Below are 461357 nucleotides of genomic sequence, written 5' to 3' on the forward strand. Positions count from 1 at the left end.
GTATGCACAAGCTGCAGGATGCCGGGCTGCAGGAGGCGGTGCTGGAAGCCGCGCGGAACAAGCCTTTGTTTGGTGTGTGTGTGGGCATGCAGATGCTGCTGGATGGCAGCGAAGAAGGGGGGTATACGCCTTCTCTGGGGTTGATTGCCGGCACTGTGAAAAGGTTTGAGCTGGACGGGCAGTTGCAGGAGGATGGCAGCCGCTACAAGGTACCGCAAATGGGCTGGAACCAGGTCAGGCAGACCTGTGCGCACCCTCTATGGCAGGCGGTACCGGATGATTCCTGGTTTTATTTTGTGCACAGCTACTATGCCCGGCCGCACGATGCCCGGCACAGCGCAGGCGAAACGGATTATGGACAGCCGTTCACTTCCGTGATTGCACAGGACAATATTTTTGCCACGCAGTTTCATCCGGAAAAAAGTGCCGGGATGGGGTTGCAGCTTTATCGTAACTTTTTACACTGGGCCCCCTGAGCGGGGGGTATTTTCTCACTTAACCAACTTCACTGATACCGAACCATCATGCTTCTGATTCCAGCTATCGACCTGAAAGACGGTCATTGTGTACGCTTGCAGCAGGGTGATATGAATGCCGCAACAACGTTTTCTGAAGAGCCGGCGGCCATGGCCGCACACTGGTTGAACCAAGGTGCCAGGCGTTTGCATCTGGTTGATCTCAACGGCGCTTTTGCCGGCAAACCGGTCAATGGCAAGGCGATCAAAGCCATTCTCAAAGAGGTGGGTGGAGAGATTCCGGTGCAGATCGGGGGCGGTATCCGCTCGCTGGACACGATTGAGTTTTATGTGGATGCCGGTATTTCCTATGTGATTATCGGTACGGCAGCCATTAAAAACCCGGGTTTTCTGCAGGACGCCTGCAGCGCTTTTGGCGGACATGTCATCGTCGGGCTGGATGCTCGCGAGGGTATGGTTGCAACCGATGGCTGGAGCAAGCTGACCAAGCACAGCGCCATTGATCTGGCGCGCCGGTTTGAGGATTATGGTGTGGAAAGCATCATATACACCGATATCGGGCGTGACGGCATGCTCACCGGCATCAATATTGACGCCACTGTGCAGTTGGCCCAGGCGGTTTCTATTCCGGTGATTGCTTCGGGCGGGCTGAGTTCCATGGCCGATATTGAAAAGCTGTGCGAAGTACAGGATGAAGGTATTGAAGGCGTTATCTGCGGGCGGGCGATTTATTCGGGCGATCTGGATTTTGCCGCGGCCCAGGATCTGGCCGATGAGTACGATGATGTGGATGAAGCAGATGATGCAGATGACGCGTAAAGTGGAGTTCCCGGCGTGCTGATGCGGGTGAGGCGGGTTTCTTATATACACTGGGGTTGCCATGCTGGCTAAACGCATTATTCCTTGTCTTGATGTGACCGGCGGGCGGGTGGTCAAGGGCATTAATTTTGTCGGACTGCAAGACGCAGGTGACCCGGTGGAAATTGCGGCCCGCTATAACGAACAGGGCGCCGACGAGCTGACTTTTCTGGATATTACGGCCACCAGCGATGACCGTGGCATGATTCTGGAGATGATTGAGGCGGTGGCCTCGCAGGTGTTTATTCCGCTGACAGTGGGCGGTGGCGTGCGAACCGTGGCTGATGTGCGCCGGCTGCTGAATTCGGGGGCCGATAAGGTCAGCTTTAATTCTGCCGCAATTGCCAACCCGGATGTGATCAAGGAAACCTCCGACAAATACGGTTCCCAGTGTATTGTCGTAGCCATAGACGCCAAGCGCCGGCAGGGGGAAGATCTGGCGGCCCGTGGCCCGGGCTGGGACATCTATACACATGGTGGGCGTAAAAATGCGCAGATTGATGCGCTGGAATGGGCGCGCCGGATGAATGCGTATGGTGCCGGAGAGATTTTGCTGACCAGCATGAACAAGGACGGCACCAAAAGCGGGTTTGACTTGGAGCTGACTGCGGCGGTCAGTGATGCTGTCAGCATTCCCGTCATTGCCTCTGGCGGCGTCGGAACGCTGGAGCACATGGCCGACGGCATTCAAAAAGGCAAGGCGGATGCCGTGCTGGCTGCCAGTATTTTCCACTATGGAGAATATACGGTGCGCCAGGCCAAGGAATATATGGCAGACCGGGGCATCCCGGTACGGCTTTAATACATCTCACAACACCATATAGAGTTGCCCATCATTTGTAAATAAGCCAGCGTGTATTGAAATACCAGGCTTATGGGGCAGGCCGTTTACAATAGTGCCATGGAAAAAACAGATCAGACATGGTTAGATGCAGTCAAATGGGATGAGCATGGACTTATCCCGGTGATTGCGCAGGAAGCTGGCAGCAATGACGTACTGATGTTCGCGTTCATGAACCGGGAGGCGTTGCAGCGTACAGTGATGCTGCGACAGGCTGTTTACTGGAGCCGCTCACGCAAAAAACTCTGGCACAAAGGTGAGGAGTCAGGCCATTTTCAGCAGGTGCATGAAATCCGGCTGGATTGTGATAATGATGTGATTTTGCTGAAAGTGACCCAGTTGGGGCACGAGCCCGGCATTGCCTGCCATACAGGGCGGCACAGTTGTTTTTTCAAAAAATTGGAAAACGGGCGCTGGGAAGAGGTCGATCCTGTGTTGCAGGACCCGGCTGCAATTTATCAGAACAAAAGGGGCTGAAATGAAACTGGCAGAAGCGCTGTTGTTACGCGCCGAGTATCAGCAGAAAATTGTGAATTTGCAGGGACGTCTGGCACAGAACCTCAAGGTACAGGAAGGTGAGCAGCCACATGAAGACCCTGAGCAACTGCTGCAGGAACTGCTTTCGTTGAATGATAAGCTGGTTGAGCTGATTAAAAAGGTCAATCTGGCCAATATGCAAACGCCATTTGACGAGCGCAGAACATTGGCAGATGCTTTGGTTGAGCGGGAAATTCTGGCTAAAAAGAGGCAGATATTGACAACTGCCGTTAGCAACGCCAATCAACGGGATTATCGGTTGACGCATGCCGAAGTGAAGCTGGTGGTGACGGTGGATATTGCCCGGTTGCAAAAGCAGATTGATCAGTTATCGAAAGAGTTCAGAGAGCTTGATACGGCGATTCAGGCAAGGAACTGGACAGTGGATCTTGAATAGCTTTGACGCAGAGTTAAAGCGTGTAGCCAGAAGAGTAAAAGCGGGTATATTCAACTTAGAGCTTTTTAAAGTTCAACAGTAGTCTTGGAAGCAGGCGTTTTGATAACATCTCAGGCCCAGTACAAGTCACAGTTGTACGATTAAAATTTGACACATTATGACCACATACCGGTTTATTCTGAAGGTGAGGGCTGGGTTTGGGGATTTTGAGTTCACTGTCATGAAATATTCATCTGGATATGCGATAAAGCATATGGATATCTTAAAAATACGGGAAATGGGTTATGTCTGGAAACGATATTCTTGAGCGTCTGGCGGCGGTGATTGAAACACGCAAGCCTGCACAGGGCGGAGACCCGGAAACCTCTTATGTGGCAAGGCTGTTTGCCAAAGGGGAAGATGCGATTTTGAAAAAAGTTGGCGAAGAGGCCACTGAAACCGTCATGGCAGGTAAGGACGGAGACCCTCAGAAGATTGTTTATGAAATGGCTGATTTGTGGTTTCACTGTCTGGTGGCATTGGCAAATTATGATTTATCGCCTGCCGATGTTTTGAATGAGATGGCACGGCGGGAAGGGATGTCCGGCTTGGAGGAATTTGCCATGCGCAAAGTGAAGCAGCGCGAGGCAGGGCAAATCTGAAACAGGGGTACTCGGGCACAGGTGGCGGTTTAACCTTTTGACGTCCGGCAAAGTTAAAATAGCATATAGTCGCTATGATGGAATTTCCTGACAGGAGAAATGTGCATGCAGCATGATCATGACCCGGACTGTATTTTTTGCAAAATTGTGGCTGGCGATATTCCCAGCAAAAAAGTGTATGAGGATGATGATCTGCTGGCTTTTCATGACATCAGCCCATGGGCACCGATCCATCTTTTGATTATTCCTAAAACCCATATCCCTTCGATGGCCCAGGTTCAGCCGGAGCATGCGCCGTTGCTGGGGCGGATGATGGTTTTGGCACCTCAACTGGCCAAAGAGCAGGGGTGTGAGCCTTTTCCAGAAGGCGGATTCAGGCTGGTGGTGAATACCGGGGATGAAAGCGGGCAGGAAGTGCATCACCTGCATTTGCATGTGGTGGGTGGGCCCCATCCATGGAAGCAGATTTTGTAAGAATATGGTCGTGACAGGGGCGCTGTACGGGCGTAACCCACACAGGGACGATACGTTGTATATTTATAGTGCTAGAGACAGAATTGCGGGAGTAGTATATGGGTTCATTTAGTATTTGGCATTGGCTGATTGTGCTGCTGATTGTGGTACTGGTTTTTGGTACCAAAAAAATCAAGAACATCGGCCAGGATTTGGGTAGTGCTGTTAAGGGTTTTAAAGACGGCATGAAGGATGGCACCACTGCTGAAGAGCAGGCTGCACAACAACAGCAACAGGTCACCGTGGATAAAGCGGCTTCGGCAGTTGACGCAGGCCAAACCATTGATGTGCAGGCCAAAGACAACCAGGACAACAAGGGCTGATGACAGCAGTCTGTGGCCGGGTGAGACGTTTTTTTGCCTCTAAGCTGCGGGCAGGGTTTGTGCTGATATGATAGATATTGGATTATCCAAGCTGATGATTATCGGTGTGGTGGCTCTGGTGGTCATTGGGCCGGAGAAGCTGCCGCGCGTGGCGCGTACGGCTGGGACATTGCTTGGGCGTGCTCAGCGCTATGTCAATGATGTCAAGGCAGAGGTCAGCCAGCAAATGGATATAGATGAGCTGAAGCGGGTCAAAACGCATATTGAAGATGCAGCCCGGAATGTGGAATCTACGGTATCCAAAAATCTGCACGAAACCAGTCAGGAGATTAATGCCACCTGGAAAGGCGATGATGCAACGGCTGATTCTGCTTTGTCTGCGGATGCTGCAGGTCTTCCCCCGGCAATCAGTGACAACGAAAAACTGCCTACAGTGGTACAAACACCTTCAGTGCTGCAATTGCACGCACAGGAGAAACTGCGTGAGCAGAATCGTCAGGCACAAAAGCAGAAAAAGGCTGACGAAGGATCGCTGCAGAAAAACTGGCGCGCACAACGTTATGCCATGCCCTTGTGGTACCGGCGGCGCACACGGATGCGGTGTTCGTTACGTTCCAGCGCGGCAAGGCATGCCAGACAGTCGCATTAGCGATGCGGAGTTGCTGGACGCGGGGCAAAGTCAAAGTGGCATTTGCATGATGAGGTCTCAAATCTGTTCGATAATGGTGCCGTAGCAGGCAATTGGCCGCTTTTGAAGAAATACATGAGTTCAACACCTTCTCCCAACAATCAGGATGACGAACTGGCTGGTACAGAACAGCCGTTTATGGAGCACCTGATTGAGCTGCGCACCCGGCTGATTCGTGCGGTATTGTCGATTGCCGTGGTGGCGATTGCATTGGCCATCTGGCCGGGAGCCAATCAACTGTTTGACTGGCTGGCTTGGCCACTGGTATCGCATTTGCCCAATGGCGAAAAGATGATTGCCATTGGCGTTATTTCCCCTTTCATGACGCCCCTTAAAGTTTTGTTGATGACTGCACTGGTGATTGCATTGCCTGTTGTGTTGTATCAGGTATGGGCTTTTGTTGCCCCAGGGTTATACCGCAGTGAAAAACGGCTGGTGCTGCCGTTGGTTATTTCCAGTACATTGCTGTTTTTCCTGGGCATGGCGTTTTGTTACTTTTTTGTTTTTGGCAAAGTGTTTACGTTTATTTTGCATTTTGCCCCGCAAAGTATTACTTATGCGCCGGATATCGACCAGTATTTGAGCTTTGCATTGACGCTGTTTTTGGCCTTTGGCATTGCGTTTGAGGTGCCTATTGTGGTCGTGGTGCTGGTGAGTCTGGGCGTGGTTTCGGTGGAAAAGCTCAAGGAAGTACGTGGTTACGTGATTGTGTCTTCTTTTATCGTTGCCGCGATTGTGACGCCGCCGGACGTTATCTCGCAATTGTTACTGGCAATTCCGATGTGTTTGCTGTATGAGATCGGAATATGGGTGTCCAAGCTGGCCCGCACCAAATCTGTTGATGGGCAAGGTGCTCCAGAGCGTTCAGAAAAAGAGTCTGCATGAGCGTATAAGCATGGCGTAAGCGCTCTGCCACGCTTTTCAGCGTGGGATGAACAATAGAGCGCTTAGCGGTTGGATGGGGCCGCAGTGGGGCGGGTGCCAGGTACAACGGTAAGAAATACTTCCTGATCGCCACGTTGTACGGTGATGGGGGTTTTTTCTCCGGGGGTTAAGGAGGCTACCGCATTAAGCAGCTGGGGCGTGTTGCTGATTTGCCGCGTACCCAGGCGGCGCACAATGTCTCCCGGGCGTATGCCGGCGATTGAAGCCGGGCTGCCATCCAGCACGCCGGTTACCAGCACACCAGAATCGACTGGAGAGCGCATGACATGCAGCAACTCCGGGGTCAGGTCGCGTGGTTCAATGCCGATCCAGCCGCGTACCACTTTGCCATGTTCCAGCAGGCTTTCCATGACCAGTTTGGCGGTAGAGGAGGGAATGGCAAAACCTATGCCTTGAGAGCCGCCGGTGCGGGAATAAATGGCTGTGTTGATGCCGATCAGTTCGCCGCTGGTATTGATGAGCGCTCCGCCGGAATTGCCGGGGTTGATGGCGGCATCGGTTTGAATGAAGTTTTCAAATGTATTCAGCCCAATGCGGTTGCGCCCGACAGCGCTGATAATGCCGGAGGTCACGGTCTGGCCGACGCCAAAGGGGTTACCGATGGCCAGTACCACATCGCCAACATGGGTCTGGTCAGAGTCGCCAAGGATGATCACCGGAAGGTTGTCCAGATCAATTTTCAGCAAAGCCAGGTCGGTTTCCGGATCGGTTCCGATGACTGTTGCGGTAGCCTGCCTGCCATCGGTGAGTGCAACCCGGATTTCATCGGCCGAAGCGACCACATGGTTGTTGGTCAGGATATAGCCATCGGCACTGACGACCACTCCTGATCCGAGTCCTTCCTGTGAAGGGCGGGTATCCGGATTGCCGAAATAATAGCGGTACCACATGTCTTCCCGGCTGCCAAAGCGGTTCAGCGTTTTGCTGGTGCTGATGCTGACAACCGCAGGTACGGCGCGGCTGGCTGCAATGGCGTAACTGTCTGGTGCGGCAGGGGCGGTGTTAGATGTGTCTTCTGCTGCATCTGTAGAGGGGGCAACAAACGAAATCGGTGTAATCAGCCGGGGATTATTGGCAGCGTTGACTGAAGAGCGTGACATCCATTCCGGTTTCAGCGTGGCGACAACAAAAAATATAGCCACTAAAATGGTGACAGACTGAGCGAAAATGAGCCAGGTTTTATGCATAAGGGACAGTACGATGGTACATCGCAATGAGCTGACAGCTTATATGGATACATTGCTTGAAATTGAGCGATTTAAGGATTATGGCCCCAATGGGCTGCAGGTTGAAGGCCGGGCGCAGATAAACAGAGTTGTCTGCGGTGTTACTGCATCGCTGGCGCTGATTGAACAGGCAATTGCAGCGCAGGCAGATGCTGTCATTGTGCATCACGGGTTGTTCTGGCGCGGGCAGGATGGCCGTGTTGTTGGCTGGATGAAGCAGCGGTTACAACGCCTTCTGGTGAACGACGTGAACCTGTACGCCTACCATTTGCCTTTGGATGCAGCACCGGTACTGGGAAATAATGCGGTACTGGGGCAACGCCTGGGATTGAAGGTCAATGAGTACATTGGTGATCAGGGGCTGATTGCACTGGGTGAGCCTGACGGGGGCGTGGCCTGGACACTGGAAGAGATACAGCAAAAAGTTGCGCAGACATTGCAGCGTGACCCTTTGGTGATTGCAGGGGATGGCAGACCGCTGAAACGCATTGCATGGTGTTCAGGTGGCGCGCAAGGTTATTTTGAAACCGCGATTGCAGCAGGTGCTGATGTGTATCTGACCGGAGAAATTTCTGAGCCGCAAATGCATTATGCGCGTGAAACCGGGGTCGCGTTTCTGGCCTGTGGGCACCATGCAACCGAGCGCTATGGCATACAGGCGCTGGCACAGAATGTATCCGACCATTTCGGTATTGAGTGCCAGTATATTGAGGTGGATAATCCGGCCTGAGCCCATGTGCTGGAGCGCCATGTATGGCAGTTTGATCAAACGAAAAATGCAGGGGCAGAAATAAAAAAGCCATATCCCCGAAAGGATATGGCTATCAGAATAACCCCCACTTAAGGAGTTGTATGGAATCTCAAATAGGTTTCACCTCCGGTATAGATACCTGCAATTCAGTGCCCATTTTCTGAAGCGCCTGCCAGGAGGCGTCATCTAGCATGATAGTTTGCGAGTTTTTGGCTTTGTTGGCCGCCTCATATTCACCCGGATACTGTACACCGCTTGAGCCGGGCTGCGGCGGGCAACTCTTCAGATACTCGACGAAAGTTTCCGCTTCGCTTGCCGCCCATGCCTTTGTGGCAAACCGGTCAATGTTGACGATCAGAGCAAATATGTTGTTGACAGCCATGCCTTTGGTGCCATGGTTCGCTTTATGAATCGTGCCACCACCTGAAAGAATGCCGGCGAACAATTCAACCGCTACCCCAAGCCCATAGCCTTTATGCGCACCGAAGGTGAGCAATGCACCCGGCGGGTCTTGCAACATGACATTGGGGTCTGTGGTTGGATTGCCTTGCGCATCAATCAAGGCATCAGGCGGAGCCTGTTTGCCCTGGGCAGCCAGTACCCGCGCTTTATTGAGCGCAATGGCACTGGTCGCCAGATCCAGCAGGAAGGGTGGTCTACCGTTGGGCATCGGCCAGGCAAAGCACACCGGGTTGGTTGTCAACCGGGCTTTTGCTCCGCCAAAAGGTGCCACAGTAGGTTTGCGTTTCACAATATTGGTAAAAGCCAATAAAGCCATGCCTGCCTTGGTGACCATTTCACCATAAAAGCCGGTGCGGCCAATATGGTGCGCATAGCGCAGCGTCAGTGCACAGATACTGAATTCGTGTGCCTGTGCAATGGCGTTTTGAAATGCCACTTTGGCGGCATGCTGACCAAACCCCAGGTGTGCGTCATACCCCAGTGAAGCGGTACGGTCACGTATGCATTCCAGAGGGGCATCTGCTTTGAGCGTGCCCATCTTCAATGCATTCTGATAGCTTGGCAGGATGGAAATACCATGGCTAGCATAACCTACTCTATCCGATTCAACCAGATGTTCTGCCACATCATATGCGACATTTTCTGGTACGCCCTGCGCCATCAGCAGGCTTTTGGCCATGCTGAGCGCAGCGCCGATATCCAACTGAATACTCATTTTCTTAAATCCATCCTAAAAGCGGCCAGTAGGTGAGCGCCAGGATCATCATGAGCACGTAACCGATGATGGTCAATGGAATACCGACTTTGGCGAACTCTCGTGCATTAAATGTTTCCGTACCTAATGCCACCATGTTCTGCGGCGCGTTAATTGGCAGGATAAAGCCGTAGCTCACAACGAAGCCAAGTAGCATACTCATACCTAACACGTTGAGGTTTCCGCCCGTATAGCCCCCAGCCTGAATGTTATGCAACATGTTGATCATGATGGGCATAAAGAGAGAGCACAATGCCGTTGCACTGGCAAACCCGAGGTGGATGATAATCAAGAATGCGGAAAGAATGGCAAAGATCATGAAGGGACCCATGGCATCCAAGCCGGTGCTGGTGACAACCCAGTCGCCCAGGAATTTACCTGCACCCGTGCGCAGCAGTGCCGTCCCTAAGCTGATACCGATACCAAACACCAGAATTGTGCCCCAGGGCGCTCTGGATTGAACATCTTTCCAATTCATGACCCCGATTCCGGGCGTCATCAAAAGGAACAGACCAACAGATGTAGAAGTCGTTGTATCAATCGGGTGGACAATCTTTTCTGTAGCCCATGTGAGCAGCAGTAAGCAGGTAATAACCAGCAAACGCAGCTGAGGTCCGGTTATCGGGCCTAAAGCCTGCAGTTCTTTGGCAACGGCTTCTTTTCCGCCTGGAATATTGTCTGCTTCAGGGGGCATCAGTTTTAAGATGACAAAGAACAGCACAAAAGACATCAGAATTGACCACGGGCCGCCAGCGATCAACCAGTCAAACCAGGTAACCCGGTCTCCAAGAATGCTGTTCATGAAGCCGACAGTCAGAAGGTTTTGTGCCGCAGCAGTCTGAATACCAACGTTCCATACGCTGGTAGCCTGCGCAACCATGATCATGATACCGACAGCAATGCGGGAGCGTTTCTCAACACCGTATGCCGCAATAATACCCGTCATGATGGGAACCACACATGCAACACGCGCAGTGGCACTGGGAACAAACAGGCTGAGCACGATGGTCACAACGATCACGCCAACCAGAATGCGCTTGGTGCTGGTGCCAATGACATTCAAAATAATGAGAGCAATACGCCGATCCAAGCCGGTAAAGGTCATGGCTGCGGCCAGGAAGGTGGCACCTGCAACCAACGCCCACGCGGAATTGGAGAAGCCGGACAGAGCGATCGCCAAGGCGCCGCCTGTTCCATACAGCTTATCATTATTAATGATTTGTCCTGCATCTCCTACCGAGAAGGTTGGCGCAAAACCAACCAACAAGGCAACGAGTGAAAGAATCATTAACGAACTGACTTCATATGACACGGTTTCTGTAATCCAGACGATCACAGCAAATGTCAAAATAGCCAGCATTCGATGCCCTGCTATCGAAAGCCCCTCGGGGGTGGGTAGTAGCATCACTATAATTAAAGCAATAGCGCCAACAATCAATCCAATGGGAATCGGGAATTTGGATTGAGTGCTGGGTGCAGCATTAGTTGCTCCCATAACAAACTCCTATAAAAATAATATGCGGTTTAAATATAAGGGTAAACACCTACGCAGTTATTGATGGATCGCAAGGTATTTCCCAATCGTGTTCGCATGATGAGCACGAAATCGCATGTCTAGTATCCTGCGAATGCCACGAAAAGCATACATCCGGGGTGTTTGTCCCCTATTAGACCAAGGGCTTGATCAATGGTGTTATAAAGACAGGGTGCAAGCTGGGTTGAGAACGGCATAAAAAAGTGTGTGCACTGCATAAACCGTGTTCCAATGCGGGTTTCCCCATGAAGGCGGGGGCTTTCACAATCAAAAAATTTTGCATTGCGGCAAGTCGTTTGAGAGGAAAAATTTTTGCCCTGGCGCGGTTGATTTCAGCAGATACACGACTAAAATAGACAGTGGATAAAAATCTCCAGAGATGAGGCTGTTGCATATATCAAACAAAAAGACAGTTCTGAAGACAGCATTTTCTCTGCCCAAAAATGAAGCAGGGGCTTGAAATTGGGTGCCACAAAATAGTAAGGTAGAGGCCTTGTGCAAAAATCCGGTGGATTTTGCGCTGTTTTTATATCTTTAACGCTTAATTTGGAGCCCCCACTATGATGGTGCTTTATTCAGGGACGACCTGTCCTTATTCACATCGTTGCCGTTTTGTTTTATTTGAAAAAGGCATGGATTTTGAAATACGCGATGTGGATCTGTTCAACAAGCCTGAAGACATCGCATTGATGAATCCCTATGGGCAGGTGCCGATTCTGGTCGAGCGGGATCTGATCTTGTACGAATCCAACATCATCAACGAGTATATTGATGAGCGCTTTCCCCATCCGCAGCTGATGCCGGGCGATCCGGTTGCCAGAGCTCGGGTACGTTTGTTTTTGCTGAACTTTGAAAAAGAGCTGTTTACCCATGTCAGCTTGATTGAAGGGTGTGACGGATCCAAGTCGGGCGAAAAAACACTGGAATCATCGCGCACGCAGATTCGTGACAGGCTGACGCAACTGGCGCCGATATTTGTGAAAAACAAATACATGCTGGGCGAAGAGTTCTCCATGCTGGATGTTTCCATTGCACCACTGCTGTGGCGTCTGGACTATTACGGCATTGACCTGTCGAGAAATGCTGCCCCGCTGCTGAAATATGCGGAGCGTATTTTCTCCCGTCCGGCATTCATTGAAGCACTGACGCCTTCTGAAAAAGTCATGCGCAAATAAGCAAGGGACACTATGTACTTGGATAATACCGATACAGCATCGCGGAGCAGCGGGGTATGAGCCAGTTGGAATCGAGTTCTACACGCCCTTATCTGATTCGTGCCATATATGAATGGTGCACCGATAACGGATACACGCCTCACCTTGCGGTGGTGGTGGACCAGACCGTGCAGGTACCGCTCGAATATGTGAACAATGGCGAAATTGTCCTCAATGTCGGGTTTGATGCCACGTCCGGTCTGGACATGGGTAATGACTACATTCGCTTTCAGGCCAGGTTTGCCGGGGTGGTGCGCGAAATCATCGTACCGGTAGACCATGTGATCGCTATCTATGCACGGGAAAACGGGCAGGGCATGGCATTTCCGCCGCCTGTTATAGCCGGGGAGCCGTTATCGGATATGGTGGACGGCAGCGTGCTGCTTTCAGAGCGTGACATGCAGGGCAGCATTGCCGGGCGCGACAGCGCCCCGGCGCTGCATCTGATAGAGGACGAAGCCAGCACGGATGACGAGCCACCAGAGCCGCCTTCCACAACGCCCGAGGGCGGGGGCAAATCGAAAAAACCTGCACTGCGGATAGTGAAATAGGCTATAATCACCTTTTTTAAAAATCCAGTGCCGGTTTAGCTCAGTTGGTAGAGCACCCGCCTTGTAAGCGGAAGGTCGTCAGTTCAAGTCCGACAACCGGCACCAGATAACCAATTATTAAGCAGCCTTGAAGGCTGCTTTTTTATTGGCCTGCTGTCAAAGGGCTAATCCAGTTGCTATGGTTTTGTCTACGGGTATCAGCAGCCGTATGCGCTGTAGCAGCCGGCATGTTTGAACATGTGGCCGGGTGGCGGGTTGTCAGATAAGAAAAGGCACAGATAGGTTTCGTTATAGCTGTCAAACTTCACAATCAGGTCAGGACGACCATCGCGGTTAAGGTCTGCGATCCAAAGCGCTGCGATGCTGCGCGTGGTGTCGTCTTCAGGGGATGTGTTGAGCGGCGGTGATGTCTGGCCGGTGCTCAGGTTGGTGATGGTGAGGGTGTCGCTGGGATAAACGTTGTTGCTGCTGTCATAACGCTCCAGTTGCAGGCGGTACGTGGTGCCGGCCATTTCAATGTCGTATTCAAATACGGCGTGAAAGTTGTTCGGGGGTGGGTCGCTGCGCGGAGGCGTCCAGCTCGCGACTTCAGGTGCCTCAATCGGGCCGGCGATGAGGCTGTGGTCGCGCAGCAGCACCAGGGCATCAGGCACGGTCGGGCTTGAGATGAGGTGGCCGACGGTGGCACCGTTGACGTCTTCGCCTTCCAGAGGCGCCTCTTTGATCTGGATGGCTGTTTCGTGCAGTTCCCATACGTCATTGCGATAGGTCAGCGCCATCCAGCCGGGGCCTGCATGGGTTGGAATATCTGATGTGCTGGAATAGGGCGCGTATCTGTCGTTTTCTGGATAGGTGTATTGTTGTAAAGCGGGGAAAGACTGGCCGTTAGGAACCACGATGACATACTGGCCGTATGCGTCAGGGGAGTTTTGTGTTTCTATTTCGTTTGTTTGTGCATGAGCGCACAGCATTGTGCCTGCTGCAGCCAAAGTCCAGATGCATTTGCCGATAGTGTGTGTTGTCATGTGCATAGTGTATAAAAAATAGTCTTGTCGTGTTTTTAAGTTGCCGGGGTCTTTATGGGGGGGTAGGCAAACGGGATGTGCGGCTGTGTGTTGCGGATCTGTTTTACAGATGTGCTGAGAAGTAGGTGCCAATGGCTTGTGTAAAAGCCTGCATGTGGCCAGGGAAGCGTCCGTTTGTAAAACCCAGGTGTCCACCGTTTTGGGGAAACCAGCAGGTCAGGTATTTATTGTGCAGGGCTTGTGGCAGGCAGTCTTGCGGAATGAACGGGTCGTTACGGGTGTTCAGAATGAGCGCAGGGATGCAGATTTCATCGAGTCTGGATTTGACCGAGCTGCGGGTCCAGTAATCGAGGTTGCTTTTGAAACCGTGTACCGGTGCAGTAAATGCGGCATCAAATTCAGCAAAGGATCTTGCCTGCAACGTGGCTTGCATATCGAACAGGCCGGGGTATTGCCTGTGTTTGATGATCACTTTTTTCTTCATGCTGCGCAAAAACATGCCGGTGTAAGCCCACCTGCAAAACCCACGATCCATGTTCACCGCATTGGCTACCAGGTCCAGCGGCGTGCAAACACTGGCAATGGCGTTAACGGTTTGCTGTGCCTGCGTTTGAGCCTCCTGTGCCCAGCGCACCAGGGCATTTCCTCCCAGCGAAGAACCCATGGCAAATACAGGGCCAGGATGGCGCTTTCGCATACGTTGCAAAATCCAGTCAATTTCGCTGTAGTCTCCCATGTGGTAAAAACGCGGGGCGCGGTTGATTTCGCCGGAGCAGCTTCTGAAATGCGGCACGGCATAGGCCCAGTGGTTTTGTGCACACCAGTCTGCCATGGCGAGCGCATAGTGGCTTTGAGAGGAGCCTTCCAGGCCATGAAAGGCGACCAGTAATGGCCTGTGGCTATTTGTGGTATTGACGACGTTGGCAGTATTAGGGTTGTCTGTGCCTGTATCCAGCCAGTCAATGTCAATGAAGTCCTGATCCGGGGTGAGCCAGCGTTCGCGCCGATAAGTTGGATGGGTACCTGAGTAGGGTTTGGCGTACAGGGCGGTCCAGATGGTCTGTGCGTGGCCGGCCCATGAGCCTGAACCGCGCAGCCACCAGGGCGGCACAGGTAACGGCAGTGTGCTTGAACTTGAAGGCAAGGTATGGTGCCTTGGGTCAGCGGGTGGAAGAGGAATGGGTGGCATCGCCTTGCTGTAGAATTTCTGTCTGGTAAAGGGTTATTTTATGGTCCAGATTATCCATATGAGCCTGCCATGAAAGAAGCGTCTGCTGAATGTGAGCGCGGTGCTCTTGCAGCATTTGCATTCTTTGTTTGAGGGTCGATGCTCCCTGTGCGCGCAACTGCGCATACCGCTGTATGCTTTTGATCGGCATGCCTGTATCTTTCAGGCGTTTGATGAATTCAACCCAGGCAACATCCTGCTGGGTATAGGCTCGTCTGCCATTGTGCTGGCGTACAGGGCGCAGCAATTGTTCTTTTTCGTAGTAACGCAGCGTATAAGCGCTGATGCCGGTTTTGCTGGAAAAGGCGCCAATAGAGTAAGTCATTTTGGTGATGAAGCCATAAAAAGTGCTTGACTTAGAGTTCACTCTACATTTTACAGTTTGTCCATTCTTCGTACAAATGGGAGTTTTGAAATGGATAACAAGCGCTATCAAAATGGTCTGGCCAGATTGGCTGAGGTGGATGGTCAGGCCGGGGAACATGTCATTCAATCATTGCAGCATGTTGCGCCGGATCTGGGGCGTTACATCATTGAATTTGCATTTGGTGATATTTATAGGCGCCCTCTGTTGACGCTGGAAGAACGGGAAGTCATCACCTTGAGCAGCCTGCTGACCGCCGGAGGGTGTGAAGCTCAGTTGGATGTACATATTCAGGCGGCACTGAATGTGGGTATCAGCCGGGAGAAGGTGATTGAAGTATTCATGCAGTGCATTCCTTATACCGGGTTTCCCAGAGTTCTGAATGCGGTTCATGTGGCTAAGCAGGTATTTGCCCGGCAGGCAGCAGAAGCATAGCCAGTGAGGGACTGTGCCTGTGCCGGCGTGAGTGATTGGCAAAACAAGCTGGAAGATCCACCTTCATGCTGCACTTCATGCTCATGCGTTGCAGAGAGGGAGATGGATGTGTGGCAGAGGTTGCTGGCGCAAAAATAAACGCCTGTAATCAAGGTTGTCAGGCAACGCTTGGTTTCAGGCGGGTATCAGCGGTCAGCGGGCAGTTGAACTGATCAGGAGAAGATTTTCCCGATGAGTTCCTGTATTTTGTCCTGGTCAATATGGGTAACCTGCTCCGGGGTCTGGCCTTCCGGCGTCAGGGCATTCACCAGCTTGGGCAGGCCTTTGGCCAGCAGGGTGTCAAACAATTCAGCGTCAACACCAGATTTTTCTGCCAGGTTTTTAATCAGGTCGGTTCCAATAACCTGATGCAACTGGTCTTCGGTAATCGGCAGGTTATCTTCTTGTCCGACCCAGGATGCAATCAGTTTGCTTAAGCCGTTTGCCTGAAATTTCTGCACCAGACCGGGCAAGCCGCCAACCTGGTCAAAGAACTGGCTGATCATGCCTGAGAGTTTGTTTTGCAAGTCGGAGTTGTCTTTCAGTAAAGTGCTGGCAGCGGCACTGATGACAGAATCAAGTAAGCCCATTTGGTACTCTCCAATGCGGGTAGGGAATGAAATTTTAGCTAAGTTTACCGCAAACGGTCTCCTTTATTCATGCGTGCCGGCTTTTTCTCTGACAGGTGCACGGTTGATAACATGCTGCGACAATAGGACACCATGGAAAAACAGAATTCAGCCTTCCCGTCTGGTTACGATGATACTTTTTTGCGTGCATTGCGCCGTGAAGTTACTGACTACACGCCTGTATGGCTGATGCGACAGGCCGGGCGTTATCTGCCGGAGTATCTGGCCACGCGCCAGAAAGCCGGGAGTTTCATGGGGCTGGCAACCAATCCGGACCTGGCAACCGAAGTGACGCTGCAGCCGTTGGAGCGTTTCGGGCTGGATGCGGCTATTTTGTTTTCGGATATTCTGACGGTGCCTGACGCAATGGGACTGGGGTTGAGTTTTGCCCCGGGAGAAGGGCCGCGTTTTGCCCACCCGGTTCAAAGTGAAAAAGAGGTGGCTGCACTGCAGGTGCCTGATATGGCCAAACTGGACTATGTTTTTGCTGCGGTGAGGCAGATCCGTACCGCGCTGGCGTCAATGAGCCGGCCGGTGCCTCTGATTGGTTTTTCCGGCAGTCCCTGGACGCTGGCCTGCTATATGGTGGAAGGAGGCAGCTCCTCTGATTACCACCGCGTTAAGAATATGCTGTACTCCCGTCCTGACCTGTTGCAGCGGATTCTGGATATCAATGCCCAGGCCGTGGCGGCCTATCTCAACGCGCAGATTGAGGCCGGTGCCCAGGCGGTGATGATTTTTGACAGTTGGGGGGGCGTGCTGGCCGATGGCGCTTACCAACAGTTCAGTTTGGCGTCTGTGCGGCAGGTGGTTGCCTCTTTGCATCGTGAATATGAAAAACAGTCTGTTCCCGTGATTGTGTTTACCAAGGGCGGGGGGCTGTGGCTGGAAGATATTGCAGCCTGTGGCGCCGATGCCGTCGGGGTGGATTGGACAGTGAATCTGCAACAGGCCCGGCAGCGTGTAGGAGGGCGGGTTGCCCTGCAGGGCAATTTGGACCCTGCGGTATTGTTTGCATCTGAAAAAGCGGTTCGAGCAGAGGCCAGACGGGTTCTGGATTCCTTTGGGCATTTGCATGGTGCCGGGGCCGGCCATGTGTTCAATCTGGGGCATGGAATCAACCAGCATACCCCCCCCGAATCGGTGGCTGCGCTGGTGGATGAGGTCCATAATTATTCGCGCCAGTTCCACCATGTGGATTAACCCACTCGGGCATCTCTGAATTATGAGAATTGCTTGACTTGTACACAGATTCACGCATGGGGGGTGTATATGAAGATACAAGTCATTTATATGACAATGCATCTGAATTAGCTTGTAACTCATTGAAAATAAACGTGTAATATATTTGTCATCATAATGAAGGTCATGCTGCTCAAATTGTCGTTTAGAAATGACTTTTTTGTCTTGTGTTTCTCCACAAAGTTATCCACAGCCTGATAAGCTATTGAAAACAGACATGATTTAGATAGAAGTGTCAGGTGAAAATACCCGGGAACGAATAGAAAGATATGGCAGCCTTCATCGTAGATGTCATTGTTGATTTGCCTGCCCACAGCGCTGTTGAAGGAGCGCTCAGTTATGCCTGTGATGTGGCCCTTGCCCCTGGGGGGCTGGTTCGTGTACCTTTGGGTAAAAAAGAAGTATTGGGCATTGTCTGGAATGTGCGTGATTCCGTTGCCGCTTCGACCATAAATACGCCATCACAATCGATAGAACTGAAGCCGATAATTCAGTATCTGGATGAGATACCGCCCTTGTCTGGTGCATGGAGAGACTTGACCGCTTTTAGCGCACAGTATTATCAGCGTTCTTTAGGAGAGGTTGCGCTGCAGGCATTACCGCCGGAGCTGCGGAAACTGGATGCCGTTCAACTGCAGCGCAGGCTGAAGCGTCTACAGGGTAAACAGGAGGGCGAAGTTAACGAGGCGCCTCCTGCACTGCCTGAACTCACATACGAGCAGCAAAATGCGGTGCAGCAGATTACACCGGCCTTATATGCAGCAGAGCCACTTGCCCAGCAAGGGAAAAGCGAAGCCGCATCTGCAAAAGCGGCGGTGTTTTTGCTGGAGGGGGTTACCGGCAGCGGCAAGACAGAAGTGTATATGCGTGTGGTGCAGGCGGCGTTGGCTAAGAACCCACAGGCACAGGTGCTGATTCTGGTGCCTGAAATTAACCTGACGCCACAACTGGAAGCACGCTTTGCCCAGCGGTTCCCCGAGGAACAGATGGTGTCCATGCACAGCGGTCTGACCGCGGCGCAGCGTCTGCGCTCCTGGTTGCTGGCGCATACGGGGCGTGCACGAATTGTGCTGGGAACCCGTATGGCGATTTTTGCGTCTATCCCGCAGCTCAGTCTGATTGTGGTGGACGAGGAGCATGATCCTTCCTATAAGCAATATGAAGGGGCACGCTGGTCTGCGCGTGACCTGGCTGTCTGGCGTGGCTGGCACGAAAAAGTCCCGGTCATTCTGGGCTCGGCGACACCTTCATTGGAAAGCTGGCGCCATGCTCAGCAGGGACAGTACCAGTTGCTGGAGATGCCGCTGCGCATTGGCCAGGGGGGAATGCCCAAAGTCCGCATGGTGGATATGCGGCAGATGCCACGCCAGACGGTTCTGGCCCCGGCACTGCTGCAAGCTATGCAGCAGAGAATTGCACGCGGTGAACAAAGCCTGGTGTTGCTCAACAGGCGTGGTTATGCGCCTGTGCTGCACTGTGTGTCCTGCGGCTGGCAAAGCCAATGTCCTTATTGCACAGCATGGCGGGTTTATCATCGGATCGACCGGACGCTGCGCTGTCATCATTGCGGTTTTACCGAACCGGTTCCGAAAGCCTGTCCGCAGTGTGGAGACCCTGATTTGCAGCCGATTGGCCGGGGAACCGAGCGACTGGAAGAGCAGTTAAAAGCATTGCTGCAGCGGCCTGATGGCTCTGCCGCCCGGGTTTTGCGTATTGATGCGGACAGCACCCGCCATGCAGGATCGCTGGTGGCGCATTTGAAGCAGGTACATGACGGCGATGTTGACGTACTGCTGGGCACGCAGATGATTGCCAAGGGACATGATTTCCGCTTTGTGACACTGGTTGCAGCAGTCAATCCGGATACCGCTTTGTTCTCCAATGACTTCCGTGCCGGAGAGCGCCTGTTTTCGCTGCTGTTGCAGGCTGCGGGCCGGGCCGGTCGCGATGCACGGTTGTCAGAGCAAAGTGAACTGTGGATACAGACCATGCAGCCGGAGCATCCCTTGTTCAAAGCGCTGAAAACATATGATTTTTCTGCGTTTGCGCGGGCAATGCTCGAGGAGCGCGAAATGGCGGCCATGCCGCCTTTCATGCACCAGGCTTTGGTACGAGCCCAGGCACGTACGCAGGAAGCAGCGCAGGAGTTTTTAAACCAGATACATCAGCAAGGACAGGAGATCATTCAGTCAATGCAACTGGCTGACTACCTGACCTTGTATCCGCCGATTCCGGCGGCAATGCAGCGGGTTGCCGGCATTGAGCATGCGCAGATGCTGCTGGAGTCGCGCTCCAGACAGGTGTTGCAGCAGTTTCTGAACGCCTGGCGCGGTGTGTTGCATCAGGTGCGTGTGCGGGGCATGGTGCGCTGGGCGATTGATGTGGATCCGCAGGTCATTTAGGGCGTGTTAACGCTCCCTCGTTTTCAGCTTATCCGGCAGCAGGTGCATGCCTAAGGCCGGGTCACATGGCGTCAGGGATCGGCTTAAGTATCGGACGGGTTAAAAGTTGCGTAAAAGGCGTGCAAAACAACCATTCAAGCATGCGTTAGCTGGGGGCAGTGTCTGCGCTGAATATGCTTAACTGCTCATCCTTAATGGTAAACAGCAATGGCGACAGGCTGTAGGCAACGGTGGGAAATATATCCTGAACAAATTTGCGCAGATCATGAATCTGCTTTGCATTATCACTGTCGGCAATGATCAGTGTGCCGCGCGCGACAATGGCAATCACCGGGTCGCCCCTTAAGGCAATGCGCTCTTTCCATTGGTCGTACAGCAAAATCATGCTGGCATCATAGTTGGAGTCCACATGTACGGTATAGCCCAGTGGGGAGGCTTTGATTTTCATACCCGGGATATGCGTTTTGAGGTTTTCCAGTGCCTGTTGATAAACTTCCTGGATATCGTCAGCCGCAGAAAAGTCATGCAGTTGTTCGTTAAAAACATAACTCATATGGTGCGGGGTATCCAGCGCAAAAACAATGGACAGGTCCGCAACCAGTGGAATGTGTGCCAACTGTCGGCCATATTGCTGGCTGGTGGTGTGGAAAAAGGAGGAGTCTTTTTCCTGCTGGGGCGTGTGCTGAACGCGTTCAATCCAGCTCTGGTTTTTGATGGCAGGCAACAGCAGGGGGCGTACCTCATCGGTATTTAAAAGCAGGCTGTCTACAGTGGTGAGCATGTTCTCACAGAACTCTCCCAGCCGGCTGGGGTCTCCCAGATAGGTCGAATACAGGCTGTCAACGTAGCAGGAGAATGTATGCCCGTCAGTACCGGTAATGTCAATGCGGACTTCATCCGGTTGGTGGGGGTTGATAACGGTGAACCGGTTTTTTTTATATCTTTCACGCATTTTCTCGCATAGCTTTTGTGCCACTTCACATTTGCTCAGAGTCAAATTGCTGTTGCGGGAAAAAATCTGCGAGAAAATTTTCATGACGGGACATCCAGGGCAAATGAAAAGGTCAGCGGGTAAGCATTGCTGCCTTTACTGTTGTCATGCTGTTTTCATCACAACATATGGCGAGAGTTTATCATTTTGCCGTGCAGTTGTTAGGGGCAGGGGAAGAAGCGGCAGGCGTAACATAGGGATTACAGAACCTGTCTGGGCACTGTTGGTGTTAGTATGCCTATAGCGTACTGCATGTGCTGTCTGGCCTGGCTGCGGCTGCAAAGGGTTCATTTGTTGAAAGACGTCTGAAAATGTGGCGGACAAAGGAGATGTTTCATGAGATATGCCTATTTCCCCCGGACCGGAGCGGCTGAAAGCCTGACGTTTGCCCAGGCAGATATCCCACGCCCGCAGCGTGGCCAGGTTTTGGTCAAAATGCATGCGGCTTCGTTGAACTACCGTGATTTGATTGTTGCCAAAGGCGGATTGCCTGCGGGCAAGCAGGATAATCTAATCCCACTTTCAGATGGTGCCGGGGAGGTTGTTGATGTCGGGGATGATGTCAGCCGTGTCAAGGTTGGGGAGCGGGTAGCCGGATTGTTTTTTCAAAAATGGCAGGCGGGGGCCATGACTGCCAGAGATGCACGTTATGCATTGGGTGGAACGATAGACGGTGTTTTAGCGCAATACCGCCTGTTTGATGAAGATGGTGTTGTGGCCATTCCCGATTATTTAAGTTACGAGCAGGCAGCGACCCTGCCTTGTGCGGCATTAACCGCCTGGCATGCTTTATTTGGCGGTGTGCAAACATTGCGCCCAGGGCAGGCGGTGCTGTTATTGGGCACGGGCGGGGTTTCGATGTTTGCGCTGCAATTTGCAAAACTTGCGGGGGCACGTGTCATTCTCATTTCTTCCAGCGATGAAAAGCTGGATTCAGCGCATCAGCTTGGGACAGATGTATGCATTAACTATCGGCAGTTGCATGACTGGCATCTGGAGGTGCTGAAGCATTGTCATGCCGGTGTGGATCATGTGGTGGAAGTCGGGGGTGCTGGCACCCTGGCGCGCTCTGTGCGTGCAACCCGGCCGGGGGGCGCAATTCATTTGATTGGTGTGCTGACACAGGGGGAAGTGAATCCGGCAGCCATTATGCAGCGGGGGCTGACGCTTGAAGGCATTCATGTCGGCTCACGTGCCATGTTTGAAGCCATGAACCAGGCACTGTGTTTACATCAATTGCAGCCGGTGATTAGCCAGATGTACCGTTTTGACGAAGCCGTGCAGGCGTATGAAGATCTGGCGCAGGCCAGGCATCTGGGCAAACTGGTGATCAGTCTGGCAGATGCATAGATGCGTAGATTCATACATGCATAAAGGTATCAATGGGCACGCCTGATAAAGGCGCTGCTTAAAAACCGACGGCCTGTCCGTCGCGCCGGCTGTCACTGGCAGCGACATAACCGAGGCCGGCATCTGAGCCGGATAGCTTCCAGATAAACTGACCGGCGCCAAAGTCCATGTAGGAATCTTCAAAAGACAGCATGCGGTGCCCGAGCCGCTTGAGCCCTTCAATGGTGTTTGGTGGTACGCCCTGTTCAATATCCAGTGAGTAATCCCGGTTGACTTTCCAGCGTGGTGCACAACAGGCGGTCTGGGGCTGCTGGTCGTAATCAATCATGCGCACGAGGGTTTGTACATGCCCCTGGGGCTGCATGTCGCCGCCCATCACCCCGAAACTCATGACCGGTTGCCCGTTCTGGGTCAGAAACCCCGGAATAATGGTGTGGAAAGGGCGCTTGCCGCCCATGACCGCATTGGCTGATTTCGGGTCCATGGAAAATCCCACGCCGCGGTTTTGCAAACTGATACCGGTACCTGGCACCACCACGCCAGAGCCAAAGCCCATATAGTTGGACTGGATGAAGGACACCATCATGCCGCTGTCATCCGCGGTGGCAAGGTAAATGGTGCCGCCGGCATAAGGGCGCCCGGCCTGAAACTGGGTTGCCCGGTGCGGTGCAATCTGGCTTGCACGCTCGGCCAGATAAGCTTCGCTGAGCATTTGCTCGGGCGTTACTTCCATGCGGGCGGGGTCAGCGACATATTGATAAACATCGGTAAAAGCCAGTTTCATGGCTTCAATTTGCAGGTGCTGTGATTCAGGAGAATCTACCGGCAGGTTGCGCAGGTCGAAGTGGTTCAGAATGCCCAGCGCAATCAATGCGGCAATGCCTTGCCCGTTGGGCGGGATTTCATACAGTTCATAATCACGAAAGCGTTGTTTGATCGGGGTGACCCATTGCGGGCGGTAGTCTCCCAGGTCATACAGGTTCAGCGCGGCATTTTCTGCACGGCTGAAAGCCACAATTTTTTCTGCAATGTCTTCTTCGTAAAATGCCCGGCCTCTGGTCTGGGCAATCCGGCGCAAAGTCTGTGCCGCAGCAGGAAGCCGGAACAGTTCTCCAATTTTGGGTGCACGGCCATCAGGCAGAAATGCCTGTGCAAATCCGGGTTGTCCATGCAATTCCCTGGCGGCAGCGGCCCACTTGTGCGCAACCATGGGCGGGACGATATAACCTTTTTCGGCCATGTCGATGGCCGGTATCAATAACTGTTCAAACGGCAGGCGGCCAAACTTTTCATGCAAAGCCACCCAGCCTGCTACTGCGCCGGGCACGGTGACGGTGTCCCAGCCGCGTAATGGGCGTTGCGCAAATCCGCGCTCATCCGTACCGTAGCGGCGTGCAAAATAATCAGGGTTCCATGCGGCTGGTGCCGGGCCGGATGCATTAAGGCCGTGCAGTTGCTGACCATCCCATATGATGGCAAAACAGTCACTTCCCAAACCATTGGAGACAGGCTCCACAATGGTCATGCAGGCCGCCGTGGCAATGGCGGCATCCACCGCATTGCCACCCTGTCTGATCATATGCAGTCCGGCCTGGGCCGCCAGTGGATGTGAGGTGGAGACAATGTTGCGGGCAAAGATAGGGGTGCGGGCGGAAAGGTAAGGGTTGTGCCAGTTAAAAGACTTCATAAATGGAGTATAGGCAGAAAATAAAGTCTTTATAACTGCTTAATCAGACGGGGCGTTGTCGGTATGGTTATGGGATTTGGCCGCGGGGTCTTCTTTTGACGGTTTGGGAGTACGGGCAGAGCCGGCAACAATGTCAAACCGCATCAGGCGGCATTCAATCGGGCCGTTCCACATGGGAATGCGGCGGCTGGCTTTTAGCCGCATCAGTTGCGGCAGCTTCATGTCCGGGGTCAATACCCAGGCAGTCCAGCCATCAAAGGCGCGTTTCCAGTGGCTGGCAAGTAACGGGAAAAAGTCATCGTCAGCGGCAGTTTGTGAGGTGGGTAGCGAAGAAGGCCTTCTTTCTGTCCCTGATGCTCTGGCATGGATGCTTCCGCGTGGGCTGATACGTTCTCCATACGGCGGGTTGATCAGCATCATGCCCTTGGCGACCGGGGCAGGCCGCTGCAATGCGTCACCGCCATGGAAGTCAATTGCATGTGTGACCCCGGCGCGTTCTGCATTGCGCCGCGCAAAGTCAACCATGCGGAAAGAAACATCGCTGGCAAAAATAGCGGCAGTAGGGGGGTGAACTTGCTGCTGGGCCTGCTGTTTGATCTGGGCCCATGCCGCAGGTTTATGCGGTTTTAGATTTTCAAAAGAAAAGCGGCGCTGCAAACCGGGTGCAATGCCACAGGCAATTTGTGCAGCCTCAATGGCAATGGTGCCCGAGCCGCAGCATGGGTCCAGCAGTGCTTCACCCTGCTGATAGGCCCAGTCACTGGCGACCAGCATGGCGGCTGCCAGCGTTTCCTTGAGCGGGGCATCGCCCTGGTTCTGGCGCCAGCCGCGTTTAAACAGCGGTTCACCGGAGGTGTCCATATACAGCGTGATGGTCTGCTCATCAAAGTGTGTCAGAATCTGTACATCGGGCTGGCGGGTATCGACATTGGGGCGTTCACCGCTCATGTCACGGAAACGGTCGGCAATGCCGTCTTTCACGCGCAGCAATGCAAAGTTCAGGCTGTGCAGGGGGCTTTTGCGTGAGGTGGCGTCAATGCGGAATGTGGAGGTGGTGTTGAACCATTTTTCCCAGGGCGTTTCACGTGAGATTTTGTATACATCGTGCTCACTTTGGTAGCGTGCGTGGGCAACCTGCAGCAATACCCGCTGTGCCAGGCGGCTGTGCAGGTTCAACTGCATGCACAGATCCCAGGGGCCGCGTACCGCCACACCACCATGGCGCACGGTGCATAATGCAGCAGAAGCCAATTTAGCGACCTCTTGCTCCAGATAAGGTTCAACACCTGCGGCACAGGGCAAAAAATAGTGGTAATTGGTATGCATTGAGGTCACAATAGAAAGCTGACAAGAATAATGGCCTTGTTGGAAAACCAGGCCGGTTTGGATACGACCATTTTATATGAGGATGGCCGTGTTGGCGGCGAAAACAAGGCAAGCGGTATGTCTAAAGGTATTTTTTTCTCGATTCTGGCCTCTGCACTGTTTGGCGGGCTCTATTACTATGCCTCTTTGCTGCAGCCGCTGAGCGGGCAGGAAGTGATGGGGTGGAGAATATTGTTCACGCTGCCCATGGTGACGTTATTTGCGGTTGCCGGTAAAGAGTGGACTCTGGTGAAGCAGGTGTGGCAGCGGGTGAAAAAAACGCCGGCTTTTGCCGGGGTGCTGGTTCTGAATTCGTTTTTACTGGGCATTCAATTTTGGCTGTTCATGTGGGCGCCGATGAATGATCGGGCCTTGCAGGTCTCGTTAGGTTATTTTCTGATGCCTCTGGTGATGGTACTGGTGGGCTACTTTGTTTATGGCGAGCCGCTTTCCTGGCTGAAGAAGCTGGCAACTTTGCTGGCAGCCGTTGGGGTGGCCAACGAGTTTTTTTATGTTGGCGGCATGGCCTGGGAAACGCTGGTGGTTGCACTGGGTTTTCCTTTGTATTTTTATATGCGGCGCCGTTTCGATGTGAACCACATGGGCGGGTTGTGGTATGAGATTGCATTGATGCTGCCCTTATCTGTCTGGTTTGTCATGCATGGCGCTCTGTCATGGGAGGTGCTGGCGCAAAAGCCTGCGCTGTATATTTTGATTCCGTTTCTGGGGGTGTTAAGCACAACGGCATGGGCTTTTTATGTGGTAGCCAATAAATTGCTGCCATTCAGTCTGTTTGGCTTGCTGGGCTATCTGGAACCGATATTGCTGGTGGCGGTTTCGTTGTTGCTGGGGGAATCAATTCACTTGCGTGAATGGCCCACTTATATTCTGATATGGGCCGCAATTGTGGTGCTGGTGTTGGAAGGGGGCAAGCATATGGTGATGCAAAAACATACCCGCGCGGCCCGCTGATGTTGCCAGGCGGACTGACAACAAGATGTGTATGGGGCAAATGGTGGAAAACTATTTTCTGTTAAAACAGATGAAAGAGCGCCATTTACACGGCTTTGCGCAGATTGGCGGGGGCAATTTTCAGCCCTTCGCGGTATTTGGCGACAGTGCGTCGTGCAACCTGTATGCCCTGCTCAGCGAGCATTTTTGAAATATCGTTGTCAGACAGCGGCTTTTGCGAGTCTTCCTCGGTGACCAGCTGTTTGATCAGCGCACGTACAGCGGTACTTGATGCGTTGCCGCCGGTCTCGGTGGACAGGGATGAGCCAAAGAAAAACTTGAGTTCAAAGATGCCAAATGGCGTCAGCATGTATTTGGCGGTTGTGACACGTGAGATGGTCGATTCGTGCAGCCCCAGTTCGTCGGCAATTTCGCGTAACACCAGCGGACGCATGGCAATTTCGCCATGGGTGAAGAAGTTTCTTTGCCGGTTTACTACTGCCTGAGAAACACGCAGAATGGTTTCAAAACGCTGTTGAATGTTTTTGATGAACCAGCGGGCTTCCTGAAGGCGCTGATTCAGGGCCTGGGCGCCATCGTTGCCTTTATGTCCACGCAACGCCTGGGCATAGATATCATTGACACGAATTTTGGGCATGATGTCAGGATTGAGCGTGGCCTTCCATTGGTTGCCTGATTTTTTGATAATCACATCCGGAATGAGCACAGTTCCTGGCGAGCTGGCAAACTGGCGTCCGGGCTTGGGGTCCAGCGTTAAGATGAGCTGATAAGCACTGCGTATGGTTTCTTCATCAAACCCGGTGATGGCCGCCAGCTTGCGGTGGTCTCGTTTGGCAAGCAGATCCAGATGTTGCGTGCAAATGGTCAGCGCCAGGTCTTTTTGAAATGAGTCTGGCAGTTGTTTAAGCTGCAGGCACAGGCACTCGGACAGGTTGCGTGCACCGACACCTGCCGGGTGCATGGTTTGCAGCAAGTTCAGCGCGCATGTGAGGCGCTCCAGCATATCCTCATGTTCAAGCTCGTAGTCAATGTTGCTTTGGCGTGAAGAAAGTAACTGGTCTGTGATATCGGTCAGATCGTCGGCCAGATAGCCGTTTTCATCCAGGGATTCGATCAGAATGTACAACGCGGCTTTGTCTTCGTCACTGTTATGCAGTGTGCGGGCCTGCTGCATGAGGTGTTCTGTCAGCGATACATTTTGTGAGGCCCATTCCAAAGCGTTGGCGGTTTCTTCATCATCTGGTTGTGCGTTGCTGTTGGAAACGCTGTCGCCCCAGTCCCGGCTGTCTGACCAGTCCCATTCATCGTCGCCGTTGGAGCGGTTGTCGAGTTCCTGGGGCTGTGACCAATCCATTTCCGAAAGCTCATTGCTGCTGGAAGCGCTGTCAGAGGAATCACCGGCGCTTGCCATGTTATCTGCCGATGATGATGCCAGCGGCAATTCATTGCCGGATTCCGGGCCGTCCTCTTCTAAAAAAGGATTGCTCTCCAACATGCTTTCAACCTCCTGCTGCAATTCCAGCGTGGAGAGTTGCAACAGCCGGATCGACTGCTGCAATTGCGGTGTGAGCGCAAGGTGCTGTGAAATGCGTAGCTGAAGGCCCGGTTTCATCATGGTGCTTAACGACCTTGCTACATGCGGAAGTTTTCGCCCAGGTATACCCGGCGCACGTCAGGGTTGGCGACGATTTCGTCAGATGTACCCTGGGTCAGGACTTTGCCTTCACTGATGATGTAAGCGTGATCGCAGATGTTCAATGTTTCCCTTACGTTATGATCGGTAATCAGCACGCCGATGCCGCGTGCTTTTAAAAAACCAATGATGCGCTGGATTTCAATGACGGCAATCGGATCAATCCCCGCAAAGGGTTCATCCAGCAAAATGAAATGGGGGTAGGTGGCGAGTGCCCGTGCAATTTCCACGCGTCGCCGTTCACCACCGGACAGCGCCAGGGCGGGGGAGTCACGCAGCCGGTCAACGTGGAGGTCCTGCATCAGACGGTCCAGTTCTTCATCAATGCGCTTGCGTGAAAGGCTTTGCCCGTCGGCATCCAGTTGCAGTTCGAGCACCGCGCGGATATTTTCCGAGACACTGAGTTTGCGGAAAATAGACGCTTCCTGCGGCAGGTAGGATAACCCCATGCGGGAGCGCTCATGGATCGGCATGCGGGTGATGTCCCGGTCATTGATCATGATTTTTCCGGCATCTGCACGTACCAGACCGACGATCATGTAAAACGAGGTGGTCTTGCCTGCGCCATTGGGGCCTAGCAGGCCCACAACCTCGCCTGATTCCACAGCGATTGAAACGTCTTGCACCACGGTGCGGGCACCGTAGGTTTTTTTCAGCCCTGTCGCGTCGAGTTTTGCCTTTGCCACTTGGGAAGCGGTGTCTGGGGTTGATGTGGAAGATGTGGTTTCGGTTGCAACCAAACTCATGTCCAATCCTTCGGGCGGGTTAATCGTTTGGCTCAGGGGTTAAGACCATGGTCATGCGGCCACTGGCAGAGCTGCTGTTGGGACCGCTTTCCACGGTGAAAAAGCTGGTGGTGTCGTTATAGGTAATGACTCCGCCGGAAGACTGGTCCCAGAGCTCGGTACCCCGGTAACGCCGAATGGTCGCATCGCCAACGAGCTTCAATGTGGTGGTACGGCTGTCATATTCCAAGCGGATGGCTTCGCCTTCGATATATTCATTGGTGTTGTCACGGTTTTGCCTGAAATAGGCTCTGTGCTGGGCCGAGCCAATGGCAACGCCAAGCTGGTGCCCTGAAGCCACCTGGCGGACATCCATTTGTGCGGCGCGTATCGTCAATGACCCCTGCGAAGCAACCACATTACCGAAAAAGCGGCTGACTTTATTGGCATTGTCGTATTGCATGCGGTCCGCCTCAATGTGGATGGGTTGCTTGGCATCATCATTGGCGGCCCAGGAGGAGAAGGACATCAGGCATAACAGCGTGATAACAGGTATCTGCTTGGCTGCATATATGAAAAACCGTGAGAAAACAGTCTGCATAATTATGTCCGGCATGAAAATTGCATTAAACAGCCCCTATCTTACTTGATTCTACAGGGGAGCGGTAATCATCCAGCAGAGAGCAGGAGGTTTTCTATCAGCTTGGATGAAATAGTCAAAAACAGTGTAAAGAAAGAGAATATGAAAGCCTGCAAAGGCGGGGCCAATAAAAAAGCCGCCAAAGCGTATCGCGTTGAGCGGCATTTTCTATGGTAAAACCAGGAAAAGTATTAGCTGCCCATAGAGGCTTTAACACGGGCGATCAATGTTTCAGCGACACGCAGTGCTTCCTGAGAGGCGCCAATGGTCCAATACTGTCCTCCAACGCCGATAGCCGGTGTTCCTTCGATGCCGTAGGCTTCCACCAGTTGATTGGCGCGCTGAACCTTGGATTGCACACCAAAAGATTCATAGACTTTCATGGCTTCGTCGGCATTGATGCCATGAGCCGCAAAAAACGCGCGGATCGGTTTGGGTTCAATCAGATAATTTTTCTTTACCTGAACCTCTTCAAACACGGTGTCGTGCAGATCCAGCCGGTCGAGCGCTTCCAGCGTGTAATAAATACGGGCATGGGGTTCCACGATGGAGCGGAACGATACGGGAACACGCTGAATGTAGGCATCTGCCGGTGCTTTGGCAGCCCAGGCGTTGAAGATGGATTCAAAAGCAAAACAGTGGTTGCAGCTGTAGGCGAAAAATTCAATGACCTGTACTTTGCCAGCCGGTGCATCGTTGGGCAAAGTGGGCTTAACCAGCCAGAAATTCTTATTCTCCTGCAGAGCGACTTCGCTTGCTTGAGCCAGTGGATTCATCAGCCCGGCTGTTATTACTGAAACTCCGGCGACTAGCCCTTTTGAAAAATGTCTGCGTTGCATGATCGTTGTTTTCCTATCTCTTATCTGCGAATGACCTTTGGAGTATAGGCAGTTCACATTAGTTCATATGGTGGCAGTGATTTGTTACTGCTGTACCAGCACGATGGCGGCATCAATGTTGTTGCTGGCCAGATTACGCTGTGCAATGCTGGCGGCTTCCCGGGTGGAGTAAGGGCCAAGTCGTACACGGTGAATCGTTCTGCCTGCTGCGGTTACCTGGCTGATAACAGCCTGGTTGCCCAGCAAAGCCAGCCGGGCACGTTGTTGTTCGGCTTCGGTTGGGGAGGCAAAAGCGCCTGCCTGCACATAAAACTGCATGTTGGCTTCGGGTGGCGGGGTATTCGGCCTGCCTTCTGGCGCTACGGTTGTTGATGGCGCGACGCGTTCGTTGCCTGAAGGCATGGCGCCACCCAGCGCAGCGATGGCAACCGGGTCATCTGTGGTGGCAGGGGCCGGTATCACGCTGTCTGTTGGCGTTGTTGCTGTCTCAGGCAGTGGCGGGGGTGTCTGCTGCTCGGGCGCGGCAGGCCCGCCTTGGGGCTGCAAAGAACGGTTCGGATTCCAGTCACTCGGTACCTGGAGCGGCTCCTGCTGAGAATAGCGGTCGGCAAAGGGGACCGGCGTTTTGGTGATGTAAAACGCCACACCTGCCGCAATAATCAGGCCCAGTACAAGCCCGAGAATAAAGCCGATCAGTGAAAGTCCGCGCTGTTGAATCATGATAGAAGTTGATTGCATAGTAAAGATTGCCCTTATGATACTACATCGTTGCGACTCATTGATTCTGGCGCACCAACGCCCAGCAAGGCCAGGCCATTTGCCAGTACCTGGCGTGTGGCGCTCAATAATGCCAGACGGGCCAAAACCAGACTGGCGTCCTGGACCAGTACGCGTTCGGCATCATAATAACTGTGGAAGGCACTGGAAAGATCGCGTAAATAAAATGCAACATCGTGCGGTGCCAGCGTGTGCGCGGCTTCGGCGATCATATCCGGATATTGGGCCAGCCTGGTCATCAGTGTCAGCTCCGTGGGGGCTGTGAGTCTGCTGAGGTCTGCACCAGTCAAAGCAGAAGTGTCATGCCCTTGTTTCTGTGCTTCACGCACAATGGAGCAGATGCGTGCATGTGCATACTGTACATAAAATACCGGGTTTTCATCGTTCTGCTTTAATGCCAGGTCAATGTCAAAAACAAACTCGGTGTCTGCTTTGCGGCTGATCAGGAAAAAACGCACGGCATCCTTGCTGGTCCATTCGATCAGGTCGCGTAAGGTCACGTAACTGCCTGCGCGTTTGGAGATTTTAACCTCCTGCCCGTCACGCATCACGGTAACCATCTTGTGCAGAATATAGTCAGGGTAGTCCTTGGGAATATGCATGCCGACAGCTTGCAAGCCAGCACGTACACGGGCAATGGTCCCGTGGTGGTCAGAGCCCTGGATATTGATGGCTTTGGTAAAGCCGCGCTCCCACTTGGCAATGTGATAAGCCACATCGGGCAGAAAGTAGGTATAGCTGCCGTCCTGCTTGCGCATGACACGGTCTTTGTCATCGCCAAAGTCGGTGGTTTGCAGCCACATGGCACCGTCTTTTTCATAAGTGTGGCCGGATGCCACCAGTTTTTTGACGGTATCGTCAACACGGCCACTGCTGTAAAGACTGGACTCCAGGTAATAATTGTCAAACCGGACCTGGAATGCTGTTAAATCCTGGTCCTGTTCGTGGCGCAGATAAGCAACGGCAAACTGGCGGATAGACTCCAGATCATTGACATTGCCGCTGGCCGTAAAGTGACGGTCATCTGCTGTAACGGTTTCTTGTGCCAGAAAGTCTTTGGCAATGTCGGCAATGTATTCACCGTTATAGGCGTTTTCCGGCCAGCCTGCGCCTCCTGGCACCAGGCCCTGTGCGCGGGCCTGCACGGAAATGGTCAGGTTGTGGATCTGTACGCCGGCATCGTTATAGTAAAACTCGCGTGTAACCTGCCAGCCCTGTGTTGCCAGCAGGTTGCATAAAGCATCCCCCAAAGCGGCCTGGCGGCCGTGTCCCACATGCAGAGGGCCGGTCGGGTTGGCTGAAACGAATTCAACAATCACCCGGTTGCCGTGCGCGCTGTCGTTATGGCCAAATTGTTCTTTGGTGTTCAAAATGTCTGAAACGATTTGCTGTTTGGCCTGAGGTTTGAGTTTGATATTGATAAAGCCGGGGCCTGCAATGTCAATGCTCTCCACCCATTGATGGACAACAGCCGAAGCGTTCAGTGCATCAACCAGTTGCTGTGCAATTTCACGCGGATTTTTTCGCAGCGGCTTGGACAACTGCATTGCAATCGTGCAGGCCAGGTCCCCCATTTGTGCCTGTTTGGGTGTTTCAAATGTCAGGCTATGGGATGATTCTGGTGCTAGAGCAGCGACTTGTTCTTGAAGAAGGAGCAAAAGTTCCTGTTTGGCTTGCAACATATTGAGGTATTAACATTAAAAACACAACGTACTTGGCGCTGTGTGAAAAGAATAATCATCTGGCACATCTGCGGATATACCCGGAAAGGATCTATTGTGCCTAATTTCGGGCGGCACAGCCAGTGCATGACGACTGTGTGCTATCGGTATTGCTGCACGAATCACATTTTACATGCCTTGGTATAGGTTAAGGGATATGTGCATGAATGATTCAAATGCCTGGAATCCAGGCCATAAACTCACAGCAGTTTCAAATTGGTTTAAGTGGAGTTTGAGGGAAATTTAATTAAATAAATGACAATAACGGCGAATTTATAGCCGTTATGCATTATTTAAAATGAAAATAAAAGGATCATTTAAGATCCTTTTATTTGGGGAAAGCCAGATTAACGAATTAAAAACTGATCACGATTCTTGCCGGCAATCCAGGTTGGAGGTTTACCTCGGCCTGTCCAGGTGGCTCCGGTAGCCGGGTTGCGGTATTTGGGAGCAACAGTCATGCCTTTTTTAGGGCCGGCTTTGCGTTTACCTAATGCAGTCATGACTTCATCTGGGCTGAACTGATACTGTTCGACCAGTGCCACAATTTGTGCAAGTCCTTCTTTTTTTTGCTGATGACGTACGGCGTCAATTTTGGCAGATAGTTCTTTTTGTTTTTGTAGCAGGTTTTCGAGGGACTCCATAATATAAAACTCCTATGGTTAATTGCAAACTGGATTCTATTATAGATTAATTCAGAATATAAAGAAAACAGATTCAATTCAACTTTGAATTAAATAAAATGACTGTCATGCTGATTGGTTTTAATTTTGCAGTTTGGCACCTGTGCATGTTATTGGCGTATGGATGATGGGAGAAACGGCAGCGTATTTCTGAGCTTCTTTGTAAAGATAGAAAAATTAAAGCGTATTGAGGCAGGGTGCAGCGAAAACATGCTGGCACGGTAAATGATTTAAGTGATTTGTATGATGTTGTGGATAACTTCCCAATTGGTGCTTAAAATTTAAGCAGGCAGCGAGAGAGTTCCCGACGTTGTACCGGGGAATCGCACAAGTTGAGTTAATACATTCATTTTTCAATACAATATCTACCTTTATAGGAGTGCAATACTGTGTTTATTACGGATGCTTATGCGCAAGCTGCTGAAGGTGCTGCTCAAGGGGCTTCTCCCCTGATGTCCATGCTGCCTTTGATCCTCATGTTTGTGGTGCTGTATTTTTTACTGATGCGCCCGCAAATGAAACGCCAGAAAGAACATCGGCAGATGGTCGAAGCTCTGGGCAAAGGGGACGAAGTGATTGCAGCAGGTGGAATCTATGGCCGGGTGACCAAGCTGTCTGATTCAATCATCACCATTGAAATTGCTGATGGCGTCGAAATCCAGGTTCAGCGTGGTGCCGTTGCACAGGTGTTGCCCAAAGGCACTATCAAGTAAACAGTGCTTGCTGTTCAAAAAAGGTGTTTTCCTTTTGAAGCGGATAAGTTCAAGCCTGCTCGATGGGCAAGGTGGAAGGCACAGTGTTCGTAATTAATTTTCAGTTTATCCATCGGTTGCTGGTGGCTAAAATTGGTTTATCACTGTTGCTGCTGACCGGCATTTTCAATGCTGCTGCGCAAGCTTTGCCCGAAGGGTTAGAGCGTTGGCGCGGCAGTGTCTATTACGTACTCCAGTCAGAGTCCCGTTTATGTCAAGAGGCGGATGCACGTGAAGCGTGCGATGCCTTTTCGCAAAAACAGGCGGAGCTGTTATGCCAGATGCTGGGCTGCTCACAACATGCCTGGCGCTTGATCGTGCAGGGGCATCCTGGTCAGATCATTGCAGCGCTGCCAGATGTGGCCGCGGGTCAAAAACTGGAATTGTTACTGAGCGAACAGGTTCTGCTTCAGATCAGGTCTGTCAGCGACATGGATGCCTATCAGGTTGTATGTGGGGGGACTGCATTGCCTGATGGTCAGGAGCTTGTTGGTGTGGATGGCAGTGAATTGCCATTGGTACTGGATACCCGCGTGTTGCTGTCGCAAGAGCACCTGCAGCAGGTTGATTTTGAATACAGCACATATAGTGACCTGCCCGCAGTCATGATAGAGTTCACGCCAGAGGGCGCGCAGCGGTTCGGCCGGGTAACGCAAGATCATGTGGGTCGACAGCTGGCAATGGTGCTGGTGACGCCAGATACGCAAAAAGTTATTTCTGCACCGTGGGTGAGTGGGGTTATCCGTGAGGGAAAGCTCCAGATTAGCGGCGTATCGGTGTCAGAGGCAAAAAATATGGTGCGGGATTTGCGGCAAAGCATGCTTGTTCCCATGAAAATTGAACAAATATGTACAGTAACGCGCAAAGCCAATTCGTTGGCAGTCGAGCAGGAAGTCTGCGTGCCAGTGAAAAATAATGAGCTAACAAGTATGGAAGTGAAATAATAATGCTATTTGTGCGTGGTCAAGAGATGAAAAATTCAGCGGCACAGTTATTGAAAGGTTTGTCATGAACCGTTATGCCTTATGGAAATACGTGATCATCGTTGTAGCGGTGGTTTGCGGGGTGTTGTATGCGTCTCCTACCCTTCTTCGGGGGGGGTTTGGTGAGGCGCCTGTGGTTCAGGTCTCGGCGATCAAGACTGAAGAAGTCAACGCTGAAGCCGTGCAGCGGATTCAAAATTTTCTGCGACAAGCCGGTATTGAGCCAACCAACAGTGATGTATTGGCCGAGCAGGCCGGCCAACCCAGAATCAATATCCGTTTCAGCAGCAAAGAAGATCAGGCCCGTGCGCGCGATGTGTTAATCCGCGGGCTGAATCCTGATGCGACAAACCGTGTTTTTGCCGTAGCAATCAATACCGAATCATTGACGCCCGCGTGGCTAAAGGCCATTGGCGCCAAGCCGGTGAATCTCGGGCTGGATTTGCGGGGCGGCGTGCACTTTCTGTTGCAGGTGGATATGGAAACGGCTCTGGCCAATCGCCTGGAATCGCTGGCTAACAATATCCGTACAGATTTGCGTAATAAAAGCGTGCCTTATGAATCGGTTACCCGTAATGGGCTGGTGATTGATATCGTCTTCGCAAACGAACAGACACTGGCTGCAGCAGAGAAGGAAATCCGATCTGAAGATGCGCAGGTAACAGACAACAGCTCCAACGGCGCTTACCAGTTGCAGGTGACTTTATTGCCACAGGCTGTTCAGCGAATTGAAGCGCTGGCTCTGCAACAAAATATCAATACACTGCATAACCGGATCAATGCACTGGGGGTTGCCGAGCCTTTGATTCAGCAACAGGGGGCAGACCGTATTGTGGTGCAATTGCCCGGTGTGGAGGATACGACCGAAGCCAAAGAAATTTTGGGCCGTACCGCGACATTGCAGATTCGCATGGTGGATGAAAGTCCGCAGGCGATGGCGGCTTTGAACGGGCAGGGGCCCGTGCCTTTAGGCTCCGAGCGGTTTACTGATAGAGACGGGCGGCCGCTCATTTTACGTCGTGAGGTTTTGCTGACAGGGGAAAACCTCAACGATGCGCAGCCTGGCAGAACCCAGGATACCCAGATCCCTGCGGTTTTCCTGAACCTTGACACTCAGGGGTCACGTATTTTTTATGACCTGACGCGTGAGAATCGTGGCAAACGCATGGCGATTGTGCTGTTTGAGCAAGGTCGTGGCGAAGTTGTTACAGCGCCATCGATCAATGAGCCGATTCCCGGTGGGCGCGTGCAGATTTCAGGCTCCATGACGATCAAAGAAGCGCAAAGTATTGCGCTGCTGCTGCGCTCGGGGTCATTGGCGGCCCCGATGGAGATCATTGAAGAGCGCACCATTGGACCCAGCCTGGGTGAAGAGAATATCGCCCGAGGTGTGAACAGCGTTATTTACGGGTTTGCCATTGTGGCGGTTTTCATGTGCCTTTATTACATGCTGTTTGGCGTGTTTTCGACCATTTCCATGGCAATCAATTTGCTGTTGCTGGTGTCTGTCATGTCGTTGTTGCAGGCTACGCTGACATTGCCTGGTATCGCGGCAATGGCACTGGCACTGGGCATGGCCATTGACGCCAATGTGCTGATTAATGAGCGTATACGAGAGGAACTGCGGGCAGGGGCGACACCGCAAATGGCGATCAATGCGGGGTATGAGCATGCCTGGGGAACCATTCTGGACTCCAACATCACATCACTGATTGCAGGTCTGGCGTTGCTGACGTGTGATGCGGGCCCGATTCGTGGTTTTGCCGTGGTGCATTGTCTGGGGATTCTGACCTCGCTGTTTACCTCGGTTTTTGTTTCACGTGGCCTGGTGAATTTGTGGTACGGACAGCGTCGCAAGCTGAAGTCCCTGGCGATTGGCCAGATCTGGAAACCTCAGCAGGATTGAGTGGGAGTAAATTATGGAATTCTTTCGAATTAAAAAAGACATCCCATTCATGAAATATGCGTTCATTTTGAACGTGATTTCTGTATTGGTGTTTGTTGCGGCGGTATTTTTTCTGGTGACCCGCGGGTTGCATTTATCGGTGGAGTTTACCGGCGGAACGGTGCTGGAAGTGCATTATAGCGAGCCGGCAGATATTGCGAGCGTTCGCCAGACTGTCAGCCGCTTGGGGTATGGCGATGATATTCTGATACAGACGTTTGGTTCTGCCAATGATGTGATGATTCGTCTGCCTTTGCGCCAAGGGGTTACTTCGCAGGAGCAAAGTGATTTAACCATCGAAGCGCTGCGACAGGTAACGCCTGATGTGATACTGAGAAAAGTGGAGTTTATCGGGCCTCAGGTCGGTAATGAGCTGGTACACAAGGGGCTGCTGGCGCTGGGGCTGGTGGTGGCCGGGGTGATCATTTATCTGGCATTCCGTTTTGAGTGGAAATTTGGTGTGGCAGGTATTCTCGCCAATTTGCACGACGTGGTGATCATTCTGGGGTTCTTTGCCTTTTTCCAGTGGGAGTTTTCACTTTCTGTATTGGCAGCGGTGCTGGCGGTGCTGGGGTATTCGGTAAACGAAACGGTGGTGATTTTTGACCGTGTGCGTGAAGCGTTCCGGCGTTACCGCAAGCTCAATACCGCAGAGGTGATCAACCATGCGATCACCAGTACCATGAGCCGTACCATCATTACCCACGGTTCTACCGAAGCGGTGGTGTTGTGCATGTTTTTCCTGGGTGGGCCAACGCTGCATTATTTTGCGCTGGCGCTGACGATCGGGATTTTGTTTGGTATCTATTCTTCTGTGTTTGTGGCTGCCGCACTGGTGATGTGGTTTGGCGTGAAGCGCGAGGACTTTATCAAAGATGGCAAAGGGAAACATGATCCACACGATCCGAACGCAGGTGCTGTGGTCTGATGTGTTGATGCTTTTATGAGGATTGTGGTTTGCTCTTTGGTGCTTGTTTGCCGTAAGAGCAGGCCATCTCAATGCAGCATGTGGTGTTGCAGCGGATGGATCAACTCATCCAGGATGAGTGCATCAGGCTCATAGCCGACAGTCCAGTAGACCATCAGAACGCAGATTTTGATCAGGTGTAACTCTACCGGCGCAAAGGGGATGGATTGCACACGGTCAATGACCAGTTCGCGCATATGCGGGGTTAATGCCTGCACGGATGAAAGAAAATTCAAAAAGGCAATACCCTCCGGTCCCAGATACGCTATTTCTGCTTCTGAGTAAATGCGTGTGCTGTCATGCCCGGCAACTTGCGGATTGCTGTGTGCTGCTGATTTGAGGCCGTTTAGCCAGTTTAAAGCAGCATGAATATCGTTGCGCTCAAAGCCTGCATCGCTGAGTTGTTGTGACAACTGCTCAGCACTGGGGCAGGTTTCAGGGCGCCAGTAAGTTTCGTATAAGTAAATCAGTACATCAAACATGCTACCCACTATAGCGGATTCGCAGTCAAAGCTGGAAGAAAAAAATGAAGACCCGCAGAGTTTCAGGCTAAATGCAGGCGCTGGAAAAAGCCGCCTGGTAAGCGCGCAATTTGCTGATTGAGTTCCAGCGTCAGAAGCTCTGCTTGCAAAGTCGCTGTATTCATGCCTGTGCGGGCAGCGATAGCGTCAAAACTGGTCGGGCCTTCGCCGATGGCGTGTAACACAACATTTTTGTTATCAGGTGTCATGGCTGCTTCAGATGTGCTGACGGGATCAGATGCCGGTTTTGTTATGGAGGGTAAGGCCGGAAAATGCAGTTCTTCAAGAATGTCCTGTGCCGTTTCAACCAGTTTGGCACCCTGTCTGATCAGCCAGTGACACCCTTTGGCCTGAGGGCTGTGGATGCTGCCCGGGATGGCAAAGACATCTTTGCCCATGTCTGCAGCCAGTTTGGCTGTGATCAGTGAGCCTGAACGCAAGGTAGCCTCTACAACCAGAACCCCGGCTGACAGCCCTGCAATGATGCGATTGCGCTTGGGAAAGTTGGCCGCTATTGGAGGGGTGCCTAAAGGATAATCGCTGAGCAGCAGTCCATGCTGTGCAATCTGGTGTGCCAGAGCATGGTGACTGGCCGGATAAACACGGTCAATACCAGTGCCCAGCACCGCAATGGTGCTGCCGGATGCTTCCAGTGCTGCTGCCTGGGATATGCCATCGATGCCTTGTGCCAAACCGGAGACAACCGTGATGCCATGCTGGCTGAAAGTGCGGGCAAAATCACGAGCTGTTTCTTCTCCCTGAGGGGTGGGGTTACGGCTGCCGACAATGGCCAGGGCTGGCTGGCACAGCAATTCAAGTTGCCCGCTGGCATACAGCATGAAAGGGGGATCAGGAATTTCAAGCAGTGCTTTAGGGTATTTGGGATGCTCTAATGTCAGCACATGGTGTGTTGCGCTGGCATTCAGCCAGGATGCCAGAGCTTGCGATGCCTGTTCAAAGCCTTCAGGCGCGTGAGCCAGGGCCTGAGACTGTCTGGCAGAGACGATCTGCCCTAAGGAAGAGATGCTTTGCTGAAAGATTGCTTGCGCGCTGCCAAATGCTGCAAGCAGCTTGCGGGCAGCCTGGGGACCAATGCCTGATGTAAGCAGCAGCCGTAACCACGGGATAAGATCATCATGCGCTGTCGTAGGCATTTTTTCTAAAATTAAGGGCGGGTAAGCCCGCCCTTAATTCAATGTGTTAAGGCGTTGTGAATTTGTCGCCTGGTTCAACACTGTCGGTGACCTGCATGATAATCGCGTAGGACAAATGGTCGTATGTTTTGAAAACCATAGCCAGACCATAGCGCTCGTCTGGAAGTGTCATCATGTTGCTTTGGCGCTGTGAAAGGCGGTCATTTTCAGACCAGGGAGTCACAAAACGCTGTTGCTCAGGCATGGTACGGTCACGCACTTCAACGCCGGTACGCCATAAGGCCACAACATTGCCGCGCTCCAGGCCATCCAGATGACCACGGCCCAACAGAACAATCTGATAAAGCGAGCCATGGCGGAACGCATTACCGCCATACAGGCTGACAACTCTGCCTTCCATGCCTGCCGGAGCCGCACTTGGTACATAGTCTGTCAGTAATTCCTGCTGGTTGCTGGCAGGGGTCAGGCGGTCTCCCACCCGGATTTCCTGCTTGGTTTCTGTAATGACGAATGTTGCAGGGACTTCTGTCGGATCATAAGAGCCGGCACGACCTTCAGAGCCTGCACGAACGTACTGCAGTTTCCCCAAATAGGTCGCCTGGAAGCCCAGAACATCCTTGGTTTCAGGGTCACGCACCGCTTCAGGGGTGGTGTAAGCCAGGTAAATTTTTTGTTCGGCAGGGTTGATGGTTCCACCACGGGTGTAGACTTTATCGCCTGCGGTCAGGATCAGGCGGCGTTCCTGCGTAGCGACAACCCGCGGTGAATTCTCAAACTCATCACGGGAAACAATGACACCATGCTCCAGGAATGGAATCACCGCTTCCGGCGGCAATACGGGCACGGCATTGTCATCTAACGCTTCAGAACGGACACCAGGAGACAGCCGCACCGTCGGGATGGCTCCACTGGCTGCGCTGTTGGCACGGGTATTACCGCTGCTGCCTACAGCCGTAGCGATTTGCAAGGTTGCTCTATCGCCCTGACGGTTCAGGTACAGCATTTGCCCCGGATAAATGCGGTTCGGATTGCGGATCTGGGACTGGTTCATGCCCCACAATGCAGGCCATTTCCAGGGATCTTTCAGGAAAAAGCCTGAAATACTCCACAGGGTATCGCCCTGTTTGATCTGGTAAGTGGCAGGAGCGTCTTCACGCAATTCTGATACGTGAACGCCGTTTTGTGCTGCCAACGTTGCTGCTGCGCTTTGTGATGCGGTAATATGCCACTGGTCGCCACCTGCAGCCGCTTGCCCGAAGGAGGCAACAGAGGTCGTCATAGCTGCTGCCAGCACCAGAAGACGCAGCTTTTTGCTTAATTGGTCTGATTTCATAAAATCGCTCTCTTCCTTTTACCATGACTGGAATATCAAAAGAAATATCCCAATCCTCCATCCCACAGGGAGTATTTTATAGTGTTTTCGCCTAGTTACAGATTCTGATTGTGCCTGTAAACCCTTGAAATCGCAATAAGGCATCGCCAATTATGACAAGTGATGTCAAAATGACAACAAAAATAGGTTTTTATGAAGCTAGAAATTCTTTGTTATCCTGATGCGCGTTTAAACAAAATCGCCCAACCTGTATTACAGGTGGATGAGCGTATTGCGCAACTGGCTGACGACATGTTAGAGACCATGTACGATGCCAATGGTGTTGGCCTGGCCGCTATACAGGTTAATGTCCAGGAGCGAGTCATTGTGGTTGATGTATCACAGACACGTGATGAACCGCTGGTGCTGATTAACCCGCAGATTGTTGAGCACAGTAACACATTGATTTTACATGAAGAAGGCTGTCTTTCTGTGCCAGACATCTACGACGACGTGGAACGCTGGGACTGGGTGGCCGTGGAAGCGCTGGATAAGCAGGGGAAATCTTTTCGCGTAGAGGCCGATGGCCTGCTGGCGGTATGCCTGCAGCACGAGATTGATCACCTGGATGGCCATGTTTTTGTGGAATACCTGTCCACACTCAAGCGCAACCGTATCCGCACCAAGTTGCTCAAGCGGGCACGGGAACAAGGTAAACAACGCTAGGGGGTCGTTTTCTCATTTCAGTGCAGGGCTGATGTAGCATCCTGATAATCATTAAAGCGATAACTTCTGAATTGGGAAGGAACGACCATGTTGCGAAAATCATACATATTCCGGCTAAGCTATTGGGTTTTCTCGCTGCTGGCAGCAGCTTTTTTGCTGGCAGGTTGCAATATGTGGGGCTCTCCTGAGAAATGGGTGGGGCAGTCAGAGCAGCAGGTGTTGTCCGGTTGGGGGCAGCCCACAGCGCGCGTGTTACTGCCGGAAGGTGGCGTTCGCCTGCAGTATTCCGGGCAGCCCTGGGGGCGTTATGCCTGGATGATTGATCTGGACCAGGCTGGTCAGGTCACGCAGGTTTACCAGGCGTTGCAAAATAAATACTTTATGCAGATTCCGGTTGATGGGAGTTGGGGGCGTGAAGATGTTTTACGTGAGTTCGGCCCACCGGCACTGGTCGACCATGTTGCCAGTTGGAAGGGCGACATCTGGAATTACCGCTGGTGGGATATCAAATACATGTTTTATTACATTTATTTTGATGAAAATGGCCGCGTGCGCCGGGCAGAGGCAGGGATTGATTTCAGCATGGACAGGGACACCTGGCGCCGCTGATTTTTATTGAATAAAAGGAAATGGATAATGGGCGCTGGCAGGCTGCGAATCGTTTATGCCGGAACACCGGAATTTGCCCGAGTTGGCTTGCAGGCGGTTGTGGATGCCGGGTATGACGTGCCGTTGGTATTGACCCAGCCGGATCGCCCGGCTGGTCGCGGCATGAAGCTGCAGCCTTCCGCGGTCAAACAGTATGCGCAAGCACATCAGATCCATGTACTGCAACCTGCTGGCCTGAAACTGGACGGGCGCTATGCCGAGCAGGCGCAGCAAACAAAAGCCGCTTTGGAGGCATTGCAGCCTGATGTCATGGTCGTCGCGGCTTATGGGCTGATTTTGCCGCAATGGGTGCTGGAGTTGCCGAAATTCGGCTGCCTGAATATCCATGCCTCATTATTGCCACGCTGGCGCGGTGCCGCACCGATTCACCGCGCCATTGAGGCCGGAGACGCGCAAACCGGTGTGACCATTATGCAGATGGATGCCGGGCTGGACACTGGCGCCATGCTGGTCTGCGGGGCTGTAGATATCAAGTCAACAGACACCACTGCCACGTTGCATGATGAACTGGCTGCGTTAGGCGGTCAACTGGTTGTGCAGGTGCTTGCGCAACTGCAGCAGGGAGCGTTGCAACCGCAGCCACAGCCGGAGCAAGGGGTGTGTTATGCCCACAAAATCGACAAGGCAGAAAGCCGTATTGACTGGAAGGAGCCGGCAGCGGTGATCGAGCGGCGTATCCGTGCGTTTGATCCTTTTCCCGGCGCTGCCGCACAGTGCGGTGAACACCTTATTAAGCTATGGCAGGCACAGGCTCTTTCCGCAAATAAAGCGGACAAGACTGGCCAGCCGGGCCAGGTGCTTAAAATAGATGAAAAAGGCATTCATATCCTGACCGGGGATGGCGTTCTGGTTGTGAGCATGTTGCAACGTCCAGGTGGAAAGCGGCAGCCTGCGCCTGCGTTTTTACAGTCGGTGCCAATGGTTGCTGGCGATCTATTGCTGTGATTGAAATAAATCATGCTGCCCATAGATAGGCCTTGTGGAACGAACTTGTAGAAAAAGTGTCATATAAACCATGTAAGCAGGAGCTTTCGCAAAGAGCTTGGAATCACTGAAAGGACCAAATTCACAGAATGGGAAATATTACAAAAACCGCAATTTTGATGGCTGCAATTACAGCCTTATTTGTCGGGCTGGGTAATTTGCTGGGAGGCCAGCAGGGCATGGTCATTGCGCTGCTGTTTGCCGTGGCAATGAATTTTTTCAGCTACTGGTTTTCGGACAAACTGGTACTGAAAATGTACAAAGCGCAACAGGTGGATGCGGCCAGCGCGCCACAGTTGTACCGCATTGTGCATGAGTTGACGCAGCGGGCCGGGTTGCCCATGCCCAAGGTGTATGTGATCAACGAAGACCAGCCCAATGCTTTTGCAACCGGGCGCAACCCACAGCATGCAGCCGTAGCTGCCACAACCGGCATCATGCGGGTGCTGACCGAGCGCGAGTTGCGCGGCGTAATGGCGCATGAGCTGGCACACGTGAGGCACCGGGATATTTTGATCTCCACCATCAGTGCTACCATGGCAGGCGCTATTTCAGCGCTGGCAAATTTTGCGCTGATTTTTGGCGGTGGCCGTGGCAGCAACGGCAATTCGGGTAACCCGATTGTGACGCTGGCGGTGGCTATTTTGGCACCGATGGCGGCAGGTTTGATTCAGATGACAATTTCACGCACACGCGAGTATGCAGCGGACAAAGGTGGGGCGGAGATTTCCGGCGACCCGCTGGCGCTGGCCTCGGCGCTGCAAAAAATTGACAGCTATGCACGCGGCATTCCGATGGAAGCTGCGGAGCTGAACCCGACCACCGGCCAGATGATGATCATCAATCCGCTGTCGTCCAGCAAGCGCGATAGCCTGTTTTCGACACACCCGAATACGGCCAATCGCATTGAGCGCTTGCAGCAAATGGCGCAGCAAGGCGTCGGGCAGCCCCCGGCATTCCGGTAAGTGCGGGCATACGTGAAACTGCCGGCCAAAAACGCTGCCATGCCAAATGGCAGCGTTTTTTTATGGGTGCGTGTTGCGTAAACCCCAATTTGATGATTGACGTTAACCCTAGTCATGCAAATGCATGCTGTTTTGGCGACAATCGTATCCATCATGGATGACACCCCACCGTTAACCGTTCCCGAAGAGCCCAAACGGGCTTTTTTTTCGCGCAATATGCTGTCGCATCCCGCTTTCATGCAGGGGATCCGGGACATGTTTTCGCTGGCACCAGGCTTTGGCGCCTGGGGGCTGGTAACAGGCATGGCCATGGTCAAAGCCGGTATGCCGGTTGATCTGGCCGTGTGGATGAGCGTGCTGGTGTATGCCGGCAGCGCTCAACTGGCAGCACTGCCTTTGATGATTACCGGCGCACCGATCTGGATTGTGCTGCTGGCCGGGTTTTGCGTGAATCTGCGTTTTGTCATTTTCAGCCTGCAATGGCGGCCTTATTTTGTGCGCTATGCCTGGTGGCAGCGCTGGCTGGCTGGGTACCTGTGTGGTGACTTGACGTATGTGCTGTTCATGCGGCGCTTTCCCAAAACGGACTGGCGCGAAGACCAGATGCCTTATTTCTGGGGGAATGTCGGGGTGAACTGGGCAATCTGGCAGGGCGCAGCTTTGGTGGGTATTGTGCTGGGTAACATGATTCCGGAGGGCTGGGGGATTCAGTTCGCAGCGGTGTTGGCGATTCTGGCCGTAACGTTCACCATGCTCAGCGGCTGGATTACGTGGTTCACCATGGTGGTGGCGGCACTGGTGGTGGTGTTTGCACGCGATGTGTTTCCGTTTGATCTTAACATTGTGGTGGCGATCATTACCGCAGTGGTGGCAGCACTGATTGCCGAAAAAGCGGATTATGTGCGGGGCGCACGTGAGCGGCTCCGCGTACGACAGGCTGCTGACGCAAAGCAAAAGAGCGAGGGCCGTGAACCATGATGAGTGAAACGCAGATTATCCTGGTGATTATCGGGCTGACCGTGGTCACCGTCGTGACCCGTTCGTTCTTTTTTATCAGCAGCCATCCGTGGCAGATGCCAGAATGGGTGACGCGCGGTTTGCGTTATGCACCGCTGGCGGCGCTGACGGCATCTATCGGACCGGCTATTTTGCTGTCCCCTGACGGGCACGGGTTGATCCATACGCTGCAGGATGCGCGGATTTATGCGGTGCTGGCGGCACTGGCCTGGTACTTGTGGCGACGGGGCATGCTGGGCACCATCATTGCAGGCATGGCGGTTTATCTGCCGCTGCATGTGGGGTTGGGGTGGTGAAGTAAGGCGGGTTGTTGCATTCGACAGCGTATGCGGGTGTATCTGTGTGTGCTTGTAACTCTTTTGAGTAATTTAACGGGGTATGAGCACTGCACACGCAGAAAGAACAGACCTGTCAATAAAATGCAGCGTATCTAAGGTACTCTGATATTTTCACCAATATCTGCGAGGTGAATCTGTCAAGGGTGCCATCTGCTTTATAACTTCACGATGAACTGACAGATATTTCCATCATGCAAATACTTCGTTTTTCCGACATTGTTGCGCAGGGTCAGGCCAAAGGCCGCCGTGTTTTTATTCGTGCCGATTTGAATGTGCCGCTGGATGAACAGCATCAGATTACCGAAGATACGCGCATACGCGCGTCGCTGCCGGCAATTCAGATGGCGCTGGATGCCGGTGCTGCGGTCATGGTGACGTCGCACCTGGGGCGCCCGACGCCGGGTGAGGTCGGGCCCAAAGATACACTGGCGCCTGTGGCCAAACGGATGAGCGAACTTTTGGGGCTGCCGGTACGCCTGGTGCAGAACTGGGTGGACGGTGTAGAAGTTGCTGCAGGGGAAGTGGTGCTGCTGGAAAACTGCCGTTGTAATGTGGGCGAGAAAAAGAATGACGAGGCGCTCTCCAGAAAAATAGCGGCGCTGGCAGATATCTATGTGAACGATGCATTCGGTACTGCGCATCGTGCGGAAGCCACAACGTATGGCATGGCGCAGTTTGCTCCTGTGGCCTGTGCCGGGCCGTTGCTGGCGGCTGAGGTAGACGCCATCAGCAAAGCAATCAGTAACCCGAAACGGCCACTGGTGGCCATTGTGGCTGGCTCCAAGGTTTCCACCAAACTCACAATTCTGGAAAGCCTGGCCGATAAGGTGGATGGTCTGATTGTGGGTGGCGGCATTGCCAACACATTCATGCTGGCTGCCGGGTTGCCCATCGGTCAGTCTCTGGCAGAGCCGGATCTGGTGAAAGAGGCACAGGCCGTGATGGATAAAATGGCGGCGCGTTCTGCCGAGGTGCCAATTCCTGTGGATGTGGTTACAGCCAAGTCGTTCAGCGCCGATGATCCGGGCGAGGTCAAGGCTGCTCAGGATGTGGCGGCTGACGACATGATTCTCGATATCGGCCCGAAAACGGCGCAGCATCTGGCAGATATCATTGCCAAAGCCGGAACCGTGGTCTGGAACGGCCCGGTCGGTGTTTTTGAATTTGAAGCATTCAGCCATGGCACACAAAAGCTGGCGCAGGCGATTGCACAAACGCCTGCTTTCACGATTGCCGGTGGCGGTGATACACTGGCGGCCATTGCCAAGTATGGCATTGAGAAAAAAGTGGGCTATATTTCGACCGGTGGCGGTGCATTTTTGGAAATGCTCGAAGGCAAGGTATTGCCTGCACTGGAAATATTACAAAAGCGGGCGCAAGGATAAGCCGGTTTCAGGGGTATGGATGTGAGTGAAGAAGAAGCTTCTGATTTTTTAAGCCGGTATGCTTTTTTGCATCATCTGCCCAGGGATGAGCAGGAAGCTGTATTCAAGCGTGCACAAAAATCCATTCCGGGTATTGCAATTCCGGTATGCGTACTTCTTTTGTTTGTACTGATTCTGTGGATTGGCGGTGGTGTGCTGACATTCATGGGCGGCCTTTTGGTTGTGTGGGTGTTGTTTTTATTTATGGCACTGATCACATTTTCACTGATGGTGAATTGGGTTTATCCGATGCTGATGAAAAAAGATTTAAAAAAACGGGACTTACTGCCCCTGCAATAAAATCGGCCTGTTTTTATTGCCAGCTTGGTACGTGTTTAAAAAATGGATCGGAAATATTTCTGATCCATTTTTTCATTGTATTGATTTATATTCAGGCTTTTATTTTTTGATGATAGCAATAAGCATCAGTTTAAATTGAGAACCATACTGTTCGAGAAAAATATTAGGTTGATTTTTATCAACTGATAATTTGGTTTTTCATTAACAATGAACCTTATCCGGAAAAAGAAAAACGGTTCATTCAGGAAAATAAATGAGGTGCAAGTGCAACTTGCAATTGATATTTAAAGTCTTGTATTTTCTTGTTTAAACCGCTGAATAACATCACGATGAGGTTTAAGCGTCATGAAGATTCAAGAACCAGCACCTGGTGAAGTTACCACCAGCGTAAATCAATGTTCTGCGACAAATGACCCGCAAGGTTTTGACCGAAGGCATTTTCTGCAACTGACCGGAGGCAGTCTGATTTCTGCCAGTGGCGGGTTGTTTGCGCCCTATGTTTGGGCAGCGCCGGAGTCTACTGCTGCAGGCTCAGCGGCAGAAAAAGTATTCTGGAGCGCCTGTACGGTGAACTGTGGCAGCCGCTGCGCATTGCGTATGCATGTTGTGGATGACAAGATCAAGTGGGTGGACACCGATAATACCGGCCAGGATGTTTATGGCGAGCATCAGGTGCGTGCCTGTTTGCGTGGTCGCTCAATGCGTCAGCGTGTATACAATCCGGATCGGCTGATGTACCCCATGAAACGGGTCGGCAAAAGAGGTGAAGGGAAGTTTCAGCGCATTACCTGGGATGAGGCTCTGGATGCGATTGCTTCCAACCTGAAGCGCATTGTTGAACAGTATGGCAATGAATCTGTCTACCTGCAGTACGCCACAGGTACGCTGGGAGGCACGCTGGCACGCTCGTGGCCGCAAAATGCTTCACTGGTGACCCGTTTGATGAACTGCTACGGTGGTTATTTGAACCACTATAACACCTACAGTACCGCGCAGATTACCACCGGGCTGAGCTTCACATATGGCAGCAGTGTGGGCAACAGCCCATCGGATATTGCCAATACCAAACTGCTGGTGATGTTTGGCAACAACCCAGCTGAAACCCGCATGAGCGGCGGCGGGGTGGTGTATTACCTGGCCGAGGCGCGGGCCCGTTCCAATGCCCGCATGATCATCATTGATCCGCGTTATACCGATACGGCCGGCGGACGTGAAGACGAGTGGATACCGATTCGCCCCGGGACGGATGCCGCCCTGGTCGCGGGGCTGGCTCACGTGCTGATCACTGAAAATATGGTCGATCAGGCGTTTCTGGATAAATACTGTATCGGGTACGATGAAAAAACCTTGCCGCCAGGCGAGCCAAGTAACGGGCATTACAAAGCCTACGTGCTGGGTGACGGGCCTGATGGCATTGCCAAAACGCCGCAATGGGCATCTGGTATCACGGGCATTCCGGTGGACCGGATCATCAAGCTGGCACGCGAAATCGGCATGGCAAAACCATGCTATATCGTGCAAGGGTGGGGGCCGCAGCGCCACGCCAACGGAGAGATGTCTGCACGTGCTGTTGCACTGCTGGCCAGCCTGACAGGCAATGTGGGTATCAGCGGCGGCAACTCCGGTGGCCGTGAGGGAACTTACTCATTGCCGTTTGTGCGTTTCCCGACGTTGACCAATCCGGTCAAGGATTCCATTTCATTTTTCCTGTGGACGGATGCGATTGTCCGCGGCCCGGAGATGACGGCAACCAAGGACGGCGTGCGTGGTACAGACCGGCTCAAAGCGCCGATCAAGTTCCTGTGGAATTACGCGGGCAACTCAACCTTGAACCAGCATTCGGACATCAACAAAACGTTGGAAATTCTTCAGGATGAAAGCAAATGTGAAATGATTGTCGTCATCGACAACCATATGACGTCCAGCGCCATGTGTGCAGATATTCTGTTGCCTGATACGGTAACGGCAGAACAGGCAGACTTCTGTCTGGCCGACTCTGCGGGGAATATGAGTTTTGCCATTTTTGCGCAACAGGCGGTCAAGCCCCCGATGGAGTGCAAAACGCTGTACCAGATGATGAGCGAATTGGCCGCCCGCCTGGGGATTGAGGACAAATTCACCGAAGGCCGCACCGAAGAAGAGTGGCTGCGGTATCTGTACGCACAGTCGCGTGAACAGGATCCGCAATTGCCGACCTATGAAGAGTTCCGTGAAATGGGTATTTACAAACGTAAAGATCCAAATGGACACTTCATTGCGCACAAAGCATTTCGCGATGATCCGCAGGCCAATCCACTGGGAACACCATCAGGCAAGATTGAACTGTATTCGCCGCGTCTGGCTGAAATGGCCAAAACATGGGAACTGCCTGAAGGGGATGTGATTCATCCGCTGCCTGTTTATGTGCCTACTTTTGAAGGCTGGGACAGCCCGTTGCGTGAAAAATATCCGCTGCAGTTGACCGGCTTTCACTTCAAGGCCAGAACACACTCAACCTATGGCAATGTGGAACTGCTGAAAGCGGCTGCACGGCAGGAGGTGTGGATGAATCCGATTGATGCGAAGCCGCGTGGTATTAAAAACGGCGATATGGTTCGCATTTTTAACGACCGGGGTGAAACACAGATCAATGTGAAAGTCACGCCGCGCATCATGCCCGGTGTGGTGGCATTGGGCGAAGGTGCCTGGTACGCGCCGGATGGCAGGAAGATTGACCGTGCAGGCAGTATCAATGTGCTGACAACGCATCGCCCATCGCCTTTGGCCAAGGGCAATCCGCAGCATACCAATCTGGTTGAAATCCGCAAGCTGGCTTGAGGAGGAAATAATGAGTACACAACAATATGGCTTCATGATTGATACAGCCCGCTGTACGGGCTGCAAGACATGCCAGCTTTCATGCAAAGACTATAAGGATTTGCCGGTGGATGTGAATTTCCGCCGGGTGTATGAATATGTCGGCGGAGAATGGTTGCCCGAAGGAGAAGGGAAAAACCAGGTCTGGCGGCAGGAGGTTTTTGCGTACTACACGTCAATTGCCTGTAACCACTGTGCCGACCCGGCCTGCGTGAAAGTATGCCCCAGCGGTGCTATGCACAAGCGTGAGGATAATGGCCTGGTGATTGTGAATGAAGATGTGTGCATTGGCTGCAAATCGTGTGCCATGGCCTGCCCTTACGGGGCACCGCAGTTTAATGCGAAAAAAGGCCACATGACCAAGTGTGACGGCTGTCATGAGCGTGTATCGCAAGGGTTAAAACCGGTGTGTGTCGCATCCTGTCCGCTCAGAGCGCTTGATTTTGGCCCGATAGAAGAATTGCGTGCCAAGTATGGCGAACTGGCAGCCATTGCACCGCTGCCTGCTGCAAACTATACAACCCCCAGTCTTGTTGTCCAGCCAAACGCAAAAGCGCGTCCTGCCGGCGACAACAGCGGCTTTCTGGGTAACCCGAGAGAGGTGTGATCATGGGATGGAATGAATGGCCTTTGATGATTTTTACCGTTCTGGCGCAGTGTGCCATTGGTGCATATTGGTTCTGTGCGGTTGCCGTGCTTGCCAACGCTGGCGGTGAACACGCCAGCCGCAGGCTGGAAAAAATGATGCTGCTGATCTGGGTGTTTGTGGGTATCGGGTTTCTCTGCTCGGCGTTCCACCTGGGGTCTCCGTTCAGGGCTGGCAATGCGCTGATCCGTGTCGGGCAGGCACCGTTGAGCAATGAGTCTTTGTTCGGCCCCCTGTTCATTGCCTGTGGCGGCTTGGCCTGGTTGCTGGCCGTGTGGAGCAAAGCGCCTGGTCTCAGGAAGCTGTTGCTTGCCGCCGGGTTGGTTGTGAGCGTTATTTTCCTGTGGGCCATGACCAGCTTTTACATGATGTCTACTGTGCCGACATGGGACAACTGGACAACGCCGTTTGCTTTTGTCACAACGGCATTGCTTGGCGGTGCGGCGTTGGCGAATGTGCTGTTTAAAATGGCCGGTGTCAGTGTCGCATCAGCGCGCGGCATCAATTTCCTGCTGGTAACAGTGGCCTGTATTGCCATTGTGCTGGCTGCGGTCATCACGATCAATGTGGCTGCCATGTTGCCGCATATCCATTCTTCTATTCAGGCGGCATCTGAACTGTCGCCGGATATGGCAATGCTGCAGACATGGCGCTTTATCCTGCTGGCGTTAGGCGTAGGCATTTTGGTCAGCCAGTTTGTGAAGAAGAATAACGCACCTGTTGTGGCCATTGTCGTGTTGTGCCTGATGGTTGTTGGCGAGGGCATTGGCCGGGGTGTGTTTTATGCGCTTTACATGACGGTCGGGCTGGTCTGAACCAAACGCTCTACAGCTACCCCTGTTAAGCGAGGTGGGCACATGCGCTGGCGCTGTGCCCTTTTCATTTTGATGTGAAAATCGGCGGTTTCATAACAATGCTTTCTACGACGGATCTTATGAATTCTGATATCTCTGCAACCGAGAGGCCTTATATCGTTGCCAGTCTGAAAATGCTGGGCACACTGTTGAGAACACAACCTTCCGACGATGCACTTGTTCCATTATTTTCAATGCTGAAAACACAGGGGCTGGCGGCAAACTGGCCGTTTGGTTCAGCGCAGCAGCTTGAGCACATCCAGTCCTGCCTGTTTGCTACCGAAGATCTGCATGAACTGGATGCGCATTGGCAACGGCTGTTTATCGGGCCGCATCACCTGTATGCACCGCCCTGGGGGTCTGTATATCTGGATAAAGAGAACGTTATTTTTGGTGAAAGTTCTATCTGGTTGGGCAGCTTTCTCAGAGAACACGGCATGTTTGTCGATACAGGCATGCATGAACCGGAAGATCATATCGGGCTGATGTTCTGGTATGCTGCCGGGTTTGTTGAAAAAGAAATGGACGAGGCTTTATGCACCTTGCTGGCTCAGCATATGCTGCCATGGAGTGCGCGTTACCTGGCATTGTTAAAAGAACATGCACAGGTACCTTTTTATGAAGGGCTGGCAGAACTCGCGCAACTGAGTCTGGATAGTTTGGCACAACGTATTCATGTGCAGGCTCAGGATCTGCCCCTGTTTTTCTGAATGCCTGGCCAGATTTGGAACTGACGGTATTTTGGTCGCCGATTGTATGATCAATGATGCATTTTCTTGACACTTTCTTTCGTTTAGGGATATATCTATTGCTTTTCGTTTCCAAATAGCGAAAATATATTCCATATTTCAAAGGAAGGTGTCATGTCTACTCAGCTACCAGCGAAACGTGGTAAAAAAACGGTGGCCTCTGCGGCCAATACCGGACAGGTGCAGTCTTTAACCCGTGGACTGAGGTTGCTGGAACTGATTGCCGAAGCGCATGGCAGCGTTGCATTGACAGATCTGGCCCAACAGGCGGGGTTGCCGAACTCTACAACACATCGCTTGCTGACCACCATGCAACAGCAGGGTTTTGTGCGACAGGTTGGTGATCTCGGTCTGTGGACTATCGGCTCACATGCTTTTGTGGTGGGCAGCAGCTTTCTGCAAAGCCGCAATCTGCTGGCCATTGTGCATCCGATGTTGCGCCGGCTGATGGAAGCATCCGGTGAGACGGTGAACCTTGCGGTGCTGGATAAATACGAAATGGAAGCCATCATCATTGACCAGGTGCAGTGCAATGCGCTGATGCGCATGTCTGCGCCGATCGGAGGCAAGCTGCCCATGCATGCATCCGGTGCCGGTAAAGCATTCCTCTCCACACTGAACGATAAAGAACTTTCGGCACTGTTTCATAAAAAAGGGTTGCATGCTTACACGCCGCATACGCTCTGCTCTCCAGTCCAGTTAAAAGAGGATCTGGGGCGGATCCGTGTCCGTGGTTTTTCGTATGATAATGAAGAGCACGCACTGGGGTTGCGCTGCATTGCAGCCAGTATTCTGGATGAGCATCAGGAGCCTTGTGCAGCCATTTCCATTTCGGGTCCGGTGTCACGTATTCCCGATGATAGGGTTACAGAACTGGGCGCCATGGTGATGCAGGCCACCAAGGAAATCACCCTGGCCTATGGCGGTTTGCATAAACCGTAATTTTCAGAAAATGCGGCGTCTGGTGCAAGCATGGACAGCCGGCACCTTGTGACGGCGTAGGACATTGAGGGCGTGTTAACACGCCCTTTCAGTCGGCTCGTACAGCAAAGCGTTTTTTCTTTCGGTACGCGTAAACGTCTTCAAATACACCATTGTGGATGCGTTGTTGCAATTGGCGCCAGTAATCGGCCTCGAACAAATCACCATGCATTTCTGAAAACATCTGGAATGTGTCGTTATCATGGCAGATGATGTGACGAAACTCTTCCGGGAAAACATCATTGGGAGCAATGGTGTACCACGGCTCTGCTGACAGCTCATCCTCCGGGTATCGGGGTGGCGGAATGTTGCGGAAGTTCACTTCGGTCATGTAGCAGATTTCATCGTAATCGTAAAAAACGACTCTGCCTTGCCGTGTGATGCCAAAGTTTTTAAACAGCATGTCGCCAGGAAAAATATTGGCGGCAGCCATCTGTTTGATGGCATTGCCATATTCTTCGAGTGCATCGCGCAACTGCGTTTTGTTGGCATTGTCCAGATAGATATTGAGCGGTGTGATGCGCCGTTCAATGTACAGGTGGCTGATAACGATTTTGTCGCCCAGGTCTTCCAGTTTGAGCGGTACTTCACGCTGCAGTTCTTCCAGCAGTTCATCGCTTAACCGGTGTTTGTCAATGACAAAGTTTTCATATTCCTGTGTATCTGCCATGCGGCCGACACGGTCATGCTCCTTGACCAGGCGGTAGCAGGCACGTACGTGTTCTGCCGTGACTTCTTTCTGGGGAGCAAAGCGGTCCTTGATCACTTTGAATACCCGGTTGAATGACGGTAGTGTGAACACCAGCATTACCATGCCTTTGATGCCGGGCGCAATGATGAACTGTTCGCTTGATTGTGCAACATGGTTCAGGTATTCGCGGTGGTATTCTGTTTTGCCGTGTTTCTGGCAACCAATCGCCATATACAGTTCAGCAGTGGTTTTGGTGGGTAGAATTTCCCTGAGCCATTCGACCAGTGCGGCAGGCAGCGGGGCATACACCATAAAGTAAGAATGCGCAAAGCTGAACACGGTACTGGCCTCAGAAAACTCGGTCAGGCAGGTGTCGATATAAAGTTCGTGGTTTTTATTCTGATGAATCGGCAGCAAGAAGGGATGAACCGTGCCGTCTGCCAGCCTGACTTTGCCGACCAGCCAGGCGGCTTTATTGCGGAAAAATAACTCTTTGAAAACCTGTAATACACCGGTTTTCAGTGCTTGCTCACCAAAGTGTTGCAGCAGGTGGTCGTGGATGTAACCAATGTCGCGTGCGAGATCTTCCCACGGCAGCCGCAGCGGCGTGTGGGAAAGGATCACCCGCAGCCTTTCGCGTACCCCGGCAGACAGGGGAAAATCCAGCGACAGGGGGCGGGGAATTTCGCGAAAACGTGTTTCCGGTTGTGAGCTGAAAATGAACAGCTTGTCGGGCGTGAGTTCCTGATGGTGGAACAAGCGGCAGTAAACCGAGTTGAAAAAACTCTCGGCAATTTCAAAGCGTGGGTACTCGGTAAGCAGCCTGGTGTATATTTCTTTGACGCGTCCCAGAAACTCGGCATCATGGCATTTGGAGCCGACAATCCAGTTCAACTGTTCCACCACCAGCCCGACGTGGTGGTCATACAGATGGATACGTTTTTTCATGGCGGCATGCACTGCTGGCCAGTCAGCCTGCTCAAAGCGGCTCTGGGCTCCTGATGTGACTTCCAGAAAACGGCCATATTGCGCGTCAAATCCCTGCAGAATTGTTTGTGCAACCAGCTGTTCCATTTTGAGTGCCAGGCTTTCTGTATGCATGATTTTGCCAGGAGTAGGCGGGGCATACATGCGGGTGTATGCCCCGGGGGTCAGAAAAGATGCAACACAGTTGCTGTTATACGAACTGGGCTTCTTCTGTGGAGCCAGTCAGCGCGGTGACAGAAGATGCACCACCCTGAATGACGTTGGTGACCTTGTCAAAGTAACCGGTTCCCACTTCCTGCTGGTGCGCGACAAAGGTGTAGCCTTTAGAGGCGGCCTCAAACTCAGGCTGCTGCACTTTTTCCACGTAGTGCTTCATGCCTTCGCCCTGCGCATAGGCGTGTGCCAGATCGAACATGTTGTACCACATGCTGTGGATGCCAGCCAGTGTGATGAACTGGTATTTGTAGCCCATGGCTGAAAGATCGGCCTGGAAGCTTGCAATGGTGGCATCGTCCAGGTTTTTCTTCCAGTTGAAAGAAGGCGAGCAGTTGTACGCCAGCAGTTTGCCGGGGAAACGTTCGTGTATGGCTTGGGCAAAGCGGCGAGCGGCATTCAGGTCAGGCGTGGAGGTTTCACACCAGACCAGGTCTGCATAAGGCGCATAGGCCAGGCCACGGCTGATGGCCTGCTCAACCCCGGCACGGGTGCGGAAGAAGCCTTCTGCAGTGCGCTCCCCGGTGATGAATGCTTCATCATAAGCGTCGCAGTCCGAGGTCAGCAGGTCGGCGGCGTCTGCATCGGTACGGGCCACGACCAGGGTAGGCACGCCCATCACATCTGCTGCCAGCCGTGCAGCCACCAGTTTCTGAATGGCTTCCTGCGTGGGCACCAGCACCTTGCCACCCATGTGACCGCATTTTTTCACAGAGGCCAACTGGTCTTCAAAGTGCACTGCGGCGGCACCTGCCTCGATCATGGCTTTCATCAGTTCAAATGCATTCAGCACACCGCCAAATCCGGCTTCGGCGTCAGCGACAATTGGCAGAAAGTAGTCAACAAATTTTGGATCACCTGGTTCGATACCATTGGCCCATTGAATCTGGTCGGCACGGCGGAAGGTGTTGTTGATGCGCTGAACAACGGCAGGCACTGAGTTGGCCGGATACAGCGACTGATCGGGGTACATAGTGGAAGCCAGGTTGGCATCTGCTGCAACCTGCCAGCCGGAAAGGTAAACAGCTTCTACGCCTGCTTTGGCCTGTTGCAGCGCCTGGCCGCCAGTCAATGCCCCCAGGCAGTTGATGTAGCCTTTTTTGGATTCGCCGTGCAGCAACTTCCACAATTTGGCGGCTCCATTCTGTGCCAGCGTGCATTCCGGGTTGACCGAGCCGCGCAGGCTGATCACTTCTTCAGCGCTGTAAGGGCGGTTAATTCCTTTCCAGCGGTCCTGCTTCCATGACTCCTGTAATTGCTGAATCTGTTGAGCGCGGGTTGCTTTCATGTTTGTCTCCTCTTATGTCATTTAAAAATAGGTTCAGTCCAGTAATTCGTAACCGGGCAAAGTCAGAAAATCTATCAGTTCATCCTGTGTGGTAATGCGTTGCATCAGCTTGGCGGCTTCGGCAAAGCGTCCGCTGTTAAAGCGTGCTTCGCCCAGCTCCTGCTTGACAACGTTGAACTCTTCTTCCAAAAGCCGGTTGAACAGCTCTTTGGTTACCTTTTGCCCGTCGCTGAGTGTTTTCTGGTGCCGTATCCACTGCCAGATGGAGGTGCGTGAAATTTCTGCCGTGGCAGCGTCTTCCATCAGACCATAAATAGGCACACAGCCGTTGCCGCAAATCCAGGCTTCAATGTATTGCAGCGCCACGCGGATATTGGCACGCATACCGTTTTCAGTGCGTTCGCCCGGGCAGGGTTCCAGCAATTCATTGGCCGTAATGGCGGCATCTTGTTCGCGCATCACATCCAGTTGGTTTTGCCTGCTGCCCAGGGCTTTGTCAAATACAGCCATGACAGTGTCTGCCAAGCCAGGATGCGCAACCCAGGTGCCGTCATGACCATTGCGGGCTTCCAGTTCTTTATCTGCTTGTACTTTCTGCAAAACAATTTCATTTTGCTGAGCGTCCTTGCTTGGTATAAACGCAGCCATGCCACCCATGGCAAATGCACCACGCCGGTGACAGGTTTTAATCAGCAGACGCGAGTAAGCATTGAGGAATGGCTTATCCATGGTGACAGACTGGCGATCAGGTAAAACGCGGTCAGCATGGTTTTTCAGCGTTTTGATGTAGCTGAAAATATAGTCCCAGCGGCCACAGTTCAAACCGACAATGTGATCGCGCATGTGGTAGAGGATTTCATCCATCTGAAATACCGCAGGCAGCGTTTCAATCAGCACGGTGGCTTTGATGGTGCCACGCGGCAGGTTAAAGCTGTCTTCCGTAAAGCTGAACACTTCGCTCCACCAGGCAGCTTCCTGATATGCCTGCAGTTTAGGCAAATAGAAATAAGGGCCGCTGCCGTTTTTCAGCAGTTGCTGATAGTTATGGTAAAAATACAGGGCAAAGTCAAACAGCGCACCAGGAATGGGCTTGCCTTCCCACAGTACGTGCTTTTCAGGCAGGTGCAGCCCGCGCACACGGCAGATCAATACAGCCGGGTCGGCTTTCAGTTGATACAGTTTGCCGTTCTCGTTGGTGTAGGAGATGGTTCTGTTGACCGCATCATGCAGGTTGATCTGGCCTTCAATCACTTTTTCCCATGACGGAGCCAGAGAGTCCTCAAAGTCGGCCATGAACACTTTGACATTGGCGTTGAGCGCGTTAATGACCATTTTGCGTTCGACCGGACCGGTGATTTCCACCCGGCGGTCCAGCAGATCAGCAGGAATCCCGCGAATCTTCCACTCCTGTTTCTTGATGGATTGTGTGTCTGCAAGAAAGTCAGGCAGTTTGCCATTGTCAATTTCTTTTTGGATGACTGTGCGCTGGGCTAACAGTGCATTGCGCTGCGATGTGAAACGGGTGACCAGTTCTGACAAAAAGTTTTGTGCTTCTACGGTCAGAATCTGTTTTTCCTGCGCGCCAAATTTCTGCGTAAACTCCAAACCGGTTTCCACGACTGCTTGCATACTCACTCTCCTCTTTGATATGGCATTGCGCTGAAGTTGTGCTTTACTTTGCTTCTCCTGAGTCTGAACGCATCAGATACTTTCGGGATACACAACGGAAAGCGACATTGATTTTAAATAAAAATAAAAACGGTTTCCAAAAATATGAAATTTCGGCAAAATATAGCACTTTTTTGCATTGCAATGCAAATCAATATAAAACAGTTGGGATTAGATGATGGTAGATTAAGGGTAGTTATAAAAATCAGTTTTCAAGTTGTTTTTTATTATTTATCTAATTGAATTTAAATGATTTTTATCTGTTTGAAGTTTGAGGCTACTGCATTGTGAGGGTGTTATTTTTTATGTTGCATAGCAAAAACATTAGGGTTTTCCTTAGAAAACGTTTTTTATTGTGCAATGAAAAATTTGAAATTTAATGTTAAAAATAATTTCCAAAAATATTTTGTAAAATGAAAAAAAGACAATAAAAGAAGCGATTTGGGCATGTGCTGCTGTTGCCATGCAAAATCAGAAACTTAAAATGCGGGTACAGGTAAGCGCTTATTTTGCAAAAGAAAGAGGCGATGCCGACAAATTTTTTCAGCAAAGGATATCTGATGGCAGCACGCATGCTTCGTCTATTTTGTGTTTTATGGCTTGTGGCGCCTGTTGCAGTTTATGCAGTGAGCTTTGACTGCAACAAGTTCAATACAGGGGTCTACCAAATCATATGTAGCTCTGGAAAATTGTCCCGCCTGGATGACCAGTTGTCTGCGCAATACCAGCGGATCAGGGTAAAGCACGGTAATCCTCCCGAACTAAAAGAGATGGTGCGTGTGGCTTTTATGTTTCGTGATACGTGTACAACAGAAGAGTGTCTAGTGACCTGGTATGAGGTTTATATTGAGCTTTATAACCAAATTGAGCAAGGTACCAGCATTAAAGCAGCCAGTCAGGTCATAGAAGATATGGTTTTGCGCTATGCACAGGAGAATACGGCATATCTTGAGCCGGTTGATGCGGATCGCAAGATTTCTCCCACACGTGAAAATATCAGCCATTATTGTGATATGACAGTCAAAGTCATGGTTGCGTCGGCGGCAGATGCTGCTTCTACAAACCGGCGGCGGATTCCGCTGATTTACGCTCCCGCGGTCGATATTGAACTGTATAAAAAAATACTTGATATAGACCGGGCGGCGTATCTGCGCATGCAACAAAACATGCCGTCCAGCATTGTCCAGGCTATGCAGGAAGACTGGAGAACAGCCCAATATGTATTGGAGAAGAGCCTTTTACAGGAGTGTCTGGCAAGTCCCCGAGACGTTATCTTTTTTTATGACAAGATTTTCAGGCATTGATACCGTCGCACATTTGCCCAGCGATATAGCAACCACCAGTCCATTGGAAAGGTGGTTTTTTTATTGAGCGATCACAGAGGTGGTGATTGATTCCATGATAGGAATGCAACGCACAACACTTCACACAAATTTCATTGTTTTTTCACACGGCTCCCCATAATACGAAGCATAGAGTAATGAAGTTGGCTGCTCTACCGAAAACTATTTTGAGTGCTTTATTTCATGACGTGTTTGAAGGGGCAAGGTATGAAGCTGGATCAAGAGTTACAGGACTACCTCGATAAAAATAATCTGACAGTTGATGTGATAGGTTTCAGGCCAGCAGTGTTTGACAGAGAGGGCAATGTCATCTGTATGGGGGGCACTGTGCATACAGCAGTCAGAAAGGCTATCTGGCTCAGCAGTATATGCCCTCACTATTATGCATGCGAGCGCAAAGGACCGGCCTCTGAATCCCGAAGCTGATGCATGCATTTGACTTTGTTTTGCTGCGAACGTAAGAGTTCAGACAATAAAGCGGAAATTGTGGCTTAGCAATTTTTTAATATACCGGTGAGCGTTGTTGCCATCGATGTCTTTAAAATGGACAGTGCCTGACGCAGGCCGCTGTGGTCGATTGGTCGCTGATGTATCTTGCAGGGGATGCTGGACAGGTCAGAGCAGATATGGTCTGAGTTATGATCTGTGTGTAAACGATCATCAGCACTTATCCCGAATACAAGAGGAAGCCAAAGGCAACAGGCACGACTTATTGGTAGACAAGAGTCCCGTTTCGTCGTGGGAATGGAGGAAAAATCAGTGAAAAAAATATTAACAATATTGTTTTGTGTTTTTGTGATAGCTGGATGCAGCAACGATCCATATAAGATCGATCCTGTAGCTACAGCAAATGCGCCATGGGAGAAAGGTGAGTTTATTGTCAATGGCTTTTGCTCACAGGCAGCCATTGGCTGGTGTGTCAGAGTATTTTTAGGTATAACGACTGACGGTAAAGTGCTGGTGCAGGATTTTTACACCAAAATAGCAGACCGAATGGAGCTTGGGAAGGTGTATGACCCACGCACGGAAGAAATAGAAGCTAAGTTCACAGATCCGTTTACGATGATGTCCATTGAAGATGCACAGATGAACCTTTTCTATGTAGATGATGGAAAAGATGGCGTGTATCGGTCTTATGATCGTGATGGTGAGGTTGATAAAGAGGGGGCTTTCCGAAACGGCATAAAGCATGGCCATTGGACCGAGTATCTGCCAAATGGTGAGATTTCAAGTGGCAACTATGTTCAAGGGAAGAGGCATGGAGTATGGGTTTGCAAAAGTGAGGATGGTTCGTGGTATGAAGAGACTTTTGAGCATGGAAAATTGATTAACTTTCAAGAGTTCAGTAAATAGCAAAGTTTTTAGCGATACACAAACCGCCTCTCGAGGCGGTTTTTTCGTTCACATAAACCACCGCTTGGCTGCGATCATAGAGCGTCATTTTTAACAGGAGAGAAATCTATGAGTAAGAAATTGATTGCCGCAGTAATAATTGGTATGGGATTTGCTTCTGTGTCGTTTGGGCAAATTCCTGGAGCAAGAGTGTCAGACATGTATACAGATACTGATTACTTTAATGTTGTCACGGCCCAAGGGGATAGCATTGATGATTTGTGCAAACTGCAGGTCGCATATAACCAGGCTACTTCAAATACTGGATGGAGTACATTGCCCCCATTTACCTATACAGGATACTACTGGAGAGTGCCTGGATTACAGAGTGGACAAAAAATGCTTGTTCAGTGCCAAATTGCGGAGACACAATACACACCTTCCATTACATTGCCGTTGAAGTGTTCCTCGGGATCGAAGATCTATCAATCACAACCTACTGGTTGCTATAAATAATGTAGCAACCTTTGTTCATCTAATAATTTGGTAGCCGCTTACGATCAAGTCGGTGGCTTTTTATGAAAAAAGAAAAGCACTGATCAGGAAATAAAAAACCTATTCAAGACAGTCCAGGGATGATGTGATTCAGATAATTGAAGTGCCAGCCACAGGCGTGGGAGGCTTTCTGATGATTTTCATTCAAGACGATGTGATTCGAGGGTTCGGAGCGTTGCATCAGGGAGTTAGGGCAACAGGTGGGAGAATAAAAAGAGCTCGCAGGAAGGGAACACCAGCGAGCCCAATATACGGTGATTAGTAGTTATAAATGCATGTTAAGTGGAAGGCAACTTAAACATGTATATAAATTGTATCTTAAAAGAGGGTTTTTGCAATAAACACCATTAAACCTCTTGGTCATACTGCTACTGCCGAAGAATGCAAGGCAGGGCATGAACAAGAATCATTGTCCTTCTGTCGTGTCTGACGGATGCACAGAGAAATACCCAGAAGTTGCAAGAACGGCTGAAGAAAGTAGAGCCAGAGAGTTAGCGTGCATGGGGGGCGGATGATGCACTCAGGAAGCAATCATATTCCCATGGTAGGAATATGAAACAAAAAAGGCTAGCTCTGGATAAAGCTAACCTATTGTTTTTATTGGTGGGTCGTGAGCGACTCGAACGCTCGACCGACGGATTAAGAGTCCGCTGCTCTACCAACTGAGCTAACGACCCACGGTGCGATTTCATCTTAAGCAGATAATTATAACGCATCGCTAAAAAAGCCCGCAAGCCTCTTTTTAAAGAAGCCATGCATATATAAGGGGGCGTATACGGACCAACACTCCGCAGGTATGGCGGAGAGTGTATTTTTGTATGCATCCTTCGTGCATTGAACCCGTAAAAGCAGTTGCAATATCTTTGATGCAGCCTCATGCCGGGCATAATGAAACACCTGCTGGCAAAAGTATTTTGCATATGACGCAACAGTATTGCCGGGAAAACCGGTATACAATACATGCATACGTCTTCAGGGCGGGGTGAAAATCCCCACCGGCGGTAGATGGTGTTATGCACCATAAGCCCGCGAGCGCTCAGTTGAGGGAATTCAGACATATTTTCTGCATTGCTTCGCTGGGGTCAAGCAGATCTGGTCAGATGCCAGAGCCGACGGTTATAGTCCGGATGAAAGAAGAAGAGTGGTGTCTGCATATATGCATGGCAGGCGGCTTTGACCGAGCTTGGCTTGTCATTGATGGTGCAGACTGCAGATGCGCTAATGGTTAGCGCGTTGTATATCTCGTTCGTCTGCCCGCCCCGAAGCGTTCATCGTCCATTGTTTTTACGAAGAGCGTTTCATGTCTACAGCTACTATTACTTCTACCTCAGCCAAAACTGTTCTGCCTACGTCTGATGACCAGGCGGTTATGCGGGTTGAAAAAGCGCTGCATGCTTTTCAGCAAGGTAAGCTGATCGTTGTGCAGGATGATGAAGACCGGGAGAACGAGGCGGATCTGATCGGATCGGCCGAAAAAATAAGCGTTACCAGCATGGCGACCATGATTCGTGATGGCAGCGGTATTGTGTGCCTGTGCCTGCCTGCGGCTGATGCAAAAATGCTGGGGCTACGCCAGATGGTGGAACATAATGAAAGCCGCAATGGCACGGCATTTACGGTCAGTATTGAAGCCCGAGACGGGGTCAGTACAGGCGTGAGTGCGGTGGATAGGGTCACCACTATCCGTGCGGCCTTGGCTTCTACCGCAGAAGACAACCGCATTGTCAGCCCCGGGCATGTATTTCCGCTGGCGGCGCGCGATGGTGGTGTGCTGGAGCGGCGCGGGCATACCGAGTCTGCGGTTGATCTGGCCCGCCTGGCAGGGTTGCGTCCGGCCGGGGTGTTGTGTGAACTGATGAACCCCGACGGCACAATGACCCGTGGCGCCCAGGTGGTGGAGTATGCCCGCAAGAATGATCTGGCGGTGATTACCGTGCAGGATCTGGTGACCTACCGGCAGCGTATGGGGTGCTGATTTTCGAGCGATGGCTACCATGGCAGATCGTCACTTTGAAGCTGCCGGCATACGGCCCATGGCGCTGGCCGATTATGATGCGGTGCTGCACCTCATGCAGCATACCCCGGGTGTGGTTGTCCGTGAGGCGGATTCGCGCGAAGGCATTACTTGCTACCTGCAGCGTAACCCTGGGTTGAGTTTTGTTGCTGTCGCTGCTAACCGGATTGTCGGCTGTGCCATGTGTGGGCATGACGGCCGGCGGGGCTATTTGCAGCATGTATTGGTGCTGCCTGATTACCGTCAGCAGGGCATTGCGCGCAAGCTGGTGCAACATTGTCTGGACGGGTTGACCCGGCAAGGCATTTATAAATGCCATCTGGATGTTTTGGCAGACAACCTGGCAGCCCAAGATTATTGGACCCATCTGGGGTGGAAAGCGCGCACAGATATCAGGCGCTATTCTTTCATTATGCAAGGTGGGGAAAACAGCTGACCTCACGCTGTGTTTTCCGGGTATTTTCTCAAAAACAGTACCGCTTGTATTGTCTGCTGATACAAGCGGTACTGTTATCTGCTACTTTGTGATTTTCGTATTTATTCCCCCAAGGCTTCAGTAGAATGTGCTCATGAAAAACCGTGCCTGTTGTATGCGCAGGCATTCAGAGGATAAAAAGACATGATCACCATTTACCAGTTAAAACCCCGTTTTCAGGCTTTATTGCGGCCATTGGCAACACGTCTGGCCGATAAAGGCGTCACGGCCAATGCTGTGACGCTGTGCGCCGCAGCAATTTCTGTTGCCCTGGGGCTGCTACTGTATTTTCTGCCGTATCGTTTTCTGTTTTTATTGCTGCCTTTGTGGATGTTTGTACGCATGGCGTTCAATGCCATTGACGGGATGCTGGCACGCGAGTTCGGGCAGAAGTCAGTGTTAGGGGCTTATCTGAACGAGCTGACCGATGTGGTTTCCGATGCTGCGCTGTATCTGCCGTTTGTCATGGTGGCACCGTTTGGCTGGGGCAGTGTCGGGCTGGTGATTTTTCTGAGTGTGGTGTCAGAGATGGCTGGAGCATTGGGGCCAATGGTGGGTGCGCCGCGTGCATATAACGGCCCCATGGGTAAAAGCGATAGGGCATTTGTATTTGGTGCGCTGGGGTTGTGGTTTGCTGTTGCAGGTTCTTTGCCTTCCTGGGCATTCTGGATCATGCCGCTGGTTGCATTGGCAATTGCCATCAATATCGTGAATCGCGTGCGCAGCGGTTTGGCTTGCGCCAAATAAGCAGCATGCATGACAACCAGAACAACACAGGAGAATATCATGAGCAGTTCAGCAGTTTCCTTGAATTCAGAAAATGTGCCTGCAGAGGCAGAAGATGCTTCACTGCAGTTGCAGCAGCGTCCTGTGCAGTGCGCACATTTTGCAACCCATGATGGCGTGGATCTGTTTTACCGCCACTGGCCAGCCACTGCACCACGGCGTGGTTGTGTGGTGATGTTTCACCGCGGGCATGAGCATTCGGGACGTATGGCGCATCTGGTGTCTGAGTTGAATATGCCCGACTTTGATTTTTTTGCCTGGGATGCACGTGGGCACGGCAATTCTCCCGGTGTGCGTGGCGACGCCCCGAGCTTTGGTGCTTCGGTACGCGATGTGCAGACGTTTATCGACCATATTCATCAGACGTATGGGATTGCCTGCCAGGATATGGTGGTACTGGCTCAAAGTGTCGGTGCCGTGTATGTGAGCACATGGGCGCACGATTATGCGCCAAAGATCCGCTGTCTGGTACTGGCTTCGCCAGCATTCAAGGTGAAGCTGTATGTGCCATTGGCCCGCCCGGCGATAAAGCTGTGGCATAAGGTCAAAGGCAACTTTTTTGTCAACAGCTATGTCAAGGCAAAATACCTGACGCATGATAAAGCGCGGCAGCAGTCTTATGACACGGACCCGCTCATTACCAGAGCCATTTCAGCCCGTATTCTGCTGGGGCTGTATGAGGCTGGTGAACGTGTGGTGCAGGATGCTAATGCCATTACAGTGCCGACACAGTTGCTGATTTCGGGCAATGACTGGGTGGTGCACCACAAACCGCAACACCAGTTTTTTGACCGGCTGGGCAGTTCCGTCAAAGAAAAGCATGTGCTGGATGGTTTTTTCCACGACACGCTGGGCGAAAAAAACCGGCACGTCGCAATAGATAAAGTGCGTACGTTTATTTTGCATCAGTTTGACAACCCGGCCGAAACAGTCAACCTGTTAAATGCACACCGGCAGGGCGCCACTTATGCAGAAGCCCAGGTGCTGGCGCGGCCGCTTTCGCTGCTCAGCCCCAAAGGGTTTTATTGGGCCGCTTACCGGGCCAACATGAAGCTGGGGCGTTTTCTTTCCAAAGGGGTTCGTATCGGGCATGAAACGGGTTTTGACTCGGGCAGCACACTGGATTATGTATACCAGAATCAGCCTACAGGCAGCGGCCCGCTGGGCCGGTTGATTGACCGTTATTACCTCAATGCCATTGGCTGGCGTGGTATCCGGCAGCGCAAGGTCCATATCGAGGAGCTGCTGCGCAAGGCATTGTCCATGTTGGCGGGTGACGGCAAGCCGTTGCGGGTGCTGGATATTGCAGCCGGCCATGGGCGCTATGTGCTGGAAGCATTGACACAATCGGCACAGCAGCCCGAATCAATTGTGCTGCGTGATTTCAGCGAGTTGAATGTGCAGCAGGGGCAGCAACTGATTCAAGACAAGGGGCTGACACATATAGCACGGTTTGAAAAAGGAGACGCTTTTGACCGCAGCAGCGTTGCTGCGGTAACACCGGCGCCTACGGTGGGAATTGTCTCTGGCCTTTACGAGCTGTTTGCCGACAATGATATGGTTAGCCGGTCTTTGGCAGGTATGGCGGATGCTATTGAACCGGGTGGCTATCTGATCTATACCGGGCAGCCCTGGCACCCGCAGTTGGAGATGATTGCGCGTGCATTAACCAGCCACCGTGATGGTGTGGCATGGGTCATGCGCCGCCGTGTTCAGGCCGAAATGGATCAACTGGTTGAAGCTGCAGGGTTTGAAAAAATTGAGCAGCGCATAGATGAGTGGGGCATTTTCACGGTGTCGCTGGCACGCAGACGGAAGTCTGTTTAAAGTGGCATGGAAAACATCAGAGTTTGACAGATGAAAAGAGCAACTTCTCCAGATCATGCGGCACGTTATGCCACTGATGCTCCTGCTGTGCATGCGGGGGCGCGATCTTCTGCCATTCAATGGCGGCGCAGTCTTGCATGGCTGCTGTTTCTGGGGCCTTTTTTCTTTTTGAGTTATGGCTTTGCCAATTATTGGGCTCAGCAGCATGAAGTCTCCCGGGTTATGGTATTTGCCTGGGAAGTGCATATTCCTTTTTGGGCGTGGAGCATCATTCCCTACTGGTCAATTGATCTGCTTTACGGCTTGTCTTTTCTGCTGTGCCGCAGCCCTAAAGCGGTGGACCGCCATGCATTGCGCTTGCTGAGCGTGCAGATCATTTCCGTAACCTGTTTTCTGTTGTTTCCATTGCGCTTCAGCTTTGAGCGGCCAGTGACAGATGGCGTATTTGGTGCGTTGTTTAATGTGCTGATGAGCTTTGACCGGCCTTATAACCAGGCGCCTTCGCTGCATATTGGTTTGCTGATGGTGATCTGGTACCAGTTTGCTTTGCATACACGCGGTATTTGGCGCTGGGTTGTGCACGCCTGGGCGCTGCTGATCGGTCTTTCTGTGCTGACCACTTACCAGCACCATTTCATTGATGTGCCAACCGGCGCACTGGTGGGGTTGTTGTGTATATGGCTGTGGCCGGAGCAGGGGCGCTCCCCTTTAAGCGGCTGGCGCTGGCAACGTACAGCCATGCACTGGCGGCTGGCATTGATTTATGCATTTAGCGGTCTGCTGGTTGCTGTTTTTGGGGTGCTGCTGGGTGGCGTGTGGCTGTGGGGCTTGTGGATTGCCGTTTCTTTATGGATGCTGGCACTGATTTATATCGGCCCGGGTGTACATGGTTTCCAGAAACGGCAGGGGGCTCACAGCATGGCATTGACCGTGCTGATGTGGCCGTGCCTGCTTGGGTTGTGGCTGAACTCACGCGGCTGGACGCGCCGCCATCCACAACCCGATCATATCAGCGGCCAGGTGTGGCTGGGGCGTATTCCTACGCGAAAAGACATACGCCGCTATGAGGTGAATGCATTGTACGACCTGACGGCAGAAATGCGGGCGCCACGCGGTGCCGGGCAGACATATGTGTACAAGGGGCAACCCTGCATGGATTTGATTGCGCCGCAACCTCATGAGCTGTTGCGCGCTGCGCAGGACATTGACCATCTGCATTCTCAGGGCTACCGGGTACTGGTCTGCTGTGCGCTGGGTTATTCCCGCAGTGCCAGTTGTGTGGCGGCCTGGCTGCTTTGGAGCGGGCAGGCGGCAGGTGTTGAAGAAGCATTGGCAAAAGTGCAACAGCACCGCGCACGTACAATGATCAGCCCAAGGCACTGGCAGGCGCTTGAAGCAAGCTGGCGCATGATGCAAAAAGAAACGGTTGCACCATGAACCATGAGCATTTGCCCGCATCGCAGGAACAGTTGCTGGCCCGGATGGTTGTGATCATCGGCACTTTACGTACCGAGGTCTTGCTGTGGGTGGTCAGTCTGGCTCTGGTACTGGCGGCGCTGGTGGTATTGATTGCTGGGCCGCAGGCATTTTCATGGCAGGGCTGGCTGGCGCTTTCCAGTCTGATTGCAGCGGCCATGCAGTTTTATTATGCGGCGAGGGTCCGTTTTGATGCGTATGTGTTCTCTCAGTGGCTGCATCAGTGGCAGATATCCGGCCAGGCCAACCCTGAGGCAACAATGGCGGCGTTTGACACGGCGGTCTGCCGGCAGTCATTACCGGTACGGGCATTACATGACCGGTGGCAGGGGGCATTGCGCCTTTTATATTGCCAAGGAATCTGCTTGGCTGTGCAAACAGCGCTGCTGATGTCATCTATACTAGCAGGTTACTTCATGTAGTTTTTAATTTATGGCTTTTGAACGACTGGTTGGTGCAACCATCTGTGGTTTTGTCAAACTGATAACCGGTGCGCGGGTAATCTGGCAGGACAACGCACCCGAAGAGCGACAGCGTATTTATTTTGCCAATCACCGCAGCCACGCTGATATCGTGTTGCTGTGGTCGGCATTGCCGCCGGCGATTCGTTACCGTTCCCGTCCGGTGGCGGGCGCAGACTACTGGCAAACCAACAAGTTCAAACAGTATCTGGCCGGGCAGGTTTTCCAGAGCGTGCTGATTGACCGTAACCGCTCGGAAACTTCGCCCAATCCGGTTGAGCAGATGGTTACCGCGCTCAGCGAAGGATCTTCCCTCATTATCTTTCCGGAAGGTACGCGCAACCTGGATGAAGGCGTTAAACCGTTTAAAAGCGGGATCTACCATCTGGCCAAAGCGCATCCGGAGGTTGAACTGGTTCCCGTATGGCTGGAAAACATGGGGCGTGTCATGCCCAAAGGTGAAATTGTGCCGGTGCCGTTGATTTGCACACTGATTTTTGGCCCGGCCATGCACTTGCAGCCGCAGGAAACCAAAGAGGAGTTCTTGGAACGTGCCAGAAATGCATTGCTGAATCTGCAGCCTTCCAAGGAGAAGGAGGAAGAATTATGAGCATGACGTCTGCAGAAGCGCTGCGCATTGTATTTGCCGGCCTGTTTGTGGCGCTGGTCTTTTTCAGTCTGGTGGGTCGGGTGCTCAAGTGGCATTTTGCCGCGCACAAGCCGCATACCGTGATTGATAATCTGAATACCCGCATTCAGGCCTGGTGGGCCATGATCATTTTCATCGGCATTGCCATTTGGGTTGGCAAGCTGGGCCTGCTGGTTTTATTCGGGTTTATATCGTTTCAGTGTCTGCGGGAGTATATTTCTGTCACCAAAACGCGCATTGCAGACCACCATGCACTGGTCTGGTGCTTTTATTTCTTCCTGCCGCTGCAATACATTCTCATTGGGCTTGACTGGTATGGGCTGTTCAGCATTCTGATTCCGGTGTATGCGTTTTTGCTGCTGCCCATCTCTGCGGCGCTGAAAGAAGATACCAAGCAGTTCTTGTCACGTGCAGCACAGGTGCAGTGGGGCCTGATGATCTGCGTGTACTGCCTGTCTTATGTACCGGCACTGATGTCGCTGCAAATTCCGGGGTATGAGGGTGCCAATGCGCTGCTGATTGTCTTTTTGATTCTGACGGTACAGTCCAGCGATGTATTTCAGTATATCTGGGGCAAACTGCTTGGGCGGCATAAACTCTCGCCGCAGATCTCGCCATCCAAAACCCTTGAAGGACTGATTGGCGGTGTGGCCAGTTCCACCCTGATGGGGGCGGCGATGTGGTGGATCACACCATTTTCAATGTGGCAGGCGGCGTTGATTGCGCTGGCCATTAACCTCATGGGATTTTTTGGCGGGTTTGTGCTGTCAGCCATCAAACGCGACCGCGGTGTGAAAGACTGGGGCAATATGATCGAAGGGCACGGCGGCATGTTGGACCGTGTGGATTCAATCAGTTTTTCGGCACCGATTTTCTTCCATCTGATCCGCTATTTCTGGGCTTAAATGTAATAAAACAGCTGTCTTTACTCAAGCAATTTCCCAAGGTAAATCTTTGCGACCATCTACGGCTTTGAGCTTGCCCTCTTTCCTGAGAGCCAAGGCGGCCCATCGGGTGTCATATTGCCATGTATATAAGATATCTCCAGAGTTCTGGAGTATGTGTTTTTTCTTTTCCCAGATGTATTTTGCGACATCTTTAGGATACCCTTTGCATCCAAGACTTTGGAGTGCTTCCAATATCCATGGCTTAAAGTCAGTACGGGTAATCATATTTTTATTCTTTTAAGTGTGAGCGCTTGAGAGTAACAAAGTAAGTGAAAGACACTCATAAAAAGTGTCTTTCATTTTGTTACGCATTAAAAAGCAGTGCGGCTTCTTTATAGTACGCAGCAGCTTTTTCTGTCTCGTTACTATCTTCTGCCATTTTTGCCAGTGCCAGTAAAGCGCGCTGGCGCAGTGCGGCCGACAGTTGTTCGTTTCGCACAATCTGGTCCAGCAGCATCTGTGCGCGCCCCAGAATCTGGTGCTGTTCGCAGACGCGGCCTGCCAGATAGGTCAGCATCGGGTCTTCCGGCGCCTGGTTGTGTGTTTGCTCAATGCGTTTGAGCCAGCTTTCATCGGCACCGGACATGGCCAGGTCCAGCGTTATCAGCAATGGGGTGCGGATATTTTCCGGCAGCGTATTGATGTCACTCCAGCATGTGGCAATCAGGCTGCATGCGGTTGCGGCATCATGGTACTGGGCATATTTCCATGCGGCATGTGCAATCACGGCGGGCAGCTTGCGTTCTTTGGCATCCAGTTTTTCCCACAGGTCTTTCAACTGCGGCAGATCTGTGGCGGAGTCCAGTACCTGGGATGCCAGGTCGCTGATGATCTGTTCGGCTTTCTGCGGCTCATAGGCTTTGTGCTTGATCAGCATTCTGGCCGTATGCAGCGCTGCCAAGGGAGCGCCTTCCATGCGGTCAATCTTGAGTTGCATTTGCAGTGTTGCAATGCGGCGCGCCACACCGGGGTCAAGCTTGCCGATGGCAGCACGGGCTGCCTGAGGCTCACGGTTTTCAATCAGCCATTGTGCCTGTTGCAGGCGGACACCATCGGGTGCATCGCTCAGCCTGGATTTTTCAGCCAGCTTTAAAGCCAGGTTCATTTGTTCGGTGTAGGTTTCTTTGTCTTTCAGTCGGTTGGCACCAGCAGCAGCCATCAGGTGGGCAACAACGCCGAATTCAACCGTGCCGTCAATTTTTTCACGGCGCGAGCGGTTTTTTTCATACGCCTTGATGGCCTTGTTGGCGCTTTTCACGGTGCGTGAATAGCGGCCGGCCAGATACTGCAAAATGGCTTCATTGAGCTCTGTGTTGCCATGGCGTTCGCGCCTGAGGTCGCGCCAGCGGCGTGTGGCGCTGGGCAGATTCAGCAGGTTGGCCAGCAGCCGGGCCAGGAGGTAGCCTGCTACCAGTATCAGAATTGCCGCAATGACAAAAAAATTAAAGCTGATCTGGTAGCTGTTTTCTTTCATGTAGAACACAACAGAGTACTGGTTTTCTACACCAAACAGGGCAGCCAGCGTTGCGGCTGCAAAAATCATTAAAAGCCAGATAACCCAACGCATGTTTTTTTACTCCTGTGCTTTTTAATGACGGGTATCAATGGTTGCCAATACGCCCAGAGTGGCTTCGGGCTGGGGCAGTGGCGCACTTTGCATCCCTGACTGCAGGGCTTTCAGACGGCCCAGAATATCCTGCACGGCTCTGGAGTTGGGGTTGTAATAGCGTGTGATGACATCCTGAAGGTCCTGCAGTTCACTTTGCGCCAACGCAAACTGGCGTTGCAGTACGGAAATACGCAGGTTCAGCAAACGCAGTTTGATGTTTTCACGCAGGATCGCGCCTTGCTCTGGTGACAAAAGGGCGGCATCGGGGTTGTTGATGGGCCTGACAACAACCAGGCCGCTCAGCTCGTCCCATACGGCAGAGCCCAGTTGTGCAGATTTGGCGGTGGTCCATTGCCATGATTTTTGCCAGAAGCTGGGCTCGGGTGCCGGGGCTGCTGGCGTTTCATTGGCAGCAGGAGCTTGCGGCGCAGGGGCTGTATCCGTATCCGTCTGTGCAACAGTGTCATCTGGTTGGGCCGACACGGCTTGTTGCTCAACGACTGGCGCTGATGCTGGCGGTGTATCCAGTGGCGGCGGATCAATCATCAGCGGCATTGTGTCGACTTTGCGTATCAGCTCGCTGATCTGTGTTGACAGCAAGACAGGGTCAGGCACCGGCGCATTGCGGATGGTTTCCATATCGCGTGCAATGGCCTGGCGCAGTGGGGACTGCACTGACTGGTTATCCTGCAGCAGCCGGTCATCGATGGCTTTCAGGGTAATCAGCAAAGGTTCAACGCTGCCGGTCAGTTGTGTTTGCAGTTGCGCTGACTGAACCGCTGTGCGCAGGTCTGCCGACAGCGTTTCGGTTTTGGCGTTGTTGATGTACTGAATCAACGAGTCAATGCGGTTGCTTTGCTCACTCAGGCTGTCCAGTTGCGCGCTGGCATGTGCCAGTTTGCCGCTGACAGAGTTTGACATGTCCAGCGACTGCTGCGCCAGCACTTTGGCTGCTTCTGCGGCGCTGCTGCTGCCTTGCTGGCTGAACTGGAGCTGTTGCTCCATTTGCCCCATGCGTTGCCACACCATCACGGCGCAGACCGATGCGCCAGCAGCCAGAATCAACGATGCAATGGCCAGCGCACCTGCCCATGAAAATGGGTGCTTGGGTGCTGATCCTGCATGCATTGCCGGAGCAGGTGGCGTTGCCGGGGGAATGCTGCCGTGCACGGGACGGCTTGCCTCGTGCTGTGGCGCAGCAGCAGGTTTGGGCGTTTCTTTCGCTGGTGTCTGGGGTGTTTGTTTAGCCGGTGCTGCATCGGCAGCAGACGGTGTTTGCGCTGGGGCCCCTGATGTTGGAGTGGCCTCAGTGCTTTTATCTGTTTTTTTGTTCTCTTGAACCGGTTTATGATCCGTAGATTCTTGAGACACTGGCTGATCAGAGGTATTGGGTGATGTTGGTTTCATACAACGGATTTTACTGAATCTACAAGAGAGAGAAGGTCTGGTCGGGTACAAACCACATGACCGAAACCGGCTTTATGCGCTGCCTGAGCAATGCGTTGATGTGTCACTATAGCAGTAGTTTGTGCCCAGTCATAGTCAGGAAGGTATTCTATGGCTTCTGAGCTGCTGAAAATCCAGCAGGAATTGCGCGCATCGTGGCTGCCCAGCCACAACAGGTCGTCAGCCGAAAATACAGGGGCGCAACGCTGGTATACCGCCAGGCATTGAACCTGGGCACCGGCATGTTGCAACTGATGCATCAGCCAGTTACGCTCCGGCCGGTTGCCTGCGCTGCGGCCCCGTACCAGCAACACCTGTGTACCACTCCAGTGGCGGTCAGCAATTTGCTGCCATAGATGTTCCGTATCTTCCGGCTGATTTTCTGCGGGCTGGTCAATCAAATGTGCTGCAACGCCAGATGCCGTCAGTGCTTTGGTGGTACCGTTACCGGTGGCACCGGCACGCAGGTGAGAGGGCCAATGGACATGCTGAGTGCCTTTAAAAAAGTAATGGACAGCATTGGCGCTGACAAACATAACCCATGTGTATTGGTCGATCTGAGCCCATGCATGATGCAATGGCTGGTTATCGGCAACAGCCTGGATAGACAGCAAGGGAATGTGTCTGACAGAGAAGCCGTGCTGCTGCAACCCTTCGATCCAGGGCTGGGCCTGGTGGAGCGGGCGGGTCACAATGACGGTTTTCATGGCGCGCTTTCCTCCAAAGCTTCAAAGGCAAACTTGCGCTCAGGCGCTGGTGGCCGGGGCAATCTGGGCGCCTTGTGCAACCAGATCGGAGGCGGCCTGTTGCCCTAAAGTTTCTGCCTGTTGCAGCACAATGGCCAGCGGGGTTTGGGGTGCCAGCTGGAGCAACTGGGTGCTGCGGATTAAAGGTATTTTGCCGTGAATGTCGCCCCAGGCAGCATCCAGGCGTATCTGGTCGGGCTGGTGCCATGTTGCATGTGCGGCCAGCGGCACGCTGCAATTGCCGCCCAGCGCGCGGGAGACGGCACGTTCTGCGGTGCAGGTTACCAACGCATGAGGGTCGTTGAGCTGCTCGATGACTTTGATCAGTTCCGGTTGAGACTGGTGCATTTCAATTCCCAATGCACCTTGCCCGGCGGAGGGAATCATCTGCTGCACATCAAAAACTGAGCGAATACGCTCTTCAAGCTGCAAGCGTTTTAAGCCGGCAACAGCCAGCACAATGGCATCGTATGCACCATCGTCAAGCTTGCGTAACCGGGTGTCCAGATTGCCGCGCAGCATAACGATCTGAAGATCGGGGCGCATGGCGTGCAGCAGAACCTGCCGGCGCAGGCTGGATGTACCGACTGTGGCACCTGCAGGCAACTCATCCAAACTGGCGTATTTGTGGGAAACGAATGCATCACGCGGGTCCTCCCGCCGGGGGATGGCGGCCAGCACAAAACCTTCAGGCAAAGCCATGGGCACATCCTTGAGCGAGTGCACCGCCAGATGGGCCTGGCCCTGCATCAGGGCGGCTTCCAGCTCTTTGACAAAAATGCCTTTGCCGCCAACCTGCGACAGCGCACGGTCAAGTACCCGGTCGCCCTGGGTTGTCATGCCGAGCAGCCCGACCTGGAAATGAAAGCGCTGGCGCAGCGTTTCGGCGATTTGTTCTGATTGCGCCAGTGCAAGCCGTGACTCACGTGTTGCAATGAGGAGTGAAGAGGGTGTTGCTGACGGTTCCATGGGCGGGCTGAACAGGTATAAAACAATAAGTTGAGGTGGGCAATACAAGGAGAAAAGTGCTTGCTGTGCGCACAGTTCTTTTGTTGCAGTGCCGCTGCTGCCATTATAAGCGGGCTCGCCGGAATTGCTGATGTGCAAGGGTATCCAAAACGCTTGGTGATGGTGCTGCGGGCCAGTAACGGCTGGGCCTGAAAAGATGCGTGTAAAACCGAATGCAACAGCTACGCATTAAGGGTGCTGTTTCATGAGAGACCATCGAGGTGTTGTAGAATGGTCCTTAGCCAGAACGTATGATGGGACCAGGAGTAATTCACACGATGAGCATGAATACAGCCAGCAGTCAATGTTTCCCGCATTTGTCTTTACCAGTGGATGTGCGGACAAAACGGTTAAGACGTCTTGCCTGGATTGTGTTGCTGATGCTGCTGGTTCTGTCCATGTCGGGCTGTTCCATTTTCAAAAGCTCGTCTTCAGGCGGCGGTTATTACCAGAATGATGGGCCAGGAGACCCTTCGCAACTGGACCCTGACAAGCTGCAGGATGCTGTTCCCCGTGTGGAGCCGCTGATGTCCGGGCCGAATAAGCCTTATACCGTTTTGGGCCAGCGATATGTGCCTGATACCCGCGAAATTCCGTTCACACAACGCGGCATGGCAAGCTGGTATGGCAAGCAGTTTCACGGGCGGCCCACTTCCAGCGGCGAAAAATACAACATGTATGAGATGACGGCCGCACACACCACTTTGCCGATACCTTGTTATGTACGGGTAACCAATGTGGCCAATGGCCGCTCTGTCATCGTGCGCGTGAATGACCGGGGGCCTTTTCATCAAAGCCGTATCATAGACCTGAGTTATGCGGCGGCCTATAAGCTTGGCTATGTGAACAAGGGCACGGCGGAGGTGATTGTCGAGCGCATCATGCCCGCAGACATTGCTGCCGGTCGGGTGTCGAGTTCAGGCGGCAGTGCATCAAGCGGTACAGTATCGTCAGGCGCTTCATCGGATATGCTGGCTGGCGGGTACTTTGTGCAAATTGGCGCATACGGTTCGCAGACCAGTGCGCAATCGCTGGTCAGCAGACTCGGGTCGCAGGACCGCAGCATCGGCAGCAATTTGCGTGTAACGCACGATGGGCGTTACTACCGGGTCTATGCGGGGCCTTACCGGACATCAACTGAAGCACAGGTGGCTGCCCGTGCGGTTGAAACACTGGTGGGTGTGCAGCCCCTGGTGCTGAACCGTCCTTGATGGCCTGAATATGCAATGCGGTTAGCTCTGGTGCAGCAGGGTTTTAACCTGAGACAACTGCCGCCGGGATACGGGGATGCACGCATTCAGCCCGCGCACTTTGATGCCCCAGCCTTCCGGGGAAGTGTCATCTGCCGCTAACCGTACCAGGCCTTCGATGGCATGTTTGGGAACCAGATAGGCGCGGTGCACACGAATCACCAGTTCTGCAAACTGTTCTTCCAGGGTCTGAAGAGAATTTTCAATCAGATAATTGTCGTTCTGGGTCACCACTTTGACGTATTTGCTGTCTGCCTGAAAATACAGCACAGAGCTTAAAGGAATGCGGGAAATGTGCTGATACCCGGCGATCACCAGAACCGGCTCCTCAACTGGAGGGGGCTCAGTCACAGCCTGTTGCAGCCGGACCCGCTCGTACACCCGTTGCAGGGCCTGTTCAAGGCGCTCTACAGAAACGGGTTTGGTCAGGTAGTCAAATGCGGCCAGATCAAAGGCCTGCAGCGCATGGCTGGAATCTGCCGTGACAAAGATAACCGCGGTTCCCGGGTGGAGCGACTGGCACTGTTTGGCAAATTCCAACCCGTTGGTGCCGGGCATATGAATGTCCAGCAAAATGACATGGCATTCATTTTGCTGCAACCACTGGGTGGCCAGTGCAGCGGAGGCAGCCTCTGCAATGGTTACCGGCAAATGGCATTTGCCCAGTTGCATACGCAGCCAGTGCCTGGCCAGCGGCTCGTCATCGACGATGAGAATGTTCAGTGCAGGAGAGATAGGTTGGGTATCGGTCATGATGTTGGAACTTCGACGCTGGTGATAAACCAATGCTTGCCAGAGGCGTCTGTCAGTGCTCTGGTTTTGAGAACGCCTTCAAAATCATGCATCAGCGATAAACGGGCACGCAAATTAGCCAGTGCCATACCGTGGCCGGCCGTCGGGTGGCGGGCCTGCTCTTCAGGGGAGGGTACCGTGTTGGCTACCCTCAGAGCAACTTTCCCCAGGCGGCGCCGGATTTTTACTTTGATGAAGCCGGTTGTATCGGCCGGCTCTATGCCGTGCCGTACGGCATTTTCTAAAATGGGCTGCAGGCTGAGCGCGGGGATCATGGCATCCAGTGTGGCATCGTCGACTTTCCATTGAACGTGCATCCGGTTGCCCAGGCGAACCGATTCAATCGAAAGGTAGCTTTTCGCCAGATCAATTTCCTGCTGTACGGTAGCGCTGCTGCTGTCCCCCGACTCGAGTGCGGCACGAAACAGGATAGACAGGTTTTGCAGCACGGCTTCTGCTGCATCAGGGTCCAGGCGCACCAGGGCCATGGCAGAGTTCAGGGTATTAAACAGAAAATGGGGGCGGATGCGTGCTTGCAGTTCCAGCAGTTTGGCTTCTGTGGCAGCGGGTTTCTGGCCTTTTTTATGCCAGTAAAACCATTCGGTGATGATTGCTGCCGTCAGGCCGCCCCACACGGCTGCAGGCCAGTGCCAGTAGGATATGCTGAAAAAGGCTGTCGTGTCTTTGGTATACAGGTTGGTAAACCCGGCGCAAACACCTGCACTGGCTGCCGCCAGAATAATGAGCCAAATGCGCCGTGCCTGCTCGGCTTTTTCGGAGACGATCCATGACCCGGCAACCCATGGTATCTGAAAAATACACACCATCATTAAAATCAGCAGCAGCCATATCAGAGCTGCCGGCGGAACCCACAGCATAAAGGGGAACATGCCGTTGATCCAGGACAGAAAGTCGTTCGCATGCCAGAAGCCCGCTACCATGATGAGCACAATCACAGTCAGCAGAACACGCAGAATGCCGGACGGCTTGATCAGTTGGGCATAAACGTCGTTATCGGACATGCAGGGTTTTCCTTGGGAACATGTTGACCATATTGTGCCAGTCTGGTCAGCAGTGTATCAATCATGAGACAATCATAGCCTACGTCAGGCAGCATGCATACAAATTGTCTACAGAAAGCAGCAGTTTGTGGCGTGCCCCAGCGGTTAACCCTATTTGACAGTTATCCATATCAGTACCATGTCTACCAACCAATTAGATCAAAAGTCCCAAGCCTGGTCAGCCCTGTTTTCAGAACCTGTGAGCGACCTGGTGAAACGCTATACCGCCAGTGTGTTTTTCGACAAACGCATGTGGCAGGCCGATATTGCCGGCTCGCTGGCGCATGCTGAAATGCTGGCAGCACAAAAAATCATCAGCCAGTCGGACTGGGACGATATCCGGCGCGGTATGACACAGATCCGGCAGGAAATTGAATCAGGCGCTTTTGAGTGGAAGCTGGAGCTGGAGGATGTGCACCTGAACATTGAGGCGCGGCTGACACATCTGGTCGGAGATGCCGGCAAGCGTTTACATACAGGGCGCAGCCGCAATGACCAGGTGGCTACCGATATCCGGTTGTGGTTGCGTGACGAGATTGACCTGGTTTACGGGCTGCTGCGTCAACTGCAACTGGCCCTGCTGGATATTGCAGCACGCCATGCGGATGTGATTCTGCCCGGCTTTACCCATTTGCAGGTGGCCCAGCCAGTGACGTTTGGCCACCATATGCTGGCGTATGTGGAAATGTTTTCACGCGATGCCGAGCGCATGCAGGAAGTGCGCCGCCGGGTCAACCGGTTGCCTCTGGGGTCTGCTGCGCTGGCCGGAACCAGTTACCCGCTGGACCGGGAGCGTGTGGCCCGTACGCTGGATATGGATGGCGTATGCAACAACAGCTTGGATGCCGTCAGTGACCGCGATTTCGCAATGGAATTTGCCGCCGCTGCTTCCATCCTGATGGTGCATGTGAGTCGTTTGTCTGAAGAACTCATTATCTGGATGAACCAGTCTTTTGGTTTTATCGATATTGCCGACCGTTTTTGCACCGGCTCCTCCATCATGCCGCAAAAGAAAAACCCCGATGTACCGGAACTGGCGCGCGGCAAAACCGGGCGTGTTGTGGGGCATCTGATGGGGTTGCTGACCTTGATGAAAGGACAGCCGCTGGCGTACAACCATGACAATCAGGAAGATAAAGAACCGCTGTTCGATACCGTTGATACGGTCAAGGATACCCTGCGTATTTTTGTTGATCTGGTGGGCGGCATCACGGTTAAGGCCGAGGCGATGGAAAAGGCCGCCTTGAAGGGCTATGCCACAGCTACCGATCTGGCTGACTATCTGGTGAAAAAAGGACTACCGTTCAGAGATGCACATGAAACAGTTGCCAAAGCGGTGCGCTATGCCATTGGTAAAGGGGTTGATCTGAGCGAACTGCCGCTGAATGTGCTGCAGGAGTTTCACCCGGATATTGCGCAGGACGTTTACAGTGTGCTGACATTACAGGGGTCGGTTGAGTCGCGTCAGACGCTTGGCGGAACGGCACCGGAACAGGTGCGTTACCAGATTGAGCGCCATCGCACACGTCTGGCCTGAACCTGTCAGGACGTATCTGGACGTCATGAATGCCGAGTGCCTGAACCATACACTTTGTCAGGCACGCCGGCATGTGGAATGTGCCTGGCAGGAGCCAGCACAGTGGACACGGCATTTGCAGGCAGCCCGCGATCTGTTGCAGTTGCTCACGGAAGAAACCGGCTCATTTAATACGGTATCCAATACCGTTGTGCTGACCTGTCTGGGGGCCGTGTACTGTGATATGGGAGAGTTTGAGGCGGCATATCAGTACCTGAGCCGTGCCATTGAAGCGGGTGCAACAGATCGGAATACTTACTTTAATCTGGCCGTGGCGTGCATTAATCAGGAGGCCAGACGCTCCCAGGCGCAGGCGTTGTTTGCGAAAGCCGGGCAATTATCACCTGACGCCCGAACCTGGGAAGCGTACTTCGACCCACATGCGCATTGAGCCTGAAGGCAGATATCCATTACGCCGTTCCGGGTAAGCGAATTCTTTTTGTACCGCAGCATTGTTTACAATGCCGGCTCAACAGAAAGAAAGGAAAAGAATGCAACGCGCCCCACGCACTTGGAAAGATACACCTACCCGTTTTGGTTTGATCAGTATGGGCCTGCACTGGCTGATGGCATTGCTGCTGATCTGGCAGTTTGGGTGTCTGCTGGTCAAAGTGTTGGGCGGGCCATTTTCATGGGGACTGCATAAAGAAGTCGGGCTGGTACTGATGGTGCTGATTCTGATCCGTGGTGTATGGGCTTTGATGAATCTGAAAAAGCGCCCCAGCTACGCCGGATTTACCCCGACTGTTCGTAAGCTGGCCATTGGCGGACACACGCTGATGTATCTGCTGATGGTGATCATTCCTGCCATTGCACTGTTGCGGCAGTTCGGTAGCGGCCGGGCCTTCAGTTTTTTCGGTATTCCCATTACCGAAAATACCGGCGTGCAGGTACAGTGGATGATAGCACCGGCCAGTGCGCTGCACAGTTGGCTGGGTTGGTTGCTGCTGCTGCTGGTTGTAGGGCATATCTCGATGGCCCTGATTCATCATTTTGTCTGGAAAGACGGCCTGATCAACAGAATGCGGTGATGCTTTTTGAAACGCATTACGAATGGCCGGCTTGATAGCCGGCCATTATTTTTATACATTCATCTTGGCGTATACAATCATCAGATATGGTTCATGGTAAAGCGCTGAATTGCTGTATGGCCGCTGGATGTGAAAACCGGCTGCGATACTTGATGACAATACAAAATGACAAAGATTGGCTATGGACCCAATCAGCATGCGTGAGCTAAAAATGCGTTGCAAGCATTGTGTTTTGGACATCTTAAAAGCATGCTGGTTGTTTTGCTGAACCGCTCGAAAAGTGACTCAAATAGGTGCCATGCTGTATGCAAATGGATATTGCGCAAGAGGTTAAAGAGAAGCTGGAGCTGTTGCAATACACTCCACAGTGGCTGATCTGGGGCTTTATGGATGCCTCATTGTTAGAGGCGCAATGGCAGGCATTTGAACAAGACGGGCGAAACAGCCCGGAACATTACCGCTACACGGCATTCCGACGCTGGCTTCAAAATAGGCAAACATATACCGATGCAGAAATAAAGCAGTTTCTTGAACTGGTCGAATCTGATCCTGACCAATTTATGGCTTTAGCCGCAGGCGTTGATCTACTCAGACAGCCGGGAATTCAAGCGCAGCAGTTCGACGCCATTGCATCATTTCTCGATCAACTGTCAGATGGTTCTTTAGCTCCCGCGATTCTGCGGGAACAGTATTTGCATGAACTGCGCCAGTTGGAAACCCTGTCTCTTGCAGAGTTTCAGCGTTATATGCATTCAGAGCATTCTGTTGTGCAGGAATATTTGCTTGAAAATTTTGCACAACAAAACGGAATGTTTTTAAAGATGCTTGAGCAGGACGGTAAAACCAAAGCCATCCGCAACCGGGCTAAACAGCTTGGGAAAAGACGCAGTGGAAAACGTGTTTGATACATTTATCTGTATCAGAAGGGGCTAACAGAACAGCAAAAAGTACACCAAGATAGGGGTGGTGTACTTTTTTGCTGTATGCATGAACAAACTACATCAAAACTTCATGCGAAAGCCAATCTCTCCATAAGCTTCATAACTGTCGCCGAAGTTTCTCAAGCTGGTACGCGCTCCCAGTTCACTGTAAAGCGAATACTGATCGTCATTCCAGTTATAAGAGCCGCCTAAAGACAGGCCACCCCACAGGCGATCATTCCGGCTCTCGAATTCCTCTCCTGAGATTTGAACCTTAGTGCCGTCAAGAAACTCGTAGTACAGATTGGCAATGCCGTAAAGTTTCAGACGATCAATTTTGCCGTTGGATGCAGTCCAGCTATCTTCGTGGTTGATGGCCAGCCCCAGGCGCCCCAGCAGACTGTCACTGTCTTTTCGTGAAACTTGGGTGCTGAATGGATCCGTAAAATTGTTGAAGCGGGTGGATGAGTAAACAAACTGTACCTGTGGAGTCAGTGACCATTGCGGGCTCAGCTCAAACAGTTTTCCAGTCTCAATACCGAGTGCATAGCCATAGGCATCGTTGCCTTTGATTTCGTCAGCATGCAGTGTATGTGAATGAATATCACTGTCAAACCAGCTTAACTGTGCCTGAGCATCGGCATAAAAACCGTTTTGATCGTACCAGGTCAGGGTACCGGCAATGCCATAGCCATCGGTACGAATGCTGCCATCAGAGGTTACGGCGCTGACATCGGCTTTGGCATAACCGTAATGCACATTGATGCCGCCAATCAGTACAGAGCCATCATCTGTTGTATGGAGTACGCCGTCTACGCCCATGCGCAGGCGCCAAGTATCAATATCATAATCTGTTTCGCTGGTGGAAAGCGAAGGCTTGTAAGTGGCGGTAGAGCCTTCCACGCGTACCCAGATGCCGGTTTTATCTGTGTAGCGCATGGTTTCTGGAGAAGATGTATCTGTTGATGATCCGCTGGGCCAGAACCGGTTGCCAACACGCTGTTGCAATGTGGGTAGGCGGTTCAGTGCAGCCAGTATTTGCGGATAAGCCTCATACAGTGCGACTCCTGGCTGATAGGTGCTGGGATGCCGCTTAGCCGGTAACCCCGGGATACTTGGAAAATCAATGATGCCCGGTGGTACATAATTCTTCAAATACCAGTTGCCATCTTGCGGGTTGGAGGTGCTGCCCTGGTGCAATGCATAAATCTGCGTGCCGCCAATGACGACCGGCACACCGGTGGGCATCACATAATCTCCGACTAAACGAAATGCACTGCTGGAAGAGTGTGCCGTATCCTGCACTTCAATAATGCGGATGCCTTCAGCAGTTCTCCCTCCCAGACCACCACGGTTAATCACTTTCACCCCATTGGGGGCTGTATAACCATCTGTACCGCCAGTAATGATCAGCCGACTGGTTGGAGAGTTGTCATTGCCCAGTGCGGTATTGATTTGAACAATGCCTCCAGGCTGTCCGGCATAATCTCCGCGGATTGTCAGAACACCTGAGGGCGTCGAGCCGACTCCGGGTGAAATAGTGCCTGCATTGTGGGTGGCATATGCTGTAGAACCAAGAGTCCCTAGGCCTTCCAGACGTGCATTTTGGAAGACAAACACCTGCCCGGTCATATTGGAGGCGCTGTTGTTATTAACTTGCAGGGTGCCACCATAAATGTAAGTGCCGCCACTGTAAGTATTGGCACCTGTTTCAGGTGCCAGTGTGAGTGTACCGGCTCCGGTTTTGGTGACTGAGCCGCTGCCCGTGATCTGGCCAATGTAGGTGCCATCATCCGGCTGGGTGAACAACACCTGTCCATTGTTTAACACGTTGTTGGCATTGTTACCTGTGGCTCTGGTTGGTAGGCTCTGTGCCCGAGCCTCCAGTGTGGCTCCGCTGTCTACCGTGACGGAGCCGGTAAAGCCGCTGTTGTTTCCGGTGAGCGCCAGAGTCCCCTGCTTGACCAGTACACTGTTAAAACCCTGCATGGGGCCGGTAATCGTCCAGACACCGTTGTCGATTTTGATGAGAGAAGAGAAATTTTTCAGCGCTCCAGGCAGATACCCTCCATTGGCAGGGTCAGGGCCGCTGCTGCCTGACAGCGTCAGGGTGTTAATGCCGCCCCCGCCATCAATGTTGCCGGTAATGACAGAGCCGGCATGCAGGTACAGATCGTCGTTGCCGTTGGAGAATACCAGGTTGCCCTCCACGACGCCACCAACCCAGTTGGTGAAAATAATGCCAGCGCCTGCAGAGGTGCCGATCACATTACCACCATTGGTCTGTCTGACCGTGCCGCGGTTAATTACTTGGTTTCTCTGCGAAGCATCGGGAGCAGAAGTCCAATCCTGAAACCAAATGGCTGCGCCTGCGCTGGACTGGACAAGCGCAAAACTCTGAATCGTAATCACGTTACCATAGCCATGCACATTGATGGCTTCTGCAATATTTTCGTTACCGGCAGATATGACCTGACCCCCAGCCTCAATGGTGATATTGGAATGACTGTTGACCTCTATGGTGTTGGCGCCTGTACCGTAATGTCCGGTATTGTTTGTAGCATGATTAATGATGGTTCCAATGATTGAAATGGTTGCATTGTCACCTAGGCTGATTGCATTGGCATTTTGTGTTTCAATTTTTCCACCTGAGTCAACAAAGACGTAACCATTGTTGTCATTACGTCCAGTGCCAACAGTGGATGTAACAGTCTGACCATAAGAGACCGAGGCATTGGTTTGAGCCAGGGCAGATAAAGGCAGGCATGCAACAAGAAGCAAGGCCAGCTTTTCATGGTAAAAGGTACATCAGTCTGCCTGGGTACCGTGGTTTTTGCATGTTTTTGTGAATAAGCGGAAATTTTTTGCCCGTTTTGTTTCATGGGGAATACCTTTTATTGTGAGAATATCAACAGCGTTTTTTGAAGATAAAAAATAATTTCTCAAAGAGAAATTGATCATTTAAGTTATAGAGTGTAGGCTTCTTACGCTGGTATTTAAGCGGTCATGGTATTTCAGTATGAAGACTTAAGACGAAATGTATATGTTTATTCTTAATAAATCTGGTTAGTCCATTTGCATGGTGGTATAACCTATGACGGTTATGACACTATGAGTGTCTGGAAGATGCAAGTTCACGACTGACGGCAAAATCGCCAGCTGCGGAAAAAAGATAGACGGCAAGGGCTCCTAAGACGAGCGCGGTATATTTTGTGCTGTTGAACTGGAACTGTTTTTTATGTATTTATACTAATTTTAGATGCATTGCTTCCGGCTATTTTCAATTGACGCATTCATTGCCAGCCTGGGTGGGAAGTGCTTTTTTTGAGCACTTTCCCATGGCGTGGCAAATAAAAACTACCACGAACCTGATGCGCCGCCACCACCGGAGCGGCCACCGCCAAAGCCACCTCTGCGCTTTCCGCTGAGCAAAAGCTTGATTAAAAAAAGCAGAATAATGAATGCAAAAGTAAAAAAGGCCCAGCCCCATCCTTTTTTGCCATTGCGCATGCAGGAAATGCCCGCGCCGATGCACATGATGATGAGTACGCCGGCCGCTAAATGCCATTTATAGAATTGAAACCAGCTTACCGGAACCGTAACAACAGCGATGGTTTGATTCACACCTTCATAAATACCACGGCTGTACTCACCCTGGCGGAAATAGGGCAGCATGGTGTCATCCACGATGCTTTGCAACTGGCTGTTGTACCGGTTTTGGTAACCGGCCCCCATAGAGATGGCAACTTTTCTATCCTCCTGGGAAAATAACAGGACAATACCGTCGTTGTCGTTTTTGTCGCCAACACCCCAGTCATCCATCAGCTTGTCGGCATAGTTTTTGATCGGCATGTTATCTGCGCCATAGTCTTTTAAAGCGTGTATGGTCACAACGGAAAACTGTATGCCGGTTTGTTTTTCCAGTTGACTGAGCGTTTGTCCAATCCGGTCTGCATCGGCAGCGGACAGAACGTTTGCAAAGTCGTTGATATACACACTTTCAGCAGATGGAAAGCGCAACTCAGCCCATGCATTTGTCAGCGGCAAGGTACATAAGGCCAATATCCATAAAATGTGTTTAATTGTTTTGTTCATGATGAATGCTTTGCGTCTACGTTGGGCTAACTGTGCTGAGGGGCACCTGTTTTTGTCATTGTCTTGATAAGCGGCATGGGTAAGACAATACCTCAATTGAACATTCTACGGTCAACAACTTTGTCATTGTCAAAAACAATTTCACTTCTTTTCTGGCCGTTTTCATTCCATGTTGTTACAAGACCATGCGATTTTCCGTCTTGGAAGTAACCCTCTGATTGCTTTTGACCATTTGGATGCCAGGTTGTCATAAGGCCGTTCAGGTCTCCATTTTGGAAAGAGGCATCCGTTTTTTGATACCCGTTTGCATACCATTCTTTCCAGGGGCCGTTTAATTCTCCATCATGGATGCTAAATTCATATTGTTTCTGACCATTTGAAAACCATACAGTTATTTGATTTTGTTGTCCAGGTTTGCCAACGAAATGTATTTCTGCATTTTTTTGCCCGTTTTCATACCATGTGGTGATAAGGCCGTTTTGTCCATTGGACTGAAAAGCCCACTCCGCCAATTTTGTGCCGTTGCTGGGATGCCAGAAAGTTGCAAAACTTGGCAATGCAGATCCTTGTTGATAATGGGCTTCCGATAGTTTTTGACCATTCTCACTCCAAATAACGTGTAGGCCATCAATTCCTGGTGATTTGCTGAACAGGTTGTCAATATTTGTTGGCTCATTGGACAAGGTATCAGCGTTTATCGTTGTACCAACAAACGGTAAGCCAGCATCTTGCGGGGTAAGAACCGTGTAAGGATCAGTTGCCTTTGGCCCTGATGCATAAAAATCCTGGATAAGCACCTTGCCCTGATCTGTGACGCCTAAAAATTTCCTGTAGCAATTAGATTGCTTAAAGCATGGTCCTGTGAGAATAGTTTCCCCGGTTTCCCATGGCACGGCTGCTGTGGCGCTTGGGTCAGCGGGTGAGACAGTCTTGTCGGTAGCAAAATTTTGTGTGTATACAAAATATGCTGCGAGCATTGCCAGCAAAAGAATTAAAAAGAGCAAAACCTTTTTCATTGAATTTTTCCTGTAACAATGACATGTATTTGACAGTAAAATTAATTATATACATTTTTATAAACCAGTTGCAATCTTTGGCAACTGGTTTTCTGTTGTTTTATTGGTGAGTTTTTTCTCCCTTGGCCTTGGGAGTGAAAACTGCTTTATCCAAACAATTCAAAACGGAAAGAAGAAAGCAGGTAGCTGAAAAATGTATGCTGAAGAATGTCTGAAATTTCTGATAAGGCAAGTGGTGAGGGAAGACGAGCCATAAAACCTGACAGCAGTAAGCAGTTTCTTTTTATTAAGGTGGTGCATCCAGGCCAAAGTATCTGTGGCAAGGCGTGCTTTTAGTTGCTCCACTGTTCCATCATGACAATATCAAATTCTAAATAAGAGGGTTCCCGGTCTTGTGTGTCGTAAAACATCGGGCAGAGCAATACCAGAAGCGCCAGAACGAAGATAAGTGTTTTTTTCATGCTTCTTCCCTTTTTGTTCTTAGGTCTGGAGGCAGTGTATTTTGTTGATGTGAAATTGATATGAATTTTCTATGAAGTGTGGCAAGAAAAGGTTTGCAGAATGGTCACATTCTGTAGCCTGTTGACGTGATTTGGGTGCAGGTTTGATGCCAAAGGACACAAACTTTAGCGAAAAAGAGGGTTAACCCAAAAATCTGCTGGTTTGTATTGTTTGGGAGATTGAAGATTCTGTGATGGTCGGGGTGAGAGGATTCGAACCTCCGGCCTCTACGTCCCGAACGTAGCGCTCTACCAGGCTAAGCTACACCCCGTAGCTGATACAGATACAAGCAGGTTGCCATGCTTGCATTTGTAAATTGACAATGTTTGATTATAGGGCAGCAGGTATTCTTATGCCCGACGGTCAACCGATTGAAGTGCAAATTCTATCAGGGCTTTCTTATATTGGCTAGCGGGAAGGATTTCCAGTGCATCGCAACCACGCCTGGCTTCTTTGATGGCAACCTCGCGGCTGAAGTCAATGCCACCGGTGGCGTGCACCGCTTGCACAATCTGGGGCAGATGCTCGGCGTCCCCGTGGATAATGGCGTTGCGCACCAGTTCGCGCTGTTCGTCTGTGCCGCGCTGCATGGCGATGATCAGGGGCAGGGTTGGTTTGCCTTCGCGTAAGTCATCGCCGACGTTTTTGCCCATTTCTTCTGCATTGCCTTCATAGTCAAGAATGTCGTCTATGATCTGGAACGCTGTGCCAACCGCCTGCCCGTAAATGCTGCAGGCCTCTTCTATTTCCGTTGAGGTATTGGCAATGACTGCCCCCAGGCGGGTACTGGCTTCAAACAGTTTGGCGGTTTTGTAGCGGATGACCTGCATGTAGCCTTCGATGTTCACATCGGGGTCATGTGCGTTCATCAACTGCATGACTTCGCCTTCGGCGATGACGTTGGTGGCATCGGCCAGTATTTCCTGTACGTGCATACTGCCTACAGATACCATCATCTGAAAAGAGCGGGAGTATAAAAAGTCTCCTACCAGTACACTGGCGGCATTGCCAAAAACGGCGTTGGCGGTATTTTTTCCGCGCCGCAGGGCGGATTCGTCCACCACATCGTCGTGCAGCAAGGTGGAGGTATGGATAAACTCAATGACCGCTGCCAGCAGGTGCCGGGTGCCGCTGTCGTGCCCGAGTGCACGCGCAATCAACATATGCATGACCGGGCGCAGGCGTTTGCCGCCCGATGAGATGATGTACTCAGCAATCTGACGTATCAGTACAACGTCAGAGTGCAAATGGTTGCGGATAACTTCATTCAGGGCCGCCAGTTCGGGCGTGGCCAGTTCCATGAACTGGTTGGAGGAGGGGGTTGTATTTGTAGTCAAGGCAATTCAACAGCGCAAGTTCAAATGATGTGGCAATTATAAGAAAGGGTGGCGGTTGTGTGTATTGGTTCGTAAGAGGTGGTGACAAATTCTGTAGAAAAGGCTATAATCTAACGCTCTGCTCATTTTGGGTAGGGGTTTTTATTGATTTCACATGGCGTATTTTGCTGCAACGTAGTCAAACCGGGTAACCAGTTTTGTATTATTTTGTTGTACAAAGTATTCTGATCTGAAAGGGTTCCTATGTACGCGGTCATAAAAACCGGCGGCAAACAATATAAGGTTGCTGTTGGCGAGAAGATTAAGCTAGAACAGATTGCTGCGGAAGTGGGCCAAGAGATTGTGTTTGACCAGGTGTTGGCTGTCGGCGAAGGCAGTGAACTCAAGGTAGGCACGCCTTTGGTCGCTGGCGCAACTGTAAAAGCTACAGTGTTGGCACATGGCAAGCACGACAAAGTCACCATTTTTAAAATGCGGCGTCGCAAGCATTATCAAAAGCACCAAGGGCATCGCCAACCATTCACTCAGGTGCAGATTGAGGCTGTCAGCGCGTAATGCGTTTGGGCAAAATCAGTTTTATTGTATAAAGCACAAGGAGTTATCAAATGGCACATAAAAAAGGTGGTGGTTCCACCAGTAACGGACGCGACTCACAGGCTAAACGCTTGGGAGTGAAGGCGTATGGCGGGCAGAGCATTCCTGCGGGTTCTATCATTGTGCGTCAGCGTGGCACCAAGTTCCATCCTGGCACCAATGTAGGCATTGGCAAAGACCATACTTTGTTTGCTCTGGTTGACGGGCAGGTGAAGTTTGAGATCGGTGGCGAGTTCAAGCGCCAGACGGTCAGTGTGGTGCCTACTGCACAGTCCTGATTGAACTGACACGTTGTCAGGTCAACAAGCCCGCATATAAGCGGGCTTTTGTTTTTTGAAGTCCTTATAATCCATGCATTAGCCTCAATGAATGCATTTCATGCGCTTATTTTATTGGGCATTCATTTTGGGGCTGTTTTACCCCAAAGCCGATTTTGACTGGTGTGCCATCGATTGTGTATTGCCTGATTGTGGTACAGAAATGAAGAACGTATTATGAAGTTTGTTGATGAAGCAACCATTGATGTGGCCTCGGGTAAAGGAGGCGATGGCAGCGCCAGCTTCCGGCGTGAGAAATTCATTCCCTATGGTGGCCCTGACGGCGGGGACGGTGGACGTGGGGGGCATATATTTGCTGAAGCCGACCGCAACCTCAATACGTTGATTGATTACCGTTATGCACGCCGCCATGAAGCCAGAAATGGTGAAAATGGCCGTGGCGCAGACCAGTATGGCAAAGCGGCTGAAGATGTGGTGTTGCGTATGCCGGTGGGCACCATCATTACCGACCTGGATAGCGGAGAGACGATTGCCGATTTGGCTGAGCACGGGCAGAGGGTGATGATTGCACAGGGCGGTGAAGGCGGCCTTGGCAACCTGCATTTCAAAAGCAGTACCAACCGGGCGCCGCGGCAAAAGACGCCAGGCAAGCCAGGTCAGCAGCGCAAATTGAAGCTCGAACTGAAAATTCTGGCCGATGTGGGTTTACTGGGTATGCCCAATGCGGGTAAGTCAACGCTGATTACAGCCGTTTCGAATGCACGTCCGAAAATTGCGGATTATCCGTTTACCACCTTGCACCCGAACCTGGGTGTGGTGCGTGTCGGGCCAGAACAAAGCCTGGTGATTGCCGATATTCCTGGGCTGATTGCAGGTGCCTCGGAAGGGGCCGGGCTGGGACATCAGTTTTTGCGCCATTTGCAGCGTACCCGTTTGCTGCTGCATGTGGTGGATATTGCACCCTTTGATGAAAGTATTGACCCAGTTGCGCAGGCACATGAAATTGTGGAAGAACTGCGCAAATACGATGAAACGCTGTATGAAAAGCCGCGCTGGCTGGTGCTCAACAAGCTGGACATGGTGCCCCAGCAAGAGCGCGCAGCACGGGTAAAAGCGTTTGTAAAGCGGCTGAAATACAAAGGGCCTGTGTTTGAAATATCAGCGCTGACGCATGAGGGCTGCATGCCGCTGATGCGCTCAGCTTATGAGTTTGTCGCTTCTTTCCATGAGGCCGAGCCGGATAAAGATCCACGTTTTGACACGATATCGGGTGACGATGATGACCAAGCATAGCAATTTGACAGATGCCACACAGGTGCTGATGCAGGCACGGCGTATTGTGGTCAAGGTGGGCTCCAGCCTGGTGACCAATGAGGGCCGGGGCTTGGATGAACAGGCCGTTGGCGAGTGGTGCCGACAGCTTGCTGCGCTCACCAAATCCGGCCGCGAGGTGATCATGGTTTCCAGCGGGGCTGTTGCTGAGGGGATGCGTCGCCTGGGATGGCCCAAACGGCCGAAAAAAATCGATGAACTACAGGCAGCAGCGGCAGTCGGGCAGATGGGTTTGGCGCAGATGTATGAAACGCAGTTGCGCAAATATGGTGTGCAAAGTGCGCAGGTGTTGTTAACGCACGCCGACCTGGCAGACCGCGAGCGTTATCTGAATGCGCGTGCCACGTTGCTGACCCTGTTGGACCTGGGCGCTGTATCGGTCATCAACGAAAACGATACGGTGGTGAACGAGGAAATCAAATTCGGTGACAACGATACGCTGGGTGCTCTGGTGGTGAACCTGATCGAGGCTGATCTGCTGGTGATTCTGACCGACCAGAAAGGGCTGTTTTCAGCCGACCCGCGTAAAGACCCGGCCGCGCAACTGATTCAGCAGGCACGGGCAGGCGATCCGGAACTGGAAAAAATGGCAGGAGACTCAGGTTCTTCAATTGGTAAAGGCGGTATGTTAACCAAAGTGCTGGCCGCTAAACGTGCTGCCGGGTCTGGTGCAAGTACCGTGATTGCCTGGGGCCGTGAAGACGATGTACTGCTGCGGCTGGTGGATGGGCACTACAGCGGCACACTGCTGGTGGCCGATACGCATAAAACGCTGGCACGTAAACAATGGATTTCCGATCACTTGCAGGTCAGCGGCTCTGTACAGGTGGATGCCGGTGCGGCAGACAAACTGCTTCATGCAGGCAAGAGCCTGCTGCCGGTTGGTGTGGTGAAAGTAGAAGGCGATTTTGTACGCGGTGAAGTGATTACGGTCATTGATCTGGAAGGACGGGAGATTGCCCGTGGGCTGGCCAACTATGCGGCGCCTGAAGCCCGCCTGATTGCTAAACACCCATCCACAGACATTGAGCATCTGCTGGGTTATGTGGCGGAACAAGAGCTGATTCACCGTGACAATATGGTGTTGTCATCCGTTTCTCAACGCTGATTGCCTGCTATAGCTGGTGCTGTGGTTGTTGTATCTGGAAAGCCCTGCGTGATGGCCTGCGGCTGGTTATCCCTGCATAAAAACATATCAAGCAGGTTGAGGAATCTATTCGCTGCAAGCGAAAAAACAGTACTCTTTTAATGCACCTGGAATTGTGCCAGAAAGCCTGTAAAAACAGGATACTGCCAGTAAGATCAATGAATACAAGCGGCTTATTTGCCATCAGAAATTCAATGGTCTGAAAAGGATGTCATATGAAATTGACGTATTTTGTGCATTCAACCACTGTTGACAATGAAGCCGGGCTGGCAACCGGATGGGTGGACTGTGAGCTTTCGGCAAAAGGACGCAAGCAGGCGCAGGAACTGGGTGAGCTGGTGACAGACGTATTTGATGTTATTTTTACATCAGATTTAAAACGTTCAATTGAAACAGTTGCCCTGGCGTTTGGAGCGAGGTTCCCAGTTAAAAATGATTGGCGGTTGCGAGAAATTAATTATGGTGACTTCAGTCAGCAGCCTTCTCACAAAGTAAAAAACAACCTTAACCAGTATATTCTGGAGTCGTTTCCTGGTGGAGAGTCTTACCAGGATGTGGAAAACCGGGTTGCCGGTTTTTTAAAGGATCTGAAACAAAACTATAAAGAAAAATCCGTTGCCATTGTTGCGCATCAGGCACCTCAACTGGCACTGGACGTTTTGTTACGTGGTAAAACCTGGCCGCAGGCTTTTCAGGACGATTGGCGCAATACACACGCATGGCAACCCGGCTGGATGTATGAGGTGCCAGTGTAAAAGGGTTTACTGATGGGACACTGGGGTCCTGTATCCGGCAAAAAATTGTTTTACAGTTAACAGGTGTTTGGGAGAAATAGATGTTTTGGTGTCAACGTGTTTTCTTGGGGATAGTTGCCACCTGGTTTTCTATTTGGAGCGGATTTGTACTGGCAGATACAGCAGCAACGAATGGTTTTGACCGGCAGACTGTCATGTCGCAGACGTTAACAAATAGCCCTGATTTCATTGTGACATGGCACTATTTTGAGACCCCGCTATGGGGTGGGTGCCAGGCTGCTGCGGAGGTATTGGCGATTCGTTGTGAAACGGAGCACGCTTCATCAGACTTGCAGCCGCAGTCACACTATTTTTTCGTCTTGAATGCTGAGCAGTTGGCCGCATTTTTAGATGCCATGTCTGCACGGGAACAGGCGGATGCACGTTATCATCTTTTTTCTCCATCCAGAATGTTATTGCCCGAAGGTGTGCCAGGGGGCATGGTTCTGGGCTCTGCACCTACACATGTGCCGGATGATGCGCGCCATTGGTTTACTGTGCCACAGTTATTCACACTCACGATCATGTCTCAACCTGATGAGCGTATGACATTAGGTTTGAAAACGACGGCAGATGCGAGAGTAGTGCAAGGCGTACTACACTTTGAAGAAGGGACGGGCGCTGCTGCAGAATTGGCGCTGCCTGTGATTCAACAAGGCGAAGCTATTTTGGTCGGCGGGTATGGTGTGCAGATTGACAGTCAGGGCAATCGCCGTTTCACCGATAGTGCTGCTGCCGATGCTGCCAGCCTTCCAGGTGGTCACCAGGCAGAGCGCTATGTTTTGCTGGTGCCTGTGCTTGCTGGGGATAGCCAGGATTCTTTGAAATAACGATTGACTCTGTAACTGAGCTGGAATTGATTTGCCGCGACAACGCGTGGTGGTGTCAGCGTAATGGCCGGAACAGTTGCATTTGCTGCAGCAAGGTATACAGGGTGGGCTGAAATGAGAATGCTTGCATCAGGTGCTCGGCCTCAGCCAGAAATTTTTGCCGCTGCGCCATGGGTGAGTTGCTACGTACGGCGCGGATCAGGATATTTTTTGGGGTGTGCTCAAGGTCGATAAATTCGAGCAACTGGGTTTTATAGCCACAGGCCTGCAACAGGTTGGCGCGTATGGCGTCAGTCATCAGTGCGGCAATGCGTTCCTGCACGATGCCGTAACGGGTGAGGATGGCCAGATCATCACTGTGCATCTGGGCATTGAGTTCATGCTGGCAACAGGGTACTGAAAAGATCATGCGTGCCCCCCATTTCACCGCATTGTGAAGTGCGTAATCGGTGGCGGTGTCGCACGCATGCAGGGTGATGACCATATCCACCGCTGTTTGTTGCTGGTAGCCATTGATATCGCCAACCTCAAAGGCCAGGTGCTGGTATCCATAGCGTTGTGCGGCAGCGTTGCATTTGGCAACGACGTCCGCTTTCAGGTCCAGCCCGGTCATGCGCACATCCAAACCCAGTACGGTGCTGAGGTAATGGTAAAGCACAAAAGTGAGGTAGGATTTGCCGCAGCCAAAGTCCAAAATATGCAGCGTGCCGCTATGCTCTTGCTGTAGTGCGTCTTTGACGATTTCAAGAAAACGGTTGATCTGCCGGTACTTGTGGTACATGGCTTTGATAATGCGGCCCTCGGGAGTGAATACACCCATGTCTACCAGCGGTGCAATGGCCTGGCCTTCGGGCAGAAGGTAGTGTTTTTGGCGGTTATGTGTAGAGGAGTGGGCAGATGCCGGTGTATTTGATTTTGCCGGGATAGAGGCTGCACTACTGGACGCGGAGGGTGTTTCTGCCTGGGCAGCTTGCCGGCCAAATTGAACCTTGCCTTTTTTGGTCAGGCGCAGCCGGTATTGTGTATCCGGCGTAAAGGCGTTGAGCTGGGTAAAGTCCTGCATCAGTTGGGAGAGTACAGTGCAGAGTTGCTCAGGCATGATGTTTTCATGGAAAACCTGAGCGCCAATGCGTTTACTGATCTGGTAGCCTGCTGTCGTAGCGGTGATATCCACCCGGGTGCAGGGTGCCGTTTTGGTTTGCGGGTTACTGACAATGATACGTGCAGGTGTGGCCTGGGCAATGGATTCCAGGCTTTCCAGCAGTGAGCGGGTATGGTCGTTCATGACATTTTTCAGAGGGTCTGTCGAAATTATAGCAAGCGGCAGAGGCATTGAGCTTGATGTGTATGCAGGCTAGCATACGACCAGCCAGCAGATGACTAAACATCTGCTGGCTGGTATGAGACCAATTGTTTATGCCAGTTGATTAAGGTTTTTGGCTTGCATACGGTGTACGCAGGCGTCTGATCACACTTTCCACACTGCGCGGACGTGATGCGTTTTCACACATATAGATCTGTGCGATCATTCTTTCATGGCTAAGCGCCGGAGCGTCCCTCAGGTTTTTCCACTCAGGGTTTTCAACGGCACGCCAGCCACCATCACCAACAGCTCGGGCATAAATTTTGTATGTGTTTTGTGCACACAGAATACCTTCATACATGGCGTTCTGTGCACCGGTATTGCTGGTGGCAATGACCACATACCGCACAACACTGTCTTTATCGATGGTGATGGTCTTAGGGTCAATGAACCAGTTCATCCGGCTGCCGGGCATGGCTTCGATATTGATGGCGCGGTTGAGGTCAAAATCAGGAAAAGAGGTGATTTCAGTTTCTTTCCAGTCCAGCCAGTAGTCATCGGCGTAAGTGGTATTCTGGGCGTAAATGCAGGTGGCCGCTGTTCCCAGCATCCATGCGATAAAAACGGTGCGAAGAGCGGATTTGAAATTTTTCATGTTGTCTGTCTACTTTGATTATTTATGGTGAATAATGACCAGGGGTGGCTGCGAGAGAGCGTCTTCAGCAGGGCTGCTGTCCTGCTGCGTTGTTAACGGGCCGGTATTGTCTTCCTCGGGTTGGCGGCTGGGTGGATAAAGTGAGCGCGAAAAGGAGCGGCCGGTACGGCGCTTGCCGCGCAGATAGCGGTTGCGGGAATCAATACGGGGCAGAAACTGAACCAGTTCATTGAGGGCATTTCTGTAAACACCGCGTTTGAATTCAATGACCACATCCAGCGGCACCCAGTAGTCGTGCCAGCGCCAGGCATCAAACTCGGGGTGTTCCGTGGAGCGTAAATCCATGTCAGAATCCTGACCCAGCAATTGAAGTAAAAACCAGATTTGTTTTTGTCCGCGATAATAACCTCTGGCCTCACGGCGGACATAGCGGTCTGGCACCTCATAGCGCAGCCAGTCACGTGTACGTGCGATCACGCGTACATGCTCTGGCAGCAAACCGATCTCCTCACGGAGTTCGCGCAGCATCGCTTGCTCGGGGGATTCTCCAGGGTCGATGCCTCCCTGAGGGAATTGCCAGGAATTGGAGCGAATTCTTTTGCCCCAAAAAACCTTGTTATAGCGGTTGAGCAAAATGATGCCGACATTAGGACGAAAACCGTCTCTGTCAAGCATAATCACACCTTGGAACTTTTAAACTGATTCCAATATAGCATGTGAAGCGAATTTTTTCTGTAACTGGATGGAAAATAGCAGTTGCTTCACTGTTTTTAGCGATTTTAATGGACACAATTTGATGAAAGCCTCGCAATTTTTAATTTCTACTCTCAAAGAAGCGCCTGCAGATGCTGAAATTGTCAGCCATCAACTGATGATGCGCGCCGGTATGATCAAGCGGCTGGGCGCTGGTATTTATGACTATATGCCGCTGGGGCTGCGTGTCATTCGCAAAATAGAAGCCATTGTCCGCGAAGAGATGAACCGCGCCGGTGCGATGGAGCTGTTGATGCCGGTGGTGCAGCCGGCCGAATTGTGGCAGGAGACCGGACGCTGGGAAAAAATGGGGCCGGAACTGCTGCGCCTGAAAGACCGGCATGAGCGGGACTTTGTCATTCAGCCCACTTCCGAAGAGGTGGTGACCGATATTGCCCGGCAGGAACTGCGCAGCTACAAACAGTTGCCAAAGAACCTGTACCAGATTCAGACCAAATTCCGTGATGAGCGGCGCCCCCGGTTTGGCATCATGCGCGGGCGTGAATTCATCATGAAAGACGCTTATTCCTTTGACCGGGACGAAGCCGCTGCCGGCGAAAGTTACAAAACAATGTACGCAGCTTACAGTCGCATATTCGACCGCTTCGGGCTGACCTACCGGGCCGTGGCGGCTGATTCTGGCGCTATTGGCGGCGACCGCTCTCATGAGTTCCAGGTGATTGCCGATACCGGTGAAGATGCCATTGTTTACAGCACCGGGTCCGACTATGCGGCCAATATTGAAAAAGCGGAAGCCGTCAGCCTGATCACGCAAAGAGGCGCGCCTGCTGAAAAAATGACAAAAGTCCCAACTCATGGGAAAAGTACCTGTGAGGCTGTCGCTGAATTGCTGAATCTGCCTTTGTCCCGCACGGTGAAATCACTGGTATTGGCAACTGACGAGCTGGACGAGCACGGGAATGTGAAAAAAGTCCAGGTCTGGTTGCTGCTGGTGCGCGGTGATCATGATATGAATGAAGTCAAGGTCAGCAAAGTTGCCGGGCTGGATCAGGGGTTCCGGTTTGCCAGCCTGAGTGAAATTGAAGCCGTGTTCGGTTGCAAGCCTGGCTACCTGGGGCCGGTCGGGCTGAAACAGCCGATCAAAATTGTGGCCGATCGTACTGTGGCGAACATGACCGACTTTATCTGTGGCGCCAATGAAGAGGGCTTTCACATTACCGGCATCAACTGGGGGCGGGATATTCCTGAGCCGGATGCTGTCGCCGATATCCGCAACGTGGTTGCCGGGGATCCTTCGCCAGACGGTGCAGGAGAGCTGGCCATTCAGCGGGGGATTGAGGTTGGGCACGTGTTTTACCTGGGGACCAAATATTCCAAGGCGATGAATGCCACGTATCTGGACGAGAACGGCAAGCCGCAGTTTTTTGAAATGGGGTGTTATGGCATTGGCATCACCCGCATCATGGGGGCGGCCATTGAGCAGAACCATGATGATAAAGGCATGATCTGGCCTGATACGCTGGCACCGTTTACGGTGGTGTTGTGCCCGATTGGTTACGACCGCAACGAATCTGTACGCCAGCAGGCCGATGCACTTTATAGTGCGCTGCAAAAGGAAGGTGTGGATGTTCTCTTGGATGACCGGGGCGAGCGGCCTGGTGCCATGTTTGCCGACTGGGAGCTGATTGGTGTGCCGCACCGGGTGGTTATTTCCGAGCGCGGCATTAAAGAAAACCAGTTGGAATACCAGGGCAGGCGTGACTTGGAAGCAACAAAAGTTGACCTGAATACCATTACAACCTTTCTCAAAGGGCGGTTAAGCGTGTAAGCTTAACTGCTATGGGCGAGGGAACTTTTAAAAACAGAAGGCAGTGGCTGGCTGCTGCCGCATCGGTACTGGCTTTTCCGGGTTTGGCATTATTGCCTGGGCGTTCTCAGGCATCCCAACTGGAAGAGCCTTTGACGCACTCTGTGCGCACGGCACTTTCAGCCGCTATCAATGAAGCACCGCCATTGCGGCAACAACAGTTTGCCGATATGTCAGAGCGGCTCGAATATCTGAACTGGCTGGGCTCGATGTCAGACCGGCTGGCAAGCCGCATTCCTAACTTTGACAATCGGATTGAGTTCCTGGAAACGGTCTGGTACGAGAGCAAGCGTGCCGGCTTGGAAACGGCGCTGGTTTTAGGGCTGATCCAGACTGAAAGCGCATTCAAGCAATATGCCGTGAGTGTGGCTGGTGCTTTGGGGTATATGCAGGTGATGCCGTTCTGGACCCGCCTGATCGGGGATGGTGATGTGAAAAAACTGTTCCATGCCCAGACCAATTTGCGTTATGGCTGTGTTATTTTGCGCCATTACATGGATATTGAGCGAGGCGATCTGTTTATGGCTCTGGGGCGTTATAACGGGTCACGCGGCCGGGACCATTACCCCAATACGGTGTTTAATTTCCGGCAGCGCTGGATTCATGAGCCTGCGCCTGTCATGGTGACCACAGCGGTGGCTGAAGAACAATAGCCGGTTTGATTTTGATTGAAACTGCACCCCCGGTATGTAAATACAGGGGGTGTTGTGTTTTATGCAGAGGGACAACTGGCTTTGATCAGGCTTTGTAATTCGCCGCTTTCATACATTTCCATCATGATATCGGAGCCGCCAATGAACTCGCCGTTGATATACAGTTGCGGAATGGTTGGCCAGTTGCTGTAAGTTTTAATGCCCTGGCGAATTTCTTCATCCTGTAAAACATCAACAGTCATAAAGTCGTCAAGGCCACAGTTTTTCAGAATCTGGACTGCGCGTCCTGAAAAACCACACATGGGGAATTTGGCACTGCCTTTCATGAAAAGCAATACGGGGTTGTTTTTAACCAGTTCTTCAATACGTTTTTGTGTATCGGACATCGCGGGCTCCTGAATTTATGCGATTTAAAATCAGCGTATAACTTACAGCACATTTAGCCTTTTGAGCTAGTTCGCTATTTGACCATGCTTTGCAATATATGGCAGGAGAGTCCGGAAATATTCAAAAGTTCATTATTTATTGTGAACGCGTGCATATGCTGTTGGCCAACGTTTCATTCACAGAGCCTGTTTGTGGTGTGAAAAACGGGCCGGGATTTCCCTGAGACGCCAATGCAAAAATGTCACCGCACGGTTTAACCCAACTTATTCGCATTGTATGTGCACCGCATACGTACTGCAGTTGATCGTGACCCGTGTGTGGTTGGGGATTGTGTTTGCCAAACGGGTGACGGTGTCTATGTCATACCAGTCGAGTTTAAGGCTTTGGCAATTGCCCCCCTGTGGCCCGGTTCTGTCCGGCCAGGTCTTTACGGGTTTCCACATTCTGGAAGCCAGCGCTTTCCAGCAGGGTTTGCACTTTTTCTGCCTGGTCGTAGCCATGTTCAAGCAGCAGCCATCCTTGCGGCAACAGATGGGTTGCCGCCTGCGCAATGATACGGCGGATGTCATCCAGACCATCATCGCCTGATACCAGTGCATGCTGGGGCTCATGAGACAGGGCTTGCAGGTGTACATCGCCTGCGGCAACATAAGGTGGGTTGCTGACAATCAGGTCGAATTTTTCATTGGCAACCGGGGCAAACCAGTCCCCCAGCAATAAGCGGATATGTGATTCTGGCGGCAGCAGTTCGTTGCTGTTGAGTGTGGCTACGGTAAACGCTTCCTGGCAGGCATCGACAGCAGTAACCTCCAGTTCAGGGCGTTCATGCTGCAATGTGACAGCCAGAATGCCGCTGCCAGTGCCCAGGTCAAGCACCCGGGCAGATAAGTTGGCCGGCAAAAGTTGCAGTGCCCAGTCAACCAGCAGTTCAGTTTCCGGCCGTGGTACGAGAACCCGGCGGTCAACTGAAAAATTTAAACCGTAAAATTCTTTTTCGCCTGTCAGGTATGCCAGCGGTACACCAATGGCACGGCGCTGGAGCAACGCCATGTACTGGTTCTGCTCGTCCTTGAGCATGGTATCTTCATCGTGCGCCAGCAGCCAGGCACGTTCACGCGAAGAACGCCCCAGGGCAAACAGCAACAGCAACTGGGCATCCAACTGGTCGATGCCCATGGCACGCGCAGCATCAAGTGCCTGGCGTACATTCATCACCTGCTCGGGCAGTGAAGTGGTTTGTGTATCGTTCATGTTTGTCATGCCTCCATGCGGGCTTCCATTTCGGCCAGCTGCTCAGCGCCGGCCGCGGTTTGTAGCGTTGTGATGATCTCGTCCAGATCGCCATCCATGATAAACGGCAGTTTGTACAAGGTCAGGTTGATGCGGTGGTCCGTCACACGGCCCTGCGGGTAGTTGTAGGTGCGGATCCGGTCTGAGCGGTCTCCTGTGCCAACCAGACTTTTGCGGGTGGCAGCCTCGTGTGCTGCACGTTCGCTGCGCTCTTTCTCCTGGAGGCGGGCCTGCAGTACCTGCATGGCTTTGGCTTTGTTGCGGTGCTGTGAGCGGTCATCCTGGCATTCCGCCACAATGCCGGTTGGGATGTGTGTGATGCGTACGGCTGAATCGGTCTTGTTGATGTGCTGGCCCCCGGCGCCTGATGCCCGGTAGGTGTCAATGCGCAGGTCTGCCGGATTGATCTCGATGGCAGTGGCCTCGTCAGGCTCAGGCAGCACGGCGACGGTACAGGCACTGGTGTGGATGCGGCCTTGTGTTTCGGTCACAGGAACGCGCTGCACGCGATGGCCGCCGGATTCAAATTTAAGCTTGCCGTAAATGCCCGGCTGTGAACCATGCCCGTTGATGTGAATGATAACTTCCTTGTAGCCACCCAGATCGGACTCATTGGCACCAATCACTTCCACGCGCCAGCCCTGGCGTTCGGCATAACGGGTGTACATGCGCAGCAGGTCACCGGCAAACAGTGCGGATTCGTCGCCGCCGGTGCCGGCACGGATTTCCAGGAACACCGGGCGGTCATCGTTGGGATCTTTGGGCAGCAGCAACGACTGAATTTCCTGTTCCAGACGTTCCAGATCGGCCTGAGCGCTTTGAATTTCTTCCGCAGCCAGCTCTGCCATTTCCGGATCGTTTTCCAGCTCGTGCGCATTGTTCAGGTCGCTTTCCCTTTGCTGGTACTGGCGATAGTTTTCAATCAGCGGGCTCAAGCCGGCATGCTCCTGTGACAGCGTGCGAAAGCGCTGGATGTCACTCATGACCTCAGGGCTGGACAGGAATGCTTCGAGTTCGCTGAATCGATAGGTACTGCGTTCAATTTGTTGCCGGATAAAGGGTTTCATGAATGTCGGATCAGATCAGTGGAAAAAGAAAAAGGGAAAAAGCAGCAAAAGCTGCCTGTTCATGTCAGCAAAAGAGAGGTGCTAGGAATGCCAGCTGGCCGGCATGGTCAGGCCAGGAGCGAATATGCAGGGCAGGGCCTGGACTGACCGGGTGGTCAGCCTGTGTGCCTGTAGCCAAAAAGATATGCGCATACGTGCCATGAACAGCAGTTCCGATGAAGTGGAAAAATAGGCGAGATACTCACCTGATCATTTCAACCCTTGAAAGCGTCCTATTATAGAATGCTTTTAACTTTTGATAAAAACGGACCATGTCATGAACGGGTTGGAACTGTTGACGCATATCGGCAATTTTTTGCTGCTGCCACTTTTCGTTGGCATGGCCGTTGGTTCAATGGCACGGCTGTTCTGGTTTCGGCAGCGTTCATGGATACGGCTGGCTGTTGCTGGTTTTATGGGGAGTTTAATCGGGCTGGTTGTCGGCTGGGTTGTCACCGAGCAGGATGGGCATATGCTGGGCTATGGGCTGCTGGTTTTACTGTGCAGCCTGTTTGTTTTTATGGCTGGAGGGAAAGTGGCCCGAAAAGCATCTTCTCCCGCCAAATGAGGCGGCATGACCAGGAAAACCGAAAAGCATCTTCTCCCGCCAAATGAGGCGGCATGACCAGGAAAAAAGGGTCGATCCCATGATGTCAAACCAGGCTGTTAACCAGATGATGGCGCAGGTTCGTGCGGCATTAAAGCAGAGCATAGAAGAAAAAACGCGGCAGAACAGCCAGCGCTTTTTTAAAGAGGAAATCCGGTTTTATGGTGTGCCGGTGCCTCAGGTAAACCGTATTGCCAAAAAGTATTTCGCTTTGATGCCGCAAGCCTCAAAAACCGATGTTTTTGCGTATTGTGAGGCGTTATGGCAGTCCGGCTATATTGAAGAATCATTCATTGCGTGCCAGTGGGCCTATGAAATGCGAGGGACGTATGAACTGGCCGATATGGATGTATTTGATGGTTGGTTGGATGCTTATGTGAATAACTGGGCATCATGCGATACGCTGTGCAATCATGCTGTAGGTGATTTGCTGATGATGTATCCGGCCTGTGTTGTCAGGCTGAAAGACTGGGCGATGTCTGCAAACCGCTGGAAGCGGCGTGCCGCCGCGGTTTCTCTGATCATTCCAGCCCGCAAGGGGCTGTTTTTGCCGGAGATTTTTGAGCTGGCCGATCTGCTGCTAAGCGATCAGGATGACCTGGTGCAAAAAGGCTATGGCTGGATGCTGAAAGCCGCCAGTGAAGCGCATCAGCAGGCCGTGTATGATTTTGTGGTGGCTCGAAAACAAACCATGCCGCGCACGGCATTTCGTTATGCGCTGGAGAAAATGCCTGCTGCGCTACGGGCGCAGGCGATGAAAAAAGCATGATGCCCTGATGGAGGCTGTTGACGGTCAGGTCTGTTTTTTTATAAAAGAGTCGCGAGCGCGCCATATCTGTGCCGGCCAGCAGGGGCATCTGAAGTTTCATGGCTTTTCATTCTGCTGGTATTTTGCAAAATACCCAGTGCAATGCAGCCGACTCAGATAATCGCTTGCGCGTATCATATGTGCCATGCATGACGAACAACTTTTACGCTATTCACGCCACATTCTGCTGGACGAAGTGGGGATTGAAGGGCAGGAAAAACTGCTGCAATCTCACGTGCTGGTGATTGGTGCCGGCGGGCTGGGTTCACCGGCGCTGATGTATCTGGCTGCGTCAGGTTGCGGGCAGATCACCGTGGCGGATGCTGACGCTGTGGACCTGACCAACCTGCAACGGCAGATTGTGCATACCACTGCACGTGTGGGGCAGCTGAAAGTGCACTCTGCCGCACAGGGAATGGCTGCGTTGAACCCGGATGTGCAGGTTCATGCCGTGCAGGTCAAAGCGCAAGGTGAGGTTTTAGAGCAGTTGGTTGATCAGGCGCATGTGGTGCTGGATTGCACGGATAACTTCCGTACCCGCCAGCAGATCAATGCGGCATGTGTGAAATACCGTAAACCGCTGGTCAGCGGAGCGGCTATCCGCTGGGATGCACAGGTCAGCGTTTTCGACCTGCGCGACGAGCTCTCGCCGTGTTATGCATGCCTGTATCCGCCAGAAGATGTGCCAAAGGAAGTTGCCTGTTCGACCATGGGCGTGTTTGCGCCGTTGACCGGGATGACCGGAACCATGCAGGCAGGCGAAGCGTTGAAGCTGCTGATGGGGATTGGCGAGCCTTTGGTCGGGCGTTTGCTGATGCTCAATGCGCTGCAGATGCAATGGACCACGCTGCGCATCAAGCGCCGGCCCCATTGCCCCGTTTGTGGTGCGGGTCATTAAAAAGGGCAGCCAACGGATTGCGGTCAGCTCAATTCAAATTCGCCAATCAGTGGCAAATGGTCTGACATGCGGGTCCAGATTTTGCCCTTGGGAACGTAGGCGCGCAAAGGCGTCAGGCCGCGGGCGTAAATGCGGTCCAGCCGCCAGACCGGCGCAACGGAAGGAAAGGTCGCTTCCGGCGGAATGGTGAAGGTGGTGAAACCGGCATGCAGCATCGGCAGCAGCAGTTTGTTGTTCCAGTCGTTAAAGTCGCCGGCAATCAGTACCGGTTCGCTTGACGGAATTTCTCTTTCTATCAGATCAATCAGGCGCTGAATCTGCCAGTTGCGGCCAACCTGACGCAGGCTGAGGTGTACCACAATGCAGTGCAGCAAGGTCCCGGCAACCTTGACTTTTACGTGCAGCAGGCCGCGCTGTTCAAACCGGTTGTCTGAGATATCTTCGCGTGCCATGCCCAGCACCGGCCAGCGGGACAGCAGTGCATTGCCGTGCTGCCCTTCTTTGGTGTAGGCGTTGGTCATGTAGCTGCTGATATAACCCTCGGGGGCCAAAAAATCAGCCTGGGGGCCCGGCATTTGCAGGCGCTGGGCAATATCGGCACGGCTATAAAGTTTTCTGACTTCTTGCAGAAATACCAGGTCAGCGTCAAATTCTTCAACCGCAAGGGCAAGGTTTTGATGTTCTGCCCGTTTGATCGGCCCCAACCCCCGCACGCCTTTGTGGATGTTGTAGGTGGCAACCCGCAAAATGCCGTCATCCAGTTGTGCCGGGGGGGTGGCCGGAAACACGTCGGACTGCAGCAGCATGGCTTGTGGCAGTATGGTCGAATACTGCACCACCTCCAGCTCAGCCGGCGTGGCCGGCTCATCTTGTGGAGGTGAGGGTGGTTGCTCAGTATCTGACGCTTGCTCCTTTGTCATTATCCAACTCTGTTTGTCACTATGACCTTCAGGTGGGGCATTAAAAGCAGTTTTCAACCTGCGTTTTAATGCGGCCTCATCATTTATCTGGCTATGTTATATCGGGTCCAGGCTGCCTTTCTCGCCGCGTTCATAAACCACGTTGGCACGTCCGACAATCAGCGGGTCAATGGCGCCAATGGCTTCCAGGTTTTTGTTGTCGTAAGGCAATTTAAGCAGCACATAACGCATGGCATTCAGACGCGCGCGTTTTTTACAGTCAGATTTCACAACGGTCCAGGGTGCATCGGCCGTGTCGGTATGGAAGAACATGTCTTCCTTGGCCTTGGTGTACTCATCCCATTTACCGAGCGATGCCTGATCAACAGGGGAGAGTTTCCACTGTTTGAGCGGGTGTGTTTTACGTTCTTTAAAGCGGCGAATCTGCTCTTCTTTGCTGACCGAGAACCAGAACTTGATCAGGTGAATGCCGCTGCGGGTCAGGTTGCGTTCCATTTCCGGAACTTCACGGATGAATTCCTTGTATTCCGTCGGGGTACAAAATCCCATCACACGCTCTACGCCGGCACGGTTATACCAGGAGCGGTCAAACATGACCATCTCGCCGCGGGTCGGTAACTGAATGATATAGCGTTGAAAATACCATTGCCCCAATTCGACCTCGGAAGGTTTTTCCAGCGCGATGACGCGGGCACCGCGGGGGTTCAAGTGCTCCATGAAACGTTTGATGGTGCCGCCTTTGCCGGCCGCATCACGTCCTTCAAACAAGATGACAATGCGCTGGCCTGTTTTCTTGACCCAGGCCTGCAATTTAAGCAACTCGACCTGTAGATGATACTTCTGCTCTTCATAGGTCTTGCGCTGCATCAGGTATTTGTAAGGGTAGCCACCGTGGCGCCAGTCCTCAGCCAATTCATGGTCGTAGTCAACTTTTGGGGCTTTGTTTTTTGCAATGGCTTTCAGCGTTTTATCCAGGAGTTTGACTTCATCCGGAGAAATGCGGGTCAGAATATGCTGCACCATGTCGCTGGAAGCCTGCGGATCATTGATGTCAACCTGGCGCAACTGGTCAATCACACCTTCTGCCTTGGCGGCCAGGGCTGACTGTGTGGAGTGATTGGCCTCTAGTTTGGCCAGCTTGCTGGGGGTGCGTTGTATGAATGAGGTGCCGACTTCGACATGCTGGGCGCTGCGGCGGCGGGGGCTCTTTTTAGCAGGGGTTGTTTTAGGCGCTTTTGTGATACGGGGAGATTTTTGTGTTGTAGTTGCCATGAGCGTTTTCCTTGATGAAATGTACGAGGAACATTCCGATTGTAAATGGCATCCGGGCTGATTCAGCCTGCAAATCAGATACAAAAGTGTTTTCTAACAAAGGTCATTTTAAAAGGATTAGCCACGTGTGTTGCAAGGTTTGTTGTATCAAACTGGTCAAATATGCCAAAAAGTAACGTAATGCAAAAAAACACGGATGCCTGCCCTATCCCACTAGTTAGTGCATTCACCTTGGGCAGTGCGGCATAGCAGGGCCCCGCTTTGTGTATTACAGTGCCAAAGCCAGTTTACGCAGGAATTGTTCACAGGCCTGCATTTGGCTGATTTCAATGAATTCATCCGGTTTGTGGGCCTGCTCAATACTGCCTGGCCCGCATACGACGGTTGGAATGCCTATGTGCTGGAAGTGCCCGGCCTCTGTGGCGAATGCGACTTTGCGCTGCTGCGTATCGCTGGTCAATGCGCGTACCAGTTGCGTTATTGCTGCCTGTTCATCGGCTTCCAGGGCCGGGGCCTGTGCCGTGCTGGTGATGTCTACCCGCGCTTGGGCATACTCGGTTTGCATACGTGGCAGCAGGTCTGAGCGAACGTAGTCTTCAATGTGGCTTTGGATGTTGGCAGGGCTCATTCCCGGCAGGTTGCGAAACTCATATACAAATTCACACTGCTCCGGCAAAATGTTGGAGGCGATACCGCCCTGGATCTGGTTGGTGGTCAGGGTGGTAAAGGGCACATCATACAGGTGGTCGTAAGGGCCCTGGGCTTTCATGCGGTCTGCCATGTCCCGAATGTGACAGATCAGGCGGGCGGCGTGTTCGATGGCGTTGCAGCCCTGTGGGGTTAAAGACGAGTGTGCCGCTTTTCCGTGCACACAACAACGGTACAGGTTGATGCCCTTGTGGGCAATGATTACCTGCATGCTGGTGGGTTCACCAACCACGCAGCCCTCAGGCTGTATGCCGCGTTTTTGCAGTTCGTCCAGCATGAACGATACCCCCACGCAACCGACTTCCTCGTCAAATGAGAAGGCCAGGTGTATGGGGCGCTTAGGCCGGTTTTGCAGCCACTCGGGGACCAGCGCCAGTGCCACGGCGATAAAGCCTTTCATATCGGCACTGCCTCTGCCATACAGTTTGCCATCACGTTCAGTGAGTTCAAAAGGCGGCGTGTGCCAGTTCTGCCCGTCAACCGGCACAACATCGGTATGGCCTGAGAGCACGACGCCACCCTGGGTGTTGCCATGCTGGTCGGCAATGGTGGCGAACAGATTGGCTTTGGTGTGCTCGGGGTTGTAGGCCAGCCAACTGGGAATGTTTTGCTGCGACAGCCAGTGCTGAATGAATTCAATCAGTTCCAGGTTGGAATTGCGGGTGGTGGTATCGAATGCAACCAGCTTTTCAAGCCATTGTCTTGGCGACATGAAGATCATCCTTCTCTTTCGGTGCAAAGAGATTCAAATAATACAAGAGATATGAATTAATGCAGATTCCGGTTACGCAACAGGGTCAGTTGCTGCATGACCATGTCCGTGTCATTAACGATCTGCAGCCGGGCATGTTGCAAGTAATGTTCCAGATCAATGGCGGCCTGTTGCGGCTGCCCTTGTTTAATCAGCGCAAAACCGCGTTCACGGTAGTTTTCAATATGCTCCGGATTCAGTGTAATCAGGCGGTCCAGCACCTGAATCAGGCGTGGCCAGTCTTCATGTTCCATATAGGTGGCGCGTAGGTGCGCCAGAATGCCGGCCACCATGTCTTTTTTCGGGGCGGATTCCAAAAAGAGGTCACTGGGAATATCAAACTCATCAACCAGACCATGCTGCTTTTTAAACGGCATCAGCAGTGCATGGATATCTTCCATGTTCAGTGAGCGGCCTGTCAGCGGGTCGATAATGACTTCCCCCGGCGCGCCGTTGGGGCGGTTAAGCCGGATTTTGACAAGGAAATGCTCTGGGAAAGCAACACCGCGCGCCTGCAAATGGAGCTGGCCGGCAATTTCAATGTAGATGGCTGCCAGTATGATTCCTGCCCCCTGGCGTGTTTTCAGCACCATGTTGATACAGGAAAGGTCTGGATCATCTGTTGTCTGTTTGGCACCTTTGAAGTGCATGTCTTTGTACAAAAACTGGTTGAAAAGCCATATTTTTTGCAGGACAGGTGTACTGACGGGGACTTTCCGCTGTGCCCGTTTTGCCAATTGATCCAGTTCATCGGCGATATCTGAAAGGCGCAGTTCCGGATACTCAATCTGGGCGATATTGGCCAGTGTTTCGGCCAAAGGCAGGCTCTCCTCTTCTGAAACCAGCAAGGCAAAGTATTCAAGAGAATTAACCGGTGCACGCAATGTATCGGACATATTTCTACCTTACCTCATTTTTGAAAATGAGTTCAACACTCGGGCTAAAAGGATGGGAGAAATAAGGGGGAAAAATGAAAAAACAGATAACATGATGATGCACAAGCCATATCGGTGCCAGTTTTGCCTAAAAAACAAGCAATCGGTGAGGGTGAGAGAAAAGGGGGGATAAAATCCGGTTTGAGCACCTTTTCGGGATAGAATGGACGGGAATTACCCTAAAGTGGGTGATACAGAGCAATCAGGGGCCGCTATCCGGGGATAGTGATCAGATGATTTGTCATAGAAATCTTATATGTAATGTAAACAGGAGCTTCATAAAATGATGGTACTGGCACGTAGATTGGGCGTTTTTTTCACAACGGTATTTACCGTCATGGTATTGAGCCTGGGGATGGCATCTGTTGCTTCGGCACAGTCTGCTGACCAGCTTTTGGCCAGCCCGAAAGTGGATGACATTTATGCAGCGCAGTTGGATGTGTTTTCCGAGTCTGATTTTGGTGACCCGGACCCGGACTGGGGCCTGATGCGCGTTATCCGTGTGACCTCTAAAGAAATCGTTGTTGTGACCGCTGATGTGGCCAGATACAAGGCCAGAGAAGCATTGAGCGACTTGAAGAATACCTCATATGTGCTGGATTTGGGATGGGATTTCGGTGAAAAAATTACCATCCAGCGCGCAGACCTGGCCGAGCATAAGGAGCAGGGCGATATCTTGGACGCACGTCGTTTGTCTGCAAGCGAGATCCGTCGTCTGCAGAATTAATTGTTACATCAGAATTTTGTTTAAGGTGAAGCCACAATGAAATCAAATTTGCGTGCATTTTTCACACTGTTCGTTTGTTTTTGCACCACATTCCTGTTTGCCGGCGCCGTTGCTGCCAAGCAGTTGACGGCGGCTGAAGCTACGGCGATGAGCCCTAAGGAGCGGACCATTGCACTGCTCCAGCAGCCTCAGGTTGACGATGTCTATGCTGCACGGCTGGATCATTTTGCCCAGGAAGACTGGGGTGACCCTGATCCGGACTGGGGCCAGTTGCGTGTGATTGAAGTAACCCCAACAACCATCGTGGTGGTTGCGGAGGAAACAGCATGGTACGAGGCGGAAGAAGCGGTTGATGCGCTCAGAGGGGACCTGTCTGACGTTGAGAACTGGGTTTATGATGAAGAAATCACCATCAAACGCTCGGAACTGGAATCTTTAAGACAACAGGGCCTGATTCTTGAAGCACGCAGGTTCACGCCTGCGGAAGTGCGGCGCTACCTGGACAAATGATTATTCTGCCGCGTTGAATGAGCGCGGTTTTCTGAGGTGCGGTTGTTATCAGAATGGGCTATTGAGATCAACCGCATTACTTGATATGATCAAGACCGTTTATTCGTTCTAACATGGCGTGGGAGTATTGGCTTTATGTTTCGTTTATGGACTGTGTTTTTCTCAATGCTGGTGGCGGCATTTTTTGCTGTCGGGTGTGCCCAGACGCAATTGACCCCGGAGTACCTGGCTTCGCTTTCATCGCAGGCGCGTACGGCAGCGCTGTTGCAGCAACCTGCGGTGGATGATATCTATGCAGCCAAATTGTCTCATTTTTCCCAATATAGCTTTGGTTCAGGAGGCGATGCCTATGGCCTTTTGCGGGTGATTGAAGTGACTTCAGATACAATTGTGGTCATTACCGAAGATGCCGCATGGCCTGAGCCACAAGGGGCGCATGACGACTTGAATGGTGATTTCTCTGATATTTCCTGGGATCCGGAAGAAGAGATTACCATTCAGCGTACAACGTTGGGGTCTTTGCAGAATGATCAGTTGATTCTGGAAGCACGACGTTTGAGTTCAGAGCAGATTCAGTCGTATCTGAACTGATGCCATTTTGTGCTGTGTTCACATCCATAAAGGGTTTTGATTCTATTGGGGTGAAGCTGGCGGTTGATAACGGATTTTTCTTTTATTATTTTGGAGTATTTCATGCGTAAATTTATTTCTCTGATGACAGCGATGCTGGCTTCTTTGGTATTTGGTATCGGTTTTATGTCAGCAGCACATGCACAGTCTGCCGATCAGATCCTGGCCAGCCCGAAAGTGGACGATATCTATGCTGCCCGTCTGGACCATTTCTCTGAATATTCATTCGGTGACGAAGGCGGTTCTGCCTATGGCTTGCTGCGTGTGATTCGTGTAACAGACGCAGAAGTTGTTGTGGTAACTGAAGATGCTGCCTGGCCCGAAAAGAAAGGTGCATTGGATGACCTGAAGGGTGACTTCTCCGATATCACCTGGGATTTTGACGAAGAAATCAGCATCAAACGCTCAGAACTGGCTTCTCTGAAACGCCAGGGCCTGATTTTGAATGCCCGTCGCCTGTCTCCTGCACAGATCAAAGAATATCTGAACTGATTCTTTTTCTGGATACAGACATGAACGGCTCCTTGCAGGAGCCGTTTTTGTTTCTGCTGCATAGTTCGTTATTTAGGGACGTTCATGCAGAAACCAGCGGTCCCAGCCAACCAATCCATGCGCGTAGTCGCGCAGCAGTATGCCGGGTAATGCCATAGTGCAGTCACTGGCCAGATCATGTTCGCAAGCCAACGGCCAGGCCTCTTCAAATGTCTGGGGTGGGCGGCTGACCTCACACTGCAACATGGTGCCGTAATGAGCAACCAGCTCGGCACCGAAGCGCTGCTGCCATGACCGTCCCAGTGCAATGTAATAGGCACTGCCAATATCAGAGGTGCCATACCAGTTCAGGTATGCCAGTGCGTCCCAGCCTTGCGTGGTGGGAAGAAAAAGTAAAGCGGTAAAGTTTTCAGGCGTAAAACATTCCGGACGGCTTTCTTCCAGATTAGTTTGGTAGCCGTGTGCAGTTTCCCACTGCGCTATCCAGTGTTCAAGTCCGTAGTAATGCTGGAATTTGCCAGAGGCTTTGGCAGCGGCAATTTCCTCTGGCTGTGGTGCGTGGCCCAGGCGGGACTGACACGATTCTATGGTGTATTCCAGGCGTTCTGATAGCAGATCATATTCAGCACGGGTGTGCAAAACCTGCTCGAATGCCTTGGCGTAATCTGCATGGTCTGCGCGGCGGCACAGCCCTTGCGGTGAGATATCGACAGGATCAGGCTCTTCTTCGTAATAAAAGCGTGAAAACAGGTCTCCATCAACAATGGCTTCACGCCAGGGAGGGGCGCCCCAACTGGCGCCAAACATGGTCGCCAGCGGCCAGCGCCCGGTCTTGGGCAGCAGGTTTTTTCCAATGCGCCACACCGCTTCAACTTCATGAGGCATGATTTGCACCGCCAGTGCGGTTTCTTGGATGTCCAGAATAGGCAGTGTGATGATCTCTCGTCCTGAAAGTGGCGTATCTGCCAGCAATGCCGCCAGTTCTTTTTCTTGGTTGATCATGGTTCCCCCTTGAAGCTTGTTTGGAAGTGAGTCATGTCAATTATCGCTAACAGCGATGATATTTTGATGACAATTCACGGGGGCGGTTATTGGCGCCGGTGAATGGCAGTAAGCGGTGTATATTTACACCGTGGTTGGCGGAGGGGATGAATGGCTTTGTCTGGGTTTGAGCAACGTTTTCAACTGGCAGCCTGATAACCTGAGTGTGCCAAAATAAAGGGCAATGGCTGTGCTGACCAGCAGCAGAATCAGGCCAATCCGTTTCCAGGGGGTAGCGTGCAATTGCTCCCACTGAAAATAATGGCTGCCAGCCAGCAGGAAGGCCGCTAACAGCATGCAACTGAAAATAACCTGAAATGTCAGACGAAGCCAGCCGGGGCAGGGGGTATAGCTGCCACGTTTTTTCAACCCACGCAGCAGCCAGAATGCATTGATCATGGCACCAAGCCCGATAGACAGGGCCAGCCCAGCGTGTCCGGCATTGCCAGCATAATTGAACAGCGGGACAAAAGCCAGGTTCATGATCTGGGTGAAAATCAGCACAACAATGGCAATGCGCACCGGTGTGCGAATATCCTGCTGTGCATAAAACCCGGGAGCCAGTACCTTGATGGCAACCAGCCCCAATAGGCCAATGCCATAACCCATGAGTGCCAGACGTGTCTGCTGCACATCACCATATGAAAACTGGCCATAATGGTAGAGCATGGCAACCAGTGGTTCAGAGAAGCACAAAAGCCCGACGGCGCAGGGCAGGCCCAGCACAAATACCAGCCGCAACCCCCAGTCCAGCAGGTTGCTGTACTGTTCTTTTTGCTGGCTGGCCAGGGATGCGGAAAGCTGCGGCAGCAGCACAACGCCCAGTGCCACGCCTAAAATGGCAGTGGGAAACTCCATCAGCCGGTCAGCGTAGGACAGCCAGCTCACGCTGCCTGCTTGCAGGTAGGATGCAATCTGGGTGTTGATCAGTAAAGAAAGTTGTGCGACAGATACGCCCAAAATGGCGGGTGCCATTTGTTTAAGAACGCGCTGTGTCCCGGGAAAAGCAAACGCCTCTTTAAGGGCTGACCAGGATAAACGGATGCGTGGTAGCATCTGAATGCGTTTTAAACCAATGGCAATGATGCCCAGTTGCAGTATGCCGCCCAGCAGAACACCAAAGGCCAGCATATAAACAGGCTCCCAGCCGTGAGCGCGCATCCAGTCTCCGGCGCCGAAATAGATCAGTGACGCAGCGGTAATCATGGAGATGTTGAGCATGATGGGCGCTGCTGCCGCAATGGCAAATTTACCCCAGGTATTGAGAATGCCGGCACCCAAGGCAACCAGTGACATAAAGCCGATGTAAGGAAACATCCAGCGTGTCATGACCACGGCGGCGTCAAACCCGGGGCCGTTCTTCAGGCCGCTGGCCAGCAGGTAGACAAATGCAGGTGCAGCAAGAATGCCAATGATGCAGGTGATCAGCAATATAAACGCCAGAACACTGCCCACAAAGTTAATCAACTGGCGGGTTTGCTCCGGTTGTTCCTGAGAGCGGCTGCCGGCCAGAATAGGAACAAACGCCTGCGAAAAAGCGCCTTCGGCAAACAGACGCCGCAACAGGTTGGGGATACGGAATGCAACATTGAAGGCGTCTGTCAGGGCGCTGGCACCAAAGCCCGCAGCAATCAGCAGTTCGCGTACCAATCCGGTCAGCCGGGAGGCCAGCGTAAGCAAAGAGACGGAAGATACTGCGCGCCATAAGTTCATGAAGTGGATTCTAGACGGGTTGCGCATCCGCGTGAATAAAATGGAAATGTACTCAGGCAAACCAGTGAGATTCAGAAAGGCAGCCTGGACTTTGACCTTGCCAGCCTATTGGCTGAGCAGAAAGAGGCATTAACTGATAAAGCTGTGGTTAAACTTTTCAGCAGGCAGGCACTCAAACCGCTAAAACATGACAATGCATATTCCTGTGATGGGTTTATGTTAAAAATAACTGATCGTACCTGATGAAAACGGATTTATTGATTGTAGGCGCTAGTTTCTCGGGGTTGGCGTGTGCGCGTCAGGCAGCTCTGGCAGGGCTGTCTGTGACTGTGCTAGAAAAAAAAGCGCAGGCGGGCGACAAGCTGCACACCACAGGGATTCTGGTGAAAGAGGTTGTGGACCAGGTGCGCTGGCTGCAGGAGGTGCCGCAGCATTTGATCAGACAGATTGAAGGCGTGCGACTGTATGCCCCGAATATGCGGATGCTTGATCTGCAGGCGCCCGGCTATTTTTTCTGGGCAACTGAAACGCCGGGCCTGCTCAACTGGATGACCCAGGAGGTTCGGTCTTTGGGTGTGCAGATTCTGACGTCGACACTGTTTGAAACGGCCCAGCGGACTGCCGAAGGCGGATGGCGGGTTCCGGTGCTGCAAAATGCAGGGGCCCAGACGGCACCGCATGCGGAAATCGAGGCGCGCTACCTGATTGGTGCCGATGGCCCGACATCGCGCGTGGCGCGCGCGCTGGGGCTATCTAAAAATACAGAGTTTCTGTTTGGCATGGAGCGTGAATACGCCATGGCAGAGCTTGACCCAGGTTTTTTGCATTGTTTTATTGACCACCAACTGGCGACCGGCTACATCGGCTGGGCGCTGGCTACACAAGGTTATTCCCAGATCGGGCTGGCAAAGCGTCTGCCATCGCAGCGGCACGGTATGCATAAGGCTGGTGCGCTGCATTTTGAGCAGTTTTTAGAAAAAATTTCTCCTGTGGTCAGGATTCAGTCTGAATTTATGGCGGTGCGTGCCGGAATGATTCCGTGTGGCGGTACGCTGCGCCATATCGGCTGCCCTGGTGCCATGCTGATAGGCGATGCGGCCGGAACGGTGTCTCCTGTTACGGCAGGCGGCATTCGCACGGCGCTGGTGTATGGCGAGAAAGCCGGTGTGGCTGTGGCTGATTATCTGCACGGCAAAGCGCAAGACCCGGCTGGCTGGCTGGTCAGGCAATACCCGGGCTATCGAAGCAAACGCTTTTTGCGCTGGGGTTATGACCGCTGGCAGTCTGACTGGCTGTTTAACCAGTTGTTGTCGACTCCTCTGTTCCGGCGTTTTGCAGAGCAGATTTATTTTCACCGCAAAGGGCAGGCTGCTGCGTCACGTTAAGGTAGGAACGGTCTGCCAAAAATCAACGGCTTTTTCCGGTTGCAAGTCAAAGGGCTGGAGTAATATACCTGTTTAGGGTATAATACGCGGTTCACCAGTAACATCCGCAAACTTTAATACACCAGGATTAAATACAATGGCAACAGTTAAAAAGAAAACCGTCCGTCTGGCATCTGGCCGTAAACGGGCACGTCAAAATACCAAACTCAATGCAGCCAACAGCGCATTGCGTTCCAAATACCGTACCGTGATTAAAAACGTTCGTAAAGCTGTGAGTGCAGGTGACAAAGAACGTGCCGCGGGCTTGTTCCAGCATGCACAAAGCGTTATCGACTCTGTGGCGGATAAGCGGGTATTTCACAAAAACAAAGCAGCACGCGATAAAAGCCGTCTGGCCGCAGCAATCAAGGCTCTGGCTTTGAAGGACGCTGCCTAAATATAAATATGGTTTGCAGCGGTGCGCTGCTGGTGAAGAGAAACCGCCTGTCTTCAGGCGGTTTTTTTATGCCTGTAGCCTGGCGTGATTTGTGCAGGCGTGTGAGACACTGGACGGTTCGGTTCGCCTGTCAATTGAATATGGCGAGCGTTAAAACGCGTTAAGGGGCCTGTTCGTCGTCTGGAACCAGGCAGGCTTCACTGACTTGCAAATCGTTATCGCTGGCAAAGCTCATGACAAATGCCCAGGCCTGTGGATTGGCTTTTTGCAGTTCGTGATTGACGGCAACGCATTTGATATCGCCGACCAGCGTAGGCACACACCAGGGAGAATAGGTCAGAAATGTGCTGCGCTGCATTTTGCATACGCCTGGGCGAAACTGGCTCATGACACCAGCGAGGCGCTCGGCCCAATCACTGGGCCTGAATTTGCGGCCTGAACTGGTAATACCCTGTATAAATGTGTGAGTAGATTTTGTTGTTGCCATAAAGTCGGTACATATGCTGCCTACCTGCTTGGTATCCTGTTGGCGCATTGCAGTTGCGGCATATGAAAATATGCGTATATGATAGCTATTCTGCACAGGAAAGGGCAGGGTCTTATATAAGACTCCATGGTTTGGTGGGCTTTTCCGGTTTGAGCCGAAATGAGAATGGTTTTTACCGGTGTTGTGCGGTTTCGAAGTTAATGCGGATTTTGTTGTCTGGTCGCGCTAAAATGAGTGTCTGAAACAAAAAACAAAACAGACGCTCCCCATATTTTTATTTTGTGAAAGGATCTGATTACCATGGCCTCAAATACAACCTCGCCATCATCCATGCCGCATGTGATGAATACCTATGGACGCCTGCCCATAGCGCTGGAGCGAGGTGAGGGGGTGCGCGTCTGGGACGTCCAGGGCAATGAATACCTGGATGCGCTGGCCGGTATTGCCGTGAGTACGCTGGGGCATGCGCACCCGCGGCTGGTGCGGGCCATCAGCGACCAGGCCGGCAAATTGATCCATTGCTGCAATTATTATGAAGTGCCGCTGCAGGAAGAGGTTGCCAAGCAACTGGTATGGCATTCAGGAATGACGGATGTGTTTTTCTGTAACTCCGGGCTGGAGGCCAATGAGGCGGCCATTAAGGTGGCACGCAAATTTGGCGTCAACAAGGGGATTGAAGCACCCGCCATCATTGTGTTTGACCATGCATTTCATGGCCGTTCAATGGCCACGATGACTGCAACGGCAAATGCCAAGGTTAGAGATGGGTTTGGGCCTTTGGTGCAGGGATTTATCCGCGCTCCGCTGAATGACCTGCAGGCGCTGGAAGCCATTATCAAAGAAAACCGCGATGTAGTCGCCATATTCCAGGAAGTGATTCAGGGCGAAGGTGGTGTTCACCCGTGTGACCCGGTCTTTTTGCAGGGTGTGCGTAAACTGTGCGACAAGTACAACCTGCTGATGATGGTGGATGAGATTCAGTGCGGGTTTGGCCGTACCGGCAAATGGTTTGCCTGGCAGTGGGCCGAAGGCGTGTACCCGGATGTGATGACGCTGGCAAAGGGGCTGGCGTCGGGCGTTCCGGTTGGCGCGATGATCTGCGGGCCGAAAGTGGCTGATATTTTCCAGCCCGGTAATCATGGCACGACGTTTGGCGGTAACCCGCTGGCAATGCGTGCGGCGCTGGAAACGATCAAAGTGATGGAAGAGTCCCGTCTGCTGGCTAATGCGCTGACGGTAGGGGCTTATCTGCAAAATGCGCTGAAGCAGGCTTTTGAAGGCGTGGCTGGTGTGGTTGAGGTGCGCGGTCAGGGGCTGATGATTGGCGTGGAACTGGAAAAGCCGTGTGGCGTTCTGCTCAAGCGCGCAGCGCTGGAGCAGCGTTTGCTGATCAGCGTGACGGCTGACCGGGTGATCCGTATTGTGCCAGCGTTGATTCTCACACAGCAGGATGCCGATGACATTGTGGCCCGTTTGGCGCCGCTGGTGAAGGAATTCCTGGCAGAGTGAAATGGCTGTAGCCGTTTACATCAGGGGCATTTGTTTGCCCCTTTTTCTTTCATGCTGTGTGAAAGTGCGGTGATGCTTTTTGTATGTGTCACATAAAATACAGGTGCGCAGATGGGGTAGCTGTATGTGATGAGCGTATGCAACTGTAGTGATAACCCGTCTGGCGACATTTGATAATGCAAGAGAGTGGAGCAACATGCCTATTTATCGACTTGGAGAAAAAGTACCTCAAATTGACGCGACGGCCTGGATTGCACCAGGCGTGCAGATCATCGGACAGGCACAGATCGATGCTTATGCCAGCATCTGGTTTGGTACGGTGATACGCGCGGACAATGATCTGGTGCATATCGGAGAGAACAGCAACATCCAGGATGGGTGTGTTGTACATAACGACAAGGGGACGCCGGTCATCATCGATGCCAATGTTACGGTAGGGCATCAGGTGATGCTGCACAGCTGTCAGGTCGGACAGGGTTCTTTGATCGGCATGCAATCGGTTCTGCTGAGCGGTGCCCGTATTGGCCGTGATTCATTGGTCGGCGCCGGTTCGCTGGTGACCGAGGGCAAAGTGTTTCCGGACGGTGTGCTGGTGATGGGGCGCCCGGCCAGGGTGGTTCGTGAGTTGACTGAGGCTGATCGGGCATTGATTCAAGAGAGCGTCAGAGGGTATAAGGAAAAGGCGCAGATGTATATGCGTGAACTGAAGGAATTCCATGTCTGAGTTGCAGAAGTTTTTGTTTGAAGGGCTGCCGGTGCGCGGGGCTGTTGTGCAATTGACCGATGCATGGCAGGAAATACTGGCACGGCATCAGCAAAGCCATGCGGGCCCGACCGTGCAAACGGCGCACGGTGGAACCACGGCTTTTTTGCCGGCAGTTTGTGAATTGGTGGGTGAGATGGCTGCTGCGGCTGCTTTGCTGCACAGCACCATCAAGTTCAATGGTGCGCTGGTTTTGCAGATCATGGGCGATGGGCCTTTAAAACTGGCGGTGGCAGAGGTGCAGTCTGATATGGGCTTGCGGGCAACTGCCAAAATTTCAGGTGATGTGCCGGTGCTGGGCGGGCTGGATGCCCTCAGCAACGTGGATGGGCAAGGGCGGTGCGCGATCACGCTGGATCCGCAGGACAAATTACCCGGGCAGCAACCGTATCAGGGCATTGTGCCGTTGGCAGACGCAAGCGGAAAACCTTTCATTCATCTCAGCCAGGTGATCGAAGCGTATATGCAGCAGTCAGAGCAGTTGCCCACACGCGTGATTCTGGCAGCCAATGAGCAGTGTGCGGCCGGTTTGCTGGTACAACGCCTGCCTGTTGAGGGTGAAAACAATTTGGGTGTGGCAGAACGCGAGGCCATGGATGAGCATTTCAACCGCATTGCAATGCTGGCAGCCAGCCTGAAACGTGAGGAGCTGCTGACGCTGGATGTGAATGAGGTGTTACACCGTTTATTCTGGCAGGAGGAGTTGCGGCTGTTTGATAAACAGCAGCCTTATTTTCACTGTACCTGCTCTTATGAACGGGTCGCGCAAATGTTGCGCGGGCTTGGGCGAGATGAGGTTGAAAGCATTCTGAGCGAACAGGGGCAGGTGGAAGTGGACTGTGACTTCTGTGGCGCCAGATACCAGTTTGACCCGATTGATGCGCAGCGTTTGCTGGCTTCAGATGACCCGCAGCCGCCTGCCAGCGAGCAGCTTCAATGAGCCGGACATGGCAACCAACATAGGGCTGACCCGCATATGAGAGATACCGCATCAATGAGTTGGACAGTTTCGGCCCTGGTGCGTGCGGTCAGCGATGCGCTTAAAGCGCGTTTTGCTGTTTTGAATGTCAAAGGGGAGATCTCCAGCTTTACACGTGCAGCCAGTGGCCATTGCTACTTTACACTCAAAGATGAAACCAGCCAGATTCGCTGTGCGATGTTTCAGCGTGCAGCCGGCATGCTTTCTTTTAACCCGGCCAACGGCGATGAGGTGGAGTTGCAAGGTCGTCTTGCGCTGTATGAACAACGTGGCGAGTTGCAACTGATCGTTGAGGTGATGCGCCCGGTCGGGCAAGGGCGCCTGCTGGAGCAGTTTCAGCAACTGAAAACCAAGCTGGGCAATGAGGGGCTTTTTGACACGGCGCGTAAACGTGCAGTACCGCGCTATCCGCAGGTGCTGGGAGTGGTCAGCTCTTTACAGGCGGCTGCATTGCATGACGTATTGATCGCCTTGCGCCGGCGTGCGCCTCATGTGCGCGTGGTGATTTATCCGGCATCTGTACAGGGAACGCAGGCAGCAGCAGAGCTGGTCAGTGCTATTCACAAAGCAAACCAGCGGCATGAGGCCGATACGTTACTGGTATGCCGGGGTGGCGGCTCTTTGGAGGATTTGTGGAGTTTTAATGAAGAGGCTGTGGTGCGTGCGGTGGCGGCCAGCAGCATTCCCGTTATTTCCGGTGTCGGGCATGAAACTGATTTTACATTGACTGATTTTGCGGCCGATTTGCGCGCGCCTACGCCCACCGCGGCAGCAGAGCTGGCAGCACCCATGCGGGCAGATTTGCTGAAAACGGTATTTCAGCATGCACAGGACATGCAGCGGCAAGTGCGTGTCTATCTGGACCAGCTTGGGCAGCGGATTGATCATGCTGCGCTGTCTTTGAAGCAGCCTGCCGTATTGTTGCATACACAGAAAAACCGCCTGGAACAGGCTGCATTGAGATGGCAGCAGGCGCTCAGGCAACAACTGACCAGCAGCAGCCAGCAGGTGCTGGAGCAGGAGCGCCTGTTGCCGCTGTATGCCAAACAGGTGCTGCAGCAAAACCAGTCACAGCTGGATCAATTGTCCATGCGCTGGCAGCAGCAGGAGCCTGTGCGCCTGATGCGTAATGCGCATCAACGCCTGGAGCAACTGGCGTGGCGTAACCGGGATGCTTTGCAGCAGCAGTTGCAGTCAAAACAGCATCAGATGCAGGCGCAGGCCAGCCGGCTCAGCGCTTCTGCCCTGCAAGGGCTGGACGCCAGACAGCAACGCTTGCAGCATTTGAGCGTGCGTTTAAATGCGATGAACCCGTCACAGGTGTTATCGCGTGGTTATGCCTGGATCAGCGACGCCAATGGCCGGGTCTATAACTCTGTTACGCAGTTACAGCCCGGGCAGCAAATACAGGCACAGTTTGCCGATGGCAGGGCCGCAGCAGAAGTCAAACAGGTCATGCCCGATCTGATTCAGCATGCAGACGATGACAGTACCGTTTGAGCCATGCGGTCAAAAAGCGGCAAGGCAGCCCAATGTGCATGTTAAACCTGCCTAAATAGAGTGGTTTCAGCATCATCGGGCTACACGCAGCAGGGTACAAGTTACAATCAAAGATTGAGTAAAAACAATGGTAAAACATTAGATTACCTGCCATAGTTAAGTTGGTTTCACGGGCAATGACGGTAAATGTGATGATGTTGAAGCAATCGAGTGACTGAGGCCATGGCTGTTCCTATCAGTGCCAATACACAATTTTTTTCCCTTGAAGGCCCTGCCGGTGTTCTGGAGGCTGCCTGCGACGAGCCGGCACCGGCAGAATGGCAAACGCCCCGCGGTGTGGCGGTGATCGGGCATCCGCATCCTTTGTATGGTGGCACCATGGATAACAAAGTGGTGCAAACGCTGGCGCGCGCATTTTTGCAACTGGGTTATGTGACCCTGCGGTTTAATTTTCGCGGCGTAGGCGCATCTGCCGGTGAATGGAATGACGGTGTGGGCGAAGTCGACGATATGCTGAAGGTGGTGGAATACGCACGCGCACTGCCACAGGTGCAGGACAAGCCGCTGATACTGGCCGGTTTTTCTTTTGGCAGCTATGTGGCTGCACGTGTTGCCGAAATGCAGGCGCAGGCTGGGCAGCCAGCCGAGCGGCTGGTGATGGTCGGGGTTGCCGCATCGCGGTTTCAGGTGGCCGATGTTCCGCCGGATACATTGGTGATTCATGGCGAGCAAGACGAGGTGGTGCCTTTGTCTGCTGTCATGGACTGGGCCAGGCCACAGCATATGCCGGTGGTTGTGGTGCCCGGTGTGGGGCATTATTTTCATGGCCAGCTTCCCTTGTTAAAAAATATTGTTTTGCGGAACTGGCAGGCCTGAATGCCGTCTAACAGAAGTTGCGCTGGACGCATCATGGCAAGACCACATATACGCAGCAATAGTGGATTCAATTTTTATTATTTAGGCAGATTGGAATGAAACGTTTGGGTTCTTGGGTTTTGGCCTGCACAATGGCGTGGGCGGGGTTTTCAGCAACAGCATGGGCGCAGCAGCCAGCGGCAGAGGCAACGGCAGCAGCAACAGCCTCTTCGACTGCACCGGTAAATCCGGCGCTGCCCCAGCCGCCAGCCATTGCTGCCAAATCTTATCTGCTGATGGATGTCAATTCGGGCCAGATTCTGGCTGAAAGCAATGCCGATATGCTGGTAGAGCCAGCCTCGCTGACCAAGCTGATGGCCGCCTATCTGGTATTTGATGCATTGCGCACCAACCGTTTGACGCTGGAGCAGACCCTGCCGGTTTCTGCCCGGGCGCGCAACATGGAAGGCTCGCGCATGTTTGTGGAGCAAAATGCCCAGGTCAAGGTGGAAGACCTGATCAAAGGCATGATTGTGCAGTCCGGTAATGATGCCACGGTTGTGCTGGCCGAAGGGGTTGGCGGTTCGGTTGAAAATTTTGTCAGCATGATGAACCAGCAGGCACACCTGCTGGGCATGCGGAATACCACGTTCAAAAATGTGGAAGGCCTGCCGGATCCGGGGCACATGACCACGGCGCGTGACCTGGCAATACTGGCAAGCCGGCTGATGACCGATTTTCCGAAAGAGTACCAGTATTATTCGATGAAAGAGTTCACTTACCCTCCTGAAGGAGAGAATGTGAAATCGATCACCCAGCCCAACCGCAACCGCTTGCTGTTTCTGGATCCGTCGGTGGATGGCCTGAAAACCGGGCATACCAGCTCAGCCGGATTCTGTCTGGTGGCCAGCGCCGCGCGGGACTTTCCCAACCTGAGCAGCAAGCGCCGCTTGCTGTCGATTGTGCTGGGAACAGACAGCGACAAGATCCGTACCGAAGAAAGCCAGAAACTGTTGAACTGGGGTTTTGCCGCCTGGGATGATGTGCAGGTGTATGCCGCCAATGCGGAAATTGTCAAACCGCGGGTCTGGAAAGGCAGCGTCAATGAAGTCAAACTGGGTAGCCTGCAGCCTATTGTGGTGACAGTGCCCCGGGGCATGGCAACCAGTCTGAAACCAACCGTAACGTATAACGATCCGCTGATGGCGCCGATTACCCGTGGGCAGGAGGCTGGTGAGCTGAAAATTGCGCTTGAAACGCCGACCGGCCCGATGCATATCAGCACCCATAAGCTGGTGGCATTGGAAAACGTGGGTGAAGCGGGCTTTTTTGGCCGCATGTGGGATGGTTTCCGCCTGTGGATCCGCTGATAGGATAGGCCGGAACCCCCTTGTTTTTGGAGCATTTGTCCGCATATAACTTCTTTGTAATGTAACGAAGGGGAATGGTATGAGACCGATCCGGATGGAACCGGGAGCCGAGTCGCTGATCACGTATCCGAGCGAGTTTCCCATCAAGGTGATGGGAGCCAATGTGCAGGACTTTGCCCAGACAATCGCTGAGCTTGTGCGCGAGCACGACCCGGCGTTTGATGCTCAGCGCATGGAGCATCGCCCCAGCAAAGCGGGTAATTATCTGGGCTTGACGGTGATTGTCAATGCCACCAGCCGGGAGCAGTTGGACCGCTTGTATCTGGCGCTGACATCGCACCCGATGGTCAAAGTTGTGCTGTAACGCAGCAGATAGCGCAGGCATCAGGGGAAATCATGGATTTTCGGGTGAAGACAATCCGTCCGGCTCCATATCAGGAGACTTATGATGCCATGCGCGAATTCACGGCAGCCAGAACGCTGGAAACACCAGACGAAATCTGGCTGTGCGAGCATTTTCCCGTTTACACCTTAGGCCTGGCAGGCAAGCCGGAGCATGTACTGGCCCCGCATGACATTCCCGTGGTGCACACCAACCGCGGCGGACAGGTGACTTACCATGGCCCGGGGCAGGTGGTGGCCTATGTGCTGCTGGATATGCGCCGGCGCGATTATTTCATCCGTGATTATGTGCGCCGCCTGGAGCAGGCCGTGATTGGTACACTGGCGGATTTTGGCGTGAACGGCTTCCTGGTGCCTGGTGCACCTGGTGTCTATGTACACACCCAGGCTGTTGCCGGGCAACCCGATACGCTGCCGTTACCCGCAGGCGACCCCAAAAATCCCGACTTTACCGGGCTGGCGAAAATTTCTGCGCTGGGGGTCAAACTCAGTAGTCATTGCACCTACCATGGAATTGCGCTTAATGTGAAAATGGACTTGCAGCCTTTTGAGTGGATCAATCCTTGCGGTTACGCAAACCTGAAAACCACCGATCTTTTTACAATGGGGGTACCCATTAACGAGCACAGCTGGGAACAGGTAGCCACCCGGTTATCTGAGCAACTGGCGTGTGCGCTTTAAGTATGACGACACCAGACAGAACCGTTCACCAGGCACAGGCGGCAGAAAACTACGATGCAACGGCCAAGCAAAAATCGCAGGCTAAAACGGCGCGTATTCCGATCAAGATTGTGCCGGCTGAGCAATTGCGCAAGCCCGAGTGGCTGCGTGTCAAGGCCGCATCGGCCTCATCTCATTTTTATGAGGTGAAAAAAATCCTGCGGGAAAACCAGCTTTTCACCGTGTGTGAAGAGGCTTCCTGCCCCAATATCGGCGAGTGCTTTGGCAAGGGCACGGCAACGTTCATGATCATGGGCGATAAGTGCACCCGCCGTTGCCCGTTTTGTGATGTCGGACACGGCCGGCCCGACCCGCTGGATGTGAACGAGCCCGAGCACCTGGCAAAAACGGTCGCGGCGATGAAGCTGCGTTATGTGGTGATTACCAGTGTGGACCGGGATGACTTGCGCGATGGCGGCAGCCAGCATTATGTGGACTGTATTACCAAAATTCGTGAATATTCACCCAGCACCCAGATTGAAATTCTGACGCCGGATTTCCGCGGTCGTCTGGATAAAGCATTGGATATCCTGAAATCGGCCCCACCGGATGTGATGAACCACAATCTGGAAACCGTGCCGCGCCTGTATAAGGAAGCACGTCCGGGGGCGGACTATCAGGTCAGCCTGGATCTGCTGAAAAAATTCAAGGACATGGTGCCCGATGTGCCGACCAAGAGCGGTTTGATGGTGGGCCTGGGTGAAACCGATGAAGAGATTCTGGACGTGATGCGTGACCTGCGTGCACACAACGTCGAGATGCTGACCATCGGGCAATATCTGGCACCTTCCAATTACCATATTCCGGTACGGCGCTATGTGCACCCGGACACCTTCAAGATGTTTGAAGCTAAAGCCAAGGAAATGGGGTTCAGTCATGCCGCAGTAGGGGCACTGGTGCGCTCAAGCTACCATGCTGACCAGCAAGCGCATGCAGCCGGGGTGTGATTGATGACGACCATGGGTACACCCTAACGCTCACGACTGTCTTTGTTTTTTGAATTTACAGCCAGGCAATTGATTTGCCTGGCTGTATTGTTATACGCATCAGATAAGGCGGCGTTTTTGACTGGTTGTTTGGTAAAAAGGTGTACAGGCCTGGTTGCCAGAGTAAAATGCAGCAGTCGGTTATTTTTCAAACGGGATGGGTTATAAATGAGATGCAAAATCTGTGGGAGTGCTGCAAAGAGCCAGATGCGTGTCGACCTCAGAAAAGCATGTAATGGCCTGATCGCAACAGACGTGGAAGACCGGCTGATTGATTATTACCGCTGCCCGAACTGCTCTTTTGTATTCACCCCGTATTTTGATCATTGGAGCGCAGCAGACTTCGGCGAGCGTATTTATAACGACAACTACATCAAGTACGACCCTGAGTATGAGGGGATACGTTCTGAGCGGGTAGCCAAGTCATTTGTCCAGTTTTTTGCAGATCACAAGCAGTTGTCCTTCCTTGATTACGGGGGCGGGCATGGTGCGTTGGCTGATATTTTGAAACAAAACGGATACGCCAGTGTCCAGTTTTTCGATCCTTACACCAGCAAGGGTTCTCTTTTTGAAAGCCACCAGGCATTTGACATTGTGTTGTGTGTGGAGGTGATGGAACATCTGAACAACCCGATGGCAACCATTTATGACATGGTGGCCAAGCTGGACAGGAATAAACCTGCGGCCATTTACTTTACAACGCATTTGCTGGACAAAAAAGAATTAAAAGGTGGTTGGGAAAACCACTGGTATATTGCACCGCGCAACGGGCACATTTCCATTTATGCGATCAAAACACTGCACCGGATTGCCGATATGCTAGGTGCCAAGCTGGTGAGCAATATGCATGGATTGCATGCGTTTTTGTTTGACGGGTTTGCAATGATTCAAAAAGAACGGCAAAAAGATCTGGCCAGCCTGAAATACCGGTTGAAATCCCATTTCTGGCGCTGGAATGTCTGACATGAAAAAAGCATGTGCTTTAGCAGGCAGGCTGTATAGATGATTGATTATTTCTACTCCGTTTTCTATAACATCCTGTACGCCCGTAAACTTAAAAAGTTTCAGCGGCAGATTGATGTGACATACCAGGCATTGGTGCAGCAATTGCATCGAAGCCGCCAGAGCAGCATTGACCTTTTAAAAGTTAAAAGCATCCTGGTTATTAAAAATGAAGCCATTGGCGATATGGTGCTGACAACGCCGCTGATACGGCATCTGGCACTGCATGGTTATCAGGTAGATGTACTGGCGACCGGGGGCAACCAGGCGATTGTGCGGCACAACCCGTATATTCGCCGGCTGCATGTGCAGCAGGTGAGAAATCAGGACATCAAGCCATTCATCCAGGAAACATTTCATGACCTGCACTACGACATGGTGCTGGATGTGCGCTACCCTTCATTCAATGAAAATATCGACTGGCTGATTTTCCCGCAGGATATACCCTGCAATTACCTGGTGAGCTGGAACCGCAGTCACCTGGGCTGCTATGACGTGTCATTGAATTTTTACGATGTACACGCGCACTTCATCCGGGTGATGGATTTGTTTCTGAGCTACCTGGGCATACCGAACGCAGACCTTTCCTGTGACCTGTTTGTGGATGAGGCAACCAACGAAAAAGGGCAGGCGTATGTTGAGAAGCTGCGTCAGAGCGGAGAGCCGGTCATTGTTTTTAACCCGTTTGCCAGCCACGAAACCCGTGACCTCAGCAGAGCGCAGATTCAGGATATTATCAAAGGGATTTTGCAGCGCTATCCGCAGGCACAAGTGGTATTGATTGGCTATGAAGACCGGCTGGCGCAGATAGAAGTGCCTGCAGCATATGCCGCGCAGGTCCACCGGTTTTCGTCCCCGAGCATCATGGATGTGGTGCCGTTGGTTCGCTGTGCTGACTTGGTGATCACACCGGATACGTCTATTGTGCACATTGCCGCGACTTTTGAAAAACCGACGGTCGGGTTATATATCCATGCATTACGCCCACCCCGCAATGGCAAGGAAAAAGCCAAACGGCACTATTATCAGCAGATGCAGTTGCTCAAGGATTATTTTTTTGATGCCCCTCATATCGATGCTGGGCAAAGGCCGCGGCAGATCCTGATCAATGACGATCTGATGTCACCGAATAATCCGCAGGCGGTACAACTTTTTTCTGCGACGGCCACACTGGCTGATCTGTCAGTTGTCCAAATTCTGAATACCGTGAATACGCTGATTCAGCAGCATGTGCAACAGACAGAAGTGAAGGGCCGTTGTTAGCCTGTACAGGCACAGGCAGGCGTTATTACTGATCGGGCACTTGCTGCGACGTATCAATGGAGGTGACAACCGACATGCCGGGCCTCAGGCGGTTATAGAGCTCCTGATCAGGATCGATGGCAATCCGGATCGGCAGACGCTGAACCACTTTGGTGAAGTTGCCAGTGGCGTTATCGGGGCGCAGAATGCTGAACTCTGAACCGGTTGCGGGTGCAATTTCTTCAATGTACCCGCTGAATTTCTGGTCATCCAATGCGTCTACTGTGAATGTGGCTCGCATGCCAATGTGCAGGTGGCTGGTCTGTGTTTCCTTGTAGTTGGCCACCACCCAGATTTTCTGCGAAATTAAAAACATAAGCTGCGAACCGGCTGAGACATACTGGCCCTGGCGCACGGTTGCCTCGCTGACCTGCCCGGATTGGGGGGCACGGATGGTGGTGTTATCCAGGTCGATATTGGCTTGCTGCAGTTGTGCCTGTGCAATCTCAAGCTGTGCTTGCAGGCTGTCACGGGAAATTTCTGTGGCTTTAATGGTTTCCTGCGCGGTTTGCACACCGGCCTGGCCCCGCAGGACATTGGCCTGTGCCAGCAGGTAGGTAGCATTCACTGTATCCTGTTCCCGGCGGGTCAGGGCGCCGCCGGTGGCCAACTGGTCTGTTCTTTCCTTATCAAGTGCAGCCCTTTTGTATTCGGCCTGGTAAGCGGCCAGTTGCGCCTGGCTGGATGACAGCGCGGCCTTGTTCTGTGCCAGCGTTTGTGCCAGATTATCCAGCGTGGCCTGTGCATTGGCTACCCGTGCCTGTGCCTCGGCAACACGGGCGCGGTAGGTGCGGTCGTCAATCTGTGCAAGAACGGCGCCCTGTTCCACATGCTCAAAATCTTTGACAGGAATATCAACCACATAGCCGTTCACCTGCGGTGCAATGACGACAATCTGGCCCCGGACATAACTGTTGTCGGTCACCATCACCGCGCTGCTGAATGGCCACAAATGCCAGGCGCTCAGAATCAGCAAAATACCAATCAGTGCCACGCCCGCCATCAAAATCACGGTAGAGCGTTTGGGCTTGATGATTTTCGGCGGTGTGTCGGCAGCAGCCGGAATACTTTTTTCAACAGCTTTGGAGGCAATCTCTTTAAGCGTGATTGGCGGTAGCTGTTGGTCTGTTTCTTCTTTGCCGGTTTCGTCTGTGGGAGGTGTTTCTTTTATATTGTTTGATGACATGAATAATCAGCTTCCTGCGTAAGCGAGCGATTTTGATGATTTGTTTAGCGTTTCTGAATGCCAGATAAAGATTGATCAGTGACCAGATCAAAAATATCACGGCAATTGAGCCGGCCAGTAGAAAAATATCATTGTAAGCGCGGATATTGGCTTCCTGTCTGGCGATCGTAGCCAGGCGGCTGGTGCTGTAAGCGTTGCGCAGCGCCGGGTCGGTGATGTAAGGCGCGTAGGCTGCGGCCTGAATCTGCAGGCGCTGTGCTACCTGCGGATCAGCCAGATTGGTGTGCGAGGTAATCAGCGCTGAATATTCGCGCTCGCGAATCTGCTGAATGGTGCCAAAGATAGCCTGCCCGCCAATGCCGCCAATATTTTGTGTGAGAGAAAACAGGATGGCAAAAGAAATGATGTAGTGTTTGCCTTTTGTATATACCTGCATAATGCCCAGCAGCATCATCGGGCCCAAAAACATGCCGCATGCCACTGCAATCAGGAACTGGCTGATGAACATGTCGTGCGGGCGGGTCAGGCTGGTGGAGCCTGTATCCATGAAACTGCCGGTAATAATGAAAACCAGCGCAATGCCGGTCTGTACAAAAATGGTTTTAGGACTGAATAGCATTGCTGAACTGATGATGCCGATCAGAACACCAAAAAACACAACCACGTAAAACAACTGCAACTGATCGGGCCCCATTCCCAGCATTTTGAGCATGTTCACGGCGCCGTAATTCTGCTCGGAAAGCAAAAAGCGCAGTGCCAATGCGCCCATTGCAAAATTCAGTGTCGATGGCTGAAATATCCAGTGCGTGTAAATTAACTGGTTGGTGCGGTGGTGTTCATAAAAAAGCGCTGAAAAAGTCAGCACAATGCTGGCACACCATGCGTAAGCAATCCATGGTGCATCGACCCACCATTGAATGACGCCTTGCGACAGCACGGCAAAGAACAGCGCCAACCCTGGAATGATCATCAGAATCGTTGGAATATCCTGCCATTCAAACGCTTTGATGTGAATGCTGGGCGGCAGTTTCAATATGACTACCGCAGCCAGCGAGCACAAGGCCAGGCCCGCTTCAAACCGGTACAGGACATGCCACTGCCCATAATTGGACAGCATCGGTGAAATAATGCCGGCAATGGGCAGTGCCAGTTGCGAAATACCCAGGCCAATGACCAGGGCCTTGCCACGATGCTTTTTGGGGAAGGCTTGTATCATGTAGAAAAAGCCCAGCACCGTCATGGCCGCACCGGCAAAACCGCTGGCACCTCTGACCAGCAGTGCCGTGTTGAAATCGTTGACCAGCAGATGCAGCAATGTCAGCGCAGCGTAAATGGACAGCGCGATTTCTGCGAATAACCGTACGCCAAACTGCTGGCGAAACTTAAAAATCAGCAAATTGGCACAGGCGTTGGCCGTAGAGTATGCCGCAATCGAATAAGCCCCCTGCGCGGGGGTCAGGCTCATGGTCCCCTGAATATTGGGCAGGTTGATGCTGAGCAGCGACATACCCAGCCCGCTGGTAATGCCAACCAATAACCCTACACAGCCATAGGCAATCCGGACCAGCAGCGGATGTGATGGGGTTGAAGGGGAGCCGGGGACAAATGGCTTTTCCTCTTCAGTCCAGTCTGGCAGGCGATTGAGCGGTTGATAAGGGAGCGTCATACTTCTGTAAAGGAATTTTCTGGGCACCAGACGGTAGGCATGCCGCGTCGAAAAAACAACGGCATGTGCTCGCTGGGATGCCTTATTTATGACAGAAACGTCAATGACAGGGAGACTATCATATACCTTTAGACCAGCTCTCTTGTGCCGTGCCCCAAAAACCCATTTTTTCATGCATATTGTTTTCCAAGGCGCTGGGCAGGGTGAATTGCCTCGGAAACTGTTAAAACACGCCCACATTGGGGCAAGCAAGAGCAACCCAGTCATCTTTGCGACCATGGATTTGCCTGTATGATGCGCATACTGGACAATCACTCTTTGATTGATCCCTGTTACTCCCATCATCATTTCAGAATAGCTGCACCATGCTAGACATTAATTTATTGAGAAAAGACCTGGATGCTGTTGTCACCCAGTTGCAAAAACGTAAAAACCCGCAGCCTTATCTGGATGTGGATAAATTCAAGGCACTGGAGGCGGAGCGTAAAACCCTGCAAACCCGTACCGAGGAATTGCAGGCCAAACGCAATACGCTTTCCAAACAGATTGGTGCGCTCAAATCCAAAGGGGAGAGTGCCGATGCCGTGATGGCAGAGGTAGCTGGTATTGGCGATGAACTGAAAACCGGTGCAGCACGGCTGGAAAACATTCAGGCGGAGCTACAGGATATTGTGCTGTCAGTCCCGAATCTGCCGCATGAGAGCGTTCCGGTTGGTAAAGACGAAAACGACAACCTTGAAATGCGCCGCTGGGGGACACCGCGTGAATTTGATTTTGAGATCAAAGACCATGTGGATGTCGGTGGGCCGCTGGGGTTGGATTTTGACCTGGGGGCCAGGTTGTCGGGGGCGCGCTTCACATTTTTGAGAGGGCAGGTGGCAAGCCTGCACCGGGCGCTGGCGCAGTTCATGCTTGATGTGCACACACGTGAGCACGGGTACACTGAATGTTACACGCCCTATATCGTTAATGCCGATGTACTGGTAGGTACCGGCCAGTTGCCCAAGTTCAAGGAGGATATGTTCTGGGTCAGCCGTGGTGGTACGGAAGACGAGCCGCAGGATGAGCAGTACCTGATTTCTACAGCAGAGATTCCACTGACCAATGCAGTACGCGAGCAGATCCTCAATGCAGATCAACTGCCGTTGCGGATGACCGCACATAGCCCGTGCTTTCGCTCTGAAGCAGGTTCTTACGGGCGCGATACACGGGGAATGATTCGCCAGCACCAGTTCGACAAAGTGGAAATGGTGCGTATTGAAAAACCGCAAGACTCCTGGGCTGCTCTGGAAGAAATGGTCTGGCATGCGGAAGATATTCTGCAGCGTTTGGAGTTGCCCTACCGGGTCATTACCCTGTGTACCGGCGATATGGGGTTTGGAGCCGCCAAAACGTATGACCTGGAGGTGTGGGTGCCAGCACAGAAAACCTACCGCGAGATTAGCTCGTGCTCCAATTGTGAAACTTTCCAGGCCCGTCGCATGCAGGCACGTTACCGCGATGAAAATGGCAAGCCACAGTATGTGCATACACTCAATGGTTCTGGTGTAGCGGTCGGGCGTGCGCTGGTTGCCGTGCTGGAAAATTACCAGAATGCCGATGGCAGCGTCAGCGTGCCTAAAGTATTGCAGCCCTATATGGGAGGTGTGCAGGTGCTTAAGCCCTGATCGACAGGGGCGTGTTAACACGCCCCAAATGTGCATGCTGCAAAATGTTTTGCAAGCATACGCGCAAAGTTTGCTAAAATGACCTCCTGTTTTATGCGGGGCCTGGTTGTTATACTGGTTCCCATGCGGTTAAACAGGAAAGAAATGCCTTGCGGAGAGATGGCAGAGCGGTTGAATGTACCTGACTCGAAATCAGGAGTGCGTGTAAGCGCACCGGGGGTTCGAATCCCCCTCTCTCCGCCAAAATAAAGCCCTAATCGATTGATTTGATTAGGGTTTTATTTTTTTATGATGCTTAAACCCATGTTTGTACCCATGATTGAGGTTTGGATTTAATAGGACATATTAAGAAGCCTTAGGGCTATATTTTTTGCTGAGTTTCACTTATGGCTCATTATCCTTAATGCACTGGAAACCGCCTATAACCGGACCAAGTTCATCAAAGAGCGAACAGAAATGATGCAGCAGTGGGCAGATTATCTTGGGACTCTCAACACTCTGGGCTAATGATGTTCTTTAACGGGTAAAATTTGGTTCTGTGACATCATTTTTTTGAGTTCTTTCATCTGATGTTTATTTTTTTTTAAATAATTCATATAGTTATATAATAAAAAAGATTTTGAATGAATCTAAAAATGATATTTATTTTATAAATAGCGCAGTGTGACATTGATTTATGAGTGGTGATATTGAAAAACTTTTAAGACAAAAGGGGCCTTGCCTAAGTTCGGAGCTTGGTTACGCGCTCGAGAAAAAATTGAATATATCTCCAACCGCAGCACGACAGCGTGTGTCTCGGGGTAGCAATATTTCAGGGGGCAATATTTTTCGCCTTACGGTGTTACCATTTCCTAAAAAGGCCTATTTTGTCTATTTGAAATCGCAATATGAAACAGATGAGTACTGGCAATGCTTGATTACAGCGCTTATTAAAAGTAAATCCGCTTATGGTTTGGCATTGATGGCGTTCAATGCCAGAGAAGGCACCATGCCAGAAGCGCATTTTACAATAGCATGTGGTGCCCCAATTCGGCAGAAAAAACATCTTTCATGTGACAGCGTAAAAGAGCGGCTGATCAAAGCTGGTGTTGTCAAGCGCGCGCGTGTTCCCGGTGTAGGAAAATGTCTTCATTTAAGAACTGTTGAATTAGATGAAATGAGCATGGCTAGGTTAAAAGCGCGTTTACTGACAGAGTCAATTTTACTGAATGCGATTTGTGACTGGTCTAAAAACATCGGGATGGTCAGCTATGACAAGGTCAAAATACGGGACGGTACAGATGATTTTCCTCAAGTCGGTACTTGTGCCTGGGATCTTAGTGCTCCGTCCTATCTAACTGCGTTGCGTCGATGGAAAGGCAAACAAGTGCAGCCAGGATTTGTTGCATGTGATGTTATTTCTACATATCCATTGACAGAAGACGGTATCAGTCCTTTTCTCAACAAGTGTCAGCTTCTATTAACCCAAAACTGTCTTCAGTTTATTGTTGCACCAGCGTTTACTCAAGGGGCATTTGGAGCAGCCAAAAAACTTGGGGTGATGCCTGCAACGATTGATAATCTGTTTGGCAAAGAAATTGCAGAGAGTTTAAAAGTTTTAACAGACATGCTTTGCAATACGGCTTTGCAGGTTGTTGACCCAGAAAAGTTCGATCAACTGTTTAATAATTTGGGAAGAATTGAAGGGGCAGCAGGAAATCTACGAGGTGCTTTGTTTGAGTTCATTGCTGCTGAATTGGCTAGAAGGATTCGCCTTGGCAGCGATATACGCCTGAACCAAATATTCAAGAAGAGTTTCAACTCTGAAGAAAAGGCAGAGGTAGATGTTTGCATTGTTAATTTAGGTCAAGAGGTTCACTTTATCGAATGTAAAGGATATACCCATAAGAACAAGATCTTATTGGCTGATGTTGAAAGATGGCAGCGAGAAAAAATTCCTATCATTTATGCCTCAGCAAGAGAGCACCCTGACATGAAAAATTTACGTTATAAATTTCATTATTGGGCGACTTGTGAATTTGAAGAGGATGCCGTAGCGTTTCTCGAAGAGAGAAAAGAGCTCATAAGTAGATATGATATTAATTACAAAGGTGCGGCTCAAATTGCAGCGCTAACAAGACAGACCAATGATCAGGCCTTAATTAAAGTAATGAACGAGCACTTTTTAAGGCATCCTTTATCACAATGACACATACACTATTTCTGGAGTGAGTGCTATAAAATCTGAAATCAGAGTTTATCTATAACAAAAAGAGGTTCAGGTTTATGAAAAAGATTTTTATTTGCCATGCAGGCCGTCATACTGTATCGGATTCTGAACGTGAGTGCGATATGGGTGTTATTGGCATGGCATATGTGTGGAATGGTGAGTGGATTCGCTCCCCAGAAGATGTTGAGCATACTGAGAGAGATCCTGTGATGATTCTTCATCCTATATTCAACCCCGAGATTCAGGTTTGGGGGGATGTGAGTTGTTTTACTTCAATAGAGCGACTTGAAGCTGAGCTTCTGGATGGATAACCACCTTCCTTTTAATCCCTGATCCATAAAAGGGAGGGGATCTTAAAACCTGCACCAGTACAAGTGTTGCAGCATATCGACACTGACATAAAAAAGCGACTGGTGCCTATACAGTGCCTGCCAGGCAGCACCTTTGTGCCTGGAATTCTTCTGTTTTACGCTGTTGCCAAATTACCAAATTAACCCTTCACAGCTTCCGGGGTTTGTACACCCTCGGCCGCAAAAAGACAGCATTGCACATCCCGTTTTTTCCAAAAGACATTTTGACAGCCGTTTTTACCCCCATTCTGGCTTCAAATATGTTGCCCAAATAATGGGCAACACAAGGATTAAAAGACCTTGGGCCGCTTGTCCAGGATTGTCCAGTTCCGTCTTATCATCTTGATTTCATGGATATTTTCCAATCGACACCCTGTATGAAGCTGTCTATACTGGGCGTACTGCAGCTTTTGACATTCAGGCACCCAACAGGCACCTGAGCTGCAAAACAAACAACAACACCAAAACAGCCAATCGGAATGCAGGGAACAGTCATGAGCTTACTCACAGACAAAAAAATCAAAAACCTCCAGCCCGGCCAATGGGCTACAGAAAGCAACACCCGTGGTGCCGGACAACTCCAGGCACGTGGCCTTCAAAATAAGCGGATTGCTTATTACTTTCGCTACACCGACTCCCGGCATCAACAGATTCGTATCCCCCTGGGCAGTGGACTGAGCCTGCTTGAAGCCAGGCGCCAGGCATCGATCCTGTCACGCCAGCTGCAGGAAAACTTTAAAACCCATCCACTGCCAGGTTCCAGGACAAGAACATCCAGACCCAGCACACAGCAACACACCACCTTTGGTGTGTTACTCCTCACCTATGTCAGCGACCTCCAGCGCCGCAAGTGCAGCAGCAGCCGTGAAGTCAAAAATACCCTTGAACGCCATATCCACCAGGCCTATCCCCAGTACTGGAACCTCCCGGCAATTGACATCACCACCGACCATATCCTTGAAATCATCCGGGCAGTCTCGGACCAGGGCAAACCCCGCGCAGCAGACAAACTGCGTTGCCACATCCGGGCTGCATACGCAGCAGCCATACAGGCCAGACAGCACATTGATGGGATGCCCGCATTCATTGAACTCAGCATCAGCACCAATCCTGCCCGGGATATTCCTCCCATACGCAACAGCAGCCAGACCAAAGACCGGGTACTGTCCATCACAGAACTCCAGGCCTACTGGCAGCATATCAAAAACCTCAACACCACCGCAGGTGCGCTTCTGCGCTTTCACCTGCTCACAGGAGGACAGAGAATCCAGCAACTGGCCAGGGCCACATACCATGACTACGATGCTGACAGCCAGACACTCACCCTCAAAGACCCCAAAGGCAGGCGGCACCAACCACGCCTGCATACCATCCCGATACTGCCGCAGGCCCATGAGGCCATGCAAGAGATGCTCCTGCCCAATAACCCAACGACAAACAGCCCGCATCACCCTATCCATGTCTGGACCATCACACAGGGACAGCATGGCGCTTGTTACTCTACAGCCAGCAAAGCGTTAAAGCAGGTCATTGCACAGATGAAGCGAAGAGGAGGCATGAACAACAAACACAATCACAGCGGGGGAGATCCATATTTAACAGACTTCACCCTGGGAGATATCAGAAGAACCATCGAAACCAGGCTGGCTGCAGCCGGGGTATCCCGTGAAACCCGGGCCCAGTTGCAGTCACACGGACTCTCCGGTGTACAGGTGCGCCATTATGACCGGCATGATTACCTGAACGAGAAAAGACAGGCTCTTGAAACCCTGTACCGGCTACTCACAGAACCACACAAAACCAGCGAATCATCAACAAACCCAATACCGGTTGAAGTGGAAACACAAACAGCGACAGCGGTATCCACACCAGGACAGGCAAAACAGCCTGCTACCAGGAAAAGCAACTATCGGTTCAAACCAACTGTCCTGGCTGCGTCACCACGGTTAACACTGCCATCGCAGCATTACAGCTTACCGCACCGGGCAGGACCTTAAGCCTCCCTGGGCTGGTAGTAGCAGCCCCTAAAACCTCAATGTAAACCACAAGCTTCTTTGCACTGGAAAGGCATTTCGCTTTGCCGGTGTGGGCGCAGCTTTGCCCAAAAACAATGAAACCGATTTCACATACATATAACAAAACTGAACCCTGCATGGCGCAGGAATCATTTAACCCATCATAAAAGGAACCACACAATGCCAGATCAAAAACCACTTGCACCATTGCAAACTACTGAGTTCCCAGAGGAAGCTACCTGGTATTATGCTGACGGACAACAGCGTTTAGGTCCTGTAAGTTCCCAGCAAATAATCAACTTTATCAAAGCCAAAAAACTGACTTATGGCAGTATGGTTTGGAACAGTACCCTTACAGAATGGATCGCGTTGGAGCATAGCGAATTCAAAAATCATCTCACAGCAGTTGCCCCACCTCCGCTGACAGGCAAACAAGTCAACAATACCTGGATCTGGATATTGGCATTTGCACCCTTGATCGGTTATACCCTGGAATGGTTTGTTGCAGGTGCTGTGGCAGGGTTTAAATACCAAGGCCAAAGCTATTTGGTGGAAGCCCATGCTGAACGAGCCATGCAGCAAAACAGCTACTGGTACATCACCATCATATTGAACCTGGCATTAAGCTTTTGGGATGAACGCAAGCTTAAACTTGCCGGAATTGATACCACGAGATTTAAAGGTTGGGTATGGCTGATCCCAGTATATATGTATCAAAGGGCTTATGCCTTGAAGCAAAACCTTGCGTATTTCATTGTCTGGCTTATTTGCTTTGTCATCATCTTGCTGGCATGAACCATACCGGTCTTCTCGTGGCTTGGCATTAGACAGGCCATGACTTCAGAAACTATAAAAAAGAGAACTCAGAATGAAAACATTTAAATTTCTACAAATAAGACTAATCGTGTTGCTGACGGTCATGGTGGCATTATCGTCATGCTCATCCAATACAGACAAACTTAAAACATATCTCCGATGTGGTATTGTTGCCAGCCAGCTTGAAAGAGGCGAAGCGTCCAGGCGGATAACTGAAAAGTTTGCTATTTTTGCCAGAGAAAACAACATCAATCCATCGGCACGCGACTTAGCATTTCTTAGTCAAGAAGTCAGGGATGAAATGGATATGTATAACAAAAGTATGGAGGGACAGCTTTATACACTTGTAAAGATATATAACTCTTCGGCTTGTATGGCGCTGCATGAACAAGAAAAAATATCACCTTTGCCTTTGCAATATTACCTTATATATTTCTTTTTATGAGAATGGGCTTTCGTTGGCAGGTAACGAAGAACAGTGGCATTAGATGGAGTGATCTGGTATCACAGAAGAAACGTTCCTGCGACAGATGCAAACAGCGACTAGACCTTGTACACAACGTTAAGCCCTCACTGATATATCCATCCATCGTTAACATAGATGCCCCATTTGCCTGGGGCATCTGTGCTCAGCCCTATTTTTGAAAGAACAAACAAATGAAACTATTAAATAACTTTTTAAACGGCTTCATCGCAATCACACTGGGCATATTACTCACTGGATGCGATAAGCCTGCTGATATGTCATCCTCTCAGCAGGCATCAGGTACAACTCAACCTGATAATAAAATCAGCCAGATATTTCAGCCGGGTATCATTGGTGCAGACTTGGCTTATCTGGAACAATTCACCGGAGTTGCCAGAAATACCGATACGCACTTCAACACTAAAACCTACCTTGTTGATGGATGCGAACTACAAGCCGGCTATGCCGATGCAAGCATTACGGCATTAACACTTACGCTTAGCCCTCAATGCGCATTTGATCTCGCACCTTTTGCTATCAGTCAGCAGGCTGAACCCATCCCTGCCCATACATTGACCTTTGGCACATTTAACAACCTATTTGGCGATAGCGTCACCTATTACGCGGACTGCCTGACCCATTGCGGCAATGCCTATGACCCAGCAACTTATGCTTTGCACGAAGGGCCCCGAGCAACAGGCTTTCTGGAAATCATGGTCAGCAGTACAGGTCCCTATGAAAGCGCACACCAGTGGGCGCAGGTGATGCTTGAACACGAAGGAGATGAATGGGTGGATGAAACACAATTCAACTGCAATCCGTATAAATACCGTGATGTGGCCAGAGAGCTTTACAAAGACCAGCCCATAGAAAAAATCACCATCGGCCATGAATTGTTGGATGCAACAGAGTGTAAATGAGGGATGGTTGGCAAGCGGCACAGTAGAGATCACGCATCTCGTATCAATTGATAGGGTTTACTGTGCCGGGTAAACCATAAACTTTATGAAATAAAAAATGGAAAAACAAAATGAAAACATTTAACCCCCTGCTTATGGTATTGATGGCATGCATACTTATGGGTTGCAAAGACAGCGCATCAGTACATGCCATAAACTATTCCCAGATACGCAACACTGATGGTTATGTGCAGGCTATCGGGGAAAACAAGCCCTTTACCGGGGTAGTTGCCAATATTCCTTACCATGAAATCGATCTGACACTGAAAATAGCGTATGCTTTAACTGTAACGAATAACATTGCAGGGTTTATTCCAGGCCAGGTACTTCCCACAAAAGGGTATTGTGCGGTAAGCTTTCATAACGGCAACGTTGAAGGTTCATTCTTCTGTGATGATACACCGGTCAATACCGATGAAAAAGTTCGTTTTGATCCCGATATGCACCGGGTCACAGGCACATTGTCTAATGATCAGCTCACAAATACCCTTTCTCTCAGAAACAAAGAGGGGGTTACCATCTACCAGGTACAACTGCTTGATGGCAAAAGGCATGGCCAATACATCCAAAAATATGATGATGGCACATTGAAAGCGGCCATCAGCTACTCAAATGGAAAGTTAAACGGCCCTTTTGAAGCTTATTATTCTAATGGACTCGCTCATCTCACTGCGCAATATATCCATGGTGTGCAGGAGGGCTGGTTACACCTGTATTTTGATAATGGCTTTAAAAATATATCAGAACGATATGAAAATGGCGCACTTGTAGAAAGGATCAATTATTACAAAGGGCGCGACCAAATCAGTGTCCATTACATTGCCCCCAAAGATGGTTCCAGCCGCGCGCAGTATGCGGTTTACTATGAAAACGGAGACGTCAAGGAGCAAGGGTGGGTGCTTTTGGGGCCTGTGTCTTCCTATCATTTTGAAGATGGGGTGGAGAAAATGGGGTTTCAACCCGGGATCTCAGAAATCAGCTATTTCGATGAGAATGGGATTAAAACACACACCATTACCAGAGGGGTGAGACCAGAAAGCCGTATTGAATATGCACCCAATGGCCAGAAATCAGCCTTTTATACTTTGTCTGGTGAAAAAGAACATGGTCCCTATGAGCTTTATTATCCGGATGGCCGTATTCGGGAAAAGGGGGAAATGTACTACGGAGACAAGGAAGAAGAACTACTTGAAATTTATGATGAAAATGGACAGCCTGGAGATACCCCCAGGCAAAGGCTTTTGCAAAGGATCTCTACAGGATCGGCTAATTTTGATGATCTCATTTGGAGCCGTGTTTCTGATGCATATATATTTCGTGACCGCATAAACGAGCAGACGTATACGGGCTCAATCCATTTAATGCCTCTCAGTATTTTTATTAATGCAGGCGGGAAGAATTTCAATGGATTTTTAAACTTGCTTGGACGGATTCCATTAGCACATGCTGAATATGAAATGCTATCTAACTTGAGTAGTATGGATGATTATGATGGAAGCTGTTCGGTCCATGCTGAAAACGGAGTACTTCAAGGGGAATTTACCTGTCTGATTGAGGGGCAATCTTATGTGATGAAAGGCTTCGTAGGAGGTGGGCGTTTAGTTGATCAGCTTGAAATTCTGGATACTGGTCATGAGAGAGCATCTGTGGTGGCGAGAGCCCGCTTTGGTTCAAATCAATACGATATTGCTGTTCAATATCTGGATCCAAACACGCAGGAAGTTCTGGGGGAGTCACAGTCCGGGTATAGGTCGCCGCCACCTAAGGAAGTCAGAAGAAGTGACATGGTGTTTGAAGGTGGGCAGTGGCTGGACAATGGCCAGCCTTTCACCGGGGTGGTGACAGAGATTCCTTATTCGGACATCATAGATTTTGACTTGGGCGAAAAGCTGGATGGTATATTGGAAAGTGATTTTGATATTCCCAAATATGAGTATCTGGGCTTTGCGCTCCTGCTGGAAAATGTCCAGAACGCTTCCTGCCAGATGGGTGTCAATAGAGGTGCAGCAGTTGGCTTCAGGTGCAAGGGGGGTAGCACATATGAGGTTTCAGGTGAAATAGAAAACGGCCAGCTTAACGGGGTCTTTAAAATCGAGCACACCATATTTGCAACGACAACGATTGAAGCAAATTATGTGGCAGGTGTGTTGGACGGGGAATTTAAATACACCCATCCGCGTACTGAAATCAAGCTGGCAACGGGCCAGTTCCACAATGGCAAACCGGTGGGACAGTTTATTGCTAACACGAGAAATGGCAGGGTATTTATGCGGGTGCAGTATAACGCTGAGGGGCAGCGCACCTGCACCAATGAGCAGTGTGATTAGCGCATAATTACCAGGAGAAATCCCGGTGATTATGTTGCTGCAGAAATTATTTACTCCAAGGTAAACACTCAGGAGAATAACTAATTATTTTTTTATTGATCTTGTGATAATTTTTTACATACGAGGATGGATCTTTATCTGGATCGTCACCGGTTAGTTTTTCAATCTCGCCTTGTATTTCTTCATGTGTTGTTTTAGTTTTTGGATACCACATATCCCAGTAAATCAGGCCTATTAGTGTGGTCGGGATATTTGTTGGACCTTTAAGAATTTTTTTGTCGTGATCCAGAGAGTAGTCAAGCTTATCCTTTAAAGGGTTAAATTCCAGCGTATCAAAAACACTATTGCCAGCCTTCTTTTTAGATAGGTTCTCTGGTGGTTTAACAGGATATGCTTTTAATAATTCGTAGGCATACTGTAAGGCGTGCTGCCGGAAAGAAAGTCCGGCGTTGAGATTGTATTGGGGAAGCTCCTTGTCCGAAGGCTTGTTCGCTTCTCCATAAATGATGTGATGTGCCCTTAGATGCTGCTTGTCTGTAGGCGCTTTATTAACATCATACTGAATATTTGTCATTTTGCTTGATTCGAGACTATCATTTTTTTCTTCAAACACCTTATATTGATAATGATCGTAATAATGAAAAGCCACTTTTGGAACACATAAGCCGTACTCTTCCAGATGTGACAAATGAATTCTTGTAGCTAATTGCTCGTCTTTACCGCATACACTTGTTTCGGTATTGATTCCGAAATTCCCTGTCAGGTTCTGTGATTTTCTATACCTGGGGCTAATCAATTTCATATAGCCGAGATAAATATCTGCAACGGGAGATTTTCTACAAAGATCAGATAGCAAAAAGTCATCATATAAAGCCAAACGCTCCCTTACGGCACTCAGCCTGGCATTAAAGTTTGCAGCTGTTTTCTGAATAATACCTTGAAGAACCTTATCTTCTGTGACTGCCGTGATATGGTCATACAGCTGCTGCTGATGTTTTGAAACTTTCTGATCTTGGTAGTCAAGAACCGTATTCACACAATCATCTAAAGTGGCAAGAATAATTTTTTTAAAAAACTCTTGAATGCCAAGGATACCCGTCAACAATAATTGTTTTTGTTTTTCAGGAGCCAGCCTATTCGCATTGGGGATACTTAACTCGGAGGCGACCAGGTCGTATGAAGCGAGAATTTTCTGAGCGTTTTTTTCAGAAGCAAGTGATTGTATGTCTATGGAGAGAATCTCAAAGAGTGTATTTTTATCACCTTGTTTTATAAAATTAAAAATCATATCTAATATTAACTTATATGATTTTAAGTCTCGTGCTTTATTAGGGCGTGTTATCCATTCATCATATTGTTTTTCATCAAAAACGATTTTTTCAATTGAAAATTTACTTTTACTTTGATGAATACGTTTCTTGAGGTCGACTTCAATGTCCTCATAAATTTGCTTTAATTCTTCCATGGCTGCTTTTTGGTTAAGCATTGCATGCCGTTTGGCTATTTCACACCAGCTGAATATCTCTAAATCATTCAAAAATCCCTTTTCTGTGATATCTAGGCTTGGCATTTTGCTGTTTCCTTTTTATTAATTTTTTGTCAAGGAAAGTCGAAAAATCTCAACCTTCCTTTCGGTTTTGTGTTGTCTTTGGTTAAATTGTTCCATACAAAGTGCAGAACCACTGAATAACAGTGTGCCTGATTTTAATTTTATCAAGAAAGGAATTTAATTATGTCGTGTCCAAAGAAGAAGACGGATGAAAGCAATAATCAGCTTCATGACCAACAGCCTCTACTCAGCGAGACTAGTATACCCAGTGGGTTGACCCAATACGAGGGAATGAGGATTCTTCGGATCAAGGAGGTTGGGAAACTCGTAGGCCTCTCGCGAAGCTCTATCTATACTCGCCTGGATCCAGAGAGTCGCGTATACGACAAAACGTTCCCGCAGCGGATCCAATTAGGGGGCGGCAGCATTGGTTTTCGCGCAGGAGAGGTCTACGAATGGATTGCTAGTCGGCCAACCAAAAAGAAGTAAACGCATTCTTTTTGAGTCCGCTTTAGTAGGCTGGCAAACCAGCCCATTCTTCGCGAAATCTCATTTTTTGTATTGCCAGCGGTATCGTGTAACGCCATACCGTAAGGGGTTGCTGCGCCTTGAAACGGCGTATCTCCCCTGAGGCAAGCAGAAAAGATGCCTTGCAGCGCGTGCACTCTGCTTTTCGTTAAATGGCCTATTTTATATCCGAAAGGAAAACTGTGAATATGCATACTACACCATACCATCCATACCCGGTTAACGTACTTCCCGAACCATTAAAGCAAATAGTTTTTGAGGTGCATAACCAAGTCCAGGCCCCTTTGCCGATGATTGCTACGTCAGTTCTGAGCAATATTTCTGTAGCTTCCCAGGGGCGCATTAACGTCAGCCTGCCTACAGGCAGCGTTGTACCGACCAGCCTTTTTTGTTTAACCATCGCGGATTCAGGCGAGCGCAAAAGCACGGTTGACCGGTTAATCAATAAACCTCTGCTCGATTTGCAGGCAGGGCAAGTGGCAGAAGCTAGGCTGTTACAAAATCAGCATGTTATCAAACATAAAATCTGGCAAAGGAAGTATAACGAGCTCATAAGCGAGATCGATCGGGCAATCAGTAAGGGTGAGCCTGAAAACGAGCTGCTTCAACAGTTACAGGACTTCAGTGAGCAGGAACCTCAGTTACCTCGCAGTTATAAAGGCATTTATGCTAACGCAACGATTGAAGCTTTGCTGCATGGCCTGCATGCACAATGGCCGGATGCTGCGCTGCTTTCCAGTGAGGCGTCCTATATATTGAACAGTCCGCTGACCCAGCAACTGGCTCATTTAAATGAACTTTGGGATGGTGACACTGTACATGTGGACCGTAAGACCCGCGATAGTTTTACCTTGCAGGATGCCCGGTTAGGCCTTTCACTGATGGTACAAAACGAGCCATTCCAACGTTTTTTAAAGAAGAATAATGGTTTTGCCCGTCAATCCGGATTTTTGGCCCGTATGCTGATCGCCCAACCGCCTTCAATGCAAGGCCTTCGCAATGCCTGTGAGGACATCCGTTCCCAGAAAACCCCATTTCTGGATACTTACCATGAACGCATACGGGAGCTATTGCAAATAGCTGTGGCTGAGCAGGGGCAGCCCAAGCAGGTGTTGGAGTTTTTGCCGGAAGCTACAAAAGTCTGGCGGGAGTTTGAGTCTTGGTGTGAACAAAGTATTGGCGTATCACAAATGGGTGAGTATGCCGATGTTAAAGATGCGATATCCAAACTGACCAACAACGTGGGCAGGGTTGCAGCTTTGATACACCATTTCAATGGAAAAGGCGGTGACATAGATCGAAAAGCTGTAGAAGCAGCAGTGCAGATCTGTGCTTGGCACGTAGGGGAATTCAAACGGATTTTAGGTGAAAAGTGTGTGGTTCAGGTCCAACTGGAAAACGCTGAATTACTTTATCAATGGTTATTGACGCAATATAAAAAGTCTAAAAATATTTCATACCGTAAAAAAGATATTTATCACTATGGTCCAGGCAGACTGAGAAGTCGGGAAATATTGGATATGGCCCTCGAACAGCTGCAACATAATGGTCAAATTCTCTACTATCCTAATAGTAAGCCAGCGTATGTCACATTGATTATTGACAATCAGTTCTTGCCGCCTATGCTGCCTGCATTTCCTATAGCCAGCAATAACTTCATATGATAGTGGCATAAGAGTGGCTAACACAAGTCATCGACAAATCGCGAACAGATGATGGCGGCGGCAAGTTTGAGCAGCGCGAAATGAATGTCGAGTCGCCGTTCGAAGCGAATGCGTAACTTGCCAAAACCTGCAAACCAGGCATGCGTACGCTCGACAACCCAGCGATGACGGCCCAGCCTCTCTTTGCTCTCAATCCCCTTGCGAGCGATGCGGGCGGCAATACCCCGGCCTCGCAACGCACTCCGGCATCGGCGGCTGTCGTATCCCTTATCAGCATGCAGCTTGTCCGGGCGTTTGCGCGGCCTGCCATCCAGACCCGGCACAGCAGGGATTGCATCCAATGTCTGCTCGAATGCCATCGAATCATGGCGATTGGCACCGGTCACCGTAAGTGTCAGAGGGATTCCTCTCCCATCTACGATGAGGTGGCGCTTGCTGCCAAGCTTGCCCTGGTCCGTCGGATTCGGGCCCGTTTCCTCACCCCCCGGGGGCTGGCGACACTGGCGCCATCAATGCTGGCACGGTCCCAATCTATCTGGTCATGCTCGCGCAAACGGCGCAGCATCGCCAGATGCAATTTCTCCCACACTCCTGCTGCCTGTCAGTCGCGTAACCTGCGCCAGCACGTCATACTGCTGCCAAACCCGAGTTGCTGTGGCAAATCCTCCCACGGGATGCCTGTATGGAGAACAAACATAATACCGTTCAATGCAGCACGGTCGCTCACCGCACGACGGCCACCTTTGGGGGATGGGGAAAACTCCGGAATCAGCGGCTCAAGGGCCGTCCACAACTCGTTACTGATTTTGCGTCTTGTCATAACGGCACAATACGATATTCATCAACCTATGTATAGGTTGTGTTAGCCACTCTAAATATGTGATAGGCTAGGCTGCTATGTACGCTAAAGTTGCTAATTTAGCAGTTTTAGCAGCTATGCAGGGCTTAAAAATTGAATATTCGGGTTATGCGCATGCAGGCACATTGTGACAACGGCATCACCATCCATGACAGGCCATCAATAATGGCCTGTTTTTACGTTTCTGTGCGTAAGCGCTTTGCCAATCATAATGGTACGCGCAGTTTTATAATTTCTGAATTTTTCTTTGCGCATGCATGGTCAATGTTATTTAGACTTGGGCCGATCTCAAGTCAATAAAGGGTATAAAAAATATGGAGGACGCTGCTAATTTTGCTAAATTAGCAGGATTTGCAAGGAACCCTTGATGAAATGCTTGAGGTGCCAGCGTATACCTCACCCCCTCGGCTCAGCAGCCATCACATCGGGATGCCGGTCATGTAAAACATCGCCTGCCAATATTTCGGTATAGCCCTGAACCAATCATTTATCTCACCACACTCCTGCCAAAAGCCCTTCGGTTTTGTGGCGTTTGTGGCTTTGCAATGCCATCTTTCTTGCACAGATAAGATAGGGCCTGTAATAGGTGATGCCTGGTGGTCATGTCCTGGCGCTGGATGAGGCCAATGCCAATGCGCTTGTAGGAGCTCTTCTTCTGGTTGCAGTTAAAGCCAAAGCCCCTGCCCTGGGTGACCTTTACCCACTGGTCAATCATCCGGTTGGCTAAAATCCAGTCCTTGTGATGCTCATGCCCATTAAAAAACCACACCGTATGGAAATGCCAGCTCGTCTGTTTCTCCAGCTTCCAGCAGTAACCCAGCAGGTGTTTAAAAAGATGGTTATGGCGCCTGCCGTTCAGTAACCGGTCCAGATCAGCCATCGCCCGTTCATAAGTGACATCTGCTTCAAAATCAAACGGAGTATCTGTACACTGCTGGTGGTAATACAGATCCACCCTGAGCACCAGCACCTTGCTGTGCTGTGCAAACACGCCGTCTACCAGTTGTGCAATTGATTGCTGCCGTTTATAAATGGTCTTGCGGGTACATTTGATCTGCTTTTGCACCCAGGGCTTTTTGACATCTTCGCGAAACGCCTCAATAAAGCTGTGGAGCTTGCTGATGGCCTGCTGTGCACAGCCATCCCGTAAATCCTGAATGCCATCCATCCAGTCTCCAATATGGTGCTTATCATAAACCCTGAACCAGCATTGCAGTAACGCATCGAGCTCATGGGCTGCATAATACGAGCGGATCAACTGGGATGAGCGGAATAGAAGCAACCAGTCGATTTTGATTGCACAGGTGATCTTTGCATGCAGCTGCTTATCCTTTGTGCATATCAGTTCCGTGGTAAATACAGGGCTGGTTGTAGCAGCTATACGCTTGACCCAGCGGTAAATATCAACCAGGGCGGTAGCGGCATCAAATGCCTTTGATTTACATAGCTGGATCTGGTCTGTCTTTTGATCCAGATGGCAGATGACCGTATCCTCAGCCAGCATCTGTGATACGGATTTCAAGTCATCGGTATTCATAACGAAACTCCTTCATGGACGTGATCAATGAAAGAGAAATGCCGTTGATAGAACAGGTTCAGATAATCAGAATCATCCAGTGACTGAAATACCTGTTTATTCAACCATCAGAAATGGTATTTACCATGATCTATGTTTTTCATTGTTTTGTTATGGGTATGTGTGAATACTATGAATTGAATAGGATATAAATTGAATATAAATCCTATTAATAACCCACTGGAACCCGTAAAAAACAACTGTTGTGCAATGGGGGCATTTCCCTCTATAGGGATAAAGTAGCAACGTAAAAAAATACCCCTAACTGCGTGTACGGGGTTAGCAAAATAGTCATGGGGCCAAAGGGTATGGAAACCAGGGAATAGGTATCACGTGGCAGGCTGGTGTGATGTGGTGACATGGCGGCTTTTTGCCAGGAGCAGGCAAGCAGCAGTTTGAGCCCCTGTTTTTACCGCCGCAATACGTCACATACGCTGCGGGGACTTAACTCCGGTTTCCCTCTGTACAGGCTATGTAAAATGGTGCTGGAAATGGTGACGGTTTACTTCACGCAGATTTGCGTTTCACCATATAGTTTTTGCCGGATTTCTTAAACTCAACCAGATCTACTGCCTTGAGCAGATCGCTCAGGCGGGCGTAGCCGTAGAGCTTTTGGCTGAAGCCTGCTTCCTTGAGCTGGGTGGCCACACGCGAGAGCAGAATATAGCCATCGGCATTTGCCTTGTCCTGCAGGGCACCAATGGCTTTTTGGATCTTGGCCACCAGCTTTTGATCATTTTGCAGTTCTTGCGGTGTATATCGTTTGGATACTGCTTTTTGATTTGATCTGGACGGTTGCTTTTGAGGGGCGGGTTGGTTATTCCCCGGTGAATCTGATTTTAAAGCGGCCTCTTTTTTATTTGAATCGGGTTTTACGTTAGTCACTTTTTCTTTTATGGATTTTTTAGCCGGATTTGATTTTGAGGGATTATTGGCAGAGGTATTCTGGGCCGTTTTTAGTATTGCAAATTGATGGCAGGCATTTTTAAATGCATCTGGGGTATTATCCTTGCCAAAGCCATAAACCAACTTTTGCGACTCACGTAAATGCAGCGCCAAAGGGGTAAAGTCACTGTCACTGGAGACAATACAAACCCCATTGATTTCAGGGAAGCGGTGCAGCAGATCCATCGCATCAATGACCAGCGCCATATCACTGGCGTTTTTGCCGGTTACATAGCCGGGCTGGTGAATGGGTTTGAGGGCGAACTTGTCCAAAATACCACTCCACTCCTGCAAATGCGGACTGGCCCAGTTGCCGTAAACGCGCCTGATGGAGGTTGCTGCCCCCAGTGAGCGAATGTTGTCAAACAGCTCTGTGGCAATGGAAGCACGCATATTCTCAGCGTCAATGAGGATGGCAAGATTCATATTTTTATCCATTGAAGTCCAGTTTACAGGAATACCGTGTTCATGGGAATCGCATGGATACGAACCGCTGCAAAAGATGGCAGGCAAAAAGACCGGGCATTCAATGCCCGATCCTTTTGCCTTGGCACCTCCTCATTTGACCTCACTGCAGCTACCTTGGGGCAGGCAGCCAGCAGTGAAGTCAATATATACAGCAACGGGAAGGATTCATGTCGCATGGGCGGTTCAAACACGGATCCCTTTGCCATAGCATAGGCCGGGGGCGTCAAATTTTACGCTCTTACAGCACGATATCAGTCGCATCATCTCAAAAAAACACAGACACATATCACTCCTTTGTACCGGAACACAGATGCTTGTCAAAAGCAGCCCTGTTCCGGTCTTGACCCATCAGGTGCACTTCAGCAGGCTGCATAGATGCAGCGTTGATGCAAGCGATGTTTACCAGTGAACTGATTGAAGAAAAAGGAGAATCGAATATGAATGAATACAACGTGACCTGTCCTTACTGCAGGTCCATGCACATCACCACCAAAAACATAGGCCGTAAACTCGGCACCACGGCAGGCGCCCTTGGCGGAGGTGCCCATGGCCTTTCCTCAGCGCTGGCTGGAGCCAGGGCAGGGTACCTGGTATTTCGGGTCATGGGGCCACCCGGCATAGCCCTGGGCACGGTTGCAGGAGCCGTGTTGGGGGCCATCATGGGAGCCACCAGCTTTGGCTTCATGGGCGCCAAGCTTGGGGAACTGGTAGACAACACCATCCTGGACAACTACCGCTGCCTGCATTGTGGGCGCTCATTCAATCCGGCACGGTTTATGGCAGAAATACCGTTGACCGAAACACCTGCCCCACCATATCCCCATACGCAAGTGGTGGATGAAGAGATGGATGGCTTTGCAGGTGATTGGGAACCGATACCCTCTGCCCGTGCAAGCCACCCAGGAAATGAAACCGGCCGCCATGACTGGCCCATTGTTCCCTATACCGGAACCGAAGGGCAGGACAGCACTGGCTGATCCCCACATCCTTGTGATCCTGTGCTGATCATGAATACCAATTCAACCCATCCCATCCCATCCTATCACCAGGGTACAACTATCCGCCTGGAAGTTTCCAGGTGGGTAGTTGTCTTTGGGATGGACCCTATTGCATATCCATGGAAAGAAACATACCATGACCCACTGTATTGAACAAATGGCCTATGTCAGGCGCAGCAAGCAAGACGAACCCTGGCATGGCCTGGGCAATGCCTTATCCCCCCAACAACCCATTTCTGTGTGGAAGCGTGAAGCCGGCATGGACTGGCACATCCGGCAAGCCCCGGTATGCTTCATGACCCATGATCATTTGATGGGCAAGAAGCAGGCTGCAGACCACCTGGGAATACTCAAAAGCTACCCAGACCAGAAAGTCCTCTACCGCTCAGACACCCAGGAACCCTTGTCTGTTGTCTCCAAACGCTACCAGGTCGTACAGCCCGGGGAAATCCTGGAATTTTACAAAGACCTCACCCAATATGCCGGATATGAGCTCGAAACAGCAGGCGTCTTGAAAGGTGGCCGCAAGTTCTGGGCCCTGGCCAGAACCGGACAAAGCATCTCGATCAAGGGCAAAGACAGCGTCAATGGCTACCTGCTGCTGGCCACATCGTGTGACGGTACCCTCTCCACGGTGGCCACACCCACTGCCGTACGGGTAGTGTGCAACAACACGTTGGCAATTGCCCTGCAGGAAACCCTCCAGGATGGCCAGAATGGTCTGAAGAGCACCGCCATCAGGGTACCCCACAATACCAGATTTGACGGGGAGCTGGTCAAGAAAAGACTGGGCATTGCCGTATCACACTGGGACGAGTTCATGTACGGCATGAGACAGCTTGCCGGCAGGAAAATCAAAGACACACAAGCCCAGGCCTACTTCAGGCAGGTCTTGTGTGACAACAACACTCCACAAAGCCATCCTGTATCCAATAAGGTCGGCAGGGCGTATGTCAATGAAGAACGCATGCTCGGTACCGTCAATGCCTTGTACCAGGGACATGGGCGGGGAGCAGAAATGACAGCAGCCCGGGGGACAGCCTGGGGACTGTTGTGTGCAGTGACCGAATACGTGGACCATGAGAGGAGGGCCAGGAACACGGACAACCGGCTGGATTCAGCGTGGTTCGGGCAGGGGGCCCTGATCAAGCAAAAGGCACTGGATCAGGCACTGCAGCTGGTGGCCTGATCCCCGTTTGACAGCATCAACAGCACCGGAGAGCTCCGGTGCTGTTTTTTTATGCCTGTTGAAACAAAGCATAGAAGTGCACCAACGCACACATTTCAATGAGCGAAACAAAAACCAGTACACAGACCAACGAAAGGAATACAGCCATGGGGCTCGATCTTTACCTTTATACCCAAAGCAAACCCGGTGCGCAGCTCGGGGAGCAGCTCCCCCGGGTTGAAGTCGCGTACTTCAGGAAATTCAATGCACTCATCAAGTGGGTGGATACGCATGTGCAGAAAGTCACCAACTGCGAAGACATCATGCTGGATCAAAACCATCTGCAAACACTCCTGCAAACCCTGGAGCAACTCACAGGGCAGAACTGCGAGCACCACTTCCCGACAACAGAAGGCTTCTTCTTTGGTTCAACCCAGTATGACGCCTGGTACTGGCAGGATGTGGGCCGGCTCAAAAAGGTACTGAAGAAACTGCTCAGGGAAACCGACTTTGGCAAAAGCGTCATTTACTTTTATGCATGGTGGTGAGGCATATTGAATCTAAACAAAGCAACCGGCTCCAGCACAAGTGTGTTGGAGGCCGGTTTTTTAATGCAGGGAGAAAATCTTGGGCTATACGCATTATTACCCGCACAAACGGGATGTGCCCCAAAAGCAATGGGACTTGCTGTGCAGTGAACTTCAAAAACTCTGGAAAGCGTTACCGACGATACCATCTCCAAATGGTGCAGACGATAATCGCCTTCTGGTGGTATGTGATGGACTGGGAGAGCATCCGGTCCTGACAGCAGGGGATCTGCTGGTTGGGATAGAGGGCAACCGGCAGGATGGCAAAAACAGCCAGGCGATCTGTTTTAATGGCGATGCAGCACAGGGGCTTGACCATGAAACATTCATGCTGCCGCAGCAAAAGGGGGAAGGGGAAGAATACCTGTTTTGCAAAACAGCGCATCAACCGTATGACAGTCTGGTCATTGCGGTACTTATCCTTGTACACAATCTGTGTCCGGGATGCTTTGACATCAGCTCGGATGGTGATGCCAGGCAATGGGCACCGGTTTGCCAGTGGGTCAATCAGGTGACTGCCCATGAATACCTGCTGCCCATGGGGGTGATCAGTGCGGTGTTTCGGCAGAGAAACCATAAAAATTTAAAAGCGGGGTAATGTATTCGTTAAATCATTTATTGGATCTTCTTTAATTTGAGCACCTGGTGGATCCAGCAATAATAATGAAATGGTCATGTCATAACGGTCTGAAACAATAAGCATTTCGCGAGTGGCTATATCTGGAAACCAAACTCCTTTGGAGTGATCAACGCCCTCGCGGTCTTCTTGGACTATGAAATTTGGATTTGAAGCTAAGGCTAAAGATGGAAGTTCCATTCCTTGTCTTAAAAATTCAAACCCATATTTTTTTGCACAATCACTGGCTTTCCACCAGTGCAACATTCCTTCTCGTCCCATAACAGCTATGGCGGCTTGATCAGTAAATTCCAGCCATTTTAGAATGGCTGCAGTCAAAGATACTCCATAACGCGAAGCACACACACTTAAGAGTTGGAGTGTAATGCGTTGCCCTTGTACTTGTTGCGAAAAATCATCAATTGGCATGAGCAAGTATGATGCAAAAATATCGGCCTCTTGCTCAATTTTTTTGTTTGTAAATCCTAGAGTTGAATTTTGAGAACAGCTAAATTCTTGCTGTAATCTGCGATGCAATACATAGTGACCAAATTCATGGGCAATAGTAAAATTAGAGCGGCCAGGGGTTCCTTGATGAGGGTTGTATATCAGAGCCCAAACTTTTCGTTCTTTGAGTAAAAAAAGTCCCCCCTCAAATCCATTAAGCTCTTTGGCATATAGCTCTTCTATCGGCGCTTCTGGTACGGTGTTACGCGACCATTCTTGGGCTAGGACTCCCGCATTAATTGGAAAAGTATTCCCCTGAGCAATTCGCCATAATCTGGCTAAATTAATTGCCTCCCGTTTTGGAGATAGGGGTAAAGCCACTGTCAATTAAAGCCCTTTTTATCAAGAACATTAAGGATATCTTGTAACTGTTGCTTAGTTGTACTGTCTAAAGATTGATATTTACGGAAAAATGCTTCATCGGCAACTGCAATAGAAGGGTCAGCTACATCATCGTTCATTAGAAATTCAGGCGTGACTCCCAGAACTTTAGCTACTTCATTTATCCGTTCGGCAGAAGGGCGAGCTTTTTCTTTATTTTCCAACTCCCATACTGAAGACTTGGATGCTCCAATTTTTTCAGCAAATTGCTCCAATGTGAAACCTGCTTTTTTCCGCAGCATGCGGATTTTTTCACCTAATGTTGGCATTGTTCGTATTTCCGATATAAAAAATACTTGACATTCGATAGTCTGATGTTCATAATATTAATTATCACACTTCCGAACTTTTTATGCAATTTGAATTTTGTCCATTTGTTCTTAATCTGAGGTGTGATTTACGGAAAATTGAAATATTGTAAGTATGTTACACAAAAGGGAAACAGTTATGGGAAAAACACTCAAACCAGGTACTCTTGCACCGAAGTCTGGTCAATATAAGAATTCTGGTACAGGTACTGAAGTCACTGGTGTAAAAGGAAAACCTTTGCCTCCTACACCTCGTCCAGGTCTACGCTACAAATTGGTTGATGTGACCAAACACAAAAGCGGTAACTGATTTTAGATAATTTTGAAAATATCTGAAACCATACTTATTGAATAAGGAGTTTTTGTGCATTACGAACCAATAGCTTCCTCACAAAGACCTAGTATCCCAATACACTCATCAGCACGTTTGTTCTACTTGATGGATGCTATTGCACAGGCACATGAGCCGACTATGAGCCAGTTGGCAGAACTGGAGCGCTCATACAACAGCACAGGTGAGTTTTTATCGACATGTCCAGAATTTAAAGATAATCTTATTCAGATTCACGCCCACGGATCCCGTCAATTGGGCACGATTATCAGACCCTGGGATGACACCCGCCAAGGTTTCGATATCGACTTGATTGCTCGGTTAAACGCCAATGCTCGGCTTAAATATAACGGTGAACAAGGTCCGGCAATATTACTGGAGCATTTATACAGAGCTCTATTTCAGTATGCACAGCGATGCCAGCTTCGCTTACTTCGTTGGGAGCGTTGTATGACATTAGAGTACGCTGGAGGGATGTGCGCAGATATAGCACCTGTGATTGACTCCCCCTTGTTAGCAGCGCCATATGGTGATACTCACGGATTGATTCCAGATCGTGCTCTTTTACGTTTTGTTTCAACCAATCCGCGAGGATATGCTCAATTCTTTGAAACAGCAGCACAAATCTCTCCTAATTTTACTGCTGGTGTGCAGTTTGCCGAAGCTATGGATTCAATGGCCAAGGCGGAAGTAGAACCCTTGCCAGATGCTGATGAGGTGCTGAGTCGAATACTTTGTCGTTTTGTCCAATTAATAAAACTGCATCGCAATATTGCTTTTGGTCCTGCTCAAAGAAAAGCTGATGCGGCACCCACTTCTGTCTTTCTCACAACGTTAGCTGCAATGGCTTACATACAGGAGGCACCACGACCACACGAAAGCCCCTTGGAACTTTTACTTGACATTGCACAACGTATGCCTGGATGCTTTGAGAGAACTCGTTTGCCGGATGGTTCAGAAGAGTGGAAATTACCTAATCCAGCTGCGCCACAGAGTAATTTGGCTGAAGGCATGAACTCACCAGTTCAACAACAGGCTTTTTGGCAATGGCATCATAAACTGATTAACGATCTGGATGCTATCCTTTCTGCAATTGAAAATCATAGCGGCATGGATGTTTTACTAAAGGCACTTGGTTCTGCTTTTGGTCCACGCAGCGTAAACGCTGTTCAACAGAGTTTAGTCGGTCAAAAACAGCTTATAAGAAATGCGGGGAAAACATCGTTTGTGCCATCCTTTGCAGCAATACCTGCGACTGTAGCCTCACGACCTCATACATTTTTTGGAGAGGGACATGGCATGTAGCTTTACCCGACCTCCACCAACATTAGCACAGCGGGCAGCAGAATTAAGGGCGTTACCTTTTGAAGGTGCACAATTAAAGTTTTTCTCCGGACGCTCCCTACATTATCGATTCCATATTGCGCCAAGTGAATTCGGGCGCTTATATGAATGTGAATTGCGGCTTACTCCAGATACTTATTCTCCTGAAATGTATGTGCTATCCCCAGACCTTAAAGTGTTAGCAGGTGATTCTCCTTTACCTCATGTCTATCCTAGTAAAAGAGCAGGAACAAGGCTTTGTTTGTGGTTGCCTAAAGAGCGCGAATGGCAATCGCAGATGAGTTTGACTGATACATATATCGCATGGACATCAGAATGGCTATGGTATTTTGAGAATTGGTTAGCAACAGGTATGTGGGAAGGTGGGGGGGAGCATCCACAAACACGCGAAAAACGTTGGGGCTCTAGAAAATAAGGACAAGGATGCTATGAACAATATTGCCATTAAACAAGTAGAAAAGCCCATGTTGGATTTGTTGCGTGCGCAGCGGCTAATTTATAGCCAAGCCAAAAAGATGCAAGCGATTTTCTTAGTGGTTGCATTTATTCTCCCCTTCATTAGCCTCATTAATAATTATTTGAACCTTGCTTTTGAAGCATGGGTTGCATTTATTGCACTTATCATTGCTTTTTTAGAGGCCTTGGTATTTGAACCCTGGTTTAAACAACAGCTTAAAACAGCAGCAAAATTAAAAGAAGATTTTGATTGTAATGTCCTTGAAATGGACTGGAATTCGTTCTTGGTTGGTAAGAAAGTTCAACCGGAGGAAATATTCCAGCATGCACGCAAGCAGTTTAGTGAAGAAGATGAAAAAGAACTACTAGGCTGGTATCCAGATATTGTTAGAAATTTACCATTACATCTAGCTAGATTGGTATGTCAGCGAACGAACCTTTGGTATGACGGGGAATTGCGTAAAGGCTATAGAGGACTTCTTTTGGGTGGAGTAATTTTAATTGTATTGGTTGTAATAACTATTTCTTTATGGATAAATTGTTCTATGGAGTCACTTGTGCTATCTGCAATGACTCCGCTAGCACCGATCGTGATCTGGACACTTAAGGAGTTCAATCGGCAAAAAGACAGTCTTGATTTATTGGTTCAGCTGGATAAAGAGGTAATATCTCTTTTCGAATGCTCACGTAAAAATGGTTCAGAAAAAAAGATTAGTACCTGGTCACGTGAGTTGCAAGATGCCATTTATAACCATCGTGTATCAAACCCTCTCATATTTGATTGGTTTTATAAGAGATGCCGTCCTGCAATGGAAGGGCAAATGAATGCGGGAGCTGAGCATTGGGTAAAAGAACTGGCAAAAAATAGTGATAAGTAAAAAACCAATGAAATATATTCTTCATTAGTTTTCGTTTACTGGAGCGGAAACAAGCAATATAGATAAGAGACATGAACTATGGCTAAAAAACACCCATCATCCATAAATCAGTTTTTATTGAATCAAAATTATGCAATCTTGGTAGATTTCAGAGCCCAAATGGCGACATGTCTTATAGCAACAACCCCTGAAAGGCTCAAGCGGCATGCCGATGATTATGGTTGGCACCTTTGTTCCCTTAAAGGTGCGAGGTCAACATCTGCTCTGGTTATTCAAAAAGAGGATTCCGATCCAGAATTGTGGGTCAGAGTTACATATAGATGTTACCGCAAGGCTTTCCGATTATTTTTCCATCAGTTTTTCGATATTGATGATATAGGTAATTTTGGTTGCTTTGAGGTAGATCATTTACATCCCCAATTCGGCTTTAATGAGCATACGTCACATTATTTCATACGTCTTGCTCTTGTTCAAAAAAGTATCAATGCTTCTTATGGAGCAGGGTTTGAACGTGTTTTATATAAACGAGAGCGTGAGAAGAGGTTAATTGGCGGTGTGCATATGGACTGGATGACATATTTGAAAGTTAGGGGTATCTGTGTACCCATGAAAAGCTTATCTGTTACTTACTGGAAAACCTGGGCCTGGCAATGCGCAAAAGAGCTAGAGACAGATGGTTTTGATACTGTTTTGACCTATGTAGGGTTGATAACCATGTTAAACGATGCATTTCAAAATAAATTTCAACCATTGCCATTAGATGAGTCTTTTGCAGATGAAATCCAAAGTTATCCATCCTTTCCTGTTGTTTCCCAACTTTCAATATCTCATTGAAAAATAAATAGCTTTTTAGCAAAATTAAACAGGGGCATATGTATGAACACAGAAATTATTTTTAAACTCATTACAGTTCTTCTTGGATCTTTTACATTGATGAAATTATTTATTGATGCATCAAGAGGCAGAAAAAGCCACATGCGTGAAGAATACAAATTTGCCAAAGAATTTCTTAACGATGTTAAAAATAACAAGGAGATGCATCCATTTGCAATCGAAAAAGGCTTTCAGGCAATCGCATGTGAGCAATGGATTGAAGCTAAAGAGGTTGACTTTGTCATTTCTCTTGAGGAACCTACACGTTCATTGAATGATTTTATTCAGGGAAATCGCTATATTGAATTGAAAGAAGACAAAAATGGTCAGCAAATTGTCTTTAAACAAAAATACCAAGCCATATGGCATCGCCGTTGGAGAAAACTTGTCGCGCTTCTCCTTTATTTCTGTTTTTGTCTTCTTGCATTATCGCCATGGCTATTGCTGCCTTATATAACAATGAATATTGGAACAGCTGTTATTTTGTTGCTCGTTACTATTCCTGTTTTTGGATCTTATGCATATATGTGTTTAAGCTGGGGAACAAGAGTTCTTGCTGCAGAACGGCTTGTGAAGCGTAAACCTGTGAGTAAGCAACAAATATTGCTTTGATAGAATCGTGAAATAAATCATGCTTTTGCCAAAAACACTTATCATGCCTTCTGCTTCCAATCACTAAAAATTACGGGCGTAAGCAATATTATTGAATATGCTTTTTGATCCAGTCACCCTTAAGTTGCCTATCCAGCATCATTTTGATCAGTTGTTGATTGGGAGTCAGGTGAATTTTCCTGACCACCTTGAGCAGCGCGGCATAAATAAAGCGGTTTCTGGCCTTGCCCTGCACAACCGACTTCACCAGCGTATAACTGCGCCTGGTCTTTTTGGCGATTGCAATAAAATCCACCCTATCGCCGCGAAACGCCTTGATCGTATTCCTGCTCTCGACGAGTTCGGGTGTGTCCTGGCGTTCGGTATAAGACATCCATATCCTTCCAATGAACGCCCTTTAAAACCGGTAGTTTGTCACATGCTCATGTCGGCAAACCACAACAGATAACATACCGCAATGATGGTAAAAATAACCTGTGATTACCATCAGACTTAAAATTTCGGGATTCCCCTTCATCAGGACGATCCGGCAGTCCGTCCGACTTTGACAAACATTTCAATATCCCGAAGTCTACAGACAAAAGACCTTGGGACAGTGTATTGCATAAAAACAAGATCACCATGAAACACCAGAACCCATACTGCCAACACCCGTCTGCTGTGTTGTCACGTCAGCTAACCTGCCTGGCGCTGTCAGTCGCTGTTGCTTTCACGCCTTTGAGTGCTGCTTTTGCCCAGGTGGTGCCTGACCCGAATGCCGGGCAGTACCGTCCTGGTCAGACCAGTGCAGGCAATGGTGTACCTGTTGTCAACATCACTGCGCCCAGCAGCTCGGGCGTGAGCCGCAACCAGTACCACCAGTTCAACGTCCAGCAACAGGGGCTGATCCTTAACAACAGTGTTATTAATACCCAAACCCAGTTAGGCGGCTGGATACAGGGAAATCCTAACCTGCCCTATGGTGCCGCCCGTGTCATATTGAACGAAGTCACCTCCGGCAACCCCTCGCTGCTGCGCGGCTACATCGAAGTCGGCGGCCAGCGGGCCGAAGTCATCATTGCCAACCCGGCCGGCATTTCAGTCGATGGTGCAGGCTTCATCAACGCCGCCGGCGTCACCCTCACCACCGGCACGCCCGTCTTTAACAACAGTGGTAACCTCGAATCCTACCGCGTTGGCGGTGGGCGAGTCAGTATTGGTGGGGCGGGACTGGACACCTCCACTGCCGACTACACCCGCATCATCGCCCGGGCCGTAGAAATCAATTCGGGACTCTGGGCCAATGACCTCAGCATCGCTGCGGGAACCGGCACCTTTGCACCGGACGGCACCCCCATCCAACTCACTGAACTCACTGTGGAAGACGCCAGTGGCAAACCCCTGTACGCCATTGACGTGGCCCAACTGGGTGGCATGTACGCCGGCAAAATCCGCCTCATCGGCACCGAAGCCGGTGTTGGAGTCCGCAATAGCGGACACATCGGGGCCAGCGCCGGGCAGGTCACTGTCACCGCAGACGGCATGCTTGTCAACAGCGGCACGATTAACAGCAGCCATTCGGTAGCCGGGAGCAGCGGCATCCAGGTCGCTGCGGCCAGTGGCATCAGCAACACCGGGAGCCTTTACACCCAGGGGCAACTGGTACTCAACAGCAACGGCCAGCTGGATAACCAGGGCACGCTGGCAGCGCTTGGCAACGTCAGCCTCAATGCGCAAAACATCCACAACACCGCAGACGGACTCATTGCCGCCGGCATGGCAACCGATGGCAGCTTCGACACCCAAGGCCAGCTCAATGCCACGGCACAACAGCTACTATCCAACCAGGGCCAGATACTCAGTGGTGCCAACACCACCCTGCAAGCCAATACCCTCACCAACACCAGTGCCACCATCCATGCCGGAAAAGACCTGAACATCACGGCAGACACCATCCACAACCAGCAGGCCGACCTGCTTGCATCGGGCAACCTGCACATCCAGGGCCTGAACCCGAACACCTCCGTCAACAGCCAACTCAACAACCAGAACGGCCTCATCTCTGCGGCTGGGCAGGCCCAAATCAGCACCGGCAGCATTGACAACAGCGCTGGCGTCATCATCAGCGGCGGCAACCTTGCCATCACTACCGGCGACCTCAACGGAGCCGGACAAATCCTCACCGAAGCCAATGCTGACATCACGGTACAAGGCGACTACACCGCTGAGGCCGGTAACCAGATCATCGCCGATGGCAACCTCCTGCTCAACGTGGACGGGACGCTTACCAATGCCGGAGACATACTCGCTGGTAACACCGCCAGCATCACTGCGCACAGCATCGACAACCTGTCCGGTGGCGAAATCAGCGCAGGCACCAATCAGATCACTGCCACCGGCACCAACGCAGGCACCTTCACCAACAGAGGACTCATCGACGGCATCCTCACCTATATTACTGCCGATGCGCTCACCAACCTGGGCAGCGGACGTATCTACGGCAACCACATCGGCATCCAGGCGGGAACGCTCACCAACCGCGACGAGAACAACCAGAGTGCAGTCATTGCCGCGCGTGAGCGCATGGATATTGGCGCTGCAACGCTAACCAATCTGAACAATGCTGTCATCTTCAGTGCCGGCGACATGTCTATCGGCGGTTCGCTTGATGAGAACCACATTGCGCAAGGCCGTGCAAATTTAGTTTATAACGACGGTGCTGTGATTGAGGCCCTGGACGACATGCAAATTGCTGCTGCCAGCATCGAGAACCGTAACACCGTCTTCCAGTCCGAGGAACGCGCGCAAAGCTCACAGGACAAATTCATCCACATCATCGGCCAATACCTGTTTGATAACGAAGATATTGTCTACTTCAGCGAAGGTGCCTATGGTGACTACAGCTTCCAGATTGTGGGCAAAGGCAGCGACATCCTCTCCACCATCGCGCTCATTGGTGAAAGCTCACACTACTTCCTCATGCTGCCATCAAGCAAATACCCGATGGCAGACTATCCCTACCTGTACCAGCGCGGCGGCCTGCCATTTGCCGCGCTCGATGACGACGGCAACCCTGCCAACTATGAACCCGAAACCACCCAGCTGTGGCAAACCTTCGGCATTCCCATACCCAGTGCCAAACCCGGGCAACCCGCCACCATTTGCAACGGCAGCACCACCTGCAACAACGCACAGCAACAAGCCTACGACCAGTACTTAAGCGACTATACCGCCTGGCAGGACAGCAACCGCTCCCTGTACCAGCAACTCAACGACAAAATCTTTGACTTCAACGCAGACTTCCTCACCCGCAAAATCAGCATGGAGAACCTGCGCGAATACACCGAAACCAGATACAGCACCGAAGTCACCGCCAGCAATCCCGGGCAAATCAGCGCTGCGGGCAGCATGCTGCTGGACGGCAACCTCGTCAACGACAAAAGCCGCATCACCGCAGGCAGCATCATTGCCACCACCGGCAACGTACAAACCATAGACGCCACCGGCGTCAACTACGTCGAGCGCATCGGCAGCGAAATCTCCACCATCCGCACCGCCAGCGGGCGCAGCTGGACACCGCCGGTCGCCGTCAACGAACGCGACGCCGCCAGTCAGTACAGCCTCATCGTCGCCACCCCACAGCCAAACACCACCGTACAAGGCAGCGGCACGCAGATCGGTAACACACCTGTGGTACAGCTTCCCAATGGCGACCTGATCCAGGCTGCAAGCCCCAACACCCGCATCCCCGCGAGCAGCCTGTACCAGATCAACCCCGGCAGCAGCAAAAACTACCTCATAGAAACCGACCCACGCTTTGCCAGCTACGGCACCTGGCTCACTTCTGACTACATGCTTGCCGCCCTCGGGCTCGATCCGGCGGCCACCCAAAAGCGCCTGGGCGACGGATTCTACGAACAACAACTGATCCGCGAGCAGATCGGCCAGCTCACCGGTTATCGTTACCTGGCAGGCTACCTCAGTGATGAAGCACAATACCAGGCGCTGATGAATGCAGGCGTTCAATTCGCTCAGGAATACAACCTCACCGTGGGTGTGACGCTCACCGCCGAACAAATGGCGCAACTCACCGGCGACATCGTGTGGCTCGTCAGCACTGAAGTCACCCTGCCCGACGGCAGCACAGAAACCGTGCTCGTACCCCAGCTCTACACCCGGGGCGGGACCAGTATGATCACCGCCGGCGGCTCGCTCATCAGCGCCAACAACGTCTACATCACCTCAGCAGAAGGCAACCCCATCACCTTGAACAACAACGCCACCATCGCCGGGCGTGAAGGCCTGTTTGTCGATGTCGCCTACCTGCAAAACCGCATCGGCCAGTTGCACGGCGGCGATGTTGTCTTAAGGTCAGCCACCGACATTGACAACATCGGCGGCACCATCTCAGGGGACAACAGCATCACCCTGGCTGCCGCCAGAGACATCAACATCGCCTCCACCGTTGTAGACGGCTACGACATCAACGGCCAGCGCAACGGCATCGGCAACATCGGCAGCGTCTACTTAAGCGGCAGGCAAGTGCTTGCTTCTGAGCAGCCGCCCGAACAACAGCCCGCTGCATATAGCGCCCAATCCCGCAGTGTCTCATCTGACACCACGACCGATACCACAACCAGTGAACCCTCCGGCAGCAACCAGGGTCAGATCCTGCTGAGCGCCGGGCGCGACATCAACCTGCGTGCGGGTTACATTGGTAATGACGCCACCGTTTCCACCACCACCGAAGACGGCAGCCAGACCACGGTTGGGGGCAGCACAAACTTGGTCGCCGGGCGCAACATCGACCTGTCCACCGTCACCACCGAGCACCAGCAAACCCTCAACTTTGACGCCCGCAACAGCCGCGCTCAAGCCAGCCGTGCTGAGGTCGGCAGCCAGATACAAGGCACGGGCGACATCAACCTCATCGCTGACGGCAACCTGCACCTGCGCGCCTCCGGCGTCCAAAGCGACAGTGGGACTATGAACGCTGCTGCCGACACCATTCATATTGAAGCCGGAGAAGCGCAGCAAAGCTGGGACGCCTCCTACTATGCCAAATTCAACGGCACCCTGGGTTCCAGCAGCTACGACAACCGCTACAACATCACCGAAGGCAACCTCATTGGCTCCACCCTGAGTGCCGAGCAAATCAACCTGCAAAGCCGGGGCGACACCACCATCCAGGCCTCCAGTGTCGTTGCCACGCATGACATCAACCTGTCTTCCGAGCAAGGCAACATCAACATCGTCTCGGGCACCAGCACCCGCCACACCGAAGCTGACGAAACCACAAAACGCAGCGGTATCTTCACCAGCGGCGCATCCCTGACCGTTGGCAACCAAAAAACCGCCACTACTGACACCGTCGACAACAGCTATGCGGTGGCCTCCACCGTCGGCAGCCTGCAAGGTGATGTCAACATCCTGGCCCAACAAGGCAGCTACAACCAGGTAGGCAGCGACCTCCTGGCGCTACAGGGCGACATCAACGTCGTCGCGCAAGACATCAACATCCTTGAAGCCCGCGAAACCAGCCAGCGCTACCAGACCTACGAATATCAACAAAGCGGCCTCACACTGGGTGTGAGCAGCCCTATCATCAGCGCCGGACAATACACCCAGCAAATGAGCGATGCGGCAGACCGCACCAGCGACTCACGCATGCAGGCACTGGCCGCCGGTGCTGCGGCCCTGAACATCGCCAACAACGCCAGCGACATCATGGACAACGCCCAGGGCATAGGCGATGCCCTCTCCAGCGGCGACATCGGCAGCGCCGGGCTGCAACTCTCCGTGAGCATCGGCAGCACCAAGGCACAAAGCCAGACCCTGCAACAAAGCGACAGCGCCAAAGGCTCCACCCTAAACGCCGGGGGCAACATCAATCTCATTGCCACAGGCAATCCAAATCCTTCCACAGGCAAACCAGACACCACGCAAGGCAGTGAAGAAAAACCCACCTACAGCGGCGGCAACATCCTGATCCAGGGAAGTGACATCACAGCCGGGCAAAACATTGTGCTCGCGGCCAACGACCAGATCAACATCCGTGCGGCTGCCAACACCGCCACAGAAAGCAGCAGCAACAAAAGCAACTCAGGCGCACTGGGTGTGACCATCGGCAGCAACATCGGGATCACCGCCAGCGCCAGCCAGGGTAGTGGCAACAGTCACACCGCAGACAACAGCTGGACCTACAGCCACGTCAGTGCCGACGACACCCTCACCCTCATCAGCGGGGGAGATACCAACATCATCGGCGCCCAGGTCGCCGGCAACACCGTGCGGGCCGACATCGGCGGCGACCTCAACATCCAAACCCTGCAAGACACCAGCCTGCACCACAGCCAGCAAAGCAGCGGCGGCGGCTCACTGACCATCGGCACCGGGCTCACTGGGATTGGCGGCACCGTCAGCAGCGGCAAAAGCCATGTCGACGGCAACTACGCCAGCGCACAGGAATACGCCGGCATCATGGCAGGCGACGGCGGCTTTGACATCACCGTCGCCGGCAACACCGACCTCAAAGGCGCCATCATTGCCAGCACGCAAGCAGCGGTAGACGACAACAAAAACCAGTTAACCACCGGCAGCCTCACCATCAGCCAGCTTGCCAACAACAGCAACTATGACGCCAAAGGCAGCTCGATTGGCATCGGCTACAACACCAGCAATGCAGACACCAATCTGGCAGACAAACCCGGCATGCAGTCAGCCGTTGGGGCTCTCTCGGGTAACTCGGTAGGATATGCCAGCGACAGCGGCAGCGACAGCAGCATCACCATCGCCGGCATCAGCACCGGCAGCATCACCATCACCAACGAAGAAGAACAGCAACGCAGAACCGGACAGACGGCAGAAGAAGCGATTGCCGCCATCAACGACAGTGTACGCACCGGGCAGAGTGTGAACGGCATAGACAAGAACTGGGACGCGCAGCAGCTGATGGATGACATGCAGGCCGGTGCGGAAATTACTGCGGCGTTTGGGCAGCAGGCTTCGCAAGGTGTAGGCAACTTCGCAACCGCCAAAGTACGACAAGCCCTGTCCATGATGGCCCAGGCCGATCTGCTGGAAGCCACCGATCCACAAGCCGCGACAGAATTACGTACCCAGGCGCAAGAAATGTACGGCAACTGGAAAGAAGGTGGCGCGTACCGGGTACTGGCGCATACCATTGTTGGGGGTCTCAGTGGCGACTGGAGCGGTGCCGCCGGTGCGGGCAGCAGCGCCCTCATTGCCGGACAACTCGACGACCTCACAGCTGACCTGCCCCCGGGTGTGAAAGAAGCCGTAGGCGCGGGCGTATCGGCAGGCCTGGGCTACCTCACGGGGGGAGAACAGGGCGCGACGACAGCGTTCAATACAGACGCCAACAACCGGCAGTTGCACGTAGACGAAATCGCCTGGATCAAACGCCACGCACAAGAGTTTGCCAACCAGCAAGGCATCAGTGAAGAAGAAGCCACCAGCATACTGGCACGGCAGGCGCTGATGCAGATCGACTGGGTATGGTACGAAAAATTCGGCGGCAAAGACGCCTACAACACACAAGCTGCGGCCTTCCTCTCAGGCGCAGGCACCTTGAGCGAAGGCGATGCCACCCAGCAGATGTTTACCGCCACAGGTGACCAGTATACCCGGCCCTACCTGTTTGCCGAAGATGTACACAATAGCGGCAACTTAAGCTTTTACGAACAGTATGTTATCCGTGACAGCGACAAATCCACCTCACAGGTCATGCTCGAAAACGAATGGCGGGGACTCACCGGGCTGCCACAGGGGCTGTGGGACAAATGGAGTGCCTATCAGGGAGAGCGTGAAGGCGTTGCGTGGCTGCTTTCCGGCCCGACCTTCCTGTTTGACACCCTGTACATGGACGCTATCGGCAAACCGTTTGCCAACGCTGTAGAAAACCCGCAAGTCATCGCTGAGAGAATACAGGCCGGTGCTGAAGGCGTCAAGGCTATCGGCGGCGAACTCACCCCAGGGCCATCACTGCTCAGCCAGATATATGGCGACAACACCGTTCTGCTGTCAGGCAACCTGGCGGTGGCAGATGCAGCACTGCCTGTTGCCGGTATTGTAGGCGTGGGCAAGGCAGGCCAGTTGGTAGGCAAGGAGTTGCTCAGCAATACGGGCAGCAAGACCGTCAGGCCGAGTGCTTCTTCGGAAAGTACGCCTTCTTCATCGAATGCGAATGCTAGCACAGCGACACCTTTATATCTGAGTAATTCGACTGCGCCAGAAGTGCAAGCTAGGTTGAATGGTTTGGCGGCTGAAGCACGGCAAGGGTTACCTCCGAACAAAGGAAATGTGGCTGTGGCAGAAATTAACATTCCAGAGTTGGCAGATCAGCCATTTATAACAAAAGCATTTAGTGGCTATCAAACCGATAAAGATGGATTTGTTGGAAAACCATCTGGTAATGTAGATACATGGGCGCTGCAACCACAAAAATCAAGTCCAGAGTTTATTGGCGGTCCGGGGGCGTATTTTAGAGATGTTGATACAGAATTTAAAATTTTAGAGAATTTAGCGCAAAAACTTGGGCCAAATACAAATGCAACTGGTACAGTTAATTTAATATCAGAAAAAGTCGTTTGTCCTAGCTGTACAACCGTCATTATGCAGTTCAGAGAACGTTATCCTAATATCCAACTGAATATATTTACTAGGGATTGATAAACTATGCCTCAGTTTACGAAAACAAGTCAATGGAAACGATTTGATAATTTTAAAAAAGGGTTGGAGTTTTCAAGAGAAATATATACAGAGGCTATTCAAGAATATGGACTTAATGAATATCAAGCGTTTTCGTTTTTATATGAGGAAATAGACTCTGAGCTATTTTCGTCGGATAAGATAGAAAGATTTAAAGCCTATACAGCCTTATTTTTTTGTGCTTATGAGCATAAAGTTGATTTTATTTTAGATGATCCTTTTACTGAAAATGTATTTGATAGATTAAAAAATCTCTATAAAGATTTTTATTCAAATAGTGAGAATTTAAAAAATATTCCAGACATGCAAGACGAGGAGTCGCAAAAAATTATTAGGATCGTAAAAGAAAACTACGTTAAAAATTAGTCATAATAATCTGGCATAAAAGTGGCGATTGGCCTACCCGACTGATACAAAACATCATGTCAATTTGTGTCCAGTTTCTGCTTTGCCTATATGCCTTACTGATCAGTTTTACATTAGCCTGTATAGTTGCTTTGGGCATTTGAAAAACTATTAAAACAGATAAGAGAGTTTATTGATTCTAAATTTTAATTTACAGGGAGACATATGCCGACTTCAGTACAAGAGTTAGTTAATGATACTATTCCAGAACAAACAGTGTTAATTTTTGGGGCAGGGGCATCAATTCCATCAGGTTCCCCATCCGTTGCTATGCTCATAGAAAAGATCAGCACAGAATTTGGTATTCCGCCTGATGGATTAACTTTGGCAGAAATATCTGGACTGGCTGAAAGAAAGCGAAATAGGAAAGAACTGATATCTCTCCTTAGAAAGGAGTTCAAAAATCTTCGCCCAAAGGGTTCAATCCTTAATTTGCCTCTTTACAATTGGAAAAGTATCTACTCAACAAATTACGATGAATTAGTTGAAGACTCTTACAAAAGAGTTGGTAAAAGTCTTATATCATTTTCATCTAATTTTGACTTTACAATTCATGACGACCCAAACGCAACAAAGCTTTTCAAAATTCATGGAACTATAGCTAAAGACATATCTGATGGGAATGCATCGCGAATAATTTTAACTGACATGGATTATGATCAAACACAGGACTATCGGGAAGCTCTTTATCTACGATTGGCGACAGACCTTACGTCAGGCCCGCAAGTTATTATAGTAGGGCAATCATTGGCTGATCCAGATCTTAAGGATATTGTCCAAAAAGCTATTGAGACTAATCAGAAGGCAATGGCTGGAGGAAGAATCAGTCTCCTTCTTCACACACAAGATCTGAATCGGGCATTATTATTTGAAGCTCGTGGTTTACGCATTGCTTTCGGTGGGTTAGATGAATTTTTCGCAGCGTTGTCCTCCAAAGCTCCAGACTATTTAACTGCTCATATTGATACTGGTGACATACTTGATTCATTTCCATCGTTGAGACCGGTTTCTTATGTTGTTGCAGACGAATTTGACGCATCTAAAGCAGATGTTAGTGCAATATTCAATGGGTGGCCAGCCAAGTTTGCAGAGCTTGCAGCTGGTTATACCTTTGATCGTACTATTGCTTCAGAGATTTTTGAATATCTGAAACAAGAAAACAAGGTTTGTGCGGTGCTATTAGGAGCGAGTGGCGTCGGGAAAACGACTGCTGCTCGCCAAGTTATAGTTAAACTAAAAGCAACCGGATTTTATACATGGGAACACAAAACTGATCATCCGCTCAATGTGAATGAGTGGCTAGGTGTTGCGCAACGTCTCTCTTCTTCCCAAAAGTCTGGTGTGCTATTAATTGATGACGCTCATTCTCATCTACACCAAGTAAACGACTTAATTGACAGGCTAGCGGCAAACAAACAGAATAGCTTAAAAATTATTTTAACTTCTACTCGCAACCATTGGGTCCCTCGTATAAAGTCTCCAAGTATCTATGCACTTGGCCAAGAATTTGGGTTATCCAAACTTACAAGTCAGGAAATCGATAGGCTTCTAACTTTAGTACAGTCGGCACCACTGCTTCGTAGTCTAGTTGAAGCTGGTTTTGGTGGTTTTTCTTTGCATGAACAAAGACGGCGACTAATTGATAGATGTGAAGCGGATATGTTTGTTTGCTTAAAAAACATTTTTGCATCAGAAAAGTTCGATGATATTATCCTCAGAGAATATGCAAGTTTGGACGAACGAGAACAGGAAGTGTATCGGTCAGTTGCTGCAATGGAATACGCTGGAATCAGAGTACATAGGCAACTTGTAATTCGTCTTTTAAGTATTCCTACAAACGAAATATCGCACCTTTTAGCGTGCCTAGACGAGATTATCAGCGAATATGAAGTTAACCGTGTCGAGGGCATTTATGGATGGAGGGTGCGGCACTATGTAATAGCAAGTATTATTGCAAAATATAAATTTTTTGAAACGGGAAAAATTATTGATCTTTTCAATAAAGTAATTGATCAAATATCTCCAACGTATGACATTGAGATTAGAACAATTCGAGAGTTGTGCAATATCGAATCTGGACTGTCTGTTATCCCTGATAAACAGATCCAAAATACGCTTCTTCGCAAAATGATGTCCATCGCTCCTGGAGAACGAGTCCCCCGTCACCGCCTAATCCGAAATCTAATCGAGCTTGGAGAGTTTGAAAAAGCCGAATCCGAAATTCGAATATTTGAGAAAGATTTTAAACGTGACGGTCCAGTCATTCGATATCGAATCCTTTTGTCAATTGCTCGTGCAACTCATACAGCTGATCTCCTTCAGGAAGATCGAGTTGCAATATTGGAGCAAGCAAGAGAGTTGGCTGCAACTGCTAGCGTTCAATTCGAAAATAACAAATCAGTGCTAGGAGCTTATTGCGAATTAGGTGTTGAGACATTTCGCCTTACCGGATCCCATATGGTTTATGATACTGCCTTAGATTTACTAAAGAAAGCAGAAGTACGTCTAGGGGATCCAGAGATTACCAAAATGATTATGCGCTATCAGCGACGAATTGCTGCGCATAATATTACAGATGAAGAGTCTTAGCGTTCAGTATTGACCTGCCTGAGAAATTCCGACTACTAGGAATCAGAGATTTTGGCCGTGGTTGCTAAATCATAGTTCAGTGTGCCAATGAATTGTCGTGGAGTAAGGTAATTCGGGCTTGAATGCGGTTTGACGAAAGGTATGACGGTAATCCCCCCGCAAAAGCGTAGGCGAATTCAACTGGTCAGTGCAACACCTGGAGAGTAGCAATATCTGGAGAGTAGCAATATCTGGAGGTGTATGATGGTAAGCATTTATGGAGCGATGACACATGAGCGCAAAACCAGAATATGGGAATTGTGGCGGAAGGGCATTCCCATGAGTTTGATTGCTTGCGATATAGCAAATCCACTTGATCTGGCTTTGGTCTTGTTGTTGTTTCTTCTGCATCGATACATTCCTCAGCTCGCCGCCGTGCTTGTGGCGACGACGAGATTCCAATGGTCTTTGAGGACGCCCACAAGGCGCTTCTGACGTTCGGCCAGAAGCGTGGGCGTCCACTCGTTCTCTGATCTGACTTCCTGCGTCAGCACGAAGGGCGACGCCTTGCCTTTGCCCTTGAAGTAGGCGTCCTTCTTCTTGGCAAAGTCGTAGTTGCTGGCAGACGAGTTCTTGTTCCTATCCAGCGGAACCAGATTGGCCAAACGGTGTGTCCAGCCATCGCGCTCGTCTTCATCCGGGAACCACTTGATCCAGTCCGAACCGTCGGGCGGGGTTTGCGGCAGAACGTGCTCCAGAGACACGGCATCTTGAAGCTGCACGCCGGGGGCGCGCACCAAGGATTCAAGGCGTAAGACCAGCACCATCCGTGCCTTGGGCAGATCGTCGTAAACGTCCCCATCGAGTGCCGCAACGAACTTGCCCTTTTGCGCGTCAGTCAGAACCAGCGTGGTGAGCGCAGCCAGATCCTCATTGAAGGTCTCCGGTTCGATTTCCTTGGTGAGCGCGGCGTAGGTTTCGATGCGCTCGTTGATGCCCACCTTGGTGACCAGCAGGAAATAGGTCAGGCGTTCCAGTGACTGGAAAAACTCTGCGAGCAATTTGGGCTGCTGCCGGAAGCGCTTGAAGTAAACCAGTGCCGGGGGCACCCAGTCCTTGAAGTCCACACGGTTGAGCCAAGACAGGTGCTCGTTGATCGTTTCGGCATGTTCGGTGGCCTCGAAGTCGGCATCGCGCACAAAGTCCCACACTTCAGCATAGGGTTTGATGACCTTGTCGACGAGGTCGATAGGGGTCTTGTACTCGGTGACGTGCTCCTGGAACTCCTTGACCAGGATGTACTTCTGCTTCTTCTTGGCGTAGATGCTGCGGATGTGGCCAAACAGGTCACCGAAGGCGTCGCGTCCCAGTGAGCTTTCGATCCGGCTCCACTCTTTTGCGTAGGCGCGGCTTTTGACGTCGCCTGCCGTGGTGCGGATCAGGCCCAGCACCTGCGCCTTGATGATGTCGATAGGCGCGAGGTCGAGTCCCCGGTTGTTGAGTACGGAGAAGATGCGGTAGGCGGCTTCAAGGTCGGGCGTGGAGATGACAACCAGCGAGCAGTCGTTGGCGAGGAACTGCCACAGCGCAATGAGGTCGGCAGGCGGAAGCGCCTTGGCCTTTTCGAGCAGCAGCGTGGCGTTTTCACGGTAACGCAGACGGCTGTCTTTCAGCTTGTCCGTACTGGCGACCAACTGTGCGATGCCACCCGGCTCTTGAATATTGGTGCGGAAGAAGTCGGCATCTTCCTCGCGGGCGGTCAGGCGGTACTCGTTTTTCTCGCCAAGACTGACCTTGCCCTTCTTGTAGAGGAAGTCTGTGATGTCGTCTGCAGCATCCGGCATCACGATGCGCAACACGGCGAACAGCATCGTGAGCGTAGACAGGCGTTGCTGGCCGTCGACCACCGATGACTTAGGGTCCCGGTCGTTCTTGATCAGAACAATGCTGCCGAGGAAATATTGGCTGCTGGCCCCCGAGACACGCGCGTCCTGCATCGCCGAGTACAGATCATCGAACAGCTCTGTGGCCTGTTCGGTTGTCCAAGCGTAGGGGCGCTGGTAGTCCGGAATCTCGAACTGGTAGCTGCCTTCGAAGATCTCCCGGATCAGTTTGTCGTGGGCTTCAAGTGTCTTGGCCATTGTGTTTTTCTTTCCCTTTTGCGTACGCCGGGTCCGCTCAACTCATCTTGGTTATTGTTTCGGGCTGAACTATTTCTATGACCTGGAACGTCTTGGATGTGCTTCCCGCAAGGTGAAGCACTACCTCGTCGCCTATGACAGCCCCGAGTATTGCCTGTGCCAGAGGGCGGCTTTCATTCACAATCCCGTTGGCAAAGTTATCTTTACCTCTGGTGATCTGGACAGTCATTACGTCGTTAGGACGAGCAAGATCGATGTATCGAACTACGTCACCTACCTCGATTTCGAGGTCATCTTCTGTGTCGATCAGTACAGAGCTAATCGCTTCTCGCTCCCTCTCAGCTTGAACAGCGTTCGCAACCGATTCAATTTGCTGAGTCACCCGGGCAGTGAGTTGTCCAGCACCTTGTCCTTCTTCGATCCAGGCGTCTCCTGATGTGTGCTCGGGCTTCCAGCTCTCGCGCAAATACTCAAGGAAGTTGATGAGCTTCTCGGTTTCTTGTCGTGGAGTGCAGAACCAGTCCGTTGACCAGATGCGCCAAATGCGACCACACCAGCCAAGAGCTTCAAGGATCTCTTGACGGATGCGGTCACGATCGGGAACTGACAAAGCAGAGTGGTAGGTTGCTCCGTCGCATTCGATTGCTGCCAGATACGATCCTGGCGCGTCTGGATGCTTGACGGCGATGTCAATGCGGTATCCCGCCACACCGAGCTGAGGGGTGACTTCATAGCCACGCATCTTGAGCATGTCCATGACGGAGATCTCGAAATCACTGTCTGGTTCGCGGTCTGTTTCCTCGATGGTCGGCAACGAGCCTGTGCGGGCGTACTCGAGGTAATTGCGCAGCGCCTTGGTGCCGTCCGGAGTAGTGCCATCCATCACGATGTCTTCGGGACGAAGAGATGTGTACAGGGCGATTGACTTCTTGGCGCGGGTGAACAGCACGTTCATTTACTTGCTCCTGCGTCGCATCACGGGCGAAATACAGCAGTATCGCATAATTTACGGATAAGTTCTTAGTATGGGTCACAAAAGTCAGCCCACTCCTGCATCAGTAATCTGCGTTTTTGCAGCATATCACCTCTTTGATAAGCCGCTTCAGCCTTATCTTTGAGTTTATGAGCCAAAGCATGCTCAATGACCTCTCTTGGATAGTGTGTTGTTTCCCCAGCCCAATCCCTGAAAGTTGACCTGAAGCCATGCATCGTAATACCCTGGTAATCCATTCGTTTAAGCACAGCAGTCAAAGACATATCCGATAAAGCCTTATTTGACCTTGGCGCAGGAAAAACAAAATCACATCCATCCAGTCGGGGGAGATGATTGAGAAGCCTCATTGCTTTGTCGCATAAAGGAATTCGGTGCTCTTTATCCATCTTCATACGCCTGGCAGGAATAATCCAAAGCTTTTCCTCAAAATCAATTTCACTCCATAATGCCCCACGGATTTCTCCAGAGCGCGCCACAGTCAAAATAGCAAATTCAACTGCACGGGCAGAAACACCTTCGCGTTGCTGCAAAAGCTTTATAAACTGTGGTATATCTCTATAATGTAATGCTTTGAAATGCTCAACCCGCTGAATTTTACTTCTGGCTGGCAACAGCTTATCCATGTGACCTTTCCAGCGCGCAGGGTTCTCGCCTGAGCGGTAATTGCGTGCTGCAGCCCAATCCAAAATTAATTCAATACGGTTTCTAACCCGGGTAGCCGTCTCCGTTTTCTCTTGCCAGATAGGCTCCAAAATCTTGAGCAATAAAGGCGTATCTACTAAGTCAACAGGCAATGTACCAATTACAGGGAAAGCATATGTACTTAACCAGTAATCACTATTGCAAAGCCAGCAAGATAAATGGCTGCTGTAACTATATGTGGGGCTTTACATCAATTTGAGTGGCCTAAAAAAACAAAAATGTATTTAAAAACAATAAAAGTCCAATAAAGAATCCATGTGGAACAGGCGATTGATGCGCTGATGATTAAGGTTGCTATAAGCTTAAAAAAACTTTCTTTCATAGTGGTTGTCCTTCAGTGAAAGTTATCCTAACGCTTTCAGAACCTGTAGCGACTGGTTATGTATAAAGTACCGTATAACAATGCCAAGGGTACAAAATAACAACTTGAAAGAACTCAGTAGGTAGTCAAAGTCAAAAGACTTTTTCAAGCAGATCAATGACTGGCCCACAATTCAGACTCTTCCAGTGATTTGTATTACGAATTTTTTTCGTGAGTAAATGAACTGCATTACGCATACGCAGCCAATCCAAAGAAGTATTGCATACCTGTTTTGTGCAGCACCTCAGGTTGTGCCTGATAATCGATTCGGCGGGGTATTGCGATATTGAAATAAATCAGTGCTTATGCCGGAAACGCTATACTTCGTTTCTTTCTGATGAGTTTTGCCAGAGTCTATGACCTTCTCTTTGACCTTTAGCCGTATAAAAAGCATTTTGAAAGTGCTGTGTCATGGGTTGGGCTGGTTGTTTTTGTTTGCTCTGCTGGTGGTGTCCATACATCTGAAAAGCCCTTATCTGTTTGCATACCGCTCGTATGAAACACCGTTTTTACTGCTCATTGCCTGCGTTCTGATTCCCTTCTGTTTTTTGAAATTCCGTCATATTCGACGTGTTATAAGTCTGACACTGCTGTTGGCTGTGGTGATGTTCACCCTTTGGGGGGAGGGTGCTTTTCAATATAGGCGCAATGCGGTGATGCGTGTTGATGCTGCTGTAGCAGACCGGTTAGGCCAGCACTTTATTGTGGGGTATGAGGATGTACATGAATTACAGCCGCTGGTCAGTAAAGGGCTGATTGGCGGGATATTTGTAACGCGTCGCAATACAGAGGGGAAAAGTTTTGAGGCATTGCAGCAGGAAATTGCAGCGCTGCAGCGTTTACGGGCTGATGCCGGATTGCGTCCCCTGATTGTGGCGACAGATCAGGAAGGTGGCATTGTTTCCCACTTGTCTCCCCCGCTGGAAAGAATGCCGCCATTGTCTTCAGTTATAGATAACAGTGATACGCAGGAAGCACTGCTTGCAAATGCGCAAGCGTATGGAGAGAGACAGGGGCGTTCTTTGGCTGCATTGGGGGTTTCGGTCAACTTCAGCCCCGTGGTTGATTTGAAGCTGGAACATACATCCAACTGGCTGGATTTTCACAGCATGATTTCCCAACGGGCTATTTCAGCTGATCCTGCCATGACAGCCGCTGTAGCCGGTGCTTATGTGAAAGGCCTGCAAAACCAGGGCGTGTTAGCCACACTCAAACATTTTCCTGGGCTGGGCAGGGTAACAAGTGATACGCACCATTTTTCTGCCAGCTTGAATGTGGCAGCAGATGAACTGCAGCACAATGACTGGGTGCCTTTCAGAGAAGTTGCTCGCCAGAATGATGTCCTGCTGATGGTGGGGCATGTGATATTGAGCCAGGTAGACCAGAAAAATCCGGCATCTTTCTCAAAAGGAGTGATTCAAGGCATTATCCGTAACGGCTGGCAGCATGATGGTGTTTTGATCACCGATGACCTGACCATGCGTGCTGCCTATAGCCATGGTTTTTGCCATGTGACGGTCAGCGCTTTGAACGCAGGCGTGGACCTGTTGCTGGTTTCATATGATTACGAGAAATATTATGAGATGATGTTCTGCGCTATTCAGGCCTACGAAAGCGGATCGCTTGACAAAGATATGCTCCAGCGCAGTGACGCGCGTTTGAGAAGACTGTGGCCGTGAGTTCTGCGAAATACATATCCTAGCTTATTACGTAGCGGTTTAGGTTTGTTGCGGGCATGGATGCGGCGCAGTGTATAAAATGCAGGCTGTTTGTATTGGCTCAGACGCGTTGCTGTTCCAGTCGGATACACTGTTGTAGCGAGGGTGTTTTTTTGACCGAAGATCAATATCAGCAGTTTTCCCCATTCCAGGAGGTTGCCAGACAGCTTATTCCCATTATTGAGGCTAAGCATGTGGATGGCGTGCATGGTATTTCTCATGTTCAAAGGGTGTGGAAAAACGCTAGCACGATCATGCGTACCGAGGGTGGCGATGCCGGCATTGTGCTGGCTGCGATCATTCTGCATGACTGTGTGGTCGTTGAAAAGAACTCACCTTTACGTAGCCAGGCATCAACGCTAGCTGCACAAGAAGCTACCCGCATACTGACCCGGTTGGACTGGGACCAGGAACAAATTGAAGATATTGCCCATGCGATTGAGGCGCACAGTTATTCCGCTAAGATCGTGCCGCGAACGCTGGAAGCGAAGATTTTGCAGGATGCTGACAGGCTGGATGCCATAGGCATGGTCGGCATTGCGCGCTGCTTTTATATTTCCGGGCGAATTGGCAGTGCCCTGTACGACCGGGAAGATCCCACCGCAATGTATCGGGGGCTGGATGACCGGCGTTTTGCCATTGATCATTTTTATGCCAAATTGTTGAAACTGTCCTCCGGCTTCCAGACGGAAACCGGGGTGCAGATGGCGCAATCCAGGCACGAGAAGATTCAATGGTTTTTGCAGGAGTTTCTGGCAGAAATATAGCCTGCATACTGTAAGTGTATGTCGTTGCGTAGCCAATGCGATTTGGCGTGAAAGACGCATTCAAGGGCTCGCTTTGATTTGCTGAAAAACAACCTTCTTTAATACTTCAACCGGAAGTTTGCCGGTGTATTCTGCTCAGGGCGTTTGGCCGCTTCATTGGCGTATTACCTTCCTCCTGGCACGTTTCAATCTTTTAGACGACAAGCACATCAGGCGGTTCTGCACTGTTTTTAGTTAAGCCACTTTCCCGGGAAATATCTGACTTTTTATATATATGTCCGAAAACAGCCAGAATTAAATGGAGGCGGTGCTATGATTGGTATCCAAGAGGAAAGAGAATAGCCATGCTGAAAAATGAAAAATCAATTTGGTATGCTGCTTTTAAAGCAAAAGATACGCGATTTGATGGCCGTTTTTTTGTAGGCGTTTCTTCAACAGGAATATATTGCCGACCTGTATGCCGCGCCAGATTGCCGAAAGCCGAGAACTGTACTTTTTACAGCACAGCAGCGGCGGCAGAGCAGGCAGGGTTTCGTCCATGTCTTTTATGCCGGCCGGAACTGGCTCCTGGCGTATCACGGATGGATGCGTCTACCTCGCTTGCCCATCGGGCAGCCAGGTTATTTGAAGAAAACTGCGGCAGTGAGCACAACATTGAAACATTTGCCAGCCGTCTTGGCTGTACAGATCGCCATTTACGCCGTGTATTTACAGCACAATACAATGTCACGCCCATACAGTATCTGCAAACATGCAGGCTGTTGCTTGCCAAAAATCTGCTCACCGACACGGACCTCTCCGTGCTTGATGTGGCAATGACGGCAGGCTTTGGCAGCTTGCGCCGCTTCAATGATCTTTTTCGAAAGCATTACCGGCTGGCACCAACGGCACTACGCCGGCAGGCTGGAGGCGTGGCGGGGCAAAGCAACAGCGTGACTTTAACGCTGGGGTACCGGCCCCCTTACCAGTGGCAGCAAATGATGGATTTTCTGGCCAAGCGAGCCGTACCTGGCGTAGAAACCGTCAGTAACGGGGCTTATCTGCGCACGGTACATTTAGTGTCCAAAGATCAGAAAAATGTGTATGGCTGGATACAGGTGGCGCATTGCCCGCAGAACAATGCCCTGGCAGTGACAATTGATTCAGCTTTGCTGCCGGTGCTGCTTCATGTTTTAGCACGGGTTCGGTGTTTGTTTGATGTGGCGTGCGATCCGGATGCGGTATACGAAACGCTTGACTCCATGAACAGCATTCGGCCGGGCCTTTGTGTGCGGGGCGTTCGTCTGCCTGGCAGTTTTGATGCATTTGAGATGTCTGTACGTGCTGTGTTGGGACAGCAGGTGACCGTGAAAGCGGCAACAACGCTGGCTGCAAGGCTGGCTGCAGCTTATGGCACACCTGTGGCAACAGGAGTGCAAGGGCTGACGCACACGTTTCCAACGCCTGATGGCATTCTTGCGTTAGGTGGGCGAATTGGCAATCATCTGGGGCCATTAGGTATCACCTCAAAACGTGCAAACGCTATCTTGGAGCTGGCCCGGGCGTTTGTTCACAAAGACATTGATTTCAATGTGTGTGCCCAGCCTGAAACAGTGGTTGAAAAACTGATGGATATTCCCGGCGTTGGCATGTGGACAGCGCAATACATTGTGATGAGAGCTGCCGGGTGGCCTGATGCATTCCCATACACAGACGATGGTGTGAAAAAAGCGCTTGCCCCTCGAACGCTCAAGGAAATACAAGCCTTGGCTGAAGTATGGCGGCCCTGGCGAAGTTATGCAACCGTTAATTTGTGGAATTCTTTATAAAACATTTCCTATATACGGAGGAAGACATGTTTTACTCAACTCATTATGTGTCGCCAATTGGTGTGATCATGTTAGCAAGCGATGGTGAACGGCTTGTCGGGTTATGGATGGAAGGTCAAAAGTATTTTGGCGGCACGGTGACAGAACCACTTACAGAAAAAACTGATCTGGCTATTTTTACTGCAGCCAGAAACTGGCTGGATAGGTATTTTGCGGGTAAAACGCCGGCCATCTCTGAGTTGCCTTTGGCCCCGATTGGAGGGGAATTTCGCAAGGCTGTATGGAATATCCTGTGTGAAATTCCGTATGGAAAATTAACCACCTATGGCGATATTGCTAAAAAGGTGGCCAAACGAATGGGGAAAGCGAGCATGTCCAGCCAGGCCGTTGGGGGCGCTGTGGGGCATAACCCCATTTCGATTATCATTCCCTGCCATCGTGTGATAGGGACAAATGGCAGTTTGACTGGGTACGCCGGCGGTATCAGTAAGAAAATAAAGCTGCTGGAGTTAGAAGGTGCTGATATATCCGGCCTGTTTATTCCCCGTCAGAGCACAGCCTTGTAGTTAAATGGATGAAACTAGGGGATGGAAGCGACGTTATTTTTTCAACGGATATGCAGGGCAGCAAGTCGCCAGGCGTGTTATTGATACTACTTTATCAATGACATCACATGAACCATTTGGTTGTTCATTTATGGCATAACATGCTTCCAGCTGATGTGTCATGCTGGCAATGCTGATGCTTATACAGCAGCAGGGCCGTATATCGGCGCATTCTGTATATAGGCGGCAAATGCAATACATGCGATGGAAATCATATATGTCGCTGTTAGCATGGCTACCCATGTTTTCCGATGGTGGCAGCGATACGCAGCCAAAGCCAGTAGCCAAAAAATGCACGGCAGCCACATGTCCAGCCATTTGAACCTGATGAGCATTGCTGTGAGTGTGGGTAACTCCGCCCCAAATGATTCAAAAAGCGCACCCAAATAGGCAAGAAGCGAATAGATAGATACCGCGCTGCTGATGGCCAACAACAGGCCTATGGCAAACCCGATTTTCTGATTTCTGGTCATCATGTTTTCAGTATAACAATTTAATGCCAGACTCTATTTTTCAACAGGTTATGAGTAGCAGTGCGTTTTTGCGTACAACCTGTTGGAGCGGGTGAAGGGAATCGAACCCTCGTCTAAAGCTTGGGAAGCTGCCGTTCTACCATTGAACTACACCCGCTTAAAGTGAGCGCACCGCAAGAGGATGCGAGTGCACATTATAAGGAAAGAATTCTTTTTTTGCATGTATATGAGTAGCATGTGGTGCCAAAGAGCCTGTTTTGTCTTGTTAGCACTTGGCTGATTCAGGCCAGGCGTTCCAAAATAGCATCTATTGCCACCTGCCGGTCCACAGTCCAGATGCCGTAACTCAATGGCAGCATTTCGAGGCCGGCACGGGCAAGTATCTGGTAGCGTTCTACGCCCAGGTAATCTTCTCCAGGGCCGGGGTAACCAATCAAGTCAATGGCCAGCATACGTTCGTCTTTCTGGCAAATCAGGTCAACGATCTGGCCTGCAATAAAAAAGTTTTTCCAGATGCAAATGCCATGAACCTCCAATGCATTGCAGACCTGCTGTTGGAATTCTGTATGTGGAGTGGCGTCAGGTTGCTGCAAAGCATAACCGGACTGAATGCTTTCCAGATACAGTCTCAACAGGTTATCTGGCGGCAGTGTATTTTCATCGCCACTGAAAAGAACGATCTGCTGCTCGCGTGCACGTGTTACGGTCACATTAAACACATCAGGCCGGTTGAGGTAGTAGCTGGCACGCCGGCTTTCATTGTCCAGCGTAAAGCTCAGAATCATCAGGTCGCGTTCTTCTCCCTGGAAGCCATAGGGGGTGCCGACCAGAATTTTAAAGGCCAGAATGTTGTCTGCACTGATTTCGCGCATGAGATGCTGGCGGATTGCATCTACCTGGGCGCGAAATGGCGACAGGATGCCGATGCTGGGTTTGGTATCGGCATTCTGATAAGTATGGATATGTGCCTGTATCAGTTCAAGAGTGCGCTCTACTTCTGCCTGATTGACATTGGTGGATGAGCGTGCGCCTTCTATACGTTCCAGAATCAACGCGGGCGGTTTTTCTGCCATGCTTTCAGGCGATACCGGCCTTTCTTTCATGACCTTAATGCGGTTATTGTAGAAATGCCGGTTGCTGAATGCAATGAGTTCAGGGCGGGAGCGAAAGTGCTCATCCAGAAACGTGATGGCGTTGCTGTCTTTGATTTGTGCGTTCACCAGGTCCAGCAGGCTGTTATCACGGTAGCTCCATTTTTCAAATGTATCTGCAGGCAGGCCGGTTTGTTGAAAAGTGTGTTGTTCCAGTTGACGAGACAAAAATGAAATGTGCCGCAGTTGCTGATAGTCGCCAGTGACTACAGCACGTTTGCAGCGGAAAAAAGCAGGCAGTGCCGTGGCAATATCGCACTGTGTGGCTTCATCGACGATCAGCAGATCAAACAAATTAGGATGCAAGGGGAGTACCCGATGCAGGTCGTTGAAAGTCATGATCCATACAGGCAGTGCTTTAAGCATCAGGTGCCACTCTACATGTCCAATTCTCCAGTTTTTGTAGTCTGTTTCATTGAGTGATTCATCGTATCTCAGAAATTCTTCTCTATGCTCGTTCAGCAGTTTTTGCAGGGTGTCGTGGCGTTTAATGTTCAGGTAGTTTCGGCTGAGTATTTCACGCTGTTTTTGGCATGCAATCAGTTGGTCCAAAATCTGCCAGTGCTTGGTGCTGCTGCTGATTTTGCGGCGGACAAATGACATTTGCAATGTCCTTTTCCACCATGGGAGTTTTTTCTGTTCATTGGCAACAATCAGCTGACTTGTATGCAAAGCCAGCGTTCCTTTTTCGGTAAAAGCTTTGCGCAGGTTCAGCTCTTTTTGGGCACATTTTTTTAATTCATTTTCCACGGATCGGGTGGATGGTGCGGCTGTATTCGGTTCGGGGGCAGACAAATCTATTCTGGTAAAGAAGTTCAGCTTGTCTTTCAGGGCTGGAACCAGCGTTTTGTTGTAGCCGAAGTTCATGACGCCTTCTGCCAGACCCATGTCAGTGCACAGTTTATCGGCAATTACGTTGGCAGCCTGTTCTGAGCCAGTCACAATCAGTACAGTTTCATCGTTGAGTATGCGATCCAGAGCCATGGCCGCAAGGGTATAGCTTTTGCCGGTTCCGGGTGGGCCGTTAATGATGCTTAAAGGGTATTGAATAGCGTTGTTTAAAGCATTGGCCTGTGCCTGGCTTAATAAAGCGGGTAAGGCATGAGGTCTGCTTTGTAGAATGGTGGGTGCAGGCGTTGGAAATAGCTGCTCGTTATGATGTTGAATGGAAAAAAGGAGATTCTCTCTATTCTGAACCTCACCCTTATTACTTGGTTTCTGATGTAGGCTCAGCAATGAGTTGATATATATTTGTTCAAGGAGATAGAGTCTTCTTGATAACAAGCGCCGGGCAATTTTTTGTGCAATCGGGAATAGTTCCGGTGCATTGGGGTGTTTTTCCTGACATGACACAAAGTATTCATAAAGCTGACGCAATGTGTAAGATGAATCATCAAAATAATAAGCAGGCATGCCCAGCAGGTTGTAGATTGCGTTGGAAAAACCCGCCTGTTTTGGCAGTTCATTGAGTTCATGCCGGATATTTTGGCTGATGCTTTTTTGTTTGACGTAGAACAACATGCCGCAGGAATATATTTTCAGATGGTTTTCCTGATCAGGGTTGTCTAAATGTCGTTGTTGGAGATTGGGCTCAAGAGCAGGGAAGCTGGCCGTGTGAATCACATACCTGATGGCAATGCCTGTTCTGATGGCAATGCCTGTTGCTTTGCGACGTAGGGCTTTTTTTTTGGACTTTCTGGAAATTTTGGGGGCTGGTTCAGGCGTGACGGAAGCTGTAACTGTGCCGCCTGAGGTCAGGCCAAACACATGGTCAACATGGTTGGAGGACGTAAAGTAACAATAAGTTTTAAGCCATTCAGACAATTTTTCCAAATAGCTTCGGGTAATGCCTTCTGCGGGCGTGAGCGTTGGTGCTGTGCTGAGAACAGATGCATCATACTGTTCACGCAATATTCTTTTTAAAAGGCCTTTGTTGAGCACAGGCATGTGTGCATCAATACTCAAGGTATAAATATCTGTAACGTTATTGTGACCAACAATTGCTTCATAATAAATCAAAGGGCCTGCAACCCAATAAGGTTCGATTTGATTGCGGTATTGGTTGTATAGCTGTGTCTTTTTCTTTTCGTCACCGTTGGCCTGTTGTATCCAGGCCGGTGCGACATATCTGCCTTCGGCGTCACGAAAGCCGTGGATTAAATGTAACAACTCGAGTACCCGCGCATGAGGCGGATAGCCGCAGATATAAAACAGGCCGTAGATTAGCTGAGTTTCATGGGCATATAAAGACATTTGGAGACAAAAAGATTTTCCTGTCTCCGTATCCAGCTCAACTGTGGGTGTAATGCACCTAGCTAATTGTTCTTGCCCTGAAAAAAAGTGAAATTCCTGAGGCTTGGTTTTATCCTGAAAATAGTTGTTCCCGGATTCATTGAGGACTTGGTCAAGCCTGAGTTCACGGTTTTCTATCTGATAACAGGTACGGTAAAACTGTGTAATGCGTTGGATAAATTCAGTGGGCATAGGTTCAGGTTTGACAAATGCAGAAGTTTTGGCAAAGCACTTCCGTTAGGCGCGTTTTTTTCGGTAAATCCAGGCTGTCAGTGTGCCACAGATTACTCCGGCCAGATGGTATTCGATGGATACGCCTTCTTTGGGAAGTAGCCCCAGCCATAGCCCGCCGTACAACAGCAATACGATCAGACCGATGACGATGTTGGCGATATTGCGTTGAAAAAAAGCGCGCGCAATCAACCATGCCCATAAACCAAACAGCCAGCCACTGGCGCCGGCATGGATGCTGTTGCGGCCAAATATCCAGACCAGCAGACCACTGCCCAGGATAATCCATACGCTGGCGTGTATAAAGCGTTTGGGTGAGTCCCACATGGCCAGCAGGCTGAAAAGCAGCAGGACCGGCAGGTTGGACCACAGATGCATCCAGCTGTTATGCAGCCAGGGCGAAAGGATAATACCGGGCAGGCCGCTGAGGTGCCTGGGCCAAAGGCCAAAATCACGTGCCAATATGCCGCCCATGGTGGCATTGATGGCTTGCAGCACAATCATCAGTGCCGCTATGGTGAAAAGTATCAGCAGCCGTTTTTCCCACTGGGCTTTACTTGCGGTCATAGTAATCGCTGGTGTCGCTGTCTTTCATGGTTTCGATCACCTGTGTGTGTCCCATGAGTGTTGCCAGTTTACGTAAACCATTGGTCAGGTTCACAATGTTTTTCTGTGAGCGCAGATCTACTTCCAGCTTTTTATCCATCAGCTTCATGACAGGAATAAAGCTCTTCTCCAGTGTGCTTGCCATACCTTGCAGAATTTCGGCCACGCCGGGCTGGGGCTGGGTCGAAAGGTTCACCGACACATTGGGCGGGGCAGGAGGCTGCTCGAGTTTTTCGAGCTGATCAAAAATCTGCTGCCATGGAATTTGCAGGGGCGGTGTATCCGGCTTGTTTTCAACAAACTGGGCAAAGCCCTGGAATTCATTGACTAGGTCATTCAACTGAGCCACAACCCGCATGCCGGTATCGGCATCGTCACCACCCATGGCCTTGATCCGCAGGAAGTCCTGCCTGATCTGCTCCCAGCGTTGCTGTTGTTCTTCGGTCATGCGACCGCGCAGTTCAGAGAGTTTCAGCAGGTTTTCTTCAGCGCCGGTGGTGAGCAACTGGGCTTCGCCCTGGTAGTGGTCGTTAATGACCTGGGCAATTTCGCCTTCGTTCATGATGGCAGAGATTTTTTCTGCCATTTTGTTCATGTTGCGGTAGCTGCCCTGCAGTCTGAATGGCGGCTCTGTGCGGTATTTATCGGCCTGTGCAGCGCTGGCAATGTATTGCTGGTTGACTTTGAGCACCACTTCGCGAATGGTGAACATGCGTTGCAGGGTGCCGACAATTTCATTGATTTCTGCTGCACTGTAGCTGTAGCTGAACTCGTTGTTGGAAATTTCTTTGCCATCGGCCTTGTCAACAAAGCGGTACACATCGGCCATGTCACGGGTTGCCAAAGGTGCCAGCACGGCATTGGATGTGAGCGAGTTTTCAATATAGCTCAGTGCAAATGCCTCTTGCATGCCGCCCAGTGTTTCACCCAGGTTATAAATATCGGCACGGTTGGCGAGCATGTCCGGTATTTTGAACACTTCGCCTGATTCTGTATAAGGGTTGCCGGCCATGACAACGCAGAACCGGCGCGCGCGCATGTCGTAGGTTTTGGTACGGCCTTTCCATACGCCTTCGATGCGGCGGGTGCCGTCACACAGTGAAATGAATTTTTGTAAAAACTCCGCATTGGTGTGCTGTATGTCATCGACATACAGCATGACGTTGTTGCCCATTTCAAGCGCCAGGTTGAGCTTTTCGAGCTCCTGGCGTGATGTGGCGTCAGGTGCCTGGGCCGGGTCCAGTGAGTGAACACGGTGGCCCAATGACGGGCCGTTGATTTTCATGAAAATCAGCCCCAGCCGGTGCGCCACGTATTCCATCAGCGTGGTTTTGCCATAGCCGGGCGGGGAGATTAGCATCAGCAGGCCCATCAGGTCAGAGCGTTTGCTCTCCCCGACCGTTCCCATCTGCTTGGCGAGGTTGTCGCCGATAACAGGCAGGTAGACGTCATTGATCAGGCGGTTGCGGACAAAAGATGTCAGTGGCCTGGGTTTAAACTCCTCCAGCCGCAATGATTCGCGTTCCTGGGCAATGATGTTTTGCCGCAGCAACTGATAGCGGTTCAGTGCCGGCAGGAATACTTCTGTGTGCTGGCGTACCCGTGCAAAAAAATCATCCACGGATAAATGCATCTGCTGGTTTTCAATGCGCGGGTGTGTACCCATCAGGTCTTTGACGGTAAAGCGCAGATCCGTTTCGGTAAAGCGCAGCGGGAAGTCTTCGGTCAGCAAAAATAAAACGATGGCTTCCGGAATGTAGCCGGCAATGGCATTCAGGTTTTGGCTTTCATCAGCCTGACATAAGCCTTGCAGCGCGTTTTCAACCTGCCCCCATTGGGCGTCAGGTCGTTCTCCCAGGCGTTGCAGTGCTTGGCGGAAGTCATCCCACATGCGCTCGCCCTGCAGGCGCAGTTGCAGGGCGTCCTGCAGTTGTTTGCCGTATTTGCTGAAGGTAAATTCCACACGGTCGGCTGCCAGAGCCTGCACCAGGTAATCAGCCGCTTCATGTGCGACGGACTGGTCGTAAGAAAGGCCGGTTTTGTCAAACCAGTCCTGTATGGACTGTGCAATTTCCTGCCGCAACGCAGTGATGCCCTGCGCACGGCCAAACAATAGTTGAATGGATTTGCTGGCGCGTGCGCGTTCTATCCACAAAGCGCTGGCTTCTTCATTGGCGCGGGTATATTGCCAGAACAGACCGGCCAATGCCCGTGGCAATGGCGAGTAGCGCAGCAACCCGGCACTTTCGGCCAAGGGTAGCAACTGCAAAAGGAGCAGGGTTGCGTCATGGTCGTGAATGCCTTTTTCGTAGCCTTCTTTGTAACGCGGCGTGGCAAAGTCGCGCACGGTTTTGCCCAGCACATCGGGTTGTGCCAGCTGGGTTTTGAGCAGGTTCAGTGACAAACCTTCCTGCTGCTGGCTGGCTGCTTTCAGAATTTGCGCCGCCAGATATTCACCGCGGTAAAGCTGCGGGGTTTCCGATTCGATCGATATTTGCCAGTAATCCCGCAGGTTTTCAAGCTCTGGATTGTTCAGCGGTTCAAAATAGTCGGTACCGGTCAGGTGGATGCATAAATGGTTGTCACGCGGCAGCAGGGTCAGGTCCAGCTCCTGCGTATTGACGCTGAAGCGGTGCCTGGGGCCCAGTTTAATGACATTGCCGCCATCTTCAAACAGTTCGGTTTTGTCGCGCAATGAGCGCAATGCCTGATCGCGTGCGCTTTTTAAGCGGGCTTCGACGTCATCGGCACGCACACTGTCATGCAGTTCACGCAGACGGGATACCAGTTCGCGCAGTTTTAAAATCAGAGGATCCGATGCAAAGAATGCATTCATTTCTTCCGGTTTGTTCAGGCGCGCGGTGCGGCGTGGCAATGTATCGAGAATACGGCGGGCGGCATCCTGCACGTTTTGTGCTTTACGCTGACGCTCGTCCAGCAGAGACTGTTTGTGAGACTCAAATGTCTCAAGCACTTCTTCGCGTTTGGCGAGAATGTCTCCCAGAAATTCTTCATGATCACCGAACTGGCCTTCCAGTTCTTCAAGCTGTACCAGCAGGCGCGATAACTGGTCATCGCATTTTTCAGGGTCTTGTGAGAGCGCCAGGGCGTTGACAATGCTCTGGCTGAAAAGGCTGAACTGGGCACCAAACTGCGCTACGGTTTCCGCCGAACCCAGGCCTTTACGGCGTTGTTCCGCGCGTGCTTTGCTTTGGTTGAGCTTGGCATATACCTCGGAGATGGCCTCGATGATGTGTGTGCGCTGCGTTGCATCTTCAATCTGGAGTGTGCCCATCAGGCTGGTGAGCATATCCAGGTCATTGGCCATGCTTTGCATGGCTGCCATCGGGATTGACAAGGCGTTGACGGTTTTAGCCTTCTGTGCCTGTGCGTCCAGTTCCTGCAACTGCGTGGTGAAAGGCAGCAGCGCCGTATCACTGGCTAAAAAGGTGGCGGTGGCTGCTGCCGTGCGCTCCTGTGCGGCCAGCAGATCGGTTTCCATCTGGTCGATGACAGCGGTATCTATATAGCGGTAGTCACGTATGGTCAGCAGCAGGCCACGCTGAGCGGTAATGTCGTTCAACGCACCCACATACTGCTGAACGTTGTCCCATCCTTCGGGCAGCAGCAGGTTCAGCAGGTTTTTCTGCTTAGCCTGCGCATCAGCCAGTGCCTGCGCTGACTGGCTGCGAATGCTTTCAACTTTTTCATATTCGTCCAGCACCATTTCAGCGGTGGCGGTGATTTCGCGCAACAGTGCTGGCAGTTGCTTAAGCTGCGCATCGCCCAGCCAGTGATAGGCGTCAAACAGGCGGCGTACATGCTGGCACAGCATGGAGTAACGTTGCACAGAGACGGAAGGGGAGGCAATTTCACGGCAGAGTTCGTAAAAGTCAGAAATACCACGAACCAGTTCTGCATTACCTACCCGGCCAAAGAAACCGTTACGGGCCGGCTGGCGTGCAGCGTACTCTTCAGAGTAAAACGGCGTTTGCCAGATTTGCATCGGGTGGATACGTGTCGGTTCATTGCCTTCAGAGTGGAAAATGACCATGCGGCCGTCTTCCAGCCTGGCATAACCGTGTCCCAGAACCGGCGGCTCCAGTTGGCGGCTGATGACGTCGTAGGTGAGCAGAACGGAATTGCCTACTTCCGGGTCGTAAAAAATGTACAGCACATCTTCGCCGTTGGGCGAGCGTACAGTGCGTTTGAAGCGCATGCCCAACATGGGGATGTCAAACGTTTTGAATTCGCCGTTTTGCAGATAGTACCCACCCGGAAAGATAATGCCATGGTCTTCCGGCAGTTGAATACACGCCAGCCCCAGCGCATCTACGCGTGCGATTTTCTGATTCAGCTTGTTGTAAATGTAATGGCGCCATTGCTGCTCACGGTAGGGCAGGATTTTAAGCAGCAGCAAAGAGCCCAGTTCGGCAAATTCAACCCGCAGGTCGCCAAGCGCCTGGTTTTCGTCTTCTACTTTTTCCGTGAAGATAATCTGCCCATCGGGGGTGTTGTTTTCAATTTTGAAGGTGAGTGTGCCGCGCCGTTGTTCAATGAACAGGGTGTTGGCAATGTTCATATACAGCCTTCGGGCTGTATCGATGATCATCTCGCGCGTGGTGTGAAGCCATTCAAAATCATAAGGGGCGGGCAGCGCAATATCGCGGTCGCCCCGGTTATCAATGTACTGAATTTGGCTGCTGTCGCCATTGGCAGGCAGTGCCCAGCGGAATACGCGGATATCGGTGTAGCGCTCGCCGATCTGGAAACTGGCCAGCAGCTTGTTGTCCCGTACCATCAACTGCAGCAGCTTGGTGTCTTTGTAATAAGTGTAAAGTTCGTTGAAGTCTGCAATGAAGCGTGGATGGGTCAGAAAGCTGCCTTCAGCCGGGCAGGCCTCTACATCGTAGCCTTCTTCTGTTTCTACCAGGCGATACAGGGAGAATACGTCGGAGATGGCGGTTTCTTTTTTCAGCCCGATAAATACGTTGTAACCAAACAGCAGAAAATCACCAACGCGGACAATGTCGCGTGCGATGCAGTTGTTTTCGGTGCGGATGCGTACCCGTCCGATGACTTCCATGTGGCTGTCGCCAAACTCTTTGAGGCGATGCTCATTGAGTTTTTGCGTGATGTCCTTGAGCCGCAGCCCCTGGTCCTGCAGGCGCCGGTTAAGTACTTCGTAAGCGCCGCCTTCGGCGACGGCTTTATCCACCATATCCTGAGCATCTGGAGTTTCAGCTGGCATGTCTGTCATGTCGATATTCCTGCAAGTGAGCTCTTCATACCGGTAGAACAAATGCCGCTTGACTGCAAGCGGCCTGATGAAAGGCAATGGCCTGTCATATCACTGTCCCGGCATTGGTCGTATCTATACGCTTTGCTGGCGCGGTGCAGCAGCAAAAGCGTTTGCTTTGTTTGCTGCACCGTGTGCACGGGAGATTACTGGTCTTTGGGTGACACAGGCAGATCGCCAATGACGCTGCCAGTGTTGCCACCTTTACCACTGAGCAGCCTGGTCAGCAGGTCCTGTACCAGCGGGCTCTTCCCAACCACGCCTTCAATGGATTTGCCAATGGAAAGAGACTTGGCAAACGCATTGAAATAGTCGCCACCGCCGCCCACCAGTTCAACCTTGGCCTTGGACAGCGCTGCGGCCAGCACTTCGGCCTGTTCTTTGGCGATTTCTTTGTTGGCAGCAATAGCGGCCATGGCTTCGTCAAAGTCTTTTTCAAGCTGCATGCGGAATTCTTCGTGCGCGCGGGTGTTGTCGGTAAGGGTGTCCATGGCATGGAATTTCTTGGCCAGACCTTCCGATTCGGAATTGAGGCGGTCCAGCAGTGCCTGTGCTTCTGCGGTGCCCAGTTCTTTCGTGGCTCTGGCTTTGGCAATACCCAGTTGTTCTTCGCCGCGTGCCTGTGCAAACAGTTTTTCTTCCAGCACTTTGGCTTCAGCCAGACCATCTTTTTCTTTGGCAGCGGCTTTGGCTTCTATGACACGGGCTTCTGCCATGCCTTTTTCCTGCTCGCCCTTGGCTTCGGCAATGATCAGTTCTGCCTGCACCTTGGCCGTTGCCAGGCCGTCTTTTTCTTTAGCTGCTGCGGTGACTTCCAGCACACGGGCATCGGCCAGGCCGGGGGCAGCACGTTCAGCTTCCACACCCTGTGCCATACGGATCTTGGCTTCGGCCTGCTTGGCGGCTGCTTCCAGTTCAGCCTGAGCCATGGTGTTGATTTCAACGGCTTTGTGTTTGGAACGTTCTTCATCAGCCTGCGCTTTTTTCACCTGCTGCACCAGTTCCTGTTCAGCAATGGCTTCTGCTTCCAGAATAGCGACCTGTTTGTTCCGGTCGGCCTCGGAGACAACACGTACTTCTTTGATGCGCTCTTCTTCCTGAGCTACGGTTTTATCCACAGCGACACGTTCACGAATGACGTTGGCAATGTTTTTGCGTTCTTCTTCAAGTGCCTTTTCTTTGTCAATGCGTTGCAGTTCCACATCGCGTTCGCGTGCAACAACTTCCAGATCACGGGCACGGGTGACTTTTTCAACTTCAATGACAACGGCACGCTGGCGGTTTTGTTCGGCAATTTCAACTTCGCGCTGCTGGTTTTGCAGGCGCACGTCAATCTGTTCCTGGGCGGCAATGCGGGCTTCTTCCGAACGCAGGCGCTGCTGTTCTTTGACCAACTGGGTTTCAGCTTCTTCACGCGCCTGGGTGCTTTCAATTTCACGCTTTTGCTGCGCTTCGGCAACGGCCTGTTGGCGGTCCAGCGCCAGTGATTTTTCTTTGGCCTCGACGTTTTCTTTCTGTTTGGTCAGCTCTTCATAGCGCTGAATGCGGTTGGTTTCAATGCTTTCTTTGGCTGTGCGGTCGGTAATTTTACGGATACCTTCGGAATCCATGATGTTGTTGGGATCCAGGAATTCAACTTTAGTTTGCTCCAGGTAGTCAATTGCAACATCTTCCAGCACATAGCCATTGAGGCCTTCGATGACGATTTTGATTTCGTCGCGGAATTGCAGCCGTTTTTCAAACAGTTCTTCCAGGTTGAATTTTTTCCCGGCGGTTTTTAATGCTTCGGAAAATTTGGCGTTGAAGAGCTGATCCAGCGCACGGTGGTCAGAGGCACGCTCCACACCAACCGACTGTGCAACCTGCAGCACATCCTCCGAGGTTTTGTTCACGCGCATATAAAATGAAACGCTGATGTCTGCACGCAGATTGTCTTTACAGATCAGCCCGTCTTTGCCCCGGCGTTCAATTTGCAGGGTGACCAGGGAGATTTTCATCAATTCCTTGATATGCAGCACAGGGAAGACGAACGACCCGGTAAAACTGACTTTAGGTTGTCTGTGCATCAGACCGTTTCTGATCAAAGCCGTGCCTTGCGGTACTTTGGTGTAAAAAGCTTTGAGTACTGCAAATATAACCAAAATGAAAACGACAAGAGAGACAAGTACCACCCCAATTGTCGTGATGAGCGTGCCAGTAACATTCATGCCTGATATCCCCTTAAAAGCAAATAAACCCAGAACAGTTTTTGTGATGAATTATTCAATAGCCTTTAAATTCATCTTCGCTGATGACCCGATAGGTTCTTGAATCTTCCAGATATTCGATTAAAACAACCCGATCACCGCGTTTGATCCCTTTTGATGCGTCGGCAACAATATCCAATATCATCCCAGCTTCACCATCATTTAACACCGCTTCTCCAAAACGCTCGTTCACGTAAGAACTGCGAACGGTGACGGTTTGACCAAGGAATGAGCGGTTGGACGGCGCATCCTGGTTTTTAAACACGATTCTGCGCAGCGGTTTGCATACCTGCGCAGTGAGCCAGACCGAGGCCGCAAATGCAGCAATGAAGACAACGATGCCGGCTGGATAGTAGATGATAGCGATATGAATATGACTCAGCAGCAAAGCCTGAGCGATGTAGGAGACCATCCATCCAAAAAGCGACAACAGGGAGACAACCAGCGTAATCGGAATACCATTAAGGCCAAAGCGCGACAGGAAGCCTACCGCCTCTCCGGTTGTGTGCATCCCATGGTCAAGGTGGCTACCGACATCTCCGGCGTCTATGTCCAAACCCCCGGCATCCCCTGCATCAACGTCAAACAAGCCAAAAATAGTCAGCAACCCGAGTATCAGTGACAAGCACAGGAAGAAAGTAAAGATGACCGTTGGAAACAACAGAAAATTTGCAAAAAATGCAGCCATTAACCTTTCTCCTTTGCTTTTATAGTATGCCCCAAAGGGGAGCTTGCTTCCTTGATGGCTGTATGCCAGGTGCGGCAGTAAGCGGCACCTGGCTCAATCGCAGTTTATGAATCGGCCTTTTCCTTCAAGCGGGCCAATACGTTGGCAGCGCTGTGTTCTTCAGGAATAATGCCCGCAGTGCGCAGCTTGTTTTCCAGCAGCGTGTCCTGATCTTCCTGGGCAGCCAGCTCGTTGCTTGCGTCGATTTTTGCTGCACGCTCAGCCTGTCTTTTCTTGATGCGCTCCAGCGATTCCAGTGCCGTGTGCATTTTGGCCTGCGAGCCGCCATAACGTTGAGAAACCGCCATCTGTGCTTTTTGTACGTTTTCGGTTGCCCGTACGGTATCAGCCTGCTGCTTCACACGTTTGATGTGCGTTTCTATTTGAGAGACAGCGCGGCGCAGTTGCTCAACGCTGCGGGCATAGCCGCCAGCCTGCGTCTGGGATTCTGAGAGTCCGATTTCCAGATTGGCGATTTTCCCAGCAACCTCTTTGGCCAGCTCTTCATTGTTGGCTTCCAGCGCTTTCAGGGCATACTGCTCGTATTCGGCGATTTTGTCCTCAATTTTTTTGACATCGGCATCGGCCAGCTTCTGCTTGGCCATGATTTCCGCCAGTGCTTCCTTGGAACGGCGCAGTTCCTCGTCTGCATCACGAATTTCCTGATCCAGGATGCGCAGTGCCTGGCTGTCAACGATGGATTCACCCATTTCGTGGGCTCCGCCGCGTAACGCCGTGATCATTTTGCTCCAGATACTCATTTCATTTCTCCTTGATAAGGCTCAGACGCTCTCTTTAAGATGGTCTTGGTAGGCTTCAGTGGCCTTGATGATATTGTCAGCCAGCACTTCAATTTCCAGCACCACGTTTTCCAGTTTGGAAGTCGCGCTCAAGGCGCCAAACATGGTGTAGTAACTGGGACCTTCTGGCGGTGTTTCCAATGCAATGCTCGACAGGGGAAACAGTTTGTGCGTGCGCAAAATGGCGTCGTTAAATTTAACAACGTCTTTGACATCGTCCGTAGACCACAGGGTGCCTTCAATGACAATCTGATCACCCGAGACCGCAACAAACAAGGGTAACTCGCCATAATCATGCATCTCAATGTGCAGACTCGAATCCGCTCCTTGCAGCAACTCTACGGCAGCACGCCCTTCTGCGAACAGGGGGGTGGTTGCCAAAGCCGCATATAGCGAATTTGCAGTCCAGACCTGAGGTGTTGTATTCATCCCATTCTCCTTTTCTGTGAGCACTGCCCCAGATTGAGGCAAGCGTAATTGACGCTCAATATGGCTCAGTGCCTTCGCATGCTCCGGCAATATCCATATCTCCTTTTTTACCAAACCTTGCTCACGCAGGCGTTGTCTGTAAAGGCGCTGGTAGTAGGCAGAAGATTTGCTTTTCATATGCGTATATTAACCTCATGTTAGTAACATGTCAATAAATGACATGTGTAATTCAGGTGTGTTTGTGGAAAAGATACAATAGAAGATACAACTTACATAGCAGACATATTAACTGAAAAATTCTTACATGTTTAAACATTAATGTAAGCCAATTTCACGATAGATGATAATTAATTGGGAAAAAGCCAAATAAGACACATTTTTTGATGGCATTTTGCCTGAATAAAGTATGCGTGATGGCACTGGCGTATGTATTCAAAATGAATTGGTCTTGTTTTTATCTGTGAAGATACTGAAATTTTGGAATTGACATGTTATTTGTCTGTGTGAGAACGGCAGGCCACAAAAAGCGGCTGGCACCTGAAAGGTGCAGCAAACGGTATGAATACTTCAACGGACTGCAAATCCAAGGCGTGGTATGGGTAAAAAAGAGTGAAAAAACAATGCTCCTATCAGGTGTATTTGCCTTTATTTTCTGCAACTGAAATAAAAATTATTTTTATCTGAAGTTGTTGATATTTGAGCAGTTTTTCGTAGCAACCGCTCCGCAGCGCTTGTCAAATAGGGTAAAACCCCTGCACGATGCAAATACCCTGGTGATACACTCGCTTTCGTGTCAGCATTTGCTGCTGTTTGTGTTTTTGAACAAACCAACTCAGGCATTGACACTAAAAGTATTAAAAATGAGATGGGTTGAGGCCAGACTCAATCTGACCCCCTAATAATTCAACTGAGGTATCAGATGAAGAAAACCAGGTTTTGTCGCTGGTTGTTGTTTCTGTGGGCGACGTTCGCGTTAACCGGATGCAGCAAATTGGTTCTGTTTGATTCAAAGGGCCCGGTGGGTATTGCAGAGCGTAACATCATCATCATGGCATTTGTCGCAATGCTGATTGTTGTGATTCCTGTCATCATCATGTCGGTATGGTTTGCCTACCATTACCGCGAGGGCAATGAAAAGGCCAAATATGACCCGGGCTTTACGCACTCGACCAAGATCGAGTTTTTTGTCTGGGGCATTCCCATTGTCATCATTATTTTTCTGGCTTATCTGGCGTATCGGGGGTCGCACGACCTGGACCCGTACAAGCCGCTGGCCTCAGAGGAAAAGCCGGTCACGATTCAGGCGGTGGCGCTGAATTGGAAGTGGCTGTTCATTTACCCTGAGCAGGGGATTGCCACGGTCAATGAAATTTATTTTCCCAAAGATGTGCCGGTGAATTTCCGCATCACTTCCGATGCGCCGATGAATTCGTTTTTCATTCCCCAACTGGGCGGGCAGATTTATGCCATGGCCGGCATGCAGACGCAGTTGCATCTGATGGCGCATGAGACGGGGACTTTCCGCGGCATGTCTTCCAACTACAGCGGGGCCGGTTTTGCCGGGATGCATTTCACAGCGGTAGCCACTGAAGACAGAAATGCGTTTGATGCCTGGGTCGAAAAAGTCCGCAGCGAAGGGCAGTCATTGGATGACATTCGCTACAGCCAGTTGGCACAGGACAGCAAGTTTGATCCGGTGGCGTATTTTTCGCAGGTGAAACCGGGGCTGTTCCAGCAGATCATGCATCAGTACAATTCCAAGCGCACCATGAACCATGCCGGACATGTGATGACATCTGGGGATGAGGCGCAGATGATGCACAACAACCATATGCAGCAATTTTAAAAACGGGGCATGGACATGTTTGGCAAATTAAGTTTAGAGGCAATTCCTCTGCATGAACCCATCATCATGGTGGTGATGGGGTTTGTGATTTTAGGCGGTATTGCTGTAATGGGGCTGATGACTTATTACGGCAAGTGGGGCTGGCTGTGGAAGAACTGGCTGACCACCACCGACCATAAAAAAATCGGTGTCATGTACTGTATTGTGGCGATTCTGATGCTGGTGCGGGGCTTTGCCGATGCCATCATGATGCGGGCCCAGCAGGCCATGGGGTATGCGGCAGCCAGTGCGCCCGATCCGGGTTATCTGCCGGCACACCATTACGACCAGATTTTTACCGCGCATGGCGTGATCATGATCTTTTTCATGGCAATGGCCTTGCTGACCGGGTTGATGAACCTGATTGTGCCGTTGCAGATCGGCGCGCGCGATGTGGCGTTCCCATTTCTGAATAACCTGAGCTTTTGGCTGCTTTGCTCGGGCGTGGTGTTGATCATGGTGTCGATGTTTATCGGTGAATATGCCAAAACCGGCTGGCTGGCGTATCCGCCGCAGTCGGGGCTGGAGTTCAGCCCGGATGTGGGGGTGGACTATTACATCTGGGGGCTGCAGTTATCGGGGCTGGGGTCGTTGCTGACCGGGGTGAACTTCCTGGTGACGATTTTCAAATGCCGCACCCCCGGCATGAAGCTGATGCAAATGCCGATCTTCACCTGGACGGTGCTGATTGCCTCGCTGATGATTGTGGCAACGTTCCCGATGCTGACGGTATCTTTACTGCTGCTGAGTCTGGACCGTTATCTGGACATGCACTTTTTCACCAATGCAGGTGGCGGCGACCCGATGCTGTATGTGAACATGATCTGGACCTGGGGCCACCCGGAAGTCTATATTTTGGTGCTACCGGCGTTTGGTATCTACTCGGAAGTGGTGGCCACGTTTGCCCGCAAAGCATTGTTTGGCTATAAGACCATGGTGTGGGCAACGGTGTCGATTGCGGTGCTGTCCACCGTGGTGTGGGTGCACCATTTCTTCACCATGGGCGCTGGGGCCAACGTCAATGCGTTCTTTGGCATCATGACGATGATCATTGCCGTGCCAACCGGTGTAAAGATGTTCAACTGGCTGTTCACCATGTATCGCGGACGTATCCGGTTTTCGGTACCGATGCTGTGGACCATTGGTTTTCTGGTGACATTTGCCATTGGCGGCATGACCGGCGTGCTGATGGCGGTGCCGCCGGCAGATTTCCTGGTGCACAACAGCCTGTTCCTGGTGGCGCACTTTCATAACACCATCATTGGCGGCGTTGTGTTTGGCTACCTGGCGGGTGTGGTGTACTGGTTCCCGAAAGCGTTTGGTTTCAAACTCAGTGAAAAATGGGGCAAGCGCGCATTCTGGTTCTGGCTGACAGGTTTTTATGTGGCCTTCATGCCGCTGTATGTGCTGGGCTTCATGGGCATGACGCGGCGTCTGTACCGCTACGATAACCCGGACTGGCAGTTGCCGCTGATCATTGCCTCCATTGGGGCCGTGCTGATTCTGCTGGGCATTGTGTGTACGGTGCTGTCTATTCTGGTGGGTATTTTGGAGCGCAAGAAAAATCTGGATCTCACGGGCGATCCTTGGGATGGGCGTACGTTGGAGTGGGCAACCTCTTCACCACCACCGGTGTATAACTTTGCCAAACTGCCCGAAGTGCACGGACTGGACCAGTTCTGGGAAGACAAACAAAAAGGCAAGGTGCACCAGTTCAGTGAGCATTATGAACCGATTCACATGCCGCGCAATACCGGCGTGGGCCTGATCATCGGGCTGGTGTTGGGTACGGCATTTGGTTTTGCGATGACCTGGCATATCTGGTGGCTGGCGATTGTGGGGCTGGCGGGCATGATCATTTCATATGTGGTGCATACGTTCAATACCGATACAGACTACTACATTCCCGCAGACGAAGTGGCCCGTACAGAGAAGGCATTCCAGGAAAAACTGGCGCAGGCCGAACAGCAGGGCATAAAGGTATAAGGTTATGACAACAACAACGATGACTTCACAAGAGGCTCATGCTGCCCATGCCGGGGCGCACGAGCATCACGATCAGAGTGATAAAACCGTTTTCGGGTTCTGGCTGTACCTGATGACTGACCTGATTTTGTTTGGCGGGCTTTTCATTGCCTATGTGGTGCTGCATGGCAATGTGGTCGATGGTCCCGGCACGCACGATATTTTTCAGCTTGGGTTTGTGCTGGTGGAAACCTTTTTGCTGCTGGTGAGTAGCTGCACATTTGGTTTTGCCATGCTGGCGCTCAGCCGCAAACAGATTGCCCAGGTCAAAATGTGGCTGCTGGTGACTTTTGCATTGGGCGCATGCTTTGTCGGGATGGAGGTGTATGAGTTTCATCACCTGGTGGCAGAAGGCTATGGCCCGAGCCGCAGCGCTTTTCTTTCGGCGTTCTTTACACTGGTGGGCACCCATGGTATTCACGTGACGGTGGGGCTGGTGTGGATACTGGTGATGCTGGTGCAGGTGAGCAAATGGGGCATCAACGCCAGAACCACGGTGCGGCTGACCTGCCTGAGCCTGTTCTGGCACTTTCTGGACATTGTCTGGATTTGCGTGTTCACTGTGGTGTACCTGATGGGCAAGCTGCCCGTTGCGTGATAGGAAAAAAAGATGAGTCATTCAACAATTGATCCCCATACCGGCGCCGGTCACGGCAGTGTCAAGTCATACGCCATCGGGCTGGTGATTTCGATTGCGCTGACCTTGCTGGCATTTGGTGCGCTGATGGCTGACGGCCATTTCGGCCTGGGCCGTACCGCATTGATGGTGCTGATTGCCGTGTGTGCAGTGGCGCAGATTCTGGTGCAGTTGATCTGCTTTATGCACATGGGGTCTTCCGACCAGTGGTGGAACCGTACCTCGTTTATCTTCACCATACTGACCATTGCCATTTTGCTGGGCGGTTCTTTATGGGTCATGCATCACCTGCATGCCAATATGCATCCGGATATAAATCATGTCATACAACAAAGCCACACTGTCCCTGCAGCGCCCAGCTCATATTAAGAGCTATCTGCAGATTACCAAGCCGGGCATCATTTTTGGTAACCTGGTTTCTGTCATGGGCGGCGCGCTGCTGGCAGCGCAAGGCCATGTACAACTGGGGGTATTGCTGGCAACCCTGTTGGGCGTGGCGTGTGTGATTGCCTGTGGCTGTGTGCTGAACAATTACATTGACCGCGATATTGACAGCCGTATGGAGCGTACGCGCAACCGTGCTTTGGTCAGAGGTGAAATTACCCCCCGGGCTGCGCTGGTGTATGCCAGTGTTTTAGGTGTGGTCGGGCTGGTGCTGCTTTATACCCAGACTACCCGGCTGGCGGCGGTGTGTGCTGTTTTAGGGCTGCTGATTTATGTCGGGGCTTACAGCCTGTACTTCAAGCGCCATTCGGTTCACGGTACGTTCATTGGCAGCTTTTCAGGTGCATTTCCGCCGGTGATTGGTTACTGTGCTGTATCGGGGCAGTTTGATCTGGCGGCGGTGATACTGTTTGTGATGTTCAGCCTGTGGCAGATGCCACACTCTTATGCCATTGCGATCTTCCGGCAGGGTGACTATGCGCGGGCACAACTGCCTGTGCTGCCGCTGGTGCGTGGCATTACCAATGCCAAGTGGCAGATTGCTATTTACATTGTGCTGTTTACCGTGGCTGCGGCCCTGCTTTCGCTGCTGGGGTATACCGGGTATGCGTATCTGGTATGCGTTTCTGTTGTGGGAGTCATCTGGTTTTATCTGGCACTCAAAGGGTTTGACGTGTCGGACCATAAGGCATGGGCGAAGAAAGTGTTTGCATTTTCAATCATGGTGGTGATTGTGCTGAGTACCGGCATGGCACTGGATTACCGTGCGCAAAATACAGTGCATGCTTCTGTGCCTTCCATTCAAGGGCTGGTTTTTTTACCGCAGCCTAAAGTCTAGTGCCTATTGGCAACGCGTTATTTAAAACCGCAGCGCAGTAAAAAAAGCAGGGTGTTTTAAACCCTGCTGTGAGATGCGGTGACACAACGTGATTCATCTTAGGTGGTGGTGCTCGGGCTCCAGAATGCCTGGTGTACGTAACTGGTACCGCCCATGCGCTGCATGATGTTGTCCAACCGCTCACCCTGAACAGACGTGGCGACCAATGTGGTTTTTATTTCCACCTCGCTGTCGCTGAATGCATTGACATGCCAGTCTTTCGCCGGAAAACTGTTGCGTTCCAGTTCTGCGTCCAGCATGGCCATAACGGGTTTCTGATGGGCTTTGTCACAGATGACGGAAATCATGTGCGTGACTTCAGCCGATTCGTTGTCCAATGGTTTTTCGTTGAGTGCATTGACAATCGGGCGCAGCAGTGTATTGGCTGCCAGCACAAACAGCGTTGCCATGATGGCTTCGGCAATTTTGCCGGCCCCTGCACAAGCGCCGATGGCTGCCGTTCCCCAAAGGGTTGCCGCGGTGTTGATGCCACGCACGCCGCTGCCCTCACGCATAATGACGCCAGCGCCCAAAAAACCAATGCCTGAAACCACATAGGCAATGACCCGGGTGGTTCCCTCATCGTTGCCGATACTGCCTGCCAGGCTGACAAAAATGGCAGACCCCAGCGCGACCAGCGCATTGGTGCGCAGGCCGGCTGTGCGTTGCCTGTACTGGCGTTCAAACCCGACAAGGCTCCCCAGGATAAAAGCGGCAGCCAGAGCCAAGAAGGATGATAGCAATGCGGCCGGGTTGAAGTTGTGAATGGTTTGCATGATGCGCTCCTTTTTTGCTACCAGCCATAGCGGCGAATGTAAATGCCTTTAAGCGCCTGGGTTAAAAGCATGTAACCCAGCAGGATCAGTGGCAGAAAAACGAAATACAGCGGCGGCAGTGCCTGCAGCTTGAGGTAGCTGGCCAGCGGCCCCATCGGCAGCCAGATGCCAACTGCCATGATGACAGCGGTCATGGTGAGCAGTGGCACAGCGGCACGGCTTTGGATAAAAGGTATTTTGGGTGTGCGGATCATGTGCACGATCAAAGTCTGTGTGAGCAGCCCGACGACAAACCAGCCTGACTGGAAAAGTGATTGGTTTTCCGGTGTATTGGCTGCAAAAACAAACCACATCATGGCAAAGGTCAGGATGTCGAAAATAGAGCTGATCGGCCCGAAAAAGATCATGAAACGCCCGATTTCTGCGGGCTTCCAGTGCTGCGGTTTTTTCAGCAGTTCTTCATCCACGTTGTCAAATGGAATAGCTGCCTGCGAGGTGTCGTACAGCAGGTTCTGAATGAGCAGGTGAATCGGCAGCATCGGCAGGAACGGAATAAAGGCGCTGGCAACCAGCACGGAAAATACATTGCCGAAATTGGAGCTGGCAGTCATCTTGATGTATTTGAGCAGGTTGGAGAATGTACGGCGGCCTTCGCGCACGCCTTCTTCCAGCACCATCAGGCTTTTTTCGAGCATGATGATGTCTGCCGCTTCTTTGGCAATGTCTACGCCGGTGTCTACCGAAATGCCAATGTCTGCCGTGCGCAGTGCGGCGGCATCGTTGATGCCGTCTCCCATAAAACCGACGACGTGTCCGTTTTCTTTCAGCAAACGGACAATGCGGGCTTTATGCGATGGTGTCAGGCGCGCAAATACAGTGGTTTTTTCGACCAGCCTGGACAGTTGTGCATCGTCAAGACGCTCAATGACGGAGCCGCACAGGATATCTTCAGCGTTAAACTGCAGGCCGACATCGTGACAGACTTTTTCAGCCACCAGTTCATTATCCCCGGTGAGTACCTTCACGGTAATGCCATGCTCGGTCAGTGCCCTGATGGCCTGGACCGCGCTGTCTTTGGGCGGATCGAGAAATGCCAGGTAACCTTCCAGCACCATGTCTTTCTCATCGATCCGGCTGTAGGTATCCTGCCATTCGCGGGTAGTTTTGGTGGCAACAGCAACCACGCGCATGCCTTCTTCATTCAGGTCTGCGCAGGTCTGCCTGATGTTCCAGAGTGTCTGCTCATCAAGTGCGGTGGTGACGCCATTGTGCCGAATGTTTGTGCAGACGGCCAGAATTTCTTCGACGGCCCCTTTGGTGATGAGCAGGTGGGCGTCATCCGGCGTCTGTACCACAACGGTCATACGGCGGCGCTCAAAGTCAAACGGGATTTCGTCAACTTTCTGGTATGCCATTCGGGTGTCTTCGGCTTGGACGGTTTGTCCGTGCTCAAGCACTGCCACATCCAGCAGGTTTTTCAGGCCACTTTGGTAATAGCTGTTCAGGTAGGCCAGTTGCAGCGTATATTCACAGGGGTTGCCATTGACATCCAGGTGCCGTTCAAGCACGATTTTGTCCTGGGTCAGTGTTCCGGTTTTATCGGTGCACAGCACATCCATTGCGCCGAAATTCTGAATGGCATCCAGCCGTTTGACAATGACTTTCTTGCGTGACATGGTGACCGCACCTTTGGCCAGTGTGGCGGTGGCAACCATCGGCAGCATTTCGGGCGTTAATCCTACCGCAACAGACAGGGCGAACAGCAGTGCCTCCACCCAGTCGCCTTTGGTAAAGCCGTTAATGAACAGCACCAGAGGAACCATGACCAGCATGAAGCGGATCAACAGCCAACTGACTTTGTTGACGCCGATCTGAAAAGATGTGGGAGCACGGTCGGTTGCCGTGACCCTTTGGGCAAGCTCGCCAAAATAGGTCCGGTCTCCGGTGGACAGAACAATGGCTCTGGCAGTCCCCGAGACTACGTTGGTACCCATGAATACAATGTTGCTCAGTTCCAGCGGGTTCAGGGTCAGGGCATTGGTCAGGTGATCATACTTTTCCACCGGCATGGATTCGCCTGTCATCGCGGCCTGGGCAACAAACAGATCTTTTGTGCTCAATAGCCGGCAATCTGCAGGGACCATGTCACCGGCAGAAAGGGCAATGATATCGCCGGGAACCAGCTCCCGTATTGGGACTTCCTGCTGCAAAGCCATGGATCCCAGGCTCAGGGGTGTTTGTGAAGAGGTGGTTTCTTCTTGCTGCTGTTGCTGGCGTATCACGGTCGCGGTATTGCTGACCATGGCTTTCAGCTTATCTGCAGCTTTGTTGGCGCGTGCCTCCTGCACAAAGCGCAGCCACGTTGAAAGTGCAACCATGGTGGCGATGATGACGGTTGCCGTCATGTCGTCCGTGAGAAACGAAATGATGGCCAGCAGCGTCAGCAGCAGATTAAAAGGGTTGCGATACGATAGCCACAGATGTGTCCACCAGGGCAATGGCTTGTCATGCTCGACTTCGTTCAGGCCAAACTGTTCCCTGAGTTGGGTTACCTGGGTTTGGGACAGTCCCTGCTGACCCGACCCGTATTGCTGCAACAGGCTATCTTTATTGCTGGCCGCGACGGATTGGAGTTTTTGGCTCAGACCGGCCGGGACCTCGCGGTTCAGCCCGGTTTTAGGCAATGTGTCCAGAATCAGCAGCCGGCGGAAGTGGCGCACAATGCGGCGCGGGAATACACTGAGGATAAATCTTTTCATTTTCATGGGTGTGCCCTCCTGTGTCCGATACAAGATCAGCAGGCCATGGCAGGGCCTGTCCGAAGTATTCAGACATTTCAGTGGTTATCAATTTGCGATGAGCGTGCAGATTGCAGCGGCGGTTTCACTGCATCAAACTGGATGCGGAATTGCCGGCCTGCACGAGACGATCTTCGGTAAGCTGGATAAAAAGCAGCAGTGCTTTTCTATCTGTGGCAACCGGTTCAGCAGGGGCACGAGGGTGGCTTGAGCGACAGGTCAAAGTCCAGCATGTGAGCCTGTGATGCGCTATGCTGCTGGCAAACGGCATAGAAACGGGTGCCCCATGAACGGATGTCATAGGATACAGAATCGGGTCTGTCTGTCCGGTACATGAGGCCTCCATTAAAAATGTATTCAGCCAGGTAACATTGAATATGCCGCAGAAGCGGCATCATCTGTACTGATGCGCAAAGCCGTGTCAGGCTCTGCGACAAATACAGTCTGATGCACAGGCATTTTCAGACCTGAACCGTTACCTGCCTTTTATAAAAAGCAGGTCAGTTGAAATAAAAACAGGTAGCGATCATGTACAATCGTATTGATACGCTGCTGTCCCGTTATCTACCAGATAACTGTGGCAGCAGGTTGAAATGCTGCGAATTATCTGGCCGATGCGATGCCGGCTTTATTTGCCGGACAACTACTGTCACTCGAACCATTGCCCATTGTCAGGGTCTCCGCTATTGAACTTGGCGTCATTCTATGACAAATTAAATATCAGGGAAAGCTTTGCGGGCGCATGACAGGGCCTGATGTGGCGTAAGTTACACGGTATGTATCATGATCACGGCAGTCAGAAGTGTCAGAGCCGCAATGTCCCTATGTTATATAAATGGAAGCAGTTGCCGCGCCAAGGGCGTAAGCGGATTCCTTTTACAATACAGTCATCATGGCCCATTCACTTTCTCTTGATATAACGCTCAATGCCGATCTGCATTGCCACTCAACCATTTCAGATGGAACGCTCACACCCGAAGAGCTGGCGCAGCGGGCCCAAGCCAATGGTGTGCAGTTATGGGCCTTGACCGATCATGACGAAGTCAGCGGCATCGAGCGTGCGGCGGTTGCTGCGCATGGCCTGGGATTGCCGTTTTTGGCTGGTGCAGAGCTCTCTGTATCTTTTGCCAAAGAAACCGTGCATATTGTCGGGATGGGGATGGACCCTTGTAACCAGACGCTGATCGACGGGTTGAAGAAAATCAGGTCAGGCCGTTTGCAGCGTGCGCAGGAAATGGGTGAAAGCCTGGCAAAGGCCGGAATTGAAGGGGCTTTTGAAGGCGCGCTTCAATATGTAGGCAACCGCGATTTGATTTCCCGTACGCATTTTGCGCGTTTTCTGGTTGAAAAAGGCGTGTGCAAAGACACCGGGGAAGTGTTCCGCAGGTATCTGACAGAGGGAAAGCCGGGCTATGTGGCGCACGAATGGGCTACGCTAGAGGAGGCAGTGGCGTGGATTCATGGTGCCGGTGGCATGGCGATCATTGCCCACCCGGGGCGTTATAAACGCTTGAGAGCCAGTGAGGAACATGCGTTGTTCACAGAGTTCTACGCGCTGGGCGGGCAGGGGGTTGAAGTTATCACAGGCAGCCATACGCCTGCAGATGCGCAAAAATATGCGCAGGTAGCCAAGGATTTTCATCTGCTGGCTTCCCGGGGGTCGGATTTTCATTCTCCGGAAGAAAGCCGCATCGATCTGGGGGCATTGCCCTTGCTGGGCGCAGCAGTGGAGCCTGTCTGGGCGCATCTGGCCGACCGTATCCTCTATTGAGGCTGTTGAATGTAACGCCACTGTTTTATGGCTGCGACAAAAGCCACAAACAGTACGCACATCTGATTTAATTTATAGCAGATTCCCTGATTTGAACAGAATCAGGCACAATAACCGGTTATGCATTGATTTGAGATTTGAGCAGGCACCTTCGGGCTGCGCAGAAGTATTGTTGACACACCATGGCTTTACATATTTATATTCACCCACAGGATCCGCAGCCCAGGCTGATTCGCCAGGCCGTGCAGATGCTGCGCGACGGTGATGTGCTGGCCATTCCGACCGATACCAGCTATGCGCTGGTATGCCAGTTGGATGACAAAAACGCAGTGGATCACATGCGCAAGATTCGCGGACTGGATGCCAAACAGCATCCGTTTTCGCTGCTGTGTGCCGATCTGTCGCAACTGGCGTCTTATGCCAAAGTGGATAACCGGCAGTATCGCCTGTTGAAATTGGGGACGCCGGGGCCATTTACCTTTATTCTGGAAGCAACCAAAGATGTGCCGCGCCGGGTCAGTCATCCGCAGCGGCGTACCATCGGTTTGCGTGTGCCGGGGATGCGCGTCACCCAGGCCCTGCTGGATGAAATGGGCGAACCCCTGCTGGCGACCACGATGATTCCCCCTGGTGAGACCGATGCCTTGAACGATGCGCAGGAGATTGCCGAGCAGTTTGCCCACCAGATTCAGGCGGTGCTGGATGCCGGTGCCTGCCCGAGTGAGCCCAGTACCGTGATTGATCTGAGTCAGGGTGATCCGGTACTGGTGCGCCGCGGGCTGGGCGATCCGGCGCAACTGGGTTTGCAGTTGGATGACTGATATACCTGCAAAAAAACGATGCAGGATGGTGGTATTTTTGAATTGATGAAAACGGGCGTTAAATGGACATTGACATAGCCAACCTGATCCGATCCATTGCGGTATATGCAATTCCGGTGTTGTTTGCCATCACGGTGCATGAGGCGGCACACGGTTATGTGGCACGCCGTTTTGGCGATATGACGGCAGCAGCGCAGGGGCGGCTGAGCCTGAATCCTTTCAGGCATATTGATCCGGTCGGGACTGTTTTGCTGCCCTTGTTTTTGCTGGTTGCAACCAAAGGACAGTTTGTTTTTGGCTATGCCAAGCCGGTGCCGGTGAACATGGCTTATCTGCGCAACCCCAAACGTGACATGATCTGGGTGGCGCTGGCTGGCCCGATGTCGAATTTTGTGCAGGCAATTATCTGGGCTTTCTTATATATTGCCCTTGATGCCATAAGTATTCATACTCCAGGTCTGGGCGCTGCGGGCAACTTTTTTGAGAGTATGGCATTTGCAGGGATAGCGGTGAATCTGGTGCTGTGTATGCTGAATCTGTTTCCGATTCCGCCGCTGGATGGCGGGCGCATTGTCACCGGGCTGCTGCCTTATAACCTTGCCCGCACTTTTGCACAGATAGAACCGTTCGGGTTCCTGATCGTGATTGCACTGCTGTTCACCGGTTTTATTTCCAATTACTGGATATGGCCGCTGTTCCAGTTCGGCATGAAAGTCGTGTGGTGGATTCATTCGCCGCTGATCTGGTTGCTTTCGTAATTTTGAATTTGTCTTAAGCGTTAAAGGTTGAATAAGAAGATGCATACACGGGTACTTACCGGTATTACGCCCAGCGGCACACCGCACTTGGGGAATTATCTGGGGGCGATTCGCCCAGCCATTCTGGCCAGCAGGCAAAAAGATGTCGACAGTTTTTATTTTCTGGCGGATTTGCATGCATTGATCAAATGCTGTGGCCAGCCCGATCGCATTCACCGCTCAACACTGGAAATTGCCGCAACCTGGCTGGCTGCGGGGCTGGACCCGGAACATGTGACTTTTTATCGCCAGTCTGATATTCCTGAAATCCCCCAACTGAACTGGGTGCTGACGTGTGTGACCAGCAAGGGGCTGCTGAACCGAGCACACGCCTACAAAGCGGCGGTGGATAAAAATAATGAATCCGGGGAAGACCCGGATGCCGGTGTGAGCGCTGGGCTGTACATGTACCCGGTGCTGATGGCGGCCGATATTCTGATGTTCAAAAGCAATTTTGTGCCGGTCGGGCGTGACCAGATTCAGCATGTGGAAATGGCGCGTGATATTGCCGAGCGTTTTAATTATTACTATGGTGCCGATCTGCTGGTGCTGCCTGAAGCCCAGATTGACGAACAGGTAGCGACTTTGCCAGGGTTGGATGGGCGCAAGATGAGCAAGAGCTATAACAATACCATTCCGCTGTTCTCTGCGTCTGATGAAATGCGCCGTTTGATCAACAGCATTGTGACCGATGCCAAAGCACCCGGAGAACCAAAAAGCACGGAAGGCTCGGCGCTGTTTGAGATTTACCAGGCGTTTGCCACTGAGGCCGAAACCCAGGCCATGCGGCAGGCCTATGCCGATGGCATTGCGTGGGGTGAAGCCAAACGTATATTGTTTGAACGTGTGGAGCAGGAAATCGGGCCAATGCGCGCCCGGTATGAGCAGTTGATGGCCAATCCGGCACAGATTGAAGATATTTTGATTGAAGGCAGCAAGCGTGCCCGCCAGATTGCCACGCCGCTGCTGGCGCAGTTGCGCGAGGCGGTGGGATTGCGGTCACTGCTCAAGCCGACAAAAACAGCCGCAGATGACGCGCAGGATGCATTGCCAACGGTGCAGGCAGTTGCGGTTTTTAAACAGTACCGCGAAAACGATGGCCTGTTTTACTTCAAACTGGTGGCCGATAACGGCAAAGGCCAGTTGCTGCTGCAAAGCAAGGGACTGCCTTCGGGGCGGGATGCCGGCCAGCGGGTGGCACTGTTCAAAAAAGATCCGCAGACAGCATTGGCACAGTTCAAGGCAGATTTCGAGTACCCCGAAGGGGTGACGCCAGAACAGGTGCTGGCAGCATTACAGCAGATGCAGGCAGCGCAGGACGCCTAGCGGCGTAAACGGTTTGCGGTTACGGCTGGCGTTGCTCGCCAGCGTCAGCAGGAGTTTTGGCATCTGCTGTTTCCGGTGCCGCTGAATTCTGCTGCGGTAATGCGGCAGCCAGCTTGTTTTTGGCCTTTTCCAGCCTGCGCATCTGAATGCTGGCGGCCAGTTCTGCACCATAGAGAAAAATGGATGCGGAAAAATAGACCCACAGCATCAGCAGCACCACGGAACTGGCGGCACCATAGACCGATGCGGCAACGGCGCGTGCCAGGTAAAAGCTCATCAGCGCTTTTCCGACATGAAACAGCACTGCCGCAACAAACGCCCCCGGCAATATGCAGCGCCGTGGTGGCCGGTGTGCCGGCAGCCACATCATCACAATATAGAAAAAGAATGTGGTGGTGGTGATGGTAAACAACGGATCCAAGAAACGAGATACCGGAAAGATACCGGGTGTATGGGCGACCAGCCAGGCGTTGGCGACAGAAAAATAGGTGGAAATAAAGAGCGAGGCCAGGATCAGGAAACCGATCAGCACCACCATCAGCAGTGTAAAGAGCCTGACCAGAATGATGCGCAGAATCTGGGTCCAGATGGTGGGCGGGTCTTCTTTTTCCTGCGCAAAGCCCCAGACGGTATTGAGCGCGTAACGCAGCTCCACCAGCACACCGGTGGCGCCAATCAAGAAAATGAATAAAGCAATGAATGAGGCAAAAATGCTCTGGAAAGGCCGCGATGCCGAAACGATGAGGCTGTTGACCACCTGGGCAATCTGCGGGCCCAGGATGCCCTGCACCTGCTCAACCAGCCGCAGGCGTGCATCGCCTTCATATACCAGGCCGACAACCGCTACAATAATGACCAGCAAAGGTGCCAGACTGAATACCGTGTAATAAGATAGCGAAGCGGCAAAACGCTGGCAATTGTCTTGCGACCATTTGTAACCAGCATTAAAAAACAGGGACCAGAGCGTCTGCAGCCATTTCATGAGCAAAATAACTTTTGTTCCATACAAGTGAGGATTGTAGTTGCGAAAGTGCGATTGTGATATGGAAAAGAGGATTATCCGCATGGATACTGGCACACCCTGGATTTTTTGCGCATGTATCGGATTTGTTGAGAAAGGATAGGCACAAGCATGGGTACTCCTGTGACGTGTATTGAGGATTTGCGCGTTTTGGCCCACAAACGGGTGCCACGTATGTTTTACGAGTATGTGGATACCGGTTCGTATACAGAAAGCACTTACCGTGCGAATGCAGAGGATTTTCAGCCGATCAAGTTCCGCCAGCGTGTCGCGGTGAATATGGCTGACCGCAGCCTGCGCACGCAGCTCATTGGCGAGGATGTTGCAATGCCGGTGGCGCTGGCGCCTACCGGGTTGGTGGGTATGCAGCATGCCGATGGTGAAATTCTGGTGGCTCGTGCGGCCGAGAAGTTTGGTGTGCCGTTTACGTTGTCAACGATGAGCATTTGCTCTATTGAAGACGTGGCCGAGCATACCAGCAGGCCGTTCTGGTTTCAGTTGTATATGATGAAAGACCGCGAATTCATGAAAAGCCTGATCCGGCGCGCCAGAGATGCAGGGTGCTCGGCGCTGGTGCTGACGCTGGACCTGCAATTGCATGGGCAGCGCCATAAGGATATTAAAAACGGCCTTTCTGCACCCCCCAAGCCGACGCTGCGCAACTGGATCAACCTGGCGACCAAGCCGCGCTGGTGCTGGAAGATGCTGGGCACCAAGCGCCGCTATATGGGCAATATTGTGGGGCATGTGCAGGGGGTGTCGGATATGACGTCGCTGTCCAGCTGGTCTGCCGAGCAGTTTGACCCGACGCTGACCTGGGACGATGTGGCCTGGGTGCGTGACCAGTGGGGTGGCAAGCTGATTCTTAAAGGCATTATGGATGCGGAAGATGCGCTTTTAGCAGCGCAAAGCGGGGCGCAGGCCATGGTGATCTCCAACCACGGTGGCCGCCAGTTGGATAGTGCGCCTTCTACCATCTCGGTACTGCCTGAAATTGTGCAGGCGGTTGGCGATAAAATAGATGTCTGGGTGGATGGCGGCATGACGACCGGACAGCAGGTGCTCAAGGCGTTGGCTTTGGGTGCCAAAGGCACCATGATCAGCCGGGCTTATGTATATGGCCTGGGGGCGATGGGTGAAGCCGGGGTGACCAGGGCACTGGAAATTATCGCGAAAGAGCTGGATGTGACGATGGCATTTTGCGGGCATACCGATATCAGAAAAGTCAACGCTGATATTCTGTGGAAACCTTCGTTGCGTGGTGGTTGATCCCTTATAGGTGTGTATCGGCGATAAAGTAAACTTCACTGAATATCAATGGATTAGGCAGGTTCTGTGGTGATGACTGTAATCTGGCGCAGGTGTATGCGCCTACTGATCTTAGGCGGGCTGTGGCTGGCACTGTATGCGGGTGCACAGGCTGCGCTGCCGTGGGATGCTGCGCCACGAAACCAGTCTGTTGTACAGACAGACCATGTGCGGGCCGAGTTGCTGGTGTATGCCCCGCAGGGGATAGAGCCGGGGGCTACCGTGTGGCTGGGGCTGAAAATGGCACACCAGCCGCAATGGCATACCTACTGGGATAATCCGGGCGATACGGGGCTGCCGACCAGCCTGACGTGGCAATTGCCAGCCGGCGTGACTGCTGGTGATGTGCAGTGGCCAGCGCCCAAGCAGCTTCCTATTCAAGAGGGGCTGGTGAACTATGGCTATGACGGTACGGTATTGCTGCCGGTACAACTGGCGATAGGGCCTGAATTTCAGGGTTCACAACTGGATATCAGCCTGCGCGCAGAGTGGCTGGCATGCCGTGTCGAGTGCATCCCGGAGAGCGGGGATTTTCGCCTGGCCGTTCCGGTGCAACAGTCCACCATCTCCGAGATTGGTATTTTCGAGTCGACCTGGGAAAACATCCCGCAAACGGATGATGCGGTTACCGCGCAGGCACACGTCAGCATGGAGCCCGGTGCAGGCACATTGCAATGGCGTATTCAGGGGCTGCCTGAATCCATGCAGAGGCGCGATCTGTTGCTGTTCCCGCAGCAAGGTGGGGTAATGGCCAATTCCGGCCCGCTCAGCAGCCATTGGGAAGGGGATGTGTGGACGGCTGTTTATCCCCTGCTTGAGCAAAGGCTGGAAAGCCCGGACAGCATGCGTGCGGTGCTGACAGTCGCAGTGGCTGATCAGGAAACGACCGTCTCGTCAAAGACACCTGCCCTGTGGATTGAAGCGCAGGTGCAAGGTCAGTGGCCGGCCGAATGGCAGCCCAGCGGTATTCCGCCTGCGTTGCAGGCCGGTATTGATGCAGACCGCGCGGCGGCTCAGGCACAGGCACCTGGCGCAGCCATGGGTACATCGTCATGGCTGGGCGCATTGCTGTTGGCGTTTGCCGGCGGGTTGTTGCTGAACCTGATGCCATGTGTGTTTCCGGTGCTCTCGATCAAAGCGCTGACGTTTGCCCAATCGGGCGGGCATACACGCGGCATGCACATTGCCACCGGGCTGGCTTATGGGCTGGGTGTTGTTATTACCATGTTAATTCTGGCTGGTGTCATGCTGGCATTGCGCGCAACGGGTTCGGGGCTGGGCTGGGGGTTTCAGTTGCAGTCGCCGGTGTTTGTGGCGCTGCTGGCGGTGCTGTTTACGCTGATCGGCCTGAACCTGCTGGGTGTTTTTCAGGTATTAACGGTATTGCCGGGCCGCATCAGCGACATCAGAGGCAAGACGCCTTCGGTGGATGCGTTTTTTTCCGGCATTGTGTCGGTGCTGATTGCCACCCCTTGTACCGCGCCATTCATGGGGGCGGCGCTGGGGGTTGCCCTGGTGCTGCCGGCATGGCAGGCGCTGAGCATTTTTCTGGCCTTGGGCATTGGTCTGGCTCTGCCGCTGATGCTGCTGGCCTGTATGCCTGCACTGGCACAGTGGCTGCCTAAACCAGGCGCGTGGATGGAAACCTTCCGCAGGTTCATGGCATTTCCGATGCTGGCCACAGTGCTGTGGCTGGTGTGGGTGATTGGCCTGCAAACCAGTGTGGACGGTGCTGTCGGGTTGCTGGCTATTTTGCTGGCACTGGCTTTGCTGATGTGGGTGTGGGGCTGGAGCCAGCAACACCGTGCACAAACGCAGGGCCGTAGCTGGCGCAGAATTGCGGTGGCATTGAGTGTATTGCTGTTGGCGGGGGTGACTTTCTGGGCAGCTCCCTCCTGGCGTGCGGTGTCTGTCGCTGCGCCAGCAGCAGTCAGTAGCGGTTGGCAGCCCTGGTCGGTTGAGCGGGTGCAGCAATTGCAGGCACAAGGCCAGCCGGTGTTCATTGACTTCACAGCAGCATGGTGCATGACCTGTCAGGTTAATAAGCGCACAACGTTAACCCAGCCCGATGTGTTGAAGGCGTTTGCCGATAAGGGTGTGGTTTTGTTGCAGGCGGACTGGACACGCCCCGATCCCGCCATTGCGGCCGAGTTGCAGCGCTTGGGGCGCAGCGGCCTGCCGGTTTATGTGCTGCTGGTGCCGGGACAGGCGCCGCAGTTGCTGCCGGAAGTGCTGACGCCCGGTATTGTTTACCAGGCGCTGGATACCATTTAATCAAAAAATTTTTTGCAGGAGAGCATCATGCCTGTGTGGTTGATCACAGCTTCCATGTTGGTGGTGTCTAATGTGTTCATGACGTTTGCCTGGTACGGGCATTTGAAGAACCTCAACAGCAAACCCTGGATTTATGCAGCGCTGATCAGCTGGATGATTGCATTAGGCGAGTACCTGATTCAGGTGCCGGCCAACCGCATTGGCTATACGGCGCTTTCGCTGGGGCAATTGAAGATCATGCAGGAGGTGATCACGCTGCTGGTGTTTGTGCCTTTCAGTGTGTATTTCATGAACCAGCCGTTAAAGCTCGATTATCTTTGGGCCGGGCTGTGCATGCTGGGTGCGGTGTATTTTATTTTCAGGAGCTGATCATAATAGAAAAGCCGCGTTTTGATTAACTCACCGCGGCTTTTTGAAAGGATGCTGGCTGGCGTTTACTGTTCTTCAACCTTACGCAACGCCGGGAACAGAATCACATCGCGAATGCTGGGTGAATCGGTCAGCAACATCATCAGGCGGTCAATGCCGATACCGCAGCCACTGGCGTAGGGCATGCCGTATTCCAGCGAGCGGATAAAGTCGGCATCGTAATACATGGCCTCGTCATCGCCGGAGTCTTTGGCGTCTACCTGGGCTTTAAAGCGGGCGGACTGATCTTCGGCATCGTTCAGCTCAGAGAAAGCATTGCCGAATTCACGCCCGGTCACATACAGCTCAAACCGTTCGGTGATCAGCGGGTTGCTGTCCGAGGCGCGTGCCAGTGGTGATATTTCTGTGGGGTGCTCCATGATGAACGTGGGGTTCCACAGCTTTTCTTCCACGGTTTCTTCAAAGTATTTCACCTGTAGCGATGCCAGGCTTTCGGTGGCCTTGGTTTCAATCTTGCGCCTGGCAAGCTGCTGTTGCAGCCATTCCACGCTGTCAACATTGTCCGGTGTAACGCCTTCGTTGTATTGCAGGATGGCATTGCGGATGGTCAGGCGTGCAAAAGGCTGGCTGAGGTCAACCGTTTTTCCCTGATAGGTCAGCACGGCAGAGCCTGTGGTTTCAATGGCGACATGGCGTATCAGCTCTTCGATGAAGTTCATCTGATCCTGGTAATTCCAGTACGCCGCGTAATACTCCATCATGGTGAATTCAGGGTTATGGCGTACGCTGATGCCTTCATTGCGGAAGTTGCGGTTGATCTCAAACACCCGCTCAAACCCGCCAACCAGCAAACGCTTGAGGTAGAGCTCCGGTGCAATGCGCAGGTACATGTCCTGATCGAGCGCATTGTGGTGTGTGACAAAAGGTTTGGCATTGGCACCACCGGGAATCGGGTGCAGCATGGGGGTTTCCACTTCCAGAAAGTCATGGTTCAGCATGAACTGGCGAATGCTGGCAATGGCTTTGGAGCGGAGCACAAACCGCTTGCGGGCCTGCTCGTCGGTAATCAGGTCGACATAGCGCTGGCGGTATTTGATCTCCTGGTCGGCAATGCCGTGAAACTTGTCCGGCAGCGGGCGCAGGCTTTTGGTGATCATGTGCAATTGGTTGACCTTGACCGACAGTTCGCCGGTTTTGGTTTTAAACACCACGCCTTCAGCGCCGATGATATCGCCCAGGTCCCACTGCTTGAATTCGGCATAAGCCTCTTCACCAATACCGTCGCGGGTGATGTAAAGCTGAATGCGCCCACCGGTCGGACCGAATGAACCATCCTGAATGGTGGCAAAGCTCGCTTTGCCCATAACGCGCTTGAGCATCATGCGGCCGGCCACCTTGCACGGGATAGCCTGTTCGTTCAGCGCATCGTGTTCAATATGGTCATAAGTTTCGTGCAACTGCGCGGCATGGTGAGTTGGTTTAAAATGATTCGGAAAAGCAGGGGCGCCGCCATCTGCCTGAATCTGGCGCAGACGTTTGAGTTTTTCACGCCGCTCTGCAATCAGTTGGTTTTCTTCTGGTGCAGCTACATCCGTAGCGGGAGACGCGGGTGTTTCGTTTGTCATGAAATGCCTTTGGTACAAAAAATCAAATACAAACTACTGATTTTACGGATTTCACCCGCTTCAGGTGCAAGTGGGTTTGAAATACAGGCAATACAGGTGCATTTGATCCTGCACATTTGTGGGCAGGGAAATGGCCGGATGCACAACAGATAGGCCAGATTTTGAGGGAAATACGTCTTATTTTGTCGAATTTGGCCACATTTGTGGAACATTTCACTGACAGCGGGACTCAAAACGCAGTACGATGAAAAGTTATTGAGCGAATTTTTAAAAGGATCACATTTGGAAACCTCTTTTTTCAGTCTGGCATTGGCAGACTCTTTGCAAAAAGCCATCAAGGAGATGGGCTATACCAGTATGACCCCGATCCAGGCCAAAGCCATACCGATGGTGCTGGACAATCATGATGTGATGGGGGCTGCACAGACCGGAACAGGAAAAACCGCCGCGTTTTCCCTGCCGCTGTTGCAAAAAATGCTCAAGCATGAGAACAGCAGCATGTCGCCTGCACGCCATCCGGTGCGGGCAGTGGTGTTGTTGCCAACACGTGAACTGGCTGATCAGGTAGCAGAATCGGTTCGCGCTTATGCCAAGCACACCAAGCTGAAAATCGCCTGTGTGTTTGGCGGTATGGATATGAAACCGCAGGCCGCGGAGCTCAAAGGCGGGGTGGAAGTGCTGATTGCCACCCCTGGGCGCCTGCTGGACCATATTGAAGCGCGCAACTGCGTGCTCAACCAGGTGGAATACGTGGTGCTGGATGAGGCCGACCGCATGCTGGACATCGGGTTTCTGCCGGATTTGCAGCGCATTTTGAGCTATCTGCCAAAACAGCGGCAGACATTGCTGTTTTCTGCCACGTTTTCTCCGGAAATCAAAAGGCTGGCGCAAAGCTACCTGCATGATCCGCAACTGGTGGAAGTGGCGCGTCCCAATGCAACGGCAACCAATATTGAGCAACGTGTGATCGAGGTGGCCGACAGCGATAAGCGACGGGCATTGGTCAAGCTGCTGCGTGATGAAAATATCACGCAGGCGATTGTTTTTAGCAACAGCAAAATCGGGACTTCGCGGCTGGCACGCGCTTTGGAGCGTGATGGATTTAAAACAGCCGCGCTGCATGGTGACAAGTCGCAGGATGAGCGCCTGAAAGCGCTGGAAGCTTTCAAGCAAGGAGAGGTAACACTGCTGGTAGCTACAGACGTGGCGGCGCGTGGGCTGGACGTGAGCGATTTGCCTGCCGTGTTCAATTATGATCTGCCGTTCCACGCAGAGGATTACGTGCACCGCATTGGCCGTACCGGCCGTGCCGGAGCCAAGGGGATGGCGGTATCTTTTGTAGAGCCCGGACAGCGTAAACTGCTGGCAGAAATTGAGCGTCTGGTGAAAAAAACGTTTACGCTGGAGCGCATTGAGCTGGCGGACGAACATGCCAGACCCCACCGTACGCGGGAACGGGCCTCTGATGAGGGTGAGCGCAGAAGCTCACAGCGCAATCGTGGCTACAAGGAACGGTTGGAGCGGGAGCCATCTGCCGATGCCAGTGAGGTGGGCTATGCCCTGCCACAAGGCAAACGCAGCAGTGACCCGCTGTTTGACCAACCGTACCAGGAACCCGAAAACACCACTGAGCAGGCGGCATGGGACGTGAGCCTGCCGGCACTGTCTTCGCAGAAAAACTTTTTATCAAGGTATATCAAGCCCAAACGCAAACAGGTTGCTGCGCTGTTGGGTGGTAACGAAAGCAATAAATAACGCTGCTTTGTTAAGACTAAAGCTGCCAGGTGCGTGCTTTGGCTGTTCAACTGCTGATTTCATTTCTTGACAACATGCCGCATTTTTATGCGGCATGTTTTTTATGTGCAATCAATGTGTTGCTTGGAAAAGGCGGCAAATGTTTTGCCCGGTGCATTAGTCTGTGCCGGATAAAGGATTGAAGCATAACTTTTCCCTGGGGGGTAATTACAAAACCAGTGTCTTTTCCTGGCAGATTGGCTGCCATAGGGAGTGTATGGCTATATACTGCATATGCGCGAACATGAACCATCAGGTAAAGGATGCACATGGGAGGTTTTTTTGATAACTTCATTGCAAATATGTATGGCCCCCACTTTTTGGTTTTTTATCTTTTCTGGATAATCGCCATTTCTGTGCTGACATGGTTTGCCGTCAAAAAACTTTCACAGGTTTACTTTCAACCGGTTTTGCTTTCAGGGAATGTCAACCCGTATGAAGTGGCGACCTTGCGGGGAATTGACAGCCTGTTAAGTGTGATTGTTTTCAGACTGCTGCATCTGGGTTTCCTGATGCCTGTATCAGATCAGCCGCAGGAGCTGGTTAAAAACTTCAATAAGAGTGAACAGCATAAACAGGCACTTTCGGAGTTGGAAAGAAAGTTGCTCAAACACTTTCGCACGCCTTCGGCGATGACCACTGCGCGCGAGCATGTACAGCCGGCGTTTTTTCATAATCTGCGGCTGCTACAAAATGACAGCCTGATGGTTTCTGCCGGCAATATGTACCTGATACGTTTTTTTGCCTGGTTTGGTTTTGCCGCTATTTTAGGCATAGGTTTTTACAAACTGGTTGCAGCGCTGACAACCGGGCATGACAACGTTATTTTTCTATGCATCATGATGTTGGTGAGCGGCATCATTTATTACAAAATGGTACTGAGCAGAAAAGGTGGCTTTCTGCACCAGCAGAGGGCGTTACTGACCAATAAAGGCATCAGCCTGATCAAACACCTGATGCGTACATTGGGGGTGCTCAGAAAAGATAAACAGGCACTTGAGAAGGTGGTGCAGCATAAGGATGAAAATACCCTGCTGCTGATGTTTGCGTTGTTTGGTCTTGCTGCCATAGATATTGCCCAGGTGCGTGAGTATTCACCATTGTTTCCTAAAGAGATGTTGTTTCCTTATGCGATAGGCACATTGTCTGCAGCGAATGCACGTGCAGTCTCAACCGGGGGGTGTGGCGGCGGGGTCGGATGCAGTGGCGGTGGGAGTGGATGCGGCAGCGGTTGCGGCGGTGGATGTGGTGGCTGTGGCTGATACGCATGCAAATGTTTCTGATGCGGGTATGAGGTATCGCCCTCAAAGGTTGACCGTGCAGTGGCACATCACGGACCGCTGCAATCTGCGTTGTCACCATTGCTATCAGGACAGTTATACGCATGCAGGGCAAGATCTAAAAACACTGCAAGCCATTGCAACACAGGTGTTTGCGTTGCATGAGGAATGGGAAGAAAGTGGAGCCAGAATTCCTCTGAGTTTTACCATTACAGGCGGTGAACCCTGTGTGCATCCTGCATTCAGAGAGTTGTTGTGCTTTTTGTCTGCTTACCCAAGCAAACCTGCATTGGGCATTTTAAGTAACGGCAGTCTGATTGATACCGGGCTGGCGCAGTTTTTTTCACGCCTTCCGGTGGCGTATGTCCAGCTCAGTGTGGATGGCAAGCCTGCCACGCATGATTTGATTCGCGGGCAGGGGCATTTTGAGCAAGTGATTCAAGCGACTCAGATTTTGCGTCAGGCTGATGTTCGTGTTGTCTGGTCTTTTACGGCGCATCAGGGTAATTTTCATGAGTTTGCCGAAGTGGTGCGCTTGGCCAGAAAGCACAAAGTCAGTCGTATCTGGTCGGACCGGATGATTCCTTCTGGTGGTGACAATGGGCTCAAGGCCTTGAATGCTAAGCAGACTTCGCAGTATCTGATGCATATGCGGCAGGCATGGGGTGAAGCGTCCAGGCCAAGACACAACGTGACAGAGGTTGCCTTACACCGTGCGCTGCAGTTTCAGGCGCAGGGAAATGGTCCTTACCACTGCAAGGCAGGCGAGGAACTGGTGACGATTATGCCCGATGGAACGTTGTATCCGTGCCGGCGGCTTCCGGTCAGCGTAGGCAATGTATTGCATACACCGCTGAAAACGCTTTATGACATGCCTTTGATGCAGGACCTGAGGGATTTTGAAGGGCCGCAGTCATGTAACCCCTGTGTCTATAAAAGCCTGTGTAAGGGAGGGCTCAGGTGCCTGGCCCATGCCGTCAATGGCGATATGTTCAGTGCCGATCCGGGTTGCCAGGCGCTGCAAAGGCTACTTCACTGAAAACGGGTCTACAGATTGCGAGCACATCACCTGAGAAATGGTGACCGGTGTGCGCGTGTCTGTGCCTGTTACTGCAGGGGCGGTACCAGCCGAGTCAATTCGGGCGGCGCTTAACTGACCCCCCCACAGGCAGCCGGTATCGAGTGCCAGCAGGTTGGGGCGGTTGATCAGCCCCAGTACAGACCAGTGTCCGAACGCGATGGGGGTGTTTTCGGTTTTTCTCCCCGGCACTTCAAACCAGGGCATCAGGTCGGGTTCGGGCGATGTGGCCTGGCCTTTGATGGTAAAGTTAAGTGTGCCATCGGCTTTGCAAAAGCGGATGCGGGTCAATGCATTGACAATAAAGCGCAGGCGGTCCATGCCGGTGAGTGTGTCTGACCAGCGCTCGGGCTCATTGCCGAACAACTCCTGCATAAACGCTTTGATATCTGAAGAGCGGAGAACAGCCTCCACTTCGTGTGCATAGGCAAGTGTTTGCGGCAGATCCCATTGGGGCACAACGCCGGCGTGTACCATCAGCCAGCCGTGCTGATACAAAGCCATGTGCTGATGGCGCAGCCAGTCGATGTAGTACCACAGATAAGGGGATTTCAGAAGAGGTGTCAATGTGTCATGACGCCTGACTTTGCGCACACCGTAGGCAACCCCCATCAGATGCGTATCGTGATTGCCGATCAGTGAGGTGACTGCATTGCCAAGCTGTACAACCGCCTCAAGCGTTTCGAGCGACTGCGGGCCACGGTTGACAATATCCCCCAGCAAAATCAGGTGATCGCGCGAGGGGCTGAAGTCGATCAGCTTTAAAAGCTGCTGGAAAGGCTGATAACATCCTTGCAGATCACCAATCAAATAAAGGGCCATGTTTGTGAGACGGAAAGTAAGGCAAAATGGGGTTCGAACGGTCCGCTTGCGCAGACGCCGAATGGTTGGAGTATAAGAGATGGGATGTTTTCATTTCAGATGTGCATGCTAAATTCATGTTTGGTGCATAGTTGTTCCATGCAGGTTTAGAAAATAAAGAAAAATGTGAGAGTTGCTGTAAAAAAGGTTGATTAACGCTATGACAATGGAGTTTTCTGCTTCACCTGCTCAGTCTGAAGAATTTGCGCAATGGTTATACGGCTTGCAGCGCAGTTGCCAGCAGCCGCCATTAAAGCCACGTATGCCGCTTTATATCGGGGGGGCGCACGTGGGCTCTGTGGAGGAAGGCGTTGCCCAGCGCTTGTTGCAGCAGCATTTTTTCCGGCAAGAGGCCGGGCAGCTTGTTTTGGCACCGGATTCAGCAACCATGGTTTTGCAGGATGTAGCATTGTGGCTGCGTGAAAACGGGCTGGCGGCCAAATGGCGTAACGAACAACTGGCCGTGCTGGATGGCAGTGGTCAAACCCATGCAACAGTTGAGCGTGCCGTGATCCGTACGCTGGGGATGACAAGCGTGGCAGTACATCTGTTTGGCTGGCTGGCGGATGGCCGCATCTGGCTGCAACGCCGGGCGCTGGATAAGGCGACCGACCCGGGCAAGCTGGATACGCTGGCCGGCGGGCTGGTTGCTGCGCATGAGCCTTTGGATGTGGCGCTGGAGCGCGAAACCTGGGAAGAGGCCGGGGTACGCTGGCCGCAGGTGAAGAATGTCCACAAAGGGGAAATGTTTGTGGTGCAGTGCCCGATTGATGAACGTATTGGCGGGTATATGATTGAACAATGCCATTGGTATACCGCGCAACTGGCTGATGATGTGTTGCCGGTGAACCAGGATGGCGAGGTGGCGGAATTTGCCTTGTTGTCACCAGAGGATATGGTGCAGGCCATGCTGGCAGGGGATTGTGCCGCAGAGGCGGCATTGATTTTTGCACGTGTGATGGGTATGGAAACAAACCGGAGCCATGGTAAAGGCTAAGCCTGCTTTTAAATTCTCTGGTAGCAAAAGCTAGGCGGCAGAGGGGTCGTTGTGTTCTGCTTGTGTTTTTGTATCGCTCTGGGTTTGTTCCGTTTGGGCAATCTGTCCGATATAGCGGGCAAAGTCGGGGTCTTCGCCTTCCAGAAGGCGTGGCAATGCAGCGCTGAAATCACTCCGACGGCACCACTGGCGGATAAAGTCTTCCCACGAGTACCAGAGCTGCCGGCGTCGTTGTGACATGCGTTTTCTGCACAGCAGCAGATAGGCCCGCTCAAAGATAGAGATCAGTATCTCAAACAGGGCATTGCGGCGCATGAGCTGCTCATCATTGAGTTCTGGATGAACCTTTTCAGACAGCAGGTAGAGATCCGAGTTGCCGATTACCTGTTTAAGAAAATCGGTATAGGCGTTGGAAAGCGTGTCGTGAATTTCGAATTCTTCGTTTTCCCTGGCGCGTATGAAGTTCCAGGCGAACACGCCTACAGCAAACAGCAGGCTGAGAACTTTGGCTGTTTCGCCAACAATGGTGATAAGGGCTGTTTCAGTCATAAAGGGCCGGTTGTGGCAAGATGTGCCTGTAGCGGGGCTTGTCCCCGCAACTGACCGTAGTATAGCGATTCCGAAAAGGAATGGTTCAGGTGTACGGTTCAATACGCTTTTTAGGATGTACCAACAAGAGGGTTTGTGGAAAACCAAGGTTTTACTGCGGAGACCGCCCGGGTTACTGCTAAAAGGAGCCGAGTTCATTAGAATATCCCCTGGTTCTGATGAGGATGGCATGTTTGCCGGTCTGTGCAGAACCGATGACCGGCGCAGAAACCTGGACCCAAGTAATGTGTCAGCCATGCGCTTTGATAAAGCGTACTGCATGCCGGTGTTTGGTATTTCTATAGAATAAATTTCATGTCCTCCATACCTGCTGAAGTCAAGCGTCGGCGTACGTTTGCCATTATTTCTCACCCCGATGCGGGGAAAACAACGCTCACAGAAAAGCTGCTGCTGTTTTCTGGCGCGATCCAGATTGCCGGTTCGGTCAAGGCGCGCAAGGCCAGCCGCCATGCCACTTCGGACTGGATGGAAATTGAAAAGCAGCGTGGTATTTCGGTGGCATCATCTGTGATGCAGATGGAGTACCGCGATTGCGTGATCAATCTGCTGGATACTCCGGGGCACCAGGACTTTTCCGAAGATACGTACCGTGTGCTGACGGCAGTGGACGCTGCGTTGATGGTGATTGACGCGGCCAATGGCGTTGAGCCACAAACCCGCCGCTTGCTGCAGGTATGCCGGGCACGTAACACGCCGATCCTGACGTTTGTGAACAAGATGGACCGTGAGGTGCAGGAGCCTTTGGATGTGCTTGATGAAATCGAGCGTGAGCTGGGCATGACGGTAACACCGTTCACATGGCCGGTGGGCATGGGCAAGCGTTTCCATGGCGTGATGGATTTACGCGAGCAGCAGATGCGTGTATTCACACCGGGTGAAGACCGGCATCATGATGACGACGAGATCATCAGCGGGCTGGATAATCCGGCGCTGGCACAGCGCTTTGGCGCGGAATATGAGCAGGCTGCGCAGGAAATTGAATTGTTGCAAGAGGCTGCTGTTCCGTTTGATGAAGCTGAATTTCTGGCGGGTAAACAGACGCCGATGTTTTTTGGCTCGGCCATCAATAATTTTGGTGTGCGTGAAGTGCTGGATGCACTGGTTGACCTGGCACCGCCGCCGGAGGCCAGGCCGGCCATTCAGCGTGTGGTGGATCCGCAGGAGAACAAGTTCACCGGGGTGGTGTTTAAAATCCAGGCAAACATGGACCCGGCGCATCGTGACCGGATTGCATTTGTGCGGGTGGCCTCAGGGCACTTTACCCGTGGCATGCGGTTAAAGGTGGTGCGCTCGGGCAAGGAGTTGCGTCCCAACACGGTGGTGTCTTTTCTGAGCCAGCGCCGAGAATTGCTGGATGAGGCGTATGCCGGCGATATCATTGGTATTCCCAACCATGGGGTGTTGCAATTGGGCGATACACTGACCGAAGGTGAGCAACTGCAATTTACCGGCCTGCCGTTTTTTGCGCCGGAAATGTTCCGTACCGTGGAGGTGGCCGACCCTCTCAAGACCAAGCAGTTGCGGGCCGGGCTGACCCAGCTAGGTGAAGAGGGTGCCATTCAGGTTTTCCGTCCGGTAGCCGGCAGTTTGCTGTTGTTAGGGGCAGTGGGCCAGTTGCAGTTTGAAGTGGTGGCACACCGGCTGGAGCATGAATACGGCGTCAAGGCGCGTATCATGCCATGCAAGTTTACGCTGGCGCGCTGGGTCACGTGTGACGACCCGAAAGAGTTGCAGCGCTTCATCGGTGCCAATGGGCACCGTGTGGCTTACGATGCGGTGGATGCGCCAACCCTGCTGGTGGAGTATTTTCCTGAGTTACGGGCCATTGAGGAAAACTGGCCGAAGATACAGTTTCATTCCATGCGTGAACATTCCGGACTGGTATTTCAAAATAAAGAAGGATAGACGCGGGTTTTCCTTTTTGATCATTTCATGGAACAGGAGACATTGGCGTGAATGTGCGTGCTTATATGAATTTGGTCCGTTGGGACCGTCCCGCGGGCTGGTTGCTGCTGTTGTGGCCGACATTATCGGCATTGTGGTTGGCGGCCGGCGGTTTTCCAGGCTGGCATTTGATTATTGTATTTACGCTGGGCACGATTCTGATGCGCTTTGCCGGCTGCTGTATCAATGATGTGGCAGACCGCAAGTTTGATCTCTATGTGAAGCGAACAATCCACCGGCCGGTTACCTCCGGAGAGCTCAGTGTGAAGCAGGCGCTGATGTGCGGGGCCATATTGGCGCTGCTGTCATTTGCCCTGGTACTGACGACCAATCTGGCAACCATTGTGGCCTCGCTTCTGGGGCTGTTTGTTACGCTGATTTATCCGTATACCAAACGTTTTTTCTCCATTCCACAGGCCGTGCTGGGGATTGCATTCAGCTTTGGCATACCGATGGCGTTTACTGCGGTGCTGGGCACCAACTGGACCTGGCATGGTGTGATCACAGGCACCCAGATGGGTTATGCCTGGCTGCTGCTGCTGGGCAATCTGTTCTGGGTGATTGCCTACGATACCGAATATGCCATGGTGGATCGCGATGACGATTTGAAGCTGGGCATGATCAAGACGTCGGCCATTACTTTCGGCAAATATGATACCTTCATCATCATGCTGTGTTATGTTGCGTTTCTGTTCATCTGGTCGCAGGTCGGATTCAGGCTGGGCGCACGCTGGCCTTACTGGCTGGGGCTGCTGGTGGCATTTGCGCAGGCGATCTGGCATTACACGCTGATTGAGAACCGTACCCGTGAGGGGTGTTTCAAAGCGTTTACGAAAAATCACTGGATTGGTTTTTCTATTTTTGCAGGTGTACTGGCGGGCAGTCTGCTTCCTTATTAAGTCAGTGGCTGGCGGAATCAGGCCGGCATTGTTTTAAGAGTCCGCACAGCGACAAATCTGATCATTTCTGTTTTGAATCTTTTGTTGAGCCCAGCACATCTGCAGATTGAATTACAGTTCATGTGTTGAATTGTGAGGGGAACAGTCAGTGAAGTGGCATGCTTATTTCAGATTGATGCGTTGGAACAGCCCGGCAACCGGGTTGCTGTTATGGCCAACGATGTCGGCATTATGGCTTGCTGCCCACGGCTTTCCTGGCTGGCACCTGGTGATTGTGTTTGCTTTGGGATCGGCTCTGATGCATTTTGCCGGTTGCTGTGTCAATGATACGGCCGACCGGGAGTTTGATCTGCATGTCAAAAGAACGCATGACCGGCCGGTGACGACCGGCGAGCTCACGCCCCGGCAAGCGCTGACATGTGGCGCGGTGCTGACGTTGATTGCATTTGCGCTGGTGCTCACAACCAATCTGGCGACCATTGCCGCTTCGGTGTTTGGTGCATTGATCACGCTGTTTTATCCTTTTGCCAAACGGTTCATTTCGGTTCCTCAGGCGGTGCTCGGGGTGGCTTTCAGCTTTGGTATTCCAATGGCGTTTACCGCGGTGTTAGGCGGGCCATGGCATGCGGTGGTGACCGGGCCGGGAATGGGCTATGCATGGCTGTTGTTGTTTGGTAATTTCTTTTGGGTGATTGCCTACGATACCGAATATGCCATGGTTGACCGTGATGATGATCTGAAGATCGGTATCAAAACCTCTGCCATCACATTCGGGCGCTGCGATGTTTTTATTGTCATGCTGTGTTATGGCCTGTTTTTGTCCATTTGGTCTTATGTGGGTATCCGTTTGCACGTGCACTGGTTCTATTGGCTTGGAATGGCTGCCGCCGGTGCGCAGGCGATCTGGTATTACACCCTGATCAAAGACCGGACCCGCGAGGGCTGCCTGAAAGCTTTTAACAACAATCAATGGCTCGGCTTTTCAATTTTTGCCGGCTTGCTGATTGGCGGCATCATTCCACCTGGCGTTTAACCGGGCGCATGGCTTTGCTGCGATGACCTGTCAGACAGGTGGATGTTGTGCTTCTGTTCGTGCAAAGTGCCGAAGGGTGTTTTGCACACAGCATGCCAGGCAGGTATATCGATATTGCAAAATAATCTATACCTGTGTCAAATCGTGTAACTGTATGATTCTATAGATATTTTTGTCATACATGAATTTCATTCATGCATTGGTGAAAATAAAGCGCTTTTTTGACAGGTTTTTTCTGTTCAAAATGCCTTATCATTTGAAGTTCCGCCACTGGCCAGGGGCTGTATATGCATCTGGCAATTGCTGGGCGAGTCGGGATAAAGCATTCCGGGTGTTGCATAGATGTCAGCGTTCGGGGTGAGCAGGTTTGAAAACGAAAGGTAAATAAATGGCAAAGACACATTCGCTAGGCTTTCCCCGTGTTGGTCGTATGCGCGAGCTGAAATTCGCGCTGGAAGATTACTGGGCAGGTAAGGCAGAACTGAAAACACTGGAAGACACCGCACAGAAAATCCGCCAGTACAACTGGGGCGTGCAAAAAGGGCTGGACTTTGTGCCCGCAGGTGAGTTCTGTTATTACGACCACATGCTGGACATGTCTACCCGTCTGGGTGTGATTCCTGAGCGTTATGTGGCTGATGAGTCGGCGGTTACCACCTATTTCCGCATGGCGCGTGGCCGTGCTCCGGGTGGTAAGGATGTGGCCGCACAGGAAATGACCAAATGGTTCAATACCAATTACCATTATCTGGTGCCCGAGCTGAAAAAGGATCAGAAGTTTACATTGAATATTGCAGACCAACTGGCACAGATTCGCGCTGCAAAAGCAGCCGGTGTGAATGTGAAGCCGGTGCTGGTCGGGCCGGTGACTTTCCTGGCATTGGCCAAGCAGCGCGATGCAGGCGAAAACAGCGAAGCACGCCTGGCACATCTGCCGGCACTGTTGCAGGCGTATGCACAATGGCTGAAGGCTTTGGCAGACGAAGGCATTGAATGGGTGCAGTTGGATGAGCCGATTCTGGTGACCGATTTGACGGCAGCATGGCAACAGGCTTTGCAGCAGGCTTATGCCGAGCTGAGCAAAGCACCGGTGAAAATTCTGCTGGCTACTTATTTTGGTACGCTGGGCAAAAACCTGGATACCGCTGTGAAACTGCCGATGGACGGGCTGCATATTGATGCAGTGGCCGGACGTGCCCAGCTTGATGATGTGCAGAAACTGTGGCCGCAGGACAAGGTGTTGTCAGTGGGCATTGTCAATGGCCGCAACATCTGGCGCACCAACCTGCGCCAGGCGGTGGAAACATTGCAGCCGATTGCCAAGGTACGTGGCGACAAACTGTGGGTGGCCCCCAGTTGCTCTTTGCTGCACAGCCCGGTGGATCTGACGTCGGAGGAAAGCCTGGATGGTGAAGTGAAATCCTGGCTGGCATTCGCAGTGCAGAAAGTGGGCGAAGTGGCCGTGATTGCCAAAGCGCTGAATCAGGGGGTGGATGCGGTCAAGGCTGAACTGGACGATTCCGATGCCGTAGTGAAATCCCGCCAGACTTCCAAGCGTATTCATCACGACGCCGTGGCCAAGCGCATAGCTGCAGTGACGGAAGCTGATTACAAACGCAAGAGCCCGTTCAGTGAACGCATTCAAAAGCAGCAGGCACAGTTGAAGCTGCCGATGTTTGCGACGACCACCATTGGTTCGTTCCCGCAGACGCCGGAAATCCGTGCTTTGCGTCGCGACTGGCGTGCCAGCAAGCTTTCTGATGCTGATTACACCAAAGCCATTCAGGCTGAAATCAAGCTGGTGGTGGACGAGCAGGAAGCTTTGGGGCTGGATGTGCTGGTGCATGGCGAGCCGGAGCGCAACGACATGGTGGAGTATTTCGGTGAGTTGCTGGAAGGTTTTGCATTTACCCGTTTTGGCTGGGTGCAAAGCTACGGTTCACGCTGCGTGAAGCCGCCGATCATTTTCGGTGACGTATACCGCCCCAAAGCTATGACCGTGGAATGGACCAGCTATGCACAGAGTCTGACGAAAAAACCGATGAAAGGCATGTTGACCGGCCCGATCACGATTCTGGGGTGGTCATTCCCGCGTGACGACCTGGCGCCAAGTCAGATCTGCCAGCAGATTGCACTGGCTCTGAGCGATGAAGTGCTGGATCTGGAAAAAGCCGGTATCAAGGTGATTCAGATTGATGAACCGGCTTTCCGTGAACTGCTGCCATTGAAGAAGGAAGATCAGCCTGCCTACCTGAAGTGGGCGGTGGAGTCGTTCCGTCTGTCCAACAGCGCGGTCGCCGATGAAACACAGATTCACACCCACATGTGCTATTCGGAATTCAATGAGATCATTGAACCGATTGCTGCGCTGGATGCCGATGTGATCACGATTGAAACATCACGCAGCGACAATGAACTGCTGGAGGTGTTCCGCAAGTTCAAGTATCCGAATGACATCGGCCCGGGTGTTTACGACATTCACAGCCCGCGCGTGCCTACGGTACAGGACATGGAGCAGTTGATTGAGCGCGCTGTCAACTATATTCCGGCCAAGCAGGTCTGGGTGAATCCTGACTGCGGGCTGAAGACCCGCCGCTGGGAAGAAGTACGCCCGGCGCTGAAGAATATGGTGGAAGCAGCGCATCACCTGCGCGCAAAATTCAAGGCCTGATTGCAGGAGTGCAGGACTTGAAATGCCAGCCTGTCGCTTTGACAGGCTGGCAGATGAATCTGATTCAAAATGATATAAAGAGAAAGAGCATTCGCATTGGCCTGCAGTTCGGGTTGTGAGTGCGGGCTTTTCACATAGCCGCTGAGGGGCGCATTATGGCTTTGTCACATGCACAGCAACTGGAGTTGCTTAACCAGAGCGTGAGCGAGTTGAAAAATGGTACGCAGGTATCGTTTGAGTTTTTCCCGCCAGCTACGGCTGAGGCGGAAGAAAACCTGTGGTCCACGATTACCAAGCTGGCTGCGTTAGGGCCGCGTTTCATGTCGGTGACGTACGGGCATAATGAGCAGTCACGTCAGCGCACGCACAATGTGATCAAACAGATCAAAGAGCGCACAGGCATTACCGCTGCGCCGCATCTGACGTGTATTGACGCTTCAGAAGAAGAGATTAAAAACATTGCCCGGGATTATTGGAACAGTGGTATCCGCCATATTGTGGCGTTGCGCGGAGATAAGCAGCCTGGGCGGCAATATACGAATTTTTACGCCAATGACCTGGTGCGCATGCTTAAAGAGGTGGCCGACTTTGAAGTCTCGGTGGCGGCTTATCCTGAAATGCATCCCGAAGCACGCAGCGCGCAGTCGGATCTGATTGCGCTCAAACGCAAGGTGGAGGCCGGCGCCAGCCGTGCGATTACACAGTTCTTTTTCGATGTTGAGAATTACCTGAGGTTCCGCGACCGTTGTGTCGGGGCCGGTATTGATGTTGAAATTGTGCCGGGGATTTTGCCGGTGACGAACCTGGAAACGCTCAAGCGTTTTGCGGGACTGACCAATGTAACGGTGCCTTCATGGCTGGCCCAGCGTTTTGAGGGGCTGGAAAATGACGCAATGACACGGCTGCTGATTGGCGCTTCGATTGCCATGGATCAGGTGCGTGTGTTAAGGCGCGAGGGCATCCGGGATTTCCACTTTTATACGCTGAACCGTGCCGAGCTGACGTATGCCATTTGCCATACGCTGGGGCGCAGGCCGGGCATGGCTGATTTGCCAGCCAAAGCCGAATCAGTATCCTGACCGGCCCGTTTGGCGAAGCGCGGCATTAGGCATTACTTTCCGAATTCGTCAGAGAGTTGCTGGCTGCGCTCGGCCGCTTTGTGCATGGCTTCAATCAGGTGCTGCTTGATGTGGTGCAGCTCCATATGCGAAAGCGCGGCATAAGTGGTACCGCCTTTGGACGTGACGCGCTCGCGTAAGGTGGATACCGGGTCTTCAGACTGTGCTGCCAGTGCTGCCGCGCCCGCGACGGTGGCAACTGCCAACTGGCGGCTTTGCTCAGCGCTCAAACCCAGATCCTGCCCGGCCTGTTGCATGGCTTCGATCAGGTAAAACGCATAAGCCGGGCCGCTGCCGGATACGGCAACCACGCCATCCAGTTGGCTTTCCTGTTCTACCCATACGGTTTGCCCCACACTCTGGAGCAGGGTATCCGCCGCCTGACGGTCAGCCTGTGGAACCGCATTCATGGCATACATGCCGGTAATACCTTGCCTGACCAGTGCCGGCGTATTGGGCATAACACGCACGATGCGTTCAGTTCCCAGCCAGGAAGCAATGCTTTGCGCTTTAATGCCGGCTGCAACACTGATATGCAAGGGAGATGAGGCAGGCAAAAAAGGCTTGATGGGCTGAACGGCCTCATGAAAAATCTGGGGTTTGATGGCCCAGACCAGGATTTTGGCCTGTGCCAGTATGTCGCTGGCCTGCTCTTGTGTCTGGATGCCGTATGCTTGTTTCAGGTGCTCGCGTTGCTGTGCATTGGGTTCAATGACACAAATGTCTTCCCGCGGGGTGCCTTGTTGAATCAAGCCGCCTAAGATGGCGGTAGCCATATTGCCGCCACCAATGAAAACAGTCAGTGTAGGGTCAGTACTCATAATGGATTGAATCAGGTTGATATATAAAAGAAGGGGCTAAATAGAAGAAATTATGTAAAGCAAAGGTGATGAAATAATTGTCCCGGTGAATTAAAAAGGAATTTTGCCAAAAATTATTTAAAAACGCTTTCACTGTGTATTAAAGCGGTAGTGGGAACAGCCTGTTTAATGTCATAATGAACCACCACGATTTGGATTACCATTGGCAACTCTCACGATGCGTACGTTTTTATTAAATTCAGACTCGTAAAATCATAATCAAGCAATGTTACATATTCAAAACCTGACTGTTAAATTTGAACAGAAAAAGATTCTGCGCTCTATCAACCTGGATATTCCCCAGCAAGGGGTGACCGCGATTTTAGGTCCATCAGGCACCGGAAAGTCGAGCTTGATGCGTACTTTGACCGAATGGAGCGATGCCGGCGGCAAGTTGCCAGCCTGGGTGGTTGAAGGTGCCATTGTGACAGAGCCCCAGAACCAGCCGGTCAAAATCGGCCTGGTCGGGCAGCGTCCCAAACTGGCGTTGGCATCGGTGCAGGAAAACCTGATGAGTGAATGGCCGTTGCGCGAACAGTTGACGTGGCAGGAGCAGCAAAGCCGGCTGGCAGCGTTTTTGCAGGATTATGGTCAGCAAGGCCTGCTGGAAAAGCTCAAGACAAACCTGTTTGATTTGCCGGCGGCCCAAAAGTCCATTGTGGCGATTTTGTCCAAAGTGCTGGCTGGCTACGATATGTTGCTGATTGACGAGCCTACCGCAGAAATGACGGAAGAGGAGGCGCGTCCGGTGCTGGATCTGGTCCGGCAGTTAGGGCAGAGAATGGCGGTTGTTTTGGTAACACATTCAATTGCCCAGGCCAAAGATGTGGCAGACCGGGTGGCGTTAATGGCCAGCGGGTGTGTGCAGGAGGCAGGGGATGCCAAAGCATTTTTTGCAGCCCCCTCAACAGAAGTCGGGGCCAGTTTTTTGCGTACCGGCTCGTGTCCTGAAATGGCATATGAAGAAAGTGAACACGATCATGACAGCGATGCAGCGCCGGAGCTCTTTACCTCCAATGTCTCGGCGTTACATCAGGCAGATCGTGGAGTCGCCCCTGATTTCAGCAGCGGGGCCATGACAGAAGCATTTGACCCTGTTGCATGGGCCAAGAGCGATGAGGCCAAGGCCAAGACGGAACAGGTGGGCCCGAAAGGGTTTAACTGGATGCTCAAGGACATGCTGGCCGGAACGCCGCTGCCGGGCCTGCTCAGAGATGTGAATGACGATTTGCAGGCATTGAAGGATGCCGGTATTACCTGGCTGATTTCTTTGACCGAAGTTCCTTTTGATGCCAAGCTGGCTGCGCCGTACGGAATTTCCTGCAGCGCGGTTTCCATGCCCGATATGGCTGCGCCAACGATCGAGCAGGCAGAAAAATTGTGTCGTTTTATTGAGAAAAAACTGACTGAAAATGAAAAAATAGCAGTGCACTGCAAGGGCGGGCAGGGCAGGACAGGAACGGTTTTGGGCTGTTATATGATATGGCAGGCACAAGGCATGCTGACCGGCAAAGATGCGCTGAAGGTGGTTCGCAGCGTGGATCGGGGCTGGGTTCAGTCAATTGAGCAGATTGAATTTTTAAACCAGTTTGCCGACTGGGTGGCTTCCCAGCCCGGGTTATCATTTACGGTGTCTGATAAAGTGGTTTTATAGAGATTAAAATTCCTGTCGAATATCTGAGTGATATTTGTTAAAATAACGCTATAAATAAGAAAGGAAGCCCCATGAGCTCATTGGATTTTGCCTTGCAAAAGGCTGTGACATCAATTCCTGACTGCGTTGCCGCAGGTTACGTTGACTTGGATTCAGGGATGTTGTTGGCAATTAAAACAGTGGATTCTCATCCACGGGAAGTGATTGAATTGTTGGCTGCTGCAACTTCTGATCTGTTTCAAGGACAGAATGTGCAGTTGATTGAGCAGATTTTCCGTAAAGCGCGTGGCGTCAGCGAAGACGGTCGCCATTATTTCCAGGAAATCATTGTAAACAGTGACAACCTGCTGCACGTATTCCTGCGGGGCAAAAAGCAGCACCAGGTGGGCTGTTTCGTTTGCCGTAAAGGGGCTAACTTGGGGATGGTGTTGACCAAGTCGCGGATGGCGATGCCTGAAGTTGAAGCTGCCTTATAAAAAAATGGGAAAAGCGCGTCTCCCATAAGGGGGATGCGTTTTTTTTTATCAAGTTGACACAGCAAAACAGTCGGAAATAATTGGGCTTGTTTTGTGTTGTGCAGGATCATGAGGTTATATGTCTGAGCCGTTGCGCTATCTGACTCCCACTGTATCAGGTATTTTAAAAGGATTGTCTGTTGAGGCTCCTGCGCACGAACGCAGTCTGATGGAGTTTCTGGTTGCTCAGACCAGTTCTTTTGTTTTTGATATTCAGAAACTGTCTTTGGCTACAGAAATGGCCGTGAAAGACATTGCCCCAAGCCTGATGAAAATGATCGACCTGGGCTACCTGAATGTTGATGTCGCCATGACCATTGAACAAGGCAGTGTAGCTGCCGGTCAGCAGGGCAGTGCCTGGGTGCGTTTATGCGCGGCGCTGGATCAACTGGTGTGCGAGCACAAGCCGGCCTGGATTGTGACATCTGATTTGTTATGCGTAGCGACCAGCAGCCAGTATACTGCTGCGCAGGCCGAAAATATGGCAATGGCCTGGTTTGGTCTTTCAGAATCAGCGGCGGCAGATAAGCCCGAAAGCGCTTATCTGCTTGAGTTTGTGAATACCCAGGTGCTGCTGCATTATCCGCGAGGCAACGCGTCTGTATCACCGACCGGTGTAGATGTGCCGGAGCTCAAGTCGGTCTGGACATTGGCCCAGGCGCTGCTTTGTTTGTGCGGATTTCGCCAGTTGACACGAATTAACCTGAGGAGATAAGTGTGTCGTCGAGTATTGAACAGTATCTGGATTCAGTGATTCAGGACGTTCCGAGCCTGCAACTGGCGGTTTTTGCCAGTGTTGATGGTCTGGTTTTGGCTCAGACATCCCGTTATGATGTGGATTCCAGCTTGGCGGCAGCCTGTGCAAGCGAACTGCTTAGACAAACGCAGTTACAGTTGTCTACTCTGGTTCCCGGTACCGAAGCTTCAGGAGTGCTGTTTTGGACTTCTTCTGGTGCATGGTACATTGAGCGGGTGGCTAAAGCGGGCGTATTGTTGCTTCAACTCTCAGATGTAGAGCATGTCGGGCTGGCACGCGTGGTAGCACGTAATCTGGCGGTTCAGTTGAATAAATTGCTTTAATTCGGCGTTATTTTCCGTTATCTTCTGATAACGTTACGAAACTACAGGCATGGCATTCTCTCACAGGGGCCATGCTTTTGTTTTGGGCGGTTCTCTGGGCGCAACTGCTGCGCAGCGGTGTTACTCTTAAGCCAGACATATGTTTCTTGTGCGGTATACAGCCAGAGCAGATGTGCGAGTCTTTAGCTCAGACATCACGCGCGAAGCGAGTGTGCTTGGTGGTATCCGGTATATTCAGACGATACTGGTAATTGAAGCATGTTGCAGGATGTGGATAAATCATGAAAGTTTGCATTTTTTTCCGTGGATATGTGGAAGTGGATGCCCCGCTTTGGGCACATGATTTACAAGAGGCATTGCCTGAGCACGAGGTGAAGGTCTGGCAGGAGGGTGATGCGCCTGCTGATTACGCCGTGACATGGCGGGCCACACAGGCGTTTATCGACCACCAGACCAGGTTACGTGCGTTGTTCAATGCCGGTGCCGGGGTGGATGCATTGTTGCAGTTGCAACTGCCGCAGACACTGCAGGTGGTACGCATAGAAGACAGTGGCATGGCGCAGCAGATGATTGAATATGTCAGTTATGCCTCGCTGCGTTTTTATCGCGAATTTGATTTTTACGCGCAGCAACAGGCGCATGATTTATGGGAGCCGCGGCAGGTCAGAGACAAACAGGCATTTCCGGTGGGCATATTGGGGCTGGGGGTGCTGGGGCGTCAGGTTGCCCAGGCGGTACAGCAGCTCGGTTTTCCTGTGGCTGGCTGGAGCCGCACCGCCAAACAAGGGTTACCGTTTGCGTGTCATGCGGGTGATGACGGATTGCATCACTTGCTGTCATCCAGTAGGATTTTAGTCTGCCTGCTGCCTTTGACCTCTGCGACGCAGGGCATTATCAATGCGCGAACGCTGGCTTTGCTCAAGCCTGATGGCTACCTGATCAATATTGCGCGTGGCGGGCATGTGGTTGAACCGGATTTGTTGGCCGCTCTTGACCAGGGGACACTTGCAGGGGCGATGCTTGACGTTTTTGCGCAAGAGCCGCTGCCGTTGGAGCATCCTTTTTGGAAACATCCTAAAGTGACCATAACACCGCATGTGGCCGCCGTTACGCCCAGAGCCAATACCATCAGGCAGATTGCAGAAAAAATCCGCCTGTTGGATCGTGGCGAAACAGTCTCAGGGGTGGTGGATAAACAATTGGGATACTGATAATACGAGGGTGTGCTGACACACCCCTTGATAAAAGGAGACATACGGATGAACAATGTGAAGGAGGCCGCTCATGTGAGCCGTCTGCCTCAGGGCATTCGCCGGGTCCATACATTTTTAGAGCAACGCGGACATAGCTACTTTCCTGTGCTGTTTGATGATGCAGCAAATACCGCACAACAGGCGGCAGATGCTTTGCATGTGCAGTTGGGGCAGATTGCCAAAAGTATTATTTTCCGGCGTAAAAAAGACGATGCTGCCGTACTGGTGATTGCCAGCGGAGACCACCGGGTAGATGAAAAAAAGGTGGCATGTCACCTGGGGCTCAGTGCTTCCGGCCTGGGCCGCGCTGATGCGGATTTTGTGCGGGAGAAAACAGGGTTCGCCATCGGAGGCGTAGCGCCAGTGGCGCATACCTGTGCGCCTGTTACTTTGCTGGATCGGGAATTGCTGCGGTTTGAGGTGATATGGGCTGCCGCAGGGCACCCCAAGGCAGTTTTTCAGCTTTCGCCGTCAGACCTGTCTCAGTTTACCCATGCGCACTGGTACGATGTTGCTCACAATGTGCCTTAAGGCTGTATAAATATACAGTTTATTTTATAATGTGGTACAAATGCTTAAAAAGCAAACATGTCATCAAGTGTGCAAACGTCTCATGGTATAAAGTAAAGACGGATGCCGTGGATGTAGAGGCCCAATAATCAGCAGAAACAGCATGTCTCTGATGGTATGTTGGAAGATAGGGGAGCGTTCGGATGCAATGCTCTTGAAAAGCTCGGATATTTGAGGATGTTATGAGCAAGATTCCCAATATGGCAGTGCATTATTTTATCAATCCTGCCTATGACAAAAGCCAGAAATATGGCGCCAAGCAGGCTCATGTGCTGGACGCAGATGCACTGAAGGCAGCTCGCGCAGAAATAGAGAGCTGGCCTGATTACCATGTCACTCCCATGCACTCGTTGCAGGCATTGGCAGATGCGTTGGGGGTGGCGCATATCAGTTATAAGGATGAAGGCTCACGCTTTGGGTTGGGCAGTTTCAAAGCGCTTGGCGGAGCCTATGCCGTGGGGCGCCTGTTGTGTCGCGAGGCCGGTAAACGCATGGGGCGTGATGTCACAATGAATGATCTGCGTGATGACCCGGATGTGCGGCAGGTCTGTGCGACGCTGACGGTGACGACGGCAACCGACGGTAACCACGGGCGCTCGGTGGCATGGGGCGCCAGCTTGTTTGGCTGCCAGTGTGTGATTTATATTCATGCCACGGTCAGTGAGGGGCGCCAGCAGGCAATTGAACAATACGGGGCCCGCGTTGTACGCACGCAAGGTAACTACGATCAGGCCGTGCACCAGGCAGATATGGATGCCAAGGAAAATGGCTGGTTTTTGATTTCTGATACGTCGTATCCCGGCTATACAGATGTGCCGCGCAATGTGATGCAGGGCTATCAGGTCATGGTGGCAGAAGCTGCTGAACAGCTGGAGAAGCCGCCAACGCATATTTTTGTGCAGGCCGGTGTTGGGGCTTTGGCTGCGGCAGTGTGCGGTTATTTCTGGGAGCATCAGGGTGAAGAGCGCCCGGTGTTTGTTGTGGTGGAGCCTGATAAGGCCGATTGTTTGTATCAGAGTGCCCAGGCCGGGGAAATCAAAGCGGTGGATGGTGCTTTGGATACTTTGATGGCGGGTCTGGCTTGTGGAGAAGTATCTGTGCTGGCCTGGGATATTTTGGCGCAGGGTACCAATGCGTTTTGCATGATTGATGACGCGGCGGCGGTGGCCACGATGAATGTGCTGGCGTATCCGCAGGGGGATGACCCGGCCATTGTCGCTGGCGAATCTGCTGTGGCAGGGCTGGCGGCTGCCATTGGTGCATTGCAGGATGCCAAGGCCCGAATGGATCTGGGGCTGGATTCGAAGAGCCGGCTGCTCTTTTTTGGCAGCGAGGGCGATACGGACCCGGTGCTTTACCAGAAACTGGTTGGCGCCAAGGCTGAACAGGTATTGGCTGGCATTAAATTAAACGAAGGTGGTTAAAAAAGAACTAAGGCAGGAAAGTCCAACCAGGTTGGACTTTCTTTTTTTGACAGGCGCAATGGATGCAAGGAAGTTATGCATACAAACACAAGCGCCTTTGATTTGAAGAACAGAGGAGATAGACAATGCGTTTGAAAGATAAAGTCGCTTTGATTACAGGTGCTGCTGCCGGAATTGGTAAGGCAACGGCATTGAAGTTTGCCAAAGAGGGCGCCGCGCTGGTGTTGACGGATGTGAATGAGAACGGCGTCAAACAACTGGCCAAAGAGATTGAGCAGGCGGGCGGCAAAGCGATTGGCATGGGGCATGATGTGACATCCGAACAGGCCTGGGTGGATGTGGTGCAGGCGGCGGTCAAGACCTACGGGACGCTGGATATATTGTTTAATAACGCAGGCATCTACGTGATTAAACCGCTGGTGGAGATCACTTTGGAAGAGTGGAACCGGTTGATGGCAATTAATGTCACGGGTGTTTTTCTCGGCATGAAGCACGCGATTCCCGTCATGGCCAAGCAGCATAAGGGTTCGGTGATCAATGCGTCTTCGATTGCGGGCCTGAAGGGCGCTGCCGGGCATGCATTGTATGGTGCCAGCAAGGGTGCGGTACGTATCATGACGAAAGATGTTGCCATGGAATATGCGGGTGACAATGTGCGGGTGAATTCTATTCATCCGGGCTATATTCAGACCGAGATGGTGGAATATGCCTCTAAAACGACAGGTAAAGCCGTTACAGAGCTGGCACAGGCTTATCCTCTGAAACAGATTGGCACGCCGGACGGTGTTGCAAGCCTGGTTTTGTTTTTGGCATCAGATGAATCCAGCTTCATTACAGGCGCTGAATATGTGATTGATGGCGGGGTGACTGCACAATAGTGTGGCTGGAACTCTCTGCCCAGTACGAAGGCGCCGTTCAGGGCGCCTTTTTTGCGATGCATTTAGCTGAGGGGGTGAAAAGAAGCCCTAGTTTTGAAGAAGAGTACGCGCATAAACAGGACTTAGACCTTAGAATTCAAAGTTTGGTGATTTTAAAGGCTCATGCATTTTTGCCGTGTCAGTTTAAGCGCTGGCCGGGCAAGTCTGGTTTTTATGCTTTTTCCTACCGTAGAGTTTGGCCTGTTTTTTCTGCTGGCACTGGGTATATCCTGGGGCCTGTATCGCCATTTGGTGTGGCAGAAAGCGTTTTTACTGCTGGCCAGCTACGTGTTTTACGGGTTTTGGAACTGGGCGTATGTGCCGTTGCTGTTCGGCATCTCGCTGTTTGCCGCCCTGATTGCGCAGCAGATTCAGCGCCACGAAGATAAAAAAGTCAGAAAACGCTGGCTGATTCTGGGCGTGGTCGGGTGTCTGGCCGTATTGGCGCATTACAAATACACAGTCTTTTTTCTGGAAACGCTGCTGGATGTCTGGAGCATATTCGGACCGCCGCCAACGCTGAATCTGGAAACCATAGAGCTGCCGCTGGGGGTATCGTTTTTTGTTTTTCATGCCATTTCGCTGCTGGGTGACGTTTACCGCAACAAGCTCAAACAGAAAGTGGAGATTGGCGATTCGCTGTTGTATGTGGCGTTCTTCCCGCAACTGATTGCCGGCCCGATTTTGCGCGCTTCTTATTTCATGCCGCAGTTGCGTGTACAGCGCGATCCGCAGCATATCCGCACTAACCGTGCGCTGATGCTGATCGTGATGGGGCTGTTTAAAAAGGTGGTCATAGCCAACACGCTGGCGACACGGGTGGTGGACCCGGTATTTGCCGCACCTGAACTCTATAGCGGCGCGGACATGCTGCTGGGTATTTATGCCTACGCGGTGCAGATCTACTGTGACTTTTCCGGGTATACCGATATTGCCATTGGCTGCGCGATGCTGATGGGTTTTAAATTTCCGAAAAACTTTGATTCACCTTACATGGCTGCCAGCCCGCAGGAGTTCTGGCGGCGCTGGCATATCTCTTTATCAACCTGGCTGCGTGATTATCTGTATATCCCATTAGGTGGCTCGCACAAAGGCCCGTGGCGTACCAACCTGAACCTGATGGTGACGATGTTGCTGGGAGGCCTGTGGCATGGCGCCAACTGGACATTTATGGTCTGGGGTGCCCTGCACGGGTTTTATCTGGTGGTGCATCGGTTATGGAGCCTGATTCCGTGGCCGGCTTTACAGCGCATGCGCAAGACAAAAACCTGGCGCTGGGTGGCGCGGTTGCTGTTGTTCCATGCGGTGTGCCTGGGCTGGGTGTTTTTCCGATCATCCAGTTTTGATCTGGCGTTTGATGTGCTGGGGCGGCTGTCGGACTGGGGTGCGTTTACACTGGCCAGTGCGCCGGTGCTGGTGATGCTGCTGATCGGCCTGGCCGGGCAATATACGCCGCGGCGCTGCCTGAACGGGCTGGAACTGCTGTTAGCCCGCTGGCCCGCTTTTACCAGAGGGCTTGCGTTGGCCGTAGCGGTTTTTGTGATTGATTTGTTAGGGCCCACCGGCATTGCCCCCTTTATTTATTTTCAGTTTTAGATAAGAGCATGAGTAAGCAGCGTCAACCTCTTTTGCGAAACAATTGCCGGCAACTGTTGTGGGTGGTGCTGGGCTTTGTGCTGTGCATCAGCCTGCTGGAGGCCAAGGGGCTGGTTGTGTGGGCACAGCGGCTGGAGGTTGGGCCGCTGCAGCAGGGGATTTTACGGCTGGTGGAAGCGGTTGACCGCAGTTGGAGTGCGGTGGCCGCACCCGTGACAGAATTTCGCCCGCAGGCGTTGGGTTTTCTGACCAAGCATGGCTGGTCGGATATGCCGGTGGATACGCAAGACAACGTCAGCTCGATAATCGGCGGAGCAACCAGACAGGATGGAGAGCCTTCTGTGGTGCCGGGAGGCTCGGATGGGGATGGTGGTGATACACCACCGTCGTCTGCCCAGCCTGAAGGCGGAGAGGCAACCGGACAGCCGGATGGAACAGGCATTTTGGTGCCACCTGGTTATGCCGGGGGGACGGCAGAGCAGATACAGCAGGGCTGGCTTCCTGCCATTCAGCCGGCAGGGGATATGAAATTGCCTCAACTGCCGCAGGCACAGACAGAGAAACCGCGCTATGTCGTTCTGGCCGGAGATTCGATGATGGCGGTAGGGCTGGGTGCACAGTTGCAGCGCGATCTGGCGGCATACCGCAACAGCGTGGTGACCGTGAAGGCGTTCCGCTCGGCAACCGGGTTGGCCCGGCCGGATGTATTTGACTGGCAGAAAGAATATCCGCTGATGGTGGGCAGCAATGTGAAGCCTGCGGTGGTGATTGTGGCCATTGGTGCCAACGATACGCAAAACCTGGAAGTGAATCGCAAAGTACTGACCTTGGGCAGCACCGAATGGCGTGACGTATATGCCAGCCGTCTGACGGATTACCTGAATATGCTGACCCGGGATGGTGCGGTGGTACTGTGGATCAAACTGCCACCGATGCGCCCGAATAAATACAACCAGAATATCAATGTGGTGAATGAAGTAGCCTACAGCGTGGTGTCACAGAACCCGCGCGCGATCTGGTGGGACGTGTCGGACCGCTTTACCGATGCCAATGGCAAGTTCCAGGAGTTTGCCACTGTGCAGGGTGCGCGCCGACCGATACGGATACGGCAGGCCGACGGGATTCACCTGTCAGATGAGGGTGCCAAACTGCTTACCGGAGATATTGTGACATGGTTGAATCCGGCCCCCTTGCAACCGCCCAAACCACCGGAGCTGCCACCTGAACCGCTGCCAGAACCAGCGCCTGAGCAGGACCTGCCCGCAGAACCTCTTTCTGGATCGGTGGAAGTACCTTCCGCTGGGGCACCGGTAGTTTCTGCAAATCCTGTAACTCCTGCAACGCCTGCACAAGAGCAGATTGCACAGCCGCAGTCTGAACCGGTGGAGATCATGCCTCCTGCACAACCGCCACAACCTGCTGGCGAATAATAGGGATAGCAGGAATAAAACGAATAGCAGGAGCATAAAAAAAGAAGCGCATGACATGCGCTTCTTTTTTAAGTATGGCCGGTGTGCGACCAGTTTAGCGGTTCTCAGTGAAACTGCGCAACCTATCTGAACGGCTGGGGTGTTTGAGCTTGCGTAAAGCTTTGGCTTCGATTTGGCGGATACGCTCACGTGTCACGTCAAACTGTTTGCCTACTTCTTCCAGCGTGTGGTCGGTGCTCATCTCAATACCGAAACGCATGCGCAGTACTTTGGCTTCGCGTGGGGTCAGTGAATCCAGCACATCCTTGACCACGTCGCGCAGACCGGCTTGCATGGCGGCTTCCACCGGTGCAGTGTTGCCGGTGTCTTCGATGAAATCGCCCAGGTGGGAATCATCATCGTCTCCAATCGGCGTTTCCATGGAGATAGGCTCCTTGGCAATCTTCATGATCTTGCGCACCTTGTCTTCCGGCATTTCCATCTGCTGTGCCAGCAGTGCCACATCAGGCTCAAAACCATGCTCTTGCAGATGCTGGCGATTGATGCGGTTCATCTTGTTGATGGTTTCAATCATGTGCACCGGGATACGGATGGTGCGGGCCTGGTCGGCAATGGAGCGGGTAATGGCCTGGCGAATCCACCAGGTGGCATATGTCGAGAATTTATAACCCCGGCGGTATTCAAATTTGTCTACCGCTTTCATCAGACCGACGTTGCCTTCCTGAATCAGATCCAGGAACTGCAGACCGCGGTTGGTGTATTTTTTGGCAATGGAAATGACCAAACGCAGGTTGGCTTCGATCATTTCTTTTTTGGCGTCGCGGCTCATTTTTTCGCCCAGAATCATGTCGCGGTTGATTTCTTTGAGCCGCTCCAGCGGTACCACCACGCTGATCTGAAGGTCGATGAGGCGCTGCTGTTTTTCCTGAATATCAGGAATATTGCGGCCGATGATTGCGCTCCAGGCCTTATTGGTGTTGGAATGGTCAACTGACCATTGCAGGTTCAATAGTTGGCTGGAGGCCGGTTTGCCGTGTTTGTCACGCCCGCTGAATTCGGCAATGAACTGCTCCATCGGGTAGCCACAGCGCTCAACAATGATTTTGCGCAGTTCACGCTCCTGCGTGCGCACATCGTCAACCTGCTGGCGCAGAATATCACACAGCCGTTCAATGGTGCGTGCGGTAAAGCGGATGGTCATCAGCTCTTCAGTCAACGCATGTTGTGCCTTGTGATAGGCTTCGGAGCCGTAGCCGTGTTTGGTGTACGCGTCGCGGATTTTATCGAACAGTTTGCTGATGCGGTCAAACCGGTCCAGCGCTTCGTTCTTCAGCTCTTCCAGTTTGGCGGTGAGGGCATTGCCTTCCTCATCGTCATCGTCGTCATCAAAAAAGTCCTGGTCTTCTTCGGCCACCCAGTCGTCGGCCTCATCCGGATTGACAAAACCGTCGACCACCTGTGAAATCTGAGTCGTTCCGTCTTTGATCTCCTGCGCCAGGCAGAGAATTTCTGCAATGGTGGTGGGAGATGCGGAGATGGCTTCCATCATCTGCTGCAGACCGCCTTCAATGCGTTTGGCGATTTCAATTTCGCCTTCGCGGGTCAACAGCTCTACAGAACCCATTTCACGCATGTACATGCGTACCGGGTCGGTGGTGCGGCCAAATTCAGAGTCGACGCTGGATAAAGCGGCTTCAGCTTCTTCCTCGGCTTCTTCTTCAGTGGCTGCCGAAGATGCATTCTGATTGAGCAGCAGGGTGTCGGCATCGGGTGTCTGTTCATACACAGAAACGCCAATGTCGTCGAGCATCGCAACCACAATGTCAAAGGTTTCGTTTTCGGCCAGTTTATCGGGCAGATGGTCATTGATTTCGCCATAAGTCAGATAACCACGGGTTTTGCCGAGTTTGATCAGGGCTTTGAGCTTGGAGCGGCGTGACGTGATTTCATCTTCAGACAAAACACCTTCATCCAGCCCGAATTCTTTCATCAGGGCGCGTTCTTTGGCGCGTGAAACTTTCATGCGCAAAGGTTTTACCCGCTCGGTAGAAGTGGTCTCCGTGGTATCTTCTTCAACTTCAGCTTCTTCTTCAATAACAACTTCGCTGTCATCATCAAAGTTGTCGTCATCAGCAATAAAGTCATCGTCTTCACTGAAGTTGGGGGCTTTGCTGGCAGCAGCTCCTTTGCCTTTGGCAGCGGTTTTTTTGCCGGCGGCAGGTTTGCGGCCGCGTTTGGCAGGAGCTTGCTCAACGAGCTCTTCGTCAAGCAATTCGGCTTCCTGCTTTTTGGCTTTGGCGCTGGTTTTGGCCTTGGCTGCCTTGGGTGCGGCGGCTTTTTCTGTTTTGGTTCGCGCTACAGCTGTTTTGGTTGCTTTGGTCGCGGCAACTTGTGCAGCCTGGCTACTTACCCGCGTTTTCTTTTTGACGGCGTCTTCTTTGGGTGGGGTTGCTTTTTTATTGCTTGAGGTGCGTGCGGTTTTCGTAGTTTTGGCTGTAGCCATGGTGATCCTTCGTCAATTTAAGCTTTAATGCATAGCCTGTGCAAAGATGTTTTTGTTGGAGTGCAAAAAGGCCCATGGCTCATATAGGGTCTCTCTGCGATAAAACAACACACACCAGTACAGCGGCTGTAACGCGATTAACTTAATGCAGCAGAAAACGGGGTTAACTCTGTAAGTATCAAGACCTTCTCAATGAGATATAGGTCCGAATGGCAAAACAACAAGGCTTTTGAGTTAAATGTGACGAAGGTGTTTACACGAGTTGTGACAGGATATGCCATTGGATATGCGACTGTCTGTAACTTTGGGAGACACCAAATGCCTGCTTGTTTGCCTGCTCATACGCGCCCCATGGGGCACAAAGCAACATTTTTAATTATAACGCTTCTGAGTTATGTGAATCAATGGACTGAAATTGTAAAAAAACAACACTGTTTGCAGCAATATGGCCGGGCCAATTTGGCCGATCAATCGGTGCTCCTTGCATAAAAATGGCCAGGAAGTTTGGCTTCCTGGCCACCAAATGAACGGTTACCAGTGTTTAAAGGTTAATTTCAGTGACTGGAATGCACGAGCAGAACAGGTTACGGTCACCATACACATTGTCAATTCGCCCAACCGGTGACCAGTATTTGCGCATGCGCAGGCTGTCCACCGGGTAGGCCGCAATGTGGCGTGGGTAAGGGTGCGACCAGTTTTCATCCGCGATCATTTGCGCGGTGTGTGGCGCGTTAACCAGCGGATTGTCATCCTGCGGCCAGACGCCATCAGCCACCTGCTGTATTTCTTTGTGAATGGTGATCATGGCTTCACAGAAACGCTCCAGTTCGATGAACGGTTCACTTTCTGTGGGTTCAACCATCAGCGTGCCCGGTACCGGAAAGCTCAATGTCGGGGCATGAAAGCCATAATCGATCAGCCGTTTGGCAATGTCTTCGGCACTGATGCCGGTTTTTTCTTTGAGGGGGCGAATGTCCACAATGCATTCATGGGCCACGCCACCGCCTTTGATGTCCTTGCCCCCTGTGTAAAGAATGGGGTAGTAACTGCTGAGCCGGGCGGCAATGTAGTTGGCATTCAGAATGGCGACTTCAGTGGCTGAGCGCAGGCCTTCAAACCCCATCATGCGGATATACATCCAGGTAATGGGCAGTACGCCGGCATTGCCAAGCGGTGCGCCCGATACGGCACCAGCCTTGCCTTGCCCGGGCAGGTAAGGGGCAAGGTCTTCGGCCACGCATACCGGCCCTACGCCTGGGCCGCCGCCGCCGTGGGGAATGCTGAATGTTTTGTGCAGGTTCAGGTGCGATACATCACCGCCAAACTGCCCGGGCGCAGCGATGCCGACCAGCGCATTCATGTTGGCGCCATCCACATAAACGCGTCCGCCATAAGCATGCACGATCTGGCATAAGGTGTCGATGCCGCTTTCGAACACACCGTGTGTGGACGGGTAGGTGACCATGATCACGGCCAGCTCATTGGCGTGTTGTTTGCACTTCACCTGCAGGTCATCCAGGTCGACATTGCCTTCTGCAGTGCATTTCACCGGAACGACTTTGAATCCGGCCAGGTGCGCGCTGGCCGGGTTGGTGCCGTGTGCGGATTCCGGAATCAGGCAGATATTGCGGTGGCTGTTGCCTTGTGCTTCAAACCAGCCGCGAATCGCCAGCAGGCCGGCATATTCGCCCTGTGCGCCTGAATTGGGCTGCAGGCTGATGGCTGCATAGCCGGTAATCTGGCACAGCCAGTCACGCAGCAGCTGATCAAGTTCGGTATAGCCCTGGCGTTGCTCCTGTGGGGCGAACGGGTGTATCTGGGCAAACTCCGGCCAGGTGATGGGAACCATTTCGCTGGTGGCGTTGAGTTTCATGGTGCAGCTTCCCAGCGGGATCATGCTGCGGTCCAGCGCCAGGTCTTTGTCGGCCAGATAGCGCATGTAACGCAGCATGGCGGTTTCGCTGTGAAAGCCCTGAAAAACCGGGTGTGTCAGGTAGTCGCTTGCACGTTGCAAGTCAGCCGGGATCAGCGGCGGCAGTCCCTGCGTATAGCTCTGAATGGTCGGGACTGCGGCGTTATCGCCTGCGAAAACCTGCCACAAGGCTTCAATGTCTTGCGGTGTGGTGGTTTCGTCCAGAGAGATTCCCAGCTCATTTTCGTTGACGTAACGCAGGTTCATTTGTGCCTGTATGGCGCGTTGTGCAATGACCTGGGTTGTTGCATCTGTGCGTACTGTCAGGGTATCAAATGCGCTGCTGTTGGTTACCGATAAACCCAACCGTTTCAGCCCGTCGGCCAGAATGGCCGTGTAATTGGCGACCCGCAATGCAATGCGTTGCAGCCCTTGCGGGCCGTGGTACACCGCGTACATGCTGGACATGATGGCGGGCAACGCCTGGGCCGTACAGATATTAGATGTGGCTTTTTCGCGCCGGATGTGCTGTTCGCGCGTTTGCAGTGCCAGCCGCAGGCCGGGGTTGCCCTGGGTATCCTGGCTGACGCCAACCAGTCTGCCGGGCATCGAGCGCTTGTAGGCATCTTTACAGGCCATGTAGCCGGCATGGGGGCCGCCGCAGGCCATGGGGGTGCCGAAACGCTGGGTGGTGCCAACAGCAATGTCTGCGCCAAGTTCTCTGGGAGAGGCCAGCAGTGTCAGTGCCAGAATGTCGGCGGCCACAATGGCAAGCGCATCTTTTTCGTGCAGTGATGCAATAACAGGGCGCAGGTCGTGAATGTCGCCACGCACCCCGGGGTATTGCAGCAGGGCGGCAAAGCAGCCGCTGCGTGCAGCCATGTCGAATGGGCCGACCTGAACGGTAATGCCCAGTGGTTTGGCGCGGGTCTGCACCACATCCAGTGTTTGCGGCAGCACGTCATCTGCCACAAAAAAGATGGTGGATTTGGACTTGCTGACACGCGCTGCGAGCGTCATGGCTTCTGCGGCAGCGGTGGCTTCATCCAGCAGGGATGCATTGGCAATGTCCAGTCCGGTCAGGTCGGTGACCATGGTCTGGAAGTTGACCAGTGCCTCCATGCGGCCCTGGCTGATTTCAGCCTGGTAAGGGGTGTAACCGGTGTACCAGCCGGGGTTTTCATAGATGTTGCGCAAAATGACATTGGGCACCAGCGTGTTGTAGTAACCCTGTCCGATAAAACTCTTGAAAACCTGGTTTTTGCTGGCGATGGTGCGCAACTCCTGCAGCGCCTGGTTTTCAGGCAGCGGTTCTGGCAGCGGCAGCGGTTTTTTTAGCCGGATGGCTTGTGGAACCAGTGTATCCATCAGCGCCTGGCGCGAAGCCGCGCCGATGGCATTGAGCATGATGGCTTCATCATCGGCAGATGGGCCGATGTGCCGGTGGACAAAAGCATCCTGAGGTGCCAGTTCACTCAAAGGGTGTGCAGAAATCGTCAGCATAAATTTCTTTCAGAAAATCCAGTCAAGAGCAGTTACAGCAATCGGCATGTCTTGCATGCACAAAAAGGTTCCATCAACCTTCTTTTTTCAGCAGTGCTTCATAAGCAGGCTCGTCCATCAGGGCGTCAAATTCAGCCATGTCGGTGATTAAAACCTTAAAAAACCAGCCGTTACCCATGGGGTCGCTGTTGGCGAGGGACGGGTCTGCACGCAGCGCTTCGTTGACTTCGACCACCCGACCTGCTACCGGCATGAAAATGTCAGAAGCCGCTTTGACCGACTCTACCGTGCCTGCAACTTCGCCTTTGGCGTAAACCTTTTCCAACTCGGGCAGGTCGACATATACAATGTCGCCCAGCGCGTCCTGCGCGTGCTGCGTGATGCCGATGGTTGCGGCCTCATCGGTTTCAAGTTGAATCCATTCGTGTTCTTCGGTGTATTTAACAGTCATGTGTGACTCCTGATCGTTTGAAAAATGAAAAAAATAATCAATGGGCGTGTCCGCTTTTGAGCCGGGAGCCGGTTCTGGCGCAAAATGACCAGAATGGGCAGAAAACAAAACGGCAATTCACAAAGCCTACCACAGCCATTTAAAAATCGGGTACTACCCCCGGAAGTACCGGGGCGGCATGAACGGCAGGGCGGCAACTTCCATCGGGATGTTTTTGCCTCTGACCAGCGCGGTCACCTTGGTGCCAACGCTGCTCATCTCGGGTGGCAGGTAGCCCATGGCAATCGGTTTATCCAGCGTGGGGGCCAGCAGCCCGCTGGTAACCTGTCCAATAGGCGTGCCGTGTTCGTTTTGCAGCACAACCCCTTCGCGCACCGGAACACGTTCCAGTGCGACCAGTCCGACCCGTTTGCGTGTCACCGGTTCGGTTTTATCAATCTGGGCCAGTACATGCTGCGCTCCCGGAAAGCCTGCGGCGCGTTCGCCGCCTGTGCGGCGCACTTTCTGAATAGACCACAACAAGGCGGCTTCAGCAGGCGTGGTGGTGCTGTCCATGTCGTTACCGTACAGGCACAGGCCGGCTTCGAGTCGCAGCGAGTTGCGCGCACCCAGGCCGGCGGGCATGACTTCTGGCTGCTTGAGCAGCGCCCGTGCCAGTTGTTCGGCTTGTGCTGCTGGCACCGAGATTTCAAAACCGTCTTCCCCGGTGTAGCCGCTGCGGGTGATATGGCAGCGAATGCCGTCCAGTTCATACCAGCCGCCTGTCATGAATACCAGTTCAATCGGGCGCGGGCTTAGGCGCTGTATGGCTGTAACAGCCTGGGGACCTTGCAGGGCCAGCAAAGCATGAGACTCCAGGTATTCGATCCGGCACCGCTTGCCAATGTGCTCCTGCATGTAGGCAATGTCGTTGACTTTGCAGGCACCGTTGACAATGACAAACAGGTCTTCTCCCCGGTTGAACATCATCAGGTCATCGATAATGCCGCCGGCACTGTTGAGCAGCAGGCCATAGCGCTGATGACCTGCTGGCAGGCCAATCACATCGGCGGGAATCAGGCTTTCCAGTGCCGGGGCGGCGTCTGCCCCCGTGATGCTGAGCTGCCCCATGTGCGAAACGTCAAACAGGGACGCTGCAGTGCGTGTGTGTTTGTGCTCGGCCATAAGCCCGGCAGGATATTGCACCGGCATATCGTAGCCTGCAAACGGCACCATACGGGCACCTAATTCCAGGTGCAGGGCATGCAGTGGTGTTTTCAGTAAGGCGGTTGTTGGCTGGGCAGTGGATGACATGACAGCAATTCCTGTTGTGGGCAATGTAAAAACAAACCAGCACGACACCCTGCAGGCGTGATGTCTGGTTTACTTGCCCTCGCTGTCCCGGGTACCTGAGAGATTCAAAAACACCTTGGCAGTCAACCGTGACGTGCCAAAATATCAATTTGCCCCTTCGGTGGGTGATGCTATTGCTGCGGGCCTGGTAATGAGGGCCAGTACAACCAATGCAACGACCTCTCTCCAGTGAGGTGTCGTCAGTCCTTTTGCCTGAGCGTTTGAGTCCCGGATTTATCGGTCCTGCGCCTTCGGCGGCAGCGCAAAAACAGGTTTTGCACTGCACTCTCCTGATTGTTTTGAAGTATATATGCTCTTTTTATTTATGGGTAGTTAAAAATAATTTGGCAACAGAGATTCAGGGTCTAAACAAAGGAGGCTGGTTTGGCATATGATTTTCAATATATAAATGTTAAAAATCAGTCAGTATCATATTGACCGTGCAAGGGGGTATATTGCCATGAACCAAGCAACACCAGCAGAAAAAAAACGTTCCCGTTGGTTACTGAAAACCGTACTGACCATCCTTGTCATCCTTGTGGTGCTGGTGGGCGGTTTATGGATCTGGAGCGGCAGCAATGGTTCTTTATCGCAGGGGTTGTCTTTGGCGCAGCGGTTTTTGGGGCCGGGGCGGACACTGACGGCTACCGATGTGCAGGGCTCATTGCGGCACGGCGGGCACATTGGCACATTGCATTGGCAGCAGGAAAATCTGGATGTACACCTGAGCGATGTGGATGCAGCCTGGCAACTGTCACTCCTGTTTGGCCGCCAAGTGACGATTGATCACCTTACCGTGGATAAAGTCCAGGTGATTCAAAAGCCTGCACCAGCCAAAGAAGGGACACCAGAACAGCCGCCGACATCGGAAACGAAAACAGCATCAGCCCCTCCGGACAATATCAGCCTGCCGCTGCAACTGGATTTGAAGCAACTGCAAATCAATACCGTAATCTGGGGTGAAAACAGCGAGAAGGTTGCTGCATCGCAGATTGCCGGAAGCTATCGGTTTGACGGCGATAACCACCAGATGAACTTAACCAGTCTGCATGTGGCAGATGGCGACTACCGGGCGCAGGCGACACTGAGGGCCCAGAATCCGCAACTGGATGCAACGCTCAATGGTATGCTGAGAACACAGGTGCCGGAAAGTACGCAGACGGTGGATATTGAGGCGCAGGCCAAAATCAACGGTTTGCTGACGCAACTGGATGTACAGGCCAATGCACAGACAAAAACCGGCACAGCGAATGGCCCGAAAGCGCAATTGCATGCGACGGTCATGCCATGGAGTGCGCTGATGGTTCCAAAAGCCAACCTGGATTTGCAGGCATTCAATGCCAATGCGTTCTGGGTACAGGCACCACAGACACTGCTTTCCGGTACGGTGGTGGTGACAACCTCGCAGCAAGGGGAAACGGGCGCACAGCAGGCGCAGTTGTCTGCCGATTTGAAAAACGGGGTAACGGGTACGCTGGACCGCTCACGCCTGCCGGTGTCTGCCTTGAAAGCCGATGTACTGCTGAATACCACGCAGGCGACCATACAGCGTTTAAATGCGGTGATCGGGCAGGGGCATGTGGATGTTCAGGGCGTCTATACGTTGCCGGCGGCCGGCAAGCCGGCTACCTGGCAGGCGACTGTGACACCCAGCAGCGTGGACCCACGCCTGTTGTACAGGCAGCTGGCCAGCGACAGAATCAGCGGTACCGTGAATGCAACACAAAAAACGGCGCAGACGATTGATTTTGACGTGAAGCTCACTGCGGCCAATGCCAACAATGTCAGTTTTTTCCGGGTCAAACAACTGACGACCCATGGCAGTTTTTCCGACAGCAATCTGGTGCGGCTTGCCGCCCTGGATGTACAGGCGACCAATGCCCGTATCCAGGGTAACAACGTATCGTATACGCTGAATTCCGGGGCTATATCGGGGCCGTTGACGCTGACGGCGCCAGGCTTGCAGGCCAGTGCCACAGCAAACAGTTTTGCTGCAACATCGGGGTCGGTGAAAGTCAGCCTGGATGTCAATGCCGCAGAGCCGGCGGCCAAATGGCTGGCGGGGCTGCCTGTGAACCTGGGTTCTTTGGTCACCTTTTTAGAGAAAGCCGCTACCTATACGCAAGAGGTTGCCAACTATACCCAGGATGTTCCGATTGTGGTGGAAAACGGCTGGAAAAATCCTCATGTCACGGTAGCGCTTGATATGCAGGCCATTACCCGCAAAATTCTGGAAGAAGAGGCGCGCAGAAGGCTGTTGAATGCGACGCAGTCGGGCCAGGGCAGCGCTGACAGCAAGCCGGAGCGGGAGATTTTGAACCGGCTGGGCGGTGATTTGCTGAACCGGATCGGCGGTGGCAAATAAAAACAATGGGCGAAGCTGCCAGCTTCGCCCGGTATCATTGGGCTGACCAATTGATGTTTATTTACATATCCACATAGTTGGGGCCACCACCGCCTTCCGGCGCAACCCAGACGATGTTTTGTGTCGGGTCTTTGATGTCGCAGGTTTTACAGTGCACACAGTTCTGTGCGTTAATCTGCAAGCGCGGTTCCTGCCCATCTTCTTCGATGAATTCGTAAACACCGGCCGGACAGTAACGGCTTTCCGGGCCGGCGTAAATTTTCAGGTTTACATTCACCGGCACATTAGCGTCTTTCAGTGTCAGATGCGGCGGCTGGTTTTCCTCATGATTGGCATTGCTCAAAAAGACCGAGGACAAACGGTCAAATGTCAGTTTGCCATCCGGCTTGGGATAGTCAATGCGGGTGGATTCTGCCGCAGGCCGCAGGCTCTGGTAGTCGGCCTTGCTGTGGTGAATTGTCCAGGGCGGGTTGTTGATGCGCAATACCGGTAGCACCAGGTTTTCAATCCCTGTCATGAACGAGCCGATGTATAGCCCCTTCTTGAACCACTGCTTGAAGTTTCTGGCCTGATTGAGCTCGGTATGCAGCCAACTGCGGCGGAACGCTTCGGGGTAGGCAATCAGTTCGTCGTGCTCGCGTCCTTGCGTCAGCGCCTCGCCAATAGCTTCCGCGGCCAGCATGCCGCTCTTAATCGCAGCGTGCGAACCCTTGATGCGGCTGGCGTTCAGGAAGCCGGCGTCACACCCGACCAGCGCACCACCCGGGAAAATGGTCTTGGGCAGGCTGAGCAGGCCGCCGGCCGTGATGGCGCGTGCGCCGTAGCCAATGCGTTTGCCGCCTTCCAGGTAAGAGCGCAGAACCGGATGGGTTTTCCAGCGCTGCATTTCTTCAAACGGGCTCAGCCAGGGGTTGCTGTAATCCAGCCCGGTAATCAGCCCCAGTGTGACCTTGTTGCCTTCCATGTGGTACATGAAACCACCACCATAGGTCTTGCTGTCCATCGGCCAGCCGGCAGTATGCAGTACCAGGCCCGGGCGGTGTTTGGCCGGGTCGATTTCCCACAGCTCTTTAACACCAATGCCATAGGACTGCGGGTCGGCTTCGGCATCCAGTTTGAATTTGTCGATCAACTGCCGGCCCAGTTGGCCGCGCGCGCCTTCCGAAAAAACCGTGTATTTGGCACGCAATTCCATGCCCAACTGGAAACTGTCTGTGGGCTGACCGTCTTTGCCGATGCCCATGTTGCCGGTGGCAACACCTGCCACAGCGCCTTTGTCGTCATACAGCACTTCCGTTGCAGCGAAACCGGGGAATATTTCGACCCCCAGCCCTTCGGCCTGTTCAGCCAGCCAGCGCACCAGGTTGCCTAGGCTGATGATGAAATTGCCGTCGTTGCGGAAGTTATAGGGCATGAAGATATGAGGAATGCCGATGGAACCCTTTTCGGTCAGAAACAGCATTTCATCTTCCAGCACCGGCTGATTCAGGGGGGCTCCTTTGGCTTTCCAGTCGGGGATCAGCTCGGTCAGTGAGTCTGGGTCAATGACTGTGCCTGCAAGAATGTGGGCGCCAGGCTCAGAACCTTTTTCTAATACACACACAGAAATTTCTTGACCCTTGGTTTGTGCCAGCTGTTTCAGCCGGATTGCCGTTGCCAGACCGCTGGGACCTGCCCCGACCACAACAACGTCATAATCCATGGATTCACGTGGGCCATACTGTTCTAAAATTTCCTGATTAGTCATGGGGTTGTCTCTGTATAAAAATAAATGAATCTAAGCCATTCCGACTTAACGCTCAGGGGTTCGTTATGCGAACCTATCCATACATGAATTGAGGGCTGTCGGTTTGACAGGCGAAACAACGGTCCATATATGGAGATTTTGTATAGGTTTATATTATGTTCTAAAAACGATCTTCTGCAAATGTGTTCAGGTAATACGCGAACGCCAGACAACATTTCGTTGCAGAGGGCGGTCAGCGCAGTTGAATATGCATGCTGATGTGCGGTGAGATATGGTTGACAACGGCCATGGTTGGCTATCAGGGGCAGGGGTTTTCAATCTTCATCGGGTTGAGCGCCATGCCGTCGCCCCAAAAGCCTAAAGACAACTGCTGATCGGTGCCATCGCCAAAAACGGTGGCTGCGAAAGAACCGCTCTTCAGGCCGTCCAGCAGACCGTCAGCGATCTTCCAGTAACCATAAAAATCCAGTTGGTTCAAAGAGGCGGATACCTCGTATTCAGGCAGGCCTTGCAGGGCGCGTGGGAAATCGTACCGTTGCAGGCTGAAGTTATAGCGGCTGTCAGGGGCTCCGGGAGAACCGTGCCCGGCCATGACTTTGCGGCCATTGTATGAGCTGGAAGGCACCACCAGCATGATGCGATGTTCGCGTGGAATATGGCATAAACGCGCGGCAAGTTTGCGCGCCGTCGGCAGGCCAATGTCGTCATCTTCTCCTGTGATGATGACAACAGGCAAGTCGGCCGGCAGCATTTCAACAGGGCCGTAAATGCTTTGTGTCCAGCGGCCATTGTCAGCGTGGTAGGCATCTCCGGGCGATACCAGCATCATGGCGTCAGCCGGCGGCAGGCCATAATGTTCGGCGTTTAATGCCAGGTTGATTGAAATGGCCGACCCTACAGAAAAACCGTAATAAAGAGTCTGGCCCGGACGCGGAATCAGGCCAAATTCCTGTGACAGCACATTGAGTGCTTGCCGGTTGGCGTATCCTGCATTGTCTGTTACCAGTGGCGGTGGCGTGTGTTCTGAATCCTGATAAACCGGGTAAATCACCGCATGCCCGCTGCGTACCAGGTGGTCGATCAGGGCACCGAAGTTCATCGGGTTCATGCCCTGCCAGCCGTGGTGGAATAAAACCACCGGAATGGCATCTTCCACACGCGGTTGCGCCGGTACAAACAGATAAGCGCGCTGTGCGCCATCGCCCACCACGCGCATCTCGACGGCGGCATGTACCTCGCGTGCCTTGTAGGCCTGCGGGGTGAACATGGATAGGTCCGGGCTGGGTTGTGCTTGAGCGGATAACGTCATAGCCAGCAGGAAAATTAAAACAAATGATGGCAAACTGAAAGTAAAACGCATGGAACAGAATTCAAAACAATGCAGCATCATAACAGGAGTGCTTGATGCATGGCATGAATGAATAGCGTGTAGGCTAAAGACGCTTTGTTTTGATGCTTTATACGGCCATTTCCCATTGCAGTCCATAGGGAAGGTCAGCCGGGCCCATCAGGAAGTGCAGCAGGCGTCGTTTGCTGTGGCCGCTGGCTTTGGAAGAGGCATGCAGTGTCATGGGCTTCATGGCGATAACGGTTCCGGTGGCCGCGGTAAGTGTGACCTCTTCCCGGTCTTGTGCGCTGTCAGGTGCATAGTCAATATGGTGATGGGTGCGCGGATAAACTTTCAACGGCCCGTCTGTTTCAGTGCAAGGCTCCAGATGCAGCCGCAATGCCAGCATCTGCCGCATAATCGATTCAGGCGGCTGCATAAAGACCTGTCCTTCTTTTTCAGACCATCCTTGCAGTTGGGGGTGGTCGACACGCTGTGCTACCGGCGCGCTGAGATCCTGGTGGATGGAAACCAGCCAGTTGCGATCGGCCGATTTTTCAAAATAAGTGCATTGAACCGCAACCGCATCGGGCACCAGCAGGGGTTTAATGGCGGGGTGTGTTTTCAACTGGCGTGCCAGTTCCTGACACCAGGGCAAAGAAAGCGCTGTACGTGAACTGCGTGAGCGGGTCTGAAACGGCGCTGTATGTTGCAGCAGTTGAGCGCATTGGGCTTCGGAAAGCACATTGGGGATAACCGCATAACCTTGCGTGTGCAGAAAATCGGGGGAGCTGGTGTGTTGTAATTCAGTGCTGAGCATGATGGATGTGGTTCTCCTTTTTAGCAGGGGAGGGGGGCGCAACGGATTTATCCGGGCAGATAAGGGCTGACTTTTATTTTGAGTAGCTGAACCAGGGCAGGTTCCATGTAATCGTAGTCGTCAGGAATGCCCAGACAGATGATGCGCTGGTTTTTGATATAAGGTCTGAATTTCTGTTGCAGTTTATTGCGGTGCTTTTTCTCCATGACAAAAATCGTATCGGCCCACTCGAGCAGGTCTGGCGTCAGCGGAGTTTCTGCATCGTGATTCAGTCCGGCTGAACTAACCTCAATATGAGGGTAACTGGCAAAAACCTGCTCAGCGGTTGGGCTGCGCAGGCGATTCTGGCTGCAAAGAAAAAGGATTTTTTTCATAAAAGTGTTGGACTTTAGCTTTGTCTATCTACCATATCATGAAATTATTTACGCAATGGCGTTAATCAAGCAAAGAATGTGGTGCCTGATCTGGCAAAGTAGCGGGCAAAAACCGAGCAGGCTGGTAAAAAATGCGGAGTTCATGGATAATAAGCGCTCGGTTTAAAATAAACCAAGAGCTTTAAGCGCGTATCCATCATACGGGTAGGTTGCACAAGCTTGTCCAGTCTGGCCCCGGTGATGAAATCGGTAGACATAGGGGACTTAAAATCCCCAGGCGAAAGCCGTGCGGGTTCAAGTCCCGCCTGGGGCACCATTTTCATTCTTATATGATCTTTCAAGCTCTCTAGCGTATTGAAAACAAAAGAGAAGAGCGAAGTTTAGATCTCATAAAGAACTACAAATCCCCGCTGATGCTCAGGCAACTCAGTACATGATTTATACAGCACTGAGTTCGAAGTAGTGCATAAAAGAGGAATCAAACAAATTCGGCTTTTTATTTATACTGGCTTTTCTGTTAATGTTCATACAAGTGAGCAAGCAGAACTTGTGAACGAGTCAGCGCTATTCTTCTGCTCTCAGAATCTCTATAACAGAGCCAGCGAACATAGTCCATACTGTGGGCTCGTGTGATTCTTAGGTGTATTAGACATGGTAGAGTGTAAGTTCAGTATGTTTAAAGTATATTAAATGCGTATAAGTCTTGGTATTGAGCTTTCATAACAGACTTCTATCTGAGATTAGAAATACGAAACTAAACGCTGTTACGGTGTTAGATAAATAATAATTCTCATTCAATTAATTTGAGTGTATTAATCACCAAATTTGTGAATTAGTTCCACATCTGCGTTTGTAATCCAGAACGGAATTACTATATAAATAAAATATAGTCTTCTTGACTTTCTAAACTTTCAAGGAGATTGTTTAGGTATGGTTTTAACAATGAATCCACACGATGCAGTATTCTCCGGTAAGACAGAGCAACCTGATGGAACAGTGGCGTACTCTGTGATGCCACCTGCTATTCCTACACAGGAAGGGGCTGAAGGCATACGCTATGACTTTAATGATGGTGCTCGTGTCTTGTTGCCAAAAGGGCAATGGCATGTAGAAATTATTGACGCAGAGTCGGGTAACATTCTTTTTGCCTGTGATTCTGATGAGGGCTGGGTGCAAAGCACCAAAAAGTATTATGTGCGTTTTATACTCCGAGTCTGGAGGCGCGGAGAAAAAACACCGTTACTGGATCACACGCTGGATCTGAAGAACAGGCCGGTTTTGATTTCTTTTCCTGTGGGAACAATCGGCGATATCATTGGCTGGTTTCCGCATGCAGAGCGCTTTTACCAGCAACATGGCTGCAGGCTTGAGTGCACGCTAGGTCAGGAATTAATTGATCTTTTTAAGGATCAATATCCTGATATGCGGCTTAATACACCTCAAATGGTCAGCACAGAGGCTCCTTACGCAACATATCGTATTGGTCTTTTTTTTGGTGGTGACGTTAATTCGCAGCCAATTGATTTTCGCATGGTTGGGCTTCATCGTACGGCAGGATACATCCTCGGAGTTGATCCTTCAGAAGAGCCTCCACGGCTTAAGTTGGATGCTCCACGTCGTATCAAAGAACCTTATGTATGTATCGCGGCACAGTCCAGTTGCCAAGCCAAATACTGGAATAATGGAATGGGTTGGCACCTAGTGGTTGAGCACCTTAAGAAGCTTGGCTACCGAGTTTTATGCATTGATAAACAGGCTGTATATGGGCAGGGTTATGTATGGAACCACATTCCCTATGGGGCGGAAGATTTTACGGGAGATATCTCTTTGCAGGAGCGGGTTGCATTGTTGCAGCACGCTGATTTTTTTGTGGGTTTGAGCAGTGGGCTTTCATGGCTGGCGTGGGCCTGTCATGTTCCTGTGGTCCTCATCAGTGGCTTTACTTTGCCAACCTGTGAGTTTAAAACCCCGTATCGAGTCTACAGCACACATGGTTGTATGGGATGCTGGGATGATATCAATCTTAATTTTGATCATAAAGATTTTTTTTGGTGTCCTCGCTTAAAGGGCACGGAACGTCAGTACGAATGCACGCGTTTAATTACCGGTCAGCAGGTTATCGGGCATATTGACCGGTTATATCAAACATTGCAACATTCTTCAACATAGGTATTGAAGTCGTCCTTCTGGATAAAAGGAGTATTAACGAAAGTGTGATGGAGCATCGATTCGAGGGTCAGGGACCATGCGACTTACATCATGCGGAAGTTTAAATTTTAGCGATAGCAGCCCCGAAAGGTAATAAAAATGGGACATAAAAATAATCTGAATCGCAGCTACCGAATTGTCTGGAGCGAAAGTCGGCAAACTTGGGTGGCTGCATCTGAACTAGCAAAAGGGCACAGCCGTGCTTCATGCACAAGCGTAAAACAGTTGGTGCTGGCAGTTGTTGCGGGAACCATTCTGGCAGGGCAATTAACGCAACCGGTTTTAGCGCAGTCTTTCACACCTGTAGTCAGTGGTACGGTCAGTGGAGAGACTATCACCAGTGGAACACAGAGCGTGATTTCCGGTGGTGTGGCTAATGGGGGTGCGATTAATATCGGTGGCGTTCAAAATGTTTCTAATGGGGGAAGCACAAACAATATCGCTGTCAACAGTGGTGGACGACAGAATGTTTATGCTGGAGGGGTGACTTCCAGCATAGCAGTCAATACCGGTGGGCAGCAACGAGTTTCCGGCGGGACTGCTGAGGGGACTACGCTTTCGGGTGTTTTCAATTCCAGCGATTCAGGGTTTCAATATGTTTATGCCGGAGGTGTTGCGAACAATACGATCATTAATAGTGGCGGAGATCAGCGCTTATATTCGGGTGCAACCGCTAATTCATCGGTTTTAAATAGCGGCGGAATACAGCGAGTTTCTTCAGGTGGAACAGCAGTCGGAACGGTGTTCAATGGCGGTGGGCAGTATGTTTACGATGGTGCGGTGGTCAGCGGTGCACACGTCGTGAGTGGTGGGCAGACGGTCAGTGCCGGGGGGGCAGCCGTAGGTACGATTTTAGAAACCAATGGGCGGCAGAATGTGTGGGCGGGAGGTATTGTCAGCGATACTGTCTTTAACGGTGGGTGGCAGTATCTTTATAACGGAGCTACGGTTAGTGGAGCTAATATTGTCAGTGGCGGACAAACCATCAACTCTGGGGGAACGGCGGTCAGTTCAATTCTCACGAGTGGGGCAATTCAATATATTTCAGCAGGCGGCAATGCGGTTGATACGGTATTCAGTGGTGGTCGGCAATACCTTTACGGTGCGGTAGTTAGCGGTGCACAGATTGATGATGGCACACAGATCGTCAGTGCTGGCGGTTCGGCAGTTGGCACAACATTAGGCAGCAGTGGCAGGCAGAATGTATTCGCTGGCGGCAGTGCAATTGGTACTGTTTTTGATGGAGGAGGGCAGTACATTTATGATGGCGCAGTGGTCAGTGGCGCGCAGATTGCTAATGGGGAGCAAAGAGTTAATTCTGGTGGCTCTGCAGCAGATACAAGGCTTAATGGTGGCACGCAGTACGTGTATGACGGAGGACTAGCAAGCAATGCAGTCATAGAAGACGGTGGGCGCCAGATTATTTCCAGTGGCGGACAGGCAACCTCGGCAATTGTGAATAACAATGGGCGGCAATACGTGTCCGCTGGAGCAGTAGCTACAGGCACGATTGTCAATAGTGGCGCCAGACAGGATATATACTCCACAGGGGTTGCACTGGATACAACTGTCAATGCGGGTGGTGTGCAGCGAGTATCTGCTGGTGGCAGTGCGGTTGATACAGTGATTGATGCCGGTGGGATACAAACAATTTCTTCAGGCGGTTTTGCAACAGATACTGATATTGCAGCAGGGGGGCTCCAGAATATATCTTCGGGAGGGAGTGCTGACAATACGATCATTCACAGTGCCGGTGTGCAACGAGTGTATTCCGGTGCTGTTGCCGTAGATACGACTATTGACAACAGCGGTGCGCAGTATGTGTATGGGGGAGGTGTCGCAGTCAATACAACGGTTAATACAGGAGGGATACTGAATATATCGGATGGGGGGATTTTAGAAGGATTTACTCTGGTAGTCGGGGATGCGCAACTGAATGCAAGTACCACTTTTGTCAACAATGGAGTGCTGACGTTAAACCAGACTGCAGACAATACATTGGCTGCAACAATCTCGGGAGCAGGCAGTCTTGTCAAAGATGGAAATAATACCCTGATACTTACAGGCGTTAACAGCTATACCGGGGGCACCACTGTGGTTGGTGGGAGCCTATATATAGGTGACATTGCCGGTAGTCCGGCACGGTTGGCGAGCGACGTCAATGTCCAAAACGGAGCCATCCTTGGTGGTCATGGGCAAATAGCGGGTCATGTTACTGTTGACAGTGGAGGCACTTTATCTCCCGGCACGGGTGCAGTTGGTACTCTTACAACAGGGCAAGTCACTCTCAAAGGCGGCTCCATCTTGGATGTAGACGCACACCCTGACCACAATGTCGGACGTGTCGTGGCTGACTCTGCTCTTGGAGGAGGCAACGGTACCGTTACCATCGAGCCCGGCGCAGCCTTACAAATTTGGGGTGGTGCGGGCACTTGGGCCGAAGAATTCAGCTATGTTATTGTCGACAGCGATCAGGGTGTCAGTGGGCAGTTCAGTACTGTGGACAGCAATCTGGCGTTTTTGACGTCGCTGGTAGACTACAGCAATCCTGACCAGGTACGACTCACACTGGTACGTAACAACACCAGCTTTCCTTCAGTCGGGGGTAGTGAGAATCAGCAAAATACAGGAGCTGGCATAGAAGGCCTGGGAGAGAACAACCCAATTTATGAGACAATCGTCAGCATGGATGCATGGCAGGCACGCAACGCCTTTGACAGTCTCAGCGGAGAGATTCATGCCAGTGTCAAAAGTGCCCTTCTTATCAACAGCCGCTATCCGAGGCTTGCTATTACGCAGCACCTTTCCGATGCTTCGGGCCTTTTAGCGCCGGAAACGGACATCAACAAAAACTTGTGGGTCAATGTCTGGGCGCATGATGGTCATGTCAAAGCAGATGGCAATGCTTCCAAACTTGATAATCGAGGGCTTGGTGTGCTGATTGGTTCAGATCTGTACACCAGTGCCGATGAAACTACTGTATTTGGTGTGGCTGCCGGCTATGAGCATACCAAACTCAGCACAGACCGTTTGCGTCATTCCGATGCAGACATTAATGCCATCCACCTGCTGGCTTACGGACGCACCAGTGTAGGTCTGATAGACCTCAAAGGTGGTATAGGCTATAGCTGGTTGGATATTGATACCGAGCGAAATATTGCTATTGGCAATCTGGCCTCCAAAAATCAAGGCAATTATAACGGTGGTCTGTTGCAGGCCTTTATTCAGGGCAGTCACACCTTTAACCTTACACCGAACCTTAACCTGACACCGTACATAAATGTGGCAGCACAGAGAATTACTACTGACAGCTTTACAGAAACAGGCGGCCTTACCATACTGCACAGTAGTCGGCACAGTGACAACTTATTGACCACCACGATAGGTGTGAAAAGCGAATGGCAGGTTGAGGACCGCATGAGCCTGTATGGTGACTTGGGCTGGCAATATAACGTTGGCAGTATAGCGCCCAAAGTCCATATGAATTTTGTGGGAGGCAAAGAGTACACTATACGAGGTGTGGAAATCAACCGCAATGCGGCGGTGGTCGGTGTAGGGGCAAACTTCCAGTTGCAGCCTAATATGACGCTGAGCATAGGATATGATGGAGAGTTTGGTCGACAGGTCAGAGATCATGCTGCTCGTATCATGTGGGAGTTCAAATTCTGAGTTGCTTAGTTATTTGATTTTTTTAACATCAATGCGACACAAACTTTTATTTTTGAGCGAGAAAGCAGTGACTATGAGACGTTTTTCTTGTTGTCACTGCTGTCAAAGAGGGACTTATATTTGTATTCCAATGTGCTAATTTGAGAAGTATTGCCCTAGATTGTGACAAGAAAATTTTTTAAAGCAAAGGGGGCTAATGTTGATTGCTATTTTGGCTTATTGGTCAACAATAGAGCCATCACATGATCGTGTTTTACGTGCTGATGTTGCACATATGCCCCGTGCTTATATTAATGGGGATAAAGTACTTATTACCAATTTTCGTAATTTTGAATATCGAAGCGTAGACGATTTTATTTCCCGTTATGAAGAGCGCGAAGTAGACCTTTCACATTTAGTCTCTGTTGATTTTTATGTTTCTTATTGGACGTCAGGACCTGTCGCGCATACTTGTGTGAATTTTAATTTTGATAACGCTCCTCCTGTAAGTGTTTCTATTGAAGCCAGATTTGAAGCGCATGAGCATTATGATCCAATTGCCTCACTTTTTAAGCGGTGTAAGTTAATTTATGTTGTTGGTGATGAGTTTGATATTGTTCGGGTTCGTACTAATTTTCGCAATGAAGAAGTTTATCGTTATCCTATTCATATCTCTTCAGAGGCAACACGCTTGCGAAGTACGGACCTAACACGCTGCCTCAAACCAAACAAAAGCCTACCTGGCTACGGGGCTATGTTTCCATGTGCTTTTTCGCCAAGATAGACATTGATGGCTGTGCCATCGCTTAATTGTCCCTGGCCTGAGCCATTTTCAAGATATTCCCCATAGCGGGAAACGCTGGCACTTCCTGAGCGGCCATCGGAGCATTGAAAGCGAACCTGTAGTCTTGGACTGACGTCCGTTGAGTCGTAAGCGCCGTTGCAGTACAGGCCTTTTGAGTCTTCAGCGTAAAAAGTGCCTGAAATCAGTGTGGCGGCAGCCATGCCCTTAAGCGGCTCAGGGCGGTTGTCGACATTGACATGGATGTCGGTGGAGATGCAGCCATGCAATAAAACAGATCCAATCAGAATGAAAAGAATACGCACAGGTGAATCCTTATAAAAGGGATGGATGTGTGGTGACCATAGCGTGTCACAGTGATGGATTGTATAGCGTATTTTTTTATGGGCATTTATGCTCAAGGCTCGTATGTGCCTGCGTATATTGCTGCGCGCAAAAAACAAATGGCACATCGGTTTGTTCAGGCTGGTTGCTGGTCTGTGCCGGGCATTTTGATCGCCATACGCAATGGCGCCGGCGGTGGCCTGGATACACCTTATGCCATTGCTGGGCACACTGTGTGCGGTGATGAGGCGATCCGGCTCACTGGCCGGAGCAGGTGCAGGAAACCATGCTTGCCAATACACCATCAGGCAGTTTATTGATGCAATGATCGAAAGCATATAATAAAAGCTTTGCCATCAGGAAAAGTTGAGTTTTCATGCATACGTTACAGCCATTCTCTAAAGGCCGGGTATTTCTCCTTGGCTTCATCATCATAGGGTTGCTGTCTTCTTATCCTTTGGCCTTGTATTTACCGGTTTGGTTCAGTTGGGAAAATGGGCCGATTGAAAATACGCAGGCAGGTATCCTACTTGCAGGGTTGGTGCTGGCGCTGTGCTTTGCCGTACGGGCAAAGAATAAAACTCAGCGTTGGTTCTGGATCATGGTGATGCCATTCTGGTTGATCATGTTTGCCCGCGAACTGGGATGGGGCGCTGTGTTTTTGCCGCCCCTGTATGTCGATCCGGTGTCTGGCCCGATTTATTCTTCCTCTCTTCAACTGGGTTACAAGCCTGTTGTTTACCCGGTTGCCGGAGTGCTGCTGCTGGTTTCTGCGGCTGTTTTTTTATTAACCAGGCAATATCAGAGCCTGGTGAAAATATGGCGTTGCGGCGTATTTCCGTGGCTTGAACTGTTGTTGGTTGTGGTGGGGGCCGTGCTGTCCACCATTGCTGAGGGGCATGGCGGCGTGGCATTGAATTTGGGCGATGGAATACTGCAACTGTTGGAGGAACTGTCAGAGCTGTGGGCGTATGCGGCCCTGTTTGCTGCACAGTTGCGGGTATCTCAGGGAAGCTGGCATGGCTAGTGCTGTTATGAGCTATGGCTATGGCACTGTGGCGGTTTCAATTGAAAAATGGGCAGGTGGCATCATCTTAGTTGCTGGACGTGTGAAGATTCAAGATCAGAAGGGCGGTCATGGCGGGTAAAGCGAAAACTTCAAAAAAACAGAACAATGATGTGGCTTCTGAAGCGGAGGTGAAGAACACAGTTGCCGACGTTGCTGAAGATGTACCGCAGGGCCGTTTCATCACCTATGAAGGCTCGCCTTTTGAGTTGTACCAGCCTTATCCGCCGGCTGGAGACCAGTTAACGGCGATTGGTGAGCTGGTGGAAGGTATCCGTGACGGGCTGAGTTTTCAGACGCTGCTGGGGGTGACCGGCTCTGGCAAGACATTCACAATGGCCAATGTGATTGCCCAGCTGGGACGGCCGGCCATTGTGTTTGCGCCCAACAAAACGCTGGCGGCGCAGTTGTATTCGGAGTTTCGCGAGTTTTTCCCGAAGAATGCGGTGGAATACTTTGTGAGCTATTACGATTATTACCAGCCCGAAGCCTATGTGCCGCAGCGCGACCTGTTCATTGAAAAAGACAGCGCGATCAATGACCATATTGAGCAGATGCGGCTTTCGGCTACCAAAAGCCTGTTTGAGCGGCGCGATGTGATTATTGTGGCGTCTGTTTCGGCCATTTACGGTATGGGCAGCCCGGAAGACTATACCGAGATGCGGCTGATCACCCGCGTGGGTGACCGGGTCAGTCAGCGTGATTTCATTGCACATCTGGTGCGCATGCAATACAACCGCAACGATATGGATTTTGCCCGCGGAACGTTCCGGGTGCGCGGTGATACGATTGATATCTTCCCGGCCGAGCATTCCGAGCTGGCGGTGCGCGTGACGCTGTTTGATGATGAGGTGGATGGCATCAGCCTGTTTGACCCGCTGACAGGCAAGGTCCAGCACAAGGTGCCGCGCTTTGCCATTTATCCGGCAGGGCATTATGTGATGGCGCGGCAAAGCGTGATCAATGCAATTGAAACCATCAAGGAAGAGCTGACGGAGCGGCTGAAATTCTTTTACGATGAGGGCAAGCTGGTGGAGGCCCAGCGGCTGGAGCAGCGCACCCGCTTTGACCTGGAGATGTTGCAAGAAGTTGGGCATTGCAAGGGCATTGAAAACTACTCCCGCCACCTCTCCGGTGCCAAGCCGGGAGAGCCGCCGCCCACACTGGTGGAGTATCTGCCCAAAGATGCGCTGATGTTTTTTGACGAGTCGCATGTGCTGATTGGGCAGTTTACCGGCATGTATAACGGCGACCGCGCGCGTAAGGCCACACTGGTGGAGTATGGATTCCGCTTGCCCAGCGCGCTGGACAACCGGCCGCTGAAGTTTCCTGAATTTGAGCAGCGTATGCGGCAGTCGGTGTTTGTGTCGGCGACTCCCGGTAATTATGAAATGGAGCACTCCGCAGGCTCGGTGGTGGAGCAGGTGGTGCGGCCGACCGGGCTGGTGGACCCGGAGGTTGAAGTCCGTCCGGCGACCACGCAGGTTGACGATGTGCTGCAGGAGATTCATGAGCGTGTGAAAGTGGGCGAGCGCGTGCTGATTACCACGCTGACCAAACGCATGGCCGAGCAGTTGACCGAATATCTGAGTGAGAACGGTGTCAAGGTGCGTTATCTGCATTCGGACATCGACACGGTAGAGCGGGTGGAGATCATCCGTGATCTGCGGCTGGGGCTGTTTGATGTGCTGGTGGGGATCAACCTGCTGCGTGAGGGGCTGGATATTCCGGAAGTGTCATTGATTGCGATTCTGGATGCGGACAAAGAGGGTTTCTTGCGTGCAGAACGCTCGCTGATTCAGACCATAGGCCGTGCGGCGCGCAATGTGCATGGCAAGGCCATTCTGTATGCAGACCGTATGACGGATTCCATGCGCAAGGCCATTGGAGAAACCGAACGGCGCCGCAACAAGCAATTGGCCTACAACGCCGAGCACGGCATTACGCCCAGGAGCATTAACAAGCAGATTAAAGACCTGATTGATGGTGTGTACCATGAGCAGGATGCCGGTCAGCCGCAGGAACAGCAGGAGCTTTTGCAGGCCCAGGTGCAGGACATGAGCGAAAAAGAGATTGCGCGCGAAATCAAGCGGCTGGAAAAGCAGATGCTCGATCATGCGAAAAATCTGGAGTTCGAGCAGGCCGCGCAGGTCAGAGACCGGCTGGCGCAGTTCAAAAATATGGCATTCGGCGCCAATGTGCATGATTTGATGAGCTGATTGTCATCAATTGCAAAATTATTTTTCCCCTTGATTTTGGCGCCGAAGCCGGCAATTAAATGGCGGAGGTGCCGTTTTTTTGACACGTGTTTTCGGGGGTGTTTTTGCGGCGCGACATCTAGGCAGTGTTATGAGTTGATGTCATTTCTAAGGGATGGGAATAAATTAAATTATTGCTTTGCACAATTTGATTTATATGAAACTTTTAGAGGATATAACACATCCTAAATTACAATTGGAGCGCCTTATATAAATACACATACGCTAAACGAGGGTTTGAGAGTTTGTGTTGAAATCCGGGTAAAGGCATTGAATGACTTAGGTCAAATATGAGTTTTCGTGCCGATGTTATAGTAGTAACCCTAAGAACAGGTGTTCTGTTAGTCCTTCTGGTTGCTTGCAGATTTTCGGGTTTGATCGATTACCTGAGTTGAGTGACAGAAGGTTTTTCAATACACAGTGATAACTTCGCACAACGGAGTGAAAGTGAGTAGTCATATGTCGCAACAGTACGCTGAGTACCTGGCGAATTCTTATCTTTATGGCAGCAATGCTCCTTATATCGAGGAGCTCTATGAGTCATATCAGAACGACCCTAATTCTGTTCCCACACGCTGGCGTGAATATTTTGAAGCCATGCAAAAGGCGCCTGCCAATGGTGCTGGCGCGTATGGCGTAGGAGCCGACCCGAAAGCGGCGGCAGTATCCAAGCTGATTGATGCATACCGTAATTTGGGTGTGCTCCGGGCAAATCTGGACCCGTTGAAGCTCAATATCCTGCGTCCGCAGGAATCTCCCGAGCTGGACCCACAGTATTATGGATTGACTGAGGCTGACATGAAGTCGACGGTGGATACCTCGTCGACCCATTTTGGTAAGAGCTCAATGACTTTGGGCGAACTGGTTGGCGCACTGCGTGCAACGTACTGCGGCACGCTGGCGGTTGAATTCATGTACATCCGCGATGTGAAAGTGCGCAACTGGTGGATTGAACGCCTGGAATCCAAACAGGGGCAGCCTAAATTTGATGCCGAGAAAAGAAAACGCCTGCTTGAGCGCGTGACTGCGGCTGAAGGCCTTGAAGGCTATCTGAATACCAAATATGTGGGCGTGAAGCGCTTCTCACTGGATGGCGGCGATGCATTCATCGTTGCCATGGACGAGTTGGTACGTTATTCAGCACAGAATGGCGTTGAAGACATTGTGATCGGTATGGCTCACCGTGGCCGCCTGAACGCACTGGTCAACACATTGGGTAAAGAACCCAAAGCGCTGTTTGCTGAGTTTGACCATACCGCGCCGGAAAATCTGCCTTCCGGTGACGTGAAATACCACAATGGTTTTTCCAACAACATCAAAACACCGTCAGGCACGGTGCACCTGAGCATGGCTTACAACCCGTCTCACTTGGAAGTGGTGAGCCCGGTGCAGTCCGGTTCTGTGCGTGCCCGTATGGATCGCCGCAATGACGGCGTTGGCAACCAGGTCATGTCAGTCACCGTTCACGGTGACGGTGCCGTGATTGGTCAGGGTGTTGTGCAGGAAACCCTGTCAATGGCGGGTGCCCGCGGTTATTACATCGGTGGCTCTATCCGCATCGTGATTAACAACCAGGTGCAGTTCACCACATCTGACCCGCGTGATACCCGTACCTCGCTGTACTGTACCGATGTGGCGCGCATGATTGACGCTCCGGTCCTGCACATCAACGGCGATGACATGGATGCCGTGGCATTCGCGATGCAACTGGCAGTGGATTTCCGCCAGCAGTTCCACCGCGATGTGATGATTGACCTGGTGTGCTACCGCAAACTGGGCCATAACGAGCAGGATACGCCTCAGATCACCCAGCCTTATATGTACAAGGCGGTGAAAGCGCACCCGGGCTCACGCCGTGTGTATGCGCAGCGTCTGATTGATGAAAACGTCATCGATGCCGCTTACGAAGAAAAACTGGTTAAAGAATATCGCAAGTCGATGGATGAAAATAAAGTCACCAGCGACCCGGTCGATAAGAAGTTCAAGAGCCCTTACACCTCCGACTGGAGCAAATACGTCGGAAAAGCCTGGTCTGAGCCTGTAGATACCAGTGTGTCGGAAAAAGAGCTGAAAAAACTGGCACAGGCCATTACCACGGTGCCTGACAGTATTGCTGTGCATCCCCTGGTGCAAAAGGTTCTTAAAGACCGCGCCGCCATGGGCAATGGTGAATTGCCGGTGGACTGGGGTATGGGTGAAAACATGGCCTATGCCACATTGCTGAGCGCCGGTATTCCTGTGCGCTTATCCGGTGAAGACGTTGGCCGCGGTACATTCAGCCATCGTCAAGCCATGGTGCACAACCAGAACCGGCCTGACTGGACGGAAGACCCCTATATTCCGCTGCAGCACCTCTCTGACAAACAGGGTAAATTCACCATCGTGAACTCTGTGCTGTCAGAAAACGGTGTTCTGGGCTTTGAATACGGGTATGCCACAGCGCGTCCTGACGGTCTGACCATTTGGGAAGCACAGTTTGGTGACTTTGCCAACGGTGGCCAGATCATGATTGACCAGTTCATTGCCTCCGGCGAAACCAAATGGGGTCGTTATGCAGGCCTGGTCATGCTGCTGCCGCACGGTTTTGAAGGCCAGGGGCCAGAGCACAGTTCAGCACGTATTGAACGTTACCTTGAATTGAGCGCTGAAGAAAACTGGGTGGTGGCCCAGCCAACCACAGCAGGGCAGATTTTCCACCTGCTGCGCTCTCAGGCACTGAGCAAATACCGCAAACCGCTGGTGGTGTTCTCACCGAAATCGCTGCTGCGTAACAAGAATGCCGCAGTGCCGCTGGAAACGCTGGCCAAGGGCAGCTTCCAGATGGTGATTCCGGAAGTGAACAGCAGCATCGATGCCAAGAAGGTTAAGCGTGTGATCCTGTGTTCCGGCAAGGTTTACTACGATCTGGCTGCTGCACGCGAAGAGAAGAAACTGACCGATGTGGCGATTATTCGTCTGGAACAGTTGTATCCCTTCCCGCAAAAAGCGCTGGCTGCCGAATTGAAGAAATATGCTGGTGCTACGGAAGTGGTCTGGTGTCAGGATGAGCCGGAAAACCAGGGGCCATGGAGTTATGTGCGTCCGCAGGTCCGTGACATGCTGACAGACAAGCAGAAACTGGGCTACTCGGGACGTGCTGCTTGCCCGGCTCCGGCGACAGGGTATACCCATAAGCATCAAGAACAGTTGAAAGAACTGGTTGCCGGTGCTTTTGGTAAACTCAAAAATACGGTAAAGTAATTATGTGATCCACCAGGTACGCCTCATTCGTGAGGCGTAATCCCATTCTTGAAAATTATAGGAAAATCAAATGGCAATTCTAGAAGTCAAGGTTCCTGAACTGTCCGAGTCAGTATCAGAAGCGTCGTTGATGCAGTGGAAAAAGAAGGTTGGTGAGGCCGTTGCAGCAGAAGAGATTCTGATTGAAATTGAAACCGATAAGATTATTCTGGAAGTTCCCGCACCAGGTGCAGGGGTACTTTCTGAGGTCGTTGTCAGTGACGGTGGCAGTGTTACCTCCGGGCAGGTGATCGCTAAGATCGATACCGAAGCCAAGGGTGCGGCGGCGGCTCCGGCCAAGCAAGAGGCTGCTCCGGCTCCTGCCCCAGCTCCGGCAGCGCCTGCGCCCGCACCAGCGGCTCCAGCTCCGGCTGCAGCAGCGCCGGCTCCGGCACCAGCCGCTTCTGCCAGCAAGGCCGGTGTGGCCATGCCGGCTGCGGCCAAGCTGTTGGCGGATAACAACCTGAGCGCATCTCAGGTTGGTGGTACTGGCAAAGATGGCCGTATTACCAAGGGTGACGTACTGTCTGCAGTGGCTGGCGGCGCTAAACCTGCTGCGGCACCGGCTGGTGGCCTGGTGCCTCCGCTGGATGATCGCACCGAAGTGCGTGAACCGATGAGCAAGCTGCGTGCGCGTGTGGCTGAACGCCTGATCGAATCACAGCAGACTACCGCCACATTGACCACGTTCAATGAAGTGAACATGGCACCGGTGATGGACCTGCGCAAGAAGTTCCAGGACCAGTTCACCAAGACTTATGGCATCAAACTGGGCTTTATGTCCTTCTTTGTCAAGGCTGCAGTCCATGCGCTGAAGAAATATCCGGCAGTCAATGGCAGCATTGACGGTGGCGATATTGTTTACCATAACTACTTTGACATTGGTATTGCGGTTTCTTCGCCACGTGGTCTGGTTGTGCCGATTCTGCGTAATGCAGACAAGCTCAGCTTTGCTGAGATCGAGCTCAAGATTGCCGAATTTGCAACCAAGGCCAAGGACGGTAAACTGTCGATTGCCGAGTTGTCTGGCGGTACATTCAGTATCACCAACGGTGGTACTTTCGGCTCGATGATGTCTACCCCCATTATCAACCCGCCACAGTCAGCCATTCTGGGTGTGCATGCGACCAAAGAGCGTGCCGTGGTGGAAAATGGTCAGGTGGTGGTTCGTCCGATGTGTTATCTGGCGCTGTCGTATGACCACCGGATTGTCGACGGACGTGAGTCTGTGCTGACACTGGTTGCCATCAAGGAAGCACTGGAAGACCCGGCACGCATGTTGCTGAACCTGTAAAACCAAAGGTGCTGGGAATAAGCCGCTGCATACTTCATCCCGGTAAGATGCAGCGGTTTTTTACAACTGTTTTTCAGTCAGGTTGTAAATGACCCCGTACATATTGATTTGGCCTTTTAACGAAAGAAAGAACACAAATGAGTAAAGAGTTTGATGTTGTCGTCATTGGCGCAGGCCCCGGCGGTTATATTGCTGCAATTCGCGCTGCCCAGTTGGGTAAAACAGTGGCCTGTATTGATGAGTGGAAAGACCCTAAAAACGGCGCTGCTGCCCCTGGCGGCACCTGTACCAATGTGGGGTGCATTCCATCTAAGGCATTGCTTCAGTCGTCTGAACATTATGAGCAGGCCAAGCTGCATTTTGGCGATCATGGTATCAGTCTGAAAGACCTGAAAATAGATGCCGGTAAGATGGTAGACCGCAAAAATGCGGTGGTACGCCAGAATAATGACGGTATTTTGTACCTGTTCAAAAAGAACAAAATCAGTTTTTTCCATGGCCGTGGCTCTTTTGTCAAAGCATCTGCTGCGGGCTATGAAATCAAGGTGATCGGCAAAGACGCCGAAACCCTGGTGGGCAAGACCGTGATTGTGGCCACGGGCTCCAATCCACGCGCTTTGCCGGGTGTTGAATTTGATGAAAAGCTGGTGCTTTCCAATACTGGTGCGCTGGATCTGAAAGCCGTACCGAAAAAACTGGTGCTGGTTGGCGCTGGTGTGATCGGTCTGGAAATGGGGTCCGTATGGCGTCGCCTGGGCTCTGAAGTCACGGTACTTGAAGGCATGCCGACATTCCTGCCGGCTGTGGACGAGCAGGTGGCCAAAGAGGCTTTGAAGGTATTCACCAAGCAGGGTCTGAAGATTGAGCTGAGTGCCAAAATCAGTGAAGTGAAACCCGGCAAAAAAGGTGTTTCCATTGCCTATACCGACGCCAAAGGCGCTGCACAGAAACTGGATGTGGACCATGTGATTGTTTCCATCGGTCGCGTGGCCAATACCATTGGCCTGAATCCGGAAGCCGTGGGGCTTAAGCTGGATGACCGTGGCGCCATTGTGGTGGATGACCAGTGCCGTACCAACCTGCCCAATGTATGGGCGATTGGCGACGTGGTGCGCGGTCCGATGCTGGCACACAAGGCCGAAGAAGAAGGTGTGGCCGTGGCAGAACGTATTGCCGGGCAGCATGGCCATGTGAACTTCAATACCATTCCGTTTGTCATCTACACCAGTCCTGAACTGGCCTGGGTCGGGCAGACCGAGCAGGAACTGAAAAAAGCCGGCGTGGCTTACAAGTCGGGAACCTTCCCGTTCCTTGCCAATGGTCGTGCACGCGCCATGGGTGATACCACCGGGTTTGTCAAAATCCTGGCAGATGCCAAGACCGACGAAGTTCTGGGCGTACACATTATTGGCCCAATGGCTTCCGAGCTGATTGCCGAAGCGGTCATGGCCATGGAGTTCAAAGCCAGTTCTGAAGACATCGCACGTATTTGCCATGCACATCCGTCGCTGTCTGAATCGACCAAAGAAGCAGCATTGGCCGTTGACAAACGGACTTTGAACTTCTGATGCTGAACTGTCAGCCATAAAAACGCAATTTCCCGTTTTTCTGCAAGCCCCCTTGATTTGAAAGTCAAGGGGGTTTTGCTTTGTTAGTCACATGCCCTGTCAAACAGGTTCGGGTTGTAATGTGGCTGCCAGTGTGCTGTCTTTCCGGATGTGATGCCCGCGTATGCGCAGAAAAAAATACAATTGATAACTTTACTTCATTTGCAGGGGCAAGCGAGATTTCTCGCGAGAACAGGTTTTATGTCTACAGTGACTGATATTTACCGCAACCGGTTAAAAGAATTGGGTTATAACAGCGATGCGGCACAGGAAAACGCCATTGCGGCGCTGCAACAATGCCAGCAAGATCTGGAAGCGTATATGTCATCACGCAATAGGGGATTCATGTCACGCTGGCTGAATAAACTGGTAGCGCCACAAGGCGTTTATATGTATGGCGGTGTTGGGCGTGGCAAAAGCTTTTTGATGGATTGCTTTTTTGATGCTGTGAATGTCAGTGGCAAAAGGCGTTTGCATTTTCATGAGTTTATGCGCGAAGTGCACAGACAACTGCGGCAGTTGCAGGGCACGGTGAATCCGCTAGCGGTGCTGGGCAAAGAAATTGCTGAAAAACACCCCTTGATCTGTTTTGATGAGTTCCATGTTTCTGATGTGACCGATGCGATGATTCTGCACCGCTTGCTCGAAGCGCTGTTTTCCAATGGGGCATGCATGGTTACCACGTCTAATTTTCATCCTGACGGGCTGTACCCCGATGGGTTGCAGCGGGAAAGCATTTTGCCTGCCATTGAGTTGCTGAAACAGCAGATGAATGTGGTGTGCGTGGATGCCGGTGTGGATTACCGCCAGCGCACATTGTCGCCGGCGCAAACCTATCTGACCCCGTTGGGCGCTGAAACGGATGAAGTGCTGCAGCAGATTTACGGGCAGGTGAGCGAAGGGCCGAATCTGGATACCACGATAGAAGTGGAGCACAGGAAACTGCAGGCGGTTCGCTGCTCGGCCAATGTCGGGTGGTTCAGTTTTGCGCAATTGTGTGCGACACCACGCTCACAAAACGATTATCTGGAGCTGGCGAATCGTTTCGACGTGCTGATGCTGTCCAATGTGCCGAAAATGCCGCCACAACTGGCCTCCGAGGCCAGGCGCTTCACCTTGCTGGTAGATGTGCTATATGACCGGCGTAACAAGCTGATTCTGTCTGCCGCAGTGCCTCCTGAACAGCTTTATACCGAAGGTGCCCTGGCATATGAGTTTGTCAGAACGGTGTCCCGGCTGGTTGAAATGCAGTCACAGGAGTATCTGGCAGAGCCGATCAGAAGGTCACAGACAGACCTGGTCTGAAAAACCCGTTTTTAAAAGGGCAGCCGTGGGGTTTCAGATGTCTGGCGTCGAGGCGTCTGTGATCCGGACAATCGCGATAGAGATATTGTCGCTGTGCCCATTGGAGCGCTTATAGGCCTGGTTCACCAGTTTTTCGCAGGCGATTTTGGGAATGCACTTGTTAACAACCCATCCGATTTCTTCTGTCGTGACGCCATGCCATAAGCCGTCGCTGCATGCAACCAGAACAGACCCGTCTGTGAGGACCGGGCTGGTGTATTGCGAGATGACAGGGCCCTGGTCAATGTAGATGCCCAGGCAGGAGGTGATCAGATTGGATTTCGGGTGCGTCAGCGCTTCTGCTTCTGTCAATTTGCCCGCATCAATCAAAGACTGTACATAAGAATGGTCTTTGGTGCGATAAATCAACGAGTTACGGTCAAACAAGTAAACCCGGGAGTCACCGCAGTGCGAAATGTGTGCCCGCCCGTTGGGTAACACCAGGAAAGCGGCAAAGGTGGTATGCGGCTCTTCTTCAGAGGTGACAGAGGTCAGCCCGACAATGACATGTGTTTCATTGGCGATTTGCCGCAGGAACTGATCCGGGTCGTCCTGGAATGGTGAATATGACGCAAACAACTGTCTGGCTGTCTGAATGGCCTGGTTGGATGCCGTGCGCCCGCCGGTTTTGCCGCCCATGCCGTCGGCCACAATGCCCAGCAGGCAGCCCGGAACATAATGATGGGGAATCAGCGCAACCTGGTCTTGCTGGTAGGGCCGGTCGCCTTTATGCAGGCCCAATCCACCTTGAAACTGAAAGGATTTGGTCAGTTTTGTGTTTTGCACAGTTTGTGACTCTGCACGTTCAACAGGAGACAGTCTATTATGCCGATCCATTGCGTCTTGACAATCAAAAAGGGAATACTTTTTATATTGTATAAGGGGACAGCCCCTTAAATCATCAGAACAGCTTAAAAAAATGCAGAAAGTGAGACTTTGTACTGACTGCACGGCTAAATCATAGCACGTTATAAGGCGTGCAACTTCATTTTGATGCATTTTGGCATGAGTTTCAAGGATCACACTCTCTACCGGGTAAAATGGGGTTTGATGAAAAGACACCCAATCGGGTGGGATTTGGCATAGCGGCAGCGAGGGGAAACGTTTGTATCTGATACCGGTGATCATAAAAGGGTTTCTGTGGCGATGAACTCACCGCAAGAACACTCTTCGGAGTTTGAGCACGCCATTGCCAGAGCATTTGCAACGGGTGGGGTTTTGCAGCAGGCGGATCCTCATTTCCTCAGCCGCGAGTTGCAAACAGAGTTTGCTCAGGCCGTGGGACAAGCCATTACACAACGCAGCCAACTGGTGGTGGAGGCGGGGACCGGGACCGGTAAAACATTTGCGTACTTGGTGCCTGTATTGCTCAGTGGTCGTAAAACATTGATTTCTACTGCGACTAAGGGCTTGCAGGACCAGTTGTTCTGGCGCGATTTGCCACATGTGCGCAAAGCGCTGCAATTACCACTCAAAACGGCTTTGCTCAAGGGCCGCAATAACTACCTGTGTCTGCACCGGATTCATGTGGCACAGCATGAACAGCATACGTTGACGCCATATGAGCAGCGTGACCTGACGCGTGTCATTCTATGGGCGCAGGGAACGCGCACCGGCGATCTGGCGGAGATGAGCGGCCTGGGCGAGCGTTCCGGTGTGATTCCACTGGTGACCTCCAACCGGGAAAACTGTCTGGGCAGTGACTGCCAGTATTACCGCCAATGCCACCTGATGCTTGCCAGACGGGAAGCCATGGGCGCGGATGTGATTGTTGTGAACCACCACTTATTTTTTGCTGACCTGGCGGTACGTGAATCCGGTGTGGCGGAGTTGCTGCCGACGGTGGATGTGGTGGTTTTTGACGAAGCGCATCAGCTCAATGAAACGGGTTTGCAGTTTCTGGGGGTGACATGGTCAACATCGCAGATGCTTGATTTTTCCCGCGATATGCTTGCTGCCGGTTTGATGTATGCACGTGGTTTGCAGAACTGGGCCCAACTGCGTGACGAATGCGAGCAGGCGGTGCGGGAGTTGAAGCTGACGTGTCGCAAACTGCCAATGAATGCGCGCATGGCGTGGGAAAAAACAGTGCCACAGCAGATCGATGCCCAGGAGTGGGAGTTGGCATTAGCCAAAGCCAGCGCGTGTCTGCTGCAAGTAAAGCAGGCGTTGGAAAAAGTGACGGAAACGTCTCCTGATCTGGCGCGGCTGTACGAGCGTGCACAATCGTTACAGCAGCGGCTGGATAATTTTAACCATCCCAAAGCGGCGCAAATGGTGCGCTGGATAGAGGCGGGTGCTTCACTGCGGCTGATTGAATCCCCTTTGGATATTGCGCAGGCCATGCAGGAGCGCTGTTTTCAGGGGGCACAGTCATGGATTTTTACTTCAGCCACGTTAGGGGCTGATGAGCAGTTGAGCTGGTTTACACGGCAGGTGGGCATAGAGCACGCGGATATCAGGAGGTTCAACAGTCCTTTTGACTATGCGCAGCAGGCAGCCTTGTTCGTGCCGCGCAGTTTTCCTAAGCCCAATGAGGCTGAGCACCTTGAAGCTGTTGCCGGCCTGGCGGCGCAACTGGTTGCAAAACTGGGGGGGCGTTCATTTGTGCTGACAACAACCCTGCGCGCACTCAGGATCATTGGTGAGGCCTTAAAGCAGCAGTTTGAAACGCAGGGGCTGGATATTCAGGTTCTGGTGCAGGGAACACGCCCGAAGCGGGAACTGCTGGAGTTGTTCCGGAATACGGCTGCCAGCAGTGTGCTGGTGGGCTCTCAATCATTCTGGGAGGGCATCGATGTTGCAGGGGAAGACTTGCAACTGGTGATGATCGACAAGCTGCCTTTTCCGCCACCGAATGACCCATTGATACAGGCCCGCTGCGAGCGTGTAGAAAGTGAAGGCGGGAGCGCTTTTGCAGAGATATCCATCCCGGAAGCGGCGGTGGCGCTAAAACAGGGGGCCGGGCGCCTGATTCGCCGTGAAACAGATCAGGGCCTGCTGGTGGTGTGTGATCCCCGGCTGGTGACTATGGGGTATGGCAGGCGCCTGCTGGCGGCATTGCCACCGATGCGCCGTCTTGGCTCGGTGGATGAGGCTCTGGCCTATGCTGAAAACCTTGCCGCAGGAAAACAGGGGGGTGAATGAAATTGTGCGGCATTTTGCCGCACAATTTTTTAAATCAGACCACTGGTTTTATCGCGTGTGGAAAGATATGCCGTGTGTTTTGTTTACCACAACTGCCACCAGGGTTTGCTGCCTCTGAAGCCCTGGGTTAAGAAGCTGCTGTCGGGGAAGTTATGGTCCAGCACCCGTTTGGCGTCATCACGCAACTGGGGCATTCCCAGTTTATCGTAGGACATGTACAGGATGTACAGTGCCTCTTCCAGTGCAGGGGCCTGCTGGTAGCTCTGAATGGCTTCCTGCGCACGGTTGGCCGCGGCCACATAGGCTCCGCGTGTATAGTAGTAGCGTGCAATGTGCACGTCGGACTGGGCTAACGCATTGACAATATAGACCATGCGCTGGCGGGCATCGGCTGCATATTTGGAGTCAGGGAAACGTGTTACCAGTTCGCTGAAGGTTTGAAAAGATGCTTTGGCTGCCTGCTGGTCACGCTCGGACAGATCCTGATTAGAGATGGAGCCAAAAAATCCCAGGTCGTCATTGAAGTTGACCAGCGCTTTCAGATACAGCGCATAATCATAAGCCGGGCTGCTGGGGTGGAGTTGCATGAAACGGTCCAGGGCCGTGACGGCATCTTCCTTATCGCCGTTTTTATACATGGCATAAGCGGCTTCCAACTGTGCCTGCTGTGCCAGCATGGTGCCTGCGGCACGCCCTTCAAGTTTGTTGAGGTACTCAATTGCCTTGTCATAATCTCTGCTGATCATGGCGCTCTGGGCTTCAGAGTACAATTTGTTGGGCGTCCAGCCGGCCGTTTCGTCCTGGTCTTTGGTTGAAGAGCAGGCCGATAACAGCAATGCCAGTGCGGTAATGGAAATGCCATAACTCAAACGGCACGAGAAATTTTTCAAAAAGTCAAACCTGCGCACAGACAACCCCTTGTGAATTTAAATGGGCAACGATAAGTAAGTGAAATTAGCATGATTATATCGACTTCGGGAAGAAAGATGACATCGCCGTCTACCGATGAGGATGAAGGGGAGGGAAGCGCGCAGGAGATAGAAACCCGCAAGCAGTCTGTCAGCGCGGCACAACACGGGCAACGGCTGGATCGGATTTTAGTGGAAATGGTGCCGGAGTTTTCCCGCAGCTACCTGCAAAAGCTGATTGCCGATGGTGCGGTCAGGGTGAATGGTGAGGTTGCGGGCAAGGCGGCAGCACGCATACCTGCTGCGCAGGTGATTGAAGCCGAGCTCAGGCCCACGCCGGACACACTGGCCTTTCGGGCAGAGCCCGTGCCTTTGGATATTGTGTACGAAGATGCGCATTTGCTGGTCATCAATAAACCTGCCGGGCTGGTTGTGCATCCGGCTGCGGGGAACTGGTCCGGGACCTTGCTCAATGGCCTGCTGGCCTACGATTCAAAGGCCGCCCAGTTACCCAGAGCGGGGATTGTGCACCGTCTTGACAAGGATACCAGCGGCCTGATGCTGGTAGGGCGGACTCTGGAGGCCTGTACGGCACTGGTGCGGATGATCGCAGCCAGGGAGGTGCGGCGCGAATATCTGGCTTTGGCGCACGGTAGCTGGCCTGCTGCATACCATGACAGCGAGCGTGTGATTGAGGCACCCATCGGCAGGGATCCGAAGTCACGTCTGAAGATGGCGGTGGTCAGCCAGGGTAAACCTGCCCGGACCGATGTGACGCTGCTTGAGGGGAATTCACAGGTTAGCCTGGTACAGTGCCGGCTGCATACCGGGCGGACGCACCAGATCCGGGTTCACATGGCGTTTATCGGACACGCTTTGGTTGGAGATCTGTTGTACGGGGGGCAGTTGTCGTATAATATGACAAGACAAGCGTTGCATGCGTGCCGGCTTTCCTTGCAACATCCTGTCAGCGGACAGGGTTTATATTTTGAGCAAGAATGTCCAAAAGATATTTCACTTGCTGTTAGAATAGCGGGGCTTGGTTACAATCTGTAACAATTTCAAAACCTGATATATTTTTACAGCCGATCAATCCATTACAGATCAATATGGCTTATATCAGGGATGTGCGTATGCTGATGCAACGTGCTTTTCTTTCAGATCTGATCTAAATAGCTTGAGTGCAATAAATACTGGCAGCTGTTGCCGTTTGCTGGGTTGAAATTCCATGAATACTTTGGATGCGGTGCGCATTCTTGAAACTGCTTTGATCTGCGCAGATCGCCCGATGACGGTGGGCGATCTCACGGCGCTTTTTGATGAAGAGGTGGGTACTGACAGTGTGCGCATGATGCTGGATCAGTTGCAGCAGCAGTGGGCAGATAAAGGCATTGAGCTGACATGCGTGGCCTCTGGTTGGCGTTTTCAGAGCCGCTCGCAGATGCGGCAGTATCTGGAAAAGCTCAACCCGGAAAAACCGCCCCGGTATTCGCGGGCCACTTTGGAAACGCTGGCGATCATTGCTTATAAGCAGCCGGTCACGCGTGGAGATATTGAAGATATTCGCGGTGTTGTTGTCAGCACGCAAATTGTGAAACAGCTGGAAGACCGGGGCTGGATTGAGGTCATTGGGCACCGGGAAACACCTGGGCGCCCGGCACTGTATGCGACCACGGCGCAGTTTTTGGATGATTTGGGGCTGGATTCGCTTGGAGATTTGCCGGCGATGGACAGTGATCAGATGGAGCAGAAGGTAGACGCCATGATGCAGGAGGTGCAGGTATCCCTGCTGATCGAGGGTGATAGTCAGCCGCAACAGGTTGAACAGAGTGTGCCTGCAGATGAGTCCGATGGAACTGAAATAGAAATTCGGGATGATGAAAGTCCCAGCCAACAAGGATTAGATAAAGATAATGAATAGCAGTGAGATAGACGGAAACCTGGATGTGGCTGAACCATCCAATGAGTTGCCTGAGCAGCCAGTGAGTACAGCACGTCCCAAAACAAGACGTACCAAGGCTGCGCAGCCAACAGCAGATGCAGCGGACGCTGCGGCTGAAAAGCCAAAGCGCGTACGCAAACCCAGGGTTAAAAAAGATGCAGATGCAGAAATACAAAGGCCAGCAGCAACTGCTGCGGATGGGAAACAACTGCATGATGCTGTGGCGCCAGCAGAGGTAATTCCGCATCAGGCCGATGAGGCTGTCAAGCCGGCTGCTTATAAAGAGCCTGTTGTGAATCTTGTAGCGGGAATGCCGGATCTGTCATATACGGGTACAGCTCCGGATACAGCCGCTGAAGCCGGGGCGGAGCGGGGTGATGTAACCTATTCAGGTGTTTCCGCAGAGGGAGAGCAAGCCGGCACAGAGGGTGCCAATGCTTCGCAGCCCCGGTATCCTACTGAGCGGCGCGGACGCGGTCTGCGTGCCATTGTCAGCCGAACACGACGTAAGAATCTGCGTAATGGCAATAATTTATCTGCCGGAGAAAAACCAGTGGCCCGTCATGCAGCCAAGGTGGACGATGGGCATATTTCTTTTGATGACATTGTTTCCGGCCGTTTTGATGATGGTATGGGTGGTGCCGCTGAAACGGGCGCGGCTGTCAATAAACGGGTATTGCAACCCCAGCCGGATAGCCCCAAGCTGCATAAAGTGCTGGCGCAGGCCGGGATGGGGTCCCGCCTGGAAATGGAACAACTGATTCTGGAGGGCCGGATTTCTGTCAACGGGGAGCCGGCACATATTGGCCAGCGGATTCAGTACGGCGATCAGGTCCGGGTCAATGGTAAAACCATCCGGGTACAGATTGCGCCCCCGCCTGCGCGGGTTTTGGCATACCATAAACCGGCCGGGGAAATCGTGACCAGGGACGACCCGCAGAGCCGCCCGACTGTATTTCGCAAACTGCCCAAGCTGTCACAGGGGAAATGGTTGTCTATTGGCCGCCTTGACCTGAATACAGAAGGGCTGCTGTTGTTCACCAATTCCGGGGAACTGGCCAATTCGCTGATGCATCCGCGTTTCAGCATTGAGCGCGAGTATGCTGTACGGGTATTGGGCGGGCTGTCAGATGAAGAAAAGCAGCGCCTGCTGGACGGGATTGAGCTTGAGGACGGGCGCGCCCAGTTCAAGACCATTGAAAATGGCGGCGGCGAAGGTGCCAACCAGTGGTACCGGGTGGTGATTTGTGAAGGTCGTAACCGTGAAGTGCGGCGCATGATTGAATCTCTTGGGCATGCCGTCAGCCGCCTGATTCGTATTCGTTATGGCGCGATGGTATTGCCGTCCAACCTGAGACAGGGGCATTGGATTGAGCTTTCTGATGATGAGTTGAAGTCATTGGGCAAACTGGTGGGTGGCAAGGCGATGACCGCCATTCAGGGCAATGAGCCTGCCAGAGGAGGCTCCCAGCGGCGGAACAGCAGGCCTGGCATGGGCAGCAGCAGGCGGAATTCTCCTCAGGGGTCGCGCAGCAACCCTAAAAATCAGCCTGATCCGATGAAAACCTCTGTGGGCTATATCGAGCATGACCGCTTCATTACGCCATCGGGTATTGCATCCAGACGCAGCCGACCTGCTGGGGGTAATAGTGCGGGGTTTGGTGCTGGCAACAGCTATAAACGGCGCAACTCACGCGGTGGCGGCAGAAGTCATTAAGCGTTCAACTGTGGTTTTCGTCAAAAGGCCAGACTACAGGTAAAATAGACAGTTTATTTAAGTTATATTTCATTTTCAGAGGAAAATCATGGCAATTGAACGTACGCTTTCCATTATCAAACCCGATGCAGTGGCTAAAAACGTGATCGGGCAGATTTATGGCCGCTTTGAAACAGCAGGCTTGAAAATCATTGCAGCCAAAATGGTGCATCTGTCTGCGCAGGAAGCCGGTCAGTTTTATGCCGTGCATAAAGAGCGTCCCTTTTTCAAAGACCTGGTTGATTTCATGACCTCCGGCCCGGTGATGATTCAGGTGCTGGAAGGCGAAGGCGCCATTGCCAAAAACCGTGAGCTGATGGGTGCCACCGATCCTAAAAAGGCAGCAGCAGGAACCATCCGTGCTGATTTTGCCGACAGCATTGATGCCAACGCTGTGCACGGTTCCGATGCACCGGAAACCGCTGCTGTGGAAGTGGCGTTTTTCTTTCCGGGCATGAACATTTACAGCCGCTGATTTTGTAGTCTTGGGTGGCATGGACGTAGATCGTGAAAGTCAATTTACTTGATTTCGACCGTGAGAAACTGGCTGACTTTTGTGAGTCGCTGGGGCAAAAGCGTTTCCGTGCCACGCAGTTGCTGCGCTGGATTCATCAGCGCGGTGAAAATGACTGGGAACAAATGACGGATATTTCGGCCAGCTTTCGCCAGCAGTTGGCCGAAGTTGCTGAAATTGGTTCTCTGCCAGTGGTGTCATGCCATGAGTCGGCAGATGGTACCGTCAAATGGCTGTTTGATGTGGGGGCCGGCAACGCGATTGAGGCGGTGTTTATTCCCGAAACGGATCGGGGTACGCTGTGCATCTCCTCCCAGGCCGGATGTGCCATGGGGTGCCGTTTTTGTTCGACAGGCCACCAGGGCTTCAGCCGGAATTTGAGCACCGGAGAAATTCTGGCGCAATTGCGCCAGGCCGAGTTTTTTCTGCGCGACCATCTCCAGCGCACAGACCGGGTGATCACCAATGTGGTGATGATGGGCATGGGTGAGCCGCTGCAAAATTACCATGCCGTGGTACCGGCATTGCGGGTGATGCTGGATGATTATGGCTATGGCCTTTCCAGAAGGCGGGTCACGGTGTCAACTTCGGGGCTGTCGCGGATGATTGACCGCCTGCGCGAGGATTGCCCGGTGGCATTGGCGATTTCTTTACATGCACCCAATGATGCACTGCGGGATACATTGGTGCCATTGAATCGCAAACATCCGATTGATGACCTGCTGGAAGCATGCCAGCGTTATCTGGATAAGGCGCCACGCGACTTCATCACCATTGAATACTGTATGCTCGATGGTATCAATGATACGCCAGCGCATGCACATGAACTGGTTGCGCTGCTGAGCCGGCGCATACGCTGCAAACTGAATCTGATCCCATTCAACCCGTTTCCAGGTTCTGGCTTAAAACGTTCCCCTACTGCCCAGATTCAGATATTTGCGAAAATTTTGCAAAATGCAGGAATTGTGACCACAATACGTAAAACGCGAGGTGATGACATCAATGCTGCCTGCGGTCAGTTGGCTGGCGAGGTGCAAGACCGAACCCGGGTCCGTGAGCGCATGGTGACATTGCAACTAGAAAGGGTAACACATGAGTAAAGGCATGCGGAGTTTCTTTTCCGCCAGGTTATGGATGGGTGTTTCGGCTGCTGCTGTGTTATGCGGTGTGGCCGGGTGTGTGACCACGGAAACCACGCAATTGTCAGGCACAGGGGGAATACCGGACACAAATATGGCTGCGGCAACGCGTGCCCCGGTTGATAACCAGAAACGTTATGAGGCCCGGTTGCAACTGGCCGTGGCGTATTACCAGGCCGGTGCATATTCGGTTGCGTTGGATGATGTGAATAAGGCATTGGAAGCCAAACCCAATGCACCTGAGGCCATTTCTCTCAAAGGCATGATTTATGACCAGATGGGGGACAAGGCGCAGGGGCTGGCTTTCTTAAGGCAGGCGGCGTCTATTGATAAAAGCAATGGCGATTACCTGCATAACTATGGTGCCGCTTTATGCTCTAACAAGCAAACTTCCGAAGGAATTGCTTCTTTGCAGCAGGCGATTGCGATTCCATCCTACCCGAACAAGGCCAGCAGTTGGGCTGCAATTGGGGCCTGTTATGCCGAGGCTGGCAATGTGGTGCAGGCAGAAAATGCGTTCCATCAGGCGTTATCGTTGGATCCGCGCAATGTATACGCACTGTATCAATTGTCCAACTTCATGTTTAACCGCAATGATGTGCAGGGCGCAAAGTATTATTTTGACCAGTTGCCTGGCCTGAATAACCTGAATTCGGCAGCGCTGTGGCTGGGCATTAAGATTGCCCGCCAGCAGGGTGATGCCTATCGCATGAGCCAGATGGCACGGGTGCTGCGTGCAAACTTCCCGGCCTCTAAAGAACGTGCGGCATTAGAGAGAGGCGACTTTACGCTGTGAGCGATCAAACAGATAACTTGGTGCCGGATCAGGCAGCAGCAGATGCATTGAATACGCCATCTGCTGCGGCGAGTGCGGGGCATCTGCTGCGTGAAGCACGCCAGGCGCAGGGGATGGATCTGGACGTGCTGGCTGCCATCCTGAAAGTACCGGTCAATAAACTGCAGGCACTTGAAGCCGACCAGTATGATCTGCTGCCGGATACTGCTTTTACACGCAGCCTGGCGATTGCGGTTTGCAAACGTCTGCGGATGGATGATTCAGCGGTGTTGAGCCTGTTGCCAGGCGTGCAGCCTCAAAGCACCATCGGTGCAGGTGTTGACATGTCGGCAGGCTTGCGCCCCATGGTGCTAAAGCCGCAAAAAGGGCGTAAAAAAGGGTCCAAGTTGTGGTGGATGTTTTTTGCTGTTCTTCTGATAGTGCTGCTGGTACTTTATTTTATGCCGGCACAGTGGCGAGATGCCTGGCTGTCGGTGATCGGTCAGGAAGACGGCCAGAATGCAGCGACAGTCGTGCTTCCTGCTGCGATTGAACACAGCACCACACTGCCTTTGGCAGAGCCTGTTTCACAGTCAGATGCGGTAGAGTCCGTAGTGGTTGTGGCACCCAATGCGGCGTTGTCTCCATTGCTGGTGAATGATGGTGACACACAAAGTGCAACAACAGGTGCTGCTTCTCAGTTGGCGCCCGCTGTGATGCCCAGCCCCGTTCTTAACGATGAGGCCAGCGCGGCAACTGTCGGTGGCGATGACCGTATTCGCTTCACGGCAACGGCTGAAAGCTGGATCACGGTGACAGCCCAGAACGGTGATGTATTGGCAGAGCGGCTGCTGCGCGCAGGTGATACGTTGGATGTATTGCTGAAAAATGCCCCGGTGAATGTCGTTGTGGGCGCTATTGGCGCAACGACAGTCCAAGTGCGGGGCAAACCATTTGACCTGACGCCTTATAGCCGAGGAAATGTGGCACGCTTTGAGGTGAAGTAATGACCAGTTCTGCGGATAAAGATCTGCCGGCTTTTCCCATCATTGCCCCTGTTGTCCCGATGAAGTGCCAAACATTGCAGGCGCAGGTTGCTTGGGCCGGACGTGTGGTCTCTATTGGCGGGGATGCGCCCATACGCGTACAGTCCATGACCAATACCGATACCGAAGACGCGATTGCCACAGCCATTCAGGTGAAAGAGCTGGCCAACGCGGGGTCTGAACTGGTGCGCATTACCGTCAACACGCCGGCAGCAGCACAGGCAGTGCCTTACATTCGGGAGCAACTGGACCGCATGGGCGTTTATGTTCCCCTGATTGGTGACTTCCACTATAACGGTCATAAACTGTTAACAGAATACCCTGAATGCGCACAGGCTTTGTCTAAATATCGCATCAACCCGGGAAATGTGGGTAAGGGAAATAAGCACGACAGCCAGTTTGCGCAAATGGTTGAGATGGCGCTGAAATACGATAAACCGATTCGCATTGGCGTCAATTGGGGAAGTCTCGATCAGGAATTGCTGGCAGACCTGATGGATGAAAATGCAAAGCGCCAGACACCTTTGGATCCGCAGCAGATCATGTATCAGGCCGTTGTGACATCTGCGCTGCAGTCGGCGCATTCAGCACAGGCGCTGGGGATGAATCCGGCGCAGGTGCTGATCTCCTGCAAGATGAGCCAGGTTTGTGATCTGATCACCGTGTATCAGGCGCTGTCGGAGCAGTGTCGTAACCCCCTGCACCTGGGGCTGACCGAGGCTGGCATGGGATTTCGGGGCGCAGTGGCTTCTACGGCGGCGCTATCTCCGCTGCTGTTGCGCGGCATCGGGGACACAATTCGTGTATCATTGACGCCCCAGCCCGGCGAAGCGCGCACACAGGAAGTGGTTGTGGCGCAGGAGATTTTACAGTCGCTGGGGTTGCGTCACTATGTGCCCAGTGTAACGGCATGCCCCGGATGCGGTCGTACCACCAGTACGCTGTTTCAGGAACTGGCACAGAAAACGGATGAATATCTGCGGGCCATGATGCCTAAGTGGCGTATGCAATATCCAGGGGTTGAGTCGATGAAGGTGGCCGTGATGGGGTGCATTGTGAACGGCCCAGGGGAGAGCCAGCATGCGGATATCGGCATCAGTTTGCCGGGGAATGGCGAGGCACCTTCCGCGCCAGTATTTATCGACGGCAAGCGGGAACTGCTGCTGAAGGGTGAGCATATTGCGGATGATTTTTTAGGCATCATCAATGATTATGTATGTAAGCGTTATGGGGCTGGCAACGGTGCTGTCGAAAAAGAGTAAGCATCCATTTTTAAAATAAGTTAAAGAGTTATTCATGGAACAGATACAGGCAATCAAGGGGATGAACGACATTCTGCCTCCCGATTCGGCAACCTGGGAGTGGCTGGAGGAGAAGGTTCGTCATTTGATGGCTCGCTATGCTTACCGCAATATCCGTACACCGATTCTGGAATTCACGTCGCTGTTTGTGCGTGGCCTGGGAGAGGTGACCGACGTGGTCGAAAAGGAGATGTATTCCTTTACCGACAGCATGAATGGCGATCAGCTCAGCATGCGCCCGGAAAGTACTGCCGGTGTGGTTCGTGCGCTGAGCGAACACTCGGCTTTGTACGATGGCCCTAAACGCTTGTTTTATATTGGCCCGATGTTCCGCCATGAAAAGCCCCAGAGAGGGCGCTACAGGCAGTTTCACCAGGTAGGTGCTGAAGCGGTGGGTTTTTCCGGCCCGGAGCTGGATGTTGAACTGATTTTGATGGCACAGGCTTTGTGGCATGAAATGGGCATTGCCGAGCATGTGCAATTGGAGCTGAATTCGCTGGGGCAACCTGATGAACGGCGGCAGCATCGCGAAGCGCTGATCACGTATTTTGAAGCACATCAAGATCAGTTGGACGAAGATGCCCGCAGGCGGCTGCACAGCAATCCGCTCAGAATTCTGGATACCAAAAATCCGTCAATGCAGGAGCTGGTGACACAAGCGCCCCAGTTGATCGATTATTTGAGCCCGGCATCGATGGCACACTTTGATCAGGTCAAGTCTTTGCTGGACGCCAACGGTGTGCAGTGGAAGCTCAATCCCCGTTTGGTTCGTGGGCTGGATTATTACAACCTGACGGTATTTGAGTTTGTTACAACCAGGCTCGGTGCCCAGGGTACGATTTGTGGCGGTGGGCGTTATGACTATCTGTTTGAAATGATCGGTGGAAAACCGGCGCCTGCAGTTGGCTGGGCCATGGGCGTTGAACGCGTGCTGGAGCTGGTGAAGGAGCTTGATGTGGCCCCTGCTGCACCGGCTGCGGACGTCTATGTCATAATCCCCCAAAATGATGCATTGCAGGTTGTTTCGCCTTTGCTTGAGCAGTTGCGTCGGCTGGGGGTTGCTGTGCAAATGCATGCCGCAACGCCAAACGGCTGGGGCAGCATGAAGTCACAGTTTAAAAAAGCGGATGCCAGTGCAGCACGTTACGCATTGATATTTGGCGCTGATGAGCTGGCAGCAGCTCAGGTCACCATCAAAGCTTTACGTGACGGAGAGGGGAAACAATGGCAAAGGCCCATCCATGATGCCTCAAGCTGGTATCATGAGGTGCTAAGCTGAGTGCACTCATATTCAAAAGCATATGCGGGCGCGGTCTTGAGCAGGCAGGAATAGAAGGTATTTATTCATTTCATTATCATGGCAAAACATCTGAAAAACCTGAATTTAGAAGAGCAAGAACAACTGGAGCAACTCAAAGGCTTCTGGGCCGAATACGGTCGCCTGATCACGTTGACGGCAGTGGTGTTGCTGGTTGTGATTGTTGGCTGGGTGGGCTGGCAATTCTGGCAGAACCAGCAGGCACGCGGTGCCGCAGTCATTTATGACAAACTGAATGAGGCTTTGGTGCGCAATGATGCCGATCAGGCCAAACAGGCGGTGACTGAAATACAGGAGCAGTATGGCAGAGCCACATATGCGTCACAGTCGGCGCTGGTGGCAGCCAATCTGCTGTATAACCAGGGCCAGTTGGATTCAGCCAAAGAAATCCTGTCCTGGGTCACAGAGCATGGCCGCGATCCGGGGCTGAAAGGGCTGGCGGTATTGCGGCTTGCCGATATTTTAATGGACCAAAAAGACTATGACCGGGCATTGGCCGTGTTGGCGACCGAAGTGCCTGAAGCGTTTGCAGGACTGGTGAATGACAAGCGCGGCATGGTATATGTCGCACAAGGCAAAATCGAAGAGGCAAAAGCAGCTTATTCCCAGGCCTACCGCGGGCTTGCGATGCTGCCGGAATCTCAACAGATGGTTGCCAATAAATTAAGTGTTTTAGGGGTTGATGTGACAACCCTGGTTCCTGCAGGAGAGCCGCGCTCATGAAAAAGTACCTTCTGAACAGCATTGTTGTAACATGTGCCGCTTTGTCACTGGCAGGGTGTTTTGGCAGTAGTAAGGGTAACCGGCCAGAACCAGAGCCGCTGCCCGTGGTGACGCCACTTCTGACGACCACGCAGGTATGGTCAACGCGTGTGGGGGATGTTGACTTTCCGCTGGTGCCGCGTGTGGTTGGCACACAGGTCGCCCTGGCAGGGGGTGATGGCACGGTGCTGATGCTGAATGCCAGTACCGGGCAGGTGATTTGGCAGGCTTCTGCCGGGGCTCGTTTAACCGCTGGTGTGGGCAGTAATGGTCGTTATACCGCAGTTGTCACGCGGGATAATGATCTGGTTGTGTTTGATGAACGAGGACAGGAGCTGTGGCGCAAGCGTGTTGCGGCACAGGTGCTGACACCGCCTTTGGTGGCTGGTGGGCGCGTGTTTGTGAATGCGACAGACCGTTCCATTCAGGCTTATGATGTCCGCAACGGTGCCGGTTTATGGCGCCAGCAGCAAAATACCAATGATTCATTGGTGCTGCGTCGGGATGGCGCACTGGATGCCTACGGGAATATCCTGATCGTGGGGTTGACTGCCAATTTGTATGGTGTGAGCCCGGATACCGGGGCGCCTTTGTGGGGTCTGCCCATAGGAAACCCGCGTGGTACTAACGAAATTGACCGGTTGGCTGATGTCGTGGGAGGTGTGGCGCGTAACGGCGATGTTTTGTGTGCACGCTCGTACCAGAATGCCATTGCCTGCATACAGGCTGGCGGTGCGGTGCTTTGGAGCAAAAGCGCAGACAGTGACCAGGGCCTGGCCGTAGATAACCAGAATGTTTATGCCGTAGAGTCTGACGGGCGGATTATGGCGCTGAACCAGCAGACTGGTGCTACGGTATGGAATAACGACCAGTTGCGCTACCGCCAGTTGACCGCGCCATTGGCTTTAGGGCAGCGCTCGGTGGTGATTGGTGACAGTCAGGGCAACATACACCTGCTTTCCCGTCAGGACGGCAGCTTCCTGGGTCGGTTTACAACCAACAGCTCCGGCGTTGCTGTAACACCTGTGGCGGTGGGAGACATGCTGATCATTGTGACGCGCAATGGTACTGTCTATGGCTTTAGGCCCGGTTGATCGATAATGCACAACGCAGATAGGCGCAAAGCAGTATGAAGCCTGTGGTCGCACTGGTCGGACGGCCCAATGTCGGCAAGTCCACCTTGTTTAATCGCATCACAAAAACGCGAGATGCCATTGTGGCCGATTTCGCGGGGCTGACGCGTGACCGCCATTATGGTGATGCCGTGTGCGCCGGGCATGAACTGATCGTGGTGGATACCGGCGGGTTTGAGCCGGACGCATCTTCAGGCATTGTGCGCGAAATGGCCAAACAAACGCAGCAGGCCGTGGCAGAGGCCGATGTGGTGGTATTTGTGCTGGATGCACGCACGGGTGTCACCGGGCAGGATCATGACATTGCGCGCTATCTGCGGTCGCTGGGCAAGCCCACCGTTTTGGCTGTTAACAAATCGGAAGGCATGCATGACGGCGTGCAACTGGCTGAATTTCATGAGCTGGGTATGGGGACACCTTTGGCGGTTGCCGCCGCGCATGGGCAGGGTGTACGCAGCCTGACTGACGAGGTCGTTGCGCTGCTGAACCTGCCTGAAGTTGATGAAGAAGCGGCTGAGGATGACGATGCAGAGCGGCCCATCCGGCTGGCCATTGCCGGTCGCCCGAATGTAGGCAAATCAACCCTGATCAATACCTGGCTGGGTGAAGAACGGCTGGTGGCGTTTGACCAGGCCGGTACAACCCGGGATGCGATTTCTGTGCCTTTGGAGCGCCAGGGGCAGGCTTATGAACTGATTGATACCGCCGGGTTGCGCCGTAAAGGTAAAGTGTTTGAGGCGGTGGAAAAGTTTTCTGTCGTGAAAACACTACAGGCCATTGATAGCGCCAATGTGGTACTGCTGTTGCTGGATGCGACACAAGGGGTCACAGACCAGGATGCGCATATTGCCGGTTATATTCTGGAAAATGGCCGTGCCGTTGTGCTGGCGGTGAATAAATGGGACGCGATTGACGATTACCAGCGGCAGATTGTGACCCGCTCCATTGAGCAGCGTCTGGGTTTTATGCGCTTTGCTCAGGTGTTGCGTATTTCGGCACTGAAACGACAGGGGCTGGGCCCGTTATGGAAAGCCATTGGGCTGGCATATGGCAGCGCATTCCGTAAACTGTCCACCCCCAAACTGACGCGTACTTTGCATGAGGCGGTGGAGTTTCAGCAGCCTAAGCGGGCTGGCCGGTTTCGTCCAAAGCTGCGTTATGCCCACCAGGGCGGCATGAATCCGCCGGTAGTTATTATTCATGGTAGCGCCTTGGAGCATGTGACAGATGCTTACAAACGTTATCTGGAAGGGCGTTTCAGAACAGTATTTGATCTGTCGGGAACGCCATTGCGTATAGAATTTCGCTCAGCACACAACCCTTTTGTTGATAAGGCTGGTGCGAGGTAGTGGTCACGAACTGCAGAGTTGTGGTATCGTGATGTTTTTAATCCATCATTTTCTTTGAACACGGAGAATATCGTGAGCAATAAAGGGCAGTTATTACAAGACCCATTTTTGAACACCCTGCGTAAGGAACACATTCCAGTATCCATTTATTTGGTCAACGGAATCAAACTGCAAGGTCAAGTGGAATCTTTTGATCAGTATGTAGTGTTGCTGCGCAACACCGTAACACAAATGGTTTATAAGCACGCCATATCAACCATTGTTCCAGGCCGCTCGGTCAGCTTCCAGTCTGCTCCTCCGGCAGCAGATGAAGGTGCTGCAGAGCGTCAGAGCGGGATTTGATTTGGCAGCCAAAAGCCGAGTATCTCATTTTGAGAGTACAGCTTAACAACTTTGTCTGAACACCCGTTGGCCTCATCGCGTGGGCAATCTGCTTCGGCAATGTCTGTCGGTCCTGGCGTTTTTTTGGTAGGCGTTGGCTTTGGTGCAAAACGCCTGAATGAAGACGACCTGGATGAGCTGGCTTTGCTGGCTGAGTCTGCCGGATTACATCCGGCGGGCCGGTTGGTCGTGCAGCGCAAGGCGCCGGATGCGGCTTATTTTGTCGGTTCCGGCAAAGTGGATGAAATCCGCATGCTCGCGCAGGCCCAGGGGGCTTCGGAAATCCTGTTTGACCAGGGGTTGTCCCCTGCCCAGCAGCGAAATCTGGAAAAACGGATTGGCATGCCTGTCAATGACCGTACGTTTCTGATTCTGGATATTTTTGCCCAGCGTGCCCGCAGTCATGAGGGGAAGTTGCAGGTTGAATTGGCCAGGCTGCAGTATCTGTCAACCAGACTGGTGCGGATGTGGACCCACCTGGAGCGGCAGCAGGGTGGTCAGGGTGTGCGTGGCGGTCCGGGGGAAACCCAGATAGAGCTGGACCGGCGCATGATCAATGAGCGCATCAAGGCGCTGAAAAACCAGTTGCATAAGGTGAAGAAGCAGCGCAACACGCAAAGACGTGCACGGGCGCGCAATGAGGTGTTTCGCGTGTCTTTGGTCGGTTATACCAACGCTGGCAAGTCAACGCTGTTTAATGCGCTGGTGAAAGCGCGTACTTATGCAGCAGACCAGTTGTTTGCCACACTGGATACAACGGTACGTTCGCTTTATCTGAATGAAGCCAAAAGATCGGTCTCCCTGTCCGATACCGTAGGGTTTATTCGTGATTTGCCGCATGGTCTGGTAGAAGCTTTTGAAGCGACGTTGCAGGAGGCCGCAGAGGCTGACCTGCTGCTGCATGTGGTAGATGCCAGCAATGCACAATACGCCGAGCAGATTGAGCAGGTGCAGCAGGTTTTGGCAGAAATCGGCGCGCAGCATGTACCGCAGTTGCTGGTATTCAACAAAATTGATGCATTGCCCGAAACCGCCCAGCCCAGAGAGCCGTTGGACTGGTACGAAGTGGATGGTGTTTCATGCCGGCGCGTTTTTGTCAGCGCAGCGCAGGGCATTGGGTTGGACGTTTTGCGGCAGACGCTTGCACAGATTGTGCAGGCTGATGACGGGCAGATGTCCGAAAATTCACCTGACAATTTGAACAATTCCATACAAAATTCGTCAGATACGGCACAATCACACTTTGAAACACGGGATGCTCGGGATTTTTCAGACGAAAATTAATTGTCCCGAGCATCAAGAAAGACACAATCTTATCGTATGTCAAGCATGACCCATTTATCAACGCCTCCCAAGACCATCTCCATATGGCAGCGCCTGCTTGCGGTGTTTAACCTGAACGATCCGCAATGGGGGCGTCCAACCAAGCCTCAGAATGATGATTCGCGTGAAGGCGATCAGTCTGGTTCGCCGCAAGGAGACCGGGAGCCTGAGGATGATCAAGATGGGCGTAAAGGGCAGTCGGATAATCAACCTGGACAGCAGGGCAAGCAACCCGATGGCCCCCCTGATCTGGATGAAATCTGGCGTGATGTCAGTGGCAAACTGGGAAGCTGGTTTGGCGGCGCGGGCAATGGCGGCAAAGGCTCCGATTCTAACGGTGGCAGTAACAGTGGCAACAACGGCGGCTGGGGCGGCGGCGGTAATGGTGGCGGTTCTTCAGGTAACCAGCGCCCGCCAATGCAGGTCAGTGGCAAAGGTGCCGGCATAGGCGTGGGCTTTATCTTGCTGGTGATTGTGGCAGGCTGGCTCGCCTCAGGTATTTTCACGGTGCAGGAAGGGCAGAAATCCGTTATTTTGACTTTCGGCGAATATACGCGGGAAGTTGGGCCTGGTCTGCAGTGGCATTTGCCGTATCCGATTCAAAGCCGCGAGACGGTAGCCACCGAACAATTGCGCTCCATCAATATTGGCAACAGCAACATCAATAGCGTAACCGGGCTGGGCAACGCGGCCATGCTGACACAGGATAAGAATATTCTGGAGATTCGCTTCACGGTGCAATACCGTATCAATGACATCCGCAAGTTCTTATTTGTGAATGCCCAGACGGAAGATGCTGTGGTGCTGGCTGCCGAGTCTGCCGTGCGCGAAGTGGTGGGCAGCACACCGATGGATATTGTGATTAAGCGTGAAAGCTGCCTGCCGCTTGCAGGTGAGCATCTGGAGGCCTGGGATGATCCCTGTTTTCTGATGAATCCGCGACGTGTGGTTGCTGGGAATGATTTTGGTATGCAAACCAGCACACTGGCGTTAGAGGAAAGCGCCCCGCCCGGAGTGAGCAAGCGGCAAAGTCTTGCCGCACTGATGATGAGCTCCATTCAGAACCAGTTGAATAAGCTCAATGCCGGTATTGAAGTGTATAACGTGAATATTCTGGATGTGCAGGTACCGGCGCAAGTGAAGCCTGCGTTTGACGAGGCACGCAGTGCAACAGCCGAAAAAGAAAGCCGCATCAACGAAGGCCGTGCCTATGCCAACCAGCGTGTTGCATCGGCAGAGGGGGTTGTTGCACGTTTGCGGGAAGATGCGGGAGCTTACCGGGCACGCGTGACGGCACAGGCACAGGGTGACACGGAGCGCTTTTTGCAGATTTATGAACAGTACCGTTTAGCCCCTGAGGTGACCCGTAACCGGATGTATCTGGAAACCATGCAGGATATTTTTGGCAACGTGACCAAGGTGATTGTTGATTCGCGCAATAACAGCATGCTGTATCTGCCGTTAGACAGAATTCTGAACCAAAGCAATGCGGCGCCAGGTGCCAGCGGCAGTGGTGGAACAGCTCCCGCAGCACCAGCGGCAGCGGCGCAGCCATCCTCTTCTGACTCGCCACTGGCCTCCAGTAACAATACCGCTACCAATGGAGCGGCGTTTGGTGATCGCTCCAGAGATGCTTTCGGTCGGGATCGTTATTAATAAATTCGCGAGATCAATCAAAAAAGGATAAAACAATGAACCGTATTGCCATGATCATCGTGACTTTGCTGGTACTGCTGTTTGTCGGCAGTACGATGATCTTTACTGTTGACCAGCGTCAGATCGGCGTGGTGTATGCCTTTGGTAAGGTACGCTACATCATTAATGTCTCATCGGATCTGAATGCGTTGTGGGATGTCAAATCACTTTCGGCCGATCGCAGCAGCGATGGAGAGATTGAGTTCATCAATAAACCCGGGCTGCATTTCAAGCTGCCGGCGCCATTCCAGACTGTAGCGTATATTGATAAACGCATTCAGACGCTGGATAACGCAACGCCTGTGGAAATTTTGACGTCAGAGTCTAACATGGGGCTGATTGTGGACTGGTTTGTGAAGTGGCGTGTGGTGGATGCCAAGCGCTTCATCGAATCCAACAACGGCACAGACATGCGTACGGCCGAAGCGAAGCTGGTTTCCAACGTACAGCGTATTTTCAACGAGGAAGTTGCCCGCCGCAGCGTACAGGCCGTGCTTGACAGTGACCGCCAGCGGATCATGAGCGCCGTGCAGGTGGGGCTCGCGCCTATTGCGCAGGACATGGGCATTCTGATTGAAGATGTGCGTGTGCGCCGGGTTGATTATTCCGCATCCACCGCACCGAAGATTTTTGAGCAGATGATTACCGAGCGTAAGAGTCTGGCGGAAAAGCTGCGTGCGGAAGGTAATGCAGAAAATGAAAACCTGCGTGCCCAGGCCGACAGAACCTATCAGGAAAAAATTGCGACAGCTTATCAGGAAGCCCAGAATGTGATGGGTGAGGGGGATGCCCAGGCGACCCGTACTTTTGCCGATGCGTTTGGCAAAGATCCCCAGTTTGCTGATTTTTATCGCAGCCTGCAGGCGTATCGCGCGAGCTTTCGTGGTAAAGATGATGTGATGGTGCTGGACCCGAACAGTGAATTCTTTAAGTTCATGGGCGCGTCGCAAACCGGTGGGCGTTAACCTGGCTAACCTGATTTAAGCAAGGTTGGATGTTCTGATTTAAAAGTGCCACGTCAACGTGGCACTTTCAGTTTATAAGGACGATATGGGCTTTCAAATTGATCACCTGGATCATCTGGTTCTGACGGTCAAAGATGTGGATGCATCGTGCCGGTTTTACGAAAAAGCGCTTAGCATGAAGGTGGTGACTTTTGGTGCTGGGCGTAAAGCGCTGAGTTTTGGTCATCAGAAAATCAATCTGCATGCATCTGGCAAAGAATTTGAGCCCAAAGCGGCCCATCCTACACCAGGCTCTGCCGATTTGTGTTTTATTACTCGGCAGCCGTTGGATGTTGTCATGCAGCATTTGGCGGCGGCTGGTGTTGCTCTGCTTGAAGGGCCGGTTCAGCGCACCGGTGCAACGGGGCCGATTGTTTCGGTATATCTGCGTGACCCTGACCAGAATTTAATCGAAATTTCGAATTATGTTTAAACTCTGACAAATCTTTGTATTCACCGGGGTGGAGGATATGTCGCAATATAAATGGGTATGCTTTTCGTGCCAAACGGCTGTACGCCGGCCTGCAATGGACCGGAATGTGCGCTGTTTTAGTTGTGGGCAGCCTTGTGAATGCCTGGGCGTGCGCATACCGATTCCACCCAAAAGCAAACCCAAGTTATGGAAGGCGCTGCAACAGCAGATATGTCACAACCGTATTCAAGGATATGAGCGCTGGAGGCATTGGAATATCCGGCGTATCCATGATTTGGAATTTCAACTGGAAAAACTGCGCCTGGATAAGCGGCGTCCTCGCCGGCACAGCGAGGTTCTGAAGCTGGAGACCCAACTGCACTATGCCAAAACGCTGCAACCTGATGCTTTTGCGCAGGAATGGGCAACTGTTCACAGACAGATTCAGCGTTACAGTCACAGCAGTCGTCCTTTGGTGTCGGAGCACTGGGAAATGCCGCAAGTGCAGGCGTGGCTCTCAGGGCAGCAAGGGAATCTGCTGCTGGTTTTTGAAAAAGATCGTGTGGTGTGCAATGTTTCTGCGCAGGAAATACTGGCGTTGCTTGAGCAGGAAGTGCCGCAACCTTCTGCCCTTCATGAAGGGATCATTGTATTCCCGTCTCATTTTTCATGGGCATTGTTTGTTTACCCCGAAAGTCGTTTTTCTTATCTTGAAGCGGCATAAAAACAGGCTGCAGCAGCAGCCTGTTGTAAGAGCAAATCCAACCCTGCATTTCAGATACAAATGCAGAGTTGTAGATTTTTCGCTTAAGGTTTAACCGCGATCTTCATCACACCATCGCGCTGGTTGGCAAACAGGTCGTATGCGGCCTCAATGTCGTCCAGTTTGTAATGGTGGGTGACCAAGGGGCGCAGGTCAACCTGGCGTGCTGCCACCACAGCCAGCAGGCGGCGCATACGTTCTTTACCGCCAGGGCACAGGCCGCTGAGGATATCGATATCACCCAGACCGGCACCATAAGCATCCAGCGGGATCTTCAGGTCATTCGAGTACACACCCAGGCTGGAAAGTTTGCCGCCCGGACGCAGAACGCGCAGACATGATTCAAAAGTGGCCTGGGTGCCCAGCGCTTCAATAGAAACGTCCACACCACGACCATCGGTGAGGTCCATGATTTTCTCAACCGGGTTGCATTCTTTGAAGTTGACGGTATCTGTGGCGCCCAGTTTTTTGGCGACAGCCAGACGTTCAGGAATGGCGTCTACCGCGAAAATGCGTGTTGCACCCATCAGCTTGGCACCTGCCACAGCACACAGGCCGATCGGGCCGGTGGCAAATACGGCAACCATGTCGCCGATACGCACATTGGCACGTTCGGCAGCAGAGAAGCCGGTGGACATGATGTCAGGACACATCAGCACTTCTTCATCGGTCAGGCCATCAGGAATGGGGGCCAGGTTGGCTTGCGCATCGTTGACCAGAATGTATTCAGCCTGAGAGCCGTCAATCGTGTTACCGAACTTCCAGCCGCCCATCAGTTTAAAGCCGGTTTTGGTATCCGGGCCATCCTGTGAGGCGCAGCCGCACATACAGGCGTAGCTGTGCATGCTGGGGGTGATGGCTCCGGCGATGACGCGCTGGCCTTCTTTAAAACCGGTCACTGCGGACCCCAGCTTTTCAATGACGCCGACCGGCTCGTGACCAATGGTCAGGCCTTTGGCAACCGGGTATTCTCCTTTTAAGATATGAACGTCTGTACCACAAATGGTGGTGGTGGTGATTCGGACCAGAGCATCCAGCGGACCTACGTCAGGAATAGGTTTTTCTTCTAATACAATGCGATTTTTTTCAACAAAAACTGCTGCTTTCATCATTTTTGCCATATTTGTCTTCTCCTTACGTCAGTCAGACTCTTTAAGAATGCTGTCCAGAATTATTGAAACAGCTTACATTCAAAGTCTTATATAAGACTTTGAATTGATTCGCACATCCTATTACAAATTGCCGTGTTTGTATATCATTTCCGAGAGTATCATGCAATCATGCGGTGCAAAACATAATTGCTTGTTATTTCAATATGTTAGGTATTATTTTCGTTTTGGATCGGGTGCAGAGACGCGATGCGATGAAATGATTGTGAGTATGGTCAAAATGGAGATTTCGCGGCGCAAAACAATCGCTTCCTTATTGATGAGTTCATTTTTAATGAGCGAATGCGACACCATTGTCAAGTTTAAAGGAGCCTATATTGAAGCAGAATAAAAAAAGAAGCTGTGCAATCTTGCACGACGGCGTAAAATCCAATTTTTAAGAACCTCTGTTACCGATAAATGTCTGCTTGGTTACTGCCAGAGTCCATCGCTGATGTATTGCCCTCAGAGGCAAGACGTATTGAGGATTTGCGGCGCGAACTGTTGGATGCTGCCCGTTGTTACGGCTACGAGCTGGTGATGCCGCCTATGCTGGAGCATCTGGAATCACTGGTAGGTGATAACCGGCAGGCGCTCGATCTGAAAACATTCAAGCTGGTTGACCAGCTCTCAGGGCGAATGCTGGGCGTGCGCGCGGATACAACTCCCCAGGTGGCACGGATTGATGCCCACCTTCTAAACCGTGAGGGCGTGGTCCGGTTATGCTATTGCGGGCCAGTTGTACATACCGTGCCTTCCGATTTGCACAGTACCCGTGAACCGCTACAGTTCGGTGCCGAAATATACGGCCATGCCGGGCTGGAGGCTGACCTGGAAACGCAGTCTTTGGTACTGGAATCGCTGACCCGTATCGGGGTGCCTCATCTGACCTTGGACATGGCCGATATCCGCATTGTGCGCAGCCTGCTGGGCGGGGTGTTTGTCGATGCGCATACATTTCACCAGGTTTATGCAGCACTTGCCAACAAAGATGCAGGTGAGCTGCAGGCATTGACGCGTACGTTTCCGGCAGAGGTGCGTCAGGCATTGCTGGCATTGTTAAACCTGTATGGCGATGCTGCCGTACTGGACGAAGCCGCGCGGATTTTACCGCAACGCACGGCCATTACACAGGCACTGGCAGACCTGCGCTGGCTGGGGCAGCATATTAGTGAGCAGCACGGCGCCCGTGTGAGCTACGATCTGGCAGACCTGCGCGGTTATGGTTACTACACAGGCGCTCGTTTTGCGGTTTATGCGCAAGGGTATAGCGACGCGCTGGCACGCGGCGGCCGTTATGACGAAATCGGTGCCATTTATGGGCGCACCCGTCCGGCTGTGGGTTTCAGTCTGGATATCAAGTTACTGACCTCTTTGGCACATGACCCCGGGTTAATGCCGGCGATACTGGCGCCCTGGAGTGTGGATGTCGCGCTGACGAAAGCCATTGCCCAATTGCGGGCGCAGGGCGAAGTGGTTGTGTGCATGCTGCCCGGACATGAGCAGCGCGTAGATGAGTTTCAATGTGACCGCATACTGGTGCAGCAAGGTACTGACTGGGTTGTCAAACCTTATGTGCCCAATGCATGAGCAGGTCTATGAATAACCAGAGAATTTGAGCGGCAGGCCAGGCCTGCATGATTTGGATGTGATTTTTCAACTGAATACGGAGAATGCAATGACCCCAACAGGACGTAATGTAGTGGTCGTCGGCACGCAGTGGGGCGACGAAGGCAAAGGGAAGCTGGTGGACTGGCTGGCAGAGCTGGCGCAAGGGGTGGTCCGCTTCCAGGGGGGGCATAATGCCGGGCATACGCTGGTGATCAACGGCAAGACAACGGCCCTGCACCTGATCCCCAGCGGTATCATGCATCCGTCTGTGACGTGCTTTATCGGCAACGGGGTGGTGCTTTCTACCGAAAAGCTGCTGGAGGAAATCGCACAACTGGAAGCTGCAGGCATTGAGGTCCGTTCACGTTTGCGTATCAGCGAGGCATGCCCGCTGATTTTACCGATTCACAGTGCATTGGATATTGCGCGTGAAGCAGCGCGTGAGCGCGGGGGCAACCAGAAAATCGGTACCACAGGGCGGGGTATCGGCCCGGCTTATGAAGATAAGGTGGCGCGCCGTGCATTGCGCGTGCAGGATATGAAGCACCCCAAGCGTTTTGCCGAGAAGCTGGAAATACTGCTGGACATGCATAATTTTGCACTGAAAAACTACCTGAATGCCACACCGCTGGAATTCCAGCCGATGTATGACACTGCCATGGCACAGGCCGAGCAGATCAAGCCGATGATGGCTGATGTATCGCGTGAGCTGAATGAACTGTGGCGTGAAGGCGGCAACCTGCTGTTTGAAGGCGCACAGGGGTCATTGCTCGATGTGGACCACGGCACGTATCCGTATGTGACATCCAGCAACTGCGTTGCCGGCAACGCCTGTTCCGGCGCGGGTGTTGGCCCGCAATTGCTGAACTATATTCTAGGTATCACCAAGGCGTACTGCACCCGCGTGGGCAGCGGGCCGTTCCCGACTGAGCTTGATATTCATGCAGAAGGTTCTGTCGGGCGGCATTTAAGCACGGTGGGTGCAGAAAAAGGCGTGACCACCGGGCGTGAGCGCCGCTGTGGCTGGTTTGATGCAGCGCTGCTCAAACGCTCGTGCCAGATCAATGGCATTTCCGGGTTGTGCATTACCAAACTGGATGTGCTGGATGGCCTGGATGAACTCAAGCTGTGCGTTGGTTATGAACTCGATGGTGAACGCATTGACATGCTGCCCATGGGGGCCGATGAAATTGAGCGCTGCCAGCCGGTGTATGAAACGATGGAAGGCTGGAAGGAAAGCACGTTTGGCATTACCCAGTACGACAAGCTGCCGATGAATGCCAGACTGTATCTGCAGCGCATTGAACATCTGGTCGGGGCCCCGGTGGACATTGTTTCCACCGGTCCGGACCGTAAGCAGACGATTTTATTGCGACATCCATACCTGGCTCATTAATCATCGTTGAGGGAGTTGATGCCATGCTGACTGAAGACGGTAAACACCTGTACGTATCCTGGGACGAATACCATGATCTGATCGAAAAACTGGCCATTCAGGTTTATAAGTCAGACTGGGAGTTTGATCAGATTCTGTGTCTGGCCAGAGGCGGAACACGTCCGGGAGATATTCTTTCGCGTGTGTTTGACAAGCCGCTGGCCATTATGGCAACCAGTTCTTACCGTGATGAGGCTGGCACGCTGCAGGGGCGTCTGGATATGGCCAAGTACATCACCATGCCCCGCGGTGAGCTTGGCGGCAAGGTGTTGCTGGTGGATGATCTGGCCGACTCCGGCGTGACATTGCACGCAGTGGTTGACCGCTTGCGTGCTTTGCCGTCTATCGAAGAACTGCGCACTGCCGTCATCTGGCAAAAAGGCATTTCCAAGTTCATGCCGGACTATTTTGCCGAAGCGCTGCCAACCAGCCTCTGGATTCACCAGCCATTTGAAATATATGACACCATGCGCCCGGCCAAACTGCTTAGTAAGTGGAAGTAACCGGCTGTTATTCATTAAATAACAATTGCAGGCAGGCTGTGCCAAGGCTAAGGGGCTGAATGGCTCTGCCGGTGTGTTGGTGAATATGAGGCGTCATGCGTTGTCAACCATGGCGCTTTTCCTGTCTGGCGCAAAATTGCCGTTGCGAACATGGCAGCAGCAAATCATCATCAGGGACAGAGTCAATGAAAACAGCACCGGTGGATGGATTGACAACGGATTTTTCCCTCATCGGGCAAATGGATGCTGCACAGCACGGGTTGTGGAATGCGGTGGTTGAGCTCTGGGCATGGGCCATGAAGCAGGAGACAAGCCTGATCCGTCAGGCCATCCATCCCGGTTATTGTGGCTGGGTCATTGGCCATCCTGCCGTGCAGAATTATGAAACCGGTGTTTTGTCAGTCGGGCCCGATTCGCCGCGTGTGATACGGTGTTGCCTCCAGCCGGTGGGTGTGGCTGTATTCGATGACTGCGCAGGTGTGGCGCATTACTGCTATGAAGCGCAGGTGCAAATGCCGGATAGCTCCAGCGGTTCCAGCAGCCAGATCTGCGGGCGCTGGAGTGAGTTTTACATGCAGCAATCCGGCAAGTGGCTGATGGTCTCGGTCAGCGGTGGCCCTGACGGGCAGCGCCAATGAGCCATGGTTGCATCATGGTCTCTGTGCGCTTGACCAAAGAAATAGCGTTTAGAAACAGGGCTCTATTCTCTTATGCCCTGAAGTAATTTATTTATCATATTTCTATCGTTTGTTAGCATAAACAGCAGTTCTAGAATGAAATTTTTCATGATCTGGAGCTGCAATGAATATTGCCATTCCTTGGACAACTGAGCGAAAACCCGTTGCCGCACTGGCAGCAGTGGTGCTGCTGGCAATAACAGCACTGTTGCTGCTGAACCTGGTCAACTGGCGTCAGGCGTTGCTGTTTCTGGTGGGCGCTGCATTGGGGCTGACGCTGTACCATGCCGCTTTTGGCTTTACATCGGCTTGGCGGGTGTTCATCCGGGACCGGCGCGGTGCTGGGCTGCGGGCTCAGATGGTGATGTTGGCGCTGGCTGTGCTGCTGTTTTTCCCGGCACTTGCGGCCGGCAGCCTGTTTGGGCAGCCGGTTGCTGGGTTTGTTTCGCCTTTGAGCGTTTCAGTGGTTGTCGGTGCTTTCATTTTTGGCATTGGTATGCAACTGGGTGGCGGCTGCGCATCCGGAACGCTGTTTACCGTTGGCGGCGGTAACGCGCGCATGCTGGTCACGCTGCTATTTTTCATCATCGGTTCGGTTATTGCCACCCAGCATGTGGATTGGTGGTTTGCTCTGCCGTCGTTGCCTCCGGTTTCTCTGGTGAAAGATGTCGGGCTGGCGCCGGGGCTGCTGATCAGTCTGGTACTGTTTGCCATCATTGCCACATTGACTGTGGTGCTGGAAAAACGCCGCCATGGTGCTTTGGAGCAGGCGGCGCAAGCCTCACGGCATGGCGTGGCACGGTTCTGGAAAGGTCCCTGGCCTTTGGTTTGGGGTGCCGTTGCGCTGGCGTTGCTGAATTTTGTCACACTGGCCCTGGCGGGCCGCCCATGGGGTATTACTTCGGCATTTGCGCTGTGGGGTGCCAAGGCGGCGCAGGGGCTGGGTATCTCGGTTTCAGACTGGGCATTCTGGCAAACGGCTGCCAATGCCAAGGCGCTGGCTGCGCCGGTGTGGGAGGATATCACGAGCATGATGGATATCGGTATCATGCTGGGGGCTTTTCTGGCCGCAGGCCTGGCCGGGCGTTTTGCACCTAACCTGAATATTCCGCGTCGCTCTTTGGTTGCCGCGATTATTGGCGGGCTGATGCTTGGGTATGGCGCACGTCTGGCCTATGGTTGCAACATTGGCGCTTATTTCAGCGGCATTGCCTCGGGCAGCCTGCATGGCTGGCTGTGGCTGGTGGCGGCATTCTTTGGCAACAGTGTGGGAGTTTATTTGCGCCCGTGGTTTTTCCCCGGAGAACGTCAGCCCAAAACACTGAGTGCTTGCTGAGGACAGCGCATGACTGGGGCAGGTCGGCGGGTTAGGCCCTGACCTGTTTCACATACAGGTTTTTCTGCCTGAGCTGTCTGACCAGTATGGCAGTCAGTATGACACTGACGCCTGCGACAAGGGCCAGCACAGCCAGCACGCCCTTGGAGCCGGCCATTTCGAACAACATACCAAAAATGAAGGGTGTCAATGCCTGGGCCACCAGCGACGGGCGTGCGATTTTTCCCATGACCAGCGCAAACTCCTGAGGTTTGAGGATGGCCAGCGGCAACGTTCCCCGAACGATCGAGCGCAGGCCGTTGCCGGCGCTGTATACAATCACGGCCCATGCGGCATAGGCTGGTAAAAACAGCAGCAGGGTAACGCCTAAAAAAACCAGCACAACAGAGATGAGCAGCGACCAGATCGGATGGCTGATGCGCACCATGATATCCACGACACGTGCTGCCACCTGCGTCGGGCCGATCAGTGCGCTGATGGCAATGGCCGCCGACAGCGTAAACCCGTCTTCCTGCAGCAGGTCAATCAGTTGTACTGTTATAACAGTCATGGCCACGGCGGATAGCATGAAGATGCATGACATCAGCGTATAAACTGTCCGGTCAATCGTGATTGGCGGTTTTTCTTTTTGATCTTTTGGCGGCGGGCTTTTTGCGACCTGGGGTAAGGAGCGCCGGTAGATGGGAAAAATAGTCAGCGCCAGAAACACCGCCCATATCAGACAGGTATGGCGCCAGCCCAGATGGCTTACTCCCAATGCCAGCAGCGGCCATACCAGTGTGGTGCAGAAACCTGAAATCAATGTAATGGTGGTGATGGCTTTTTTGGCACTAGTGCCATAGGTATCGCCCAGTGTGGCAAACAGCGCATCGTACAGGCCCATGGACATGGCGACACCTAAAATACACCATGACAGAATGAAAACCACCAAAGACGAAGACAGTGCCATGACTGCCAGCCCGAGTGCGGTGACCACCCCACTGAGTGCCAGCACGTTTCTGCCGCCCTGGCGTGCAATGTATTTGCCGATGTAGGGCAGCAGAACACCGGAGATAAAAATACCCAGCGAAAGCGAGCCATAAATCCATTGGCGCGACCAGCCTGTTTCCTGCATGATGGGGCGCGCCAGCACAGCCAGCAGAAAAAACGAACCGCCCCAGACAAAAATCTGGGCAAACCCCATCCAGAAAATAGCAGCCAATGAAGGCTGTGCACCGTCCTGGCTGATGGAAAACAAAGACTTTAATCGGTGTATCATGACGCGCTCATACACAGATGCATTCAAACCGCCTGCAATGCAAGATGCTGTAGCAGCACGCGCGTCACACCATCCAGACAGCCTTTGAAAAAGTGGTCTGTTCCCGGAAAAACAACTACCGGGCGGTGCTCGGCCCGTGCCCATTCCAGCACGTTGGCTAAGGGCGTGACCGTATCTTCCTGCCCATGAATCAACAGGGCGCGTGCAGGCAGCGGCAGGGCTTCATAAACTCTTCCTGCGGCGGTGTCGCCAACCGGCAGGCCCATCAGGGCGATGGTATCGACCGGTTGTGTCTGCTCAAGCTCGCAGGCGGCTCTGGCGTATACATAGGCACCAAATGAAAAACCGACCAACGCCAGCCGCAGGTCCGGGAACACCGAGCGCATGTGGGCTATAACAGCCAGCGTATCTTCGGCTTCCCCGATGCCCTGGGCATATGTGCCGTCTGAACGGCCAACACCCCGAAAGGCCGGGCGAACAGCAATCCATCCGTCAGCACACAGATTTTTAGCCAAAGTGTGCGGCACAATGTGCCTGGGAGTTCCGCCCAGCAGGGGCTGCGGGTGGCTGACCAGTGCCACCCCTTTGATTTCTGCAGGCTCGGCAGGCATATCCATCGTGATTTCAATCTGGCCTGCGGGGCCCTCAATAAGTAATTGGCTTCGTTGGGCCTGTGTGGTTCTAACCTGCGTATCCATACCTGTGTGCTAACCCGTCATCAATCAAGACCTGCATATTTTCACATTGACCTGCTATTGTGTCTAATATATTAAAATAGCGATACCCATACTTTTAAAATATATTATGGAGTTAAGACACCTGAGGTATTTTCTGGCGGTTGCCAAAGAAGGCAACATCACCCGAGCCGCGCAACAGCTACACATCGGACAGCCACCGTTAAGCCAGCAGATTAAAAGCCTTGAAGATGAGCTGGGCGTCAAACTGTTTCAGCGTACCCCGCATGGGGTGGTGCTAACCCCGGCAGGGCAGGCGTTTGAGGTGCAGGCAGCCTATGTGCTGGAGCAGGCTGAGCATGCAAAAAAAACAGCTCGCCGTGCCGCGCAGGGTGAAATCGGGCAACTGCGGCTGGGGTTTACAGGATCGGCCCCGTTTAATCCGGTGGTTCCTGCGGCCATCAACGCGCTTAAAAAACTCTTCCCTGCTGTTGAACTCACTATGGAAGAAGCCAATACGCCCCAGTTGCTGCAAGGGCTGGTGGAGCAACGGCTGGATGCGGCTTTCATACGTCCGGCATTTTATGCCCCCGAGGGCCTGCAGTTCTACCGGCTGGCCGATGAGCCGATGAAAATTGCCTTGCCGTCCACCCATGTGCTGGTCAGGAAAAAATACCTGAAAGCCAAGGACTTGATGGATGAATCTTTTATCCTGGTTCCCGGCCCGCCGGGCACCACGCTGTACAGCGAAGTTTTCGAACTCTGCCATGCCCAGGGCTTCAGCCCGCGCATCAGCCAGCCGGCACCACAGATTTCTTCGGTGATCAATCTGGTTGCAGCGGGGCTGGGTATCTCTATTGTTCCGGCTTCCTTATCGCAGATCAGGCTCAAAGGTGTTTGTTATAAAGACTTTGTGCCACCAGCACCTATTGCACAACTGGCATTTGCCTGGCTGGACCAGAACAACGGTGTCGTGCGAAGGCTATTGGAAATTGTGCAGCGCCTGCAACAGGGTAACTGAATGGTCGTGCGGCACCTGTTCTGTTTTGAGATGGTTGCCTGTATGTGCATTTGAAAAACGGCTCAAACACACATACAGGCAATTCCTGAAAATGATAAGGCGTTATCCCGGATTCTGTTGGGCATGAGGCGTGTCCGGATGTTCTTTTTTGGCAAACAGCCGGCCTACCAGCAGGAAAAACAGAGGGACAAGGACAACGGACAAAACCGTGGCAGTCAACGTGCCGCCGAGGGTGCCTGTGCCGATGGCGATGCGGCTGTTTGCCCCCACGCCGGTACTCATGGCCAATGGCAGTACGCCTGCGGCGAAAGTGAGTGCGGTCATCAGAATAGGCCTGAAGCGCAGTATGGCACCCTGGCGGGCAGCTTCCATGAGGCTGAGTCCGGACTTGTGCGCCTGGTCTGAAAACTCCACCATCATGATGGCATTTCTTGCCGACAGGCCTATGATGGTCAGCATGGCTACCTGGAAGTAGATGTTATTTTCAAGCCCACGCCAATGTACGGCCAGCACGGTTCCCACCGCGCCCAGCGGGATGATCAGGAGCACGGCAATCGGTACCGACCAGCTTTCATACAGGGCCGCCAGGCAAAGGAAAATAACCAGTATCGAGATGCTGTAGAGCAAAATGGTCTGTCCCGAAGCCTGCTGCTCCTGGTAGGAAAGCCCGCTCCAGGCATAAGAGGCTCCGGGAATATCGTCCATGATTTTTCCCACCGCCTGCATCGCATCCCCGGAACTCATGCCCGGGCCTGCGGCTCCCTGAATGTAATAAGCTGACACGCCGTTAAAGCGCTCCAGCGTTTCCTGGGTTGGAATCCATGATGTTTGCGTAAACTCCGAGTAGGGCACCATTTGACCCGCGCCGTTCCGCACGCTCCAGGCATTCAGGTCTTCGGGTCTGGAGCGGAATTCGGCACTTGATTGCATGTAGACTCTTTTAATGCGGGAGCGGTCGATAAAGTCGTTGACATATTCGCCGGCCCACGCAACATTCAGGGCGTCGTACATATCATCAAGGGAAATACCGTAGGACAGTGCTTTCTCATTGTTGAATGCAAGGTGCAACTGCGGTACCCGGTAAGCATTGTCCGAGCGGACGTTTGCAAGGCTCTTTTCCTGCGCGGCGTGTTCCATGAAAACATCCTGCAGCGATTCCAGCTCTGCCCTGTCTGTTCCGGCAAGGGCTTGCAGATAGAGTTCAAAGCCATCCGTCTGCCCCAGCCCCATGATGGGTGGCGGGCTCAGTACAAAGACTTGTGCATCGCATATGGAGGACAGGCGCTGCATGGCCCGCATGGCAATGCCATCGGCACTGTTTTGTGCCCCGGGTCTTTCTGACCAGTCTTTTAGCGAGATGAACGCCATGCCGGAGTTCTGATTGGATGAGTTGAAGCCAAAACCATTGGTAATGAAAACGATCTGTACATTGTCTTTCTCCTCATCGAGAAAGTAGTTCTCTATCGCTTTACCCACCTCGTTGGTGCGAGACATGTCTGCGCCTGCCGGCAGGGTATATTGGCAGATGAGGATGCCCTGATCCTCATTGGGCAGAAAGCCGGTAGGCATCTGCATGAGAAACAGCAGGCAGCCTCCAGATATCACTACGTACGCCACCAGCCAGCGCACTGGCCTGCGCAGGGTTTTGTCGATCTGTTTTCCATAATGTTCCAGGCAGCGGTTAAAGAAACGCTGAAACCGGCTTTCGGTTTTCTTTTGTTCCTTGAGCAGCAGGGCGCACATGGCGGGTGTGAACGTCAGGGCCATGAACACGGAAAGCCCCATGGACACAATGATGGTGACGGAAAACTGCCGGTAGATAATGCCTGTTGAACCGCTGAAAAATATCATCGGAATAAACACCACCATGATGATGGCAGTGATGCCCACAAGCGCGCCGGTGATCTCGCGCATGGATTCTATGGTGGCCTCGCGCGGGGAAAGATTTTTCTCCCGCATGAGGCGCTCCACATTCTCGACCACGACAATGGTGTCATCTATCAGCAAGCCGATGGACAGTACCATCCCGAACAGCGTCAGGGTGTTAATGGTAAAGCCCAGCGCATACATGACGGCGAAGGTTCCCAGCAGCACCACAGGCACCGTCAGGGTGGGAATGATTGTGGTTCGCCAATTGCCCAGAAAAATGTACATGACAATGGTGATGAGCACCACCGCTTCGATCAGGGTTTTGACCACCTCCCAGATGGAGAGCTTCACAAAATCGGAATTGTCATTGGTATAGGCGATGGCATAGCCTTCTGGCAGGTTCACTTTGACTTCTTCCATGAGCGCACGGACATTGGCAGAAGTTGCCATGGCATTGGCCCCGGAGGTCAGTTGCACGGCAAGGGCGGCAGATGGATGCCGGTTCAGGCTGGTAACGGTGCTGTAGCTTTCGCTGCCCATTTCTATTCTGGCTACATCACCGAGCTTGACAACGGAACCATCGGGCTTATATTTAATGATGATGTCGCGGAATTGTGCCGGCGTTTGCAGCATAGAGACCGCAGTGACCGTGGCGGTCAGGTTCTGTCCCGGAGCAGCCGGCTGATCGCCGAGCTTGCCCATGGCGACCTGCCGGTTCTGCTGCTCTATGGCGGTTCGCACGTCAGAGGGCATGAGGTTGTAGGAACGCAGCTTCATGGGGTCAAGCCATATCCGCATGGCGTACTGCTGGCCGAAAAGCTGAATATTGCCAACCCCGTCAAGGCGTGCGAGCCGGTCCTGCACATTGCTCACCAGGTAGTCAGCCACATCGTAATTGCTGTCACGGTCTCTTGTATCGTAAAGCACCACCATCATCAGGATATTGCCCTGCGACTTCTGCACCGTGACCCCTTGCTGCTGAACCATGGCGGGCAGACGGGTGGTAACCTGCTGCACTTTGTTCTGAACCTGGACTTGCGCAATATCCGGATCCGTGCCCTGCTCAAAAGTGAGGGTAATGCTGCTTTGGCCGGAAGCGCTGCTGGTGGATGAGAAATACAACAGGCCATCCAGCCCGGTGAGCTCTTTTTCAATGACCTGGGTTACCGTGTTTTCCACGGTTTCGGCAGAAGCCCCCGGATAGGTTGCAGAAATACTTACCGTTGGCGGTGCAATATCGGGGTACTGGCCCTTGGGAAGCATGATGATAGAGATGCTTCCGAACAACATGATGATGAATGCAATGACAATGGCAAAGATCGGGCGGTCGATGAAAAAACGCGGCATGCTGGTTCCTTATTTTCCAAAGATCGTTGCGACGTCTTGCGGATAATCATCAACTTCTGTTGTGAGCTCTACCGGCCTGACAGTGTCTCCCGGCTTAATCCGGCTCAGTCCTTCCAGCACAACCCGATCTCCGGCCTGAAGACCTTCAAAGATAATCCATGCATTGCCGACGGTTGACCCTGTCACGACCGAACGCTCTTCGACCACGTTGTCTGGCGTCAGTACCATCACCGTGCCTTCTTCTTTGGCGTTCATCGTGACGGCCTGTTGTTTGACCAGCACCGCATTGTCATGCACAGCTTCTGCGACAATAGCCCGCACAAACATGCCTGGCATGAGAATGCGACGGGTATTGGGGAACGCGGCCCGCAATGTGACTGCGCCCGTGGATTCATCTACAGCGATTTCCTGCAGTTGCAGCGTGCCTTTTTCTTCATATATGGTGCCGTCTTCCAACTTGAGCTGTACCTCGGCATTGCCGTTACGCAGTGCGTTTCTTTCCAGAAGCCTTTGCAAATGCAGCCTCTGCGTGCCAGACTGGGTAATGTCTACATAAACCCGGTCAAGGCTGTGAATGGTTGCCAGAGGTTCGCTCTGGTTGGTAATGACAAGCTGGCCCACTGTGACGTTTGAAATACCGATAAATCCTGAAATAGGTGCTTTGATTTCTGTTCGCTCAAGATTAATCCGGGCTGTTTCCAGGAGCGCCCGTTTTTCCTCCACCACAGTCAGGGCCTGCTGATAAGCCGCCATGGCATCGTCCACTTCCTGCTGTGCAATGCCGCCTTGTTTTGCCAGTTCCGTGTAGCGTTCGCTTTTCAGGCGGGTGGTTGTGATGTTGGCTTCGGCATTTTTGAGAGATGCCATGGCCTGATTGAATGCAGCACGATAGCTGTCAGCGTTTATCTGATACAGCACTTCCCCTTCTTTGACATATCCGCCTTCGGTAAAAAGACGCGCCTGGATGATACCGTCAACCTGCGGACGTACATCGGCCTGCAAAGAGGATTTCACCCGCCCCGAAAGCTCTTGCTGAACGGTCACGCTCCGTGTCACGACAGTGACAACCCCCACTTCTGTCGGAGGCATTGCCAGGTTGTCCGGTTCTTTTTGGTCACAACCACCAAGAGCCAGGATTGCTATGAAACAGATCAGAAAGTGTTTCTTGATCATAAATGCACCTTGTATGAGTCCAGAATGAAGCGGTTTCCAATGGTTGGTGGCCGACAGTACAGGAAAAACAATCAAATTAAAAAATCTTGAATATTTATGTATCATGCTACATATATGGTGAAAAAAATTACTGAATGTTGTGCAAAAGCTTAGTTAATAACAATCGGAGGGTATCTTTTTCCTCTTTGGAAAAGTTGGCCAAAATGAGCTTCTCCATGGCTACCTGGTTAGTCCGCAAACTGTCCCAGAAAGAAGCATCGCGCTGCGTCAGGAACACATTCCTGATTCTTCGATCGGCAGTTCCGGTCTCAGTCCGGATAAATCCCTTGGCCTCCAGGCGGCGCAGCAGCCCTAATACGGTGGGATGAGAGACATGCAGGCTTTCCTCAATATCTTTGTGTGAAGTCAGTTGCCTTGTTTTTTCCCGCTCACGCAGCAAAATGAGCACCTTGACCTGCGATAAAGTCAGGTCGATGAGCTTCAGGTTCTGATTGGCCTTTCTGTAAAGGCATTCATCAATCTGTTTAATGAGGTATCCAACGTCATTTTTCATATTGAATATTATGTAGCATATTACGTAATATTGCAAACTACGGGTACTGTTTGGAAACGTCTTCAAATAGTCCGCTTTAGCAAAAAGCAAAATGGCCGGAGAACTTCTTGTGTATCAGAAAAAAGCTGGTGTCAGACAGACGGGTTTCCTGAGTTTGGAAACCCAGTAGTCTTTAGAGAAATGGTGTGGGAGAAAAGAAAAATAAAAAAGCAGCTCTCAGAGCTGCTTTTTTACTTGGTATATGGTGCCCAAGAGAGGACTTGGAAAAGTATTGTATCTATATGAAAAATAACAATAATATATATAATGTCACATAGTTTTATACATTTTTTTCTACATAAAAATGATGTTGTATTTAATCATCAAATCAGCGGAATTATTTTTTCGTAAGTGCTTTGATATTCCAATTCTGGTTAGACCATCGCTGTTATAGGTTATACAGGGGAAAATGCATGAATGCTGATAGACTGAATTTGCATATATGTATGTGTAGTATATGTAATGTAAATATCAGATGCTTACCACCATCTAAAGAAAAGAAAAACAAAGGTCGGGGAGGAACGGAGATACAAATCAGACGCGCATTTAACAATGATCTGTTTCCCGCTTTACAGCATAAGCCGCTTAAAAATATCAGTCGTACTGATTTATTGTCAATTCAACAAAAAATAGAAGCGCGAGGGGCACTGTCAATCGCAGAAAAAGTCAGGTCCTGGCTCAATGAAATCTTTCGTTATGCAGTCGCTACCGGGGAGTTAGAGACTAATCCTGCCGCTGATTTAGATATTGCTGGCTTACCTTACCGGCGCAATAAACATTATCCTTATATCAAAATGCGGGATATGCCAGAGTTGATGGCAAAAATTCCTCATTACAAGGGCTCACGCCAGACTGTTCTGGGATTAAGGCTGCTTTTACTCACTGGAGTCAGGACAGGAGAATTAAGATTTTCTGAATTTTGGCGATTTGAACTTGAACCTGGTAAAGAAATATGGCGAATTCCTGCCGAGGACGTTAAACAATTACAAAAAGTCAAAAATCAATTGGATGAGAATGTGCCGGACTATATTGTTCCCCTATCACGACAGGCTGTTGCCGTGGTGAAGGAATTGATTTCGTATTCGATGCCGGGACAACGGTATGTGTTAGCCCACAGAAGCCTGCCAAGAGAAGCCATCAGTGAAAATACATTGAATGGTGCCCTAAAACGGATGGGCTTTAAAAATCGTTTATCCCCTCATGGTGTGCGAGCAACTATTTCAACGGCACTGAATGAAAAAAGATATGACAAAGATTTTGTAGAGGCACAGTTATCTCATGCCGGTGATAATAAAGTCAGGGCAATCTACAACCATGCAGAATATGTTGAACATTGCCGACACATGATGCAAGATTGGGCTTGTCTATCAAAACAATTGTTGTATTGAGGGCACAGTGTCTATTGAAATGACTGAAATCTTTTGCTAGTAGAAATAAAATGGGCTGAACATATAACAATACGGGAAACCGCCATGCCAGAACAAAACAAAGGCAGTTATATGGGCAACAGTATCGGTATTAAAACCGAAGCCGGTGTAGTTTCAGGCGCATGTCCAATAGCACTTATCGGCCATCGTTATGTATGTCCTGAGCCAGGACATCAGGTCAGCATGATTGTCACAAGCTCTGACTCCTGCCAGGTCATGAACCGGTCCGTTGCTTACACCATAAACAAACTCAGTCAGTTACGGCGCACAGGTCTGCATAAGTGGACTTGAGAATAAAGCACATCCACATAGGCACACAAGGCAATAGCAGAAAGAATCGCTGATCATGTCACAAACAGACATCCACTTTACCTTTGAGTCGCAAGCCAGTCATGAAGATAATCAGCATCTACCCGCTTTGGACGTTGTCTCATTTCATCTAAAAGAAACCCTGAATGATATTTTCCGGCTCGAAGTGGAGCTGAGCAGTCTGGATGACCAGATCGACTTTGCCCTGTTGCTTGACCAGCCTGCGCTGTTGACCATCTGGCATGGCAGCACCGCAGTGCGGCAAGTGCATGGGCTGGTGAGTGATTTTTATCAAAATGACACCGGATTTCGGCGTACCCGCTATCATGCCGTGATAACACCGCAGCTGGCACGCTTGCAGCTATGCAGTGACTGGCGCATTTTTCAAACCCAAAATGCCGTAGAGATTGTCAAAGAAATCTTTAAAGCCAACCACCTGTCAAATCACAACATTGAGACCAGTCAGGAATATATTACCCGCGAGTACTGTGTGCAGGCAGGCGTGACGGATTTTGACTTTATCCAGCGTTTATTGGCCGAAGAAAGTTTTGTCTATCAATTTGAGCACAGCGCCAGCGGCCATCAGCTGCGCATCAGCGATATGATCCAATCCCTGGGGACCCTTCATGATGAAGAAGATGAAGAAAATATGGCCTCAGTGCTGTATCAACCTAATCCGGGGGGAGACCGACTCCAAGTCGCCCTGAAAAAATTCAGTTATTCCGAACATGTACGCACCGCACAGCAAACCCAGCGCGACTATACTTTTAAAAATCCCCGGTACTCACAGGAACACCGTATTCATGGACATGATATTGACCACCAGTCCCTCGCATACGAACAATATCGTTATCCGGGCGGCTACAAACAAGATGCTGTCGGCTCCCCCTTCACCCGGACCCGATTGCTCTCCATCCGCAATGATGCCCGTATCGCCACAGCAACTGGGGATGACCCCCGTATACAATTAGGCAAAGCCTTCCTGCTCACCGGACACAACCAACCCCACTTCAATACCGCATGGCGGCCGGTCAGCATTGAGCACCGGGGAACACAGCATACCAGCGTTGAAGAAGAAGCCGCGGGGGCACAAACCAGCACCCACTATGAACAGGTAGCGCATCTTGTGCCTGCCACCGCCAACTGGAAAGCGCCGATACCGGAGCGCCCCTTCCTCAAAGGCCCGTTCATTGCTCACGTCACGGCCCCGCAAGGAGAGGAAATATTTACCGATAATTACGGGCGCGTGAAAATCCAGTTTCCCTGGGATCGGGTCAACTCACATAATGAATACAGCTCCTGCTGGGTGAGGGTTGCCCAGAACTGGGCTGGAGCGGGCTGGGGGCATATTGCCTTGCCCAGAGCGGGACAGGAAGTGATTGTGGACTTTCTGGGGGCAGACGAATCCCAGCCCATCATCATTGGCAGAACGTATGATGCTGAGCACCCCACACCTTACAAGCTGCCTGCACTCAAGACCCACACAACGATCAAGAGCAAAGAGCATCGCGGCAGCGGCTACAACGAACTGTTGATTGATGATACCACTGGAGAAATCAAAACCCAGCTTCATTCTACCCATGGAGCCACACAGCTTAATCTGGGCTATTTAACCCATCCAAGGGACAGTGAGGGTAACGGGGTATATCGGGGAGATGGATTTGAGTTACGTACCGATGAATGGGGGGCCATACGAGCAGGTAATGGTCTTTATATTTCGGCAGACAAACAAGAAAAAGCCAAAAGTAAGCAGCTCGACCTGCAAGAAGCCATAACACAACTTGAAACAGCACTTAGCCTTGCTAAAGACTTGGCTGATGCCAGCCAAACTGCTGGTGCAGCACAAAGCGATACTCAAACGCAAGAGTATCAACTTAATAAAGTCTATAAAGAACTCCGGCAATCAGGGATTCTCACTAGTGCTCCTCAAGGAATTGCAACTGTTACTCCTAGTAGTGCACAAATCAGCGCAGGTAAAAATATCACTCTGACGGCTGTAGAAAATATTGATACCAATACTCTCAAGGATTATCGTGTTGCAGCAGGTAAGACCATCTCACTACATGCCGTAGATCAAGAAATGAATCTCATTGCCAATAAAGGTAAGCTTCAGCTTCAGGCACAGCATAATGAAATGCACATCAACGCCAGAGATGATCTGGAGATCACCAGCAGCAAGGGTAAAATCACTGTTGCTGCTAAAGATGAACTTGTCCTTACTTGTGGAGGAGCTTACATTAAGCTCAGGGATGGGCAAATAGAGCTAGGTGGCAACAACCTTCTTCAAATCAAAATGGCAGGTATGAATCTCTCAGGGCCATCCATGATGGAGCACCCATTACCGAGTTTTAGCAGAGGCTATATTCCATCATATACACCTTCTGAAGAATACAACATACAGTTTCATTTTACAAATGATAACCAAGTTCCTTATGCACATACAAAATATACAGCATACTTTGAAGATGGCAATTCTAGACAAGGTGTTACGGACACAAATGGTTATACCGAGGTCTTTTTATCTAACCGAGAAGAAGAGGTTAATGTTCATCTGCATATCAATAATGCCAAGAAGATGACAGGTTATCATAATCTACGGTTCCATTTTTTTGATGATGATGGCGTACCTTATGCCAATACCACGTACACGGCTTACCGAGCAAGTGGTATAGCAGAAGAAGGCACAACAGATGACGAAGGATATACAGAAACATTTTATGCTGATGAACCAGAAGAGATAACTGTGCATTTAGATATTTAAAGCATATAGTTTATAGAAGAGAGGAGTAATATAAATGGGGCAAAATGGAACACAAGGGACAACAGCACAAGTTACGACAGGTTCAGCGAATACCACGCCTAATACAACAGTAGAGCAAGCAATTACACGAATAGAGGCAACAGTTGAATATCATATTTATACGAGCGGCAGCATTAAATATAAATTAATAGATAACACAGGTGATGATAAAAAAAGAACAAGTCAGGAATTAAAAAACGCAAGAACGAAAGCCAAATATATCTATCACGATTCCAATAGTACGGAACATGATTTAGGTACATACGATATTACTGCAACGAAAAACACCTATACAAATTATGGGGATCAATTAAAAGGGGATAAGATTTATTTAATTGATATTAATGATATCAATAATTATCAAAGCACAGATGGTAAGGTTAAGTTTTCTTTGGCAATGAATACGACTCGTCCTTATGCAAATGATGTGACAACTGCCTCTTTATTGGGTGCGATGCTTAATACGGGTTATACAGATTTTAACTTTAATGGAGGAAGTAATAATAAGGGAGAGTCGCCAGCACCAAGCACAAGCCATAAAAACGGAACAAACCTTGATATGCGCTACTTGAGAACTGACAAATCAGGCAATATGGTTTATCTTGATAAAAATGATGAAACTGGAGATCCATGTGGCTGGAAAGGGTTGGATGTTGATCGTCAAAATACATTTATTAAAGAGTTAAATACTTTTGGCTGGAGTGATATTAAGGGATGGGAGTATTGGGACAGCACGAATAGTCCTGATACCGCAACAGAATGGAATACATGGTATACCCAATGGAAAAAAGATAACCCAAATGAAACAGAAAAACCTATTTTAAAAAATATAAAGCACTTAGCAAACCACAATCATCACATCCATTTACAAAGTTACAGCCCAGCGTTAGAAGAAATATCATGATAAATAAAAAACACACAATAAAATTAATTAAATACCTTCATTTCATATTTATTTTGTTGTTTTCGATAGGATGTACTCATGCAACAATTAACCAACCGTTAGCTTTTCCCATTGAGTCAAAACAATTCACGCACTATTACAACCAAGCTCCTGGTGTATATGAGTTTTATCTTAAGCCAGAGTACCAAGGGAAAGTTATAAATTTCGATACACAGGAAACCAAAGTACCCATTAAAGGTGCGCACTTTGGCAATAATGTCGTTACGGCAAGTTTACATTATTTTGAACTAGGTCAATTTGAACTTGATGGATATTTATTTAAACTCATTATCTACAACCGTAATGATGATTCAGATATTGTGCTGTTAAACATTCAATTAAATAGCTACGCCCCGAATGGACAACTCATTGATGCTCTTTTATTAGATAGCCGATTCGGATTTGAAGAATTTGAACGATTCTCTGAGTTCACCATCAATCAAGATGTTATCACTATTGATAGCTATATCACTTATATTACAGAAGTGATTGATGGTGGGGAGTTAGGCAACAAAATTGAAAATCCTCTTCCTCAGCCCTTTATACAAGAGGAATACCAAATTAATAATGGCATTTTCAAGCTAATGTCACGGACAGAATTTTAACAGTTTTACAGGGATGTTTATATTATGGGAAAAGGAACACCAAGCGATAGCAAAACTCAAAGTGCAGATAATAAGGCTGGAACAGGGCAAACAACTCCTGGTACAAATAGTACAAAACCAGAAAACGTCATATCGCAATGTATTAGCGAAAAATTACCTTATTTTGTGATGATGGCTTATCATGACCCTGATAAGCCCGGTAAATCAGAAGCCTTTAGGGTAGCCGCTGAGTTCAAGAAAAAGCGCCTCAAACAAATTTATCCCAAAGCAATCATTGATGTAGAAGATAAAGTAACTCATACAGCAGATTTTATCAGTATCCTGAATGGCATTGGTGAAAAGATAAAAAATTGCCCTAACTATTTATTGAAAGAAGTTCATTTTTTTGGACATAGTAATTTTGACATGCTATTTTTCCATGGTAAAGGTGATAATCTTACTTACGGCAAGCTCAAGGAACTTAATCCTTTACCATGGGATAATGACTATTTAGATGCAGCTTTAGTTTTACATAGCTGTCGTTCGTCAAGGTTTGAGGATCAAGAGGAAGATAAGGATATAAGAGCTGAAAAATGTATTGCCAACGCTCTTTCCAAACATTTAAATGCAAAAGTTGTGGGGCAAGTAACATTTGCAACCAATAATACGGGAAAGACTGTGAATGACTGGAAATACAGAAATAGCGCTCTAAAAAATCAGTGGGAAATTGATTGGTTTACCATGAATCCAAATATCGTACTTTGGGCTTATGCAGCAGGGACAAGTGTTCAAGCCACTCATGGGAACTCAGAAGAATATAAAAAATTTTTAACCTATCAAACCCATTATATAAGAGGAGTGAGATATACAACATCTGAGTCTAATAACCAAATTTGGCCTTGCCGTGCATTTCAGCCTGGAAGAACATTTGAACGTGTGGTTGAAAAAGACAAGTTTAACCGCTTTGATTTGATATATATCTAAATAACCCACTTGGAGAGCGATATTGTGATATTGAAGCTAAGGAAAAGAATATTTTTTTCATTCTGCCTTCTTATTATCGTACTCCTTATAGCTTCTATTTTTATTAGAAAGGTTCACATGGACTATCAAATTAAGCCCTCTTCATTACCACAACAGCAGCTTTGGACAATAGAGCATGCACAGGGTGTACTGGAGAATGCCTATTATATAGGAATTCCGAGGGTTGAAGATAAAGTGGCACTACTGGCATTGGTGAGGCAGGCCTGGCAATGGGATAAGAATGCAATGATTCAATATGTTGAGATTCTTAACAGTGAAATGATCTATCCTCCAGATGAAGATGAGTCACTTGATCACTTTTTAATAACATACCGTGAACAGATTGTGGGCAGTAATGGGGATTTACTCAATGAACCTCCTATACTAAGATTACCTTATTGGGATTTTATGCAGATTTTAGCTAGTAATAAGTATCCCTATCCTGCAAAACGATTAGCAGGAAGAATGCTCGGAAACAGTGGAAAAGATGAGCAAAACAATTATCTTCCCTACAGCAAGGAAGATGCTAGTCAAATGGTAAATTATTTGCGATATAGCATTGCTGGAGGATATAGAAGTTATGAATTTTTAGCTGATACACTCCTTTTTAGAACAGGCTTTGGCAATAGAGATGAAGATCATGAATCCTTAAACCGTTTACAAAATCATGCCAGCGATTTGTCACAAGAAGAGTTACTAGAAGCAATAGAAGCCTACAAAGTATGTGCAACTCATGGATCAAGTTACTGCATGATGCGTTTATCGGAAGCCTATTTTAACGGTATTGGCTTTGAAAAAAACCTTGAACAGGCATATATATGGGCCAAGTTATCTCATCAAGCTTATGCACTATTTTTAGAAGACGCTTTGACCCAAGCCCCCCCTGACTTATGGGTTCAGCATATGTATAAAACTGTTGATACCTATAATGAGGAAATTTTAAGTCAGATTCTGCAAGAAATAAATCGAGAACAAATAGAGCTAGCTGAGGCAACTAAACAAGCCATGGAGACTAAGCTAACCTGGGACTATGAGACATGGGTAAGAGGTAGAGATCCAGTTCCCCCTATGCCTTAAGTGATTTCATTGTGCAAGGGCGCTTGATTTGGCATTTACAAAAATTTTGTAACTTCAATTCTGAAAAGTTTTCACTGTAACGAGCAAGGCCAACTTATTGAAGAATTTAATTATGAGACTGGATTCGCATTTTCAGTCGATGGTCTGATCCAAAAAATGCGCGATGAGTTTAAGGAGGACATTGCTGATACCCGATATACGCGAAGAGTGGAGCGAGGGCCGATGATTATTGGTGGTAAGGAAGTGCCATTATATGCAGTGTACATGTATGCACCAGAGCCAGGTGAGAATGTTGTCTATCAATTGATGGCTTATGTGGTTGATGGCACTACAGGTGATGTACGGTATAGCCAATACACTGACTTGCAGGCCAGTCCTGATATTCTCAATGTGTATAAGGAGTTAGTGGAAAGTCGTCAGTAATAAAAATTGAGAGGTATAAGCAGATCTGTAACCAGATCATCATCCCCTGTGATATACATTGATAACAGTCGGGACGCTGAACGTTGTGGCAGGGATCGTCAGGTGATAAGTGAAACCCTAAACAGCTGATCATGAAAAAATCCACAATCCATTATTACCATCTCTTACCCGAAGAATTACATCAGCAAGCCGATGCATTGATTGATTATCTGACCTATTTTCCTTATGAACCTCCCACTGCATGTTATTACTGTGGCAGCAGACGTTTTCATGTCAACAGCCTGTCCCAAAGCGGGATCTATTATTACAGGTGCTCTTCTTGTGATAAAGGTTTCAACCGGCTCACCGGCACGCCCTTTGTTTTGGCATGGCATAATGACAAATGGGGAGAATTTGCTTACTGGCGCTTATCCGGGCTTTCTTTGTATAAAGTGGCGCAAAAGATAGGACTCTCAGAAGCTGCGACCAAACTGCGAGATCAAAAAGTGCTGCTGATGATGAAAGCGCAAACCCCTGCGCTTTATCAATGGTGGGTAAGTCATCAAGGCAGAATGACCCGCTCAGTGTCCCCTTTGGTAAAAGCACAAAAGAAAGCATTTAAATCCTGGCTGGCTCAAACCCTGACACAGCAAAAAAGAGTATGCCCAACATGCCAAAATATCTGTAAGAAAATAAGCAGTCCATCGCTTCATTCTGATCGCCCTCAATTTTTTTGCGGAAGATGTCGTAAAGCCTTTAATCCATTGGCAGGAACACCATTTTATCGAATGGGCTTTATCGAAAAATGGAAGCCTTACTTTGATCTGATGGTGGAAGGGATCAGCCAGGCCCAAGCGGCTAAAATATTGAGGTTATCCAAACGAACCTTGATTAAGTGGGAGCGGAATTTTCTCAAACAGATGCAGCGCATGGAGTTAAATGCACTCACGCAATGGATCATGTGGCAAAAGAGCCGTCGTTACCTTGAAGCCATCAAGGAAGGGAAAGCTAAAAAACGCGCTCATTTGTGATGACTTTGACTCAATGCTAGGTAAGGGTTGTTAAACATGATGTCAGGCAATATCTTTTGTGGTTCATTAATATTTTTTACTCATTTTGAGTATACAAATAGGTATACATACTTAACAACAGTAATCCCGCCATCCCCAAACGCGTTTTTAGCAATGGCAATGCGCTTGCTGATTACGACATCACATCGTTCTAGTAGATAGTGTCGTCACGAAATACGAAGCCAAAGAGTCAGGCATCGGATCTGTACGGCAGCGACAAATGAGGACAGATTCTTTGCATAACGGGTACAACCACCTCCTAAAGGCAGACCCAAAGACCAAAAGACTCATGATCCTTTATCGGCTCAACTTTTCGGTTTAGTCGTTAGGAAAATACGTACTGAAAAAGGAATTTGGCAGGAGGATCTGGCAAACATTGCGATTATTGAGCGGGCTCGTTTAGGTAGGATCGAGTGCGGGGGAGCGTTCACCGTTGCAACCACTGATTCTAAAAATAGCCAAGGCGCTGGACGTAAGCGCTGATTGTCTATTGGATCAAACCGAGTTGTTGCTTTCTCAGAAGGTAAGCTCAAAAAAGTGCATAAAAAGCAATGACTGACATGCCAAAAAGTTTTGTCTGAGTCGTTAATAGAAAGTAGTTTAATTTTGGTAAGACCAGAGCTTTAGTTGGTTGAAGCGGTTTTGTGAGTTATTTACATTATAGTTAAATACCAGAGTTATTCAGGATAATAAAATAAAAAGGATAAGTATGGTGCAAACTGATTTGCGTTTCAGTTTTGAAGCGGGCAAAAATAACGAAGAGAGTGAAACCACGCCCATAACATTTGATGTGGTTGAATTCAAGCTTGAAGAAGCACTCAATGAACCATTTGTCCTTGAAATTGAACTTCTAAGTTCAGATGCCAATATCAATTTTGACAAGCTGTTGGATCAGCCGGCACTTTTCACCATCTGGCAAGGTGGCACAGCGGTGCGCTATGTACGTGGACTCATATCAAATTTCAGCCAGCGCGAAACTGGATTCAGAAGAACCCGTTATCACGCAGTCGTCGAACCCATGCTCTCCCGCACCCGACTCTATTCTGACTGGGAAATCTTCCAGCAGCAAAGCGTGCCCGAGATCGTGGGCAAAGTGCTCAAGGCTGACCGGGTGGACAACTACATCCTGAACGCGCAACAACCCCATTTGAGCCGCGAATTCTGCGTGCAGGCCGACGAGACCGACCTCCAGTTTATCCAGCGCTTGCTGGCCGAAGAGAGTTTTGTGTACCGGTTTGAACATGGTGAGCAGAACCACCAGTTGCTCATCACCGATGTCATTCAGACATTCGGTTCATTGTCTAGTACAGAGGATACTGAGGGACAAGAAGACAATGCACCTGCGGCACAGCCCGTGTTGTACCAGCCCAACCCGGCAGGAGATCGTCCACAACCGGCGCTGCGCACCTTTGCCTACCAGGAAAAAGTCCGCACCGCACGCCAGACCCAAAGAGACTACACGTTTAAAAACCCGCGTTACGACCAGCAGCAGATGAGTATCGGACGTCATATGCCCGCGCAGTCCACAGAGTATGAACGCTACGACTATCCGGGACGTTATAAACAGGATAGCGTGGGCGTGCCGTTTACCCGCACGCGATTGCAGTCCTTAAGAAGAGACGCCAGAACTGCGACAGCCAGCGGGGATGATGCCAGAATCCAACCTGGCGTGGCGTTTGAGCTTACCGGTCATCCCAGAGGCGACCTCAACACCTTTTGGCGGCCTGTCAGGGTGGAGCACAAGGGCCAGCAGCATACCAGCGGCGAAGAAGAAGCGGCCAGTGCGCAGGTCAGCACGCATTATGAGCAGACAGCGGAGCTTGTTCCCGCTACCACTGAGTGGAAAGCAGAAATCCCACCGAAACCACACCTGCATGGGCCCGAGATCGCCCATGTGGTTGGGCCTGTGGGAGAGGAAATATTCACCGATGAATACGGGCGAGTTAAAGTGCAGTTCCCGTGGGACAGAATTGGTGGCTTTGATGAACACAGCACCTGCTGGATACGGGTGGCGCAGAACTGGGCCGGGGCCGGCTGGGGTCATATGGCATTACCCCGCGTGGGACAAGAGGTAATTGTCGATTTCCTGGATGGTGACCCGGATCAGCCGATTATCACCGGGCGCACCTATGACGCCAACCATCCCACCCCCTACAGGCTGCCGGCACTCAAAACCCAGCAGACGGTCAAAAGTAAGGAGCATAAAGGAACAGGCTACAACGAACTGCTGATCGATGACACGACCGGAGAAATCAAAACCCAGCTCCATTCTACTCATGGAGCCACGCAATTGACGCTGGGTTATCTGACCCATCCTAGAAGAAATGACGGCACCGGGGATGGCAGAGGCGAAGGGTTTGAGTTACGCACAGATGACTGGGGAGCTATCCGTGCGGCCAAAGGCCTTTATATCTCCACCGACGAAAGACAAAACGCTCAGGGCAAACAGCTCGACCTCCAGGAAGCCATCGACAACCTCCAAAATGCTTTGGGCATTGCCCAACAACTTGCCCAGGCGGCTCAAACCGCTAAAGCCATTCCTGCTGAAGTACAAGATCAGCGGCAGCAACTTCAAGAAGTTTACACTGACCTGAAGGCTTCAGGCATACTCAGCAATTCGGTGGCAGGCACGGCGCTTGCCAGCACCCGTAGTGCCCAGGTCAGCGCTAACCAGCATGTGACCATCACGTCCGGCAAAAACACTGATGTGAGCGCAGCGAAAAACCTCACGGCTACAGCTGCAGATGCTGTCTCCATCGTTGCGGTTCAGCAGGGAATGCAGCTTATTGCCAACCAGGGCATGATGCAAGTACAGGCGCAGCATGGTGAGATGAACATCATTGCCGACAAAACCCTCAAAATACTCAGCACCCACGGCAAAACAGAAATCGCGGCCCAAAAAGAGTTGCTGCTCACATGCCAGGGCGCATACATTAAGCTCAGTGGTGGGCGCATAGAAATTGGGGGCACAAAACTCGATTTGAAAGCACCATTTAACGCAACAGGGTCAGCCACCATCAATTACGCCATGCCAATGTTCACACCGGCAAAAGCCGCCTTCAATCTGACGGGAACACCGCTGGAGCAGCACGAGCAGACTCTCACTAGATGCAGGTTTTTCCTGTTCTCAGAATAAAATAAAAACATCAGAAAAACCAAAAAGAACACATCAAATTCAGGGTAGCATGATGAGATTACAGTATCCTTTCTTAAAAGCACCAAACGACGCGTCTTACAGTTCCAAAGAACTGTTTGACATCCTGGCGCAGGAAACCTCGGGGCATTACCTCTTGGGCAACCATGATTTCTGGCATGGCGGTATTCACTTCACCGATCAGGTACATGAAGAATTCAAAAACACGCCTGTGAGAAGCATTGCAGATGGCACAGTGGTCGCGTACCGGATCAATAAACGCTACCCCATGGTGTACGTTGATCGCCCCGATAAAAAGATATGCGAGTTTTACCGCTACGCCACTTCATTTTGCCTGATCAGGCACGAATACGAATCCACGGTTGACGCCAACCCGATCCGCCATACGCCTGTGGCACCTGCTACGCCTCAGGGCTGGGTCGGAAAAACCATTGTGTTTGAGCGCAGTGTCACTGCTCGCAACCCTACCGCCAGAACCGATCAGGATGCTGGTTACAACCTCAAAGTTGAAATTCCCTCCGGCAGCAAAGCCACCATTACTGCTGTGGATGCGGATGGCTATGTCACTGCGACGATGAGCTATTTTGGCGAAAATATTGTTATGAGCGGTTCCAGAGGATGTAGAAGTGGTGTAACAGTCAGTTCATTGAGTAATAAAAAACGACCTTTAGTTGAAAATGTTGATCCAGAAGAACTTTCAATTGGAGAGGATGTTTACTTCAAAGCCTTTGATGGCAACATCATGCAGGGCGCAGGACGCGGGTTGTTTACAGAAGACATCCCTGCTCCAGCAGCCAATGCTGCCGCAACTACCACAGGCAATGCCAACAACAGCAATACACTGACGTTTTACAGCCTGTACATGCACCTGCTGCCATTTGAAGCCTATGAAGGCAAGACTTTTGTCAAAGTCAGCAGCAGCCAGTTTGAAGCGCTTACAGAGCCCAAGGATGGTGCGTCTTTTGTTGCATCCCCCAAACCACCTGTTGGTACACTTTATGAAGTTGTCGGGCAAAAAAATGATGGCGGTTTGGTATTTCTATTAGGCTACTGTGTCGATGCCCAGGGCAACCGCACCAGCACCATCCCGGTCTGGTTTAAAGAGGGCGTTACAAATACCGCGGGGGGCTATCAGGCACATGTGGCTCCCCACAGCATTGTCAACATACAAACAAGGAAGAAAGAACCCCTGTTCTGGCAGGACAACGCTACCATAGAAGCCACGGTCTTGGAAGATAGCGATGCCAAACAAATCTTTGTCCATGAACTTGACACTGCCCAGTCTCCTATAGGACTCAAATACACAGTTGAACTCAAGTCCGGCAGCATCTTTACTTATAATCCGCAAACCGATAAAAAAACAGAGTCGGTCACATTGACAGAACTGACTACAGGGGGTGTCAGCAAGAGTGTCAAAACAGTGACCTATATGAAATGCCGCCTGATCCAGAACTTGAGCGCTAACCAGATACCGGAAACCTTCTATCTCATCTGGGATGAAGATACCCAAAAAAGACTCTCCTTAAGAGTCACGCCACATGAGTTTGAGACCGTAGTCAACTGTAACATCCCGATCAAAGCAGGAGAAACAGTAGGTTATCTGGGCGCGTATGAAACTCCAGTTGACCGTGATGGGGGTATAAGAAGCAAACACCAGCTTCATTTTGAGATATTCAGTTGTGAAGAACCTGCCCAAATTAAAAAATTCCTAGAAAACGATGCCAACGTCAAAACAGGCAGGCGTTATGTCAGAATCGATCAGGGCACAGAAATCATCTTTGCAGACAACCCGCCAGCAGCCAATGCGGTGGCGGCGATTCCCGCAGCAAACCGCCTGTCACTACCCCGCCTATGGGTACGACCGGTGACAGAAATGACCATGAGCAAAGATGACCAGGATCAGGTCTGGCTGGGGTCACAGGAGTTTAATGATGCAGGCACAACAGGCTGGATCAAAGAAAACGCCAACGGTGTTCAGATACTGACCCAGCATGATCTGGCTAAACTGGGCTTTACACCTGTTGAAGAGCAAAACAGACAGGCCACAGGCTATGACGAAACCGGAGAAGTCTGGGCAGGATCGAACGAAGTCTCTGAGTTTTTTAATGACATCTACAACACCATCATAGAAGATGAGGAAATCACACCACAGGAGATCACAGACGCGTTACGGAATACAGAAGTGGCCGATCAGGTCAGAAAGATCATTCCCTATCACCCCAGTGAATGGAAAACCAATGACACCCTGTTAGGCATATTACGCAGAGTCGCCATGGATCTTGAAGAGCTGGAATTCAATTTACTTCATGCTGAAATCGAGAAGATGGAAGTGCTGGCATTTTGGGGTGATGTGAACGAGATCAAGACCAAAGACCGGGCCCATTTTTTTCATCCGATTACGTTCATTCAGTATCTGGGGCCCAATGTGGAGAAGCCCATCAAGATTGCTATTGATGCTGGGCACGGAGGCGCACTTTTAACATCTGGTAAACGTACACCTGTATTGCCTAAAATAAAAACCAATACTTCTTGGGATTTTAATGATTTAGGAACAGTAGAAGTGTACGAATGGGATTTCAATGATGTTGTCGTAAAGGCATTTATGGAGGAAATGCAGTTTTACCAAAATGTTGAAGTTAAACGCCTGGATGATGCAACTGGCCTAAAAGAAGATGTCGGTCTGACCAGTCGCATGAACATAGCTAGACAATGGGGAGCAAAGGTTTTGCTTTCTTGTCATCATAATGCTGCTGGTGGAGCAGGATGGCAGGAGGATAGGCAAAGAAATGGCAATACAATTTTTCCTTATGCAGCCACTCTGATTCATCATTCTAATGCAAGCAATACGACTAATCCGACAGTATCCAGGCGATTATCGCTAGATGTCGCCACAAGAGTGGCTAACGCTATGGGAAATAGAGACAATGGGCTTTATATCATAACAGCAGCACAACTGCCTAACTATGGTTATGTCAGAGTATGGTTTGGAAATAATCAAACTTTGTTGTATGTTGAGGGGGGATTTATGGATTCTAAAAGCGATATACAACGCCTTCTTGATAATAATCATAAACTGAATCTTGAAAAACTGAGAGCGCAGGGCAAGGCTATTGCAGAAGGTGTAGCAGCAGAGTTTGGGCTGGTCAAATTATAAAGGGACAAATATGAAGCGCGTATTATTACTCTGGTTATGCAGCATGTGTCTGGTTCTATTCGCACATGCGCAAGAAGTTAGCCCAACACCGGCTTATGAACTGGATGCAACAGCAACATCCAATGCGCCATGGAAGACAGGAGAGGTTATTCCCAATACCCGGCAGAGTATTTATGACGGGAACACTCATTATGTTTACCGGAAGTTTCTAGGTATGACGACCAGAGGCTACTACCTGGTGCAGGACTTCTATGAAGAACATGGGCAAAAACTCACCGACCCTTATGTATTGATTGACAGAGCAGATGTGGATGGGGAGGAAAATCAACGTAATAGAGTTCCACCCAAAATAGACGGCTCTTATATTAGCTGGTACCCCAATGGTCAAAAACGATGGGAAGGGCTTTATATAGATGGCAAAAAAGAAGGGCTCAGCATAAGCTGGAGCAAATCTGGAAATAAATGGTCTGAAGGATATTTTAAGAATGATTTGCGTGAAGGTCTTTGGACAAGATGGTATAGCAATGGATCAAAAAAAGCAGAAGAGTGCTATATAAATGGTGTCCCAGATGGCCTATGGACTGAATGGCATGAGAATGGACAAAAAGCATCGGAAGGACATTATGCCAATGGAGAGAAAGATGGCATTTGGTTAACATGGCATCTAAACGGTAAAAAAGAATCTCAGGAGAGCTACAAAAATGGTGTGGCGAATGGCCTTTGGGGAACGTGGCATGAAGATGGGCAAAAAATGTCAGGCGGCAATTACATCAACGGGCAGCGGGATGGCTTATGGAGAACATGGGATGCTAACTGGGGCATTACATCAGAGGGGCGTTATGTCAACGGAAAAGAAGAAGGATTATGGAAAAGCCGATGGTCAGAGGGCCATTTAAGCAGTGAAGGGCACTATAAGAATGGACAAATGAATGGGGCTTGGACAAGGTGGAGCCAAAATGGACTCTATGTTACTCATGAGTTTTATGATAATGGCAAGCCTATAGGAATTCATAGAACAATGGACTTGAACGGAAATCTTGTAACTGAAACTAATTACGATGAGCCGGTCAATGAGCGTAACTCATTAATATCTAATGATGTGTACTAGCTCAGACTCGAGCTGACAGTTTCTGCAGACAGAATGCAATCAAATCTAACAGTCCGCTATGAGCGAATTGCGGACATTGGACTTTCCAACCTTACAAGGTAACCTAGTTTGCAAGGTTAGTGACCTTGCACGGTCACACTAATAAGTTGTTATGCGAAAAGAACAGGAACAGTATAAATGAACTGGATTGGTTCACGGTGGTGGAAATTCGACTTCCACAATCACACTCCGGCATCGGATGATTATGGGAAAGGCCCTGACCAGGCCCAGTATAAGCAGATCTCTCATAAGGATTGGCTGCTCAACTACATGCGGCAAGGCATCGATTGCGTCGCGGTGACGGATCACAATTCAGGCGCCTGGATTGATCCACTCAAGCAGGCACTCCAGGAGCTGGCATCTGAAGGTCATGCGGATTATCGACCGCTCTACCTCTTCCCAGGCGTTGAGCTTACCGTTCAGGGGAATATCCATATTCTGGCCATTTTCGGCCAAGACAAGACAACCTCTGATATCGACTCACTGCTCGGTGCGGTCAAGTATCGCGCCACCAAGGGAAAGAGCGACGGCTGTTCTGAATGCTCTGCAGTTGAGGTGATTGACGAAATTTCCAGGTCAGGCGGGCTTGCAATACCTGCCCATGTCGATCAGGCCAACGGACTTTTTACGGTCTGTACCGGCAACACACTGGAGCAGGTGCTCGACAACAAATGTGTCTTTGCCGTGGAGGTAACGGACCTTGCTCAGGCAAAACCGCGGCTCTACCTCGGCAAGAATTTGAATTGGGCAGAGGTTCTTGGAACCGATTCCCATCATCCGTCCGGTACCGGAGGTCAACACTACCCTGGTAGCCATTTCACCTGGGTAAAAATGTCGGAGCCATCCTATGACGGATTACGGCTGGCGCTCATTGATGGGGCTCTTTCACTGAAGCGGTCGGACCACTTTACTGGTGACCCCAATACCCATGGACAACTCGCCATCGAAAGCATCGTGGTTGACGATGCGAAGTACCTGGGTCAAGGGCAATCTTTATCCTGTCAATTGACCCCCTGGCTCAACACCATCATTGGTGGACGAGGCACCGGGAAATCGACTTCGTTGGAGTTCCTGCGGATTGCTCTCAAACGGAAGGGAGAAATCCCCAAGAGCCTTGAAAAGGAATTTACCAAATACAGTCAAACGTCGAAAGACCGCCAGGATGAAGGGCTGTTAAAAGATACCACGAAAATTACCGTCGGCTTTCGAAAAGACGGTGGCCGCTTTCGAATCACTTGGTCTAACACCGGCGACAGATACGCCATAGAGGAAGAGACCGCTTCCGGAATCTGGAGCGCTTCCGAGGGGGACATAGCACAACGATTTCCTGTCAGGATTTACAGCCAGAAGCAGATTTTCGAACTGGCGAAACATCCCCAGGCACTCTTGCAGGTTGTCGATGATGCCCCGGAGGTCAATCATCGTGATTGGAAACTTAAGTGGGAGGAACTTGTTTCCAAATATCTCTCGATTCGTGCCCAGGAGCGTGAAGTTCAGGCCGGACTTCAGGAGGAATCGGTAACCAAAGGTCAGCTTGAGGACGTCAAACGCAAGCTCGATGTTTTTGAAAAGGCGGGCCACGCGGATGTCCTTAAGGCTTACCAGCTCAGACAGAACCAGAGCAAGGCTATCGATTCCTGGGGAAGGACTTGGGAAGGTTCCGCCGAACAGGTCCGGGACATTTCAGGAAGCCTGTTGCCACCAGAATTGGATTTACAGCATTTCGACGTTGGGAATGCGGATGACAAAGAACTCATCGATACTACCGCGGGCATCCGTGCGACGTTTGAGAAACTCCAGAGAGAGATGAATTCAATCGCGCAGCAGATTGATGATGCGAAGAGCGCATGGAATCAAGAGCGGCCAGACCTGGAAATATCGAAAAAAATCACAACGGCGAACCAGGAATACACCGATCTCCTCAGTCAACTCAGCGCAGTAGATGCGGGAGATCCATCAGCATATGGTGTTCTGGTTAAGCAGCGGCAAGATCTCGAAGATAAGCTCGAGGGATTCAACAAAAAGAAAGAAACTCTTGCGCAGCATCAGAAGAGCGCGGAAGAGTGCTTGGCCAAGCTCCATGAGCATCGGGTCGAGATAACCAAGCTTCGCGAGGACTTTCTCAGGAAGACCCTCGTCGGCAATTCATATGTACAGATCAATGTCATTCCGTTTGGAAACAAGCTCACGGTTGAGGAAGAGTTCCGTAACCTGATCGACCGCGGCAATGGCGGCTTTGACCGCGACATTGGGGTAGTTGACGGGGATGAGGGCTTGCTGGCTAGTCTAACGCAAGATCAATCCAGAACTATGGATGATAAAATTAAGACATTGAAATCATTGCTACTTGCAATCTATGCGAACGATACTACAACGGTGGCTTCCTCCAAAGATCGACGCTTTGTATCCCACATTCAGGGGCTAACTCCGGAACAGATAGATCGAATTCAATGCTGGTTTCCAGGTGATTCTCTGGATATCAGATATAGCCTTAAAAACGGCGAGAGCTTCAAACCCGTAGAGCAAGGATCGCCGGGGCAAAAAACTGCTGCTCTCCTTGCATTTATCCTTTCATATGGCAATGAGCCTCTCGTACTTGATCAACCTGAGGACGACCTTGACAACCACTTGATCTATGACCTGATCGTGACGCAATTGCGGGAGATCAAACAGAGACGGCAGGTTTTAGTGGTCACGCACAACGCCAACATCGTCGTGAATGGTGACGCGGAAAACGTCATTGCCCTTGATATTAGGTCTGGCCAAACCAGAATTGTGACGCAAGGGGGGCTTCAAGAGCCTTCCATACGTGATGAGATATGCCGAGTGATGGAAGGTGGCAGAGAGGCTTTTACCCAAAGATATAAACGAATCAATGCAGTAATCACATAAAAAGGCGCTGCACTCGGACGGCAATTCCGCTACGCTCAATTGCCGCCGGTGCTTGGTTGTTAACGTCCGCTTTTGGCACGAAATAAGCAAGAATGGTTGCTCATATAAATTCATTGTTTAGACTAAAAAGTGATCAGCATTTTTCACTCAGTCTGAGCGAGAAGCTGACGTAGGGCAGCCTATTACAATTTCAACACAACTTAAAAATCAGACAACAGGCATAGGATACCATCCTTGCCGGTCAGCGCTTTCCCTTGCTGAAGCGCTTTAAGGGCCTGATCAAAATCTAAAGCTTGGGTCACTTTCTTTCTCTATGACTTCCAAGTAAGGGTTATTAAACGGGATCTCAGGCAAAATGGTGCTTGGATCTCGTAACAGATAACCATGAACCCTTCTGGTTTTACGAGGGCCAGTGACCAGACATGTCCAGATATTTAGCCCATTAGCCTGTTTTTTGTGGACTTTGGTTCGTTCAAACTGCCGCTGTACATAACGCCAATCCTGAACTCCCTGTGCTTTGGCCAGTTGACGGATTTCAGGGAACTCCTGTACATACCTGTGAAAAATACCCGGACTGACAATATAGATCGTGTCGGCTACTGTATGTACCAGTGCTTTAGGCTCGTTAATGGTAATTTTTCTGCTCAGAATAGAATCAAGTAACCAGGTATTAAAAGACTCTCCAGAAGACTCTACTGCATTTGTTGATGGATTTTTAGGCGTTGTTTCTGGCACAGTAGCGTGATCTGTATGAACTGGTTGTTCGGATACACCTTCATCTGTTTGAACATCTTCCAGTAAATCAAATACAACATTCAATCCTGCTGTTGTTGCATGGGGCTCAACTGGGGACGCCGGCGGCGGTGTTGAAGTGGATACGACGTTCATCGTATCCTGTTGTACGGCTGCTTTATAAATAGGTTGTTCCAGTTTGGGTGTCACTGTTCCAACAAAGGGAGCAGGGCGTTCATCAGACTGCTGCCAGATGAGCGTTGGCGCAATTTTCAGAAACGTAAATGTATTGGACCAGCCGTTCTCATTGTTGACGGTTGCAGACCATATCGCTTTGTCATCAGGGGTAGGCTGCGCGATGCCGTGTTCTTGCAGCACATTAAATACGGCTGTATTGCTGCTGGGAATACCGTCTATGCCTTGCGCCAACAGATGAGCTCTCAATTTGTCTGATACGGTTTTACTAACGAGCCACAGTGCATCGTTAGTGAGCCAGCCATCGGACGCCTGGGGTTGATTCAATTTCAACGAATCTTTTAGCAGGAAACGCAAACCGTCGAGCAACTTGCGTTGTAGCGCGTGTTTGGGGGTGGTCAGTGCTTTGGCCGGATCACCGCCAAGTTCCTGTGCAACAGAGGCTTGATCGGCCTTTACGACCAATTCACCGAGTATGCCAGCATGTTCATTCTGGCCTGCCATCACAAACAGGAACGATGACCATAGTTCTGGAAAACGGCTGAGCCAGTCCAGGATAAAACTGTCCAGAATCTCCGTGTAAAGTAAGCCTGATGCCGCTGAGTGAAGGCGGTATTGTCGGTCTTTTTTATAAGAAAAGCGGTACGGTTGGCTTAAAGGGCCGTTCCACGGGTGCCAGATCTGTCCATCTTTGCATTCAACGTGCAGATCGACGGCAATTTTGCCTATATCATGCAAAAGTGCTGCATAGGCAATTCCCGCAGTCCATGCGTCAGCCTGAGCAGATTGTGTCTCTGGTGATGAGCCAACTGGCAGTAGATGAGACTGACGCAATTTAAGGGCGTATGCAATGATTTCCAGCCCATGATCGAGCATACCTCCTGAATACGCATGGTGGTGCGATTCCGAGGCCGGAAATTGCTGTACTAATGATGCATAACGCTTGATTGGCTGTACATACAATAGGTCAAACTGGGTACGGGAAACGGATGTCCTTTGCCAGATGTGCGACAAAATCTTGTCCCGGCGGGGTGTTGCAAGTAATGCATTAGCCGATTGCGGTACGATAAACCGGCTTTTAATTTCTACTGAAGGTGGGGGAGCCAACGGTGGGATGGATGGTGGATGAAACAGTTTTTTAACGAATGATAAAAGCATATATTCTCCAATAGAACGATGTACGTTGGCCTTTTCCTTTTGTGGTTTAGACCTTTTTAAGGTAGAAGCCATTGCTTTAGCAATGGCACCTTTGCCCTTATTCCCATTCCATTAAATAAGCCTTTTGAGCCATTTAGTGCGGTTATGCCTTTTTAACAAATGATGGTGGAGAGGTGGTTAAAAAATGGATATTGACGGTGACGATTTCGTGTTGTATGTTGTGGGTGTAAATCGTATAAAATACGTACAGTTGACTCAAGGTACAATATCGTGAAAACTCATATCCACAGCAGCAAAGCGAAGAATTTCGGCTACAACGCCGGAAAAGTATGGTCGTGGGTTCAGCGTATAGAGAGTGCGGCTGTAAACTGGTTGAGTGCTAAAGGATTATCGTTAACAGTCGCAAAACTGCTGGTTTTTCTGGTCAACCTGACTATCATTGCTGCATTGTTTTATGTTGCATTCCGGCTGGTTATGGTTGCTGCATTCGTTTTCCTGTTCATTTTATTTGTGAAAAATGTGGATTTGGAAAATGTGAATGATAGGGAAGATTGCCCAACAGGGTTCACATGGCAAGATGGTCCCCAAGGCCATGGACTGTACACAAGTTTTGGGGACCGGGTGGATGTAGATCCACATGACTCTTAATTTTCAATTACTTTTTTGTTATTACACTTGATATTATTCCCCCACTTTTACTTCCTGATTGTTGAATACCAGTTGTTCCCGTCGTGAGTCCATGCAACATCATCCCCACTTTAGCGCCAACCCATCCCAATGATGTGATCCAGAACATTGGTAACACAATGAACATGGCTGCCATCACAAAATTGAGCATCATGTCCTGAAAATGATTGTTTAAACCTATCACTGGATTCCAGGTATGGTGTGGTGAATTTGAACCATAAAGCGCATCCAAAATAGTGGAGTCTATCCACCGGGCCAATTGGAACCAGAAGTCTACAAAGAAAAGGGCAAACTGGATAACTGAGACTGTAACCAGATTCTTGAGGTCATATACGCCGACAACCAGTAGGATTGGAATGCAGATAACGAGTCCCATCTTGAGAAAAGAGAGAATAACCGGCAAAGCTTGGCGAACAGCATCCATACTTGGAAAATAGCTGATTGAACCCACCACTAAACCTGCCTCAGCAGTTAAGCGTGTCGCAGTATTAACCAGCGACATATCAACCTGACCGCCATAATCGTTATAAATCAGAATATCATTGACCGTCTGTTTAGCCGGAGATGCAATTGCTCGGACAATTTCATCGTTGACCTCGTCCTGGCTGAGATAGCCAATCCATTTGCCAAACCTGTCCAGTAAATCCGGCGATACTTGCTGAACCAAGCGGGCACGCAGACCGATATTGGCATCCAGCCACCACTGATAACACGTTGGATAACCCCCGCCATGCATCACCTGAGCTAGACCCGCATCACGGGTTGAGTCATACGGCCATGCAGCGCGTGCCGTTTTGGAGCGAAACGTATCATAAAAACCAGTGGTTTCTAAAAAATAGTGTGAGCCTATCCACGACACATCGTTCATCATGTTTTTATCCAGTTCAGGGCGGGACATAAAGAGCTTTGCCCTGGCTGGTCCATAGCAGTTATGCGTGAAATCAGCGACTTCTTGAGCCAATACAGGATCGGCAATCCGGGCATGGTTAATATCCATACGCATTTGTCTCAGATCCGTACCGCAGGGAATTGAAGCAACCGCCGCACTGGTCACAGCACGAGAGAGCGAATGCATAAAAAACCACCACACAGGCAGTTTGGCACTTTGATCATTGATTGTCGAAAACACATTGTCCCATTGCGTTTCCTGTGGTTTGGCAACCAGCGCCTGACACTGTTGGGAGCGTGATTCATCATATTTAATGGTTGTTAAATCCACATCAATAAATGGGATTCCTGCGAACATAATTACGACAATGGCAACATAGAGGCGGTTTTCAATACGAACGGCTGACAGTGCGCCCTTGTTTCCCTCATCAGCGCCTTCGTTTCTGGCTTTAAGCCACTCTTGTAGAACGATAGTCAGAAATGGGATGGCAAATACGCCACTGGCGACTAAAACATTCCAGATCCCATTGCTGATAATCCATGAGGCCAAGGTCAGATAATATTCAAGGTAATCTGCTGTGTACAAAGTCATATTGTGTTCTCCACTATGCCAGCCAGTTAGTAATTTCAAGCAGCACAATGGCGGCAACGGCGCATATTTCTACCCGCAATAGCCGCTTAACCTGTTCCGGCTCTCTTTGCAGTAGCCGACAGTGCATCCATAGCCAGCCGCAGGCCGTCAAGGTGTATAGCAGAATGCGCCATAACAGAAATATGCCTGTGTTATTATTGAGCCAGGATTGCCAGTTCTGGACTCCACCAAACAGATGAACACCCAGAACATTGGCACTAACCGCAAGGGTTAATGCTCCAACAATCCAGAGCAATACCCAGCCGATTTTTTTATTCAATAACCATCTCAACTTTAAAAACTGCATTATTCATCTCCTGATATGGGTTTTGAAATCGTGTCAAAACGATTTTTGTCGGGATCGGCGGTATAAATACCTCGTGAAGATTCTGCACGTATACGGCTGCGCTCAATGATTGATGCCGCAGAGTTTCGGGCCAGAAGCTGACGCATTTCCAGTTCAGTTTTGAGGTTTGCAATTTCTTGATACAAAACGCCGATTTCTCTGGCAATAGCATTTTGGGCCAATTCATTGGCGGCAATATTGGCTTCTTTGCTGCCTGCAAGCAGAGTTCGTTGCAACAGGAGGGCTTTTTCGAGTACGCTGCTTAATGCCACTTCGGACGCTAGACGTTTAGCCAGCAAATCCAAATCCGGTTCTTCTCGCAGCGCTTCAATAACACCACGGGTAATTGGAATTGAGTTGCTGCTGGCTGCTTCCAGGTTTTCAAAGGTAGTCAGGCTTTCCCCACTGATCAGTGCAGACAGCGCTTCAAGTTTGACTTCATATTCCTCTTGAATAATCGGAGTAAGCCCTACACCGGCAATTGTTTGCGTCTTGACGCAATCTTCACAGGTACGTTGTTCCTGTTCACCCAGCACGCGAACTGCAAACTGAGCTGCTTCTTCGGGAGAGCTCCAGGTCTGGCAGATGAGGTTGCCGTTACAATCCTGCGCATTGATAGCCGATGAACTGGCGACGCTGCGACTATTGAGCAGGTTATATCCAGCCTGAGTGACTCCGCTGACCACTCGAATAGGTTGCTGACCTGAGCCGCCTGCATTACCACCACCTACCCAGGGTATGCCATTGTTTCCCCGATTGGCTTCGGCTTGCTCGATGGCGGCCACTGCGTCCTGAGAACTTATGGCGCTTTTAAGCGCCATGCCTTCGGCGAGCTGGTCCCAACTTGCCTGTCCTCCGGCAATGTCGGCCATTTTGCCTGCAATGGCACGACAAGTCAGTTTAGAGCGGTCATAATCGATTCTGGCTTGCAGGATGCCGTTTGTCAGCAGGTTGTAGAGTGCCGGGTTTGCTCGTTGGATAATCAGTGCCGGTAATGAGGCAACTGCGCTGGTGGCGTTTTGAATCACGTTGCTCATAATCTGCTGAAACCCATTGGTAACACCATTAAGCTGGTTTTTAATGGTAGTGTTGATGCTCATATCGCCACAGATTAAATTGCTGTTCCATCCGGCACCAACGGCAATGCTCTGCATATTTCCAGAACGGCTCATGGCAACAGCGCGACCCCCGCCGATGTTGTAGAGCACATAATCGTCAATGACAGCGCCTCCGGCGTTAAAACCATCCTGATTGATCTCGATAGATGTCTGGTTGTTGTGAGCAAAAGAGTGACTACTCCAGAGCAAAGCCACAGAAAGCAGAGTTATCTTTAAATTCTTTTTCATCATGTTTTTCATCGTGAATTGCTCCCTTGGTTTGGGTTATTGAAATCGATACTGAACAAGAAAATTTGCCCTTTGCGCTGACAACAGCTATAAGGTCGCCACAGCGCAAAGGCGTAGCCGCCGTCGGTAGCCTGTGTTTCTGAGCTGCTATGTGGGAATATCTGACAGGTTCTTGATGGGGTAGGGGCTAAATCCTGCCATTTACCTGTAGAGGCATCGCCTTCAATCAGGTCTCCGGCAGGCCAGTAGCCATCTTTTTGATCTGCCAATAACGGTAAATACACATGCGGTTGCCAGGTGCGGGTGACGATATCCCCGGCACGTTGGGCGATAACTGCGGCGGTTTTATAGTCGTCTGACTGATGCAGAAATCCGCCACGCGGGTACAGGTTGCCCCAATGGTTGGCCAGATTGCCAACTTCACGCATCCCCGGTATTAATGCTTCGGGGTAAACCATCTCAGGGATATTTTGCCGCCATGCAAGAAAATCCAGCGTACCTATCAGGTAGGGCATAAACGGTGTTCCGGCGCCCTCGCAACTGTAGCTATCTGCCATTGCATTAAAAACAGCAATGCCGGGATGTCCGATAACATCTGCGTCTTTAAAACGGGAGAGGTTGTTCTCGTCTTCATGGTTGGTTGTTGCATCGCCACCGCCTGTGGCCTGTGAATGCGTTACGTTCATGAAAGAGACTTCTGACCACGGATTGTCGCCAGTGTTACTATAGGCAGAAACAACTGCATCGGGAATGTAATGTCGAACTTTAACGGACGTTTGAACCTTGCAGCCAAACATCGTACACATCAGCCAGTAACACATACCAACAACCTGATAGTCAACACAATCCTCAGATGCAATGGATGAGGTAATAGTTGCTGTATCCAGTGCTTTAGCAGGTTGTATCAGTACGCTGGTAGTTAAAAAAGCAATAACGAAGTGACGGAAACGCAGAAGTAATCTCATTGATCGGCCTCCTGGTATTGGCGAATATCGTCTAATGCTTGCCAAATATTGGGCTGGCCGTAAATCACATAACGCTGTGCGACCACCACGGCAGGAATTTGAACAACACCTAAGGCGTAAGCATTTGCAATATTCTGATAGGCTTGAGTAAGAGTTTTTTGGAACTCTTGATCAGTTAAGCGTTGTTTGGCGATAACAACAGCTTTAGCTGTATCCGCAGGCAAGCCCTCTGAAATTCGCTCTTCCAGGTTTTGGGCTTCATCCAGATGGATGACTTTGGCGTTGGGTGGAACGTTATATACAATGTGCTGTTCATCGGTAATGACAAGAATGTCCAGAGCATATGCAACGCTGCTCGTCGTGAATATAAATGTGAGTAAGAGTGACTTGGTTAAATTCATCATGCAGTTCCGGTTCAATAAATAATGATGAATGTATTAAGCACGCATTGACGCTCTCAAGTCAGAGTAAATGCGAAATTGATCATGACGATTTCAAAAAACAAAAAACGCCCTATTACAGTGCATTTGGATAATTAGTCGGCCTTGAATAATTCACTCAATGGATCATAACTATCATGCGAGGCAGCAAAAGTCCGTTCAATTGAGCAATCACGGCTTGCATACACTGTTTTGACACATAGAGTAAGATTTTTTTAAAAGAATTATTTATTTAAGAAGAGAGTCAGGCCCTGGAAGGCAATCTCCCCCGGGGAATGATTAAGAAAAAAAGACACGCGCCAAATAATGACTGTCCGCAGATGAATGCTGGGGCGGACGGGTGAACCACATAGCAAATCACTATGTATAGCCTTGGAGGTTCCGGCTGTCTGGCTTATATGCTGACTTCTGTCAGCTTATAAATTCATAGATTGTTGATTACAAGCGGCTCAATACCGCGCTTGCGGTCAATATTTTCAGCCATTTTGACCGCTGCATTGAACTCATCAATGCCAAACTCCTGCATCAGCCTATAGCGTTCATTTTTTTCCTCTGGCTCAGTCATTGCCAGTGCCAGATAGAGACTTGGTGTGACCACCCGGAAGAGGGCTTCCATTGATTTTGACAAAACGACACCTTCAGTATATTTACCCGCCTCTTTACGAGCAGAAAGCATCAGTGCCTTCTGAGCCGGATTTAATTCTCTGAATTGTGCGATTTTTTCAACCTCATCCGGTGGCATGGACAGGCATAGCCACCATTCGATCATACTCAACATGGGTTGTGCAGCTTTGGGCAAGTCGTCCAGATTCTGCGTTGCCAGCCAGTACCATGCGTTCAATTTCCGCCACATCTTGGTAATTTTGACGATATACGGCGAGAGCAAAGGATTTTTGGTAATAATGTGCCCCTCGTCGGTAAAATTGATAATCGGGATACCTAAATACTGGTCGCGTTCAGCAATGTTATTGACTGTGTTCATCAGAGAAATGTAGGCAATAGATAACTGGGCGTTATAACCTTCTCTGGCAAATGTGGCCAGATCGACAATCGTGATATCAGCTTCCGGCCATGGGGTGCCCGGACGATTGAACATCTCACCATCAACACCTTGACAAAACAGATCGATGGCTTCACTCATTTCCAGCAGACGCACCCGGCGGGTTTCCGGTAACTGTGCATCATTGGCTTTGGTGCGCAGTGCATTGCGTACATCCTCTGTCAGCACTTCCCGATGCTCTGTCATACAGAGTCTGGCAGCATTAATGATGCATTGTCGAATCAGACTGCGGTCAGCTCGCGTCATTCGAGCCTCTTCGCGTTCTTCACCGCCGGTAATCATCAATCTGGCCGTAATTTCCAACTCACCCAGTATGTCGCGCTGCTCATCGTGCTGTTCATCGCTGTCTTCGGCTGCATCGATATCCAGTGTGCTGATAGTTTCTGGTTTTTCGACCAGACGTTTCGCATCAGAGAATGGCGCTAAACTGACGCCGGAGCCTGGAGCAAGTTTTACTTTATGCACGCTCATGCCCAGCCGTTTAGCAAAATCACCAAACAGGCCGAATGAGTTACCGGCCTCTACTATAAACATGCGGGGCCTGTATATGGCAGCCACTTGGTTGAGAATATTGTTCATCGTCGCGGACTTGCCCGAACCGGTTGGCCCGAAAATGAACATGTGGGCATTCATTTGCCTATCCAGCCGATTGAGCGGGTCAAACGTGACAGGTCCTCCTCCCCGGTTAAACAGCGTAATTCCCGGATGCCCCGTTCCCTGAGAGCGCCCCCATATAGGTGCTAGGTTGGCAATATGTTGGGCGAACATCAGTTGGGTGTACCAACTGTGGGAATCTTTATCAGGGTCATACACACACGGCAGCCAGCGCAGATAACTGTTCAGGGGCGCAACTTCGTCTTCTTCCCGAACGGGTTGCAACCCGGCACCCAGCAGGACGTTTGCCAGTTGTAAATCGCGTTGATTGAGCTCTTCAGTATCTTTACCCTGGATATAAAAACACATGGAGGCCCGGTAAAGTTTGTGGGCACTGCCAATAATGGCGCGTGCTTCTTGAACATCTTGCCGGGTCTGCTCTGATGCGAGGGTGTCGCCAACAGATTTTTTAGCCAAGTAGTTAAGATGTGATTCTAATGTGTCTTGTGGTGTGATGATCATTGTCATGCACATTATCGTGTCTTCGGGCATCTGGTCGAAGACCGCGTTAATAGCGTCTCCGCCTTTGTTTGTTTCACCGGTTAAATGGCCTATCGTGGGGGGAGTGCGCAGGCGATCTGTTATGACGACACGATGCGGTTTTTCATCAAAATACCAAAGACCGTTTTGTGCATCAGAATAAGGTTGGTTAAAGAAAAGTCGTTGAGAAAAATCAGTACCGCTGGCAAGTTCAACTTCTCCTTCTTCGGATTCTTGAGGATAGCTCGTGAGGCGGTAAAACCGCTCCCGATCAGATGGGCCATCACCCAGTATAGTCGGATGGGGGTTGAACCAGCGCAGCAGCCAGTCATGGATCTGTGCGGCCCCCAGTCTAACGGCGCTAATCCCGCCATTAACAAGTCCACCGCAAAGCCGGTCACAGACAACTTTTAATCCTTGCTCAGGCGACATATCGCGCCGGGCAGAGTTTTGCGCCACACGGCGATAAATCACCATGCGGACACGACGCGTTTTACCGCGCCAGGGCAGGCGCGATACTGCATTATCGTGAAACAAGCCGCCTGGTTTGGAAATTGACCTCAGATGATGTTCAAAAAAACGCAGATAAAACTCGGTAAAAGCGCTGCCTGCGGCACGTTTATGGACATAATGGCGCAGAGTGAAAAAATAATTGTCCCAATTAGTCTCATCTTGCGCGTAAAGCTGCACAATCCAAGGCTGTTCCTCGTGCTCGTCCAGACTGTCCTGCATCGCGTTTTCAATAGCGTCACGCGCTTTTTGTAACCAGGAATTTTCTCGGCCTTCGGTGCCAATAGGAAGTAATTCAAAAAACGCTGCGACGGATTTACCGTCATCAAGCAGCATGGCTTGGCTGTCGGGGATAAATTCCGCCCAGGGCAACAGATCGGCGAAAGAGGGACTTGTATGATAAAGCGCCTGTTCATCGGCAACCGTTGCCGGTTTATGGCGTTTCAAACATTTCCCCGGCTGGCTGATACCGTTTTGTGCCAGTGTCTGGAGATGACTTTGCCAGACATCAGTTTGCATCTGCTCTAACGGCTTTTGGGTTTTGCGGGTAAATAAACGTTCAAACAGTTTCATCAGTATGGCTCCAACCGTTCGCCGGGCATGGCATATTGCACTCTTTGGTATAGAGGGAAAATGGTGCTGTAGCCGGGCACCGGCACCGGATCACTGCCTGCCAGATGCGGAAAAATGTACATTACCAGATCCGGGTTTGGCAGACGCTGGAACTGGTTGCTAATTTCGTTTTGCGCGTTTCGGGTGTAGCTGGCCTGTTCGATGCTGTGCTGTTGAATATCATGATCAGTCAGCGGACGGCGTAGCGACTGCCGTGCATCCAGCAGTTGCCGAGATGACTGGCTGCCGCTGTGACTATCTGCTGTGCCGACATTCCAGATATCCAACATGGTCTGGTCGCCATGTGTGAGCAGCCGTTCTTTATTGGTTGAACAGCCTGCCGTAATGAATACAGCCAGCGCCAACCAGGAGAGTTTAATCAAGGTCGTTTTCATAGGAGCTTCCTGTAGTGTGGTTGACTTTTCTGCCGTTTGTGTCGTAATCAACACTGATTTCACGTTCGATATGGACTGCAACATGAGCACCAGGCTGGACATAAATTGCGGCAAACGCTTGTCCGTACAATTTGTTGACCCATGCCGACATATCCTGAACACCGTTTGTCAGAATCCGCCCCATAGCTTCATTGCCGGTAATGCCGACGCTACCGATAGAACCGTCGCTGTTGGCATACGAGATATTGCCGCCTTCATTTTTGATGAGAGATGCCGCACCTGCGCCGGCAGCAGTAATGAGCGCCTGAGAAGTGAGATACTGGGTGGCGTTGCTGCGGCGTTCGCCACTGACGCAGGGTATACCATGCGGGTCGCTGATCCAGCCCAGTGCATTTGTGTTGTTGCGGTTGTTACCGCCATTGTTATTGCTGGTGTTAGCTGGAACGGTTCGGATCGTACCGTCATTAAAAACGAACGTCATTGAAGTGATTTGTCCGCGTACACAAGAAAGCGTCCAGTCCCCGGTAGCCGTACCGCTGAGTACTGCACCCGCAACATCGGGCAATTCGATACCGTTGGCTGTGAGATTATCCGGGCCGATGAGTACTTTGAATGGATACGGGTCGTTAACCGTACTATCTACTGGAACCCGGCCAATCAGTGCGGTCATCGCAACCGAACCGGTTAGCGTCGAATTGGCAGGAACAGTATAGACGGGCGTTGGCTCAGCTACGTTTTCGTGGTCTGAATAAGACTCATGGCGAATACGCTCACCGGCATGAAGAGATTTGCCGGAAGCATCCACGGTAGAAAAGCTACTTGGAAAACTTATGTTTGGTTTGTTGTTGGCACGTGGATCAACCACTTGAGCATCTGAAGGCTCAATCCAGATGATTTCATCTTTCAACCGGTCCGCAGGACCTTCCAGCCCCAATCCGATGGGGAGTTCGACTGCAGGTTTGTTATTGGCCATATCGTTGCCAAGTCCCTCAATGCGCTGCTGGAGTGTTGAAAGTATGTTCTGTGTTTCCCGCTTGTCCTCAGCATTCTGCTGGCGTTCGCGGCGCATTGTTTCGCGCTCATCATTAAGCGCATTGCGGATACGCTGATCAACGTCGCGTTCACGCTGGCGTAGACGTTCATTCTCTGTACGCTGGGTTTTGTTTTCGTCCATGGCGGTTTTGAGCTCCAAACGAAGCTGTTTGACCTGACCGACTAGCGTCGCTACAGTATCACGAGGTGTGTCCCCCTCGATACCTAATGCTTTCATCTCATCGGCAGTCAGCTCTGGCGCGTCATCGTTGCTTTGATGATTTTTATCGCCATTCAAAACTTTCAGGCCAATGACCAGAACAATCAGAACAGCCGGGATCAGCAGCCATTTAAGTAAACCGTTACTTTTCATAACGACTCTCCTGTAGATTGATCTGTGCATTAAACTGGCTGATATTTGGTAGCAATGATTCATGCAGTCCGCGTTTACGGGTAATCAGGTAGAGCACGGTCGTATCTTCCGGCTGACCAAAGGGACCTAAAACCGAATGCTGAAATGTCGCCGCGGTGAAGTTGCCTTGAAGCAAGCGGGGATCTAGTTGAATGATTTCTTTTGACGCGTTTTGCAGCCTGAGCGCTGTGACAAAATAGTCTTCCAGCCGCCAGGTGGCCAAAGGTTTGGCGCGAATTGGCAGTTGCGGCAGCAGAGTGCTCAAATCCATATTCTGACGCAGATTGGCCCGGCTAATACCTTGCACCGGTTCCACTGTACGCAGCGGTGCGTATAGGTTCTGAGCAGCATAACGCGTGAGTATGATCGGGATAGGTGTTTCTCTGGGTAATGCTGGTTTGGACAGGGCATTGGAGGTATTGGGTTGTGTACTAGCAGTGTTGCTGTAATGTTTAGCGGTTACTTCACCTTCAATGATGCGTACTGGCTCCAGTTCCGGTTGCTGCTCTTTTGGTTCAGCGGCTGCAATATCAATCAGGATCAATTCACCGGTTTGAGCATCCTGTAACTGAATGCGTGTAGGCGGGATAGGCGCTTCGGCTTTGAGATAGACTGTGCCATGAGCGGTTTGAATACGCAGTTTGTTTTGAATTGACATCGGCACACCGATGCGGACATTGCGGTCAACAAAGACAATGCGCTCCTGCCCGACAAGTAGCGGTACTGCCAGCGGTATTCTTTCCCAGCGCATCAGCTCAACCGCGCTGGACACTTGGCTGAACATCAGCGTTAAAGCGATAAGCAGTGATAATTTGAATGTTTTCACGATAACCCCCTGATGAGATGATTGTCTGAAATCTGGATATCGGATTCAGGCAGTGAAATACGCTGCGGCGTTGATTGGTAGCAATCGAGCATTAACCCAAACGGATTGCGTTCCGGGTCCGTGTCCAGCCGGATGACTTTGATGGGATAGCGAACCAGTGCCCGCTTGACTTGCTCTGAGCCGTAATATTCGTCAGCCGCTAAATCAAGGGTTACTATCCAGGCTGTGTCGGAAACGGTTTTAACCCTGAATGTGGGTTCGTCGCTGTAACCACGTCCTGGTATCTCGTAAATGCCACGTACCCGCCTGCGCAACTCCCCGGTTTCCTGACGGGCTTTATAGTCGCTTTGCAGAAATGCGTAACATGCTGGTGTCAGATAAGGGGACAGAGCACGAATATTGCGGGTATAGTCAGCTTCGCCATCAACAGGCCAGCGGTTAAGCTGCTGGAATATGTAAAATGTGAATGCGTACACAGATTCTGGTGGTGTTTCCCACCATTTTCGTGTACTCCCAGAGCGCAGATCGGGCGGCACATGGATGGTCAATCCTTTGGGTGCGCTCCACCAACCACTACCTAGCAGCAATGTGACAACAAACATCAGCAATACAGCGATTCTCAAAGTTTTGATATGTGACTGGAGCTGGATGATTTCGTTTTTGAATCTGCTCATGGTCAGCGGCTCCTTTTTGTGGTCCAGTAGCCAGAACGGATAATAAGAGCATTACCGCCAATGAATCCTGCAACGACGGGATATTTCAAACGGGTGTGCCATTGAATCAGGCGGTAAAGGTAGGTTTCAGGGCGGTTTCGTTTCAGCCGCCGGATAAATCCGCCGCCTACGAAAACGCCCAAAGCAATAAAAATTAAGACAGTGCTGGGAAGCAGAGCAAACTGCGTTAGTGCAATGGCGATAGGAATTCCTGCCAGTACGCCAGCAATACCTGCAACAGCGACAATAAACCAGAGTTCATTAGCTGTCAGTCCCCGAACAATGATGGGTTGCCGGTTCAGGCGATGGGGAAGAAACTGTACTGTTCCATCCTGAGATATTTTAAGCTGCTTCATTAAAACCTCTCACAGAATTTCAGTGGCCTGAGTCAGCAGCCAGATACCAACAACCAATAGCATAGCTCCAACGGCAACAACCAGACCAAATTGCCCCCAGCTTTTTTTGCCGGTCTGAACTTCAGAATAAGTAATATAGGCATGGTAGCAAACACCGACAAACATAGACGCAATGACGATCAGCGCAATGAGCATGATAATATCGTATCCGTAGTTTTGTAACGTCGTTAGGATGCCGCCGCCTGTGCCACGCGACGGATCTTCAAGAGTAGGAAGGCTAGCGGCAAACGCTGTATTTGCGGTAAATACGCTGGTAAAAGCAGTTATGGATGCAATCAGTTTTTTCATGGAATGACCTTTTTAAGTGATGAGAAAAATTCCTAAAATGATGTAAATGACGACAAATCGAATGACGACTGCGAGGAATTCTTTGCGGGAAATTTTTTCGGATGCCCAACCGGAATAGGCAGTTGCAATCGCCCAGGTTCCCCATACCAGCACGACGGCAAATACCGTACCTATCAGCAAAGAGCCAAGTTGTTCCGGCATAAAACCTGCATTGAGCTCAAAAGCGGATGTCTGTTCGCTGGACAGGCTCATTTATCCTGCTCCTGGCTGTAGGAGTCGGTGATTTCAACCGGATCGCGGGGCTGTGCCCGTTGTGGTGTTAAATAATCATTGATACCGTGGCGAACGCGTGCAACGTCGCGTTTGGCTCGTTCATAATCGAAGTAGTAGCGACTGTTCTGGCGGCTGAGCTCAGCGGCAGATGTCTTGTTGAGCGAATGCTCGATAGCATCTAACTGACGGAGAATGACAGCCAGGTGTACGGATTCATCGGCAGTGGTTTGTGCCCATGTCGGATGGATCAGAAGTGGCAGCGTAGCCGCTATAAATAAAGGTCTGAATGACCAGAGTACCAGTTGTTTCATACAAGCACCACTGAGTTAATTAAGCGATGCTGTAATGATGTCTTACGTTAAGTAGATAGAAGGTCAGAAATGCGAAATTGGTTTTGCAGATTTCAAATAACTGGTCTGAATAGCATGAATAATTTCAAAGTTAGCAAAAAAATCATATTGCGAACAATTGATGGGATTACTATTTAGTCGGCCCTGAATAATTCACTCAAGCGTAATGATTTTGCCGGTGTAATGTCGATGCAGCAGGTTCATAATGAATTGAAGTTCGTCTGCGGAGCAGTTTGATTTTTTGATGAAATGGACTTGAGTGGCGCTTACAAAAATCAGCAGGAACTGCGGCGTATCCATTACCTTGACAATGGCGGGCCACTGATAGTACCCCTTCACGTATTCTTTTTCTGTATAAAGCCCTTCGTCGCTGAACGTGGTGGTTGAAGGATTGAAGAACGCACTATTGTCTGGATTTTTCAGGGCCATCCGGGTGATGGATTGATGATAGGTTTTTATTCTGATGACAAAAATGACAAGGACTGCCAGAAATACGATCGGCAAAAACATATGTTTCAGAAAATACGGCAACGAGGAATGTGTTGAAAAGTAGGATTCATATGTTTGATGGTATTCAAGCCATGTATAGCTGAACCATGCGGTGGTAAGAATAAACAGAGCAAATAATATCCCAATGATATTACGGTATTTTTTACCAACGGTGTGATTGATAACGGTGCGGTTAATCGCAAGCAAGTCCTGCTTATTGAGCTGATTGTTGATGGTAACGCTGGATTGGCTGTTGTCCACGAAGATTCCTTGCCGATTGATCAAAATAGAAATTTGAAGCTGTATTTTATATGAAATTGAACTAGGGGGTGTTAACGCTACTTGTAAAGCATGGGAGAGCATCAGATAATTGAGGTCAAGTTGGGATTGTTTTTTCTCATCCCTACAACCTACGATATCAGGAAAGTCGTAAGTAGGTTCTAAGCATGACCCCAGCATCTTACGACACAAGAATCACAGCCAGAGACAGAGACCATGGCTCCCAAAATGGATAATAATGCCATGGGTATGCAGATGATAAGGGCCAACCGGGATTGAACGGAAAAAAACGGTGATGTTGATACCGTGTACCAACTGATCGCACTCATGCCTACACCAAGTAGCACCGACATAAAGAGTAGAACAGGTCGCCTCCATGCCCTATAAGGTACCAACTCGGCCCAGAAGCAGATTGGCTTTGTGAGCTTGCAGTAAGGGAATGGGCTGGAGCGATTGTGCATACAAGACTCTCTACAACTGTATTTATCCAAATTGGATTGCTTTCCCATACCCTGCAGTCTACGACATTATGATGATTGTGAACAGGTTCTAAGCAGAGCCTGGCAAAAACAAGGTCAGGAACTTAAAAGGGATAAAGACCAATTGACCTGACCGGGAAATTCCTACTATTCAGAATTAGAGGTTTTGGCCGTAGTTGATAAATTGCCTAGTTGCTGGAAATATCCAAAAGCCTCTTCCATCGTTGAGACAATCTGGTCAGCAGCATGGAACAGCACTGAATTTAAGGGCAGATGGTAATTCTCAATGAAGTCACCGTCATTATCCCGCCAGACCTGACCTACCTGATAACAGCCAAAACTGCTGTCATTCATTTTTTCTTTCACAGTTCGCAAGTCTTCGAGAATAAAGACAATCTGTTTGTTCAGTGCTTTGGCAAATCCTATTTCAAAAACTGTACCCGAATCTGGCTCCAGTTCTCCCCGGTAAGGATTCACATCCGCAATGATGCCATCACATTGTTTGATCAGTTCAATATTGACTTTATAAACACTGGAAGATCTTTTTGTGGACTTTTCATCAGGCAGTAAAGCAATGACTTCCTTATTCCTAATATCTCTGTGAATGCAGCGATGAAGCTCAGCATAAAATGAAGGTGAGTAAATATGCGTTCCAGCTATATAAATCTTCATGCTCATTAATATCTTTCCTCAAACTGATTCAACCACATACTACGATATACGTAGTATCTAAGACAAGCAATATCTACGAATATCGTAGCTTCAAACATGGCTAATACTATTAATGGGAGCTACGATGGGTCAGAACAATACATACAAAGAAGTCTTTCGGCTGAGATTGAAACAGGCAAGACTCAGCAAAGGCCTGTCACAAAAAGAATTAGGCAAACTGGCTGGAATCGATGAGTTTGTGGCCAGCACCCGGATCAACCGTTATGAGCAAGGTATTCATGTCGCTGATTTGGAAACGGCGGGTAAACTAGCAGAAGTGCTGGATATTCCCTTAGCTTATCTGTATGCAAGAGAAGATGATCTGGCTGAAGTGATCTTGAATTACCACCATAATAATATCCGTTCATGATGAAAAAATTGTTATTTTTATTCTTGGTATTTTTGTAGTCTTGGCGTTTGCTCCGCCAGAAATTGTTTATGAAATTGATGAGGGAGCAACAGCCCATGCGCCCTGGAAAATTGGGAGATTGTTGCTCGCAATAATGATGCTGCAAAAGCATACTGTATATTCTTAGATCGTGTCGTTATAAGAATCAGTTAAACTTGCTTCCTTCAACAGGAAGTGAAGCAAAAAATGAAACAAGCACATTACCCCGGCATGACATATCGGATGGGCACTGGGCATTATTGGCGCCTCATTTACCCAGACAACGTGGGTAATGGGGAGGTATTGCCAGGGATAACCGTGCTTTTATCAACGCCATATTCTGGATTTTGGGAACAGGCGCGCCGTGGTGGTATTTGCTGAGTGACTATGGCGACTATAAAAATGTTCACCGCCGTTTCTGCCGCTTACATCAGTTAATCGTTTATTATGGGATTCTAATGAAGAAAATTCTGTAAAAATAGAAAAAATTAAAGATACCCAAAGGGCAAATATTGATATTAAAAAATTATTAGCGGGAGATACGTTTTGTAACAGATCCTGTTTCCTTTGTTTATCCTCCAAAGGAATTGGGAAAAATCAGTATCAAAATTTATGCATCTCAATTTGTTACTCCTATGGAGATGTCCATTCCCGCTCAAATAACTTTGTATACGGGAGATGTTTTAGACGTGTAAAATTTGTTGAGTTTCATGGAAATTAACGGAATGGAGACATAGTGTACTTTTATTTAAAGATATTTCTTAAACCGAGATGCTGTGATGTTGATGGCAGTTCCTAACAGCATTGCTCCAGGTAACAGAATTAATTGTGGATAGACGCTAACAGGAAGAGCCAGATAAACCATCCAGGGCAAAATAACCAAAGGAATTAAAAATGCCTTAGCTCGGTGATAAATGAAGCCAGATTCATGCTCAGATGTAAATCGCCTGATATCGCGCTGAACCAGTCCATCAACTAACCCTACGAATATGACCATAACTGCTAACGGAAGGCTAAAAAACAGCACCATCACCCGGACACCGAACGTCAACACAGTAAAGGCTGCGGCTAGGGCGTATGTTTCAATATAGCCGTAGGCCATACCGATATACTCTCGAAATTGAAGTTTTCTTAAGGAGTCCGCATCTGTTGGTATCACAATGGTGCGTACTTCATCAAACAGACCGGTTCTGATAAAAAGCCATTCATGCATCATAGACAGGAGAGAGCGGGTCACGGCAACCGGATCTGAAAGCATGATGCTTTGTGAGAAGTTTTCTGAAAACATCTCCAGTTCAAAATAAAACATGTTTTGTGCATGGTGCCAGCCTTGGTCTTTCCAAAACAGATGCATTCCGACAATCTCAACAAGAATAGACAGCAGGAGAGAGCCGCACAGTACGCCAAACAGCGTTAACGGTAGCGTCGCAATGCTCCAAAACAGATTTTTGGGTGCGGCCTGTTGATGTTTGACTGTAGTGGCGGTATTGCTGCTCATACCTCGTCGTCTCCAGAAGCCCAGGAGAGACTGTCATGATTGTTTCTGTCATTGTTTGTATGCTCATCAAAGGACTCAGCCATTTCAACTTCTGGCGTTGATTCGGAGGCGATAACCGTTTCACTATCCGGTAAGATCGCTTCTGAGATTAAATCGTCTGGTAATTTGTCATGCATGTTATTGTGGCCAGAGGAAGGATACAGCTCGTTCCACCATTCATCGGCGTCGGTGTATTGTGTTCTCATATATGCAGCTAGCGTCTGGATATTTTGGGGAATCTTCTCATCGGTATCGGTAGCAGGCAAAGGCATACGTACCTTCCAAAGATTTCCCCCTTCAAGCAGTGCAAATGCCTGGCCTTTTGGGAGGCTAATAACATGGGCTGGTTCTATCATGGGTACACTGGTAGAGGTAATACGGCTGACTGTGTTTGACGTAAATGCTGAGTGGCTGCTGGGGTCTGAGGTATCAGTTGCACCACTGATGAGTGAACTGGACAATACGTCCACTTTCGGAAGTTGCGTTGTCAGTAGTTCAGCGGTTGCGGTTTCCCGCACGCGCAACATGATGAGATTGTTAAAATTTCCGATGACTTGGCCAGCTTTGGCCCGATTACCAATTCTTGCCTCAATGTCGCTTAATGTCTGCGAATAGGCTGTGACCTGAATGCCTGCACCGCCGCCTTTATTGATCATGGGAATGAACTCATCTCCCATAAGTTCGTTAAATTCATCAGCATGAAGGTTTATTGGCACTTTAATATGCGGACTGGCACCGGGTAGACCATCATTGACACCAAATTTGTAGATATGACCTGCGACAGATACCAGATCGGCAAACATCGAATTTCCAACAGCGGCTGCTACTTCGGTATCTGAGAGTGCGTCCAGGCCAACGTAGACAACCGCTCGTTGGCGTATAATCTGCATCCAATCGATGATAGGGCGGGTATCGTTGAGATCCGAATAATTCGGGGCCAGCAGTTGCGCAATTTTGCCTGTAGTGAGTTTTTCCAGAAGTGGTAGCAGGCTGGCAACGATTTTGTCAAAATACGTTCTGTCATAGCGAACGGCAGAGCGCAAACCATCAAGAATCGGATCATAAATCCGCGCCATAGAAAGATACTGCTCCAGTGCAATGACTCTTTTTTCACGGCCCATCATGTTACGGGGAATATTTTTTTCGTTGAGCTTCGATTCAATCTGGACGATAGCGTCCCAGGCTTTGGGTTCTTTTTTTGCAAAGTAGTATTTTGCGTATTCAATAAATAGTTCGTCGATATTAATCACATGGCGCTGAATTAACAGATAATCAGGCCGGTAGCCAAGTTCAACCAGTGCGCGAGCGATAATGTTGACGAATCGCCACGCAAATTCTTTAAATGCGGCAGAGTTGCCCTCATTGGAAAGCTGCCCGGCTATACGGCTGGCAACCTCGCTGATACGGCCAAACCGCCCAACGGCGTTATAGCGGGCAGAAATATCCGGCCAGCCCAGATGAAATACATAAAACTCACCAGAGCGCCCGGCACGATTGGCCTCAATGTACATGCGAATCAGTAAATCGGCGTCTCCTTTCGGGTCAAATACAATGCACACGTCACCACGCTGGATATCTTGAGTCACAAATACTTCTGCCATTCTTGTTTTGCCGACGCGGGTAGTGCCTAAAACCAGTGTATGCCCGACTCGTTCACCCAGTGGCAGTGACACATCAACCTCATGGGACTCAACTCCATGAAGGCGAGGCAGGCCACCAACAGGCGGCAGCGGTCTAACCGGATTCAATATACAGTCTTTAGTCGTCAATCCGGCAATCCAGCGCAGATAAGCTGGGGCAAATTCCAGCCGAGCTTCAAAACGCCGAGCCCAATAATATCCTGATGATGGTTCGACATAGCGGCGAAACTCAGGCCGGTATGTCTGTGCAAGCCTTTGTGTGTGGCGCTGGTCCCATCTAAATCCGCGGCCAATGAATAGTCTTTGCTTGCTGACTGGGATCTGTTTGCTGGTCAGTGCATATTTAGGTAGACGACGGATATTGCGGCGGTAACGCAGAATAACCCAGGCATCCCGCAAACGGATGGCGGCAAATAGAAACAAGAGCCCGGCAGCAGCTATGCCGATAGCAGATGTAAGTGCTAACGCCCATGGTGCGAAGAGGCAAACAAAAGCAGCCAGTAAACAGGCTGCCACAGTGTAGAGCTCGACGGCTGGACGAAGCAGAACTTCGATGCTCTGGTCTTTTGCCATGTTATTGCTCTATATGTTCAGCAGTAATCAGTACAGGATAATGTTGTACATTCAGGCGACGGGCAAGATCGTTGCCGTTGACCGGCAAAAGCTGCAAGTCCGGCACCAGATTTCTCAGTGTCTGTAACCCCTGGGCTGATTCAACCTGAACAACTAAACCAATTGCATGAAGCATTGCCAGAGATTGATAACGATCTACTAGCCAGCGTTTGGACAGGTTATCATCGCCAATCAGGAATATTGGCGATAATCCCGGTGCTGATATTTGACGCGCCGATACTTTACCCGGAGACAGCAGCGAAGAGCGGACAGGCAATACAAAGGAATCATCAACCTGACGCGGTGGTTTTGTCAGGGAGTCAGAGGGTGTTTTGACTTCCGCTGTGAGTCCCATGGCATCGTAATAAGGTGCTGCCGATGTACCACCCAGGTTATCAACCACAATGAGCCTGCTTTGAGCGCAGGCAAGGGCGCTGCAAAGCAGCAGCCCGCTGAAAGCGAATATAGCGTGAAATGTTTTCATGGATGAGTTTCCGCTGTAGTGAAATGAATTAATAACCTGTTGTAGTGACGTTGCACGCTTGAGCGGTAGCGTGCCGCAGCAGTGCCGTTGGCTGGGGAGTGGTATCTACCCATGGTGATTAACCAGTCCTGACCCGATTTATGCTGTTCGAGCAATATAGTTGAGGCAATTTTCAGGTTCAAATAAGGATTGAGTAATTCACAGGGCGTGTTTACCCGGTGTCCGTGGTAGCCAACGTTAATCTGTCCCAGTCCTACGTCAATGCGCTTAGATGATGTATTTTTAAGGGCGTAGGTCAGGTCTTTACATGCAGCTTCCCTTGTGCTGAAAAAACGCCCCTGGCCACCGACATTCAGTGTCCATGGCCATGGCCGTAATTTCCCGTTCACCATCGTGCCGCTTTCCTGCAAAGCTACGGCATACAGTACGATGGAAGGAATACCCGCCTCCTGAGCGGCAAGCTGATAAGCAGGAGGCGGCAAATCCTGTGCATGAGCCGTATTGAGTGCAAACAGGCTTGTCAGGAAGACTGCTTTCAATATTATTGAAGTACCCATCGGCCATTGACCTCTTTAACTGCTGCCGGTAAATCAGACGCTATGCCAATAGCCTCCCATTTACCAATGTCATGATTCAGTGTTATGGTGCGGGAAAGTACCTTCTGCGGGTCAATGCTGATACGGGTTGCCCAGCGCCGGATCAGCGTATCGTTGTTGTTACTGTCAACGAAATAAATATCAAATGGTTGTCCTGATGATTCCAGTCGCTTGACCTGCACATCGCAGGCCGGGCAGTTTTCTTTGACAAACAACGCCAGACGGCCATCGCCCGATAATACGGTGGTGGTGTCCATTGCATCAGACAGTGGCAGTAGGGCTGGATAAAGGCGTTTCCATGCGTCATCGTAAGCCAGTTGATAGGCCAGTTCCTTTTCGACACGGCGCGACTCGGCCTGAACTTGCAACTCAGCGTAGTAACGGCGCTCCTCATCGTTGCGTGCTTCAATACCCAATGCGGTCAGTGGATCCAGACCCGGAGAGTAAATACCAAGGGGACCGTCCATCAGTTCCTGATAGCGTTGCCACTCTTCGGTTTTGAGTCCCCAAGTGTCGGCCTGGCGTTTGAACTCTGTGATGTCGCTTTGCTGAAAAATCGGATCGGTCAGGTTAAGAGGCGTTGTGTTATCAGCCAACACAGGGTTGTTCAGTACCAGCAATGAGCAAACGGTCATCAATAGTAATTTCGGATTCATCGGATTTCCTTTTTATTGCGGAATAAGTAAATGGCGAGGGCGGTTATTGACGCTGAATCTGGCTTTCTCTGGAGTTATGCCAGTAAATGTCCATTCGGCGGTGGCATCCCCCACGCGCAGCAGACGAATCGTGCCCGTATCATTCTTAGGGCTAATCACCAGTACCTGTTCGCCGCCGCGTATTTCGGAGCCGAGGATATTGAAATGAGGTGTCAGTGACTGGGAACGGGAAACACGGGCAGGTGTTGGGCTGCGATCCTGTGATGTATTGGGTGCTGTTTGTCGCGCCGTTTCTACTTGTATTTCCAGTTGGGTCAGCCGCTGACGCAAATCGGCCAGAGCATCTTTTAAATCGCTGTGTTCATCAACGGTATGTACAATGTTGGCAAGCTGAGAGTCTATTTGCCTGAATTTTTGTTCAATTTGCGCTTGCGTTGCCGAAAACTGCGTGTAATTAACTGCAACCGGTAACGTTTCGATTGCCTGAACGCGTTGAATGATGTCCAGTACAGCCGTTTCCAGAGTTTCCAGTTCATTGGATGATTGTCCTGTTTGTAATTCTTGTTGTAGAGCGGTAAGCGAGGTATTTGTCTGTGACAAAGACAGGGAAAGAATCAATAGCCACGAGATGGCGCAGACGATTAGGATAAGAGAAGATTTAGCAATGATTTTTTTCATGTTATACCGCCTCTTCAATATGAGAAATGAGCGACTTGAAACAGACTTCACGGTTTATTTCGTTAATTTCCAGCACCCAGGCGGGACCTGCTAGCATAGACAGCGCATCTGCAAGACGTATAGGACCGATTTGCGAATGAACCAGTGGGAGCGGTAACTGTTCAAATGCGGTACTGGATTCAGTGCCGTTGCAAAGGTGGTATCCGCTATCTGCCAGTACATGACGCATGGCATCAGCAACCGTTGGTGACTGATTGGATATCCTTGGAATACGGGCGTCAATCATTTGTTTCAATAGGTCATGCTGTCCTTGAGTTGGGGATATTTCTATCAACTGGTAGCGCCCGGAGCGGATAACTTCCACCGGAGTATCGGGTATCGGTTGAGCGCTGGCTTGTACTATAGATTTTGTTGTGGTTTTGGTGCCGGAATAGGTTGTGCAACCACCGGTCATTAGTAGTAGGGCGCTTACTGCAACACAGAAGCAGGTTGAGATTGATTTCTTAGGTAGTGACATAGTGAGTTCTCCGTTGTGAATAAACAGAGGATCTCACTAAGAAAGCAATTAAATGGATTAAATACGAATCTCGTGTGTTTGTATTTCTGCTACTGCTGAGAATTTAGGCAAATAATCTGGACTGTCACAGGTTTGTACACATTTTGTGGAATAAGAAAAAAGCCCCTAAGAAGGTAACACCGTTCACTTAAGATGTTTTGAGTGAACGGGATACTGGGTTTTTGAGATTCGAACGGCCCTGCCTTTGGGCCGTTTTCTCTTTTCCGGCAAGATGAACTGTTTTACATTCTCCCGCATCTTTCTCAGTTTCATCGGGATAGTCCCGGGTTTACCCAGTGAGCACCAGATTAGCTCATTCTGTATCAGCCTCATCGCCATCACGAAGCTGATTCGCAGCGGCGCTACCCCGGCTTCCCGCGCTATCTGGCTCATTTCCATTCGTATCAGATTATAAGCCGTCAGCAGCCCCCAGATTTCCTGGTAAATACCTTTCACTTTCTGACTACGCAGCAAGGTCGCCGTATTCAGCTGGAACTGTTTTAGCTCTCCATAACCATTCTCTATACTCCAGCGCTCCTGATACACATAACGCAGCGCGTCTGCCGGATAATGTGCCGGCTCCGTCAACGAGGTGATAAATCCTCTGTAACCAACCGCTTCAGACTGGCACTCTATCAGCCTTGCCTGCCAGTGTTCAGGTAATGAGTCATCCTGTTTTCGAGCCTGCGGCGAGACCTGCATTTCAATCAGATGGTCTCCTTCTGCAAACGTTTTCAGGACCCGGTATTTTGTGTTCCCCTTCAGGGGAACCTGCCAGTGGGCCTCTTTCTGCCCCCGCTGCCAGTTAATCAGTAACTCTGAGGATAAATAACAGCGGTCAAACAGCGTCAGGCTTTTCGCCTGCGGCGATAGCTGCTTTGCATAATTCACTTCACCGGTGTTTGCTGGACCAAATTTAACATCATGGATTAACCGGCTGCGCAGTGACATCAGGGCACACAGCCTGACCATGGGATATTCCGTGTGTCTGTCAGCGCGATGTTTTATGTATTCAAAGTGCTCTGCAAGTTCAGGCATATCCGGCGTACGGAAGAGTGTACCATCCACCGCAAACAGTCGCAGCCCCTGCCAGAGGTCATCTTTATCTTCTTGTTGAGTCCAGTGGCGGGCTGTCAACGTGAAGAGTTCCCGAAGCGGTTCATCGCTGAGTCGATGACGGGCCTGAGCAATGGAGCTGGCGGCGAGAGTTTCACCGTTCTTAGTGCTCAAAACAAGGTCGAGTTTTGATACCACATCAGTGATGGGACGATTACGGTACAGCCCCATGCCCACAATCAGCCATACCACGAGTTCAGCCGGTAATTTACGTTTTCGGATACTGGCTTTATTGGTGGAATCAAGAACCTGAGACACCCATTCAAGGGGAATGGCGCGCTGAAAGCAGGAAAGAGAAGCAGGTTCGGCCCAGGTTTGTGTATCGTCAAGCCAGGTAGAAAGCATAAAAAAAGCCCCATCAGAGAATTGATGAGGCTATTGTCGTATAACCACAGGATCGTTCAACCGATCATTTTGCTTAACCGAACGGTGTTACCTAAAAAAGGGGCTTTAGGAATATTGGTTAACTTGTCCTAACCTCCATAATTTCTAAGATTGTTGAGAATATAGGCAGGACCTACTAATTCAGTACCATAATCATCTTCATCCGTTTCGCGCCACTCCAGTTCGCCATTGCACTCATCAATGAGCTCTCCAGACTTATATTCATGCCTGCCGCAAAAATTAGCGCCCTGTTCACAAAAGTAATGTATAACGTGGCATTGAAACTTTGCAGAGAGAGCCATAAATACAGCCTGATTTGGCGGAGCCCAGGGCGTATCAAAGTCAACGGAGATGGTATGACTTATCTGATTTGATGTTATTAAAGCAATGCCTGTTGCGGTTTTATCACTGAGATCTTCAAGATGTAAGTCAGAGCCGGAAGGCCATTTCACACCATAAGTATCAATATATTCATGATAAGATGTTTTCGAGTTGGTAAAAACTTTATCAAACCAATGGCCGTTAAAACCAACCAACTCAGGGATGAGTTTAGGCGCAATAAGCTGCCTCATGTCAAATGGTTGCGTTGAGGTTTTTGTTTCATCAAGCTTTTCCCAGCATTCGTTCAGTTTATCGGGTGCATAACCAAACACACCCAACCAGTCGTAAGATTGTGCAGCCATGATCTCATGGATAACTTGTTTTTGCTCTGGTGCAAGTATATCCAGTGAAAAGCTAGTTAAGCCACTTTGTTCATATAACTGGATAATTCGGGTTGAATTCTCATAAGACAAATCGGGGTTAGTTCTCAACAGATTGAACCATTGTGTAAACGCTATATTCATTGGTGTTGGCGTTATGTGAGAGTGCAGTACCATGAATGTGGATGAAATAGCATCAAAAGTATTATCTTCTAGCATCAGTTCTGATGGTATGATTTGAGCGATTCCGGCAATGCCGACAATAAAAAATTTAATACTTCGATTAACTGCATTAAAGTAATAAGGGCACACTTCTCCATTCATCAATTTTTTGATTTCAGCGATTTGTTCCAAAGAGCCATGAATCTTAAGATTGTTAGCACACCAATTTGGCATAGGAAATCTCCTTAATAAAAATAAGGAGAAAGCCCCCAATGGGGACTTTCCCCATTGGGTTGAGAAACTCCCGTTAAGGGAGTGAAGTAAACAGCGTTTTAAGCCACTAGTTTTTGACGCTCAAGGATTTCTTTAGCCATTTCAATGTCTAAAGAATCCCCATCATGATTGAGTGCATCCAGACCGCTTTCCGGTATATCGCCGGAGGTGCTTTGTGTGACAGCAATTTTTTTAGCCATCAGACGCAGACATGTAATCTGAGACGTTTTTGAATAACCCATGTATAGAACACGCACCGATTTGGTTTGTCCGATACGCCAAGAACGACGGGCCGCCTGCATCAACGTGTAAACGTTAAACCCGGTTTGCAAAAAACAGATCGTTGGAAACTCCAGCAGATCCAGCCCGGTTTTGACCAGTTCAGGATTAGTAATCAGTACATCGATTCCTCTGTCTACCTGATCAATGATCCAATCTTCTCTGCGGGAAGTGTCTACAGTGCTGCGCAAAACCGCTACTTTTAAGCTCTGGCGCTCTAACAAACGCTTGAGCCTTGAAACAGTATCGTGCTTGCCTGTATAGACTGAGTAAACCAACGTTCTGCGACCAGCCGCTTTTTCCTTCAGGCACAAGTCGATAGTAGCTTGTTCTTTAGGGGTGATATCGTTTTCATCAAAAACGGGGTGAACATACGCAAGTGTTTTATTGCGTTCTCTGGGATGAACAACAACTTCATCTTTAAACGCAGTATCAGGCCAGCGCAACAGGACATTCATTACCACACCCAGCAACGTACAGTCGCCCGCTGCCAATGATTTGTTCATCAGCGTGGTCAATGTCATTGACAGGGATTGATAACAACTTTCCTGTTCATCGGTCATGTCTATGTCAATAAACTCTTCTTCGTAAGGCGGTAAGACACCTTCTCCGAGGTCTTTGAGTTTGATAAATACAGTGTAGGGCAGCACATAGTTCAAAATTCCCAAGGGACCAAAACCCGGCGCTTTAACTGATCTGACAGATAAACGCTTACCTTTAGCCGTTTTATGTGAAGTAGACTCTTTCTCTGTATAAATCTCCTTGAGGACACCATGGTGTTCCATGAAGTTGGATGCCGCAGAATACAGACTGCCTAATCGGGATGGTTTATAACCATCTTCAATCATCGGTTGTGTCAATATCCTGAACAATAGGAAAAAGAGATCATCTGCGTAGCCGCCCATTAGAGTACCCGTGAGCATCAGGATTTTTCTGACTTTGGTAGCTAGAACTCCCATTGCCTGACCCTGAGCAGAGCCAGCGTTTTTGTACTCATGGCCTTCATCAATGATGAGAAAATCAAAGAAATCCTGTGGAAGATATCTTTTGACAAATTCAGTAGGTTGATAACCGCCTTCGCCCCAGCCAAACTCCAGGTTTGCTAACGCACGCTCCATTCGCTTGGCTTGCCGGTCTGAGAATACAAACTTGCCTTTGTTGTCCATGAGATTAATAAACTCATGAACGTTATCGGCGAGCATTGATGAAAGAAAATCCTCACCAAACTTGTCAATCAGATTATCGGCAGTGACTTCACCAATTGTGGGGATCTGGCACATGGATTTGATAACCATTCTCCGTTTTGAATCGGCTTCAAGCGGCTTAGGGCGCATCAACGTCCACAATGCACTGTCGCAGTGAGCGCATTTACAGCGTCTTTCCAACGCAATAAATACTTCTTCCGTAATAGGTTCGCCGTCGCGGTTACGGATAATTTCACCGCAGTCCGGGCACGCAATAAAATAAGAACGGCTTAGATGTGGACGACGCTTTTGATACGCTAAGCGCCAGTGAAACCCCATTCGCATCCTGATTCGACCTAAAATGAAATATTCCGGCTTGCCGTCAAAAGGCAATTCCAAGTCAGCTCTCAATTTAAGCAGCTTGGCCAACGTATCGGGACCGTTAAGAACCCAGACGCGGGCATCAGGAACGGTGTCCAGAATTTCCCTGCGCCACTTGTAGACCAGATGTGGTGGAGATAAAACCAGTGTTCGCCGATAGCCGACTGATTGCATCAGTTTCGATGCGGCAATGGCCATGATGGTCTTGCCCGTACCCATTTCACCATTGAGGATGGCTGCTGGCGCATTTTGGTCTAGGAGAAGCGAAGCTACCGCCTGAACCGTATTGGCCTGAGCGTCATAGAGTTTGCGTTTCAGTCCGTTAAGTACATTTTGGCGCTCAAAATGGATCGGTTGATTGTTCCCCGTAAAAACCGGAGGATTGGATTTGTTCAGTGAATCCAGTAAACCATCACCGAATTCGTCAATAAATTCATGTAAACCAATGTGAATGGTATTTTGATCAAATCGAGTAACGTTAGATTGTGAAGATTGCATGGTTTGCTCCTAAAAAGTAGACAGGAACAGGTATGCCAATGCTCGGTTAGGGCAAAAGATACCCGTTCGGGATAAAAGTTGAAGAAAAATTTATGTCACATTACTGATGTATGCCATCGGCTGAAATGCAACTGCTGAATACCGTGCTTGGGATGAATCAAGCTGCAAGTGGTATAAACCGTTTGTGGCAATGTCCTATCCCAGACCAGATAGTTGATAGGCGCTCCCAGGCACAGAATCTGCTTTTGAGAGAACATGTCAAAGTAATGAGTAATGACCCAACCAGTTACTTTTTGTGCATGATGCAAAAGATCTTCATTCATGAAAACCACAAGAAGCTGATTAGTGCTCTGAATAACGGACTTAACTCCAATGAGTTCAGGTCCAATAAAGCCGTGTGTGTAAGGATCAAACTGGTTCGGATGGTTAAACCCGTTGAGTAATTGAAGTTTCAATGTTGAAACAGGCATGATATCGCTCCATTAGAAAAAGAAGTAGGGCAGCGATATCCCGACAGGATAAGCTACCCTGCGGGTTAAAATTAAGAAAATCAGTATTCAGATGGGAACAGGATGGTTGTTGTAATCACCGGATTATCGTTTTCGTCATAATCGGCCACATTGGTGATGATCCATATTTTGGTTTCATCGCCTAATGGTTTTGGCAGATCATAAGACGCAAACAGCCGTCCAGCTTTGGCAACACCGCCGTTTTTGAGAACCTGTTCGTTAAGTTGCTTGTCTTCATCACACATTTCACCCCAGTCACCGTTTAAATAACGCTGTATATAGGGCGTTGGATTCAAACGTTGTTTCTGGACAAAATCATGAACGCTGTTGGTCAGCAGTAACTGCCCTAATTTAAAAGGTTCTTGAGATATAAAACGCATAGGAGGCAGAGAATCTGTAACAGGTTGATTCACATGATCCGGTGCGTTTTGAACCGGTATGTCTGTCGCTGTTGCAGAGGTCCCTGAACTGATCGTCAGCACCAGCCCGAAAGTCGGTGATGTCGGTGTCATATCCCAGGCTTTGATAATTGGTACAAAGATATCAATATTTGTTCTGGTTTCCGTGATGTTGCCATCTTCGTCCTCCAGAATTTCAAGTTTGCTTTTCTTCGCTTTGTGCGTGCTACCCCGAACGACCAGCGCTCGTCCAGTTTTACCGGAAAATATCGGACCTGAAATCGCACCGGCAGCAAGCGCCAGACACAAATGCCAGTCTGATAAAGATGCCGCAGGACGACGAATGACACTTTGAGCAACACCTAAATGGGTATAAAAGTCAGGCCATAAGCCATGTAATGCGTTAATCTCTGATTCAAAAAGATCAGGCTCCATTGATACGCGAAAGAAATCTTTCACATCACTATGGGCGACTGGTAAAACATAGCACTCTTCCGTGTGAACACTGGGGAGTTCATCAGGAACGACCTGACCGCTTCCAATATCCAGCAACAGTTTGCGGGCCAGTTTGGTTTTAGCCGATTCATGGTCTTTGCTCCTGACTCTGCGACCAAATATGACAACCTGTCTGAATTTTGTTTCAACAGCGCGAAATGCCCGAATATCGGTGAAATGGCTGGTGAGCCACGACACGTATTCATCGTCCAGCGATGTGAATGGAATGATCAGAATCAGAATACCTTCGTATTGCAACAGTGAAAACGTTCTGCGATAGAAGATTTTTTCCAGTCTAGGAGTGCCCTTGGCTTCGTAGCTGAAATTATTGTATTCTCCTCTAGGCAGTACGCCATAAGGAGGATTAAGGAATAAACAACTGAATGATTGCGCGGTGATAAGGGTATCCATCAAGTCGCTTTGTAAACATTTATCAACCAGTGTTCGGGCTGTATCTGCACGAGTTTTGTCATACTCAACTGCATATGTTTCTGAACGTTCACATTCCAGACTGACGCTTAATTGCGCAAGTGCTAAGCCAGTGCCAGCACATGGATCTAAATATCGGATTGTTCCCGATGCCGGTTTGAGTAAAAGAGAGATGCGCCGAACGGATTCGTCGTCAGTTGGATAATAGCCCTCACGGGCAAAGTTATGCGCCACACGTGGATGCATGAGAGTCATGGTTTTAATCTCCAGAGGAAAATAGAAATAAAAAGGAAGGCAGGGTGTATTACACAATGCCGTTTGAAAAGAAGAATACAAGAACCGACTTAAGCTGCGGTTAAAAACGCTTGAGGTTTATAGGATTCTGGAATGGACAACATGCCGTGACGGATATGTTCACCAATCACACTAGTCAGCTTATCCAGATCAACCTGCAACTGATAACCAGCTAGAGGTCCTAATGGGGTAGGAAGATGTATCAGCATGTCGGTATCCTGCATGATTTCAATAACAATTTTTTGCCATTCGTCAAGCAGGGGAATCGAACACGTTGCTTTAATGAGCGCCCATAGACGTTCATCATTCAGATGATTTTGTATGTACAGCATATACGCCGAGCTTTTCTCCTCATCGGGAAATTTGCATCGTTTATCATATATCCATACATTAACAATCGAGCCGAATATTGAACATCGATTGAAGCGTGCTAAGCGTTTCTCATATTTATTCAAATCGCCAACATAAACGGGAATAGACGCATTGTTCTCATTAATCATGTGAAAATGGTCCATTCCATCCTTGGTATTTCCAAGCGTCAGTTTGGCTAAAAGAGATTGAGTAGCGGTATCACTGCCCCAGGCAGATGCGAAAACCAGATTGGCGTTATGGTCAATAACACAGCTATCCAGCATTAAATCAATGCATTCATCAATACGGTACAGGGTTTTATGCTGCAATAAAGGATTCATGGATGTACTCCTAAATACTAATTAAAAGGAACATCCTCCCAAGGGAAGATGTTCCCCTGTGGGTTGATAATGGCAAAACAAGGTTATGCCTGTTTGCGATACCAGATTTGGTCTTGTGGATTGAGTGCAAAGCCAAGGATATTTAGACGTTCAACCTGTTTGCGCAAGGTTGCCCGGTCATGACTCATATCCTGTTTGTATGCGTCCGGCAGTGGCCATTCACCAAACAACTCGGTATCATTGACCACCTCGCTTGGCTCTGTTTGGGCCGGTTCTTTTGTTCGACGCTTAGGTGGAGTAGAAACTGTAAACGGTTCAATGTCAGATTGAACAGCTTGTTTTTCTTTGGTTTCTTCGAACAATGGATCGACTTCCTCGACAGCGATTTGTGATTCCTCTGCGGGATCTAAAGGTTCCAAAGCAGAAGTGATTGTCATGCTTTCGATACGAGCACGGATTTCATTAATGGATTTTCCATTTGTGATGTAGTAACCCATAAAGATTTCACTGACGACAAAATCTCCATTGAATCGACCTGCATCGAACATTTCAAGCTCTTTGAACCCTTTGCGTTCAACGGTGAAGTTACCAATCGACGTTATAAGTTTGGCCGCATTAAAAGGACCATATCTGCCATTGATTTTTTCAACCAATAGCGTTCCTGTAAACTTTTGCATATCAATTCCTCGCAATAAAAAAAATGCATCCAGCTATCAACTGCGGTTAGGCAGTTGATGGCAGAATGTGAGAATCATCAGAAACCGATATTGGCATTAGCCTGGCTTTGATTGGAGTAGTGGTTGGCAGCAACGACATCTGCTGGAACCGAATGATCTGTGTTATCACTTTGAGGCGGAACATGTTCAGTCGCCGCATCTGTTACTTCCCGATTAGAAGCATTGTCAGATTTGGGGTGGCGGTAAACCAGTTCCTTATCAATATGAATACTTTTGATCCGTAGCAATCGGCCTTTCATCGTCAGGCCAGTTTGTCCAGCTTTTTGATGATTGGGACCGTAAGTAAATGATTCAGGATAAATATCACCGATAGTGAAACTGGCAAATATGCTTCTTTTTTCATCACACGCTTGTTTGCAACGCATGATAAGAGTTTGTGCTTCTTTACCAGAGACGCGGCAGTCTACAATAGTTGTTTGCTTATCAGCTTTTTTGCCAACGCAAACAGCAATGTCAACAGCCCAAAAAGGTGAAGCATTTCGGGGTTTGACTTCCCGGATGCGATTAAAATAGCCAACTCCGTGAGAATGAAAATCATAGTATTGATCTTGCTGGAATTGTGGTTGAGATTGATTTGAAGGTGAGACATTGTTAGTGTTCATAGGGAGCTCTCCTAAGTGAATAGAACAGCGGAAAACACCTTGTCCCAACGGGATAAAGGTATCCCGCATGGGTTAGAAAAATTAAAGATGAGTAGACATCCTGCATCCTTTCGAATGCTGCTCGCAAGTGGATGCTGTGGCGAGCGGGTTTTGTTTGCAATCAATGCAGTATCTGCATCGTAGTCTTAAAGATTGCTGACTACCTGGTATGTTGTTGACAACTGTCAACCTCATATGTAGGTCAGTATAAACATTGAATTTTATGTTTTTCCAATAAATACAAAACAACCACAGTCGCATTTCAACATGGCGTTGTCAGTGGAATCTATTTGCCGTACAGTTATTGAAAAAGTATGAAGGTACAAAGCAAAGGAACATTGATAAATCATGTGGAAACAGTTTGCAAAACTCTTTCAATCTGAATCATTTAAGGAGCCTCGGTCACGAGCTGAAATGCCTGAATACAAGCAGGGATTTGAGCAGGCTGTCCGTTTTACACGTCGGTGCGGTTTTCCAATAGAGGCACCAGTTTGGAATAATTCAGTACAGATTGTGGAATTGGGAGATTTCATAGATCCTGTAATGAGAGCTTCCGGTGAACTGATTGATTTAAGAGCTTGTGCAGGACAATGCTTAAAGTGGTGTCATTATCTTAGGCCAGCATTTGAGGAGCAGTTAGGGCTGCGTGTTTGGGTCACATTGGGCCAATTATGGAAAGAAGAACATATCGTATATGGCCCTTCATTTACTGATTGCAGGCGTTGGGTACGCGAGGGAGTAAACCTTTCAGATCTGAACTCTTCAATGGGCTTGAATTTGCATGTATGGTTAACAGTTGAAACGGGTGAGATCATTGAGCTCACGCTCCTGAGCTCTTTAGCCGCTTTTGCGCATGAGTCCTATAAAAAAATGGCTGGAGGTGTCCTGATAGGGCTAGAAGAAAAAAATTTTGCAGGCCATCGTTATTTTCCAATTCTTGTTGGTGATAAGGCTATGGAATCTATTGCTGAAAAATCTTCAATACCTTTACTGGCCAGCAATGTTGATGAGTTATATTCTGTTGGTGCAATGATGATGGTGGAGCCACTATAAAGTTAAAAAAGAGCCACCACGGTGGCTCTATGAATATTACCAGTTTGGAATCATGATGAGTTTATTGTTCGTAAAATCAAAAGAATCCAATTTTTGGGCAATGTGAAATATCCTTTTGATGCTCGGCATAGCCTAGCTCAAGTAGATTGTAAATATCGACATTGTTTAAATCCAAAGGATTTTCTTTGCTCTTACTTCGACTCAGACCTTTTTGGACGAGATCCAGAATATGAACATAATCTGAGTAGATACTGTCGGCAGCTATGTCTACCGTTTCAATGAGTTCTTCCAGTGAACAGGATTCAAAGGGTTCCCATACGGTAAATTTCTTCGCCATTTCTTCTTCATCTTCACATTGAGAAAGCGCCAAAAAAGCGTTATACCAGTCGAGATAGTTATCTCCCGGAAGTTCAGAGAAATGGTCAATCATGGCTTTTCCAAGCGCCATTTTCCTCAATAGGCGAGGTTCTTTTTCTTGGAAAGTTGTTGTGTTCATAAAAACTCCAAAATAATGATCTGCTGTAAGCAGATTGGGATTGATAAAATAATGACCTGTTTTGATATCAAAACCGCAGACTTGAAGATCTTGCCTGCCTGAGTGCTGCTGGCTTCAACCAGCGTCACGAAGTAATGATGTCTGAAACGATGAGTGGAAATATGAAAAAATTCAGAATGAAGTGTCGTGATTTTTGAAATAAAAAGGCCACCTGATAAGGTGGCTGGTTTGGCTGGAGAAATTCATTGTTTAGTCATCATTGGGATCGGTTAGTCTTTGAAGTAATTCCTGCGGATTTTTGAGTGCGGCAATTAATTTAAGCTGAACAGTTTGTATGAGTTTTTGATCATGTAAACTGTACAAGGCATCTTGTAGTTCACAAAAAAGTGCCAAACAGAGATGGTCCATAAAATCCAAATCTTGTAACGCAAACTTTGTCATAACTCCATTCATGTATTCACAAATATTTTCAGTTGAGAGCCACCTCGTCATCCCATGACTAATGAATATGCACTCACCGTGAAATGCTCCAAATTCCGGTTCATTGCAATGGTGTACGCCAGAAAACATAATACTTTGTAGGTTATGCCCATCGTTGAAATGGGTTGCTAGCTCGAAAAGCTCTTCTAGTGTCGGTTGCATATCGGGTTCACAGTCTTCGCAAAATATGTGCAAATACTCTGTATCCAGCGATTTAACATCAAAATGTCTGGTAAAAAAAGAAAGACAGTGGATTGGCTCAGCATGTGTATTTGAGTCCGGTTGGTATCCCAATGACTGAGCCAATGCAGTCAGATTCATGAATACATCGTTCCATGTTGGGTTGTCGAATTTCCGGTTGATGGCAATGGTTGTTTTGTCCTGGGCAGAGGTTGCTTTATTGAGGTTATAGGGAGAGAACAGCGCTGTGATGACAGGAGTGATAGCCGCTAATTTCAGCAACCCTGTTCCTTCATAGTAATGTTTGGTTTTTCTCATTGCTTTGTGACCTGTGTGTTGTGGATTTGACAGCAATGATGGGCGGCATGACCGTTAAAAAAATGATAAATACGGATCTGCATTAGGTGATTTTAATTAGGATTTGAATGTCGATTTTGATAGCGCGGGAATCAGCCGCAAATGGCGATGCAGTGTTTTGCGTATCAGTTTATTGTCAATACCTAAAATTTCTGCTAATTTGAAATAATCAATAGTGTCAATGTGTTGCTTAGCGTGCGCTTTCAACTCTGGAAATATAGGATTGATGCATACCAGTAAGCTCGGCCAACTTTGTTTGTGTCCAGCGTAGCGCTTTTATCTTCTTTTTTAAAAGAAAAACCATTTCTGTGTATGCGTCAGAATGCAGTGTCATTGAGATCGTGTTGTCCATGTCGAGATATTTTGAGTTTGGAACACATAATCTCTGTTTACAATTTTATGAAGATTTTGCATAATTCAAGGGCCAACAAAAACAATGAAAATGTTTTAATGTTCAACGACTAATTCTCCCCCTTAGTCGTTTTTTTATCTGGTGCAAAGTAGAGAAAACGCGCCGGTTGAATACCGGCTGAGATCATGTTAACCACCATAAAATTCAGGTTCAGATCGCGGTTAAAATCATCTCCTAAAACTTTATCTCAATTCTTGTCGTGGCGTGAATTGACAGAATTTGGCACGAATCTACGCACAAATGGAGCTCGGCATTCACCGGCGAGCGCGGTATGGAGTACTGTAACCAGACGGCTTTTTTATGATATGTTGCGGGTCATAAAAAAGCCGTCTGAATTACCAACGGGAAAAACATTGCTAAAAGCGAATATAAAAAAACCTTCTTCTGTTTTAACAACAGCGCCGCACAAGCGAAGGTTAAGGTACGGCAGGGTTACAAGCGTTCAAGCTAGCAACTGTAGATAGTATCTCACGGAGGTAAACACATACAGCGATAAATGCGGTTTTTGCTATAGCGCTTTTCAGGTAAAAAAGGCTTCTTTTCAGAAGCCAAACAGGACAGAGTAAGGAGAATCAGGAGATTTTCTTTTTACGCTTTTGGGATTTGGTATTACCAATTGGCAAGGTGGCATTGCACGCCGGGAATGTAGAGCAGGACCAGAATGGACCGTTCTTGCTTTGCCGTTTTTTCATTGGAGTACCACACTTTGGACATTGAGGTCCTTGCGGGATGGTGATTGACAGTGCAACATTGCGGTATTGTTCAACTAACTGTCTAACCCACTGAGTTTGTTTACGTAAAAACTGATCGGCAGACACAGTTCCTTTTTCAATGCACTCCAACGCCTGCTCCCACAAGGCCGTCATTCCCGGATCGACAATTTCCGGGGGAGCTGCATCAATCAGCGTAAATGCTGCCTCAGTCGCACAAACGGCTTTGCCTTTATTGACCAGATAGCCGCGTTGCAATAAGCCGTTAATGATTCCCGCACGAGTAGCTTCCGTACCAATTCCGGTTGTTTCCCGCAGTTTCTGCCTGAGTATGGGGTCTGTCACATATTGGGCAACACCTTTCATGGCTTTGATTAAATCGCCCTGGGTATAGGGTTTGGGTGGTTTTGTTTTAAGTGCCTGAAGCTCAGAGTTCACCACGTTGCAATGGGTTGATACAGTCAGAGCTGGTAATGTCTGGCTATCCTGGGTATCATCTTCTTCATCTGCGCCATTAAAAAGCATTTTCCAACCTGCAATAATAACCTGTTTACCTATTGTAATCAGCGTTTCTCCATTACAGTCTAATTGCACCAAGGTTCTGTCGTATTCGTAGTTAGGCATCAATTGCGCTAAATAATATGCCCGGATCAGTTGGTAAACGGCCAATTCTTTTTCATTCATCGCTGACAAATTGGCCGGTTCAACAGTGGGAACAATACCATGATGTGCGGTTACTTTCTTATCATTCCAAATACGGGAGCGAATATGAGTATTCAGCCGTTTTACCAGTGGTGCAATGGTCGGATCGGTTTTAACCAATGCTGCCAGTACCGCAGGTATCTCGCCAATCATGCTTTCCGGCAGGTAGCCGCAGTCAGTACGCGGATAGCTGGTCGCTTTGTGAGTTTCGTATAATGCCTGAGCAATATCCAGCGTTTCCTGCACACTGAGTCCCAGTTTTTTGGAACACACGTCTTGTAAGGTGCTGAGATCAAAAACCAGCGGCGGCGCTTCCTGTTTTCGCTGGATATCAACAAATTGAACGGTCGCGGATTTAACGGTACTGATTTTATGAACTGCATCACGGGCTACGGTAGTCATAATGCACCTGCCAGCATCATCGGTAGCGTTCTCAGGTGGTTGCCAGGTGGCATGGAATTGTCTTCCAGCGGAAAACAGTGAGACATTAATCGCCCAATAGGGAATTGGTACAAAATTCTGTATTTCACGGTCGCGCCGTACAACCAGACCAAGAGTTGGCGTTTGTACCCGTCCAACGGATAAAATACCGTCATAACCCGCTTGTCGGCCAATCAACGTAAACAGGCGTGTCATGTTCATGCCGATCAGCCAGTCGGCGCGAGAGCGGGAGAGGGCGGAGTGGTAAAGCGGCAGTGTTTCTGCCCCTGGCTTGAGCTCATCCAGTGCTTTTCTAATGGAGACATCGTTCAGGGCTGATAGCCATAGCCGTGAAATATGGCCTTTGTAGCCACAATAATCAATGAGCTCGCGGGCGATCATCTCGCCTTCGCGGTCTGCGTCAGTAGCGATAACCAGTTCTTTGGTTTGTGACAACAGTTTTTTGACTACCTGAAACTGCTGTGATAGTGGCGGTTTTACTTGTACCTGCCAGGTTTGCGGCAAAATAGGCAAGGTACTCATCTCCCAGCGCTTATAGCTCTCATGATACGCTTCCGGGGCTGCGGCCTCCAACAGATGACCGATGCACCATGTTATGGTTACACCATTGCCTTCAAGATAGCCGTTTGCCCGCCGGGTTGCACCAAGCACTTTACCGATATCTTTAGCCTGTGATGGTTTTTCACATAAAAATAGACGCATGACTTTTTACCTTTAGCTGACTGAAATTCAGTAGCCATCAGGATGACGTAATGCGTCAGAAAAAAGTGGATGAATGCAGTTTTGGCGCAGTCACATTTCAGTTTTAGATAGACACAATGTTGAGCGGGTGCATGTTGACGCAGTCGCTCAAAATCAATCTAAAATACAATGCCAAGACCGAGTTGTATTTCTGAATTTACAAAGCCCTGTGAACCGCGCTGGGTTCCAACATGTCCCCACACGTTGATATTTTTACTAGCCTTGCCCTGAACGCCCAACTTTATTTCGGCGACGTTTTTACCAATTTCCGTTGTCATTTTTTGCGAATTCATCTTGATTGATTGGTTAATGTCGTTGACCAACCAATTGAATTCAACGTAAGGGGCAAAACCAAATGCGCCAGAAGGAAGGTTTTGGGCGATTTTTACACCCATACGCGCTTTCATGCCAGAGCTTAAACCGTCCGTGTAGTGCGTATGATGACTGTCAATGACATCATTAACCCTCATTCTGGTAAAACTGAACTGTCCGTGGGGTTGCACCAACAGGGAACTGCCATCCGGGTACTGCTGCAAAATAAAACTGTGGCCACCTTCAGCGGAAACCGATATGCCGCTGCTGTGGTATTGAACGGCGTGTGTCTGAGATGCACCGCTTAACCGGTTATTAAACCACGCATAATAGGTCCAGAAATCAAAATAAGGCCCGATGAGTTCATCCTGAGCCCAGCTCGCATAAAGGCCGATATGATGCCCTTTAACGCTGCCGTGGGCTTTGCTGCCGGTCTGGTTGCTGCGGTTAGCAATAGACGCATTGCCAATACCGCCGTAAACACCAGCCATCAGCGTATCGGTTTGAAGCAGGTCAGCCCCGACTTGAAACACTGATGTGGTGATATGTTCAAATTGCAGGCCGTTCAAAATGTCTGTTTTGAAGTGGCTGTACTTTGTTCTCAACCAGATTGTGTGGTCATGTGCATACAGCTCATTTTGCCGGTCTGAGCGGCTTTGGTAAAACATTTCAGAGGCGGCATACTGACTGCCCAGGAATGAACCGATGTTAGGGTTATAAAGATATTCACTGTCGTTGCTTTCACCATTATTGCCATTACCGCTATTACCGCCATTGCCGCTATTATCGCCATTGCCGCTATTATCGCCATTGCCGCCATTGCTGCCATTACCATTGTCATCGTTGCGGTTGCGTAAGTACCAGTTTTCGTCGTCTTTTCCTTGTGAAAGGCGGTATTCATAAATACCATACGTGACTGGCGCACCCAGCGTAAACGCTTCTGCGTCAGAGGTTCCCAGAACCTCAATGATTTTGATGCCGTCATTCACCGTACTGACTTCACGGCTGGTAGGCATAGCTTTGATGAACACTTTAGTGGCACTGCTGCCAAGCATTGCATTGTCAATGACCAGCATATCGCTCAGGCTCTGGCTGTCTCCCTCGTTGAGTACGGTATCGAGTTTAATGGCGCCGCCATGACTGATAAACAGACCATCACCGTTTTCTCCAGCATTCAGGCTGCCGGAAATAACCAGTACATCTCCGGCCTGGTTATTTCCGGTGAGGTCAATCAGGCCGTTTGCATGTTGCTCAAACTGAGACAAGCCCAATAGCTGTCCATATGATGCACCATTCTCAAGCGACAATGCCCCAGCAGGGGTATAGGTTCCCTGTGAGTTAAAAAAGAGTGCCGTTTCAGAATCAAGGATGATGGTGCCATTGTTTTGAAGCAGGGAGTCTTCACCAAAATATGAAGCGGCAACGCCTTTGGTATTTCTGATGTTAAACGTTTCAGAACCCGTCAGGTTACGCAATACCCACTTACCACTATTGATGAAGGTCGTTGTGGCATCCAATATCATATTGCCATAAAGAGTTCCGGCATTGTTGAATGTGATGTTGCCTGCTCCTGAGCTGGACAAGGCTTTATCGGTCAATGTGTCGATAATTCCTAAATTGCTGATGCTAAACTGACTACCTTCATCCAGATTGAGCTCAATACCTGCCGATGTGTTTAACCTGGCATTTTGGCCTATGTAGATATTTCCGTCGCCCTGGGAATTAACCAGCACGGCAGTACTGTGATCGCTGCCTGTTGCAGTCATATCTGCCAATACGTTGATGTCGGTGAAATTCTCAGCGGATTGTGTAGCGACGCTAATGCCGTGACCCTGATCGGCATTGATAGCTCCTTGCGTGACAATATGGATATTACCGGTATCGGATTGTGCAAATATGCCATACTCATTTGCATTGATGGCTTTATGGTTATCGATGGCAATATAGCCGGAATTGTTTTTTGCGCTAATACCCGTTTGTGTTGAATGGATAGCACTGTTGTTTTTAATAACAATGTCACTTGCACTGCTATTGGCAATGATGCCGATGGCTCCTGTGAGCGTTCCGGCATGGGAACCGATATAAATTGATTTTGCGCCATTGGCATAGCCTAAAATGGCCGCACTGGTTATACCGGTCACATTACCGTAGTTATTGATAACAATCTGACCAAGATCGGCATGGGCGTGAATACCGACCGTATTGGCATTAATACTGTTGTTGTTAGTAATCGCAATGTTGCCTGCATGACTAACGGCCTGAATACCCCGCTGCGCATTTCTGATGGCGGCATTCGACACTATATTAATAGTGGTATTCCCATTGCTGCCGATGTCAAGAGCATCGATGCCGATACCGTTATCATCCACTTGAATCCAACTGGTGTCTTTGTTTACGTCAATATGAATATCTCCGCCATTAGATTCGGCCTGAATTCCAGCCAGATGGTTGGTAAAGCTAATATGCCCAAGCGCCATATGCACAGAGCCATTTTCACTAATAGCCGTCAGTCCAGTAGCGTTGTTGGTGGAGACGAACGAGGCAATATTGGCAATGATATTCTTGCCAGCCTGTAATAGAATACCGGTGGACTGCTGGGAGCCCAGATCGTTGGTTTGAATATTGAGGTCGTTGGTCTGGTAGTTGAGGTTGTTGCGTGTATAAGTATCGTAACTTGCCGTACCAGCCGTGTCTCCCCAGACGTTCGCCCAGCCGCTGTAGTGGTAAACGGTCATATCGTTATTGGCTTCACCATCGCGTAGTACCACGGCTGACTGGTTGACAGTACCGATAATGCCAGGAGCCGGAATATAGATGGTTGAATCGTTACACTGAGATGAACCGATATGCCCGATGGGAACCGGATCAATAGTACAGTCGGCATGAGCGACAGCCGTGTTAAAGCCCAAAATGAAAACTGTAGTCCTCAATAGTTTCATGAATAGTTTCCTCAAATTAAGTGATGTCAGGCGGCAATCATCTTGTCCTTCATTGTCGCAGCGGTAAAACATGGCGACCAGATTGAGGATTCCAGCGTGTAAAATCTGAATAAATACAAAATCAATACGAATCATTTTGGCGCAATGACGAGCGCGTATTGTTTGGCGCAGGCGCTCGTTAATGCCGGTTTGTGGATGGCAGTAGAATGTATTACACGTATAATACGTTCCACCATAATCCACTATGATTTTCAGCGCTCAAAAAACGGCTGTGTTAGCAGCCGTTGAGTGTGTCTTTTATTTTTTAAGGGTATGAAAAAAGATTAGCTGTCTGCGGTTTCCTCCTCCCTGGGTTTGGTTTCGATAGCTATTGACGCTACGCGGTGTGGCAGGATGCCGATACGACGCGCTTCAACTTTAAATGTGGTTCTTTCCTGCTGCTCCTTGTCGGTCCACTCCTGGCAGACCATCCGACCTTCAACCAGGATCCGCATACCACGCTGATACAACGTAGCCCAGTGTTCGGCCTCCGGCGTCCAGATTTCAACGGGAGCCCAAAACCCGCCGCGGTCTTCGTAGCCGTCTTTCACAGGGATTGGATTATCAAACCTGACGTTCAATCGCAGTACGCGCCGTGGTTCATCGTTACCGTTGACAAACTCCCGGAACTCCGGCGTTGAACCGATGTTGCCTTCGCCATAAAATTTTGTAGACATCGTTTTCTCCAAATAAAACTGATAGGGTTAGCTGCTGCACCGTTTTAAGTAGTGCGCCTGTGCAGCATCGACTTTTTTGGCGCAATCACGAGCTTGTTTAGCGATGGTGTGCAATATGCTGATTTGCATATTCACTACTGCTCGTTGGACTTCCATTTGATACAAGTCATCAATAAGGTGTTGCGGGGTTTGTGGGGCAGCCATCATCTTTTGCCACAGATGCACGCCCATGAGTGAGCGGTCAGCGTTGCGCCAGCGTAAAAATGATGTTCCTGTTCCGGTGCTTTGCAATGCATATCGTGTAGATAGCAACGCAAAGGGAAAACTTTGCGCCTGACGCAACAGCTTCTCCTGGGCTAGATGAATAACGCCATCGCGCAGCCGTTCGCATTGGTTGGCCCATGATTCGAGCTCTCCCTTACCTTTAAAGGGTTTTAAAAGGCCCTTTAGGAAGGCACTGTATTCCAGGCTCAGGAAGGCGGCCTGTCCCAGCGGTTCAAAGTAACAACCGGTTTTCTCATTGCTCATTGAGAACCTCTCTGTTTTCGGCAGAAATGTCAGTTGCCGCATTTTCAGGTTCTGACGGGAGTAGTTTCTGGGGCTCATTGTCTACTAGTGCAATCGACACAGTTTCATACGGTTCGGTTGGGCGGATAATCGGTGGCGCGTAACGCGAGCGCCGAGTACCTTCTAGAACGTCCTGCGGCAATTCTCCGAATTTCTCGATAGCATTGCTGGCTGCGGCATTCTTGGCAGCGTAATCGTCTCGACGGGTGCCGGAATATTGGTATTGCTGTACCAGCGCAAACAAACTTCTTAGTTCATGAGCACCATCATCCAGCCAGGTATCTAACGTAGCTCTGTCAATCAGAGCAACATGTTGCGCCAGCAGAAGACGCCGAACAATCTCATCATATTCTGCAATCAGATAGATCGCCAGGAATCCCAATGGAGAACTGGCGAATATAGGCAGACTGACGGGTTGTATATTGAGATTATCTCCTAGCGAAAGATTGACTGGAACACCTTTAAAAACCTCAGCAAGGATTTCACGGATGTGCTGGAAATGGTCTTTAATCGCATCAATGCGTTCTTCAACGCGAATCATCCACATGTCTGAATAAGGATCATCCTGCGCTGCGCCGCGGATCATTTTGTTGGTTATCGACAAATAGGCATTCAGGCCGATAATAAGCGGTTTACCGTTGGCAGGCTGTCGGCCATGCCATAGACGGGTTGCATGGTGGGTGTGTAGTGTCAGTTGCATACTGGAGCGCAGTGCGCCCAGATTCAGTTGAAGGTTGCTTGGCATCGCTTGACTCCTGGTTGTGAAATGGAAACTAAAATCAGTGGTGAAGTCAGATAATGTGCTATAGCAGTATAAGAGGGTGTCAAAAAAGCAAATCTGCGGATGCTGATTTTTATCAGCAAAAATGGGCAAGTGGATGGTAATGGAACGTATTACTCGTGTAATACTTTCCATCAAGGTCCACCGATGTCGGCAGTTCTTAATGAGCCACGTTTGATAATTGATTTGATTTTGTCGATATGAAATTGCGCGGTTTTCGGGGTACTCAATGGTAATTCCTGTTCAGCCGGTGGTTGTTCCACCGGTGTTACCGGTTGCACATGACACGGGGTTGGATTTTCCGTTGCAGGCAGTGCCAGTTGCAACGGTTCATTGCCCCAGGCATTAAATTCGCCACGATAGGCTTTCTGAATAATCCCAAGCAGATAAGCGGCGGGTTTTCGGACGTGACAGGACTGACAGCGTTCATGCCATTCATTGAGGATCTGCTGTTGCGTTGTCAACGGCAGATTGATCATCGTATTCAATGCCGTATCCTGATGTTTTGAAGACAGTTTTCTGAACTGTTCTGGAAAATCCAGTTTTTCAATCTGCGTTTTACGTATTGTAGTATGTATTTTATTATTACTACTACTACATACCGGCTTCGGATTTGGAAGATTGTGATTACAGGCGGGGTTGACGCCTGCTTGGGAATCCGAATGCAGTTGTTTACTATTCCGAAGTCCGTCATGGGAGCTTCCTTCGGAATTGGGGGCGTTAAGATGTATATCACATTCAGACATGCGCTGAATAAGCAACTGTATACGTGTGGGTAAAACTTTCCCAGCCAAATGGGGATCTTCAACGACTTCTTTGAGCGTGTGTCTGGCAACTTGCTGAATACCTTTGCTGCCATGGTCCATGGAGCGGCTGATTAAAGAAAAATAATCGGTATCAATCTGAATGGCCTCATAGGGTGTCAGCGGGCTTTCATGAATTACATACAGGTTAGAGAGGCGTTGCCCATTGCGTGCACGCCGAGCTTTCACTAATGATATCCAGCGCGTCAGCCGCAAAACAATCAGCGCTTTGGAGACAGTTTCAGATGACGCTTTGTTTGTAAAGGGTTTCATCATCAAGTATTGGCTCAATATGTCATAAGATGGCATTGCTGTAATATTGTCCTGCTCCAGCAGCGTTTTTATGACGATCCAGCAATTACGCTCCAGCGGTGTCAGGCGCTTGTCGAAAAAGAGGCTACGGGGAATGCTGTCATGGTAATTGCCGCTATAGATAAAGCCGGGTACCGCAGATACGATCTGGCTCATAACAAACCCTCGTTGATCCATTCCTGCATCACTGGCCAAATGGATGCTATAGGCAGACTGCTTTCTTCAGCCAGCGTCAGGCACACTTTGACCATTTCAAACGTATCATTTACGTTAAGCTTTTCAGCGTCTTTAAGTGTTTTCCAGCGTCGCCATAGCGCGTGCTCCTGTCTTTCTGTGATCTCAAGCCAGCGCCCCCTTTTTTTGGTCAGTCCGAGCAAATGGCGGCGAAACGCAACCTCTCGCTGATTCAGACCGAATATTTCACAGATCATTTTGCTGCTGGCATTTTGAACCAGCAGGCGGTCAATGAGCGAAATCTCTTTTTCAACGTTGTGCGCTTGTGTCAGCAGCCTCCGCATGATCTGAACATTGATGACAACATTAACCCAGGTCACTTTGGTATTCAGTAGAACACTAACTAGTTCTGGTTGTCGAAGCAGTGCTATATCCTCATGAGAAAATCCCATACTCAGACAGCGCCTGAGCTGGCCGTTTCGCAGATCATTGAGTACCTGCGCAATTACAGCCTGGTTTAACGGTTGGGTACTGTTCATCATACACCCCCATAAAATCAGTTTGCTAAAGGTTCATTGATGTTGTTAAGTTCGATCAGGCGGCGGCTAAGGCGGATCAGCCTAAAAACTTTAATCAGTGATGTATCGCTTAGACACGGGGGTTCCTGATGAGCTGTTTTCCCGATAAGCAAAGCGCTGAGTTCCACAGAATAATTTGTTGTTGCGTCAGCATTCAGTGCATTTAAAAATGTCAACACAGTGCATCCTATGCTTGTGCTTTCCACTAACTGACATTGATAACCTAATATAGAGTTGTTTTCTTCGATGTGCTGTGCCAAGCCATATACATCGGCAATTTCTCTGACCAGTTGGATGATGGCAATTTTGATCCAGTCCGGTGTATTCTGAGCCGGGTTGATGAGCCAGATGTCAGTGACCGGATAAAGACCATCTGCATAAGCGGGCAGGGAGTGTGCATTCTGACCGGGAATATCTTCAGTATTTTGCTCCAGACTTTGCACAACCAGATTTTGGATATTCTTAACGCGGCTGTTTTCTTGGCTTTGTGGTAGTGGCTCTTCAGAGCTTAGACCAATAAAATGCGCGCCAGCCGCAGCAGGCTTATCGGCGGATTTATCTGTCTTAATGGGCAGAACCGCTGATGAAGAGGTAATATCATTGTTATTGGATACTAACGGCTTGGGCGTATTTTCAAAGAATGCTGGATTTGATGAGTTTTCGGCAGCGTCAGCATGAATCGTTGGCGGGGTGTTCAATGCCCGCTGGCGCGATTCATCCTCAGATACCTCTAATGCCATTAAATCGTAAGTCGTTTGAAAATGTTCAGCTAGCCTGCCAATGATTTCATCTTTGATCCGGTTGAACTCAAAGTGCTCCGGTTGATGATCAAAGACAGCCAGTATTTCCTGAAACATCTCAGTGGCTTCTTCAACACTGAAAGTAGCTTTTGGGGTAGTGTATTTCAGCCAGGTTCTGATGACGGCATTTTTAAGGCTTAACAGGTTGCTGATGCCTCGACCGCCAAGACCGCCATAAAGCGCATTGGGAATTGCCGGTAAAAGATAGGTAATGGTATCATTCATCCGGCTGATCAAAGTTTGGCTAATTGGAAAACCGTTTTCAGATAGCTTTTGGCTCAACTCCTTTTGCGTGATGTCATGTCCCAGTTCCTGTGTTAATAGATTTCTGGCTTCTTGAACACCAAGCGCTTTTTCGATAAACGTGAGTTCCCCATGCAACTCACCTTCTGCTAAATGCCCAGTCAATGCAACAATCTCACCTTGCCAGGGTTTGAACATGCAGCCAATGCGAAAATATTTTTCGTCCCGCGTTTCTTTCCAAAGCTCGTTGAGTATTTCCAGCCGGGTGTTGCCACCGTTGCGGATTATATAGTGAGTTTCACCAGGGCGTCGGGTAATGGGGGGAGCAGAGTCCAGTCCGCGTTGCCTGATAGATGCGCTCAGTTCGTCATAACGAGGGTTTTTTGTCAAGCGCGGATTGCGGTCATACGGCCTGAGCTGATCCAGAGTAACGACCATGAATGTGTCCGCAATAGGGTCGGACAGAGTCTGTGCATCAGGGCTTTGTCTGTCAAAATTACCTGCCAGTAAAGACGTTGAAAGTGTTTTGTCATTCATGCTCTATTCCGCTCTTGTCTGATGTTGTATAGATGCGTGCACCACTGGGGGAGGTGAGCCGCAAGTGGCCTCTATGCGTAATTGCAACCCGCCAACCTTCTTTGAGCGCAAACCGGATCAGGTTCTGAAAACGCTTGCGACACATCCATACTTTGTGGTTACTTCGGTTCATTTCCTTTTCTCCCGGTGACATTCATGAGTTGTGTTTTCCATTGTGGAAACAACTCGATAGTAAGTTGGCGCATGGTTTCAATGGCCGCAGGCGCAACTCGCCCGGAAGGCTGCCGGTATTCAACTCGATGTACAGGGAGGCCCTGAACGGCAGCCCGTGGATAAGCCTCAATTTGAGGGATGTCTGTATTCAGAATGCGGATGCCAGGCTGATCAATGAATATTTCTTTCAGCGTTTTTTGAATCAGTCTGGCATTGGCAGATACCGCAGGTATGCGGTTAATCAACATGTTGACGGGTGGTGGTAATATGCCCAAATGCTTGTATGGGGCAATATCCGACATCAATTGCAGCGTACCGCGCCGGAACTCTCTGGCAGCCAGTATTGCTGGTGTCACAGGAGAAAGAACCGTGCTGGACGCTATAATGGCCATCTCCAGCAACACGCTGCGGGCACCCTGTGTATCAATCAAAACGACATCGAAAAGATTCTTAAAACTAGGTAACAAGTTTCTGAGCCGAAATCTGCCGTCCGGTGCGTGAAGCAGTAGCGTATTAAGTTGTCCCAGATCGTCGTTTGAAAATATCAGGCTGAGATTAGGGATGGCCGTATTTGAAATAATCCGATCCGGCGCTCTCTCATTGAACGCGAGCAACTCATAGATACCGCACGGGGCTGTTTTATCCAGTTTGTAATAGCTGGACAGTGTTGGCTGAATATCTAGGTCAATCAGCAGTACGCGCAGGCCCGCATTAGCCAGAAAACCGCCGACATTGGCCGTCAGTGTCGTTTTGCCTTCACCACCTTTAGTTGAAATAATCGAAATAACTAACATGAATGTTTATCCTTTTTAGTCAATGAAAAATGATTCAGTTAGTTACGGAAGAAGTTGCACGGTTGGTAATCCAGACATCGATCTCGTTGGAGTACCAACCAACCGCCCGAATACCTAGCGGTACAGGTTTTGGGAATTTTTCTTGTTTAATGAGTTTGTATATGTATGAGCGTTTGATGCCGGTGCGTTTTTCAACGTCCGGTAAACGTAAAATGAAGTTTGTTGTCGGGTTGTTGATATCCATAGAATGCTCCTGAATTGCACAAGGAAAGATTGCTATGGATTTCACTACGGCGGAGATGAAAAAGCACTCTAATTAGAGTGCTTTTTCATATAATTAGAGTTGGTTATGGCTGCCGTTCAATGATTTTTTAGCTGCTGCAAATTTGGTTCGTAAATTACATTCTGAAAGCCCAGGATATCCTTTATATTGGGCAAGAATAATTGTGATCACTGCCTCCAGATTTTTTAAAATTGAATAGGGCTTGCCGCTGGGAGTGGAACCGAGTATCAGCCATAATAGGGCTCCAATGATGGATAAATAAGTGCTTTCGGAGCGCTGATGAAGTCTTATTGGAGACGAGTCTGTAGGAGCCTGCTTTTTTTCCAGAGATCTTTTTAACTCAGTCAGTTTCTCTTCATATAACAAAATACGACTCCGCAGAGTATCTCTTTCCATGAGCAACATGGATATAGACTCAGTATCAATAAATGAATGTATTTTTTGTTCAATACAATTGAACAAAAATTTTGGTTTTTCATCAGGGTAATAAACAGAAATCCAACGTTTTAAATCAACGTATCGAATTGTCAGTTCTGGATCATTCAAGCTCATTCCATCGCTGTTTTTTTTGATCCCATTTTTGCAATAACAAAGCTCTTCATTGACAATACCATCATAAATACGTTGTGCGTTGAGATGTACAGACGGCCAGCGTTTCAATAGCTCCAATGTGCATTTATAACTGGAAGATTTAACGTTAAAATCAATGGATTCAAAAATTTCTTTCTCTTCTTCATGAGCATCGCTCCACAGAATAGCTGCTTCGATAGGGTGATATACAACTTTCTTTCCCCTTAATATTTGTGCCTCCGAATCTTTTAAATTCAAAGCATCCATATTTTCCCCCCTGAAAGAATCGTACTTAATGTGTTTGTAGTAGCCCCTAGCCAGCAAATACTCTACGATCTGTTGCGTCATTAGTATGCGTGCAACGGATTAAGAAAACATTTCTAGAGTTGGCTCTGATTTTGAGCGAGCCGAAAAGAAAAATATATTAATCGCGGTGACTGTAAAAAATATAAATTTTGATCACAATTAGATTAATAAAATTTTTTGTTAATGTTTATCTTGATCGTTCACCAGAATAAGTTTGCATTGTTTCTGCCCTTGCTGTAGTTAATTTGTTTTAGGTCAAAAACTACAAAATTACTATCAAAGTTTGTGATGTATTTTGTATTAATGAATACATCTTACGACAATGATAAGTCCTTGAAGAGCCTCTGTTGTAGCTGTTTTCAATGATATCTATAATTTATATCTATTGATGGTGTATATGTAAAAAAATACGAAATGACAGAGTTTCTTTTTCATCGATAACTGTGATGTATATCTTATGGATGGTGGATTAATATATAGGTGTTAGATATGCATAACGGTATAAAGTGAGTATTGAAAATTTGAATTTTGGTGATGGAGTGTTCAGCTAACTTGTTGTCGTAAAAAATATCTTGCAATGAAAAAAAATATGCCCATAATAAGTCCCAGGTTTTCATATTTCTGCTGAAGCATTTAGGAAAATCAAACAGTTATAGCGTGAGGGTGAATTACGTCCATTCCGCCACTTTCATCTCCACATAGGTCCATAAAGGTCCATAATTGTTTGAAACTCCAAGAGTTAATTCCTCTTTGCATTCCACAGAAATCTGTGAAAATCCGCCTATAGCCATATCAAATAAGTCCTAAATAAGTACGTGTGAGTTCGACAAGTCTTAAAAGACTTTTTCGTCCACGCACGGCGATAGGCTTGGCATATGGCATCAATCAATTAGCAAAGAATAAGAGGACACAATATGGCCCTGCTGAGAGACATTGCTGTACGCAATGCAAAACCACAACCAAAATCCTATACATTGACCGATGGTAATTCGCTTTATTTAAATGTAGCGCCCAACGGAAGTAAAAATTGGTATTTTCGTTTTTACTACGGGAAAAAACAAAAAAAATGCACGCTTGGCAGTTACCCGTTAGTCAGTATTAAAGAAGCGCGGGAGTTAAGAGATAACGGGAAAAAGTTATTGCTAAGCGGCATTTGTCCCACGAAGAAAAATGTCAGAATACAGGAGGATGCCCATCCTCATAGCTGTCAGGTAAAAGACTACATTGAGAAATGGAAAAAAATTAAGTTTGAAAAGTTAGGTCAGGAAACGCTTCAAAACCGGAAAAGTACTGCCAAACAGATTGAACGTTATTTTAATAACGAAATAATTCCTGCTATTGGTAGTCTATGGCTCAATCAGGTTGACCGAATACATATCATCACTATTTTAAAAAAAGTAGAGCAACGCGGTGCGCTGACTGTCAGGAAAAAGTTGTGTAGCTGGTTGCATGAGATGTTCAAATACGCGAAGTCCGAAGGATTGATTGACAGCAACCCGGCTGATCTGGAGTTGGAAGTGTTGTTTCATGAACCGCTTCCGGCAGAAAACAACCCTTATCTGACGATGGATGAATTACCGCGTTTTTGGGCGGATTTTCAGAAGGTCAACGCTAACATCCAGAATAAGCTGGGTATTAGGCTGTTATTCCTGACAGGCGTCAGACCTGGAGAACTGCGCAAAGCTACGCTGGACCAGTTCGATTTGGATAACGCTATATGGCGGGTTCCACCGGAAAACGTCAAACAGTTGAAGCTGCGCATCGCTAAAAGAGAAGCGAAGTTAGCATTTAGCAGCAGAAGAAAGAATAAGACAATTTCTAGGAACAACAAAATTCCGCCTTATCTCGTTCCTCTGTCAAGGCAGGCCGTTGAAGTGATTAAACAACTGCAAAGAATGTATTATCCGGGTCAGAAATTCCTGTTGGGCAGCCGGTCTGAACCCGCAAAATCTATCAGCGAGAATACCCTGAACAAGATTCTCATTCGTATGGGTTACAAGGATAGGTTGACCTCTCATGGTATCCGCGCGACGATCTCTACCGCACTTAATGAGTTGCGGTACGATAAGGACTATATTGAAGCGCAACTGTCTCATTCTGATAAGACCGATAAGATTCGCGGAATTTATAATCATGCGAACTATATTGAAGGGCGTCAGCAGATGATGCAGGACTGGGCGGACAGGCTGGAGGCGTGGGAGCGAGAGGGAATTAACCAATACGGTTAAGTATCTGAATCAGGTGCCCCGTTATACGGGGCTTTTTTGTTTTGCCTTCGTAGGAGAAATTCCAGTGACCACAATATTAAACGCTCTCGTTTTGAAGTTTTTCAGCGGCTGGCACAAATTTCTTGGAATGCGCTGCCGGAAGCCGACGACCATATACGGTTTTTACTGACCGTGGGGCAATACTACGATGGAATGTACTGTTTCAACGATCCATTGCGTCCACGTTGGCACCGCCTCAAACTAACAACCAGTGATCCGGCCATCACAGCATCAAGTATCCGTTTGATTTTCAAACATAACTATGATTAAGGGGGATATCATGGGAAAACCCGTTGCGTTGAAAGGACATCACCACACCTGTCCTGCTGTCGATGGCACTGTCGCACATGTCGGCGGGCCGATTGTCGCGTGTTAGCAGGATTTTGTGAAATACAACGGCAGGCCGGTTGCACTGGTGGGTGATAAACTGCTTTGTGAAGGAACAGGAACGCTCGACACGACAGTCACGGGTTCCTCGTTCATGAAAATCAACGGTATTTCTGTGGCCCGCTTAGGGGATGCCACCGCACACGGCGGTGTGATTGTAGAAGAACAGGTTGAGTTGAAGATTAAATAAGCGTGTGTAACAAAAAGAGATCGGCTTCAGTATGATGCTTGAAAACAGAAGCCTTGTCGATTTTTTCTAATTGTTGAACGCTTCTCTGGTTAATGGATACTTGCTCAGTGGCTCCTGGTATAGCCCATAAAGTGCGGCATTGCGTCTTTTTTCAAATGTGGCTGATTGCTCCGGTGTCAAACCCTCTTTGAGTGCATCAAGATAGTCTGCATACCACTGCATCATGATGACCCGGTATTTCAAATATACCGCGTGATTGTATTTGCCGGATATGCCTGCTTCTTTATGAGACAGTTGTGCATCAACTAATTCTTTAGGCCAAAGGTGTTCTCGTAGCAACGTACTTGCTGTATGTCGTGAACCATGGCTGACCATTTTTCCTCGATACCCGATTAATTGGAATACCTTATTGATAGTATTTTCGCTGATTGTCGGGTTTTTAGATCCACTCCCCGGAAAAAGATAATCTTGTCTGCCGGTAAGTTGATACAGCTTCTGTAGAAGGGTTAAAAGTTGGGAGCACAAGGGTACGACATGTTCACGGCGCATTTTCATTCGCTCAGCAGGGATCGTCCATAACTTCTTATCAAAATCAATTTCGTGCCATGCAGCAAAACGAACCATACCGGGCCGAGAGGCCGTCCATATTGATGCCCAGGCTGCCGTCGTTGAAATAAACCGGCTTCTAGATAATGACAATGCTTGTAAAAAATCGGGAAGCTCAGACTCAAGGAGGTGGGGATAGGGTATTTCTGCTGGCTGTGGTTTGGCAATGACAGCAAGACTAGAGGCAGGGTTAAATTCGCAGAGCTCTTTTGCAATAGCTTGATCGAAAATATCTCTCAGAAATCCTCGAACTTTTTGGGCAACATTCAGTGCATTACGCCGTTCAATATTTTCTTGAATAATAATGCAATCCTGTCTGGATATGTTGTCAACGGACTTTTCACCAATAACAGGCAAAATGTCTTTATCCAGATAGGTTCGCATCTTGTCCAGAGTACCGGGTGAGCGTCCCTTTTTTTCTTTGCTTTGATACCAGTATTTGGCAACATTTTTAAAAAGTTTAGCCTCTTCAATTTTTCCTCGTTGCTTTTCCTGACGTTTTTTCAAGCCCGGATCAATGCCGTCGGCTAAAAGTTTGTGACAGTCAAATGAGCGAAGTCTCGCTTCTTGCAATGATACTCTGGGGTAAGGGCCCAATGAGATGACCTTGGCGGTGTTTTGAAATCTGTACCTGAATATCCAATACTTTCCGTTCTGAGGGTTCACTTGAAGAGAGAGTCCATTTCCATCTAGTAGCAGATACTTTTTGGATTTAGGTTTGGCGTTTTCAGCTTCCTTGGCTGTTAGTTTTCCCATGTTGATGTGTAGAAATTTGTAACTCGAATTTTCATTCTACAAGATTTTCTACATAAGAGGTGGGAAATGTCAGTGGATTTTGGCGGATATCTATAAACAAAAACGCATTGATTTATGATTTAAAATCAATGCGTTGTGTAAGTTTGTGGTTGATTGTGAATTATCGTTTGGTGCCCAAGAGAGGACTCGAACCTCCACGGAGTTACCCGCTAGTACCTGAAACTAGTGCGTCTACCAATTCCGCCACCTGGGCTAAGGAGATGAATTCTAGCACAGTTTTTAAATAAGCAAAGCGGTTTTTAAAAAATGTTTAAAAATAAGGGCATTGTGTGGCATTGGGTCTTCATGGAACGTGGCAATGATGCCCGGAACTGTCATACAATTGGCGCACAAACCAAAGAGCGTGGAGAATTAAGGCTGTATCAAGCCTTCCTGCTGCCGGCAATCAGGATGATCTATCCTATGGCGGGCAAAGGGAAATAAGAATGATCACGCCCATATGGATGTAATCTCTACAAAAATATAGAGGTATGTGGGGTGTTTCTTATACTGGCATTGTGCTGGTATGAATAATCTGTTGTCTGTGAGTTATTTGGGCGGCAGATTGTCAGAGGCAGCCCTGAATTTAAACGATGAAGGTTTATTATCATTAAGAAAATTAAAAAAGAAATAAAGCACGATGTCATTGAAGGTATTGTGCAGGGACATCGCGATGGACATGGATTTATTGTGCGCGATGATGGCGGGCCGGATTTGTATGTGCCCTCGCATGTGATGCATACGGTACTGCACCAGGACCGGGTGAAGGCGACCATTGCCAGCTATGACCGCAAAGGGCGGCCAGAGGCCAATATCACTGAAATTGTGTCGCGTCAGCAAAAGCTGATTATTGGCCGTTTGTTGCAGGAAAATGGCGTATGGCTGGTGGCCCCGGAGGATAACCGTTACCCGCAGGATATTCTGATTCCGGAGCAGGCGCTGGCGCATGCCGAGTCGGGGCAGGTGGTGACGGTTGAGCTGACCGAGCCGCCTACGCTGCACAGCCAGCCGGTAGGCCGGATTGTGGAGGTGCTGGGGCAGATTGACGACCCCGGCATGGAGATTGAAATTGCGGTGCGCAAATACAATGTGCCGCATGTGTTTAGCCCTGAAGCACTGGAGCAGGCGCAGGCATTGCCCGATAAGGTAAAGCCGGCCGATTGGCGCAACCGGGTGGATCTGACCGATGTGCCGCTGGTGACCATTGATGGCGAAGACTCGCGTGACTTTGATGATGCGGTTTACTGCGAGCCGGCGCGTGTGGGCAAAGGGCAGGGCTACCGGCTGCTGGTGGCGATTGCCGATGTGAGTTTTTATGTGAAGCCGGGAACCGCATTGGATGATGATGCCTATGACCGGGCCACATCGGTGTATTTTCCGCGGCGGGTGATCCCGATGCTGCCGGAAAAAATATCCAATGGGCTGTGTTCGCTGAATCCGGATGTGGAGCGTCTGTGCATGGTCTGCGATATGCTGATTACGGCGCAGGGCAAAGTACATGCGTATCAGTTTTATCCAGCCGTGATGAAAAGCCATGCGCGGCTGACGTATACCGAAGTGGCTGCTATTCTGACCAATACCAATGGCCCGGAAGCGTTGCGCAGGTCTGAACATGTGCAGGATCTGCTGCATCTGTACGAGTTGTACCAAGCACTGTACCAGGCCAGAGAAAAGCGTGGTGCAATTGATTTTGATACGGTTGAAACGCGCATCATTTGTGATGAAGCCGGGCAGATTGAAAAGATAGAACCTTACGAGCGTACCGAAGCGCATCGCCTGATTGAAGAAGCGATGCTGGCTGCCAATGTGTGCGCGGCCGAGTTCATAGAACACCATAAACGCATTGCGTTGTTTCGTGTGCATGAAGGGCCGACACCGGAAAAACGGGAGTTGCTGCAAAATTACCTGCGTGCCATTGGTGTGGACATCACCTTGTCGGAAGAGCCGACAACTAAGGAGTTTCAGCGTATTGCCGAGCTCACCAAAAACCGGCCGGATGCCAGCCAGATTCAGATGATGCTGTTGCGCTCTATGCAGCAGGCGATTTATTCGCCGATCAACAGCGGGCACTTTGGCTTGGCGTATACGGCCTACACACACTTCACCAGCCCGATCCGGCGTTATCCTGACCTGCTGGTGCACCGTGTGATCCGGGGGATTCTGGCCAACCGCAAGTACAAGCTCGATGATCGCACGGCGGTCAGCAATCTGGAGTCAGCCCCTAAACCGAAAGAGGCTGCAGCGCAGAAAGGCGGTAAGCCGCATACCGGGAATACTGGGAGCATGGCGCTGACCGAAATGGAGCATTGGGTAGTTGCCGGGCTGCATTGCAGCGCCAATGAACGCCGTGCGGACGAAGCTTCCCGCGATGTGCTGGCCTGGCTGAAGTGTGTTTATATCCGCGAGCATCTCGGAGAGGAATTTACCGGAACGGTCAGTGCGGTAACCAGCTTCGGATTGTTTGTGCAGTTGGAGTCCATGTATGTGGAGGGGCTGATCCATATTTCAGAACTGGGTGGGGACTACTATCGCTTTGATGAGTTGCGCCAGGAGCTGCGCGGTGAACGTACCGGTGTGCGTTATGCACTGGGCACCCGTGTGCATGTGCAGGTCAGCCGGGTGGATCTGGATGGTCGGCGTATTGATTTCCGGCTGGTGCCAAACGGGCTGGCCGGACAGAGCAAACCTGTTTCTGCGCAAAACAAGGCTGCTTCCAAGAATGGCAAAGCAGCTAAAAAAGCGAACCAGCCTGCCAAACATGGACAAAACGGCGGGACCGGTTCTGCGCTGGACCAGTTGAAAAGCGCAGTCAAACGTGCGGCGCATAAAGCAACCAAGGCCGCCAAAATACGCAGGCCCAAAGCCAAGCATAATTAATGGGGGGCGGGCTGTTTGCGGTTTTATTTTGTAGGCGCTGCTGTTTTGGGTTTGTAGTCGCACCATTGGCTGACCTGGCATTCCCAGCAGCGCGGCTTACGCGCCACGCACACATAGCGGCCTAACAAAATGAGCCAGTGGTGCGCGTGCTGCTGATATGCTGGCGGAACGCGTTTCAGCAGTTTTTGCTCTACTTCCAGCGGTGTTTTTCCAGGAGCAAGCCCGGTGCGGTTGCTGACGCGGAAGATGTGTGTATCCACTGCAATGGTCGGGTCGCCAAACGCCACATTCAGTACGACATTGGCAGTTTTTCTGCCAACGCCGGGTAATGATTCCAGCGCTTCGCGGTCGTGCGGCACCTCTCCATGGTACTGGTCAATCAGGATCTGGCAGGTTGCCAGCAGGTTTTTGGCTTTGTTGCGATACAGGCCAATGGTCTTAATGTATTCGCAGAGTGTGTCATAGCCTAGGGCAAGCATTTTCTGCGGTGTGTTGGCAATCGGGAAAAGCACGCGTGTGGCTTTGTTGACACCGACATCTGTCGCCTGTGCAGAAAGCAGCACCGCAGCAAGCAGCTCAAAGTTGTTGTCATATTCAAGCTCGGTTTGCGGATGCGGGTTGGCTGCAGCCAGAGTGGCAAAAAAGGGGACGATATCTGCTTTTTTCATGGGGTGATTTTGAGAGAACAGGGGTAACAGGTCATATTGTAAAGGGCGAATGCCAAGGCCGTGCATGGCAGGGTACAAGTGCATGCACAGCCATCTGACAGAAGCAGGTTGGGTGCATGATTGTTTTAAAAGCAGTACACAGATTGGATACCCCCGCACAAAGCGGCAGCACTCCGACTGTCCTTATAATCGTTCGGTAATTGTCACGAGCTGATGCGGCTCGATAGTGATCCATCAAAATATGAATAAATCAAATCTACTTATTGCTTTGGTGCTGGGGTTTGTGAGCGCCTTGGGGCCGCTGGCCATTGATATGTATCTGCCGGCACTGTCCTCAATGGCCCACACCTTGCAGGCAGATGAAGGGATGATGCATCAGAGCCTGATGTCTTTTTTCTTCGGGCTGGCGTGCGGTCAGTTGTTCATGGGGCCAATGTCAGACAAGATTGGTCGCCGTAAAACAATCCTGATCGGTATTTCGCTGTATGCGGTGGCGGCCTTGGGCTGTGCATTTGCAGAGAATGCGCAAACGCTGGTGATACTCAGGGCGGTGCAGGGGGTTGGCTCATCAGTCGGTATGGCTGTCGGTTTGGCCGTGGTGCGTGATTTGTATACAGGTATACAGGCTGTTAGGCTGATGTCGCTGATGATGCTGATTATTGGTGTGGCGCCTGTATTGGCGCCGATGATGGGGGCGGCTATCATCAGCCACCCAGCACTTTCGTGGCAGATGATTTTTATCACCATGGGGACAGGGGCGGTTATTTCTATTGTGCTGATTGTGCTGTTTCTGCCAGAAACGTCCACGCCGCAGCAGCGGGCCCAGTTTCGGCTTGGGCAAACGCTGAAAAACTATGGCACGTTATTGCGCAGCGGTAAGTTCATTCCTTTTGTGACAGTCGCTGCGTTAACGCAGGCAGGTTTTTTTACCTATATTTCAGGTTCCTCTTTTTTCTTTACTGAACTGCATGGATTGAGTCCTCTGAATTACAGCTATCTGTTTGCACTGAATGCTGTAGGAATGATGGTGGCTGCGCAGACCAGTTCACGCCTGATTGCCCGCTTTGGTACGATCCGCGTAGTGCGTGTGACAGGGGTTATCTATGCAGTGTGTAGCATTTTATTGCTGCTGATGGCGATGATGAAAGTGCAATGGTTGCTGCCGTACTGTATTGTGATTTTCATTGCCGCGACGATGATTCCGATTATCATGCCATGTTGCGGCATGATGTCTTTGGCTGCCTGGGGCGCAATTGCCGGGACGGCATCTGCCATGATGGGGGCGCTGCAATTTGGCAGCGGCTCGCTGTCTACCGGGCTGGTGGGCATTTTCGCCAATGGCACAGCCATCCCGATGTTTACAGCCATGACGGTGTGTTCGGTGCTGGCACTGGTGTTTTCGTATTTGTTGTGGTCCAAGCAGTATGCGATGGAGGTCAGCGAGCGTAAACCGCATCCGGTGCCACCGCAGACCGGTGCAAACGCCGAGAGTCAGAAACCGGCCTGAAATGCCGTAGCAGATCCTGATATATTGATAAATAGCAGATTCTGCAACGGCGTTGTTTCAGACCATTCGGCGCGGAGCCAAAATCAACAGCGAAGTTATTCCAGATTTTTGAGCAGGCGGTTTGCCTGTGCCAGACAGTCCCTGTGCATCTGTTTGTAAAACTTGGGCGCAATGCGTGCGTAGTTTTGAATTTCTTCCAGTTGCTGGCGTGCTTCTGCAGGGCGATTTTGCTGTTGCAACAGTTTGGCGTAAAAGTATCTGGCATCAGGGCCGGAATAGTATTCAACCAGTTGCTGATACGTCTGTGCTGCTTGATCCAGCTCGCCAAGCTCGTGCAGCGCCCGGGCTTGCAGCAAATGACCATCCTGTGAAATATAACCGGGGTTGTTTTGCAGCAGGTCTTTCAGGCTGGCGAGACAGCCGGTGTAATCTTTGGCCTGAAACTGTGCCTGTGCCAGTTTCAGCAGTGTATCGGGGTTGTGCGCATCACCGCCCGAAAGGGCCTCCTGATAATGCGTAATGGCTTCATCATATTGCCCCAGTTCAACCAGTTCATCGGCCAGATTGACCCGGCTTTGCGCCGTATCGCGCAGGCTGAGTTCACCACGCAAAGTCCGCAGATTGCGTGGGGCGTTGATGGTATGGCTTAATTTTTTAACGGCACGCTTTCCCTGCCGCGTACCCAGCATACCGGGGGCGATCACCATTAACGCGTAGACTGCACATCCCAGAAGAAGTGCAAAAATAATCGGGATCAGCCAAGCACGTTCCTGTCCTGTTTTAAAAACATGGATGATGCAAATGATCTGGCAGATGATAGTAAAAGCAAAAATAATCGGCATGGTCTATTGAACTGTCAACTACACGGATATTACAGATACCAGCGATTATAGGGGAGGAACCGGCTGTATCCGCACTTTTGTCACCATCTGGCGACAGAACTGTGCAGCGTTGCGGCTGTTTTAGGCAGATGCACCCTGTTCCAGCGCCTGGATTTGTTCAGACAATTCGAGCCAGTGCTCTTCTATGGTCTGCAACTCATCGCCTAACAGTTTTAATTGTTTGCCGGCGTCCACAATGGTTTCTGAGGGCAGGTCGGGCGTGGCCAGTTGTGCTTCAAGTTGTGTGCGCAAAGCGTCAATTTCGGCCATGCGCTTTTCAATGGTGGCTACTTCTTTTTTGAGCGGACGGGTCTGCTCTGCAATCTGCTGGCGGCGCTGGGCAGCGAGCTTGCGCTCTTCGCGGGAATTGATGACCGGGCTTTCTGCAGAAGGTTGTTCCGTTTTTTGCGGGGTGCCAGCCGATGCAAGTGCTTCGCGTTGCTGTTTGGCATGGTCAAGCAGGTAGCGCTGGTAATCGGTCAGATCACCGTCAAATGGCCGCAGGCCACCTTCTGCCACCAGCCAGAATTCATCGCAGACTGAGCGCAGCATGGCGCGGTCGTGCGAAACCAGCATCACAGTGCCTTCAAATTCATTGAGTGCGATAGCCAGCGCTTCGCGAGTAATCAGGTCCAGGTGGTTGGTTGGTTCATCCAGCAGCAGGAGGTTCGGGCGCTGCCATACCAGCATGGCCAGCACCAGGCGCGATTTTTCACCGCCGCTCATGGTGCCTACGGGTTGTTTGACCATGTCATCGACAAAACGGAATCCGCCTAAAAAGCTGCGCAGATCCTGTTCGCGCGCTTCGGGTGATATGGTGGCTGCCAGACGGACCATGTGCTGCAATGCATTGTCGTCATGGCGCAAAATATCCAGTTCCTGCTGTGCAAAGTAACCAATGCGCAATCCTTTACCCTGAGTGCAGCGGCCTGCCAGTGCAGGGATCTGCTGAGCAATGGTTTTAACCAGGGTGGATTTGCCTTGTCCGTTGGCGCCCAGTATGCCAATACGCTGCCCAGCCAGCACAGAGCTCTGAACATGCGAGAGTATGACCTTATCGTTGTAGCCGCAGGCTACATCGTCCAGTACCAGCATCGGGTTGGGCAGGCTGTCCGGCTCTTTGAATTCAAACTGAAAACTGGATGCGGTGATGACCGGTGCAACGCGTTCCATGCGCTCCAGTGCTTTGATGCGGCTTTGTGCCTGCTTGGCCTTGGTGGCTTTGGCTTTAAAGCGGTCAATGAATTTCTGCAGGTGCTCAATCCGGTCCTGTTGTTTGTCAAAAGCCGCCTGCTGCAGCAAAATGCGCTGTGCCCGCTGTTCTTCAAAAGCCGTGTAACCGCCGGTATAGCGCGTCAGTTGCGTATCTTCCAGATGCAGCGTGACCTGAGTAATGGCATCCAGGAATTCGCGGTCGTGCGAAATGGTGATCAGCGTGCCCTGATAACGTTGCAGCCATGATTCCAGCCAGACCAGTGCATCCAGATCCAGGTGGTTGGTCGGCTCGTCCAGCAGTAGCAGATCTGCCGGGCACATCAGCGCGCGTGCCAGTTGCAGGCGCATGCGCCAGCCACCGGAAAAGCTGTTAACCGGTTTTTCAAGTTCATCGGGTTTAAAACCCAGCCCCAGCAGCATGGCCTGTGCACGTGCCCGGGCATCAAAGCCATTGGCTTCGGCAATGTGCAGGTGTGCATTGGCAATGGCTTCTCCATCGCCTGAAACCTCGGCCTGGGCCAGTTCCTGTTGCGCGGCGGCCAGAATGCTGTCACCGGCAATGACAAAGCCGGTGGCATCCTGCGCGGTTTCGGGCATTTCCTGTGCCACTTCAGCGATCAGCCAGCGTGGTGGCATTTCCAGGTCGCCGTTGTCAGCCGTAAGCACCCCGGTCAGCAGCGCGAACAAAGAGGATTTGCCAGCGCCATTGCGCCCGACCAAGCCGATCTTCTCGCCCGGATTGAGCGTGACATTGGCCTGTTCCAGCACAATTTTGCTGCCACGTCGCAAGGTGAGATTTTTCAGTTTGATCATAATTCGTTTCAAAACAAGATAAAAACCGCAAAGTGTTGTTGCAGGTATTAGACCTATAGTTTGTGTTAACACGCGCTAGTCAATACGCTGTCCGGTAAATCAACCAGGGAGTGTTTTTGCGGCAGGCCGCGTACAGGAGCGGCCGGGGAACATTATCGCACGACTTTTCTGCCAGTGCGGCTGAGAGTCATTAACGCTGGGGCCTGTTAATATCCTCATCTATTTGGATGTTGCTGTTTCAAAGCCATGTGGAAGCATGCAAGCCGGAGAAAAATTCAAAAAAAGATGAAACATGAGATATGTGTCTTATATATGAGTTTGTGTTTTGATGGCCCCGAAAATTCAGCCGTGTTATTTCTGCAACCAAAATGTCCATATTTAATGAATTGATCGGGATATCGGGTGCGGTTGCAACCGGCTTAGGCATAAAATTCTAATTAGTCTTGTTTACGGGCTCGGACTACCCTCATATTCGATTTTCATATCAAGGAGTATCTTTCCATGTCACTGTTTTCTGCAGTAGAGCTGGCACCGCGCGACCCCATTTTCGGGCTGACAGAACAATACATTGCGGATACCAATCCATCCAAGGTAAACCTAGGGCTAGGTGTTTATACAGGGGAGGATGGCAAGATTCCAGTGCTGAAATGTGTTGCCATTGCACAAAAGCAGATTTCAGAAAATATTATTCCTAAAGGATATCTGCCTATCGATGGCATGGCGGCTTACACCAGCGGCGTGAAAGACCTGATTTTTGGCCAGAGCAGCGATGTGGTGAAATCCGGTCGGGTGGTCGCCATTCAGGCGTTGGGCGGCACCGGTGCTTTGAAGGTGGGCGCTGATTTCCTGCAAACACTTACCCCCGATGTGCCGGTAATGGTTTCAGACCCCAGTTGGGAAAACCACCGCGCTTTGTTCAGCCGTGCTGGTTTCCAGGTTGTGGCCTACCCTTACTATGACGCTGAAAAACGCGCCGTGAATTTTGAAGGCATGCTCAATGCCTTCAAGGTGGCTACCAAAGGCACAATCGTGCTGTTGCATCCTTGCTGCCATAACCCCACCGGCTATGACCTGAGCGAAGACCAGTGGGATCAGTTGATTGAAGTGATGCGTAGCAATGGGCTGGTGCCTTTCCTGGATATGGCGTATCAGGGCTTTGGCAGTGGTTTGAAGCAAGATGGCGTGGCGGTGGCCAAGCTGGTTGATTCGGGATTGAGCTTTTTACTTTCCAGCAGTTTTTCCAAAACCTTTTCTCTGTACGGCGAACGTGTGGGCGCATTGTCGATTGTCTGCACCAGCCAGGACGAAGCCAAACGTGTGCTGAGCCAGGTAAAGCTGGCGATTCGCACCAACTATTCCAACCCGCCAACATTCGGTGCCCAACTGGTTTCCACGGTATTGGGAACGCCTGACCTGCGCACCATGTGGGAAAATGAGCTTGAGGGCATGCGTGTGCGCATTCAAGGCTTGCGTGACCAACTGCTGGCTAAGCTCAAAGCGGCAGGGGTGACGGAAGACATGAGTTTTATCTCGGCACAAAACGGCATGTTCAGCTACTCAGGGTTGAGCAAAGACCAGATGGTGCGCCTGCGCTCTGACTTCAGCATTTATGGGCTGGACAGTGGGCGTATCTGTGTGGCCAGCCTCAATGCGAAAAACATTGATTATGTGGCCCATGCCATAGCCACTGTAGCCAAGGCTTAATAAGGTATTTTAGACATTCAACGCCAGGCCTGTAACGGGTCTGGCGTTATTTATTTGTGTTTAAATATTTTCCACACCCAGGTTAGCCAACTGGTCAGCACGCTCATTGCCGGGATGCCCGGCGTGCCCTTTGACCCAATGCCAGTCAATCTGGTGGCGTTGCCGCAGTTCGTCAAGCTGCTGCCACAGATCCGCATTTTTAACCGGTTTTTTCTGCGCGGTTTTCCAGCCGTTTTTTTTCCAGTTGTCAACCCACTCCAGCATGCCCTGCCTGACATATTGTGAATCCATGTACAGATCGATATGGCATGCTTTTTTCAATAATGACAACGCCTGAATAACGGCCATCAGCTCCATGCGGTTGTTTGTGGTCTGAGCCTCGCCGCCGTAAATTTCTTTTTCAGCGATGCCATTTTTGCGTGAATACTGAAGCAAAGCGCCCCAGCCGCCCGGCCCTGGATTGCCTTTGCATGCGCCATCGGTATAGATGGTGACCTGAGGCAATGTGGCGGTTGTGTTCACGGCGTTTATCCTGGCAGTTTGTTTTATGCAGCCTGCATTGTAGCGGCCTTACCGGCAGGCTTATTGGTTCTGTTGTTTTTCCTGATGCATGCGTTGCGTGGCAACGGCGCCCTTGGCATTTTTGTTTTGCTCTGTTTTCCATTGCGGGCCAATCAGCCGCATGCCCTTGATGCGTTTGATGGCGGTGATCTGGAAGGCAGCACCGAGGATTGGCCACCAGCGGTCACCGGCAGACTCCATCCAGGTGGTCCGGTCCAGCCATTTCTGCGTTTGAAACGCGGGGCGGTAGCAGCCAAAGCTTCCGGTGGCAACTTCCAGCCCCAGCAGGCGCAGCCAGTCACGCAGGCGCCAGTAGCCAATCAATGACCCTGCGCCAAGGGGTAGAAAGTGGGAGCTGGCTCCCAGGCGCTGTAAAAAACGTGTACGCCGTTGGCGCAGTCCCCATAAGCTGGCTGGGTTCAGGCAGGTGATCACAACGCGGCCTTCGGGCACCAGCACACGGCTGACCTCGCGCAGGGTGGCATGTGGGTCTGCTGCCAGGTCCAGCGTATGTGGCAGTACCACCAGATCAATGCTTTGTTCGGCAAAAGGCAGGGCATCAAACCGGCTGACCAGTGCAGAGGGCTGTGTTGGTTGCTGGTCTGGCAGATGGTCCTGCACCAGCCAGCGGTTGGGCATGCGGTTGTTTTCTAATGCGGGCAGGGAGGGCAGGCCAAGCTGAAGCGCATGGTAGCCGAAAATATCTTCAACCGCTTTGTTGATGCGCTGTTGCTCCCAGGCCAGCAGGTACTGGCCCAAGGGCGTGCTTAACCATGAATCCAAACTTATAATCTCTTCTGCCATGAATCTAATTGCAATCCCCGCCTTATCGGACAACTATATCTGGATGCTGCATAACGGGCACCAAGCTCTGGTGGTTGATCCTGGTGATGCTACACCAGTTATCAGTACTTTGCAGGCGTGCCAGTTGGAACTTGCCGCTATTCTGGTCACGCATCACCATGCCGACCATACGGCTGGCATTGCCGCTTTGCGCCCTTATCTGGCAGGAGAGGTCTGGGGGCCAGCCGAAGAGGCTGTTCCTGAACCTTACCAGCCAGTGCATGAAGGGCGGCAGTTGCACCTGCTGGGACTGGATCTTGAGGTTTATGATATTCCCGGACACACGGCGGGGCATATTGCGTTTTACATTCCCGCACCACAAGATGCCTTGCAGGAAAACCAGGCGCCAATTGTCTTTTGCGGTGATACGCTCTTTTCTGCCGGTTGCGGGCGGATATTTGAAGGCACACCTGAACAGATGCTGCATTCGTTGGATAAACTGGCTGCACTGCCCGAGCAAACCCGTGTTTGCTGTGCGCATGAATACACCTTATCGAACCTGCGTTTTGCCCAGGTGGTGGAGCCGGATAATGCCGATATTTCCTTATATGCCGAGCATTGCCAGCAGTTGCGCACAAAACAACAGCCCACACTTCCATCGCAAATAGGTCAGGAATTGCGTATTAATCCCTTTTTGCGTTCGCGTAAATCGTCTATCATAGGGGTTATTCAAGCTCATAACCCCGCTGCTACAGACGATGTGGCTGTGTTTGCGGCGTTGCGTCACTGGAAAGATAATTTTAAATGAATCTTCAAATTCGTTTCGGGGCACTTTTATCCTGCGCGTGCGCTTTGTGGCTGACAGGGTGCGCAGTTGATACGCAGACGGTTGGTCTCCCTCGTGGCACGCAGGCCACCACCATGGATTCAGATGTGGTGCTGGTCGATAATTCGGACGCTGCATTTGCCATTTACGATGACGGGATTGACCTGAATATGGCCAATGCCGACATCTGGCAGCGTGTGCGCTCCGGGTTTGCCATGCCCGATCTGCAAAACGGACTGGTGACAGAAAAAGAACAGTGGTATGCCTCGCGCACCCAGTATTTTGTACGCACAAGTGAACGGGCACGCCGCTATCTGTATTATGTGGTGGAAGAACTTGATAAACGCGGCATGCCCATGGAACTGGCCTTGCTGCCGTTTGTAGAAAGCGCGTTCAATCCACATGCTGTTTCCACCGCGCAGGCTGCAGGCATGTGGCAGTTCATTCCGTCAACCGGACGTAACTTTTCCTTGCAGCAGGATATCTTCCGTGACGAGCGGCGTGACATCATCGCCTCAACCAATGCGGCACTTGATTATTTGCAAAAACTGTACGCCATGTTTGGCGACTGGCACCTTGCCCTGGCTGCCTATAACTGGGGTGAGGGCAATGTATTGCGGGCCATTGAGCGCAACCAGCGGGCCGGTTTGCCAACCGATTACGCCAGCCTGAACATGCCGCGTGAAACACAGACCTATGTGCCCGCGCTGCAGGCGCTGAAAAACCTGATTGGTGATCCGCTGGGGTACAAAATTGAGCTGCCTTTAATTCCCAACCATCCTTTTTTCCAGACCATCGCCATTGAGCGTGATATGGATGTTGACGTTGCCGCCAAACTGGCAGGTATTTCTGTAGATGAGTTCAAGGCACTGAACCCGGCGGCTAACAAACCTGTGATTCTGGCAGAAATTACCTCGCAGATACTGCTGCCCTGGGACAATGCCGAAGTGTTTATGGAAAACCTCAGCCTGTATAAAGGGCAGCTTTCTTCCTGGACAGTCTGGAAAGCGCCCAGCACCATGAGCGTATCTCAGGTGGCGCGGGAAACCGGTATGTCCGAGTCTGTTTTGCGCCAGGTGAATGAAATTCCGCCTCTGGTACTGGTACGACAGGGCAGCGCGCTGCTGGTGCATCGTTCTACAGACAACAATGCCAATGTGGCATTGGCGCTGGTTGAAAATGCCTCGCTGAACTTCTCCAGGTCTGGCGGGCGGCATTTTACCCCCAGCAAAATTGCTGTGGAGCAGCAGCACAGCCCGATCGTGGCGCGCAACAGCACGCCCAGCAAAGTAGCGGTCAGTGGTAATGCAGCGGCACAGCCCGTGGTTGCCAGTGCACCTGCCACGGCGGCTACTCCGGTTGCCAGCGTTACTGCAAGCAGTGCCAACGTGCGCCATAACAGCAGCCCCAGTAAAGTGGCAATGACTGCAGCCCCGGCGGTAACCAACGTGGCATCATCAGCAACCCATTGATAACAGAGAGCAAAAGGGAAAAGAGATACAGGGTTTCGCATGGTGGTTTGTCCAGGCAGCAATACCAGGGCTTGGCGAAACTCTGACAAACCGATATAATCCTATCCTTGATTCCAGGAAGCGTGGCCGAGTGGTTGAAGGCACCGGTCTTGAAAACCGGCAACGGGTTAAACCGTTCGTGAGTTCGAATCTCACCGCTTCCGCCAAATATGATGTCACAAAGCGGCTTTTAGGGCCGCTTTGTTTTTTTCTACCATAAGTTCCACTATCGCTGAAATGATACATTTGGATGACATGGTACGACTTTGCATACTCCTATTCACATATAGGGTAAGCGCACAATGTTCTGAATTCTCAGTCACATACCTTGATTGAATTCAATCATCTTCACTTATTCAGTCCCATATCTCATTTGGCTAAATTGCAGCCAACGATGTTAATGCAATTGTCGCTGATGCTACCAACAAAGCTGAAGCTATGGTCGATGCGACAGGACTTGAGCATAAAAACGACGTATGTACTGTGATGGATTTAGCTGAAAAGCGTTGATCTGGTTGCACTGTTTCTTGTACAGACAGTTGTCATTGAGTTGTCATAAACCATCGTTATCATTCAATACACTCAATTCGTATTTGTATTTGAAGGAGTCGAAGTGTATGCGTATTAAAACGATAATGAAATGTTTGCTGACAGCCAGTTTGGGGTTGGCTTTAATTGAAGGGGCATGGGCTCAAAAAACGCAACTGACTGTTTACACGGCACTTGAGGCAGAACAGATTAACGAGTATGCCAAAGCATTTAACGCAGCGCACCCCGATATTGAACTGCAGATTGTGCGTGATTCAACGGGAGTGATTGTTGCCAAGTTGATAGCAGAGAGAGCCAATCCTCAAGCTGATGTCATTTGGGGCGTTGCCGCTTCTGGTTTGGCTTCGCTTGATCAGTTGAACATGCTGGAGCCTTATGCGCCAGCGAATTTTTCCAACCTGAGCCGGCAGTATGTTGACGCAAAGACGCCTCCACATTGGTGGGGCATGGACGTGACCGGTGCAGTGGTGTGTTTTAACACGGTAGAGGCAGCTAAACGCAACATTCCTTTGCCCCAAACCTGGCATGATCTGCTTAAACCCGAGTTCCGTGGGCAGGTTGTGATGCCTGATCCGAACTCTTCTGGCACCGGTTATTTTCATGTAATGAGTTGGCTGGGCATGTGGGGTGATGACAATGGCCAGGGTGAAGGCTGGAAATTCATGGACGGCTTGCACCAGAATATTGCACAGTACACACATTCAGGTTCTAAGCCCTGCAACATGGCTGCTACTGGCGAATATGTTGCTGGTATTTCGTTTGAATATCGCGGGCATACCAACAAGGCCAAGGGCGCTCCAATCGAGCTGGTTTTCCCGTCGGAAGGGTTGGGCTGGGACGTTGAAGCCTTTGCTATCCATAAGGGAACGCAGCATATGGACGCTGCGAAGATCCTGGCAGACTGGGCATCCAGCCGTGACGCGATGGAAATTTACGGTAAGAGTTTTGCCATTACCGCGCAGCCTGGCGTGGCACCCAAACTTGAAAATATTCCGGATGATTACGAGTCGCGTTTGATCAACATGGACTTTGAGTCCATTGCACAAAACCGTACCCGTGTTTTACAGGAGTGGTCACAACGCTACAGCAGTAAAACCGAGCCTAAATAAGTATGAGTGATATAGCTGTGTTGTTAAAAATCATTCAGGGTTGAAAAGGACGGAATATGAATCAGCCATACCTGCAGCTTTCTGGCATCTCAAAGTCATATGGTAATTTTGCGGCGCTCAGGCAAGTGGACCTGTCTATTGGTCAAGGCGAGCTCGTATGCTTTCTAGGGCCTTCGGGATGTGGTAAGACCACGCTCCTTCGCATCATTGCCGGGCTGGAGCAGCAAACATCAGGGAGCATCTATCAGTGCGGGCAAAACATATCTTATGCTGAGCCTGCAAAGCGCGATTATGGCATCGTATTCCAGTCTTATGCGCTGTTTCCCAACCTGACTGCTGCTGAGAACGTTATTTACGGACTGGCAAATCACAAGCATTCACGTCAGCATCTGCAAAAGTGTGCCGATCAGTTGTTGGAACAGGTTGGGCTTAAAGGCAGCGGAAATAAATACCCCTCGCAGATGTCGGGAGGACAGCAGCAACGCGTCGCTTTGGCCAGAGCGCTGGCTACATCGCCAGGGTTGCTGCTTTTGGATGAGCCGCTGTCAGCGCTGGATGCAACAGTGCGCCAGCATCTTCGCAAAGAAATATGCCGCTTGCAGCGCGAGCTGAATCTGACAACCATCATGGTCACGCATGACCAGGAAGAAGCGCTATCCATGGCGGATCGCATTGTTGTGATGAACCATGGTGCCATCGAGCAAGTCGGCACGCCCATGGAGGTGTATTGCAACCCAGTATCTCCCTTTGTCGCTGATTTCATTGGCAACGCCAATTGCCTTAAAGCAATTGCTGAAGGTAATGGTTGGTTTCGTTGTGGTGACCTGCGTATGCGGTGCTCTGATGAAAAGGGCGCCGGGCATTTTGCTGCGGGGCAGGCGGTTAAACTTTATCTGCGTCCTGAAGACCGTATTGTCGGAGAGCTGCTGGATGATGACTCTGGAAAATGCAGGGCAACCGTGCGCCGTGTCGAGTTTCTGGGAGATAACTGCATGGCAGAGGTGATGGTTGACCGTATCCCTGATCAGGCATTGCAGTTGCAGTTTACGCTGAACCAGATGCGTGACTTTAATGTCCGCGAAGGCAGCAGCCTGCATTTTTCGATGAGGCCGGAGCGGATGAGTATTTTCCCGATGAACTGATAAAAACAATTTTTGGGTTGAGCGTTTCAACCGCTTCTTGCAACTGTGAGTGGCTGGTTTTGAGTTGGGTCTTTTTACATGCATTTGGAATGGTGTTTCCGTATTCGGTACGGGCATTGTGAATGGCGTTTATCGCAATCAGGCCATGCATGTGACTGATGTGCAAGATAAAACAACAGTGAGTAGTAAAAATAAGGTGGTAGGTAGATTTTTCAGCACACGCGGTTTGATTTATGCAGGCCTGATTGTCTTTGTGCTTTTACTGACGGTTTCTCTGGTTTTACCCCTGTTCGCAGTTTTGGCCCAGATCTTTGACAGCGAATTTTCCGGTATTTCAGGATGGGAGGCCCTAGCAACATATGCCACTTCTCCCGGTCTGCTAAGAAGCTTGTGGAACAGCATCTGGGTCTCAGTGCTTGTGACGGTGATTACGTTGCCGCTGGCCTACATTTTTGCCTACGCCTTGACGCGCAGTTGTATGCGCTTTAAAGGTGTTTTGCGCAGCATTACGCTGTTACCGCTTTTGGCACCCTCATTGCTTTCTGCCATTTCACTGATCTACTGGTTTGGTAACCAGGGGATCGCCAAATCATTCTGGCAGTCACTGGGGTTTGACAGCATTTACGGTGCCTCAGGCATTGTTTTGGCCGAGTGTTTTGCTGTGTTTCCGCATGTGCTGATGATTCTGGTGACTTCGCTTTTGCTGGCTGACGCGCGCCTGTATGAAGTCGCAGATACGATGGGGACCTCACGGGTCCGCAAGTTTCTCACCATCACGCTTCCCAGCAGCAAGTACGGCGTGATTTCGGCGGCGCTGGTTTCTTTTACGCTGGTGATCACAGATTTTGGTATTCCTAAAGTGGTTGGCGGGAGTTTTAATGTGCTGGCAACAGATATTTTCAAGCTGGTAATTGGGCAGCAGGATTTTCAACGCGGTGCGATTGTGGCAATGCTGTTGCTGGCACCGGCCTTGCTGACATTTTCTGTGGATTATTTTGTTCAGCGTAAACAGACGGCAGTGCTTTCTTCGCGTGCCGTTGCCCTGGTTCCCAAGCCGCGAAAAGTGTTTGATATGTGGATGACCTTGTATTGCGTGGTCGTCTGCTTGTTAATGATTGCCATGTTTTTAATGGCCGCGTTTGCCTCGTTTGTCACTTTCTGGCCTTATAACCTGAGTCTGAGCCTGGTCAACTATGAGTCTGCACTGATTGGCCGAGGGCTGGGAGACGCTGTTGTTAACAGTCTGAAAATGGCTGTAGGTACCACCATCATCGGTACGGCCACAGTTTTTGTCGGAGCCTACCTGATGGAGAAAACCAAAGGTCTGAACCTGGTACGTTCCGTTCTGCGGCTGTTTGTGGTGCTGCCTATGGCTGTTCCGGGCTTGGTTCTGGGCATGGGGTACATCTTCTTTTTTAACAGCCCGTCCAATCCGCTGAACTTTCTTTATCACACCATGATACTGATGGTGATATGCACGGTCGTGCATTTTTATACAACCGGGCATCTGTCGGTGGTCACAGCGCTTAAATCAATTGACAGCGAGTTTGAAGCGGTTTCGGCTTCCTTGAAAGTGCCTTTTTACAAAACGATGTGGCGTGTCACGTTGCCCATTTGCACCCCTGTACTGCTGGATGTCTCGCGTTATTTTTTCATCAATGCAATGACGACAATTTCCGCGGTGGTGTTTTTGTACTCGCCACAGACACGGGTGGCTTCCATTGCGATTTTGAATCTGGATGAAACGGGTGATGCCGGGGCTGCCGCCGCCATGGCCATGCTGATCGTGGGCATTTCATCCATTGTCACCGTGTTTTATCTGATATTGGGCAAATGGGTGGAAAAGAGAACGCAGCGCTGGAAGGTACGCGTGTAATCGCGGCAACAGATATTGCAGCAATTTGAATTCAAGATGTTAACAAAGGATGATGAGCATGATGGATGACAGCCAGATCTTACTGACACCGGGGCCATTGACGACGAGCCTGCGTACCAAGCAGGCCATGCTCAAGGACTGGGGCTCATGGGATGCCGATTTTAATGCGCTGACGGCGACCGTCTGCCGGCAGTTGCTGGACATTATTCATGGTCAGGATGACTATGTGGTTGTTCCATTACAGGGCAGCGGCACTTTTTCGGTAGAGGCGGCCATTGCCACCGTGGTGCCGCGTCAAGGCCATTTGCTGGTGCTTGACAATGGCGCTTACTGCAAGCGGATGGCAAAGCTGGCCACCATGATGGGGCGCCGTGTCAGCGTGCTGACTCAGCCTGAAAATAGGCCTGTCTCGCCTGAGCAGCTTGAGCAGACGTTAATGCAGGATGACAGCATTACGCATGTAGGGCTGATTCATTGCGAAACCGGCACAGGGGTGGTGAATCCGTTGCAGCAGGTCAGCGACATATGCCAGCGTCTGGGGCGTAGGTTGATTGTGGATGCGATGAGTTCATTTGCCGCGTTGCCCATTGACTGCCGTGAGCTTGTGTTTGACGCCTTGATTTCAGCCAGCGGCAAATGCCTTGAAGGTGTTCCGGGTATGGGGTTTGTGTTTATCCGCCAGGCTATTTTGGAGAGCTGCCGCGATAACAGCTATTCTCTGGTGCTTGACCTGTATGACCAGCATGTTTATATGACCCGCACGGGGCAGTGGCGTTTTACGCCACCTACGCATGTGGTGGCGGCACTGGCTGAGGCGCTGGTTCAGTTCGAGCAGGAGGGAGGGCAGCCTGCACGCTTGGAGCGTTATACGCAAAATTTTCAATGTCTGCTCAGCGCAATGACGCAAATGGGTCTAAGCACCTACCTGAAGCCTGAAGACCTGTCTCCGATTATTGTGACATTCAATTCGCCTGAAGATGATCGGTTTGATTTCAAGGTTTTTTACAACAAGGTGAAAGCGCAGGGCTTTATTCTTTATCCCGGCAAGCTGACGGAGGTGGAAACCTTCAGGGTGGGGTGTATTGGCGCGATCAGCAGTGTTCAAATGCAAAAGGCCGTGAATGCTGTTGGCAGCGCACTGAAGGAAATGGGTGTTTTACATGGATAAAGTGCTTGCCCCGGATTCCGCGTTACCGCAGCAACAGGGCTGTGACAAGCCTGTTTCATCTGCCGCATCTGCTACATTTGCAACAGTTGCACAGCCGGTGAGGTTGGCCATGTTTGATTTGGACCTTACGCTTTTAGAGGGTGACACCGATCAGTTATGGTGCATGTACCTGATTGAGCGAGGGCTGCTGGGCAAAGAGATGGAGCCACATAATGCGCGCTGGCAGCAGCAATATAAGAGCGGGCGGGTGAATGCCACGCAGTTCTGCCGGTTTTATGCCGGTTTGTTGAAAGGCCATGAGGAAGCGGCGTGCCAGCATATCCGCGACGAATTTTTTGAAGAGGTGCTTTGGCCACGAATTCCTCCCATGGCTAAATATCTTGTTGAGCTGCATCGTGACGGGGGTGATTCTTTGTTGCTGACGACGGCCAGCAGCCATTTTCTGGTGATGCCTGTTGCACGGAAACTGGGATTTGACGCATGGATTGCGACCACATGGCAACTCGATGAAAACCGTGTGTTCACTGGTGAGCTGGAAGGCAGGCCCAATATGGGTATTGATAAGGTGCGTTATCTCAGGCAATGGTTGAAACAACGAAATGTTTGCAGTCTTGCAGAAATGAGTGCAATTCTTGCGGGCTCCACTTTTTATTCGGACTCTATCAAGGATCTGCCTTTGCTTAAAAGTGTGGGTTGCCCGGTGGTGATGAATCCTGATGCCAGATTGCTGAAAGAGTCGCTGATAAGAGGCTGGCCTGTGAGAAGGCTTTGGTAGCCGACAGTGATGGCCCATTCATTGATATCTGTGAAATAACGTAAAGGGAAGAGTAAAACATGGTACAGACACGGGAAAAATTAAGCGCTGTTGTATTTGACTGGGCTGGAACGATCGTGGATTTTGGCTCTTGCGCGCCCATGGGGGCATTTGTAGAGCTGTTTGCGCAGTTTGGCATCAGGCTGACGGTTGCGCAGGCACGCGGCCCCATGGGAATGGCCAAGTGGGAGCATATTCAGGCATTGCTTTTATTGCCTGAGGTGGCCAGCCAGTGGCAAACAGTTTACGGTAAACAGCCGGATAAGATGGATGTCGATCATCTTTATGAAGTGTTTGTACCACTGAACGCACAGGTGATTTCGGATTACGCCGACATCGTGCCTGGCGCGATTGATGTCGTTCAACGTTTGCGCGAACGTGGCTTGAAAATCGGCTCTACCACAGGCTACAACTGGATTATCATGGATATTCTTTCACCGTTGGCTGCTGAGAAAGGGTATGTGCCTGATAACGTCGTTTGTGCAGGCGATCTGCCGGCCGGGCGTCCTGCGCCTTTCATGATGTACCAGACTTTTGCTGAGCTTGGCATCTGGTATCCGCAAACAGTGGTGAAAGTGGATGATACCGGTGTCGGGATACAGGAGGGGCTCAATGCGGGCACCTGGACTGTGGGTATTACCGTCAGCGGCAACGAAGTCGGGCTTTCACTCCACGAATGGCAGGCGTTAAGCCCTGCTGAGCAGGAAACCCTCAGAGCCCGTGCAAGCGCCAAGCTGAAAGCAGTTGGCGCCCACTATGTTGTGGATACCGTGGCTGATTTGGAGCCTGTGCTCGATGAAATCCAGGCCCGGATTTTACAGGGTGAAAAACCGGTGTGACATACCGGACATTCGCATGGTACACATGGCAGGCATTCATTGAGACTGTTGCATGGTGATACAGTGTACGACGCTGTCATGGTAATGACATATAGCGCTGTTATCGTACGGCATATGTTAAATAAATGTGTCAATGAATGAAAGGACTGAAGGAAAGTATAACGGCCAGGCATATGGCCAAAGTCATGAAGTGGATACTGGCATGCATGCTGTTGACTTTGGCTGTGATTTTATTGGTATTCCTGGTCAGGGAAAGCTGGGTACTGATTGGCATATTGCTTGATGGCGCTTCAGACCATAAAAGCTATGCCATGATTGAGGCCATCATCATCTGGTTTTTATACTTTGAATTTATTGCCCTGATTGGAAAGTATTTTGAATCCGGCTTCCACTTTCCTTTGCGCTACTTCATCTATATCGGTATCACTGCAATTGTCCGCCTGATTATTGTCGATCACGAGAAGCCTATGGCCACTCTGATTTATTCCGTAGCAATTCTTGTGCTGTTAGGCGCGCTTTATATTGCCAATACCGGGCTGCTGAAACGCATATAAAAGAAAAAATGCAGCCCGGAAAAATTGGTCACAACAGGTTTCAGCCAAAATCGCTGGCAGGAAAGCAGATGGTATGTGATGTGCTTGGGTAAAACTCAAACAACTGCCAAGGCATAAGGGAATGACGCTGAGAATGTAGCACCGTGGCCTAAACCTTCAAATACATGTGACTGCACATTCAAATCGCTGCGCTGCTGCAATGTTTCCAGCAGGGTTTGTGTTGCATGGTTGGGTCTGATGGTGGCTTGCCCTTCCGGCTCAACCGGTGCATTGCGGCGCCTTTCCTGGTCTCCATACATGATGAGCACTTTGGCCGGCTGGCTGTTTTGCCGATGCGGTGCATTGGGTGCCAGGGTTTGCAGCATATCGTCACCCCAACTGACGGAGGGGCTGACGGGGATGTAGGTTGAAAATGCATCCGGCTTTGTCAGCAGGGTGAATAAGGAGAACAGCCCGCCATATGAGTGCCCCCAGATAGCGCGGCGCTCTGTATTGATGTGTAGTCCATTTTCTGCGGCGGTCCGTAAATCTCCTTGGACAAATTCCAGGAAATAAGCGGCTTCACCTGTTGGGCGTGACGCAGCGCGGCCGGTGGGTTCGCTTCTTTGTGGCAGGGGCGGGGTATAGTCCCGCGAGCGTGCCATGACATCGTGTATGTAAGGGGTCGGGTAGCCGATACCGACAATGACCATGTCCGGTACCTGAGCAAGCATATCTGGCGTCAGGCGGTCAAAGACGGCATTGCCATCGAGCATGTACAGGATTGGATAGCCTGCTTTTTCAGGTGCTTTGTTTGGAACCGCCATGAATATCTCATAGGCATGTCCTTTTGCCGATGTTAACTGGAACCGCTTGAGCTGATGCGAGCTTAAAGGCGCATTGAAAATGGCATAGTTTGCCACCACCTCAAAATTGCGTGGCTGCGCCAGGCTGGACAGGGCACTGGCTCCAAGCCATACGCCAAGCAGTGCATGCATAGCGTTTCTGCGGGTCATGCTGGTGTGATGAGAGAAAGTAGGCGATGTCATGATGAGGGATGGCTCAGGGTTGCAGTGAAAGTGTTGCTGAAAAAAGTAAAAGCTGGCTGTTGGGCAATGTGTTGATTACCCGGTGCCAGCTTTTCAATTAACAGTTATCAGAACTTGTGTGTTGCAGAAATATAGAAAGCACGACCAGGTTCATTGAATGTTTCAGACCCGGCAGATGTGGAATTCCCTCTGCGATACAGCCGTTTGTCAAAAAGGTTGCTGATCCCAACGGTGAAGTGCAGTTGGTCATGAACCTGATAGGTGCTGCTCAACCCGACCAGAGCATAAGAGCCTCTGGTTGTTGCGGCCTGACCTGTCAACAGCTCTCCCTTGTAACTGTAGCGCATGGGTTTAATGCGGCCGTAATAGGTCAGCGTGCCTTGCAGGCTCCACTGCGCGGTCGGGCGCCAGTCCAGCGTGGAGTTGATTGTGTATTCTGGTGTTAAAGAAAGCACTTCGCCTGTTTCTTTATTTTCAGAATTAATCATGTAGGTGAAATTGGTCGACCAGTTCAGGTTGGAGAGCACCGGAATATTGACCGAACCTTCCAGCCCTTCGATCACTGCCTTGGAAACGTTGGTCCATTCATAGATGTTGTAACCTGTGCTGGTTTTGGCAATGATATCTGTACCGGCCTGTATTTTGTTGCGGTAGTCATTGCGGAAGTAGGTCACGCCAAACCGGAAGTTATCCGGGGTTTTATATTCAAAACCAATTTCTTTGTTGATGCTGATTTCGGGTTTCAGGTCGGCGTTGCCCAGCAGGTAGCAGCTTCCTGAATCGTAACAGCCGTTACCTCTACTTGCCAGCAGGTAATTGGCGTTGGTCTGGAACAGGTTGGGCGCTTTATAAGCACGTGCAATACCTGCTTTAAAGGTAATGCGGTCTGTCAGATCAAAAGAGCCGTTGAGTGACGGGCTCCAGTTTGAGCCGGAGATGCTGTGGTGGTCAAAGCGCAGGCCGGGTGTCAGAATGAAACGGTCTGTTACGCCAATGTTGTCTTCAACAAAAAACGACTTCATGTTGGAAGACATGTGGCCGCTGCGCTCGCCGGTGGTGTAGGGGATATGGGTGATGTTGCCGAAGTTCAGGCTCTGCGTCATGGAGCTGGGGTCATCCATTTTGCTCATAGACCATTCCAGCCCGGTTGTCAGCACATGGCGAACCCCGAATGTATTCAGCGGCACATTGACTTCAGTGTGTGCAACATAGTCACTCAATTTGCTTGTATTGAAGTCATTGGGAGAGGTAATCGACCCTTCCGGCCCGCCTGCCAAAGCTTCCACCAGACGCGTATTGCGGGTATTGGTGTATTGCAGGTACGACATGGATGTGCCGAAATCATAGATGCCGTTATGGGTGATGCTGTATGACTCGCGGTACATGCGGTTGGTCTCGCGGCCCAGCAGATAACTTCTGTTGTCATCCAGGGCGATGTTATTTTGCGAGTCCCCTGCATAAATATTGCCCTGCCGGCTGAAGCTGCCGTCAAAGTCGATGGTATGCCCATCGGCCAGGTTCCAGGTCAGGCGGCCGGCAATGTCGCGGTTGCGCACACCTTCGCGGCCGGCCGAGTTGCCAGATATGGTGGCATCGCTGTTGATATCGGAATCATCCGCATCTGTTTTGTTGATGTTGCCATACATGCGAAATGACAGCCTCTCCCCAATCGGGCCGCTCAGGTCAAACGTGGAACGTGTTGTTGCGCCTTCATTGGAGTGTTCCGGCTTGTTGGCGTACACAGTGATCGAGCCGCCGATCTTGTCGGTATTGCGTTTTGTAATGATGTTGACAACACCGCCAGCCGCACCGCTGCCGTAACGTGCTGCGGAAGGGCCGCGCAAAACTTCAATGCGTTCAATTTCTGAAGCAGGCACCCAGTTGCTGTCGCCCCGTGTATCCCGCTCTCCGCGCCAGCCATAACGCACAGAGTTGCGGCTGGTGACGGGTTTGCCGTCAACCAAAATCAGTGTATTTTCAGGCCCCATGCCGCGGATTTCAATCTGGCGGTTGTTGCCGCGCTGGCCCGAAGCAGAGCTGCCTGTTAAGTTGACCCCTGGCATGGTGCGAACAATATCCGAAATGTCATTGACAGGGGGGCGTTTTTCGATATCTTCAGCGGTAATGACGGAATAACCCAGAGACTGCCGCATTTCTTCTTCTGCCGTACCAATCACTCGGACGGTTTCAAGAGAACCGCCTTCTGAGGCGACTTGCTCGCTGTTATTGCTCTCGTCAGAATTAATGTCTGTGGATTGTGCATAAACAGGATATGCAAATAACATGGAAACCAACAAAGCGACTTTGGATTTGGAAAATTTGGAAACGTGCATGAATTGAAGCCCTTGCAATAAAGAATAAATAGGCGGACTGGTAACATTCGTTGGAGGTATTTCCGCTCATTAATTAACACATGAAATATAATTATCATTACATGTATTTACTCGGCTATAAAAATTGATACCTTCACTTGTGATGCAAAGGTATCAATTTTTCCAGCGAGAAATAAACGTTAATGAGAAAGGAAACAAGAATAATTATCATTATCATTTAATATTTATGCAAACATAAGGTTTTTGAAATGTCGCAATAAAACATCAAATGAAACGGGTTTTTGTTGTCAGCGCGTGTGGCCACGGAGTCCGAAGCCATAGGGCTTTGCATAGGATTTGTATGGCGTCCGGTTTTCAGAGACCATTATCCGATGGTATGGGTGCATTAAAAAGAATGCTCTATATAATGGGCGGCTCATAGCCCGCCGTCACCACGTGCGGATGGGCCATTTCTCAATAACACAAGCCGGGCGTTCATTTTTGCTTGTACCCGAAAGCGGTTCAAGAAAAGAAGACGGCCTGCATATTGACTTTGATTTTGACATGTCCCAACCTGCCTGCCCCGTTTGTTCTTTGAACGATGTTCTTGACTTTCCCGACCATTATGAGTGTGCCACCTGCGGGCATGAATGGGAGCGGGAGGATAATGCCTCAGATGCGACCCGAATTGTCAAAGACGCCAATGGCAATGTATTGGCTGATGGGGACTGCGTGACCTTGATCAAGGACCTGAAGCTGCGTGGCTCTTCTGAGGTGATCAAGCAGGGTACTAAAGTGCGCAGCATCCGCCTGGTTGATGGCGATCATGAAATTGACTGCAAGGTGGACGGTGTTTCAATGGCACTCAAAGCCTGTTTTGTGAAAAAAGCCTGAAAACAGCTTGAAAGCAACCTGAAACAACGAATAGGCTTTGCATCGCCGGCGTTCATCGGGCTTTTATGACCCCTGGCTTTGAGTGTGCATAAGAGCGCATTCGTTTTTGCACGCTGTTTTCAATGGCGTTCATGTGGGCGTTGTGCGCGGTAGCGTTCTCTCCAGTCCAGGTCTTCGTCGTCATTTTCATCATCGTCAGCTTCTTCCTGCCGGGTTGGACTGGATGCCGGTGTGAAGAACCATAATATATAAAGCACCACAATGCCCCAGACACCTGCCCACATCAGCAGGCGCCAGATCCGTGGAATTTCCTGAATGATCTGGACATGCGTGGCATACACCGTTTCGCACGCACCTTGCCCTGTATCTGTCCGGGTGGTGCTGGTACCGCGGATTCTGTGACTGGCCGTGCCGTATTCGGCCAGGTAGCCTTTGAAGTAAATCTGGTCGCCAATGCGGACATCGCGCAGAATTTTCGCAACCTCCTGGTTGCCAATGAGCATGTGGTTATTGCTGACACGGTTGATATCAAATGCGCGGTAGACTTCATAACCACCTTTGCTTTCAAAAAAGCAGGTCCATTCGCCGCTTCTGAATTTAATCTGCTGGTAGATGCCACTGAATGCATTGCTGCCCCAGACCACACATAAGTCCGTTGTATTCAGGTAGTCTCCCCAGCGCGCATGAGAGTTGCTGAGAAAACTGGAATTGGCCTCATGCTTGCTGACCACCAGCCCATAAAGCTCATAGGTGTACAACGGTTTCACGTAATATGTCGTGCCGTGTTCGGTCTGGGTAAATTCTGCCACTTGGGCGCTTTGTTGCAGCGGCTCGTGCCCGAGCTCCGGCAGCATGGCATCCGGGGTGGGCATTCGGCCATCCATCACCCAGCCTGCAATCATCAGCCCGACACATAATACAAACAGATATTTGTAGGTGCGCGAGATCAAAAATAAAAAAGACTGGACCGGTATGGGAACCAGGTTTTTGATGGCTGAAATCGACATGCTGTTTTTGACTTTAAAAATAACGTTTGCCGGCCCCGGGCGTGAGCAAATGATTCCTCATGCCGATGAACATATAAAGCATCGGGTGTTCAGGCAGTTCGGAACATGGGCCATTTTAAATGATATCAATGTGTAACAGCCTATTGATCCAGGGTCTGAAGGTATTTCTGCATGGCTGCAGAGCGAAATTGTTCCGGAATATCTTCAAAGATTTTTTGCGGATGCCTGACCTGCATGAAGCATTGCTCATACAGCGCATGCAGATCAACAGCCAGTGGTACACGCAGCAGGCTTTTGGGAGAGAGTTGCATGGCTGCGACCATCACTTTTTCGGTACAGGCATTTTGAGGAATCTGCCCGACCAATTCCGAAATGAGCATACGGTCCAGCGGGCTGTTTTCGGCAAATAAGGACAGATAGAATGCTTCCGTGGTTTTCAGTTGTTTTGGCACTTTTTTCAGTACAGCAGGGTTTTTCCACACCAGTGCAACCCAGTCTTCAACACTGTCCGGTTTTTTTTCATCTGTGGTTGCGATAACCCGCTGGCCATTGCGCAGGGCGGGCAGTATATCCCCCCACAACTGAATGCGCGGAGATAACAGCGGTTTCAATCTGGCAGGAATCCGGGCGCTGTTATCGATGCTTTCTGTGATTTTTATCTGGTAGGCAACATCTTCCGGGCTGAATTTTCCGGTTTGAATAAACGTATTAAGGCCGATAGATATGGCGTGGTCTTCATTGATCAGAATGGTGGTTATCAGCCTGCCCCATATGTCCAGTTCTCCATGGTTATAAAACCCGTATACCGCGTCTGAGATGGACGCATCTTTTTTGATGATGATACTGGCCCCACCGCTGACGATATTACGGGCCCGGCAGTTACCCATCACGATAAGGAACGGGCCACCGTCAGCATTGGTATTCAAAATGGATTCCGTGACATGCAGGTCTGCGGTAATGACAATACCGTCGATATCGTTCAGACGGATGTTCTGGGATGCCGCATTTGACTGAAGCCATTGTTCATAAAGCGTGTTGCGATCCCAGTCCAGATGCAGGTGCCCATCTATATGTGCATCTCCCTGATGCAACAGGATATGCATTTCTTCTTTAACCCACTTTGGAAATGGAAATTTGTCTATAAGATCCCGGACTTGAACAACAGATAACATGGCAATATGACTTCAAACAGGTTGATACGGTATTCAGATCTTAACATTATGCGTATTAAGGTCCTGCGTAGCCTGTGCTGATGATGCCTGAGACAGAAAGAGGTTGGGCCAGGCGTTATACTGTGAGTTATTTCAACCGATGGTATTCATATGCATTTCATAGATCAGGGAAGCCGCATTATTGCAGTGGATGCAAGTGAGCAGGAAGTGGGTGAAATTACATTTACCCGGATGGGAACAGATCTGGCATCTTTTGACCATACTTTTGTCAATCCAGAGCTTCGCGGTCACAGCATTGCAGAAATGCTGGTGCAAAAAGCCGCCGAAGTTATGCGCAAAGAAAACCGCAAAGTATTACCCTATTGCAGTTATGTGGAACGCCTGTTTGAGCGCAAAAAAGAATATGCGGACATCTGGGCGCAGGATAAATAAAACCTGCGTGGTGTAACCAAAATAACCAAAAGGTATGGTTTGGCTTTGGTGGAGGGCCAATGCCTTTTATGCCAAAGCATAGACCTATAAAATCTGCTCCCATAAAACCTGGAACTGAACCTGGGGAACTGCAAATGCAAAAAGTTCGCTCGGGTTGGCACCCAACTGCTCAAGAAAGGGCAGTTGTATGTCATCAACCTGTAATGGCAGTGCCTGTGAGGTATCAATGGGTAGCTCAATGCCGGCATGTGCAATGCGGTTGATGCTCTCCACATGAACCACTGCGCTGTGTTGCAGGCAGATGTGTGTTAAGGCCTGATTCCAGTCGCCATACCATTGCAAGAATTCGGGCGGCAGTGTTTTTTGTGAGATCTGGCGCGCAGTGCAGGAGAGTGCTGGCGCACTGCCTTGTCCTGATGAAATGTGCGTGCTGTAGGTGCCTTCTGCGGCGGTGTGTTCAAATTCTGCCGCGAGGTGTGAGGGCAATGCATCGCTGAAAATGCGGCTGCCGGCTGTATAGAGGAAGCTGTTCAAAATGTTTTTAAGAAACAGGACAATGCCTGTGCCGGATGTGCCATCGGGCAGGGTGTCCAGATAAAGCCGCCAGTTACTTTGCAGGGGTGAGGGGAATATGCCGCGCAGCGGGCCCATAAATATCGGGCCGAAATGGCGGTGCCTGTACGTGAGAATGGTAAACAGCGTGCGGCCATTTTGCTGTTTGATCTGCAGGCCGTCAGGAATATAACCCCGCAAAGCATCAATATCAACCAGCCAGTTCAGGTAAACGATGTCATGCACACCACTTTCCAGTTTGACAAATGGCAGCCTGGATATGGTTGCCCGTCTGGCCGCAAGCAGGCGGTGGCTATTGAGCAGCTTGTTACAGCACTTTCCCCATAAATGGGGGCTGGGGTAGATGAATTCGTTGTTGGAATCCATGGTGAATCTCCTTTTGGTTTGTCTTTCGCAAAGGCACTTCACGGATGTGCATGCTTCTGAATAAGCATAGGTGTATGCCGTTTTATTGTCAGTATATACTATTTTTACTATAATTTCTTTAATTACAGAAATTATTAACAAGACAATGCGCTTACCAAACCAATGGTCTGTATCGCATCAGAGGGAAAAAGATGTGCGGGTGCCTGACTCGATCTGCAGTTTGTCGTCGCTGCCGCGAGACCACGCCATACAGTATTCAAAGCGGTCTGAGGGGTAGTGAATCTGGGAGAAGTTAATCGCCCGCTCATTCTGGTCAAAAAATACGCGGTGCAAGCGCAGCAACGGGCTGCCAATCTGCACATTGAGCAACTGGGCGGAGTCAGGGTCTGCCAGTGTGCAGCCAATGGCCTGCTGCACACGGTTGATCACGATGCCGGCACGCTTCAACAGGTCGATCAACGCCAGTGATTTGAGGTCTTTTGCGGTAAATGTGCGGCCAACCGGTTCAATCACATAGCTGACCGAGTGCGAAAAGGCCTGCTTGTTCAAATAGCGGACCCGGGAGGCACACTGAACAACCGTATCGGCCGGCAAATTCAGTTGTTGCGCGACAAAAGCCGGTGCAGGCAGGTATTCGAACGACTGGATTTTGACGGTGGTTTTATCCGCAATTTGAGACAGGTTGGTAAACAGCCCTTCAATGCTGGCTGTGATGGGCGCACCAACGGACTGTGACGTGTTGCGCTGGGTGACCATGGTACCACGCCCGCGCGAGCGGGACACCAGTTTTTCTGCCGCGAGCTCGTCCAGCGCACGTTTAACGGTGATGCGGCTGACGCCGAACTTCTGCATCAGTTCCGCTTCTGCCGGCAGTATCTGGCCAATCTGGTAGTGCCCGCCAATGATCAGCTCGCGCAAAACAACGTAAACCCGGTGATACAAAGGCAGGGGGGATTTATCGTGCAGCGAGGCGTCTGCCAGGTTGACGTGTATGTGAGATACGGGAACGGTTCCGTTTTGCGTTTTTTTCAAAGTGGTCATGACAGGAAAATCAGAATGGATGTTGGATTGAGCTGCAACGGCAGTTGGAAAAGGCGGGCGTAAAGCCACTTCCGTATGTTTGACGGTTGCGCATGTATTCAATCTCCCTTTTGTATATATCACTCCCTGCAACAACTGACTGCTTTCAAGCAAGTCATGCAATGAATCACCAAGCCAGAGTGTAATGCGGCTGACTTCGCTTGTAAATTAAGGCATAAGGATTCTCCGCTGGCTAAAACATTAACCCTATTAGGGGAAATACTCATGTCAAATATGTCCTAATTATATAACATTAAGTCATTGAACGATGTTGAGGCCAAGGAGAATTGCATGGAACGATCCGATCAGACTGCACGACAACTTTATGAGGCCATTAAGGCAAAACCAACGCGCCCCCGGCTTGGCTTTGGCCGAAAGCCCATGCTGCTCAGCATCGATCTGCAAAAAGCCTATACCTGTGTGGGCGAGTTTGCAACGGCATATGAAACAGATCCTAAGCAGCTGGAATATGTGAACCAACTGGCAGCGAAGTTCCGCCAGCTTGGCCTGCCGGTGGCATGGACTTATGTGGCGTATATGGAGTCGGGCGAAGACTGCGGCCTGTGGGGGACGCGCAGCAACACGCCGGATTCGCTGCAGAATATCAAGGTGGGTTCCAGGCGCGCAGAGTTTGATGATCGCCTGCAGGTGGACCAGGTGCGCGACATCATTATCAATAAACGCATGGCGTCGGCCTTTTTTGAAACCCACCTGCGCTCTTTGATGACCTGGCACGGCTGCGATACGATCATTCTGACCGGTGGTTCCACATCGGGCTGTATCCGGGCAGCTGTGGTGGACGGCCTGTCGTGCGGCTACCGGATGATCGTGCCGGAAGAGTGTGTGGCAGACAAACACGAAAGCCCGCATTTTGCGAACCTGTATGACATTGCAGTCAAGTACGGTGATGTGATCCCGGTGGCTGAGGTATTTACCTGGCTAAATCAGTACCCGGGAGATGCGGCATGAGAGAAATGACGACAGAGCTGGGGCTGTATGACTATTTCCCGTATGAGGGGCGGCCCAAAATTACCTGGCCTAACGGAGCCCGTATTGCTGTCTGGGTGGCACCCAATATCGAGTTTTATGAATTTAATCCGCCGCCGAATCCGGTGCGCTCACCATGGGCCAGGCCCAATCCGGACGTGCTGGCGTACTCGCACCGTGACTATGGTAACCGGGCCGGCTGGAAACGTACCATGGCGGCCATGGACGAAGTGGGGGTGCGTGGCTCGGTGTCGCTGAATGTGGCGATGTGCGAGCACCACCCGGAAATTATCAAGGCCTGTGCCGACCGGGGCTGGGAGTTTTTTTCGCACGGTATTTATAACACGCGCTATGTGTATGGCATGACGCCTGAGCAGGAGCGCGCCATCATTGTGGATTCCCGCGAGACCATTAAAAAATGGACCGGACAGCGGTTGGACGGCTGGCTTTCGCCGGCGTTGTCCAATAATCCGTGGTCGATGGACCTGCTGGCCGAAGAGGGCCTGCTGTATACCTGTGACCTGTTTCATGACGACCAGCCAACGCCGTTGAACGTGGAGCATGGCAGGCTGATCAGTGTTCCCTATTCGCTGGAAATGAACGACATCATCGTTTACAGCACCGATTTTTATACACCGCGGCACTATGGCGAAGTGATCAAACGCCAGTTTGATCAACTGTATGAAGAAGGCGCGCAGTCAGGTACGGTCATGTGCATTCCACTGCATCCTTATGCGGTCGGGCAGCCGCATCGCATTGAAGCTTTTGCCGAGGCGCTGAGCTACATTGCAGACAAAGAGCAGGTGTGGCTGGCGACCGGCCGCGAAATTGCCGAATATTATTTGTCCAACTATTACGATGCCGCGAAAAAGAGCATCGCAGCAGTTAACGGTTAAGGGGGAAATATCATGTCTTTAACTCAGGATTACCTGACATACCCCCAGCGCCGCCATGCCATGGACCAGAGCCTGTATGCATGGTCTGACCCCTATGAACGTGCCCCGGTGGCATGGCCCAATGGTGCCTATATGGCATTGTGGGTTATGCCGATTGTGCAGTGGTTTCCGCTGAATATGCCCAGCAAGCCTTTTCGGGCGCCGGGCGGGCTGACCATGCCGTTTCCCGATTTTCGCCACTATACCTGCCGTGATTATGGCAACCGGGTCGGTATTTTCCGGCTGCTGAAAGTGCTGGATGATCTCAAGTTGCCGGCCTCTGTGGCAATGAATGCTGAGATTGCACTTCGCTATCCAGCGCTGGTGAAGGCGGTGGTTGCCAGGTCCATGGAAGTTGTGGCACACGGCAAAGATATGGGGCATGTGCACTACACCGGCATGGCTGATGAGCAAGCGCTGATTGCACAAAGCCTGGCGGTCTTGCGGCAGGCCAGCGGGCAGGCGGTGACCGGCTGGCTGTCACCGGCGCGGGCGCAGTCAGACCAGACGCCGCATCTGCTGGCACAAAATGGCGTGCGTTATGCGTGCGATTGGGCCAATGATGATTTGCCCTATGCCATGAATGTGAACAGTGGCGAGCACTATGCGATGCCGCTGGCACATGAAACCGACGACCGTGTTGTGATGCTGGATTTTCACCACAACGAGGACCAGTGGCTGCAGCAGGTGAAAGACCGTTTTGACGTGCTTTACCGTGAGGCGCAAAAATATGGCGGCCGTGTCATGAGCGTTCCGTTGCATGCATGGGTGACCGGTGTGCCGTATCGGGTGGGCAAGGTACGCGAACTGCTGGAGTACATTTTGCAGCACGATGGCATCTGGCCTGCAACCGGAGCGCAGATTCTGGATGCATTCATTGCGTCGCAAAAGGTGGCCCATGGCTGAGGTGCGTGATCCGTCTTCTGCCGGCAAGTCCATGTTTCAGAAAATATGGGACAGCCATGTCATTATGGCGCGCGAAAACCGGCCGACATTGCTGTATGTCGACCGGGCCATGATTCATGAAGGTTCGTTCCATGCGTTTGCCCAGATGCGCCAGCGCCATCTGTCGGTACGTTCTCCCAGGCAGATACTGGGTATTGCCGATCATTATGTGCCCACCCGGGCCAGAACGGCTGATGGTGCCGCAACCCCCGAAATTGCACGCATGATCCGGCAGTTTGACGATAACATGCACTGGGCCGGGATCCCCAATTTTTCCCTGGCAGATCAGAGCCAGGGCATTGTGCATGTGGTGGGGCCTGAGCAGGGCTACACACAGCCGGGCATGGTGGTGGTGTGCAGCGATAGCCACACCTCAACGCATGGGGCGTTAGGCAGCATTGCCTTTGGTATCGGGCAGTCCGAAACGGTACATGTCATGGCTACTCAAGTGCTGTGGCAGGGCCGGCCACGCGTGATGCGCATCCGTGTTGACGGGCAGCGCGCAGCAGGCGTTTCTGCCAAGGATGTGATTCTGGCCATCATTGCGCACATTGGCTCGTCAGGTGCAACGGGTTACGCCATTGAGTATGCAGGCGATGTTTTTTCCGGCATGTCCATTGAGGAACGGCTGACCGTGTGCAACATGTCTATAGAGGCAGGTGCACGCTGTGGCATGGTGGCACCGGACGACACCACCTTTGAATATCTGGCCGGGCGTCCGATGGCACCGAAAGGCGCTTTGTGGGAGCAAGCCGTTGCATATTGGCGCACGCTGCCTTCGGATGACAACGCGGTGTTTGACCGCGAGGTGCAGATAGACGGCTCGCAGATCGAACCGATGGTTACCTGGGGTACCAGCCCGGAAAATGCACTGCCGATCAGTGCCTGTGTGCCAGACCCTGATGCCATCAGCGACCCGTTGCGGCGGTCTGCCGCACAGGCAGCACTTCAGTATATGGACCTGCAGCCGGGAACACCGCTGGAGCAGGTGGCGGTGGATACGGTTTTTATTGGTTCATGCACCAACAGCCGGTTGTCAGACCTGCGGGCTGCCGCTGCCGTATTGAAAGGGCGCAAGGCCGTGGTGCCCGGTATTGTGGTGCCGGGGTCGGGGCTGGTGAAACGCGATGCAGAGGCAGAAGGACTGGACCGCATTTTTAAAGATGCGGGGCTGGAGTGGCTGGATTCCGGCTGTTCCATGTGTGCAGCGATCAACGGCGATGTGGTGCCTGCGGGCAAGCGTTGCGCCTCCACCTCTAACCGCAATTTTGTGGGCCGGCAGGGGCCGGGTGCCCGCACCCATCTGATGAGCCCGGCGATGGTTGCCGCAGCAGCCGTGACCGGACATTTAACCGATGTACGAAAACTGGCAGGTGCATGATGCAGGCATTCATCCGTAAAACAGGCCGTGCCGCACCACTGGAAGGTAAAAACATTGATACCGACCAGATTGTGCCGGCCAGGTTTTTAAAAACAGACCGCAAGCAGGGCTATGGCCACATACTTTTTCATGACTTGCGTTTTGATGCGCAGGAGCAGGAGATTGCCGGGTTTGTTTTGAATCAGCCGAAATTCCGAAATACCCAGATTCTGCTGGCAGATACCAATTTTGGTTGCGGCTCGTCACGCGAAGCAGCCGTCTATGCGTTGTATGACTATGGCATACGCACCATCATTGCGCCCAGTTTTGGGGATATTTTTTATAACAACTGTCTGAAAAACGGCATTGTTCCGGTGCGTTTGGATGAGCAGTTGATTGCCAGCCAGCGGATGAAGCTCTTGCAGGCGGAGCATGTCATCATGACGGTTGATCTTGAAAAGCTGGAAGTGATTTTTCCCGATGACTCTAAAAGCCACTTTGAGCTCGATCCGTTCTGGCGCGAGTGTTTACTCAAGGGGGTTGATGATCTGGAGCTGACATTAGGGTATCAGAAAGAAATTCAGGAGTTTGAGCAGCGTTATTTGCGTGAGCGTCCTTGGCTGCAAATGCAGGCCTGATTCTTGCGTTGTAGTTAAGTTATTCGATAATAAAAAGGAGGCAACATGCCGGTTAAACCCGCATCACAGGCTGAATTTGAGATTCATGTTCCCTTGCTGGTGATTGGTGCAGGCGCTTGTGGGCTGGTTGCGGCATTGAGTGCGGCACGTTCCGGCGTGGCAGCTTTGGTGCTGGAGCGTGATGCCACGCCGATGGGCAGCACTTCATTGTCAGCAGGATTGATTCCGGCAGCCAATACGCGGTTGCAGCGCGAAAAAGGTATTGCCGACAGCGCTGAACAGTTTGCTGCCGATTTAAGAGCCAAGGCGCATGACCTGAACGACCCGGTGATTGTGCAAAGAATTGCCGAAATGTCCGGCCCCACCATGGACTGGCTGATTGATGATGAAGGGCTGGACTTTCATCTGGTGGAAGGGTTTCGTTATCCGGGGCATTCACAGTTGCGCATGCACGGGCCAAAAAGCCAGGCTGGTGCAGACCTGGAGGGCATGTTGCTGAGTGCTGCCACAAAGGCCGGGGTTGACATACTGACAGAAGCTTCTGTACAGGATTTGTATGTGCACGATGATGGTCGGGTTGCTGGTGTTGGCTTCAGCCGCCCTGATGGCTCCGTGGAACTGGTTGGCTGCGATGCTGTGATTCTGGCGTGCAACGGCTTTGGCGGCAATCCGGAAAAAGTCCGGCAGTATATTCCTGAAATGGCGCAGGCCCAGTACTGTGGGCATGAGTCCAATACAGGCGATGCACTTGACTGGGGCGTGGCGCTGGGCGCTGCAACCAAAGATCTTGGTGCCTATCAGGGGCATGGGTCGGTTGCTTCGCCGCACAGTGTACCGCTGACCTGGGCGGTGATTGCCCAGGGGGGCATTCAGGTCAACATCAACGGCGAGCGTTTTGCCAATGAGATGCGCGGTTATTCTGAACATGCACAAGAAGTGCTGAAGCAGCCCGAGCAGTTAGCGTGGGACATTTATGACGCCTGCGCAGAAATACCGGCACTGGCTTTTTATGATTACCAGCAGATTGTGTCGCTGGGCGGTATCAGGCATGCAGACAGCGTTGAGGAGCTGGCGCAGGTGACGGGCCTGCCGCTGGACGCGCTCAGAAAAACGCTGGCCGATGTTGCAGGGTATGCCAGGGGCGAAAAACAGGATCCGCTCGGGCGGGACTTTACAACCAACCCGCCGCTGGCCGCACCGTATCGCGCCGCGCGTGTCACAGGTGCATTGTTCCATACGCAGGGCGGACTGGTGATTGATACACAGGCCAGGGTGCTGCGTGAGGGTGGTGAACCCTTGCCCAACCTGTACGCGGGCGGCGGCGCTGCACGCGGGCTGTGCGGACCGGCGGCGTTTGGTTATCTGTCAGGTAATGGTTTGTTGTCGGCAGTTGTTCTGGGGCGCATTGCAGGGCTGGCTGCGGCGCAGCAAATCGAAGAAGAAGCGGCATGACCTGTTTGCAGGCTGCCGGATAAAAAGCAAGATCATGGCTGAATTCGGGCATGATTTTTATAAGTGAGACTTGATCTTGAATTGGAGAATGGTTATGAACATGAAACGCAATGACTTCAGTCGTCGGACCTTTCTGAAAGCCGGGGTTGCCGGTGCCGCGACAATCAGTGTTCCAAATCTGTCCTGGGGGCAGACACCCCCCACAATCAAAGTGGGCGTGTTGCAACCTGTGACGGGGACCTTCTCCATGGATGGCGGATATGGCCGTACCGGTGCTGAATTTGGTATTGCGCACATCAATGCCAACGGAGGTATCAAGGCACTGGGCGGGGCCAAACTTGAGATGGTGTTTGCCGATGCCCGCTCCAACCCCGAAGCGGCGGTGCAGGAGGTGGAGCAACTGAAAGCGCATGGCGTGGCGGCCATTGTCGGTGGCTTTTCAAGCCCGATCTGCCTGGCGGCTTCGCAGGCGGCATCCCGCTACAACCTGCCCTTTATTGTAGATGTGGGCGTTTCAGAGCAGATTGTGACGCGTGGGCTGAAAAATACTTTCCGATTTTCACCGGGGTTTGAAATCTGCACCAAAACCGCCATTGATAATCTGGTCACGCTCAATAACGCGGCAGGACGTCCGGCCAAAACCATTGTGCTGGTGCATGAGGATGGCCTGTATGGAACCGGCCTGGCAAAGCTGATGGCGCAGGAACTGCCTAAGCACGGCTTTGAAATTCTGGACACCATTTCCCACCCGACACCGGCCAGAGACATGTCCAACGTGGCGTTGCGCATCAGGTCACTGCGGCCGGACCTGATCGTGCCGTCATCCTATTATGCTGAAACAGTACTGCTGATGCGCACGCTGCAGCAGCAACGCGTACGGGTCAAAGGGGTGTACTCGGTGTTGAATGGCGCAGCGTCCAACCTGCGCTTTATTGACGAGTTTCCGCAGGCCGCGGAAAACATCATGGACTGCAACCACTGGCATGATCCGCGCAAACAACTGGCGCTTGATTTCCGCAAGCAGGTGGATGTTTCCAAGAAAGGCTGGAATTACAACGTGCCATTGAATTTCTCGGCGATACAGTTGCTGGCCGACGCCATTGAGCGTGCCGCCTCGGTGGACCCGGGGGCGCTCAATGAGGCACTGGCTTCATCAACGTTTGAAGGCCATATCATGCCTTACGGGCCGACGCGTTTTGAAAACGGGCAGAACACCGGCGCCATGCCTGTGGTGCTGCAGGTACAGCAAAGCGATATCAAGGTGGTGTACCCGCATGAATTTTCAGATGCCAAACCCAACTACCCGCTGCCTACCTGATAGGCGAAAAAGAGCCAGGGCTGGGGGAGCCGGCCTTTGCTCTGCCTTTTGGCTGATTGCAATAAAACAATAGAGAGCTGCTTTTATGTATCCACCAAGTATTGTCATTGAAGCTGTTTTGAACGGTATGCTGACCGGTTCAATCTACGCTTTGGTAGCGCTCGGGCTGACACTGGTATACGGCGTTTTGCATATCATTAATTTCTCGCACGGTGCCATGCTGGCGGCTGCCATGTTCATTGTGCTGAGTATTCACCAGAAGTTCGGTCTGGACCCTTACTGGCAGATTGTCATACTGGTTCCGCTGATGTTTGCTGCGGGGTATCTGGTGCAGCGCTACATCATAGGACCGGGCAGCCACGGCAAAGATGAAAATGTTTTGCTGATTACTCTGGGGCTGTCGATTGTGATTGAGAATGTGCTGCTGGCAATATACCGTTCAGACATCCGCACCATCAATACGAGTTATTCCTTTGATGTGTTTGAGGTGGGGCCGTTCATTTTTTCCCAGGCCCGTGTGTTCGGGCTGGTGGCATCGATTCTGACTGCGATTGTATTGTGGCTGTTCCTGTCTAAAACCAGCATCGGGCGGGCCATACGTGCGGTTTCCAAAGAGCAGTTGGGCGCGCGGCTGGTAGGCATCAATGTGCAGAAAATTTTTGCCATCACATTTGGCATTGGCGCAGCGTGTCTGGCCGTTGCTAGTTGCCTGCTGCTGCCGATTTTTTATGTCAGCCCAAATGTCGGCAATACGTTTGTGCTGGTGGCCTTTACCGTGGTGGTGCTTGGTGGCATGGGGTCAATCTCGGGCGCATTGATCGGTGGATTGTTCATTGGTGTGATTGAGAGTCTCAGTGGCCTTTTTCTGGGTGAAAGTTTGGGGCAGATAGGTATTTTTGTGACCTTTATTCTGGTTCTTCTTTTCCGTCCAACAGGATTATTTGGAGCAAAAGCATGAAACCTTATTTCCCCATTTTCATTGTTGCGGTTGTACTGGCCCTGTTTCCTGTGGTGACAGATTCCAATGTGTTGCTGACGCTGTTGATTTATTCGCTGATCATTGGCCTGGCAGCACAGGGCTGGAATGTGCTGGCGGGCATTGCCGGGCAGAATTCTTTTGGTCATGCGGCTTTTTTCGGTACCGGGGCTTATGTGATCAGCTTGTGGCAGACCAATCTGCATATGAATCCGTGGGTCGGCTTTCTGATTGCGCTGCTGGTGGGAGCGGCATTGGGTTCCATCATTGGCTATCTGGCATTTCGTGCCGGGTTGCGCGGCTCTTATTTTGCCCTGGTCACCCTGGCCATTGCCGAAGTGCTGCGGGTGCTGGCCAATGCGGCGTCTTTTACCGGCGGGGCGGCAGGCTCTTTGCTGCCGATCAATCCCGGGTGGGAGCATTTCCAGTTTTCAGACCGGCGTTATTTTTACTGGATTACGCTGGCACTGGTGGTTCTGAGTCTGGTGCTGGTCAAGCGGATACAGCGTTCGCGGTTTGGGGCTCAGTTGGTTGCAGTCCGTGAAAATGAGGGCGCTGCGCAGGCGCTGGGTATCAATGTACTGGCGACCAAGCTCAAGGCCATTGCCATTTCGGGGGCGATGACGGCGGCGGCTGGTTGCCTGTATGCACAGTGTTTTCTGTATATCGATGCGTCGCTGGTGTATGGCAGCAAGATGTCGGTGGAAATGCTTCTGGCGGCCATTGTCGGCGGTATCGGCACGGTATTCGGGCCGCTGGTGGGTGCTCTGGCGCTCCATGTGCTGAGCGAAGTGGTCAAGGTGTTTGCCGGTGATATTCCGGGCATTGATCTGGCGATTTACGGCGCGGTGCTGATCATGGTGGTCTGTTTCCTGCCGAAAGGGCTGTTGAGCCTGGGCACCCGTTTGCGTAAGAAAAAATATCTCAGATAACCGGAGGAGTCGCCATGATGCTTCAGATGAAAAATATCACCGTGCGTTTTGGTGGCCTGACGGCTAACAAGGATGCTTCGCTGGATGTTCAAAAAGGATCCATCACCGGGCTGATCGGCCCGAACGGTGCCGGTAAGACAACGCTGTTTACCGTGGCCTCCGGGTTTTTAAAGCCCAACGAAGGCCAGGTCTTGTTCAATGATCAGGATATCACGGCGTTGCCCCCCTATAAACGTGCCAGCATGGGCATGGCCCGTACATTTCAGATTGTGCAGCCGTTTGCCGGGCTGACCACGCTGGAAAATATCACGATTGGCGCCTACCTGCGCCATACCCATCGGGATGATGCATTTCAAAAAGCGCGTGAGGTGGGAATTCGGGTCGGGCTGGAAAAAGAGCTGAACCGGCCGGCTTCGGGGCTGACGATTTCAGGCCGTAAACGTCTGGAACTGGCACGCGCACTTGCGACCGAGCCGCAACTGATCTTGCTTGACGAGGTGCTGGCCGGGCTGAATCCGTCAGAGATTAAAAATATCATTCCGGTGATTCAGGATATCCGTGCCAGCGGTGTGACGGTGTTCATGATTGAGCATGTGATGCAGGCTGTTGTCAGCCTGTGTGACTATGTCTATGTGTTGTCGCAGGGGCAGTTGATTGCGCAGGGAACATCGGCGCAGGTTGTGGCGGACCCGCATGTCATTGAGGCGTACCTGGGCCATGGTGCGGCGGCACGTTTAGCTGAGAAGGAAACACAGCATGCTTGAAATTCGCGGATTGCGGGCCGGTTACGGTTCGGTAGAGGTGTTGCGGGGCATTGATCTGGATGTCAGAAAAGGTGAACTGGTTGCGGTGCTGGGATCCAATGGCGTGGGTAAAACGACGCTGAACATGGTGCTTTCGGGAATTTTGAAAGCCAGTGCAGGAAACATCATGTTTAACGGCCAGCCGCTCGGAAAAGACAGCAGCAAGGTGGTCACCAGCGGGTTGATTCATGTGCCGGAAGGCAGAAAAATTTTTCCGAACATGAGTGTATTGGAAAACCTTGAGCTGGGGAGTTTTTTGCGTGCGTCTGAGCGCATGCATCAAAACCTGGAGCACGTGTTCGATGTGTTTCCCCGCCTGCGGGAGCGCATGGACCAGAATGCCGGGACGCTCTCCGGTGGTGAGCAGCAGATGCTGGCGATCGGACGGGGTCTGATGGCCGAGCCGCTGTTTCTGATTCTGGACGAGCCGTCGCTGGGCCTGTCGCCGCTGCTGGTGGAGGAGATGTTCAACCTGATCAAGCGCCTTAACGATGAAGGCATGACGATCATGCTGGTGGAGCAGAACGTTATCCAGTCTCTGGAACTTGCCAGCAGGGCGTACATCATTGAAAACGGCGAGGTCGCGATTTCAGGGGATGCACAAACGGTGATGAATGATCCGGAGCTGCAGCGTACTTATCTTGGCCTGTAACCGCAGGCGGATTTTTAAATGGAGAGATTTTGCATGTCGTTGAAACAAGACTTACAAGCGGCACAGCCGGTGATTGCACCGGGCGTTTATGATGCACTGACGGCGCTGATTGCATCGCAGTACGGTTTCAGGGCTTTGTACCTGTCCGGCGCCGGCATTGCCTATACCCGTTTGGGCAGGCCCGATATCGGGCTGGTTTCGGTGACGGAGGTGGCTGCAACCATCAACCTGATCCGGGACCGGGTGGCGACACCTCTGGTGGTGGATGCCGATAACGGCTATGGCAATGCACTCAATGTGCAGCGGACGGTACGTTTGTTTGAACGCGCCGGTGCCAGTGCACTGCAACTGGAGGATCAGAGCCTGCCCAAGCGTTGCGGGCACCTTTCCGGCAAATCATTGATTTCATGCGCAGAAATGGTGGGCAAAGTGAAAGCGGCAGTGGATGCGAGAGCCTCAGCAGAGACACTGATCATTGCCCGTACCGACGCCATTGCGGTGGAAGGTTTTGAGTCTGCACTGGAGCGTGCCGAGCAGTATGCACAGGCCGGTGCCGATGTGATTTTTGTCGAAGCGCCGCGCAGCCGCGAACAGATGCAGCAGATCAACCAGCGCCTTGGCAAGTACACACCGCTGATGGCCAATATGGTGGAAGGGGGCTTCACGCCGCTGCACAACGCATCAGAGCTGGGTGATATCGGCTATAAGCTGATTATCTTCCCTGGTGGCATTGTGCGTGCCATTGCCTTAACGGCCAACCGTTATTATGCGTCCTTGTTCCAGAACCAGACCAATGAGCCTTTCCGTGAAAACATGTATGACTTTGATGGCCTGAACCAGTTGATTGGCACACCTGAAATGCTGGCTTTAGGGCAGCAATACGAAGCATGAGTTTCATGCGCAATTGTCTGTAAGGTTGTTTTAAACCTGCAGGGCTGAGCAAACGCCTGCATAGAGGCAGGCGTGTTTTTACCGGATGGATTCACTCACCAAAGCTCCAGCATATGGAGAGGGGTATCTTTGTCTAAAAAATTCTATTGATATGGCATTAATCACTATAAAGGAGACTACCGTGAAGAAAAAAGCGATTGCATTGGGCATATTGGCAGTGCTGGCCGGCACTGCTGCAGCACAGTCAAATCTGACGCTGTATGGCAAGATCGATATGGGCTATGGTGTCAGTAATGGCGGCAAGGCCGAGGGCGCGCCGGGCCATGAAGGCAAGTTTCAGCAATGGGGGGGCGCCAGAAATACTTCCCGTTGGGGTATCAAAGGTTCTGAAGATCTGGGCAACGGCTTGAAGGCCTATTTCGGGCTGGAACAGGGCTTTCAGCCCGAAAGCGGAAAACCGATGCGCGATGGTTTTGACCGCGGGGCCTATGTAGGTTTGTCGGGCGGCTTTGGTTCAATCCAGGCCGGCAGGCAGAATACCGTGATGTATAACGTGCTGGGGCAGTTTGATGTTTCAGGCACACCGGGGTTGACTTCTGCTACGGTTAATTCCGGGCTGTCTGCCATTACCCAGGCATTGGGGTATGGCAGGCAGGTGGAGTTTGACGCATGGGGCAATCCGCATGTGGTGGATGGTTCGGGGTTTGGCAACAGCCTGACGCGGGCGGATTCTGTCCTGGCGTATATCTCGCCTGATTTCAGCGGGTTCAGTTTTCAGGTAGCGGTGATTCTTAAAAATGACAATGCTTTCGCCATAGACAACAGTATGGCTTATCCCGACCCGGTCTGGGGCATGACGTTTCCCCGCTATGCACAGGCAAAAAATATGTACTCGGTGGGCGCCACCTATACCCATGGCGGCCTGACGGTGGCCGCAGCCTATGAAAGCAAGCCTTTCAGTTCTCCGGGCACTTCAATAGGCGCTTCTTGGGGGCTTGCCGCCAAATATGACTTCGGGTCATTCCAGCTTGCCGGCGGGTATTTTGACAACCATTATGAAAGTGACGGCAAAGGTTTTTACATAAGTGTGAAAGTGCCTGTAGGTGCGCTGACTTTGGGTGCACAAGTGGGTTATAACACCGATGCTGTGGCCGGACTGGAAAGCCAGTACACATGGGCTCCGAACACAGGGGTGTCAGGTGCCGGGTTATGGGACATCAATAACTGGTCGGCGTATCAGAGCTATACCGATAAAGAGGTGAAGCCGGTGGCGTGGGAGCTGTTTGCCTTGTATAACCTGTCTAAGCGTACCCAGTTGTATGTACAGTATGGCGGTATCAACAACGATGCCAAAGCGTATCTGGCCGCTTCACGCAAGTACAGCTTTGGTCTGGGCATGATTCATGATTTCTGATGCTGTGATTCTCCAGTCATAACAGTTAAAACGCCTGCAACTGCAGGCGTTTTTATTTACAGCAGAGCCTGCTGCTGCAAGTGAAAGACACCATTGGGTGCAAGGGTGTTGACTGTTCCCTTAATATGGTATGGTCTTTATTGTCGACGGTTATGAGGGCGTGTTAACACGCCCTAGAAAGAAGAGGTCACGATGAATATCAAACAAAGCAGGACCATTGAACAACTGGTTGCCGGACAAGAGACCAGTGATGGCGCTGGCGTGCGCCTGACGCGTGTATTGTCACAGCCGATCATGCAAAAAAGGCTGGATCCTTTTTTGATGCTGGACCATTTCGGCAGTGATGATCCTGACGATTACATTGAAGGTTTTCCGAACCATCCGCACCGGGGGTTTGAAACCATTACGCTGATGTCGCAGGGGCGTATGCGGCACCGTGACAGTGCCGGGCATGAAGGGGTGCTGGAGAGTGGCGGCGTTCAGTGGATGATTGCCGGCAGCGGCGTTGTGCACAGTGAGCTGCCCGAGCAGAAAAGCGGTGTGATGGAAGGGTTCCAGTTGTGGCTGAATCTGCCGGCCAGCCAAAAAATGCTAAAGCCCTGGTATAAGGACTTTCAGGCCGAAGATATTCCGGCCTACACCACCCCTGAAGGGGTGAATGTGAAGGTCATTGCAGGCATTTCCGGTGATGTGCAGGGCGCACACCAGCGTGAGATCACGCAACCGCTGTATCTGGATATCACCATGCCGCCCGGAACCCGGTTCGCCCAGGCCATTGCGCCGCAGGCCAATGCATTCATTTATGTGTACCGGCAGAATGTGGATGTGCAAGGGACTACTGTGCCGCAGCAGCGCATGGGTATTCTCAATAATGACGCCGGGGCCGATGGCGTGGTATTGCAGGCCCCGGCCGGCAATACGGCAGATGCCCGTGTTTTGCTGCTGGCAGGTAAGCCGTTGCATGAGCCTATTGTGCAGTATGGGCCTTTTGTGATGAATACGCGTGAGGAAATTCTGCAGGCTGCTCTGGACTACCAGAACGGGCTTTTTGCGTAATTCTGATAACGGTCTGAAAAAACACCTTTTTCCTTGGTGTAATGACCATGTGGCTGCGTGCAGCCACATGGTTTATTTTTATTCTGGAAAAGTGCTTTTACAGCCAATCAGCCTTTATTTGCATATTTGTATAAAAATAGGGTGTCCATTTAACCCCGTTGACGGATTTGCTCCGTATAACTGGGCATCTGTATGCTGAAGTTGATCATTTTGTTGTTCAATTCTCTCATTTCAGTATTTGAAACGGCCTGTAATTTTGGGGCCATATGCCAAGGAATGTTTATGAACAATTTCTGTCATCGGCTGTATAAAAGAGGGTCTCTTTTATCACTGGTTTTTGCCACTGCTCTGGGCATGGTGGCGTTTTCTTCGGGAGCACAAACAACCATGAGTCCAACGGTTCAACCTGTCAAACTGACACATGTCACGGTTTTTCTGCGCGGTGCAGAGTTATTCAGCTCTGACAAACTGACATTGCCGGCTGGCGAGAGCGAGGTGGTGTTCAGTAATGTGGCCGGGCGTATCAATGAGCAAAGCCTGTCCATTTCTGCCAGCAATGGTGTGATGGTGCTGTCTTCAGGCGTACGGAATGATTTCCTGCAGGATGAGACCCTTTCGCCCCAGGCGCAGCGAATTCAGGATGAACTGGATGCCGCCAGGCTGGAGCGGGAAGGTTTGCAGGTGCAGATCAATGTAATCAAGGAGCAACTGGCAGTACTGAAGGCCAACCGCAGGCTGGTGCAGGACGGGGGCAGCGTTTCGGTAGATGAACTGAACCGGATGCTGGATTTTGTGGCAGCCAGGGTGAGCGCGGCGCTTAAAGCGCAGGCAGATATCCAGCTGGAAATGCACAAGCTCGATGAACGCATTGGCAAGCTGGAGCAGCAACTGGAAGAAGAGCGCAGCAAAGGGTACCAGCCGGGGGGGCGTATTGTGGTGAAGTTTTATGCGCCGCAGGCGACCACGACAGATTTGAAGATGTCGTATGTGGTGTCTGACGCGGGCTGGGTGCCCACGTATGACCTGCATGTGGAGAAAGTGGGCGCCCCGGTTCATCTGACGTACAAGGCCCGTGTATTCCAGAATACCGGGATTGACTGGACCAAAGTGAACCTGACGCTTTCTACCGGCAACCCATCGCAGGGCGTGCAGGCACCTCATCTGTACCCGTGGTTTGTGGCGGTGGATCATCCGGTGGCGCTGGCGCAGCAGGATATGGCTCGCGTGGCTGAAAGTGTGATGTATGAAGAAAAAGCGGTACCGATGGCGGCCATGGCCCCGGCGGCACCACGCCGGGCGGTACAGAGCAATACGCTGGATGGTTATGTGAGCACCAATGCCCAGGGCATCAATACCAGTTTTGATATCAGCATTCCTTACACTGTTCCTTCGGATGGCAAAGGTCATGTGATCATGGTGCAAAGCGCTGATATGGCCGCAGACTACCGGTATGTTACCGTACCCAAGCTGGATTCCGATGTGTTCCTGCAGGCGCGCATTACCGACTGGCAGAACCTGAACCTGTTGCCGGGTGCTACCAGCGTGTATTTTGAAAATTCATTTATCGGCCAGGGGCGGATTGACCTGAACAACATCAAAGATGGGCTGGATGTTTCGCTGGGCCGAGACAAACGCGTCATCATTGACCGTGTGGAGGATAAAAACAACCGGGGAACTGCCGGGCTGTTTGGCGGCAGTGCGCAGCGCACATTTGCCTATACCGTTAATGTGCGCAATACACGTGCTGAGGCTATCAAACTGGTGATCAAAGAGCAGTTGCCGGTCAGCCAGGACAGTGAGGTTACGCTCAATGACCTCAAACTTGCCGGCGGCGTGCATGACGATAAAACGGGTGAAGTGACATGGACGCTGGATTTGAAAGCCGGCGAGCAGCGCAGCATCACATATTCTTTTGCAGTGCGTTACCCGAAAGATGCGCAGATTATTGGCCTGTGACAGCACCGCCTGAGCGGCTGTCATGAATTGAACCATGAAACAATGACAATGAGGAACTGATATGTACTCACTGAAAACCAAAATACGTACCGTTTTAGCCTCGGTGGTGGCGGTGCCGCTGCTGTGCGGCATGATGTCTTTGCAGGCTTATGCACAGAGCACCACGCAGAAAATCAATTTGGATAATGTGACGGTATTTTTGCGCGGCGCTGAGCTGTTCAACTCCGGCTCTGTGCGGCTGCCTGCCGGTGAAAGCGAGGTGGTATTCACCAATGTGGCCGGGCGCATCAATGAACAAAGCCTGTCTATCTCGGCCAGTAACGGTGTGATGGTGTTGTCTTCGGGCATTCGCAATGATTACCTGGTGGATGAAAACCTGTCTCCCAAAGCGCAGGAGATTCAGAAAGAGCTGGATGCGGTAAAGGCCGAGCGTGAAGGCCTGCAGATTCAACTGAGCGTAATCCAGGAGCAGCTTGCTGTGCTGGAGGCAAACCGCCAACTGGCGCAAAGCGATGGCCGGATTTCTGCTGCAGAAATCGGCAAAATGCTGGACCTGATTTCCACCCGCATGACTGCGGCGTTGAAACAGCAGGTGCAGTTGAATCTGGATGTATCCAAGCTGGATGAGCGCATTGGCAAACTGGAGCAGCAACTGGATGAGGAGCGCAACAAAGGCTATCAGCCCGGCGGCCAGGTGGTGGTGAAGTTTTATGCACCGCAGGCCACCACCAGCCAGGTTCGCATGTCGTATGTGGTCAATGATGCCGGCTGGGTTCCGGCTTATGATCTGCATGTGCCGAAAGTGGGGGCACCGGTGAATGTGACATACAAGGCCAATGTGTTCCAGAATACCGGCATCAACTGGGACAAGGTGAACCTGACCCTGTCCACTGGCAACCCATCACAGGGCGTGCAGGTCCCCACGCTGCGGCCCTGGCATATTGCTGTGGCCAGGCCACAGCCAGTAAGTACAGCAGCCACTGCCAGCGGATCTGTCAGCAGGGAATATATGCCGCAACCATCACCTGTCGCTATGCGTGCTGAAGCGCCCACTACGGCATTGTACGGACGGATACAGACCAATGCGCTGGACGGCTATGTGACCACCAACGCGCAGGGCGTGAACACCAGTTTTGATATTGCCATTCCCTATACCGTACCGACAGATGGTAAAGGGCACATGATTCTGATTCAGAGTGCCCAGGTTCCGGCAAGCTACCAGTATGTGGCAACGCCCAAGCTCGATCAGGATGTGTTTTTGCAGGCACGCCTGACCGACTGGCAGAACCTGAACCTGTTGCCGGGCACCACCAATGTGTATTTTGAAAATTCATTTATTGGTCAGGGCCGGATTGACCTGAACAACATCAAGGAAGGGCTGGATGTTTCTCTGGGCCGTGACAAGCGCATCATAGTCGAACGCGTCGAAGATCAGAACAACCGTGGTACTGCCGGTTTGTTTGGCGGCAGTGCACAGCGGACGTTTGCCTACACATTCAACATACGCAATACCCGCAGCGAGGCCGTTCAACTGGTGATCAAAGACCAGTTGCCGGTGAGCCGTGACAGTGAAGTCACGCTCAATGACCTTAAACTGGCTGGCGGTGTGCATGACGATAAAACCGGTGAAGTGAAGTGGACGCTGAGCCTAAAAGCAGGTGAGCAGCGCAACATCACTTATTCTTATGTGGTGCGTTATCCGAAGGATGCCAATATCACCGGGCTGTAATCAACGGGAGGGCAGACATTTCAGTGGAGGTGGAAACACCTCCATTTTTTGATGTGTTCTGCCCCTATATGCCATGCATTCAATGAGCTGGATCAGAGCAATGAATTGTTTTCAGGGCAAAATACGCATCATTGAATAAACGTGTGAGCAGGAATCGTGGTATGTTGAATCAGCAGATTTTGATGCAGCAGTTGCAGCAGGTGCGCCAGACAGGGCCTTTGGTGCACTGCATGACCAATGATGTGGTGGTAAATTTTACCGCCAACGTGTTACTGGCAATTGGCGCTTCCCCGGCCATGGTGATGGCACGGGAGGAAAGTGTGCCTTTTGCCCGGATTGCCTCATCGCTGCTGGTGAATGTGGGCACATTAACGCCGGAGCTTGCAGATTCGATCAAAGCGGCGGTGATCGCTGCACACGAGGCCGGGAAACCCTGGGTGCTGGACCCGGTGGCTTATGGCGTACTGGATTTCAGAACCCGTTTTTGTGATGGGTTACTGCAATATCGGCCTGCCGTGATCCGGGGCAATGCAGCGGAAATTGCCGCAATGGGCGGGCAGAAAAGCCTGAGCAAAGGAACGGACAGCCTGACCTCCAGCAATGAGGTGCTGGAGTGTGCCCGTCAACTGGCACGGCAGCATCAGACAGTCGTGGCGATGACCGGCCAGACCGACTACGTGACAGATGGCGTCAGCACGTATGCGCTGGATAATGGCCATGAGCAGCTGACGCGCATTACCGGTGCAGGCTGTTCACTTTCAGCGATGGTGGCGGCTTATTGTGCCGTTTGTGAAACCCCGTTGCTGGCCGCTTTAGCGGCACTTTCACATATGGGAATTGCAGGGGAACTGGCCGCTGGCCGCACGCGTGCGGTAGGCAGTTTTGCGGTGGCGTTGCTGGACGAGCTGGATTTGCTGGCACAGAATGGCGTACAGCAGCTTCAGTGCCAGCAGGTCTGAGCTGGCATCTGCGGCTGCGAATATGAACGCCTGTTTTAAACAAATGGGCTGGCATGAACGGACCACTTTGTGATAGGCTTTGCCCCTATGCCACAGACACTTGCCACACCCATACACAGTGAATTGATCATTAAAAAAAGCCGGTTTATCGGCTGTGTTCAGCCTGCGGCCAACCGTGCGCAGGCGCAGGAAGTGGTGGACCAGTTATGGCAGCAGCACCCGACGGCCACACATATTTGCTGGGCGCTATTGGCGGGAGGGCAGTCGGCGGCGGTGGACGATGGCGAGCCCGGCGGTACGGCAGGGCGCCCGATGCTGGAGGTGTTGCGCCATCAGGACCTGGAAGGCGTGCTGGCGACGGTGGTGCGTTATTTTGGCGGTGTTAAGCTGGGTGCTGGCGGGCTGGTGCGAGCTTACACCGATGCGGTGGCACAGGCGCTGCTGAATGCGGAGAAAATTCCTCTCATTGTCACGGTGTCGGTGGTCTGTGAATTTGATTATGCACTTGAAGGCCGCGTGCGTTATGCGCTTGAGCAGGAGGGAATTGTCATCAAGCAGGTGGAGCATGCGCAGCAGGTGAAAGTGTATTTTGATGTGCCCCAGGCACAGAAGAATCAACTGTATGAGCAGATGATGGCGATGAGCCAGGGGAAAGCCTCATGGAGTGAGGCATAAGGCCGGCAGCGTATAATAGGCACATGATCAGTCATGCTGCAAAGACGTACGTATACTCAAAAAACAGACAATGACGTATGATTCGGCGGGCAGCGGCATATTATTTTAAATGAACCAACGGGCAACAGGACCATGAAGGAGTCTGTCAGGTGCTGTGTGAAATCAGGCACATCATGCTGAATGTATCCAAAGTGCGGATGGCAATACAACGCTACGGCAGGCTGTTGGGCCTGGCCGGGGTGTGCGCGCTGCTGGGCGGCTGCCTGAATATTTTGCCGACGTCTTACAAGATTTATGATGACAATGAATTCCACGGCGGTGGAGATTTTCATGAGGAATTTGCTGTCAGTCAGAATGTTGCCTGCGAGGCGGCCAGAAGAACACTGCTCAGCCAGGGCTATATCATGGTCAACTCCAACAGGGAGCAGATCATGGCTACAAAGTCTTTCCAGCCTACCGGTGAAGAGCATGTGGAAATCAACTTTCATGTGGTCTGCATTGCCGAGCCCGATAACAGGGGCAAAGAACGTACTACGGTTTATGCAACAGCCGTGCAGGACCGCTATACCTTAACCACGGACAATACCTCGGCGAGCCTGGGGCTGCCGGCGCTGGGGTCGGTTTCTGTGCCGTTATTTTCTTCTGGCAGTTCGCTGGTGAAAGTGGGGAGTGCAACCATTGTTTCCGGGGATTTTTATGACCGGTTCTTTGCATTGCTGCAACAAAGCATTTATTACCATTACCAGCTTGATATGGAGCAGCAGCCTGCGCTGCCCAGAGCCACGTCTCCGGCAACGGAAGCACCGGTAGGGAATGCGGCTGAGCGTATCGTGTTCTAAAAAAACATCCGGCACCTTTTCAGGCGCCGGATATTTCCAAGAGCTTTGTTTTAATACAGCGTACGCTGGTTCAGCGGTGGCGGGTTCCACTGATACAGCCAGGTTTCGCTCAATACCTGCCCTTCATGTTCAAGGTACAGGCGAATGTCGATCTGGCTGGTGCTGTCATCAGGCTTCAGGTCAAACATGGCACGGTAGCCTTTTTTCTCGTACTGCGGCCGTACAGAAGCCAGTTCAACCTCTCCGCGTGATACGGTGATAACCGGTTTGACGGTGGCATTTTCGGGCAGTTTTTCCAGTATGCTGCCGACAAAATCCACCACAAAGCGCTGCGAATAGTAGGTGCGTTTCTGGCCGACTACACCACCCAGCCCGGTATAGGTGTCAACACAGTGTGCCAGCGGTGAGCTGACCGGGGGCAGGCCGCCCCAGTACAGGCGGTACTGATAGGCCAGTTCATCGCCGCGTTGTGGTTTTTGCGCCGGGGTCCAGAATGCCACGATATTGTCAAACGTTTCGTCCACAGTGGGAATTTCAACCAGATCAACCGATCCTGCGCCCCAGTTGCCTTGTGGTTCTACCCACAGGCTTGGGCGGCGTTCGTAAAAAATGCCGTCGTCCTGGTAGTGGTCAAAGTTGCGGTCTCTTTGTACCAGTCCGAAACCACGCGGATTATTGTCCTGGAAAGCGTTGAAACGCAGATGGACCGGGTTGGCCAGAGGCCGCCAGATCCATTCGCCATTGCCGGTATGGAGTTGCAGGCCATCGGAGTCGTGGATTTCCGGGCGCCAGTCCCAGGCCATGCGCTTGTCATTTTCACCATACTGGTACATGCTGGTGCAAGGGCCAATACCCATGCGGGCAATTTCTTTGCGGGGGTACAGATAAGCCGCGACATCCATGGTGAGCGTATCACCGGGGGTGATGGTGAATTGATAGGCGCCGGTGATGCTGGGAGAATCAAGCAGCGCGTATACCTTAAGCGCTTTGGCATCGGCCGCAGGTTTTTCCAGCCAGAAAGCAATGAATTCCGGGAATTCCTCCGGGTACGGCATGGCCGTATCAATGGCCAGCCCGCGGGCGGAAAGACCATACTGTTTTTCAACCCCGACAGCGCGGAAATAGCTGGCACCTAAAAAGGCGGCAATATCGCGTGTCATATCCTGGGTATCCAGCAGCCTGAAGCCGGCAAAGCCCAGGTCAGCCGGCAGTTTAGAGCCGTCCAGACCGCTTTTGCCGTAGTTGAACATGGCCGGGTCATAAGCCAGTTCCTGGGCTTGCCCGTCGACGACCTGGTACATCTGGACCGGGGTTTTAAAGAACAGCCCCAGATGGAAAAATTTGGCGGCCAGCGGCAGCTTGTCGTCACCCCAGAGGGTGTGGTCATCTTTGAACTGGATGCTTTGGTACTGGTCCCAGTTCAGCTTAGAAACCTCAGCAGGCAGATGGTTATTGTGTACAACATAAGCTTCGGAAGCCATTTTTTGAGCGTGCGCCTTGAGGATGTCAAGGTCAAAACGCTGTGAAGCGCCTAACACCCGGAGCTGTTCGGCCTGTGTCAGGGTAGACCAAAGTGACAGCGCTGATACCACGCTGCCAGCACCAATGGCTTTACCAGAGGAAGAAAGAAAGTGTCGTCTATCCATAATATTGTGTTTTGTTATCGTGAAAAGTAAGTTGAGCGGCAAACTGGCAAAATAGTTCACTTGCTGCAAAGTTGTAAACCTTTGCTCAGACCTATGGTGCTTATTGTGGCATAAGGTTCAAAATGAGGTTGTTATCAAGAAGGAATGGATGGCGTGTTGTTTAAGAATTTGATGTTGTTTCGTTATGCGGATAAGTGGAAACCGGAAATGCAGGCCATGGAGGCTGCATTGGAGAAAAATCGTTTTACCCCGTGTGCAGGCTCCCAGTCGCAGTCAATCGGATGGGTAGAACCGCGTGGTGCTGAAAACGGGCCTTTGGTTGAGTTTGTCAATGGGCAATGGCTGTTGCGCCTGCTGGTAGAGGACAAACCGGTACCGGCTGCGGTTATCAAACGCCGTTTGCAGGAGGTGTGCGACAAAATTGAAAAAGACAGCGGACGTCGCCCCGGGCGCCAGTACCAGAAAGAACTCAAGGAGCAGGTTACGCAGGAATTGCTGCCGCAGGCGTTTCCGCGGCAACGCGGGTTCAATATCTGGATAGAGCCTAAAAACCGCTGGATCATGGTGGATGCCACCAGCACCACCCATGCGGGCATAGTTGTTACTGCGCTGGTTAAGGCGCTGGATGGCCTGGCTGTCAGCGATATGCAGACCAAAACGTCTCCGGCGGTGGCTATGGCACAGTGGCTGCTGGACGGTGAGCCTGCACCATGGACGGTGGATATGGATTGCGAGCTGCGCTCAGACAGTGAAATGAAATCGGTTCTGCGTTATGCCCGGCTCTCGCTGGATACGCCCGAGATCCGGCAGCACCTTGAGCAGGGTATGCACCCGGCACAAATGGCTTTGACCTGGAACAGCCGGGTCAGCCTGATACTGACGCAGGAGTTGAAGCTCAAACGCATCAGTTTCCTGGATGTGGTGTTTGAGTCCAACCCCAATGACTCAGACGATGTGTTTGATGCCGATGCGGCCATTGCAACAGGTGAATTGATGCCTTTGTTGCAGGATCTGGTTCGTGCGCTGGATGGCGAGCAGGCATCGGTGCGTTAAGGGGCTTGTTTTATGCACATATCAAGTGAAAAGGATAGATGATGGTTGCAATAGCTGTTCTGGATTTGTCACCCATTAATGAAGGGGGATCTGCTGCTGAATCTTTCCGGCATACGCTGGATCTGGCACAACATGCCGAGCGCTGGGGCTACCAGCGTTACTGGGTGGCAGAGCACCATGGCATGCCGGGTATTGGAAGCTCTGCCACAGCGGTACTGATAGGGTATATTGCGGCAGGCACCTCGACGCTGACGATAGGGGCTGGCGGCATCATGCTGCCCAACCATTCGCCGCTGGTGATTGCAGAGCAGTTTGGAACGCTGGAGGCGATGTATCCGGGCCGTATTGAGCTGGGGCTGGGCAGGGCGCCGGGGTCGGACCCTAAAACAGCGCGCGCACTCAGACGCAACCTGATGTCCGATCCGGAGGCGTTTCCGGAAGATGTGATCGAGCTGATGGAGTATTTTGAAGATTCGCCGCGTCGTGCGGTGCGTGCGATTCCTGGTGCAGGCACCCGTATGCCTGTCTGGATACTGGGGTCAAGCCTGTTTGGTGCCCAACTGGCCGCCGCGCTCGGGCTGCCTTACTCGTTTGCATCACATTTTGCACCAGCCATGATGATGCAGGCGCTGGAGGTGTACCGCTCACAGTTCAGGCCGTCCAAATATCTGAATGAGCCTTATGTCATGGTGGGCTACAACGCTTTTGTGGCTGAGACCGATGATGAAGCCATGCTGTTGGCTTCGTCGGCACAGCAGTCTTTTATCAATAACCGCATGGGCAGGCCTTCGCAACTGCCCGCGCCTAAGGCTAACCTGTTATCGCAACTGGATTCTACTGAAACGGCCATTGTGCGGCAGACCCTGGCGGCCTCTGCCATTGGATCACCTGCGACAGTGCGCCAGCAGATCAAAGAGTTTGTTGCGTTGACCCAGGCTGATGAGTTGATTGTGGCTTCTGCCATTTACAATCACGAGGCCAGGTTGCATTCGTATGAACTGTTGGCACAGATCAGGGATGAAGATTAATACCGGGTGCGCAGCCTTGCTGTGAAAATCCTGTCAGAGGTTTCAGATGAGACCGTTCTGGCAGGTGCGGATGTGTGCTCCGGGAAGGGACGGTATCAGAGGCAACAGGTTATTGCCTCTGTATATCAGAACTGCTCATGCGGTGCCAGATAACGCCACTGCCCCTGTGGCAGTGCGCCCAGGCGGATACGCCCCATGCGCACGCGTTTCAGGCCGACAACTTTCAGCCCGACCTGTTCGCACATGCGCCGGATCTGGCGCTTTTTCCCTTCAACCAGGATAAACTGCAACTGGTTGGCATTCAGCCATTTAACCTGTGCCGGCTTGAGTGGCACATTGTCCAGTGCCAGGCCGTGGTTGAGCAGTTTCAGCTTGTCTTTTGAAAAGCGCTCCTGAATATTTTCACTTCCCTGTTCATCGGCTACCCGGACCAGATACTCCTTTTCCAGATGCGAATCTTCACCAATCAACTGGCGGGCAATGCGGCCGTCCTGCGTCAGCACCAGCATGCCTGTGGAGTCAATATCGAGCCGGCCGGCCGGGGCCAGTCCTCTGAGCTGCTGGCGGGAAAAAGATTGCTGCGATGAATCCTCTTTCCAGTGCCGGGCGGGGTCAATCAGTGCAATGGCAGGCGTGTAATCATGCTCTGCCTGTCCCGAAACATAGCCCACGGGCTTATGCAGAATCACGGTAACGCGTTTTTGCTGCTCTGTCTGTGCAGCCCGTTGGATTTTGATTTGCGCAGCCGGTAAATCTGCCGGCACTTTTTGCCCCAGTGTGGCGGGCTGCTGGTTGACGTGAACCCAGCCTTTGGCAATCCAGTCATCAGCTTCACGGCGTGAGGCCAGGCCCAATTCAGCCATGCGTTTGGAAAGGCGAACAAGCATAAACGTTTCAGAAATGTGGATAAAGTGTTTAAAGTTCGATCGGTTTGCCCGCATCGATCCAGGCATTGATACCACCTGCAATGGACTGCACCTGCTGGTAACCCATATCCTGCAGCGTCTGTGCTGCCAGTGCGCAACGGCCATCGGTTTTGCAGTACATGACAATTCTGGCCTGTGCTGAATTCAATTCAGGAATTTCTCCCAGTTTGAATTCGAGCAGCCCGCGCGGAATATTGACGGCTCCGGGCACATGTCCGGCCTGGTATTCTGCAGGCTCGCGCACATCAATAATGATGTCTGCCGCTTTCAGGGCTGCATCTGCCTCATTGACTGTAATCTCATGAATGTTTTTTTTAGCTTCTGCAACAAGTGTTTGAGCATTTTTGATCATATGAACTCCATCCTCTTACGTTGGCATATTATCCGCTATGGCGAAATAAAGCGTGGCGGGTTATACAAATTGAGATAAATTGAATCGTGGGTATCTGAAAATTCAGACCGTTGTCGCGTGCATTTCGGTGCGCAAAACCAGTACCAGTCCAGCCAGAATCAGGCATAAGCCGGCAAAGGCCCAGGCCTGTACAGGCTCGCCCACCACCACAATGGCCAGCACAAATGCGGTAATAGGCTCAAACAAGGCCAGCGCTACACCGGTAGCCGCTGAAATGTGCTTGAGTGCTTGCGTAAACAGCAGGTAGGAAATGCCGGTGGCCGCCACACCCAGGTAGAGCATGATCAGCCAGTCGGATTGTGTGATGCTTAACGGCCCGGTCAGCAGCCAGGCTGCAGGGATGGCGATGAGGGCTGCGATGCCAAAAGTATGGCTGGTAATGGTCAGCGGCGAAGCCATTTTCAGCAGGCGTTTGCTGACCAGTGTGTAAATGGCGTAGGTCAGGCCGGCTGATAGGCACAAGGCCAGCCCTTTGGGATCAAACTGCCATGGCGTAGCCTGCGACAATACCATCCAGATACCGCCTGCAGTGGCACACAACGTACCAGCCCACCATAGCCAGGGAGGGGCCTTGCGGGTGATCAGCGCTTGCAACAGTCCGGCCCAGATCGGGGCGCTGCCAATGGCTGCGGCAGTGCCAATGGCAATACCGGTGGCTTTAACGCCGGAAAAAAAAGACAGGTTGTATAAACCCATGCAGGTACCTGCAATCAGAACGGTTGCCAGGTAAGGCTTTTGCTTTAACGGTGTAGGGCGCTGCGCGCAAACATCTGCTGAATGAGGCGCTTGTCTGAACCGTTTGTAAAAAATGAGAACAAGAAAAAAACCGCAGGAAAATGCAAGCCGTAACGCACCTGTCCAGTATGGTGAAGTAGCGCCGGAGGCCATGCTTTGTGCCGTGCCAGTGGTACCCCACAGCATGGCGGCCAGTATGGCCATGCCGATACCCAACATAGAAAGATTGACAGCAGAATTTTTCATGGGGCGATTGTGACATAACAGGCTTGGCGTGTCAGCATCATGCGTGAATGCAGCAAAATGGAAAATGTCAACGCTGATATCAGATCGGCGTTTGATGTAAGATGGACTGCATGTTCATGCATAGAAATACGCCATGCTGGACAGATGTATCATGACAGATATAGGCCAGCAGTTTCTGCCTTTGCAAAAGCATTTCAGTTTAAAACAGCAGGTAGCAAGCAGGTGGCGGGCTGGACCAACTCACTTAAGGAGGAACAATAATGAGATTCAAAGACAAAGTAGCCATTGTGACCGGAGGGGCCAGCGGTATTGGACTGTCAAGCGTGCAGGCGTTTGCCAAAGAAGGTGCGAAAGTTGTCATTGCCGATTTTTCTGACAAAGGGCAGGGCGTGGCAGACCAGTTGCAAAAGAACGGCAGCCAGGCGCTGTTTGTTAAAACCGATGTCGCCAGTGAAGCTGCTGTTCAGCAGATGCTGGATAAAACCGTGGAGCGTTTTGGCGGGGTGGATATTCTGTTTGCCAATGCCGGAATTGCGCGTGACAACGCCGTAACCAAACTCTCGCTGGCGGATTGGCAGCAAACCATCAACATCAACCTGACCGGTGTCTACTTGTGTGACCGTGCTGTCATTGCGTATTGGGAGAAACACAAACGCGGCGGTGTGATTGTGAACTGCGGCTCTATTCACAGCCATGTGGGTAAAAACAGCGTAACCGCCTATGCTGCAGCCAAGGGCGGTGTGAAACTGCTGACACAGACGCTGGCCATTGATTATGCAGCCAAGGGTGTGCGCGTGAACGCTGTATGTCCAGGGTATATCAACACGCCGCTGTTGGATCACATCGGCCCTGAAGCGAAAAAAGCGCTGGAGGCATTGCATCCACAAGGCCGTCTGGGCAAACCGGAAGAAGTGGCTGCCGTGGTGCTGTTCCTGGCAAGTGATGATGCATCGTTTGTCAACGGTTCATGCGTGATGGTGGATGGTGGCTACACCGCGCAATAAGAGTTAATGAGAATTGCAGAACTAAAAAAGCGCTGACACACCTTTATTAAAGGAAAGTCGGCGCTTTTGCCATGATAAGGATGAAAATGGCTAAAAAATACCAGTTTAAAATCACGGTGGAACCCGTGGTATCTTCTGAAGGGCGCGAGTCAACCAGCCAGCCACTGAGCTTTCAGGTGGGCAACCACGACGATATTTTGCAGATTGTGCAGCGCATGCGGCAGGGTACGCATTTTGACGAAAATACCGCAACAGCTTTTGCTGTCGGTCTGAAATTGCTGACCGAAGTGGTGCTTGAAAACAAGGATGATCCGCTGTTTGCCGAACTCAAGCCGGCAATCACTGCTTTTATGCCCAAGCTGAAGGCAGGTATTAAAGAGCGCTTGCCTCAGCAGCAAGGCTGAGCAGCGTGATGCAAGTTGCTAGTGAATCTTTTTACCCAGCGGCAGCAGATCGGCCACTTCAAACATGCCGGCTGCCAGGCTGCCGCGTTCAATTTCATCTGGGGTGGCTTCGCGCACGTCTTTGATGTTGAGGTGCAGCTTCAGTGATATGCCCGCCAGCGGGTGGTTGCCGTCAACCACGACATACGCGTCATAGACTTCTGTCACGGTATAGATGGTGTCTGCCGGGGCCTGGCTTTTGGCGCCCTGGGGCAGGCCTTCAAACTGCATACCGGGGCTGATTGGGTCAGGAAAGACGTTTCGGGCCTCAAAAAAGACCAGATCGCTGTCATAATCGCCATAGGTGTGCTCAGGCTCCAGATACAGGTCTAACTGCTCGCCTTTGGTATGATCAAGCAGGGCCTCTTCAATTTTGGGCAGCAGGTCATTGCCGCCATACAGATAGGCAGTGGGCTCCTTGAGTTCATCAATGATGTTGTTCAGGGAGTCTCTGAGAGTCCAGGTCAGGGTAATGACGCACGGTGATTTGATATTCATAGGGTCTATTTTATATGCAAGCTAATCAACCACAGGTTTTTCTGGGCGGTTTGACGCCACAGCAGTTCATGCGCCAGTACTGGGGCAAGAAACCCCTGCTGGTCCGGCAGGCTTTCCCCGGTTTTACCGGGCCGATTTCACGGCAGGAAATGTTTGCCATGGCCGAGCGGGAGGATGTGGAGTCCAAGGTTGTGGAGTGTACGCCCAAAGGTGTCTGGCGTGTGCGGCAGGGGCCTTTTCAGCGGCGTTCCTTGCCGCCGGTTTCCCGGCCCAAGTGGACTTTGTTGCTGCAGGGGGTCGATACACACCAGGCTGTGGCGCATGAGCTGATGCAGCAGTTCCGCTTTATTCCCGATGCACGGCTCGACGATGTGCTGATGGCCTGGGCCAGTGCCGACGGTGGCGTCGGGCCGCATTATGACGCGTATGACGTGTTTTTGATTCAGGGGCAGGGCAAAGGGCGCTGGCGCATCGGGCCGGTGCATGATTTTCAGGATTTGCGTGATGATGTGTCGCTGAGAATTCTGAAGCATTTTGATCCCGAAAATGAATATATTCTGGAGCCGGGCGACCTGCTGTACCTGCCGCCACTTTGGGGGCATGATGGCACAGGTGCCGGGGGTGAGTGCGTGACGTATTCGGTGGGCTTTCGCACGCCGCAGCGCACCGAGCTGGCGCGTGAAGTGACTTTCCGTATGCTGGAAGACCAGCCTGATGATGAGGTGTATTACACCGACCCGTCGCAGAAGGCAACAGACACGCCCGCGGCCATTCCGGCCGCGTTGCAGCAATATGCGGAAAAAGCGGTTCGCAAGGCGCTGGCTTCGCCGCAGGTATTGCATCGGGCGCTGGGTGAATATATGAGCGAGCCGAAACCGGGTGTTTGGTTTGAAGGCGCTATTCTGGAGACGCCAATAGGGGCAGTGCATTTGGCCGCGGCAACGCGTATGCTTTATGATGAGAGGCATTGTTATATCAATGGCGAGTCGTACAAAATGTCAGGCCGTGATGCAACGCTGATGCGTGCCTTGGCCAATCAGCGCTGTCTGACGGCAGCACAGGTGCGGCGCGCCAGTGTTCAGGCCAGAGAATTGCTACAAGCCTGGCGTGACGACGGATGGCTTTATGACAGTGAGTGACCAGCAGGATTTTGACGCCGGCGGTTCTGCGGAACCAGAAGGCTTGCTGCCGCAGTTCCAGACATTCAGCGGGCAGGCTGAGTTTGTGTCGCTGGTGCGCTCCTGTGTGGTCTCGGCATGTGAGCAAGGTGCGGTGAACCTTGTTTTTTGCGATACGGATTTTTCGAACTGGCCGCTGGATGATGAGGCCATCATTGCTGCATTGCAGGGCTGGGCCAATTCAACCTCCAACCAGCGCATGCTGGTGATGGTGGCGGCCACCTACGGGTTTGTTGAACAAAACCATGGGGCCTGGGTGCGCTGGCGCAAGATCTGGGATCACCGGGTGCAGTGCTGGCAGTTGAATGCGCAGGCCGATCCGAATTTGCCCGGCGTGTTCTGGAGCCGGCAGAACATGGTGGTTGTGCATGACCGGGAGCGCTGCACCGGTATGATGAGTCGGGAAGGGCAGCGCATCATCCGCGAAAAAGGGCGGCTGGACGAGTTTATACGGCAGTCGGATCCGGCATTCCCGGCATCTACGCTGGGGCTGTGGTGAGCAGCATCAATATCAATGGGGTTGAAATGGAGCAGGGTATTTTGCAAAAAACAATGATGAGAACAATGGTGAAGGTTGTGTCTGGTGCCGTTTGTGTGGCTGCTGCAATGGTTTTGGCCGCCTGTGAAAAAAGTGAAACTGCTGCGCAAAGCGAGCCGGCCAGCCAGAGAGCGGCACAGCAGATCACCGAGCATGTGCAGCAGCCTTTAGACAGGGCGCGCGCGGCACAGGAGCAGATTTTGCAGACGGATCAGCGCATACACGATGCAGATATGCAGGCCGGTGGTGCCAGCAGGTGATTCTAAAGACAACATTTTGGCGTATGAAGTCATGCCGCAGTGCATAGATGTTTGGTATGATGCCAAATCCGTTTTATCTATCTGAAAAATTGTGAGTGGTGCAAGGGTACGGGCAGTTTTGTGAACAGCCTGCTTCGTACGGAATGCACAGAATTGATACTATCGAGCTTATTCTAAAAAGGATTTTTGTCATGTTACCCGGTGATCGGCTGATTCGTCATTATCTGCAATTCAAGGATTTCAATGCGGAGGAATACGCATACCTGTTTGAACGTGCGCGTATCATCAAGCACCGCTTCAAAACGTATGAAAAGTACCATCCGCTGGCTGACCGCACGCTGGCAATGATTTTTGAAAAAGCCTCTACCCGTACGCGTGTGAGTTTTGAGGCCGGCATGTATCAACTGGGTGGTTCTGTGGTGCATCTGACCACCGGTGACAGCCAGCTCGGACGCTCCGAGCCGATTGAGGATACCGCGCGTGTGATCAGCCGCATGACCGATATTGTGATGATCCGTACCTTTGGTCAGGATAAGCTCGAAACATTTGCCCGCTACTCTCGCGTGCCGATCATCAATGGCCTGACCAACGAGTTCCATCCTTGTCAGATTCTGGCCGATATTTTCACCTTCATCGAGCATCGTGGCTCCATTGAAGGCAAAGTGGTGGCCTGGGTGGGGGATGGCAACAACATGGCCAATACCTGGTTGCAGGCAGCCCAATTGCTTGGGTTCACAGTGCATATCAGCACCCCCAGCGGGTATGGCGTGGATCTGGCGCTTGCTGGCATTACCGATGATAAATGCTACAAAATATTCAAAGACCCGATGCAGGCCTGTGCCGGAGCCGATCTGGTGACAACCGATGTGTGGACCAGCATGGGCTTTGAGGCCGAGAACGAAGCCCGTCGTAAGGCGTTTGCCGACTGGTGTGTAGACGACGAAATGATGGCCGCAGCAGCAAAAAATGCTGTGTTCATGCATTGCCTGCCGGCGCATCGTGGTGAAGAGGTTACCGCAGAGGTGATTGACGGCCCACAGTCTGTGGTGTGGGACGAAGCCGAAAACCGCATGCATGTGCAAAAAGCACTAATGGAGTATTTGCTGCTGGGGCGCGTTGCCGATTAGCCGATTAGTTTCCTGATCAGCACAGGTGCTGATTTGGGCCTGTAAAAAGGTAGCCCGTGTACAAATTGTATGCGGGCTATTTGTTTGAATATGACTGCTGGAAAAGGTTGACTGGCAAGCTGTTCTGCCAGTTACCGGCAGGTTGGCTAAAATCGGTAACATTAAACAGGCACCCATTTGAGAAATGGCCGGCAGGCCAGGGTCGGTGGTGTGCCTGCGAATCCGTTTTTATTTGTCTTCAGCCAAAAGATCAGAGGAAATATGGCGACTATTCTTGAATCAGTTCCTGTGGGCCAGAAAGTGGGTATTGCGTTTTCTGGAGGTTTGGATACCAGCGCGGCTTTGCTGTGGATGCGCCAGAAGGGGGCCATCCCCTATGCGTATACGGCCAATCTGGGGCAGCCCGACGAGTCGGATTACGATGCCATTCCGAAAAAGGCTTCCAGTTATGGGGCTGAAAAAGCCCGCCTGATTGATTGTCGTGCCCAGCTCGTGGCAGAAGGCATTGCGGCGCTGCAGTGTGGCGCGTTTCACATCACGACGGCCGGGTTGACCTATTTCAACACCACCCCCATCGGGCGTGCCGTGACCGGTACCATGCTGGTGGCTGCCATGAAAGAAGATGATGTGAACATCTGGGGGGACGGCAGCACCTACAAGGGCAATGACATTGAGCGTTTTTACCGTTATGGCCTGCTGACCAATCCGGATCTGAAAATCTACAAACCCTGGCTGGACCGCACCTTCATCGACGAGCTGGGTGGACGCGCGGAAATGTCCGAATTCATGCGCAAATCGGGCTTTGACTACAAAATGTCCAAAGAGAAGGCCTACTCGACCGACTCCAACATGCTGGGCGCCACACACGAAGCCAAAGACCTGGAGCAGTTGAATACCGGCATCAAGATCGTTGAGCCGATCATGGGCGTGGCTTTCTGGCGTGAGGACGTGGCCATCAAACCGGAAGAAGTGACCGTCCGTTTTGAAGAAGGGCGTCCGGTGGCACTCAATGGGGTGGAATATCCTGACCTGGTGACGCTGATGATGGAGGCCAACCGCATTGGCGGGCGGCATGGCCTGGGTATGAGCGACCAGATTGAAAACCGCATCATTGAAGCCAAGAGCCGCGGTATTTACGAAGCCCCCGGACTGGCATTGCTGTTTATTGCGTATGAGCGTCTGGTGACCGGTATTCACAATGAAGACACCATTGAACAGTACCGTGAAAACGGCCGCAAACTCGGGCGTTTGCTGTATCAGGGCCGCTGGTTTGATTCCCAGTCGCTGATGCTGCGCGAAAGTGCCCAGCACTGGGTGGCACGCGCCATTACCGGCGAAGTCACGCTGGAATTGCGCCGCGGCAATGACTACTCGCTTCTCAATACCGAATCACCCAACCTGACTTATGAACCGGAACGGCTGACGATGGAAAAGGGCGATTCCATGTTTACCGCAAGCGACCGTATCGGCCAGTTGACCATGCGCAATCTGGACATTACCGATACGCGCCAGAAACTGATGGTATACAGCAAGGCGGGCCTGCTGACCTCCAACAAGGGCAGTGCCATTCCGGAGTTGGAAAACAACCCGAACGAAGGCAAAAAATAACAGCATTGGTATGCTGTTCAAAAGCCAGCAGCACGTTAACGTGCGAGCTGGCTTTTTTATATGGTGCACACAGCAGGTTCAGGCAGAAGAAGAATCCACCATGGTATCCTGCTCGTGGCTGCGCTTGGCCAGGTAGCGGGCCAGCGACGGGCAAATGACGCTGAGCAAAAACAAACGTGCGGTTTGCAGTGTGACAACAAACGATATGTCGACATAAGGGCGGGAGGCAGCGATCACAGCGACAGTATCCAGCCCGCCCGGGCTGGTGGCCAGATACGCGGTTAACGGGTCGACCCCAAGCACCTGTACCAGTACCCATGCCAGAACACCGCAGAACGCCATCAGCAGAACCACAGAAGTCAACACCGCTGGTAGCGCTTTGTAGGCATGGCGCAGGCTGTAGGGGTCAAACGTCAGGCCGATACGCCATCCCAGCAATGCAAAGCTGGGTGCGAGCAGCCAGCGCGGCAACTGCATTTCAATGAGCCCCATTCCCTGCAATAAACCGCCCAGCAAAAGGGGTATGAGCATGTAGCCGGCAGGCATATGGAACCTGCCGGCAACGGCGCTGCCAATACCGGCAACCAGCAGGGTTGAGCCAAATGCCACCAGATCAATAGGCGGGAACCATGCGAAGCCCACCGTGGTGCGGATGGCTTCATCGGCTGCAGATGGTACTGCAAACAATGCGATGACTGATGCCGCAACGGTGACCAGCAGAACACGCATATATTGCATGAAAGCCACCAGCCGGGCATCGGCGCCAAAGGTTTCCGCCATGATCACCATGGTGGCCGCTGCCCCGGGTGTTGTGCCCCAGACAGCGGTGGTGCCTGGCATGACATGCATTTTGGCCATGATATAGCCCATGATGCTGCTGGCAACAATGGTCAAGAGGATAATGCCGACAAACAGCCACCAGTCATGCATGAAATGCGCAATCACCTGTGGTGAGAGCGAAGCGGCGATCATACAGCCGATAATGGCTTTGCTGCCTTTGAATGCCAGCGAGGGAACCTGGATACGGCCCTGAAATGCGCCGATAATGATGCCTGCAAACATGGGGCCAAGCAGCCACGCAGCAGGAATGCGCACAAGCTCTAACACCCCGATAAACGCCGCAGAAAGCGTCAACAAAATACCCCATTGCTGCCAGCGCGGGCGTGATGCAAAGGATGGAAAAGCTGACTGCATGGCATTCTCGAAACAGGTTGCCTTATTTTACGCCTATCGCAATGGGGAGAGTTGCTGTGAACGTGCAGTATTTCTCAAAAGCTGCGAAATGTGTGGTTTTTATTGTGCAGAATGGTACGTGGGCATGGTGTGATGACGGGGCACAGAAGGTGAACAGGCGCTGCCAGCAGGAATAATGCCGTGCCCAAAGTATTTCCGATGGCATAAAAAAGCACGTATGATAGAGAGCAACCCGGTTTGCTTGAAAGGTATTTCATCACATGGCTTTAAAAAATAAATGCTTATGGGTGTTGGCTGGCCTGCTGATTTTTTCTGGAAGCTCTGTTGTTGCGCAAAATGCACCGGCAGACATTCCACCTGCCGATGGTTACAGGCAGTTGAGCTGTGAGCATCTTTCTACTTTGCTGTACTCAGTCAGTGAATATACGCGGCAGGGGAAAACCCCGGAAGAAATATATGCGTTACTCACGCCGCCTGATGCGGTGATGCGGGTCAAGCTGTTACACGGTACTCTGATTCCTGCTTATGTCAGCAAAGACGCTGTGCCTGCAGCGGCAGCGATGGGGATGCAGCAATATTGTCTGAGCCGCGGTTTGAATCAGGCTCATATACGGCAGATCAATCAAATGTGTGATCTGTATGTGAATTATGCGCCGAAAGTGGTTGCCGGGCGGGATGAAGGAAAGCCGTATCAGGACTTTGTCAGCAGGCTGACTGTACCTTTTAAGGATGATGATCCGGTCACGATGCGAGCCAATGCCGAAATTGCACAGAGCTATATTTATCTGATTTACAGCAATCCTGATAAAACAGTCACCCAGCTACAGCGCGAAGTGGGTGATAGCTGCTACATGTCCGAATAAGGTCAGAGGATTACCGGCTCGGGTTCCAGCCGGATGCCAAAGCGCCCGTAAACGCTTTCCTGTATCGCCTGGGAAAGGGTCAGGATTTCCGCACCGGATGCCCCACCCAGGTTAATCAGCACTAGGGCCTGCTTGTCGTACACGCTGGCCTGCCCGATGAATTTGCCTTTCCAGCCGCAGGCGTCAATCAGCCAGCCGGCTGCCAGTTTAAAGCGTCCATCCGGTAATTCGTAAAACACCACAGCCGGGTCACGCCCGATGATATCGCGGCACTGTTCTTCGGTGACAATCGGGTTTTTAAAAAAACTGCCGGCGTTGCCAATCACTGCCGGGTCTGGCAGTTTGCTGCGGCGTATGTCGCACACCAGCTCATAAATCTCCTGCGCGCTGGGGTCGCGCTGTATCGGCCGGCGTTCCAGCGCCAGTGCCAGATCGCGATAGTCGGCAACGGGCTGCCAGGGGCGTGGCAGCCGCAGGCGGACATGCGTCACCATGGTTTTGCCGGCCAGCCAGCTTTTAAACACGCTGTGGCGGTAGGCAAACTGGCATTTGGCTTTGTTAAGCGTGATGGTATGGCCGGTGGTCAGGTCAACCGCATCCAGCGATTCAAACCGGTCGGCCAGTTCTATGCCGTAAGCGCCAATGTTCTGTACCGGTGCAGCACCTGCCGTGCCCGGGATCAGCGCCAGGTTTTCCAGCCCGGGCCAGCCGTTGGCCAGTGTCCAGGAAACGACATCGTGCCACAACTCGCCAGCACCCACTTCCACAATCCAGGCATCCTCGCGCTCTTCCAGCAGGCGCTTGCCTTTGATTTCGGCTTTCAGCACCATGCTGTCCAGATTCCGGGTAAACAGCATGTTGCTGCCTCCGCCCAGTACCAGCTTGTCCTTTGGGCCCAGGTCCGGGTCTGCCAGCAACTGCCGGATATCTGTTGCACTGTGGACGCGCACCAGCGTGGGTGTCTGTACTGCGACACCAAAAGAGTTGTAAGGCTTGAGGTTGGCCGGGGATTCAATTAACATAGCCCTGTATTCTCCCATGCAGCGAAAACCCCAACAATGGGAGCATATACTTCATTTACAAGGACACAGGGAATTGTGGAAAGGATTTGACGTATGCCATCTTTTGATACTGTACTAGACCCGAATATGGTTGAAGTGCGCAACGCAGTGGATCAGGCCAGTAAAGAAATCGGCACACGCTTTGACTTTAAGGGCACCGATGCCCGCGTGGAACTTAAAGATAAAGAGCTGATGCTGTATGCCGACAGCGATTTTCAGTTGAACCAGGTGCGTGATGTGCTGCTGGGCAAAATGACCAAACGCAACGTGGATGTGCGTTTTTTGGACCTGGGTGCCAAGCCGGAAAAAATCGGCGGTGACAAGCTCAAACAAAAAGTGGTGGTGAAAGCGGGCATCGAAACCGAGCTGGCTAAAAAAATTGTCAAACTGCTCAAAGACAGCAAGATGAAAGTGCAGGGCAGCATTCAGGGCGATGCGGTGCGGGTGCAGGGCAACAAAAAAGACGACCTGCAGGCCGCCATGGCGCTGATCCGCAAAGAGATGACTGATGCACCGCTGTCGTTCAACAATTTCCGTGATTGAGTATCCATGATTGTCAATGAGCAGCCGATGTGGCTGCTCCAACACGGATGTTCTAGCCTGATTTAGGCTGAGCTGCATGTGATGCCAGGGCAAAATCAGCGCTACCAGGTGCCATAGCATCAGATAGGTGGGATCAATTCTGTTTGAATTGCCTGTGTGTGAATGTACACATAATTGCCTTGTATCGGTAACAGTTCTGTGGGCATAAACAGGTAGTAGGTGTGCTCTCCAGCCTGCGGTGCATGTTCAAACCAGTTCAGATGAAAGTCATAAGCCTGCAATGCCGGGTTGATTTGTACCAACTGTTTTTTCAACGCGTTGGCTTTGCTTGCCTTGTGTTTGACATGTGCACGGGCAATGCGCTTATAAGCCGCCTGGTAGGCTTCAGGAGACGTTTGCAGGGTTTGCCGCAGCAAATGCTCGATGGTGTGCTGTTGTGCGGGAGCCGCTGCATAGACGTTGAGGATGATGTTGCCTCTTCTCAGGATGGCTGTCATCTGGCAAACGGCGGGGTTTCGCAGGTAAGCCTGGTGCAGTTTTCGCAGCAAGGGTTTGCTGTGCAGTTTGGCGATGCCCCAGCACAGCAGGGCTAACAGTGCCAGAAAAGCGGCCATGCCGCCGCCCATCATGGCGTTGAAGCGGATGTTGTAGTTTTCGAAGGCTTGCAGAGTGCCCTTAAGCAAATGCCAAAGTGCCGGTAGCAGAAAAAATGCGCCAATAATGAGCGCCATGACACAGAATAACTGTGCCATGACGGCAGAAAATTGTATGGGCGAAATGGCTTTTTCAAAAACAACCGGGTCCTTGAGCCTGTCTTGCAGCCTTGTGATCTCGGTATTTGCCCAAGGTGCCATGGTACGGGTGTTTTGAACAGGGGTGGGTTGGCAGGTCAAAACAAGCAGCTTGCACCAACAGGCTCAGCAGGCCGCCTTGACCACGATTTCAATTTTGTACGCAGGGTTGGCCAGTGCTGCCTGCACAGTGGCGCGCGGCGGGGCATTGCCAATGCCGGGGCCTTGGCCAATCCACGCATCCCACACCTCATTCATGGCGGTGATATCTTTGATGTCGGCCAGATAGATCTGCACGGAAAGCAGGCGTGATTTATCGCTTCCCACTTCTGCGAGCAGGCGGTCAATCATGCCCAGCACTTCGCGGGTCTGTCCGGCGATGTCTTGTGTCAGGTCTTCGGGAACCTGTCCGGCCAGGTAAGCCACACCGTTATGCACAGCCATTTCTGATAAGCGTTTGCCGACGTGATAGCGCTGGATAAGCGACATGGGTTTACTCCTTCTTTTTTCCGATTTTGGATTCTTTGTGGGCCAGCAGGTTTTGAATGTTTTGTTTATGCCGGTAGATCATCAGCACGACAATGATGATGATGGCCACCAGTATTGGCATACTGGCGGGGTAGCCCTGAATGAAATAGTAGTAAATGGGTGCGCAAATGGCTGCAACCAGGGCTGCCAGGGAGGAGTAGCGGAATACAACCGCGATCAGCAGCCAGGTGGCAAGTATCGCCAGACCTGTCAAAGGCGAAAGCCCCAGAATAATCCCGGCGGCCGTGGCAACACCTTTGCCACCCTTGAACTGGAAGTACACGGGATACAGATGCCCCAAAAATGCACCCAGGGCAACACCTGCGACCACATATGCCGACCAGCCGAGCAGGGGTGCCAGCCACAGTGCCAAAACGGCAGGAATATAGCCTTTGAGCGCGTCAAACAGCAATGTCAGGATGGCCGCCTTTTTGCTGCCGGAGCGAAGTACATTGGTAGCCCCGGGGTTGCCGCTGCCATAGGTGCGCGGGTCTTGTATGCCCAGCGCGCGGGTGACGACAACGGCAAACGAGATGGAGCCTAACAAATAGGCTGCAATGATGGCAATGGCAGCGGTCAGGATAGACATGATGGGTATGAATGGATGGTTGAGTGGCGTAAAAAGGTCGGTTTCAAAGGGGGCGGTTTGTGAGGGATGTTCATTATAGGGTGAGTTCAAACCTGTTTTGTAAAACCGGTGGCACAGGGGTTAACCATTTTCTAAAGCGCATTGTACGGGCTGTGCCCCCAAGGGGCCGGTCAATGCCTGCGGTGATATTTTCAGCAGAAAGCCGCGTTTGCCGCCGTTGATGAATATTTCGGACAAATCCAAAATACTCTGTTCAACGTAAACTGGCATGTTTTTACGGGTGCCAAAAGGCGATGTGCCGCCTACCATGTAGCCGCTGTGGCGTTGGGCAATGTCGGGCTTGCAAGGCGTGACGCTTTTGGCCTGTATCTGGCGTGCCAGGTTTTTGGTGCTGACCTGCATGTCGCCATGCATCAGGATGATGAGCGGATGGTCTTTTCCGTCCTGCATGACCAGGGTTTTGATGACCTGGTGTTCATCTGCGCCCAGTTGTCTGGCCGCCTCGCCGGAGCCGCCATGGTCAACGTAGTCATAGGTGGTTGTGGTAAATGCCACACCGTGCTGGCGTAGCCATTGGGTGGCCGGTGTTTCTGAGCTGTGTGCTGATTTAGCCATTGTGTTTCTGCAAGGGGCTTATTTTGCTGCCGGGAAGCCTTTGGCCAGTGTTTGCAGTGCTTCACCGGTGACGCGGCAAATGCGCCACTCCTGCATCATTTGGGCGCCTGCGGCATGGTAAAAATCAATGGCCGGCTGGTTCCAGTCCAGTACGCTCCATTCAAAGCGTCCATAGTTCCGCTCTACAGCAATGCTTGCCAGGTGTTGCAACAATGCTTTGCCAATGCCATAGCCGCGCCATTGCGGCAGTACAAACAGGTCTTCCAGGTACAGGCCGGGCTGCGCCAGGAAGGTGGAAAAGTTTGGGAAGAACAGTGCAAACCCCACCCGGTGAACCTGTTGCTGCTGGTCCTGAATTTCTGCAATGACGGCTTCTGCTGCAGGGCGCGGGCCGAAAAGCTGGGTGTGCAGCATTTCCGGTGTGCTTTTGACCATATGGGTCAGTTTTTCGTATTCTGCCAGCGCAAGGATGAGTTCTTGTATGGTGTTGACATCGTCCGGGGTTGCTGGCCGGATGTGGATGTGAGTGGTTTGTTCGGTTGACATGGTTAGAATGGGCAAAAAGCGTTAAATCACGGTGATTTGTTATAAAACTATATATTATGGCACTCTTCGTTTTTGGATGGTATGGGTGGTGAGTGTGCCGGTGGGCTTATCCCGACTGGTGGGGCATGCCTGGTGTGCGGTCAAGTGCAGTGAAAATAGCTGGTACCGACAGGTTATTTTCTCGTTGTCTGCAAGGATGTTTTCCGTGCTTGCTCTGCGAAGTTGCTATACATGAGAAAATTACCGGGCTAAAGGCTGATTTGTCTTGTGACAAGCTGGGCCTATATACTTGCGACTTACAGAATTTTAGGAATTAGAGGCGATCAATGATGGAAGCAGAACAAATCAATGCCATTCGCGATCAGCTGCATGATCTGACGCAGCGTTCGCAGGATTTACGGAGGTATCTTTGACTTTGATGCCAAACAGCATCGTTTAAATGAAGTCAATGCGGCACTGGAGCAGCCAGATGTCTGGAATGAGCCCAAGCGTGCACAGGAATTAGGCAAAGAAAAGCGTACGTTGGAGAATGTGGTGCTGGTGTTGGACGACATCACCCAGGAACTGGCTGACAACAGTGAGTTGTTTGATCTTTCGGAAGACGACGAGGATGCGCTGCAAACCATCGGTCAGGAAGCTGACAAGATTCAAGCGCAGGTGAAAAAGCTTGAATTCCGCCGCATGTTCAATAACCCGGCAGACCCGCTCAATTGTTTTCTGGACATTCAGGCCGGTGCCGGTGGAACCGAGGCGTGTGACTGGGCTTCTATGCTGTTGCGCCAGTACCTGAAATACTGTGAGCGCAAAGGTTTTAAAACCACGCTGGAAGATGAAACCCCGGGCGATACGGCAGGTATCAAGGGGGCGACGATTCATATTGAAGGTGAATATGCCTATGGCCTGCTGCGTACCGAAACCGGTGTGCATCGGCTGGTGCGCAAGTCACCGTTTGACTCTTCAGGCGGTCGCCATACCAGTTTTGCCAGTGTGTTTGTGTATCCGGAAATTGATGACTCGATTGAGGTGAATATCAACCCGGCAGATGTGCGGGTGGATACGTATCGCGCCAGTGGCGCAGGTGGGCAGCACATCAACAAAACGGATTCGGCCGTGCGTTTGACGCATATACCGACCGGCATTGTGGTGCAGTGCCAGGATAGCCGCAGCCAGCACAGTAACCGCGATGTGGCCTGGCAGCGGTTGCGCTCGCGCCTGTATGACTATGAAATGCGCAAGCGCATGGAAGAACAACAAAAGCTGGAAGACAGCAAAACGGACGTGGGCTGGGGGCATCAGATCCGCAGCTATGTTCTGGACTCCAGCCGGATAAAAGATCTGCGTACCAATGTGGAAGTTTCCAACACTCAGAAAGTGCTGGACGGCGACTTGGATATGTTTATTGAGGCGAGCCTGAAACAAGGCGTGTGATATTGTGCAGATGTGCGAGAACACAAGGGGAGGTTGTGCCCTTGTGCATATACGCGACTTATTGATATATAACTGGTGACCAAAGAGAACATTATGCAAGACGCTGCTTTAAAATCTATTCGGCGCGAAAATTATGCTGCTCCCGCGTACTGGATCAGCGATGTAAATCTGACTTTTGACCTGGACCCGGCCAAAACGCGTGTGCTCAACCGCATGCGGGTGCGACCCAATACCCATATCACACGCCCTGAGCCGTTGCGGCTGGATGGTGAGGAGCTGGACCTGGTGCGTGTGCTGATCAACGGGCAGGGCGCAACTTTTCGCATTGAGGAGTCTGAGCGCGGTAACCAACTGGTGATTGAGCAGGTGCCGGCAGAAGAGTTCGATCTGGAAATCTTTACCATCTGCAAGCCTGAAAAAAATACCACATGCCAGGGGCTTTATGTGTCGCAGGGCACGTTTTTCACCCAGTGCGAAGCGGAAAGCTTCAGGCGCATCACCTACTTTTTAGACCGGCCAGACGTCATGGCCGAGTATACGGTGATGCTGCGGGCCGATAAAAAACAGTATCCGGTATTGCTTTCCAATGGCAACCTGCTCGATCAGGGTGATTTGCCCGATGGCCGGCACTATGCAGTCTGGAATGACCCGTTTCCCAAACCCAGCTACCTGTTTGCGCTGGTGGCAGGCAACCTGGTTTGCCGTGAACAGCGCATCCGGTCGGGGGTGGGCAAATCGCATCTGTTGCAGGTGTTTGTGCGCTCAGGAGACCTGGATAAAACCGAACACACCATGAATTCGCTGATGCATGCCATTGCGTGGGATGAAGCCCGTTTTGGCCTGCTGCTGGACCTGAACCGCTACATGATCGTGGCCGTAAGCGACTACAACATGGGCGCGATGGAAAACAAGGGCCTGAATATTTTCAACACCAAATATGTGCTGGCGAACCCCTCCACGGCAACCGATACCGATTTTTTCAATATCGAAAGTGTTGTCGGGCACGAATATTTCCATAACTGGACGGGTAACCGTGTCACCTGCCGTGACTGGTTTCAACTGACGCTCAAGGAAGGCCTGACCGTTTTCCGCGATCAGGAGTTCAGCATGGACATGGCCGGCACAGCCAGTGCCAAAGCCATTAAACGCATTGAAGACGTGCGCGCTTTACGGACCGTGCAGTTCCCAGAAGATGCCGGCCCCATGGCGCACCCGATTCGGCCTGATGCCTACGCGCAGGTGGATAATTTCTATACAGCCACAGTGTATGAAAAAGGGGCTGAAGTCATCCGCATGATGCAAACCCTGGTGGGACGCGAAGGTTTTGCCAAAGGCATCAGCCTGTATTTTGAACGCTTTGACGGCAAGGCAGTGACCTGCGACGATTTTGCCCAGGCCGTTGCTGACGCCAACCCGCACTCCGAGCTGGCAAAACATCTGCCCCAGTTTAAACGCTGGTACAGCCAGGCCGGCACACCCCGCATCAAAGCCAGCGGCTGGTATGATGCAGGAAACAACACTTACAGGCTGACACTTTCACAAAGTTGCCCGCCTACGCCGGGGCAGCCGACAAAAGAACCGTTTGTCATTCCGGTGGCCGTTGGGCTGATTGCCGCCAGCGATGGCGGTGAAATGCCGGTGCAGTTTGCCAATGAAGAAATTGGCCAGGATGGTACCCGCATTCTGACCCTGACCGAGACTGAGCAGAGCTGGACTTTTGTCAACTTGGATACAGAGCCCGTGCCTTCACTGCTGCGCGGCTTCTCGGCACCGGTGATTCTGGAAATGCACATGTCCGATGCGCACTGGCTGACCTTGCTGGCAAACGACACCGACCCGTTCAACCGCTGGGAAGCAGGGCAGCGGCTGGCGCTGGACCGTGCGATCCGGTTTGTCAAAGACAATGCCGAGGTACAACTGGACGCACCTTTTGTCGATGCCATGCGTGCCGTGCTGCGCGACGAAAAACTCGATGCCGGTTTCAAAGAACTGGTGTTGACGCTGCCTTCCGAAGCCTATATGGCAGAACAGTTTGATGTGGTTGACCCGCAGCGTATTCACCAGGTGCGGGAAGCCATGCAGCAGCAACTGGCCGAACTGCTTTACGGCGACTGGATTGCTGTATGGAATGCCAATCAGCCAGCAGGTGGCTATCAGCTAAACCATGTTGCAGCAGGGCAGCGTGCCCTGGCGAACCTGGCGCTGTCATGCATTTGCCGCGCCGCTGCCAAAGAAGGCATGGCGGTATGGGAAGGCAAAGCCTACCAGCGTTTTAAAGATGCAGATAACATGACAGACCGGCTGGGCGCCTTGCGCGCATTGCTGGCATGCCGCAGTAAACTGGCTCAGCCTGCTATGGAACGCTTTTTAGCCCAATACCATCATGAAGCATTGGTGGTGGATAAATGGTTTACCCTGCAGTCTACCGCCAGCGACCATGACGGCGATGTGCTGCCGCGTGTACGCGAGTTGCTGAAACACCCCGACTTTTCATTGAGCAACCCCAACCGTGCCCGCAGCCTGATCAGTGCCTATTGCCAGGCCAACCCGGCAGGCTTTCACCGTGCCGACGGCGCAGGCTATGCCTTCTGGGTGGAGCAGGTACTTGCACTGAACAAACTGAATGCGCAGGTTGCTGCACGGCTGGCGCGTGCGCTGGACAATTGGCGTAAACTGGCTCAGCCCTACCATGAAAAAGCGCAGGCGGCGTTGCAGCAGGTTGCTTCACACACCGATCTGGCGCCTGATGTGAAAGAAATTATTACCCGGGCCCTGGCACTGCCTGAACAAGGAGAATAAGGTATGAAAGCACCTGTGACGCTGATGCAATATTTGCTGGAGCAGCAACGCAGCGGAAAACTGCCGGTTGATCTTTCGGTACTGATCCTGTCCATCGCGCAAACCTGCCAGCGCATTGCCGCAGCAGTGCATCAGGGCGCTCTGGCAGGCGTGCTGGGAGCTGCTGGCAGTGAAAATGTACAGGGTGAAGAGCAAAAGAAACTTGACATCATTGCCAATGAAATGCTGGTGGCAGGGTGCGGATGCATGGGCGTGCTGGCAGGTATGGCTTCGGAAGAAATGGACGAAATCCTGCCGATGGATGCAGCGGCTGCCCAAGGGGACTACCTGCTGCTGTTTGACCCGCTGGATGGTTCTTCCAACATTGATGTCAACGTGAGCATTGGCACCATTTTCAGTGTGCTCAAACGCACCGGCAGTGGCCAACTGACAGAAGCCGAATTTCTGCAGCCCGGGCGCGACCAGGTGGCCGCAGGCTATTGCCTGTATGGCCCGCAAACCACGCTGATGCTGACTGTGAAGCAAGGGGTGGTCATGTTTACGCTGGATACCACGACAGGGGAATTTGTACTCACCCGCAAAAATGTGACCGTACCGGCAGATACCAAAGAATTTGCCATCAACATGAGCAACATGCGCCACTGGGCTGAGCCGGTTCGCCGCTACATTCAGGAATGCCTGGATGGCACCGATGGCACACGCGACAAAAACTTCAACATGCGCTGGGTCGCCTCTATGGTGGCTGAAGTGCACCGTATTTTGTCGCGCGGTGGTATATTCATGTACCCGTGGGACAAGCGCGAGCCTGAAAAACCCGGCAAGCTGCGCCTGATGTACGAAGCCAACCCGATGAGCCTGCTGATTGAACAGGCTGGCGGCAAGGCCACCAATGGCAAAGAGCGCATTCTTGATATTCAGCCCGAAAAGCTGCACCAGCGGGTTCCGGTCATACTGGGCGCGCAAAACGAGGTGGAGCGGGCCACTTCCTACCACGCCTGATGGCCTTGGGAAAGCCGCTTTTCAGGCTAATCTGTAAGTGGCTTGCCTGGCATTGGCAACATGCACTAAAATAGCTACCTTGCTGCCGGATTAGCTCAGTTGGTAGAGCAGCTCATTCGTAATGAGAAGGTCGGGGGTTCGACTCCTCTATCCGGCACCATATAGCATGTAAAGAAGCGGTTTTCAGAACCGCTTTTTTATTTCCCCACCATCCCGCGCACCATACTAAAAGGTGGTTAGAGATTTTGCACTGGCACATCTATGCAAGATATGCGTCAAATTTACTCTATTGCGGTATTGATCAAATGGCGTATCCAACACTAATGAACACTCACGAAGCAACTGCTTCTGGGCTCCATTGATAGGGCTGCATCAGTTGCATGTTCAGGTATCCACTCCGGGCAAATTTTTCGGAGTTTTTGTATTTGCTCATCAATATTTAAGTGTAGATTGCAACCTTTGTTTTTCAGCCAGAAAATTCGGTTAAGGCTCATACAAGCCTTCTATTTTTCCCCTTCTGCCCGCTCTACCCAAGCAGGAATAACCTCTCCCTTGATTATTCGGTTGACAACCTCTATACACTCATGAGGCAACAAATCATCCCATCTGTCATAAAGCGTAAGCATCAGGTCTTTTTGATGATATGAGCTCCAGAAATCCTCATCATTAACAGAGTATAGAAACTGCATAAACTCATGCGCAGGAACCAGTTCTGCTTTACTGGCAGCCCATATACGCAACTGAGAAAATACCGAATGCGGGTTCGGCCAGGATAAAAACTCCCTCTTCGCTGCATGCGGGCTTATTTGAATCAGTTGTTCAAATAAGCGTACAAACTTCAGCACATATCCTGTTAACCCCATGTTTCTGAAGTTACATCCAGTCTTACCTACATGATCGTTACCCCTGATCGGCGATAAAAGCCTGACAGAATCATTTGCATAACGCCGCTCTTCTTCCAACAGCGTACAGACAAATTCAATATTGCTGCTATGCCCAGAAATCACTTGACTAAGTGTAGTATCCGAAATACCGATACTGTTAACATGATTGTTCCCTGGGTAATTAACATCCAACTTCAAAAAATGATCTATTTTGATATGTTTGTTCATCGCAGGAGTTCACTTTTTGTTTTCTTGCAGGTACAAATGTACAGGCAGAGACTGACACATTGGCGTAGCAGAACTTCCTTTCAGCCACATTGCTTTACTTATGTCACATAGGCAGCGCTAATCATGAACGGTTTTATACTGCCAAACTTCAACCAAATATTATCAAAGCCTACGTGCTTCATAATGCGTATTCTTTTCCCTCAATACCCGTAACACATAACTGAAACGCACGCTTCAGGCCACCTTGCTTTGTTACCTGCTTCAACTGAAAGTAACATGGATAATGGTTGAAATTTTAATACGACTATAAAGAGAGGTAAATATATTATATTAATAAATATAAATAATAAATTAATGGATTGCACAAAATCAAAATAAATAATTAAGCAAATCTATATGAAATATTTTTATTTTTAACTATTTATCATATATATAAAATCATTTAAAAAATAAAATATATTTTTCGACTAATATTCTTTAAAATCAAAGTGCACTCTCATAATAAAAGGCAATTGTCGAATAGCACCTATTTCAACCTCCGTTTTTACGGAGGTTTTTTTTATTCAAAAATCCATACTATGACAATAGGTTTCATAGAAGCAAACAACAACAAATTTGTGTGAAAAATTTCACAAATTATCAAAAAAATAGCACACACACTTTGTACCTTAAAGCCTGACGTGAGTTCTATGAAAAATGGTTTTTCAAGGCAATTAAATGAATAATTATCTGTATTATTTATTTCTTAAAATATATTATTTGATAATTAAATAGCATTGAGTCATTTCATGTCTTTAAAATATAAAAACTTTCCACAAATTAAATATCAAATCATTTTATGGTAGCAAAAGAATAGGAGCTGTTATGAATAGAAACTACCGTATCGTATGGAATGAAAGCACGCAAAGCTGGGTGGCCGCATCAGAGTTAAGCAAAAGCCATTCACGTACATCAAGGTCCTCTTTGGGCAAGGGGGTCTTATCTGTGGTGTTAGGTTCGGTGTTGCTCGCAGGTATCTCTCCTGTAGCAATGGCGTATACGGCAAATGTCGCTGCAGGGCAAACAGTCACTGGAGAAACCATCGATAGCATCAAGCAGGATGTTTATGGAACAGCTAACAATAGTACCATCACAACAGGTGGGAGACAGGACATTTATTCAGGTGGGGAAGCCAACGATACCACTATCGAGAGTGGCGGATATCAGTACGTTAGTGCAGATGGGATAGCTAACAATACCATTCTCTATGGCGAAGGTCTGTCTGGAAATCAGTTTGTGTATGAAGGCGGAGTAGCCAACGGTACCACCATGAATGGAGGATCTCAGGTCGTTTGGGGAACAGCCAACAATACCATCATCAATGCCACTATCAATGGCGGGGTCCAGGAAGTTTACTTAGGAGGAGTCAGCAAAGATACAACCGTTGAAGATGGCGGATTGGTACGTATTCATAGTGGCGCTCAGTTACAAGGCACAACACAGCTTAACGCATCAGGAGACATTGATGCAGTAGATGGTGTGATTGATAACCAGGGCACCTTGGTCTTTAACCAGAACTTTGATAAAACCCTGGATGCACAGATCACAGGTACAGGCTCGGTCGTCAAAGATGGCAGCAATATCCTTACATTGAACGCATCAAATACCTATACCGGTCCAACCGAAGTGCGGGGCGGCACCTTGCTGGTGGGCAGCACAGCAGAGAGCAGCAGTGCCCAGATAGCAGGTAACGTGGATGTTCAAAACGGCGCCACGCTGGCCGGACATGGCCGTATTTTAGGCACAGCCACCATCAACAATGGCGGCACCCTGTCTCCGGGCA

398 protein-coding genes, 9 tRNA genes, 6 pseudogenes and 2 riboswitches (1 of these 415 running past the window's edge) are annotated in these 461357 nt (G+C 51.0%); of the genes and pseudogenes, 245 read left to right on the forward strand and 168 right to left on the reverse strand.

The features are described from left to right. The 10 genes from hisH to tatC form a co-directional block, all read left to right on the forward strand. On the forward strand, positions 1-476 hold the 3' portion of the coding sequence (hisH, locus tag CUZ56_RS05110) for an imidazole glycerol phosphate synthase subunit HisH (RefSeq protein ID WP_126978916.1). The gene continues 172 nt to the left of window position 1, outside the view; 476 of the gene's 648 nt are visible here — the last part of the coding sequence; the start codon falls outside the window, past its left edge; it ends in the stop codon at positions 474-476. Positions 477-524: 48 nt separating this feature from the next. Beyond that, positions 525-1295, forward strand: a complete 771-nt coding sequence (gene hisA / locus CUZ56_RS05115) for a 1-(5-phosphoribosyl)-5-[(5-phosphoribosylamino)methylideneamino]imidazole-4-carboxamide isomerase (protein ID WP_126978918.1) — start codon at positions 525-527, stop codon at positions 1293-1295. 61 nt (positions 1296-1356) lie between these two features. Beyond that, the gene (hisF, locus tag CUZ56_RS05120) at positions 1357-2136 is read left to right on the forward strand and encodes an imidazole glycerol phosphate synthase subunit HisF (protein WP_126978920.1); all 780 of its coding nucleotides are present in this window, start codon (positions 1357-1359) and stop codon (positions 2134-2136) included. A gap of 99 nt (positions 2137-2235) precedes the next feature. After that, positions 2236-2652: a phosphoribosyl-AMP cyclohydrolase gene (gene hisI / locus CUZ56_RS05125; RefSeq protein WP_126978922.1), complete on the forward strand. Its 417-nt coding sequence runs from the start codon at positions 2236-2238 to the stop codon at positions 2650-2652. A 1-nt stretch (position 2653) separates the two neighbouring features. After that, positions 2654-3109: a DIP1984 family protein gene (locus CUZ56_RS05130; RefSeq protein ID WP_126978924.1), complete on the forward strand. Its 456-nt coding sequence runs from the start codon at positions 2654-2656 to the stop codon at positions 3107-3109. A 284-nt stretch (positions 3110-3393) separates the two neighbouring features. Further along, positions 3394-3750 (forward strand): phosphoribosyl-ATP diphosphatase, encoded by a 357-nt coding sequence (locus CUZ56_RS05135; RefSeq protein ID WP_126978926.1) that lies wholly within the window; start codon positions 3394-3396, stop codon positions 3748-3750. Positions 3751-3855: 105 nt separating this feature from the next. Continuing rightward, the gene (locus CUZ56_RS05140) at positions 3856-4224 is read left to right on the forward strand and encodes a histidine triad nucleotide-binding protein (protein WP_126978928.1); all 369 of its coding nucleotides are present in this window, start codon (positions 3856-3858) and stop codon (positions 4222-4224) included. A 98-nt stretch (positions 4225-4322) separates the two neighbouring features. Further along, positions 4323-4586, forward strand: a complete 264-nt coding sequence (gene tatA / locus CUZ56_RS05145) for a Sec-independent protein translocase subunit TatA (protein ID WP_126978930.1) — start codon at positions 4323-4325, stop codon at positions 4584-4586. A 67-nt stretch (positions 4587-4653) separates the two neighbouring features. After that, entirely contained in the window at positions 4654-5235 is a 582-nt protein-coding gene (gene tatB, locus CUZ56_RS05150) for a Sec-independent protein translocase protein TatB (protein WP_126978932.1), read from the forward strand. A 114-nt stretch (positions 5236-5349) separates the two neighbouring features. Further along, entirely contained in the window at positions 5350-6159 is an 810-nt protein-coding gene (gene tatC, locus CUZ56_RS05155; RefSeq protein ID WP_126978934.1) for a twin-arginine translocase subunit TatC, read from the forward strand. Positions 6160-6221: 62 nt separating this feature from the next. Here tatC and CUZ56_RS05160 read toward each other — a convergent pair whose 3' ends face one another. Further along, positions 6222-7406 carry a S1C family serine protease gene (locus CUZ56_RS05160; protein WP_126978936.1) on the reverse strand — a complete coding sequence of 395 codons (1185 nt, stop codon included), beginning with the start codon at positions 7404-7406 and terminating at the stop codon, positions 6222-6224. Between the two features lie 13 nt (positions 7407-7419). Between CUZ56_RS05160 and CUZ56_RS05165 the strand changes: the two genes are divergently transcribed. Then, positions 7420-8175, forward strand: a complete 756-nt coding sequence (locus tag CUZ56_RS05165; protein ID WP_126978938.1) for a Nif3-like dinuclear metal center hexameric protein — start codon at positions 7420-7422, stop codon at positions 8173-8175. Positions 8176-8305: 130 nt separating this feature from the next. Here CUZ56_RS05165 and CUZ56_RS05170 read toward each other — a convergent pair whose 3' ends face one another. Then, entirely contained in the window at positions 8306-9367 is a 1062-nt protein-coding gene (locus CUZ56_RS05170; RefSeq protein ID WP_126979662.1) for an Ldh family oxidoreductase, read from the reverse strand. A 10-nt stretch (positions 9368-9377) separates the two neighbouring features. Beyond that, positions 9378-10907 (reverse strand): DASS family sodium-coupled anion symporter, encoded by a 1530-nt coding sequence (locus CUZ56_RS05175; RefSeq protein WP_126978940.1) that lies wholly within the window; start codon positions 10905-10907, stop codon positions 9378-9380. Positions 10908-11506: 599 nt separating this feature from the next. Here CUZ56_RS05175 and CUZ56_RS05180 point away from each other — a divergent pair. The 3 genes from CUZ56_RS05180 to CUZ56_RS05190 all read left to right on the forward strand — a co-directional run bounded on the left by CUZ56_RS05180 (position 11507) and on the right by CUZ56_RS05190 (position 12816). Beyond that, the gene (locus tag CUZ56_RS05180; protein ID WP_126978942.1) at positions 11507-12121 is read left to right on the forward strand and encodes a glutathione S-transferase N-terminal domain-containing protein; all 615 of its coding nucleotides are present in this window, start codon (positions 11507-11509) and stop codon (positions 12119-12121) included. Positions 12122-12177: 56 nt separating this feature from the next. Beyond that, positions 12178-12711, forward strand: coding sequence for a ClpXP protease specificity-enhancing factor (locus tag CUZ56_RS05185; protein WP_126978944.1), 534 nt, complete (start codon positions 12178-12180; stop codon positions 12709-12711). 29 nt (positions 12712-12740) lie between these two features. Continuing rightward, positions 12741-12816, forward strand: a tRNA-Thr gene (locus tag CUZ56_RS05190). 92 nt (positions 12817-12908) lie between these two features. Here the strand turns inward: CUZ56_RS05190 and CUZ56_RS05195 are convergent. The 3 genes from CUZ56_RS05195 to CUZ56_RS05205 form a co-directional block, all read right to left on the reverse strand. Then, entirely contained in the window at positions 12909-13736 is an 828-nt protein-coding gene (locus CUZ56_RS05195) for a VCBS repeat-containing protein (protein WP_126978946.1), read from the reverse strand. Positions 13737-13839: 103 nt separating this feature from the next. Next, a complete protein-coding gene (locus CUZ56_RS05200) occupies positions 13840-14880 on the reverse strand; it encodes a YheT family hydrolase (RefSeq protein WP_239442059.1) in 1041 nt (346 codons plus the stop codon). 16 nt (positions 14881-14896) lie between these two features. Continuing rightward, on the reverse strand, positions 14897-15331 hold the full coding sequence (locus tag CUZ56_RS05205; protein WP_204250830.1) for a MerR family transcriptional regulator: 435 nt from the start codon (positions 15329-15331) through the stop codon (positions 14897-14899). Positions 15332-15379: 48 nt separating this feature from the next. On the opposite strand from CUZ56_RS05205, the gene CUZ56_RS05210 reads away from it, so the two are divergent. Next, positions 15380-15763, forward strand: coding sequence for a carboxymuconolactone decarboxylase family protein (locus CUZ56_RS05210; protein WP_126978950.1), 384 nt, complete (start codon positions 15380-15382; stop codon positions 15761-15763). 212 nt (positions 15764-15975) lie between these two features. Here the strand turns inward: CUZ56_RS05210 and CUZ56_RS05215 are convergent, their stop codons facing one another. Beyond that, complete coding sequence (locus CUZ56_RS05215; protein ID WP_126978952.1) at positions 15976-16392, reverse strand: YidB family protein; 417 nt, start codon at positions 16390-16392, stop codon at positions 15976-15978. A 132-nt stretch (positions 16393-16524) separates the two neighbouring features. Here CUZ56_RS05215 and hemE point away from each other — a divergent pair, with 132 nt between their 5' ends. Both hemE and priA read left to right on the forward strand, forming a co-directional pair. After that, positions 16525-17634, forward strand: a complete 1110-nt coding sequence (gene hemE / locus CUZ56_RS05220; protein WP_126978954.1) for a uroporphyrinogen decarboxylase — start codon at positions 16525-16527, stop codon at positions 17632-17634. Between the two features lie 308 nt (positions 17635-17942). Next, entirely contained in the window at positions 17943-20075 is a 2133-nt protein-coding gene (gene priA, locus CUZ56_RS05225) for a replication restart helicase PriA (RefSeq protein WP_126978955.1), read from the forward strand. A 145-nt stretch (positions 20076-20220) separates the two neighbouring features. Here the strand turns inward: priA and CUZ56_RS05230 are convergent, their stop codons facing one another. Next, positions 20221-21111, reverse strand: coding sequence for a DUF1444 family protein (locus CUZ56_RS05230; protein ID WP_126978957.1), 891 nt, complete (start codon positions 21109-21111; stop codon positions 20221-20223). 291 nt (positions 21112-21402) lie between these two features. Between CUZ56_RS05230 and CUZ56_RS05235 the strand changes: the two genes are divergently transcribed. Continuing rightward, the gene (locus CUZ56_RS05235) at positions 21403-22416 is read left to right on the forward strand and encodes a zinc-dependent alcohol dehydrogenase family protein (RefSeq protein WP_126978959.1); all 1014 of its coding nucleotides are present in this window, start codon (positions 21403-21405) and stop codon (positions 22414-22416) included. Positions 22417-22474: 58 nt separating this feature from the next. Here CUZ56_RS05235 and CUZ56_RS05240 read toward each other — a convergent pair whose 3' ends face one another. Together CUZ56_RS05240 and CUZ56_RS05245 are read right to left on the reverse strand one after the other, a co-directional pair. Beyond that, a complete protein-coding gene (locus CUZ56_RS05240) occupies positions 22475-24103 on the reverse strand; it encodes a gamma-glutamyltransferase family protein (RefSeq protein ID WP_126978961.1) in 1629 nt (542 codons plus the stop codon). A gap of 39 nt (positions 24104-24142) precedes the next feature. Further along, positions 24143-25429 carry a THUMP domain-containing class I SAM-dependent RNA methyltransferase gene (locus tag CUZ56_RS05245; protein ID WP_126978963.1) on the reverse strand — a complete coding sequence of 429 codons (1287 nt, stop codon included), beginning with the start codon at positions 25427-25429 and terminating at the stop codon, positions 24143-24145. 30 nt (positions 25430-25459) lie between these two features. Here CUZ56_RS05245 and rarD point away from each other — a divergent pair, with 30 nt between their 5' ends. Beyond that, positions 25460-26440, forward strand: coding sequence for an EamA family transporter RarD (gene rarD / locus CUZ56_RS05250; RefSeq protein ID WP_239442060.1), 981 nt, complete (start codon positions 25460-25462; stop codon positions 26438-26440). Between the two features lie 85 nt (positions 26441-26525). Here the strand turns inward: rarD and CUZ56_RS05255 are convergent, their stop codons facing one another. The 7 genes from CUZ56_RS05255 to CUZ56_RS05285 all read right to left on the reverse strand — a co-directional run bounded on the left by CUZ56_RS05255 (position 26526) and on the right by CUZ56_RS05285 (position 33479). After that, positions 26526-28055, reverse strand: a complete 1530-nt coding sequence (locus CUZ56_RS05255) for an RNA polymerase factor sigma-54 (RefSeq protein ID WP_338056650.1) — start codon at positions 28053-28055, stop codon at positions 26526-26528. Positions 28056-28072: 17 nt separating this feature from the next. Further along, positions 28073-28879, reverse strand: coding sequence for an LPS export ABC transporter ATP-binding protein (gene lptB / locus CUZ56_RS05260; RefSeq protein WP_126978965.1), 807 nt, complete (start codon positions 28877-28879; stop codon positions 28073-28075). Positions 28880-28898: 19 nt separating this feature from the next. After that, positions 28899-29474: a lipopolysaccharide transport periplasmic protein LptA gene (gene lptA, locus CUZ56_RS05265; protein WP_126978967.1), complete on the reverse strand. Its 576-nt coding sequence runs from the start codon at positions 29472-29474 to the stop codon at positions 28899-28901. A 215-nt stretch (positions 29475-29689) separates the two neighbouring features. Further along, a complete protein-coding gene (locus CUZ56_RS05270) occupies positions 29690-30337 on the reverse strand; it encodes a thiol:disulfide interchange protein DsbA/DsbL (protein ID WP_126978969.1) in 648 nt (215 codons plus the stop codon). Between the two features lie 84 nt (positions 30338-30421). Continuing rightward, a complete protein-coding gene (locus CUZ56_RS05275) occupies positions 30422-31057 on the reverse strand; it encodes an SPOR domain-containing protein (RefSeq protein WP_162615259.1) in 636 nt (211 codons plus the stop codon). Between the two features lie 32 nt (positions 31058-31089). Beyond that, complete coding sequence (gene argS / locus CUZ56_RS05280) at positions 31090-32796, reverse strand: arginine--tRNA ligase (RefSeq protein ID WP_126978973.1); 1707 nt, start codon at positions 32794-32796, stop codon at positions 31090-31092. 386 nt (positions 32797-33182) lie between these two features. Then, positions 33183-33479, reverse strand: coding sequence for an H-NS histone family protein (locus tag CUZ56_RS05285; RefSeq protein WP_126978975.1), 297 nt, complete (start codon positions 33477-33479; stop codon positions 33183-33185). A gap of 428 nt (positions 33480-33907) precedes the next feature. On the opposite strand from CUZ56_RS05285, the gene yajC reads away from it, so the two are divergent. The 4 genes from yajC (at position 33908) to secF (ending at position 38126) form a co-directional block, all read left to right on the forward strand. Then, complete coding sequence (gene yajC, locus CUZ56_RS05290) at positions 33908-34231, forward strand: preprotein translocase subunit YajC (RefSeq protein WP_126978977.1); 324 nt, start codon at positions 33908-33910, stop codon at positions 34229-34231. A gap of 62 nt (positions 34232-34293) precedes the next feature. Further along, positions 34294-35214, forward strand: a complete 921-nt coding sequence (locus tag CUZ56_RS05295; RefSeq protein WP_126978979.1) for a SecDF P1 head subdomain-containing protein — start codon at positions 34294-34296, stop codon at positions 35212-35214. A gap of 64 nt (positions 35215-35278) precedes the next feature. Continuing rightward, on the forward strand, positions 35279-37159 hold the full coding sequence (gene secD, locus CUZ56_RS05300; RefSeq protein ID WP_126978981.1) for a protein translocase subunit SecD: 1881 nt from the start codon (positions 35279-35281) through the stop codon (positions 37157-37159). Positions 37160-37172: 13 nt separating this feature from the next. Further along, positions 37173-38126, forward strand: coding sequence for a protein translocase subunit SecF (gene secF / locus CUZ56_RS05305; protein WP_126978983.1), 954 nt, complete (start codon positions 37173-37175; stop codon positions 38124-38126). Positions 38127-38194: 68 nt separating this feature from the next. Here the strand turns inward: secF and CUZ56_RS05310 are convergent, their stop codons facing one another. From CUZ56_RS05310 to CUZ56_RS05320, 3 genes are all read right to left on the reverse strand, one after another. Then, positions 38195-38647 (reverse strand): DUF494 family protein, encoded by a 453-nt coding sequence (locus CUZ56_RS05310; RefSeq protein ID WP_126978985.1) that lies wholly within the window; start codon positions 38645-38647, stop codon positions 38195-38197. Between the two features lie 62 nt (positions 38648-38709). Continuing rightward, positions 38710-39840: a DNA-processing protein DprA gene (dprA, locus tag CUZ56_RS05315; RefSeq protein ID WP_126978987.1), complete on the reverse strand. Its 1131-nt coding sequence runs from the start codon at positions 39838-39840 to the stop codon at positions 38710-38712. Between the two features lie 46 nt (positions 39841-39886). Then, positions 39887-41173, reverse strand: a complete 1287-nt coding sequence (locus CUZ56_RS05320; RefSeq protein WP_126978989.1) for a LysM peptidoglycan-binding domain-containing protein — start codon at positions 41171-41173, stop codon at positions 39887-39889. Positions 41174-41365: 192 nt separating this feature from the next. Between CUZ56_RS05320 and def the strand changes: the two genes are divergently transcribed. The 13 genes from def (at position 41366) to iclR (ending at position 53622) form a co-directional block, all read left to right on the forward strand. Continuing rightward, complete coding sequence (def, locus tag CUZ56_RS05325) at positions 41366-41878, forward strand: peptide deformylase (protein ID WP_126978991.1); 513 nt, start codon at positions 41366-41368, stop codon at positions 41876-41878. Positions 41879-41965: 87 nt separating this feature from the next. Then, positions 41966-42487 (forward strand): hypothetical protein, encoded by a 522-nt coding sequence (locus tag CUZ56_RS05330; RefSeq protein ID WP_126978993.1) that lies wholly within the window; start codon positions 41966-41968, stop codon positions 42485-42487. A 42-nt stretch (positions 42488-42529) separates the two neighbouring features. Beyond that, complete coding sequence (gene fmt, locus CUZ56_RS05335; RefSeq protein ID WP_126979668.1) at positions 42530-43492, forward strand: methionyl-tRNA formyltransferase; 963 nt, start codon at positions 42530-42532, stop codon at positions 43490-43492. Positions 43493-43620: 128 nt separating this feature from the next. Next, positions 43621-44496, forward strand: a complete 876-nt coding sequence (htpX, locus tag CUZ56_RS05340; protein ID WP_126978995.1) for a zinc metalloprotease HtpX — start codon at positions 43621-43623, stop codon at positions 44494-44496. Positions 44497-44628: 132 nt separating this feature from the next. Then, positions 44629-45474, forward strand: coding sequence for an AzlC family ABC transporter permease (locus CUZ56_RS05345; protein WP_239442061.1), 846 nt, complete (start codon positions 44629-44631; stop codon positions 45472-45474). Then, positions 45471-45809, forward strand: coding sequence for an AzlD domain-containing protein (locus CUZ56_RS05350; protein WP_404948029.1), 339 nt, complete (start codon positions 45471-45473; stop codon positions 45807-45809). Before CUZ56_RS05345 ends, CUZ56_RS05350 begins: the two co-directional genes overlap by 4 nt. A gap of 233 nt (positions 45810-46042) precedes the next feature. Further along, complete coding sequence (locus CUZ56_RS05355) at positions 46043-47236, forward strand: phosphoglycerate kinase (protein WP_126978997.1); 1194 nt, start codon at positions 46043-46045, stop codon at positions 47234-47236. Positions 47237-47257: 21 nt separating this feature from the next. Then, the gene (locus CUZ56_RS05360) at positions 47258-47575 is read left to right on the forward strand and encodes a hypothetical protein (RefSeq protein WP_126978999.1); all 318 of its coding nucleotides are present in this window, start codon (positions 47258-47260) and stop codon (positions 47573-47575) included. Positions 47576-47920: 345 nt separating this feature from the next. Then, complete coding sequence (locus tag CUZ56_RS05365) at positions 47921-50392, forward strand: DmsA/YnfE/YnfF family dimethyl sulfoxide reductase (RefSeq protein ID WP_126979001.1); 2472 nt, start codon at positions 47921-47923, stop codon at positions 50390-50392. Between the two features lie 10 nt (positions 50393-50402). Continuing rightward, positions 50403-51038, forward strand: a complete 636-nt coding sequence (locus CUZ56_RS05370) for a DMSO/selenate family reductase complex B subunit (protein ID WP_126979003.1) — start codon at positions 50403-50405, stop codon at positions 51036-51038. 2 nt (positions 51039-51040) lie between these two features. After that, a complete protein-coding gene (locus CUZ56_RS05375; protein ID WP_126979005.1) occupies positions 51041-51892 on the forward strand; it encodes a dimethyl sulfoxide reductase anchor subunit family protein in 852 nt (283 codons plus the stop codon). Between the two features lie 119 nt (positions 51893-52011). Beyond that, positions 52012-52641, forward strand: a complete 630-nt coding sequence (gene dmsD, locus CUZ56_RS05380) for a Tat proofreading chaperone DmsD (RefSeq protein WP_162615260.1) — start codon at positions 52012-52014, stop codon at positions 52639-52641. Positions 52642-52794: 153 nt separating this feature from the next. Further along, on the forward strand, positions 52795-53622 hold the full coding sequence (gene iclR / locus CUZ56_RS05385; RefSeq protein ID WP_126979009.1) for a glyoxylate bypass operon transcriptional repressor IclR: 828 nt from the start codon (positions 52795-52797) through the stop codon (positions 53620-53622). 88 nt (positions 53623-53710) lie between these two features. On the opposite strand, the gene aceK is transcribed toward iclR, so the two are convergent. The 3 genes from aceK to aceB all read right to left on the reverse strand — a co-directional run bounded on the left by aceK (position 53711) and on the right by aceB (position 58469). After that, positions 53711-55453, reverse strand: coding sequence for a bifunctional isocitrate dehydrogenase kinase/phosphatase (gene aceK, locus CUZ56_RS05390; protein WP_204250831.1), 1743 nt, complete (start codon positions 55451-55453; stop codon positions 53711-53713). A 76-nt stretch (positions 55454-55529) separates the two neighbouring features. Continuing rightward, a complete protein-coding gene (gene aceA, locus CUZ56_RS05395) occupies positions 55530-56840 on the reverse strand; it encodes an isocitrate lyase (RefSeq protein ID WP_126979011.1) in 1311 nt (436 codons plus the stop codon). Between the two features lie 33 nt (positions 56841-56873). After that, positions 56874-58469 carry a malate synthase A gene (aceB, locus tag CUZ56_RS05400; RefSeq protein WP_126979013.1) on the reverse strand — a complete coding sequence of 532 codons (1596 nt, stop codon included), beginning with the start codon at positions 58467-58469 and terminating at the stop codon, positions 56874-56876. A 728-nt stretch (positions 58470-59197) separates the two neighbouring features. On the opposite strand from aceB, the gene CUZ56_RS05405 reads away from it, so the two are divergent. From CUZ56_RS05405 to CUZ56_RS05415, 3 genes are all read left to right on the forward strand, one after another. Continuing rightward, a complete protein-coding gene (locus tag CUZ56_RS05405; RefSeq protein ID WP_126979015.1) occupies positions 59198-59812 on the forward strand; it encodes a hypothetical protein in 615 nt (204 codons plus the stop codon). A gap of 798 nt (positions 59813-60610) precedes the next feature. After that, on the forward strand, positions 60611-61204 hold the full coding sequence (locus tag CUZ56_RS05410) for a toxin-antitoxin system YwqK family antitoxin (RefSeq protein ID WP_126979017.1): 594 nt from the start codon (positions 60611-60613) through the stop codon (positions 61202-61204). A gap of 108 nt (positions 61205-61312) precedes the next feature. Then, the gene (locus CUZ56_RS05415; protein WP_126979019.1) at positions 61313-61699 is read left to right on the forward strand and encodes a hypothetical protein; all 387 of its coding nucleotides are present in this window, start codon (positions 61313-61315) and stop codon (positions 61697-61699) included. A 640-nt stretch (positions 61700-62339) separates the two neighbouring features. On the opposite strand, the gene CUZ56_RS05420 is transcribed toward CUZ56_RS05415, so the two are convergent. Then, positions 62340-62415 (reverse strand) — tRNA-Lys (locus tag CUZ56_RS05420). A 287-nt stretch (positions 62416-62702) separates the two neighbouring features. Continuing rightward, positions 62703-62881: riboswitch (FMN riboswitch) on the forward strand. A 157-nt stretch (positions 62882-63038) separates the two neighbouring features. On the opposite strand from CUZ56_RS05420, the gene ribB reads away from it, so the two are divergent. From ribB to CUZ56_RS05460, 8 genes are all read left to right on the forward strand, one after another. Further along, positions 63039-63713: a 3,4-dihydroxy-2-butanone-4-phosphate synthase gene (gene ribB / locus CUZ56_RS05425; protein ID WP_126979020.1), complete on the forward strand. Its 675-nt coding sequence runs from the start codon at positions 63039-63041 to the stop codon at positions 63711-63713. 19 nt (positions 63714-63732) lie between these two features. Then, positions 63733-64188, forward strand: a complete 456-nt coding sequence (locus tag CUZ56_RS05430; RefSeq protein ID WP_239442062.1) for a GNAT family N-acetyltransferase — start codon at positions 63733-63735, stop codon at positions 64186-64188. Between the two features lie 186 nt (positions 64189-64374). After that, positions 64375-64974, forward strand: coding sequence for a CDP-alcohol phosphatidyltransferase family protein (locus CUZ56_RS05435; RefSeq protein ID WP_204250849.1), 600 nt, complete (start codon positions 64375-64377; stop codon positions 64972-64974). Between the two features lie 9 nt (positions 64975-64983). Further along, positions 64984-66840, forward strand: a complete 1857-nt coding sequence (locus tag CUZ56_RS05440; protein ID WP_239442064.1) for a bifunctional alpha/beta hydrolase/class I SAM-dependent methyltransferase — start codon at positions 64984-64986, stop codon at positions 66838-66840. A gap of 30 nt (positions 66841-66870) precedes the next feature. Next, positions 66871-68277 (forward strand): phosphatase PAP2/dual specificity phosphatase family protein, encoded by a 1407-nt coding sequence (locus tag CUZ56_RS05445; protein ID WP_126979026.1) that lies wholly within the window; start codon positions 66871-66873, stop codon positions 68275-68277. Next, the gene (locus CUZ56_RS05450) at positions 68274-68738 is read left to right on the forward strand and encodes a hypothetical protein (protein ID WP_126979028.1); all 465 of its coding nucleotides are present in this window, start codon (positions 68274-68276) and stop codon (positions 68736-68738) included. Before CUZ56_RS05445 ends, CUZ56_RS05450 begins: the two co-directional genes overlap by 4 nt. 10 nt (positions 68739-68748) lie before the next feature. Continuing rightward, positions 68749-69387 (forward strand): lysophospholipid acyltransferase family protein, encoded by a 639-nt coding sequence (locus tag CUZ56_RS05455; protein WP_126979030.1) that lies wholly within the window; start codon positions 68749-68751, stop codon positions 69385-69387. A 2-nt stretch (positions 69388-69389) separates the two neighbouring features. Then, positions 69390-70331: a phosphatidate cytidylyltransferase gene (locus CUZ56_RS05460; protein ID WP_126979677.1), complete on the forward strand. Its 942-nt coding sequence runs from the start codon at positions 69390-69392 to the stop codon at positions 70329-70331. 24 nt (positions 70332-70355) lie between these two features. Here the strand turns inward: CUZ56_RS05460 and CUZ56_RS05465 are convergent, their stop codons facing one another. From CUZ56_RS05465 to hemC, 5 genes are all read right to left on the reverse strand, one after another. After that, a complete protein-coding gene (locus tag CUZ56_RS05465; protein ID WP_126979032.1) occupies positions 70356-70598 on the reverse strand; it encodes a hypothetical protein in 243 nt (80 codons plus the stop codon). A 79-nt stretch (positions 70599-70677) separates the two neighbouring features. Continuing rightward, positions 70678-71940, reverse strand: a complete 1263-nt coding sequence (locus tag CUZ56_RS05470; RefSeq protein WP_126979034.1) for a heme biosynthesis protein HemY — start codon at positions 71938-71940, stop codon at positions 70678-70680. Positions 71941-71961: 21 nt separating this feature from the next. Next, entirely contained in the window at positions 71962-73389 is a 1428-nt protein-coding gene (locus tag CUZ56_RS05475; RefSeq protein ID WP_126979036.1) for a uroporphyrinogen-III C-methyltransferase, read from the reverse strand. Then, on the reverse strand, positions 73386-74135 hold the full coding sequence (locus CUZ56_RS05480; RefSeq protein WP_126979038.1) for a uroporphyrinogen-III synthase: 750 nt from the start codon (positions 74133-74135) through the stop codon (positions 73386-73388). Before CUZ56_RS05480 ends, CUZ56_RS05475 begins: the two co-directional genes overlap by 4 nt. A gap of 39 nt (positions 74136-74174) precedes the next feature. Then, positions 74175-75143 carry a hydroxymethylbilane synthase gene (hemC, locus tag CUZ56_RS05485; RefSeq protein ID WP_126979040.1) on the reverse strand — a complete coding sequence of 323 codons (969 nt, stop codon included), beginning with the start codon at positions 75141-75143 and terminating at the stop codon, positions 74175-74177. A 317-nt stretch (positions 75144-75460) separates the two neighbouring features. Between hemC and CUZ56_RS05490 the strand changes: the two genes are divergently transcribed. Beyond that, on the forward strand, positions 75461-76393 hold the full coding sequence (locus tag CUZ56_RS05490) for a septal ring lytic transglycosylase RlpA family protein (RefSeq protein ID WP_239442065.1): 933 nt from the start codon (positions 75461-75463) through the stop codon (positions 76391-76393). Positions 76394-76414: 21 nt separating this feature from the next. On the opposite strand, the gene CUZ56_RS05495 is transcribed toward CUZ56_RS05490, so the two are convergent. Together CUZ56_RS05495 and CUZ56_RS05500 are read right to left on the reverse strand one after the other, a co-directional pair. Next, the gene (locus CUZ56_RS05495) at positions 76415-77185 is read right to left on the reverse strand and encodes a LytR/AlgR family response regulator transcription factor (RefSeq protein ID WP_126979042.1); all 771 of its coding nucleotides are present in this window, start codon (positions 77183-77185) and stop codon (positions 76415-76417) included. Continuing rightward, positions 77182-78246, reverse strand: coding sequence for a sensor histidine kinase (locus CUZ56_RS05500; protein ID WP_126979044.1), 1065 nt, complete (start codon positions 78244-78246; stop codon positions 77182-77184). Before CUZ56_RS05500 ends, CUZ56_RS05495 begins: the two co-directional genes overlap by 4 nt. 178 nt (positions 78247-78424) lie before the next feature. Between CUZ56_RS05500 and argH the strand changes: the two genes are divergently transcribed. The 4 genes from argH to CUZ56_RS05520 all read left to right on the forward strand — a co-directional run bounded on the left by argH (position 78425) and on the right by CUZ56_RS05520 (position 81797). Next, the gene (gene argH / locus CUZ56_RS05505; protein WP_126979046.1) at positions 78425-79822 is read left to right on the forward strand and encodes an argininosuccinate lyase; all 1398 of its coding nucleotides are present in this window, start codon (positions 78425-78427) and stop codon (positions 79820-79822) included. Continuing rightward, a complete protein-coding gene (locus CUZ56_RS05510; protein WP_126979048.1) occupies positions 79794-80252 on the forward strand; it encodes a tetratricopeptide repeat protein in 459 nt (152 codons plus the stop codon). The genes argH and CUZ56_RS05510 overlap by 29 nt, the downstream gene beginning before the upstream one ends. 100 nt (positions 80253-80352) lie before the next feature. Beyond that, positions 80353-80892 (forward strand): cytochrome b, encoded by a 540-nt coding sequence (locus CUZ56_RS05515; RefSeq protein ID WP_126979050.1) that lies wholly within the window; start codon positions 80353-80355, stop codon positions 80890-80892. A gap of 305 nt (positions 80893-81197) precedes the next feature. Then, positions 81198-81797, forward strand: a complete 600-nt coding sequence (locus CUZ56_RS05520) for a hypothetical protein (RefSeq protein WP_126979052.1) — start codon at positions 81198-81200, stop codon at positions 81795-81797. A gap of 96 nt (positions 81798-81893) precedes the next feature. Here the strand turns inward: CUZ56_RS05520 and CUZ56_RS05525 are convergent, their stop codons facing one another. From CUZ56_RS05525 to CUZ56_RS05545, 6 genes are all read right to left on the reverse strand, one after another. Further along, entirely contained in the window at positions 81894-84593 is a 2700-nt protein-coding gene (locus CUZ56_RS05525) for an autotransporter family protein (RefSeq protein ID WP_204250833.1), read from the reverse strand. Positions 84594-85169: 576 nt separating this feature from the next. Next, complete coding sequence (locus tag CUZ56_RS05530; RefSeq protein WP_126979054.1) at positions 85170-85907, reverse strand: TPM domain-containing protein; 738 nt, start codon at positions 85905-85907, stop codon at positions 85170-85172. Positions 85908-85999: 92 nt separating this feature from the next. Beyond that, a complete protein-coding gene (locus CUZ56_RS05535) occupies positions 86000-86923 on the reverse strand; it encodes a toxin-antitoxin system YwqK family antitoxin (protein ID WP_126979056.1) in 924 nt (307 codons plus the stop codon). Between the two features lie 332 nt (positions 86924-87255). Beyond that, entirely contained in the window at positions 87256-87384 is a 129-nt protein-coding gene (locus tag CUZ56_RS16265) for a hypothetical protein (RefSeq protein WP_275427135.1), read from the reverse strand. A gap of 234 nt (positions 87385-87618) precedes the next feature. After that, positions 87619-87695: transfer RNA gene (locus tag CUZ56_RS05540), tRNA-Pro, on the reverse strand. A 79-nt stretch (positions 87696-87774) separates the two neighbouring features. Then, positions 87775-88725, reverse strand: a complete 951-nt coding sequence (locus tag CUZ56_RS05545) for a polyprenyl synthetase family protein (RefSeq protein WP_126979679.1) — start codon at positions 88723-88725, stop codon at positions 87775-87777. Positions 88726-89004: 279 nt separating this feature from the next. Here CUZ56_RS05545 and rplU point away from each other — a divergent pair, with 279 nt between their 5' ends. The 6 genes from rplU (at position 89005) to CUZ56_RS05575 (ending at position 93736) form a co-directional block, all read left to right on the forward strand. Further along, a complete protein-coding gene (rplU, locus tag CUZ56_RS05550; protein WP_126979058.1) occupies positions 89005-89316 on the forward strand; it encodes a 50S ribosomal protein L21 in 312 nt (103 codons plus the stop codon). Between the two features lie 50 nt (positions 89317-89366). After that, positions 89367-89633, forward strand: coding sequence for a 50S ribosomal protein L27 (gene rpmA, locus CUZ56_RS05555; RefSeq protein ID WP_126979060.1), 267 nt, complete (start codon positions 89367-89369; stop codon positions 89631-89633). Between the two features lie 216 nt (positions 89634-89849). Further along, positions 89850-90926: an Obg family GTPase CgtA gene (gene cgtA / locus CUZ56_RS05560; RefSeq protein WP_126979062.1), complete on the forward strand. Its 1077-nt coding sequence runs from the start codon at positions 89850-89852 to the stop codon at positions 90924-90926. After that, positions 90910-92073: a glutamate 5-kinase gene (gene proB / locus CUZ56_RS05565; protein WP_404948030.1), complete on the forward strand. Its 1164-nt coding sequence runs from the start codon at positions 90910-90912 to the stop codon at positions 92071-92073. Before cgtA ends, proB begins: the two co-directional genes overlap by 17 nt. Positions 92074-92327: 254 nt before the next feature. Further along, on the forward strand, positions 92328-92867 hold the full coding sequence (locus CUZ56_RS05570; RefSeq protein WP_126979064.1) for a histidine phosphatase family protein: 540 nt from the start codon (positions 92328-92330) through the stop codon (positions 92865-92867). 80 nt (positions 92868-92947) lie between these two features. Further along, the gene (locus CUZ56_RS05575) at positions 92948-93736 is read left to right on the forward strand and encodes a hypothetical protein (protein WP_126979066.1); all 789 of its coding nucleotides are present in this window, start codon (positions 92948-92950) and stop codon (positions 93734-93736) included. 55 nt (positions 93737-93791) lie between these two features. Here CUZ56_RS05575 and CUZ56_RS05580 read toward each other — a convergent pair whose 3' ends face one another. From CUZ56_RS05580 to CUZ56_RS05590, 3 genes are all read right to left on the reverse strand, one after another. Then, complete coding sequence (locus CUZ56_RS05580) at positions 93792-95021, reverse strand: class I SAM-dependent methyltransferase (protein WP_126979068.1); 1230 nt, start codon at positions 95019-95021, stop codon at positions 93792-93794. Positions 95022-95163: 142 nt separating this feature from the next. Then, positions 95164-95694, reverse strand: a complete 531-nt coding sequence (locus tag CUZ56_RS05585) for a CNP1-like family protein (protein WP_126979070.1) — start codon at positions 95692-95694, stop codon at positions 95164-95166. An 18-nt stretch (positions 95695-95712) separates the two neighbouring features. Further along, positions 95713-96369 (reverse strand): RNA pyrophosphohydrolase, encoded by a 657-nt coding sequence (locus tag CUZ56_RS05590; protein WP_126979072.1) that lies wholly within the window; start codon positions 96367-96369, stop codon positions 95713-95715. Between the two features lie 121 nt (positions 96370-96490). Between CUZ56_RS05590 and CUZ56_RS05595 the strand changes: the two genes are divergently transcribed. Together CUZ56_RS05595 and CUZ56_RS05600 are read left to right on the forward strand one after the other, a co-directional pair. Then, the gene (locus CUZ56_RS05595) at positions 96491-98236 is read left to right on the forward strand and encodes a proline--tRNA ligase (protein WP_126979074.1); all 1746 of its coding nucleotides are present in this window, start codon (positions 96491-96493) and stop codon (positions 98234-98236) included. Positions 98237-98247: 11 nt separating this feature from the next. Next, complete coding sequence (locus CUZ56_RS05600; RefSeq protein ID WP_126979076.1) at positions 98248-98928, forward strand: lytic transglycosylase domain-containing protein; 681 nt, start codon at positions 98248-98250, stop codon at positions 98926-98928. A 59-nt stretch (positions 98929-98987) separates the two neighbouring features. Here the strand turns inward: CUZ56_RS05600 and grxD are convergent, their stop codons facing one another. From grxD to prfA, 3 genes are all read right to left on the reverse strand, one after another. Beyond that, positions 98988-99314 (reverse strand): Grx4 family monothiol glutaredoxin, encoded by a 327-nt coding sequence (grxD, locus tag CUZ56_RS05605; protein ID WP_126979078.1) that lies wholly within the window; start codon positions 99312-99314, stop codon positions 98988-98990. Between the two features lie 376 nt (positions 99315-99690). Further along, the gene (gene prmC / locus CUZ56_RS05610; protein ID WP_239442077.1) at positions 99691-100566 is read right to left on the reverse strand and encodes a peptide chain release factor N(5)-glutamine methyltransferase; all 876 of its coding nucleotides are present in this window, start codon (positions 100564-100566) and stop codon (positions 99691-99693) included. Positions 100567-100571: 5 nt separating this feature from the next. After that, positions 100572-101672 (reverse strand): peptide chain release factor 1, encoded by a 1101-nt coding sequence (gene prfA, locus CUZ56_RS05615; protein ID WP_126979080.1) that lies wholly within the window; start codon positions 101670-101672, stop codon positions 100572-100574. A gap of 316 nt (positions 101673-101988) precedes the next feature. Between prfA and CUZ56_RS05620 the strand changes: the two genes are divergently transcribed. From CUZ56_RS05620 to CUZ56_RS05630, 3 genes are all read left to right on the forward strand, one after another. Then, entirely contained in the window at positions 101989-102279 is a 291-nt protein-coding gene (locus CUZ56_RS05620) for a hypothetical protein (RefSeq protein ID WP_126979081.1), read from the forward strand. A gap of 79 nt (positions 102280-102358) precedes the next feature. Continuing rightward, complete coding sequence (locus tag CUZ56_RS05625) at positions 102359-103087, forward strand: DNA alkylation repair protein (RefSeq protein ID WP_126979083.1); 729 nt, start codon at positions 102359-102361, stop codon at positions 103085-103087. Positions 103088-103271: 184 nt separating this feature from the next. After that, on the forward strand, positions 103272-104024 hold the full coding sequence (locus CUZ56_RS05630) for a HesA/MoeB/ThiF family protein (protein WP_126979085.1): 753 nt from the start codon (positions 103272-103274) through the stop codon (positions 104022-104024). Between the two features lie 23 nt (positions 104025-104047). Here the strand turns inward: CUZ56_RS05630 and CUZ56_RS05635 are convergent, their stop codons facing one another. The 4 genes from CUZ56_RS05635 to CUZ56_RS05650 all read right to left on the reverse strand — a co-directional run bounded on the left by CUZ56_RS05635 (position 104048) and on the right by CUZ56_RS05650 (position 108571). After that, positions 104048-104830, reverse strand: coding sequence for an endonuclease/exonuclease/phosphatase family protein (locus tag CUZ56_RS05635; protein ID WP_126979682.1), 783 nt, complete (start codon positions 104828-104830; stop codon positions 104048-104050). A gap of 210 nt (positions 104831-105040) precedes the next feature. Beyond that, positions 105041-106216 carry a polyphosphate kinase 2 gene (gene ppk2, locus CUZ56_RS05640; RefSeq protein ID WP_126979087.1) on the reverse strand — a complete coding sequence of 392 codons (1176 nt, stop codon included), beginning with the start codon at positions 106214-106216 and terminating at the stop codon, positions 105041-105043. Between the two features lie 268 nt (positions 106217-106484). Then, positions 106485-107636: an acetylornithine deacetylase gene (argE, locus tag CUZ56_RS05645; RefSeq protein ID WP_126979090.1), complete on the reverse strand. Its 1152-nt coding sequence runs from the start codon at positions 107634-107636 to the stop codon at positions 106485-106487. Between the two features lie 56 nt (positions 107637-107692). Beyond that, on the reverse strand, positions 107693-108571 hold the full coding sequence (locus tag CUZ56_RS05650) for a SirB1 family protein (RefSeq protein ID WP_126979092.1): 879 nt from the start codon (positions 108569-108571) through the stop codon (positions 107693-107695). Positions 108572-108893: 322 nt separating this feature from the next. Between CUZ56_RS05650 and CUZ56_RS05655 the strand changes: the two genes are divergently transcribed. From CUZ56_RS05655 to CUZ56_RS05670, 4 genes are all read left to right on the forward strand, one after another. Next, complete coding sequence (locus CUZ56_RS05655; protein ID WP_126979094.1) at positions 108894-109337, forward strand: hypothetical protein; 444 nt, start codon at positions 108894-108896, stop codon at positions 109335-109337. 36 nt (positions 109338-109373) lie between these two features. After that, positions 109374-109847, forward strand: a complete 474-nt coding sequence (locus CUZ56_RS05660; RefSeq protein ID WP_126979096.1) for a hypothetical protein — start codon at positions 109374-109376, stop codon at positions 109845-109847. 135 nt (positions 109848-109982) lie between these two features. After that, positions 109983-110438 carry a hypothetical protein gene (locus CUZ56_RS05665; protein WP_126979098.1) on the forward strand — a complete coding sequence of 152 codons (456 nt, stop codon included), beginning with the start codon at positions 109983-109985 and terminating at the stop codon, positions 110436-110438. Between the two features lie 102 nt (positions 110439-110540). Continuing rightward, on the forward strand, positions 110541-110969 hold the full coding sequence (locus tag CUZ56_RS05670) for a hypothetical protein (protein WP_126979100.1): 429 nt from the start codon (positions 110541-110543) through the stop codon (positions 110967-110969). A gap of 72 nt (positions 110970-111041) precedes the next feature. Here CUZ56_RS05670 and CUZ56_RS05675 read toward each other — a convergent pair whose 3' ends face one another. Continuing rightward, positions 111042-111971, reverse strand: a complete 930-nt coding sequence (locus tag CUZ56_RS05675) for a DUF4253 domain-containing protein (protein WP_126979103.1) — start codon at positions 111969-111971, stop codon at positions 111042-111044. Positions 111972-112094: 123 nt separating this feature from the next. Beyond that, a complete protein-coding gene (gene murJ / locus CUZ56_RS05680; protein WP_126979105.1) occupies positions 112095-113723 on the reverse strand; it encodes a murein biosynthesis integral membrane protein MurJ in 1629 nt (542 codons plus the stop codon). A gap of 242 nt (positions 113724-113965) precedes the next feature. On the opposite strand from murJ, the gene CUZ56_RS05685 reads away from it, so the two are divergent. Continuing rightward, positions 113966-115108: an NAD(P)/FAD-dependent oxidoreductase gene (locus tag CUZ56_RS05685; RefSeq protein ID WP_126979107.1), complete on the forward strand. Its 1143-nt coding sequence runs from the start codon at positions 113966-113968 to the stop codon at positions 115106-115108. Between the two features lie 136 nt (positions 115109-115244). After that, positions 115245-115544, forward strand: a complete 300-nt coding sequence (gene rpsT / locus CUZ56_RS05690; protein ID WP_126979109.1) for a 30S ribosomal protein S20 — start codon at positions 115245-115247, stop codon at positions 115542-115544. 160 nt (positions 115545-115704) lie between these two features. Here rpsT and CUZ56_RS05695 read toward each other — a convergent pair whose 3' ends face one another. Then, positions 115705-116031 (reverse strand): DUF3579 domain-containing protein, encoded by a 327-nt coding sequence (locus tag CUZ56_RS05695; RefSeq protein WP_126979111.1) that lies wholly within the window; start codon positions 116029-116031, stop codon positions 115705-115707. Between the two features lie 300 nt (positions 116032-116331). Here CUZ56_RS05695 and CUZ56_RS05700 point away from each other — a divergent pair, with 300 nt between their 5' ends. From CUZ56_RS05700 to CUZ56_RS05750, 11 genes are all read left to right on the forward strand, one after another. Further along, positions 116332-117540, forward strand: coding sequence for an aspartate aminotransferase family protein (locus CUZ56_RS05700; protein ID WP_239442079.1), 1209 nt, complete (start codon positions 116332-116334; stop codon positions 117538-117540). Between the two features lie 196 nt (positions 117541-117736). Further along, complete coding sequence (locus tag CUZ56_RS05705) at positions 117737-118264, forward strand: gamma carbonic anhydrase family protein (protein ID WP_126979113.1); 528 nt, start codon at positions 117737-117739, stop codon at positions 118262-118264. Beyond that, positions 118257-119243 carry an Hsp33 family molecular chaperone HslO gene (gene hslO, locus CUZ56_RS05710; RefSeq protein WP_126979115.1) on the forward strand — a complete coding sequence of 329 codons (987 nt, stop codon included), beginning with the start codon at positions 118257-118259 and terminating at the stop codon, positions 119241-119243. Before CUZ56_RS05705 ends, hslO begins: the two co-directional genes overlap by 8 nt. Before the next feature lie 54 nt (positions 119244-119297). After that, entirely contained in the window at positions 119298-120782 is a 1485-nt protein-coding gene (gene xseA, locus CUZ56_RS05715; RefSeq protein ID WP_239442090.1) for an exodeoxyribonuclease VII large subunit, read from the forward strand. Positions 120783-121016: 234 nt separating this feature from the next. Next, a complete protein-coding gene (locus CUZ56_RS05720) occupies positions 121017-121658 on the forward strand; it encodes an alpha/beta hydrolase (protein WP_126979684.1) in 642 nt (213 codons plus the stop codon). A gap of 131 nt (positions 121659-121789) precedes the next feature. Beyond that, positions 121790-123007, forward strand: a complete 1218-nt coding sequence (locus CUZ56_RS05725; protein ID WP_404948032.1) for a D-alanyl-D-alanine carboxypeptidase family protein — start codon at positions 121790-121792, stop codon at positions 123005-123007. Positions 123008-123086: 79 nt separating this feature from the next. After that, positions 123087-123371, forward strand: coding sequence for a DUF493 family protein (locus CUZ56_RS05730; RefSeq protein ID WP_126979121.1), 285 nt, complete (start codon positions 123087-123089; stop codon positions 123369-123371). 32 nt (positions 123372-123403) lie between these two features. Next, positions 123404-124090, forward strand: a complete 687-nt coding sequence (gene lipB, locus CUZ56_RS05735) for a lipoyl(octanoyl) transferase LipB (protein ID WP_126979123.1) — start codon at positions 123404-123406, stop codon at positions 124088-124090. A gap of 2 nt (positions 124091-124092) precedes the next feature. Further along, positions 124093-125076: a lipoyl synthase gene (gene lipA, locus CUZ56_RS05740; RefSeq protein ID WP_126979125.1), complete on the forward strand. Its 984-nt coding sequence runs from the start codon at positions 124093-124095 to the stop codon at positions 125074-125076. 207 nt (positions 125077-125283) lie between these two features. Further along, on the forward strand, positions 125284-126078 hold the full coding sequence (locus CUZ56_RS05745) for a class I SAM-dependent methyltransferase (RefSeq protein ID WP_126979127.1): 795 nt from the start codon (positions 125284-125286) through the stop codon (positions 126076-126078). A 39-nt stretch (positions 126079-126117) separates the two neighbouring features. Then, entirely contained in the window at positions 126118-127380 is a 1263-nt protein-coding gene (locus tag CUZ56_RS05750) for a glycosyltransferase family 9 protein (RefSeq protein ID WP_126979129.1), read from the forward strand. A 25-nt stretch (positions 127381-127405) separates the two neighbouring features. On the opposite strand, the gene CUZ56_RS05755 is transcribed toward CUZ56_RS05750, so the two are convergent. Beyond that, on the reverse strand, positions 127406-128605 hold the full coding sequence (locus tag CUZ56_RS05755; RefSeq protein WP_126979131.1) for an HlyD family secretion protein: 1200 nt from the start codon (positions 128603-128605) through the stop codon (positions 127406-127408). Next, positions 128517-130271: an MFS transporter gene (locus CUZ56_RS05760; protein WP_126979133.1), complete on the reverse strand. Its 1755-nt coding sequence runs from the start codon at positions 130269-130271 to the stop codon at positions 128517-128519. The genes CUZ56_RS05755 and CUZ56_RS05760 overlap by 89 nt, the downstream gene beginning before the upstream one ends. A 365-nt stretch (positions 130272-130636) precedes the next feature. Between CUZ56_RS05760 and serS the strand changes: the two genes are divergently transcribed. From serS to CUZ56_RS05805, 9 genes are all read left to right on the forward strand, one after another. Next, positions 130637-131938, forward strand: a complete 1302-nt coding sequence (gene serS / locus CUZ56_RS05765; RefSeq protein ID WP_126979135.1) for a serine--tRNA ligase — start codon at positions 130637-130639, stop codon at positions 131936-131938. 153 nt (positions 131939-132091) lie between these two features. Continuing rightward, positions 132092-132181: transfer RNA gene (locus CUZ56_RS05770), tRNA-Ser, on the forward strand. 433 nt (positions 132182-132614) lie between these two features. Beyond that, a complete protein-coding gene (locus CUZ56_RS05775; protein WP_126979137.1) occupies positions 132615-134126 on the forward strand; it encodes a hypothetical protein in 1512 nt (503 codons plus the stop codon). A gap of 77 nt (positions 134127-134203) precedes the next feature. Then, the gene (locus CUZ56_RS05780) at positions 134204-134458 is read left to right on the forward strand and encodes a hypothetical protein (RefSeq protein WP_126979139.1); all 255 of its coding nucleotides are present in this window, start codon (positions 134204-134206) and stop codon (positions 134456-134458) included. 533 nt (positions 134459-134991) lie between these two features. Next, positions 134992-136494, forward strand: a complete 1503-nt coding sequence (locus CUZ56_RS05785) for a tyrosine-type recombinase/integrase (protein ID WP_126979141.1) — start codon at positions 134992-134994, stop codon at positions 136492-136494. Positions 136495-136692: 198 nt separating this feature from the next. Further along, entirely contained in the window at positions 136693-137307 is a 615-nt protein-coding gene (locus CUZ56_RS05790; RefSeq protein ID WP_126979143.1) for a DUF4339 domain-containing protein, read from the forward strand. A 73-nt stretch (positions 137308-137380) separates the two neighbouring features. Beyond that, the gene (locus tag CUZ56_RS05795; RefSeq protein WP_126979145.1) at positions 137381-137773 is read left to right on the forward strand and encodes a hypothetical protein; all 393 of its coding nucleotides are present in this window, start codon (positions 137381-137383) and stop codon (positions 137771-137773) included. Between the two features lie 383 nt (positions 137774-138156). After that, entirely contained in the window at positions 138157-138714 is a 558-nt protein-coding gene (locus tag CUZ56_RS05800; protein ID WP_148113747.1) for a hypothetical protein, read from the forward strand. Positions 138715-138824: 110 nt separating this feature from the next. Then, on the forward strand, positions 138825-141080 hold the full coding sequence (locus tag CUZ56_RS05805) for a toxin-antitoxin system YwqK family antitoxin (RefSeq protein WP_126979149.1): 2256 nt from the start codon (positions 138825-138827) through the stop codon (positions 141078-141080). 46 nt (positions 141081-141126) lie between these two features. Here CUZ56_RS05805 and CUZ56_RS05810 read toward each other — a convergent pair whose 3' ends face one another. Further along, entirely contained in the window at positions 141127-142650 is a 1524-nt protein-coding gene (locus CUZ56_RS05810; RefSeq protein WP_126979151.1) for a hypothetical protein, read from the reverse strand. 270 nt (positions 142651-142920) lie between these two features. Between CUZ56_RS05810 and CUZ56_RS05815 the strand changes: the two genes are divergently transcribed. Both CUZ56_RS05815 and CUZ56_RS05820 read left to right on the forward strand, forming a co-directional pair. Next, entirely contained in the window at positions 142921-143118 is a 198-nt protein-coding gene (locus CUZ56_RS05815) for a helix-turn-helix transcriptional regulator (protein WP_126979685.1), read from the forward strand. Positions 143119-143345: 227 nt separating this feature from the next. Beyond that, on the forward strand, positions 143346-144821 hold the full coding sequence (locus CUZ56_RS05820; protein WP_162615261.1) for a YfjI family protein: 1476 nt from the start codon (positions 143346-143348) through the stop codon (positions 144819-144821). A 17-nt stretch (positions 144822-144838) separates the two neighbouring features. On the opposite strand, the pseudogene CUZ56_RS05825 reads toward CUZ56_RS05820, so the two are convergent. From CUZ56_RS05825 to CUZ56_RS05835, 3 genes and pseudogenes are all read right to left on the reverse strand, one after another. Further along, positions 144839-145641: pseudogene (locus CUZ56_RS05825) on the reverse strand (IS5 family transposase). 526 nt (positions 145642-146167) lie between these two features. Further along, positions 146168-147217 carry a YagK/YfjJ domain-containing protein gene (locus CUZ56_RS05830; RefSeq protein ID WP_126979155.1) on the reverse strand — a complete coding sequence of 350 codons (1050 nt, stop codon included), beginning with the start codon at positions 147215-147217 and terminating at the stop codon, positions 146168-146170. Positions 147218-147763: 546 nt separating this feature from the next. Beyond that, positions 147764-148639: an NYN domain-containing protein gene (locus CUZ56_RS05835; RefSeq protein WP_126979157.1), complete on the reverse strand. Its 876-nt coding sequence runs from the start codon at positions 148637-148639 to the stop codon at positions 147764-147766. A 416-nt stretch (positions 148640-149055) separates the two neighbouring features. On the opposite strand from CUZ56_RS05835, the gene CUZ56_RS15985 reads away from it, so the two are divergent. From CUZ56_RS15985 to CUZ56_RS05855, 4 genes are all read left to right on the forward strand, one after another. After that, on the forward strand, positions 149056-149646 hold the full coding sequence (locus CUZ56_RS15985) for a hypothetical protein (protein ID WP_204250834.1): 591 nt from the start codon (positions 149056-149058) through the stop codon (positions 149644-149646). A gap of 157 nt (positions 149647-149803) precedes the next feature. Further along, positions 149804-150856: a DUF932 domain-containing protein gene (locus tag CUZ56_RS05845; RefSeq protein ID WP_126979159.1), complete on the forward strand. Its 1053-nt coding sequence runs from the start codon at positions 149804-149806 to the stop codon at positions 150854-150856. A gap of 98 nt (positions 150857-150954) precedes the next feature. Next, positions 150955-151383, forward strand: coding sequence for a hypothetical protein (locus CUZ56_RS05850; RefSeq protein WP_126979161.1), 429 nt, complete (start codon positions 150955-150957; stop codon positions 151381-151383). 79 nt (positions 151384-151462) lie between these two features. After that, positions 151463-152020 carry a hypothetical protein gene (locus tag CUZ56_RS05855; protein ID WP_126979163.1) on the forward strand — a complete coding sequence of 186 codons (558 nt, stop codon included), beginning with the start codon at positions 151463-151465 and terminating at the stop codon, positions 152018-152020. On the opposite strand, the gene CUZ56_RS05860 is transcribed toward CUZ56_RS05855, so the two are convergent. Continuing rightward, complete coding sequence (locus tag CUZ56_RS05860) at positions 152006-152866, reverse strand: ImmA/IrrE family metallo-endopeptidase (RefSeq protein ID WP_126979686.1); 861 nt, start codon at positions 152864-152866, stop codon at positions 152006-152008. The genes CUZ56_RS05855 and CUZ56_RS05860 overlap by 15 nt on opposite strands. A gap of 2 nt (positions 152867-152868) precedes the next feature. After that, on the reverse strand, positions 152869-153195 hold the full coding sequence (locus CUZ56_RS05865) for a helix-turn-helix domain-containing protein (RefSeq protein ID WP_126979165.1): 327 nt from the start codon (positions 153193-153195) through the stop codon (positions 152869-152871). A gap of 178 nt (positions 153196-153373) precedes the next feature. On the opposite strand from CUZ56_RS05865, the gene CUZ56_RS15990 reads away from it, so the two are divergent. From CUZ56_RS15990 to CUZ56_RS05890, 6 genes are all read left to right on the forward strand, one after another. After that, the gene (locus CUZ56_RS15990; RefSeq protein WP_204250835.1) at positions 153374-153544 is read left to right on the forward strand and encodes a hypothetical protein; all 171 of its coding nucleotides are present in this window, start codon (positions 153374-153376) and stop codon (positions 153542-153544) included. Between the two features lie 162 nt (positions 153545-153706). Continuing rightward, positions 153707-154870 (forward strand): SMODS domain-containing nucleotidyltransferase, encoded by a 1164-nt coding sequence (locus tag CUZ56_RS05870; RefSeq protein WP_204250836.1) that lies wholly within the window; start codon positions 153707-153709, stop codon positions 154868-154870. Then, complete coding sequence (locus tag CUZ56_RS05875) at positions 154860-155324, forward strand: hypothetical protein (protein ID WP_126979169.1); 465 nt, start codon at positions 154860-154862, stop codon at positions 155322-155324. The genes CUZ56_RS05870 and CUZ56_RS05875 overlap by 11 nt, the downstream gene beginning before the upstream one ends. Before the next feature lie 13 nt (positions 155325-155337). Continuing rightward, complete coding sequence (locus CUZ56_RS05880) at positions 155338-156243, forward strand: S-4TM family putative pore-forming effector (protein WP_126979171.1); 906 nt, start codon at positions 155338-155340, stop codon at positions 156241-156243. Between the two features lie 78 nt (positions 156244-156321). Continuing rightward, positions 156322-157077: a hypothetical protein gene (locus tag CUZ56_RS05885; protein WP_126979173.1), complete on the forward strand. Its 756-nt coding sequence runs from the start codon at positions 156322-156324 to the stop codon at positions 157075-157077. A 42-nt stretch (positions 157078-157119) separates the two neighbouring features. Next, on the forward strand, positions 157120-157728 hold the full coding sequence (locus CUZ56_RS05890) for a hypothetical protein (protein ID WP_126979175.1): 609 nt from the start codon (positions 157120-157122) through the stop codon (positions 157726-157728). An 88-nt stretch (positions 157729-157816) separates the two neighbouring features. Here CUZ56_RS05890 and CUZ56_RS05895 read toward each other — a convergent pair whose 3' ends face one another. Further along, complete coding sequence (locus CUZ56_RS05895) at positions 157817-158101, reverse strand: hypothetical protein (protein WP_126979177.1); 285 nt, start codon at positions 158099-158101, stop codon at positions 157817-157819. 248 nt (positions 158102-158349) lie between these two features. On the opposite strand from CUZ56_RS05895, the gene CUZ56_RS05900 reads away from it, so the two are divergent. The 3 genes from CUZ56_RS05900 (at position 158350) to CUZ56_RS05910 (ending at position 169431) form a co-directional block, all read left to right on the forward strand. Continuing rightward, entirely contained in the window at positions 158350-166398 is an 8049-nt protein-coding gene (locus tag CUZ56_RS05900) for a two-partner secretion domain-containing protein (protein ID WP_126979179.1), read from the forward strand. A gap of 6 nt (positions 166399-166404) precedes the next feature. Continuing rightward, entirely contained in the window at positions 166405-166803 is a 399-nt protein-coding gene (locus CUZ56_RS05905) for a hypothetical protein (protein WP_126979181.1), read from the forward strand. A 204-nt stretch (positions 166804-167007) separates the two neighbouring features. Continuing rightward, on the forward strand, positions 167008-169431 hold the full coding sequence (locus CUZ56_RS05910) for an SIR2 family protein (protein WP_126979183.1): 2424 nt from the start codon (positions 167008-167010) through the stop codon (positions 169429-169431). 401 nt (positions 169432-169832) lie between these two features. Here the strand turns inward: CUZ56_RS05910 and CUZ56_RS05915 are convergent, their stop codons facing one another. The 4 genes and pseudogenes from CUZ56_RS05915 to CUZ56_RS16455 form a co-directional block, all read right to left on the reverse strand. Next, entirely contained in the window at positions 169833-171551 is a 1719-nt protein-coding gene (locus tag CUZ56_RS05915) for a DUF262 domain-containing protein (RefSeq protein ID WP_126979185.1), read from the reverse strand. Positions 171552-171588: 37 nt separating this feature from the next. Further along, complete coding sequence (locus CUZ56_RS05920; RefSeq protein WP_126979187.1) at positions 171589-172506, reverse strand: GreA/GreB family elongation factor; 918 nt, start codon at positions 172504-172506, stop codon at positions 171589-171591. Between the two features lie 65 nt (positions 172507-172571). Then, positions 172572-173168, reverse strand: a complete 597-nt coding sequence (locus CUZ56_RS05925; protein ID WP_239442093.1) for a tyrosine-type recombinase/integrase — start codon at positions 173166-173168, stop codon at positions 172572-172574. A 12-nt stretch (positions 173169-173180) separates the two neighbouring features. Further along, positions 173181-173363, reverse strand: a pseudogene (locus tag CUZ56_RS16455) (phage integrase central domain-containing protein); the annotation flags it as partial. A gap of 670 nt (positions 173364-174033) precedes the next feature. On the opposite strand from CUZ56_RS16455, the gene CUZ56_RS05930 reads away from it, so the two are divergent. The 4 genes from CUZ56_RS05930 (at position 174034) to CUZ56_RS05945 (ending at position 178467) form a co-directional block, all read left to right on the forward strand. Further along, positions 174034-175287: a glycoside hydrolase family 3 N-terminal domain-containing protein gene (locus CUZ56_RS05930; protein WP_239442095.1), complete on the forward strand. Its 1254-nt coding sequence runs from the start codon at positions 174034-174036 to the stop codon at positions 175285-175287. A gap of 152 nt (positions 175288-175439) precedes the next feature. Further along, complete coding sequence (locus CUZ56_RS05935) at positions 175440-176093, forward strand: HD domain-containing protein (RefSeq protein WP_239442097.1); 654 nt, start codon at positions 175440-175442, stop codon at positions 176091-176093. A gap of 344 nt (positions 176094-176437) precedes the next feature. Continuing rightward, the gene (locus CUZ56_RS05940; RefSeq protein ID WP_126979195.1) at positions 176438-177901 is read left to right on the forward strand and encodes a DNA-3-methyladenine glycosylase 2 family protein; all 1464 of its coding nucleotides are present in this window, start codon (positions 176438-176440) and stop codon (positions 177899-177901) included. After that, entirely contained in the window at positions 177886-178467 is a 582-nt protein-coding gene (locus CUZ56_RS05945; RefSeq protein WP_239442099.1) for a methylated-DNA--[protein]-cysteine S-methyltransferase, read from the forward strand. The genes CUZ56_RS05940 and CUZ56_RS05945 overlap by 16 nt, the downstream gene beginning before the upstream one ends. A gap of 595 nt (positions 178468-179062) precedes the next feature. Here CUZ56_RS05945 and CUZ56_RS05950 read toward each other — a convergent pair. The 8 genes from CUZ56_RS05950 to bacA all read right to left on the reverse strand — a co-directional run bounded on the left by CUZ56_RS05950 (position 179063) and on the right by bacA (position 192937). Continuing rightward, a tRNA-Gly gene (locus CUZ56_RS05950) sits at positions 179063-179136 on the reverse strand. A 124-nt stretch (positions 179137-179260) separates the two neighbouring features. Beyond that, complete coding sequence (locus tag CUZ56_RS05955; protein ID WP_162615263.1) at positions 179261-182383, reverse strand: AAA domain-containing protein; 3123 nt, start codon at positions 182381-182383, stop codon at positions 179261-179263. 276 nt (positions 182384-182659) lie between these two features. Continuing rightward, positions 182660-183220 (reverse strand): rhomboid family intramembrane serine protease, encoded by a 561-nt coding sequence (locus CUZ56_RS05960; protein WP_126979199.1) that lies wholly within the window; start codon positions 183218-183220, stop codon positions 182660-182662. Beyond that, on the reverse strand, positions 183207-188519 hold the full coding sequence (locus tag CUZ56_RS05965; RefSeq protein ID WP_126979201.1) for a DNA repair ATPase: 5313 nt from the start codon (positions 188517-188519) through the stop codon (positions 183207-183209). Before CUZ56_RS05965 ends, CUZ56_RS05960 begins: the two co-directional genes overlap by 14 nt. 185 nt (positions 188520-188704) lie before the next feature. Further along, entirely contained in the window at positions 188705-190555 is a 1851-nt protein-coding gene (locus CUZ56_RS05970; protein WP_239442101.1) for a flotillin family protein, read from the reverse strand. A 265-nt stretch (positions 190556-190820) separates the two neighbouring features. After that, a complete protein-coding gene (locus tag CUZ56_RS05975) occupies positions 190821-191492 on the reverse strand; it encodes an OB-fold-containig protein (protein ID WP_126979205.1) in 672 nt (223 codons plus the stop codon). A 104-nt stretch (positions 191493-191596) separates the two neighbouring features. Then, positions 191597-192292, reverse strand: a complete 696-nt coding sequence (locus CUZ56_RS05980; RefSeq protein WP_126979207.1) for a PspA/IM30 family protein — start codon at positions 192290-192292, stop codon at positions 191597-191599. A 21-nt stretch (positions 192293-192313) separates the two neighbouring features. Continuing rightward, on the reverse strand, positions 192314-192937 hold the full coding sequence (gene bacA / locus CUZ56_RS05985; protein ID WP_126979209.1) for a biofilm formation regulator BacA: 624 nt from the start codon (positions 192935-192937) through the stop codon (positions 192314-192316). 742 nt (positions 192938-193679) lie between these two features. Between bacA and cyoA the strand changes: the two genes are divergently transcribed. The 5 genes from cyoA to cyoE are packed head-to-tail and all read left to right on the forward strand — an operon-like array spanning position 193680 to position 198589. Further along, the gene (cyoA, locus tag CUZ56_RS05990; protein WP_126979211.1) at positions 193680-194606 is read left to right on the forward strand and encodes a ubiquinol oxidase subunit II; all 927 of its coding nucleotides are present in this window, start codon (positions 193680-193682) and stop codon (positions 194604-194606) included. A gap of 15 nt (positions 194607-194621) precedes the next feature. Then, on the forward strand, positions 194622-196631 hold the full coding sequence (gene cyoB / locus CUZ56_RS05995) for a cytochrome o ubiquinol oxidase subunit I (RefSeq protein WP_126979213.1): 2010 nt from the start codon (positions 194622-194624) through the stop codon (positions 196629-196631). 4 nt (positions 196632-196635) lie between these two features. Continuing rightward, positions 196636-197268, forward strand: a complete 633-nt coding sequence (cyoC, locus tag CUZ56_RS06000; RefSeq protein WP_126979215.1) for a cytochrome o ubiquinol oxidase subunit III — start codon at positions 196636-196638, stop codon at positions 197266-197268. 12 nt (positions 197269-197280) lie between these two features. After that, a complete protein-coding gene (gene cyoD / locus CUZ56_RS06005; protein ID WP_126979217.1) occupies positions 197281-197676 on the forward strand; it encodes a cytochrome o ubiquinol oxidase subunit IV in 396 nt (131 codons plus the stop codon). Further along, a complete protein-coding gene (cyoE, locus tag CUZ56_RS06010) occupies positions 197627-198589 on the forward strand; it encodes a heme o synthase (RefSeq protein ID WP_126979219.1) in 963 nt (320 codons plus the stop codon). Before cyoD ends, cyoE begins: the two co-directional genes overlap by 50 nt. Before the next feature lie 98 nt (positions 198590-198687). On the opposite strand, the gene CUZ56_RS06015 is transcribed toward cyoE, so the two are convergent. Together CUZ56_RS06015 and mgtA are read right to left on the reverse strand one after the other, a co-directional pair. Next, a complete protein-coding gene (locus CUZ56_RS06015) occupies positions 198688-199404 on the reverse strand; it encodes an MgtC/SapB family protein (protein ID WP_126979221.1) in 717 nt (238 codons plus the stop codon). 17 nt (positions 199405-199421) lie between these two features. Next, positions 199422-202169, reverse strand: coding sequence for a magnesium-translocating P-type ATPase (mgtA, locus tag CUZ56_RS06020; protein WP_126979223.1), 2748 nt, complete (start codon positions 202167-202169; stop codon positions 199422-199424). A gap of 925 nt (positions 202170-203094) precedes the next feature. Here mgtA and CUZ56_RS06025 point away from each other — a divergent pair. The 4 genes from CUZ56_RS06025 (at position 203095) to CUZ56_RS06040 (ending at position 206917) form a co-directional block, all read left to right on the forward strand. Next, complete coding sequence (locus CUZ56_RS06025) at positions 203095-203973, forward strand: 3',5'-nucleoside bisphosphate phosphatase (protein ID WP_126979225.1); 879 nt, start codon at positions 203095-203097, stop codon at positions 203971-203973. 182 nt (positions 203974-204155) lie between these two features. Then, positions 204156-204794, forward strand: coding sequence for an L-threonylcarbamoyladenylate synthase (locus CUZ56_RS06030; protein WP_126979227.1), 639 nt, complete (start codon positions 204156-204158; stop codon positions 204792-204794). Between the two features lie 68 nt (positions 204795-204862). Further along, positions 204863-205552: a site-2 protease family protein gene (locus CUZ56_RS06035; RefSeq protein ID WP_126979688.1), complete on the forward strand. Its 690-nt coding sequence runs from the start codon at positions 204863-204865 to the stop codon at positions 205550-205552. A 39-nt stretch (positions 205553-205591) separates the two neighbouring features. Beyond that, positions 205592-206917, forward strand: a complete 1326-nt coding sequence (locus CUZ56_RS06040; protein ID WP_126979229.1) for a tryptophan--tRNA ligase — start codon at positions 205592-205594, stop codon at positions 206915-206917. Positions 206918-206936: 19 nt separating this feature from the next. On the opposite strand, the gene CUZ56_RS06045 is transcribed toward CUZ56_RS06040, so the two are convergent. After that, the gene (locus CUZ56_RS06045; protein ID WP_162615264.1) at positions 206937-207899 is read right to left on the reverse strand and encodes a YihY/virulence factor BrkB family protein; all 963 of its coding nucleotides are present in this window, start codon (positions 207897-207899) and stop codon (positions 206937-206939) included. 150 nt (positions 207900-208049) lie between these two features. Between CUZ56_RS06045 and CUZ56_RS06050 the strand changes: the two genes are divergently transcribed. The 3 genes from CUZ56_RS06050 (at position 208050) to CUZ56_RS06060 (ending at position 211889) form a co-directional block, all read left to right on the forward strand. Beyond that, positions 208050-209207: an alpha-hydroxy acid oxidase gene (locus tag CUZ56_RS06050; protein WP_126979233.1), complete on the forward strand. Its 1158-nt coding sequence runs from the start codon at positions 208050-208052 to the stop codon at positions 209205-209207. A 96-nt stretch (positions 209208-209303) separates the two neighbouring features. Beyond that, on the forward strand, positions 209304-211520 hold the full coding sequence (locus tag CUZ56_RS06055) for a protein-disulfide reductase DsbD family protein (RefSeq protein ID WP_126979235.1): 2217 nt from the start codon (positions 209304-209306) through the stop codon (positions 211518-211520). A 27-nt stretch (positions 211521-211547) separates the two neighbouring features. Continuing rightward, on the forward strand, positions 211548-211889 hold the full coding sequence (locus tag CUZ56_RS06060) for a DMT family protein (RefSeq protein WP_126979237.1): 342 nt from the start codon (positions 211548-211550) through the stop codon (positions 211887-211889). A gap of 65 nt (positions 211890-211954) precedes the next feature. On the opposite strand, the gene lysS is transcribed toward CUZ56_RS06060, so the two are convergent. After that, positions 211955-213514, reverse strand: a complete 1560-nt coding sequence (gene lysS, locus CUZ56_RS06065) for a lysine--tRNA ligase (RefSeq protein WP_126979239.1) — start codon at positions 213512-213514, stop codon at positions 211955-211957. A 342-nt stretch (positions 213515-213856) separates the two neighbouring features. Here lysS and CUZ56_RS06070 point away from each other — a divergent pair, with 342 nt between their 5' ends. From CUZ56_RS06070 to CUZ56_RS06080, 3 genes are all read left to right on the forward strand, one after another. Continuing rightward, entirely contained in the window at positions 213857-215269 is a 1413-nt protein-coding gene (locus tag CUZ56_RS06070; RefSeq protein ID WP_204250851.1) for a DEAD/DEAH box helicase, read from the forward strand. Between the two features lie 308 nt (positions 215270-215577). Further along, positions 215578-216570 (forward strand): TIGR04222 domain-containing membrane protein, encoded by a 993-nt coding sequence (locus tag CUZ56_RS06075; RefSeq protein WP_162615265.1) that lies wholly within the window; start codon positions 215578-215580, stop codon positions 216568-216570. Continuing rightward, positions 216470-217627: a radical SAM/SPASM domain-containing protein gene (locus CUZ56_RS06080; RefSeq protein WP_126979245.1), complete on the forward strand. Its 1158-nt coding sequence runs from the start codon at positions 216470-216472 to the stop codon at positions 217625-217627. Before CUZ56_RS06075 ends, CUZ56_RS06080 begins: the two co-directional genes overlap by 101 nt. Here CUZ56_RS06080 and CUZ56_RS06085 read toward each other — a convergent pair. Beyond that, complete coding sequence (locus CUZ56_RS06085) at positions 217616-218488, reverse strand: symmetrical bis(5'-nucleosyl)-tetraphosphatase (protein WP_126979247.1); 873 nt, start codon at positions 218486-218488, stop codon at positions 217616-217618. The genes CUZ56_RS06080 and CUZ56_RS06085 overlap by 12 nt on opposite strands. A gap of 199 nt (positions 218489-218687) precedes the next feature. On the opposite strand from CUZ56_RS06085, the gene CUZ56_RS06090 reads away from it, so the two are divergent. Further along, positions 218688-219524: a DUF4743 domain-containing protein gene (locus CUZ56_RS06090; RefSeq protein WP_126979249.1), complete on the forward strand. Its 837-nt coding sequence runs from the start codon at positions 218688-218690 to the stop codon at positions 219522-219524. 30 nt (positions 219525-219554) lie between these two features. On the opposite strand, the gene CUZ56_RS06095 is transcribed toward CUZ56_RS06090, so the two are convergent. Beyond that, positions 219555-220073, reverse strand: a complete 519-nt coding sequence (locus tag CUZ56_RS06095; protein ID WP_204250838.1) for a hypothetical protein — start codon at positions 220071-220073, stop codon at positions 219555-219557. Positions 220074-220427: 354 nt separating this feature from the next. Between CUZ56_RS06095 and CUZ56_RS06100 the strand changes: the two genes are divergently transcribed. From CUZ56_RS06100 to metF, 5 genes are all read left to right on the forward strand, one after another. Next, complete coding sequence (locus CUZ56_RS06100; protein ID WP_126979251.1) at positions 220428-222038, forward strand: peptide chain release factor 3; 1611 nt, start codon at positions 220428-220430, stop codon at positions 222036-222038. Between the two features lie 65 nt (positions 222039-222103). Continuing rightward, positions 222104-222976, forward strand: a complete 873-nt coding sequence (gene ubiA / locus CUZ56_RS06105; RefSeq protein WP_126979253.1) for a 4-hydroxybenzoate octaprenyltransferase — start codon at positions 222104-222106, stop codon at positions 222974-222976. 175 nt (positions 222977-223151) lie between these two features. Further along, positions 223152-224009, forward strand: coding sequence for a 4-hydroxybenzoate octaprenyltransferase (locus CUZ56_RS06110; RefSeq protein WP_126979690.1), 858 nt, complete (start codon positions 223152-223154; stop codon positions 224007-224009). Positions 224010-224397: 388 nt separating this feature from the next. Beyond that, the gene (gene metE, locus CUZ56_RS06115; protein ID WP_126979255.1) at positions 224398-226680 is read left to right on the forward strand and encodes a 5-methyltetrahydropteroyltriglutamate--homocysteine S-methyltransferase; all 2283 of its coding nucleotides are present in this window, start codon (positions 224398-224400) and stop codon (positions 226678-226680) included. Positions 226681-226835: 155 nt separating this feature from the next. Next, positions 226836-227759, forward strand: coding sequence for a methylenetetrahydrofolate reductase (gene metF / locus CUZ56_RS06120; protein ID WP_126979257.1), 924 nt, complete (start codon positions 226836-226838; stop codon positions 227757-227759). 32 nt (positions 227760-227791) lie between these two features. Here metF and proC read toward each other — a convergent pair whose 3' ends face one another. Beyond that, complete coding sequence (gene proC, locus CUZ56_RS06125; protein WP_126979259.1) at positions 227792-228619, reverse strand: pyrroline-5-carboxylate reductase; 828 nt, start codon at positions 228617-228619, stop codon at positions 227792-227794. A gap of 265 nt (positions 228620-228884) precedes the next feature. Between proC and CUZ56_RS06130 the strand changes: the two genes are divergently transcribed. The 10 genes from CUZ56_RS06130 (at position 228885) to CUZ56_RS06175 (ending at position 239097) form a co-directional block, all read left to right on the forward strand. Continuing rightward, positions 228885-230312: a phosphatase domain-containing putative toxin gene (locus CUZ56_RS06130; RefSeq protein WP_126979261.1), complete on the forward strand. Its 1428-nt coding sequence runs from the start codon at positions 228885-228887 to the stop codon at positions 230310-230312. Between the two features lie 71 nt (positions 230313-230383). Next, on the forward strand, positions 230384-230788 hold the full coding sequence (locus tag CUZ56_RS06135; RefSeq protein ID WP_126979263.1) for a roadblock/LC7 domain-containing protein: 405 nt from the start codon (positions 230384-230386) through the stop codon (positions 230786-230788). Between the two features lie 118 nt (positions 230789-230906). After that, positions 230907-231542: a hypothetical protein gene (locus tag CUZ56_RS06140; RefSeq protein WP_126979265.1), complete on the forward strand. Its 636-nt coding sequence runs from the start codon at positions 230907-230909 to the stop codon at positions 231540-231542. 2 nt (positions 231543-231544) lie between these two features. Continuing rightward, positions 231545-231907 carry a roadblock/LC7 domain-containing protein gene (locus CUZ56_RS06145; protein ID WP_126979267.1) on the forward strand — a complete coding sequence of 121 codons (363 nt, stop codon included), beginning with the start codon at positions 231545-231547 and terminating at the stop codon, positions 231905-231907. Between the two features lie 281 nt (positions 231908-232188). Further along, entirely contained in the window at positions 232189-233118 is a 930-nt protein-coding gene (locus CUZ56_RS06150) for a 2-hydroxyacid dehydrogenase (RefSeq protein WP_126979269.1), read from the forward strand. A 48-nt stretch (positions 233119-233166) separates the two neighbouring features. After that, positions 233167-233691 carry a YbaK/EbsC family protein gene (locus tag CUZ56_RS06155; RefSeq protein WP_126979271.1) on the forward strand — a complete coding sequence of 175 codons (525 nt, stop codon included), beginning with the start codon at positions 233167-233169 and terminating at the stop codon, positions 233689-233691. 221 nt (positions 233692-233912) lie between these two features. Continuing rightward, a complete protein-coding gene (locus tag CUZ56_RS06160; protein WP_126979273.1) occupies positions 233913-235154 on the forward strand; it encodes a diaminopropionate ammonia-lyase in 1242 nt (413 codons plus the stop codon). Between the two features lie 125 nt (positions 235155-235279). Next, the gene (locus CUZ56_RS06165; protein ID WP_126979275.1) at positions 235280-236032 is read left to right on the forward strand and encodes an SDR family NAD(P)-dependent oxidoreductase; all 753 of its coding nucleotides are present in this window, start codon (positions 235280-235282) and stop codon (positions 236030-236032) included. Between the two features lie 213 nt (positions 236033-236245). Next, on the forward strand, positions 236246-237667 hold the full coding sequence (locus CUZ56_RS06170; protein ID WP_126979276.1) for an MBOAT family O-acyltransferase: 1422 nt from the start codon (positions 236246-236248) through the stop codon (positions 237665-237667). Between the two features lie 8 nt (positions 237668-237675). After that, the gene (locus CUZ56_RS06175; protein WP_162615266.1) at positions 237676-239097 is read left to right on the forward strand and encodes a DUF459 domain-containing protein; all 1422 of its coding nucleotides are present in this window, start codon (positions 237676-237678) and stop codon (positions 239095-239097) included. 94 nt (positions 239098-239191) lie between these two features. Here CUZ56_RS06175 and rpoD read toward each other — a convergent pair whose 3' ends face one another. The 4 genes from rpoD to gcvT form a co-directional block, all read right to left on the reverse strand. Next, positions 239192-241600 carry an RNA polymerase sigma factor RpoD gene (rpoD, locus tag CUZ56_RS06180; protein ID WP_126979281.1) on the reverse strand — a complete coding sequence of 803 codons (2409 nt, stop codon included), beginning with the start codon at positions 241598-241600 and terminating at the stop codon, positions 239192-239194. 541 nt (positions 241601-242141) lie between these two features. Then, complete coding sequence (gene gcvP / locus CUZ56_RS06185; protein ID WP_126979283.1) at positions 242142-245015, reverse strand: aminomethyl-transferring glycine dehydrogenase; 2874 nt, start codon at positions 245013-245015, stop codon at positions 242142-242144. 73 nt (positions 245016-245088) lie between these two features. Beyond that, entirely contained in the window at positions 245089-245466 is a 378-nt protein-coding gene (gene gcvH / locus CUZ56_RS06190; RefSeq protein WP_126979285.1) for a glycine cleavage system protein GcvH, read from the reverse strand. Between the two features lie 153 nt (positions 245467-245619). After that, entirely contained in the window at positions 245620-246759 is a 1140-nt protein-coding gene (gcvT, locus tag CUZ56_RS06195; RefSeq protein WP_126979287.1) for a glycine cleavage system aminomethyltransferase GcvT, read from the reverse strand. 230 nt (positions 246760-246989) lie between these two features. Further along, positions 246990-247101: riboswitch (glycine riboswitch) on the reverse strand. 157 nt (positions 247102-247258) lie between these two features. Between gcvT and CUZ56_RS06200 the strand changes: the two genes are divergently transcribed. Further along, complete coding sequence (locus CUZ56_RS06200; protein WP_126979289.1) at positions 247259-249163, forward strand: AsmA family protein; 1905 nt, start codon at positions 247259-247261, stop codon at positions 249161-249163. Positions 249164-249224: 61 nt separating this feature from the next. Here the strand turns inward: CUZ56_RS06200 and CUZ56_RS06205 are convergent, their stop codons facing one another. From CUZ56_RS06205 to CUZ56_RS06220, 4 genes are all read right to left on the reverse strand, one after another. Then, a complete protein-coding gene (locus tag CUZ56_RS06205) occupies positions 249225-250910 on the reverse strand; it encodes an electron transfer flavoprotein-ubiquinone oxidoreductase (RefSeq protein WP_126979291.1) in 1686 nt (561 codons plus the stop codon). A gap of 298 nt (positions 250911-251208) precedes the next feature. After that, positions 251209-252219, reverse strand: coding sequence for an alpha/beta hydrolase (locus tag CUZ56_RS06210; RefSeq protein ID WP_126979293.1), 1011 nt, complete (start codon positions 252217-252219; stop codon positions 251209-251211). A gap of 148 nt (positions 252220-252367) precedes the next feature. Then, the gene (locus CUZ56_RS06215) at positions 252368-253057 is read right to left on the reverse strand and encodes a phytanoyl-CoA dioxygenase family protein (protein WP_126979295.1); all 690 of its coding nucleotides are present in this window, start codon (positions 253055-253057) and stop codon (positions 252368-252370) included. 47 nt (positions 253058-253104) lie between these two features. Further along, positions 253105-253431, reverse strand: a complete 327-nt coding sequence (locus tag CUZ56_RS06220) for a low molecular weight protein tyrosine phosphatase family protein (protein ID WP_126979297.1) — start codon at positions 253429-253431, stop codon at positions 253105-253107. A gap of 231 nt (positions 253432-253662) precedes the next feature. Here CUZ56_RS06220 and CUZ56_RS06225 point away from each other — a divergent pair. The 4 genes from CUZ56_RS06225 to CUZ56_RS06240 all read left to right on the forward strand — a co-directional run bounded on the left by CUZ56_RS06225 (position 253663) and on the right by CUZ56_RS06240 (position 260071). After that, positions 253663-253747: transfer RNA gene (locus CUZ56_RS06225), tRNA-Leu, on the forward strand. 614 nt (positions 253748-254361) lie between these two features. Continuing rightward, on the forward strand, positions 254362-255600 hold the full coding sequence (locus CUZ56_RS06230; protein WP_126979299.1) for an autotransporter strand-loop-strand O-heptosyltransferase: 1239 nt from the start codon (positions 254362-254364) through the stop codon (positions 255598-255600). A 138-nt stretch (positions 255601-255738) separates the two neighbouring features. Further along, positions 255739-259308 carry an autotransporter domain-containing protein gene (locus CUZ56_RS06235; RefSeq protein WP_126979301.1) on the forward strand — a complete coding sequence of 1190 codons (3570 nt, stop codon included), beginning with the start codon at positions 255739-255741 and terminating at the stop codon, positions 259306-259308. A gap of 196 nt (positions 259309-259504) precedes the next feature. Beyond that, positions 259505-260071, forward strand: a complete 567-nt coding sequence (locus tag CUZ56_RS06240) for a lipoprotein N-acyltransferase Lnb domain-containing protein (RefSeq protein WP_126979303.1) — start codon at positions 259505-259507, stop codon at positions 260069-260071. Here the strand turns inward: CUZ56_RS06240 and CUZ56_RS06245 are convergent. Next, positions 260032-260394 (reverse strand): hypothetical protein, encoded by a 363-nt coding sequence (locus tag CUZ56_RS06245; protein WP_126979305.1) that lies wholly within the window; start codon positions 260392-260394, stop codon positions 260032-260034. The two genes, CUZ56_RS06240 and CUZ56_RS06245, sit on opposite strands and share 40 nt — an antisense overlap. Before the next feature lie 395 nt (positions 260395-260789). Between CUZ56_RS06245 and CUZ56_RS06250 the strand changes: the two genes are divergently transcribed. From CUZ56_RS06250 to zapE, 7 genes are all read left to right on the forward strand, one after another. Further along, complete coding sequence (locus CUZ56_RS06250) at positions 260790-261440, forward strand: hypothetical protein (RefSeq protein ID WP_126979307.1); 651 nt, start codon at positions 260790-260792, stop codon at positions 261438-261440. Further along, positions 261433-261561, forward strand: a complete 129-nt coding sequence (locus CUZ56_RS16270) for a hypothetical protein (RefSeq protein ID WP_275427136.1) — start codon at positions 261433-261435, stop codon at positions 261559-261561. Before CUZ56_RS06250 ends, CUZ56_RS16270 begins: the two co-directional genes overlap by 8 nt. Further along, on the forward strand, positions 261551-263698 hold the full coding sequence (gene uvrB, locus CUZ56_RS06255; RefSeq protein WP_126979309.1) for an excinuclease ABC subunit UvrB: 2148 nt from the start codon (positions 261551-261553) through the stop codon (positions 263696-263698). The genes CUZ56_RS16270 and uvrB overlap by 11 nt, the downstream gene beginning before the upstream one ends. Positions 263699-264196: 498 nt before the next feature. Then, positions 264197-266977, forward strand: a complete 2781-nt coding sequence (locus CUZ56_RS06260) for a 2-oxoglutarate dehydrogenase E1 component (RefSeq protein ID WP_126979311.1) — start codon at positions 264197-264199, stop codon at positions 266975-266977. A 70-nt stretch (positions 266978-267047) separates the two neighbouring features. Next, positions 267048-268310: a 2-oxoglutarate dehydrogenase complex dihydrolipoyllysine-residue succinyltransferase gene (gene odhB / locus CUZ56_RS06265; protein WP_126979313.1), complete on the forward strand. Its 1263-nt coding sequence runs from the start codon at positions 267048-267050 to the stop codon at positions 268308-268310. A gap of 137 nt (positions 268311-268447) precedes the next feature. Beyond that, positions 268448-269878 carry a dihydrolipoyl dehydrogenase gene (lpdA, locus tag CUZ56_RS06270; protein WP_126979315.1) on the forward strand — a complete coding sequence of 477 codons (1431 nt, stop codon included), beginning with the start codon at positions 268448-268450 and terminating at the stop codon, positions 269876-269878. Between the two features lie 240 nt (positions 269879-270118). Next, positions 270119-271222 (forward strand): cell division protein ZapE, encoded by a 1104-nt coding sequence (gene zapE, locus CUZ56_RS06275; protein ID WP_126979317.1) that lies wholly within the window; start codon positions 270119-270121, stop codon positions 271220-271222. Positions 271223-271255: 33 nt separating this feature from the next. Here zapE and CUZ56_RS06280 read toward each other — a convergent pair whose 3' ends face one another. Further along, entirely contained in the window at positions 271256-272047 is a 792-nt protein-coding gene (locus tag CUZ56_RS06280) for a PP2C family protein-serine/threonine phosphatase (RefSeq protein ID WP_239442122.1), read from the reverse strand. A 360-nt stretch (positions 272048-272407) separates the two neighbouring features. Between CUZ56_RS06280 and CUZ56_RS06285 the strand changes: the two genes are divergently transcribed. Beyond that, the gene (locus CUZ56_RS06285; protein WP_126979319.1) at positions 272408-274408 is read left to right on the forward strand and encodes an ATP-dependent DNA helicase; all 2001 of its coding nucleotides are present in this window, start codon (positions 272408-272410) and stop codon (positions 274406-274408) included. 83 nt (positions 274409-274491) lie between these two features. Here the strand turns inward: CUZ56_RS06285 and CUZ56_RS06290 are convergent, their stop codons facing one another. Further along, positions 274492-275298, reverse strand: a complete 807-nt coding sequence (locus CUZ56_RS06290; protein ID WP_239442124.1) for an outer membrane protein assembly factor BamD — start codon at positions 275296-275298, stop codon at positions 274492-274494. Positions 275299-275394: 96 nt separating this feature from the next. Here CUZ56_RS06290 and CUZ56_RS06295 point away from each other — a divergent pair, with 96 nt between their 5' ends. The 18 genes from CUZ56_RS06295 to CUZ56_RS06380 all read left to right on the forward strand — a co-directional run bounded on the left by CUZ56_RS06295 (position 275395) and on the right by CUZ56_RS06380 (position 293890). Continuing rightward, complete coding sequence (locus tag CUZ56_RS06295; protein WP_239442126.1) at positions 275395-276372, forward strand: RluA family pseudouridine synthase; 978 nt, start codon at positions 275395-275397, stop codon at positions 276370-276372. 172 nt (positions 276373-276544) lie between these two features. Then, positions 276545-277237 carry an SMC-Scp complex subunit ScpB gene (gene scpB, locus CUZ56_RS06300; RefSeq protein ID WP_126979323.1) on the forward strand — a complete coding sequence of 231 codons (693 nt, stop codon included), beginning with the start codon at positions 276545-276547 and terminating at the stop codon, positions 277235-277237. After that, complete coding sequence (locus CUZ56_RS06305) at positions 277230-278975, forward strand: pseudouridine synthase (RefSeq protein WP_126979325.1); 1746 nt, start codon at positions 277230-277232, stop codon at positions 278973-278975. The genes scpB and CUZ56_RS06305 overlap by 8 nt, the downstream gene beginning before the upstream one ends. An 88-nt stretch (positions 278976-279063) precedes the next feature. Next, on the forward strand, positions 279064-279489 hold the full coding sequence (gene ndk, locus CUZ56_RS06310) for a nucleoside-diphosphate kinase (RefSeq protein WP_126979327.1): 426 nt from the start codon (positions 279064-279066) through the stop codon (positions 279487-279489). Between the two features lie 32 nt (positions 279490-279521). Beyond that, positions 279522-280628: a 23S rRNA (adenine(2503)-C(2))-methyltransferase RlmN gene (gene rlmN / locus CUZ56_RS06315; RefSeq protein ID WP_204250840.1), complete on the forward strand. Its 1107-nt coding sequence runs from the start codon at positions 279522-279524 to the stop codon at positions 280626-280628. Further along, positions 280621-281463, forward strand: coding sequence for a type IV pilus biogenesis/stability protein PilW (gene pilW / locus CUZ56_RS06320; RefSeq protein ID WP_126979331.1), 843 nt, complete (start codon positions 280621-280623; stop codon positions 281461-281463). Before rlmN ends, pilW begins: the two co-directional genes overlap by 8 nt. After that, a complete protein-coding gene (locus CUZ56_RS06325) occupies positions 281460-282449 on the forward strand; it encodes a helix-turn-helix domain-containing protein (RefSeq protein WP_126979333.1) in 990 nt (329 codons plus the stop codon). The genes pilW and CUZ56_RS06325 overlap by 4 nt, the downstream gene beginning before the upstream one ends. Beyond that, positions 282449-283750, forward strand: coding sequence for a flavodoxin-dependent (E)-4-hydroxy-3-methylbut-2-enyl-diphosphate synthase (gene ispG, locus CUZ56_RS06330; protein ID WP_126979335.1), 1302 nt, complete (start codon positions 282449-282451; stop codon positions 283748-283750). Before CUZ56_RS06325 ends, ispG begins: the two co-directional genes overlap by 1 nt. Positions 283751-283784: 34 nt before the next feature. Beyond that, positions 283785-285068: a histidine--tRNA ligase gene (gene hisS / locus CUZ56_RS06335; protein ID WP_126979337.1), complete on the forward strand. Its 1284-nt coding sequence runs from the start codon at positions 283785-283787 to the stop codon at positions 285066-285068. Positions 285069-285146: 78 nt separating this feature from the next. After that, positions 285147-285830, forward strand: coding sequence for a YfgM family protein (locus CUZ56_RS06340; RefSeq protein ID WP_126979339.1), 684 nt, complete (start codon positions 285147-285149; stop codon positions 285828-285830). Next, positions 285827-286963 carry an outer membrane protein assembly factor BamB gene (gene bamB / locus CUZ56_RS06345; RefSeq protein WP_126979341.1) on the forward strand — a complete coding sequence of 379 codons (1137 nt, stop codon included), beginning with the start codon at positions 285827-285829 and terminating at the stop codon, positions 286961-286963. Before CUZ56_RS06340 ends, bamB begins: the two co-directional genes overlap by 4 nt. Positions 286964-286998: 35 nt before the next feature. Beyond that, the gene (gene der, locus CUZ56_RS06350; protein ID WP_126979343.1) at positions 286999-288351 is read left to right on the forward strand and encodes a ribosome biogenesis GTPase Der; all 1353 of its coding nucleotides are present in this window, start codon (positions 286999-287001) and stop codon (positions 288349-288351) included. A gap of 72 nt (positions 288352-288423) precedes the next feature. Beyond that, positions 288424-288693, forward strand: coding sequence for an RNA chaperone Hfq (hfq, locus tag CUZ56_RS06355; protein WP_126979345.1), 270 nt, complete (start codon positions 288424-288426; stop codon positions 288691-288693). Between the two features lie 99 nt (positions 288694-288792). Continuing rightward, positions 288793-290016: a GTPase HflX gene (hflX, locus tag CUZ56_RS06360; protein ID WP_126979347.1), complete on the forward strand. Its 1224-nt coding sequence runs from the start codon at positions 288793-288795 to the stop codon at positions 290014-290016. Positions 290017-290061: 45 nt separating this feature from the next. Further along, positions 290062-291711 (forward strand): protease modulator HflK, encoded by a 1650-nt coding sequence (gene hflK, locus CUZ56_RS06365; protein WP_162615267.1) that lies wholly within the window; start codon positions 290062-290064, stop codon positions 291709-291711. A 35-nt stretch (positions 291712-291746) separates the two neighbouring features. Beyond that, positions 291747-292715: a protease modulator HflC gene (hflC, locus tag CUZ56_RS06370; protein WP_126979351.1), complete on the forward strand. Its 969-nt coding sequence runs from the start codon at positions 291747-291749 to the stop codon at positions 292713-292715. Positions 292716-292800: 85 nt separating this feature from the next. Beyond that, positions 292801-293187 carry a VOC family protein gene (locus CUZ56_RS06375; protein WP_126979693.1) on the forward strand — a complete coding sequence of 129 codons (387 nt, stop codon included), beginning with the start codon at positions 292801-292803 and terminating at the stop codon, positions 293185-293187. 37 nt (positions 293188-293224) lie between these two features. Further along, positions 293225-293890 (forward strand): hypothetical protein, encoded by a 666-nt coding sequence (locus tag CUZ56_RS06380; protein WP_126979353.1) that lies wholly within the window; start codon positions 293225-293227, stop codon positions 293888-293890. Positions 293891-293973: 83 nt separating this feature from the next. On the opposite strand, the gene CUZ56_RS06385 is transcribed toward CUZ56_RS06380, so the two are convergent. After that, complete coding sequence (locus CUZ56_RS06385; RefSeq protein ID WP_126979355.1) at positions 293974-295050, reverse strand: NAD(P)-dependent alcohol dehydrogenase; 1077 nt, start codon at positions 295048-295050, stop codon at positions 293974-293976. Positions 295051-295497: 447 nt separating this feature from the next. Between CUZ56_RS06385 and CUZ56_RS06390 the strand changes: the two genes are divergently transcribed. From CUZ56_RS06390 to CUZ56_RS06410, 5 genes are all read left to right on the forward strand, one after another. Continuing rightward, a complete protein-coding gene (locus CUZ56_RS06390; protein ID WP_126979357.1) occupies positions 295498-296667 on the forward strand; it encodes an ATP phosphoribosyltransferase regulatory subunit in 1170 nt (389 codons plus the stop codon). A gap of 88 nt (positions 296668-296755) precedes the next feature. Beyond that, on the forward strand, positions 296756-298084 hold the full coding sequence (locus tag CUZ56_RS06395; RefSeq protein ID WP_126979359.1) for an adenylosuccinate synthase: 1329 nt from the start codon (positions 296756-296758) through the stop codon (positions 298082-298084). Positions 298085-298107: 23 nt separating this feature from the next. Further along, positions 298108-298626 (forward strand): phosphoribosyltransferase, encoded by a 519-nt coding sequence (locus tag CUZ56_RS06400; RefSeq protein ID WP_126979361.1) that lies wholly within the window; start codon positions 298108-298110, stop codon positions 298624-298626. Positions 298627-298811: 185 nt separating this feature from the next. Beyond that, positions 298812-299264, forward strand: coding sequence for a nuclear transport factor 2 family protein (locus CUZ56_RS06405; RefSeq protein ID WP_126979363.1), 453 nt, complete (start codon positions 298812-298814; stop codon positions 299262-299264). 163 nt (positions 299265-299427) lie between these two features. Then, entirely contained in the window at positions 299428-300639 is a 1212-nt protein-coding gene (locus CUZ56_RS06410; RefSeq protein WP_126979365.1) for a YeeE/YedE family protein, read from the forward strand. Positions 300640-300670: 31 nt separating this feature from the next. On the opposite strand, the gene CUZ56_RS06415 is transcribed toward CUZ56_RS06410, so the two are convergent. Together CUZ56_RS06415 and CUZ56_RS06420 are read right to left on the reverse strand one after the other, a co-directional pair. Continuing rightward, on the reverse strand, positions 300671-301897 hold the full coding sequence (locus tag CUZ56_RS06415; protein WP_126979367.1) for an MFS transporter: 1227 nt from the start codon (positions 301895-301897) through the stop codon (positions 300671-300673). Positions 301898-301920: 23 nt separating this feature from the next. Next, complete coding sequence (locus CUZ56_RS06420; RefSeq protein WP_126979369.1) at positions 301921-302595, reverse strand: alpha/beta hydrolase; 675 nt, start codon at positions 302593-302595, stop codon at positions 301921-301923. Between the two features lie 106 nt (positions 302596-302701). On the opposite strand from CUZ56_RS06420, the gene CUZ56_RS06425 reads away from it, so the two are divergent. Next, positions 302702-303592, forward strand: a complete 891-nt coding sequence (locus CUZ56_RS06425) for a LysR family transcriptional regulator (RefSeq protein ID WP_126979371.1) — start codon at positions 302702-302704, stop codon at positions 303590-303592. A 102-nt stretch (positions 303593-303694) separates the two neighbouring features. Here CUZ56_RS06425 and CUZ56_RS06430 read toward each other — a convergent pair whose 3' ends face one another. The 3 genes from CUZ56_RS06430 to CUZ56_RS06440 form a co-directional block, all read right to left on the reverse strand. Next, the gene (locus tag CUZ56_RS06430) at positions 303695-306808 is read right to left on the reverse strand and encodes an efflux RND transporter permease subunit (protein ID WP_126979373.1); all 3114 of its coding nucleotides are present in this window, start codon (positions 306806-306808) and stop codon (positions 303695-303697) included. A gap of 9 nt (positions 306809-306817) precedes the next feature. Then, positions 306818-307981 carry an efflux RND transporter periplasmic adaptor subunit gene (locus CUZ56_RS06435; RefSeq protein WP_162615268.1) on the reverse strand — a complete coding sequence of 388 codons (1164 nt, stop codon included), beginning with the start codon at positions 307979-307981 and terminating at the stop codon, positions 306818-306820. Positions 307982-308108: 127 nt separating this feature from the next. Continuing rightward, the gene (locus CUZ56_RS06440) at positions 308109-308534 is read right to left on the reverse strand and encodes a MarR family winged helix-turn-helix transcriptional regulator (protein ID WP_126979375.1); all 426 of its coding nucleotides are present in this window, start codon (positions 308532-308534) and stop codon (positions 308109-308111) included. Between the two features lie 452 nt (positions 308535-308986). On the opposite strand from CUZ56_RS06440, the gene CUZ56_RS06445 reads away from it, so the two are divergent. The 8 genes from CUZ56_RS06445 (at position 308987) to CUZ56_RS06480 (ending at position 318169) form a co-directional block, all read left to right on the forward strand. Next, positions 308987-309961 carry a tyrosine-type recombinase/integrase gene (locus CUZ56_RS06445; protein WP_126979377.1) on the forward strand — a complete coding sequence of 325 codons (975 nt, stop codon included), beginning with the start codon at positions 308987-308989 and terminating at the stop codon, positions 309959-309961. Between the two features lie 385 nt (positions 309962-310346). Continuing rightward, a complete protein-coding gene (locus CUZ56_RS06450; RefSeq protein ID WP_126979379.1) occupies positions 310347-313070 on the forward strand; it encodes a type VI secretion system Vgr family protein in 2724 nt (907 codons plus the stop codon). 34 nt (positions 313071-313104) lie between these two features. Next, positions 313105-314013, forward strand: a complete 909-nt coding sequence (locus tag CUZ56_RS06455) for a hypothetical protein (RefSeq protein ID WP_126979381.1) — start codon at positions 313105-313107, stop codon at positions 314011-314013. Beyond that, positions 314010-314657, forward strand: coding sequence for a hypothetical protein (locus tag CUZ56_RS06460; RefSeq protein WP_126979383.1), 648 nt, complete (start codon positions 314010-314012; stop codon positions 314655-314657). The genes CUZ56_RS06455 and CUZ56_RS06460 overlap by 4 nt, the downstream gene beginning before the upstream one ends. Before the next feature lie 24 nt (positions 314658-314681). Beyond that, positions 314682-315620 (forward strand): hypothetical protein, encoded by a 939-nt coding sequence (locus tag CUZ56_RS06465; RefSeq protein WP_126979385.1) that lies wholly within the window; start codon positions 314682-314684, stop codon positions 315618-315620. A gap of 117 nt (positions 315621-315737) precedes the next feature. After that, positions 315738-316736 carry a hypothetical protein gene (locus CUZ56_RS06470; RefSeq protein ID WP_126979387.1) on the forward strand — a complete coding sequence of 333 codons (999 nt, stop codon included), beginning with the start codon at positions 315738-315740 and terminating at the stop codon, positions 316734-316736. Positions 316737-316892: 156 nt separating this feature from the next. After that, the gene (locus tag CUZ56_RS06475; protein ID WP_126979389.1) at positions 316893-317159 is read left to right on the forward strand and encodes a hypothetical protein; all 267 of its coding nucleotides are present in this window, start codon (positions 316893-316895) and stop codon (positions 317157-317159) included. A 131-nt stretch (positions 317160-317290) separates the two neighbouring features. Then, complete coding sequence (locus tag CUZ56_RS06480; RefSeq protein WP_126979391.1) at positions 317291-318169, forward strand: IS1 family transposase; 879 nt, start codon at positions 317291-317293, stop codon at positions 318167-318169. Positions 318170-318375: 206 nt separating this feature from the next. On the opposite strand, the pseudogene CUZ56_RS06485 reads toward CUZ56_RS06480, so the two are convergent. Beyond that, positions 318376-318465 (reverse strand): annotated as a pseudogene (locus CUZ56_RS06485) (IS5/IS1182 family transposase); the annotation flags it as partial. Positions 318466-318917: 452 nt separating this feature from the next. Here CUZ56_RS06485 and CUZ56_RS06495 point away from each other — a divergent pair. The 4 genes from CUZ56_RS06495 to CUZ56_RS06510 all read left to right on the forward strand — a co-directional run bounded on the left by CUZ56_RS06495 (position 318918) and on the right by CUZ56_RS06510 (position 328555). Next, positions 318918-321344, forward strand: a complete 2427-nt coding sequence (locus tag CUZ56_RS06495) for a type VI secretion system Vgr family protein (RefSeq protein ID WP_126979393.1) — start codon at positions 318918-318920, stop codon at positions 321342-321344. Positions 321345-321393: 49 nt separating this feature from the next. Further along, on the forward strand, positions 321394-324516 hold the full coding sequence (locus tag CUZ56_RS06500) for an N-acetylmuramoyl-L-alanine amidase (protein ID WP_126979395.1): 3123 nt from the start codon (positions 321394-321396) through the stop codon (positions 324514-324516). A 10-nt stretch (positions 324517-324526) separates the two neighbouring features. Then, positions 324527-325624, forward strand: a complete 1098-nt coding sequence (locus CUZ56_RS06505; RefSeq protein WP_126979397.1) for a toxin-antitoxin system YwqK family antitoxin — start codon at positions 324527-324529, stop codon at positions 325622-325624. A gap of 177 nt (positions 325625-325801) precedes the next feature. Then, the gene (locus CUZ56_RS06510) at positions 325802-328555 is read left to right on the forward strand and encodes a TrlF family AAA-like ATPase (RefSeq protein ID WP_126979399.1); all 2754 of its coding nucleotides are present in this window, start codon (positions 325802-325804) and stop codon (positions 328553-328555) included. Between the two features lie 279 nt (positions 328556-328834). Here CUZ56_RS06510 and mobH read toward each other — a convergent pair whose 3' ends face one another. Beyond that, complete coding sequence (gene mobH / locus CUZ56_RS06515) at positions 328835-330640, reverse strand: MobH family relaxase (protein WP_126979695.1); 1806 nt, start codon at positions 330638-330640, stop codon at positions 328835-328837. Between the two features lie 270 nt (positions 330641-330910). Here mobH and CUZ56_RS06520 point away from each other — a divergent pair, with 270 nt between their 5' ends. Further along, on the forward strand, positions 330911-331288 hold the full coding sequence (locus CUZ56_RS06520) for a DUF3742 family protein (protein WP_162615269.1): 378 nt from the start codon (positions 330911-330913) through the stop codon (positions 331286-331288). 7 nt (positions 331289-331295) lie between these two features. Here the strand turns inward: CUZ56_RS06520 and CUZ56_RS06525 are convergent, their stop codons facing one another. From CUZ56_RS06525 to CUZ56_RS06600, 16 genes are all read right to left on the reverse strand, one after another. Then, on the reverse strand, positions 331296-332807 hold the full coding sequence (locus CUZ56_RS06525; protein ID WP_126979403.1) for a conjugal transfer protein TraG N-terminal domain-containing protein: 1512 nt from the start codon (positions 332805-332807) through the stop codon (positions 331296-331298). A 13-nt stretch (positions 332808-332820) separates the two neighbouring features. Beyond that, a complete protein-coding gene (locus tag CUZ56_RS06530; RefSeq protein ID WP_126979405.1) occupies positions 332821-333153 on the reverse strand; it encodes a hypothetical protein in 333 nt (110 codons plus the stop codon). Further along, entirely contained in the window at positions 333153-334550 is a 1398-nt protein-coding gene (locus CUZ56_RS06535) for an integrating conjugative element protein (RefSeq protein WP_126979407.1), read from the reverse strand. The genes CUZ56_RS06530 and CUZ56_RS06535 overlap by 1 nt, the downstream gene beginning before the upstream one ends. Continuing rightward, positions 334547-335503 (reverse strand): TIGR03756 family integrating conjugative element protein, encoded by a 957-nt coding sequence (locus CUZ56_RS06540; RefSeq protein ID WP_126979409.1) that lies wholly within the window; start codon positions 335501-335503, stop codon positions 334547-334549. Before CUZ56_RS06540 ends, CUZ56_RS06535 begins: the two co-directional genes overlap by 4 nt. Next, the gene (locus tag CUZ56_RS06545) at positions 335500-335907 is read right to left on the reverse strand and encodes a TIGR03757 family integrating conjugative element protein (protein WP_126979411.1); all 408 of its coding nucleotides are present in this window, start codon (positions 335905-335907) and stop codon (positions 335500-335502) included. Before CUZ56_RS06545 ends, CUZ56_RS06540 begins: the two co-directional genes overlap by 4 nt. Before the next feature lie 460 nt (positions 335908-336367). Continuing rightward, entirely contained in the window at positions 336368-339166 is a 2799-nt protein-coding gene (locus tag CUZ56_RS06550; protein WP_239442197.1) for a conjugative transfer ATPase, read from the reverse strand. Between the two features lie 53 nt (positions 339167-339219). Beyond that, a complete protein-coding gene (locus CUZ56_RS06555) occupies positions 339220-339654 on the reverse strand; it encodes a TIGR03751 family conjugal transfer lipoprotein (RefSeq protein ID WP_126979414.1) in 435 nt (144 codons plus the stop codon). Next, a complete protein-coding gene (locus tag CUZ56_RS06560; protein WP_126979416.1) occupies positions 339635-341059 on the reverse strand; it encodes a TIGR03752 family integrating conjugative element protein in 1425 nt (474 codons plus the stop codon). The genes CUZ56_RS06555 and CUZ56_RS06560 overlap by 20 nt, the downstream gene beginning before the upstream one ends. Further along, on the reverse strand, positions 341049-341924 hold the full coding sequence (locus tag CUZ56_RS06565; protein WP_126979418.1) for a TIGR03749 family integrating conjugative element protein: 876 nt from the start codon (positions 341922-341924) through the stop codon (positions 341049-341051). Before CUZ56_RS06565 ends, CUZ56_RS06560 begins: the two co-directional genes overlap by 11 nt. Then, positions 341921-342598 carry a PFL_4703 family integrating conjugative element protein gene (locus CUZ56_RS06570; RefSeq protein WP_126979420.1) on the reverse strand — a complete coding sequence of 226 codons (678 nt, stop codon included), beginning with the start codon at positions 342596-342598 and terminating at the stop codon, positions 341921-341923. Before CUZ56_RS06570 ends, CUZ56_RS06565 begins: the two co-directional genes overlap by 4 nt. A gap of 2 nt (positions 342599-342600) precedes the next feature. After that, positions 342601-342993 carry a TIGR03750 family conjugal transfer protein gene (locus tag CUZ56_RS06575; RefSeq protein ID WP_126979422.1) on the reverse strand — a complete coding sequence of 131 codons (393 nt, stop codon included), beginning with the start codon at positions 342991-342993 and terminating at the stop codon, positions 342601-342603. 9 nt (positions 342994-343002) lie between these two features. Then, positions 343003-343341, reverse strand: coding sequence for a TIGR03745 family integrating conjugative element membrane protein (locus CUZ56_RS06580; RefSeq protein WP_126979424.1), 339 nt, complete (start codon positions 343339-343341; stop codon positions 343003-343005). Positions 343342-343353: 12 nt separating this feature from the next. Further along, the gene (locus tag CUZ56_RS06585; protein WP_126979426.1) at positions 343354-343593 is read right to left on the reverse strand and encodes a TIGR03758 family integrating conjugative element protein; all 240 of its coding nucleotides are present in this window, start codon (positions 343591-343593) and stop codon (positions 343354-343356) included. After that, entirely contained in the window at positions 343590-343925 is a 336-nt protein-coding gene (locus CUZ56_RS06590; protein WP_126979428.1) for an integrative conjugative element protein, RAQPRD family, read from the reverse strand. Before CUZ56_RS06590 ends, CUZ56_RS06585 begins: the two co-directional genes overlap by 4 nt. A gap of 192 nt (positions 343926-344117) precedes the next feature. Then, positions 344118-344714, reverse strand: a complete 597-nt coding sequence (locus CUZ56_RS06595; RefSeq protein WP_162615270.1) for a YcxB family protein — start codon at positions 344712-344714, stop codon at positions 344118-344120. 644 nt (positions 344715-345358) lie between these two features. Beyond that, positions 345359-345889: a nucleoside 2-deoxyribosyltransferase gene (locus CUZ56_RS06600; protein ID WP_126979432.1), complete on the reverse strand. Its 531-nt coding sequence runs from the start codon at positions 345887-345889 to the stop codon at positions 345359-345361. A 118-nt stretch (positions 345890-346007) separates the two neighbouring features. On the opposite strand from CUZ56_RS06600, the gene CUZ56_RS06605 reads away from it, so the two are divergent. Further along, a complete protein-coding gene (locus tag CUZ56_RS06605; protein WP_126979434.1) occupies positions 346008-346292 on the forward strand; it encodes a helix-turn-helix domain-containing protein in 285 nt (94 codons plus the stop codon). A gap of 194 nt (positions 346293-346486) precedes the next feature. Then, a pseudogene (locus tag CUZ56_RS06610) lies at positions 346487-346735 on the forward strand (transposase); the annotation flags it as partial. A 323-nt stretch (positions 346736-347058) separates the two neighbouring features. On the opposite strand, the gene CUZ56_RS06615 reads toward CUZ56_RS06610, so the two are convergent. The 15 genes and pseudogenes from CUZ56_RS06615 to CUZ56_RS06685 form a co-directional block, all read right to left on the reverse strand. Beyond that, a complete protein-coding gene (locus tag CUZ56_RS06615) occupies positions 347059-347808 on the reverse strand; it encodes a TIGR03747 family integrating conjugative element membrane protein (RefSeq protein ID WP_126979436.1) in 750 nt (249 codons plus the stop codon). A gap of 140 nt (positions 347809-347948) precedes the next feature. Continuing rightward, a pseudogene (traD, locus tag CUZ56_RS06620) lies at positions 347949-350060 on the reverse strand (type IV conjugative transfer system coupling protein TraD); the annotation flags it as partial. Position 350061: 1 nt separating this feature from the next. After that, positions 350062-350583 (reverse strand): integrating conjugative element protein, encoded by a 522-nt coding sequence (locus tag CUZ56_RS06625; RefSeq protein ID WP_126979440.1) that lies wholly within the window; start codon positions 350581-350583, stop codon positions 350062-350064. After that, positions 350580-351140: a transglycosylase SLT domain-containing protein gene (locus CUZ56_RS06630; protein WP_126979442.1), complete on the reverse strand. Its 561-nt coding sequence runs from the start codon at positions 351138-351140 to the stop codon at positions 350580-350582. Before CUZ56_RS06630 ends, CUZ56_RS06625 begins: the two co-directional genes overlap by 4 nt. Then, a complete protein-coding gene (locus tag CUZ56_RS06635) occupies positions 351125-351835 on the reverse strand; it encodes a TIGR03759 family integrating conjugative element protein (RefSeq protein WP_162615271.1) in 711 nt (236 codons plus the stop codon). Before CUZ56_RS06635 ends, CUZ56_RS06630 begins: the two co-directional genes overlap by 16 nt. Before the next feature lie 12 nt (positions 351836-351847). Further along, positions 351848-352513 carry a hypothetical protein gene (locus tag CUZ56_RS06640; RefSeq protein WP_126979444.1) on the reverse strand — a complete coding sequence of 222 codons (666 nt, stop codon included), beginning with the start codon at positions 352511-352513 and terminating at the stop codon, positions 351848-351850. A gap of 1 nt (position 352514) precedes the next feature. Continuing rightward, entirely contained in the window at positions 352515-353030 is a 516-nt protein-coding gene (pilL2, locus tag CUZ56_RS06645) for a PFGI-1 class ICE element type IV pilus protein PilL2 (RefSeq protein WP_126979446.1), read from the reverse strand. Between the two features lie 183 nt (positions 353031-353213). Next, positions 353214-354530 (reverse strand): IS4 family transposase, encoded by a 1317-nt coding sequence (locus tag CUZ56_RS06650; RefSeq protein ID WP_126979448.1) that lies wholly within the window; start codon positions 354528-354530, stop codon positions 353214-353216. A 128-nt stretch (positions 354531-354658) separates the two neighbouring features. Then, complete coding sequence (locus CUZ56_RS06655; RefSeq protein WP_126979450.1) at positions 354659-355666, reverse strand: DUF1281 domain-containing protein; 1008 nt, start codon at positions 355664-355666, stop codon at positions 354659-354661. A gap of 98 nt (positions 355667-355764) precedes the next feature. Further along, positions 355765-358047: an SNF2-related protein gene (locus tag CUZ56_RS06660; RefSeq protein ID WP_126979453.1), complete on the reverse strand. Its 2283-nt coding sequence runs from the start codon at positions 358045-358047 to the stop codon at positions 355765-355767. 95 nt (positions 358048-358142) lie between these two features. After that, on the reverse strand, positions 358143-358517 hold the full coding sequence (locus CUZ56_RS06665) for a hypothetical protein (protein ID WP_126979455.1): 375 nt from the start codon (positions 358515-358517) through the stop codon (positions 358143-358145). Positions 358518-359026: 509 nt separating this feature from the next. After that, positions 359027-360133, reverse strand: a pseudogene (locus CUZ56_RS06670) (DUF6094 domain-containing protein); the annotation flags it as partial. Between the two features lie 89 nt (positions 360134-360222). Beyond that, entirely contained in the window at positions 360223-360864 is a 642-nt protein-coding gene (locus CUZ56_RS06675; protein WP_126979459.1) for a hypothetical protein, read from the reverse strand. A gap of 83 nt (positions 360865-360947) precedes the next feature. Next, entirely contained in the window at positions 360948-361541 is a 594-nt protein-coding gene (locus CUZ56_RS06680; protein ID WP_126979461.1) for a DUF3275 family protein, read from the reverse strand. Positions 361542-361618: 77 nt separating this feature from the next. Further along, positions 361619-362203, reverse strand: a complete 585-nt coding sequence (locus CUZ56_RS06685) for a DUF3577 domain-containing protein (RefSeq protein WP_162615272.1) — start codon at positions 362201-362203, stop codon at positions 361619-361621. 387 nt (positions 362204-362590) lie between these two features. On the opposite strand from CUZ56_RS06685, the gene CUZ56_RS06690 reads away from it, so the two are divergent. After that, positions 362591-363295, forward strand: a complete 705-nt coding sequence (locus CUZ56_RS06690) for a hypothetical protein (protein ID WP_126979465.1) — start codon at positions 362591-362593, stop codon at positions 363293-363295. A 76-nt stretch (positions 363296-363371) separates the two neighbouring features. Here the strand turns inward: CUZ56_RS06690 and CUZ56_RS06695 are convergent, their stop codons facing one another. The 14 genes from CUZ56_RS06695 to CUZ56_RS06760 all read right to left on the reverse strand — a co-directional run bounded on the left by CUZ56_RS06695 (position 363372) and on the right by CUZ56_RS06760 (position 378703). Then, entirely contained in the window at positions 363372-363791 is a 420-nt protein-coding gene (locus CUZ56_RS06695) for a hypothetical protein (protein ID WP_126979467.1), read from the reverse strand. Between the two features lie 249 nt (positions 363792-364040). After that, entirely contained in the window at positions 364041-364769 is a 729-nt protein-coding gene (locus CUZ56_RS06700; protein WP_126979469.1) for a hypothetical protein, read from the reverse strand. Positions 364770-364998: 229 nt separating this feature from the next. Next, on the reverse strand, positions 364999-365160 hold the full coding sequence (locus CUZ56_RS16340) for a helix-turn-helix domain-containing protein (RefSeq protein ID WP_126979471.1): 162 nt from the start codon (positions 365158-365160) through the stop codon (positions 364999-365001). A gap of 632 nt (positions 365161-365792) precedes the next feature. Beyond that, positions 365793-367775, reverse strand: a complete 1983-nt coding sequence (locus CUZ56_RS06710; RefSeq protein WP_126979473.1) for a DNA topoisomerase III — start codon at positions 367773-367775, stop codon at positions 365793-365795. Positions 367776-367933: 158 nt separating this feature from the next. Further along, positions 367934-371065, reverse strand: coding sequence for an autotransporter family protein (locus CUZ56_RS06715; RefSeq protein ID WP_162615274.1), 3132 nt, complete (start codon positions 371063-371065; stop codon positions 367934-367936). A 323-nt stretch (positions 371066-371388) separates the two neighbouring features. Next, positions 371389-371781 (reverse strand): single-stranded DNA-binding protein, encoded by a 393-nt coding sequence (locus CUZ56_RS06720; RefSeq protein ID WP_126979477.1) that lies wholly within the window; start codon positions 371779-371781, stop codon positions 371389-371391. Between the two features lie 27 nt (positions 371782-371808). Continuing rightward, positions 371809-372309, reverse strand: coding sequence for a DUF3158 family protein (locus CUZ56_RS06725; RefSeq protein WP_204250841.1), 501 nt, complete (start codon positions 372307-372309; stop codon positions 371809-371811). Continuing rightward, complete coding sequence (locus tag CUZ56_RS06730) at positions 372299-373093, reverse strand: PFL_4669 family integrating conjugative element protein (protein WP_126979697.1); 795 nt, start codon at positions 373091-373093, stop codon at positions 372299-372301. Before CUZ56_RS06730 ends, CUZ56_RS06725 begins: the two co-directional genes overlap by 11 nt. A 170-nt stretch (positions 373094-373263) precedes the next feature. Then, entirely contained in the window at positions 373264-374400 is a 1137-nt protein-coding gene (locus CUZ56_RS06735; RefSeq protein ID WP_126979481.1) for an STY4528 family pathogenicity island replication protein, read from the reverse strand. Further along, on the reverse strand, positions 374397-374960 hold the full coding sequence (locus tag CUZ56_RS06740; protein ID WP_126979483.1) for a DUF2857 domain-containing protein: 564 nt from the start codon (positions 374958-374960) through the stop codon (positions 374397-374399). Before CUZ56_RS06740 ends, CUZ56_RS06735 begins: the two co-directional genes overlap by 4 nt. Positions 374961-374974: 14 nt before the next feature. Continuing rightward, positions 374975-376576 carry a ParB family protein gene (locus CUZ56_RS06745; protein WP_126979485.1) on the reverse strand — a complete coding sequence of 534 codons (1602 nt, stop codon included), beginning with the start codon at positions 376574-376576 and terminating at the stop codon, positions 374975-374977. A 158-nt stretch (positions 376577-376734) separates the two neighbouring features. Further along, the gene (locus CUZ56_RS06750; RefSeq protein ID WP_126979487.1) at positions 376735-377583 is read right to left on the reverse strand and encodes a ParA family protein; all 849 of its coding nucleotides are present in this window, start codon (positions 377581-377583) and stop codon (positions 376735-376737) included. Positions 377584-377617: 34 nt separating this feature from the next. Continuing rightward, positions 377618-377827 carry an AlpA family transcriptional regulator gene (locus CUZ56_RS06755; protein WP_126979489.1) on the reverse strand — a complete coding sequence of 70 codons (210 nt, stop codon included), beginning with the start codon at positions 377825-377827 and terminating at the stop codon, positions 377618-377620. Between the two features lie 93 nt (positions 377828-377920). Next, complete coding sequence (locus tag CUZ56_RS06760; protein WP_126979490.1) at positions 377921-378703, reverse strand: hypothetical protein; 783 nt, start codon at positions 378701-378703, stop codon at positions 377921-377923. Positions 378704-379656: 953 nt separating this feature from the next. On the opposite strand from CUZ56_RS06760, the gene CUZ56_RS06765 reads away from it, so the two are divergent. Then, positions 379657-380970, forward strand: a complete 1314-nt coding sequence (locus tag CUZ56_RS06765) for a tyrosine-type recombinase/integrase (RefSeq protein ID WP_126979491.1) — start codon at positions 379657-379659, stop codon at positions 380968-380970. A gap of 424 nt (positions 380971-381394) precedes the next feature. After that, on the forward strand, positions 381395-381586 hold the full coding sequence (locus tag CUZ56_RS16000) for a PAAR domain-containing protein (protein WP_204250842.1): 192 nt from the start codon (positions 381395-381397) through the stop codon (positions 381584-381586). 66 nt (positions 381587-381652) lie between these two features. Here CUZ56_RS16000 and CUZ56_RS06775 read toward each other — a convergent pair whose 3' ends face one another. Further along, positions 381653-382948 carry a tyrosine-type recombinase/integrase gene (locus CUZ56_RS06775; RefSeq protein WP_126979492.1) on the reverse strand — a complete coding sequence of 432 codons (1296 nt, stop codon included), beginning with the start codon at positions 382946-382948 and terminating at the stop codon, positions 381653-381655. Positions 382949-383116: 168 nt separating this feature from the next. Beyond that, positions 383117-383201, reverse strand: a tRNA-Leu gene (locus CUZ56_RS06780). 389 nt (positions 383202-383590) lie between these two features. Here CUZ56_RS06780 and rnr point away from each other — a divergent pair. Continuing rightward, complete coding sequence (rnr, locus tag CUZ56_RS06785; RefSeq protein WP_126979494.1) at positions 383591-385864, forward strand: ribonuclease R; 2274 nt, start codon at positions 383591-383593, stop codon at positions 385862-385864. Positions 385865-385887: 23 nt separating this feature from the next. Here the strand turns inward: rnr and nth are convergent, their stop codons facing one another. After that, on the reverse strand, positions 385888-386532 hold the full coding sequence (gene nth / locus CUZ56_RS06790) for an endonuclease III (protein WP_126979496.1): 645 nt from the start codon (positions 386530-386532) through the stop codon (positions 385888-385890). Positions 386533-386773: 241 nt separating this feature from the next. Here nth and CUZ56_RS06795 point away from each other — a divergent pair, with 241 nt between their 5' ends. Continuing rightward, on the forward strand, positions 386774-388039 hold the full coding sequence (locus CUZ56_RS06795; RefSeq protein WP_126979498.1) for a multidrug effflux MFS transporter: 1266 nt from the start codon (positions 386774-386776) through the stop codon (positions 388037-388039). A 95-nt stretch (positions 388040-388134) separates the two neighbouring features. Here the strand turns inward: CUZ56_RS06795 and CUZ56_RS06800 are convergent, their stop codons facing one another. Then, positions 388135-388881, reverse strand: coding sequence for a tetratricopeptide repeat protein (locus tag CUZ56_RS06800; RefSeq protein ID WP_126979500.1), 747 nt, complete (start codon positions 388879-388881; stop codon positions 388135-388137). Positions 388882-389001: 120 nt separating this feature from the next. Next, on the reverse strand, positions 389002-390948 hold the full coding sequence (locus CUZ56_RS06805) for an ABC-F family ATP-binding cassette domain-containing protein (protein ID WP_126979502.1): 1947 nt from the start codon (positions 390946-390948) through the stop codon (positions 389002-389004). Positions 390949-391449: 501 nt separating this feature from the next. On the opposite strand from CUZ56_RS06805, the gene CUZ56_RS06810 reads away from it, so the two are divergent. Further along, positions 391450-392652 (forward strand): amino acid aminotransferase, encoded by a 1203-nt coding sequence (locus CUZ56_RS06810; RefSeq protein ID WP_126979504.1) that lies wholly within the window; start codon positions 391450-391452, stop codon positions 392650-392652. Positions 392653-392712: 60 nt separating this feature from the next. Here the strand turns inward: CUZ56_RS06810 and rnhA are convergent, their stop codons facing one another. Next, positions 392713-393156 (reverse strand): ribonuclease HI, encoded by a 444-nt coding sequence (rnhA, locus tag CUZ56_RS06815; RefSeq protein ID WP_126979698.1) that lies wholly within the window; start codon positions 393154-393156, stop codon positions 392713-392715. Between the two features lie 78 nt (positions 393157-393234). Further along, positions 393235-393996, reverse strand: coding sequence for a class I SAM-dependent methyltransferase (locus tag CUZ56_RS06820; RefSeq protein ID WP_126979506.1), 762 nt, complete (start codon positions 393994-393996; stop codon positions 393235-393237). A gap of 19 nt (positions 393997-394015) precedes the next feature. Between CUZ56_RS06820 and gloB the strand changes: the two genes are divergently transcribed. From gloB to psiE, 10 genes are all read left to right on the forward strand, one after another. Further along, positions 394016-394804: a hydroxyacylglutathione hydrolase gene (gene gloB / locus CUZ56_RS06825; RefSeq protein ID WP_126979508.1), complete on the forward strand. Its 789-nt coding sequence runs from the start codon at positions 394016-394018 to the stop codon at positions 394802-394804. Beyond that, on the forward strand, positions 394801-396294 hold the full coding sequence (locus tag CUZ56_RS06830) for a transglycosylase SLT domain-containing protein (protein ID WP_126979510.1): 1494 nt from the start codon (positions 394801-394803) through the stop codon (positions 396292-396294). Before gloB ends, CUZ56_RS06830 begins: the two co-directional genes overlap by 4 nt. 116 nt (positions 396295-396410) lie before the next feature. Beyond that, positions 396411-396500 (forward strand) — tRNA-Ser (locus CUZ56_RS06835). A 450-nt stretch (positions 396501-396950) separates the two neighbouring features. Then, positions 396951-397991: a putative 2-aminoethylphosphonate ABC transporter substrate-binding protein gene (locus CUZ56_RS06840; RefSeq protein WP_126979512.1), complete on the forward strand. Its 1041-nt coding sequence runs from the start codon at positions 396951-396953 to the stop codon at positions 397989-397991. Between the two features lie 56 nt (positions 397992-398047). Beyond that, complete coding sequence (locus tag CUZ56_RS06845; RefSeq protein WP_126979514.1) at positions 398048-399133, forward strand: putative 2-aminoethylphosphonate ABC transporter ATP-binding protein; 1086 nt, start codon at positions 398048-398050, stop codon at positions 399131-399133. Between the two features lie 178 nt (positions 399134-399311). After that, positions 399312-401009, forward strand: coding sequence for a putative 2-aminoethylphosphonate ABC transporter permease subunit (locus tag CUZ56_RS06850; protein ID WP_239442146.1), 1698 nt, complete (start codon positions 399312-399314; stop codon positions 401007-401009). A gap of 61 nt (positions 401010-401070) precedes the next feature. Beyond that, the gene (locus tag CUZ56_RS06855; RefSeq protein ID WP_204250855.1) at positions 401071-402177 is read left to right on the forward strand and encodes a 2-aminoethylphosphonate--pyruvate transaminase; all 1107 of its coding nucleotides are present in this window, start codon (positions 401071-401073) and stop codon (positions 402175-402177) included. After that, the gene (locus CUZ56_RS06860; protein ID WP_126979518.1) at positions 402170-402952 is read left to right on the forward strand and encodes an HAD family hydrolase; all 783 of its coding nucleotides are present in this window, start codon (positions 402170-402172) and stop codon (positions 402950-402952) included. Before CUZ56_RS06855 ends, CUZ56_RS06860 begins: the two co-directional genes overlap by 8 nt. 59 nt (positions 402953-403011) lie before the next feature. Further along, positions 403012-403830: a phosphonoacetaldehyde hydrolase gene (phnX, locus tag CUZ56_RS06865; protein WP_126979521.1), complete on the forward strand. Its 819-nt coding sequence runs from the start codon at positions 403012-403014 to the stop codon at positions 403828-403830. A 137-nt stretch (positions 403831-403967) separates the two neighbouring features. After that, positions 403968-404384, forward strand: a complete 417-nt coding sequence (gene psiE, locus CUZ56_RS06870) for a phosphate-starvation-inducible protein PsiE (protein WP_126979523.1) — start codon at positions 403968-403970, stop codon at positions 404382-404384. Between the two features lie 95 nt (positions 404385-404479). Here psiE and CUZ56_RS06875 read toward each other — a convergent pair whose 3' ends face one another. Continuing rightward, positions 404480-405412: an alpha/beta hydrolase gene (locus tag CUZ56_RS06875; RefSeq protein ID WP_126979525.1), complete on the reverse strand. Its 933-nt coding sequence runs from the start codon at positions 405410-405412 to the stop codon at positions 404480-404482. A 107-nt stretch (positions 405413-405519) separates the two neighbouring features. Next, complete coding sequence (locus CUZ56_RS06880) at positions 405520-407745, reverse strand: TonB-dependent siderophore receptor (protein ID WP_126979527.1); 2226 nt, start codon at positions 407743-407745, stop codon at positions 405520-405522. Between the two features lie 543 nt (positions 407746-408288). Here CUZ56_RS06880 and CUZ56_RS06885 point away from each other — a divergent pair. Then, positions 408289-408618 carry a zinc ribbon domain-containing protein YjdM gene (locus CUZ56_RS06885; protein ID WP_126979700.1) on the forward strand — a complete coding sequence of 110 codons (330 nt, stop codon included), beginning with the start codon at positions 408289-408291 and terminating at the stop codon, positions 408616-408618. Positions 408619-408737: 119 nt separating this feature from the next. Here CUZ56_RS06885 and CUZ56_RS06890 read toward each other — a convergent pair whose 3' ends face one another. Then, positions 408738-409625 carry a hypothetical protein gene (locus tag CUZ56_RS06890; RefSeq protein ID WP_126979529.1) on the reverse strand — a complete coding sequence of 296 codons (888 nt, stop codon included), beginning with the start codon at positions 409623-409625 and terminating at the stop codon, positions 408738-408740. On the opposite strand from CUZ56_RS06890, the gene CUZ56_RS15745 reads away from it, so the two are divergent. Beyond that, on the forward strand, positions 409609-409761 hold the full coding sequence (locus CUZ56_RS15745; protein ID WP_162615275.1) for a hypothetical protein: 153 nt from the start codon (positions 409609-409611) through the stop codon (positions 409759-409761). The two genes, CUZ56_RS06890 and CUZ56_RS15745, sit on opposite strands and share 17 nt — an antisense overlap. Positions 409762-409765: 4 nt before the next feature. Here the strand turns inward: CUZ56_RS15745 and CUZ56_RS06895 are convergent, their stop codons facing one another. Further along, positions 409766-410728, reverse strand: a complete 963-nt coding sequence (locus CUZ56_RS06895; protein WP_126979531.1) for a hypothetical protein — start codon at positions 410726-410728, stop codon at positions 409766-409768. A gap of 219 nt (positions 410729-410947) precedes the next feature. Between CUZ56_RS06895 and CUZ56_RS06900 the strand changes: the two genes are divergently transcribed. Next, positions 410948-411229 (forward strand): GNAT family N-acetyltransferase, encoded by a 282-nt coding sequence (locus tag CUZ56_RS06900; RefSeq protein ID WP_126979533.1) that lies wholly within the window; start codon positions 410948-410950, stop codon positions 411227-411229. Between the two features lie 84 nt (positions 411230-411313). On the opposite strand, the gene CUZ56_RS06905 is transcribed toward CUZ56_RS06900, so the two are convergent. Both CUZ56_RS06905 and CUZ56_RS06910 read right to left on the reverse strand, forming a co-directional pair. Beyond that, positions 411314-412168 (reverse strand): DUF2071 domain-containing protein, encoded by an 855-nt coding sequence (locus CUZ56_RS06905; protein WP_126979535.1) that lies wholly within the window; start codon positions 412166-412168, stop codon positions 411314-411316. A gap of 177 nt (positions 412169-412345) precedes the next feature. Further along, positions 412346-413209, reverse strand: coding sequence for a GntR family transcriptional regulator (locus CUZ56_RS06910; protein WP_126979537.1), 864 nt, complete (start codon positions 413207-413209; stop codon positions 412346-412348). Between the two features lie 330 nt (positions 413210-413539). Between CUZ56_RS06910 and CUZ56_RS06915 the strand changes: the two genes are divergently transcribed. The 19 genes from CUZ56_RS06915 (at position 413540) to CUZ56_RS07005 (ending at position 433765) form a co-directional block, all read left to right on the forward strand. After that, the gene (locus CUZ56_RS06915; RefSeq protein ID WP_126979539.1) at positions 413540-414217 is read left to right on the forward strand and encodes an isochorismatase family protein; all 678 of its coding nucleotides are present in this window, start codon (positions 413540-413542) and stop codon (positions 414215-414217) included. After that, a complete protein-coding gene (locus tag CUZ56_RS06920) occupies positions 414214-415131 on the forward strand; it encodes a polysaccharide deacetylase family protein (protein ID WP_239442148.1) in 918 nt (305 codons plus the stop codon). The genes CUZ56_RS06915 and CUZ56_RS06920 overlap by 4 nt, the downstream gene beginning before the upstream one ends. Positions 415132-415143: 12 nt before the next feature. Beyond that, positions 415144-416076 (forward strand): polysaccharide deacetylase family protein, encoded by a 933-nt coding sequence (locus tag CUZ56_RS06925; protein ID WP_126979541.1) that lies wholly within the window; start codon positions 415144-415146, stop codon positions 416074-416076. Then, positions 416069-417496 (forward strand): 3-isopropylmalate dehydratase large subunit, encoded by a 1428-nt coding sequence (gene leuC, locus CUZ56_RS06930; RefSeq protein ID WP_126979543.1) that lies wholly within the window; start codon positions 416069-416071, stop codon positions 417494-417496. Before CUZ56_RS06925 ends, leuC begins: the two co-directional genes overlap by 8 nt. Further along, positions 417493-418113, forward strand: coding sequence for a 3-isopropylmalate dehydratase small subunit (gene leuD / locus CUZ56_RS06935; protein ID WP_204250845.1), 621 nt, complete (start codon positions 417493-417495; stop codon positions 418111-418113). Before leuC ends, leuD begins: the two co-directional genes overlap by 4 nt. A 45-nt stretch (positions 418114-418158) precedes the next feature. After that, positions 418159-419565, forward strand: a complete 1407-nt coding sequence (locus CUZ56_RS06940) for an FAD-dependent oxidoreductase (protein WP_126979545.1) — start codon at positions 418159-418161, stop codon at positions 419563-419565. A 94-nt stretch (positions 419566-419659) separates the two neighbouring features. Next, a complete protein-coding gene (locus tag CUZ56_RS06945; RefSeq protein WP_239442154.1) occupies positions 419660-420883 on the forward strand; it encodes an ABC transporter substrate-binding protein in 1224 nt (407 codons plus the stop codon). A gap of 85 nt (positions 420884-420968) precedes the next feature. Beyond that, a complete protein-coding gene (locus tag CUZ56_RS06950; RefSeq protein ID WP_126979547.1) occupies positions 420969-421841 on the forward strand; it encodes a branched-chain amino acid ABC transporter permease in 873 nt (290 codons plus the stop codon). Continuing rightward, a complete protein-coding gene (locus tag CUZ56_RS06955; protein WP_126979549.1) occupies positions 421838-422791 on the forward strand; it encodes a branched-chain amino acid ABC transporter permease in 954 nt (317 codons plus the stop codon). Before CUZ56_RS06950 ends, CUZ56_RS06955 begins: the two co-directional genes overlap by 4 nt. Before the next feature lie 17 nt (positions 422792-422808). Next, complete coding sequence (locus tag CUZ56_RS06960; RefSeq protein WP_126979704.1) at positions 422809-423555, forward strand: ABC transporter ATP-binding protein; 747 nt, start codon at positions 422809-422811, stop codon at positions 423553-423555. After that, on the forward strand, positions 423548-424246 hold the full coding sequence (locus CUZ56_RS06965) for an ABC transporter ATP-binding protein (RefSeq protein WP_126979551.1): 699 nt from the start codon (positions 423548-423550) through the stop codon (positions 424244-424246). Before CUZ56_RS06960 ends, CUZ56_RS06965 begins: the two co-directional genes overlap by 8 nt. Positions 424247-424279: 33 nt before the next feature. After that, entirely contained in the window at positions 424280-425137 is an 858-nt protein-coding gene (locus CUZ56_RS06970; RefSeq protein WP_126979553.1) for an isocitrate lyase/PEP mutase family protein, read from the forward strand. A gap of 181 nt (positions 425138-425318) precedes the next feature. Next, positions 425319-426551 carry a porin gene (locus CUZ56_RS06975; protein WP_162615276.1) on the forward strand — a complete coding sequence of 411 codons (1233 nt, stop codon included), beginning with the start codon at positions 425319-425321 and terminating at the stop codon, positions 426549-426551. Between the two features lie 192 nt (positions 426552-426743). Continuing rightward, positions 426744-427607 carry a pirin family protein gene (locus tag CUZ56_RS06980; protein WP_126979557.1) on the forward strand — a complete coding sequence of 288 codons (864 nt, stop codon included), beginning with the start codon at positions 426744-426746 and terminating at the stop codon, positions 427605-427607. Positions 427608-427889: 282 nt separating this feature from the next. Further along, entirely contained in the window at positions 427890-429563 is a 1674-nt protein-coding gene (locus tag CUZ56_RS06985; protein WP_162615277.1) for a DUF4139 domain-containing protein, read from the forward strand. Positions 429564-429624: 61 nt separating this feature from the next. Further along, on the forward strand, positions 429625-431292 hold the full coding sequence (locus CUZ56_RS06990) for a mucoidy inhibitor MuiA family protein (protein ID WP_126979561.1): 1668 nt from the start codon (positions 429625-429627) through the stop codon (positions 431290-431292). Between the two features lie 161 nt (positions 431293-431453). Next, a complete protein-coding gene (gene thiM / locus CUZ56_RS06995) occupies positions 431454-432251 on the forward strand; it encodes a hydroxyethylthiazole kinase (protein ID WP_126979563.1) in 798 nt (265 codons plus the stop codon). 87 nt (positions 432252-432338) lie between these two features. Beyond that, positions 432339-432926: an IMPACT family protein gene (locus CUZ56_RS07000; RefSeq protein ID WP_126979565.1), complete on the forward strand. Its 588-nt coding sequence runs from the start codon at positions 432339-432341 to the stop codon at positions 432924-432926. A gap of 173 nt (positions 432927-433099) precedes the next feature. Beyond that, positions 433100-433765 (forward strand): DUF2242 domain-containing protein, encoded by a 666-nt coding sequence (locus tag CUZ56_RS07005; RefSeq protein ID WP_126979567.1) that lies wholly within the window; start codon positions 433100-433102, stop codon positions 433763-433765. 50 nt (positions 433766-433815) lie between these two features. On the opposite strand, the gene CUZ56_RS07010 is transcribed toward CUZ56_RS07005, so the two are convergent. Beyond that, a complete protein-coding gene (locus CUZ56_RS07010; protein ID WP_126979569.1) occupies positions 433816-435411 on the reverse strand; it encodes a glucan biosynthesis protein in 1596 nt (531 codons plus the stop codon). Between the two features lie 153 nt (positions 435412-435564). Between CUZ56_RS07010 and CUZ56_RS07015 the strand changes: the two genes are divergently transcribed. Together CUZ56_RS07015 and CUZ56_RS07020 are read left to right on the forward strand one after the other, a co-directional pair. Continuing rightward, complete coding sequence (locus tag CUZ56_RS07015; RefSeq protein ID WP_162615278.1) at positions 435565-436464, forward strand: recombination-associated protein RdgC; 900 nt, start codon at positions 435565-435567, stop codon at positions 436462-436464. A 41-nt stretch (positions 436465-436505) separates the two neighbouring features. Further along, on the forward strand, positions 436506-437492 hold the full coding sequence (locus tag CUZ56_RS07020) for an LLM class flavin-dependent oxidoreductase (protein WP_126979705.1): 987 nt from the start codon (positions 436506-436508) through the stop codon (positions 437490-437492). A 125-nt stretch (positions 437493-437617) separates the two neighbouring features. Here CUZ56_RS07020 and CUZ56_RS07025 read toward each other — a convergent pair whose 3' ends face one another. The 3 genes from CUZ56_RS07025 to CUZ56_RS07035 all read right to left on the reverse strand — a co-directional run bounded on the left by CUZ56_RS07025 (position 437618) and on the right by CUZ56_RS07035 (position 439811). Further along, the gene (locus CUZ56_RS07025) at positions 437618-438379 is read right to left on the reverse strand and encodes a pseudouridine synthase (RefSeq protein WP_239442157.1); all 762 of its coding nucleotides are present in this window, start codon (positions 438377-438379) and stop codon (positions 437618-437620) included. Between the two features lie 28 nt (positions 438380-438407). Beyond that, entirely contained in the window at positions 438408-438770 is a 363-nt protein-coding gene (locus CUZ56_RS07030; protein ID WP_338056653.1) for a rhodanese-like domain-containing protein, read from the reverse strand. A 102-nt stretch (positions 438771-438872) separates the two neighbouring features. Continuing rightward, a complete protein-coding gene (locus CUZ56_RS07035) occupies positions 438873-439811 on the reverse strand; it encodes a DMT family transporter (protein ID WP_126979575.1) in 939 nt (312 codons plus the stop codon). 260 nt (positions 439812-440071) lie between these two features. On the opposite strand from CUZ56_RS07035, the gene CUZ56_RS07040 reads away from it, so the two are divergent. Beyond that, positions 440072-440815 carry an SDR family NAD(P)-dependent oxidoreductase gene (locus CUZ56_RS07040; protein ID WP_126979577.1) on the forward strand — a complete coding sequence of 248 codons (744 nt, stop codon included), beginning with the start codon at positions 440072-440074 and terminating at the stop codon, positions 440813-440815. Positions 440816-440901: 86 nt separating this feature from the next. Next, positions 440902-441219, forward strand: a complete 318-nt coding sequence (locus CUZ56_RS07045; protein ID WP_162615279.1) for a DUF3861 domain-containing protein — start codon at positions 440902-440904, stop codon at positions 441217-441219. An 18-nt stretch (positions 441220-441237) separates the two neighbouring features. On the opposite strand, the gene CUZ56_RS07050 is transcribed toward CUZ56_RS07045, so the two are convergent. Further along, positions 441238-441756: an FKBP-type peptidyl-prolyl cis-trans isomerase gene (locus tag CUZ56_RS07050; RefSeq protein WP_126979581.1), complete on the reverse strand. Its 519-nt coding sequence runs from the start codon at positions 441754-441756 to the stop codon at positions 441238-441240. Positions 441757-441770: 14 nt separating this feature from the next. On the opposite strand from CUZ56_RS07050, the gene CUZ56_RS07055 reads away from it, so the two are divergent. The 5 genes from CUZ56_RS07055 (at position 441771) to argG (ending at position 446467) form a co-directional block, all read left to right on the forward strand. Then, entirely contained in the window at positions 441771-442895 is a 1125-nt protein-coding gene (locus tag CUZ56_RS07055; RefSeq protein WP_126979583.1) for a cupin domain-containing protein, read from the forward strand. Next, on the forward strand, positions 442882-443433 hold the full coding sequence (locus CUZ56_RS07060; protein ID WP_126979585.1) for a hypothetical protein: 552 nt from the start codon (positions 442882-442884) through the stop codon (positions 443431-443433). The genes CUZ56_RS07055 and CUZ56_RS07060 overlap by 14 nt, the downstream gene beginning before the upstream one ends. Beyond that, positions 443430-443732, forward strand: a complete 303-nt coding sequence (locus tag CUZ56_RS07065; protein ID WP_126979587.1) for a hypothetical protein — start codon at positions 443430-443432, stop codon at positions 443730-443732. Before CUZ56_RS07060 ends, CUZ56_RS07065 begins: the two co-directional genes overlap by 4 nt. 191 nt (positions 443733-443923) lie before the next feature. Then, positions 443924-444859 carry an ornithine carbamoyltransferase gene (argF, locus tag CUZ56_RS07070; protein WP_126979589.1) on the forward strand — a complete coding sequence of 312 codons (936 nt, stop codon included), beginning with the start codon at positions 443924-443926 and terminating at the stop codon, positions 444857-444859. Positions 444860-445120: 261 nt separating this feature from the next. Then, entirely contained in the window at positions 445121-446467 is a 1347-nt protein-coding gene (argG, locus tag CUZ56_RS07075) for an argininosuccinate synthase (RefSeq protein WP_126979591.1), read from the forward strand. 78 nt (positions 446468-446545) lie between these two features. Here the strand turns inward: argG and CUZ56_RS07080 are convergent, their stop codons facing one another. After that, positions 446546-447661, reverse strand: a complete 1116-nt coding sequence (locus CUZ56_RS07080) for an AbrB family transcriptional regulator (RefSeq protein ID WP_126979593.1) — start codon at positions 447659-447661, stop codon at positions 446546-446548. 260 nt (positions 447662-447921) lie between these two features. Here CUZ56_RS07080 and CUZ56_RS07085 point away from each other — a divergent pair, with 260 nt between their 5' ends. After that, complete coding sequence (locus tag CUZ56_RS07085; protein WP_126979595.1) at positions 447922-448524, forward strand: hypothetical protein; 603 nt, start codon at positions 447922-447924, stop codon at positions 448522-448524. Positions 448525-448526: 2 nt separating this feature from the next. Here CUZ56_RS07085 and murB read toward each other — a convergent pair whose 3' ends face one another. Further along, positions 448527-449546: a UDP-N-acetylmuramate dehydrogenase gene (murB, locus tag CUZ56_RS07090; protein ID WP_126979597.1), complete on the reverse strand. Its 1020-nt coding sequence runs from the start codon at positions 449544-449546 to the stop codon at positions 448527-448529. Between the two features lie 93 nt (positions 449547-449639). On the opposite strand from murB, the gene CUZ56_RS07095 reads away from it, so the two are divergent. Then, entirely contained in the window at positions 449640-450128 is a 489-nt protein-coding gene (locus CUZ56_RS07095) for a YajQ family cyclic di-GMP-binding protein (protein WP_126979599.1), read from the forward strand. Positions 450129-450247: 119 nt separating this feature from the next. Here the strand turns inward: CUZ56_RS07095 and CUZ56_RS07100 are convergent, their stop codons facing one another. The 5 genes from CUZ56_RS07100 to CUZ56_RS07120 all read right to left on the reverse strand — a co-directional run bounded on the left by CUZ56_RS07100 (position 450248) and on the right by CUZ56_RS07120 (position 453197). Beyond that, the gene (locus tag CUZ56_RS07100; RefSeq protein WP_126979601.1) at positions 450248-450982 is read right to left on the reverse strand and encodes a hypothetical protein; all 735 of its coding nucleotides are present in this window, start codon (positions 450980-450982) and stop codon (positions 450248-450250) included. A gap of 63 nt (positions 450983-451045) precedes the next feature. Then, positions 451046-451408, reverse strand: coding sequence for a RidA family protein (locus tag CUZ56_RS07105; protein ID WP_126979602.1), 363 nt, complete (start codon positions 451406-451408; stop codon positions 451046-451048). Between the two features lie 4 nt (positions 451409-451412). Further along, positions 451413-452039 (reverse strand): glycerol-3-phosphate 1-O-acyltransferase PlsY, encoded by a 627-nt coding sequence (plsY, locus tag CUZ56_RS07110; RefSeq protein WP_404948033.1) that lies wholly within the window; start codon positions 452037-452039, stop codon positions 451413-451415. Positions 452040-452156: 117 nt separating this feature from the next. Then, positions 452157-452651: a Cys-tRNA(Pro) deacylase gene (gene ybaK / locus CUZ56_RS07115; RefSeq protein WP_126979606.1), complete on the reverse strand. Its 495-nt coding sequence runs from the start codon at positions 452649-452651 to the stop codon at positions 452157-452159. An 18-nt stretch (positions 452652-452669) separates the two neighbouring features. Next, positions 452670-453197, reverse strand: a complete 528-nt coding sequence (locus CUZ56_RS07120; RefSeq protein WP_126979608.1) for a GNAT family N-acetyltransferase — start codon at positions 453195-453197, stop codon at positions 452670-452672. Between the two features lie 329 nt (positions 453198-453526). Between CUZ56_RS07120 and prfB the strand changes: the two genes are divergently transcribed. From prfB to CUZ56_RS07140, 4 genes are all read left to right on the forward strand, one after another. Continuing rightward, positions 453527-454625 (forward strand): peptide chain release factor 2 gene (gene prfB / locus CUZ56_RS07125; RefSeq protein WP_126979707.1). Its coding sequence is split into 2 segments (ribosomal slippage): positions 453527-453607 and positions 453609-454625, totalling 1098 coding nucleotides; the frame shifts between segments, so codons are not numbered across the junction. A gap of 93 nt (positions 454626-454718) precedes the next feature. Next, positions 454719-457424, forward strand: coding sequence for an aminopeptidase N (gene pepN, locus CUZ56_RS07130; protein WP_126979610.1), 2706 nt, complete (start codon positions 454719-454721; stop codon positions 457422-457424). Between the two features lie 3 nt (positions 457425-457427). Continuing rightward, positions 457428-458423 (forward strand): class 1 fructose-bisphosphatase, encoded by a 996-nt coding sequence (locus CUZ56_RS07135; protein WP_126979612.1) that lies wholly within the window; start codon positions 457428-457430, stop codon positions 458421-458423. A gap of 84 nt (positions 458424-458507) precedes the next feature. After that, positions 458508-458583 (forward strand) — tRNA-Thr (locus CUZ56_RS07140). Between the two features lie 343 nt (positions 458584-458926). On the opposite strand, the gene CUZ56_RS07145 is transcribed toward CUZ56_RS07140, so the two are convergent. After that, positions 458927-459535, reverse strand: coding sequence for a hypothetical protein (locus CUZ56_RS07145; RefSeq protein ID WP_126979614.1), 609 nt, complete (start codon positions 459533-459535; stop codon positions 458927-458929). A gap of 864 nt (positions 459536-460399) precedes the next feature. On the opposite strand from CUZ56_RS07145, the gene CUZ56_RS07150 reads away from it, so the two are divergent. Beyond that, positions 460400-461357: ESPR-type extended signal peptide-containing protein (locus CUZ56_RS07150; protein ID WP_204250846.1), on the forward strand; the 958-nt coding region annotated here is incomplete at its 3' end.

The sequence above is a fragment of the Saezia sanguinis genome (assembly GCF_003991585.1).
In the GTDB taxonomy this organism is placed as follows: domain Bacteria; phylum Pseudomonadota; class Gammaproteobacteria; order Burkholderiales; family Burkholderiaceae_C; genus Saezia; species Saezia sanguinis.

What these genes read in the sequence shown, in the direction of transcription:
- CUZ56_RS05355 (WP_126978997.1), top strand. Translation starts at nt 46,043, where the DNA reads ATGCAAATACTTCGTTTTTCCGACATTGTTGCGCAGGGTCAGGCCAAA.
- rpsT (WP_126979109.1), top strand. Translation starts at nt 115,245, where the DNA reads ATGGCAACAGTTAAAAAGAAAACCGTCCGTCTGGCATCTGGCCGTAAA.
- CUZ56_RS06075 (WP_162615265.1), top strand. Translation starts at nt 215,578, where the DNA reads ATGGGAGGTTTTTTTGATAACTTCATTGCAAATATGTATGGCCCCCAC.
- CUZ56_RS06695 (WP_126979467.1), bottom strand. Translation starts at nt 363,791, where the DNA reads ATGAACACAACAACTTTCCAAGAAAAAGAACCTCGCCTATTGAGGAAA.
- CUZ56_RS16340 (WP_126979471.1), bottom strand. Translation starts at nt 365,160, where the DNA reads ATGGACAACACGATCTCAATGACACTGCATTCTGACGCATACACAGAA.
- CUZ56_RS06740 (WP_126979483.1), bottom strand. Translation starts at nt 374,960, where the DNA reads ATGATGAACAGTACCCAACCGTTAAACCAGGCTGTAATTGCGCAGGTA.
- CUZ56_RS06430 (WP_126979373.1), bottom strand. Translation starts at nt 306,808, where the DNA reads ATGCCGCGTTTTTTCATCGACCGCCCGATCTTTGCCATTGTCATTGCA.
- CUZ56_RS07120 (WP_126979608.1), bottom strand. Translation starts at nt 453,197, where the DNA reads ATGTCAACCGAACAAACCACTCACATCCACATCCGGCCAGCAACCCCG.
- CUZ56_RS05175 (WP_126978940.1), bottom strand. Translation starts at nt 10,907, where the DNA reads ATGGGAGCAACTAATGCTGCACCCAGCACTCAATCCAAATTCCCGATT.
- CUZ56_RS05830 (WP_126979155.1), bottom strand. Translation starts at nt 147,217, where the DNA reads ATGAATACCGATGACTTGAAATCCGTATCACAGATGCTGGCTGAGGAT.
- CUZ56_RS07005 (WP_126979567.1), top strand. Translation starts at nt 433,100, where the DNA reads ATGCTGAATGTATCCAAAGTGCGGATGGCAATACAACGCTACGGCAGG.
- CUZ56_RS05955 (WP_162615263.1), bottom strand. Translation starts at nt 182,383, where the DNA reads ATGTCTTTATATGCCCATGAAACTCAGCTAATCTACGGCCTGTTTTAT.
- CUZ56_RS06900 (WP_126979533.1), top strand. Translation starts at nt 410,948, where the DNA reads ATGCATTTCATAGATCAGGGAAGCCGCATTATTGCAGTGGATGCAAGT.
- ppk2 (WP_126979087.1), bottom strand. Translation starts at nt 106,216, where the DNA reads ATGGCAACTACAACACAAAAATCTCCCCGTATCACAAAAGCGCCTAAA.
- CUZ56_RS06055 (WP_126979235.1), top strand. Translation starts at nt 209,304, where the DNA reads ATGCGCCTACTGATCTTAGGCGGGCTGTGGCTGGCACTGTATGCGGGT.
- CUZ56_RS05750 (WP_126979129.1), top strand. Translation starts at nt 126,118, where the DNA reads ATGATTGATTATTTCTACTCCGTTTTCTATAACATCCTGTACGCCCGT.
- CUZ56_RS05530 (WP_126979054.1), bottom strand. Translation starts at nt 85,907, where the DNA reads ATGAACAAAACAATTAAACACATTTTATGGATATTGGCCTTATGTACC.
- CUZ56_RS06530 (WP_126979405.1), bottom strand. Translation starts at nt 333,153, where the DNA reads ATGCAGTTTTTAAAGTTGAGATGGTTATTGAATAAAAAAATCGGCTGG.
- CUZ56_RS05595 (WP_126979074.1), top strand. Translation starts at nt 96,491, where the DNA reads ATGAAAGCCTCGCAATTTTTAATTTCTACTCTCAAAGAAGCGCCTGCA.
- CUZ56_RS06470 (WP_126979387.1), top strand. Translation starts at nt 315,738, where the DNA reads ATGGACTATCAAATTAAGCCCTCTTCATTACCACAACAGCAGCTTTGG.
- CUZ56_RS06070 (WP_204250851.1), top strand. Translation starts at nt 213,857, where the DNA reads ATGGGCTATACCAGTATGACCCCGATCCAGGCCAAAGCCATACCGATG.
- CUZ56_RS06340 (WP_126979339.1), top strand. Translation starts at nt 285,147, where the DNA reads ATGGCAAAACATCTGAAAAACCTGAATTTAGAAGAGCAAGAACAACTG.
- CUZ56_RS05590 (WP_126979072.1), bottom strand. Translation starts at nt 96,369, where the DNA reads ATGCTTGACAGAGACGGTTTTCGTCCTAATGTCGGCATCATTTTGCTC.
- CUZ56_RS05515 (WP_126979050.1), top strand. Translation starts at nt 80,353, where the DNA reads ATGCAACGCGCCCCACGCACTTGGAAAGATACACCTACCCGTTTTGGT.
- ribB (WP_126979020.1), top strand. Translation starts at nt 63,039, where the DNA reads ATGTCTACAGCTACTATTACTTCTACCTCAGCCAAAACTGTTCTGCCT.
- CUZ56_RS06950 (WP_126979547.1), top strand. Translation starts at nt 420,969, where the DNA reads ATGTATCCACCAAGTATTGTCATTGAAGCTGTTTTGAACGGTATGCTG.
- CUZ56_RS07080 (WP_126979593.1), bottom strand. Translation starts at nt 447,661, where the DNA reads ATGCAGTCAGCTTTTCCATCCTTTGCATCACGCCCGCGCTGGCAGCAA.
- CUZ56_RS05285 (WP_126978975.1), bottom strand. Translation starts at nt 33,479, where the DNA reads ATGGAGTCCCTCGAAAACCTGCTACAAAAACAAAAAGAACTATCTGCC.
- CUZ56_RS05920 (WP_126979187.1), bottom strand. Translation starts at nt 172,506, where the DNA reads ATGAACGTGCTGTTCACCCGCGCCAAGAAGTCAATCGCCCTGTACACA.
- CUZ56_RS06760 (WP_126979490.1), bottom strand. Translation starts at nt 378,703, where the DNA reads ATGGATGCTTTGAATTTAAAAGATTCGGAGGCACAAATATTAAGGGGA.
- der (WP_126979343.1), top strand. Translation starts at nt 286,999, where the DNA reads ATGAAGCCTGTGGTCGCACTGGTCGGACGGCCCAATGTCGGCAAGTCC.
- CUZ56_RS06200 (WP_126979289.1), top strand. Translation starts at nt 247,259, where the DNA reads ATGAACCAAGCAACACCAGCAGAAAAAAAACGTTCCCGTTGGTTACTG.
- CUZ56_RS06965 (WP_126979551.1), top strand. Translation starts at nt 423,548, where the DNA reads ATGCTTGAAATTCGCGGATTGCGGGCCGGTTACGGTTCGGTAGAGGTG.
- CUZ56_RS05370 (WP_126979003.1), top strand. Translation starts at nt 50,403, where the DNA reads ATGAGTACACAACAATATGGCTTCATGATTGATACAGCCCGCTGTACG.
- CUZ56_RS06450 (WP_126979379.1), top strand. Translation starts at nt 310,347, where the DNA reads ATGTCACAAACAGACATCCACTTTACCTTTGAGTCGCAAGCCAGTCAT.
- uvrB (WP_126979309.1), top strand. Translation starts at nt 261,551, where the DNA reads ATGGCGGGTAAAGCGAAAACTTCAAAAAAACAGAACAATGATGTGGCT.
- murB (WP_126979597.1), bottom strand. Translation starts at nt 449,546, where the DNA reads ATGTTAATTGAATCCCCGGCCAACCTCAAGCCTTACAACTCTTTTGGT.
- CUZ56_RS06295 (WP_239442126.1), top strand. Translation starts at nt 275,395, where the DNA reads ATGACATCGCCGTCTACCGATGAGGATGAAGGGGAGGGAAGCGCGCAG.
- CUZ56_RS06050 (WP_126979233.1), top strand. Translation starts at nt 208,050, where the DNA reads ATGGGTACTCCTGTGACGTGTATTGAGGATTTGCGCGTTTTGGCCCAC.
- CUZ56_RS16270 (WP_275427136.1), top strand. Translation starts at nt 261,433, where the DNA reads ATGGCTAGTGCTGTTATGAGCTATGGCTATGGCACTGTGGCGGTTTCA.
- CUZ56_RS07145 (WP_126979614.1), bottom strand. Translation starts at nt 459,535, where the DNA reads ATGAACAAACATATCAAAATAGATCATTTTTTGAAGTTGGATGTTAAT.
- CUZ56_RS05900 (WP_126979179.1), top strand. Translation starts at nt 158,350, where the DNA reads ATGAAACACCAGAACCCATACTGCCAACACCCGTCTGCTGTGTTGTCA.
- CUZ56_RS06710 (WP_126979473.1), bottom strand. Translation starts at nt 367,775, where the DNA reads ATGCGTCTATTTTTATGTGAAAAACCATCACAGGCTAAAGATATCGGT.
- gcvT (WP_126979287.1), bottom strand. Translation starts at nt 246,759, where the DNA reads ATGTCATCCACTGCCCAGCCAACAACCGCCTTACTGAAAACACCACTG.
- lipA (WP_126979125.1), top strand. Translation starts at nt 124,093, where the DNA reads ATGACGACACCAGACAGAACCGTTCACCAGGCACAGGCGGCAGAAAAC.
- CUZ56_RS06090 (WP_126979249.1), top strand. Translation starts at nt 218,688, where the DNA reads ATGACAATGGAGTTTTCTGCTTCACCTGCTCAGTCTGAAGAATTTGCG.
- CUZ56_RS05895 (WP_126979177.1), bottom strand. Translation starts at nt 158,101, where the DNA reads ATGTCTTATACCGAACGCCAGGACACACCCGAACTCGTCGAGAGCAGG.
- CUZ56_RS06230 (WP_126979299.1), top strand. Translation starts at nt 254,362, where the DNA reads ATGGTTTTAACAATGAATCCACACGATGCAGTATTCTCCGGTAAGACA.
- hisA (WP_126978918.1), top strand. Translation starts at nt 525, where the DNA reads ATGCTTCTGATTCCAGCTATCGACCTGAAAGACGGTCATTGTGTACGC.
- pilL2 (WP_126979446.1), bottom strand. Translation starts at nt 353,030, where the DNA reads ATGTCACTACCTAAGAAATCAATCTCAACCTGCTTCTGTGTTGCAGTA.
- proC (WP_126979259.1), bottom strand. Translation starts at nt 228,619, where the DNA reads ATGAGTACTGACCCTACACTGACTGTTTTCATTGGTGGCGGCAATATG.
- CUZ56_RS05915 (WP_126979185.1), bottom strand. Translation starts at nt 171,551, where the DNA reads ATGGCCAAGACACTTGAAGCCCACGACAAACTGATCCGGGAGATCTTC.
- CUZ56_RS06390 (WP_126979357.1), top strand. Translation starts at nt 295,498, where the DNA reads ATGTCTGCTTGGTTACTGCCAGAGTCCATCGCTGATGTATTGCCCTCA.
- CUZ56_RS05865 (WP_126979165.1), bottom strand. Translation starts at nt 153,195, where the DNA reads ATGCCAACATTAGGTGAAAAAATCCGCATGCTGCGGAAAAAAGCAGGT.
- CUZ56_RS06875 (WP_126979525.1), bottom strand. Translation starts at nt 405,412, where the DNA reads ATGACATCGCCTACTTTCTCTCATCACACCAGCATGACCCGCAGAAAC.
- nth (WP_126979496.1), bottom strand. Translation starts at nt 386,532, where the DNA reads ATGAAAAAAGCAGATATCGTCCCCTTTTTTGCCACTCTGGCTGCAGCC.
- proB (WP_404948030.1), top strand. Translation starts at nt 90,910, where the DNA reads ATGATGACCAAGCATAGCAATTTGACAGATGCCACACAGGTGCTGATG.
- psiE (WP_126979523.1), top strand. Translation starts at nt 403,968, where the DNA reads ATGAAAGGACTGAAGGAAAGTATAACGGCCAGGCATATGGCCAAAGTC.
- CUZ56_RS05705 (WP_126979113.1), top strand. Translation starts at nt 117,737, where the DNA reads ATGCCTATTTATCGACTTGGAGAAAAAGTACCTCAAATTGACGCGACG.
- dmsD (WP_162615260.1), top strand. Translation starts at nt 52,012, where the DNA reads ATGAATTCTGATATCTCTGCAACCGAGAGGCCTTATATCGTTGCCAGT.
- secF (WP_126978983.1), top strand. Translation starts at nt 37,173, where the DNA reads ATGGAATTCTTTCGAATTAAAAAAGACATCCCATTCATGAAATATGCG.
- hemC (WP_126979040.1), bottom strand. Translation starts at nt 75,143, where the DNA reads ATGGAACCGTCAGCAACACCCTCTTCACTCCTCATTGCAACACGTGAG.
- CUZ56_RS06160 (WP_126979273.1), top strand. Translation starts at nt 233,913, where the DNA reads ATGAGCAAGATTCCCAATATGGCAGTGCATTATTTTATCAATCCTGCC.
- CUZ56_RS05185 (WP_126978944.1), top strand. Translation starts at nt 12,178, where the DNA reads ATGAGCCAGTTGGAATCGAGTTCTACACGCCCTTATCTGATTCGTGCC.
- CUZ56_RS06415 (WP_126979367.1), bottom strand. Translation starts at nt 301,897, where the DNA reads ATGATACACCGATTAAAGTCTTTGTTTTCCATCAGCCAGGACGGTGCA.
- CUZ56_RS06685 (WP_162615272.1), bottom strand. Translation starts at nt 362,203, where the DNA reads ATGAACACTAACAATGTCTCACCTTCAAATCAATCTCAACCACAATTC.
- hflX (WP_126979347.1), top strand. Translation starts at nt 288,793, where the DNA reads ATGTCTGTCGGTCCTGGCGTTTTTTTGGTAGGCGTTGGCTTTGGTGCA.
- CUZ56_RS06130 (WP_126979261.1), top strand. Translation starts at nt 228,885, where the DNA reads ATGTTACATATTCAAAACCTGACTGTTAAATTTGAACAGAAAAAGATT.
- CUZ56_RS05780 (WP_126979139.1), top strand. Translation starts at nt 134,204, where the DNA reads ATGAAAAAGATTTTTATTTGCCATGCAGGCCGTCATACTGTATCGGAT.
- CUZ56_RS05365 (WP_126979001.1), top strand. Translation starts at nt 47,921, where the DNA reads ATGAAGATTCAAGAACCAGCACCTGGTGAAGTTACCACCAGCGTAAAT.
- CUZ56_RS05845 (WP_126979159.1), top strand. Translation starts at nt 149,804, where the DNA reads ATGACCCACTGTATTGAACAAATGGCCTATGTCAGGCGCAGCAAGCAA.
- hisF (WP_126978920.1), top strand. Translation starts at nt 1,357, where the DNA reads ATGCTGGCTAAACGCATTATTCCTTGTCTTGATGTGACCGGCGGGCGG.
- CUZ56_RS05295 (WP_126978979.1), top strand. Translation starts at nt 34,294, where the DNA reads ATGGGCAAGGTGGAAGGCACAGTGTTCGTAATTAATTTTCAGTTTATC.
- CUZ56_RS05240 (WP_126978961.1), bottom strand. Translation starts at nt 24,103, where the DNA reads ATGAAGTCTTTTAACTGGCACAACCCTTACCTTTCCGCCCGCACCCCT.
- CUZ56_RS05745 (WP_126979127.1), top strand. Translation starts at nt 125,284, where the DNA reads ATGAGATGCAAAATCTGTGGGAGTGCTGCAAAGAGCCAGATGCGTGTC.
- CUZ56_RS05730 (WP_126979121.1), top strand. Translation starts at nt 123,087, where the DNA reads ATGAGACCGATCCGGATGGAACCGGGAGCCGAGTCGCTGATCACGTAT.
- CUZ56_RS05905 (WP_126979181.1), top strand. Translation starts at nt 166,405, where the DNA reads ATGCCTCAGTTTACGAAAACAAGTCAATGGAAACGATTTGATAATTTT.
- CUZ56_RS06045 (WP_162615264.1), bottom strand. Translation starts at nt 207,899, where the DNA reads ATGAAATGGCTGCAGACGCTCTGGTCCCTGTTTTTTAATGCTGGTTAC.
- CUZ56_RS05695 (WP_126979111.1), bottom strand. Translation starts at nt 116,031, where the DNA reads ATGGCAACAACAAAATCTACTCACACATTTATACAGGGTATTACCAGT.
- phnX (WP_126979521.1), top strand. Translation starts at nt 403,012, where the DNA reads ATGGTACAGACACGGGAAAAATTAAGCGCTGTTGTATTTGACTGGGCT.
- cgtA (WP_126979062.1), top strand. Translation starts at nt 89,850, where the DNA reads ATGAAGTTTGTTGATGAAGCAACCATTGATGTGGCCTCGGGTAAAGGA.
- CUZ56_RS06420 (WP_126979369.1), bottom strand. Translation starts at nt 302,595, where the DNA reads ATGGATACGCAGGTTAGAACCACACAGGCCCAACGAAGCCAATTACTT.
- prfA (WP_126979080.1), bottom strand. Translation starts at nt 101,672, where the DNA reads ATGAAACCCTTTATCCGGCAACAAATTGAACGCAGTACCTATCGATTC.
- gcvH (WP_126979285.1), bottom strand. Translation starts at nt 245,466, where the DNA reads ATGACTGTTAAATACACCGAAGAACACGAATGGATTCAACTTGAAACC.
- CUZ56_RS05415 (WP_126979019.1), top strand. Translation starts at nt 61,313, where the DNA reads ATGAGTAAGAAATTGATTGCCGCAGTAATAATTGGTATGGGATTTGCT.
- CUZ56_RS05685 (WP_126979107.1), top strand. Translation starts at nt 113,966, where the DNA reads ATGAAAACGGATTTATTGATTGTAGGCGCTAGTTTCTCGGGGTTGGCG.
- CUZ56_RS06375 (WP_126979693.1), top strand. Translation starts at nt 292,801, where the DNA reads ATGGGCTTTCAAATTGATCACCTGGATCATCTGGTTCTGACGGTCAAA.
- CUZ56_RS06745 (WP_126979485.1), bottom strand. Translation starts at nt 376,576, where the DNA reads ATGAATGACAAAACACTTTCAACGTCTTTACTGGCAGGTAATTTTGAC.
- CUZ56_RS05980 (WP_126979207.1), bottom strand. Translation starts at nt 192,292, where the DNA reads ATGAGTATCTGGAGCAAAATGATCACGGCGTTACGCGGCGGAGCCCAC.
- CUZ56_RS07095 (WP_126979599.1), top strand. Translation starts at nt 449,640, where the DNA reads ATGCCATCTTTTGATACTGTACTAGACCCGAATATGGTTGAAGTGCGC.
- CUZ56_RS05520 (WP_126979052.1), top strand. Translation starts at nt 81,198, where the DNA reads ATGCAAATGGATATTGCGCAAGAGGTTAAAGAGAAGCTGGAGCTGTTG.
- CUZ56_RS05270 (WP_126978969.1), bottom strand. Translation starts at nt 30,337, where the DNA reads ATGCAACGCAGACATTTTTCAAAAGGGCTAGTCGCCGGAGTTTCAGTA.
- CUZ56_RS05500 (WP_126979044.1), bottom strand. Translation starts at nt 78,246, where the DNA reads ATGTCCGATAACGACGTTTATGCCCAACTGATCAAGCCGTCCGGCATT.
- CUZ56_RS06425 (WP_126979371.1), top strand. Translation starts at nt 302,702, where the DNA reads ATGGAGTTAAGACACCTGAGGTATTTTCTGGCGGTTGCCAAAGAAGGC.
- CUZ56_RS05700 (WP_239442079.1), top strand. Translation starts at nt 116,332, where the DNA reads ATGGCCTCAAATACAACCTCGCCATCATCCATGCCGCATGTGATGAAT.
- pilW (WP_126979331.1), top strand. Translation starts at nt 280,621, where the DNA reads ATGAGTAAAGGCATGCGGAGTTTCTTTTCCGCCAGGTTATGGATGGGT.
- ndk (WP_126979327.1), top strand. Translation starts at nt 279,064, where the DNA reads ATGGCAATTGAACGTACGCTTTCCATTATCAAACCCGATGCAGTGGCT.
- CUZ56_RS06845 (WP_126979514.1), top strand. Translation starts at nt 398,048, where the DNA reads ATGAATCAGCCATACCTGCAGCTTTCTGGCATCTCAAAGTCATATGGT.
- CUZ56_RS06555 (WP_126979414.1), bottom strand. Translation starts at nt 339,654, where the DNA reads ATGAAAACGACCTTGATTAAACTCTCCTGGTTGGCGCTGGCTGTATTC.
- CUZ56_RS06830 (WP_126979510.1), top strand. Translation starts at nt 394,801, where the DNA reads ATGAATCTTCAAATTCGTTTCGGGGCACTTTTATCCTGCGCGTGCGCT.
- CUZ56_RS06810 (WP_126979504.1), top strand. Translation starts at nt 391,450, where the DNA reads ATGTCACTGTTTTCTGCAGTAGAGCTGGCACCGCGCGACCCCATTTTC.
- CUZ56_RS06585 (WP_126979426.1), bottom strand. Translation starts at nt 343,593, where the DNA reads ATGAGCCTGTCCAGCGAACAGACATCCGCTTTTGAGCTCAATGCAGGT.
- CUZ56_RS07055 (WP_126979583.1), top strand. Translation starts at nt 441,771, where the DNA reads ATGCAAGCTAATCAACCACAGGTTTTTCTGGGCGGTTTGACGCCACAG.
- argE (WP_126979090.1), bottom strand. Translation starts at nt 107,636, where the DNA reads ATGTCGCCAAGACAATGGCTTGAAAAGCTGGTTGCATTCGATACCACC.
- hflC (WP_126979351.1), top strand. Translation starts at nt 291,747, where the DNA reads ATGAACCGTATTGCCATGATCATCGTGACTTTGCTGGTACTGCTGTTT.
- bamB (WP_126979341.1), top strand. Translation starts at nt 285,827, where the DNA reads ATGAAAAAGTACCTTCTGAACAGCATTGTTGTAACATGTGCCGCTTTG.
- CUZ56_RS06260 (WP_126979311.1), top strand. Translation starts at nt 264,197, where the DNA reads ATGTCGCAACAGTACGCTGAGTACCTGGCGAATTCTTATCTTTATGGC.
- CUZ56_RS07135 (WP_126979612.1), top strand. Translation starts at nt 457,428, where the DNA reads ATGAAAGCACCTGTGACGCTGATGCAATATTTGCTGGAGCAGCAACGC.
- CUZ56_RS07045 (WP_162615279.1), top strand. Translation starts at nt 440,902, where the DNA reads ATGGCTAAAAAATACCAGTTTAAAATCACGGTGGAACCCGTGGTATCT.
- CUZ56_RS05940 (WP_126979195.1), top strand. Translation starts at nt 176,438, where the DNA reads ATGCTGAAAAATGAAAAATCAATTTGGTATGCTGCTTTTAAAGCAAAA.
- CUZ56_RS06805 (WP_126979502.1), bottom strand. Translation starts at nt 390,948, where the DNA reads ATGATCAAACTGAAAAATCTCACCTTGCGACGTGGCAGCAAAATTGTG.
- CUZ56_RS06735 (WP_126979481.1), bottom strand. Translation starts at nt 374,400, where the DNA reads ATGAGCCAGATCGTATCTGCGGTACCCGGCTTTATCTATAGCGGCAAT.
- cyoE (WP_126979219.1), top strand. Translation starts at nt 197,627, where the DNA reads ATGTCATACAACAAAGCCACACTGTCCCTGCAGCGCCCAGCTCATATT.
- CUZ56_RS06795 (WP_126979498.1), top strand. Translation starts at nt 386,774, where the DNA reads ATGAATAAATCAAATCTACTTATTGCTTTGGTGCTGGGGTTTGTGAGC.
- CUZ56_RS05210 (WP_126978950.1), top strand. Translation starts at nt 15,380, where the DNA reads ATGGATAACAAGCGCTATCAAAATGGTCTGGCCAGATTGGCTGAGGTG.
- CUZ56_RS06475 (WP_126979389.1), top strand. Translation starts at nt 316,893, where the DNA reads ATGCGCGATGAGTTTAAGGAGGACATTGCTGATACCCGATATACGCGA.
- CUZ56_RS05440 (WP_239442064.1), top strand. Translation starts at nt 64,984, where the DNA reads ATGACAACCAGAACAACACAGGAGAATATCATGAGCAGTTCAGCAGTT.
- CUZ56_RS06400 (WP_126979361.1), top strand. Translation starts at nt 298,108, where the DNA reads ATGCTGACTGAAGACGGTAAACACCTGTACGTATCCTGGGACGAATAC.
- CUZ56_RS05805 (WP_126979149.1), top strand. Translation starts at nt 138,825, where the DNA reads ATGAAAACATTTAACCCCCTGCTTATGGTATTGATGGCATGCATACTT.
- metE (WP_126979255.1), top strand. Translation starts at nt 224,398, where the DNA reads ATGGCAAAGACACATTCGCTAGGCTTTCCCCGTGTTGGTCGTATGCGC.
- CUZ56_RS06650 (WP_126979448.1), bottom strand. Translation starts at nt 354,530, where the DNA reads ATGCTTTCTACCTGGCTTGACGATACACAAACCTGGGCCGAACCTGCT.
- cyoC (WP_126979215.1), top strand. Translation starts at nt 196,636, where the DNA reads ATGACAACAACAACGATGACTTCACAAGAGGCTCATGCTGCCCATGCC.
- CUZ56_RS07040 (WP_126979577.1), top strand. Translation starts at nt 440,072, where the DNA reads ATGAGATTCAAAGACAAAGTAGCCATTGTGACCGGAGGGGCCAGCGGT.
- CUZ56_RS05455 (WP_126979030.1), top strand. Translation starts at nt 68,749, where the DNA reads ATGGCTTTTGAACGACTGGTTGGTGCAACCATCTGTGGTTTTGTCAAA.
- CUZ56_RS06100 (WP_126979251.1), top strand. Translation starts at nt 220,428, where the DNA reads ATGTCCTCCATACCTGCTGAAGTCAAGCGTCGGCGTACGTTTGCCATT.
- CUZ56_RS06905 (WP_126979535.1), bottom strand. Translation starts at nt 412,168, where the DNA reads ATGGATTCCAACAACGAATTCATCTACCCCAGCCCCCATTTATGGGGA.
- CUZ56_RS05375 (WP_126979005.1), top strand. Translation starts at nt 51,041, where the DNA reads ATGGGATGGAATGAATGGCCTTTGATGATTTTTACCGTTCTGGCGCAG.
- CUZ56_RS15745 (WP_162615275.1), top strand. Translation starts at nt 409,609, where the DNA reads ATGGCTGAAATCGACATGCTGTTTTTGACTTTAAAAATAACGTTTGCC.
- CUZ56_RS07050 (WP_126979581.1), bottom strand. Translation starts at nt 441,756, where the DNA reads ATGAATATCAAATCACCGTGCGTCATTACCCTGACCTGGACTCTCAGA.
- CUZ56_RS05465 (WP_126979032.1), bottom strand. Translation starts at nt 70,598, where the DNA reads ATGATTACCCGTACTGACTTTAAGCCATGGATATTGGAAGCACTCCAA.
- odhB (WP_126979313.1), top strand. Translation starts at nt 267,048, where the DNA reads ATGGCAATTCTAGAAGTCAAGGTTCCTGAACTGTCCGAGTCAGTATCA.
- CUZ56_RS05850 (WP_126979161.1), top strand. Translation starts at nt 150,955, where the DNA reads ATGAGCGAAACAAAAACCAGTACACAGACCAACGAAAGGAATACAGCC.
- CUZ56_RS06305 (WP_126979325.1), top strand. Translation starts at nt 277,230, where the DNA reads ATGAATAGCAGTGAGATAGACGGAAACCTGGATGTGGCTGAACCATCC.
- leuD (WP_204250845.1), top strand. Translation starts at nt 417,493, where the DNA reads ATGATGCAGGCATTCATCCGTAAAACAGGCCGTGCCGCACCACTGGAA.
- hemE (WP_126978954.1), top strand. Translation starts at nt 16,525, where the DNA reads ATGGAAAAACAGAATTCAGCCTTCCCGTCTGGTTACGATGATACTTTT.
- CUZ56_RS06395 (WP_126979359.1), top strand. Translation starts at nt 296,756, where the DNA reads ATGACCCCAACAGGACGTAATGTAGTGGTCGTCGGCACGCAGTGGGGC.
- CUZ56_RS06855 (WP_204250855.1), top strand. Translation starts at nt 401,071, where the DNA reads ATGGATGACAGCCAGATCTTACTGACACCGGGGCCATTGACGACGAGC.
- CUZ56_RS06240 (WP_126979303.1), top strand. Translation starts at nt 259,505, where the DNA reads ATGTTGATTGCTATTTTGGCTTATTGGTCAACAATAGAGCCATCACAT.
- CUZ56_RS05130 (WP_126978924.1), top strand. Translation starts at nt 2,654, where the DNA reads ATGAAACTGGCAGAAGCGCTGTTGTTACGCGCCGAGTATCAGCAGAAA.
- CUZ56_RS06945 (WP_239442154.1), top strand. Translation starts at nt 419,660, where the DNA reads ATGAACATGAAACGCAATGACTTCAGTCGTCGGACCTTTCTGAAAGCC.
- CUZ56_RS06110 (WP_126979690.1), top strand. Translation starts at nt 223,152, where the DNA reads ATGCGTTGGAACAGCCCGGCAACCGGGTTGCTGTTATGGCCAACGATG.
- CUZ56_RS05960 (WP_126979199.1), bottom strand. Translation starts at nt 183,220, where the DNA reads ATGACCGCAAGTAAAGCCCAGTGGGAAAAACGGCTGCTGATACTTTTC.
- CUZ56_RS05430 (WP_239442062.1), top strand. Translation starts at nt 63,733, where the DNA reads ATGGCAGATCGTCACTTTGAAGCTGCCGGCATACGGCCCATGGCGCTG.
- CUZ56_RS06060 (WP_126979237.1), top strand. Translation starts at nt 211,548, where the DNA reads ATGCCTGTGTGGTTGATCACAGCTTCCATGTTGGTGGTGTCTAATGTG.
- rpoD (WP_126979281.1), bottom strand. Translation starts at nt 241,600, where the DNA reads ATGGCTACAGCCAAAACTACGAAAACCGCACGCACCTCAAGCAATAAA.
- CUZ56_RS05545 (WP_126979679.1), bottom strand. Translation starts at nt 88,725, where the DNA reads ATGGAACTGGCCACGCCCGAACTGGCGGCCCTGAATGAAGTTATCCGC.
- CUZ56_RS06155 (WP_126979271.1), top strand. Translation starts at nt 233,167, where the DNA reads ATGAACAATGTGAAGGAGGCCGCTCATGTGAGCCGTCTGCCTCAGGGC.
- CUZ56_RS05870 (WP_204250836.1), top strand. Translation starts at nt 153,707, where the DNA reads ATGAGCCAGTTGGCAGAACTGGAGCGCTCATACAACAGCACAGGTGAG.
- tatB (WP_126978932.1), top strand. Translation starts at nt 4,654, where the DNA reads ATGATAGATATTGGATTATCCAAGCTGATGATTATCGGTGTGGTGGCT.
- CUZ56_RS06575 (WP_126979422.1), bottom strand. Translation starts at nt 342,993, where the DNA reads ATGAAGCAGCTTAAAATATCTCAGGATGGAACAGTACAGTTTCTTCCC.
- CUZ56_RS06250 (WP_126979307.1), top strand. Translation starts at nt 260,790, where the DNA reads ATGCATACGTTACAGCCATTCTCTAAAGGCCGGGTATTTCTCCTTGGC.
- aceA (WP_126979011.1), bottom strand. Translation starts at nt 56,840, where the DNA reads ATGAAAGCAACCCGCGCTCAACAGATTCAGCAATTACAGGAGTCATGG.
- def (WP_126978991.1), top strand. Translation starts at nt 41,366, where the DNA reads ATGAAGCTAGAAATTCTTTGTTATCCTGATGCGCGTTTAAACAAAATC.
- CUZ56_RS05460 (WP_126979677.1), top strand. Translation starts at nt 69,390, where the DNA reads ATGACGTCTGCAGAAGCGCTGCGCATTGTATTTGCCGGCCTGTTTGTG.
- CUZ56_RS07060 (WP_126979585.1), top strand. Translation starts at nt 442,882, where the DNA reads ATGACAGTGAGTGACCAGCAGGATTTTGACGCCGGCGGTTCTGCGGAA.
- CUZ56_RS06955 (WP_126979549.1), top strand. Translation starts at nt 421,838, where the DNA reads ATGAAACCTTATTTCCCCATTTTCATTGTTGCGGTTGTACTGGCCCTG.
- CUZ56_RS05815 (WP_126979685.1), top strand. Translation starts at nt 142,921, where the DNA reads ATGAGGATTCTTCGGATCAAGGAGGTTGGGAAACTCGTAGGCCTCTCG.
- mobH (WP_126979695.1), bottom strand. Translation starts at nt 330,640, where the DNA reads ATGCTTTTATCATTCGTTAAAAAACTGTTTCATCCACCATCCATCCCA.
- mgtA (WP_126979223.1), bottom strand. Translation starts at nt 202,169, where the DNA reads ATGAAAATGAAAAGATTTATCCTCAGTGTATTCCCGCGCCGCATTGTG.
- CUZ56_RS06895 (WP_126979531.1), bottom strand. Translation starts at nt 410,728, where the DNA reads ATGCATATCCTGTTGCATCAGGGAGATGCACATATAGATGGGCACCTG.
- hisS (WP_126979337.1), top strand. Translation starts at nt 283,785, where the DNA reads ATGGAACAGATACAGGCAATCAAGGGGATGAACGACATTCTGCCTCCC.
- CUZ56_RS06510 (WP_126979399.1), top strand. Translation starts at nt 325,802, where the DNA reads ATGAACTGGATTGGTTCACGGTGGTGGAAATTCGACTTCCACAATCAC.
- CUZ56_RS06405 (WP_126979363.1), top strand. Translation starts at nt 298,812, where the DNA reads ATGAAAACAGCACCGGTGGATGGATTGACAACGGATTTTTCCCTCATC.
- CUZ56_RS05925 (WP_239442093.1), bottom strand. Translation starts at nt 173,168, where the DNA reads ATGGATAAGCTGTTGCCAGCCAGAAGTAAAATTCAGCGGGTTGAGCAT.
- CUZ56_RS06715 (WP_162615274.1), bottom strand. Translation starts at nt 371,065, where the DNA reads ATGAAACTATTGAGGACTACAGTTTTCATTTTGGGCTTTAACACGGCT.
- CUZ56_RS06135 (WP_126979263.1), top strand. Translation starts at nt 230,384, where the DNA reads ATGAGCTCATTGGATTTTGCCTTGCAAAAGGCTGTGACATCAATTCCT.
- CUZ56_RS06440 (WP_126979375.1), bottom strand. Translation starts at nt 308,534, where the DNA reads ATGAAAAATGACGTTGGATACCTCATTAAACAGATTGATGAATGCCTT.
- CUZ56_RS06880 (WP_126979527.1), bottom strand. Translation starts at nt 407,745, where the DNA reads ATGCACGTTTCCAAATTTTCCAAATCCAAAGTCGCTTTGTTGGTTTCC.
- CUZ56_RS05670 (WP_126979100.1), top strand. Translation starts at nt 110,541, where the DNA reads ATGCGTAAATTTATTTCTCTGATGACAGCGATGCTGGCTTCTTTGGTA.
- hflK (WP_162615267.1), top strand. Translation starts at nt 290,062, where the DNA reads ATGACCCATTTATCAACGCCTCCCAAGACCATCTCCATATGGCAGCGC.
- CUZ56_RS05320 (WP_126978989.1), bottom strand. Translation starts at nt 41,173, where the DNA reads ATGAAATCAGACCAATTAAGCAAAAAGCTGCGTCTTCTGGTGCTGGCA.
- lysS (WP_126979239.1), bottom strand. Translation starts at nt 213,514, where the DNA reads ATGACAAACGAAACACCCGCGTCTCCCGCTACGGATGTAGCTGCACCA.
- CUZ56_RS05820 (WP_162615261.1), top strand. Translation starts at nt 143,346, where the DNA reads ATGCATACTACACCATACCATCCATACCCGGTTAACGTACTTCCCGAA.
- CUZ56_RS06940 (WP_126979545.1), top strand. Translation starts at nt 418,159, where the DNA reads ATGCCGGTTAAACCCGCATCACAGGCTGAATTTGAGATTCATGTTCCC.
- CUZ56_RS05570 (WP_126979064.1), top strand. Translation starts at nt 92,328, where the DNA reads ATGAAATTGACGTATTTTGTGCATTCAACCACTGTTGACAATGAAGCC.
- CUZ56_RS06030 (WP_126979227.1), top strand. Translation starts at nt 204,156, where the DNA reads ATGGCTTTACATATTTATATTCACCCACAGGATCCGCAGCCCAGGCTG.
- CUZ56_RS15990 (WP_204250835.1), top strand. Translation starts at nt 153,374, where the DNA reads ATGGGAAAAACACTCAAACCAGGTACTCTTGCACCGAAGTCTGGTCAA.
- CUZ56_RS05655 (WP_126979094.1), top strand. Translation starts at nt 108,894, where the DNA reads ATGATGGTACTGGCACGTAGATTGGGCGTTTTTTTCACAACGGTATTT.
- grxD (WP_126979078.1), bottom strand. Translation starts at nt 99,314, where the DNA reads ATGTCCGATACACAAAAACGTATTGAAGAACTGGTTAAAAACAACCCC.
- argS (WP_126978973.1), bottom strand. Translation starts at nt 32,796, where the DNA reads ATGTTGCAAGCCAAACAGGAACTTTTGCTCCTTCTTCAAGAACAAGTC.
- CUZ56_RS06625 (WP_126979440.1), bottom strand. Translation starts at nt 350,583, where the DNA reads ATGAAAACATTTCACGCTATATTCGCTTTCAGCGGGCTGCTGCTTTGC.
- CUZ56_RS07030 (WP_338056653.1), bottom strand. Translation starts at nt 438,770, where the DNA reads ATGATCAAAAATGCTCAAACACTTGTTGCAGAAGCTAAAAAAAACATT.
- CUZ56_RS15985 (WP_204250834.1), top strand. Translation starts at nt 149,056, where the DNA reads ATGCAAGCGATGTTTACCAGTGAACTGATTGAAGAAAAAGGAGAATCG.
- CUZ56_RS05965 (WP_126979201.1), bottom strand. Translation starts at nt 188,519, where the DNA reads ATGACAGACATGCCAGCTGAAACTCCAGATGCTCAGGATATGGTGGAT.
- CUZ56_RS05970 (WP_239442101.1), bottom strand. Translation starts at nt 190,555, where the DNA reads ATGAAAATCTCCCTGGTCACCCTGCAAATTGAACGCCGGGGCAAAGAC.
- CUZ56_RS06860 (WP_126979518.1), top strand. Translation starts at nt 402,170, where the DNA reads ATGGATAAAGTGCTTGCCCCGGATTCCGCGTTACCGCAGCAACAGGGC.
- lptB (WP_126978965.1), bottom strand. Translation starts at nt 28,879, where the DNA reads ATGAGTTTGGTTGCAACCGAAACCACATCTTCCACATCAACCCCAGAC.
- CUZ56_RS05630 (WP_126979085.1), top strand. Translation starts at nt 103,272, where the DNA reads ATGCATGACGAACAACTTTTACGCTATTCACGCCACATTCTGCTGGAC.
- CUZ56_RS05480 (WP_126979038.1), bottom strand. Translation starts at nt 74,135, where the DNA reads ATGAAAACCGTCATTGTGACCCGCCCGCTCCACCAGGCCCAGCCCTGG.
- CUZ56_RS05775 (WP_126979137.1), top strand. Translation starts at nt 132,615, where the DNA reads ATGAGTGGTGATATTGAAAAACTTTTAAGACAAAAGGGGCCTTGCCTA.
- CUZ56_RS06675 (WP_126979459.1), bottom strand. Translation starts at nt 360,864, where the DNA reads ATGAATCCTTTATTGCAGCATAAAACCCTGTACCGTATTGATGAATGC.
- CUZ56_RS06605 (WP_126979434.1), top strand. Translation starts at nt 346,008, where the DNA reads ATGGGTCAGAACAATACATACAAAGAAGTCTTTCGGCTGAGATTGAAA.
- CUZ56_RS06570 (WP_126979420.1), bottom strand. Translation starts at nt 342,598, where the DNA reads ATGAGCAGATTCAAAAACGAAATCATCCAGCTCCAGTCACATATCAAA.
- hslO (WP_126979115.1), top strand. Translation starts at nt 118,257, where the DNA reads ATGTCTGAGTTGCAGAAGTTTTTGTTTGAAGGGCTGCCGGTGCGCGGG.
- CUZ56_RS06840 (WP_126979512.1), top strand. Translation starts at nt 396,951, where the DNA reads ATGCGTATTAAAACGATAATGAAATGTTTGCTGACAGCCAGTTTGGGG.
- CUZ56_RS06600 (WP_126979432.1), bottom strand. Translation starts at nt 345,889, where the DNA reads ATGAGCATGAAGATTTATATAGCTGGAACGCATATTTACTCACCTTCA.
- CUZ56_RS05790 (WP_126979143.1), top strand. Translation starts at nt 136,693, where the DNA reads ATGCCAGATCAAAAACCACTTGCACCATTGCAAACTACTGAGTTCCCA.
- ybaK (WP_126979606.1), bottom strand. Translation starts at nt 452,651, where the DNA reads ATGGCTAAATCAGCACACAGCTCAGAAACACCGGCCACCCAATGGCTA.
- CUZ56_RS06235 (WP_126979301.1), top strand. Translation starts at nt 255,739, where the DNA reads ATGGGACATAAAAATAATCTGAATCGCAGCTACCGAATTGTCTGGAGC.
- CUZ56_RS05165 (WP_126978938.1), top strand. Translation starts at nt 7,420, where the DNA reads ATGGTACATCGCAATGAGCTGACAGCTTATATGGATACATTGCTTGAA.
- CUZ56_RS06460 (WP_126979383.1), top strand. Translation starts at nt 314,010, where the DNA reads ATGATAAATAAAAAACACACAATAAAATTAATTAAATACCTTCATTTC.
- CUZ56_RS05620 (WP_126979081.1), top strand. Translation starts at nt 101,989, where the DNA reads ATGAACGGGTTGGAACTGTTGACGCATATCGGCAATTTTTTGCTGCTG.
- CUZ56_RS06690 (WP_126979465.1), top strand. Translation starts at nt 362,591, where the DNA reads ATGTGGAAACAGTTTGCAAAACTCTTTCAATCTGAATCATTTAAGGAG.
- CUZ56_RS05535 (WP_126979056.1), bottom strand. Translation starts at nt 86,923, where the DNA reads ATGAAAAAGGTTTTGCTCTTTTTAATTCTTTTGCTGGCAATGCTCGCA.
- CUZ56_RS06885 (WP_126979700.1), top strand. Translation starts at nt 408,289, where the DNA reads ATGTCCCAACCTGCCTGCCCCGTTTGTTCTTTGAACGATGTTCTTGAC.
- CUZ56_RS06210 (WP_126979293.1), bottom strand. Translation starts at nt 252,219, where the DNA reads ATGACGTTATCCGCTCAAGCACAACCCAGCCCGGACCTATCCATGTTC.
- CUZ56_RS06465 (WP_126979385.1), top strand. Translation starts at nt 314,682, where the DNA reads ATGGGAAAAGGAACACCAAGCGATAGCAAAACTCAAAGTGCAGATAAT.
- CUZ56_RS06800 (WP_126979500.1), bottom strand. Translation starts at nt 388,881, where the DNA reads ATGCCGATTATTTTTGCTTTTACTATCATCTGCCAGATCATTTGCATC.
- hisI (WP_126978922.1), top strand. Translation starts at nt 2,236, where the DNA reads ATGGAAAAAACAGATCAGACATGGTTAGATGCAGTCAAATGGGATGAG.
- CUZ56_RS05255 (WP_338056650.1), bottom strand. Translation starts at nt 28,055, where the DNA reads ATGATGAAACCGGGCCTTCAGCTACGCATTTCACAGCACCTTGCGCTC.
- CUZ56_RS05495 (WP_126979042.1), bottom strand. Translation starts at nt 77,185, where the DNA reads ATGACCGATACCCAACCTATCTCTCCTGCACTGAACATTCTCATCGTC.
- bacA (WP_126979209.1), bottom strand. Translation starts at nt 192,937, where the DNA reads ATGAAAAGCAAATCTTCTGCCTACTACCAGCGCCTTTACAGACAACGC.
- CUZ56_RS05725 (WP_404948032.1), top strand. Translation starts at nt 121,790, where the DNA reads ATGGCGTGGGCGGGGTTTTCAGCAACAGCATGGGCGCAGCAGCCAGCG.
- CUZ56_RS06615 (WP_126979436.1), bottom strand. Translation starts at nt 347,808, where the DNA reads ATGAGCAGCAATACCGCCACTACAGTCAAACATCAACAGGCCGCACCC.
- CUZ56_RS06890 (WP_126979529.1), bottom strand. Translation starts at nt 409,625, where the DNA reads ATGTCGATTTCAGCCATCAAAAACCTGGTTCCCATACCGGTCCAGTCT.
- htpX (WP_126978995.1), top strand. Translation starts at nt 43,621, where the DNA reads ATGGGAAATATTACAAAAACCGCAATTTTGATGGCTGCAATTACAGCC.
- CUZ56_RS06640 (WP_126979444.1), bottom strand. Translation starts at nt 352,513, where the DNA reads ATGAAAAAAATCATTGCTAAATCTTCTCTTATCCTAATCGTCTGCGCC.
- cyoB (WP_126979213.1), top strand. Translation starts at nt 194,622, where the DNA reads ATGTTTGGCAAATTAAGTTTAGAGGCAATTCCTCTGCATGAACCCATC.
- CUZ56_RS05230 (WP_126978957.1), bottom strand. Translation starts at nt 21,111, where the DNA reads ATGAAAATTTTCTCGCAGATTTTTTCCCGCAACAGCAATTTGACTCTG.
- CUZ56_RS05350 (WP_404948029.1), top strand. Translation starts at nt 45,471, where the DNA reads ATGATGAGTGAAACGCAGATTATCCTGGTGATTATCGGGCTGACCGTG.
- CUZ56_RS06040 (WP_126979229.1), top strand. Translation starts at nt 205,592, where the DNA reads ATGCATACACGGGTACTTACCGGTATTACGCCCAGCGGCACACCGCAC.
- CUZ56_RS05675 (WP_126979103.1), bottom strand. Translation starts at nt 111,971, where the DNA reads ATGATCAACCAAGAAAAAGAACTGGCGGCATTGCTGGCAGATACGCCA.
- CUZ56_RS05890 (WP_126979175.1), top strand. Translation starts at nt 157,120, where the DNA reads ATGAACACAGAAATTATTTTTAAACTCATTACAGTTCTTCTTGGATCT.
- argF (WP_126979589.1), top strand. Translation starts at nt 443,924, where the DNA reads ATGTTACCCGGTGATCGGCTGATTCGTCATTATCTGCAATTCAAGGAT.
- CUZ56_RS05235 (WP_126978959.1), top strand. Translation starts at nt 21,403, where the DNA reads ATGAGATATGCCTATTTCCCCCGGACCGGAGCGGCTGAAAGCCTGACG.
- CUZ56_RS05245 (WP_126978963.1), bottom strand. Translation starts at nt 25,429, where the DNA reads ATGCATACCAATTACCACTATTTTTTGCCCTGTGCCGCAGGTGTTGAA.
- zapE (WP_126979317.1), top strand. Translation starts at nt 270,119, where the DNA reads ATGTCTACAGTGACTGATATTTACCGCAACCGGTTAAAAGAATTGGGT.
- rpmA (WP_126979060.1), top strand. Translation starts at nt 89,367, where the DNA reads ATGGCACATAAAAAAGGTGGTGGTTCCACCAGTAACGGACGCGACTCA.
- CUZ56_RS06085 (WP_126979247.1), bottom strand. Translation starts at nt 218,488, where the DNA reads ATGGCCCTTTATTTGATTGGTGATCTGCAAGGATGTTATCAGCCTTTC.
- CUZ56_RS05580 (WP_126979068.1), bottom strand. Translation starts at nt 95,021, where the DNA reads ATGAACGACCATACCCGCTCACTGCTGGAAAGCCTGGAATCCATTGCC.
- scpB (WP_126979323.1), top strand. Translation starts at nt 276,545, where the DNA reads ATGAATACTTTGGATGCGGTGCGCATTCTTGAAACTGCTTTGATCTGC.
- CUZ56_RS06910 (WP_126979537.1), bottom strand. Translation starts at nt 413,209, where the DNA reads ATGACCACTTTGAAAAAAACGCAAAACGGAACCGTTCCCGTATCTCAC.
- CUZ56_RS05635 (WP_126979682.1), bottom strand. Translation starts at nt 104,830, where the DNA reads ATGCTGCTGCAGTCCGACGTGTTTCCGGCCACCCCCCCGGCACAACTG.
- priA (WP_126978955.1), top strand. Translation starts at nt 17,943, where the DNA reads ATGGCAGCCTTCATCGTAGATGTCATTGTTGATTTGCCTGCCCACAGC.
- CUZ56_RS05660 (WP_126979096.1), top strand. Translation starts at nt 109,374, where the DNA reads ATGAAATCAAATTTGCGTGCATTTTTCACACTGTTCGTTTGTTTTTGC.
- CUZ56_RS06680 (WP_126979461.1), bottom strand. Translation starts at nt 361,541, where the DNA reads ATGCAAAAGTTTACAGGAACGCTATTGGTTGAAAAAATCAATGGCAGA.
- CUZ56_RS06550 (WP_239442197.1), bottom strand. Translation starts at nt 339,166, where the DNA reads ATGCAAACTGATGTCTGGCAAAGTCATCTCCAGACACTGGCACAAAAC.
- aceK (WP_204250831.1), bottom strand. Translation starts at nt 55,453, where the DNA reads ATGCATACAGAAAGCCTGGCACTCAAAATGGAACAGCTGGTTGCACAA.
- CUZ56_RS06205 (WP_126979291.1), bottom strand. Translation starts at nt 250,910, where the DNA reads ATGACTAATCAGGAAATTTTAGAACAGTATGGCCCACGTGAATCCATG.
- cyoD (WP_126979217.1), top strand. Translation starts at nt 197,281, where the DNA reads ATGAGTCATTCAACAATTGATCCCCATACCGGCGCCGGTCACGGCAGT.
- CUZ56_RS05975 (WP_126979205.1), bottom strand. Translation starts at nt 191,492, where the DNA reads ATGGCTGCATTTTTTGCAAATTTTCTGTTGTTTCCAACGGTCATCTTT.
- lipB (WP_126979123.1), top strand. Translation starts at nt 123,404, where the DNA reads ATGGATTTTCGGGTGAAGACAATCCGTCCGGCTCCATATCAGGAGACT.
- CUZ56_RS05875 (WP_126979169.1), top strand. Translation starts at nt 154,860, where the DNA reads ATGGCATGTAGCTTTACCCGACCTCCACCAACATTAGCACAGCGGGCA.
- CUZ56_RS06720 (WP_126979477.1), bottom strand. Translation starts at nt 371,781, where the DNA reads ATGTCTACAAAATTTTATGGCGAAGGCAACATCGGTTCAACGCCGGAG.
- CUZ56_RS06385 (WP_126979355.1), bottom strand. Translation starts at nt 295,050, where the DNA reads ATGGCAAAAATGATGAAAGCAGCAGTTTTTGTTGAAAAAAATCGCATT.
- CUZ56_RS05625 (WP_126979083.1), top strand. Translation starts at nt 102,359, where the DNA reads ATGATGTCAAACCAGGCTGTTAACCAGATGATGGCGCAGGTTCGTGCG.
- CUZ56_RS06175 (WP_162615266.1), top strand. Translation starts at nt 237,676, where the DNA reads ATGAGTAAGCAGCGTCAACCTCTTTTGCGAAACAATTGCCGGCAACTG.
- CUZ56_RS07100 (WP_126979601.1), bottom strand. Translation starts at nt 450,982, where the DNA reads ATGGCACCTTGGGCAAATACCGAGATCACAAGGCTGCAAGACAGGCTC.
- CUZ56_RS05575 (WP_126979066.1), top strand. Translation starts at nt 92,948, where the DNA reads ATGTTTTGGTGTCAACGTGTTTTCTTGGGGATAGTTGCCACCTGGTTT.
- CUZ56_RS06750 (WP_126979487.1), bottom strand. Translation starts at nt 377,583, where the DNA reads ATGTTAGTTATTTCGATTATTTCAACTAAAGGTGGTGAAGGCAAAACG.
- CUZ56_RS06455 (WP_126979381.1), top strand. Translation starts at nt 313,105, where the DNA reads ATGGGGCAAAATGGAACACAAGGGACAACAGCACAAGTTACGACAGGT.
- CUZ56_RS05445 (WP_126979026.1), top strand. Translation starts at nt 66,871, where the DNA reads ATGAAAAGAGCAACTTCTCCAGATCATGCGGCACGTTATGCCACTGAT.
- CUZ56_RS06630 (WP_126979442.1), bottom strand. Translation starts at nt 351,140, where the DNA reads ATGGGTACTTCAATAATATTGAAAGCAGTCTTCCTGACAAGCCTGTTT.
- CUZ56_RS05585 (WP_126979070.1), bottom strand. Translation starts at nt 95,694, where the DNA reads ATGAAAAATTTCAAATCCGCTCTTCGCACCGTTTTTATCGCATGGATG.
- CUZ56_RS05885 (WP_126979173.1), top strand. Translation starts at nt 156,322, where the DNA reads ATGGCTAAAAAACACCCATCATCCATAAATCAGTTTTTATTGAATCAA.
- rplU (WP_126979058.1), top strand. Translation starts at nt 89,005, where the DNA reads ATGTACGCGGTCATAAAAACCGGCGGCAAACAATATAAGGTTGCTGTT.
- CUZ56_RS05195 (WP_126978946.1), bottom strand. Translation starts at nt 13,736, where the DNA reads ATGACAACACACACTATCGGCAAATGCATCTGGACTTTGGCTGCAGCA.
- CUZ56_RS06635 (WP_162615271.1), bottom strand. Translation starts at nt 351,835, where the DNA reads ATGAATCCGAAATTACTATTGATGACCGTTTGCTCATTGCTGGTACTG.
- CUZ56_RS06015 (WP_126979221.1), bottom strand. Translation starts at nt 199,404, where the DNA reads ATGCAAACCATTCACAACTTCAACCCGGCCGCATTGCTATCATCCTTC.
- CUZ56_RS05275 (WP_162615259.1), bottom strand. Translation starts at nt 31,057, where the DNA reads ATGATTCAACAGCGCGGACTTTCACTGATCGGCTTTATTCTCGGGCTT.
- CUZ56_RS06915 (WP_126979539.1), top strand. Translation starts at nt 413,540, where the DNA reads ATGGAACGATCCGATCAGACTGCACGACAACTTTATGAGGCCATTAAG.
- CUZ56_RS05665 (WP_126979098.1), top strand. Translation starts at nt 109,983, where the DNA reads ATGTTTCGTTTATGGACTGTGTTTTTCTCAATGCTGGTGGCGGCATTT.
- gloB (WP_126979508.1), top strand. Translation starts at nt 394,016, where the DNA reads ATGAATCTAATTGCAATCCCCGCCTTATCGGACAACTATATCTGGATG.
- CUZ56_RS06505 (WP_126979397.1), top strand. Translation starts at nt 324,527, where the DNA reads ATGAAGCGCGTATTATTACTCTGGTTATGCAGCATGTGTCTGGTTCTA.
- CUZ56_RS06140 (WP_126979265.1), top strand. Translation starts at nt 230,907, where the DNA reads ATGTCTGAGCCGTTGCGCTATCTGACTCCCACTGTATCAGGTATTTTA.
- CUZ56_RS06150 (WP_126979269.1), top strand. Translation starts at nt 232,189, where the DNA reads ATGAAAGTTTGCATTTTTTTCCGTGGATATGTGGAAGTGGATGCCCCG.
- CUZ56_RS05140 (WP_126978928.1), top strand. Translation starts at nt 3,856, where the DNA reads ATGCAGCATGATCATGACCCGGACTGTATTTTTTGCAAAATTGTGGCT.
- CUZ56_RS05215 (WP_126978952.1), bottom strand. Translation starts at nt 16,392, where the DNA reads ATGGGCTTACTTGATTCTGTCATCAGTGCCGCTGCCAGCACTTTACTG.
- secD (WP_126978981.1), top strand. Translation starts at nt 35,279, where the DNA reads ATGAACCGTTATGCCTTATGGAAATACGTGATCATCGTTGTAGCGGTG.
- CUZ56_RS05490 (WP_239442065.1), top strand. Translation starts at nt 75,461, where the DNA reads ATGAGCATGAATACAGCCAGCAGTCAATGTTTCCCGCATTTGTCTTTA.
- xseA (WP_239442090.1), top strand. Translation starts at nt 119,298, where the DNA reads ATGAGTTGGACAGTTTCGGCCCTGGTGCGTGCGGTCAGCGATGCGCTT.
- CUZ56_RS07035 (WP_126979575.1), bottom strand. Translation starts at nt 439,811, where the DNA reads ATGAAAAATTCTGCTGTCAATCTTTCTATGTTGGGTATCGGCATGGCC.
- CUZ56_RS07025 (WP_239442157.1), bottom strand. Translation starts at nt 438,379, where the DNA reads ATGCTTGTTCGCCTTTCCAAACGCATGGCTGAATTGGGCCTGGCCTCA.
- CUZ56_RS06095 (WP_204250838.1), bottom strand. Translation starts at nt 220,073, where the DNA reads ATGACTGAAACAGCCCTTATCACCATTGTTGGCGAAACAGCCAAAGTT.
- CUZ56_RS05475 (WP_126979036.1), bottom strand. Translation starts at nt 73,389, where the DNA reads ATGAAACCAACATCACCCAATACCTCTGATCAGCCAGTGTCTCAAGAA.
- CUZ56_RS06535 (WP_126979407.1), bottom strand. Translation starts at nt 334,550, where the DNA reads ATGAAAAACATGATGAAAAAGAATTTAAAGATAACTCTGCTTTCTGTG.
- CUZ56_RS07085 (WP_126979595.1), top strand. Translation starts at nt 447,922, where the DNA reads ATGGCTTTAAAAAATAAATGCTTATGGGTGTTGGCTGGCCTGCTGATT.
- CUZ56_RS06765 (WP_126979491.1), top strand. Translation starts at nt 379,657, where the DNA reads ATGGCCCTGCTGAGAGACATTGCTGTACGCAATGCAAAACCACAACCA.
- CUZ56_RS05760 (WP_126979133.1), bottom strand. Translation starts at nt 130,271, where the DNA reads ATGACGCTCCCTTATCAACCGCTCAATCGCCTGCCAGACTGGACTGAA.
- prmC (WP_239442077.1), bottom strand. Translation starts at nt 100,566, where the DNA reads ATGAACGATACACAAACCACTTCACTGCCCGAGCAGGTGATGAATGTA.
- aceB (WP_126979013.1), bottom strand. Translation starts at nt 58,469, where the DNA reads ATGCAAGCAGTCGTGGAAACCGGTTTGGAGTTTACGCAGAAATTTGGC.
- lpdA (WP_126979315.1), top strand. Translation starts at nt 268,448, where the DNA reads ATGAGTAAAGAGTTTGATGTTGTCGTCATTGGCGCAGGCCCCGGCGGT.
- CUZ56_RS06730 (WP_126979697.1), bottom strand. Translation starts at nt 373,093, where the DNA reads ATGCCAAGCAACCTTCAACTGAATCTGGGCGCACTGCGCTCCAGTATG.
- CUZ56_RS06220 (WP_126979297.1), bottom strand. Translation starts at nt 253,431, where the DNA reads ATGAAAAAAATCCTTTTTCTTTGCAGCCAGAATCGCCTGCGCAGCCCA.
- CUZ56_RS06435 (WP_162615268.1), bottom strand. Translation starts at nt 307,981, where the DNA reads ATGATCAAGAAACACTTTCTGATCTGTTTCATAGCAATCCTGGCTCTT.
- murJ (WP_126979105.1), bottom strand. Translation starts at nt 113,723, where the DNA reads ATGAACTTATGGCGCGCAGTATCTTCCGTCTCTTTGCTTACGCTGGCC.
- CUZ56_RS06525 (WP_126979403.1), bottom strand. Translation starts at nt 332,807, where the DNA reads ATGACTTTGTACACAGCAGATTACCTTGAATATTATCTGACCTTGGCC.
- CUZ56_RS06700 (WP_126979469.1), bottom strand. Translation starts at nt 364,769, where the DNA reads ATGAGAAAAACCAAACATTACTATGAAGGAACAGGGTTGCTGAAATTA.
- ubiA (WP_126979253.1), top strand. Translation starts at nt 222,104, where the DNA reads ATGAATTTGGTCCGTTGGGACCGTCCCGCGGGCTGGTTGCTGCTGTTG.
- CUZ56_RS05785 (WP_126979141.1), top strand. Translation starts at nt 134,992, where the DNA reads ATGAGCTTACTCACAGACAAAAAAATCAAAAACCTCCAGCCCGGCCAA.
- argH (WP_126979046.1), top strand. Translation starts at nt 78,425, where the DNA reads ATGTCTACCAACCAATTAGATCAAAAGTCCCAAGCCTGGTCAGCCCTG.
- CUZ56_RS05135 (WP_126978926.1), top strand. Translation starts at nt 3,394, where the DNA reads ATGTCTGGAAACGATATTCTTGAGCGTCTGGCGGCGGTGATTGAAACA.
- CUZ56_RS06580 (WP_126979424.1), bottom strand. Translation starts at nt 343,341, where the DNA reads ATGAAAAAACTGATTGCATCCATAACTGCTTTTACCAGCGTATTTACC.
- CUZ56_RS06960 (WP_126979704.1), top strand. Translation starts at nt 422,809, where the DNA reads ATGCTTCAGATGAAAAATATCACCGTGCGTTTTGGTGGCCTGACGGCT.
- CUZ56_RS06755 (WP_126979489.1), bottom strand. Translation starts at nt 377,827, where the DNA reads ATGGATATCAACAACCCGACAACAAACTTCATTTTACGTTTACCGGAC.
- CUZ56_RS06285 (WP_126979319.1), top strand. Translation starts at nt 272,408, where the DNA reads ATGAACTCACCGCAAGAACACTCTTCGGAGTTTGAGCACGCCATTGCC.
- iclR (WP_126979009.1), top strand. Translation starts at nt 52,795, where the DNA reads ATGTCTACTCAGCTACCAGCGAAACGTGGTAAAAAAACGGTGGCCTCT.
- gcvP (WP_126979283.1), bottom strand. Translation starts at nt 245,015, where the DNA reads ATGCTGACGATTTCTGCACACCCTTTGAGTGAACTGGCACCTCAGGAT.
- ispG (WP_126979335.1), top strand. Translation starts at nt 282,449, where the DNA reads ATGACCAGTTCTGCGGATAAAGATCTGCCGGCTTTTCCCATCATTGCC.
- cyoA (WP_126979211.1), top strand. Translation starts at nt 193,680, where the DNA reads ATGAAGAAAACCAGGTTTTGTCGCTGGTTGTTGTTTCTGTGGGCGACG.
- CUZ56_RS06925 (WP_126979541.1), top strand. Translation starts at nt 415,144, where the DNA reads ATGTCTTTAACTCAGGATTACCTGACATACCCCCAGCGCCGCCATGCC.
- CUZ56_RS06500 (WP_126979395.1), top strand. Translation starts at nt 321,394, where the DNA reads ATGATGAGATTACAGTATCCTTTCTTAAAAGCACCAAACGACGCGTCT.
- CUZ56_RS06540 (WP_126979409.1), bottom strand. Translation starts at nt 335,503, where the DNA reads ATGAGATTACTTCTGCGTTTCCGTCACTTCGTTATTGCTTTTTTAACT.
- CUZ56_RS05330 (WP_126978993.1), top strand. Translation starts at nt 41,966, where the DNA reads ATGTTGCGAAAATCATACATATTCCGGCTAAGCTATTGGGTTTTCTCG.
- CUZ56_RS05470 (WP_126979034.1), bottom strand. Translation starts at nt 71,940, where the DNA reads ATGCGTTGGGTTATCTGGCTTTTAATGATTTTTGCAGCCGCAACGCTG.
- CUZ56_RS05600 (WP_126979076.1), top strand. Translation starts at nt 98,248, where the DNA reads ATGGGCGAGGGAACTTTTAAAAACAGAAGGCAGTGGCTGGCTGCTGCC.
- CUZ56_RS06215 (WP_126979295.1), bottom strand. Translation starts at nt 253,057, where the DNA reads ATGCTCAGCACTGAATTACAACACACCAGCTCCCCCGATTTTCTGCAC.
- CUZ56_RS06480 (WP_126979391.1), top strand. Translation starts at nt 317,291, where the DNA reads ATGAAAAAATCCACAATCCATTATTACCATCTCTTACCCGAAGAATTA.
- CUZ56_RS05795 (WP_126979145.1), top strand. Translation starts at nt 137,381, where the DNA reads ATGAAAACATTTAAATTTCTACAAATAAGACTAATCGTGTTGCTGACG.
- CUZ56_RS06775 (WP_126979492.1), bottom strand. Translation starts at nt 382,948, where the DNA reads ATGGGAAAACTAACAGCCAAGGAAGCTGAAAACGCCAAACCTAAATCC.
- CUZ56_RS06590 (WP_126979428.1), bottom strand. Translation starts at nt 343,925, where the DNA reads ATGAAACAACTGGTACTCTGGTCATTCAGACCTTTATTTATAGCGGCT.
- CUZ56_RS05835 (WP_126979157.1), bottom strand. Translation starts at nt 148,639, where the DNA reads ATGGATAAAAATATGAATCTTGCCATCCTCATTGACGCTGAGAATATG.
- CUZ56_RS06170 (WP_126979276.1), top strand. Translation starts at nt 236,246, where the DNA reads ATGCTTTTTCCTACCGTAGAGTTTGGCCTGTTTTTTCTGCTGGCACTG.
- CUZ56_RS05910 (WP_126979183.1), top strand. Translation starts at nt 167,008, where the DNA reads ATGCCGACTTCAGTACAAGAGTTAGTTAATGATACTATTCCAGAACAA.
- CUZ56_RS05310 (WP_126978985.1), bottom strand. Translation starts at nt 38,647, where the DNA reads ATGTTTGATGTACTGATTTACTTATACGAAACTTACTGGCGCCCTGAA.
- CUZ56_RS06165 (WP_126979275.1), top strand. Translation starts at nt 235,280, where the DNA reads ATGCGTTTGAAAGATAAAGTCGCTTTGATTACAGGTGCTGCTGCCGGA.
- CUZ56_RS05650 (WP_126979092.1), bottom strand. Translation starts at nt 108,571, where the DNA reads ATGTCCGATACATTGCGTGCACCGGTTAATTCTCTTGAATACTTTGCC.
- serS (WP_126979135.1), top strand. Translation starts at nt 130,637, where the DNA reads ATGCTAGACATTAATTTATTGAGAAAAGACCTGGATGCTGTTGTCACC.
- CUZ56_RS07105 (WP_126979602.1), bottom strand. Translation starts at nt 451,408, where the DNA reads ATGTCGCTTATCCAGCGCTATCACGTCGGCAAACGCTTATCAGAAATG.
- thiM (WP_126979563.1), top strand. Translation starts at nt 431,454, where the DNA reads ATGTTGAATCAGCAGATTTTGATGCAGCAGTTGCAGCAGGTGCGCCAG.
- CUZ56_RS05880 (WP_126979171.1), top strand. Translation starts at nt 155,338, where the DNA reads ATGAACAATATTGCCATTAAACAAGTAGAAAAGCCCATGTTGGATTTG.
- dprA (WP_126978987.1), bottom strand. Translation starts at nt 39,840, where the DNA reads ATGCCTACGACAGCGCATGATGATCTTATCCCGTGGTTACGGCTGCTG.
- CUZ56_RS06560 (WP_126979416.1), bottom strand. Translation starts at nt 341,059, where the DNA reads ATGAAAAGTAACGGTTTACTTAAATGGCTGCTGATCCCGGCTGTTCTG.
- CUZ56_RS06445 (WP_126979377.1), top strand. Translation starts at nt 308,987, where the DNA reads ATGAATGCTGATAGACTGAATTTGCATATATGTATGTGTAGTATATGT.
- CUZ56_RS05755 (WP_126979131.1), bottom strand. Translation starts at nt 128,605, where the DNA reads ATGTCATCAAACAATATAAAAGAAACACCTCCCACAGACGAAACCGGC.
- lptA (WP_126978967.1), bottom strand. Translation starts at nt 29,474, where the DNA reads ATGCCGGACATAATTATGCAGACTGTTTTCTCACGGTTTTTCATATAT.
- CUZ56_RS06655 (WP_126979450.1), bottom strand. Translation starts at nt 355,666, where the DNA reads ATGCCAAATTGGTGTGCTAACAATCTTAAGATTCATGGCTCTTTGGAA.
- rarD (WP_239442060.1), top strand. Translation starts at nt 25,460, where the DNA reads ATGGCCTTGTTGGAAAACCAGGCCGGTTTGGATACGACCATTTTATAT.
- CUZ56_RS06025 (WP_126979225.1), top strand. Translation starts at nt 203,095, where the DNA reads ATGGCCCATTCACTTTCTCTTGATATAACGCTCAATGCCGATCTGCAT.
- CUZ56_RS06990 (WP_126979561.1), top strand. Translation starts at nt 429,625, where the DNA reads ATGTACTCACTGAAAACCAAAATACGTACCGTTTTAGCCTCGGTGGTG.
- CUZ56_RS05180 (WP_126978942.1), top strand. Translation starts at nt 11,507, where the DNA reads ATGATGGTGCTTTATTCAGGGACGACCTGTCCTTATTCACATCGTTGC.
- CUZ56_RS06495 (WP_126979393.1), top strand. Translation starts at nt 318,918, where the DNA reads ATGGTGCAAACTGATTTGCGTTTCAGTTTTGAAGCGGGCAAAAATAAC.
- CUZ56_RS05810 (WP_126979151.1), bottom strand. Translation starts at nt 142,650, where the DNA reads ATGCCAAGCCTAGATATCACAGAAAAGGGATTTTTGAATGATTTAGAG.
- argG (WP_126979591.1), top strand. Translation starts at nt 445,121, where the DNA reads ATGGCGACTATTCTTGAATCAGTTCCTGTGGGCCAGAAAGTGGGTATT.
- CUZ56_RS06980 (WP_126979557.1), top strand. Translation starts at nt 426,744, where the DNA reads ATGAATATCAAACAAAGCAGGACCATTGAACAACTGGTTGCCGGACAA.
- CUZ56_RS06920 (WP_239442148.1), top strand. Translation starts at nt 414,214, where the DNA reads ATGAGAGAAATGACGACAGAGCTGGGGCTGTATGACTATTTCCCGTAT.
- CUZ56_RS06660 (WP_126979453.1), bottom strand. Translation starts at nt 358,047, where the DNA reads ATGCAATCTTCACAATCTAACGTTACTCGATTTGATCAAAATACCATT.
- CUZ56_RS06665 (WP_126979455.1), bottom strand. Translation starts at nt 358,517, where the DNA reads ATGCCTGTTTCAACATTGAAACTTCAATTACTCAACGGGTTTAACCAT.
- CUZ56_RS07010 (WP_126979569.1), bottom strand. Translation starts at nt 435,411, where the DNA reads ATGGATAGACGACACTTTCTTTCTTCCTCTGGTAAAGCCATTGGTGCT.
- CUZ56_RS06725 (WP_204250841.1), bottom strand. Translation starts at nt 372,309, where the DNA reads ATGAGCAATGAGAAAACCGGTTGTTACTTTGAACCGCTGGGACAGGCC.
- tatC (WP_126978934.1), top strand. Translation starts at nt 5,350, where the DNA reads ATGAGTTCAACACCTTCTCCCAACAATCAGGATGACGAACTGGCTGGT.
- CUZ56_RS05160 (WP_126978936.1), bottom strand. Translation starts at nt 7,406, where the DNA reads ATGCATAAAACCTGGCTCATTTTCGCTCAGTCTGTCACCATTTTAGTG.
- CUZ56_RS06380 (WP_126979353.1), top strand. Translation starts at nt 293,225, where the DNA reads ATGTCGCAATATAAATGGGTATGCTTTTCGTGCCAAACGGCTGTACGC.
- CUZ56_RS07020 (WP_126979705.1), top strand. Translation starts at nt 436,506, where the DNA reads ATGGTTGCAATAGCTGTTCTGGATTTGTCACCCATTAATGAAGGGGGA.
- CUZ56_RS07000 (WP_126979565.1), top strand. Translation starts at nt 432,339, where the DNA reads ATGCCACAGACACTTGCCACACCCATACACAGTGAATTGATCATTAAA.
- CUZ56_RS05450 (WP_126979028.1), top strand. Translation starts at nt 68,274, where the DNA reads ATGAACCATGAGCATTTGCCCGCATCGCAGGAACAGTTGCTGGCCCGG.
- tatA (WP_126978930.1), top strand. Translation starts at nt 4,323, where the DNA reads ATGGGTTCATTTAGTATTTGGCATTGGCTGATTGTGCTGCTGATTGTG.
- CUZ56_RS06545 (WP_126979411.1), bottom strand. Translation starts at nt 335,907, where the DNA reads ATGATGAATTTAACCAAGTCACTCTTACTCACATTTATATTCACGACG.
- CUZ56_RS16265 (WP_275427135.1), bottom strand. Translation starts at nt 87,384, where the DNA reads ATGAAAAAAACACTTATCTTCGTTCTGGCGCTTCTGGTATTGCTCTGC.
- CUZ56_RS06410 (WP_126979365.1), top strand. Translation starts at nt 299,428, where the DNA reads ATGAATATTGCCATTCCTTGGACAACTGAGCGAAAACCCGTTGCCGCA.
- metF (WP_126979257.1), top strand. Translation starts at nt 226,836, where the DNA reads ATGGCTTTGTCACATGCACAGCAACTGGAGTTGCTTAACCAGAGCGTG.
- leuC (WP_126979543.1), top strand. Translation starts at nt 416,069, where the DNA reads ATGGCTGAGGTGCGTGATCCGTCTTCTGCCGGCAAGTCCATGTTTCAG.
- CUZ56_RS06970 (WP_126979553.1), top strand. Translation starts at nt 424,280, where the DNA reads ATGTCGTTGAAACAAGACTTACAAGCGGCACAGCCGGTGATTGCACCG.
- pepN (WP_126979610.1), top strand. Translation starts at nt 454,719, where the DNA reads ATGCAAGACGCTGCTTTAAAATCTATTCGGCGCGAAAATTATGCTGCT.
- CUZ56_RS06985 (WP_162615277.1), top strand. Translation starts at nt 427,890, where the DNA reads ATGAACAATTTCTGTCATCGGCTGTATAAAAGAGGGTCTCTTTTATCA.